Below are 461,373 nucleotides of genomic sequence, written 5' to 3' on the forward strand. Positions count from 1 at the left end.
GAAGCCTTACGTTATTTGCCACATGCTGGGATCAGTGGATGGAAGGATTAAACAAGACATTTGGGGGTTTAAAGATCACCACAAATATTTTGAAGAAACTGCCGAAAAAATTCCGGCCGATGCCTGGTTGGTAGGTCGGGTAACCATGCAGGAGTTTTCGAGTAAACAAGAATACACCTTACCACCCGCCACTGCAGATGTACCCAAAACTGATTTTGTGGCCGACCAACCGGAAAAATCCTTTGCCGTAGTTATTGACCCCGCCGGTAAATGTTTCTGGGATACCAATATGGTTTCGACGGAGCATGTAATTGAAGTTCTCACGGAGCAAGTACCCCCTAATTACCTGGAGCACCTGCGCAGCAAAAACGTGTCTTATATTTTCGGAGGCCAGAAAGAGTTGAACCTGGCCCTGGTTTTACAAAAATTACACGATCTTTTTGACATTAAAACGGTGCGCATTGATGGCGGTGGGCACGTAAATGGATCGTTTCTGAAAGCCGGTTTAATTGATGAATTCAGCCTGGTGCTGGCGCCCGTGGCCGATGGTACAATTAACTCGCCCACCGTTTTTGAAGCAGCAGAAGGTTACGGTAACCGCCAAGCCACGCAATTTAAAATTAAATCGGTAGAACAGATTTACGAAGATTTTCTTTGGATTCGCTACCAGGTTGTTAAGAATACCGAGGCAGCCCGCTAATAGGTTGTTAGCCATTAATATTCAAAATATTTAAAAATAATTTTATGAAAGTTGCATTAATTGGCGCTTCCGGTTTTGTGGGCGCCGCGGTTTTAAACGAATTAATTCAAAGAGGCCACCAGATTACCGCCATTGTCCGGAATCCGGAAAAAGTAAAACCATCAGAAAACGTAAAGGCGGTTAAAGCGAATGTGTTAGAGGAGAACGAAGTAGCCGAGGCGGTGAAAGACCATGATGTGGTGGTAAATGCTTTTAATCCGGGCTGGACCAATCCGAACATTTACGAAGAAGCTTTGCGGGGTGCGGAAGCCATTCAGAACGGCGTGAAAAAAGCGGGTGTAAAGCGGTTATTGGTGGTGGGCGGAGCCGGGAGTTTATACGTGGCTCCGAATATGCAGTTAATTGATACCCCGCATTTCCCGGCCAGCTTTAAAGCCGGTGCTTCGGCTGCCCGTGATTACCTGAATATTTTAAAAAAAGAACAAGATTTAGAGTGGACATTCCTGAGCCCTGCCATTGAAATGCACCAGGGAACTTCGGGCGAGCGCCGCGGTACTTACCGTTTAGGTTTAGAAAACCCGGTTTATGACGAAAACAACCGCAGCGTTATTTCGGTGGAAGATATGGCCATTGCTATCGTGGATGAACTGGAAAATCCAAAGCACATTCGCCTGCGTTTTACGGTGGGGTACTAATCGTAAGCCAGTATATGTTTTTAGGAGCTTTTTTAACTATGCCAAGTAATTATTGAATTATATAACATTTTTGTGCAGGAAATTACAGTAGCTAGTAATTTTTAGCTACCAGACAAAGTTTTTTTGTGGAGCCTTTTCAAGTCTCCAGGCATTGGTGCTATCTTATTTGGACAGTAACCAGCTTGCCTCGTGGCCGGCGGGCCTCGTTTGGCTCTTCCGCACTCGCCCGCCTTCCTTTCCTCGCTCCGCTGCGGAATGTGGCTATGCCACACCGGAACCCTGGCAGGTGCTCCACAGCCAAACTGGTGTCAGTTGCTCTTAGCTACGGCTTTACCTATTTAAAAATTTTTATCTTAAAATGTTAGAGTAGCACTATAACTTCATCTTTGATTTATCAAATTCCTATCAAGCTAAGTAAATAAGCAAAAGGACAAATTAAAATAGGCATTCTTATGACAAAAACGCCAAGTCAAATCATTGATTATTAATTATGTATAACTTGTTTCGTCTTGATACGTGTGTCTTGTTACTTGTGTCCATTTACTTATGAACACAGAACAAGGTTTTTACATTCGCTTATTCTGGTGCTAGTCGTCGGTTATCGAAAATAATTGCTATACTATTCTTTTTTAAAGTTGCGCCAAAAAGCTTAAGCTACTGGCGACTGACATCAGTTTGGCTGTGGAGCACCTGCTAGGGTTCCGGTGTGGCATAGCCACATTCCGCAGCGGAGCGAGGAAAGGAAGACTAGCAGGTGCGGAAGAGCCAAACGGGGCCCGCCGGCCACGAGGCAAACGGGATACTGTTCAAATTAGATAGCACCAATGCCTGGAGACGGGAACCGGCTCCACAGAACTACGTCAAATTTAATAAAGCTTGATAGCACCAGTGCCGGGAGACTTGCTCCAAAGAAAAACTCTTGCTACTAAGTAAAACTTATGGCTTATTGCTACAATATGGTATTACAACTAACCCAATATTTTTTAAAACTCTTTCTAAGAACACAATTAGGTAAAGACTAAATTTTAAAATTTTCTTTTTACGGAACAAAAGGAATTTTAAAAAATCATACTTTAGAAAATTCTAATTTTTTTAAATTACTTAAGAGTTTGCCTCAACCCCTTGATATGAAAAATACTTTTTTTCTGTTGCTGCTCTTTGTTGGTTTAGCCCCGGTAGTGATCAGCCTAACAAAATCAAAACCGGTGCGCTTGTTTAATGGCAAAAACTTTAAAGGCTGGCAAGGCGACACCCTGCGTACCTGGCGCATCCAGGACGGCGCTTTGGTAGGAGGTTCTTTAACTGAGAAAGTACCGCACAATGAATTTTTGAGTACCACCAAAAGCTACTCCAACTACGTGCTGCGGCTTAAATTTAAGTTAACCGGTACCGAGGGTTTTATCAACGGCGGCGTGCAGTTTCATAGCCAGCGCATTGCTAAACCACCTTACGAAATGACCGGCTACCAGGCCGATTTAGGAAAAGGCTATTGGGCCAGTTTATACGACGAATCGCGCCGCGACAAGCTGCTCGCTACTGCCGATTCCAATCAGATAAAACAAATTTTGCGGCCCAACGACTGGAACGATTACGAAGTGCGGACCCAGGGAAAACAAATTCAAATTTTCTTAAACGGCAAGCCAACCGTGGATTATACCGAAACAGATCCGGCGATTCCGCAATCGGGCCTGATTGCCTTGCAAACGCACGGCGGGGGCAAAGTAGAAGTTTATTACAAAGACATTTTTCTGCAAGAACTGCCGCAAAAAACAAAGTAAAGCGGCGGACGCACCATTTTTCCGGTGTTTCCTTTAGTCGAAATTACTGCTTTTAAAATTGTATTTCTTTCAAAAATATCCCTACTTTAAAGGTTAAACCAAGTATTTGCTTCCTGAAATCCAATACACCGGATTATTCTTAAAAATTTAAAAAATAGCTCCAGACTATTATAATTCGATTGTAACGCGTTTTAATTCTTTTCTTATGAACCTATCCCGTTCCTTCTTCTTATTGCTGTTTGTTTTATTGCTAAGTACCTCCGTGGCCGGCGCTAGACCGGGTCTGCCCGGCGCAAAATTTAAAAAATTAGCGAAGTACGATCGGGAATATACCTTGCAAACAACCATTCTGGGCTATTTTGGCCCGGATGGCAAGCGTAATCCCGTGTTACAAGCCAAGAAAGGCGAATCGGTGCGCATTAAAATTGTGAACGGCGAACTCATGACCCACGATATTGCCCTGGAGAAAATAGGCGTAAAAAGCAAAGTACTCGTGGAAAAAGGGGATACGGCCAGTGTTGTTTTTAAAGCCACCCAGAGCGATACGTATTTTTGTACCATCCCCGGGCACAAGGCAGCCGGTATGGTTGGTAAGTTTGAAGTAGTATCCGAAATTGCCTCCACCGAAAAAGTAATTCCGGGCATAGCCCCGAAAAAAGCCGGTAAAGTATTAAACCTGAATTTTGAAAAAGGCACGCTGCAAGACTGGACGGCCGAAGGCGAGGCTTTTCAAAAGCCGATAGTATCGCAAGATCCATCGCCGGTGCACGAAAAAGACAGGAAGATTAACCTGTTGGGCAAGCATTTCGTAAGCAGCGGGGGCACTAAAAACTATAAATTAACCGGTACCCTTACTTCCGCGCCTTTTTTGGTAAACCAACCTTTTGCCGCCTTTCAAGTGTCGGGCGGGGCCTTACAGGATACCCGGGTAGAGCTCGTGCGCGCCGATAACAACGAGGTGTTTTTTCATATTACCGGCTCGGGCCGGGCTACTTTGCAACCTGTAGTGGTGGATTTGAAAGACGTCCAGAATAAAGAAATTTTCATACGATTAGTAGATAAAGAAACCGGCATCTCCACCATTCCTTACATTAAAGACGATACCTGGGCCCACATTAACTTCGATGATTTTCAGTTTTATGCTACCCGGCCTAATTTCCCGAATGAATTAAAGCCGGGCGATATTGCCATATTGCCACCCCTGGATCCCGTTTTGCACGCCGGCCTTTCGGGTCCGGAAGCCGCTAAAGCCATGACCATGGCCCCCGGCTTTACCGTAAAACTAGCCGCCTCCGAACCGCAGATTATTCGCCCGATCAGCTTTACCATTGATCCGCGCGGCCGTTTGTGGGTGGCCGAAGCGCATACCTATCCCGTGCGGGCTCCCGAAGGCCAGGGCCGCGACCGGATTTTAATTTTTGAAGATACCAACGGCGATGGCACCCTGGACAGCCGCAAAGTTTTTGCCGAAAATTTAAATTTAATCAGCGCCATCGAAGTAGGTATGGGTGGCGTATGGCTGGGTTCGGCTCCTAATCTGTTGTTTATTCCGGTAGATAAAACCGGCGACAAACCGGCCGGTCCGCCGCAAATTTTGCTGGATGGCTGGGGCCTGGACGATACGCACGAAATTCTGAATAATTTCCGCTGGGGACCGGATGGTTGGCTATACGGCACCCACGGCGTATTTACGCATTCGAAAGTAGGAGCCCCGGGTACCCCCGAAGATCAACGCGTGAAGTTAAACGCCGGCGTTTGGCGCTTTCACCCGACTACCAAAAAATTTGAATTATTCGCCGAAGGTACCAGTAACCCCTGGGGTATTGATTGGAACGATTACGGCCATGCTTTTATCACGGTTTGCGTTATTCCGCACATGTTCCACATGATTCAGGGCGGGCGGTACCAGCGGCAGGCCGGGGAGCATTTTAACAAATTTACCTACGATGATATTAAACAGTCCGGCGACCACGTGCATTGGGTAGGCGATCGGGGACCCCACGCCGGTAACTTTCGGTCGGATGCCAAAGGCGGCGGACACGCCCATGCCGGGGCGATGATTTACCTGGGCAACGAAAACTGGCCGAAGGCACTGCGCAACAACGTGTTTATGAACAACATTCACGGCAGTAAAGTAAACGTTGATCAGCTCAACCGGAAAGGTTCGGGCTACGTGGCCAGCCACGATAAAGATTTCCTGGTAACCAACGATTCCTGGTCGCAGTGGCTGAATTTTCGCTACGATCCGAGCGGTTCGGTATTCGCGATTGATTGGTACGATAAAAACCAATGCCACAGCTCCAACCCCGATGTGCACCAGAAAACCATGGGCCGGATTTTTAAAATCAGCCATGAATCCGATAAGTTCGTGAAGGTAGATTTAGCCAAGGCGTCGGACCTGGATTTGGTAAACTACCAATTGCATAGAAACGAATGGTACGTGCGCAATGCCCGCTTAATTTTGCAGGAACGTGGCCCGAACAAAAAAGTACACAAAGCTTTAAAAGAAATTTTAAAAAATAACCCCGACGAAACCCGGAAACTACGCGCCATGTGGGCCTTACACGTAACCAAAGGTTTTAACGAAAAAGAGTTAATGGCTTTACTCGACGATAAAAGTGAATATGTGAGAAGCTGGGCCATTCAGCTTTTAGCCGAAGATCAGAATTTATCAGATGTTGCTTTAAAACGCTTCGCTAAGATGGCCAAAACCGATCAATCAGCAGTGGTGCGCTTGTATTTGGTTTCGGCGATGCAACGTACCGCGCCGGAAAAAAGATGGGAAACTTTAGAAGCATTGGTGCAACACGAAGAAGATAAAGATGACCATAACCTGCCGTTGATGCTGTGGTATGCTTTTGAACCTACCGTAGTTACTGATATGAACCGCGCCATAGAGATTGCCCGCAAAGCGAAAGTTCCTTCGGTGTTGCCGTTTACCGTACAACGGGTAGCCGCCATCAATACTCCGGAATCTAAAAAAGCCCTGGAAGGTTTACAGCATCACTTAGGCCTGATGGACCACAGCCACGAAAATCATACGGTGCAGGCCTTGGTTAAAAAAGCTTTGGAGCCTAAGTAAAATTTAAAAAAAATGCATTTATCAGGTTTAAAAGAAGAACCAAAACAAAGCCCTTGTCTGTACAGGCAAGGGCTTTGTTTCTATAAACTATTTTATAAAACAATACCGGATTAGGGTACTAGGGCGCGAAAGTAACTTCCGTGCCCTAGTAAGAAGAATTACAGTGAGAAAATGTTGATTTTTTAAAATTTACGTTAACTCGGCCGTTTGACTAACGGCTTTTTTCACTGCTGGCGCTACAACAGTACCCAGCAATTCAATGGCGCGAAGAACTTTATCGTGGGGTAAGGTGCCTACACTAATGTGCAGCAAAAAGCGGGTATTCTGAAAGAGTTCGTAGTTAAACAAAATTTTATCTATTACCTGTTGCGGGCTGCCCACTAATAAAGAACCTTCCGGGGAGCGCATCATTTCAAACTGCGGCCGGTTCATGGGAGGCCAGCCGCGTTCCCGGCCAATCTGGCTCATCACGTACGCATACGGACCGTAAAAATCATCCGCGGCCTTTTTGGAATCATCACCGATAAAGCCGTGCGAGTTAATGCCCAGTTGCAGTTTCTTTAAATCGTGCCCGGCTTTTTGGTAGGTTTCGCGGTACAAATCAGTAAAAGGTACAAAGCGCTCCGGCATGCCCCCGATAATAGCCAATGCCATCGGTAACCCGTAATTAGCCGCCCGCACCACCGATTCCGGCGTACCACCCACGGCTACCCAAATGGGCAATTCGGCCTGGTAAGGGCGCGGGTAAACGCCCCGGTTATCGATGGAAGGCCGGTGGTGACCCTGCCAGGTAATCTTTTCGCTTTTATTTAATTTTATGAGCAGTTCTAGTTTTTCGGCGTAAAGCGTATGGTAATCTTTTAAATCATTGCCAAACAGCGGGAAAGATTCGATAAAAGATCCCCGGCCCGCCATGATTTCGGCGCGACCTTTCGACAATAAATCCACGTGGGCAAAGTCCTGAAAAACCCGCACCGGATCATCCGAACTTAATACGGTAACCGCACTGGATAACTTAATTTGTTTAGTTTTTACGGCCGCCGCTGCCAAAACTACCGCCGGCGAAGATACCAGAAAATCGGGCCGGTGGTGTTCGCCAATGGCAAAAACATCTAAACCTACCTGGTCGGCTAATGTAATTTCCTCCATTAGGTTGCTCATTCTTTGGTACGGCGGAAGCAATTTGCCGGTGCTAGGGTCCGGGGTATTTTCAACGAAGGTGGTAATGCCTAATTCCATAATATATGTAGGTACATTAATTAGTACAAATGAACACAAACATTTCAACTTACCCAAGTAAAATTAAGAAAGCCTGTACGGAAGAGAAACGTTTTTACTAAACCACCCCTAAAATATAGGGAGGCAATATCATATACGGGAGACACTCAAAAATTTAAAAAATTTTGATGGATTTCTGAATCTGTTCCAGCGAGAATGCTCTGGTTGCTGGATTGTCCATAAAAAAGGTAGCCCTGTTAGGAGCTACCTTTTTTTGTAGGGTAACGCAAAGCTTATAAACTGTGAATCCAGCTTTTTACATCCTGGGCTGCTTTGCCTATTTTGTCACCAATTTTACCAAACCACTCTTCTTGTTTTCCTTCGGAATACTCCAGATCATCGTCGGTTAAATGGCCATATTCTTGTCTGATTTTACCTTTGGTTTCGGTCCAGTTGCTACGGGCTCTTAGCTCAGCAGCATCATCATTAAAACTGTTATTTTCCATAGTCGTGTATTTTTAAGTAATTATACGGGGTGTATAAAAGTATGAACGGTATTTACCCGGATAGGTTTTACTACTTCGGTAGGTTTGCCATTTAATTTCCAGCGTACGGCTAATTCTTTTTGTATGGTTACGATATTAATAATTTAAATAATTGATGGAAGGGTGATAGCCCGAAAACCGGGTGAAGGTTTAAGTATTTGCGTAAAGTAAATGTGTCGAGCTCACCTAAAATAATAGGTTTTTCTCTTACTTAGTAAAGGACATACCAGAAGGTTCGTCCGGTTTACAAAACAAAAATTTAAAAAAACGCCATGTTAGACATTGTAATTGAAGCGCGTAAAGCCGCTATCGTTCCGGGTATGGAAGTTCGCCGGATTCTTCCTTTTCGGCTGCGCCGGATGGTAGGTCCGTTTATATTCATGGATCATGCGGGTCCTGTGCAAATAATACCGCAGCAAGTTTCTATCATGGATGTATTGCCGCACCCGCACATTGGGTTATCTACGGTCAGTTATTTGTTCGATGGCCAGGTGACGCACCGCGATAGCCTGGGCGTAAAGCAAATAATCCGGCCGGGCGAAGTAAACTGGATGACGGCGGGGCGGGGCATTGCGCATTCGGAGCGGTTCGAGGATCCGGCCACGCTGGCGGGTGGGTCGTTAGAAATGGTTCAGACCTGGGTAGCTTTACCCGAAAAAGAAGAAGAAGCTTTACCGGCTTTCGATAACTACCAGCCGGAGCAATTACCCGTTTTTACGGATACCGGCATTTGGATGCGCTTAATTGCCGGCAATGCTTATGGGTTAAAGAATGCTGTGAAAACGCATTCGCCGCTGTTTTACTTACACGTGGTGCTGGAACCTGGCGTACGGTTTGGGTTGCCCCCGCAGTATCCCGAAAGAGGAGTTTACGTAGCCAAAGGCCGTGTCGAAATTGCCGGACGCATCTACACCGTGGGCCAAATGCTGGTTTTTACGAAAAACTCTGACCCGATTATAATGGCGAAAGAACGCACTACTCTCATGTTGTTAGGCGGCGAACCCTTGGGGGAACGATTTATCTGGTGGAATTTTGTATCGTCTAGGAAAGAACGCATTGAACAAGCGAAAGCCGACTGGAAAGAAGGCCGCATTTTGTTGCCCCCCACCGACAACCGGGAATTTGTACCACTTCCGGAAGATAAATCCCGGCCAGCCGCTAGTCCGCCGCCCCAGGCGCTTTCTTGAGGTAAACAGCTCAATAGAGCCTTTTACAAAACCGTTAGAAGTATTATCATTACTATTATCAGGGATTTCGTATTTTAACTTAACATTTTACAGCTTGCCCAAAGCGAGGCTTAAAAGCATAAACCGTTTAACTGCGATTAAATCTGGTAAATGAACAATAGTTCCATTACTTACTTCTGTCCTGCTATTTATAAAGGGCTGTTCATGGTTCGTTGCTTTTATTTCATAACAATGGTAACAATGTATCTATTGCTATAAAGTATAACCAATTTCCCAGATGTGGCCAAATGGGTCCTTCAGTTTTCCTATTCGCCAATCTTCTTCCGTTGTCATCGGACAAATTTCTGTTGCCCCTAACTTAATGGCTTTTTCAATTTCAAGTACCGACGATAGTTTATTATCGGGCATTTCAAACCTTGTTTTTTCAATGGCGCCGAAAGCCGATATATAAAAGTCCACTGCATTTTGCCCGTTGTTAACGGTCAGAAAGGGCCTTATAGTTGTTACAGTAAGGTCTGTCATAAAAGTTGTTTTTTTCAGAACTAGTAGTTATCTAACTTACCTGGAATTTAGTTTATGTGAAATTGGTGTCGTTTTATAATGACTGCTAACGTCTCTGCTAAAAAGCGTTTTAATGGTTTTTAGGTTTTGTTGGCAGGTGTAATTTATTCGCTATAAATTTCAATCAGCTTCTTGTTTCTCTTATCCCACAGAAATGATGCTGCACCACTTTCTAAATATACATTATCTACAATTTTCCCTTTGTATACCTTTAGTTCTTCCTTCCAGAATATTGTATCAGCAGGATTAATATTTTTTAAAAAGCTAGGCTGCAATGCTTTAATTGTAGAATTGTATTCATAATCTCTTATAAAGTCTGTTCTTCCTTGAAGTAGAAATTTGCAAGAATAAGGTTTTAGTAATTCAAACAACTTTTCAGATCCAAACTTTGCAACAGCATAATCCTTATCTATGACTAATTTGTCTGTCCAGATTTTATTGTTATTATCAAAAATAGAATTCAAATAAATAAGGCTATCATCAAACTGCTTTAATGAACTTGAAACTTCATCTTCCATTCCATCACCAGTTACATCAATTTTTCTGATTTGATTACCAGAACCAGGATTTGTTTTATTGTTTTTATAAAAATCACTAAAACTTTTTGTGAATTCATTGGCATCCTTCCAGTCAAAAGCAAAATCAGGCCCTAAGTCAATTATAACTGTATCAATTCTATCCTTATCCTTAACTATGACCGTAGAATCATTAAGGGCTTTAACTTCTATGTCATTAGCTTGCTGGTTTGACTTTTCTTTTTCTGGCGAACAACCCCAAAGCGTAACGAGTACTGCTAACAGATAAATTTTTCTCATTTCTATTTTATTCCTGCCAACGGTCTCGTGTAAGCTGCGGCAAGGCCATCGGCCGAAGCTGCCGTTTATACATTGTTGGCAGAAGTTGTTTTGGTTTTTTGGTAGTTTTCCTAAGTTAATATTAGCTTATTTTAGCTTATCCCTTTTCTCTACCTTAAAATTTATAGCAATAATATATCCTCCCATTCCAGTAGCAGGGTCTAATTCAAAAAAATACCCCTTCTTAGTATTCATTAATTCTAAATAAACCTGTTCCACTTCATAATCCTCTATTAGATAAGAAGGTAAACTTATTGAATCATAAATTCTAAAATCCAAAAGATGATTTTGAACTTCAAAGGAGGAAAAACTCCAACCAATAACCCCTGTAAAATATAAGTCATATGGTAAATCATCATAAGTTTCTATACCAATTACTAATTCATTTTTATCTAATGAATATTCAATCTTGTTTATTGAAGCATCATGGTAGTCTAAGAGTTTTTCCAATTTAAAATAAATTGTTATTTATTAATAGATTCAATTGCTGCCAACGGGCCGCGTGTATGCAAAGCCCGTAGCGCAGCAAGGGTTTTGTATACATTGTGTTGGGGTTAGTTTTTCTCTTCATTTACTCAGGCCATATGAATTAACCTTAATCTTGCTTTTAAAGTCTTTTGTAAGTAAAGTTCTTAATTGGACAAAACCACTGACTTCTAAAGAGCTTATATATAAAATTTTTGTCCGTCAATTGTAGAAATGTTTATTTGTTCATGTTGTGGAACATTCCGCCCTGTTATACCTTCCACAATGGTTATTTCTTTTACACTTTTATTATCCAGTAGTATTGTCCGCTTTAGATAAGGGTAATTCACTTTCCAGGTTCCGTTTATCCTTTCGATTTCTTTCAGCTTCTTAAATGAAAGGATAGGCAAAACAAAGAGTAAAACTAGGATTATCAATCCAGTCCAAATAGCCGCGTTTTGCTGTGTTTCGGTTCTGTTAGGATAATTTATTATAAAATAAGCTATAAGCCCTATTCCAAATATTATCGGAATAGATAAAAGATAATAAAGAAATGGTCGTACCTTGAATTTCATTATAAATTACCACCAACGTACTTGGCTAAACGATGGGCAAGGCCGTGGGCCGAAGGCTGACGTTTAGGTGTTGTTACCTGTTTTTTTTTAAGTTGATGAATCTTCCCAAGTGACCAACATCCATTTTCCCTTTTTCTTTTCAAAATAGAAATTAGCCATTATTCCATTTTCTATTCCTCTAACTTCAATAATGGCTTTATTACCTTTTATATTAATCTTTTGCTCATAGCTATCAACTTCCTTATTTGCAGATGAAGAGTCATATGTGAAATCCATTTTTCTGAACCCACTCTTTTGTATTATTTCTTCTGACATCTCATAGTTCTTGTCAGAGTCAGCTACCTTAACTTTTAATGGAAAATCGATTCTGCTAATTTGAAAAGTGGAATCTTCATTGAAATATTTTAAAAAAGTTTCAAACTTATCGTCGACATTTTCAGGAACTATAATTTGCGAAGTTTTTATATTCGTAGATACTGTGTCAGTATGAAGCGGCTTAGACTCTACTTCAAGATCTGAAACTTCAGCATTTACTTTTGAGTTATTGCAACTCAAAACCAAAGATGAGAAGAGTAAAAGGAATATATTTTTCATATTATAAAATTGCAGGTAACGTCTAGGCTAAACGGCGGCGGAGGCCGTCGGCCGAGGCTGATGTTTAGCTGTTGTTGTGTGTAGTATTTTTTATGTATGCTTATTGTAGGTGAAATGTATTTTGTCTACCCATTCCTTACCCCACACGCTTAATTCATAAGTCCAAACATATTCAGTCTTACCGTTTTCAGTCCATTTCTCTTCATTGCTGTCAACTGAGAGTCCGTTCTTGAAATCCTTGTGAAATATATAGAATGAATTATTGTCGAGTTCTATTATCTCTTCGAGTTTATCTATGGCAAAAGAGCTGTCTAATCGTAGGAAAAATGAGTTGAAGAATCTTGCCGTGGCAAAATAAGTATCAGGGTCGCTTAGGTCTGGCTTTAGGCAAGAGCAGATTTCTCTAAATTTCTCAACCTGGGTGAACGGGAATGTAAATCTGAATGTCGGTGCCTGAGATTCTCTGTAATGTAGCTTGTCCGTTGCTGCATTTGTTTCTTCAAGCGTCATCACGGCAGCTTCAGGAATCACTTCTCCAATGATATTAGATAAAGCCGTAAGAAAGTCACCAAGAAAGTGTCTGCGTTCTTGCTGCTGTCTTAAAAATCCAATTCTTTCCTGACGGCTTGTTTCTTTCATATCAATATTACACACAACTAACTGCTAAACGCCAGTACTGGTGTTTATATCCACTTTGGCGGGTAGCTGTTGTGTTTTTTAAATTACTGATATTTAACTTAGTAGCAAAATATATAAAAAGTGTACCTCACTAGCTAGGTGTGTTTACAGGAATTCGTTTCTATTTTATGTTAATAATACTATATTTAAATCAGTAATCTATCCAATGGGCTCATTATTTTTTCGAGCCCGTGTTGGGTTACATGGGTATAGATCTCAGTGGTTTTGCTGGACGAATGCCCCAGTAGTGCCTGAATATAACGCAAATCGGTGCCTGCTTCCAGTAAGTGGGTAGCAAAAGAGTGCCGTAGCGTATGCGGGGTGGCAGGCCGGGTAACACCAGCTTTCTTTTTGGCTTCCTGAAATACTTTGCGGATGCTGCCAACCGAACAGGGCCCACCCTCCGGCCCTTCAAAAAGCCAGACCTTGGGTTTATATAGCCGGTAATAAGTGCGCAGCTCTTCCAGCAACCGGGTAGCAAGTAAGGTAGTCCGGTCTTTTTGACCCTTGCCGCCCCGTATTAGCAGTAAGTTACGCTGCGATTGCACATCGGTTAGTTTCAGATTAATTACTTCGCCAATGCGCAATCCACCAGCATAAAGTAATTGCAATAGGCAGCGATGTTTTTGATTTACCGGCGCTTTTAAAATGGCCGCTACTTCTTCCAAGCTTAATACTTGGGGCAATTTATCTTTCTGATAGGGCCGGCTAACATCTGCCAGGTTCATATCCAGCCGATTTAAAACTTTGCTGTAATAAAATTTTATAGCATTTATGGATTGGTTAATATATACATAAGATTGACCCCTTTGCTGCAATACCTGATGGAACTCGTTTACTTGCTCCGGCGTAAAACCGGCTATAGCCGGCAGATCTACTTCCGAAAATGAATTTAAAAATCGGAGCAAAAGGGAGTGGTACGTGCGCATGGTACGGGGGCTATAATTAAGCAGGTGCATCTTCTCCAGGTAAGGCAATGGGCACGGTACAAAGTCGGGAGTCTCTTGGTATTGTTGCTCCCACAGCTTTTTTAACAAAGCCACATCTTTAATAATTAACTGCGCAGATAAATGAATCTGTGCCACCGGCAACAGCGCCTCTACCAGGTGAGGCAACTGTAACCCGGGTAAAGCAAAAAAAAGCAACCGTACGTAGTACTCCATTTTACTCCTTGTAAGCTCTTTAAAATTTGGTATAAGCCAGAATCTGACTGGTATTGCAGTTTCAGGTACGTTTTATTCGCATGCTCAAAAGGAACCAGTTTAACCAAAGGTTTGGTTTTATTTGTTTGGGGTAAGGCAATGGTACCGGCAGCAGTATTTAGAGTGATAAAGGTGCTATCTGTGGCGGCCAAGGTAGTTTTACGATGCAGATAGCGCGTATCAATAATGGCTTGCCGGTAAAAAGTTTGTTTTATTAATTGCAACTGCTCCATAGAATAATGGCACACAAAGCAATTATACTGTTTACTAAATTTTATGCCTCCAGCTTGTTCTAACTTTTTGGTTAAACCAGCATGCGGTTTATAATAGAATTTAATAAATAACTTACCCTGATGCTCCAGGCGATTTAAATACAAAATAGTTAAAGGTGTTGTGGTCATGCCGAAGCTAAAATAATTCCGGTTAAAAGTACGAAAACAACTAATTTGCCATTGTTTTATAAGCGTATATGTCCGGAACTATCCGCTTATAAACACAGATAGCTAGAATATGGAAAAGCAAGTAGCCGTATGCCAGGTTTGTAGTGCTGAGCTGGCCGGTAGAATTGATAAAAATATTGTTCCGATCAGTGCCGGGCTCAACTGAATAACCGCAAAAAGAAATTCGATGCCGGAGAGAAGAAGATATTGGACATTAACCGGATTTTACGGAAAAATCGCAGTATCCTGAAAGTATCCAGCCCTTTAGGTAAAACAACTACCCGGCAAGAATACCTGCTTCAGCAAGGATTTGACTTTAGGCACTTCACGCACCAGTACCAAACCCAAAAAGGAAATACGTATAATTTCTGTTATGATTTTGGATACCTGTTGTTACCCGAGGAGAAAGTATTAATTGTAAACTGGCAATCGTATATGGCTTCCAAATAATAAAGGAAAATACGATAGTAAAGGGGGGCCAGGTTTAGGTATGTCAAAAAACAAAGAAAGCAAAAGCTCCCCTCCGGGGATAAGGAGGGGCAGATACCTTTTACCTCTATTAAAACCTATACTTAAATCAATTGCTGTACTTAAAGTTGAAGCAAGTATTAAAATTTAAAAAATTTTCTTTTCCTACAACGATACGCCCCGCTTCCAGGGAATAAAATCATCCTGGCCGAGTTGCACGGCTTTAGGAGTAACTTCGCCGCTGGCTACTTTAATACAAAACTCCAGAATTTCTTCGCCCTTACTTTCGATGGTAGCTTCGCCCGTAATAATGTCGCCGGTGTCCAGGTCAATGATATCGGCCATGCGCTGGGCCAGTTTGGTGTTGGTGGATATTTTTACCACCGGGCAAACGGGATTGCCGGTTGGCGTGCCTAAGCCGGTGGTAAACACAATTACGTTGGCGCCGGAGCCGGCTTTGCCGGTGGTAGCTTCTACGTCGTTGCCGGGAGTGCACACTAAGCTTAAACCGGGCTTACGTACCGGTTCGGTATAATCCAGTACATCGGCCACCGGGGCAGTGCCGCCTTTTTTAGCGGCGCCGGCGCTTTTAATCGCATCGGTAATCAAACCGTCTTTAATGTTGCCCGGCGATGGATTCATGTCGAAGCCGGAACCGACGGCTTGCGCCTGCGCCGAGTAGCCTTTCATGAGCCGGATAAATTTGTTGGCGGTTTCATCGTCTACGCTGCGGTCCACGAGTTCTTGTTCTACGCCGTTTAATTCCGGAAACTCGGCCAGTAAAACCGAGCCACCCAGTGCCACCACTAGATCGGCGGCATAGCCTAAAGCCGGGTTGGCCGAAATGCCCGAAAAGCCGTCGGAACCACCGCATTTTACCCCCAGCACCAATTTGCTTAAAGGGGCGGGCTGTCGGGTTTGTTTGTTGGCCTCAATTAAACCAATAAACGTTTGTTTAATGGCTTCGCCAAGCAAATGTTCTTCGCTTTGGCTGGTTTGCTGCTCATAAAAGTAAACCGGCTTATTAAAATTCGGATTACGTTCCCGGATATGCTGCTGCATCTGGTCGTATTGTAGGTGCTGGCAACCCAAGCTCAGAATGGTAACGCCGGCCACGTTCGGGTGATCCATGTAGCCCACGAGTAATTTGCTGAGTATTTCCGAGTCCTGACGGGTGCCACCGCAGCCACCCTGGTGGGTTAAAAACTTGATGCCGTCGATGTTTTCGAATACACGCTTAGTTTCCAGCTTTTCGGTAAATAATTTAAAATCGGTATTCGCCACGGCCTCGGCGGAGCCGCTTTGTTTGTACAACTCTACTAACTGGCGGGTCTGGTTCTGGTATTTCTGGCTTTTAGCATAACCTAACTCGCGGGTTAAAGCGTCTTTAATTACTTCTAAGTTGCGGTTTTCGCAGAATACAGTAGGCACAAACAACCAGTAATTAGCCGTACCTACTTTGCCATCCGGGCGCAGGTAGCCGTTAAAGGTGCGGTTTTGCCATTTGCTCACGTCGGGCGGGGTCCAGGTGTATTGTTTGGTGCGGCCGCTGTAGTCGGAGGCCGCGTGTTTTAAATTAGCCGTAGAAATAAGTCCTCCGCGCGAAATGGGTAACATGGCTTTGCCCACCAAAACCCCGTACATGGTAACCGGATCGCCGAGGGCAAAATCTTTCGCCGCAAATTTATGTTTGGCCGCAATATTATCTTGCAGCAGAAAAGTCTCATTATCAAAAACTATCGCCTCTCCTTTTTTAAATCCATAAGGGCCACAATTACGTCGTCCTGCGGATGTACTTTTAATACTTTTGCTTGCATATACATGGGTCCATAGTCGACAGTCCATCGTCGACGGTAATTTTAACTTTTAATTTGGTCCGCTAAGAGATTGAATAATTCCTACAAGTTGCTCGTAGCTTTTATACCAAATAAATCAAATAAATAAATTAAAACGCGGAAAATCAAAAGCCCGGTCCCTCAAATTTAAGGAGAAAGCATCTATTTTGCCCTTAAGCTAAGAACCAAATACGGCTGAACTCGATTTAAATTTTAAAAATTAATAAATTTAGTTTGCGGGCAGGTGGTAAGATGGCTCCGAGTTGAATTAAAAATTAAATTTTGTATTTCCGGAATAAACAGTCATATTCCTGATCGGAAAAGGAAGGGATAACTCGCTAATTAAATTAATTACGTATCCTAAGGAGTATTTTTTGCAGTCAGCGTTCTCTTTTTCGTAAGCCGGATACCCGTATTCTACTGCTTGTTACGATCCAGTAGCGGCCCGGAGTTTTTGTTCTTTGGTTTCACCTAACAATAAAAGTCTATTATTAATAAAACTATGCAAAACAGAAGAAATTTTTTGAGAGCTTCCGGTGCCTTAATGTTAGGCGGCTTGGGCGGTTTAATGCTGCCGGGCTGTAACACCAAAGAAGCTAAAACCAGTACGGAAAACACCAGCGCCGATAGCACGGCTACAGCCACTACCAACCCGAGCCCGGCCGCAGCTGCCTTACCAGCCGCTGGCTTGCAGTTGTATACCGTGCGCGATTTAATGGAAAAAGACTTAAAAGGTACGCTCCAGAAAATTGCCGACATTGGCTACAAAAACATGGAAGCAGCGGCGGGTTCTAAAGGGCATTATTACGGCATGAAGCCCAAAGAATTTGCCTCTATGCTGGAAGGCATGGGCATGCAACTCCGGAGTTCGCACGTGCAGGTAGGATACAATACCGGTGGCAAAAAACCAGCCAACGAAACCTTAACCTACGATTTGCAGAAGTTAGTAGACATGGCCGCCGAAGCTGGTCAAAAATATTTAATTTGCGCCTATCTGGCCGATAATGAACGCCGTAACCTGGATGATTATAAAAGCCATATTGCTTTGTTTAACAAAGCCGGCGAAGCTTGTAAAAAAGCGGGATTACAGTTTGCTTACCACAACCACGCTTTCGAGTTTGATACCATGGAAGGGCAGGTGCCCTACAATTTGATATTGGCGCAAACCGATAAAGATTTGGTGAAAATGGAGCTGGACTTGTACTGGATGGCCAAAGCCGGTAAAGATTCCGTGGCTATGTTTAAGGAGCACCCGAGCCGGTTCCCGCTCTGGCACGTAAAAGATATGGACAAAACCGAGAAAAAGTTCTTTACCGAAGTTGGCAACGGCTCCATTGATTTTAAACCTATTTTTGCCGCCGCGCAAACAGCAGGAATGGAGTATTACTTTGTGGAGCAAGACCAAACCCCGGGCAACCCTATCGATAGCATCACCACCAGTTACACCAATTTAAATAAAGTGTTAGCGGCGTAGGTTTTTTAAAATTTTGCTGGGCCAGCCGTATGTAAGCCACTACGGCTAGCTTTTTTACAACTACCTATTTAACCTGAATTCGAGCTAAGCAGTGCCTACCTGAGATATAAGCTAATCTTCTTTATTCCGGTCATTCTGGAAGAATCTAACCCGTAAGTAATCGGTTAGATTCTTCCAGAAGGACCGTAATAGAGGGGAAACACGATCTTTTTATCATTTTGGCTTATACAGAGATGCTCTTTTGTTGTTAAGGGCTTCGCTCGAACGCACGTTATTTAACTATTTTATGAGGCATTAGGCAGATTATTCTAATTTTAAGTACATTTCAGAAATGCCAGGGTTACTTACTGGTTCCGGAACCAAGAGCTTAAAACACTTTTTAGTTGAAACAAAAAGAGTAAAAATTTAAAAATTACGCATGGGCAAACGATCGAAATACCTGTTTTTTGTTTTGGTGTGGGGGTTTTTGTTGCCCCTTGGGGCTTTGGCTAAATCAGCCATTAACTGGAAAAGCGTTACTATTTTGGTTTTTACTAAAAACGGCAAGGGGTACGTGCACGATAATATTCCGTCGGCGGTAGCAGCGCTGCAATTAATGGCCCAGCAACAAGGCTTTCGGGTAGAAGTAAGCGACGATCCGGCGGTGTTTACGCCCGAAAATTTAAAAAAATTTACCTTGTTGTTGTTTCCCAGCACCAACAACGAGGTGTTTGATACACCGGAGCAGCGGCTGGCTTTCCGGCGCTACATCCAGGCGGGGGGCGGTTTTGTGGGCTTGCATTCCGTAATTGGCACCGAACGAAACTGGACTTGGTTTAAACAAATGCTGGGCGGTAGTTTTTTATGGCATCCCAAATTGCAAAAATTAAAAATCCGGGTCATAGATTCAACTCACCCCAGTGTGCAGGGTTTACCAAAAGTTTGGGAAAAGCCCGACGAATGTTATTTCATGAAAGAATTGTATCCGGGCGTTCGTGCAGTTATGGCCCACGATTTAAGCGTGCTGGATAGAACCGATTCTACCGAAAGTGAAAAAATTAAAAACGCAGCCGGCGCTTACACGGCTCTGTACCCCGCGGCCTGGTACCAAACCTACGATGGCGGCTATATCTGGATAACGGCCTTAGGTCATGCCAAAACCGACTATCAAGACCCTGTTTTCTTGCGGCACATTTGGCAAGGAATTCAGTACGTGGCTGGTCAGGTAAAAAAATTAACCCCTGCTAACGCCTCCGCCACTGCCTACGATGAACCTGTGCGGTATTAATTACTTGTTGATTTTTGGCTGGTTATTTCGATTAATTTAAATAGTTGGTCGTTTTTAGTTGTTCGTTATTCGATCGTTATACCTTTAATCATCAATTGCTTAAACTCAAAATTTTAGCAACTTAATTTTGTCCTGTTACTTATTTACTAAGTAGTAACTTATTCCGTACTAAGTAGTTGGTCGTTATTAGTTGTTCGTTGTTCGACCTATAAACTATTGATAATTAAAACATTACTTTGAAATATCCTTGCGTTTATTTTTGTCCCGATACTTATTATTTTTAATAATAAAGCTCTCTCAATATTTACCGTAACATAGTATTGAGTAGGGCTAATGCAAATCCCCCAAAGAAATAGAAGCTTTTTTAGCCTCTAAAGCTTTTCTTTGGAGGCGGGAACCGGCTCCAAAGAACTACATCATAGCACGCGCTAAAATCAAAAAACAAAAACTTTTCTGCTTAACTTTCGGTAACAAACTTATAGAGATGCCGGAGAAAGAGAGAACCGCAGGAGACAGAAAAATAAACCAGGAACACCCCACCGATTATATACTGGAAGGTAAAACCATTACCAGTATTTCTTACAACGATCTGGTAAAGCACAGCACCGCCGAAACCAGAACTTCCATGGGTTCTTCCTACCAGGTTTATCCTACTTTTCTGGGCTTAAATCAAGGATTATTTACTTTTAGCACCAGAACCGACCCGGGACCGGAAGTTAAAGTGGTGCAGTTAGAAAATTCCATTTGGCTGTCGTGCTCTTGCCTAGTTTCTAAAAGCCAACTTTGTGCGCACCAGGCGCAGGTTTTACAAGCCATTATGCTACGCCCGGAGTTGCGGGTGTTTTTTGATGAAAAGTTAAGGCGTGATAAAATAAAACCGGTGGCCCAGGATTATGGCCTGGCCCAGGAAGAAAACCTGGACGCGTATTTCGAACTGGAGTATGCCCAAAAAACCATTACCATAAAGCCCCGCATCAAAGAATTATTACCGGTAAACGCCGAAACCCAGGCCTACTTAGCGGATTCCTTGTTGCTCAAGCCCCAGCGCCCGGTTTCTTCCCGGAATGCCGCCCCAGAAACTACCCGCTTGCTCGTGGTGTTAGCGGAACACAAATATTATAAACACTTATACCTCCAGTTGTTCCAGGCAACGGTAAACCCGGAAGGTAAACTGAAGAATCCGCTGCAAGAAATTTTGCCGGCCGATTTAATCTGGCTCACCCATAACCCGGAAGAAATTAAATTTTATTCGGCCGTTGCCAAGTTTCAGCATAATTACCAAACTACGCCGGCCGAATCAGACGGGGAGGCCCTGCAAGCCCTGGTGAAAAATCCCTTACAACTCAACTTTTACCGGCAAAATTTAAAAAAAGCCACGGGTACTGTTACAGCTGGTTCTTTGGTGCCGGTGCAGGTGCAAAACTTACCGGTAAATCTGGAATTGCACGTGCACCTGCAAGACTATTTTTACCAGATTACGGGTAGTATTACGTTGGAGGAACAAAAATTAGAATTACCTAAACTGGAAATTCTCCACGAGTATTTTGTGGCATTTAAAAACAAACTCTACTTTATTCAGAACCCGGATATGTTGCGCGTAATCCGGTTTTTTAAAAAAAGGAACCACAAAATCATTATTCACGAAACAAAATTTGCGGAGTTTCGGCAAACCGTGCTGGTTAATCTGGAAACAAAAATCCGGGTAAACTATTCGTACGTGAAGCCCGCCACCGAAAAGCAAATAATAGATTACGGCTTCGACGAAACCCGCGAATCTATTATTTACTTATCTGATTCCGAAGATTTTATTTTAATAACGCCGGTAATGCGTTACGGGCCGTTGGAAATTCCGGTATTATCCCGCCAGCAAATTTACGCGACCGATGCCCGGGGCAATGCCTTTACCTTAGCGCGCGACGAAGAAGCGGAAAATAACTTAACGGCCGCCATTCTGCAACAACATCCGTATTTTTACGAACAACTGCACCAGGATTGTTTTTACCTGCACCGCGACCGTTTTTTGCGGGATGGTTGGTTTCTGGATGCTTTTGAGGCCTGGCAACAAGCCGGCATTACCATTCTGGGCTTTAAAGAATTAAAAAATAATAATCTGAACCCGCACAAAGCTAAAGTAAACATTTTGGTAACCAGTGGCATTAACTGGTTTGATACCACCATCGACGTGCGGTTCGGCAAACACCAAGTACCCTTAAAATACCTGCACAAATCTATCCGGAACAAAAACCGCTTTATTACTTTAGATGATGGCACCCAGGGAATATTACCCGAGGAGTGGCTGGCGAAATTAAGTCAATACCTGGAAGTGGGCGAAATAGTTGGCGAAAAACTGCGTACTCCCAAAGTGAACTATGCCGGCGTAGCGGAGTTGTACGAAACCGAGGTTTTAACGCAGGAAGTACAAAGAGAACTGGCCCGGTACCAGGAGCAATTAGCTACTATCGAATTTATTCCGGAAACCCAAGTTCCTCCGGAATTGCACGCCACCCTGCGTGGTTACCAGAAACAAGGCTTGCACTGGCTAAATTTTTTAGACCAGTTTAACTTTGGCGGCTGCCTCGCCGATGACATGGGCTTAGGTAAAACCATTCAGGTGCTGGCTTTTATTCTGGCGCAACGCAGCAAGGTAAATCATAATACCAACCTGGTAGTGGTGCCCACTTCTTTACTGTTTAACTGGCAGGAAGAAATTGCCCGGTTTGCTCCAACCTTACAAGTACTAACCAGCTACGGCACTAACCGGATTAAAACCACTCAAAATTTAAAAAATTACGAAATTATTCTTACTTCGTACGGTACGCTGGTGTCCGATATCCGGGTGCTCAAAGAGTATGTTTTTAATTACGTTATTCTGGATGAATCGCAAAACATTAAAAATCCGGAAACGGAACGATACCGCGCGGTCCGGCTGCTGCAATCGCGGAACAAGCTGGTGCTAACCGGTACGCCCATCGAAAACAACACCTTTGATATATACGGCCAATTATCGTTTGCTTGTCCGGGTTTATTGGGCAGCAAACGGTACTTCCGCGACCATTATTCCACACCCATCGATAAATTTAAAAACAGCCAACGCGCCGCCGAATTGCAACGCAAAGTGAGTCCGTTTATTCTGCGGCGCACCAAGGAGCAAGTTGCGCCGGAACTGCCCGATAAAACCGAAATGGTGATCTACTGCCAGATGGGCCTGGAACAACGCCGCGTATACGAAGCCGCCGAAAGGGAAATCCGGGATTATATCTCGGCGCAGGAAGAAGACGAACTTAAAAAGAACCCTATGCACGTATTACGCGGACTTACCAAACTGCGGCAAATCTGCAACTCCCCCTCCTTGTTACCCGAAGGCGATTACAACGTAAGCGCCTCGGTAAAAATTGAAACCTTGCTGGAGCAAATCGAAAGTAAAGCACCTTATCACAAAATATTGGTGTTTTCGCAGTTTGTAAGCATGCTGGAGCTTATTCAAAAAGAATTAAAAAACCGGGGCCTTGCCTTTAGTGTTCTAACCGGCCAAACCAAAGACCGCGCTGGCGCTGTAAACAAATTTCAAGAAAACGAAGAGGTGCGGGTATTTTTAATCAGTTTAAAAGCGGGTGGTACCGGCTTAAATTTAACTCCTGCCGATTATGTTTACCTCGTAGATCCTTGGTGGAACCCAGCGGTGGAAAACCAAGCTATCGACCGCACCTACCGCATCGGGCAAAAGAAAAACGTAGTAGCCGTTCGCTTCATCTGCCCCGACACCGTAGAAGAAAAAATCAGGAAGTTGCAGGAAGCCAAAAAAGAACTGGTAAAAGAAGTTATACAAAAAGATAACTCTATTTTGAAAACCCTCTCCAAACAAGATTTATTAGGTTTACTGGGCCAAAACAGGATATAAACTAAGCGCAAATAAGCGGCTTTTTACTACCTGGTTTTATAGAAAGGTACGCCGATGTGTTCTGTTAATTGTAAAATATGTTAGTTTACTGCCTTAAAAATTAATTTGCTGTAACGATACTGCAATAAATTTAGAAAATACATAATTTTAATTATATAGTAATCAAAAAATATGGATACCTTTGCGCCAAATATTAATTTTTAAATTTTGAGTACTGTATTTGCTTGGGGCTTTTAAATTTTAAATTGGCACCCAAAAGGCTGGGGTGAATCAAGATTTGATTTAATACAAACAGCCAAAACAACAATTAGTAAAACCGTATTTTTCTACTCAGAAAACGCCTATATGGAAAATAAGCACCAAACTTTAGTTTGCTTTACCAGTTCTTATCCGTACGGAACCCGGGAAACTTACTTTGAAAATGAACTACAGTACTTAGCCCAAGAGTTTAAAACCGTTTATATTCAGCCTACCTACAACCCGTACAAAACGCACGCGAAAAGAAATATTCCGGCTAATGTGGTGGTCATCGAAGAACCGATGGTGCCGTCGGGGAAACAAGCCCGGTTCGTGCAGGGTATTTTTAATTCTACTTCTCTGGGCATGTTCGTGAAGGATTTAATCAAGAACAAAGCGTACAGTTCTAAACCCGCTATTAGCCAATGGGTAAATACCTTGCTGGTACACCGGATTTCGTACCAAAAAGTAGAAAAGTTATTAGAAAAAGTAGGTAAAGATGCTCTGCTCTATTCTTATTGGGCCAATGCGCCGGTGTTTGCTACCGAATTATGTAAGCCATATAAAAAAATTGTGCGCATGCACTTCGGCGATTTTTACCTCGACCGGTTTAACGGCTACATGCCGGTAAGATCAAACATTTATAGTTCTGCCGAATTGTTGCTGCCCATTTCGAATGACATTTCTTCTATTCTGCAGAATTTTTATAAAATAGACAAAAGCAAGATATTCGTTAGCCATTTAGGTATAAACAATACCGCTGACTATTGCACAGTAAAAGATAGCGAGATAGTGCGCGTAGTTTCGTGCAGCCACTTAGAACCGCGCAAACGCGTGCATTTAATTGCCGAAGCCTTGACTAAATACACTGGTAATCACCAGATAGAATGGCATCACTTTGGGGGAGGCACCGAAATGAGCAAAATCCAGGACATTGTAAAAGAGGTAGGGAAAAACGTAAACGTAAACCTGCACGGCCCTGTTTCCCAAGCCCAGTTGTATCAGTTTTACCAGGATAATTACGTGAACTGGTTTTTAAATGTAAGTACCGGCGAGGGCATTCCGGTTAGTATCATGGAAGCTTTTTCGTTTGGGATACCAGCCATTGCTACCGACGGTGGGGCTACCTATGAAATTGTAAATGCTGCCAACGGCCACTTAATCCCGAAAGATTTTGATACCCAAATTATTGCGGATCTGCTGGCCAAACCCGACCCCGACTACCGGCGCAAACGAAACGAAGCACTAAACACCTGGTATGCAAAGTTTAACGCCGAAAGTAACTATACCCAGCTGGTAAAGCGGATGCAAGCTTTGTAGAAAGCAAAAATTTTAAAAAAAATAAAGTGGTAGTGGCGTTTTTCAGGCAGTACCACTTTTTTTATGAAACATAAACTCCAGAAAGCATTGGCCCATTGCAGGATAGCAGCCTGTCGTATGTTTAGAATGCTGGATTCTACCGCCAAGCACATCTAGAATTGAAAAGTATTCACTGTTTTACATTTACTCGCCCGGGTGGTACGTCTTTTCGGCGTTTTTCTCTACGTCTTCTTGGTAAAACAATACTTCTTTAAACTGGCCTTGGGTGTACATTTGGGCCTGGTCGTTGAAGTGTTTAGAATGGGGATTGCCACTGTTGCCGCCGGCTAATAAGGATTTAGCTCTAACTTTGGGACCAAATTCCACCGCGCACACAAAGCTGTTGCCGTTATACCCGTAACGTTTGTTGGTACCCGGATAAGTGCGACTTACAAAAGAAGGCAAACAGCCCCAGGTTGAAGCCGCAAAGCCGCTGGGTAAGCTGGGTTGGGTGTCATCATACTTCAGTTCAAGATCGCCGGAGAGCCGTTGGTAGCGGTTAATTTCGCCCCAGGCTATATTCCATTTCCCAAACTTGCTTTGCAGTTCCGCTTTTACTTCCAGCAGGGGAGCTAATAATTGGTCGGCGGTAGCAATTTGGGCAAACTGCTGGGTTTTTTGCACCTGATCCGCATCGCCCTGATCGATGTAAACTTGCCGGATAGCGGGACTTAGTTTCTGGGCCCATTCAATAGCTAATGTAGTTGCTACGGAGCTTTCGGAAGAATTGCGGTCCCAGGCGGCCAGCAATTTTATGGTTTCCGCTAGAGGTTGGTAGGGGGTAGCGGTTTTATTGGCTTCGTAAGCTTGTGATAGGGCGGGTAACAGCACGTCAAAAGCGGCTAAATGGGTGTTATACGCATCGGCAATTACTTTATCCAGGGTGTACTTGCCACTATTGCTAAAAATATGTACCGCGTTTACGCCCCGGAAATTTTCTCCATCCGGCGCCATGTAGGCGGGGTAGTTTGCTTTCTTCGGACTGCTGGGGCCGGCCGCCGTAAATGGGGTAGAGTTACAATTCTGAATCCAGCCGTTGGCTGGGTTATACAGGTGCACTGTTTCGTCAACCGGGTGCAACCCTTTGTATTCGGTGGCGGCCAGGCTGCCATCTACCGGTTTCGACCAATCCAGTGCCTTGTCCCGCACCGGCACGTAGTTCCCGTGCCAATAGGCAATATTGCCTTCCGCATCGGCGTAAACGGTGTTGTTGGAAGTATTGGCTTTTAAATCCATGACTTTTTTGTACTCCGCAAAACTTTTGGCCTTGGTGCGCTGCCAACTCTGGACCAAACTAACCATCGACCGGTTGTACGATTTCAGGCTGATCCATTTATTATGCCGTTGCGCCATAATGGGGCCGTGGTGGGTATAATACGCCTGGATAATTTTGGTTTTTAAAGCCTCGCCTTCGCGGTACCGGAGCGTAATTTTTTTCTGGGTTACTGGCTTCAGGGAATTGTTATACTGGTAAAACAAAGCCTTATTTTTCTTTACAATTTTCTCTTCGTACAAATCGGCTACGTCGGTGTTGCCGGAAGTGTGCATCCAGCCGCAGTGTTCATTAAAGCCCTGGTACACAAAAAACTGCCCCCAGGTAACGGCTCCGTACGCGTTTAAACCTTCCTGGCTTTGCACCTGCACCTCGGGCCGGAAGTAAAACGTAACGTGGGGGTTAATGTACAAAATCGCGTGGCCCGATTCGGTTTTAGCGGGGGCAAACGCAAACCCGTTAGAACCGCTCGGCAATTCCATTTTTTTAGGCACAGCACTCGAAAAGTCCTGGGAGCCGGTGTAAAAATTTTTTAATTCAGTAACGGTTATATCGGCGGTGTTAATGGCGCCGATACTGCCATCAGTCCAAAGCAAGGGGTACCAGGGTTTAAAGCGGTGCAACAGAGCGGGTTTTACCTCCGGATTTTGGTACAAATAGTAATTAATACCGTCGGCGTAAGCGTTTAGTAATTTTTTGAGCCACGGTTCGGCCTTCTGATAGTCGCTGATGGCCTCGGTAGAATCAATGAGTAAGCGGATGAGTAAATCGTTGTACAGTTCGGCTTCGCCTTTTACCTCGGCCAGGCGGCCTAGTTTTTCGATATAATTCATTTCTACGCGCTTAAAATCATCTTCGCATTGCGCGTACAATAAGCCAAAAACCGCATCGGCGTCGGTGGTGCCGTATACATGCGGAATCCCGTATTGATCGCGGGTAATGGAAACTTGTTGGGCTTGTTGCTGCCACCGGTTCATTTCGGTGGGAGTAAACTTTTGCGCGAGTAGTTGTAACGGTATCAGTAAAAGGAATAGTATGCTTTTCATACGGGTTACAAATTCAGGTAAGCGTAATACATCCAGGCAAGCTGGCCGTGGCCGGTGGTTTTACCTAAGTACATATTTATAGAATAGACCTTATTAAACCTATTTAATTTAGTAAGAGACTGGAAATTTAGTCTAATTTTAAAAAAAACTAATTATTTAGCATTCAGGTAAAAAAATTTCTTGGCAATGGGTATCTGGCGGAAAGAAGCCATTTTTTTATTGCGTATTTTTTAATGCGCAGCAGGTTATGAAAGTACCGCATGGTTCCCGATTAAGCTTTACAAATTAAGTAACAAGACAAAATTAAGTTGCTAAAATCCTGAGTTTAAGCAATTGATGGTTAAAGTTATAACGATCGAATAACGAACAACTAAAAACGACCAACTACTTATTAAAAATTGAACAGCTGTTTATACCTGCAGTGGTAAAAAAAAATTGCTGCTTAACGAGTTGCCAATTCTACGGTAGGGAAGGATTTAGATGGTTGGGTACTGTTTTTTAAATTTTTAATTAATATGGCGCCTCAACCCAGCTTATTTCAGGTAACATTTCGGCAGCGTTAAGTTGCTACGGCTTGCAGGAGTTCTTGCACCTCAGGTTGGCTTAAGTACCGCCATTCGCCTGGTTCTAAACCGCCGAGTTCCAGATTTACAATCCGGGTTCGAATAAGTTGTTGCACCTGGTAACCTAATTTGTAACACATTCTTCGAATCTGCCGATTTAAGCCTTGGTTTAAAATAATGCGGAAGGCGTGGGTATTTATTTGGGCCACAACTGCTGGGCGGGTTTGTTTGCCCATAATCATAATACCCGTGGCTAAATGCTGAAGGGCTTCGGGGGTTAATGGTCTATCTACGCTTACTAGATATTCTTTTTCCTGATGAATTTTGGCGTGAATGGTTTTATATAAAACCGTTCCATCGTTAGTGAGCAGCATTAACCCTTCGGATTCTTTATCTAAACGACCAATGGGAAAAACCCGCTGATTTAGGTTTAAAGCGTGGGTAAGATTATTTTCGACGTGGGTATTCAAAGTCGATTCGATGCCGCGGGGTTTGTTGTAGGCCAGGTACACAAATGCTTTTGGTTCTTTTATGACCTGCCCCTCAAAAGTAACTTCATCTTCTGGCTGCAAGGCTTGTTGTAGCTGCCCATTGCTTCCATTTACCCGCACCCGGCCGGCTAGTATGTACGTTATTGCTTGTTGGTTCGAAACCTGTAATTTCTGTACCACAAAATGCTTCAGCGAAGCCAATAAAACTTTCATCAATTCAGAAATAATTGTCTCCGGGAAAAGAAGTGGATTATGTATTAGGCAAAAGTAGCAGTATGAATTAGAAGCAACATAGCATTTTTACGTTTCCGGGAGAACTCCCGGATAAAACAGAATCAGGAGTAGTAAAAAAGGTCTGTGCCGACACAGACCTTTGCGGTTTTTTTAAATTTTTAAAAAGCTTACACGTTTAGTTTGCCTTCAATAGAGTCGTCGAGGGTTTGACCAATTATAGCGCCTAAAGCAATTTTGGCAAAGGCTACGGTATTGCCGTGTTTGTTGTCCCAGTAATACCCTTCCGCAGCTTTTATTTGCAGTACGGTAATACGCGGATCGTCCAGGCCTTCGGTAAACCAGGTTTTCAGAATCGGATTCCATAACTCTTTAATCAGTTCTTTGTCGCGGTTAATGGTAGCGGTGCCAAAAACGCTTAAATAATCGCTGTGTTCTGAGCCTTGAAATAACAAATGCACCTGCGGGTCGGCTTGGATGTCGGCGTTTTTATGACTATCCGACGCACTCAAGAAATAAAAATTGCCGGCTTCGTCTACTTTTCTGATCGACATGGGCCGTACTTTCAGCGGCTGGCCGGTGGTTATTTTGGTGCAGAAAAAACAGGAATCGGCTTTTTCGGCTAATTCTTTTATTTTTTGACCAGCTTGGTTGCCGTGCAGGTCTTCGTGGTTTTTTTCGGGTTGTTGCTGATTGATGCTGTCCATCTATTTCTTTTTTAAAATAAGTTTCTCTTTTTAACTTGGCCCAGCACAAAAGGTTATTATTAAATTTTTAAATAGCAGGCACCCCGCCGATTATTAAAGTAATTTAAAAACCAAAGCTTGCTTTTGCTTCGTTGCTTTTATTGTGTTTATGCGGGTTATCCTGTATCTTTAATAACCTAGTTAATGCGTCTTTCCATGAAAAAATTACCTATTCTCGTTGTTGTACTTTTGCTTTTCAGCGCTTTTACGCCTAAACCACTTACCTGGGTAGCCATCGGCGATTCGATTACTTACCTCAACGATCATCCCGACGAAACGGGAAACCGCATTACCAAAGGTTACCTGACGCTGGTAAAAGAGCAGATTCCGGGTTTGGAATACATTAACAAAGGCTATAATGGCTGGACCGCCGGCGGAATTGCCCAAGAAATTGAAAAACTGGAGTTGGTAAATGCCGATGTGTATTCAATTTTTTTAGGTACCAACGATTGGTGGCAAGGCCGCCCCATTGGCACCTGGTTAGATTATAAAAACAATACCGGCGATAAAACTTTCTTTGGCTCTTACCGGATTATTATAGATAAACTGCGCCGCTTAAATAAAAAAGCACCCATTGTTTTAATTACCCCCATGCAGCGGGTAGATTTTGTGTACATCGCCAACATGAAAAATAATGCCTATGGCTCCTACAAAGATAAAAACAACCAATCGCTGGCCGCTTTTGCCGAAGCTATTCATGTAATTGGTACTAACGAAAAGCTGCCGGTATTAGACTTATACAACGACAGCGGCATGGACCTGAATAACCTGGTAAAATTTAAACGCTTAAAAGACCCGGCTACCGGCGCGTACAAAGATTATCCGTATCCCAGCTTTATCGACGTGCCTTTTAACCCCGAAACCGACGAGTACCCTTATCCACCGGAATCCATCGACATGACTTACGATGGCTTGCACCCTTCGGATAAAGGCTACGCCGTTATTGCCAACATGCTGGCCGAAGTAATGAAAAAAGAACTTAAGTTGATTAAAGCGAGCAAATAAGTAAATGGACACAAGTAGTAAGACACAAGTAGTAAGACACAAGTAGTAAGACACAAGTATCAAGACAAAAATAAACGTAAGGATATTTCAAGGTAATGTTTTAGTTATCAATAGTTTATAGGTCGAACAACTAATAACGACCAACTACTTATAATACATTAAAATATCAGTGATTTAACCTTGTATTTATAATATTGGAATGTGTCTTTTAGTTTGTTCTTTTACTGAACATTTACCATTTACCAGTTAGTAAATAGTTTTATTTTCATGTTATGCTTTAGAGGTAATTTTTTATCTCGGGTATAAAAATAAGCAACCGGTCGGAATGCGGGCAATATTTGCTTTATTCTGGCCGGTTGCATTTTGCCAAAAACCGGTTTGCTCTTTATAAAACCGGCTCAATATTTAAAAAACGGGTTGCACCTCTGCTAAAATTTAAAAATACCGCCACTCCCCATTAGTATTAAAGTAAGCCGATGAAGCGCCTATTGTACATTTTCTTGTTTTGTTGTATCCTGATAATCCTTACTTTTCTGTTGTTCGATGATCTGGAAAACTGGATCACCACGTACGTGAATTCCGGAAAAACCTTAACTACCTTTACCTTGCTCAGCTTTGGCTTTTTATCCCTGGATACCCTTTTGCCGGTTCCCTCCAGTTTGTTAATGATTTTAAATGGTAAAGTTTTGGGCTTTTTTCTCGGCAGTATGGTTTCCTGGGGCGGCACCCTGGTTTCTTCTTTATTTGGATTTTATTTAGGGCAAAGTGCCAATCCTTATTTCGATAAGTTTTTCTCCGCCACGGATAAAGCCTTTAGCAATAATTTTTTCCGGAAGTACGGGAACTGGGCCATTCTTACTTCGAAAGCTTTACCTATTTTGTCCGAAGCGGTTTCGTTTGTGGCCGGAACTGCCGCCGTGCCGTTTAAAACTTTCTTGCTGTATTCCGCAATAGGTCATTTGCTGATAGCGGTGGTTTACGGCTATTTGGGCAGCTATGCTAATACACTCCATTCGGGCTTAATAACCCTGATTATTATTGTGGGTACGGTAGTAGTAGGTTGGTTGGTGCAGTATTTTTTAAAAAATAAACGAATTTAGCTTTATAAAACAGCAGAAAAAGCCTAAAGAAAGGCCAAAGGTGGTTTGGTTAAGCTATTCGATAAAGGCCTTGGGTTTTTTGCTGGCACAGCATGCCCGTCTTTTCTTTATTAAAAAGTTTGGAGTCTCCCCCCGGAAAACTCCAAACTGATTGAAAAGTATTCTTTAATACACGGGTAAACTAAGTAACAGGACAAAATTAAGTTGCTAAAATCCTGAGATTAAGCAATTGATGGTTAAAGTTATAACGATCGAATAACGAACAACTAAAAACGACCAACTACTTATAAGGTAGGCGTACAATCATTTTTTTAAATTTTATCTATTCCGGAAAGTACCCGAACCTTTAGCGTTAATTTTTCAAGCCAAGTTAATTATTTTCCGGTAGTTCAAAATTGTTGCTTACTCGTTGGTTACTTTAAATATTTTGCCATCGGGTAAACTGTTTACGTAATACGTTAAAGGCCCACTTCTCACAATAGATGTTGGTTGGTTTATCGCTGACCCGAAGGTTGCTTGTCCGTTATCCGCGGCCACCACTATTCGGCCGGTATTGGGTATAAACCCTTGTTGGCCAAATTGCGCATGTTCCACTACTACCGGGTTATAAGCCGGATCGAAGGTCATATCCGTTATGGTGGTAAATCCTTCCTGATACAAGGTATATTTGCCTTTGCGATCTACGGAATAAATCCGGGCTTCTCCTTTCGGGAAAGGAAAACCAGTTAAAGTGGTAACGTAAAAACGCTGTTCGTTGAAGCCAATACCGGTGGGTACTACATCGATAGTCGGCGGACCAGGAATGGGATTTTTAATATCGGTAAAAACAGTAAATACGTGTAGTTTGCCGGCGGGGGTGCGGCGAATAACGGCGTTGGCACTCGCATCGGTAATGTAAATATTATCTTCGGGCCCCACAGTTAAACCATAGGGGTTAGATGCTTCCGGCTTTTCTTTGAAGGGATAATTCATGACAAAATTACCTATATCCTGCTTTTCGAGGGTGCTGGCTTTTACCACTTTGTCCCCGATTTTATATTTGCTGATATCGGCTATATACAGTATGCCGTTGGTATGCAGAATATAAACTTTTCCGTCTTTTACTAACAAATGATTTAACCCCACAATCTCTTCGGAGCCACCTGGTCCAAAAAAGGAAGGAAAACCTTCCACTACCACGTGTTTTTTTCCGTAAGAATCAAACACGGACACTTTTCCATCATCTTTGCCAGTTCCAATTTCCGTTACCCACAACTGTTGCTGGGCATCCAAAGCCAGCCCAATGGGGCCGTTCAGCTTAGAGGCGTACTCTTTGGTACTCACAGGTTTAGGGTCCACTGCATTCAGGTACTCATAAAATTCGCGGCAGCCGGTTAATACTAATAAACCCAGGCTAAAAAGCAATGTTGTTACTTTTAATTTCATGGTAATAGTGGTTTAAGTTAGAAAATAATTTTACCCGATCAATTTAGGTAAATGTTTGAATTATAATGATTTTAATTATTAATTTATTTTGATATGAAGCGGCTATTAATTTCTTTGTTGTAATGGTTGTAAATAGTATTATTTATAGAGGCGGGTAAAAAGCCAAATACTTTACCAAAATTAAGCAGGCAGTTGAGGGAATAGCATTACTGAAAGCTTTCTCGGGAGGAAGCGTAATTTTAAAATTAAGCTACCAACTTGTTTAGTCATCCGGAACCAGCTTCCATTATTATAAATCAAATTACTCCTGTATAATTTATGGTTTTGGCAAATACCCCAGCCACTGTAATACGTACAGCTTTATTTCGTGTACCTTTATACTGGATAAACCCCGACGGATGCTAGAAGCTATTCTTGATAAACTACGTATCACCGATTTAAATCCCATGCAGGCCGCGGCTTTAGCGGCTGCGGAACAACAGGATGTAGTGTTGCTGGCGCCAACTGGTTCAGGTAAAACCTTGGGTTTTCTGTTGCCTTTGTTAAAGCGCCTGCAACCCGCAATGCCGGGAGTGCAGGCTTTGGTGCTGGTTCCTACCCGCGAACTGGCCCTGCAAATAGAGCAGGTATTCCGGCAAATGGGTACGGGGTTTGGGGTAACGTGCTTTTACGGAGGCCACGCTACCCGTACGGAACGGAGCGCTTTGGGTAATCCGCCGGCGGTAGTGGTGGGTACCCCGGGCCGGATTGCTTTTCATTTGCGGGAGAAAAACCTGATTGGTACTCCGGTGCATACTTTAATACTGGATGAATTTGATAAATCGCTGGAATTTGGTTTTGAAGCCGAGATGCAATTTATAATCCAGGAATTGCCACAAGTTACCAGAAGGCTCCTGACGTCGGCTACGGCAATGGCCGCAATACCTTTATTTACGCAGGTACAAAATCCGGTGCTTATTAATTTTCTGCAAGATACACCCAGCACCCCGGATTTGGCAGTGAAAATAGTTCCGGTAGCAGCGGGTGATAAAGCTACGTCTTTATTCCGTTTATTATGTAAAATAGGAAACAAACCTACTTTGGTATTTTGCAACCAACGCGATGCCGTTGAAGAGTTAAGCCAATTTCTGAACCAGAAAAAACTAGACCACGGTGTATTCCACGGCGGCTTGGAGCAACCCGACCGGGAACGGGCTTTACTTAAATTCCGAAATGGCACGTATCATTTACTGCTTAGTACTGATTTAGCTTCCCGCGGGTTAGATATTCCGGAAATTGAAAACGTGATTCACTACGAATTAACCAATGCCGAAACCTACCTGCACCGCAACGGCCGTACAGCCCGGATGCACGCCAAAGGAACGGCTTATGTATTGGTGCAGCCGGGACAAAAACCGGCCTATTTGCCCGAGTCGCTTGCTACTGAATTGTTGCCCACGCAAGTAGTGTTACCGCCGCCCAGCCCTTGGGAAACCGTGTACTTAAATGCCGGCAAAAAAGATAAAATAAGCAAAGGCGATGTGGCGGGTTTTCTACTCCAAAAAAACTTTCTGCAAAAAGAAGAGTTGGGTTTAATCTACCTCCAGGATTACGTTACCTTCGCCGCCGTAAGCCGGAAGAAAGCCGATGCTCTTATTCAAAAGCTGCAAAACGAAAAAATTAAAAACAAAAAAGTAAAGCTCGGGCGGGCTAAGTAAAATTTAAAAAAACGCACTAATAACATTATCTCAAAGCGCTGTAATCTATATCTCTTGAAAACAATTACTTTTTTACCTTTCTTCTTGGGTTTTTACGTATACCTATTAGGAACCAAGGAGAAAGTAGATTAAATCTTTTACTTACCCGGTCTGTTTTTTTAATTAATACTTACTACTACTTCATCCTGTTTAAGTCAGAAAAGTCTACGGCATCTCTGATTTAAACTTTTTTAATCAAAGCATACGCCCATAACACAACCAGAGCTTGCAACTTATTTCTTAAACGTTGTTTTGGTCTTTGAGCCGGGCCAATTTTTAAAATTGCGGCGCAACACGCGTACGAAGTTTGTCTTATGCCTTTTCCTTAAGAATTATAAAACTATGAAATACACTATCAAAATTACCAGTGCCCAAACAATAAGCGAAATTCCAAATTATTGGACCAACCCGGATTATATGCAACTATTGGAGAAGTTTAATTACCCGGATGCCGATAAAGCCGAAAAAGAAACGCTGGAAGAATTGCTCTTAATGGCCATCACAGATTACGAACCCAATGAAGCAGCCGCCATTGTTCTGGAATATAAATTAGCGGATAAGTTAAACGACGGGCAAATTCAGCAAATTTCGAATGATATGTTACTCGATAAAATTTCGGAGGAATACCCGGATATAAGTTTACATGCCACTTTGTTCCCGGTAAACCAGCTTTTATTCAAAGCATTTAACGGTAAATTTCCGAATACCAAGGCTACCCTTATACAGTTCTCAATAGAGCCGGAAAACGCGGAGAATATATTGGAGTTTACAAAAGAAGATGTGCTGCATTTATTCCAGAACGGGTTATCCGAACGCACGCTTATCAAACGACTTTTTGGCGAACAAATAGCCGGAAGTAATAATTTCCCGGAAGCCGCAAGCATTTTGTGGGAATTACAGCCTGTGGGTAATAACCACTATACCTTTATCACGTCGGATTATTGGTTAAGCAAAGACGATTTGGTGGCCGATGAATTTAGTGCCGAGTTAGTGAAAGAACCTAAGGCCGAGGAAATTCAGTAGCAAAGCGCAAGCTTCACTAAAATTTAAAAAAATGCGGTAAAACATGGAACTACAAGGTACCTGGTCGAAAGACGAGGAGGGTTATTTAACCTTTAGTGATTTGCCCTTGGAACGGTACTACGAAGCTATTACGAGTAAATACCACCTGGTTTATCAGCAGTTTATGGACGAGCTGGACGATGAGGAAGAAGCCCACGAACAAACTTTGGCCGCCGGTTATAACATGATCACGGACTACAAAATGATAAACGGCCGGGAGGAATTTGCTACTACTTATCTTACCCCCGTTTATGAATTGGACATGTGGTACGAGTTAGATGATTTTACCCAAAAACGCGTGTATGATAAAGGGTATATCAAAATTACTGGTGCGGCTCAGCAGTAACAGCCCTGCATCTATATGCTACTTTTTTTAAATTTTTACCATAATCTGAATACAAAGGCCCATTCCAGTATAAGATAGGGCCTTTGTGCATTCAGGAGTTATCAGCCTTAGTCCAAGGCTAAACGGGATGCAGCAGAAGCTTTCGGAGCTAGATCAGAATCTGGGCGGCGGGCAAGCAATTTATGGTAAGTAAAATACGACACGAGCAGCAAAGTTAAAAAGAGTAGGGGAGCAACCACGTTCGAAAAAGGATCGCCGGAAGCCAGGTGCGCGATAAATGCCGAAATAAAATTAATGACAAATCCGGCGTAGGCCCATTCTTTAATCCGGCGGGGTACTGGCGCCAGTAAAACAAAAACCCCCATCAATTTAGCCACCGCTAACTCTACCCGGAAGTAAGCCGGAAAACCTAAATGCACGAAGCCTTGCTTCATCGTCGGATCGGTTAAATACGCGTAACCGGAGTACGTCATCATCAAGGCTACCAACGCTGTAGTAACCCAGTAAGTAATTTTTAGTGTTTTCATGATCTTTTTTCTACAAAACTACCTACCTTTACTATGCAAAAGATACTACTTTCCCAAAGGATACCAGTATCTTCTGGGATACTAAACCTGTACCTATGGAAACCGAAAAATCTTTTATACCGCATAACAATCAGGCGTGTAAAGTAAGCGTGATGGCGATAAAAGACGCTCTTTACGTTTTATCCGGGAAATGGAAGCTGCCGTTAATTATGGTTTTATCCGAAGGACCCCAACGTTTTAATGAAATTCAGCGGACGCTTGGCGATATTACCCCCAAAATACTATCGAAAGAATTGCGCGAATTAGAAATGAATGAATTTGTGATTCGGCAAGTATATCCAACCACCCCCGTAACGGTAACTTACGAATTAACGCCTTATAGCCGATCTTTAGATAAAGTAATGGATGAATTGCGCAACTGGGGCTTGCAACACCGCCAACGCATCATGAAATAATACGCGTGGGCTCAGAACTAATAATTAAAAAGATCACCCCGAATTAGCAGTTAAAGCAAGTAATTTGGATTTACCCGCTTCGCTAAAGCAAGAATGTCGGGAGGCTTTTCACCGGAACTGGAAGTACTCGGAATAAAAAAATTAAAAATATTACGGCATCGTATTTAAAAATTCTTGCTAATACATAAAAACGCAGGAGTATACCAAGGTGATCCCCGGATTTTTTAAATTTTGAAGCAGTTTAGCAAATAAATAACTCTGGTTAAACCGAAAACCTCTGGGATCGGCTTCAGAAAACCAGTCAAGGGTAACGCTTATAAATGATTAAAGTACTGCACCACGCGTGTTAAAGCCACCGGGTTTTTATAAGATAAATTTCTTTGACGGATAAAAGCTTTCATAGGCACTGATTTATCCTGGTATAAGTCTTCTAAATTCTTTTTAGGATGGCGCAGCGGAATAAGCTTGTTTTCGGGGGTATATAAAAAGTACGCGTTTAACCGGGCTAGTTGGTAGCTATTTAAATCGCTTTTTTTACGGGTTACGGAGTAAGATTCGTAATATTGTCCGTGGGTAGCGTAAGCCGGAACAGGATCCAGGTTCCGGATAACGTAGCAACTGCGTTTGATTAAAGTATATTTTCCTTCGGTTACCACCTCAAAAAAGGCCGGAGTTTTAAAAGTTGGTTCTTCGGGATTGGGGGCATACCGGAACGGCCGGAAAGTTTGGAATTCCTGCCGCTGTTCGTTGAACACCCGGAAGTGGGTTACATTAACCGGCGAGAAAGTCTGAATGAACCCATTCGCATTTTTTACCTGAATAAGCTCTTTTTGAAAGTAATAACTCACGGCTCCTTTTAAAGTATCGCCATCCGTCAGAATAACTTCGCCCACCGACCAATCGTGTTTAGTTAAGTTTTGGGCCGTAGCGCCCGAGCTCAAACCAAGTAAAATAAAAAGAATACTCCTGAAATGTAGTAACTGCCGAAACATGGCTTTAAAGTTAAATGGTAGAAAGTGGCTGTATCAAAAGTTTATGCAACAAAGCATTCGATAACGGATTTATTTATACGCTAAATTAGTACTTTTTCCACAATTAATTTTTGGCAGGTGTTGCTGCTCCGGTTTCAAAATATAAATTATGCAAGTAAGCCGGTGGTAAAACCATATACTTTTAATAATATAATTGGTTTAATTCACTGATATAGGGGAAGTAAGTGAAAAATTTTAAAAATTTCAATTGTACTTGCCTAGCAAGCTATTGTAAGCTGTGCTCAAATCGATCCTGAGGGTATTTAATAAAATAGAATAATTTTTAGAAAAGGATCGTTTAAAATTAAAGAGAATTTCGCGAAATAAAAGTAATTTTTAAAGCAAGACTATCTAATTTAAACCTTAATTTCAAAAAACAGTAATTTTAAATAAGGTAGATGCTTCTTGTTTTACCGCCCAAAGACTTTGTTAAAGATGGTTCGTAATACTTAGTACAGCAGACGTGTATCGGAATAAAAAATAGTTTTGCCAGGTATGTTACCTAAGCAAACTCGAATAAACTCCGGTGTGGGAACGATAAAATCTAAAGCTTATTAATGCAGTTATTTACCAGTCAGATTTTTATTTTTTTCAAAAAATTAAATTTAAACGTAATAAAATGAAGCACCCCTTATTCTTGCTTTTACTCCTGGGCTGTTGGTTACCTACCCAAGCGCAACAAAACCAAAAGCCAGTACTGCACGGTAAAAACTGGATGGCGATTACGGGTAAGCCATTAGCGGCCACCGCCGGTGCCCTAACTTTTCAGCAAGGAGGCAATGCTGTGGATGCGGCCTGTGCCATGCTGGCGGCTACCTGCACCATGTGGGATGTTTTAAGTTGGGGTGGCGAAACGCAGGCTTTAATCTACAATCCCAAAACCAAGAAGGTTATTGCTCTTAATGCCATGGGCGTGGCGCCCACCGGAGCTACCTCCAATTTTTTTAAAAAGAAAGGTTACAACTTCCCTCCGGAATACGGCCCGTTAGCGGCTACTACGCCCGGCACGCCCGGTGGTTTGCTGCACATGTTAGCCAATTACGGTACTTTGAGCTTAGAGCAAGTAGTAGCGCCGGCCATGCAAATGGCGGCGGGTTATCCCATCGACGGGCAAACCGCCAACAGCATCGAACGGGGCAAAGACCAGATTAAACAATGGCCTTACAGTAAAAAAGTGTTTCTCACGCACCCTGGCGAAACAAGAGAAGCTCCCGAAGCCGGCGAAATTTTTGTGCAAAAAGATTTACTGGCAACGCTCACAAAATTAGTAGAAGCCGAAAAAAGTGCTTTAAAGCAAGGTAAAAACCGGAAAGATGCCATTATGGCCGCCTATGCCCGCTTTTATACCGGCGACATTGCCCAGGAATTTGTGCGGGGTTGCCAGGAACAAGGCGGACTGATTACCCAGCAGGATTTAGCCCGTTGGAAACCCCTGGAAGAAGAGCCGTTGCAGGTAAATTACAAAGGCATCGAGGTGTACAAATTACAACAGTGGACCCAAGGGCCGGTTTTATTGCAAGCTTTAAACATTCTGGAAAACTTCGATTTAAAGCAGATGGGCTATAATAGCCCGCAGTACATTCATACGCTGTACCAAACCATGAACCTGGCCTTTGCCGATCGCGATTTTTATTACGGCGATTCGTACTTTCCGCCGCAAGAGCCCATGAAAGGTTTACTCAGTAAAGCGTATGCCAAACAACGGGCCGCTTTAATTCAGCCGAACAAAAACAATCCCTACATCGGTCCCGGCGACCCGTATCCCTTCGAAGGAAAAACCCACCCGTATTTAAAACTTTTAAAAAATCGGGGCTTTGAGATGGATACCTCAAAACGCAACTTTGCCCCCAAACACGATGTGCAGAACAGCTCCTCCGCGGCGGATTACCAGGATTGGCTCTGGAAAGGCACTACCAGCGTAGAAGCCGCCGACAAAGAAGGGTGGGTAGTTTCGATTACGCCCAGTGGGGGTTGGTTGCCGGCCTGCATTGCGGGCAATACCGGTATAGGCATGAGCCAACGCATGCAGAGCTTTGTGTTGGATGCCGCACTCAATCCCTTTAACGTGGTAGAACCAGGCAAAAGGCCCCGGGTAACTTTAACCCCTTCCATGGCTTTAAAAGACGGTAAGCCGTTTTTAGCTTTTGCGGTGCAGGGCGGCGATACCCAGGATCAGAACTTACTGCAGTTTTTCTTAAATGTAGTGGAGTTTAACATGAACGTGCAGCAAGCCGCCGAAGCCGCTAATATAAATTCTAACCAGTTGTGGCTGTCTTTAGGCGGTACCAAAACCGCCGACCGGGAACCCAAACCCGGGCAGTTGTTATTATCCGAACGAACGCCGGACGGGGTGCGCCAGGAATTGAAGAAAATGGGCTATACCCTCAGCTTCGACGACCGTACCAGCGGGCCTATTAACGCCATTTACTTTGATTGGAAACACGGCAGCATGTGGGGCGGCTCTAGCAACCACGGCGAAGATTACGGCATTGGCTGGTAGTTTAAAGTAGTTGTTAGTTATTAGTTTTTCGTTGTTCGATTTGTAAATACCTGCTATTTTATAAAACTATAAACCATTAATAACTTTATTTTCCGATTTCATGCTCAAACGATAAAACGACCAACCACAACCGGATGCAACAGCGCCCATACGGAGTAGCGTTAGCATGATAAAAATTTAAAAAAATAACTTGCTTCCGGCTATCCAATCATTTTTTTACTCCTGCTACCGGCCAGGCCATTAGCGAAACAGTCATTTTTTAAATAATCTTAAGGCTTAGCCAACAGCATCGGGAACAAGCGACGAATGTCGTCTTCGGAGGGTTTTTTGCCGTATTCGCAAATTTCAAAAGCTTCGGCTTGGGTTACTTTGGCGGCTTGTTCTTTGCCATACCATTTTTCTAAGGTTTGCCGTATCTCGGGGTTGGGTTGCGAGCGGGTTAACCAGCGGTTAGCCAGCCATTTCTTCCGGTCGGCCGCATTAGCGGGTACCGAGGTATCATGGTCAATCCAGGGCAGCCACTCGTATACCTGCGACACATGGGCATCCAAGGCCTCTAATTTTTTTGGAAAAACACTGGAAATATCCACGGCAATGTCGGGCCGGAAAGGGTTAGGCCGCTGAAAATTATCCCGGGTATACAAAAATACCGGGTTATTAGGTAAAGCCGGTACGCCACTCAAAATATTGGGCACTATCACCAGGAAAGAAGCATCTTGCACCAATACGCCGGTATAGCGGTGGTCGGGGTGGTAATCGTTGGGACGGGGCGCAATTACCACATCGGCTTTCCATTCCCGGATGCGCCGAATTACTTCCAGGCGGTTTTCCAGGGTGGGCAGCAATTCGCCGTCGTGGTTCTCGAGTACTTCGTAAGTAACACCGAGGCGGCGGGCCACTTCCTGGGTTTCTTTATAGCGCCTTTGCGCCAGTTCGCCGCCACCCATTTGGTGGTGACCTTTATCGCCGTTGGTTAAGGAAACAAACTTTACCGCGTGCCCACCCGCTACGTACAAAGCCGCTAAGCCGCCACTCGAAATATCGCAATCATCGGGATGCGCGCCAAACACCAGCACCCGGATTTTGTTGTTTTGAGCCATCAGCGGATAGGTAAAATTTAAAAAAAGTAATAATCCGAGTAAAAATTTTCTCATAAAGCCAACAGGTTAGAAAATCTTGTCCGTTAAGTTCTGTTACAGCAAAGGTTGTTCTCCAAAGTAAGAAAAACTTTGTTCTTTTCATCTACTACCATAAGAGACAGCAGACTTTTTAAATTTTCATCCTCAGCCGGTGATTCAAAATCTCTGCAAAGTGTCTCGGAACGAAAAAGTAAGACACCCCTTTTCTCCAGATTTTACTCTGGGGCATTTCTACTTTACTAATCGACTATTAAGAACAGCTTATCAGGTAGTATGGATTTCTTACCCGATCGAGATGAATAAATTTTGTATGGTGGGTAACAATCCGGTTGTTTAACGGATTTAATACTAAAATAGGATTGTCACACAAGAGCGCTAAATAAATACGATAGCTCTTTTTATTTGTATTTATTCCTTAACTCTAGCAAATGCATCAGAAATAATTAATGGTAAAATGTTACCAGAAAGTTGACTTTTTAAAATGAATATATCATCTTTAAACGCCGTACCTGTTAGCTTAAAACCTTGGTGCTCAATCACTCTTTTTAAAAACAAAGATCTGTTCTTTTAAAAGGGCTTCTTAAATAAGCTTCGTTCGCTAAACTAAGTATTATTTCCGCACTTGCTGCTTCTTACCCTTCTTTTTGCTTCTGTTTAGTGGCGTGCCCGTAAATGCTCCGCTATTAAATTTTTTAGACAAGCTACTGTTGTGCTCTCATCTTCATCCAAAACATACTCTTAAACAACTAATCTTATGCTAAAACCGCTACTACTTTCTACTATTCTACTTTTTTCGCTTGTTTCCACGAGTGTTTATGCTAAAATTCTCCGGGTAGGTTATCCCGGACAGGCCAAGGAGGGCATTGATTATCCTGATTTTCAAAAAGCCCATGATGCAGCAGCAACTGGGGATGTAATACAAATTTACCAGCATTATGGGAGTATTTCGGGTGGAAACGTTACAAAGAAACTAACTATAATTGGATTTGGTTACCTGCTGGATAAAAACACTGGCCTACAGGCTATAAATACTCCAGATACTAATGCTATTTATCTATATTTTCAAGCGGGCTCCAAAGGTTCTTCTGTGCAGGGACTTTACATAAGTGGGCTGCAAATTTATACAAATGATATAACTGTTAGCAGGTGTAGAATAAGTTATGCCTATTTATACAATAACGAATCACCCTTATCTGGCCTTACGTTTAAAGGTTGTTATTTCGATGGTAATTTACAGGAAACCTCCCAGGTAACTAAAATATCTAATTTATATATAGTTAACAACATTTTTAGAAGTGGAATTTCATTACCTAATTCATCTGGTTTTTTTGCTAATAATATTTCAGCATATTATTATTCCAATATTAACCTTAACTCTTTTTTAGTTAAGAATAATATCTTTTATGATAATTCTATAGCTGCTAATGGAAATATTTTTGAAAATAATATTTTCTTTTTTGCAGACAATGCCACAATAATTGGTACCGGCAATAAGTTTAGCGTGGACATGTCCACGGTCTTCACCAACTGGAATAATAGTACCATTGAGGCCGATAATCAGTTGACCTTAAAAGCGGGCAGTCCGGCGAAAGGTGCCGGTAAAAAGAACGACGGAAAAGTTACCGATGCCGGAATTTTTGGCGGCGAAGAAGGCGATGTTTACAAGTTAAGCGGCATCCCGGATGTACCCGCCATCTACAAATTAACAGCTCCTTCCAAAACAGCAAATACCAATCCTTACACCATTTCGGTGGGTGTGCGCAGTAATAATTAGCCTTACTTTCTTCCTTTTTTATTTAAGCTCTTAACTGCTACAGCTAGTTGTTATGTGTATAGGTACACCCCTAAATGTCACTTTCTGGTTACGAGTTACCCAGTCAGGCCTCTTATTTTTTCTCTTTTTAGTAGTTCTTTTTGGCAATAATCCGGTACAGGCCCAGTCTAATATTACCCGCGTGGAGTATTATATTGATACCGATCCGGGTTATGGCGCCGGAACTCCTTTAACCATAAGTCCCAGCAAGCAACTGAATGATCTTTCTGTCTCCATCAATCCGAATTCTTTAGCGAACGGGGTGCATGAACTGGTGGTAAGAGCCAAAAATGCCAACGAAGTTTGGGGCTTAAATCAACGCTGGTTGTTTTTCAAACCTTATACTTCTTCCGATTCACCGGTGAAGGTAAGTAACATTACTTACGCCGAATATTATCTGGATACTGACCCGGGATTCGAGAAAGCAACACCTCTCGCGTTGAGTCCGGCTACGGATTTAAGTAATTTATTAATTAATATAAACCCAACTGGTTTAACCAGCGGGGTACACCAGCTAAACTTTCGGGCTAAAAATGCCAATGGTGCGTGGAGCTTAACGCAACGCTGGCTATTTTTAAAACCTTTTACTAACACAGATAAGCCCAATCCTGCAGGCAATATTACGCGGGTAGAATGGTATTTAGATACGGATCCGGGTTTTGGCAACGGCAAGCAAGTAAATAGTACCTCTGCCACCGATTTAAGTAATGTTTTAATCAATATTAATCCGGAGGATTTATCCAGTGGGGTACACCAATTAAATGTAAGAGCTAAGGACGCCAGCGAAAAATGGAGTTTAGCGCAACGGTGGCTATTTTTAAAACCATTTACTAATACGGATAAGCCCACGCCAGCAGGTGATATCACGCGAGTTGAATGGTACCTGGATAATGACCCCGGGTTTGGTTCTGGCAAGCAAGTGAATATTACGCCAGCTACCGATATAAGTAATGTCTTAATAAACATCAACCCGGAGGAGCTAACCAATGGGGTACACCAGTTAAATGTTAGAGCCAAAGATGCGAACGAAAAATGGAGCTTAACGCAGCGGTGGTTACTTTTAAAACCATACCCTAAAAGCGTAGACCCTGCTCCACTCGCCAAAATTTCTTATTTGGAGTACTACATCGGAAAAGATCCCGGCTTGGAGAAAGGGACGCCTATTCCCACAATGCAAAGCACTGATATACAGGACCTGAATATTCCTGTTGATATTAGTGCCTTGGAAATAGGTGATTATACAGTATTTGTAAGAGCAAAAGATACCAACGGCAAATGGAGTTTAACAAATTCGTGGGATTTTAAAGTAGCAGATGTAAAACTTGCCATCTCTATTGGTGAGGTAAAAAATTCTTTTTGTGCGGGAAATACTCTGGCTATTCCGTTTACAATAAAAGGCCTCTACGGGAACAGTAATGTTTTCACCGCTCAGTTATCCAACAGCATCGGCGATTTTAAAACTTTTACCAATATTGGTACTTTAACCAGTACGAAAGCGGGTACTATAAACGCTACCATTCCTGTGCATATACCCGCGGGTATCGGTTATCGGGTCCGGATTGTAGCCAGTTCGCCGGCCGATACTAGCGGCATGAATAGCAAGCCTATCACCATTGGCAGACCACCGGAACAATATTTTACCATTACTGGCAAAACTAATACGTGTTTAGGTACCGAAACCTACGCCGTCAGTGAAGTAGAAATAGGAAATGTGAAGTACCGTTGGCAATTATCGGGTGGCGGTACCATTGATACTACCGGTGCCAAATCATCCGCCAAAATTACCTGGACGAAACCCGGGGTATACACCCTGAAATTTACCCCGGCTAATGCTTGCGGTATTGGCAGCGAAAGAACGCTGCAAGTAGCTGTTTTTAGTACCAAGCCCACTCTTACGCCAACCATTACCGCTAACAATAGGAGCTTGCAAGCGTCGGCGGCTAATACGGCAAATGGAGTGGCTAGCTACCAATGGTATAAAGATGGCGTAGCTATTCCGAATGCGGTAGATGCCTCTTATTATGCCGGAGAGGATGGGAGTTATACTGTACAATATACGAATGCCTGCGGAGCGGGTCCAATATCCAAAGCCGTAAACATTCCGGTTATAGAAGTTCCAAAAACCCCAGATCTAGTAGTTCAAAATGTTTCGTCGAGTAAAACGGTATTAGCTCCCAATGAGGAGGTTACCGTAACTTGGCAAGTAGGCAATATAGGAGAAAAGCCTTCGACAGTGGATTGGACCGAACAGCTTTATATGCAATCGCCCGATGGTCAAAACCGAACCTTGCTCAAACAACTAGAATTTGCGAATTCAAAGATTTTATCGATAGGCCAGACCCTGGCTCGTAGTGAAAAATTTAAAATTCCGGCTCAGTTTAATATTGGTAATAAAGGCGTATTTGTGGTGGAGCTCGTGCCGGGTGCTGCTGTTCAAGAGGGGCCAGGGGGTAACACGAATAACACCGGCGTGCAAACAACTCCTTGGACTGTTAAAAAACTACTCACGCTGGAACTAACCACGGCGCAACTAACCGAAGGTTCCTCCGAAAAAATTACTGCTATCGTAAACCGAACCGGTTCCTTGACTAGTCCGCTGACGGTAAATATTCAACTAAGTCAATCCGGACGTTTTTCTTTTCCTGCCACGGTAACCATCCCGGCGGGTCAGGCCGGCAGTTCGTTTACCATTGCGGCGCCGGATAATAAAAATCTGGAAGGAACTTTAGCCGCTGTTTTAAAAATTACCGCTCCTGATTTTCCGGAAGCAAAAGCCAATATAACTGTTCTGGACAACGATAAACCCAGTTTAACAATCACCCAACTGCCCGCCAAAGCCACCGAAGGACAAACCATTACGTTTAAAGTAGCCACTAATCTGGCACCCACCCAGGCGCTGGAAGTATTTCTGACTTCGGACCAGCCCAAACGTTTTGCCGTTGCCCCGGAGATCACCATACCATCCGGCAGTCTTTCGCGGGAAGTAACCGTTAAGTTGGAGCAAGACAGCATACCCGAGGTAGATGCGGAAGTCAGCATAACGGCCGGCGCCGGGAATCACAACTCAGCAACGGCCACTATCCAAATAAAAGATGATGATTTGCCGGGTTTGGAATTAGTAATACAAACCAACCTGGTGGCAGAAGCCGCTGGTTTGTACGCTACCAAAGCCACTCTCCGCCGGAAGGCTAATAGCAGCCCGGTAGCTTTTACCGCCAACATATCTGCCAATGTGCTAAATTCATTATTACTACCCACCAGTATTTCCCTGGCGGCGGGCGAAAACGAGAAAACGTTTGATATTGGGGTAGTGGATAACAGCCAGGCCGAGGGCGATAAAAAAGTAACGATTACGGCGGCCATGTTTGTGGCATCTTGTGGTTGCAGCGCGCCGCCCGCTTCTTCCGGTGCCGTGTCGGCTACGCTAACGGTAACCGATAATGATGGGGCCGCTTTACAAGTTTCCGCTGATCCGCTCACGCTGCCCGAAGGGAAAGTAAACGCCGGATTACTGCGCATCACCCGGAATACGGCTACAACAACTGCTCTTACCGTAAATGTAACTTCTTCCAATACCCAAGAAGCTACCGTACCCGCTACCGCTACTATTCCGGCGGGTAAAGTTTTTGTGGAGGTGCCCATTACTACCATCAAAGACGCCACTGCCGATGGCAACCAGCAGGTTTACTTCCAGGCCAAGGCTACGGGTTTCTCCACCGGTTCGGCTTGGGTAATGGTTTCGGATTTAAATAAGCCGGATCTCCAGATTTCTTCGGTGGTACTACCCGAAAAATCCCTCCAGGCTATGGCCGTGTTTAACTACCAGTTTTCGGTGAAAAATACCGGTTCGGTTACGGCGCCTACCGGTGCAGTAGTGCGCGGTTATTTATCGCAGGATGATTTGATTGATGACCAGGATACATTGATAATAGAAGATATTACGAAGGAACCCATCCCAGCGGGGCAAACCATTACGATCCCGAATGCTATTCCGGCGCCTAACTTGCCGGGTACGTACAAATTGCTTTTATGGGTGAACCCGGAAGCCAGCTTAACGGAGTTGCTATTAACAAACAACACTTCTAAACCGGTTAACCTTAACATTAAACCGGATTATACGGTTACGGCCCAGGTTAACGCAGCTTATTTTTTAAAAAATACTACAATTCCGGTAACTGGTTCGGCCGTACAGAGCGACGGAAAACCGGCAATGAATGAAAAGGTAGAAGTATACGTCATTACCCAAGGCTTGCGCCGGACTATTATCGCCACCACCAATGGCACCGGTAATTATACGGCCGAGTTTACCCCATTGGCCAATGAAGCTGGCCATTATACGGTGGGCGCCAGCTTCCCGGGCATGAAAGCTACCAAAGAACAAGATGCTTTTGATATTTTGGGTGTACAGATTAACGAGGGCAAAATACCGCAGTTTAAAGTGGTTTTAAACGATACTTTACGTGGTGCGGTGGTGATCAAAAACCTCAGCACCATCCGCCTAACTAACTTTACCCTTCAGCCGGTAACCTTACCGAACGGCGCTAAAATGCTCTTTAACACCTTACCTACATTGCCCGGAAATAAAAGCGGTAACCTATCGTACAAAATAGTGGGTTCGGTTTTGTCGCCGGGGGCTAATTTTGAAGTAGCCAGTTTGCAGGCGGTTGCCCAGGAAGGTAAAATTCAAAAAAACGATATTTTTACTTTTGCCAGGCACCGCAAGCTTACGTGGTAGCCGATGTTACCGAATTAAACGTGGTAACTTCGAGAAGTAAAGGCGAGCGTCAGGTAGAATTTAAACTGGTAAACAAAGGAATTGGAAGTACCGGCGAAGTAGCCCTTAACTTGCCTAAAGTAAACTGGCTGCGGAGCGTTACGCCGGAGCGTATAGCCTCGCTGGCTACCGGTGACACGGCTACCGTAATTTTAAAATTTTTAGCCCTGGAGGAGGTGCCCTTTAGCTTTCCGATAAACGGCAGCATTGGCGTGGCTACTAAAAATGGTAATTCCTTTAGTCTTCCGTTTACTTTCGAGAAAAAATCAGAAACGGCAGGTAAAGTAAAAATTACGGTTACCAACCAGTTTACCTATTATTCCGAAGGGGCTCCCAAAGTAAAAGATGCCAAAGTCCAAATTAAGAACTACTTCACGGGCCAGGTTTACGCTGAAGGCTTCACCGATGCGGCGGGTAACTTTGCGGCCGGCAACATTCCGGAAGGTAAGCACCGGATTATCGTGGAGAAAGAAAAACATTTATCTTATAATAGCACGATCACCATTGATCCGGGAGAAACAACAGAAGCAAGCATTTTTTTAAATTATCAAGCCATTACCTTTAGCTGGAACGTAGTACCTACTGCCGTAGAAGATCAGTATGATATTACGTTAGAGGCGCAATTCGAAACGCACGTGCCCATACCGGTAGTAACTATTGATATGCCGAAAACCATGCCGCAGCTTTCGGGCAACGAGACATATGCTTTCAATGTAACCTTAACTAACCATGGTTTGATTACGGCGGAAGATGTAGCCTTAAACTTACCCAAAAATGATCCGGAGTACGAGTTTGTAACTAATTACGAACCGGCTGCCTTATTGGCCCAACAAAGCATTCAAGTACCGGTAACCATGCGCCGACGGAACGGTTCGGCAGCATCTGTCGCGTCAGGGGGGCAAACCGTGGCGGCGATTTCTCAGCTACTCGGGATGGATCCCTCCCAGTATAGTGCCATGGCAAGTCAAAGTTTGTCCTGCCAAGACATAACTTATGTTGTCTATTGGTATAAATGTAACATAGTTACGGGGTTATGGGAGGAAAATGGGGTTATGTTCACATTTGATGGCCGGGTTTGCACAGGTAGTCCTGGTGGAGGTGGGGGCGGTATTCTCATTGGCGGTGGTGGATTTGGCGGGGGCGGTGGTTTTCCCAATTGTGCAATATGTCCTGATCCAAGCATATGGGATGGTGACAAAAACTGGACTAATCCATTTAAAACTGAGAAAAAGAGTTGTGTACAATGCATAAATGATGTAATTGGAGCTGCTGCCGGCTGTGCAAGTGGCGGTGCAAGTGGATACATTGGGGCTGCATCGTGTAGTTTTGGCAATGGATTGGACGGAGGCAGTATTGGGCAAGCATATCTTAATTGCTTGCCTTGGCCTGTTCCGCCTCCAATTAGTTGTATTGTGGGCGTTATCACGGCCATCAACACCTGTGCAAATACAGAGGTTGCCGGCGCAAGTCTTGCTTCAAAAAGTGCGATTTTAGGTAATTATTTTAATACGGGCAATAGTATCATTCCACAGGCCTCCGAACCAGAATTAGGTGCAGTATTTAAACAAATTGCAAATAACTTACAAGTAGTTACAGACGCATACCAAGCTCGTGAAAGTTGGGCTAAAGAATACTTTGGTGATATAATAAAAAGTAATGCTTATGAAGATTTAGCTCCTAAGCTTGAAGTTTATATTGTTAATTTAGATTCTATTCCCAAAGCAACCCAACTTTCTATTCTTAATTCTATGAAAGGATATGAGATTAATGAAGTTGCTTTAAAGGCTTTTTTTAACCGGTGGCATACATCCCTTAACGCGCGAAATCTCGGTGTATTAGAACCTAATACTCAGTATCCGAATATTATTAATTGGAAGAAAATAAAAACTTATTCCGATACTATTATAGCGCAAATAAAAAAAGCAACAAACCTAGGTTATGCCTCTATTAATGAAATGTATGAGAAAGAAAATGCAGCTTTAAACGAAATCCTGGACAACCAGCAACAAGCCGTTTGCGCCTCGGTAAAAGTACAAATCAATCAACGGCTTACCATGACACGGGAAGCTTTCGAAGGCACCTTGGACATTTTTAACGGGCATCCTACCGATAAAATGGATTCCTTGAGCGTCGTTATTCAGATTAGGGATGCCAAAGGCGTACCCAGCAATGGCTTATTCGAGATCCAAACCAAAGATTTAAAAAATCTCTCGGACATTACCGGCACGGGCAAAATTGCTGCGCAACAAAACAGCCTTGTCAAATTCCTGTTCATTCCCGAGCTTGGTGCGGCCCCTACGGAGCCGAAGGAGTATAATTTTGGCGGCTACGTGCGTTATTGGGACCCTTACGCGCAAGCCATGGTGACGTTGCCGCTAGCCAGTGTGCCGCTGACCATAAACCCCAGCCCGAACCTGATGCTGCATTACTTTATGGAGCGCAACATTCTGGGGGATGATGCCCTGACCAGTCCCGAAATAGAACCCACGGTTCCGGCGGAACTAGCCGTGATGGTCGAGAATCAAGGTTATGGTCCGGCCGTGAACATGACCATCGCTTCGGCCCAGCCCAAAATTGTAGAAAACGAGAAAGGTTTGGCCATTGAATTTAAAATTATTGGCTCTAACTTCCAGGGGAAACCTAAAGAATTAGGAGTTACTGATATCAACTTCGGCACCATTCCGGGCCGGCAAACCCGCATTGGGCAATGGTACTTTACTTCTACGCTGCTGGGTAAATTTGTAAGCTACGAATCCAAAGTAGTGCACGCCAACAGCTTCGGCAACCCGGAATTAAGTTTGGTGAAAGGCGCAAAACTCCACGAACTCACCCGGAGCATCCGGGCCTACGGCGCGAAAGAAGACAGCATCAACGATTTTCTGGCCAACGATATTTTTGATGTACACGATGAGCCGGATGTGATCTACTTCTCGCAAGGGCAACGCACCGAAAAAGTTTATCCGGCCAAATCAGGCAAGTTTTCGACTTCCGTAGCGGCACCTACCTTTACGAATACCTTTACCGTTACAGCTTCTAAAGTGGGCTGGAATTTCGTTAAGGTCGATGATCCGGGTAATAATCAATACGATGTGGTAAGCGTTACCCGCAGCGATGGCCAGGTAATTCCGATTACTAATGCGTGGCTCACTTTTGTTACGTTGCCGGTAAGCCGGCCACCGGTTTACGAAAACAAATTCCATTTTGTAGATAAGCTTGCTTCGCTGCAACCCGTAACGTATACCGTGGTTTGGAAACCCCGGAACCGGGACGTGCCCAAAATCGTGCGCATAGAAGGCGCGCCCCAGGAAGTTGCGACTACTCAGGTTAAAAAACTGAAAGTAGTATTCGATAAAAGCATCAATCCGGCCACCTTTACCTACGAAGACCTGCGGCTTACCTTGCAGGGCGGTCCGGATATTATAAATAAATCGGTGGTGGTAAAACCGCTGAATGCTACTACGTTTGAGATCGATTTATCGAAAGTAACTACCGGCAACGGTTTTTATAACCTAACCGTGCAGGCGGCACAGGTGCAGGATATCTTCGGTATTAATGGTAAAACGGGAGTACAAGCAACCTGGCCCCAGTTTTTAGATGTACCCATTGTGCAGGAGTTCCGGGGTTTACCGGAAAACCGGGTGGCCCAGACCTACGATACCCTGCAGGTTTTCTTTAATTTGCCCATTAATGTTTCTACCGTAACGCCGGATCGGTTTATTATTACCCGGAACAAGGTGGTGCAGCCGGGCAAAGTAATAATCGATTCCGTACGAGCCGACAACAAGCTGTTCTATCTGTCTGGTTTGAAAAATATTCTGACGCAGAGTGGGGTGTATGATTTTACCGTGGACTTGCCGCAAATTAAGTCGGTGGGCAATAAAGCGGGTTCCCTAAAACAAACCATTGCGCTGACAGTAGATAAAACCGGACCGGTAAACGTAAGCCTAACAAAGTCCAATACCGGAGGATTAGATGCCCAGCATTATCCTTTTATCAATATCCAATTTAAAGAAGCAGTAGAGGGCTTTAATACGGCATCGGTACAACTTACCCGGAACGGCGAAATCTTGCCGCTGGCCATCACGCAATTGCTGCACCTGGATTCCACCGCCTGGGTAGCGGGTAACTTTGGCATGCTGACCTACCCGGAAGGCCAATATATTTTTAAAATAAATCTGAGCGGTATAAAAGATGCGGCGGGTAATGCGGGTACCGGTTCCAAGCAGGTTTCCTGGACCGTGGATCGATCCGCGGGCATTTCGGTGACCAAACTCGCCATTACGCCGGATTTAGGGTTTTCCAATACCGATGGCATTACCTCGGGCGATTCTTTGCTCGTTTCCTTTAACCTAAGTGCCAAAGCTTCGCAAATAACCATTTCGCAAATAGATTTAAGCGGGCAAATGGTGTTAAAGCATGTTTATAAAGTTGCGGCGGGAGCAGTTTCTATTCCGGTAATTCTGCAATCAAGCGGCAACACGGGTTTAAAAATTACGGCAACTGCTGAAAAGGGCGGCGTTGCCACTGCCGAGAAACGCTTCTTTGTGGATCAGGTGCCCCTAACGGCGGAGTGGCAGTTAAAGCCGGCGCCATCCTTGAAACGACAGTTAGATACGGTACAAATTGCCTTCAGTGCCAAACTACTCTCGACGCAAGAATTCCGGAATGCCATTCAATTAAAGCGAAACGGAGTATCGGTATCCATTAAAAATTTAAATTTTAAAGCAATAAACGATACGCTGTACCGAATATCCGGTATCCGGAGTACCAGCAGCCTGGCGGGTGATTATCAATTGCTCTTTCAAACCCAAAATTTAAAAAAATACGGCAGTGGTCGAAGGGGCGAAAAAACTTTATCCGTAGACTGGACGGTGCAATCCTCAAACCGAGCTCCGGTGGCGATTGCGGGCAACGACACGACTATTGCGGCGGCTGGCACGGTGGTTTTAAACGGTGCGGCTTCGAAAGATCCGGATCAGGATAAAATTACTTACCGTTGGATTGCGCCGGCTGGTATTACTTTAAGCGATTCTTTAACAGCTAAACCTTCGTTTGTAGTGTCGTCGGCTAACCAGGGTAAAACGTATGCTTTCCTGTTAATTGTGAGCGATGGCGCTTTATTTACGACCGATGTGGTGCAGGTACGCATTAATTTTGGCTGGAATTTCCGGTTTGGCGGTTCGGGCTCTGACCAGTTAACCGATGTAATCCGGACGAGTGATGGCGGTTACCTGGCCGGCGGCTATTCCGATTCCGGTGTAAGCGGCGATAAAAGCGAAGCAAGTCGCGGTGGCGTGGACTACTGGATTGTGAAAACCGATAAAGACGGGGCCATGCTCTGGAACAAACGCTACGGCGGTACATCCCAGGATTACCTGAACAGTATTATTGCTACTAAAGACGGCGGTTATTTGCTCGGCGGCAGTTCTGCCTCTAGTGTCAACGGCGACCGAACCGCCACTAACCGGGGAAATCTGGATTACTGGGTGGTGAAAGTAGATAAGCTGGGTAACAAACAATGGGACAAAGCTTTTGGCGGGAGCGGCGCCGATGAACTGAAAAAAATTATTCAGATTTCTACCGGGGAGTTCCTGCTGGGTGGTTACAGTAACTCCCCGGTGAGCGGCGACAAGAGCCAGCCGAGCCAGGGGGGCACCGATTACTGGCTGGTAAAAATCAGCAGCACCGGCACCAAAGTCTGGGATAAACGTTACGGCGGTAGTTTAGACGAAAAGCTGGGCAGCTTTACCCCCACCACCGATGGCGGCTTCTTCCTGGGCGGCAGTTCGGTATCCAACACCAGCGGCGATAAGAGTCAACCGAGCCGCGGCGGCAGCGATTATTGGGGCGTAAAAGTAGATAAAACCGGCAACTTACTGTGGGATAAAACCTTTGGCGGCAGTGGCCAGGATGAGGTGTATTCCGTACGGCCCAGCAACGGCACAAACCTGTACTTAGCCGGTACCAGCACTTCCGGTAAAAACGGCGACAAGAGCCAGGCGAGCCGGGGCGGTAAAGATTACTGGCTGGTAAAGCTAGACGATAAAGGTACTAAAATATGGGACAGCGGCTTTGGGGGCAGCAAAGACGATGAGCTACAGGCCAGCACCTACACCACCGAGGGACAATACATTCTGGCGGGCCATTCTGTATCTCAGGAGAGTGGCGATAAAACCCAACCGAGCCAGGGCGGTAGTGATTACTGGATGGTGCAAGTAGACCAGGACGGCCAGAAAGTAGTAGATCAGCGTTACGGCGGCAGTGGCACCGAAGAACTAAGAACGGTTTTCCAAACCAACGACAACGGATTACTATTAGGCGGTCGGTCCAGTTCCGGAGTAGGCGGCGATAAAACCCAACCGAGTCAAGGTGGTTTGGATTATTGGTTAGTGAAAGTAGAAGCCATGGTAAAAAGAAATACCAGCCGGGTAGCTACTACCGTTTCACCCGCCAGGAACATCGTGTTACCGGATAGTCAAGAAGATAAACCGGAACTTAAAAATCTGGTATTGTTCGAGGTTAAGCCAAATCCATTCGCGAACAAAGTAACTATTAGTATCCTGGTGCCAGCAAGTCAGCTTATCAATTTAAAAATTTATGATCCGCAAGGTCAGGAATTAACTACTTTATACCAAGGTAAAGTAGAAGGAGGCAAACGATATGCCTTAGATTGGCAACCCAATGAGCAGTTTTCTACCGGTTTGTACATTCTCAGATTATATACTGCAGGAAAAACGTATCAGCAGAAAGTAATCTTTGCTAAGTAAAGAAAAACGAGTTTAACCCGATTACCCGCTTCGTATTTTTAAAAGAGGTAATCGGGTTAAAGGTGTTCGAGTATTTGCCGGATTCCTGATTAAAGCCGAAGCAATCTAAAATTTAAAAAAAGTCTATGAGCCATTGGGGAACGCTTTGGGCGCGCCGGTGGCTAATAGACTTTTTTTGCATATAATCATCTTGTTGTAATTCAGTGGTAATAAATACGCGTTAAGGCATTAATGTAGAAGGTACGGATTGGCTGCTATTTTTAAATTTGAATGCACTTGGCTTTGTTAATGCCTGAATAATTTAAAAAGAATGTTAAACTAAGTAACAGGACAAATTAAAAGGTATATTACTCTATAAAAAACACGCGGCTAAACTATTGAATTTTAAATATATAGAACATATTTTGTCTTGATACTTGTGTCTTACTACTTGTGTCTTGTTACTTAGTTGTGGTACATGCGAAATGGTTACCCTGTTACTCGCCCATACTTCAGCACTGGCAGATCAGCGAAAATTTGAGATTCTTACCACTAACTTCCGGCTAGTAATTCAGATTCTTTAGCAGCCGCCAAACGGAATGCCGTTAAATCCCTCGTGTCTATGCCGTACCTGCCGCGAGGGAGAAAATTATTTATTATTTATTAGGTAGATTTATTGTTCAGCATGTAGTCTTCCTGGAAATTTTTAAATTTATTCTTGGCCAGCTCGCGCCTAAGTTTTCTCGAACTTTATTCTTTATAGGAATTGCGCTTTTCTAAATTGCCGGATGGTGAAGCTATTTTCTGTATTATTGGTTATTCTTTTATGCTTAGGTTCCAGCCAAAGTAGCGCTGCTTTAAATTCTGTTTTTATGTCCGACGTAACTAATGCTCAAACGCCCAAAGGTGTAGCCGAACAACGCAAAACGTTGTACCAGCTGCTCGGCCGGTTACCCGATCGGCAGCGGCCCATTACGGTAAAATTGGTATCCCGGGAAGAAACAAAGGATTTAATTACCGAGAAGCTGTTGCTGGATTTAAATGGGCTGGAAATGGTACCAGCCTTTTTTACAATACCTAAAAAAGTTACCGGCAAAGTTCCGGTGGTATTATTTAATCATTCACATTTCGGGCAATATGCCGTGGGTAAAAACGAATTTGTGAAAGGCCGGCCCGAGATGCAAAGTCCGCCGTACGCCTTGGCTCTAGCCCGGGCGGGCTTCGCGGGTTTGTGCCTCGATAGTTGGGGCTTTGGGGAACGCAGCGGCCGCCCCGAACTGGAAATTTTTAAAGAAATGCTCTGGAAGGGCCAGGTTATGTGGGGCATGATGGTGTACGACAACCTGCGTGCGCTGGATTACCTGGAAACCCGCCCCGAAATAGATGCCAAGCGAATAGCTACCGTGGGCATGTCGATGGGCAGCACCATGGCCTGGTGGCTGGCCGCCCTGGATGAACGCATTAAAGTTACCGTGGATTTAAACTGCCTCACGGATTTTCAAACCTTGCTGGAAGAAAAGGGATTGGATCGCCACGGCATTTACTACTACGTGCCGGATTTACTCAATCATTTTACAACTTCGCAAATCAATGCCTTGATTGTTCCCCGGCCCCATTTTGGTTTGGCCGGCAGCCTCGACCCGTTAACGCCTTTAAAAGGTCTGCAAAAAATTGATGAAAATTTAAAAAAAGCTTACGCTAACGCCGGTGTGCCGCAAGCGTGGCAATTAAAAATTTATCCGGTTGGCCACCTCGAAACGGCCCAAATGCGCCAGGATATTATGGCTTTTTTAAAAAAGTGGTTGTAAAGCGAGGCCTTACGGTAAATGGAAGAATTTTCTTGGATTCTGCCTTATTAAGAAGCTAAACGAGGTAATATTGAATGGTAAAGTTCAATTAATAATTCATTACCAATAAAGGTGCATTGAACAAAACGGAACTTATAAAATCTATATAAATGGGGCAGATTTACTCTTACTTGGCGGATAAGAATGCTTATCATTGATTACTACATTCTACCATAGGCCAACCTTGCTAAACAAACAAAAATATAAAAATTTTAAAGTACGAAATATTTCGTATATCTTTGCCCTTATCACCTAGCAAGATCAATATCATGAAAAAGGGTTTTTCACAGTTGCTTTTTTTATATCTTTTGTTTGTTAATTTATTACCATGCCAGGCACAACCCAATATTAACCGGTTAGATAGTCTTTTTGATTCTTTGCACCAAAAAAGTAAGTTTAATGGTAATGTACTTATCGCGCAAAACGGGGCTGTATTGTATCAGCGTTCCTTTGGCTTTGCGGATCGGGCAAAAAAAATCCGGAACACCGCTACGTCCCGTTTTCATCTGGCCTCTACCAGTAAATTATTCACCGCCGTTGCTATCCTGCAATTAAAGGAAAAAGGGCTAATTAAATTGAATGACCCGGTTGTTAGGTATCTGCCTGATTTTCCTTATTCCGGTATTACTATTCGGCATTTACTTACCCACACGGCCGGTCTGCCGGACTTCCAAATCTTTGAACCTTACTACCAGGAGAACCCCCGGCAGATTCTTACCTCGGCGGATCTTATCCCGGCCTTAAAAAGGTATGGTAAAGTGTTATTTGAACCAGGGGAGAAATGGAGCTATTCCAGTCCGGGAACTGCCTTGCTGGCCGTCATAATAGAGAAAGTCACGCGCCTAAAATTAGAACAATACCTAAAGCAGTATATCTGGGATAAATCTGGCATGCATCATACTTATATTAATTCGTTAAGCGCCTGGGTGAAGGATGAGAAACGGGTGAAAAACTATGCCCGAACTACCATTTTCTCGGACAGCGTTCAAATAGCCGAGAGCATTCCGAAGCACCGGGAGTTCGCGCAAATATCAGGGGCACTGATCGGGCCGGGATTAGTAGTTAGTGACGCGGATGATCTTTTTCTATTCGACCAGGCTTTATATGCCGGAAAATTACTCCGAACTGAAACCATGAACGAGGCGTTTACCCCTATTAAACTTAATAACGGAACCTACGCCCAGCCAGAGCCATTTTTGGGTAAAACGGCCTTCGGGCTGGGCTGGTTCCTGCTGGCCGAAGATCCTGCTCGTAAGATAGTATTACATACCGGAAAGCAGGGAGGTATCGTTACTATTTTTGTAAGGGATGTTACCCAAAAACGCACCTATATTTTGCTAGATAATTCCGAAAGTCCGGGCCTGAGCAACACAACCTTAAATGCGATGCGCATTTTAGATAACCGACCCTTACTGACGTTAAAAGAATCACTGGCCTTTACCTATGCCCAGGATATAACCAAGCGTGGCATTGATTTCGCCCTCAGCCATTTCAATCAAGTAAAAACCGATACGGCCCATTATTATCTCAATCTTTTTGAAATGGATTATGTGGGTCATCAGCTGATTGCGCACCAACGGGCCGAACAGGGCCTGGAAACCCTGCGGCTGCTTACCCAAATGAACACGGATAACTGGTTCCCCTATTACAGTTACGGAAAAGAGTTAGTAGCCTTAGGCAAGAAAGAGGAAGCCGCCATGAATTTAAAAAAATCGCTCTTACTCTCCCCGGAAAACCAAGAAGTTAAACAGGTATTAGAACAATTAAAAGGCAATTAGATGACGCTCACCGTTTGTTTAAACCACCCATACACTCTCCTAAAGTCTGCTTAAAAAACGGTCGTGGGGGTTGCACAACCATTTAAATAACCGGTTTCAATTCTCCCTAAAGTATAACCGTTTTACATGTTCGTACTTATCAGGCTAAGTTAGCCCAGTAGGAGCAGAGTTGATTTTCCCTTACAGCTTCACGCCATGGTTTTTGTTGCTGCTTTGTTTTCCGCTCCATTTTTTCTGTTGCAAGCTCCATTATCTTTGTTGCTATTTTGCTTCAACAAACCCGCAAGAGCACGCCCGTTTTCCTCTTCGGAACAACCTCCTTTTTTAATAAAATACTAGCAACAAACCGGCTTCGATTTTCCCGAGAGAATAACCATTTTACGCCTTAATCCAATCCGATATAATCTTTTTCAGGTTTGATTCCGCCTTTTCTATTTCCGCCCTATTTTTAAAAGTGGCGATAGCGCGGTCATTTTCTTTCCAAAGCAGAAGTCCGGATGGATCATTGATCAGTTTGTCCGCAGGTTGCCTCATCTTCTTTACTCCCCTATGAAAAATTAACTGAATTTGTTTACTTGGGTGAATTCTCATTGTTATTCTGTCTTGGTCATTAAAGCAGTAATTCGGACCATTCCATTTTATATTTTCCGTTAATCCTTTTATGGCGGCTAAGATTATTTGTCGCAGTTCCTCTATTTCTGCTCGCAAAGGATGATTTAACGCATCGACAAATTTAGTTACTTCCTCATTTAGGTTTTGCATAACTATTTATTCAACTTGTTTTCCTGTTTAATTCCGTAGTGGTTTTTTTACCGTTAGTGCCAGTAAACGAACACCGGTTGGCAACTTCTATTTCCGCTAGTATCTCTAAAACGTGGGTGGCGCAGCCCTTAAGTCTGAATCCAAGAAATCGGTAATCATCGGGATAAGCCAATCCGTCCGCTTGATCATACCAACATGAGTAGTGCCCGGCAGAATGGCCAGCCGGGATTGGGGCAACCCGTGCAGATCTCCCTGTTTTCCGCCACCTTTGGCTCGGAACAGCTTCAGAGCATGCTCGTACCGGACGCCATCAGCATCACCCATGGCTATAAATAGGGGAGCCTTAATATTTTTTACCCCGCGGAACCAATTATAGGGCTTTAGATCGATATTGATCACCTTTTTCACAAATTCCGGGAAATGGGCCGGATCGTTCCCCCAGCTATCGTATTGGGCTCGGATCGGAGTGTCTTGAAACATCTCTGGGGTGAAGGTAGCAAAACTCGCCTCGGTATCGGGCCACCAACCATCGTGCGCATAAGGAGCCGACAAGACCACGAGCCGGCGTACCTGCTCGGGATGACGCACTCCCATTTGAAAAGTTACCCCGCCGCCCATACTATATCCTAAAATGTCGGCCTGCTCTATCTGGAGGTATTGCAGCAAGCCGGATACATCGTCGGCCATGGCTTCATAGCTAAACTCTCGGGAGATATCCCGGGTGCGGCCGTGGCCCTGCATCTCCGTTGCAATTACCATTCGGTCTTGAGCCAACAAGGGTATGATGTTCGTCCAATTCAAAGGGATAGTCATAAAAGAGCCGTGCAGCAGGACCAGGGGCTTGCCCTGGCCATATACTTCATAGTACATGTGTAATCCATTAACGGCGGCATAGCCGCTTTTAGCGGGATTTAGATTCTGACTCATAACTGTCGCATTTACTTCTGTGGAAATGTTTGATGCCTTGTTCTGATCTGCTTGGCAAGATGTTGCTCATTTCTTTTATAGTTTCGATGGTCAATCCTGGGCACCCATCGGTACCCCATTAAAAATGACGTATACTTTACCGCACTTTATGGGCTATCGGTTTGGGTTGTTTACCTATGCTACTAAAAGGGCGGGCGGTTACGCAGATTTCGACTTTTTCCATATCGAAGAAAAAATTTCAAAAATAGATTAACCCATAATCAATAGAAGCGCTATAATTTAAAAATCTAAAGTCAAAAGTACGCTACGTAATTAAAATAAAGATAGAGAAAGAGCGTATCAGGTTGAGCAATCGGGTAGACTTAGAAAAGAATGGTAGCCCCGGCACAGGTCATTCTTCAACGTATTTCTAATCGTTTTTCAGCTGTAGCGGAATGAGTTGGGGATTGGTAACCCTGTTGCTTGTGGTTTATCTGTTTTATTTTATTGCTGATAAATACCCAGGTTGATACCTATTTCCCAAGCAATTCTCTCTCCAGTTACTAGCTCCTAAACGCTTGGCGTTTTCGAAACAAACGTAGCAAGGTAGCTTCTTGTTCTTAATCCGGCTCTACTTGCCGGAACGCAGAGCTCCTGCCGCGGTTGGGTTCTCTTACTAAATGGCCCCTGGCGGCTCTTAATCGGTCCGAACAGAAAGCGGAATACAGTTCTGCTCCGCCCGGTTGTTGCCTGCATTAACTTTTTAATAGCTTTATTAACTTTAGTGCAGGAAAAAAGTCTTTTTTACCGGAAAATTCATTTTTAGTTCAGGTACTGTTAAATTCAGCTATCCAGTTTTTTTCTAAACCTTCAATTTTATTGGAAAGTGTAGAAGTAAACTTTAATTGTTTACCCGGTAAAGTATTTTCTGAAACTTACCCCCGAATGGCATCAAACTTTTTAATTTTTTATAAAATTATCCGCAAATCCCATGCACGCATATGAGGACCGGTAAAGTTACCCGGTGTTTTAATTGAGATAAATAATTACTCCTTTTTATTTTAAATTTAAGGCAAGCTCTTAAATCTGATGGTTTCTGTTCAGCTTTTTATAAGCACCCGGCGCCATTCCCGTCAACGATCGAAATAACCTGGAGAAATAAGAAAGGCTATCAAATCCCGTTTGGTTAGCTATCTCGTAAAATGGCAGATCCGTGGTAGCAATAAGCAGCTGGGCCCGTTCCACCCTTTTCATTTGCAGGTACGCCAGGGGTCGCATGCCCGTGTTTTCCTGGAAAAGCCGGGAAAAATAATCGGGGTGCTGGCTAGCCCGTTTTGCCAGCAGATCCACGGTTATAGGGGTAGAAAGATTGGTATGAATATGCTGAATGGCCTCGGCTACTTTAGAATGCACCGCGGTAATGGCTTTAGTCAAGAAATCATCCGAGGCCATAAACCGGGACACGAGCAGCAGTAATAATCCGCAGGTTTCCATAAAGGCCGGAGCCGGTAAAGCGTTGTTCAGCTCCTGAAATTCTTTTAATTGCAACGATTTTTCATAAATCCGGGGGTCATCTGATTTTCGCAGATCCCGGCCGGGGTTCAGTTGCACAATGCGTTTAACAGCCTCTACTTCCCTATTGCTAGCCGGAATTTTAAACAATTTGCGATTAGCAAAAAATAAGGAAGCTCCGGCCGAAAATTCTTCCGAAAAAGAAATATAGTACTGGCTCAGGTAAGAATCACAATAATAATTGCAAGTGGTAAAACTCGGTATCAGATAAAGGAATCCTGGCTCCAGTTTTACTTTTTGGGTGGCATTAGTAAGTAAACCTTCGCCTTGGTCAATGTAATAAAGCCGGTAAAAAATACTGGTAACATTGGGGTAGTTCCAAGATTTATCTAGTTGAACGTAATCTGTATTTAACAAAGAAAAGTTAAATTTTAAAATATTTTCCACCATAATAGCACCTGGTATATTTCTTAAACAAAAATAACAATTCCCATCAAAAAGTCGGGTTTGTTAAAATATTCGTAGTTTTTGTATAACCGCTCGGAAGAAGGCTAAGCTTATCTTTAGTGGAATTATTCTCGGAATAACCAACTTCATTATGAAAAGGCGTATACTGGCTGTTTTTTTTGCTACCCTGGCAATTACGTTAGGAGTATATGTTTACCGCACCTCCCTGCCGGATATGCCTGCCGATGTAACATTGGCTTACCAAGCTTTGCCCGAACACCTGGATTACAATATTGATGTAAAACCCATCCTTTCGGATAAATGCTTTGCCTGCCATGGTCCTGATAAGGCGAAGCAAAAAGCGGGTTTGCGGCTGGATGTAGCCGATTACGCTTACGCGGAACTGCCCGAAAATAAAGGAAAGGTGGCTATCTCGCCGGGAAATTTAAAAAATAGCGAATTTTTTAATCGCATTATTTCGGAAGACCCTGATTACAAGATGCCCAGCCCTGATTCGCACTTAAGTTTGACCGCGGCCGAAAAGGCCATCTTAATTAAGTGGATCAAAGAGGGCGCCGTGTATAAACCGCACTGGGCGTTTGTAAAGCCAAATAAAGCAACCGTACCCGCTGTAACAGAAGCTAACTGGAAAACCCATAACCCCATTGATAACTTTGTACTGGCTAAATTAAAGCAAGCGGGCCTCCATCCTCAACAGGAAGCCAACAAGGAAATTCTGCTGCGCCGGCTTTCTTTTGATCTGACCGGCTTGCCGCCTACCGTAGCGGAACTGGACGCTTTCCTGAAAGACAACTCGCCAAATGCTTACGAAAAACAGGTAGACCGCTTACTCCATTCACCGCATTACGGAGAAAAGATGGCGGTGGACTGGCTGGACGTGGCCCGGTATGCCGATTCGCACGGCTACACCGTAGATCGGATCCGGGATATGTCGCCTTACCGGGATTGGGTGATCAGCGCTTTTAACCGCAATATGCCTTACGATAAGTTTTTGCACTGGCAGTTAGCCGGCGATTTAATGCCTAAACCAAAGCGGGAAATGATTATTGCTACGGCATTTAACCGGAACCATCCGCAAAACATGGAAGGTGGCATTGTGGAACAAGAGTTCCAAACAGAGTATGTAATCGATCGAACCAATACGGTAGGTACGGCTATGCTGGGCCTTACGGTAGGTTGTGCCAAGTGCCACGATCATAAGTACGATCCTATTTCGCAAAAAAATTATTTTCAGTTATTCAGCTTTTTTAACAATGTAAAAGAAGCCGGGCAAATATCCTGGGACGATGCGTTACCCACCCCAACGCTTTTACTACCGGATAAACAGAAAGCAGAGATTCTTCGCTATATCAACGAAGAAATTTCCGGTCAACAGCAAAAATTTAAAAAAACAGTACATGCCCATGCAAAAGAGTTTGAAAGTTGGCTGCAAAAAAAACAGTTCGGGGAATCTTTTAAAAACCAGATACCGGCAGCCGGCTTGCAGGCTTACTATGACTTTAATAACGGCCAACTGGTAAACACGCGGAATAGCACGCAAAAGGCGGAAATGAAACGCGAGGCCGGAGCGCCCGGCGATAAACCCGTTTTTGTTGCCTCCGAAAAAGGTAAAGCACTGCAATTAGACGGAGATAACTGGCTGGATTTAGGCCAAACCGGTGTATTTGGTAAGTCCGATCCGTTTTCCATCGGCCTAAAGGTCATGATACCGGAAGACCTGAGCGAAGGGGTAATTTTTCACAAATGCGTGGCCGAGCGCTTATACAATTTTAAGGGTTATCATCTTTATTTAAAAAATAACCGCCTCGAAATAAATATGGCGCATACCGCGCCTTCCAACGCGATTACAAAAATCAGCCGGACCGATGTACCCCGCAACCAATGGCTGCAGTTGACTCTAACCTACGACGGAAGCGCGAAAGCAGCCGGCATGAAGCTGTACTTAAACGGCGCCGAAATGCCGATGGAGGTTACCATGGATCAGTTAACCAAAGAAATACTGTATAACAAAAGAGGAAAAAAACAAACTGGTCTGCAAATTGGAGCCTGGTGGCGCGGCAGCGGTTTTAAGAACGGGAAAGTAGATGATCTTACCGTGTATAACCGCACGCTTACCCCCTTGGAAGTACTAATGCTGGCCAAAAATATTTCCTAGCAATCGGTAGCCCAAAAAACAACGTATTCTCCCGCAGAAATAAACTCTTTACAGCAGTATTATTTTTCGGAGATAGACCCGCAGGCCAAAGCAGAAAGGCAGCAATTAAAATCGTTGCGGGAACGCCTCACCGATTCGATGGAGACTGTTCCGGAGTTAATGGTGATGCAGGAAATGCCGAAACCCAGAAAAACCTTTTTGCTACAACGCGGAAATTACGATACGCCGGGCGAACAAGTATTTCCGAACACGCCCGAAAGCATATTACCTTTCCCGAAAAACTTGCCGAAAAACCGCTACGGGTTAGCTTTATGGCTAACCAACCCCAAAAATCCTTTAACGGCGCGGGTAGCGGTTAATCGCTTGTGGCAAAATTTACTGGGAGTAGGATTGGTTAAAACGTCCGATGATTTTGGTAACCAGGGCGAAATGCCCAGCCATCCGGAGCTGCTCGACTGGCTGGCGGTAACTTTTAGGGAATCCGGCTGGAATATTAAAAAAATGAATAAAATGATCGTTCTGTCGGCCACTTACCGGCAGGACTCCCAAACCGCTAAAAACACGCGGGAAAAAGATCCGGAGAACCGTTTGCTTGCCCGGGGCCCCGCCTACCGCATGAGTGCCGAAATGATCCGGGATAATGCGTTGATGGCCAGCGGGCTCCTTAACCGAAAGATTGGGGGTAAGAGTGTGAAGCCGTACCAGCCAGACGGCCTTTGGGAAATTAACAGCATGACCTACGTGCCCGATTCGGGGGCCGCCATCTACCGCCGCAGTTTGTATGTCATTGTTAAACGATCGGTACCTAATCCTACTCTGGCTACCTTTGATGCTCCTTCGCGCAGCTACTGCATGGTGCGCCGACAAAGTACGAATACGCCGCTACAAGCCTTAGTAACGCTCAACGATCCGACTTTTATAGAAGCATCCCGAGTGCTGGGGGCCCAAATGTGCCAGATCGCTGACTCCCGCCAAGGTATTTCGCAAGTATACAGAAAGCTGACCGGCCGCAGGATTGCAAAAGCAGAGTTAGAGTTACTGAATACCATGCAGCAGGCTCAAGTTAAAAAGTTCCGGCAGCAGCCGGCAAAACAAAAAGGCTGGCTTACTATTGGCCAATACAGGGCCGTTAAAAGTATGGACCAGGCTTTGTTAGCCGCGAATACGGTGGTGGCGAACACCATTTTAAACTCGGACGCATCCCTTACCAAAAGATAAAGGCCATGGAAGATCATCACCACAAAAAAGAATTCCGGCTGCCCAGCCCCGATTTCAACGAGCTGCACCAAAAGCTGGACCGGCGGGAGTTTTTGACTAAAACTTCCATGGGTATCGGAGCGTTAGCCCTGGGTTACTTATTGGGAAATAAGCTTTTTGCCGGCTCTTCGCAAGGTACGGTAAGCAGCGCTACCGGCGACATGGAACAGGAAATTTTAAAAGCGCTGCCCCATTTTGCCCCTAAGGCAAAAAGGGTGGTCTATTTATTTATGAGCGGCGGCCCTTCTCAATTTGAAACCTTTGATTATAAGCCAAAACTGGTGAACATGCTGGGTAAAAACTTGCCCGACTCTGTACGAAAAGGTCAGCGTTTAACGGGCATGAGCGCCAACCAGAGTTCCCTGCCGATAGCTCCTTCCATCTATAATTTCAACCAATACGGCCAAAGCCAAACTTGGGTGAGCGAGCTTTTACCGCATACTGCCAAAGTAGTAGACGATTTGTGTATTGTGAAATCCATGTACTCGGAGGCCATCAATCACGACCCGGCTATTACTTTTTTCCAGACTGGTAACCAGCAACCTGGCCGGCCTTCCATCGGCTCCTGGATTAATTACGGCTTAGGAACCGACAACCAAAACCTGCCAACTTTCATTGTTTTAGTGTCTAAAAACGCTACCAAAGACCAGCCGCTTTACGCCCGTTTGTGGGGAAACGGCTTTCTGCCCTCCAAGTTTCAGGGCGTACAGTTCGGCTCCGGCAAAGACCCGGTATTATTTCTGAACAACCCTACCAGTTACGACGGAAAGGACCGCCAGGAAATGCTCGGCTACCTCGAAAAACTAAACACCTTGCAAAACAGCAGCTACAATGACCCGGAGGTGGAGGCCCGGATAGCGCAATACGAAATGGCGTACCGCATGCAAACCTCGGTACCGGAAGTAATGAGTACCGCCAATGAACCCGACGAAGTTTTCGACCTATATGGACCGGATAGCCGCGACCCCGGTACCTACGCGGCTAATTGTTTGCTAGCCAGAAAGCTGCTGGAAAAAGAGGTGAAATTTGTGCAGTTGTATCACCAGGGTTGGGATCAGCACGGGAATCTTCCGAAGGGCATTGCCGAACAATGTAAAGCCACCGACCGGGCAACGGCCGCTCTTATTATAGACCTGAAGCGCCGGGGTTTACTGGAAGATACTCTGGTGATTTGGGGCGGAGAATTCGGGCGCACCGTTTATTCGCAAGGAAAGCTAACCGCAACCGATTATGGCCGGGATCATCACCCCCGATGTTTTACCATGTGGATGGCCGGAGCGGGCGTTAAGCCCGGTATCACATTTGGCGAAACCGATGATTTTAGCTATAATATTGTGAAAGACCCGGTGCACGTGCACGATTTTCAAGCAACCCTGCTGCACCTGCTCGGCATTGATCATGAACGCTTAATCTATAAATCGCAGGGCCGGCGCTTTCGGTTAACGGATGTAGCCGGTAAAGTAGTCCATCCAATCCTGACGTAACGCTACCCATTATACATGATAACCAGCAGAAATTTTATTCGCCACTCCGCTATGGCCTCCCGAAGCAACAGTTTCCAATGAAAGTAAGGCGGTAGTTAAATTTTTTAAATTATACTCCCCCGTATCCTATGCCACGGTTTAAGCCTCTTCTGATCCTTGTTTGTTTCCTGACGTTCTGTGCCTCTTGGGCTTCAGCGCAAGCTAAGTTTAATGTGGGCCAATACAATGTAACATGGAACTCCCCGTCTAAAAATTCTTCGGAATCAATGCCTTGCGGGGCGGCGATATCGGGACGAATGTTTAGGTTGAGAACGGTGATGTGCTGCTGTACCTGAGCCGGAGTGGTGCCTTTGAGGAGCAGGGAGTTTTTCCAAAATTTGGTCGCGTGCGAATAAGGCTTAATCCCAATCCTTTTAAAAACGGCGAATTCAAACAAGAGCTACAACTTGATAAAGGCTACGTAACGATTGAGGGAAAAAACAAAGCAGCAGCGTGTAAACTAAAGATCTGGGTGGATGTATTTAATCCGGTGGTGCATATAGAAGCAGCAAGCAGTTCTAAAATGAATGCGGAAGCATTTTATGAAAACTGGCGTTTCCAGGATCACGCCTGGAAAGGCGTAGAATACCGCTCGAGCCGGGCTTACGAAAGAGCACCTGACAAACCAATTATCCGGGCCGATAGTAAACTTGAAACCAAAAAAATGAAAGATGCCAACCGACGGTTTCCTACGTTTTGGGGGCCCGGCCACGACTGGGTACCCGACCATAATTGGGGCGGAACCGGCATGATAGGTTTACAGGAAATGCTGCTGCAGGAAAGTGACGGTAAGATTTACTTGTTCCCGGCCTGGCCAAAACAATGGGACGTTGATTTTAAACTGCATGCTCCTCAAAATACCCTAATAGAAGGCATTCTGAAGAATGGAGTGGTTACCAAACTGCAGGTAAGTCCTGGTAGCCGGCAAAATGATGTAATTATTTCATCTGGATTTGTCCTTAAATAAGAACGGCTGATATTATTTGACCAATGGCGGTTAGCAGTAGACAAAGTTCCCAATGCCAGATCTTAGCATACTATCTGGGGAAAACAAGGAAGCTATCTAGTCAGGCCTTTGTACAGCTAACCGCGCTTGCGGCCCTAAGGTATGTAACCTTTTTTTAAATTTTTTACTCTTTTTGCGCTAGAGTGGCCGTCCGGAAGTTAGCACATGTGCTTTTTAATTGATGAATAAATAGTTTAGCAATTCATACCCTTTTCTCAAATTATTAGATTGTACTATAGTAAGAATTACAATTATTGTTATTATTCGTCATTGTGTTTAATAAATCAATAATTTTTAATGGTAAAAGTGTCATTAGTGGTTGACTTTGCTTTTAATTAAAAAATTCTTCAACCCTTAAATAATATAACCCTTATTACTTAAAATTAACAAAGCTGGGTGGCCGGCCATTTTTTAAAATTTGTAAGTAAATCTGTTGATTTATTAATATGAAACAGAAAAAAGAAACCAGCCCCATTTTATGCGAAAGTTGGGCTGTATTAATCCTGGCTATGTTAAAATAGCTTAATACATAGATAATTTCTTAGCACATCTTTATGGATAAATATTATTTCTTTACATAAGCTTAATGGTAATAGGTTCCTCTATTATTGATAGCAATAGTAATCAGGAATGCTAGCACCAGATTCTTTTTTACACTTTTCCCTTTCACCACTAAACTTAATAAAGCATGAACAAAAATTTACCATTCGGTAGCTTGCTGATTCTTCTATGCTGCCTTTTTACGCTCCCTGTCTCCAGTTACGGTAGGAGTTCGGGTTCTGCCTCTTCTTCGGGGCGAGTCAGCGATTCAGCTGCACTCATGAAAGTGAGACCTCCTGTAGCCTCCTCTGTTCTGGGTTTAGTTAAGGCAACAGTAGAACAAACCGTGAAAGGCAAAGTAACAGCCACCACCGGTGAACCGCTGCCTTTTGTAAATGTATTGCTTAAAGGAACATCCAGTGGAGCCACTACGGATGCAGCCGGCAATTACACGATTACCGTACCGGACAACAATGCCGTATTGGTATTTTCTTACATTGGCTATATCAACCAAGAAATAACCGTTGGCAACCGCACCACTATTGATGTGCAGCTAGTATCGGATACCAAAGCTTTGGAAGAAGTAGTAGTGGTGGGTTATGGTACGCAGAACAAAGCTACTTTAACGGGTTCGGTTTCGCAGGTGGCCGGTGCCGAAATCGCCAAAAGCCCGTCGGCGAATGTTACGGCTTCTTTACAAGGCCGCACACCCGGCTTAACGGCCAACCAAAGAAGTGGTCAGCCCGGCAGAGACGATCCGAGTATTTTAATTCGGGGAACCGGTACTTTAAATGATAATGGTCCTTTAATTATTGTGGATGGGGTACCGCGCAGCCAGCTTAGCCGGTTAAATCCGGAGGATATTGAAAGTATTTCGGTTTTAAAAGATGCCTCCGCGGCTATTTACGGGGCCCGGGGGCCAATGGGGTAATTCTGGTTACTACTAAAAGCGGCGTAAAAGGGAAACCTAATTTTTCGATTACCTACAAACACGCTTTATCGAGCCCAACTAAAATTCCGGACATGCTGGACGCCGCCACCTTTGCCGAGGTTTACAACGAAGGAGGCTATTATCGGGCCGGCCGCAATCCTAATTACTACAATAATCCGCAATACTCCGCCGATGCGATTGAGAAATACCGCAACGGCTCCGACCCGGTTTTGTACCCGAATACCGATTGGGTAGGCGAACTTTTAAAATCGCAGGCCTCTCAGCAAAACATTAACCTTCAGGTAAACGGCGGCAGTGATAACGTGCGTTATTTGCTTTCGTTTGGCAGCTTGCAGCAGGGTACCAATTTTTACCATGATCCCACTTCTTACCGCCAGTATAATGCACGGGTAAAAGTAGATATCGACCTGCTGAAAAACTTAACGGTAGGCGCTAACCTGAGCGCTATTTTAAATAAAAGAACGTATGCGCCTACTTCGCAAGAAATAAACTTTATTAATCTAATGCAGGCGAGTCCTACCATTGTGGGTCGCTATCCCAACGGATTATATGGTCCCGGCCGGTTCGGGGAAAGCCCGATGCTTCTGGATCAACGGGGTTACAATAAAATTGACGATAGCCCCCTGTATTCTACTTTTACGGCCACGTATAAAGTGCCTTTTGTATCCGGTTTAAAAATCGACGGTTCCTTTAACTATGATTTAAATAATCAATTAGAAAAAACCTGGAATCTTCCTTATTCCTACTATGAATACAACACCGTAACCGGTGACTACGACAAAAAACAAGCCGCTATTCAGTCGGCAGCGTCCTTAACGGATATCTACCGGAAGTATACCACCATGCTTTATAACGTAAGAGCCACTTACGAAAAAACATTACTGGCCGACCACCACATCGTGGCGATGATCGGGGGGAACAACAGCAGGCAACTTATAGTGATGCCAGTGCTACCCGCCGGAACTTTATAAGTACCGCGATTGATCAGATTGGGGTAGGAAGCTCGGCGGCAGAAGACTTAGGCAACGGGGGTTTGGCTAGCCGTAATGCTTACGATAATTATTTTGGCCGGTTTAACTATGATTTTAAGGCCAAATACCTATTAGAGTTTTTGTTCCGGTACGATGGTTCGCAAATATTTCCGCAAGGAAAACGCTACGGATTTTTCCCGGGTATTTCGGGAGCCTGGCGGTTATCCGAAGAAAATTTTGTCAGAAATGCCCTGCCTTTTGTAAATTCCCTGAAGCTGAGAGCGAGTTATGGGGAGTTAGGTAACGACCGGGTAGGGGCATTTCAATATCTACAATTTTTTGGATTTGGGGGGAACTATGTTTTTGGTAATACCGTGGCGCCGGGCCTGACAACCGGCGTGTTGCCTAATCCCAATATTACCTGGGAACGGGCCAAAAAAACGGATATTGGCTTAGAAGCTACTCTTTGGAACGGAAAGCTGGGCGTAGATCTTACCTTATGGCAACAAAAAAGGAGAGATATTTTAATTAACCGCAATTTAGCCATTCCCAGTACCATGGGCTTCCCGGGAGTTCCCCCCGAAAATTTTGGCAAAGTTAATTCCCAAGGCCTCGAGCTTATTCTGAGCCATCGAAACAGTTTCGGGCCATTAAAGTACGATATTAGCGGTAATGTGGCCTACTCTGTAAGTAAAGTTATTGAGCTGGATGAAGTACCACCCGCCGAAGCTTACCAAAATTATACCGGCACCCCCATCGGTTCTAGCCTTTACTATAAAGCCGACGGCGTATTTAATACCCAAGAAGAACTAGATAATTATCCGCACCACGCCAATAGCCAGGTTGGCGATATTAAGGTAGTGGATTTAAACAAAGATGGTGTAATTGACAGCAAGGATCAGTACCGGTTCGAATACACGGCTACTCCCCGGTATGTATTTGGCCTGAATACAAATTTTCAGTTTAAAAACTTTGACCTTAATATCTTTTTCCAGGGCCAGACCGGAGTGTATAATTACGATGGCACAGCGGCCGCGCTAGGAAATACCGATTTTTCGAACGCATCGGTGTGGCGGGCCACTGATCGCTGGACCGAAAGTAACCCCAACGGCACCAAGCCCCGGGCCGATGCCTGGCAGCCGGGTAACACTACTTTCTTTTTATTCGACGCTACTTTTATCCGGCTGAAAACAATTGAGTTGGGTTACAATCTGCCCAGCGCTATTTTAGAAAGAACAAAGGCGCTTAAAAACGTGCGTTTGTTTGCGAGCGCTTTTAACCTGGCCACTTGGTCGAAAGAAATCAAGTGGGCCGACCCGGAGCTGAACGGTAACTTTTTGGTGTGGCCGCCCCAACGGATAATCAATTTTGGAATAAGCGTCAATTTTTAAAAAAAGCTTAAGAAATGAAAAAAATAGTAAGTTTTATAGTACTGCTTAGCTTCGTACTAGGTTCCTGTAAAAGAGATATTTTAGATATAGCACCCCAGGACCGGGTGGCCGAAGAAACCGTCTGGAACGATGAAGCTTTAATCCGGGCGTATCATAACGAATTGTACAATGCTGTTCCGCACGGGTTTTACATCCACATGTATTCAAAATATACCGATGAAGCTTTTAATAGTGCGCCGTGTTGCGGGGCCGATATTTTTAAGCGCAATACCTTTACTCCGGACAATATCAGTTCCGCCGCGGGGGGCGATTTTTGGGGAGGCTACATTAATTACTGGAATCTGGGCTATCAGTACATCCGGAAAATTAATATTTTCCTGGATAAAATGGCGGCTCCCGATGCGATCGAATTTAGCACGAAAAAGCGTTTAATTGCCGAAGCTAAATTTTTGCGGGCCTTTGTTTATTTTAATTTAATCGAAAGATACGGGGGCGTACCTATTGTTACTAAAACGTACGCACTGGGCGAGCAAGAAATATTTAAGCGAAATACGATTGAGGAATGCGTGGCATTTATCGAAAAAGATTTGAGCGAAGCCGAACCGGAACTGTCGGCTAAATTCGCCTCATCCGATGCGGCTAATTACGGCCGCGCCACCAAAGACGCCAGCAACGCTTTAAAATCCAGGGTGTTGTTGTACGCTGCTTCGCCTTTGTTTAACCCCGCCAACGATAAACAAAAATGGCAGAAAGCGGCCGACGCCGCGGCGGTATTCATTAACAACGGCGACGGCGGCTATTCCCTTTACCCGGATTATGGAAAACTATTTAACATGCCGAGCGGCGCTTCGCAGAACGAGTATATTTTTGCCCGCAATTTTACCACTACCAATGGCCACCAGGCACCCATGCACAATTTAGGCCGCCGCTACGGGGCTTACGGGGGCTGGTGGGCCAGCAATGGCCCTACGCAAAACCTGATAGATGATTACGAGATGAAAAACGGCGAACCCGCCTTTACCTGGAACGGGGACGTGCAAACCGTTAATGCTGCTTCTGGCTACGATCCGGCTAATCCTTACCAAAACCGGGATCCTCGTTTTGAAGCTACCGTTATCCACGATAACAGTGTTTTCCGGGGCGACACGCACGAAATGTGGGTAGCCGCTAACAACGTGAGTGAGTGGGGGCCGGATTCGTACAAACAAAGCAGCGATAACCCGCGGGGCGGTTATATTTTAAGAAAGTTTATGCCGGAAGATGGTCCGCTTAACTGGCAAACGACCTATACTACTCCCTGGCCTTTCTTCCGCTTAGCCGAAATTTATTTAAATTATGCCGAAGCCAAGTTTGCCCTGGGTGATGAAGCTACTGCCCGCGAATATATTTCGAAAGTAAGAGCCCGGGTAGGCATGCCCGCCATACCCGCTACCGTTACCGGCGAGGCGTTAAAGCAACGGATTTACAACGAACGAAGAATTGAACTGGCCTTTGAAGGACACCGGTATTTTGATATCCGGCGCTGGAAGATAGCCAACGTGGTGGAAAACCGACCCATTCGCGGAATGGATATTATCAAGGACTTAACTACGGGCGTTAAAACGTATAACCCTAACGTGGTATTACTCCAGAAAGTACCTTACGAAGACAAAATGAATTTTCTGCCGGTAGAAACAGCGGAAGTTAGAAGAAACAGCCCGGAATTGCAAACTCCCGGCTGGTAGTAAAAATTGATGTTAGAGCTACGTACCAAGTTGCCGGATTTTTCCATCCGGCAACTTGGTACGTAGCTTTTTTTTAAATATTTTCTACTAAACTTATCTATTGTAATCGAAGACATAATAAATTTAATATTTCTCCCAAGCAGCACTAATTAATCTCTAACGCAATGAAAATCTTTTTTGCAGTTTGTTTTTTATTCATTACTACCGTTTGCTTCTCCCAAACAAAACCCGGTTTAAAGCTTTGGTACAACCAACCATCCGGCACCACCTGGGAAAATGCCTTGCCCATTGGCAATGGCCGGTTAGGAGCCATGGTTTACGGGAATGTAGAAAAAGAAATTATTCAGTTGAATGAACACACGGTCTGGAGCGGTGGCCCCAACCGGAATGATAATCCGATGGCGCTGGATTCTTTAGCTAGAATTCGTCAACTCATATTTGCTGGGAAACAAAAAGAAGCCGAAAAGATAGCCAACCAAGCCATTATCACCAAGAAATCGCACGGGCAAATGTTTCAGCCCGTGGGAAACCTGCAGCTGGCCTTCGCCGGTCATGGTACCTATTCCGATTATTACCGGGAACTGGATATTGAAAAGGCGGTAACCAAAACTTCTTACACGGTAAATGGAGTTACGTATACCCGCGAAGCGCTGGCCTCTTTCCCGGACCGGGTAGTAGTGATGCGCTTAACGGCCAGCAAACCGGGTAGCCTTTCCTTTAATGCTTCTTTTACCAAGCCCTTGCCCAAAACCGTGGTTCAGACTACCGCTGCAAAAGAGCTAACTACTACCGGCACCACTATGGACCACGACGGGGTAAAAGGCCTGGTAAATTTTAAAGGCATTGCCCGGATTAAATTAGACGGGGGGCGCTTACAGCCAACGACACCGCGCTCATTATTAAAAATGCTAATTCCGCCACCATTTATATTTCCATTGCCACCAACTTTAACAATTACCACGATGTAAGCGGTGATGCCAACAAGCGAGCCGCCGATTATTTAAATAAAGCATATCCGAAATCGTTTGCGACCATATTGCCAGCGCATATTGCCGCGTATCAAAAATATTTTAACCGGGTAAAACTAGATTTAGGCACTGCGAAAGCGGCCAATCTGCCAACGGATGAACGGCTGAAAAACTTTGCAGCAGTGAATGATCCGCAGATGGTAACGTTGTATTATCAGTTTGGCCGGTATTTATTAATTTCTTCGTCCCAGCCGGGGGGGCAAGCCGCTAACTTGCAGGGCATCTGGAATAACAAAGTTCAGCCGCCCTGGGATAGCAAATACACCATTAACATTAACGCGCAAATGAATTACTGGCCGGCCGAAAAAACCAATTTGTCGGAACTGCACGAGCCTTTCCTGCAACTAGTTAAAGATATGTCAGTTACCGGCCGGCAAACAGCTAAAGAAATGTACGGCGCCCGCGGCTGGGCGGCGCACCACAATACCGATATCTGGCGGTTTACCGGGGCTATTGATGGCGCTACTTGGGGCATCTGGAACGGGGCCGGCGGCTGGACCAGTCAGCATTTGTGGGAACATTACTTGTACAGTGGCGATCAAGCTTTCCTGGCTTCGGTGTACCCGGTTTTAAAAGAAGCTGCCACTTTTTACGTGGATTTCTTAGTCGAACATCCCACCAAAAAATGGCTGGTTATTAATCCGGACATGTCGCCGGAAAATGCCCCGGCGGCCCACCAGAACTCTTCTTTAGATGCCGGTACCACCATGACCAACCAAATTGTGTTTGATATATTTAGTACAACCATTAAAGCCGCCGAAATTTTAAAAAAAGATGCTGCTTTTACCGATACTTTAAAACAAATGCGCCAGCGTTTGCCCCCGATGCAAGTGGGGCAGTACGGTCAGTTGCAGGAGTGGCTCGATGACATTGATGACCCAAAAGATAAACACCGGCATATTTCGCATCTTTACGGTTTATATCCTTCTAACCAAATATCACCGTACCGTACCCCGCAATTATACAGCGCCGCTAAAACCACCCTTACGCACCGCGGCGATGTATCTACCGGCTGGAGTATGGGTTGGAAGGTAAACTGGTGGGCCCGGTTGTTGGACGGCAACCACGCGTATAAATTAATACAGGCGCAGCTTACCCCGGTAAAAATAAGCCGGGAACAGTTTGGGGAAGGGGGTGGTACTTATAATAATTTATTTGACGCACATCCGCCCTTTCAGATCGACGGCAACTTTGGCTGCACCTCGGGCATTACGGAAATGCTGATGCAAAGCGCCGACGGAGCCGTGCATTTACTGCCCGCATTACCCGACGTATGGCAAGCCAATGGTAGCATTAGTGGTTTGCGGGCCATGGGCGGCTTTGAGATAGAAAGCCTGCAATGGAAAAATGGCAAAGTGGTGAAAGCAATTATTAAATCAAAGCTGGGCGGTAATCTGCGGCTGCGCGTTCCTAACGCTGTTTCCTTGGCAGGCGGCACCCTGAAAAAGGCGGCTGGTAATAATCCTAATGCTTTTTACCAAGTAGAAGAAACGCCCGCTCCCTTGGTAGCTACGCGGGCCACTATTACACCGGTAAATTTAAAAGAAACCTTGCTGTACGATGTTCCCACGCAAGCCGGCCAAACCTACACGCTCACGGCTCTTTAAAGCTTATTTTTTAAAAAAAACACAAGCTTTGCGGCTGCCAACGATAATAATTGACTATTTGACAATTATTAAATTAAGACTTAAACGTTTTTTTTACAATTACTCTTTACATTGCTTTAAAGCTCTATGTAAATAATGAAAAATAACAAGTTTAAATTTGCTCTCCTGCCCAAACGGTCCTTATTCGTAGTACTGGCTATTGCTTTACTAACTTCTTCCGCGTCGGCGCAAGAAACAAAAAAGGTCTCAAAAGATATTCCGGTTTTCACGCAATTTACTTATCAGGGCAATGACCAGATTTACAAGGAAAACCCACTGCAACCCGATGAGTTTTATACCCCTATTCTGCAAGGTTGTTATCCGGACCCCAGTATTACGCGCAAGGGAAATGATTATTACCTGGTAAATTCTTCTTTTGCCATGTTTCCGGGAGTACCCCTTTTTCACTCGAATGACTTAGTAAACTGGAAACAAATCGGTCACGTCTTAGACCGGACAACCCAATTAAAAGTAGAAACTTCGGGTATATCTGCCGGCGTTTATGCGCCCGATATCAAGTACAATAAAAAAGATGATACCTTTTACATGATCACCACGCAGTTTTCCGGGGGCATGGGAAATATCGTGGTGAAGACCAAAGACCCGGCAAAAGGCTGGAGCGACCCGGTGAAATTGCAATTTAGCGGCATTGATCCTTCGCTTTTTTTGAGGATAACGGCAAAGCTTACGTGGTGCACAACGATGCGCCCCCCAAAGGTACGGCACAATACGAAGGGCACCGGGTAATTAAAATATGGGAGTACGATGTGCAAACTGATAAAGTAGTACCGGGCACCGACAAAATTATTGTGAATGGGGGTACGGATATTACCCAAAAGCCGATCTGGATTGAAGCGCCGCATATTTACAAGCGGAATGGCCGCTACTACTTAATGTGTGCCCAAGGCGGTACCGGCGACAACCACACCGAAGTAATTTTTGCCAGCGACAATGTAATCGGGCCGTACACGCCGGCTAAAAACAACCCGATTCTTACCCAACGGTGAACCGGCCGAATAAAATGGATTGGACCGGCCACGCCGATTTAACAGAAGGACCAGACGGAAAATATTACGCCGTATTTTTAGGAATCCGGCCAAACGAAAAAGACCGGGTAAACGCCGGACGCGAAACCTTTCTATTGCCCGTAGATTGGAGTGGCGAGTTTCCGGTATTTGAAAACGGATTAATACCTTTAAAACCTAAACTTAAAACTCCAGGCGGGATAAAAAACCAAACCGGGCAAAACGGTTTCTTCCCCAACGGTAACTTTACCTTCACCGATAATTTTACCGCAAAATATTTAGATTACCGGTGGATTAGCATGCGTGGTCCGCGGGAGGAGTTCCTTAGCACCGGCAAAAACGGTTTGCAAATCACACCTTTTGCCCACACTATTAAAGCAGTAGCGCCTATCTCGGCCCTGTGGCATCGGCAGCAGCATAATGCCTTTACGGCCAATGTTACTCTAAAATATATCCCAAAATCGGAAAAAGACTTAGCTGGCCTGGCGTGTTACCAGAGCGAAAAATTTAACTATGTATTAGGAATAACTAAAAAAGGAAACGACAATTATCTGGTTTTAGCCAGAACTGAAAAAGGGAACACTACCGTTTTGGCCAGTGAAAAAGTAGATGTCCGGAAACCTGTTCAGTTACAAGTAGTAGCCCAAGGAGATGAATATAAATTTTATTATGCTACGGATAAGCAAAATTTTAAAAATATCGGTGGCTCCGTCTCCGGAGATATTCTTTCTACCAACGTAGCCGGTGGTTTTACCGGGTCTTTAATCGGGTTATACGCCACTTCTGCTAATGATATTCAACCGTAAAATTTGATTTTTCCTTTATAAATAATTACTCAAGCAAATACTGAACCCAGGTATTTTAAAAACAAAGCCATTGAAGGTCAAAATTTTAGTCATCCTGTTTGCCACTGCTTTAAACAATGGTGTAGCGTTCGCGCAAACCAACCAACCGGCCAGAGCAGAGGATTTTAAATCCTCCGTTTAAAATCAGCCGGGTCAAGAATATCCGCAGGTTAATTCGCAAGGGTATGCCCGATTTCAGATAAAAGCCCCGCAGGCCGACAGTGTTCGGGTAAGCCTGGGCCTGGGTGGAAAAGGCGGAACCCGGCTTACTAAAGCAGCGGATGGTTTTTTTACCGGCACCACAGCCGGCCCCATGGATGAAGGTTTTCATTATTATCACGTGAACGTAGATGGTGGCACTTTTAACGACCCGGGCACTTTAAACTATTACGGCTCTATACGTTGGGAGAGTGGCATTGAGATCCCGGCGCACGACCAAGATTTTTACGCCCTTAAAAATGTTCCGCACGGCCATGTGCAGCAGGTATTATTTCCTTCCAAGAGCACCAATACTTCGCGCCGGGCCTTAGTTTACACACCGCCAGGCTACGATAAAAACCTCAAAACTAAATATCCGGTATTGTACCTGCAGCATGGCTGGGGCGAAGATGAAAATGCCTGGAGCAATCAGGGTAGGGCTAATCTAATGATGGATAATATGATTGCCGAAGGCCAGATAAAACCTTTTATTATTGTTATGACCTACGGCATGACCAACAATATCAGACCAGGCACACCAGGCGGTTTAAGAAATTTCGATATCAATCCCTTTCAAACGGTGCTGCTGGAGGAACTAATTCCTTACGTCGATACAAATTTTCGCACCATCGCTAATCGGAATAGCCGCGCCATGGCGGGCCTCTCGATGGGCGGTTTTGCAACGCATACCATTACCCTGAACAAACCAGATGTTTTTGCTTACTATGGCTTAATGAGCGGAGGCGTTTATACGCCGGAAGAAATCAAAGACAAGTCCAATGTAAAACTCATTTTTCTGAGTGCCGGTAGCAAGGAAAATCCGGATCGGGTAAGAAAAGCAACTTCGGATCTTAAAGCGGCCGGGTTCCATGCTGTTTCTTTTGTTTCGGAAGGTACTGCCCACGAGTTTCAAACCTGGCGCCGAAGCCTGAAGGAACTTGCTCCGCTTCTTTTTAAAAAATTAACGAAAACCCAGCCCAGCCCTATGCCTATCAATAACTTTTAATAAGGTTGACAAAACCGAAATGCCCTTTTTTAAATGTTGATTCCTGCATTTAATAAATAATGGTAGTCTTGTAAAATTGCTTGAATAGAAACATGATGTAAGCCGTTTAACAAAAGGGTACTTCGGGTTATCAGGAGCCTGAGCAGGGGAGAGGTTTAACTGGCTGCTTTTAAAGCGGCCTAAACTTTCTTGTGTTGCTTGCACGTTGTGCCTGGGCGGCTATTGCCCAAAGCCAGGGGTAGCCATGCTTGGCTTTTTTACCTTACCTTAGCCCTATGAATCAGGAAAATCTGAACGCAGGTATTGCAAATACGAAACAGCATTTTGAAGTTCTGGATGGATTAAGAGGTGTTGCCGCACTGGCGGTGGTTATTTTTCACTTTCTGGAATGGGTTTTCCCCGATGTGAATAAAAACTTTATTGGTCATGGTTTTTTAGCCGTTGATTTTTTCTTTTGCTTATCCGGATTTGTAATAGGCTACGCTTATGATAACCGGATCCGGCAAATGGGAATAAAAGAGTTTTTTAAATTAAGGCTGATCCGATTGCATCCGTTAGTGATTTTGGGTTCGGTGTTAGGATTATTGGGCTTTCTTTGGGATCCCTTTGCCGCTCCCAGCGCCAACGAGGCGGGCAAAATTGCTTTACTATTTGTTGGCTCGCTTTTTATGATTCCGCTTCCTTTAATAAAAGAGCGGGCCTTTAACCTTTTTGCTTTCAATGCGCCCTCTTGGTCTTTGTTTTGGGAGTATGTAGCCAATATATTGTATGTTTTCATTTTTTATAAGGTAGGCCGCCGTTCCCTGGCCACCTGCACCTTCCTGGCTGCTATCGGCATTATACTCGTTAGTTATCGGGCGGGAAATCTGCTGGGTGGATGGTCCAAAGATAACTTCTTAGATGGGGGTGCCCGGATGGCTTACTCCTTTTTAGCCGGCCTGTTCCTTTACCGGTCGAATTGGATGCTAAAAAACCGGCTGGGATTTGTTGGTCTGGCCATATTGTTGTTTTTAGCTTTTATCATGCCAGGGTCTAAGTGGAACTGGCTGACCGAGGCCTTGGTTGTACTGTTCTATTTTCCATTGTTGGTTTCTCTAGGAGCCGGCTCAAGCCTGTCGCCCCCTGGAACAAGGTTTGTCAATTTGCCGGCAACTTATCTTATCCGCTCTACATGACGCATTATGCAGCGATATGGGTTTTTGGAAATTATTTTACCAAAGAAAAGCCAGCAACGCACGAGCTAATTTACATTGTACTAGCGGGCATTTTTTTCCTGGTGGTTAGTGCATACCTGGTAATGGTGTTCTATGACATACCGGTCCGAAGATTTCTGGCTAAAAAAAACGGCAAGTATGAAAGCAGCAGCCTTACTAAACTGGATAATAACCGCTAATTAGTAGGTAGGGATGATGATGTTGGCTCCCCGTTTTTAGAACGGGGTAAAAGAATGAAGCTAGTTCAAGTGCCTAATATTTGGTTCCATTGTTTTTACTGGGTAAACATCACGGTAGCCATTCAAATTTTGAACTTTGCAAGAGTTCACCAGCGGCCTTGAAATATTCTACCGGTTGCTTCTTGTTCAAATCTGCAGCAGATATCTAGATTGAATTACCCAGGCTTATTGTTTTCTCTAATTTTTTAAAAAATCAGCTGTTTACAATAATGGCTCGTATCTACCCATTCTTTCCTGTTCCTAAACAAGATTTCTGGTACAGAAAGTAATAATTACAAGTAGTAAAAATCTTATCACTATTATCAGTTTTATTCTTTTAGCTAGAGGCTAACGGCTGGGCTAAAAAACGTTTTAATGGTTTTTAGCTTTTGTTGTGTTCAGTTATTTTTCTAAAATAGACTTAAAGTAATTTTCTATTATTGGATTTCCAATTTCATTTATGTCTTTATGGTATTCCCCAACTTTAGGATGTACATACTCCTTGTTTTTAAGGTCGTCCTCAGGTATTGACTGGGCAATGTTTAAGCCTAATAGAATTTTGTCCTTTAAAAGAATTTCTTCCTTACTTTTAGAGTTATATTCCTCTACATATTTAGCAATTATTGGTAAATCTTGACGAGGAAAAACTTCCTGGCTACCTGTTGGGATATCTATATATTCGGAACAGCAACACAATAGTATGATAAGCAAGCCCCGATGATAAAAGGCTTTATCTTCTTCATAAAACCATTTATCACCATCCAAAGTTAAATACTCCCAATATCTCTGTGAAAATGAATAGGATGGAACAAAGGCATTCCCAAGGTCACCATAATTCTCATCAAAAATCCAAAGAATATCCTTCTTTAAATGATTCAATTCAGGCCAGTCGATTTCTCGTTCACTCCCGTCAGGTTGTATTATGAATTTGTATCCTTCTTTCATTTTAATTAAACACAACTTCTAGATAAACGGAGTTGTTCCGGTTATTAGCATTATAATCAGCATAGTAGGGTCGGATTTTTAAATTTGCAATCAGCGACTAGTTAGCAAGTAAGGCTGTCATCTGGTTATTACTAAATTCGTTCTAATTTTATCGGGTACGTTTTCTTCGAAGCCCATTGCGGTACATAAATGTTTTCGTCGCCATCAATGCAAACATCGTGGGGGTGCATAAAAGCGGTGAAGCTGCGGTCTTTTTGCTGTTCTTGTAAAATGTTTTTAACGTATTTGGGTTCGGTGCCGCCCGGTGTGGAAATAACGCGGTCTTTTTCGTCGAATATGGTAATGTAACCGGAATTGGGGTAATCCTGGGAGGTACTGCGGTAAACGGCGGCGTACATGTTTTTGCCCTTAACAACCGGCCGGCATATAAAAGAACCAGGTACCGCTATGGTCGATAAATACTTGCCGTCCAGAGTAAAGCGCTTTAAACTGGTATGCGAGCGGTCGGTGATGAGCAGGGTAGGGCTTTGGGCATTGCGGTTATCGTAGAGCACGCCGTGACAGCAATCAAATTGTTCGTTGGCGGTGCCTTTGCCGCCAAAATGCCGGATGTATTCGCCTTTGCGGTTATACTGGGTAATAAAATTTAAGCCGTACCCATCGGCCACGTAAATATCGCCGTTGCTGGGGTTCACGGTCGTTTCGGTGGGCTTAAACTCGCCTGGGTGGCTGTAGCTCTTGTTTTCGCGGGGGTAGTCTAATTTTAAAATTTCTTGGCCTTTTAAGTCGGTTTTAATTACCTGGTTGCGGTCGGTGTCGGTGATAAACAAAAACTGTTCGCCCCCTTCGTTACTTAAGGTTAAGCCGTGGCCGCCGGGGTAGCTGGTGCCCCAGGTTTCGAGCAGCTTGCCCGATTTATCGTAGATTAAAACGTTGTTGCGGGTTTCGTTGGTGAGTAAGATCAACCGGCCTTGGGCATCTTCTACCATTTCGTGGCAATCGTTCACCGGGTTTTTACCCGCATCTAAAACGCCCCAGCCTTCTACTACCCGGTATTGGTGCGAATGGTGCCCAACGGTTACGGCCAGCGTTTTCGCCTGACTTTTCTTTACCCAGATAGTAGGAAATAAGGAACTGGCAATTAAAACAGAACCGGTTTTCTTCAGGAAGTTACGACGGGTATTATCTTGATTCATTTTTTTAAATTTTTACAATCGGGTGAATTGTTTTTTGCTGATTTTGAGTAAGTAATACTTCTAATTTTAAACGAAATGCTTTTTGTAAAATAAGCGGTATCATTAGCCAATCCTTGGTTCACTACACCTTTAATCAGGTACTATGAAAACCAGTACTAGTTAAATTTTTAAAAAATAACCTAGAGCCTTTATAAACCAACCACTTGCCTGCTGCTTATCTTTTAAAATTATAATGTACCGAATTTGCAAGGCTTAAGCAAACAGTTCCATTACGGGTTTTCCCAAGCCATCGGGAGTGGTGTAAAAAGGCCGTTCTTCCACAATGGCGTGGGCATCTTCGGCAATGCCCAAGGCGTGGTAGATGGTCTGGTGAATCTGATCAATCTTAATGGGTTTTTCAATGGTTTTGCAGGGGCGTTCGTCGGCAGTTTTCCCGTAAACATGACCTTTTTTTATGCCACCGCCAAAAAGTAACAGCGAGCAGCCATCGGTAAAGTGGCGGTGCATGCCGTAATTTTTAATGTCGTTAATGACGGTGGGCTGATCTACCTGGTGTTTTACTTCGGCACCGGGCCGGCCTTCCAGCATCATGTCGCGGCTAAATTCGCTGGCCAGAATAACCAGGGTACGGTCCAGGTGGCCGGTTTTATCTAAATCTTTGATGAGTTGTGCGACCGGGCCGTCAATTTCTTTTTTCATGTCGCGGGCGCGGGTGTGGCCGTTTTCGTGCGTGTCCCAACCCAGAAAAGGCACGTACTCGGTAGTAACGCTAATAAACCGGGCGCCTTTTTCGGTGAGCCGGCGGGCCAGCAAACAACCTAAGCCAAACTTGCCGGTGTTGTAAATCTGGTACGATTCCCGGGGTTCGGTGCTTAAATCAAAAGCTTTGGCTTCGGGGGAGTTTAAAAGCATGTACGATTGCTCCATCGCTCTTTTCAACGATTCTTTCTGGTAATTACTGCCAAACTCGCCAAAAGCACTCTTACTGATTAAGTCGTTGTATAACTGATTTCGTTTTTCGAACCGTTTGTACGACATGCCCACCGGCGGTTTTACGCTGTCCAGGCCGCTGGTAGGGTCCGGAATCATGAACGGGCCAAACTCGTTGCCCAGAAAACCGGAAGTATGAAAAGCTTTTAATTCTTCGCCTTCGCCCAAAGTTAGGCGCTGCCCAATATCAATAAACGCCGGTATAACGGGGTTTTTCGGTCCGAGTTCCTTCGCAATCCAGGCTCCTAAATGCGGAGCGGCTACCGATTGCGGCGGCTCGTAACAGGTGTGCCAGTGGTATTGGTGCCGCGAATGCAGAATAAAACCTAAATCCGCCGCCACGTACGACCGGATTACAGTGCCTTTATCCATTACTTGCCCGATAGATTCTAAGCCTTCCGAAAAAGAAATACCATCCAGCACTGTGGGTACGGATTTAAAAGTACTTAAAACCCGGTTGGAGTCCATGCCTTTCTCGAAGGGGGTATACCGCTTGGGGTCGAAGGTATCGGTATGGGCCATGCCGCCGGCCATCCATAACAATATGACGGTATCGGCTTTAGAGTTTGCTATTTTATTTTTAACTACTTCCGACTCTAATATCTGCTGGTTTTTATCGCTTTTACAAGATGTTAATAAACCGGACACAGGAGCACCCGCGGCTAGTGCGCCGAGGGTAGCAGCACTAGCGGTTTTTAAAAATTCGCGTCTATCCCATTTGGCATTCATCGCTGGTTGTTTTTTAAAATTTTTTTCGTTTTTATAGGTCTGGCTTTTACCTTTCCGCCCTCTGGGCACCTTCCCTAAAAACAGGGAAGGAGAGGCGGCTTTTTGCAATTACCAATTACCATTTACCAAATACATGAAACAATTTTTTAAATTCTCTATGGACTGTCGACCAGGGACTATCAATAAATAAACTGAAATTCGGGGAGCATGACAATAGCCCAGAGAAAATCCTGCACGGCTTCGGAATTTGGTTTTTCGCCCAGCATTTGTTGAGCTACGGTTAGTTCCTGAGGCAACGGGGCGCGGTTAAAAGCCTTTCGGTATACTTCCCGGATTAAGGCGTCGGATTGCGGAAACCGGGTCATATAGTTTTCGGCTCCCTGCTGAAGAACCTGGTTAAATTTTTTGCCATTGGTAAGTTCCAACGCTTGTAACAAGTTAGCCTGGGTATCGCGGCTAGTAATTACCGTTTCGCGATTAGGCCGGCCCAAAGCAGTCAGGAAACCATCGTTCTTCACCAGCGAAGCCCGCACGAACGGGGTTTTAATAGGGTTAGGTTTATCTTTGCCCGCCGGGTTATATTGTACTGCCGAGTCGGCGTAAACTGGTTGAATGACGCTGCTTACGGCATCGGCAAATTGCTCCGCCGACATACGTCGCCGCAGCATGCCCGTAAATTTATATTCCGGGGTGTTGAGCCAGTTTACATCTTTTATCCCCACCGAAGGTAGCTGGTAGGTTTTAGAGGTAGTTATCAGGTAAATCAGTTCTTTAATGTTGTACCCTTGGGCGACAAAATCCGAGGCAAGCCAATCGAGTAAATCCTGATTCCAGGGTTCGTTATCCATGGCATCTACCGGTGTAATAATGCCGCGGCCCATAAATTGACCCCACACCCGGTTTACGATGGTGCGGTACAAACGGCCATTTTGCGGTTTGGCCAGGTTGTCGGCGAGTTGCTGCAGTTTTACTTTTACCGGCGCGTTTTTATCGATGGCACCTAATTCTTCCCACAAAATCCGGGTGTCGGCCATTTTGCCGGTGGGCACGTCGCAGCGATTAATTTCCAGCGCTGAGTCGGCGAACACGTTGGCAAAAGCGTAAGCATCGGCTAGTTTCCAGTCGCTCACAAAGCTGTCGTGGCAGGAGGCGCATTTTAAGTTTAAACCTAACAATACCTGCGATACATTCTGAGCCGCCTGCATTTCGACGCGTTGGCTGGCATTAACCACTCCCCGCCACTGGATGCCGCTGATAAATCCTTTGGATTCCTCGGTAGGGTTTAAAAGTTCTTTTACAAATTGATTATAAGGTTTATTGGTTTGCAAGGATTTATAGAGCCAATCCGAAATATTGTACCGCCCGTTGGTAATGTAACCGGTGCCGGAGTAATCGTTGCGTAAGGCATCGTTCCAGAAAGTAAGCCAGTGCAAAGCATAATCATCTTGGCGGTTTAATAATTGCCGCACCCACAAAGCGCGTTTATCGGGCCGGGAATCCTCTGAAAATTTCTGTACTTCTTCCGGCGTAGGCACCATGCCAATAATATCCAGATAAATCCGGCGCAAATACGTCCGGTCGCTGACTACTTGGGGCCAGGCCGTCTTATTTTTTAAAAAATATTGGTTTACCCATAAATCTACCGGATTTTTTAAATTTTGGGTGGGCGGAGGCAAGTTGGGGCTGCGGGGTTTCAGTTCGGCTATCCGGAAAGCGCTTTTTTGTCCTTTATCGGGCCAGGGCGCGCCTTTTTTTACCCAGTAAGTAATCAAGGCGATATCTTCGGTGCTTAAGGCTTTGCCTTTGCCCGGCATCGATTCTTTGTGGCTGCGGGGTAAGGTTATACGCCGGATTAACTCACTTTTACCGGGTTGGCCCGGCACAATTATGGGTCCGGATTTGCCGCCTTTAAATACTAAATCTTTTTGGTCCAGCCGCAACTCGCCTTTTATTTTATCGGCGCTGTGGCATTTGTAGCAGCTATGCGCGAAAATGGCCCGCACCTGCACGTTTAATTCCAGCTCTTTGGCCGCATCCAGGTTGCCCTTTTCCTGCAGGGCCACCAGGTTAAATTTTTTTTCCGGAGCCGGGGTAGCTTCGTAATCATCCGTCCAGGGCATAACGCTGGTTAAATACACGTCGCCGTGCGTGAGCGAAGCCCCGTAATGGCCGGCGGCGGTAACCCCGATGGCCGTAAACAACAAAACGCCCCGGTAAACTTTTATCAAAGGCCAACGTTCCTGTTTTTCGATGTAATATAACAAAATAGCCGCAATGGCTCCCAGAACCGCCGTCGCTACGCCCGTCCAGCGGTGTAAGGCCAGAAGGTCGCCGGCGTAATCTTCCTGCTGGGCGAGTAGCCAACCCAGCAAAGCCGAAATAATGGCCCCGGCGGCACCAATAGTTACCAGCAGATCAATACCGGGCCGCAACCGGGACGTAAAATTCCGGAAGGTAGCTATTTCCAACACCGCCGCTAAACAAAGCAAGGTAACCGGAAAATGAACGGCCAAGGGATGCAAGCGACCCAGTAATTTCCAGAGCCAGAAACCTTCCGCAGCCGGAGTAGCCAGCAAGGGTTCGGCTAGCGCCGGAAAGGCTAGCGCCGAACCCAGGTAGAAAATAGAAAATAGCAGGTAAAGCCCTGGTTTTTTAAATTTTATACCTGTTTGTTGGTGTTTTTTGGGAGTCATGCCGGAGTAAAGTAGTTGTTGTCTTTTATTGTTCTTGTTTTTTGAGCTTTCTCAAGTCTCCATTCTCTGGTTCTATCTGGCTTTCTTTTATTTGGCGTTTTTCTGTGGAGCCGGTTCCCGTCTCCAGGTGCGGGTGCTATCTAACTTGCCAACTTCAAGCTTTGCCTCGTGGCCGGCTGGCCTCGTTTGGCTCTTCCGGGCTAGTCTAAGCTTCTTTTCCTCGCTCCGCTGCGGAATGTCTCCTTCGTCGACACCGGAACCTTAGAAGGCCCTCCATAGCCAAACTGATGTTGTTTGCTTTTAGCTACTGAACAGTATAATTAGTTAATTTTTTTACAAATGCTTCTGACTTATTTCAATTTAAAAAAAAGGACAAATGAAATAATAAACCCTAGTTTTAGAAATCAATTGTTATTACGATTATAATCAATTAAACACCTTTTATTTGTCATAATTCTAGATACTAGAGTCTTGATACTGGTGTTTATTTACTTGGTATCTATTGTTCGTTGTTTTGCCATACAAAATTAAAAAATCAGTAGTTTTAAAAACCATTAACTCTATCTCTGCCTCGCCCCGGTAATTACAACTATACGCCCAAAAGCATTTAGTAATTTACTCACTTCCTTGATTATAAAAAACATACAAGCCATCTTTTCCGGCCACTATAATATCTTTGCGGCCCGAGCCGGTCAGGTCGGCTACGCTGAAGTACAGGCCGGCACCTTTGCCTTCGCCAAACGGGCCGTAACTGATAATTTGTTTGGTGAATGACTCGCCGTTCCATTTAAAATAATATAAACCCAAGGGATCGGTTTCGCCGGGGTCGTTGCCGTTATGCGCCCGGTAGCGTTTGCCGGTAATTAATTCGGGTTGGCCATCATTATCTATATCAACCCATTCCATGGTGTGGTATTGGGAGTTTACTAAATCAATGGGATGTTTAATCCAGGCTATTTTTTTTAAATTTTTATCTTTTTTCTGCTCGTACCAGTGCAAACCGTAGCCGTGCGCCTGGCCCACAATTAAATCGTTTACTTTGTCCTGGTTTACATCTACCACCAGAATAGGCACGCTGGAAGTACCGAGTTTAAAATCCGGATGCAGGGTCCAGGGTTGGGCAAAGGGTTGAGCCGGGGCCTCGAGCCAGCCATTTTCTACTATTAAGTCGCCGCGGCCATCGTTATTCAGGTCTCCGAAACCCAGGCCGTGGCCGTGTTTGCCCGTAATGCGGTGCCGATCAAATTTCCCCGGCGTAGTTTGGTTTAAGCGGTAAATAATCAGGGAGTCGTTGGGCGTATTGGGGACTATTTCGGGTACGCCGTCGTTGTCGATATCCCAGGAGCGGGTAGTTTCGATGTTGCCGGGTTTAGCAATAATGTGTTCCGCCCATTCTTTATCGTTGCCGGGGTTTTCGCGCCAGATTAAGGTTTTGCCGAACCAGCCGCCCGTTATAAAATCCTGCCGGTTATCTTTGTTTACATCCAGGGGTATCGTGGAAAAATCGTCCCAGTACTCGTTCATACGGGGCACGGTGCCGATGGTGTGGCGTTTAAAAAAAAGCGGTCCTTCGTACCAGTAAGCTCCCGAAACAATATCCGGTTTGCTATCCTGATTCACGTCAAAAACGGCTACGGATTCAAAACTTTCGGCGGCAATTTGTTTTTTTAAAAATTTAACCGGCCGGCTGCCCGGAGTAGGTTTACTTTCGGCAGACTGACCATAGCTCAGTACAGATAGCATTACCAAACACAAACCCAATAGCACCACTTTTCGCATATAAAATAAAGTTTTGGGATGAACTCTGCCGAAATAACTTAAAAATAAAGGAACCTGCAATTACTACCCGTACCAGCTGCTATTTCACATTTCAGCAATTTTAAATTTGGCTACGAACCTCCACTTTATTATCCTGCTGTATCCTGCTTGTTGCCGGGTTAAATTTTATTAAGTAAAAGGACAAATTAAAATAGGCATTCTTATGACAAAAACACCAAGTCAAATCATTGATTATTAATTATGTATAACTTGTTTCGTCTTGATACGTGTGTCTTGTTACTTGTGTCCATTTACTTATTTGTTATTAACTGGCCTTAGCTAATTCAAGATAAAAATTACGCTTACCTTAGATTTAATTTTATTTTTAAAATTTAAATTACGGGCGATGCTTGCAAAACTTGCTGAAACCAAAATAATGTAAAGCAGGATAGAACAGGATAGAAAGCCTTTGGTCAACTGATAAATTAGCAAACGCGGCTTGTAAACAGAGGAATAGAAGATTGGTTTTACCAGGATCGGAAAACAACGTAAGCTTGCCGTGAGAAAACAAAAAATTAAAAAATTTAAAAAATAAAACAATAGCAGCATGTTTAAAAAAGCGTTTTTTGCCGGCATTCCGGTAGCTATTTTGTGCCTGGGTTTGTTAACCGGCAGTTGCCAGAGCACGGGTACCAATAAGCGGGACAAAGAAGGATTTACCGCCATTTTCGACGGCAAAACCTTGCAAGGCTGGGAAGGCGACCCTACTTACTGGCGCGTAGAAGAGGGCGCTCTGGTAGGCGAAATTACGCCGACTACTTTATTAAAAACCAACTCCTTTATCATTTGGAAAGGCGGTACACCCGCTGATTTTGAATTCAAAGGCTCCTTCCGGATTACCACGGATGGTAACACCGGTATTAATTACCGCAGCGAGCAGCTAACCGATATTCCGTTTGCTTTAAAAGGCTACCAGGCCGATATTGATGGTAAAATCCGGTATACGGGGCAAAACTACGAAGAACGGGGCCGGACTACTTTGGCTTACCGCGGCGAAAAAGTAACGGTAAATACGCAGCAAAATGCCGCGGATCCGGAATCATTCCGGGCTAATGTGAAAAATAACGCCTGGCAGGCCCGCCAGGTAACCGGCTCTTTGGGCAGCAGCGACTCCCTGCAGACTTTTATCAAAAGCAACGACTGGAATGATTTTCATTTAATAATTAAAGGCAATCGGCTCTTGCACTACGTAAATGGTAAATTAATGAGCGATGTAACCGACAACGATACAGTAAACCGTAAAATGCAAGGCTTACTGGGCGTGCAAGTACACGTGGGGCCGCCCATGAAAGTGCAATACCGGAATTTGCGGATAAAGCAGTTGTAGATAAAAAAATTAAAAAAAGGAGAAAGGTTAAGTAGATTAACCTTTCTCCTTTTGTATTTACCAAGTGGTGGAAATTTTAGTATCAGGCCAGGGTAGCGTAATGGTAATTAAAGTTCCCCGGTTTGGGTCGGATTCAAAATGCATGTTGCCGGCTAAAAGTTTTACCCGGTCCCGGATGGTTTTTAACCCAATGCCTTTTTGGTGGGTGGCATTGGGGTTCATGCCTTTGCCATTATCCTGGGCTTCGATAATGAGGTAATTACCCTCCCGGAACAGCTCTACCCGACCGCGACTGGCGCCGGAATGTTTGGCAATATTATTCACCAGCTCCTGCGAAATGCGGTAAACTGCCAGTTCCAAATGCTTTTCCAGCCGTTGTTCCAAACCAATGCACATAAGATTAATGCCCGTGTGCGAAAACCGTTCAGAGAAATTTTTTATGGCGGCATCCAGGCCAAATTCTTCCAATAGCTGCGGAACCAGCTCGTGCGAAACCTGGCGGGTTTCCCGGATAGCATCTTTAATTAACGTTTCGGTTTTAATTAAGGTGTTTTTTAATTCGGCTAAAACCGTGGGGGTTTGAGTCAGGTTTATCTGTTCCAGACTGAGTTGCGCCGCGTATAAAATCTGGGCGACCCCGTTGTGCAGCGATTCCGATATTCTTCTTCTTTCTTCTTCCTGAGCCTCCAAAATGGCCAGCAACAAATCTTTTTGCTGTTGTAACCGGAGGGTTAAATTTTCTTCTTCCAGGTTTTTAATTTCGGTAATATTTAAATTTAGCCCCAGCATTTTAAGAGTAAAGCCGTCTTCATCTTTAATGGCTACTCCTTTTACTTTTATAGTTTGCACATTTCCGGCAACTCTAATGCGTAGGATTTCTTCAAAAGAACCTTGTTTTTTCCGGAGTAAATAAATGATTTTTTCGGCTATGGAGCAATCTTCGGTAATTACGTAATCCAGGTAAGTTTCCAAGGCCACGGCGAACCGGGCTTCAACCCGAACAACTGGTACATTCCATCAGACCATTTAAACTCCTGAGTTTCCGGGTTGTATTCCCAACTGCCCAAACCCACTAATTCTTCTGATTGCCGGAGTAAGGTCAGGTTTTTAACGAGTTCGGTTTCTCCTTTCTTCCGCTCCGTAATATCTTCCACCGACACAAATAAACCATCGGTTAACTGTACGGCTTTCCACCGCACCCACAACTCCAACTCATCCGACTGGTAATGGCTTTCGTAATCCGTCGGTTTCCCGGTTTCAGCGGTTTGGGCAAATTGCTGAAATACCTGAATTTGCCAGAGCTGCGGAAAATTTTCTTTTAATTTCTGGCCGGTTACATCCCGGCCAATCAGGTTTTCTCCACTTTTACTTACCCATTCAAAATAAAAGTCTATAATTTCGTGTTGCTCGTTCCGGACCGTTTTTAAAATACTCAGTACTACCGGCGACACATTAATGGCGGCTTCAAATTGGTCTTTACTTTGCCGGGCGGCATTGTAGGCCTCCTGCAGCATTTCTTTACTTTCTTTTAGCTCTTGCTCTGCGTTTTTACGTTTTGTTATATTCTGAATAACGTTTAAGATCTGCGTTATTTTTCCATTTTCGTCGCGCTGAAAAACTTTGCCTCGCGCGTGAAACCATTGCCAATTTTTTAAAAAATTAATGGCCCGGTAATCGACCGTGTTAATTTCCTCGTTGCCAATCGTGTTGAATTTTTCAAAATACTCCGCTAAAACCGGCTGATCTTCGGGATGAATTAAACGGGATTTTTCATTGCCGTTTAAAGATTCCAATACCTCCGGTTCATAGCCATACAAGGTAAAAATTTCTTTATTTTGATAAATTGTTTTCCGGGATTTCAGTTCCATCACACTAATCATATCGGGCACTGTTTCGGTAATGCGCTGAATTAAATACGTTTGCTCCGCGAGTTTGAGTTCAGCTTGCTTGCGGGTAGTTATATCTAAATTAGAAGCAAAAATGCCGTTATCTATTTTAACGAAGGTGCAGGAAAACCAGTGGTTAAATCCTTCGTGGGGATAATGATATTCAAATTGGCTTGTTTCGCCGGTATCCATTACCCGAAGCATGCAATCGAATAAACCAGCCGTTTTTATACCAGGATACTCTACCGTATACAGCCGGCCTACTAAATCGGTGCATTGGGTTTGCTTTTCCAGGGCTTTGTTCACCATTTTAATGCGAAAGTCCTGAATGGCGCCATCATGGCCCCGAACGGCTTCCAAGATGGAAAAAGCCATTAAATTGGTATCAAACACCGATTGTAATAATTTTTTACTTTCTCTAAATTCTTTTTCCGTGGTATTCCGGTCGGTAACATCTTGCACTAAACCTATTAAACGGACCACCCGGCCGGCAGCATCGCAGATAACTTTTTCATGCGATTCCGTTTGGCGCCATTCCCCATTTTTGCGTTGTATGCGACGGGTATAGAAATAAGGTTTTTTATCAGAAGCAGCCTGGTCCAGAATTTTTCGAACCATAATAATGTCCTCGGGATTAACGCGCGAATTGATAAAGTCGAGGGTGGGGGTAAAAGATTGCGGCTCTTCGCCGAAAAGCCGGAACATGCCATCGGAGAAAGTCAAACTACCGGTTTCCAGGTCTATTTCGTAACTACCGAACTGGCCAACTTCCTCGGCGGTTTTGAATAGGTTTTCCCGGGCTATTGCGTGTTCCTGCGCTTCTTGTAAGAGGAAGTCTTCTTCCGGTACCTCGGCGGCATATCCTATGCTGATCCCGTTTTGGGGTGCTACCGGGGGTGTTTCTAACTCCACCTTTCCCTCTTCAGGTGTAGCGGGTAGATTTACCTCTTCAAATTTTAAAAGGATAGCTTCTAGGGAGGAAGGTTTTGTTGCGACAGGAGTACTTAAGATGTTCCATTTTTTAAATGCTCCCGGTTTCTTGCGCGATGGCATAAACGTTACATGACCTTCTAAACCAACTACCCGCTGTGGTTTTTGGGTGGAGATTGTTTCTTGCACTGCGGCTTGTATCCGCTGGGCCGCTGTGGAGTTCGAAAGAGATAAACCAGGAGTAAGTACTTCTAAAAAATACTTTCCGACTAGATCTTGAAGTTGATGGTGGGTAGCTTTTAAGAAAGCCGTAGTGGCCGATTGTACTATTAAATCCGGCGAAAGAATCAAATATAAATCCGGAACGGCCGCTAAAAACTGTTCGAACGGTAAATAAAAGCCAGTAAATTGCTCTTCCGGGAATTCTTTTTTATGCGTAACATTATTTGGTACCTTATTTCCCGTACGCTCCGTCATTAGTACCTCCTTTTATCTGCAATTAATTAGTTAAGCTGGCCATGTAAAATAATAAAAAATCCATTGAATTATTATAATACTTTATACCAGCTTAATCTGGTTTATTACGAAAAAATTAAGGAAAGGCCGTAGAAAAGAACTGTAAAATGGCGGAATTATATAAAAGTACCATTGAATTTAATTGTTATTTTTAAATTTTAACGAATAGTAGCTATTAGTTTCCAGAGTGCATGCTTAATAGTAAGCGTAGTTCTTTGGAGCCTTTTCAAGCCTCCAGGCTCAGGTGCTATCTAGTTTGATATTTCAAGTTTTGCCTCGTGGTTGACGGGCCTCGTTAACCCCTCCCCCTCCAGGACCTCCCCTAAAAACAGGGGAGGAGATGCCGCTGTTGCTTCATTCTTCCTTTCCTCGCTCCGCTACGGAATGCCTTAGGGCACCGGAACCCTAGCAGGTGCTCCTGAGTCAAACTGGTGTCAGTTACTCTTAGTTGCGGCTCTTGAGCGCAGTAAATTGGAATAAGAGTTATGGAAAATATATTTACTAACTGCAATCAATCACTAGAATTAGCTAGAATAGTCTCTTTGATTCTATTTACTTCCTCACATAGCCTATGGGAGTAAGCCCGTGTCATCGGATGGGACTACTTAAACATTTCACAGTATTACTTCATGAAGTATATGAATATCAGCGCAGCTAAGAGTAACTGACACCAGTTTGGCTCAGGAGGGCCTTCTAAGGTTGTGATGCCGCAGGCATTCCGACGTAAGGAGGAAAACAAGCTTAGACAGCCCGGAAGAGCCAAACGGGGCCCGCCGGCCACGAGGCAAAACTAGAGGCTAGCAAGCTAGATAGCACCTGAGCCTGGAGGCTTGAAAAGGCTCCAAAGTAAGATCATTTAATCAGCCATGGAAACTACCAGCTACTATTAGCGAAAGAAAAGCAGGAAAAATTTAAAAAAATGGTCAGGATCTGAAAAAAGGATTTTTCCTTACCCTGACCACCTTGTAATGAGAATTTGAATTACTTTACCAATTCGCCCACACCCGTTTCTTTCCAGCTGCGGGTAGCGGCTGATTCCAGAACGGCTTCACATACTTTCTGGGTTTCCAGAGCTTCCTCAAAGGTAGGGGAGCAAGGCTCGCCCGTTTCCAGGCTTTTTAAGAAATCGGCCACCTGGTGCACAAAACTGTGCTCGTAGCCAATAGATAAACCGGGTACCCACCATTTGTTCATGTACGGCTGGTCGCCGTCGGTTACGTGAATAGAGCGCCAGCCCCGCACAATGGATTCGTCGCGGTGATCAAAGTATTCCAAGCGGTTTAAATCGTGTAAATCCCAGCGGATCGAAGCGTGTTCGCCGTTTATTTCGAACGTGTACAAAGCCTTGTGCCCCCGGGCGTAGCGCGTGGATTCAAACAAGCCCAAGCTGCCGTTTTCGAAATGACAATGGAAAATACAAGCGTCATCAATGCCCACTTTTTGTTTCTGGCCGGTTAAAGCGTGGGTTCGTTCTTTCACGAAGGTTTCGGTAACCGCCGATACATCGGTAATGCTGCCGTTGAGCCACAGCGCCGTATCAATGCAATGCGCCAACAAATCGCCGGTTACCCCGGAGCCGGCCGCTTCTACGTCTAAGCGCCAGGTGCCGGTGCCGCCTTGCGGCACATCGGCGCTAATGGTCCAGTCCTGCAAAAAGTTGGCCCGGTAATGAAAGATGCGGCCCAGTTTACCGGCCTCAATTAATTGCTTGGCCAGGGTAACGGCTGGCAGACGGCGGTAATTGTACCAAACTGTATTGGGTACGCCCGCTTGCTGAATAGCATCAACCATTTGCTGGCCTTCGGCTAAAGTGCGGGATAAAGGTTTTTCGCACAAAATCATTTTACCGGCGGCGGCGGCGGCAATCGCAATTTCGGCGTGGGTATCGTTGGGCGTGCAAATATCAATGGCATCTATATCGTCGCGGGCAATTACGGCGCGCCAATCCGTTTCGTACGACTCGTAACCCCATTGTTCGGCAAAGGCTTTTACCTTATCGGGGCTGCGGGTACACACGGCTTTTAAAATGGGTCGGTAGGCGAGTTCCGGGAAGAAATCGCCTACGCGCTTGTAACCGTTGGTGTGCGTTCGGCCCATAAAGCCGCCGCCAATCAATCCAATTCTTAATTCTTTTTTATCGCTCATATTTTTTATCCGATTAAAGATTCTGCGTTTACTGGCACCGGAGCCGACCAACCGTGGGCTTGCCGTACTTTAATTAAGGTAGCCAGGATGTCGTTCCAGGTTTGCTGCTTATTCATAACGTCGTTCGGGAACATGCACCCATCCCAGCAAATATGCTGGAAGGCTTTCGTTAAATTACCGTTTTCGTCGCGCAGCCAGTGGCCGGCATCTTCCACAATATTTAATTTACCATTCGGGTCCAGGGCTTGGCAGTGGCGGCCGGTTTTGTCGTGGGAGCCGGAGCCAAACACGGTGCCATCGTTTTGCGCCACGTGGAAGTCAATGGTCCAGGGGCGCAAGGCAGCGGTCAGTTGTTTTAAGCCTTCGGTTAAAGGAGTCCGGTCGCTCCAATCATAGTTTTCCGGCAAAATACGGTCTTGGGGGCTGTTATAGCCCATTAAGTACAGTAAAGTGTGCGCCATATCGGCCTGAAAGCCCATATTGGGCCGGTTTACGGCTTCCAGGGTTTCGATCATGGCGCGCCAGCTGTGCATGCCGGCCCAGCAGATTTCTCCTTCGGCAGCTAGTTTTTCACCGAAATCGGCAGCTACGTCGCAGGCTTGCTGAAACGTTTGCACAATTAACTTGGAGTTATTTACCGGATCTGCGGCCCAGCTTTGCGGCGAACTGGCCGAATCGATGCGGATAACGCCGTAAGGCCGCACGCCCAAGTCGCGTAATTTCTGGCCGAACACGCAGGATTTGCGTACGCTTTCGACAAATTGCTTCCGGTCTGCTTCGCTGCCCATCGCCGGTCCGCCCCAGATGGGTGCTACCATGCTGCCGATGTTCAGGTTTAAATTACCTACTTTGTCGGCCAGCCGTTTAATATCATCGTCGGTGCTGTCGATGTTTAGGTGTGGGTCCATGAGGCCAATATCAATGCCATCAAACTTAACACCGTCTACTTCGGCAGCGGCGGTCATTTCCAGCATCGTATCGAACGGAATGACCGGTTCCGAATCAGGTCCTTTGCCTACCAGGCCGGGCCAGGTAGCGTTGTGGAGTTTTGGAAAATTATTCTGGTTCATAAGGCTATTTTTATAAATTTTTGATTTTTTACACCTATCGTTACTTGTTGGCATAGCTTGGGCGGTGTATTACCCTTCCGCCCTCCGGGCACCTTCCCTAAAAACAGGGAAGGAGATGCGGCATTACCTACCATGCAAGCTACTTCTATTTATGGCACAATCTGGTGCAAGAATTAGCGAATCGCGGCTTGTAACCTAATACCATAAGGAAGTCTCCAGACTTCCAAAAGCGGCAATTAGCAAGTAATTAGCAAGTCTGAAGACTTGCATTTGTCATTTGTCTATTTAGCACAAGTCTCGCTACGCTAAGACTTGCGCTAGGAAAGACTGTCAGGGATAATTTTTAAAATCTAGTATCTAGTGTCTAGTATCTAGAAACTAACTTCTACAAAACCAAATCCGGATTATTCGGGCCAAAGTGTTTCAGCATCACAATCGGGTCGGAAGTGGAAGGATTGCTAATGGTAACACCTTCCAGAGCGGCTTTTTCGGTTACGAAAAATTCGTCGTTGGTTAATTGGCCGTAGCGGATTAAAGCGGGCGTTTCAATGTCCCAGACGCCCATTTTGCCGTGACCCTGCAGCACAATTAAGCCGTAAGCCGCGCTGTCTTTAATGGTAACGGTTTGGCCGGGTAACACGGTTAGTTCTTTGGCGCTGTAGGCTTCGTTTTTGTAACAGATCCAGTTTTCAATATACCCTTCGGCTTGCATTTCGGCTGCATCACGCACCGGTTTTGGGCGCATGAAGTGGTTCTGCATAAAATTCGGGTCCACGTTGGCTTCCCAATCAATAACTTCTACTAATAAGTCGTAGTCACCTTTGCGGTCTTCGGGCGTACCGTTCCACAAGAGTTCTTCCGGGATAATAGCTTCGTTTACCAACGATTGGTACATGGCAAAAATGTCGGATGCTTTCTGGGGCTCGTAGGTGCATAAGCTGCCGGGAGCGTGTAAAATGCCGGGCGGTACATCCCAACCCGTGCCGGGTTCCAGGCGGTACGCCGAGGAATAGTTAGTTAATTTATTATCGCCTTTGGTAAAGTTTTGCAGGCATTCTTTAATTTGCTCTTTGGTAGTTCCCGGGGCAATGCCGAAGAAAGTATAAGGAAAATCGCCGCCGTGGTTATTAAGCTGCGGCGGGAAATAATAAGCTTCGGGTTTGCCTAACTGGCCCACCATGGCGGCGTACTCGTCGCTGTGGTGAATGTGGTGGGGGAGCGGTCCCATGTTATCGAAAAATTTAGAATACATGGGCCAGGCTTGGTATTCGTTCCAGAGGCGCTCGCCAATAATTTCGCCTTTTAACTCGTCGATGGCATCTTTCAACAAAATTTGCTGCTCCTGCGCGCCATCATGCAAAACTATGGCACTTAAGCCTTCGTTTTCGCCGGTAAGCGGACCGTTTTTAGCCGGGGTAGTAGACGATAACCACCGTTCATCAATGCCGCCGCGTTCGCCGCCGAGGACGTAATAATCATCGGGGTGCAGTTTTATGCGGCGACCAGGTACGCAAAACGACCGGGGTACCCAAGTGGGCGCCAAGCGTAAAATGCCTTTTCCTTGCTCTAATGCTTTTTGGGCTAAACTTGTTTTTTCCTTAGTTTCCATTAAAAGTTAATTATTTAAGCTTGATTATTTTGTATGAATAAGGCAATAGATTCGGCGGTGGTTAAAACCTCGATTTCCAGGTTGTATGGGCGGGTTTCGCCGGGTTCTAAGTAAAGAAGGGTGTTTTGTTCCTGCGCCTTGGTTTGACCAATGGGCGGATGCGTGCCCGGTTCCAGGCCGGTAACATATTCGTTTTTGCCCCAGTGTTGCCAATTGGTGAACCAGGGTAATTGTTTCTTCGGAAAACGTAAAGCCAGGGCAACTGCCAGATCTGGATTATGTAAACCAACAGTGCAAATACCATCGGCATCGGGGTTAATCTGAATAAAAGCTACTTCTTCGCCGGTGCCCGCGTGGGCATCGATGGGAGGGGAGCATTTTTTAAAATTATTACCTTCCCGGAAGATTTTGCTCGGGGTAACTTCTCCCGGCGATTCCCAACTGCCCGACCAGATAATTTCGGTACCTTCATCTACCAGGGGCCAGCCAAAATTACAATGGTACAACAACATGTGCGGCGCGGGTTTATTGCCACGGTTTATGACTTCATCCTGAATTTTAATTTTGGCCTGACCCAAGGTGCTACTAATGGTGCGTTTCAGTTCCAGGCTAGGGCCTAGCACCTGGGTTTGTTTCATGCGGCCGGTAATCCGCATTTCCATTTGGCCGGCTAAAGGATCAGGTTGCACGATGGATTCTATTGCGGCGGGAATATTACTGATTTGACCGTGTAAGCCTAGTTCGCCGGTTGCACTGTTTTCGGGGCCGCCCACGTGCGATAAGCCACAGGTAGTTACCAAGCCCCCGCCAAAGGTACGGAGCCATTCCAATCCGTGGTTCGAGAATGGTTCCGGCGATGTAACACCCGAATGACTCAGCCAGGCTAAACTGTGCTGATTAAAAAAGGCATCGGCAATGTCCATGGCCCGGTCCAGCACTACTTTGTACCGCAAGCCGGTGCCGGTATTAATCCAGGCAATGCGGGTGCCGCGGCCCGGTCCATTATCCAGGACAGCTGTCTCAATGCCGCCCAATTGGGCAAAGTTCGAAATTTTTTGATGCCAGGGAAAGCGTGTCAATTTTCCGTTTTGGTTAATAGGCTTATAAACTAGGAAGAATACTTAATAAATAAAAATAAAATCCGGAAATCCATTTAAACGATTAAGCCACTTGGACCGGCAGGCATTAGATTTTACGAAACAAAGCAACAAAATGAAATAATCTCATTTTGTTGCTTTGTTTCGACACAAAAATATAAAAATTTTAAAAATAAGGGCTTAAAGCCGCTTCATCGGCTGGTAATGGATAGTATAAGGTAATATTGCTAAAAGCATGGCCACGGGGCGAACGGTCATTGGGATAATAATAAGCTTGCGGATTGGCTTTAATGCGGCTGCCGTAAGCCGTGATTGTTTCAATAGCCCGGCCCGTGCGCACGAGATCGAACCAGCGTTTGTTTTCAAATGCGAGTTCTACGCGCCGTTCCTGGTAAATAGCCTCCCATAAATCGCCGGTAGCTTCGCCCAAACCAGCCCGGGTACGAACCTGATTCAGGAAGGTAGCCGCCTCGCCGGATTTTCCTTGTTCGTTTAGAGCTTCGGCTAAAAACAGTAAAACTTCGGAATAACGATAAACCGGCCAATTAGTACCGGTATTATTGAATAAAGCGTGCGTTTTGGCGTATTTTTTTATGTACGGGTAGGCTTCCTTCGCCCGCGGGCCGCCGCTGAGAGTAACATAACCAATCGAAGCTTCTTTGCGGGTGTCACCGGGTTCGTAAGCCGCAATAATGTCGGGGGTCGGAATATTGTTGCCTTCGCCGCTAAGCGGCTGCGGATTGGAAACTCCGGTAATAGCGCCTAGTTCCGCCGCGGTAATGTCGCGGGGCATAAACTGATAAATAAAGTTGCCGTTTAAACCGGCGGAGCCCTCCAAAAACTGAACTTCAAATACCGACTCTTTATTATTTTTATTACCCGTGGAAGTAGAAAAAACATCGGCGTAATTGGGAATAAGAGCGTACTCGTTGCTGTTTACTACTTCCCGCAGAACGGTTTCGGCTTCGGCCCACTTTTTCTGCACGATGTACACGTTGGCCAGTAAAGTACGGGCGGCGCCGGAGGTGGCCCGGCCGGCTTCCTGCTTGGATTTAGGTAGCAATAAAGTGGCGGCTTCGGTGGCATCTTTAATAATTTGGTTATATAATTCTTCTTCCGAGGCTAAAGGTAAAGCGGCTTCTTCGCGGTTGGCTACCGGCGTTAAATGCAAAGGCACCTTTTGGAAGTAACGAACGAGTTCAAAATAAGCAAAAGCCCGCAAAAACAAGGCTTGGCCTTTTAAATTATTCTTTGATTCGGCAGCAAAATCCACGTTATCAATGGTGGCTAATACCTGGTTGGCCCGGGAAATTAGTAAATAATCCTGCCGGTATTGGTTAAGCACGTGCGTATTAGAAGTAACCCCATTAGCCGTGGGTAAGGCAAAATCTGCCAGGTCTTCCTGTTGCTCGGTAGCCCCAAAAAGCGGATTACGAGCGTAATACGTGTTATCGGAGTGCATTTCGCTTAGTAACCAGGCCCGGTCGTTAAAGATGGTGCGCAGGGGAACGTAAGCAGCATTCACGGCTTGTTGAAAATCGGCTTCTTTGGTAAAAAAGATGGCCGAACTCAACTGCGTTTCCGGAACAATAGTTAGAAAATCATCTTTGCAACTAGTAAGCAAAGTACCGGTAAATAAGGTATATAGGATTAACTTTTTCATTCTATTTCTAAAGTTTAGAATATCTATAAAAACAATCTTTTGTAAGGCCTCACCCCCTGCCCCTTCTCCGGTAGAGAGGGAGTGTATGTTAAGGAGTTTGCTCCAAGCCATCTATAGGGTTAGAAATGTGAACTTTAATTCCCCTCTCCACCGGAGAGGGGTTAGGGGAGAGGCTTCTTGGCTCTTTTTAAAAATTTACATTAATACCAATGGTATAGGTGCGGGGCACGGGGTAATTAGAGAAGTCAATGCCCTGGCTTAAATTACCGCCGTTGCCATCGCCGGCCCCGTTACCGCTGGTTTCCGGATTAGGCCCGCCGGTATATTTCGTAAATACATATGCTTGTTGGATGGAAGTATACAAGCGGGCAGAACGAAATACATTTTTGAGCGCTCCCAGGGTATAGCCCAAGGTGATGTTTTTAATGGTAAAGAAAGAAGCATCCTGAATAAAGTGGGTACTCATCCAGTCCCGTTCGATGCCGGTAACATTGCCGCCGCCTACCGTAGTACCAAAAACACCTTTCCCCGGATTTTCCGGCGACCGGAAACGATTGGTTACTCCTTTCACCATGTTAAACACCCCATCCAGGTTGGCGGTACTGTATAGATGGCGCACCAATAGATCGTTGCCGTGCGAACCGGAACCCACAATGGAAAAATCAAACTTGCCGTATTGCAAATTGTTGGTGATGCCATACGTAAAGTCCGGAAAAGGATTGCCTATGATGGTACGGTCGTCGTTGTCGCCGCCGTTGGTGATAATGCCGTCGCCGTTAAGATCTTTTAACTTAATACTACCCACGGTGGAGCGGCCCGGAACCTGAGGCGAATTATTGAGATCTTCCTGGTTCATGTAAAGCCCTTCTTTAATCAAGCCGTAAAACTGGCCGAAGGGCTCGCCTACTTTGGTGATGTGGAAGGTGCCATAAACCCGGTCAATGCCTTCGGCGAGGGCAATTACCTTGTTGCGGTTAAAAGAAATATTGGCATTAGTGGTCCAGATCAGTTTGCCTTCGGTGTTACGGGTATTAATGGCAAATTCATGGCCCCAGAAGTTGATTTCACCGATGTTATCGTTGTAATTGGTAAACCCGGATTCCTGGGCAACCTGCACGCTGTATAATAAATTGGTGGTTTTCTTTTTGTAGAAATCATACATAAAAGTAATACGGTCGTTAAAAAGGCCCAGATCCAAGCCCGCATCAAACTGTTTGGTAGTTTCCCAGCTTAGGTTGGGATTTGCTAAAGAAATTACCGCGGCACCAGGGGTTACCTTATCGCCGAAAGCGGCATTTAAACTTGTATTATTGTAGGTATTACTGATAAGTGCATAAGGGGTGTAATTACCAATATTATTATTACCGGTTACGCCATAACTGGCCCGCACCTTGGCAAAAGATATTTTGGGAATATTTTTTAAAAATTCTTCATCCGAGATTACCCAACCTACCGAAGCCGAAGGAAAAGTTCCCCAACGGTTCTGGGAACCAAACCGCGACGAGCCATCGCTCCGGACGGCGGCCGTAAACAAGTATTTACCTTTAAAATTATACGTTAGCCGCGATAATACCGAAGATAAACTCCATTCCTGCACGTCGTTGCTGGTACCCGCGCGGTTAATGTTCAGAGCCCCCTGAATGGTAGGAAGCTGGTCGTTGGCGTAGGTGTCGGCCTGAATGCGGCTGCCATCGAACTGGAACCGTTGATTGGTATAACCGGCCAGCAATTCAAAACTATGATCGTTGAATTTTTTAGAATACGTAGCCAGGTTCTCGTTCAGCCAGGTAAAAACCTGCAGGTTATTGCGGATGGATACGGCCGTTGTAGGTATGGGGGTATTAATGGCGCTGGTAGCGGTGGATGGATTAAAAAATAAAAATTTAGAACTGTATAACTCCGCGTTAAAGGTAGATTTTAAAACTAAATCTTTGAAAGGTTTAAACTGAATGTAGGTATTGCCCAGCAAGTTGACGTTGCGGCTTTCATTGGTTAGTTCTTCGGCGGCCCGCACCCAGTTCGGGTAGTCGAAAATGTTACCGGTGTTGGACGGGAAACGATTGACTTTGGTTAACTCTCCATTTTCGTCGCGAATGGGCATTATCGGCCAGGTATGCAGGGCATTAAATAAAATACCGGTGCCCCGGTCGCCGTCGGTGCGGGGCGTATTATCGAAAATGTAAGATGGCGCCAGGTTAAAGCCCAGGCGCACCTTTTCTGATACTTCGTAATCGGTGTTTACCCGTAAAGAGTATCTTTTGTATGCGTTATTCAGCACTACGCCTTGCTGGTTAAATACGCCGGCCACCACCGCGGTATTTACTTTTTCTTTGTTGGAGGTAATGGTTAAGTTATAGCTTTGGATAGGCGCCGTGCGTAATAAAGCGTCGTACCAGTCGTTGTTTTTGCCTGCGTACTGCGCCGGATTCTGAAAAACTTCGGGTACGGTTTTGCCTTCGTCTTCGTAATATTCTTTTTTAAATTGGGCAAATTCTTCGGCGTTCATCATTTCGATGCGACCCCGCTGTGGTACCTGTTGAATCCCGACAAAAGAATTAAAACTCACGTTGGTTTCGCCGCTTTTGCCTCTTTTGGTAGTGATTAAAACCACTCCGTTTGCCGCCCGCGAGCCGTACAACGACGTAGAAGCGGCATCTTTTAAAATCGAAATATCTTCAATCTCGTCGGGGTTTAAAGTACCAATACCGCCGGTTATCGGGAAACCATCTACTACGTACAAGGGGTCGCTGCCGCCCGAAACCGATAATTGGCCGCGAATACGCACCGAAATTCCCTGACCGGGTTTACCAGTTGCCTGGGTAATTTGTACGCCAGCCACCCGGCCCTGCAATTTTTGCGTTACCTGCGAAACCGGAATGTCTTTAATTTCTTTGGCGGTTACGGTTTGCACCGCCCCGGTTACTTCTTTTTTAAGCTGACTGCCGTAGCCCACCACTACTACTTCTTCCAGCGCTTTGGTATCAGGAGCCAGGGTGACGTTAATGGTACTGCGGTTATTAATAGCTACTTCCTGGGTAATATACCCGATAAAAGAAATTACTAAGGTTCCGGTAGCATTAGGTACGGTTAAAGCATAGCTCCCGTTTGCATCGGTGGCGGTGCCGGTGGAAGTGCCTTTTAATAAAACTGTAACTCCCGGTAAGCCTTCCCCATTGTTGCCGGATACTTTTCCGGTAATGGGTACACTTTGCGCCCAGGCGTTGGTAAGCGATAGAAATACTAGATGCAGCATTCCAATCAACTGCATCGTTTTAAGTAATTTGTGTTTCATCTGCTTGTTTTTAAAAGTGGAGAAATGAGGTAAATGCGTAAAGTATGCTTGTTAGGTAGATAACACGTAGACATTATTACTCGTTAAAAAAGCGTGCGCTGTTATTTTTAATAATTTTAAATTTACCGGCTATTAAATACCAGACTATCCTGCTGTGTCCGGGCCAGTAAGGTAGAATTTTGAAAATTTTATAATTTGGGAAGTTTTGCTAAGAAAGCAGTTTGTATATGGTATACTTAACCTATAATTTTAAAAAGATAGTTTTTAATTTTTTAACTTTTTAAAAATGCCTGATCCTGGAAGTAAGGCTGTTTAGAACTTGATTTCAGGAATTTTACGTGCCTGGGCATTTACCGAGATTTACATCAACGACCTAAATTGGGCATAGGCGGTTCCGGATAAAAGAGCCCAGTTAACCTCACAACCCAATCCGGAGGAGAGTAAAGCGGAAGGAATAGGGAATTATCTTTTCAGGGGTATGAATTAGTTACCGCAAATACCCAAGATAGTGGCTCTAAATCCGGTAATTTTTAAAAAATCCAGGATTTACAATCGATTATGTAAGTAAATTCTAAAATCTATAATGAAGCAATTTGAAAAGAAGCCTTAAATCAAAAATTTGGGGAATATTGTCAAAAGAAAAACTAATTGAAGAGTAGCTGGCAAACCTCGGGCACCGGGCTAATTTTAATCCTAAAAATTTGCCCGCTAGTTTTAAAACAGGATTGTGCCTGGCCAATTTTTTCCGAAATTATACTGGGTTTACAGGATAGAGCAGGACACTGCCGGTTACGGGAAAGTTAAGTTTAAAACGGGGTGCATAGTGCTTCTACCAAACATTTAGGACCATGGCGGCCCCCAGGGCGGTGCCTTGCGAATCTTCCGAAATAAATATTTGCAGGTTGGGAAAGGCGGCCTGAAGCAAATTCATGAAAATCTGATTTTTGCAGAAACCACCGTCTACTAAAAGCTTTGTAAAACTGGCAATGCGGTACTCACTGGCCAGGTGAATGGCTTTAATCTGGGGTTCTATAATCTGGTTTAGTAAGGCGTGGTAGGCTTCTTCGTAGGATGGGTAAAGTTGGTAATCAAATTCTTTGGGGGTTTGGTAGTTTACCTTTGTACCCGAATGGCGGCTCGGCTCCTCTACCTGACCCGCCGCGGCGGGTTGGCGCATAAGCTCGGGTTGGTAAGTAACTTTTTTAAAAAAATCGAGCGGTTTGTTAAAATGGGCCGCGAGTTTTTTGGTTTGTACTTCGTGTTCGTTACCGATAAACACCCGGGAAGCGCGGACCGGGTTGCCGTCGTAGGTTAAATAATTCAAGCAATCTTGTTGCAGCATTTCTTCGGTTAAGGGCTCTTGCGCAAACGGATTTAAAGTTATACCCCAGGTGCCGGTGGAAAGTAACAAGAAAGGTTCTTGGTATTTTTTTAGGTACGGAATTAAAGCGGCAGAACTATCGTGCAAACCAATGCCTACCGGAATTCGGTTTTCCCGAAAACGAATGCTGAAGGTAGTAGTATGATCCGTAATGGGAGGCAATCGAGGAATGATATCTTCCTGGTAAACCCAATTATGATACTGATTTCGGGTGAAATCCCACAAACCAGTGTGACAACCAATACTGGTATATTCGGATACCCGTTGACCGGAAAACAAAAAAGCGCAGTACTGGGGTAAATGCAAGGACGTTTTTATCTGCCGGAACAATTCCGGTTTCTTGTATTTGAGCCAATAAATTTGCAAACCCGAATTTAGCATGCCTAAATCAGGGGAGGCCGTTACCGCCGAAAACGCCAGCTTAGAGCCATACTGCGCGTGAAATTGCTGATCAATGTCTTCGGGAAACGATTTTAAATAATTATACAGGGGCGTAGCCGGTTTATTTTGCGCATTTAAATGCACAAAGCTGGCCCCGTAAGTGGTAAAATTTAGCCCCCGGATATCAAATTGGGCGTTAGTTTGCAAGATTTGCCAGGTTTCTGCCAGCCAATTGGTTAAGGCGGGTAAATCTTCGCTCGCGTCGCCGTCATCATCGGTAACTTCGGAAAAGCGGGTTTCAATTTCGTGTACAATATGGTACTCCTGATCAAACAGAACGCATTTTTTGTTGGTTTTTCCAATATCAAACACCGCTACGCAAGAAACCATTTTTTGAGAGTTTAGAGTGAAGAGTTTAGAGTTATAAGTTAGGAGTTAAATAGGGTTTATTATAGGTGATAAATGATATTTGAATAAGTAAGGAATCAGGAAAATTTAAAAATTGACTACTTTTTTAATTTATGTTATTGCTTCATAGCAAAATAGTTTCCTCCTGAATGACAACTGCTGTGATTTTATTGTGATTGTATTTAGATCAAAATTGTATTTAGATTAAAGTTTAATTGGCAACCTGCAACTTGGAACCTGCAACCTACAACCCGGTGGTGTAGGTTTTAGCGCCCCGTTGTTTTATCAATTTCTGCCGGATTTTTTGTTCGCGGTAAAAAGCTAAGGGCTGAATGGCAGCACCGTAGTCCAGGCGGACCTGCGCCAGCAAAGGGCGAACATCAGTCCGGTAAGCTTGTTGTAATATTTCCTGAGCTTGGGTGGCATCGTTTTGCTCCTGCGCTTTTTCCAAGGCTTTACGGTCGATGATTAAAGCTTGGGCGTACGCTATTTTTATGGCTTCCACCGATTGCAGTAAATCTTCCAGGGGGTCTTTTACATTGTGGCTCGCGTCAATCATCCAACTCAGCGCCGGATTTTTTACTTCGGAACTAGTCATGCCTTCCACTAATTCGTTAAAAATTAAAAAAAGCTGAAAAGGCCGCATGGCGCCCACGGTTAAATCATCGTCGCCGTATTTCGAATCGTTAAAATGAAAACCGCCCAGCTTGCCTTCCATTAAAAACCGCGAGACAATTTGCTCGATATTGGTGTTGGGCAAGTGGTGCCCTAAATCTACCAGACCCAAGGCTTTTTCACCGAGTTTTTGGCAGAACAAAAGGGAAGTGCCCCAATCGGCCACCACGGTGGAGTAAAAGTGCGGTTCGTAGGGTTTGTATTCAATAAAAACTTTCCAATCTGCGGGTAAAGCTTCGTAAATCTGGTGAAAAGAATCCAGGGTACGGTTAAAGGCTCGCCGGAAGTTTTGCTGCCCCGGAAAATCGGTACCATCGGATAACCAAATGGTTAAAGCCTTGGAACCTAAATCCACACCGTGTTTAATTACTTCCAGATTATGCGCTATGGCCTGGTCACGCACGTGCTTATCGGTGTGCGCTAAAGAGCCAAACTTATAGGAATAATCCTGCTCGCTTTGGTCCTGAAACGTATTGGAATTTACCGCATCAAACTGTAAATCGAACGAAGCCGCCAGTTGCTTAATGGCCACCGCATTTTGCGGAATATCCCAGGGAATGTGCAGCGAAATAGCCCCGCTGGATTGATTGAGGGCGTGCAGTAAACCCACGTCTTCCAGTTTTTCTTCGAGGCTGCGAGGCTCACCGCCGCCGGCAAACCGCCCAAAGCGGGTGCCGCCGGTGCCCAATGCCCAACTCGGAATGGCAATTTGAAAAGCTGCCAATTGCTCCAGAATAGCGGCAACATCATGACCTTCGTCCTGTAAACTACTTTGCAGAAAATCAAATTTCTTTTGCTGCGCCGAAGCTAAAGTCTCGTTGTGTTGGTCAATCAGAGATTTATCTAGGATCATTTCTTTTTGTTAGGCATTTGATAAAAAATGGATAAATAGTTAAAGGTTATATCGCGAGCGTCTTCGCTCGTGATGCGTATCGTCCGGCCTCTGGGTGGTAGGAATGTGACTGAAATTGCTTCGTTCCAAAGTAAATCCGTTTGCCCGGCCAGAGGCCTCCCCAATAGTAGACACGAGCGTGGACGCTCGCGCCATTTGGTATTTATAGTATCAATTGTACTTAGATAAATAGTAGCAGAGCTAATGTTTAAAAGTTGCCGGATTTAGCTTTTTTATTCATTATTAATCGTATCGAATCATAAAATATCATTATCAAGAATAAAGAATTAGTCAAAAAAGCAACTTGCAAAATAGTAGGTTGTTGGCTGCCAGCAAAGCTATAACCAAAAGAAGTTAAGGCTATAATCCGGAAATTAAAAAGTACGCCTGTTATTAGTATTCCATTAATTGAAAGCCAAAGCCATACGAGAGAAAGAATATTCCTTCTAAAAAGCCTTACTCTATTAAAAATCAATAATAGACCAATTGCCAGCAGGTACTTAAATTCAAAGTTAAATACATCCGTTACAAAGAAATCATAAGCCAATAGTGCTATGGAAAGTAAAGAAATAGTGATGTAGCATAACTTATAATTTAACATTTTATTTTTTCTGCAACTAAGCACTATTACCGAACGAATGCGGCGGGTACACCACCGTCCACGTTGATCACGTTGCCGGTACTCTTATTTAGTAAGCCACCCACGTATAAAAACACGGCATTGGCCATATCTTCGGCCAGCAGTTCTTCGTTGAGTACGGTGCGTTTGGCGTAGTAAGCGGGTAATTCGGCTACGGAAATACCGTAAGCTTTAGCCCGACCTTCGGCCCAGCCGCTTTCCCAGATTTTGCTACCCCGGATTACCGCATCCGGATTAACCACGTTTACCCTGATTTTGTCCGGCCCGAGTTCGGCGGCCATTAAGCGCGACATGTGTAACTGGGCGGCTTTCGCCGTGCCGTAGGCAATGTTGTTGGGTCCGGATACCAAGGCGTTTTTACTTACAATATTTACAATATCACCCCCCAATTGCTGCTTGCGCATGATCTTAACTCCTTGCTGCGATACCAAAAACTGCCCTTTTACCAGTACATCCTGCAAAATATCATAGTCCGCCTCGGTAGTATCCATCATGGGTTTAGAAATAGATAAACCCGCGCAGTTTACCACAATATCTACGCCGCCAAAAGCCAGGTTTGCGGTTTTGAAAGCATTGGCAATGGCTTGGGAACTCGTCACGTCAACTACGGCGGTGGCGGCGGTGTCCCGGCCAAATTTTTTATTAAACTCGGTTTGCGCTTCCTGAATATCATTTTCGCGCATATCTACCATTACCACGCAGGCGCCTTCCTGAGCCAGTTTATCAGCAATGGCTTTACCAATGCCCCCGCTACCGCCCGTGATTAATGCAATCTTGCGCGACAAAGGTTTTTCTTTGGGCATGCGTTGCAGCTTGGCTTCTTCCAAAAGCCAGTATTCAATGTCAAACGCTTCTTGCTCCGGTAAACCCTGGTACTCCGAAATAGCCTCGGCTCCCCGCATGACGTTAATGGCGTTTATGTAAAATTCGCTGGCAACGCGGGCCGTTTGCTTGTCTTTGGCGAAAGAAAACATGCCAACTCCCGGGTAAATAATAATCACCGGATTGGCATCGCGCACGGCGGGACTATTCGGGTGTTTGCTGCGCTCGTAATAACCGGTATAATCGGCCCGGTAAGCTTCAAACTGATCGGAAAGCTGTTTTTTTAAATTTTCGGCATCGGAGATGTCCGCCTCGGGCGTTAAGTCTAATACCAAAGGCCGGATTTTGGTCCGTAAAAAGTGATCGGGGCAACTGGTACCCAGGGGAGCTAGTTTAGCTAAATCATTACTGTTGCTGTATTCCAGCACGCGTTCATCGTCGGTAAAATGCCCGATCATGCGGTTTTGGCTGGAGCACAAGCCCCGGAGCACCGGAATCATTTCACTGGCTTTCGCTAATCGTTCTGCGGCGGGTAAAGATTGAATCCGGGCTCCGCCAAACACCGCCCGGGTTTTACCGTAATTTTTTTGCAGGTATTCCGAGGCTTTTTCAATGGTTTCTAAGGTGTTGATGTAACTTTCGTAAGCTGTGTCGCCCCAGGTAAATAAACCATGGCTACCCAGAATAATACCGGTAATGCCCGGATTGTCCTGTACTGCTTTTTCCATTTGCAAACCTAAATCGAAACCCGGCCGTTGCCACGGCACCCAGGCTACTTTGCCGCCGAACAACTCACGGGTAATTTGCTCACCATTTTTCGCCGCCGCAATGGCAATAATGGCATCGGGGTGCAAATGGTCGATGTGCTTAAAAGGTAAAAAGGCGTGTAAAGGTGTATCGATGGAAGGCGCTTTGGAATCCAGATCGTAAATGCAATGGTTAAATAAGGCTACCATTTCGTCTTCGTAAGCCAGACCGCGGTACCGGTTTTTTAAACTATGCAGTTTATCTACGTACAAGGCCGCTAAACCACTCTTTTTTAAAGTACCCAGGTCGCCGCCCGAACCTTTTACCCACATTACTTCCACGTCCTGGCCGGTTAAGGGATCGGGCATATCTACTTTGCAGCTGGTATTGCCGCCGGCGTAATTGGTTAAGCGTAAATCGGCCCCTAACAAGTTAGAACGATAAATCAGAAGAGCCACCTCATCATCTTTTAAAGAATTGGCCACTTGCTCGTCCCAGAGATAACTTACGTATTTAAATGTAGTAGTTGCGGTCGCATTATCCATATCCGATTATGTTTAAGTTTTTTAATGCTAAAAATAGTTTGGTAGGTAAAAGTTAGTAATCGTACGCGGGCAGTAAAAAGAAAGCGCGTAAAAAGTTAAACATACGTATCCTGCGCCGCGCCAATTTTTGTCCTTATCAAATGTAAATATATTGCTTGTAGGCCCCATCCTGTGCTATCCTGTCGTTTTTGCGGTCATTTTCCAGCCCGTTTAAGCTAGTAAAAATCTGCCCGAGATACTAGTAAATAATCCCTTAAGCGGCCAAGTAATTGCCATAACCTACCACCATGGTAGAAACAATTACGGTAATAATGCCCAGAACAATAACGCGCATGGTTCGCGGACTGGCTCCCTTCCATTCGTTAAAGTAAATACCCCAGATATTGCTCACAATAATAATAAATGCCATGTGTAAGGTCCAGCTACTAAAACCCAGGCCGTTGGCCGAAAAAAGACTTTCGCCCATGCCGTAGAAAAAGAACTGCAAATACCAGGTGGTACCCGCTAGGGCTGAGAAAAAGTAATTCCGGGCGAGCGGGGCCGCGGTGTTGGTGTAGTCGCCACCGGTTTTATTTTTAAAATTTAAATAAACACACCAGATCAGGTTAGTAGTTAAGCCACCCAGTAAAATAACGACCAAAGTGGGATTATTCTGCCACAACGGATCAATGCCCCGAGCCACGGTAGCCTCGGCAATGGGCTTGCCGGTTTCGTAGCCAAACGACATAAACGCACTGAGCACCCCGGAAAAGATGGCTACCAGAATGCCTTTCGGGAAGTTGAATTCTTTAATGTTTTCGGTTTTTTGTTCGGCCGATAATTCCTGTTCTTTTAAGGTACCTGCTTTGCCGCAAATAGCAATGCCGGCCAAACACAATAACACGCCGGCAAAAATAATCAACCCGGAAGTAGTGCTGAGCAATTCCGAGATGGTTTTGGCATTACCCGACCGGCCAAAAAACTCGTAAAAAATGGGGGGAATCAGCGTACCGAAAGCTGCACAAAAACCCAGCACGATGGCCATGCCCAACGATAAACCCAAATACCGCATGGTTAACCCAAAAGTTAAGCCCCCAATACCCCAGAGCAAACCCATTAAGTAGGTATAAAAAAGCGTAGATAGGGGCGTGCGGGTGAGCGTGGCCAGGTAACCAGGGGCCGTTAGCGCCGCGCCGAGCGGTGGCACAATTAACCACGAAAAAATGCCGCCTACCAGCCAGTAACTTTCCCAGGCCCATTGCTTTACTTTTTTAAACGGTATGTAAAAACTGCCGGAGGCAAAACCCCCGATAAAATGGTAGAAAAGTCCCAGAATAACCTGCATAGAGGAATGTACTGTTTAATTAACGGTTAATGGTTGTGTAAACTATTATTAAATTTTTCTAGCAATGCCCTGCTTTCCCGTACATCCACCAGAATGTTTTTAACTAGGGAGCACTAAAAATTTTAAAATTTTAAAAATTAAGCTTTACGGTACTGGGAAATGTAGTTTTTTTGAAAAAAGAAACTGTCCTGCTCTATCCTGCAAAATTCGTAACGGAAGTACTTGGCTTTTTTTATTTTCCGGAGTAGCCTTTAGCAGATGCAGCAGTATTAATTTTACGGGTACCACCCGAACGAACCGGCTATCAACGGCTTATCCATTTTAGCCTATTCAGATCCAGGAGCTTACTAGAACAGCCCAAAAGCGGCTTTTCCCAGTTTTTTCTAACAACTAAAAAAAGTGGTGGAAGCCTCCGCATTAAAAAGCCAGATTTGTTAATGGCTTCCCGCGTAAAATCTTCTGGGGCCTGGTAAATCTATTCGGCTAATCTTGCGTACGCGTACTAAATAAATAATTAAGAATTATGAAGCTGCTTTTTACGAGTGTGTTTTGCTTTTTCGGACTACTGGGTTGCACAACTAACCAATTCTTAACTACCAACCAATACACGAATGCGGACATTCCGCTTTCCATTGTATTACCCGAAAGTAAATCGCCCCTACGGCATACCGCCTCTTTACAACGTTCCGCTAATAAAAGATTTAATAAATACGCAGCCATGCTCACGGCGCAAACCCCGCAAAAAATATTGTTTTACAGCGGCGGAGCCGATAATCCCGATCAGGTGCTCTACACGGCGGTGGGCAGCGTTATCAGTTTAGAAGATACCGTGAAAATTAAAAATGCGGGCTTTGCCAACCGGCAAGTAAATGCCCAACCGTATTTGCATAAAACCACCATCGATAAAGCCAATAAAGTAGTTTCATCGGAGTACATCGTGAAAATGCCGAAAGATTATTTTTATCTTTTTGCTTCGGCACCCATCACCAAAGCCATCCGGCAAAACGAAGAAGCCATGATTATTGTGCAGGATAGTTTAAACCGAAAATACGCGGCGGCTATTGGTACTTTAAAAATAACAAAATAATATTTGGGGCCACGGCCTCAGGTTTGGGGCAAAGCCGAACCCAAATAAGAATTTACATTTTCACGGGTAATAATTTCCAGGGGCAGTAAATTGCGGGCGGGTGGTTCTTTTTTTAAAAATAAAAAGTTGGCCAGGTGCTGAATGCCCAGAAAAGTCTGGTGTTTGGAATTTTGATTAATCAGAAAGTCGATGGTACCGGCCTGCAAGTGCTCAACATTTTCGGGCAGTAAATCATAACCGATCAGCCGCAAATCTTTATTCCCCAGCTTTTCTAAAATACCGGCAATGGTAGAAGTACCTTTAGAAGTAGTTACAAAAATTCCTTTTAGCTGATTGTCTTTCAACAGGCCCTGTACTTGCTTTAATAACTTCGCTTCTTCGGTTTCGGTAATATCCAGCGCCATGGTTTTAAATTCCGGCTGGTTTTTAACTTTAAAAAAGTGCTCAAAGCCTCGTTGTTTATCTAGCAAATGGATGGAGTTTTCACTGGCTTCGTTTACGTGCAACACCGCAAAGGTTCCCGGTAAATCTTGACCTAAACTCATTAATTCGGCGGCTACCCGGCCACTGTCGAATAAATTCTGCCCGATAAAACTAAGCGGGTGGATTTCCGGGATGTTGGTATTAAAAATAACAAAAGGTATTTTACTGGCCTGGCACTGGTGCAGAAAATGCAAGGCCTCGTGGTAAAAAATGGGCGCAATTACAATGCCGTCGGGTTTGGTAAGGTGCGCCGATTGGGTTAGTTGCAGAAAGGATTCTTTGTGGTACAGGTCAAAAAAATGCGTTTCCACGTACACATCGTATTGGTCCCATTCGGCGGCAGCGTGCCGGATACCAATGTGCGCCTGGGCCCAGTATTCGTCCTGGGCAGGATCCGGAATAATAACCGCAATCCGGAAAACTTTTTTGGTACCCAGGGTGCGGGCAATTAAATTAGGTTTATAGTCAATCTCGCGCAAGGTGCTGAGTACTTTCTGCAAAGCTTCTTCCGAAACTTTGCCGCGGTTATGCAATACCCGGTCGACGGTACCTATGGAAACCCCCGCTAACTGCGCAATATCCTTGATTCTAATATTCTTTTTTTCCATTTTTAAAAAGCTGCCAGAAACCCCAATTTAAGGAGACTTCCAGTACAATATATAAGCTGCCTTAAATATATTTTAATCTCAATAGAATTCCTGGTTTATAACCCTGGCTAAAATGTTAAAATATCCACGATAAACCACGGGGCTATTATTCTTTGTATCAGAAAATGCTAAACAAGTACCATGTATTCACTTATTACATTCAAAAATAGCATTTCGTATTATATGTTAGCGTACACAACTACCATGTTAGCGCACACATTTTAAAATTTATGCTTTGTTTTTCGATTTGTTTGTTCTAGTTTTAAGCTACACAATTACGATGCATGTAATAAGCACAGCTGGCGGTTAAATTGCCGGAAAACCAGTTAAACTTAGTGGTAATTTTAAAAATTTCTGCTGCTGCTGCGGTGTTTTATTAGCAAATTTCCTTTTACCGGACTCTCCCCCTATGATTGTAAAAATCATACCTGTTCCTCTACCTACCGCACAAAGTTTTGTGCGGCTATTCATTCACTAACTAATACTTTATATGAAAAACAACTACAAATTTTATCTTCTCGGGGCTTTACTCTTGTGCTGCCAGGTAAGCTGGGCCCAGTTCGTGGTTAAAGGCCGGATCACCGACGAGGCCCAACAACCCATGCCGGGCGTAACGGTATTGTTGAAAGGCACCACTACCGGTACTGCTTCTAATAACGAAGGAACGTATTCTCTGCAAGTACCTAACGGCAGCGGAACTTTGGTTTTCTCGTTTATTGGCTACGTTACCAAAGAAATTGCCATTAATAACCAAGCTACCCTTAACACCAGCCTGGCCTCGGATGCCCAATCGCTGAACGAAGTGGTGGTTACCGCCTTAGGAATTAAGCGGGAACAAAAAGCTTTAGGCTACGCCGTCAGTACGGTTACTTCCGAGCAAATCAATCAGGCCGGAAATACTAATTTTGCCTCGGCCCTTTATGGGAAAGCACCTGGCGTACGCATTAACACCGCGCCCGGCGGTGCTACCGGAGCTGCAAACGTGCAGATTCGGGGAATCAATTCTTTAAATTACAATAACAACCCGATTTACGTGGTTGATGGTATTGTAATCCGGAACACCAGCGAAACAGGTAGCACGCGTTTTAACAACGATGGTTACTATAGCGACACTAAAATCCGGGGAAACGGTATTCTGGATATTAATCCGGCGGATATTGAATCCTTAAGCATCCTGAAAGGCGCGAGTGCCTCGGCTTTGTATGGTTCCGAAGCGGCTAACGGCGTTATTGTTATTACCACCAAGAAAGGTACCAAGGGCAAAGGATTGGGAGTAGATTTAAATTACGTTTTTAATACCGAAGAAATTGCTTTTTCTCCGGACTTCCAGAATACCTACGGACCAGGTTACGACCGGGAGACCAACTTGGCTAACGGGGCCGATGAAGAAGGCTGGATTGCCGTAGATACCGATGGCGATGGGGTAAAAGAAAGTAAGCGGCCTTATTTTCGGGCTTACGGCCAGTTTGGACCTAAAATGGAGGGACAAATGGTGCCGTGGTGGGATGGTACTACCCGGGCTTACTCGGCCAAACCCGATAATTACAAAGATTTGTACCGTCGGGGTTACAATTCTTCTTTAAACGTGGCCTTGTCTAATCAAACGGATAAGTCGGCTTATCGTTTTTCGTTCACGCGTTTAGATAACGAGGGCATTCAGCGGGGTGGTAAGTTAGAACGTAACACATTTAACCTGAACAGTAATTTAAAACTGAATGATAAGGTTAATACCGACGTTATTATCAACTATGTGAACTCCCATGTTCATAACCGCCCAGAACAAATTAACCGGATAACCGCCAACTACGGAGGTTTTTTTAGCCGCGCCGATGATATGTCCGCGTATTTAGATAAATACCAAACTTCACAAGGTTATAAATACGTGCCGTATGATCAACCGCAGCGTAATCCGCAGGAAGCCCTGAAGTACAACATCCGGGCTTACGATGTCCTGGATTTCTTATGGCGCCAGGTTAAAAACAACGAAGATGAGTACCAGGACCGGTTAATTTCGAGTGTTACGCTGAACTATAACGTAGCCAAAAATTTAAAATTCCGGGCCCGGGTAGGAAACGACTTTACCAGCGTCAACATCGAGAATCAGCAATTTAATGAGTATCCCTTGGTATTTAACGGTACCAGCAGCACCGGTAATTACAGCATCAACAACGGCCGGTACTCGGTGCTTTATACCGATGAGCTGTTAACTTATACTAACCAGATCTCGGAAGATTTTGATTTTTCGGTTAGCGGTGGTTTTCAGGGCCGGAAAGAAACTTTACGGTACCAAACATCCGGCACCAACGGTGGTTTAGTGGTTGAAAACTGGTTTAACTTAGCGAACTCTAAATCATTTGGCACAACCTCTGCCTGGCGCAAAGAATTATTAAAATACGCTTTCCTGGGTATTGCCAACGTTAGCTACAAAGATTTCTTGTTTTTAGAAGGTACCGCTCGTAAGGAATATTCTTCTACGTTAGCTCCGGGCAATAATAGTTATTTTTACCCATCGGTAAACGGTAGCTTTGTATTTACCCAGGCCTTGCAATTACCAGCTTTTTTAAGTTTCGGTAAAATACGGGCCGGCTACGGCGTGGTGGCCAACGCTCCGGAAATCTACGCCGCTAATATTGCCTACGACCAAAATACCATTCAGTACGGGGGCGGGGGCGTACCTGTATTAAGTGCTAAAAGTTCCTACGGCAATAACAACATCCGCCCCGAAGAAAAACGGGAATTGGAATTTGGTTTAGAGACCCGTATCCTGAATAATAAATTCGGGATCGACTTAACTTATTACACCAACCGGATGATCGACCAGATTATTCAGATGCAACTGCCTACCAGCACAGGAGCCAGCAACGTGTTATCTAATTTAGGAGAACTCCGCAGCTACGGATGGGAATTAGGCTTAAATGCCACTCCGGTTTCTAAAGCATTCCGTTGGGATGCTCAATTAAACTTTGCCATAAACCGGACCAAAGTTCAGAAATTAATGCCCGGCCTGGATCGCTTGACTTATTACGATGGCGACGGAGGTGCCGTTAGAATGTACGCCGAAGTGGGCGAATCTTTAGGTAACATCTACGTGCATCCGCGGGCTACCGACGCCAATGGAAATTATATCATTGACGAAGGCGGATACTATACCTTCAGTACCGACTACGTTAAAGTGGGCAATACCTTACCCAAAGTTATCGGGGGTTTAACCAACACGTTTTCTTATAAGAATTTATCGTTAAACGTATTGGTGGATTACCGTTTTGGCGGTAAATTAGTATCTACCCCGTTACTTTACGGCAAGGGCGCTGGTTTGTACGAGGAAACCATGCAATACCGCGATGCTGAAAATGGGGGACTCCCGTATTACCTTGATGCCGCAAATAACAACCAAAAAGTACTTTTACCGGATCATAACAGCGCGGCGCCAAACGGGGCCAAAGTATACCACGATGGGGTTTTACTCGAAGGAGTTACTGCCGATGGTCAGCCCAACCAAACTATTGTGGATGCTCCTAATTATTACCTGAATACATTTACCTGGAGTTCTGGCTGGTACGAAAACGGCGCGGTTTTTAAAAATTCTTACATTAAAATGCGGGAATTAACTTTAGGTTATAACCTGCCGCAAGCAGTTGCTTCTAAACTGAAATTCCAGAATATCCGGGTTTCCCTGATTGGTCGCAACTTGTTTTACTTCTGGAAAACTTTGCCGCATTTAGATCCGGAAACTGGTATTGGCACGGCCTGGAACCGCCAAGGCGTTGATGAAGGTACCATGGCTCCTACGCGCAGCTACGGCGTATCTCTGAACGTGAGCTTCTAAACCAGAAATTTTAAAATTTAAACAGATTCATCATGAAAAGAATAATTATAAATATCGGTTGCGCTTTATCGCTACTCGCAGGGGTTAGTGCGTGTACCGACAAGCTGGAAGAACTTTACGTTGACCCTGGCACCACATCGGCCCCATCCATTGAAAAGTTTTTTACCCGTATGCTCGACAATGGTCGGGTGCGGCCCAATTACTGGGAAATCCGGACATTTGCGTTACCGCACACGGCTAAATATACCCAAACGGCCAGTTTTGTAAATGGCACCAAAATGTACCAGCAGCAGCAATCGTATCTGCAAAACCGTTGGGACGATTATTATACCCCTGGTGGGAATGGTGGCGGCATTGTGGCCCAGTACCGCGAAATTGAGAAAACTTACGCAGGCTTAACGGATGCCGAAAAAGCAGATGCCGAGGTTTTTGTGCAGGCTTCTAAAGTAGTGTTTCTGGACCAAACCGCTCAGATGGTAGATCTGTGGGGTGATATTCCGTTCTCGGAGGCAGGTGCTTTAAATTTAACCGGTCAGGTAGTACGACCTAAATTTGATGATGCTCGCCAGGTGTACGAGACGGTACTAACCGGTTTAAAAGAAGCTTCTGATTATTTTGCAACCGCTGAGTTAGGTTCCGTTTCTAAAGTTACTTTTCAGAAGCAGGACATTATGCTGGGTGGTGATTTAAACAAATGGCGCCGCTATACTAACTCATTGCGGTTGCGGTTGCTCATGCGTCTTTCGTTTGTAGATGAAACCAAAGCCAAAACCGAAGTTGCCGCTATATTGGCAGATCCGGTGAAGTATCCTTTGGTGGACGAAGCGAAATACGACGTTTTACTGAAACCCCTGGATAATAACACCAACAGTTTAGAAAGCGCTTTAACGGAAGTATCGGCTCAAGTAGCGCCCGGAACTATACTGGAAGGTTTAATGAAGCCAACGAACGATCCCCGTATTCCGGTAATGTTTGACAAAGGCGTGCGTACCGAAAACGGTAATTCCGTTCGCAACGAAGATTATTTTGGTCTTCCGGTTAATTTGGCTTCGGCGGAACAGGAAACAAACATTAGCCAGGGCCGGTACGCGGTGCTGGACTCGGCTACTTTTATTCGCAACAGCAAACTGCCGGGCATTGTATTTACATCTGCCGAAGTGTCTTTCCTAAAAGCCGAAGCGTTTGAACGTTGGGGCGGGGGAGATGCCCTAATGGTTTATAATATGGGAGTGCAGCAATCCATCACTTTTTATTATTACCTCAATAGCTTAAGCGATCTGGCAGGTAGCAATCCGCTGGATACCCCTACGGCCGCTGCAGTTACCGAATATTTAGCTAATCCTACTATTGCATACGCTGGTGCTCAGAACGAAAAATTAAGTAAAATCTGGACGCAGAAATGGGTACATTTTGGCTTTTTGCAATCGGTACAAAACTGGGCGGAAGTAAGAAGAACTAAAACCCCTGGATTAGCTTTCCAGGAAGATAGCAGCACGCCCGCCGAAAAATTACCACCTTCCCGGTTGATTTACCCGGGTAACGAAAAAAGCTTAAATGGTGAACATTACAGTCAGGTAGCCGCTAAAGATTTACCTACCACGCGGATTTTCTGGGATGTAAGGTAAAATATTATAGCAAACTTTATTCATAAAAAAAGAGGCGGGATTTTTTCGCCTCTTTTTTTATGAATAAAGTTTATACCCAAAAAGGAAATTTCTAAAATTAATAAGCTATAATACCAAGTAGTAAATAAACTTTACCATAGTGGTTTGCTAGCTCGTGCGGAAGAGCCAAACGGGGCCCCGCCGGCCATGAGGCAAACTCAGCCCGTTCCAACTAGATAGCACCAGCGAATGGAAAGAGGCACTCTTTCCAAAGATCAGCTCAAGTAAACTTATTTTACGCTATGGAAGATTCTATTTACTAGATGGTATAAATTATACATTTTTAAAATTTTGGTACTAAAGCTACTACCACCAGAACCTGTCTTGCCTACATTATGTATTGCTAAATAACCGGAGTTTGAGTTAATAAAAGTAAAACGAAGAACAACGCTATACTGCTTATTTTTTGTTATTCAGAAGGAAACTATTTGGCCACGGAGCGGCAAAATTTTATTTCTTAATGACAAACATAGAGGAGAAAAGACCATTTAAATAAAATTTAAATCTTCTGGTAAATACTTTTAATAGCTGTTTGTACCAGCTAGTCCTTATTTCCAACTCTTTTTGCATAGCATAAATTCACCAAATTTAAAAGTTGAGTCGATCTAAATATATGCTTGAAAAATCAATTTATAATATGTAACTAATTGCTTGTTTTGGCAGCATGATCAATCATGCACTACAATCATGCCCAACAGGATTGTTATGCATTTTGCTATTTTCTAACAGCGTACTTAGGTATATAAAAGGTTTATGCCGAACTTCACAGTTTGTTTAAGAACCAAACCAATAAAAGTACTACAGCCTTTTATCCCTGATTATATTGTCCGGCATTACTGGTAACGACTTTTTTTTAAATTTTTATTATGGGTGACGTAATTAACAAAGTTGATTCTTTGTAGAGAGTAGAAAGCAACAAAAAAGCTCCTGATTGCAGGAGCTTTTTTGTTTAAACTATAATAGGGAACAATTTTATTTATCCCACCAAACCCGGGAGGTTAGCAAGTCACCGCCTTGGAGATTAGCTACTCCGGACTGTAAACCAGCCGGATTGTTGGAAATTTCGGAAGCTGGGTAAATCATGCGGCGCGGAATAGTCGCGTTGGTGATGTTACCCGGGTAATTTACCGGGGTTAATTCCGGATAACCCGAACGGCGCCAGTTAAACCAACCTTCAATAAAGTTAAAGGTAGTGGATGTTTCCAGCCAGTATTGTTCGTTTATTTGTTTTAACGGGTTAACGGCTCCTAACGGATTAGCGGTTACGTAAGCCGATATGGCGGCTTCGCTTACGGTTGCTGCTGCGTCTATTTGCGATAAAGATTGCATGGCTCCCCGTACCCCGTTAGCGTAGTGGGTAGCGGCTGTACCGCCTACGGTCCAACCGCGGTTAGCGGCTTCGGCTAATAACAATTCGGTCTCGGCGTAGGTTAATACAAAGTTTGGCGCATTACGTTTCATGTACACATTTACGCGGGGACGGGAGTACTTACCCAACGGGGCAATGTCGCTTCCGGTGCCGGTGGCTCCCGGATAGTTAGGATGCTGGCGGATATCAAAAGCGCCACCCGATAAGTCGTAACCGTTCGGCATTCCCACTTGTAGCGTTGGATCGGTGTTGCCGGTGGCACTTTGGTTGGCATTGGCAGTAGCACCTGCTCCCGGTATTTCCCCAATAACTCCTAAACGCGGATCATTCTGGGTCCGTAAGTAATCAATTAAAGTTTTGCTCCATCTTACTTCCCGGAAATCATCCGGGGTAAGCAAAGCACCCGTGGTACTGTTCTGGGTATCGCCATTAGCGGCATCGGTTCTGACCAAGGCATTGTCGTTGTAACTGGCCAGGGTACCCGCGGCGGCAGCTTTTTCGGTCCAGGATTTGGCCGTAGCCGGATCAACTTTCGTTAAACGCATGGCTACCCGCACCATTAAAGAATAACCAAACTTTTTCCATTGCGCTACATCCCCGGCGTAAAATAAATCGCCGGTAGGTTTTGGCGCTGCTGCATCCAGGCTGTTAATGGCCGCTTCCAGTTTAGTTAACAAGTCCAGGTAAATGTCCTGCTGCTTGTCGTATTTAGGAGCAGTTACGCCTTCCGCAGCTTGTAAGGCTTCGGTATACGGAATATCGCCGTAGGTATCGGTAATGCGCTGAAAAATCAATACCCGCATAATATTACTAACCGCAATTACATTTTTAAAACGCGCCGGATCCTGGGTGTTTGCAATTAAAATGGCCTGGTTCAAACGGCTCAAAGAGGTGTATCCATCGTTAAATATCCGGCCCTGGTAATCGGTAAAATTACCGGCATTCACATATTTGTCGCCGTTACCGTAATAATTGTAGGTGCTGGCCAAAGCCTGAATACCGGTAGCCTGATACAATAATTGCGCATAACCGGTGTTCGAAAATCCCAGCTGGGCATCGGCTAGTAAAAAGTTCGGATTAAACTGGGTTGCATTCGCCGCATTCGGATTGGTATTTACTTCGTCTAAGTGGTCCTCGGAGCAGGCCGGGGCCAAAAGCACCGAGGCAAGGGCGATGTATATAAAAGTCTTTTTCATTCGATTATTTAAATTTAACGTTTAAAGTAAAGCCATACGTTCTGGCAAACGGCAGCGAACCACCTTCTACGCCGGCGTAGGTTACTAAAGATGAAATGGTGTTTTCGGGATCGATGTTGTCGGTATGTTTCATGAGCGTAAATAAGTTACGTCCCACCAACGACAAACTAATCGCCTGGAACGGCGTTTTAGTTAAGATGCCTTGCGGTAAGCTATAGCCGAGGGTTAACTGACGGAATTTAATAAAGCTACCATCCAGCACCGATACCGCGGATACGTTATTAGCCAACTGCGGATAATAAATGTAAGCCGGTACCACAGTTTCGTTTACGCTACCATCTTCTTTCACACCAGCGGCTACTACTCCGGTTTCACGACCCACTAAGGTGGCTTGGTTTAAGCCCCGTACGTACGAGTAATGCTCCGTTGCCGAAAGTACTTTATTGTTGTACTTAAAGTCGATTAAGAACGACAGGTTAAAGTTTTTAAACGAGAAATCGTTATTCCAACCGCCGTACAGGTTTGGTAAACCAGATCCCATCGGTTTTAAATCGCCCCGTAAGGGAACACCATTGGCGCCAACAATTACATTCCCGTTGGCATCGCGCTTGTAATCATAAGCCATAACCTGGGCAATTGGTAAACCTTTCACGATGGAAATATTACCGTTTAATGGGCGGTAAGTACCGGTTTGCAGCGGCGATGGATTCTCCGATTGGTCAATTTCTAAAACTTCGTTGCGCAGTTTGGTAAAATTAAAGGAGGTATTCCAGTTGAAAGCAGAACGGATAGGGGTACCCGATACCATTAACTCAATACCCCGGTTGGAAGTAGAACCTAAATTAACCGAACGGCTGGTAAATCCAGTAGAAGAAGACAAGCTGGCCGATACAATTTCACCTTCGGTTTTACGGTCAAAGTACGTTACGTCTAAACCTAAACGGTTATCCAGAAACTTCATTTCGGTACCCACTTCAAATTCGTTCAGGCTGAAAGGTTCCAGGTTCGCGTTTGGTAACTTGGCATCAAAAGAACCGCGGGGGGTGCCGTTAATAGGGTTGTTAACGTTGTAATAAAAAGCAGTTTGGTACGGTTGGGCGGGCTCACCGCTGGTTTCGGCGTAAGATGCCCGGATTTTACCGTAGTTTAAAGCCGGGGTATTCAGCAGATCTGAGAATACAAAGCTAGCCGATACCGAAGGCGTGAATAAGCTCCGGTTGCCCCGTGGTAAAGAAGAGAACGTATCGTAACGGCCAGTGGTGCTTAAAGTTAAATACTTGTAGCTGAAATCGGCGGTATAATACACCGAAGGCGTTTCCAAAGCCGAATACAGGTACTCGGAGTTCCGGGTGCGGGTGTTGGTTGGGGTATACAAATAAGGTACAATAAACTGGCCACCGTATAAACGAGTACTTTCCGAATTATTGCGCCGGAAGTTACCTCCTACGCTGGCATCGATCGAGAAATCGTCGTTGATGTTTTTGCTGAAAGATAACAACGCATCGGTGTTTAATTCTAAACGGGTGCCCTGGTATAAAGCTTCCAGAGATCCTTCGCCATTAGATGAAAATAAAGTACCGTAAGGAAACACCGTAAAGCGGCGGTCGCTGGAAAAGTCGTAACCAATCCGGGCTTGTAACGATAGAAAATCAAAGAACTGGTAACGGGCCGAAATAGCCGAAATTAAACGCCGACGGGTGTTATCATTTTTAAATTGATTTACCACAAACCAAGGGTTAGTAGCGTAGATATCATCGCTCCAGGCTCTTTCTAAACCATTATTGGTAGCATCGTAACCCGGCTTCAGGCTCGCCTGATCTACGTTGGTAGCCAAAAACGTAATGTTATTAGCGTTCATAACGGCATCGCTCAAATACGGACGGTTTTTGTCTTTTTGGTCGATGTAATTAGCCATTAAGTTAAAGCTTAACTTTTTGGTTAATTCGTAAGAAGTGTTAAAGTTTACGGTTTTCCGGTCTAAGCCGCTGTTGCGCAAAATCGACTGACCATCCAGATTTGAAAGCGATAACCGGTAAGTACCGCGGTCGCCGCCACCCGAAATAGCGAGGGTGTTGGTCCAGGAAGCAGCCGTGCGGTAGAAATTTTCAATATTATTTTTTACCGCGGAGTAAGGATGCAGTTGCCCGTCGGATTGAATGGTGGGGGTACCATCTAAACGTTCGCCCCAGGAATTACGGCCGGATAATGCCGCGGAAGCCACATCCACTGGTCTTTTGCCTTGGGTTCCCTGGCCGTATTCGTATTGCCAATCGGTATTATCCACCGCCCGGTCGAACTGTAAGTTGGTGTTGTATTCAATAGTGGTTTTTCCTTTCACGCCGCTTTTGGTGGTTATCTGAATAACCCCGTTAGCAGCCCGGGAGCCGTACAAAGCCGAAGCTGTAGAACCTTTTAAAACAGTCATGGTTTCGATATCGTCCGGATTAATGTTACCGATCCCATCGCCCTGGTCGGCACCGCCCCACTCGCCGGAACTTCCCCGGTTGGTATTATCCATCGGCACACCGTTTATAACAATCAGGGGCGAAGAACTACCGGAAAACGAAGTAACCCCGCGAATATTAATGCGGGCCGAAGAACCTGGGCCGCCGCTAGTACCTGCCACGTTTAAACCCGAAACCCGACCCGATAAAGAGTTGGCCACGTTACTTTCGCGGGCTACGTTTAATACTTCGCCACCTACTTTAGAAACGGAATAACCCAGTTTACGCTCGTCTTTTTAATACCGAGCGCGGTAACTACTACTTCCTGCAAAGCGGTGGCATCGCTTTCGAGCACAACGTTTATTACCGACCGGTTATTTACCGGCACGGTCTGGTTTTTATAGCCAATGTAGGAAAAAATAAGGGTGCCATTGGCCGGCACATCGATCTGGAAGTTGCCATCTACATCCGAAATAGCTCCTTGGGTGGTGCCGCTAATTTGGATACTAACGCCCACCAAGGCGGTGTTATCAGAGCCAGTTACCTTGCCGGTAACCTGGTTACCCTGCGCAAAGCCGTATAATTGGCTCAGCAGCAAGAGTAAAGTAAAAAGGGGTAAAGCTTTTTTTAGCATGAATGAAAGTGTTTAGGTAGGTAATAGAGTGGTAAAAGAAAAATCGAAAACAGGATTGAACCTAAGGTAAGGTTCCGATGGAAGTAAAAGAAAAGGGTAAAAATTTAAAAAATCAGGGTTAAGGATAGTTCTTGATCATGCACATTTTGATATAAAGTAGGAAGTAAAGGACGATGGTGCATACCGCATGTACTAAACGGATGTATATTTAAGGCTAAATTTTGTCAGCTAACGGCAGATGGTTGGATTTAAAAGGTGAAAAGATGTTTTTATAGATGCTTTTAAAACTTTTACTATTATTTCTTGGCCTTGTTTTTAAAAAAATGATCTATTTACCGGAACCAGCATTAAAGTTTAAAGTAGTTTGGTAAAGCAAATAAAATAATAAAATGTTAACCTTGAAATATTTTATTTAAAAATAATTATAAAATAGCAATTTACAACCTAAAAGCATTTCAGGTAGAGAAACTTAGGCTTGTGTTCGGACACACCTAAAATTATGAAAATATGTGTGCGTACACAATTTTAGATTAAATAAATTTTTCGGAATTAATTTTTTGATTAAGTTTAGGTCAAAATCAAGTTTATATAAGCAAAGTTCAATTACATAATACTAGTTAAGATCACGATAGGTTGGCTCTTTATAGGCAATCTTAATTTGGAAATAACCTATTATCGTTTACGCTTGGTTTTGCTGTTCTTGCTTTCATTTCGGTCCAGGCGCCACCACCCGAAAGAACCCGTTCAGGTATTCTGAAAACAGCTTGCCAGTAATGAATGTACGCTTGCAAGGGATGAAGGGCTAATTTAGGGAACATAAAAGAGCTAGAGCGTAAAGGCTTTCACCGGACCAGCTTTATAGAACCATCTGTCTTTATTGTTTACTGCTGAATCAACGATTAGTCTACTTATATCATACCTATTTTTTACTCTACACAACATGCGTTACATTTTAAGCTGTTTACTGGTAATTACCTGCCTGCTCAAGAGCTGGGGACAGCAGCATAATACGTCGCAAACTTACGTGGTGCCCACCGACCCCCAGGTACAGGCCAAACTGGCTACCTGGCAGGATTTAAAATTTGGTTTGTTTATGCACTGGGGTACTTACAGCCAATGGGGTATTGTGGAAAGCTGGAGCATTTGCCCCGAAGACGAAGGCTGGACACAACGCAAAGGTCCTTATGCAGCGGATTATAACACTTACAAAAAAGCCTACGAAAACATCCGGACTGAATTTAATCCCGTGCAATTTAACCCGGAAAAATGGGTGGCGGCGGCTAAAACCGCCGGCATGAAATACATGGTTTTTACCACCAAGCACCACGATGGTTTTGCCATGTTTGATACCAAAGAATCCGACTACAAAATCACCGACTCCAAATCGGCTTTTGCCGCTAACCCCAGGAGTAATATTACCAAAGAGGTTTTTAATGCTTTCCGGAAAGAAAACTTTTTAATCGGGACTTACTTTTCTAAACCCGACTGGCACAACGAAAATTACTGGTGGCCTTACTTTCCGCCCAAAGACCGCAACGTAAATTACGATCCGGCTAAATACCCGGAACGCTGGCAAAAATTTAAAAATTTTACCTATAACCAGATTAGCGAGCTGATGACTGGTTATGGACCGGTGGATATTTTGTGGCTGGATGGCGGCTGGGTACGCCCAAAAAACACCATCGACTCCAGCGTAGATTGGCAAAAAGCTATTACCTACGAGCAGGATGTAGACATGGCCCGGATTGCCAAAATGGCCCGCGAAAAGCAACCCGGCTTAATTGTAGTGGACCGCACCGTGGCCGGGGAATTCGAAAATTACACGACACCGGAACATACCGTGCCCGATAAACCGCTTAACCATCCTTGGGAAACCTGCATGACCATGGGCGACTCCTGGAGTTATGTGCCCAATGATACCTATAAAACCACGAACCAGTTAATTCAATTGTTAGTAAAAATAGTATCGCGCGGGGGTAACTTTTTACTCAACATCGGACCCAGCCCTAAGGGCGATTGGGCTCCGGAGGCCTACAGCCGTTTGGCGCAGATTGGCGACTGGATGCAAATAAACGGAGAAGGTATTTATAATTCCCGCGCCGTAGCGCCCTACGAATTTAAAAATATTTACTACACCCGGTCCAAAGATCAAAATACGATCTACGCTTTTTACTTATCCGATAAAGAACAGGTAAACTTGCCGGCTACGCTGGAAATTCCTTTGCCAAACATAACACAAGTAAAAAAAGTGAGCTTATTGGGCCAGCCGGAAAAACTGAAATGGCAATACCAGGGTAAAAGTTTACGGGTGCAACTTTCCGGCAAGCTTCAGAACAAGGCAGATTTAAAGCAGGCAGCCACTTTCAAGATTGAATATTAGCGTTAGGCACGAGGAAATTTTTTACTAAATGCTGATGCTGGCTTTATTTTTTTAAATTTTAAGCTTGGCTCTTTGTCCGGTTTCGCCTATATAATTCCGCATCATGGAAAGAATAGTATTAGAAGAAAAAATTATTGGTTTAGATATTGGCGGTACCAAAATCCATTTGGGTTTAGTGCAGCAAGGTGCTATTCTGCGCGATATTAAACTGCCCACTTCGGCCCAGGCCGGTCGCGAGCAGATCTTGAGCGAAATCCGGCAGGGCATTCAGGAGCTCATGGAGCCCGGCGTAACGGGGATTGGCATTGGGGTGCCCGGTTTAGTAGATGAGGAAAAAGGATTGGTGTTTGATGTGCAAAATATTCCTCATTTTACCCAGGTGCCGATAAAGCAATACCTGGAAGATTATTTCGGGAAGCCGGTTTACTTAACCAACGATGCCAACAGCTTTATTCTGGGCGAGAAATTATACGGACGGGCGCAGCCCTATAAAAATGTGGTTGGTTTAACCTTGGGTACCGGTTTAGGCGGCGGCATTATTTTAAATAATCAACTGTATTCCGGGGCTTTTTCCAGCGCGGGCGAGTTTGGGGGCATTCCTTACCAAGGTAAAACCATGGAAGATTATTGCAGCGGCAAATTTTTTCCTTCGCAATGCGGATTAACGGGGCCGGAAGTTCACGACCGGGCGACTAAAAATGATCCGGAAGCTTTATCGATTTTACACCAATTTGGGGAGCACCTCGGCGAAGCCATTAAAGTAATTATGTATGCCTTAGCTCCGGAAGCTGTTTTTCTGGGCGGCTCGGTAAGTAGTTGTTTTCCGTATTTCAAAGAAGGGATGTGGAATCGTGTGCAGCAGTTTCCGTACGAAAAAGTCCGAAACAATTTAATTATTGAGCGTTCCCGGATGAACGACGGCGCTATTTTAGGAGCGGCCGCCCTGGTACACATGAAAAGCAAAGAAGTAGCTGCTAAATGGTAGCCCGCAAATACGTAAAACGCTTGGCATGACGAATAATTTTTTAAAAATACTAATTACCTGTTTATTCTTGGGGTTGGCAGAATCTGGCTGGGCACAGGCAAATATTAGTGGCAAAGAAGCGCTATTTACGGAGCCCCAACGCTACACTACTTACTTTGCCCCCAACCCGCCGGTAGTGGATGGCAATATAACCGAAGCTGCCTGGCAAGCGGCCCCCTGGACCGACTACTTTACCGATATTGAAGGCGACCAAAATCCCCGGCCAACTTATAAAACCCGGGTTAAAATACTGTGGAACGATACCTGTTTGTTCCTGGCGGCCGAATTAGAGGAGCCCCAGGTGTGGGCTACTTTAAAAAAGCACGATGCCATTATTTACCAGGACAACGATTTTGAAATTTTTATCGATCCGGATAATGATACCCATCATTATTTCGAAATAGAAGTAAATGCCCTGAATACCTTGTTTGATTTATACCTCGACAAACCGTATCGCAACGGCGGGTTGGCGTTAATTCCGTGGCGGGCCGAAGGATTACAGTCGGCGGTTCAGGTGCAAGGCACATTGAACCAGCCCCAGGACATTGATAAAAGCTGGACCGTGGAAATGGTTATTCCCTTCCGGACTATGAAAACCGGCAAAATAACCACTCCCTCCGATAAAGATTTCTGGCGTATAAATTTTTCGCGGGTGCATTGGGATACCTCCATTAAAAATGGCCTTTATGAAAAAATTACCGATTCGCAGGGTAAACCTAAGCCCGAACATAATTGGGTCTGGTCGCCGCAAGGCCTGATAAACATGCATTTCCCGGAGCGCTGGGGTTATTTGTTTTTTAGCCGGCAACCTGCTCCTAAAGAACCGGCCGCTGTTTTTACTTTGCCCACCGCGGAGAAGCAGAAAAAATACCTCTGGAATATCTACTACCTTCAAAAAGAATATTACCAGAAACACCGGCAATACGCCCGTACTCTCCTGGATTTAGCTGCCCCCGCCAATAAGTTATTGCCGCCGGAAACAAGTCCGGAAATAAAATTAGAAGCTACCACCCACCAGTTTATGGCGTATTGCACCGGGCCGGATAACCTGACTTATACCATTAACCAGGATGGACACCTGCAAAAATTGAATTTTAAAAAATAATTATTAACAGCAGATTTCTCCGGAAAAGCTGCGGGGTAGGTTATTTATTATTTAGGCTGAGTGACAAGGCAACTTGCTTTTGGTTACCCGGTGAAAATTTTAAAAACAGGTAGCCTGGCTGCACCCGAGGTATTCGGTAATAAGTACAACGCTGAAGTTCGATTGGAGGAGAAATTATGATAACTTTAAACCTAACACCAGAAAACTTCTACTTTAGCTGATGCAAGCATCGCTACCAGCAACGTTTCGGGTGCGTGCTTGTTTTATACTTTGGATACCTGAATTATAAACGGATTACCTGAGCAGGCATTATTAGTATCACAACGACTAACTCCATACCGTCCACTCCTTACATTTTAAAATTTTATGCTTTTTCGTAGCCGCCGTCAATTTTTGAAAGCTTCTTCCCTAGGCCTGTCGCTTTTAGCTGTAGATCGTAGTGCCTTGGCCCGCCGTTTAGCCCCAAGTAATCCAGCACCCGCGTCGCCTATTGTTATTTCTACCTGGGATTTTGGAATACCGGCCAACCAGGCAGCCTGGAAAATCTTGAGCCAGGGTGGCCGGGCGCTCGATGCCGTAGAAGCCGGGGCTCGCGTGCCGGAAGCCGATTTAAACAACCACAGCGTAGGCCGCGCCGGCTATCCCGACCGGGACGGCCACGTAACCCTGGATGCCTGCATTATGGACGAAAAGGGGAATTGCGGTGCCGTGGCGGCCCTGGAAAACATTGACCATCCGATTTCGGTAGCGCGGTTGGTAATGGAAAAAACGCCGCACGTATTTTTAGCCGGCGAAGGAGCCATGCAGTTTGCTTTGGAAAACGGATTTAAAAAAACCAAGCTACTCACCCCCGATTCGGAGAAAGCCTGGCGAGAATGGCTGAAAGAAGCCAAATACAAACCCACCATCAACGTCGAAAATAAACTGTACCAACCCGTTGATAAACTACCCGGCAATAAGTTAAACCACGACACCATCGGCATGATCGCCCTGGATGCCAAAGGAAATTTAGCGGGAGCCTGTACCACCAGTGGCATGGCTTTTAAACTGCACGGCCGGGTAGGGGATAGCCCCATTATAGGGGCAGGATTGTACATTGATAACGAAGTGGGCGGCGCTACTTCCACGGGCGTAGGTGAAGAAGTAATCCGGAACGTGGGCAGCTTTTTGGTAGTAGAATTAATGCGCCAGGGTTACACCCCCGAAGCCGCCTGCAAAGCAGCCGTGCAGCGCATCATTGATAAAAAACCCGCCAAAGCCAAAGAAATTCAGGTTGGCTTTTTAGCCCTAAATAAAAAAGGCGAGTATGGCGCGTACGCCATCCAGGGTGGTTTTTCGTACGCGGTATGCCACGCGCAAAAACAAGATTTGCTCATTAAAAGCAAGAGTAGCTATTAAGTAATATTTAGGCTTTTGTTTTTTACTTATCAAATCGACTTACATTTTGCTAATCAATTAACTATTCTAATATTTGCGATTTGTTTAGTTGAAAAATTAATTCAAGAATTGAAGTATTACTTTGAAATCAACGGCTGTTCTGTGGAGACGAGCAAGATCTCCACGGAACAACGCGGGTAGTGCTTCTTCATTCCGCTTAGCCGGACTATGCTGCCTTGTTATTACCATTTAGCTTAAGTTCTAGAACCAGAAACACGGCGGTCTACTTCCGGGTAATTTTAATTTATTAAGCGAATAGTTACTTTATTTTGCTTCAGCAATTATTTAATTAGACCTTTGCTTTGTAGGTTGCTGATCCGGTTTTTCGATGAAAGAAAATAAGAGACATTCCGGTATAAATATTTAAAATAATCAACTTTTTTAAATATTAATTGTTGTAAGGTAATCATTCACCGATTCAGTCTTTTAAGATAAAGTTAAGCAGAGAATTAATAAAGAGCGTGGTCCCCGTATGAGCCAGATTAATTGCGTATTATTGATAGATGACAACGAAACAACTTCTTTTATTAACCGGTTACTCATTGAAAGATTAAAAATTTCGGAACACTTATTAATGGCTCAGGATGGCCGCTCGGCTTTAAACCTGCTTCAGGAGCGTTTGGCCTCCGGAGCAGTTTTACCAGATTTAATTTTACTGGACATCAAAATGCCGGGTATGGATGGTTTCGAGTTTTTTTCTGCCTTTAAAGAAAAACCCGAATACGCGTCGTGCCTTACCGTGATGCTTACCACCTCGCAAAATGCCCGCGATCTGGAACAGGCCAAAGCTTTAGGTATTCCTTATTTTTTAACGAAACCTTTAACGCCACAAAAAATTACAGATATTATTCAGCTGCATTTCCAGTCAAAACAGGCCACCGGCAACAGTTATTAAGCTTTAAGAGCAGCGCTTTTTAAAAGTTGCTCTAACGCTTGATAATAATTATCCAGGGACGCATTGTGCGTGAATAAAAATAAAAACGGCTCGATCAGTTCTAGTTCCATGAGCATAAAAGCGCCATTCACCTCTAAACCGTCCACGCGCGCATACAAACAATCGGCGGCAAATTGCTGCACAATGCCGCTGGCCTCTACGAGCAAGTGCGCGGGCGGCTCCGTCGGGAAAATGCTGCCGCCTAAATAATGTTGTACCCGAAAATCGCCGGGTTGTGGGGTTTTGAGCAAGCAATGGCTAAACCGGCCTTTGAAAAATATAAAAGACCACTCTCCCTGTGTTTGCACCTCCGGTAAAAATGGTTGCGCTAAAAACGACTCTTGCGCGAACAAAGCATTTAATTTAATGGCTTGCTCCTCGGCATTTTCGCGCGAAATGGCAAACGTATTTTTGGCCCCGCCGCTCACGCAAGGCTTTATAATAATCTGGTTGGTGCCGTAGTGCCGGAAAATTTGCTCGAGTTTAAAGGCCTCGCCGGGTTCAATCCAGAGAGTAGGAGTAATGGTAAAGCCGGCGGCTTCTATTTCGCGCAAATAATGTTTATCCGTGTTCCAGCGCACCGTTTTAAGCGGATTCAGCATCGGAATGTTTTTCTGTTCGATAGCATCCAGCCACTCCCGGAAATCAATGATGTAATCAAAATAATCCCAGGGCGATTTTAAAATTAACAAATGGTAGTTATCCCAATTAACCTCCGGGTTGTTCCAGACTTCAAAAGTAAGATCCAGGCCTTTGTTTTTTAAAAAATTAAATAAAACCGTATCCTCGTCTTCTACGGTAGAAGTGTATTTTCCTTGGTCCTGATAAGTAATTAAAGCAATTTTGGGAGAAGCCATAATAAAGTTTACGATAGAAAATGAAAGTTCTTAAAGGCTTTATCAAGGCCAGGTTAGTTTATTTTTAAATTCAGGTGTACCTGAATTCCTAATAAATCCATAAAAAGACACAAACAACAGCAATGCCTTGTTATTACCTACGCATTAGCTGCAATTTAAAAAAACTAAAATCCATACACCGAGAAACCCCCGTCGATGGCCAAACACTGGCCGGTGATGTAACTGGCGGCGGGCATGCACAAAAAAGCGGCCGCCGCGGCCACTTCGGCTGGTTCGCCCACCCGGCCCATGGGTGTTCGTTCCAACACACTATTGAGGTAATCCGGATTTTGCAAAACCGCATCGGCCAAAGGCGTGCGAATGTACCAGGGAGCCAGGGCGTTTACCCGAATATTATCCGGGGCCCATTCTACGGCTAAGTTTTTCGTTAATTGAATCATGGCGGCTTTAGTCATGCCGTAAATAGCGCCGGTGCGTAAATGATTTAAACCGGAAACCGAAGAAATTTGAATAATGTTGCCTTGCGCAGATTGTTTCAACAAAGGATATAGTAATTGACTCAGGTGAAAAGCCGAGGTAAGATTGGTATCCAGGAGTAACTGGTATTCTTTTTCGGAATAGGCAACGGTTTTTTTCCGGATGTTGGTGCCTACGTTATTTACCAGAATGTCTAATCGTCCCCATTTTTCAATTACTTTTTCGGTTAAAGTTAGCCGATCGGTGGAGCGGCTTAAATCAAGGGCGTAACCACTGGCGGGTAATTGCTGCGTGTGCCATTCGGCTAATAGCGTGTCTAATTCTGTTTGCTTCCGGGCTACAATAATAACTTCGGCGCCTAAATTTAAAAATTCTTCGGCAATGGCCCGGCCTATGCCTTTGGTACCGCCGGTAACTACCGCTTTTTGGCCGCTTAACCGCCAGCGGTTGGTATTACTTTCAAGTTGGTTCATTTTTTTAATTTTAAAAACTGCTGCACGCCATCGTGGCCACTTTGCAGCAAAATAGTTTTATCTTTCTCGGATAAGCGGCGGATTTTTGCGCCGTACCCTTTGGTACTAACCGAGATGGTACGCTGCCAATCGGCAGGAGTTAACTGCGGCCGGTTTAAATTTTCGATAATGATGGTGTAAAAAGCCCTTACGTATTCCTGAAAATTTAGGACGGGCAAAGGCGCCAGGCCCGCCTGGGTTTGGTCGTAAGCAATCTGCGAATCGGTATCTAAGCGGATGCCCAAGGTTTCGGGGTTACGAAAAGGCGGGGGTACTACTAAGTCCGGGTTAGCTAAGAATTTGGGGTCGTCGAATAAATTAAGGGGATAGTTGGCAATAATACCGCCATCCACTAAAATATCCGCCGGTTCTCCTTTTTGAGGTTTCGAAATTACGCTGCCGGTTGAATCCAGAAACACTGCTTGAAAATACAAAGGAATCGACATGGAAATGCGCACCGCATCGCTGATTTTAAGGTTAGGCGAAGTTTCGTAAGAAAAAACAGCTACCCGTTGTTGGGTTAAATTGGTGCCGGTGGCGTAAAAATCGCGAAAATGATTGCTGTAGGTTAATTGGTGCAATTGGGCAAATGTAAGATCAGGGTGGCCGGTTTTAGCCGCAATAAGTTGTTCCAGCCAGGCTTTAAACTTTTCGCCGCGGTACCAACCGTATCGGTTTCGCAACCGGTGTAAACCGCCAAAAAAAATAAAGCGGCCATCCGAAAACTTTTGAATAGGCGTTTTAAAAGTAATCGTCGTTATTTCTTCCGGCGAATACCCTACCGCTAAGAGCGCCGCCTGAATGGCCCCGGCCGAAGTTCCGGCCACTCGTTTGATTTGGGGTAAAATGCCGGCTTGTTGTAATTCGGCTAAAGCGCCGCCGTACGCAATACCCCGAATGCCCCCGCCTTCCAGAACCAGGTTACGGTAAACAACGGGGTTTTGGGCTGGTGCCACTACAGCTACCAGGCAACTTAGAACGAATAATAAGAAACAACGCATACACAAAAATCAGAAGCTTAAAGCCACCTCCAGTATGGAAAGATACTACGTAGAGAACTGATTTCCGAACAGGTTTGCTGGCCTTAGTCTGCTTTAACAGGGCTTCTCAAACGTAATAAGAAGTCAGCCACATCAATCCGGCCATACTGATCGTCGTAAAGTTGATAATTTTTTAAATTTAGATGCAATTCACCGGCCTCTACTGGCTGCGCTGAATGCCCGTACAAGATAAGAGCTTGAGAACCGCTCATCTGGGCACCTTGCAGAATTAGATTTTTACTCAAGATCTTTTCCCTGGCCGTGATGGGTGGGCGATCACTAGTAGTTTGCGGATAACTCAGGTAAAACAGATTAGGTTGACCCATTAATACTAACCGCAAAATTCGGGTAAGCCAGAACATTTTAGTTTTTGCCGGCAGTTGCCAATCCAACCGGATAGTTGACCCGTCGGGATTGGTTACAAGATCTATTAACTGGCTCCCAGTTAAAAACTCCAATAAATGCTGGAGCGTAGCTATCGGGTTAGAAATAGTATTTGGAAGCATCGATAAAAGGCATTGATATCCAAAACAGAATTAAGGGTGCTTATACGTATAAGAGCAAAAAATTTTGTTTCGATGGCAGAAATTTTCTGCACAAGACCTGTATTTTTAAATTTTTAGTTACTCTAAGCTCTAAATAAAACTTATGAATACTTGCAAGCGCCGATCTGCTGCATAAGAATTAATAGCGGATCCAGGTAACTATTAAAAATACTTCCGAATAAGTAAATAGCTAAACTTGTAAGCTTATTTGTAAATAAATTGCCTGTTACGGTATCAAATAAAAGAATAAATAAAAGTTCTGAACCTACGCCTATATAATTTATGGCAACTAAGTAATTCTATTATTTACTTAGGCTTACTGCAAGAAATAACTACAGGAGGTTCGCTAACGTAGTAGTTTTATCAATTTTACCGGAACCAGTAGTGCAAAAGGCTTTCGCATACTGAAACGCCTTTGGCACTTCAAATTTGTGGAGCAGGTGTTTTAATTGCCGTTTGATTTCTTTTTCCTGGTCGGTGGTTAGTTTTGCACCTTCCAACAGGGCGATTACCCGTTGCCCTAACTTCTCGTCGGGTACAGCAGTAATAAACGACCGGCGATCTATTTGCAGCTCTGCTAAAACTTGAGCCAAATAAACTTCTACTTTCTCCGCCTGAATTTTAATTCCTCCACTGTTTATGGTATTATCTACGCGCCCCAGCCACTCAAATTCATGCTCGGATACCAGGTTAACTAAATCGTTGGTGGTGATTAATTGCTTATTGGTGAGTTCGCCGGTAATGGTCAGGCAGCCGCGATTATCCTGAGCAAGTTGTACCGTAGGTGTCGCCCGGAAGTAACGATCGGGTTGGCTGCCGTTTAACTTTTTTAAGGCAACATGCGAAGCAGTTTCGGTCATGCCGTAGGTGTGGTAAACGGGCGCGGCTATTTCCTGAATTTGTTTGTTTAGATCGGCGCTAAGCGGTGCTCCCCCAACCAGCATGCCCTTCATTTGATCTAATAAATATTTTTTTTCAGGAGATTCGGTTAAAATAGCTTGTAGTTGCAAGGGCACAAACGAGCCAAATTCATACTGTTCGGGTCCGTTGGGCGGTAAGTAACGAAACGGATTGCCAATAGGCTCCAAAATAGTGAGGTGCAGGTTGCCAATTAAGCCCCGTACGAGCATCATTATTCCGCCAATGTATTCGGTGTTTATGCAAACCAGTGCATGATCGTTTTCCTGCAAGTGCAAGGCTTGAAGGGTGTAGCGGGCGCTTATTTCCATCTGGCGCCGCGTTAAAGTAATTAATTTAGGCGCGCCCGTGGAGCCGGAAGTATTAATGGCAATTTCTTGTACGCCGTTGAGCCAATTGCGGCAAAATTCCAGGGTGGTAACCTCGTAGCCGTTTAACGGTATGCTGTTCCGAAAAGAATAATTGGCTATTTCTTCGTAGTAAAACTTTTTTCCGTTGAGCAGCAGATGATCCATGTTATTATCAAGTATCAAGTAGTAAGTATCAGGTACTAAGAGTTAAGTATTAGGTTTGATAATTTAGTGAACTATAATTTTAAATTTTACAAATAAAAAGTCCTGATACTTAATACCTGCTACCTGCTACTATAACATCAAGGAAACTTCGGGTATTTCGAAAAATCAGGTTGGCGTTTTTCCATAAAGGCGTTTTTGCCTTCTTTGGCTTCATCGGAAAGATAGTAGAGCAACGTAGCATTACCGGCTAATTCCTGAATGCCGGCCTGGCCGTCTAACTCGGCATTAAAGGCTGATTTTAACATGCGCAGGGCCAAAGGGCTTTTTTCGAGAATTTTCCCGCACCATTCCACGGTGGTTTCTTCCAGCTTGTCTAGTGGCACTACTTTATTTACTAATCCCATATCTAAAGCTTCCTGGGCATTGTACTGGTCGCACAAAAACCAAATTTCGCGGGCTTTTTTCTGACCCACAATCCGGGCCAGGTACGACGCACCAAAGCCACCGTCGAAAGAGCCTACTTTTGGGCCGGTTTGCCCGAAGCGCGCGTTTTCGGCCGCAATGCTTAAATCGCAAACTACGTGTAATACGTGGCCGCCGCCAATGGCCCAACCCGCCACCATGGCAATTACCGGCTTGGGAATGCGCCGGATTTGCATTTGTAAATCCAATACGTTTAACCGCGGTACGGTATCTTCGCCGATGTAGCCGCCATGGCCCCGTACACTTTGGTCGCCGCCGCTGCAAAAGGCCTGGCCGCCTTCGCCGGTTAAAATAATTACGCCTATCTCGGGGTTTTGCCGGGCCAGTTCCATGGCCTCACTCATTTCCTGCACGGTAAGCGGCGTAAAGGCATTGTGTTTCTGCGGCCGGTTGATACTTATTTTGGCAATTCCTTTGTAATAAGAAAAAATAATTTCCTGGTATTCTTTCAGCGGTTGCCAAGGATAATTGCTTTGCATGTTTATTGTCGTTAGCGGATTTCTAAATCTAAATCAAATTCGAAGGTAGATGATACAGCGGATAAAATAAAATTATTCCCCTTTTTATAAAAACAAAAGCCATCGTTTACCTACACGATGGCTTTTTTAAAATTTCTCCTTGGAAACCAATAAAAATGAAAAACAAAAATTTGGTTTACTACCCAAGTACTTTAACCAAATTTAACAAACGAATGTGTTAGCAGAAGCATCTTATTTTAAAAAATGTTATCAGTCGAACAACGAGCCACTAATAACTACCAACTATTTATTCCTCTTCATAATGTTCCAGGTATTTATCCACGGACCAAGGGCCGGAGCCAATTATAAACATGCTGATTAATAAAATAAGAGTAATCAAGGCAGTCCACCATTCTACCGGATTATGCGTCAGGTTAATTTCGGACCAGACAAAATTAACACCTCCCTGGGCCAGGTTGTTTTCAGCACTCATCCGGATACCGGGCATGGTAAAAAATACGGCTCCCAATAAGATTGGTATCTGAAAGAATATTGCCAGGCGGGTAATAAAACCTACTGCCATAAACAAACCCCCAATAATATGGATGTAAGCAATAAATTGTACCAACAGCTGAGCACTCCAGTTAATATGGGAGCCATTTAATAAATTAATGTTGGTAATAAAAGTTTGAACGGCATCTATTTGGCTAAGAACTATAAAGCCCTTAGCAAACAGAAAAACCCCTAAACCCATCCGGACAAAGTCGAACCAGGCCGGATAATGCAAGGAGGCCCAGTTTTCAATTTTTTGGGTAATTTCCATAACGTTCTACATTTAACGATTGAAACGTGGTATATAAATGGAATCTAACGTTCGCGGTGAGTACGCATATACTGGTCCACAGACCACCGGCCGGAATCAAAAATAAAAGAAACAATCAATAAAAGCAGCGTTACTACCGAAACCCACCATTCGGTATTAATAGAGCCAAAATCGATACCTGGGCGAACAAACAATACCGCTCCGATTAAAATGGGGAGCTGGAACAGAATAGCCGTACGGGTAACTAAGCCCATAGCAATGAGCAAGCCACCCACCAAATGAGCAAAAGCAATGTAGTGCGCAAACCAGAAAGACGACCAATCCATGTTGATCTGAATAAGCAGTCTTTCGAGCACGCCAATATCGCTGATAAAAATCAGCCCTTTAACGAAGAGGAAGATTCCGAGGCCAAACCGGATAAAGTCGAGCCAAATGGGATGATGCTGGTCAGCCCAATGTTCAATTTTGTGCGTTACTTCCATAATCCTGATTGTTTTAAAAACGTGTAATTAAATATACGATTTTAAATTAAATCCTAATTAAGTAGTTGACACAAAGTTACTTACTTTTTAAAAGGAGATTGTTTCCGGTACAATTCAAAAAATGCAGCATTTTCGAGGCTTTGCGTACAAATTTCTAAAATACCTGGGCCACCAGTCCAAAAAGTAGTAAGAGAAGTAGCTAATTGTTGTAGATTTTCGCAGCGGTAATACGCTAAATTAAATTCCTGTGCCGTTAATTTAGCTTCTAAAGGTTGGTGCGTTTCGAAAAATTCAGCTAGTTCGGGCTGTTGTTTGGAGCCATCAATTAACCTAAAAATACCGCCTGCGTGGTTATTTAAAATAATAATCCGCAAATTAGTGGGCAGGTAATTGTGCCACAAACCGTTACGATCGTAGAAAAATGCTAAATCACCGGTTATTAAAACGGTGAGTTTATTTGTACTTAAAGCACTGCCTACGGTGGTGCTGGTGCAACCATCGATGCCGCTGGTGCCGCGGTTGGCAAACACTTCTATATTTTTATTTGGTTCTAAACCAATAATATTTGCGTAACGCACCGCCATGCTGTTGGCTACATGCAACAAGCAATTAAGGGGTAACTGATCTAACATCCGTTTAAAAACAGTAAACTCATTAAAAATTTCCTGATTTAAGAATTGATTTAAGTAATTCTTCGCCGCTGTTTCTTGGGTTGCCCATTGTTGTTGGTAAGTAGGGTGGGGTGCATCGTGGCCGGAAGCCATCCCGGAAAAAAAGTTGAACGGAGTAACCCGGATAATTTGGGTTAAGGATTGAAACGGATCGGCTACTTTACCAGCCGGTTGCAGGTGCCAATGTTGCTGCGGAGAAAAAGCTCTTAGAAATAATTTTAAATTTTTAGAGATATTAGATAAGCCAAAGGTAATCAGCAGATCGGGTTGTAGGCCTGTACCGTTGGCAGTGGCTTTGCCATTTAAAAAAACATCGTGGTGATTGATTACACCAGGCAAACTTTGTTGATTGCTAATAACATCGGCTACTATTACGGCACCAGTTTGTTGAGCGAAAGTTTGTAAAGCAGCTTGCAGTTCGGGTTGCCAGGCTTGCTGACCGGCCACTAAGAGAATGCGGGAAAATTTTTTTAAATTTTGCTGTAATTCCAGCGATTGGTTTTCGGTTAAACTAAAACTACTGGCTATTTCCCGAATTACTTTGGCATTTTTTTTAAATTTTATTTCTTCTCCGGGCGGCGGATAAAACGGTTCGCGTAAGGGCACATTAATTTGCACCGGCCCCGCGGGGTAAGCCTGGGCTGCCAAAATGGCCTCGGAAAGAAGGCGCTCCGCGAACCATTCTACATCGGGGTGTTGCGTATCCACCGGAAAAGAAAAACTCTGTTTTACATGGGCGCCGTAAACATTTTCCTGCCGGATGGTCTGGCCATCCAGCTGGTCAATCCATTCGGCCGGCCGGTCGGCGGTAAAAACTAATAGTGGCACTTGTTGGTAAAAAGCTTCGGCTACGGCGGGTGCAAAGTTTAGAGTGGCCGTACCCGAAGTACACACCAAAACTACCGGTTGGCGCTTGGTTAGAGCCATGCCCAACGCGATAAAAGCCGCGGCCCGTTCGTCGCTGATGGTGCGTACCTGAATGGCAGGGTGCCGCACAAACGCCAACGTAAGCGGGGCACAACGGGAACCCGGTGAAAGAATTACCTCTTTAATGCCGTGCTGGGCGCAAATTTCGGCAATCGAAAAAACAGATGTTAGATTCATAAAGCGCTGTTCTGGAAAACCTGGCGAATAGTATCCATTTTTAAACGGGTTTCCAGCCACTCTTTATCGGGTTCCGATTCGGCGGTAATGCCGGCACCCGCGTAGGTCAGCGCTACCTGTTCTAATAGTTGCGAGCAGCGCAGGTTCACGTAGATATTTGATTCGCCGTCGATGTGCACTGGTCCCAGAAAGCCGCTGAAATACGCCCGATCGTAGCCTTCTTTTTGCATAATAAATTCCATAGCCGTTTCTTTAGGCATGCCGCAAACCGCCGAGGTTGGATGCAGTAATTGCAGCATGTGGGTGCCCAGCATTGGAAATGCCTCTTTTTTCATGTCCACGGTAAAGTCCGTGCGCAGGTGCATTAAGTTGCCCGCTACTACAGTACGTGGGCCTATCTCGGTATAATCGCGTAGCTGGATGCGCTTAAAACAATGCAGAATGTATCTCTTAACCAAAGATTGTTCTTCAATTTCTTTTTGCTGCCACAAAGCTTTAGCCGGATTGCAATCAGGTGTTAAAGCCTGGGTGCCGGCCAAGGCCACTGTTTTAAAAATACGGTCTTTGGAAACTTGCACTAATATTTCCGGCGAAGCGCCCATCCAGGTGCCCATTTCCGGAATGGAAACCAGCGAAACAAAGGCGTTGGGGTACGTCTTTTGTAGCCGGAGGTAGGTAGCCATTAAATCAAAACCGGCCGTTAACTCCGTAGATCTTACCCGGGATAATACCACTTTCTCCATCTGCCCGGCATCTATGGCGGCTACGCTTTCCTCCACCAAGTGCTTAAAGTTAGCTTCGGAGGTTTGGTAAGGTTTTACTTTGCGGCTTACGTGCCAGTTGCTGGTATGAGCCGAGCCTTTTATCTTTTCAAAATACTCCTGCAGCCTTTGTACCAAAGCCACGTATTCTGGGTTCTCGTTCAGTTTAAAGTTAAACTTTAACTTTGCGGATAAGCTGCTGTAGGTAATATCGGCTTTTATAAAATGAGCTGGGTATGTAGCGGAAACCTGAAACGGGTAAAAAGCAAAACCAGAAACGCCAGATTCGAGTTGGGGTACGTCGCCGGAAGTTTGCGCCGGCCTTAAAGAAACGCATAATTTAATTTCGCTGGTATTGGGTAACCGCCATACAGCTACCGGCAAATGGAAACGAATGGCGGTGGCAAATAATGCTTTTAATATAACGTTAGAATCACCTTCTAAATTTACCCGGCTGTTTTCTAATTCTATCGGTAAGGCAGAAATCAATTGACTTAGTAATTAGTTTTATGGTAAAACAAATTAAAACGGTTAGTGTTTCATGAGCTTATTCTTATTCCATCTATCTGATTCCATTATCGTATTTAGTATTTCATCAGATTACATGAACACTGGTTATACTGGTATGGTATAACGAACAAAATCAAGAATTATCAAGCGTATTTACAATTTTTTTAAATTTTACCTCAGCCGTTGGCTCTATCCAGCACCGCCAAGGTTAAACGGCTCACGCAAACTAAATTGCCCCCAGCGTTGGTAATGCGAATATCCCAAACCTGCGTTTTCGTACCAATGTGCACGGCCGTGGCTTTGCCGTAGACATAACCATTCCGAACACTTTTTACATGGTTGGCGTTTACCTCTATTCCGACACAAGCCTGTTTGTCGGAATCTACCTGCATGATGCCGGCTACACTGCCCAGTGTTTCGGCGAATGCCGCCGAAGCGCCGCCGTGTAACAAGCCCATTGGCTGGTGCGTACGATGGTCAACGGGCATTTTTCCGCATAAGTAATCATCTCCAATTTCGGTAAATTCCATTCCCAGGTGGCCACCCATGGTATCTTTGTTCCAGGCGTTTAGTATTTCAAGGGTATAATCGGCTTTTTTCATGAATTTGGGGCAGCATTTTACCGGTTATTCGTATTTTGCGCGAAACAAAAATAGACCAAAATTGAGTATCAAAAAAGTTTACCTACTTCGGCACGGGCAAACCGATTTTAACCTGCAAGGAATTATTCAGGGCAGCGGCGTAGATTCTTCGCTGAATAGTACCGGAAGGGAACAAGCACGGCTTTTCTTCGCGAGCTACCAACATGTTCCCTTTGATAAGATTTATACCTCGGTTTTGCAACGCAGCATTCAATCCGTGCAAGGGTTTATTGATTTAGGGATACCGCATGAAAAACACGCCGGTTTAAACGAAATTTGCTGGGGCTCTCGCGAGGGCACCCGAGTAACTCCCGAAGAAGATGCTTATTACTTTGACACTTTACAAAAATGGCAAGACGGAGAAATAAATGTACGGATAGAAGGTGGCGAAAGTCCGCAGGATGTGGCCGACCGGCAGCAAGTTTTTTTGGATATCCTTTTATCCCGGCCCGAAGAAAAAACCGTGTTAATTTGCATGCACGGCCGGGCTATGCGGGTGTTGTTGTGTAAACTCATGAACTATCCTTTACAATGCATGGATATTTTTGAACATCATAATTTATGCTTATACCAGTTGTACTATACGGGTTCTATGTTCAGCATTCACCGGCATATGGATATTGCGCATTTAAAACCGATGTTTTGATTGAGTCGATAGTCCCTGGCCGACAGTCCACAGTCATCAACGGTTGGGTTTAAAGTAAGCTGTTAATGGTTAAGCTTTCCGAATTTTTAAATTTTTAACTAAATGGTTTACTTTCTCCTAAAATAAGGTCCATCGGCTAAGGACTATCACCATGGACCGTGGACTATGGACTATTGACTAATATAAAACTTTGATAAAAATAATTTTCAATCTATTTTTGAACATCTAAAACAAAATAAAACATGGCCGAAGTTATAAAAATGCCGAAGATGAGTGACACCATGACCGAGGGGGTGATTGCATCGTGGCTAAAAAAAGTGGGTGATACCGTAAAATCCGGGGATATTCTGGCGGAAGTGGAAACTGATAAAGCCACGATGGAACTGGAGTCGTACGAAGATGGAACGTTGCTTTTTGTCGGACCAAAAGAAAAAGACTCGGTACCGGTAGACGGTGTTTTAGCTATTATCGGCAAAAAAGACGAAGATATTTCGGCCTTGTTAACTGATATTCAAGGAGGGGGCGGGGCCTCAAAACCGGCTGAAAAGCCAGCGGAACCGGCGTCAGCTCCGGCCGAAAAACCCGCACCCGCACCAACAGCATCTGCCGCCGCACCAGCAGCACCAAGCGCTTCGGCCAAAGCCGCCGTAAACGCCTCCGTAATCACCATGCCCAAAATGAGCGATACCATGACGGAGGGCACCATTGCCAGCTGGCTGAAAAAGGTAGGCGATAAAGTAAAATCCGGTGATATCTTGGCCGAAGTAGAAACCGATAAGGCTACCATGGAACTGGAGTCGTACGAAGATGGCACCTTGTTATACATTGGTGTAGAAGCCGGTAAATCGGTGTCGGTAGATGGTATTCTAGCTATTATCGGCGAAGAAGGTGCTGACTTTCAGCAATTACTGAACGGAGGTAGTGGTGGCGCAGCTCCGGCGCAGGCTACACCGGACCAGGCTTTAGAGCAGGCCGATGAACAGGTAGAAAACGCGCAAACCGATAACCAAATTAAAAATAGTACCCCGGCTAACTCTAACCCGGAAGTTGCTGTTCCGGCTGCGGGAGCTAACGGCCAGGCTAGTTCCGCTGCTTCGGCGAATACCGGCGGACGTATTTTTGCTTCTCCGTTAGCCAAGCGCATCGCCGAAGAAAAAGGCATTGATATAGCCCAGATTAAAGGTAGTGGTGATAATGGCCGCATTGTAGTAAAAGACGTGGAATCGTATACGCCGGCCGCTAAACCAGCTGCACCAGCTACAGCGCCAACACCTGCTCCAAGTCCGGTGGCGGCTCCTGCTCCGCAAACCCAACCGGCTTCTAAACTAAGTGCCGATTACGAGGAAGTATCCGTTTCGCAGATGCGCAAAGTTATTGCCCGGCGTTTAAGCGAAAGTTTATTTACCGCGCCCCATTTCTATCTCACGATGGAAATTGATATGGACAAAGCCATTGAAACCCGCACTGCTTTAAATGAGGTAAGTCCGGTTAAAATTTCTTTCAACGATTTAGTAATCAAGGCAGCCGCGGCGGCCTTACGCTCGCACCCGGCGGTTAACTCCTCGTGGTTAGGCGATAAAATCCGGTACAACAAACAAATTAATATTGGAGTAGCCATGGCCGTGGAAGAAGGGTTGCTGGTACCCGTGGTGCGCCAGGCCGATCAAAAAAGCTTATCGCAGATTGCCGGTGAAGTAAAAGATTTTAGCGGTAAAGCCAAATCTAAAAAATTACAACCGGCCGATTGGGAAGGTAATACTTTTACTATCTCGAACTTAGGTATGTTTGGTATTGAAGAGTTTACGGCTATCATTAATCCGCCGGATGCCTGTATTATGGCGGTAGGCGGCATTAAACAAACGCCGGTAGTTAAAAACGGTCAAATTGTAGTGGGTAATGTCATGAAAGTTACCATGTCTTGCGATCACCGGGTGGTAGATGGAGCCGTTGGTTCTGCTTTCTTACAAACTTTTAAAAAATTGCTCGAAGATCCGATTAGGATTTTAGTATAATTTTAAAAATTTTAGTTTTTAAGAGCCTTCCCCACACGGAAGGCTTTTTTGCTGGATTATTTTCCTGAACAAGATTTAGGAATTACTCAGTTTTAATTTACCTATTGGCTTTAAACCCCATCCGGCCACTGAAGTAAAACAGTACAATTTAAAAACAATAAGCATTAATGAACATTGAAATAATTTCCGGAAGTCCGCGGAAGGAAAGTATTACTAACCGAGCCGCTGTTTTCCTGCACCAGTTATTATCCCGTACCACCTCACACCAAGTAGGTTTAATTGACGTACGCGACCATGCTTTTGGGTTACTGCAAAAAGTAATTGTTTCGGTGGAGAAAGCGCCGGAAGAGCATAAAATTATAGCCGAAAGAATGTTTTCCGCCGAAGCTTTTATATTAGTTACTCCCGAGTACAACGGTAGTTATTCGCCGGCCATGAAAAATTTACTAGATCATTTTCCGAAGCAAATGCACAAACCTTTCGGTATTGTTACGGCTTCTACGGGAGCTATGGGGGGCATGCGAGCCAGTCAGCAATTGCAGCTGCTTATCAATGCTTTATTTGGTATAGCCTCGCCCTACATGTTAGTAATTCCGTTGGTCGATAAAAAATTGGATGCAGCGGGTAATTTAATCGATGGCAGTTTTCAGAGTAACGTAGATACCTTTGTGCACGAATACTTGTGGTTAGCAGAACGGATTACGAAAAAGGAAACGGAGTAATTTAAATAATAACGCATTAGCCAAAACACTCTTAAAACGTATCTCTCAGCATTAAATTTTTTAAAATTTATTCCTCAGGAAAGCGCTTATATCTTAAAATTTAAAAAAAACTTGCCTAGCTGGTTTGTACGAGCAGATTAAGTTTAAGCGTAGGTAAAAAGTAGCTTATTTCAGGTAATACCAAATTCCTTGAAAATCGCTAAAAGCTACTAAACCTACATGTTGGGCATAATAAATTTCTAAAAAGCTGGTTCCTGGCACTGGGAAATTAGCGTAAATGTGCAGCACGTTTTTATAGGTTTTCCCATTCAGGCTTATTTCGCTTAAATACCGGTCGCGCCAATCATCACTGACAAATTGCTCCGACACCGTGTTAAACATAGCGGTTAAATTTTTAGCTCTTGGCTGCGCCCGATAAGAATCTAGTTTTAGTAAAACTTCCTGGGTAAGCGCTATCTTAAACTGAAAGGTAGTATCGGCGGGATTAAACAGCATTGTTTCAACGGTTTCAATATCGTAATTGCCGCATACTTTATCGTGACCAATTTCGGTGCGGTTAGTTTTTTTAATTCTAAACAAGATGGAATCCTGCTTTTCATTCTGAAACACAACTTCTTGATTAGTAAAATAAGGAGCCCAGCTTTTTATTTTAGAATTTAAATTTTGATCCACATCCGGGCAGCAAGCTGAGAGGAGTATAATTAACCAGAGCAAGCATTCTTTTTCAAAATATTTTTTAAAAAAAGTAATTCGTTTTTCGGAGCTCTTAGGCAAATAAAATAGAGTAATCAAGTGGCTTATGAGTAAATATTTAAAAAATTATGTTAAGTAACTGTGCAATTAGTGATATAAATTATCCAGTAGCTACTACCCGCAAAAATATTCTTAGTACTAGCCTAAAAAAGTAGTAAGCTTCAGTACCGCCGACTGTTGAGGAAATATATGCGGCATTTCCATTTAAAATAAATAGCTTTGCGCCACAAATTTAAAAGTACTTATTCTGAGTCGCCAAAACCATTCGTGGGCTCAATAAGTTTTATTTAACAAGAACTTAAATCTGAAAATATGGCGCTTGAAAAAGTGAGATCGACCACGGTTTTAGGAGTGGTACATAACGGCCAGGTAGCTTTAGGAGCTGATGGTCAGGCTAGTATGGGTAATACCATTGCTAAAAGTAATGTCAAGAAAATCCGGAAACTTCTGGATGGTAAAATTGTGATGGGTTTTGCCGGATCTACGGCCGATGCTTTTACGTTGCTGGAACGGTTTGAAGAAAAATTAAATGCCTACAGTCAAAACATGAAGCGGGCAGCAATAGAGTTGGCGAAAGACTGGCGCACCGACCGGTATTTACGCCGCTTAGAGGCTATGATGGTTGTGGCCAATAAAGACGAATTGTTGATAATTTCCGGCACCGGCGATGTGCTGGAACCTGATAATCAAATTGCGGCCATAGGCTCGGGAAGTATGTACGCGCAAGCAGCCGCTACGGCTTTAAAAAAACATGCTCCGCACTTATCCGCCGAAGAAATGGTGCGGGAAGGTTTATCGATCGCGGCCGATATTTGTGTGTTTACGAACCACAACTTAATAATAGAAAAACCTGCCGGATAAATTCGGGCTTTATTGAATTAAAACAATTAGTTTACAGTTTGTCCATTAGTTTAAACAAAATCTAATTGGCCGCCTTAAGGGCTTTGATTTAGCAGAGTTTTTAAATTTTAATTACATATTAACAGCATGAAAGTAACAGATTTTTTAAAAAATCAATATAGACATTTTAATGCGGCTGCTTTAATTGATGCCGCCGAAGGGTATAAAACCCACCTGGCTAAAGGCAACAAAATGCTGGTAACCCTGGCGGGAGCTATGAGTACTGCTGAGTTAGGGATTAGCCTGGCCGAAATGATCCGGCAAGATAAAATACACGCGATTAGCTGCACCGGCGCTAACCTGGAAGAAGATATTTTTAACTTGGTAGCCCACGATTTCTACGAACGCATTCCGCATTACCGCGACTTAACCGCCCAGGACGAAGAAGATTTGCTAAACCGCCACATGAACCGGGTAACCGATACTTGTATCCCGGAAATGGAAGCCATGCGGCGCATTGAAGATACCGTTTTAAAATTCTGGGAAAAAGCCGATCAGGCAGGCGACGCTTATTTTCCGCACGAGTTTTTCTACCAGATTTTGCTTTCCGGCGAACTAGAGCAGTATTATCAGATAGACCCTAAAGACTCCTGGATGTTGGAAGCCGCTAAGAAAAACCTGCCGATTTTCGTACCCGGTTGGGAAGACTCTACTTTGGGCAATATATACGCGGGTCACGTAATTAGCGGCGATATTAAAAATGTACATACCATGAAAACGGGTATCCAGTACATGATGCAATTAGCCGAATGGTATACCCAAACCGCGAAAGAAGAATCGACCATTGGCTTCTTCCAGATTGGTGGCGGTATTGCCGGCGATTTCCCCATTTGCGTGGTGCCTATGTTGCACCAGGATTTGCAACGAACCGGCGTGCCTTTGTGGGGTTATTTTGCGCAGATTTCGGATTCTACCACTAGTTACGGTTCTTACTCGGGAGCCGTGCCAAACGAGAAAATCACCTGGGGTAAATTAGGAAAAGAAACGCCCAAGTTTATAGTAGAATCGGATGCCACCATTGTAGCTCCGCTCATATTCGCGATTGTTTTGGATTTATAATATTAATTTTTTTTAATATTTATGGCCGGAGATAAATTAAGTCTCCGGCTTTTTTGTTAATATTGTAAAAAATTAATATTTAATAGTTTTACAATATTTTCAATCCAAATCTATGTTTAAATATTTAACCTTAGCTCTTTGTGTAAGCTTTCTCTTAATTCTACAATCACCTGCATTCGGTCAAAAAAACTTTGTAAAGGGTAACCTTTTTCTCTCTTCCGGTGATACGCTATCGGGTTTTATTGATGATCAAAACTGGGATCATAATCCTAAATCAATCAGTTTTAAAGATAACACTGCCGGTTCCATTCAACAATTTAACTTAAATCAACTTAATGGTTTTAATCTCGAAGGTGGTGACGTTTATAAAAAGGCTGTTGTACAAGTAGATAAAACACCAGTCACACATCAAGAGATTATAAATCACCCAAAACCAATTATTGTATTAGATACGGTGTTTTTGTTAGAACAAGTAAAAGGAAAAGTAAGCCTATACCATTTACTCGACGAAGCAAATAAAAATCATTTTTTTATTCAGAAAAAAGATGGTTCTCTGGAAGAGTTAGTACTACGCTTGTATGTAACGTATAAAAACGATCAACCATTAGTTGGTACAGCCGAACAATTTAAAAATCAACTAAAGTATTCCATCTTAACAGATTATCCGGCTTTGTTTTCTCAAATTGATAAGGCAAGCTACACAAAATCATCTTTAAGTTCTTTGATTGAAAAGTATAATAATTGGCTTAATCCTGAAAACCCGGTTCAAATAAGTAAAATAAGTAAACCACTAAGTAAGTTTGGATTAATTGCCGGAGGAAATATAACCAACTATAAGTTTCACGGACAAGGGTATGATTACCTCCTTGCCACTTCGTTTAAGTGGGAAAATAATCCGATGATTGGCTTGTTTTATCAACTTCAATTACCTCGAAATCGTCTGAAGTGGTCGATTTACAATGAATTGGCTTGGAAAAGAAATAATACGCAAGGCCATTTTAACATGCAAGATGTGCATTATATCTATGTTCAAGAGGCGTACTACACCGGGGAAGGAACGGTTCAAATAAAAACGAACTATCTTGGATTAACTTCACTGGTGCGTTATTCTTGGATGAACCAGCATTACCAACCTTTTTTAAATTTTGGTTTAGCCGGAAACTTAGGCTTAAATGTTAAAACCTTTGTGCAAGGTCAGGAGGATTACAAAGCAGAGAATACTAGTACAAACAGAGAAATATTTGGAAACCCGAGTAAGTACGAGGTAGGAGTTGTTGCTGGCGGCGGTTTAAAAATTAATAAAGTGGCAGCTGAAATACGGTTGGAGAAAGGCACTGGCTATTTAAATTCAAACGCAGATGTATCCGTGCGAAAAGTTATGGTTGCCTTATTGCTTAATTATTACTTTAATTAAAAAAATTTGTAATATTATGGGTTAATTAATCGCAAGGAAAAATATTATCTGCTTAAATAATACAGTCAAATAAATTATTTTAATTCATAAATATTTTCAAAAATTTAAGTTTTACGAAGAAGCTGTGAGTTTAGTTTCTATGATAAGTTACAATTTAAATTCTGCCAATTGCTTTTAATGTAGTTCAAGCTCATTTAGGTGCAGGTACTATAGTAAAAAAGTGCAATATCGATGTAAGTTTAGGCTTTCATAAAAATGGTTTTTATTTGTACTTTTGCATAATATTTTAAGGTAAATTATTATTCTAATGAAAACACGTATCTCCTCTACCACCCTCTTATTACTACTCTCATTGGTACTTTCGGTTCGGGTACTGGCTCAAGTAAGACCAAATACTTTTCTGATGAATGGTGATCACTTATTAGAAACTAAAATTAAAATTAACTCGGGTAATGAGCAGTGTTTAGCCGCTTTAAAAGTGCTTATCTCAACCGTAGGTGCACCGTTAAATCGCGTGCCTTATACTGTTACCGATAAAACAATAATGCCCCCTAGTGGTGATAAGCACGATTACATGAGTTTAGCCCCTTATTGGTGGCCAAACCCCAATACGGCGAATGGACTGCCTTATATTAACAAAGACGGGCAAACTAATCCGGATATTGATAAAGTGAAAGATGGTGATCATGCACGTGGCGTAAGCCGGGATGTGCGTTTACTCGGGCTTGCTTACTATTTTACCAATGATGAAAAATATGCCAAGAAAGCTGCTGAATTATTAAAAATTTTTTTCCTGAATAGTGCTACCCGCATGAATCCTAATATTAAGTATGCTCAAATAATTATGGGATACGATAAGGTGTATGGCACCGGTACCATTGATACCGAAAAGTTTCCTGATTTAATAGATGGGGTTCAACTATTAGCTAGTTCGCCTTCTTGGACTGCAGAAAATAATGAAGCTTTGAAAAGTTGGTTTAGCCAATATTTGGACTGGTTGCAAACCAGCGAAATGGGAAAAGCAGCCAGTATTGCCCCTAATAATATCGGTACCATGTATGACTTACAAACGGTAACCTACGCTTTATATATCGGGAATAAGGCTTTAGCTAAATCTTTTCTAGAAACTAGAACTTTTAAACGAATCGATGATCAATTAAAAGTTAATGGGGAGCAGCCCTATGAACTAGCCCGTACCGGATCCTGGTCTTACAGTAATAAAAATTTAGAAGGTTGGTTTAACCTAGCCACCTGCGCCGAGAACTTAGGCATTAATTTATGGAATTATACTTCGGTAAATGGGAAAAGTCTGAAAAAAGCATTTGAATTTATGGTGCCTTATGGGGCGGGTACAAAGGCTTGGCCCTACCAACAAATTGGAACATTTAAAAGAGAATCTTTTATTTCCATTGCTCGCACCGGTTCGGCAGTTTATAAAGATTTAAACCTGCAACCTGTTTTGTCTGGCACCCACGCTAAATTTGTGGCGGGTACCGATATTGGCCTTTTAACTTCCCGCTATTATTAAAATTTGCTTTTAAACTATCGGTTCAAGATAGAATGTAGTCTCCATAATGGAGGAAAAGTGTTTGTGCCCTTTGTCGTCCGTTTGGTTTATAGCCATCTAAGTTGTTAAGATATTGATCAAGCATTTGTCATAATTCGGGAATTACTTTTATAATTAAAAAATTAGTGGTTTTAAATAGAAATAAAGCCTCGTGTACATTTCATTGCAAGCCGCAAAATACTATGTTTATTAAATACGCAAAGTAGTTCAAGCAAAGCAATTCCATAATACGCATAAACAGTATACCGTCAGCGGACTAGAAAAACTACTTACCTTCCTCAAATTTAAAAATTTCAATTCACCACCAAATTACCTGTTTCAAGTACCTCGAATTACTATTTATTTTATGATTAAAATTAATACTCAGCCCATTTGGCTATGCATTGCATTTATTTTACTAGCCTTATCTGCTTTCGCGCAAAAAAATTATGTGCCCGGCTACCTCGTTTTACCTCCAGGTGATACCGTTCGAGGCTTGATTGATGACCAAAACTGGGAACGTAACCCTACGGCCATTAATTTTAAAAAAGAAATAAATGCTAATTCTCAGAAATTTACCGTGGCGCAAATAGAAGGATTTGGTGTTGTGGATGGCGATATTTACCACAAGAAAATTGTAAAAGTTGACAAAACTCCTACTCAATTAGAAGAACTTTCTCGAACCGTAGGGAATGTAATTACCACAGACACAGTCTTCTTAGCGGAACAGGTTAGAGGACCTATAAATCTATACTACCTGCATGATGAGAACCGCAAAAACCATTTTTATATTCAAATAGAAGATGGCACTGTAGAAGAGTTGATACAAAGAAGTTATTTAGTTAATAAAAGTGGTCAAAATCTATTAGGTATTTCTGATCAATACAAAGATCAATTACGTTACTCGTATCTTATTAGCTGCCCAAACTTGCACTCCGAAATAAATAAAACCACCTATACAAAAGCCTCATTAAAATCATTGATTTATAAATACAATGCGTGCTTAAACCCGGCTATTTTGGTTGAGCAGAAACCAACTGCCAAAGAAGAGTATAAGTTTAACTTGGTGGCTGGTCTGGATGGTACCAGTTACACCTTTAAGGGTGACCCGTATTCTTTTAAAGATTTAGTTAATGCAAAGTTTGATCTAAAACCAAGTATTATGATGGGTTTGGGTTTTCAGATTTTGTTACCCCGCAACCGGCATAAATGGTCGCTTTACAACGAAGTAGCTTATAAAAAGAATTACGCACAAGGCCACTCGCAGAACCAACAATATTACCGGAATGAACAATCCAAAATAACGATAAAGGCAGATTACGTTGGATTTACCACAATGCTGCGCTATTCCTGGTTGAAACAAAATTACCAGCCTTTTGTAAATATTGGTTTTGCCGGGAACTATGCCCTCCAAATTTCTACGCATAAACAAACAATTATGTCCACGAGTAGTGAAGCAATAACGCGAGAAGCAACTATTTTGAAAGACTCTAAAAAGGTAGAAGTAGCAGCAGTTGCCGGTGCAGGAGTAAAAATTAAAAAAATTACCGCTGAGTTAAGATTAGAGAAAGGTTCTGGTTATTTGAATTATACTAATTTATCGGTTACCAAGAACATGCTGGCCTTTTTATTAGGATATAATTTTAACTAAAACTCTAAAACTTCTGTTTTTTTAAATTTCAATTAAAAACAGGGTGATAATAGGTAGCTATATTTAAAAAATACACATTAATAAAAAAGCTTCTCTTATTTAAAGAGAAGCTTTTTTATTAATGTGTATTTTTAGTTTTTTAGGTTTTGTATTTTACGGACAGAAGAAAACGGAGTAAATTAAACAGCTTGCAAACTATGGAATGTAATTTAACCTACTTTTACGGAGTTAGCAAACATATACGTTTCGTCCAGGAGGTACTGGTTAGCTTCATTTTTTAAAATACTAATGTTATCCAACTGAATCTTCCAATTGTAGGTTCTTTGGTTTAAGTACTGCACAATCTGGGGCAGTAAATCGGAGGTAGTATCGCGTAAGGCTAAGGAAATGTGTGGTACCCAATTATCCGGATCGTAAAAGTTAACCGTTTGGCGACTAAATGTGCGAATGCCTCTGAATAGCTCCGCATGGACCTGGTTAAATCCGTCAGCCCGTATCACTGGCACAAATATAACGGGGTGCTCGCCCGTAAAAATGCCGATACCCGTTGTTTTAACCTGAACAGAAGTGGTTTGTCCGGCAACTTCTTTTAAATAAGACTTTAATTCGGTAAGTTTTTCAACTTCGCAAATAAGCCAGGTGATATGCGGATCCGCGGTAATTTTAACGCCCTTTAAACCAAAAATTCGCTCCAGATCAGCAATGATCTCGTTCACCATTCGGGTATGTTTTGCATCCAGTAAAGAAACTACTGCTACCATTATATATTTTTAAATAGCAAACGAAAGTTTTTTATGGTTCGTTGTGCTTGTTTTCAATAGTCCATAGGCGATAGTTCATGGCCCATGGTCTTTAGCCATGAATCATAAACGATGTTAATGATAAGCGTTAAAATTTAAAAACTTCGTTTTAACCTTCTAACCTTCCAACTCTTCAACCTTTTAACCTTACAACCTTTTAACTTTCCAACCTTCCAACACCTTACTTGCAACTTGAAGCCCGGCTGCGTACCTTTGCATTTTTATTTCTGCCATTCATGATTTCTATTAACAACCTTGATTTTCACTTCGGGAGCCGCACGCTTTACGAAGATGCCAATTTACACATTAAACCCAAAGACAAAATCGGCCTGATAGGTTTAAATGGTACCGGTAAATCTACGTTGCTGCGGGTGCTGGTAGGCGAGTACAAACCCGACTCCGGCACCATTCAAATGAGTCGCGAAACTACCTTGGGTTTCTTGAACCAGGATTTATTGTCGTACCAAACCGAAGATAGTATTTTGTTGGTGGCCATGCAGGCTTTTGAGGAAGCTTTATCGCTGCAAAAAAAAATTGACGAGGTGTTACATCAATTTGAAATTGATTACCGCGATGAACTGGTAGATAAATTAGCTAAACTACAAGAGCAGTTTGAAGCGCTGGATGGATACAATGTGCAAAATAAAGCCGAGGAAATTCTGGAAGGATTGGGTTTTAGCACCGAAGACCTTCAGCGCCCATTAAGAACTTTTTCGGGAGGCTGGCGCATGCGCGTTATGCTGGCTAAAATTTTATTGCAGAAACCTTCGTTGCTGCTACTCGATGAGCCTACCAACCACTTGGATTTACCTTCTATCAAATGGCTCGAAAATTACCTGGAAAACTACGAGGGCGCGGTAGTGATTGTGTCGCACGACCGGGAGTTTTTAGATAAAACTACGAATACAACGGTAGAAGTAGCGCAACAAAAGTTAAACCTTTATGCCGGTAATTATTCTTTTTACCTGGAAGAAAAAGAATTGCGGAACGAAATTCAAAAAGGAGCCTTTGAAAACCAACAATCGCAAATAAGACAGGCCGAGCGATTTATTGAACGCTTTAAAGCCAAAGCTTCCAAAGCCAAACAAGCGCAAAGCCGGGCTAAAATGCTGGATAAACTGGAACGCATTGATGAGGTAGCCAGCGATGCACCCAAAGTAAATTTTAAATTTCAGTTTAATGTGCAGCCGGGCCGTCATATTCTGCGGTTAGAGCACATGAGTAAGAGCTATGATCAAAAAGTAATTTTCCGGGATACGCACGTTAATATTGAGCGGGGAGATAAAATAGCTTTAATTGGGGCCAATGGAAAAGGGAAATCTACTTTAATGCGCATTATTGCCGGTGATGAGCCCATTAATGGCAAACGCCAGCAAGGTCATAACGTGATTATGTCTTTTTACGCCCAGCATCAGTTAGAATCGTTGCACGTAGATAACGAAATTTTGCAGGAGTTAACCGAAGCGGGTAGCAAGCGGAACGAGATGGAATTACGCAGTATTTTAGGCTCTTTCTTGTTTACCGGCGATGCGGTTTTTAAAAAAATTAAAGTTTTATCCGGGGGCGAAAAATCACGGGTAGCCTTAGCCAAAACCTTAATTTCAGAAGCTAATTTCTTGTTGCTCGATGAGCCTACCAACCACCTGGATATGCAATCGGTAAACATTTTGATCCAGGCTTTGGAACAATACGAAGGTACATTTGTGGTGATTTCGCACGACCGGTATTTCGTGGAAAATGTAGCCAACAAAATCTGGTACATCGAAGATTATCAATTAAAAGAATATCCGGGCACTTACCACGAATACGAGTACTGGCAAGAACAACGCGAAAAAAACGAAAAGAAAGCAGGAACAGCGGCCAGTAAACCAGTAGAAATTAAGCCAACCCCGGCCAAAGCCGCTCCAGCAAATACCTCCGGAAATCAAGCTAATCTACAGCAAGATTTAAAAAAAATGAATCAGCAATTAAAAGACGTAGAAAACCAGATCAGTAGCCTGGAGTCGAAACAAACTGCTTTAGAAAGCCAATTAGCTGATCCTAAAATCTACGGCAATCCGAATCAATTACGAGAGGTTACCCAGCAGTTTGAGTCTATAAAAAAGCAGTTAGAAGAAAAAAATAGTCAGTGGGAAAATACCTTGCAGGCTATTGATGAACTGGAAAGCCAATCAAAAAATATTTAAGAATAAAACTAGAAAGGGTAGTCCATTCGTTTAATTATATTTAAGCTTACTAATGAATAGACATAAACCTTTTCTGATTGTGGCTTTGCTGGGCCTAGTTTGGTTAATTAAGGCCTGCGTGCCCGTAGAGCAAACTACCGCTTCTTCGGGCACTATTTCGGGTAAAACCGAATACTATAGTTCTACGGCCTTGCGCTACGAAGATTTTATCTATGATCCCAACATTAAATCGGTACAATTTTATGTGCAAACCGGAAATGCCGAAGAAGTTTTTAATGCGCCGGTGATACCTGTTGCGCAAACGGAACCGGTAGTTTTGGAGTTTGACCAGCTAAATGCGTCGCAGCAACGCTTTACTTTAAAATTTGTGTATTGCAACCTGGACTGGACGGAGGCCCGCCTTACCCAAATTCAATTTATCGACGAATTTAACGAGTTTTACATTACCGATGGATTAACTTCTTTTAACACCAAAGTACCTTATATTCATTATCGTCATCAATTACCCCGGGTAAAATTACCCGGTAATTACCTGGTGGTAGTTACCGATCGCAGTGGCAATCCGGTATTAACCCGTCGGTTGCTCGTATACGATAACAAAGTTACGGTTGCCGGCAGACCCGTAATACCGGTTGGCGCCAATGATCGGGTCACGAATCAGCAGATAGATTTTAATGTTTTATACCCGGAATATCCGGTAGTAAATCCTTCTCAGGAAATAAAAGTGGTTTTGCGCCAGAATAGCCGATGGGATAATGCCAAAATTAACTTGCGTCCTTCCTTTGTACACGATACCCAAAAGCGGCTGGAGTATACTTTTTTTAACGGAGCCAGCAGTTTTCCGGGCTTAAAAGAATACCGGGGTTTTGATGACCGGAACTTACGCGGAAGGGGCTTTAATGTGGAAGCAGTAAGCTTAGAAGCTAACCCGGTAGCGGTGCGGTTATATCCGGAAAAAAACCGGTCTCGGGATGTGTACTCCCAGGATGTAGATATTAATGGTAAAGTGGTATACGAAAACCGGCGATTTGGCAGTACCAACACCGGCGACCCCGATTACGTGGAAACCCAGTTTACATTAGCCGCTCCCGAGAAAGCACCCGGCGAAGTTTTTGTTTTTGGCCAATTAAGCGATTGGAAATTAGCGCCCGAGTGTAAATTAACTTACGTACCGGAGGCGCAGCAGTACACCGGCAAAATGTTACTGAAACAAGGGTATTATAATTATTCCTTTGCTTTGCAAGCGGCTAATCAGCCCCAGAAAGTAAATGAGGTTTATTTTGAAGGTAGCCACTTTCAAACCCGTAATACCTACGATATCTTGGTTTACTACCGGCCGCCTGGTACGCGCACCGATTTACTCGTTGGTTACCAATGGCTCGAAACAAATGGGGAGCGTCGGTAAAATCCGGGTAAATCTATTTCGATATTTTACGTATATTCCAAAAATGTTTTTGCGTTAGTAAGATTCCGTTTACGTAGAACGGTTAACTGCTTTTTATACCTTTTAAGTTTGAATAAATGAATTTTAAAAAAATTGCTTTAACCGGGCTTTTGGCAGCAGCTTCGGCCACTACTTGGGTGCAAGCCGACACGGGGCACCAAGAACTTCATAAAAAATACCGCCGCCTATTTACCGTTGACTCCACCACTTTAAAAGCACCGGAAAACTGGTTTAACTTGGATTTTGCCAATGATAAAGTGCCGGGAATCAGCACCGAGAAAGCTTACGGATTATTACAAAACCGCACTCCCCGTACGGTAATAGTGGCCATTATTGATTCCGGAATTGATATTAAGCACGAAGATTTGCAGGGAATTATCTGGGTAAATGCCAAAGAAGTAGCCGGTAATGGTGTAGACGATGATAAGAATGGCTACGTAGACGATGTAAATGGTTGGAGCTTTTTAGGGGGTAAAAGCGGGGAAAACGTAAAAGATGATACCTATGAGTTAACGCGGCAATACGCGCGATTACGGCAGAAATTTGAAAATCCGAAATCCAAAAAAATAAAGCGGAAAGATCGCGCGGAATACGCGCAATACCAGAAGATCAAGGTTGATTACGAGAAGGAAGTAGCCGAAGCGAAAGCCCAGGCCGCTGATTTTGAAAAATTTTATGATACGTTTAAGCAAGCACAAGGGATCATTCAAAAACAATTAGGTAAAACGGAGTATACCCAACCGGAGGTAGAAGCCATTACTTCGCCGGACTTACGGGTGATGAAATCTAAAGCCTTATTGCAGTACGCTTATGAAAATAATTTAGTAGAAGAAATTAAGAAAGCGGCGGAGCACTTCGATTATGTATTAAAAGTAGGTTTAAACCCGGATTATGATCCACGGTCGATTGTGGGGGATGATTACAGCAACGTGAAAGATAAATTTTACGGGAACGGCGATGTAATTGGGCCGGATGCCGAACACGGAACCCACGTGGCGGGTATTGTGGGTGCTAACCGGAAAAACAACCTGGGGGTAAAAGGCATTGCTGATAACGTGAAAATTATGCCGATCCGGGCGGTGCCCAACGGGGATGAACGCGATAAAGATATTGCGAACGCTATTTACTATGCCGTCGATAATGGCGCCCAAGTAATAAACATGAGCTTCGGAAAGAAGTATAGCTCCGATAAAGAAGCCGTTGACGCTGCCATGAAGTACGCTGAAAGTAAAGGAGTTTTGCTCGTGCATGCCGCTGGAAACGATGGCGAAGATTTAGATCAAACACCCAATTACCCAACCCGAAAATTAAAGAATGGCCAAACCATTGCGAATTGGTTGGAAATTGGTGCCTCGTCGTGGGAAAACAGTGAAAAATTTGTGGCTAGTTTTTCGAATTATGGGAAACAATCGGTAGATGTATTTGCGCCAGGGGTAGATATTTATTCTTTGAAACCAAACCAAGAGTACAACGAAAATAGTGGCACCAGCATGGCTTCGCCGGTTACTACCGGAGTGGCGGCTTTGTTGTTTTCTTATTTTCCGGATTTAACGGCTGCCCAGGTGCGGGATATTATTTTAAAATCTTCTGTTAAATACGCTACCTTAGAAGTAGCTAAACCTGGAACAACTAAGAAAACAGAAGCTAATTTAGTGCCTTTTGGTACTTTATCTATTACCGGGGGAGAAGTGAATGCCTACCAAGCCGTTAAAATGGCTGAACAACTTACCGCGCAGAAATAAATTATAACCTATTCTGCCTTAAATAAAAAAGATCAGCTGCTAAAGCTGGTCTTTTTTATTTAAGGTAATTACTAGTAATACTGGTAACAGAAAACGAATAAATCAAGATTTTAATAGTTTTATTTCGGGCAAAGATTAGCTCTACTTTTTATTGGTTTGAATAAAATCCCAGAGATTGCCGTATAAATCTTGAAACACTGCCACCAGGCCGTAAGGTTCTGTTGTTGGTTTCCGGACAAAGCTTATACCAACGGCCTGCATAGCAACATAATCGCGCATTAAATCATCGGTGTACAGAAAAAGGAATACCCGTCCGCCAGTTTGGTTGCCTACCCGGCTTTTTTGCTCCGCAGTGGTAGCTTTAGCCAGCAGCAAGCAACAACCCGAACCTCCTTCTGGAGCCACTACCACCCAACGTTTACTCTCGGAAAGGGGAGTGTCTTCTAACAATTCAAAAGAAAGTTTCTGCGTGTAAAAAGCAATAGCTTCGTCGTAATCATCTACTAATAAGGCAAGCTGACCTATTTGCTGGTGCATGGTATGAATAAGCTTATATATATCCTGATTAAATATAAATACTACAATTACCTTTAATTCAGAACTATATAGAGTATAAAATTTAAATAAAAATAGACATTTCTATTATCTACTCGTATGTTTATAAATAAACTTGTTATTATTCTATACTATAGGTTTGATGCATTATTCTTGCCTAATCTGTGAAATTTAGTATAGCTACCCAATTAAGATACGAGATAGTTGATGCCTTATTTAAAAGTAAGATAAACCACCGCATGAAAAAAATATTTACTTCCGCGCCCACTAATAATTTAAATTTTTAAAAAAAAGTTTTTTTGCGGCCATGTTCCTTGGCTTAGCGGTTAGTTCGGAAAGTAAGCCGAGGATTAAAATCGAAAAGAATAATTTGACTCTGAATGGTAGTTATCTTAACTGGGTAATTCCTACTCCTCAGGTCGCTGCTTCTGCTACCGGAGTTTGGGCAGCGATTGTTCCTAGTTCCGGTGCACCAACTGCCCGTCACGAAGCCAGTTACGTGCAGGCCGGTAACAAATTTTATTTAATGGGAGGCCGAAGAATAAAGCCTGTACAGGTTTTTGATCCGGTAAATAAAACCTGGGTGAATAAAGTAAACACTCCCATCGAACTGCATCATTTTCAGGCCATCAGTATTGATGGTTTAATTTACGTGGTGGGAGCTTTTACCGGTTCTTATCCGCACGAAAAGCCGGTTGCCACTATTTATATCTTTAACCCGGCTACTAACAAATGGATTACTGGCGCCACTATTCCTGCTGCAAGACGTCGGGGTTCATCGGGAGTGGTGGTGTATAATAAAAAGATTTACATGGTTGGAGGCATTAAGGATGGGCACTGGAGTGGTCATGTAAACTGGTTCGATGAATATAATCCGGCTACCAATACGTGGCGTACTTTACCCAATGCTCCCCGGGCTAGAGACCATTTTCAGGCCGCTATTATTAATGGTAAATTGTACTTGGCGGGCGGACGCCGATCTTCCGCCAGCACTAATCAAACTTTTGAGTTAACTGTTCCCCAAGTAGATGTGTTCGATTTTGCGGCTTTTAAATGGGCCACCTTACCCAGCAGCGGTAATATACCCACCCAGCGGGCGGGTGCTGCAACCGCTGTTATCGGGAATGATTTAATTATAATAGGAGGCGAAAGTGGTTCTCAAACGCAAGCGCATAAACATACCGAGGCTTTAAATGTAACTACCAACACGTGGCGCCGGCTAGCTGATTTAAAGCAAGGCCGGCATGGTACGCAAGCTATCGTAAATAACAATAATATTTACTTAGCGGCGGGTTGTGGTAACCGGGGAGGCACTCCGGAGCTCAATACGCAGGAAGTATTTTATTTCTCTGGCCGTACTACACCTAATGGTTCTGCTGTTACACAGAGTAAATTAAGCACCCCTGCCGGTGTTAATTTCGGTGCAATAACTGTAAATTCAACGAGCACCAAAACCATTACCTTAACCAATACCACCGGAAATCAGGGAATATTAGTTAGTTCTTTAACTAAAACCGGATCGAGTTACTTTTCGGTTAGTGCCCCGTATGCGTTTCCATTTGTATTGGCTCCTGGCAAAAGCGTTAGTTTAACTTGTAAATTTAATCCGAAGACTACGGGTAGCCAGTCCGGTAGTATCCTTATTAAGCATTCGGGGCAGGGTGGAAGTACTACAGTAACTCTTAGTGGATCGGGGGTAAAAGCAAGCGTAAAGAACACGGAAGCTGTTCCTGAATTAGCGGCTGCTAAGAACCAGTATTTAAGTACTTATCCCAATCCGATTACCGATGGGCAGTTTAGCGTACATGTTCCGGAAAAACTAACCGGTGAAGTGCCATATACTTTAGTAAACCAAACGGGTACTATTGTATTATCTGATAAATTAAACTTAGCCACTGCAACCGCTACCTTGCCATTTAATTTTTCGGGTCGATATTTAAACTCAGGATTATATTACTTGCAGATCACGCAGGGTACCCAGCGTTACACAGTGAAGGTGTTATTAGAAAAATAAAAATTTAAAAAATTAAAATACTTGAAAGTAAAATGGAGCTAAGTAAAAGGACAAATTAAAAGATACATTCCAATATTGAAAATACAAGGTTAAATCACTGATATTTAAATTGTTACGTTTTGTTTTGTCTTGATACTTGTGTCTTACTACTTGTGTCCATTTACTTAGCTTAGTTGCCAGCTCCTTTTTTGTCGAAAATTTAAAAAATTAGACGTTAAACCGGAAGTGCATGATATCGCCATCTTGCACCACGTACTCTTTTCCTTCTACCGCCATTCGGCCGGCTTCTTTAATTTTGTTTTCGGTTTTATACTCCTGGTAGTCGGGTAGTTTTATTACCTCAGCCCGGATAAACCCTTTTTCGAAGTCAGAGTGAATCACGCCGGCGGCCTGGGGCGCTTTCCACCCTTTCTGAATAGTCCAGGCCCGAACTTCTTTTACGCCCGCAGTAAAGTAAGTTATCAAGTTTAACAAGCTGTAAGAAGCCCGGATTAATTGATTTAAACCAGATTCGGTTAAGCCGTACTCTGCCAAAAACATTTCTTTTTCTTCCGGATCGGTTAATTCCGCAATCTGCGCCTCTATGGCGGCAGAAATAATCACTACTTGGGCATTTTCGTCTTTTACGTGTTCTTTTAAGGCCTCAATGTATTTATTTCCGGTGTTAATAGAGGCTTCATCAACGTTGGCCACGTATACAACCGGCTTTAAAGTGAGCAACTGTAAGTCTTCTACGGCTTCTAAATCTTCTTCGGAGGCGGCAAAGGAGCGGGCGTTTTTACCACTTTCCAGGTGCGCTTTAAAAGCTTGCAGCGAGGCCAGTTCTTTCTTCGCTTTGGCATCACCGGCTTTAGCGGTCCGTTCCACTTTGCTTATTTTTTTATCAATTGATTCCAGATCTTTTAATTGCAGTTCCGTATCAATTACGTCTTTGTCAAAAACCGGATCTACCCCGCCCGCCACGTGTACAATGTTGGGGTCGTCGAAGCAACGCACCACGTGAATAATCGCATCTACTTCCCGGATATTCGCTAAAAATTTGTTCCCTAATCCTTCGCCTTTGCTAGCACCTTTTACTAACCCGGCAATATCCACAAATTCAATAATAGTAGGTAATACTCGTTCGGGATGCACCAGGTCTTCCAAAATTTGTAAACGCTCGTCTGGCACGGTTACTACGCCCACGTTCGGTTCAATGGTGCAAAAAGGATAATTAGCCGACTCGGCCTTTGCACTGGAAATGGCATTAAACAAAGTAGATTTTCCAACATTGGGCAAGCCTACAATTCCGCAACGTAATCCCATGAAATGTGTATGAATGAAATTTTAAAAAAAGACCAAGATTTAGGGAGAGATAGCCGAGATAATTCCCGCAACAACTTAATGCAAAATCGGAACATTTCTGCTGCCTCTACAATTTGGGTGCAAATATAGCCACAAAAATCTTAGAATATACGGTTATTACCAAACCAACTTGCAACGCAGGCTAATGACTTAACCGCTCAGGGTAAATCAGTGAGGGTATTAAAATTAAAATTTTGGGAATTTACGTTAAGAATATAAAAGCCAATACCAGAAAACCTAAGGCATACAAACTATATACTTTTTTATCAGTCGAAACGAATAAACCAACCACCGCTAAAATAAAAGCCACTGCTGTTTGAAAACCAGCAATGCGGAAGAGTGCGCCAGTAAGAAGCATATTTTTTTGCTCCCGTTTAATGAAAGCCGCATCTACATCCGGGTCATTAATATAATCCCAGCCTCGTTTATTGATTTCGGCTTCTTTTTCTTTTTGGATTTGTTTGTTTGTGGTTGGGTAAATAACAAACCGGTAGGTTAAGCTCGCCAGGCTTAATAACATAAATAAAACAAAGGGACCTTTGATAAATCGAAGCGGATTTTTTAAAATAAACACCAGCGCGGCATTTAAAATTAAAAGTAAAAGCAGAACAATTGGGAGATTGGTTAAAAAAGAGATCATGTAAACTTACTGGTAATACTTTTTTTTAAATAGGAAAGGACGGCTAAAAAGTTAAATCAATTACTTTCATTTAAATGAATACAAAGCACACATTGTAGAGCCCTTGAACTCTATTTGGAGAAGCGAAGCCGATAAAATTTAAAAAAAGGCAGAAATAGCTTAAAAATAAAAAAGCCCACGCAAAGCATGAGCCTCATCGAAGATGATATTGCTGCCTGAATTACATCATACCTATTCCCACTTCAGCTCGTCGTCGAGCGTAGCAGGTTCCGTGGCTTGCTTTTCCAATTCTGCCAGGATATCCTCGGTGAGGAGTTCTGTTTTTACGTGGTCGATTGTACTTTGCAAGGCCTCCACAAATTTGGCAAAATCTTCTTTGTAAAGAAAAATTTTGTGCTTTTCGTACGAATACGTGTCATCCTTAAATTTACGTTTACTTTCCGTGATAGTGAGATAATAATCGTTGGAGCGAGTAGATTTCACATCAAAGAAATACGTCCTTTTCCCTGCTCTTATTCGTTGCGAATAAATTTCAGCTTTTTCGTTGTTCTCTTCCACTTTTCTCTATTTTCGGTTGTTAGATATAAGGCTAAAGTAATATATTGTTATGATTTATAAAAATTTTCAAAGTTAATTTTAGATTGTTTTTGTAAATATACCTCTAAATAAAAGTAATAAAGTAATTATTCTGGTTCGGATTCGTTTTGATCAGGCCGGATTTTGTAGGCGTATTGTCGGTATTTTTAATTTAATTAGCTGCTTAACTATTTTCCTGATGAAGAATACGTCCTCCATTGACTTGGCCGCAGTGCGGCAGTTTGAGAATCTAGAATTTTTAGCGAAACAATTAGTAGCCGGCTTTATAACCGGATTGCACCAATCGCCTTACCATGGTTTTTCGGTGGAGTTTTCGGAACATCGGCTGTACAACAGCGGCGAAAGTACCCGCCACATGGATTGGAAAGTTTTTGCCCGCACCGATAAATTGTTTGTGAAACGCTACGAAGAAGAAACTAACCTGCGCTGCCATCTTTTACTAGATGTATCGCCTTCCATGTATTACCCGGTAGATACGTACGGGAAAGTAACTTTTAGTGCTTTAAGCGCCGCCGCTATAGCGATAATGTTGCAAAAGCAGCGCGATGCAGTAGGGTTGGTTACTTTTTCCGATAAAATTGTTTTGCAAACACCGGTTAAATCCACGAGTACGCATTTGCATACTTTGCTGCTGAACTTGCAACAAGTATTAAGCCAACCAACTGCTACCAAAACCACCGAAACGGCCACCGTTATTCACCAGATTGCGCAGCAAATTCCAAAACGATCTTTGGTAGTAATTTTTAGTGACGTGCTGGGCCGCGACAATGATACAACAGCCATTTTTGCTGCTTTGCAACATTTAAAGCACCAAAACCACGAAGTATTATTATTTCACGTAATGGATAAACGCACCGAAGAGCAGTTTGACTTTGCCGAAAGACCTTACATATTTGTAGATGTAGAAACCGGCGAAGAAATTAAATTACAACCGTCGCAAGTTAAGGTTCAATACCAGGCCGCCGTTAGTCAGTTTAAGCACGACTTAGCTTTAAAATGCGGTCAGTATAAAATTGACTTTATTCCGGTAGATATTTCGGAACCATTCGATAAAGTGCTCCAAGCGTACTTGATTAAACGGGCGAAAGTGAGGTAATAGGAGGGTTGAAAAGTTAGAAAGTTGGAAGGTTAAAAGTTGAAAGGTTGAAGAGTAGAAGGACTGGAAGTGGTCCACTTATTTAATATAAAAGTAAATACCTGTTTGCCAGTAAAAAAAACTGCTATAATATTCAAAATAAAAGTTTTTTCAACTTTCCAACGTGTCAACCTTTTAACCTTCCAACTTTTAAACTTTTCAACCTGCAACTTGTAACTTTCAACTTTCCAATCTTCTAACTCAACCCTCCAGCGACTTCCACAGGTATTTGCAGGCGATGGTCCGATAAGGCCGCCAATTTTCAGCAATTTCGCGCATTTTTGCTTGCAGAGGCTTACCCGTTAAATCGAGGTTATAGGCTTTTTTGATGGCATTTTGAATTCCTAAATCTAACACTGGTAAAACATCCGGGCGATCCAGGGCAAACATTAAAATCATTTCTACCGTCCAACGACCAACGCCTTTGATTTGGGTTAAGTGGGTAATTAAAGGTTCATCTTCCAAACTAGTAATAGAGGCATGCTCCAGTTGTCCGGTTTCCTTAAATGCTGCTACATTTCTAATATAATTTAATTTTTGGTACGATAAACCCACGCTACGCAAGGTTTCGTCCGGCAAATTTTGCAAGCGTTCCGGCTCTGGGTATCGTTCGGGGAACAAGTTTAAGAATCGATTTTTTATTACTGCGGCTACTTTCGTAGAAAGCTGCTGACTAATTATGGAGCTTATCAAACTCAGGTAAATATCGGTGCGGGGTACCGGCAGAATTTCCGGGCACCTATTTATAATAGCAGCCATTACAGGATCCTGACTTAAAACCATTCGCCATGGCGGAGTTTGTGTCATCAAAACAGATAAATTTTAAATTTTTTAGTAAACGAAGAGGGTGGAGAGAAGAAATTATCTCCTCAAGGATTATTTATTAAGTAAAAGGACAAATTAAAATAGGCATTCTTAAGATAAAAATACAAAGTTAAACCATTGACTATTAATTATAAATGGTTTGTTTCGTCTTAATACTTGTGTCTTGTTACTTGTGTCTTGTTACTTAACATAAGAAATTGTAAACAGAATAAAAATTTAAAAATTTAAGTTCTTTAGTACCTTCACAGTGTGTTCCAACATAGCTTCCGTGAAATCTAAATGCGTAACCAACCGGATGGTTTGCGGACCAAAATCTAAAGCCAGAATGTTTTGGGTCGCTAACTCGCGGAGAAATTGTTCTTCAGTAACAGCATCAACCAGCCGGAAGATAACAATATTAGTATCAACTGGTTGCATTTCCTGCACAAAGCTACAGCTTTGCAGGGTTTCGGCTAGGATGCGAGCTTTCGCATGATCGTCGGCTAAGCGGTTAATGTGGTTATCCAGCGCATAAATGCCGGCAGCGGCCAAATAGCCGGCTTGCCGCATGCCCCCGCCAAAAACTTTCCGGATGCGCCGTGCTTTCTGAATAAAAGGCTTACTGCCCAATAAAACGGAACCTACCGGCGTGCCCAGGCCCTTGGATAAACAAACCGAGATACTATCGAAGCACGCGCCGTACGGCAACGCAGATTCATTCGCTGCTACCAAGGCATTGAACACCCGGGCACCGTCTAAATGCAAAGCTAAATTATGTTGCCGGCAAGTTTCTGTAATAGCCGTTATCTCGGGCAAAGTGTAATACGAACCACCGCCTTTGTTAGAAGTGTTTTCTAAAGCTACTAATTTTGATAAGGGATAATGAATATTATTGGGACGGATTCCCCCACGAATTAACTCCGGGGTAATTTTGCCGCGTTCGCCGTGCAACAAATAAACCGAAGCGCCGGAATTGGCCGCAATCCCCCCGCCCTCGTACTGATAAATGTGCGCAGTATAATCGCAAATTACTTCGGATAGCGGTTCGGTATGCGCTTTAATAGCAATTTGGTTGGTCATGGTGCCGGAAGGGCAAAAGAGGCCGGCTTCTAACCCGAACATGCTAGCCGTTTTTTCTTCTAAGGCATTAACGGTGGGATCTTCGCCAAAAACATCATCTCCTACGGGAGCGGCAAACATGGCCTGTAGCATTTCGGGAGTGGGGCGGGTAACAGTATCGCTGCGTAAATCAGTTAAAATCATTCTAATGTAATCGTAATCCTTTGGGGTGAAAAAGTTGCTATTCTATCTTCCGGCAACAAAAAGCAGTGTGCCTATACTCTTTTCAAGGTGCTTTTAGCAGCTACCAGACATAAATTTTTGAGAATGTAAAAATAATAACTTACTTTTGCGTTTCAATTTTAAAATTAGAAAGATGGCAATTACCAGACTTAAAAGAAAAGATCGTAAAAATAAGGCAAGAGCTAATAACAGACAGCGCATTATCAAACAATTATTAGCTACTCCGGTAATTAAAAATGTAGATGTAGAAGCCTTGAAAGCGCAGTTTAACAATGCCGCGCCCGCTATTACTTCGGCTCCGGTTGCTGCACCTGCTCCAGAAGCTACAACTACACCAGAAGCTACAACTGTTTCGGAAACTGCTGCTGAATAAATAGCCTTGCGTTAACTTTAACGCTAAAAGTTAATTGCCGTCGGCTTATAAGGTTATATTTATTATGATACAATTAGAAGTGTACCTGTTTAATGGGTACACTTTTTTAATTTTAAGCGCGCTTGCCTAATTCTATTACTTTTAATTCCGTAATTCGGCCTTCAGCTATTATAAAAGTAACTAACGTTCGCACTTTATGAAAGCCATGCCGGCCGGCAGCTCCTGGGTTAATATGCAATAAACCATTGCTTTTATCCGGCATAATTTTTAAAATATGCGAATGGCCGCAGATAAATAGTTGCGGTGGATTTAGTTGAATTGCTTTCCGCACATCCGGTTGATATTTACCCGGATACCCGCCAATGTGCGTTATATAAACGTCTAAGCCCGCACATACAAATCGTTGATTTTTAGGATGGATAGTCCGGATGGCAGCATCATCAATATTGCCATAAACTCCCCGCAATGGTTTTACCGCTGCTAAAGAGTCCGACACCTGCAAAGTGCCAAAATCACCCGCGTGCCAAATTTCATCACAAGTGCTTAAATGCTGGATAATTTGGTCATCTAAATAGCCGTGCGTATCCGAGATTAGCCCTATTTTGATAGTTGCAGGTTGCAAGTTGCAGATTACAAGTTAAAAGGTTGGAAAATTAAAAAGTTGGAAGATTGCAGATTTCACGCATTTGGTGAATTGATCTAAAGTGGATAAAACCTCTTGCAAAAAATTAATAATTTTAAAATTATGATAAGTTTAAACCTGCAACTTGTAACCTGCAACCTTTTAACTAATGACTTTCCCCCAGGTTTCGGGCGTTTTGCGCCAATCCGAGAGGGTTTGGAGCGCGGAGGCCGAAATATAACCTTGTTCTAAGGCAATGCCGAGTAAATTCTGATAATTGCTTAATGTAAATAACGGAATGTTGGCCAGCGCAAAGTTTTTAGCGGCTTGTTCAAAACCATAAGTAAAAATAGCGGCCATGCCGATTACTTCACCGCCCGCTTCCTGCACCGCTTTGGCCGCTTTTAACGAACTGCCGCCCGTCGAAATTAAATCTTCGATCATTACCACACGTTGCCCTTCTTTTAACTTTCCTTCTATCTGGTTGCCCATGCCATGGCTTTTGGGTTCGGGCCGCACGTAAATATAAGGCAGTTCTAACACATCGGCTACTAAAGCTCCCTGCGCAATACCCGCCGTTGCAACCCCGGCAATAACTTCCGCGTTGGTAAAATGTTCGGTGATTAATTCGGCTAAGCGTTTCTTAATGAAAGTACGAATGAGCGGATAAGAGAGTGTAACCCGATTATCGCAGTAAATAGGCGAGTTCCAGCCAGAACTCCAGGTAAACGGGTTATCCGGACGAAGTTTAACCGCTTCCGTTTCGAGCAGGAACGAAGCTACTTTTAGGGCAGTTTCAGCTTTTTGCATGAACGAAAGTACGTATTATTTTTTCAGTATTTTACCGGCTCTTGTTTTTGTTTCCGAATTATTATTTATTGTTTTGTAAAATATAAGTTTACTCCCAGCTAAAACTTTCTCCATGAACGTTTTTATTAATGATATCCCTCTGATTATCAAAAGAACCAGTGAGAAGGTATTTAAACACCATTATGACTTGATTTTGGAAGAAGGCGCCTCCTTTAATTCAAAAGATTTGGTGGGCGATGTGCTGATTCGGAACGTAAGCGATGCCACGATTGACCGCATGGTGCGCCTGATGGAAGTAAAAAAATTAAAAAAACTACACTCGCTTACTTTAGTAACCGATAAAAAAAACCGGCTGATCCGGCATTTAAAAGATCAGTTTAAAATTGTGAAAGCCGCTGGCGGTCTGGTAGTAAAGGAAGGCAAAATTTTAATGATTCACCGGCTGGGCATGTGGGATTTACCCAAAGGTAAATTAAAGAAAACCGAAGATGACAGGGAAGGAGCCATCCGGGAAGTGGAAGAAGAATGTAACATTAAAGTAGAGGCTTTTGAAAAATTGCCAAAAACCTGGCATTCTTACGCGTACAAAGGCAATAAAATTTTAAAAAAAACCAGTTGGTTCTTAATGAATTGCCTCGACGATTCGATGATGAAGCCGCAGGCCGAAGAATTTATCGAAGAAGTTAAATTTATGACTCCGGAAGAAGTAGAAACGGTTTTGCCCGAAGCCTATGCTTCTATTGCCTTTGTTATTCATTACTATTTGCGGGCGGCTAAATCCGGAATGGTATAAAAGCATCTACGTTACCTCCGTAACGGTGTATTTCCCGGATAATGGATGAACTAATAGCCGCCAAAGGAGGCGAAGTAATTAAAAAAACCGTTTCCAAACCGGGATTAACATGCCGGTTAGCCTGGGCAATGGTGTTCTCGTACTCAAAATCAGTGGTATTGCGTAAACCCCGCAGCAAAAAACGCGCTCCTACTTCTTGCGCAAAATTAGCCGTTAAACCTGTATAAGCTTGTACCTTAATCCGGGTATCACTCTGGAACAAAGCCGTAATAATTTCCAGCATTTTTTCCACGGGCATGTACCGTTGTTTGGTGCTGTTATTCCCGATGGCAATTATTAACTCATCAAACAAAGCCGCTCCCCGCTGCACGACATCAAAATGCCCGTTGGTAAACGGATCAAAAGAACCCGGAAATATGGCAATGCGCTTCATGTATAAGAGTTGAGAGTTTTGAGTTATAAGTTATGCGTTGAAAGGTTTTAAGGTTGAATAGTTGGTTATATGTTATAAGGGTTTGGTTGTAATTCTTAGCTTTTAACAATAGGTAATCAACCATTAACCAACTCAACAATTTAACATTTCAACTCTTTAATTCTACTCGCAAAAATGTAAACTAAATACCTCTAGATAGCGATGCTCGAACATTTCGTCAAACTTGTAACTGTACGAGAGGTTGGTTGGTTTTTTGCCTAATTGCAGGTGGCGCACGTATTTTCGCAAAATATCGAACAAGTCGGAGTCGTGAAGTAAATCTCCCCAAACGGTTACCACATCCTGGTCGGGATTTAACTCTTGTTCCTGCATCACAAAAATTAAAAAATAAATAAAATCTTCGGGGCTGGCGTAGTAAAACATATTGCAAAACTCCAGAGTGCCGTTTTTAATAACTATTAAGGTCAGGTAGTTTTGTTCTACGTAGGCGTATAATCTTTTAGTGGGTATGCGTTCCGTTAAATGAAGCAAAGTTTCGATAAGCGCACTGGTTTGGTGCCTGATCTGAACAGTCTCTGGTTGAAAGGTAGTTTGCAGAAAAGTAGGTAAATATTGATCGGTGGCGTAAATGGCTACCATATCTAAACCCGGATGCTGGTAGGAAAATACCCGGTCGTGAAACTCGTCAATTTCGGTGTGTAATTTTAAATAATCAGCCGCCGCCCCAGCCTCAAAGAGCGTACCGGGTAAAAAAGTAAATTTTTGATTTTTAATACCCACCCGCACCCGGTGCCATTTCACGGTACTCAGAAACGCGTGTTCCATAATAATTTCGCGGAGCTGTTGTACCAGCTGCAAAGGATTAAAAATGTTGGTAAAGGCATAATCTTCCAGCAGCACAAATTTATGCCGGATGGTGTCTTCCGCACCAAACCGGATGCTGTGTTTACTTAAAGTAAGGTAAAGATTATACACATCGGCGTTAGCCACGGTAAAAGACTCGTCAATAAGTTGCGTCAGAAGCCGGTAGTTCTTGGTAATTGTCGCCAAAATAGAGTGCCGCTTTAATAGTAAGTTAACAAATATAAGAATATGTGGGCAGCATTAGTGCCAAAAGTAAAGTTTGATTATGGAATGCAACTACTAAAACCTTTCCGGTATAAGTCATCGAGGCTGTGTAAGCCTTGGAGAACCTGGTGTAATTGATCGGGTGGTAATTCCTGGATATCGGGTAAACTTTTAAAAGCTACTTCCGCTATTAATTGATTATGTGGTTCCAACTCCGGATCGAAACCAGTGGTAAGTTCTCCGCCGGTTATGGTTACGGCGAAAAATAGCTCCAGAGCGTGCAGTGGCAACGAAATAAACTCATGCACAAATAAAAAAGAACCTACCTTTACTTGTAAACCGGTTTCTTCTTTAAACTCCCGCTCTAAACCCAGCTCTAGCGTTTCGCCGTAGTGCAAGCCACCGCCCGGCATCGACCATAATCCGCTTTTGTTTTGCGCAAAAGGCTTATGGCGGATGAGTAATAGTTGATTAGCCTGTTGGCATACGCCGCACACCCGAACCCGTAACTTACCCGAATAATGCAATTCTGCTGAACTAGTGTGCATGGACTATAATAAATCTATTAAAGAAGCTTGTAAGGTATTCAAAAATTTAAAAATATCCAGTTTCCAGCCGATGCCGATGCTAAGGTTAGTTTTTACGGTTGTTTTAAGTTTATACGCTAGAAACTTGCTTATTGCTGCGAAACTTTTCTTAAAAGAAAGAGTGTTGAAACGTACCAACAAACTAAATTTTGAAACTTTAAAGCGGTTAAAATAAGCTACATTACGTTTCTGATTTTATTTGTTACAGCCCCAACCATAATGACATATTCGATTTTTAAAATTCAAAACTAATGCGTCCGGAAGAAGCCTTACTCAAAAACTTTCCGTTCGAACCAACTACCGATCAGGCCCAACTTTTTAAAAAATTAGATATTTTTATTTCAAGTCGTACCCCAAACAAAGAAGTTTTTATGCTGAAAGGTTTTGCTGGTACCGGCAAAACTACGGTATTAACTTCTTTGGTGAAGATATTAAATACTTTTGGGTATAAATACGTGTTACTGGCCCCAACCGGACGGGCGGCTAAGGTAATGTCGTCGTATTCCAAAAAGCAAGCATCTACCATCCATAAAAAAATCTATCGTCAGAAAAACAATCCGTACTCCGAAGGTTTGTCTTTTACCCGGCAACCCAATAAATTAAACAATACCGTCTTTATTGTGGATGAAGCTTCCATGATTTCGGACGAAAAAGCTTTTGGCGATAACGGCCTGTTACAGGATTTAATGAGCTATGTATTTGAAGGAAGCAATAACAAACTATTGCTTATTGGCGATACGGCGCAGTTGCCCCCCGTTAGCCAAACCATTAGTCCGTCTTTAGATGCGGCTTATCTGAAAGCTAATTTCCGGTGCGAGGTGTACGAAATAGAATTACGCCAGGTAATGCGCCAGGCCCAGCAATCGGGCATTTTAATGAATGCCACCAGTTTACGCGAACAACTCCGCCAGCCCGAGCCCCAATTGAAAATGCGTACCCGGCCTTACAAAGATTTGTACCGCATGACCGGCGAGAAACTGGAAGATGGTTTACGGTATGCGTACGATAAATTCGGGATTGAAAATACCACGGTTATTTGCCGCTCCAACAAAAATGCGAATATGTATAACCAGCATATCCGACGGCAAATCTTTTTCTCGGAAGATGAAATTGGCGTAAGTGATTACCTGATGATAGTCCGGAATAATTATTATTGGCTTGATAAAGATTCGGAGATTGGTTTTATGGCTAACGGTGATTTTGTGGAGGTAACCAAAATTATTCGTTACGAAGACATGTACGGCTTCCGGTTTGCCGATGTCCGGATCCGGTTTGTAGATTATCCGGACGAAGCCGAGCTGGAAGTAAAAATTATGCTCGACACGCTCTACACCGAAGCACCCGCTTTACCTAATGATAGAAGCAAAGAATTGTACCAGGAAGTACTGAAGGATTACTCCGATTTAGGTACGAAGCAGGAACGAAGTAAACAATTGAAAAAGAACCCGTATTTAAATGCTTTACAAGTAAAATTTGCCTATGCCCTTACCTGCCATAAAGCCCAGGGCGGGCAATGGGATGCGGTTTTTGTGGATCACGGTTACTTAAAAGAAGAGATTACCGGCACTGATTTTGCAAGATGGCTATACACCGCCGTAACCCGGGCCGCCACCGAGTTGTACCTGGTAAATTTTAATCAGCAACTATTTGGCGATTAAGGGAATAAATTTTTTAGGTTTGAAACTATAAATTTATATTTTTGTTTTATATTCAACTTACTCAATCAATTCATTCAAAGATGAAAAAATTAGTTTATTTAGCATTAAGCCTGACTTTAGGGGTTTCAGTAGCTAATGCGCAAACTACTGCTCCGGTTGCGGCTAGTAAAGTAGTAACCAACGGTCCGGCCATTTCTTTTGCCGAAACAAAACACGATTTTGGCAATATTAAGCAGGGTGATGTGGTAGAATATACCTTTAATTTTAAAAATACAGGCAACCAGCCTCTTCTAATTTCGGATGTAGGCGTAACCTGTGGTTGCACCGCTACTGATTTTTCAAAAGAGCCAGTTGCGCCAGGTAAATCAGGTTATGTAAAAGCTAAATTTAATTCGGCTTACAAATCCGGTATGCAAAATAAAATTATTACGGTAAAATCAAATGCTACGGCCGGTGATGCGCAAGTGGCTATTATTACCAACGTAATTGTTCCTACCGAAGCCTCGGCGAAACCCGCTGATGCTAAAAAGAACTAGTTACATACATGTATTGATCTCAGCAAAGTGTAAATAGCTGATTCTATTAGATATTTTAAAATACAAAGACCTTGGTAATAATATACCAAGGTCTTTTTTTATGTTCAGCGTACAATTTAATTAGCTGAATCCGGAAGTTTGGCAATGCTGAAGGCTAAACATATCCAACCAACAATCAACAAAACGCCACCAATGGGAGCAAAGGCCCCTAACTTGGTGATACCGCTTAAACTTAAGGTATACAACGATCCTGAAAAAATAAGAATGCCTAACAGAAAGAATAAACTGGCCCGATTCAATAATTTATGTGGCCGTTGAATTTGCAATAGACCGGTTAAGAAAATAGCCAAGGTATGATACATCTGGTATTTAACACCGGTTTCAAAAGTGTCTAGTCGGCCAGCTGCTTCCAAGCCTGGTCGTAAAGCATGTGCCCCAAAAGCCCCAATGGCTACGGTAATTGCACCCAGTAGGGCTGCGATTAATAAGCTTTGTTTATAATTCATAATTTTTATCCCGCCTAGTTCCGGGCTCCAAATATAGAAGAACCTACCCGGATCATGGTGCTGCCTTCCACAATAGCCAGTTGATAATCCGAACTCATGCCCATAGATATTTCTTTAAATTCCGAAGACTCGGAAAAGTAAGTTTTTTTAAAGTTTATAAAAATATTTTTTAAAAATTTAAATTCCTGTTGGATTTGCGTTTCGGAAGAAGTGTTCGTGGCAATGCCCATTACGCCGGTAATGACAATATTTCTAAAATCTTGCAAAGTTTCTGTTGCGAGCAACTCCCGAGCTTCCTCAACCGAAAGCCCAAATTTAGTTTCTTCCTGGGCAATGTAGATTTGTAACAGGCAGTTTATAAAGCGATTATTTTTTCCCGCTTGCTTATCAATTTCTTCGAGTAAACGCAAACTATCCACTGATTGGATGGTGTGCACAAAAGGGGCAATGTATTTTACCTTATTGGTTTGTAAATGACCGAGCATGTGCCATTCTATGTCCGGCGGCAACGAAGCCGCTTTTTGGGCCATTTCCTGCGCTTTGTTCTCACCAAAAATTCGTTGCCCGGCATTATAAGCTTGCTGAAGTGCTTCTATAGGTTGCGTTTTCGAAACTGCTACCAGTTTACAGGATGTATTGGCTAATCGCTTCTGGAACTGCCGAATATTGTCTTCTATGTTCATGTATTAGTTGCAGGTTACAGGTTGCAAGTTACAGGTTAGCAAGTTTAAAAGTTGGAAAGTTTAAAAGTTATAATGTTTGTTTGTATATTTTTAGAGATGTTATAAAATACAAAACAGCTTGCTAATATTCTAGACTTTTCAACCTGTAACTTGCAACCTGTAACCTATAACTATCAATCCTCCAAAGCATTGGTAAGAAAGGTGTTTTTTAAAAAAAGCCATAAAAGTAGAAATACAACGGCCCACTTCAGGTACATGTCGTAGTAATCTTTGGTATTTCGGAAGCGCAGCTCTTTAATTTCTGATTTCTCTAATAAATTGATTTTGTTGAAAATCTGCTGCAAGGTGTTCGCCGTAGTTGCCCGGAAGAATTGTCCGTTGGCTACCTGGGCTATTTCCCTTAAGTTAGTTTCGTCTAAGCGCGTGTTTACGTAGGTAACTTCGCCTTTTTCGTTGGTATCGTACGGTACCTGCCCATCTTCGCCTACCCCGATGGTGTAAATCCGGATGTTATAGGCCTGGGCCAGTTTAGCCGCTACCGCTGGTTCGATGTTGCCGCCGGTGTTTTCGCCATCGCTGATTAAAATGCAAACTTTTGATTTAGCTGTTGATTCTCGCATGCGGTTTACGGCTACGCCTAAGGCACTGCCAATAGCCGTACCATCGTTGGGAATCATTTTAAAGTGAATGCTTTTTATGGTTTCGCGCAGCAGGTCGTAATCGGTGGTAAGTGGGGCTAACGAATACGCGTCGCCGGCAAAAACTATTACCCCAATCCGATCCTGAAAGCGGCCCTGAATAAAGCGCAAAGCCACGCCTTTGGCCGCCTCTAACCGGTTAGGCTTAAAATCTTTTAATTCCATCGACCCCGAAGTATCCAATACCAGCATAATGTCAATGCCTTCCGAGAGTTGTTCAATAACTTCGTTGGTGCGCTGCGGTCGCGCCAAAGCCACCATTACCAGCATCGTAAATACAGTAAAAATAACATCGGGGATGTACCGCAGAATAGAGGACCAGTGCCATTGGGCTTTGCCTTCGAAAAAAGCAACATCCAGCTTTTTCCGGAACCGGAGCGTGAGCAGCCAGCGTAAAAAAAAGCAAAAAGGCACTAGGGGTAGCAAGTATAAGTACAGCGGATTGATCCACTCAAAAGAGCGCAGCGTGGCGTAACTAAACCAGTCCAGGTCAAACCAGTCGAAAGCTGTATCAGGTAAGGGCAACATGGCGAGTTTGGTCTTTTACAAATTCGTACCGGCGGTCAGCAAAGTGGTGCAGCAGGTAAAAAGCCACTACCGTTTCCGAAGACTCATCCGATAGCATGTTGCCGTAAATGGCTTTATCAAATAATTTTAAAGCGGTAGTTACATCTTCGTCCTCGCCGTAAAACTGGGCAATTTCTTTGGTGGTGAACGAGTTAATAGCGCTGCCTTCTAAACGCGTTAAATAATTTTTCCAAAGGGTTATGGCTTTCTCGATGTTTTCCAAAGATTGGGATCGGTTAAACCGTTCGATGTGTGCATTGTAGCGCGTTACAAAGGCATTATGATCATTTTTTAATTTATACAAATTAAAGTTGAGAATAAGGCGCCGGCCAAATACCCCCCATACTCCCAACGACAATAACAACAAGATACCCAGCGCTACTAAAGCATAAGGATAATTAAAACGCGCATTTACCCGTAATAATTGGGTATTAGCTTTTAAAGGTATGCTGTCGGAGGGGAGAACCGGAACCATTTCCTGTAAAAAAACACTATCGGGTTTAGGTTTTAACGGGGTAGTAGAGCCGTTTTGCAGCAATAATACAGGTATTTGTAAGCGTTGTATTTTGCCCAGATCAAAGGTGCGCAAAATGTAAACGGCGCTATCGGTACTAATATTTTCTTGAGTGCGCGTAGGGTAGTATGTTTTGGAAACAAATTCGAAGGGAACAAAGGAAAAAGCCGAATCAGGCAAAATAATTTCCTGCCCGGGAGGGTGCTTGTAATACAACGTATACCGAACCAACTGACCAATTTTAATGGAATCCTGCAGAAAAAAGCCTATTGGTAGCTGGGCAGCTGCTTTTGCCGCAAAAGTTTTTGGCAGAAAAATTAAAAAAAAGATGTAAATCAACTTTTTAAGCACTTTTGCGCATTAAATTTCTTAATCGAAATAAGTTAATTAGCTGCGGTACGTAATCGTCGGAAGTGTCGATAGTTAAATAATTAGCTTTATACTTTCGGCAAATCTTCGTTATTTTTTCCTGGTTATCGGCGTAGGTAGTTAAATAGCGGTGTTGAAACGAAGAGGAAGAGGTATTCACCCAAATGGTTTTCCCGGTTTCTTTATCCAGCAGAGGAATGATTCCGAGAGCCGGAAAATCAATTTCCCGTTTATCCATTAATTGAATAACCACTAAATCGTGTTTTTTAGCTAGCATCGTTAGTTCGCGTTCGTAATTCTGATCAATAAAATCAGAAATAAGAACAATAATACTGCGGCGCTTAATAATGCTTAAAGCCAATTTAATACCGGCTGCCAGGTTGGTACGCAGTGATTTTGCTTTTAACTCAAAAATTGCTTTAATTATGGTAAAAGCGTGTTCAATCCCTAAGCCAGGTTTAATGTATTTTTCCTTTTGATCCGAAACGCACACCATGCCAATCTGGCTGCTTTGTTTGGCCGCTACTAAAGCTAAAATGCCGCAAATTTCTTTACCAATATCTATTTTCTGCTGACCGGTTGTCCCGATGGCTTGCGAAGCACTTACGTCTAAAATTAAAAAAACCGATTGTTCTTTTTCTTCTTTGTAGGTTTTAACAAAAGTACCGTGGCCTTTGGCCGACACGTTCCAATCAATCGCCCGTACATCATCGCCGTATTGGTATGCCCGCACATCGTCGAACTCTAGCCCAGTACCTTTAAATACCGAATGAAAATTACCTTGCATTTGGGTATTAATGACCTTGCGTATCCGGATTTCGTACTTTTGCAGCTTCTTTACCAAATCTTTCATACAATCAGCTCGGGGGCTTTAATTTTTAAAATTAGAATTTATTTAATTAATTTTAATTCGTGAAGTCTATATTTTTAATCCTTACACTCTTAACCTTGGTTTGCTGTTCGCCAGCCGGCGAACCAAAACCAGCTAACTTGCTCTCGGAAGATCAAATGACCCGCATTATGATGGATGTACACCTGGCTGAGGCGCAAGTCGAAAATGCCGGTTTACCACTCGATTCGGGAGAAGCGGTTTTCCGCAAAATGCAGCAACAAATTTTTAAAAAGCACGGTGTAAAAGAAGCCGATTTTAACACCAGTTATCAATATTACCTGCGCAACTTAAACGGCCTCGATAAAATCTACGAAAAAATAATCGACAGCCTCACCGTACGCGAAACCCTCCTGAAAGCCCAACCACCTAAACAATAGGTTACAAGTTGTAGGTTGCAAGTTACAGGTTGCAACTTGTATAAATTAAAAAATTATGAATGTAAATAATTGGCCAGTACAATGTGGGTTGTCCCACATACCTACAATTTAACTTTTCAACATTTAAACCTTTCCAACCTGTAACTTGCAACCTGCAACCTGCAATTTTCCAACTCACATCAACTTAGCCCCATTAGGCACAGGGCTTTGGGGTTGAGCCAAAATGATGTTGCCATTATCATCTTCAAAACCGGTAATGAGCACTTCCGAAATATACTTACCAATTTGTTTAGGCAGAAAGTTGACTACCGCTATAACTTGCTTGCCTACTAATTCTGCTTTCGTGTAGTTTACGGTTATTTGCGCGCTTGATTTTTTAATTCCTAACGGTCCAAAGTCTACTATTATTTTGTAAGCAGGTTTGCGCGCCTCTGGAAAATCACTTACATCCAGAATGGTACCTACCCGCAATGCTACTTTTTCAAAGTCGTTCGGGTTTATTGTTTGCATAGTACTTTAATTATACTGGCTTAGTAACTAAACCTTTTTCCGGTCGTAATCAATTCAAACTAGGCTGATGGTTACCTTGTAAATAGGTGCCATTTCTAACACGAAACTAAAAATTAGCGCTTAAAATAAAAAACTATGAGAATTGACTCCGGCTTTACGCAATCTGTTTGGAAACACGGTGTAGATATGCCTTTTACCACTACCCTGCAATCTGATTTGCAATGCGATGTTTGCGTGGTAGGAGCAGGTATTTCGGGCCTGACTACCGCCTATTTACTGGCGCAGGAAGGAAAAAAGGTTATTGTGTTAGAATCGAAAGGCATTGGCGGGGGCGAAACGTCGCGTACTACCGCTCATATTTCCAACGCCCTCGATGATCGTTACGATAAGCTTATTCAATTACACGGCGAAAAAAACGCGCGCTTAGCGGCCGAAAGTCATACGGAGGCCATTCGCCGGATTGAAGAGATTGTGAAGAAAGAAAACATTGCTTGTGATTTTGAGCGCGTAAACGGCTACTTGTTTGTACAACCCAGCGATTCTGAAGAAGAATTGGATAAAGAATTGGACGCTTGTTGGAAATTAGGCTTTGTGGGTGTTACTAAATTAAAAAAATGCCCAGTGCCCAGCCTTTCCGAAGGTCCCGTGTTATGTTTCCCGGACCAGGCGCATTTTCACCCGATGAAGTACCTGGCTGGCTTAAGCCAGGCCATCTTGGATAAAGAAGGGTGTTTGCTATTTACGGATACGCACGTGCAGACCTTTGATAACAGTGGCGGATTGGTGCGGGTTAAAACCGAGATCGGGCACACGATTACGGCCAACCAAGTGGTAGTAGCCACTAATTCGCCGATCAACGATACTGTAAAAATTCATACCAAACAAGCTCCTTACCGCACCTACGTTATTGGTGTAAAAGTACTGGAAGATGCTGTACCAAATGCTTTGTATTGGGATAATTCGGAGCCTTACCACTATATCCGGTTAGTAAAAGATCAGCACCCGGATGCGATACAAGCCGGCCAGGATAAATATAATGTACTGATTGTTGGCGGGGAGGATCATAAAACCGGTCAGGAAACGGATGAAAAAGAACGGCTGCGCTGCCTGGAAGAATGGACCCGCGAAAAATTCCCGATGGCCGGGGATGTAGTATATAGTTGGTCGGGGCAAGTTCTGGAACCAGTAGATTACCTGGCTTACATCGGTAAAAACCCGGGCGAAGATAATGTGTACATTGCCACGGGCGATTCGGGCCATGGCATGACGCACGGCACCATTGCGGGAATTTTAATTACGGATTTGATAGTAGGTCGCAAAAACGCTTGGGAAAAATTGTATAATCCGGGCCGGGTAACTTTATCTGGTTCTTCGGCCATGGAATTTATTAAAGAAAATATCAACGTGGCCGCCCAGTATACCGATTGGGTTACTCCTGGTGAAGTAGAAACCGCCGAAGAAGTTTTGCCCGGAACCGGCAGCATTCTACGGAAAGGCGTAAACAAAGTGGCCGTTTATTGCGATCTCGAGGGGATTCGTCATGAACATTCGGCGGTTTGCCCGCACTTAGGCTGCATTGTACACTGGAATAACCTGGAAAAAAGCTGGGATTGCCCTTGCCATGGTTCCCGTTTTGATCCCTACGGTAAAGTTGTAACGGGCCCTGCCTTGTCAGATTTAAGCAGCCCTAAATAACTTTTTAAATTTGGGTGACCAACAGAAAAGCCGCTGCAGAATGTGCAGCGGCTTTTCTGTTGGTATAAAACGCCATTTTTTAAATTTTTATAAACCAGCGGTGTTATTTTCTTCTAACTGAAAAGCCGAAAGACCATCGAGCTGGGTGGTAATGGTTTGCGACCAGGCGGCTTGTTTCACGTCATCTATTCCGTGGTGCGATTCGTTGTCGTACCGAGTTTGCGCTTTCTGCCAATCGGCAAAAACTTTGTTTACAACGGCTTTAAATTTGTTTTTATCGCCACTGCATAAACTTTTTTGCTGGCTTAGTTTCTGGCGCAATTGCCGGGCATATAACTCGGTAATATCAAAATGTAGTTGTTCGTGTTGGAGCAAATCCACCGAAACTTTGTTTTTGGTCCAAGATTCGTTTGGTGAAAATTGGCACTTCACATCATAAACCATTACGCTATTCCGGCAGGTGGCCGATACGGCAATATTCGTCGAAGCCATGGCATGCAGCGGGTCATTTGCATCGGCCTCTTTCTGGAAATCGTCCCAGGTTAATTTACGGTTGCTGTTCCAAATAATTTGCTTATTATCAATCGCCTTAGGTTTATCATTTAAAGCGTTGTTCGATGTAAGAGTAGGTGAATTTACTCCGGAAAGCAATGAAAACAAAACAAGAAAAACATGATTAAACATATCAGATAATCGGACTGAAAATTTTTAAATTTTTGAATTACAAACGGATAAAATGAGCTGCTACTAAATCGTTTTACAGCTTACCTGCAATTAGATTTTTAAATTTTTAAGCAGCAGGCTTCTTTTAATTTATAACTCAAAAATTATAATCTTCGTGCAACCGTAGCGGATAATTTTTTAAACCGGAAAAACAACAGTACTGCCGCAATGGTTAACCCGGTTAACAAGCCTAACCAAATGCCGTTTACTCCCCAATTAAGTTTAAAGCAAAGCAGGTAACCGGTGGGTAAACCTACTACCCAATAAGCCAGAAGCGAAATAGCGCCGGGTATTTTTACATCTTCTAAGCCGCGCAAAGCCCCTAGGCCTACTACTTGCAAGCCATCGGACAATTGAAATAAAGCCGCAATCACTAATAATCCGCCGGCCATTTGGATCACCTTTGCATCGGTAACGTACCACTGGGGTATCCAGTGTTTACCTATCACCAGCAGCCCCGCCATCACCGACATAAACAAGAGCGCCATAACCATGCTGCTAAACCCAGCTTGCCGCATGTGCTGGTACCGGCCGCGACCTAATTCATTACTAACCCGGATGGTAGTGGCAGTAGCCAGGCCACTGGCCATCATGTACGTGACGGCGGCAATATTAATGGCAATCTGGTGAGCCGCTAATTGACTGGCACCCAACCAGCCAATCATAATGGCCGAAAAGCTAAAAGCACTCATCTCAAATATCATTTGCACCGCAATCGGTAAGCCCAATTGGCCAATACGGCGCATGTGTTTCAAAGAAAATATTTTAGCGTGGGATTTATGGCGGTACTCGGCAAAGCGGGGAGCTCGCCAAACGTACAAACCCATCATAATGGCCATTATAATCCGGGAAATTAATGTTGCTATTGCCGCGCCGTTTAAACCCAGTTTAGGAAAGCCCCAATTGCCAAAAACCAGCAGATAATTTAAAAAAAAATTAACCACATTGGCCAGCACCGAAATATACATGGATTGGCGGGTAAGCGTAAGCCCTTCGGCAAACTGGCGAAAGCCTTGAAAAATCATTAAAGGTATAAGCGAAACCAACAGAATGTTGAGGTAAGGAATGGCTAACCGAACTACCTGGGCCGGTTGATTTAAATAGTAGAGAAAAGGCGAAAAGCTGTAGCCCATCAAAAAAAGTAACATCCCCACTGCCGTGCACACTACTACTCCGTTAATCAACAACAAAGAAATACGTCGCCGGTTTTTCCGGCCATCGGCGGAGGCAATTAAAGGCGTAATGCCCAAGGAAATACCCAGGCCCAGTACCATAAATATTGTAAAAATGCTGTTACCCAACGAAGCCGCGGCTAATGGTAAAGTACCCGTGCGGCCCACCATAATGCTGTCGCAGACCGAAACCAGAATATGTCCTAACTGACTTAGGACTACCGGATAAGCTAAAATAAAATTTTGCTTGAAATGAGATTTGAAATCGGGTAGCAGCATGGCTTTTTAAAAAACGAGCCGGCAAAATTAAGATAAATACCGGATAACTGACATTGGCCCCTACGATCGCTAAACTTATTTCAAACCTTGTAAGCCGTGTTTCAGCCGTTTCATAGCTTCTTGTAACCAGTCGAATGGTATCGCAAAAGAGATCCGGGCAAAACCAGGAGCACCAAAATAATCACCCGCTAGTATCTCAACGCCAAACTCATTTTTTAAATACTGACTTAGAGCAAGGCTTGTATTTATAATTTTCCCGGAATCCGGGCGTTTTTTGTGGAGGAAAGCACTGAAGTCAGCAAAAACGTAGTAAGTAGCTTCGGGCTCGTTGAAGGTAATATTACCAATTTGCCGCAACGCTGCACATATAAATTCCCGATGTTGGGTAAGTACCTCGTGCATGGGAGCCAGAACTTGCTGATAGTTTTGTAGAGCTACGGCGGCAGCAGTTTGCGTAAACGGACTCAACCCCCCAATGGTAGTTTGCTGAAATTTATAACAAGCGTCGTAGTAGGCCGGCGGTATTATTAGGTAGCCGATTCGCCAACCCGACATGGCAAAGGATTTAGAAAACCCATTTACCACTACATAACGGTTATGTAGATCTGGAAACTCCGCTAGAGAGGGCACCCGGCCGGCAAAGGTTACCAGGTCGTAGATTTCGTCGGATAAAACAAGTACCTGCGGATGCTTTTCTAACACCGCCAGCATAGCAGCTACATCGGCACTAGAGTAAATACGGCCCGTTGGATTGCCTGGATTACACAAAATAAATACCTTGGTTTTAGGCGTTATCAACTGAGCCAACTTATCCGCCGCAATAGAATAATTATTTTGGGGCGCTGTGGGTAAAGTAACAAGCTTGGCTTTTACCTCCTCAATTAGTTCATGAAAGCCAAACCAATTGGCCACTGGGGCAATTACTTCATCGTCCGGTTGCAGTACCGTCCGGAAAAGATTAAAAATAGCTTGCTTTACGCCAGCCGTTACAATAATATGATCCGGCGATACTTGTGCATTATTAAGTACCTGGTAACGTTCCGCAATAGCCTGTCTTAACTCCAGTAAACCTTCTGTTGGTCCGTAGGTAGTCTGACCTTGTTGAATAGCCCGGATAGCGGCTTGTTGCACTATTTCGGCCGGGGCAAAGTAAGCAGCCCCCGAGGCTAAACTTATGGTTTCCATAAAGCAGCTAATGGCCTAACTAACGTTAAATATAATATCGGCAAAATAACGCTGAGCATCCGTAAATAAAACTTGCATCTCTAAATTTGCCTCGCGTGCTAATTCCTGAATTTGCTTTTCCGAGAATTTATATGAAGACTCGGTGTGAATGGCTTCCCAGGCTTGCAGTTTAAAGCTAAAATTTAAATCTTGCAGGATAATTTGTTGGTTTATAGTACTTACTAAGTAACTTTTCATTTCGCCGGAAGCAGGGTTGTACTCGGCAAAATGTTTAAACAGCGGCAACTTAAAATTACCGCTAAAAGTTTGATTAATGCGGCGCAGTAAGTTAAAGTTAAAAGCGGCGGTTACGCCCGCGGCGTCATCGTACGCTGCCCGGATAATGCGCGGATCTTTTTTCAAGTCGAAACCAATCAATATTTGATCGCCAGGTACAAGGTAATGCCGCAATTTTTTTAAAAAAACTTTAATTTCCGGATAAGGAAAGTTGCCAATATTAGATCCCAAAAACAAAAGCACTTTGCGGTTAGAGGACTGGGTTTGCAGTTGTTCTAACGCTCTAAAATAATCGCCGGTTAAGGGTGCTACTGCTAAGCCAACCATTTCAGCCGCTAAGCTTTGTTGTAATTCCTGCACGGCGTCCGGCGAAATATCAATGGGTACGTAAGTAAAATCAACCGCTCGTTCCCGCATGGCCCGCAGCAATATTTTAGTTTTAGCCGCATCTCCGGAGCCTAAGTCTACTAAATCAAAAGGTGTAGCAGCGCTGAAAGCAGCGATAATGGCTGCTTTTTGCGTGGTAAATATTTCGGTTTCCGTGCGCGTTAAATAATATTCCGGCAACTCCATTATTTGCTGAAAGAGCTTACTGCCCATGCCGTCGTAGAAATACTTGGACGATAACGTTTTTTGATTTTGAGACAAGCCCGCAATAATATCGTGGGCAAACTGATCTTTTGCAGCAGTGGAAAGCGACAAAGCAGGCGAATAGATTTCGGTTTTCATCGTTATTTATGGGCGAGCCGAATGCCGGTAAATTGCCAGCGTTTATCCGGGTGAAAAAAGTTACGGTAAGTGGAGCGAATATGGCTACGAGGCGTAGCGCAAGATCCACCGCGTAAAACCATTTGGTTAATCATAAACTTACCATTGTACTCCCCCAATGCTCCTTCGGCTTTATTAAACCGGGGAAAAGGTAAATAGGCGCTGTAAGTCCATTCCCATACATCACCTAGTAACTGCGTTTGGCCTGGGCTCGGCTGCGGATCGTAGAGTCCGTCTTCTAAAAAGGTTCCTGATGCTAGATCAGGAGAATATTGCTGGGCACCCACTTCCCATTCAAACTCGGTGAGTAGGCGTTGGCCAGCCCAATTAGCATAGGCATCGGCTTCGTAAAAGCTGATATGCGTAACTGGTGCTTGTAAGTTAACTGGTTGCAAACCATGTAAGGTAAACCGGTACCAACCATCTGGCTGTTTTACCCAGTATAGGGGAGCCGCCCAGTGTTCTTGTTGGGCCAGGTCAAAGCCTTCGTGCAGCCAAAATTTAAAATTCTGGTATCCGCCAGCTTCCATGAACTGCAAATATTCTTGGTTGGTTACCAAACTGTTCCGGAACAAAAAACTATCGAGCCACACCCGATGCGCCCCAAGTTCATTATCAAAGCAAAAATCCGGACCAGTATGCCCAATGGTATACAAACCTGCTGCTACGGACAAGTATTCCGGTTCGGGTAAATTTACCGAGAACAATTCTGATTTGGAAAGTGGCGGCAGTAAAGCTGGCGCTAAGGGGTTTGTACTTAAAATATACTTAATATCGGTTACGAGTAACTCCTGGTGTTGCTGTTCGTGCTGCAAACCCAGCTCAAACACGGGCCACATTTCGGTTAAATGGTGCTCGTTTATTTTAGAAAACAGAACGGATACATGCTCGTTTACATAGGCCCGGTACTCGTAAATATCCTGAAGCGGTGGCCGGGATAAAGTACCGCGGGCTTGCCGCAAAACCCGGCTACCAATAGAGTTGTAATATGAATTGAACAAATAGTTGTAATCTTTATGAAATACGTGATAATCCGGAAAATACTTTTGCAAAATAAAAGTTTCGAAAAACCAACTGGTATGCGCCAGGTGCCATTTCGGCGGACTCACGTCTACCATGGGTTGTACCACTGTATCTTCCGGTAAAAGCGGCCGGCATAAAACTTCTGTTTGGTTTCGGATATGTAAAAAACGTGATAATAATGTTTCCGTTTCTACAGCAACAACTGGCATCATATCATTCAGGAAAAAGGTTTGCAGGTATAACTTTTAATCCGGGTAAAAGTTTACCCTCCTGAATTAAACTATCTTCCCGCATCGGTTTAAGTTATCTTTGCTGGCTAAAACAACATATTATTTCTGTTAATTAAAAGTATATTTAAAGATTATGCCGCTTCAAGGTTCTGTACAAAAGCATGTATTACAATTTAAGTTCGATGCCCGTACTTCCCGGGGAGCTATGCAGCAACACGCAGTGTATTATATTAAAGTATGGGATACGCAGCAGCCCCAAATAGTAGGTGTGGGCGAGTGTGCTCCTTTGCCAGGCCTTAGTCCCGAATATAATCCTGAATTTGCTGAGCAGTTACAAGAATGGATTACAAGGTTTAACAGAAAAGCTATTGATAGTGAAAGTGTTAATGCGTATAACTTAAACCAAAAATTTAATATTCCGGCTTGGCCTTCTCTGCAATTTGGGTTTGAGACAGCAGTGTTGGATTGGCGAAAACATGGCAGTAAAAAATTGTTCGATAACTATTTCTCCCGTTCCGAAGCTGGCATTCCGATTAACGGTTTGATATGGATGGGGGAGAAAGCTTTTATGCAGCAGCAAATAGAAAAGAAGTTACAAGAGGGTTATTCTTGCCTAAAATTAAAAATTGGTAGTTTAGACTTTAAAACCGAATTGGCCATTTTGCAACAAATCCGGGAAGTAGCTGCCGCCGATACCTTAACGATCCGCCTGGATGCTAATGGGGCATTTACTTCTGAAGAAGCCCAAAACAAATTAGAACAATTAGCCGAGTACGCCATTCATTCCATAGAACAGCCCATTAAACCCCAACAACCGGAAGCTATGGCGCAATTATGCCAGCATTCACCTATCCCGGTGGCCCTGGATGAAGAGTTAATTGGTGTAACCAACCCGGCTGCCCGACAGCAATTGCTACTGGAAATTAAACCAGCTTACCTTATTTTAAAACCGACTTTACTGGGTGGATTGAAGGCTACTAAAGAGTGGATATATTTAGCCGAAGAACAAAAGATTGACTGGTGGATTACTTCCGCCCTGGAGTCGAATATTGGTTTGAATGCCATCAGTCAGTTCACCGCAGCGTATACCTTAAAGCGGGAGCAAGGTTTAGGAACCGGGCAATTATACACCAACAACATAAACTCGCCCTTACGGATACAAGCCGGCAAACTGTATTACGATGCCGCAACTTCTTGGGATAACCTGCCTTAACCAGGAATATTTAAAAAGCCATTAGCCTTAGATTCAATTGTGTTGTTGCTTTAGCTGAATACGAATATACTGTTGATTAGCAGAGCTATATATTATATCGTTAAAAATTTTAAAATTTAAAAAATCCAGGAAGATTAGTTATTAAGAGAATTTCATATAAACCCACTGAATAAGAGAAGATTTTTATTTTGGCTCACCTGTCGTGGCTTCTTTTTCTAGTAAAGCCGTTACTTTAGGTACACCGGTGCTGGCCTTCTCGGCAATTAAATGCAGGTTAGGTCTTTTTGCCACGGGTGGCAGATTGGGATCAATCACGTAAACGGGTATGCCTCTGGGAACATAGTCAATTAGGCCAGCGGCTGGGTAAACCACCAGAGAGGTACCCACCACCATAAAAATATCTGCTTCCTGGGTTGCCGCCACGGCCACTTCCATCATGGGAACCATCTCTCCAAACCAAACTATATTGGGCCGTAACTGCGATCCTTTCTCGCACAAATCTCCTTTTTTTAATTCCCAGCCAGTAATGGGGTACACTAAGTTTTCATCTACGGTACTCCGCGATTCAAATAATTTGCCGTGTAAATGTACCACGTTGGTAGAGCCGGCTCGTTCGTGCAAGTCATCTACGTTCTGGGTGATGATGGTAACATCAAACTTATCTTCTAAATGCGCTAAAGCCAAATGCCCGGGATTAGGTTTAACTTGGTGCGCGTTTTTGCGACGTTCATTGTAAAAGTTTAGTACCAATTCCGGATTGCGGCGCCATCCTTCCGGCGAGGCTACATCCATTACTTCGTGGCCATCCCACAAGCCATTAGAATCCCGGAAAGTAGCAATGCCGCTTTCGGCACTAATTCCGGCTCCGGTTAATACCACTACTTTTTTGCGCATAGCCTGCTTTTTAAATTTTTTTATGTTTAAGATGTGCTGGCTGAAACAAAAAAGCGAAGTAAGCACTTTGGCCTACTTCGCTTTTTTGTGTGTAATGTATTTTTTATTTCTTCTTGTCCGTAGCAGCCATTTTTTTTGTACTTGCTTTTTTGGCTACGGGTTTCTTAGCCGGTGCTTTTTTCTTAGTTGTTTTGGCCGGGGTATCGGCAGTTGTTTCAACTTTTTTCTTGAATCCGCCCCGAGCCGGTTTATCAGGGGTTTGTTCCGCCAGGGTTAAACATTCTTCCAGAGTTAAATCAGCCGGAATTTTATCTTTCGGGATTTTAACATTTTTTTTACCCACCACAATGTACGGACCAAACCGGCCATTTAATACTTGCACCTCCGGATTTTCGGTAAACGATTTAATGCATTTTTCGGCATCCGCTTTCCGTTTAGCCTGAATCAGATTAACGGCTTCTTCGCAATTTACGGTGTAAGGATCTAAAGTTTTGGGTAAAGAATAAAACTTATTATCGTGCCGAATAAAAGGACCAAATCGACCAATAGCGGCCGTCATATCTTTGTCTTCGAAGGTACCAACTATGCGGGGCAATTTAAATAAATCTAAAGCATCGGTTAAGGTAATATTTTCTAAAAATTGCCCTTTCCGCAAGCTCGCGTATACCGGTTTTTCTTTGGTATCCTCGTTTTCTTCGCCCATTTGCACAAATGGCCCAAAACGGCCAAGTCGGGCCGTGATCTTTTTGCCAGTATCTGGATGCACGCCTAATTCCCGAGCCCCGCTAATAGTCGAACGTTCCACATTTTGGCTGGAAGTAATGGTTTCGTGAAAGCCCGTGTAAAAATGTTCAATCATTTTATCCCAAGCTTTGGTACCCGCCGCAATCTGGTCGAACTCTTCTTCTACCTTGGCGGTAAAGGAATAATCAATCACGCTCGGAAAATACTCTACCAAAAAATCATTCACCACCATGGCGGTATCCGTCGGGAAAAGCTTAGCTTTTTCTACTCCCACGAGTTCTTTCTTAGATGCTGTGGAAATAGTATCGTTCACTAAGGTTAAAACCTGGAAAGCCCGTTCTTTTCCTTCGCGATTATCTTTTTCTACGTAACCTCGTTTCTGGATGGTTGAAATAGTAGGAGCATAGGTGGATGGTCGGCCAATACCCATTTCTTCTAATTTCTTTACTAAGCTGGCTTCGGTATAGCGGGGAGCCGGCCGGGAGAACCGTTGCGTCGCTAAAACTCGTTGTACGGCTAATTGCTGGCCAACAGTTAAAGGAGGCAGCATGTCATGCTCATCTTCTTCTGGCACTTCGCTGTCGTCTTTCGACTCAATGTATACTTTCAAAAAGCCTTCGAACGTTACTACTTCGCCGGTAGCTACAAACTTTTCTTTAACCGTGGAAATACCAATAGTAGCGGTGGTTTTTTCGATTTCGGCATCGGCCATTTGCGAAGCAATGGCGCGCTTCCGGATTAACTCGTACAAGCGTTGTTCATTCCGGTCCGAAGAAACTTCTTTCGCGAAAAAATCCGTAGGCCTTATAGCTTCGTGCGCTTCCTGCGCCGATTGGGATTTTGTTTTATACTGCCTTACTTTTACATATTCTTCCCCGAAAGCCGCGGTAATACGGGCCGTAGCACCAGCAATAGCATCTTGCGATAAGTTTACCGAGTCGGTACGCATGTACGATATTTTACCCGCTTCGTATAATTTCTGGGCAACCGTCATGGTTTGCGCTACCGAAAAGCCTAATTTGCGGCTGGCTTCCTGTTGTAACGTAGAGGTAGTAAAAGGAGCGGCCGGTGATCTTTTTAAAGGTTTTTTCTCTAAATTATCAATGGTGTAGGTGGCGCCTTTGCATTTTTCTAAAAAAGCCTCGGCTTCGGCCTGTGTTTTAAACCGCGTAGGTAGCTCTGCCTCCAGTTTTTTACCATCAACGGTAAACAGGGCCGTAACTTTAAAAGCCGAATCAGCCTTAAAACGATCAATCTCCCGTTCGCGTTCTACCACCAGGCGCACCGCTACCGATTGCACCCGGCCCGCGGATAAACCGGTCTTAATTTTTTTCCAGAGGACAGGTGATAATTCAAAGCCTACCAGGCGATCCAACACGCGCCGGGCCTGCTGGGCATTTACCCGGTCAATGTCGATGCCGCGCGGTGATTCAATAGCGTTGAGAATAGCATTCTTGGTGATTTCCCGAAAAACAATGCGCCGGGTTTTTTTATCGTTTAGGTTAAGCGCTTCGGACAAATGCCAGGATATAGCTTCTCCTTCTCGGTCATCGTCCGAGGCGAGCCAAACCATTTCGGCTTCTTTAGCTAACTTTTTTAATTCCGCTACTACGTCTTTTTTATCCGCCGAAACAATGTAAGTAGGTTTAAAGCCATTTTTGATATCAATCGCGTTATTATCTTTCGGTAAATCGCGCACGTGACCAAAGCTGGATTTTACAATATAATCTTTTCCTAAATACCCTTCTATCGTTTTTGCCTTGGCCGGCGACTCCACAATAACTAAGTTCTTAACCATTCTATAATTTAACTTGGCTTAAAAGCCGTATTTTAGCGCAAAGATGATTATTTTTTCCACAATAGTATCAAATGCCGCTTCTTTGCCCGATGACTGTTTAGTAATAAATAAGATCAATATGTATTTTTACAACCCAATCCAGATGTTACAAGTTCAATAGCCCTTATGCTATACCACTTATTTATATGCCGGCACGCGCAGGCCCAAAATCCTACTTTTAATCAGCCAGATTTTGAACGGCAGTTAACACCACAAGGCATAAAAGAAGCCGAGCGAGCTGGAGACTGGCTGCAACAGTTGGCCGTTAAACCAAACTTGGTTGTTTGTAGCAAGGCGCAACGTACTCGTAGTACCGCTTCCATTATTGCTACTACATTAGCTTATAATCAAAACAAGATTGTGGCGGATGTATCGCTGTATAATGCCTCCGAGGCACAAATTTTAAATTTTATTGCCCAAGTAAACCAGGAAATTACCACTTTAGTCCTGGTGGGGCATAATCCGGGTGTTTCGGGAGTAGTAAGCACATTAAGCGGTACTTTCCAGGGTAATGTTCCTACGGGAAGTGTCCATCATTTAAGCTTTGAATGTGCGGGTTGGGAGGCGATTTTAGTTACTACCCCCATCCGTTACGAAGCTTATTTACAGGCTGCCTATTAATTTAATGAGTGTTTAAACTGTTTTTGCTGCATAAGCTTACTTCTAAGAATACTTTTTTTAAATTTTTTGCTTAAAGTTAACTATACCTACGACTTTTACAGCTTAAGCGGATTGACGAACCTGATATATGGCAACCACGATTGTATCTGTTATTAATCAAAAAGGAGGTACGGGTAAAACTACCACCACTATAAACTTGGGCCGGGCATTAAGCAAATTGGGGCGTAAAGTGCTTTTGGTTGACTTGGACCCGCAAAGTAATCTTTCGTACTCTTTGGATATAACGGAACCAAAGTTTACTTTGGCGGATGCTTTTACCGGAACCAAGAAGCTAAAAGAAATTCTGGTGCAAAAAGACGAGACCTTCTTTGTTGCCCCGGGCTCTTCCGAACTCGTTGACGTGGAGATTTCTTTGGTAACCCAGGACAAAAGAGAAAATTTTTTAAAAAATATATTAGCCAGTGTAAAAGGCTATGATTATATTCTGATTGATTGTCCACCTTCGTTGAGTGTTTTAACCTTAAATGCGCTTACTGCTGCGCACCAGGTTTTAATTCCGTTGCAGATGGAAGTATTAACCATGCAGGGGCTTAACCAAATTTTAACTACGGTTAATAAAGTAAAATCATCTTTAAACCCTAGGTTGCAAGTAAAAGGCATTGTAGTAGTTATGTATGACAAGCGTCGGAAATTGAGCTCCGAGATAGAATCTTTTTTAAAAGATAATATTGCCGAAAAAATCTTTGAATCGCGGATACGCTTAAATGTAAAGTTAGCCGAAGCGCCCTCCTTCGGACAGAGCATTCTGGATTATGACCCATCTTCCAACGGTGCGCAAGATTACTTGGCCTTAGCAAAGGAATTTTTAAAATAAACTGCATGGTTTATACTGGCACCGATTTTTTATACCAGATAAACTACTCTTTTGCGGATTAGCTTTTGCCTTTTTAATCTAAATAATTTATAACTTTAACTTTTGCCAATACTACCCGGGCTGGTAGTAAGTTTTAATTGGCAAATTCTATATTCTGAATTACTACTATATATATTATAAGCAACATGGCTTTAGGAAAAAACATGAAGTTGAATAAAGATAAGTTGATTGCTCCTCTAGAAACGAGTAAAGTACCCGAAAGTACAACTCCCGTTTCTAAGCCGGAACTAGCAATCAATCCAAGTTTGGCGAAAGAAACTGTAGAGGAGGCTGTTTCAACTTCCGGTACACCCGGTATTTCTAAAAACGGCCGGGAGATTAAACCCGTACGTGTATCCGCCGGTGGTAACTCGGCTCGTAAATCTTCGGCCGCCGGAGACGGATCAGATACCCGGGAACAAAATTATTTGAATGAACAATTAAACCGGGTTTTGTACGCTTTGGATGCCTTTAAAAAAGGCGATGTATCGGTACGTTTAACCAAACAAGACGACGATATTTTTGCCGAAATTGCCGAAGCTTATAATTCTATGGTGGAGATGATTGGCGGGGTAGGCGGTGAAGTATCCCGTATTTCTAAAGTAGCCGGCGTAGAAGGAAACTTAAAAGCCCGGGCTTCGGCCGAAAGTGCTTCTGGTTTCTGGAAAGACATGATTAATAACATCAACGGTTTGGTAGATTCGATTGCGGTACCGGTATTGGAAGTTGGTAAAGTTTTAAAAAATATATCTAAAGGCAACCTGGATGAAACTTTTCAAATTCCGGTTTCGGGTGATTTTAAAGTAATGGCCGAAACCATTAACCGGACCATTGATAATTTAAATTTATTTGCCGGCGAGGTTACCCGGGTGGCCTTGGAAGTAGGTTCGGAAGGTAAACTGGGTGGTCAGGCCTCCGTACCGAACGTAGCCGGGGTATGGAAAGACCTTACCGATAACGTAAACACCATGGCCAGTAACCTCACGAGCCAGGTACGCGATATTGCCAACGTCGCCACGGCCGTAGCGAAAGGCGACTTAACGCAGAAGATCACGGTTGATGTAAAAGGCGAGCTGTTGCAATTAAAAGAAAACATCAACCAAATGGTGGACTCTTTGAACATCTTCGGGGATGAGGTAACCCGCGTAGCGCGTGAAGTAGGTACCGAAGGTAAACTTGGTGGACAGGCGCGAGTGCCCAAGGTAGGCGGTACCTGGAAAGAATTAACCGATAATGTAAACACCATGGCGAGTAATTTAACGAGCCAGGTGCGCGATATTGCCAATGTAGCCACGGCGGTAGCGAAAGGTGATTTAACCCAAAAAATAACGGTAAATGTAAAAGGCGAATTACTCGAGTTAAAAGAAAACATCAACCAGATGGTGGATTCTTTGAATATTTTCGGGGATGAGGTAACCCGCGTAGCCCGCGAAGTAGGCACGGAAGGTAAACTCGGCGGGCAAGCCAATGTACCCCGCGTTGCCGGGATTTGGAAAGAACTCACCGTAAACGTAAACTCCATGGCCAGTAACCTCACGAGCCAGGTGCGCGATATTGCTAATGTAGCCACTTCGGTAGCGCGCGGCGATTTAAGTCAGAAGATTACAGTAGATGTAAAAGGGGAGTTATTACAGCTGAAAGAAAACATCAACCAGATGGTGGATTCCTTGAACATCTTCGCCGGCGAAGTAACCCGGGTGGCTCTAGAGGTAGGTACGGAAGGAAAACTGGGCGGACAAGCGGCCGTGCCGAATGTAGCCGGGGTGTGGAAAGCACTGACCGATAACGTAAACTCGATGGCCAGTAACCTTACCAGCCAGGTACGCGACATCGCCAATGTGGCAACATCCGTGGCAAAAGGAGATCTGAGCCAGAAGATGACGGTAAATGTGAACGGGGAGATCTTGGAATTAAAAAACATCCTGAATCAGATGGTAGACTCCCTGAACATCTTCGCCGGCGAAGTAACCCGGGTAGCCTTGGAGGTAGGTACCGAAGGAAAATTGGGTGGACAGGCAAATGTTCCAAACGTAGCGGGCGTGTGGAAGGCATTAACCGATAATGTAAATTCCATGGGCTCGAACTTAACGAGCCAGGTACGCGATATTGCCAATGTAGCTACCGCCGTAGCTCGGGGAGATCTGAGCCAAAAAATTACAGTAGATGTAAAAGGGGAGTTATTACAGCTGAAAGAAAACATCAACCAGATGGTGGATTCCTTGAACATCTTCGCCGGCGAAGTAACTCGGGTAGCTCTAGAAGTTGGAACCGAAGGTAAGCTGGGCGGACAGGCGGCGGTACCGAATGTAGCCGGGGTGTGGAAAGCACTGACCGATAACGTAAACTCGATGGCCAGTAACCTCACCAGCCAGGTACGCGACATCGCCAATGTCGCCACGGCTGTGGCGCGGGGTGACTTAAGCCAGAAGATTACGGTAGATGTAAAAGGCGAATTGTTGCAACTCAAAGACAACATCAACCAAATGGTGGATTCTTTAAATATTTTTGGGGCGGAAGTAACCCGCGTAGCGCGGGAGGTAGGTACCGAAGGGATATTGGGCGGACAAGCTAATGTTCCCCGGGTTGCGGGCATCTGGAAAGAATTAACGGTAAACGTAAACTCCATGGCGAGTAACCTCACCAGCCAGGTGCGGGATATTGCCAACGTAGCCACTTCGGTAGCGCGCGGCGATTTAAGCCAGAAGATCACGGTGGATGTAAAAGGCGAGTTATTACAGCTGAAAGAAAACATCAACCAGATGGTGGATTCCTTGAACATCTTCGCCGGCGAAGTAACTCGGGTAGCTCTAGAAGTTGGAACCGAGGGTAAGCTGGGCGGACAGGCGGCGGTGCCGAATGTAGCCGGGGTGTGGAAAGCACTGACCGATAACGTAAATTCCATGGGTTCTAACTTAACGAGCCAGGTGCGGGATATTGCCAATGTAGCCACCGCCGTAGCGCGGGGAGATCTGAGCCAAAAAATGACGGTGAATGTAAAAGGAGAAATCTTGGAATTAAAAAACATCCTCAACCAAATGGTGGACTCCCTGAACATCTTTGCCGGGGAGGTTACCCGGGTAGCGTTAGAAGTAGGAACCGAGGGAAAGCTGGGTGGCCAGGCCGCCGTACCAAGCGTAGGCGGTGTTTGGAAAGACTTAACCGATAACGTAAACTTTATGGCGAGCAATCTCACCAGCCAGGTGCGGGATATTGCCAACGTAGCTACCGCCGTAGCGCGCGGTGATTTAAGTCAGAAGATTACGGTAGATGTAAAAGGGGAATTGTTGCAACTCAAAGACAACATCAATCAAATGGTGGACTCTTTAAATATTTTCGCCGATGAAGTAACCCGGGTGGCGCGCGAAGTAGGTACGGAGGGTAAACTGGGCGGCCAGGCCGATGTGCCGAAAGTGCGCGGCACCTGGAAAGAATTGACCGATAACGTAAATACCATGGCCAGTAACCTGACTTTACAGGTACGTGACATCGCTAACGTAGCTACCGCGGTGGCAAAAGGTGACTTAAGCCAGAAAATGACAGTAAATGTGAAAGGGGAGATCCTGGAGTTGAAGAACATCCTGAACCAAATGGTGGACTCTTTGAATATTTTTGCCGGGGAAGTAACGCGGGTAGCCTTAGAAGTAGGTACCGAGGGTAAGCTAGGTGGACAAGCGGCTGTACCGAATGTAGGGGGCGTTTGGAAAGACTTAACGGATAATGTAAATACCATGGCCAGTAATCTGACCACGCAGGTGCGGGGTATTGTTAAAATTGTAACCTCAGTATCCAAAGGCGACTTAACCCAAAAGTTAATTTTAGAAGCGAAAGGCGAAGTGGCCGATCTGGCCGAAACGATCAACCGCATGGTGGACGACCTGAACCGCTTAGCCGGTGAAGTGAGCCGAGTAGCCCGGGTAGCCGGGGTGGAAGGAAAATTAACGGAGCGGGCTACCGTACATGGCGTAGGTGGTTCCTGGAAAGAATTAGTGGATACCCTGAACGATTTATTAGAATCCATTGTAACGCCGGTATTAGAAGTATCGCGGGTGGTGCGGGCTATTTCGGAAGGTGATTTAACGCAAAAAGTAGAAATACATACGACCGGTGATTTGCTCTCCATGTCCAACGCTTTGAATCTGGCGGTGGAGAACCTGAATTCACTTTTAGGCGAAATCAACGATTCGTCCTTGGTCGTGGGTTCTTCGTCAGAGGAAATGGCCGAGAAAGGGAAGGAAATGAGCCGGGTTACGGTAGATGTTGCTTTGGCCATGCAACAAATGGCCGAAGGTGCCCAAAATCAAGCGCTTAAGACCGATCAAGCCTTTAAATTGATTGAAGAAATTATGAAGGCGACCAAAGCTACCGCCAACAAAGCGGATGTGGTAAACCGGGCCGCTATTCTGGGGGAAGAAACGTCGCAGTTAGGTTTAAAAACGGTAGCTGAAGTGGTAAAGAACATGGAAGAAATTTCTTCTGCGGCAGCTTTAACGGCTAAAACCATTGAAGTATTAAGTACCCGGTCGCAGGAAATTTCAAAATCCTTAGGCGTAATTACCGACATTGCCTCACAAACCAATTTGCTAGCATTAAATGCCGCTATTGAAGCCGCCCGGGCTGGCGAAGCGGGTCGTGGTTTTGCAGTGGTAGCCGAAGAAATCCGGAAACTGGCGGAAGGCTCCCGTAAATCGGCCAGCGAAATTGAAACTTTGGTAAACGATGTTAAAAAAGATACTTCTTCGGCCGCGGCGGCAATTTCAACCATGGAAGGCCGGGTATTAAAAGGGAAGAATGCTACTTTCGAAGCTTCCGGTGCTTTTAAAAACATTGCTACCTCCAGCGGCGAAACCTTACGTACTTCCCAGGATATCTTAACCGCTACGGAAGTGCAAAAAGCTTCTATTTCGGACGTGGTAAAATACGTGGAAGAAGTAGTAGCCATTGCGGAGCAAACCGCCTCCGGTACGCAGCAAGTAGCCGGTACCGCCAAGCAACTTTCCGGTTCCATGCAGGAAATGACGGCTTCCAGCCAGCAACTGAACGATATTGCCGACGATCTGCAATTAGGAATTTCGGCCTTTAAACTGTTAGACGAGGTTTGGACCTACCAGCAAAGTCTGCCCGTACGACCTTCCCGCATATATCCGGCTAAAACCTTACCGAGCCACCGCGATCAGCTAGTACGTACTAACGGAATGGCAAATTCCGGGGAGGTTACGCCTAACAACCGTCCGAAGCGGGTTTTGCCTCCTGATAATAATTTAAAAAAAGACGGAAAGCCTACGCCCGTTAATGGCGAAAATATAAAGAAAATGCCGGCTAAAAAAACGGTTAATAAGCCGAAATCATAAAAATGCAGCCAGACGAAATCAGCGAAAAAAGAGAGATAAACCGGGAATCCAGCGTACATCTGATTGTTTTTAAACTCGGCTCTGAAGAATATGGTATTCGTATTGAGCAGGTAAAAGAAGTTACCTTAACGCCAGAAATCGCCCGTATGCCGAAAACGCCCCCTTTTATCAAGGGCATCGCTAATATTAGGGGCGATATTATTGCGGTAATGGATTTAGAGGAGCGGTTTAAAATTGCTCCGATTGCCCCGGAAGTGGAAAATTCTGGTAAACGCAATACGTATACCTTGGTGTTAGAAGCAAAAGATTATACGATTGGTTTAATGGTACGGGAAGTACCGCAATCTTTAACTTTACCTATCTCTCGCATTGAAAAAACGCCTTCATTTATTCAGGATTTAAATATCAACGACAACTATATCGAGGGTATTGGCAAACTGGGGAGCCGGTTAATTATAGTGCTGGATTTCCATAAAATACTTTCTTTTGAAGAAGTAGAACAACTAAAAGCTTAAACGCTAAGAGTGGCTTATGCCACGCTAACTCTTAACAAAGCACCAGAAATAAATACACTTGAAATGAAAAAAAGAATATTAATAGTAGACGATTCCTTTTACATGCGCACCATGCTTAAAAACATGTTAACGGATGCGGGCTACGACGTAGTAGGAGAGGCGCCCAATGGCCAAACTGCTTTACAGTTAGCCCGAGAAACCAACCCCGATTTAGTTACTCTGGATGTTATTTTACCCGATAACACCGGATTAGATGTATTAAAAGGTATAAAAAAAGAACAGCCCGACATGAAGGTAATTATAGTAAGCGCCGTTGGGCAAGAAGTGATTGTGAACGAAGCCGTTGAAAATGGCGCCTTTTCGTACATCGTAAAGCCTTTTTCCGAAGAGAAAGTACTCGACACCGTAGCCAAAGCTTTAAAAGATTAATTTTTAAAAAACTTGACCGCCATATGTTAAAAATTTAAAAATTTTGCTTTAACGAGAAACAATATTGAGTTGATCGTCTTACTCCTAAAATTAGCTGGCGGTAGTTTATCGAACGAACCAATTTAGTTTTAATAGGTTGCTGGCTAAGGAATAATGATTAAGCATTCGGGAACAAATATGGGTGAATACACCCGGTAAGCCGGAGACAAAGTAGCGGTGCGTAGGCAGTGTAATTAGATCTGCGGTGTAGCCCAGTTGTTTTCATACAACGCATGAAATCGAGAGAACAAGAATATAAAGAAATATTTATTGCCGAAGCGCTGGAATACTTTGATGCCTTAAACCGGCATTTAAGTAACCTGGAGAAAACACCGGAAGATGATCAGATTCTCGCCGAGATATTTCGTTTATTACACAATTTAAAAGCCAATGCTAAAGCCATCGGTTACCTGCAAATTTCTGATTTATCGCATAAACTCGAAACCGCTTTTGAATTAGTGCGCAAACACGAATTAGCATTCCGAAACGAGGTAGCTACCGTGTTGTTTGATGGGGTGGACCTGTTAGGCGAACTGATTTCTAATGTAGATGATCCGGATTTTAAAATTTCGGATGAAAACCTGATTCGTAACCTGGAGGCAATTGTTAGCCCAGGTTTGGGTACCAGTGTTCCGGAGGTTACCAAAGTAGCTAAGTTTAACGACCGGAATATCTCGCTATCGGATCTGGTTTACATTCAGATTAAAAAATTAGATCACCTGTTAAACTTAGTAGGGGAGTTAATTATTGATCGGGACCGGATTATTTCGTTAAGCAAAGACCTGAACAGTGATGAGCTAAAAGTGGTAAGTTCGCATTTATACCGCATCACCGAAGAAATTCAGTTTAGTGTCATGGATGCGCGGCTGGTAAATGTGGGCTCTTTATTTAATAAATTTCCGCGCATTGTGCGGGATATTGCGCAGGCCGAACAAAAAGAAATACAGCTCGAAATTATCGGGCAGGATATTCAAATAGACCGGAATATCCTCCAGATCATAACCGATTCCTTACTGCATTTAGTACGTAACGCTATTTCGCACGGCATTGAAAAAGGAGCCGAGCGGCTGAAGAAAAATAAATCCCTGCAAGGTACGCTTACTTTATCGGCGCAGAGTGACCGGGATAATGTACTGATCCGCTTAGCTGACGATGGCAAAGGCATTGATTTGCCGGCGGTAAAAAAAGCCATTGTAGCCCGTAAATTTTTACCCAAAGATGCCGTAGAAGATTTACGGGAGACCGAAGTTTTGTCGTACTTGTTTGAGCCCGGGTTTTCCATGGCCAAAGAAATAACCGAGTTTTCGGGCCGGGGAGTAGGATTAGATGTGGTTAAAAATGCCATTGATTCTATTGGCGGGCGCATCCAGGTGCAATCCGCAAAAGATAAAGGCACTACTTTTACCTTGCATTTGCCTACCTCCATTGCCGTAAAAGGCGCTTTACTGTTTGAGGTAGAAGGAGGGTATTACGCCATTCTTTTAATGCATACCGATTCTGTGGTGTCGTTGGATAAAGATGAATTGCACGAAGTAGGCGACGTGCTCGTAGCTAACGTAAAAGAGGAATCCATCCCGATAATTTATTTGCGGGATTTTTTAAATAACAATACCGATAAGATGCCCCCGGGCAGCAAATACCGGTTAAACGGATCGGTACAAAATATTATTATCGTTACGTATAATAACCGGCGCTTGGGTTTAATTGTAGATAAGCTCTATCGCCAACAAGATATTGTCATTAAAGCATTAAACAAACCCGTAGATAACATCGATATATATGGCGGTGTTACGTTGCTGGGTACAGGTAAAGTTTGTCTGGTGCTGGATGTACCCGCCATTACGCGTTATTTTGCTATTAAAAAATAATGCATGGCGTCATCTGTAAAGCTACCGGCACATAATATAGATTTATTCATGGAACTACAGGTAACCGAATTAGAAAAGGATATTATTAAGGAAATTCTTAATATTGGGCTTGCCCGGGCCGCCGATTCTTTTGCTTTAATTGCAAAAGATAAAGTATTAATGAAAGTACCGGACGTGGAACTCATTGGCGCCAACGAGCTTTTTAAACTTATCACGGGGTATGAGGATACCCACGAAATTATTCAGTCTGATATTAAGGGAGATCTGAACGGTACCACCTTAATGCTGTTCTCGACCGACCACGTAGAAATGCTTTCGGCGGTTTGTTTAAATTTAAAAGAACCTTTTAAAAAACCACTCTCGCCCATGCAGGAGTCTTTGCTCCTGGAAATTAGCAATATCATTACCGGTGCTTTTGTAACGCAGTTGGCTAATATTTTAAAAGCCGATATTTACGGTTCGCCCCCGCTGTATCCGCTTAAAGGTATCAACCATTCTTTAAATCATATTTTTGAAGTTAATCCATTGTTTCAGCCCATGGTTTTTACCGTGCTTACCCATTTCACCGATCACGAAGGCATGGTAGAGTTACCTTTGTTTCTCTTTTTTGATACCCTTACTTTTAATAAAATCCTGGAAATAATTCGTTCCTACAAATTTTACGAAGAGCGTTGATTCAACGCTCTTTTTCTTTTTTAATTTAAGTGGGAGTTGCTCCAGCGAGGTAAAAATTTAAAAAAATCTTATTTTATAGCTAAGATTTACCAATTAACCGTAACGGAGTAATCTACTTTTAAGCTTTATTACCTTTTATAAATAAACTATGAAGCCAGCACCCGACAGAGAAGCCAGCAGAAGAGATAAAATTTTAAATTTTGACCCGAGTGGTGTCGGTGATAGCAATGCGGGTATTTACGGATTGCCTTTTACCCCCGCGGAAGCCACCATTGTTTTAATTCCGGTGCCTTGGGAAGTAACCGTTTCGTATAGTGCCGGCACGGCTTTGGGGCCGGAAGCCATTAAAGCTGCTTCTTCGCAAATGGATTTATATGACCCGACCATACCGGATGCCTGGCAAATTGGCCTGGCCCTGGAACCATCTGATAAGGAATGGCACAACACCAGCACAAACTTGCGCGAACAAACCGCGGCGTATATTCAATACCTGGAAGGAGCCGAATCTGCTTTAACCGAAAACGACGTGACGGACTTGCTTAACCGGGTAAATGAGCAAGGCGAAAACTTATTAAGTTGGCTCAAGCAAAAAGCTACTACTTATTTAGATAACGGGCAGTTAGTGGGGGTGGTAGGCGGCGACCACAGCTCACCCTTAGGCTTACTGCACGCCTTAGCCGAAAAGCACGAGGAATTTGGTATTTTACAGATTGATGCCCACGCCGATCTGCGGGAAGCGTACGAAGGATTTACGTATTCGCATGCCTCTATCATGTACAATGCTTTAAAGTTACCGCAAGTAAAAAAATTGGTGCAGGTCGGCATTCGCGACAGTGCCGAATCCGAGAACGCGTTAATTCAGCATAGCAACGGCCGGATTTCTACTTTTTTTGATTCTTTTTTAAAAGATGAAATGTACGAAGGCAAAACCTGGAAAAAACAATGCAAAAAAATTATTGCCCAGTTACCGCCCAAAGTATACATTAGCTTTGACATTGACGGCCTAGACCCCAAACTTTGTCCTGCCACCGGTACGCCGGTACCGGGCGGATTAGAATTTGAAGAAGCAGTTTACTTAATTAAAGCCTTGGTAAAATCTGGCCGGGAAATTATTGGTTTTGACTTGTGCGAAGTAGCCCCCGGTAATTCGGATTGGAATGGCAACGTAGGTGCCCGCTTGTTGTACCAGCTTAGTAACTGGATGGCCGTATCGAACAAAATAGCCCAAACTCCGGGAGAGTAAAGATTACTTTGTACATAATTTGATTTTATCCGTATAGCGATTCTAATTTGATGTAGCAGTTATAAAGGCAAATTATAAATCACTCCTTTACCAGGCTTATTAAATTTTTAAAAATCTGTTCACTTCAACCAAATAAAACTATGGGATTTATCATTAAACTAATTTTAACCGGCATTGCGGCAGCAATTGCGGCTTACATTCTACCGGGCGTAACCATTGATGGGTTAGGAACCGCCATATTACTGGCTTTAGTACTGGGTATTTTAAACGCCATTGTAAAACCAATTTTAGTTGTCTTATCCTTGCCCATTACCATTATTACGCTAGGTTTGTTTTTACTGGTAATCAATGCCCTTATTATCTTGCTAGCCGATTATATACTGGCTGGATTTAGGGTGGACGGATTTATCTGGGCGCTAATATTCAGCTTTGTATTATCAATTCTTACTTCTATAGTAGATATGGTAACCAAAAAATAATTAAAAATTAAAAAAACAAAGGCCCGAATTTATTCCGGGCCTTTTGTGTTTATGCCGCCTTGGTTTGCAGCCAATCCTGGCAAGCATCGGCACACTCCTGACACTTTTCCGCGCATTTCTGACAATGCTCATCATCGTGCTTCGAGCATTCGGCGGCACAAGCTCTACAAATTTCAATGCACTCGCGCATAACGTGTGGCGCGTGTGGGGAATTACGTGCCACAAACCGGGCCGTTAAAGTACAGATATCGGCGCAGTCCCGGTCTAGTTGAATGCAATTTACCATCATTTGCACGTGTTCTTCCTGCAAGCAAAGAGTCATGCACGTTTCGCAGGCCGTAATGCATTTTATTAATACATGCTCCAGGTTATTAGTTACTTCTGATTTCATAGTTTTTATAGTTACGTGATAAGAGAATCTTGGCTTGTTTGTACGCGCTTGTTACCAGCATGTTTTATCAAGTAACTTCTACCGCAAAATCAGCTTGTTTTAATTTAATTAACGGATACAAATCTTTTTTTAAGGCTTGCATCTAAAACCGTAAATTTGTTGTTAGAGGAGCAAAACAGGTAAGATGATAACAGCTGCGCAACAAATTTTAAAAAAATACTTTGGTTACGACCGTTTCCGGCCCATGCAGCAGGATATAATAGATACGGTTTTAACTAATCGCGATGCCATTGTGCTAATGCCCACCGGTGGCGGTAAGTCGATGTGTTACCAGGTGCCGGCTTTGGTGATGCCGGGCATTTGCGTGGTGGTTTCGCCTTTAATTGCGCTCATGCAAGACCAAGTAAAAGCCTTGGCCGCTAACGGCGTGAATGCCGCTTTTTTGAATAGTACCCAAACGGCAGAAGTGCAGTATAATATCGAAACGGCTTGCCTGGGTCGGGCTATTAAATTACTTTACGTTTCGCCGGAAAAGCTTTTATCTAACGGCTTTTTTTCTTTTTTAAAACGCTTACAGATAAATTTATTTGCCATCGACGAAGCACATTGTATTTCGGCCTGGGGCCACGATTTCCGGCCCGAGTATACGCAGTTGCGTTCCTTAAAAGAACAGTTCCCCACGGTGCCGGTAATAGCCCTAACCGCCACCGCCGACCGCCTGACACAAAAAGATATTCAGGAACAATTGCGCTTGCAGGATCCGGCTATTTTTATTTCTTCCTTCGATCGGCCTAATATTAACCTGACGGTTTTGCCCGGTCGCAACCGGTTCAACCGAATCACTGATTTCTTGGATCAGCATAAAGGGCAACCGGGCATTATTTACTGTTTAAGCCGCAATACTACGGAGTCGATTAGCCAGAAATTAACGGCCTTGGGTTATAAAGCTGCCCATTACCACGCCGGTTTATCGGCTAACGCGCGGGCTACTACCCAAAATGCTTTCCTGAAAGATAATATCCAGATTATGAGCGCTACCATTGCTTTCGGGATGGGCATCGATAAATCGAATGTGCGTTGGGTCATTCATTATAACTTACCTAAAAATATCGAAAGTTATTACCAGGAAATTGGGCGGGGCGGCCGCGATGGGGCGCCGGCGAATGCTTTGTTGTTTTACTCCTACGTCGATGTACTGAATCTGCGCAAAATGCTTACCGAAGGCGAAAAAAAGCAGCAGGATTTGCAACTCGTAAAACTGGAGCGTATGCAGCAGTACGCCGAAGCTACCAGTTGCCGCCGCAAAATCTTATTAAACTATTTCGGCGAAACGCTTAAAAAAAGCTGCAACAATTGTGATATTTGCCGCAATCCCCCGGCTTCTTTCGATGGTACGGTGCACGCTCAAAAAGCACTCTCGGCCGTGGCCCGCATGTTAGAAAAAGCACCCTTAGGCTTAGTCATTGATGTACTGCGCGGATCGCGAAGCCAACAGGTACTGGAAAAAAACTTTGATCGGATTAAAACCTACGGAGCCGGCCGCGATTTATCGTACCACGATTGGCAAAGCTACCTCCACCAAATGATTAATCAAGGTCTTCTGGAAATAGCTTACGATGATGCGTACACCTTAAAAATTACGCCGACCGGTAAAGAAGTATTAATGCAGAGTAAGCCGTTTGCCTTGGTTAAGTTTGAGCCGAATACTGTAACCGAAGAATTGGCGCCCGTTAAAACTAAGAGTAAGAAAGAAGTTTTAAAAGATGAATTGTTTGAGCGTTTGCGCGCCTTACGCAAGAAAATAGCCGACCAAAATAACGTACCGCCTTACGTGGTGTTCAGTGATACCACTCTAAGTGAAATGGCCCAGGAAAAACCTACCAGCCGCCCGGCCATGTTGTCGATTTCGGGAGTAGGTATGGTTAAGTTAGAAAACTACGGCGAAGCTTTTATTAATGAGATAATTGCTTTTGTTACCGACCAGCAGGAGCAAGGCCATAAAGTAAAAGGTGCCACCCACTTAGTTACCCTGGAGGCCTACAAACAAGGCTTTAAACCCGACGAAATTGCCGCGCAACGTAATTTAAATATTGTAACCATTTATTCACATTTGGCCACTTTGTACGAGCAAGGTTACCCCATCGACATGAAAGAATTTATTTCGGGGCCGGAGTACTACAAATTAGAACCCGTTATCACGCGGCTAGGACCGGAGGCTAAACTCAAGGAATACTTCGACCATTTTGAAGGGGGCGTCGATTATAATACTATTCGCATGGCACTGGCCGTTTATAAACGCAAATTAAAAGCCGTTTAAAATGTTCGAATGCGGGTTTAAACCTATTAAACTTTTCTAGAGCACACGGTGGTTCATTTTTTTAAAATAATTTAAATCTAAAGGTAAATACAGCTAAATAGTTATAAATTAATTTGCTAAATGATTTAGAAATAATAAAAAAATTAGTAAATTTACTTTGTCTAAAAGAATAAATTTCCGTAAAAGGAAATACAGCGATAAAGGCATGATAAATACTAATTTAAAATTTCTCAGAAAGCAAACCGGTTTAACGCAGTCGCAGTTAGCCGAAAAGCTGAATATTAAAAGGTCCTTAATTGGCGCTTACGAAGAAGGTAGAGCCGAACCTAAACTAAGCACCTTAGTAAATATTTCCAAGTTATTTAATATTACTTTAGATGTATTAATTACGAAGGATCTGCCCGCTACCAGCACGGAATCCAACAGCATGGCAGTGCAGCGACCAAACCGCGGCAACCTGCGGGTACTCGCCATTACCGTTGACCGGGATGATAAGGAAAACATTGAACTGGTACCGCAACGGGCTAGTGCCGGTTATTTAAATGGCTATGCCGATCCGGAGTTCATCGAAGAATTACCCCGGTTCCGGTTACCGATGTTAAGTACCCAAGGTACCCACCGGGCTTTTGAAATTAGCGGCGATTCCATGTTGCCCATTGCTTCCGGTACGGTTATTATCGGGCGGTTTATCGAAGACTGGAGCAGTATTAAAGATGGTACTCCCGCTATAATTGTGAGTCAGAAAGAAGGTGTCGTTTTCAAGCGGATTTTTAATAAAATGAAAAACGAAGCGGCTTTGTATCTGCATTCCGATAATCCGGCGTATTCGCCGTACCAAATTCAGGTGGAGGATATTTTAGAAATATGGGAAGCCCGGGCCTACATCAGCAATACTTTCCCGATTGCCGATTTCTCTTTAAATAAATTGACTTCGATTGTGTTGGATTTGCAACAGGAGGTAATTAAACTGAAGAAAGCATAACCTATACAGTCCATTAATTGCTTGAGCCCGGCTTTGTAAAAAGCCGGGCTTTTTTGTGTTATTTTATGCAGGTTTCCCGGGTCTTTTAGATACTTTTTAACTTATCACTTATTCTCGCGTATCTAAGTATTATTTCAGAATATTAAAAACCGGATATATCTACACTGCTAAAACTATGGTTAAAATAATTAATGCCGAAGATCGCCACTTTTCGACGGCTGACTGGCTGAAATCGCATTTCCTGTTTTCTTATGCCGATTACTACGACCCGGCTAATATGCAATTTGGTCCTTTACGGGTTTTTAACGACGATTACGTTGCCCCGCATTCCGGCTTTCCGAAGCATCCGCACTCCGAAATGGAAATTATAACAATTGTGCTGAGCGGGGAAGTAACGCACGAAGATAGCATGGGAAACAATACCGTAATCCGGGCGGGCGATGTACAACGCATGACGGCCGGAACCGGCATAACGCATTCCGAAAGAAATAATGGCGACGAGGAATTACATCTGTTCCAACTATGGTTTTTACCGAACAAGCGCGGTTTACTGCCTTCGTACGAACAAAAGCACATTGATTTTACCGATAGTAAAAACGAATTAATTCCATTGGTAACGGGCCAAAAGGTTTTAGAAGATGTGGTTTTTATGAATTCAAATTCTACTATCTATTATGCCCACCTGAAAGCCGATAAAGAAATTGATTTTAAAACGTTTGAAATCCGAAAAACTTTGGTTTATGTTATTGAAGGTGAGCTGTTTGCCAACGGGATGCAAGCCACCACCAACGACCAGTTACGCATTGAACACGAAAGCGCCATCTTAATTCGGGCCAGCCAGGATTGCTCCTTTATATTAATTGACGTACCCGGCGTGGAAGCTAATTATTAAGTATCAGGTAGTAAGTAGCAGGTAGTAAGACGGCTTAAATCGAAGGATTACTTTTTTGAAGTAGTAACCCTTTTTTAAAGTAGTAACCCTTTTTTATATAAAAAATTGATAAACCTGATACTTGCTACCTGCTACCTGTTACTTAAAGAGTATACTTCCGGCCTTTGTTCTGAGCTTTAAGGTAATCCATTAAAGGTTGAAAATAGGCCACCATGGCGCGGGCACTCAAATCTTCCCCGGTTTTCTCCTGGAGTACTTGCCGCCAATCAACACTGGCTCCCGGGTGCATGATGCTGGCTAAAAACTTTCCTACTTCTTTGTTGCCGTAATAGTTGGTAGCGTGCGGGTCTTGTTTTAAAATTTTTCGGGCAATATGATCGTGCAATTGAAATAAGATCACATAGGATAAGGCATAATCGTAGTACTGGGCCGGATCATCGTTGATGTGGGTTTTAGTAGTAGCATCAGCGTGTTTATCGTCGCGCTTGTTGGGCGGTACAATGCCTTGGTATTGTTGGGCCAGTTCCCACCAGCGGTTGTTAAAATCCGCGGGAGCTAAATTTTTGGCGTATAAATCGTGCTCAAATTCACTCATTACCCCCGAGGCAAACGGAATAAATACGACGTAGTTTAAGGCTTCTTTTAATAAGCTTTGCACCTGATCGGTTTTAGTCTTAGCATTCACTAATTGTAAATTAGCCAGAAAAGGTTGTTGCATGGCCGCTAAACCCATTAAGCTGCCCATGGCTTCGTGGTACGCCCGGTTAGCTCCGCTCCGCAACAACACGGGTACATCGGGGTTAGTATACGTGAGGTAATAGTAAATATGGCCCAGTTCGTGGTGCGTGGTTTCGTACCATTCGGCATTGGGTTCTACGCTCATTAAGCTCCGCACGTCTTTTTCTAAATTCATGTGCCAGGCCGAAGCATGATTGTTTTTTTTGTACTTTTCTCCCGCGGGTACCGGGTACAAACTGGATTTCGTGTAAAAGCTGGCGGGCAAAGCCGGAAATCCTAAACTTTGATAGAACCGCTCGGCTTGTTTTACTTGCCATTCGACTCCTTTGGGTTTTAATGCCGCATCCAGGTTACTGCCGGCTACTGTTATCATTGAGCTCCAATCCTGGCCCCACCGGTTCGGGAGCCAATGCGCCGGCAGCATATCGGGTACTTGCTTTTCGTTGTACTTCTTGGCAAACTCGTAGCGTGCATAGGTGTGCAACTCGCGGTAAAGTGGTTTTAGCTCTTGGTTTATCTTACGCATTAAAGCCATCATTTCTTCGCGCTTCATGCCGTAATCTTCTGCCTGGTAGCTAAAGTAATCATGGTAACCTAAAGCTTGCACGGTTTCGTTGCGAAGCTGGCGCAAGTTAACTAAGCCCGACTTTAGCACGGTGCCGACTTCTTTGCTGGCTTCCCAGGCGGCTAATCTTTTCGCCGGATTAGTTTCGGTACGTAAAATTTCGTCAATCTGGTTAGTAGTTACCGATTTGCCGTTCAGTTTATAATTAAAGCCGTAAAGCTTTTCCGATTGTTCGGTTTCGGCTTTAATCCGTTTTTTAACCACCGCGGCTACTGTTTGGGGATTGTTGGCAGCGGCCCGCAATGCCGCTTTTAACTGTTTAACCTGGATAGGTTTGAGTTGATCTTCGTGCTCCAGTAAGGATTGTACTTGCTGAATATTTTCTTTGCTGCCGGTAAATGCCGCAAAGGCTTCGTTGGCCTGCCGGGTAGCAATGGCGTTGGTTGAATCACCTTCAACGATTTTGGTATTAGAAGCCCATTCTGCTTCGCTGGATACGGTATAAAGCTTTTGGTACTGGGCAGCGTAAGTTTGCAGAAACGTATCGGTTTCCTGCTGATAATCTTTTTTTGATTCGCAAGACCATAACAGCGCCACTAAACAGCCGGTAAGCAGAAATTTTTGCATAGTTTTTTAAAAATTTTAAAATAAATCCTTAAAGTTGGGGTACTAACTTAATTTAAGAATTCGAGGTTAAGGAAATTTGTTGGTACAAATCGGCTGGTTTAACCGCAGTGGTAATTACCTGAAGGTCCTGCAAGGTGGATATAACCGTTTGCAGCATTTCTTCGGATACGGGTTCACCGGTAGACCAGCGGGTGCTTTTAAACCAGGCTACCGCATCTTCTGGTTGCAATTTAAATTTTTCTACCACCACATCTACCGATTGGGGATTGGTCATGAAGCGCTGGCAAGTATGATTGATAATGGTTAATACTTTCTGAATGGCTGGTTGTTGCTTTTGTAATACTTCCTTGCGAACCGCAATTACAAAACAAGGCCAGGGCGTCAGCGTTTCACCCACCCGCCGGAATTCACCGCTATCCACGAGGGGTTTTGTCATAAACTTTTCCCACATAAAGGCATCCGCTTCGTTGTTTTTAAAAGCTTGCCGGGCACCATCTAAATTGCCCACCAAAACTAGTTCCTGCGCCTGCGGGTTCCAGCCGCGTTGGGTAGCATCCACAAAAGCCATCAGGTGCGAACCGGAACCCATCCGGCTCACCGCGTATCGCTTGCCGTGCAAATCTTCGGGCATTTGATAAGCAGCATTAGCGGGTACGTGAATGCCCCAGATGAGCGGCGACTCAACATACACTTGTACAATTTTACTTTCGTTGCCATTGGCAATATCAGCTACAATGCCTTCCGTTAACAAAACCGCAATGTCTATAGTACCATGGCGTAAATCTTTCGCCATGGCGCCGGTACCGCCTGGATAATCGGTCCAGGTTAAATTAATATTCTCGGCCTGAAACAAGCCTTGTTCTATGGCCTGGTGCCAGGGAATATTAAAATGTTCGGGTACGCCGCCAATGCGTAAATGAGTGGTTTCCTGCATAGTTTTTTTAAATTTTTGATAGGTTGCCAGCTTGTATACTGTTTCGAGCTAGGCGGGTTTATTTAATTAAGGTCGGAGAATCATTTTAATCGGAAATTAAAGCTATAGATAAACGTTTAGTGTAGCCTTCAAATATCTTTTAAAAAAAGATGTTCGCATAGCAATAGTAGTTGCTTATTTGCTAATTGAAGTTGTTTCATTGCTCAAGTCTTGGTTCTTTTTGTCTTGATACAAAAAGAACCAAAAAAAATCAAGACGCTAAATACCCGCGGAACAACAGAACAGTTTAGGTCAGTCTCTGCACCGGGCTTAAGCTGTTTGTTGCATAAATGGTTCGATAAATAATAATTGCGATAGCTAGTAATTGACCGTTTTAAATGATTATCGAAATCTAATATCCAATCATTCTTCCAGCAACCCGGGTTGCGCCGGCGTGGTTTCGGGTTCCAGTTCCGACTCCCGGATAAAATTTGTATCAATGGTTTTGGTAGTGCGGGCGCCGAGTACTTTTAATTGCTGTACTTTCCGGATTAAGTTGCCTTTGCCTTCGGTGAGTTTGTTCATGGCGGCTACGTAACTGGTCTGGCTGCTTTCGATGCTCTTACCAATGGCTTTTAAATCTTCCACAAAATTGGCGAATTTATCGTAGAGTAATCCACTTTCCCGGGCAATCTTCAACACGTTGTTTTTTTGACTTTCCTGTTTCCAGACGCCTTCTACGGTGCGCAGGGTAGCCAGCAGGGTAGAGGTGGTTACAAACACAATATTGTAATTTAAGGCTTCAATAAACAATTCCCGGTCGTGTTGCATAGCCAAATTAAAAGCCGGTTCAATGGAAATAAACATCAGCACAAAGTCGGGGGAGTTAACGCCGATGAGCTGGTGGTATTCTTTTTTGCTTAAATCCAGAAAGTGCGTCCGGATGGATTGTACATGGCTGTTTAAATGCGCCAGTTGTACAGTTTCGTCGTCACAGTTGCAATAAGCGTCGTAAGCGGTTAAGGAAACTTTCGAATCGATGATAAGATGTTTATCGCCGGGTAAATTAACGATGACATCGGGGCGATACAGTTTATGATCGTCGTTGCGGAGCACTACTTCACGGCGGTAATGCTCGTCTTTCTTTAAACCCGATTTTTCCAGCAGCACTTCGAGCAAATACTCGCCCCAGTTGCCCTGCGTTTTACGTTCGCCTTTTAAGGCCCGGGTTAAGTTAATGGCATCCTGACTCATTTGCTGGTTGAGCTGGGCCAGCATGGTTATTTGTTCTTTTAGAGCGGTATTTTCCTTCAGGCTTTTCTCGTAGGTTGTATCTACTTTCGTCTCGAATTCCTTGATGCGTTCTTTTAAAGGGGCTAGAATGGTTTCCAGGTTTTCGGCCGATGCTTTTTTAAAATGTTCGGCATTATTTACTAAAACCTGGTTCGATACACTCGAAAACTGCTGCAAGAAACTACTCCGGAGCGCTTCCATTTCTAACTTCTGGTCTTCTAATTTATGCTTTAAATGATAGAGATCGGTTTCGGTTTTCGTTAACTCGGATTGCAGGCCCAAAATAGTGTTAGTTTCATGACGTAATTGGTCTTTAAGTTGCGCTATTTCGGTATTTTTTTCCTGCACCTGTGTTTGCCAAACCTGTTGCTCTACTATTGCTTGGTTTACTTGCTGTTGAGCGGCATTTTGCTTGGTTTTTAAAGCCAGGTACGCGCCGATTAAACCCACCAGAAAACCCGTGATCGCCAATATTATTTCCATCCCTTGAATTTACGATTATTTGGGTTTGGTAACAAATTGTGCGGGTAGTAAGTGCCTTTTGGGGTGGCTATGCCTACTGGTTTAGCTTAGATTATGTTCATCAGCATTATAGATTTCATATTTTGAATAAAACGTACTTAAACCGTTGTTCTATGGAGCCGGTTCCCGTCTCCATGCTCAGGTGCTATCTAACTTGATCAGTAACCCGTTTGCCTCCTGGCCGGCGGGCCTCGTTTGGCTCTTCCGGGCGGGTCTAAGCTTGTTTTGTTCGTGCCTCACAATGCCTCGTGCCTCGGTACCACAACCAAAGGTTCGCAGAACCCAGAAGGCCCTCCTGAGCCAAACTGATGTCGTTTATGCTTAGCTACCGTTACTGAGCAGTAGAATTCCGCAGTGGGGAGATAAAAGAAGAAAATAGGAATAGCCACATCTCCTCCCCTGTTTTTAGGGGAGGTCCCGCAGGGGGAGGGGTTAAACGAGACAAGCTTGAAACCAGCAAACCAGATAGCACCAGCACTTGGAGGCTCGAAAAGGCTCCAACGAACTACCGTATGAGGAATAAGCCAACTACTTAAACTGCATAAAAAAAGCTGCCACAAGGCAGCCAGATTTATCGAAATTATTAATTAAAATAAATTACTCCGTTTCCAGAATCATTTGCGACCCATCGGCAGCTTGCAATTTCAACTCGTCATCGGTTAAATTTAAAACCTGAAAGTTTTCGGTTAAATCCGAACCTACAAACTGCAACGATAAGCTTTTTGCCATAGCATCGTAGGTCCATTTACCGGAAGCGTTTTGCGTGGGCGAACGCATGCTGAACGAACCGTTGGCGAAAAATTGAATCTCCTGTTGTTTTTCTTCTTTGGTTACTTTGTCTTTTTCGCCGGAAGCGGTAGTTTCTTTTTCGGTTTTCCAGACTTTACTATCGGCGCCGGTGAGCATGCCGGCATTACCTACCGTATCCTTTTTCTGGCAGCCAGCGCCAAAAAGCAGCAGGGTAAAGCTCAACAGCATCAGGTAATTTTTTAGTTTAGCAAGTTTCATAGTTATGTAGTTAAATTGGGTTAGCGAGTATCTCGTAATACTTTAGTTTTTGAATATTACGTCAGAATCAGGATTAAGTTAAAAGCTAGTTGTTAATTTAACCTTTATCTCTCCTGAAGTAAGCTACGGCGGCAAGTTGCCGCTAGAATAATTCTAAACCAAGCTATATTTTTAAATTGTAAGCTGTTTACCACCACCCGAAAAGCTGCTGGTAAACAAATAACTAGGCTGACTTAGATGGTGACGCTAGGAAGTAAATAAATTAAAAATTTTATATTTTTTAAAAATATTAGAATTCTCCTGACCATAGATTAAGGGTTTAATAGTTAGTAAGTTAATGCAAATAATGGATACCGTATTAACTTCTCAGGTATAGAACATATTTTAGATGAGTAGCGTATGTTGAATACACGGGCTATCCATGCGATTTGCCTTTTTCATTTAGAACTTTATACCAGCTATTTAAAACTATGGGACTTTTTGATTTTTTAAAAAAAGGGGAGGAAAAACCGGCGCAGCCGAAAGCCGATCCTGCTAAAAACGCTTTTAATGTACCGCCAACCGGCAACCAGGCACAAGCCAATAACCGCCAACCCGCGCAACCAGTAGCTACACCAGCCACCCCGCAGAAAGAATATTACACCGTAAAAAGCGGCGATTCCCTTTCTAAAATTGCGAAAGAATTATACGGCGACGCGCAGCAATGGCACAAGATTCACCAGGCGAACCTGGACCAGATTAAAGATCCGAACCTGATTCATCCGGGTCAAAAACTGGTGATACCGCGGTAGCCGAGAACATAAAAATTTAAAAAATTAAATGATGATAAAGAAAAGCAGCTCTGAAACCGGAGCTGCTTTTCTTTTTACAAAAATTTTAAAAATTAACGGGCGCAGATGCCCCGGTAAATGCAGTACTGGCAAACTTCCAGATCATGCGTTTTCCGGATGGGGATAGCGGGGTTGAGCATGTCCTGCACAAAAGCGCTCAGGTATTCTTCGGAATGCTGAATGTATTCGTTAATGGACTCCGGCTTATTTTCGGAAAAAGCAATATCGGAGGTCATAAATCCGGCGTTTAAATTCCGGAAAGAAATAATACCCGCTTCTATTTCCGGCTGAAATAAGGAGTTATCCAGACTGCCTTCGGATTGCATTTTCTTGGCGATTAGATAACGATACAGCCAGAGTTGCCGCACTTTCTCGTACTTGCGGTTGGTGAGTAAGTTTTCCGCGACGTGTTCTTGTTTTATTTTTAAATCGGCGGCGTTTACCAGGCCGGTTTTGTAATCAATTACCCGCGTGGCTTTAGCCGTGCGATCTATGCGGTCGGCTTTACCGGCTATTTTTACCTGAATTACTTCATCATCCAAGTTTACCTCCAACACGGTTTCCAGCACTTGTTCCAGGCTGATGATGCGCAACGGCAAATCCGGCGACTCGGCTTGTTTTTTCAGGTACGTTTCGAGGACCTGGGTAGCCACTTTCAGGAGTAAATAGTTCATGCCTTGCTCCGGCACGTTACCCAAAGTGCCGGTTTTAAAAGCCAGTTGTACCCGCTGCGGCAGTACCGCCCGCATGCGGTCGATGTCTTGAGCCGTAACTAGTAAGTTCTTCTCCCGGAAAGGTTTAAAATAATCTTCCAGTACTTTGTGCACGATATTCCCGAACTGATCCGCCCCAATTTTTTCTTCGATGTCGTCGGTTTCTTTCAGGCCGGCAATTTTGTTGAAATAATACTGCAGCGAACAGTTAATGTACATGTTCAGGTGGGAGGGGTATAAACCTTTCTGCAATGCTTTTTTGAGGCTGGCCAGTACTTGTTCGTCTTTCTGAATAACAATATCGGGTTCGTAGGTTTTGCTTTCGTGTTGCTCTACCGCGGCGGTTAATTCCCGGAAAGTTATGTTGGGGTTGGCCGGAACCAGATGGTGCTGCAATTGCAGAATAAACCGGCTTTTCTCGCCGGAACCGTACGTATCGGAAGGTAAAATGTACAGCAGGTTTATGCGTTTGGCCCGTTGCAGCAAGCGGTAAAAATAATACGAGGTGATGCTTTCCTGTTCAGCGTAGGTGGGCAATCCAAAGGTTTTCAGCACGTCGTAGGGCATCAGCGATTTGTGGCTCTTGGGCTGGGGCAACACGTTTTCGTTAACCGACAGAATAATTAAATTTTCAAAATCCAGCGCCCGCGTCTCCAGAAATCCCATTACCTGAATATCCGAAATCGGTTCACCGCTAAACGGCAAGCGGGTTTGGGCAATGTTTTCGTATAGGAATTTTTTAAAACTGCGCACCGAAATGCGTTGTTCCCGGCAATCAAAAATAGAATCCAGTCGCTTGACCAGTGTATAAAATATATACAGATACTCGGTTTCGATGGGGTTCTCGGCCTGAAACTGGTACACTTGCTTCAGCAAATCAATTAGGTTGTAAAAAGAAGCAATAATATCGTCGCAGTTGCGCCAGGTCCGGAATAAGGCTTTAAAAATCGGGTGTTCTTTGCCCGCGTCAATCAACTCTTTCGCCGAAACCAGTACTTTGTTTTGCGTGATGATATCGGCCAGAACCTGGGAAATTAAATTTTGCTCGGCCGCGTCTTCGGTTACGGTATTGTAATATTGCTCGTAGCGCCGGATAAACGGGTGACTCAGAATTTTCTGAACGGTGAGGTAATGGTACCGATTTACTTTGTAGCCGGCATCGTTGGGTTGAATCACGCCGGTTAAATGCAGCTCGAACAGTAAATCAATCAGGTTGTAGAGTGGCGTGCCTTTAAAAGTAAGCCCCATGGTCACGTTGTAATCCGGTATAGCCTCGCTGATGGAGTGCAGCACCGGCAGCAGCATGGTTTCGTCGGGCAGAATAATGGCGACCTGCGCCTGCGGGTTTTCCTGCCGGATTTGCTGCAGTAACTGGCCGGCTACTTTGCCCTGCATGCTGGCGTTGGCTACCGCAATGGCGTTAATTTCTTTGGTGCTGGTGAGTAAGTGGTTTTGCTGCCATTTCCAGTCGGGGAGCTGCCATTGTTTTTTGTATTTTTTTAAAAAATACCCGGCCCGGTTTTGGGTTTGCTCATCCATGTAAAATTCATCCGAATCGAACAATACCTCGGCTTTGTGTTCTTTTAATAGGGTGCGAATAATAATTTGCTCCGAACGGCTCAGGGCATTCAGGCCGACAAAGATAAACTGGTGGCAGGTAGTTTTTTGCACCATATCCAGTACATTTTCGGCCACGTGCCGGTACGCCATCCCGATGTAAGCCTGCTTTTCGGCCTTCAATTTTTTCTTCAGCCGGGTGTAAGCTTCCTGCAAATTGTCCCAGAGCTTAAAATACTTCTTCAGCATCGGTGAAATATCAAAACCGGCGCGTTTGGGATCCCAGCGTTCCAAGGCTTTGGCCTCACTCAAATACTCGAACAATTTGTTGGTATTAACTACTTCCTGGTCCATGCGGCTGAAATCTTCCAGCAAGGTATTCGCCCAGGTAACGTACTGGTCGAACTCAATATTCGGGTCCAGTTCCTGCATGATATCGAACAAATCCAATTGCAGGTGAATGGGTTCCAGCACTTCTACCCGGGCCAGCCGGGTAACAAAATCTTCCATCGACGACACCTCCGGCGACCAAATGCCTTCGGTAGCCACCTGGGCCAAGGCATTTTTAAAATAAATGCTGGCCCGCCGCGTGGGTAAAATCACGCAGATCTGGCTGATGTTTTCGGCGTGTTGACGGTAAATAGACTCGGCTGCCTGGTGCAGGAAGGTTTGCATGTACGAAGATTCTGTGGAAGCTTTTGCTTAAGTTATCAAAGTTAAAAATATTTTAACCGCTCTGTTTTTCTTTTATAGGTAAATGGGGGCTCTTGGCAGAAAGATGCTATCTGGGGTAAACGGATGGTTTATTTTTAATATAAAAATCGGTAGATCTTAACTCCTGCTGTAACAAAATTTGGTTGGCTGCACCGGTTTTGCTACTAACCATTGCTTTAAACTTTCCTCTTGGCGCAAAGTATCATTTTTTTGACGCTATTCGCTAGCACTGCTCCGCCACTAGCAAAGTAATTTTGCTGTATAAAACATCTAACTAAATCCCTATGAAACAATTATCTAACTACAAACAAATGGTCGGCCTCGTAACCGTTTTGGCCGGTGTTTTATCTGCTGCCTGTCTAGTGCTGGGTGCTTATGCCGTGGAATACAATTTTGAAGCCTTTTCCGATCCAACCCTCGTCCTGAATTATGCCCATAACTACCGGGCAGCCTACTGGTTTCTGATCTTGGACATGGCGGGCTATTATTTATTATTACTGCCCGTAATTTTTTACCTGCACCAGCAGTATAAATTTCATTCTCCCTGGGTGCCGCTTTTTACTTTTTCCGGTTTAGCCTATGTGCTGGTAGGTGCTATCGGCGCGGGTATCCTGGCCGCTGCCTGGCCAACGTTAATGCAACAATACGAATCGGCTCCAAAAGTGAACCAGGATTTTCTGGAACCACTCTTCGCGACGGTTACCAACATGGTTACCGTAGGACTATGGAATATACTGGAAGTGCTCTTTGCCGCCACCTGGTGGATTGGATTCGGCATGTTACTGCGCCGGGATAACAAGGTAATTGGTTTACTGGCTATAGTGGCGGGGGTGGCTTGTCTGCTCGATTCGGTAGGAACTATGTTTGGCGCTAAATTACTGGCAGAGGTAGGAGTAAATGTATACCTCGTTATGGGTATAATATGGCCGATAGTTTTGGGAATACACCTCCTGCGCCAATCGTTGAACCAGGCTACTAGGCAACCGGTGAAAGCTAACGCTTTAGAAACAAAGGCTGAACTTTATGTCTAAAGTTAAAAAGATAAGCCGGTGGCTTGGTATCATATTGGGGGTTCTATTGCTGCTAATTTTGGTGGGTTACGGGTTTATCTACCTGAGCACGGAACAGCGGATGAACCGAAAATACAGTTTTTCCGAACCTGCTTTAATTATTCCCACCGACTCTGTTGCCATTGTAAAAGGTAAGCATTTGTACCAGATTCGGAGTTGTGCAGATTGTCATGGACCCAATTTGGCAGGAGGCGTTTTTATGAATAGTGCCCTGCTGATGCAATTATCCGCCCCAAACCTGACCAAAGGACCGGGTGGATTACCTCCTGATTTTACGACGCAGGATTGGCTGCGCGTGTTGCGGCACGGCGTGGACAAAAACGGACGTTCGCTCTGGATGATGCCGGCGCACGAAAGTACCGGACTGAGCCAGGAAGATATGGCCAGCCTGATTGCTTACTGCCAAAGCGTTCCGCCAGTAGTCAGTGCCGGAAAAAAGCGGCGGCAAATGGGGCCGCTCGGTCGGGTAGTCTTGCAGCTAAACCAGGTAGCTGTTTTACCGGCCGAACGCATCAATCACCAGGTACCCATGGCGGCCAGCGCCCCCAAAGACGTTACGGCTTACGGACAATACCTGGCTACGGTATGCCAGGGTTGCCACCGACCCAACATGAAGGGCGGAGCACCGCTGGCACCAGGCTTTCCACCCGTGCCCGATATCAGTGCTACCGGAGTTCAGCAACAATGGAGTGAGGCACAATTTATTTCCACTATCCGCCAGGGAAAAACGCCGGCTGGTAAATTATTACGCCAGGAGTTTATGCCCTGGCAGAATATGCAACATTTTACGGATGAAGAATTAAGCGCTATCCGGAGCTATTTAGTAAGCCTGAAATAATTTACAGCAGAGCTGGTCTCGCAGCTTCATTCTGGTAAGTTTTGGGTGTTTTGCCGGTCCATTGCCGGAAGGCCCGCTGAAAAGCGGCCGGGTCGGAATAGCCTAGCCGGTCGGCAATTTCAGAAATGTTTAAGTTTTTAGAAGACAATAGATTGCGGGCCAGTTCTTCTTTTGCTAAATCGCTTAAGGCCCGGAAACTGCTGTTTTCCTCCTGCAGTTTCCGTTGCAAGGTACGCGGCGTGAGATGTATCCGGTCGGCTACTTCTTCCAGGGTGGGGAAAGCAAAGCGGCTTTGCTCCAAAATAATAGTCCGAACCTGGTGGATGAAGGGCAGCCCTTGGTCTTCCTGAAGCTTTTGTTCCAGCAGTTTTTTAAAAACAAGGTTTAGTTCCCGGTTATACCCGATTACGCTGCGTTGTAAATCTTGCTTCGCAAAAGTAAGGGCATTACAGGGTTGGCTGAACAAAGGCCGGCATTTAAGAATTCGTTCATGCTCCCGGGTATCAGCAAAGCGAGGATAACGGTATTGCGCCCGGAGCGGTTGTAGTTGCAAGCCCGTGAGCAGACGAAGAATATGCAAGGCGCCGGCAAAAGCAATATCCACGCTTTGCCGCGCCGTTTCCGGCGAAAGAGCATTCCAGAGAGGTATGGGCTCACCTATATACATAACTTCTTCGCCGGTCTGTTCAATGCCGAAATAATAAATACGACTAAAAGAACTTGTAAATTGCTGTAAATGCTGCAGGGCAGTTAACAAATCTTTGCTGCTTTCCATTAAATAGCCGGTAATGCCCAAAATGCTGACGGTTGTTCGTTCGCCGATATGCAATCCCAGGTTGGGGTCGCCGGAAAGCTGCAAAGCCGCATCCATGAGCGCGCAATTTTGCTCCAGCGAAAGCTTCATTTCCGGGTTGTCCAGGTCGGCCGGGGTAATACCACCCCGCGAACAAATCTGTTGCCGGGCTTCTGGCTGACAGGTGGCTCCCAAAACAATATTCCGTAAGATGGGCATGCTTACCCATAGTGTTTGCATTAGTAGTTGGGCTTTTTAATGGATAGCATTATAAATATAAAAAATTTTAAGTTACTAAGTAGTTGGTCGTTTTTAGTTGTTCGTTGTTAGATCGTTAATAAATTAATAATCAATTACTTAAACTCAGGTTTTTATCAACTTAATTTTGTCCTGTTACTTAATTTAAAATTTTGGGTTTGAGGGAATTCTCCTTTAATTATTTTAAATTTTTTTATGCCCTGCTTTTTTAGATTATAATTGAAAAAAAATACCCACCACCATGTTAGACCTTGCCCCCATTACCCGGATTTTAAGAGCGAAAGCAGGTTCTCAGCTTTTAGTAGCCGGTACGCATTATTTACCGGTTTTTGAAGAGTTAAGCCGAGGCGCATTGTTCCTACCGGAATTGCAGGAGCGGCTACATCTAAAAGAACGGCCCGCCCTGGTTTTGTTTCCGGCTTTGTGTGCCATGGGATTGATAGAACATGATGCAGTCGGTAAACTGAAACTGACCGAAACCGGTAAATATTTAACCGCCGCTAACGCCACCAACCTGCTGGGTTATGTTGGTTTGGAAAAAGATGATCCGGGGGTCATAAAAATGGCAGAATGGTTGCAACATGATGGACCGGAAAATACGCAACAAGGGTTTTCGTATGTAAAAGATGAAGGAGCACCTTCGCCGATGGATGAAGCGGAAACCGCCCGGTTTTTTACTATGGCTTTAGCCGGAAGAGCTAAGTTTCTTTCCCCGATTGTGGCAAATAAAATTACCAAACACCCCGGGCTGTTACTGGATGTAGCCGGCGGCACGGGTTACTATACTTATGAATGGTTGCGGGCTAACCCAACCTCCCAGGCCATTGTTCTCGACCGACCCGAAGTGCTGAAAGTAGCCGCCGAACTATTCGAGGAATTCTGCCAGGACCATCCGGCGGAGGCCACTTCTTTAAAAAACCGGTTAACCTTTATGCCCGGCGATATGCTGACCGATAGACTTCCGGAAGCCGATGTTTTGCTGGCGGCCAGTTTGTTTCATGACTGGCCCGTAGAAACTTGCGAAAAGTTGGCAGTGAAATTTGCTAAAAGTCTTAAACCGGGCGGCTTCTTCTGGGTGCATGATGCTTTTTTAAATGATACCTTGGATGGACCTATAGCCGTAACGGATTATTCGGCGATGCTTTTTTTAGGAACCAAAGGCCGTTGTTACTGCAGAAAAGAGTACCGCAACTGGTTTACAAAAGCTGGCTTAATACCAACCACCGAGGAAGTACCTACTTTGATGGATTACGGGCTGATAGCGGCCATAAAGCCGGAATAAGCCACATGATAATATAACCCAAAACTGATTAATGTTTTTGGCGTGTTTACTGTAAATGAACTCGGCCGCCTGGAAAAGCAATGGTTATATGTATTTTGCTGCTTGTACAATTAATTTTTAATTTCCAAGTTAACTTAATTAAGATAGACAACAGTTTTTATACTTCTTACCACTTTTACAAGGGCACTTGTCATTACGTCCAATTTTTTTCTGATTACTTGTTGTAAATGGTAAGTTATTTTTGCCTCTTAAATTCTGAAACTTTGGCATGTCACTTATAATCTCATCCATTTTTCTAGATTGAACCCATTCATAATTTAAATTGACTCCAAATTTTATTTTTTGAAATATTGGATCAATACATATTCCAAACCAAGAGTTTGCTTTTTGAGCATACTTCCTTCTTTCACAATGTGAATTTAAGCGGGGCATTGATATTGAAGGATGATCATTGTTGCAATGAATAGTCAATCCAGAATTCAAGTCATCAAATCCAAGGGTAAAATCATGGTTGTGACTATCTTCACTACATAATTTTAATATGTAAGAAAAACCTTTATTCAAATTTTGGATAGTTTCACCACTTAAAGAAAGCAATAGAAAACCCAAATCTAAAATAGATGGATGATCTAGATTATTAATCTCCTTAATTAATTGGTTAAATACCGTTCCTTTATAGTCAGTTAATATACCTTTTGGGGTATCTAAACCCGGAGCTCCATCGCGTCTAGTAAGCATTGCAAGATCAAGACCAGCACCTATATCATCCTCAAGATACATCATGGAAGTTTCTCCATCCAACCATAAGTTCTTACTTAAATGGTACGAAAGAATTGTTAATTCATGAGAAGAATAAAATCTATCACCGTAAAATGTACGTCTATTTATATAGCTTAAGAAATATAAGGGTGACTGCAACATTTCTGTCATAACATCAAGCAAGAATACGTCCATTACAAATGGTGACTTTATAATCTCCGTTTCTCGAAATTTTAAAAATTGTCTTGCCTGAAAGGAAAGAGCTGGATAATGGTCTGAAACAACACAAAAAGGGTATATTTCTTTAAAACCCCTTTGAATATTCAATTCATTACCACTTTTATCAATCAATTTATAATTTGAATCAAGGATTAATGTTGAACATAAAAAAGCTTGATCATACGAATCCTGAATTGCTTTTTGAAAATCTTCTTGTAATTTATTATTATTTCCTTTGCGTGCTGCTATTGTGAGTTTTTTCGATTTTGCCTGTAAAATAATAGCCCTATTTGCAAAAACTACTAATACATCAATTTCGCCAGCCCAATTCTTTTTAGAAGTATAAATATCGATATTTAAAAACACTCTTTCTTCTCCAAACACTAATTTTAAACGTTCTGTAGTAAACGATTCCGCAAAATCACCCCTGTGCTGCATTGCTGTAGGCCGATATTTTTTATCATCGTTTAACCAAAAGAAAGGAGTTTCATATAATGCCTGCACTAGGTCATAATTTTGAAACAATAAATATTCTTCATCTGGGAGTTTGATAATTGGATATGCATTTTTAGGATTAAAATCATCTAAAGAGTTAAAATTATATGATTCAGTTGTAGATACAAATGACTCTATAACTGCATAAGTAATCTCTGTTTCGATGTTTGCTGCTTTGCTAACCTCAGCAATAGTAAATTTGTAAGCTGGAAGTAAATCCCATTGTTCTAGTTTATTTATAACAAGACTAAGTGCTACATAATTTATTTTTACATTTTGAAGTGACTGAATAGATGCAATTACTTCTGTAGCTTGTTGAATTGTAAATCCTTTGGTTTCTTGAAACCAACTATCATCTTTTTGGTACTTTAATTTAAAGAAGTCTCTATATTGAGATTGATATACTCCTTCTCCGCTATAAAAAATTGGTTCTCTTAGAAATAAACCATTTTTAAATGGGTTAAAATTTAGATCCTCTAAATTTTCAGGGTTAAAAGAAATTCGTGCTGGTGCCATCATCGATTGATGAAGTTCATCCAGCAATGTATCTGTTCTATCAATGTAGTTTTGTATTACATCAGGATAAGGAAGTTCTGTATTGAGTCTATTTTTGCAAGTGAGACCTATCAACGTAGATATTTCTGTTCTTATTAATCTTGTAGGGTTAAATTGCTGCAACACATCTTTTACAGTCATTGAATCACCATGTTTTATTGTATTATCTCTAAAACATAAGTATGCAATTGCATGTACATATCCCGGAGAAGAACATAATTCTGCCAATTCTGAAAAAACTTCTGATTCTTCTCTGATTTTCTTTTTCATAATTAGTAATGATTAAATCGGAATTTTTAGAGCTAATTTACTTTGGAGTATCATGTCCTACTGGTTAAAAAAAACTATAACCTTTAAACACCCATTTTTAACTCATCCTCATAAACCCATTTCTGCACTTCCTCCACGTCAAAGAAATACAGCACGCATTCAATTTCGGTGAAGAATAATTCTTTAAAAAGGCTGGCGTAGAAGTTCAGGTTATCGGCGTGTTCCTGGGTGAAGGGCGGGGCTTTGAAATCCAGGAGTACTACTTTGGTGCCGTCGAAAACAATGCGGTCGGGTTTGTAGCGGGTAGCCCGTACGTTCAAAATTTCTTTTTCTTTTTCAATCAGAATGTCTTTGCTGAAATAGCGCTTGATTTCGGGATGGTTGATGATTTTTTTTAAAGTTTCGCGCAGTTCCGGGGTTTCTTTGCTGCTGAAAATGCCTTCGTTTACCAGTTGCTTCAACACAAAATTCAGGTCGTCGGCGGTGGTGATGCGGGAGAGGGCGTAGTGCAGTTTGCGGTTCAGGCGGCGGTATTCCTGTTGGGTTTCAAAATCGAACACGTTGTTGGCGTGTTGTTTTAGTTTCAGGCGCTGGGTCCAGTTAAAAGAACGGAATAAATCCAGGTGAAAAACCTGCTCCGTTACCGGCGTGCTGGAATGTTGCGTGGCCGCACCTTGCGCTAACTGGTAACACAGTTGGTCGTCTTGCCATAGCTGCTGGTGCTGCAAGTATTGGTACAATATATAGCTGATGTTTTTCTGGTTGCCGCCCTGGTTAAAATCTTTTTTCTGAGCAATTAAGTACAGGCGGTCCTGGGGGCGGGTGAAGCCTACGTACAGCATGTTCAGGTTTTCGATAAAAGTTTTTTCCAGCTCCATCTGGTACTGGGGCTGCAAAGGCGTTTCTTCCAGGCGCTTGCTCATGGTTACCACGGCGGCCGGCAAATCATGGAAAACCGGCAAATCGGCGGGCAAACGGCTCCACAGCAAAGCGCTGCGCTGCGGCTCCACCGACCAATCGGCAAACGGAATAATCACCACCGGGTATGCCAGCCCTTTGGCCTTGTGAATGCTGGTAATGGTTATGGCGTTGCGGTTTTTGGGCGAGTTAATGCTGAGTTTTTCCTTGTGGGTTTCCCAGTATTCCAGAAAATTGTTCAGGTTGTTGCTTTGGTTCAGACTGTACTCCAGCACCACATCCAGGAAGCGGAACAAGTACTCGCATTCGTTGTTTTTGCCGAGCAAGTTAAATACCCGGATAATTTTTTCGGTAAGTTCGTAGATGGATAAATTACCCGTTTCTTTTTCTTCCAGGTTGTAGCCGGCTACGCGGAGTTCATCAAAAAAAGCCGTATTGTCGGCGCAATTAGCAATGGTCGCAATCGTCTGGGTGAGGGTATTGTCGGGTTGCACGTTCCGTACCACTTTGCAGAACAAATACATGGCTTCGGCGCGGGCCAGCGTATCGTCGGGACGGTTAAAAATCCGGAACAAAGCCACCACCAGGTTTACTACTTCGGCAAATTGCAAGGAAAGCGAGTCCTGCGAAATAATAGCAAACTTCTTTTCTTTCAGGAAGCCCGCTACCAAACGGCTGTTGCGGTTGGTGCGGCTCAGCACGGCAATGTCTTGCCACTCGTAGCCTTCGGCCAGGGCGTGCCGGATCAATTGCAACACAATTTGCAGGGTACTTTCCTGGTAAGTGAGTACTTCGGGCTTTTCGTAACCTTCGTACAGTACTTCGGTGCGTTCACAGGAATTCAAATCGTGTTGGTAGTTGTGGTCTTCGTTGTGGGTGAAAATTACCTGGATGTGGCCGCCGGTGCGATTGTTGCTTTCGGGCGTGGCTTGTTTAAAGTTTTCGTCGTAAATGCTCTGCAGCATCGGGTAAGCCGGGTTGCTTATGCTCACAAATTTAAAAAAACTGTTGTTGAAGCTAATAATTTCGGTGGCGCTCCGGTAATTGGTGTTCAGGTCGGCGGGTGTTAAACTTAAATCCAGCGTATCGTAGCGGGCTTCCAGTAAATCCTCGTTTTTGCGATTCTGGTACAAGGCCGGCGTGTTGCGTTTGTACAAATGCAGAATCTGGTCCATGTCGCCGCCGCGCCACCGGTAAATGGCTTGTTTGGCATCGCCCACGGCCATGTTAAAATACCCCGACGCTAACGAGTTTTCGATTAAAGGCAGTAAGTTATTCCATTGCAGCGAAGACGTATCCTGAAATTCATCAATCAGGATGTGGTTGTATTTTTCGCCGAGGCGCTCGTAAATAAAAGGTACCGGTTCGTTCAAAACAATATCGGTAATGCGTTTATTAAATTCCGAAATATGTACCAGGTTGGTATCGCGTTTAATATCCTGAATGCATTTTTCCAGCTCATTCAGCACCGAAACCTGGTACAAGTGTTTGATGATCTCGGTGATTAAAATATAATTCGCGCTTTGCTGGACCCGGATGGTTTCAATGGTGTGGAAGTAAGCTACGATCTGACTTTTAATTTTATCCAGTCGCGCTTCCACGTCTTTCGGCACTTTGGCACCGCACCATTTATCGTTGTTAATAGTTTGCTCAGCGTAAGTATTAGACTTCTGAAATTTGAAGTCTTTTACGTACTTATTAAAGAACCCGTAAATGCCTTTTTCTTTATAATGTAAAAAGCTGGCTTCGATCTGGTTCGCGCTACATAAATCTAAAGCCGCTTGCGCCGCTTCCACTACGGCTTCTTCGATTTGTTTTTTATAGCGATATAAGTCTTGCCGTATTTTTTTAAAATCCTGCAGGGTGAGCTTCTGCAATTCCGCTACCGCTTCGTACACTTGTTCGTTTAGTAAATTATTAGCAAAGCTGGCGAGTTCATCGGGTAAACTGTTCCAGCTGCGGCCTTCGTCGGCTTTTTCCAGGGCATATTGTTCCAGCGTTTGGGCCAGCAAGCTATTATCCGGAGCATTATTAACTTTATCCAGCAGCATCGATACCGCCGTGTTGAGCAGGGTAGTGGTATCCAGGTCTACTTCAAAGTTGTAGGGAATATTCAGTTCGCGGGTAAAAGCCGTTACCACTTTGTTCACGAACGCATCAATGGTACTCACGGCAAATTCCGAGTAGTTGTACAGGATCTGCTCAAACGTCCGCTGCGCTCGCGCTCGTACCATTTCCCGGTCCGTATCCGGTTGATTGTATTCTGTTTGAATTTCGGAAGTAATCAGGTCCAGCAATTCCTCGCTGCGCGCCTGCGCGCGCGCATCCGCCTGGACTTCGTTAAACTGCCGCAATGCCGCTAAAATCCGTTCCTTCATCTCGTTGGCGGCGTCGTTGGTAAACGTGATAGCCAATATGGATCGGTAATACCCCGGGTTCTCGCTCTGCAAAGCCAGTTTCAGGTATTCTTTGGTTAAATGGTAGGTTTTGCCGGAACCGGCGGAAGAAGAGTATATTTTAAATTGCTGCGGCACGTGTTCGTTGTTTGTTGCTGGTGGTTCGTTGCTGGCGGTTCCGTGGCCGGAGTTGCTGGCATGCCCCTGGCGGTTGGCGGAACTAAGCGGTTTTTAAAATTACAGCTTCCAGGGCGAATAAGCAAAATAGTAGCAACCAGGATTTGGTACTTCTAATAACAGAAATGGGTTAGCCCGGTTGCCAAAAGTTTTTCCGTTAATCCGGCCGCTACGTACTGGCAACTAGGTAGAAATAACCCCATCCGGGCAGGTAGAAGTACCTAAGCTTACTGCATACCGGTAGCAATAAAAAGCGCGATCGGGTAAATTAAACCGGATCGCGCCCAAAAGCTTAAATTTTAAAATTTTAAATAGTAGCCGGTACGGTGCTATTTATTTTGTTGTTAATCCAGGCAGCCCCCAGAATTCCGCCAACTAAAAACAAAGTAGCAAAACCCGACACCACGTTAAAGGTGCTGCCTTGCTTTTTCTGCTGGCTATTGCTTTTGTTTTTAGATTGAGCCTGCCAGCCCCCGTCGATGCGGTTATGGTGGCCATCGGGTTGGCACAGATTACCCTGGCGCGACGGAGTGTTTTCGTTGTTGAAATGGTTCTGCCAGATCATTTTCTGGATACGTTTGTCGAACATGCCGGCCGGCATAACCAGGCGCTGGGCACGGAGCATCCGGGCCATGTTGCCCACGGCAATTTCTTCTTTCGGCGATTGGGTTAGTTTAAATATTTCTTTAGCTACGTCGGTGGCCGGGATTACAGGTTCGGGCGCTTTTACGTTTTTGCCCATGTAATTGGCCGCGTGCTGAAAAATTGGCGTGTCGATGACGGCCGGTAATACGCAGCTCACGTGAATGTTGGGCTTATCGGCCACTTCCTGGGACAAACTCAGGCTCAAACCCCGCACCGCAAATTTACTAATGGAATACGGAACACTGAAAGGCTGGCCCACCAGAGCCGTCATGGACGACACGTTAATGAGCAAACCCACGTTCCGGTCGCGGAAATGCCGTAGGGGCGTCCGGGCTCCGTAGATATAACCCAATACATTTACTTCCATTAACTGCCGGATATCGTTAGTCGGAATTTCTTCAAACTTCCCGAACAGCGATACCGCCGCATTATTTACCCAAATATCAATATGACCAAAATGCGCCAGCGCCCGGTTGGCCAGGGCGTTTACTTCGTCTTCGTTGCTTACGTCGGTGGGTACCGCTAATGCTTCGGCGCCTAATCGGGTACACTTTTGGGCTAGCTCTTCCAGCGCCTGTTCCTGGCGCGCTGCCACCACCACCGAAATACCTTGTCGTGCAAATTCCAGGGCCGTTGCCCGCCCAATTCCACTCGATGCACCGGTTATAATTGCTACCATATTTTTAAAATTTAGCGTGAATAACTGCATTCCCTACGCCCCAAAATGGCATTAGTTGCTGATTGTGCGGGTTAAATAAAAAATACCAAGAGAAAAAAGCAGGAGGCATCCCAGAAAAAAGAAACGATCGGCCCCTTGCACCCGGTGAACTGGTACCTTTTTTAAAATTTTAAATTTTATAGCGATTGGTAGCTTTTCGGATAAATTCTAATTTAGAAACATGCTTGCCTAAACGTTAAGAAAGGAATTAAATAAATACAAGCTACCGGAAAACTGTTCTACTGGTAATAATCGCCTCAGCCCTATCTCTGCAATGCCAGACTTTAAAGGAGCATCCGGTCAGGTACCAAACCATTAACTACGTGGAGATAGGCAAAATGCTTCCCGGCGCAAAAGTGCCCTACATCATCAATGTCCAAAACAAGAACAAACGCCTTGTTTTGGTCGGTTGCCAACACGTGCGGGTTGTAAACCATCCGCAGTTTGCACAGATCCAACAGTACTTTCGGCAACTGCAACCCCAAATAACTTTTAACGAAGGCGGACCAGTAAACGATTGTATCCGGTAAAATTCCTAGACAGAAGCGATCTCGAAAAATGGGGAAACCGGCTGTTTGAAGTATATGTGTGATCGGGCCGGGGTTGCCATGCGCGATGGCGACTTAACCACCTAGACCGAGTTTGTCCTTACTTTGAAAAAGCACCCGAAAGACCAGTTATTTTTGTATTACGTGATGGAGCGCTTTGTGATTCCGCATTTGTACGGAGCCAATATCAGTAAAATTTTAGAACAGGTTTATGCCGAACAAGTACCATTCTACTTTGTCAAGAATGGTTTTCCGCCAACCACCGAAGAGCAGGACCTTTCTTTTTTTAAAAAATTATACCGGCGGTACATGGGCATCCCTTTTAAAGCAGAATTAAACGACCAAATAGAACAGTATGATTACATAAATCCGGATTGCCATTTTTGCGAAATTGGCCGAACGTCCAAGTTGGTGCAGGACAGCGGGCTGCTCAGCCAAATAGACCAAGCCCTTAAAACTTACGACCGGGTGATGGTTACTTTCGGCCCCGGCCACGCCATAGCCCTGGAGCTAGCCCTTTCTCAGATATTTAATAAGAAAAGGTAAATTTCAGCAACTGTTTTTAATAATAATAGGGTATTTAAAACCTTATACTCACTAGTCGCAAGATCTGGTGATTTTTTAAAATTTTGGTTTGGGAGTAGCGTGTAAAATTGGCCGAATGGCTGTTAACAAGCTTTAAACCATTTTACTATGCGGCGTACGTTCTCCCGGAGCATTTAGCTTTACGCCGAGCTGCATTTCCAACTGTTCGAGCGGTACGCCTTTGGTTTCTACAAAAAAGAACCAAACTACAAAAAACTGCAACACCATCATCACGCCCCCGAATATAAACGGAATAGCCAAGCCCACGCTGGAACTGGCCACCAGGGGTGGATAAACCTGCGCGGCAATGGCGCACAAACCCCAGTGGGTAAAACTGCCCAAGGCCTGGCCTTTACTGCGCACTTTGTTCGGGAAAACCTCGCTGATGTACACCCAGATAACGGCGCCCTGCGAAAAGGAAAAAAACAAAATAAACAAAGCCACTCCCCACGGAAATAACTCAATCAGGTTGCGGGTCCAGGCAATGTAGGCGCACAAAGCCAGCGGAATAGCCGAACCCCAGGAACCAATGAGTAACAATTTTTTCCGGCCAATCCGGTCAATGGTCATTAGGGCTACCGTAACTGCTAAAACATTGGCTACGCCAATTAAAATGGGTTGAAACTTGCCACCGAACGAAGCGCCGATTTCGTGGAGGGTATCGTTTAAATAATACAAAAAACCGTTCACGAAAGATAACTGATTAAAAGCCGCCACACTTACACCCAGAAATATCGGGTAGAAATACTTTCGTTGAAAAAGATTTTCTTGGCTGGTACCGGTTGTAGTTATTAAAGATTGTTGAATCTCGCTAAATGCTTCATTTACCTGGAGTTCGCCCATTTTAGATAAAACCTGCTTTGCTTCACTGGTTCTCCCCTGGGCGATTAACCAGCGGGGACTATCCGGAATAGTGAATAACATAATCAAGAACAACAGAGCCGGCACACCCCCGGTGGCAAACATCAACCGCCATTGTACCGTTAGCACGTCGGTGTTCATGAACTCAATCATGGCGTTGGAAAAATAAGCCACCAGTATACCCAGGCACACATTAAACTGAAATAATATCACCAGGCGACCGCGAAGTTTAGCCGGGGCGATTTCGGCTAAATACATCGGAATAATCACCGAAGAACCACCAATTGCAATACCGCCAATAAACCGGAAAACGGCTAAAGACCAGAAATCCCAGGCTAAGGCGCAGCCAATGGCCGAAATTAAAAATAATGCCGCCAGTACCATTAAGTAATTGCGCCGGCCCCAGATATCGCCGGGTTTCGAGCTGATGATGGTACCCACGATGGTACCGATTAAGGCCGAAGAAACCACAAAGCCCATGGCCCATTCCGAAAGCTGAAAAATGGTTTTCACCGAAGACGTGGTGCCGGCAATAACGGCGGTATCAAACCCAAACAGCAAACCCCCCAGGGAAGAAACAATGGCGGCCCGGATTAAGGCGCCGGTTACCTGGTATTTTTTAGGTTGTAACAAATTCTCCATAAGCCAGGGCAAGTTAATTTTTAAAGGTTACAATGGGGTTAGTAGATTCTGCGGCCATGGTTTCGGCCAGGCATAAGGCCGCAATGTCGCCAATATTTTCCGCGAGCAGGGCCGGCACAATGCGGCAAGCCTGGTAAGATTCCGTGATGGCTTCGGCCGCAATTACTTCGCGCATGTCAGGTTCCAGGAGTTCCTGCGCCCGGCCGTAAATGCTGCCCATTATGATAATCTCGGGGTTCAGAATATCAATTAAAAGCGAAAGGCCGGCTCCCAGAAATTGTCCGCAGGTCCGGTAAATGTCCTGGGCCACCGGGTCGCCGGCGTAAGCGGCTTCGGCTACTATTTTGGCCGTGAGGAATGGCAAATCTTCGAGGCTTTGGCAAAACGAAACCGGTTGCCCCATTTGTAATTTTTGCCGCACTTTTACCTGGGCCAGCTGGGCAATACCGCCGCCGCTGCAAAAGCCTTCGAAAGAACCTTCTTTGCCAAAACCCACCGGCCCGCGGCGGGCTAAGCGCAAATGGCCCACTTCGCCGGCCAGGTCGGTGGTGCCGGAATATAGTTTTCCGTCCAGGATTAAGCCGGCGCCCATGCCGGTGCCAAACGTAAGAAAAATTAAATTAGAATACCCTTTGCCGGCCCCGTGTTTCCATTCGGCCATGGCGCAGGCGTTGGCGTCATTTTGCAATAAGGTTTTCCGGCCGAATCTTTTCTCGGTGAGCATGACAATGGGGATGTGGTCCCAGCCGGGCAGGTTGGGCGGCGATAAAATCAGGCCTTTCTTGCTGCTTAAAGGCCCGCCGCAACTAATGCCAATGCCTTCGATAGCCTCGGCGGTTAGGCCTTGTTTTAACAAAAGCGCTTCGGCCGTAGCGTACAACCAGTCGATCATGGCATAAACCGGCTTATCGGTGGGCAAAACTTGCTTGTCGATAATTTGCAAGTCGTGGTTTGAATTTTTTGTACCCAGCACCACCGCGCATTTGGTTCCCCCAATATCAAAACCTAAAAGCATATTCGTCCTTGTTTTTATTCGTTGTTAATTGATCGTTATTGGTTATGCTGTATTTACTTAAAGACTTTACTAAAATAAACCAGATGAAGGTGTTTAATTAAGCGGCCTATATTAAATATTTCAGGAGTCGAACCAGGAACAACTACTAACGACCAACTACTTAATCAGGTAGAGGTAGTAAAATATTTAAAAATTTATGTATTTCCCAACTTCGGCCAAGCCTTATTCATTGTTGGTAAGCAGGAGCGGGGTAATTTTAACGGACTTAAATTTAACCTGGCCGTGCTTGGCAAAAAACCAGAGCACATTGCCTTTTTGCTCCGGCAAGCGGTTTACCAGGCAGCGCCGGTTATTTACAGCAACGTCAATAATGCTTTCGTTCATAATTATATCTATTTTCAAAGGTTTATCCAGGCCTTCTACGGAATTTATTTCGGTGTTATGCAGCCGCACTTTTTGCTCGCTGGCCGAGAAAGTAAGTTTGTAACCCCCGGAACCATCCTGATTAGAGCGCAACAGCAAACCGTATTCTTCGTTGGGGCCGGTAGGTTCTATTTCGACGGTAATGCGGCCATTTACCGGCAGGTTAACGTAGTGCGCGGTACCCACACCATTGGGCGCGCTAATCACAAAACTGTTGGCCGCGAGTTCCTGCGTTAAAGAATCTTTGGCGAGTTTCAAAGATACCAGGGCATTGCTTGCGGGTAGCATTTCCGGCGGGAACTTAGTACCCAGCGTACCGTTTGGGTTTTGCACCAGCTCCCGGAAAACCACATTGCCCCCGAACATTTCGTTGGTATTATCTTTATTTTCTTTCCGGGACGGAATCCAGGCCGCAACAATGCGCCGGTTGTTTTTAAATTCGGCGGTTTTCGCCACATTCGACCATTCTTCCACCAGGGTCTGGTCATCGGGCTGTTCCCAGGGGCCGTACGGATTTTTCGATTTCACGTAGTAGGTATCGCCGCCATCGCCGTAAATTAAGTAATACCAGTCGTTCCACTTAAAATAATCGGGGCATTCGGGTACGGATCGTTGTCCGGTGAGTAAAGGCGCTTTAATGTCCCATTTTTTTAAATCTCTCGAGACCATGTGTACCAAACTGCCGTCCCAGTTTTTAATGGCCGATTGATTTAAGCGGCTCGAGACGAACAAATGGAACAGGCCGTCTTTATCAACGGTTACTTTGGGGTCCCGGAAATCGCGGGTACTGTAGCCGGGGGCAGAAGTATAAAACGGATTCGGTTTTTGCTTTTTAAAATGAATGCCATCGTCGCTCACTGCGTAACTTAATTGCTCGTTTACTTTGCCGTTTACCAGCAACCGGGTAGCGTAAAAAGCATAGAATTTTTTATTATGGTACACCACCGAACCGGTACAAATTGATTTTTCCCAATCCTCATCAATGCCCAGTACTACCGGGTGGTGTTTCCAGGTTTTTAAATCGGTGGTGGTACTTACCGTCCATTGGTGACCGCCCAACCCATTAAGGGCCGAGTGGTGGCCCGAGTCCAGTAACCAGTATAAATAATAGGTGCCGTTGTGGCTAAAAGGAATGCAATCGCCCACAAACAGGTTATCGCCTTTGGGCGCAAAATACTGCATGTTGTTGACGGGCTGAATCGCCGGGTTATAATCTACCTTGAACTGGGCAAAAGCCGGCGGCGTGCTTGCCAGCAAGAAGAGGAATAATATTTTTTTTAGCGGCATATACAAGCAATTAAATTTTAAAATTGAGGTGAAACCTGGGCCAAGGAATAATCTTTACATGAATTTATTAGAAGGTTGCAGTAGATTGAAGTAAATAGCTATTGTACAAATAGTTAAAGTAATAGCAAGTAAGTAAAGGTGCAATACAAGTTTAAAGTAAATCCGCCTTTTCTATGTCCTTCAGGAGGAAACTTTTGGGCTTCGTAGCGAAATAGGTTCCTCTTGAAGGACAGAATTTTAAAAATTTAAAATAACAAAGAACCCTTAGTAGCTATACAATAAGTAGCCCAGTCAGGTGTAAGATTTCACGCTAAACTGTTCTGTTGTTCAGCGCGTTTTTAGCGTCTTGATTTTCGTTGGTTCTTTTTGTGTCAAGACAAAATATAACCAAGACCTAAACTATAAATCAACTCTCATTAGAAATAAAGCGAGAACAGTCACTAGGGGTACGATAATCAGCTGGTAAGTTGCCAAAGCAGAAGCCACGGCTACGCGACCGATCACCAACTTACATTTTATTAAAACCTACCGGCCGCTTACCAGCCCTTATTTTGCCGGTATAATCCTTCGGAGAAGTTAATCTGGGCCTGCGGAATGGGAAAGTACTCGTCCCGGTTTTTTTTAAAAAAAGCATCTTTCAGGAAGCCGAAAGTAATTTTCTCTTTGGCAAAATAAGCGTTTAAGGTTTCGGCGGCCAGGCCCCAGCGCACCAGGTCAAAAAAGCGCACGCCTTCCGTGGCAAATTCCAGGCGTCTTTCCCATTGCAAAGCCTGGCGGGCAAATTCCGGGGTCCAGTTGCAGTTTATGCCGTTAAGGTACGGACTCACCTTGTAATTCGAAATGCGGCTGCCGTCTTTGCGGACCAACCGGCCGGTGCTGTTGGCGGCCCGTTCACGAATCTGGTTAATTAGCGGTAAGGCCAGGTTGTGTTGCCCGGTTTCAATATAGGCTTCGGCGAGCCATAATAAAACATCGTCGTAGCGGATAATATCGGCGTTGCGGGAAGTACCCATAAACGGCCCGAGTTTCACGAAACAAGAGCTGTTGTAATGTTCCAGAGATTTCATGCTGGTTAAATAGCCGTAAACTTCCGGTACCCGCCGCCAGCTTTTGGTGGTAACAAAATCCGGATCGTATTTCCAGGGGTGCGTGGGAATGCCGATGGTGTGATCCATACGGGGGTCTACGGTTTGGCTCATAAAATCAATGGTGCTTAAATCGTTGACGTTGGCCCAGGTATTTATTTTAAACAGAAAATCATTGTTGTAGGTAGCCATCATCGGCAAACCCGTAGTCTGGTCGGTTTTAAAAGCGTTAAGCAGGGTATAACTCGGATTTAAAAAATCGCAGCAACCAAACTGAGGCGCCATGTTGTACGCGACCCCGGTAGCGAGCTGAATTTTACCGTTCTGGGTACCGTCGTCCTGGGAGTATTGTACCGAAAAGATGGATTCCGGACCGTTTTCAAATCCGCACAAAAAGTTTTGGGCAAAATCCGGGGATAAGCTTTTGCCCCCTGAATTTACAATGTTCTGGCATAAGTTAATTACTTCCTGTAACCGGGCGGGGTTGATAGTGGTGACATTGTTATTATCGTCCTGCTCGTAGGCCTGGTACAAGCGGGTTTTCGCCAGATAAGCCCAGGCGGCTACCTGGCTGGCCCGGCCAACTTCCTGCTGCGTTAATGGCAAATTATCAGCGGCAAACTGAAAATCTTCGGCAATTTTATTCCACAATTCGTCGCTGGTGTAGGTCGTGTTGGTTAAGGTGTTTAGCTGTTCTTTCGGCAAGGAAGCATCTACCCAAACCGGGTGTTTAAACAAGATTTTTAAAATAAAATGCCAGTGGCCCCGCAAAAACCGGCATTCGGCCTGCCGTTTTTTTAAATTCGGGTAGTTGGCTTCGGTCATGGTTTCCATCCGCCTTAACGCATCATTGGCCCGGCCCAGGTTTTCGTACAGGTAAATCCAGATATCATTAATCTGCCCGTTGGTGGGAGCCAGCAAGTTAAAGGTTTCCATGATGTGCTGATCGAAATTATCGCCGGTGCCGCCACCGCCTTTGTAGGCGTCGTCGCTCCGCACGCTACCCCAGATCCAGGGCACGGAAGCCATTTGCGATAAGAAAAAATCGTTGCTTAAAGAAGCATAAGCCGCAATCACCATTTTGTCTACTTCTTCGGGGGTGTTGAGTTGGTCGGAACTTACCACACCTTTGGGTTCAAATTCCAGGTAATCTTTGCACGATTGGGCCACTAGTAAAAAGCAGGTGGTTAAAACTATAGCTATTCGTTTCATGATTCAGAAATAGAAAATAGGTTAAAAAGATAAGTCAACGCCAAAGGTGAAATTGCGGGTGAGCGGATACGTTAAGGAAGGATTTTCCGGATCGGGAGCGTAGATTTTATTTATTCCTTGGTGGTCTTTAAGGGCAAACAAGTTTTCGCCCATCACAAAAACCCGGAAAGTGCCCAGTTTCCAGGCCTCCAGAACGCCTTTCGGGAAAGCGTAGGATAATTGCAAGGTCCGGAGTTTGGCGTAGCTGCCATTCACGTACAAGTAATCCGAAGACCGGAACTCGTCGTTGGCGTTTACCAGGCTCAAAGCGGGCAGGGGAGAGCCGGTATTTTGGGGCGACCAAGCTTCAAAAACACCGGTGCCAAAATTCATTCCGTTGTTTACCCGGGTAAAATCGCCTTTAATGCCGTCGTTGGTGAGTTTACCCACCACTCCCTGGAAGAAAGCCGAAAGCGTAAAGTTTTTATAACCGATATCAAAACCCAGCCCGTATTCTACGTCGGGTAAGGTGGTGCCCAGCCAGGTTTGGTCCAGGGCGTCTATTTTGCCGTCGCCGTTTAAATCGCGGTAGCGAATGCGGCCTATTCCTTTACCCGGCTGGGTTACGTGGGCATTTACTTCTTCCTGGTTCTGAAAAAGTCCGTCGGTTACGTAGCCGAAAATAGCGCGCTGCGAATGCCCCAGAATGGTTTGTTCCACATTGCCGGGGTAAGACCGGATTACCGATGCGGGGAGTTTGGTAATTTTATCCCGAAAATGCGCGGCGTTGCCGTAAACCGTATAGGTAAACGGACCGCCGGTATTTTGGTAAGCCAAAGATATTTCAAAGCCGTTATTTTTCGCGGAAGCCCCGTTCACCCAGCGGCTGCCGCCTTCGCCAATAACGGCCGCGTACGGCGGTTGAATTAAAATATCTTTGGTATTGCGGGTAAAGTAGTCGAAGGAGCCGGTCAGGCGGTCTTTTACCAGGCCAAAGTCCAGCCCCAGGTTTAGCTCATCGGTAGTTTCCCATTTTAAATTAGGATTGCCTTGTTGCAAGGCCACGTAGCCCGAGGCCAGATTGCCGCTGTTGTTGCCGTTGATATCGTAAGCCGTGCCAATGGTGCGCCAGGCGCCGTACCAATCCCGGAAGTCCATGGTGCCGTAATTAGGCGCGTATAAACCAAACCGGGCCAGGTTGCCAATCTTCTGGTTGCCCACCCGGCCCACGCCGGCCCGCAATTTTAAATTGGATACAAAGCTCAGGCCCTGCATGAACTTTTCGTTACTGATGCGCCAGCCCAGATTTGCCGCCGGAAATAAACCAAATTGCTCATTCTGGCCAAACCGCGAGGAGCCATCGTAGCGGAGCGTTACGGAAGCCAGGTATTTATCGGCTAAATTATAATTCGCTTTTCCGAAGTAAGATAACAACTGGTACCCGGTTCTGCCGCCGCCCGAACTGGCCGTGCCGGTACCGGCATCCAGTTGAAAAAAGTCGAAATCCTGGATGGCAAAATCTTCTTTGCGCGCCACTACCGTGCGGTAATCTTCTTTCACGGTTTCTACTCCTACTAAAATATTAAAAAAGCTTTGGCCCGCTTTAAAATTATAATCGGCGGTATTGGTCCAGGTGAGGTTGGTACGCTCGCCGTGAAACACACTGAGCCGGTTCACACTTTGGGTCAGAAAACCTTCGGTGTATTTTTCCTGAATCCACCAGTTATTCGAAAAAGTATAATCCACACCCAGGCTGGAACGAATGGTTAAATTATCAATGGGTATTAATTCGGCGTAGACGTTCCCGAATAAAATCAGGTTATTGTCTTTGTTGTTCCGGTTAATGTACAACATGTGCAAAGGGTTATTGCGGTCGCTCATGCCGGATCCCAGCGGGCCCGCCCAGGAACCATCGGTGCGGTATACCGGCAAAATGGGATTTTGGTAAGTGGCGAGGTAGTCAATGCCGGCCCCTCCTAAATCAGTGGGTTCCGGCGTTTCGCGGGTGCGGGCAATATTTAAATTTTCGCCGATCCGGAGCCGGCTGTTGAACATCTTATGCGACGTGTTCAGGCGCAGATTCATTTTGGAAAAATTAGAATATTCTTTAATGGCCCGGTTGTTCAGGTAACCAAACTGCAACAAAGCCGTGGTAGATTCACTGCCGCCCGATAGGGTTAAACTATTGCTGTTCACGAAACCGGTGCGGTAAACCACATCTTGCCAATCGGTGCCTGGCACCTGGGCCGGCGTTAAACCCGCTGGGTCACCACCCACCCACTGCACCGGCGTCACGCTGTTTAAAACCGCCGCTGGCCCAGTACCGGAGTAATCAAAGGCGTATAATGCGCTGTGAATGGCGGGGTCGGTGCCGTCGTTAATGGAAGCTTGCCACAGGGCGCGACCCCGTTCTAACGTGTTGGCAGCATTAATTTCCCCGAAGCGCTGCTGAAAAGAACCCGAGGAGCTGAGCTGCACTTTTAGTTTGCCTTTTCCTTGTTTGGTGGTAACAATAATTACCCCGTTGGAAGCCCGGGCCCCGTAAATAGAAGCCGCGGAGGCATCTTTTAGCACCTGAATGGATTCTATGGAGTTCGGGTCAATGTTCTGCAGGGGCGATACATTTTTGGTTGTAGAGCCATTGGCCGCCCCCCGGCCCGAAATTACATTATTGCCGGTGGTTGGCACCCCATCAATGATGTACAACGGGGAATTATCGCCCAAGGTGTTCAGGCCCCGGATTAATACTTGCCCGGTCTGGCCACTGGGTTGGCCCGTGGATTCTACGTACAAGCCGGGTACCCGGCCTTGCAGGGTTTGCAGCACGTTGGCCCGCGGAATGTCGCGCACTTTTACCAGATCCACGATGGCTACGGCCCCCGTTAAATCGGCTTTTCGCTCGGTGCTGTATCCCGTAACAACCACTTCGGATAAAGCGCGGGTATCGGCCGGTAGCATTACATCCAGCGTGGTTTGATTACCAACGCTTACTTCCTGGCCCAGGTAGCCAATAAACGAAGCTACCAAAACATCCTGGCCCGAGGAAAGGCTGAGCGAGTATTTGCCGTTGGCATCGGTTATGGTTCCGGTGGTGGTTCCTTTTACCACAATGCTGGCTCCCGGCAAAGCATTGCCTTGTTCGTCTTTAATGGTTCCCGAAATAATTCGGGATTGGGCCAGGCTCACTTGTACCAGAAAAAGCAATAACACCATGAGGAGCTTCCGGTTGATTGGCCTGACTGTAAGTAAAACTTCTCTTTTCATAGGGGTTTGGTTATAGGTAGAAGTAGAATTTACAATAAAATAATGTGTTTACATTATAATTACATTTACAAAAATTAATAATTACATTTTGTGCTACTAATGTATAGTTAAGTTTAATTAAAGCAAACAATATTTTTAAAATTTTAAATTTATTTTTCTGGATTAAGAGTTAGCGCGTGTAAAATTCCATTTTGTTCAAGTAAGATTAAAATGTAAATTAAATGTAAAATGTATTGGAGGTAAAGTATTTTTACATTTACTTTACATTTAAAGCAGAGCCATCGCCCCATGAGCACCAACAAGATTAAGGATACGCTTACCCGTTTTAGAGATGATATTTTAAATGGAAAATTGCCTTACGGCAGTTTGCTCCCCTCGGAAAAAGAACTGGCGACCGAAATGCAGGTTTCCCGGCCCACGGTTGCTAAAATTTACAATTCCCTGCAAAAAGAAGGTTTGTTGAAAAAAACGCCCGGACAAGGCACGACCGTGGTATTTAACGGCGAACGAAAGAAAAATACCTTTGGCTTGTTACTGCCGGGAGCGGGCGAGTCCGAGATATTCGGCGTTATTCACGACCATTTTTTGGCTATCGAAAAAGAAAAAGAATTAAAATTTTTGTGGGACGGCGCCATTGCTAATAATGCCCAGGTTCGCCAGAACACCATTATCAGCATTTGCGAAAGATACCTGGATGAAAAAGTAAGTGGCGTTTTCTTTGCTCCCCTGGAACGCACGGATAACGCGGAATTGGTAAATAATCAGGTATGTGCTTTATTTGACCAGGAGAACATTCCGGTAGTATTGATTGACCGGGACATTTACTCGTTTCCGAACCGCAGTAAGTACCCGGTAATTGGGCTGGATAATTTTCAGGCCGGTTACGTTATGACTAACCATTTAATTAATGCCGGATGCGAGAAAATTTATTTTTTTTACCGGGCTTATTCTGCCAACAGTATTTACAAACGCATTGCGGGTTGCCGCAGCGCTTGTTTTGATGCCAATATTTCTTTCGGTCCAAAAGACATTATTGTGGGCGACCCGGGAGATACTCACTTAATGAGCCGGCTGAAAATAATACCGGGCAAAACGGGCGTGCTGTGCGCCAACGATTCTACGGCGGCCGTGGTCATGGCTAGTTTAAAACAAACGGGTAGCCTGGTGACCAAAGATGTTTTGGTGGCCGGCTACGACGATATGAAGTACGGGAAAGTATTAGAACCCTCGCTGACTACCTTTCAACAACCGCTTTTTGAAATTGTAACCAGCAGTTACGAAATGATGCTGAGCCGCCTTTTACATCAACACCTGGTAGCCGCCGACGTTAACTTAACCGGCGCGTTAATTGCCCGCGAATCGACGAAGTTTAGTTATTAGTTGTTGGTTATTAGTTGTTGGTTATTAGTTGTTGCTAAATCTATAATCGAATGGTGCGCCTCGGAATGGCAGCAGGATGTTGCAAAATCTGCTTGTAAATTTTGGCTACTAAGTTCCTCCATTACATCACGTCCCATAAAAACAAATTGCTCGTTACTCGTTACCAGATCTTTAAACATCTAACAACAAACAACGAGCAACTAATAACTAATAACTAACAACGACTTTGTTGCAACGTTGAGAATGGGATAGGTAAAAAAGGGATTGCAGTCTATCTTTGTAGTGACGAAACCATAAAGAAGAGATGTTACCATCGCCTACAATCCCGGCTAAAGATAGGTATAAAGTTAAAAATTGGAAAGCCTATACTAGCAGTTTAGTTCAAAGAGGTAGTTTGACTTTATGGCTGGAAGATTCCGTGTTAAGAGCGTGGCGCGAGATTGATCCGAGCCAGAAAGTAGTAGGGGAATGCTTATATGCTGATTGTGTAATCCAATGCTGTTTGTTGTTAGGCCAGGTGTATCATCAGCCGCTGCGGCAGACGACCGGCTTTGTTTCTAGTTTGCTGGCGATGTTAGGCTATAAAGATTATGCCGTACCAGATTATACTACTCTTTGCCGCCGACAAAGCTGCCTGCCAGTAGAAGTAAGTAAAGCATTAGCCCGCAACCGAAAGCTAGCTATTGCGCTCGATTCTACCGGTTTAAAAGTATACGGGGAAGGCGAGTGGAAAGTAAGAAAACACGGGGCTTCCAAGCATAGAACTTGGCGCAAATTGCACATCGGTATTGCTGTTGATACCCAAGAGATCGTTTTTGTGGCGTTGACTACGAATGGGGAAGATGATGCGGTGGTCGCGGGCAAGTTGCTGCAAGGCAAGACTGCTCAGCTGAGTAGTTTTATAGGGGATGGCGCTTATGATGACTTTAAGTTGCGAGAGCTCCTAGCAGGGGGCATTAAGCAAATTATACCCCCGTCCAAAGATGCAGTGGTACATAAAGGTACCCAGAAGAAGCCGGTACCAGAATACCTACGGCAGCGCAATGAGGCAGTCGAATATAGGCAAGAGCACGATCGAAAAGCCTGGAAAATCCAAGCTGGCTATCATCGCCGAAGTTTAAATGAGGTAGCTATGTTTCGCTACAAAACTACTTTCTCCGCCCAGATGAGGACCCGGAAAATAGAAAATCAGAAAACAGAAGTAGAACTAAAATGTAAAATCTTAAACATCTATCGCCACCAGGGAATGCCTCTGGCCTACCTAGTAGCTTAGCTACTGCTCGCTATAAGCGAGCTAGTAGAAAAGAGTCCCGTTGCAACAAAGTCACTAACAACTAATAACCAATTAGTCCTGGCCGCTTTCTTCGCTGCCGGAATCTTCGCTGTTTTTGTAGCCTTTCAGGGTGCTGGCGTTGGGTTGGTTATTCCGGAATTCTTTATCCGAACTGTCCGAGCCGCGCGTATCTGCTGGGTTAGCGTGCGAACCTTGCGGGCTGTTTTGTTCCGGTGTATCTTTCCCGTGCTTCGCGCCACCGCTGTGGCCTTCGCGACTGGGTTTGTTTTCGCCGCGGGTATTATCGGCTCCTCCGGCTACCGGACCTTCGTGCTGCGCGGGTTGCTGCCCACTTACCCCGACGCCTTTGCCGGTATTATCGTGCTGGGCCTGGCTGTTGCCTTCCTGGTTATTTACTTTATCAGACATAATCTTGGGGTTATATTTTAATTTTTTAAATTTTTCCAATTTCCCCGACTATCATCCGGGAAGTTCATTGTACGGACAAAGTCCCTTTTAAGGTTAATAAAAAACGCTTCCCGTTTATTCCGGCCGGAAAGCCAATCCTTAATGGCGGGAATGCAGGTAAATAATTTGCCCTGGTTTTAACCTTGGCTCACCTAATTCGTTTGCAGTAGAGAATAAAATTAACCAAAAGTAAAACTTATCTAAAGAGAGAGGGCCGGAAAAAAACAGTTTTATTACAATGCAGACTACACTCTGCCGAAAGCAGCCATTCTCCAAAACAAATCCCTTAATAAAGTTACTGACGCGTAATTTTTTAAAATTTACTACTCGTCGTTAACCTCCACCCAAGCCTTTAAATTCGTACTTTCCTCTGGTTAAATAGATATTAAGTCAGCTGGTGCCTTCCGGAAAATATTATAAAATAAAAAAGTTAAATACCCGTTGCTTGGAATGATAGCAGCTATATAATTGTTTTCAAATAGAAGAGAAATAAGCCTTAAGCTACCGTAATAACCCTTGCCGATGAATAAGCAAAAAATAAAAAATATCATATATCTACTGCCGTTTTTTGGGCTGGCCTTAGTCGCTTTTGTGAGTCCGCCGGATAAGTGGCTGTCACAACTTAAAACCAATCTGGATACCTACCGGACGCAGTACGCGCCCGAAAAAGTTTACCTGACCCTGGACAAACCTTATTACGCTCCCGGCCAATCTATTTGGTTGAAAGGATATTTATTGGATGCAGCCAGCTTGCGCCCTTCCCTTAAAAGCGGAGTGTTGTACGTCGATTTACTTAACGCCGAGAACAAAGCGGTAGCACAGCTTACTTTAAAAGCCGTTCATGGCAAAGCTGCCGGCGACTTTGCGCTGCCAACCGATTTGCCCGCCGGACAGTACCGCCTAACCGCGTATACGCAGTACCAGCGGAACTTTGGAGAAAATACTTTTTTTAATTTGTCCATTGAGGTAATCGGCGCCACGCCGGTGAGCCAGAAAACAACCGAATCAACCGGCCTGGTAGATGTGCAGTTTTTCCCGGAAGGCGGCGACCTTGTTACGGGTTTATCTAGCCGGTTGGCTTTTAAAGCTACCGGAACCAACAGTGCCGGTTTACTTGTAAATGGTTCGGTGTATACCAGCCAAGGACAAAAAGTACTGGATTTTACCGGCTCGCACTTAGGTATGGGTTCTTTTGAATTTCAGCCGCAAGCAGGCGTAACTTACGTAGCCAAAATTAACGCCGCCGGTAAAACGCGGGAATACCAGCTTCCGGAGGCCCTAACCGCGGGTTACGTTATGCAGGTAGAAGAAACAGCAGATGCTAAAAACTGGCAGGTTACCGTGAACAGCCAAGGTACGCCGCCGGCCTCTTTGCTGTTAACGGGAGTAAGCCGCGAAACTTTGTTATTTAACGAAAAAGTTAAGCTGCAACCTGGTCAGCCAGCTCGCCTGAACGTGCCTAAAGCTGAATTCCCGACCGGGATTGCCCGTCTTACTTTAACCACTGCGGCCGGCGAACCATTGGCCGAGCGCTTAATATTTGCCGATAATCAGGAGGACTTACAGGTATCGCTTACCGCGGATAAAAAATCGTACAAAGGGCGTGACCAGGTAACGTTGCAGTTAACGGCGCAAAATAACCAGGGGCAGCCAATAGCCACTGATTTTGCTTTAGCCGTAACCGACGAAGAACTGGTAAAGCAGCCTAAAAACGGGTTGAACCTGAAAGCTTACTTTCTCCTGACTTCGGATTTGCGGGGTAACGTGGAGCAGCCGGGGTATTATTTCGCGGGTAACGACCAAGGCCGGAAACAAGCCCTGGATCATTTGCTGTTAACGCAAGGTTGGCGCCGGTTTAACTGGCAGGAAATTGCTGCCGGTAAATTCCCGGCCTTAAACTTTGCCGCGGAGCCGGATCTGGCGATTAGCGGTAAATTAGTGACCAATAAAGGCAAAGCCGTAGAAGGTGGCGAAGCTTTGTTATACTTACAAGGGCAGCACCAGGCATTTATCACCACCGAAACCGATCAACAAGGAAAATTTGTTTTCCCGGGTTTTGATTTTACCGGAACCATCGACGTGGTGGTACAAGGTACTGATGCGCGTGGTCGCCGCGATCGCCTGCAGGTGAAAATGAACGAAAATAAATATTTTCCGGCTACTCCGGCCGGGCCCGTACCTACCTGGACGGAAGGTTTGCTGGCCAGTACCAGTAAAGATTTTTTGGTGGCAAGTAACCAGCAATTAGCCGCAGCCGTTACTACCAACAGCAATTATTCCTTGCGCAGTATTTTGTTGTCGCGGGTAGAAATAAAAGGCAAAAAGGACGTAGTGCAACCCTTTAAGCTGCACGATAAAGCCGACGTAGTAATTAGCCGGCGCGAGTTGCCGATAGCACCTTCGGGTAATATCATCGAAAGTTTGCAGGGCCGCGTGGCGGGTTTACAGGTGTACCGGGTTGGTCAGAATCAATTCCGGGCGAGTATCCGGGGGCAACAAAACTCCCCGCTGTACTTACTGGATGGCATGCCGGTTTCCGAAAGTACCGTTTCCAGTATCAGCCAGTTTGATGTTAGCCGGATTGAAATTTTAAAAAACGCGGCTAGTGCGGCCATTTACGGCGGTCGGGCTTCCGGCGGAGTGATTGCCTTGTTTACCGGCGCGGCGGAGGAAGACAGCCGCGAGGTTACGCCGGGCACTTACATTATCATGCACCACGCCCAAGGATACAGCAAGGTGCGAGAGTTCTACAGTCCTAAATACAATAATGTCACCGCCAGCAACGAGCCTGATTTACGCACTACCTTGTACTGGAACCCCACTGTAAAAACCGATGCGCAGGGGAAAGCCACCGTTACATTTTACACCGGCGACCGCACCACCACTTACCGCGCCGTGGCTGAAGGTATTTCGGACGAAGGAAAACCCGGTCGGGGAGAGGTCGTATTTTCGGTAAATAGTAACAAAGACAATTCTTAACCGGTAGAATCTTAAAAATTAAAAAAGCCGTTAACTAATCAGCTGACGGCTTTTTTAATTTTTCTTTTTTCGAGAGGGTTTACCTATCAATCAAAAGTAAATAATACAGCGTTTTAATTTACCAGTTTACTATCCGGAAAAAGGTGCCGACCGGATTGGTTTCTTTGCACCGGGTCATTAATTGGTCTTTGCCGTTGCTGGCTTTTTCGATGGTATAGAAATACGTTGGCGCATCTAAGTCTTTGCCGGCAAATCAATCCAGATTTAACCTTAATTCTACTGTCAATCCAGCCGAGTAAGTTTCGGACCCTTCCTGGGCTTGAGTTGGTCCATCGTCTGTGATGGCAGTTGGGGTGCTTTTAAATTTGCCTCCAGATAAAGCGGTATGTTCTCTACTGCCTTTTCGGGTGAAGCGTAAGAAATGGCCGGGTTACTTTCTTCCGGCGATTGTAAGCCCCAGTTCCAGATCGCCCCCGTTAACATTAGAAATGGCACAACAACCTTCATGCAGTTTAAGCTTAATTTTTTTATTCCGGTCCATCGATTGCTGGCTACCAACGAGTAACCTTCCCTGGTGGGCATTTTTTTAAATTTTCGACTGGTTTACGCCTTCAACCTGGCTTTTTTGTATTAACAAAGCCAGGTGCTGCATTCCATCAGTTAGCCAAGTTGCCCGAGCAAATAGACCAACTAATTATAAAGTTATTTTTATGGCAAAGTAATGTTTGTGTTAAGAAGTAGACTTTTCGCTTTAAAGTAGCTAACCGACAATTTGCTAGCCCAGGTGCAGGACTAAGCGGATTTTGGCAGGTAGATTTAAAAAAGGTTACCGAAGTGGTAGCCTTTTTTAAAATTACAATTTACGGAACAAATAATTTTGCCTGCTGCCTGCCCGAAGGCGCCTGTATTTGGAGCAGGTAAACCCCGGCTGGCAGGTTTTCGGATAAAGGCATTTTCGTGATAAATTTCCCGGCGGCATCGGTTTCGTAGGTTTGGGTTAGTACCGTGTGGCCGGTAAGATCGTGCAGGGTAACCTGTACTTTTTCTTTCTGGCCCATATGGCCCATTTCCAAGGTAACTTTCTCTCCTGACTTTTTCGGGTTAGGGTAAACGTTTAAAAGTGGCAAATTTTTAAATTTTCTAATTGGTTGGTCAAGCAGGTTGGTTTCCGCAACTATGCTGGTTGGTCCGGTTTCTTCTTTTATAATTACGAAATAGTTATTTAAGGATCCTGCCGCCGGAGTGGCCTGATTACCGCCAAAGGTAATTTTACCCGGCGCAAAAGTTTTGCTGTACAGCACCATATTCCTGTTTTTCGGACTACTGATAACTACCTGGTTCGGTAATTTTTGCCAACTGCTTAACCACCCGGGTAGAGTAGTAGCCACGGAATTGTAAGCAACATAAACAATAACCGGTTGGTGCAAATCAAACGATAATACGTTTTCTGCGGCGTTAAGCCTATCTGCGTTTGGTGATTTAATAAAAGTAGCATTTAATAAATAATAGGGTATTTTAACTGCCTCGTAAGCGCGATCGGTGTAAACGGTGGCGTTCTGGGTAAGCTTGGACACGGCATATTTATGCGACGAAGTGCTTTTTAAGTTGGTTACCAGCGAGTCGATAACGATAATATTGGTAGAATACGCTGATCCGGTCAAACCTTTTCCGTTAGCTTGATCAAAGGGCGTAACTTTTAAAGAATAATCGCCTGTTTCCGGTATCCAAGGTTGGTATTTATTATTTAAGGTTTCGCCCAATAAAGCATAAGGTTGTTTACTTTCTATTTGGGTTTTGGTTTGTTTGCCGCTCAACTGAAATACCACGCTGCCAACGGTATCGGGGGTAGTAGTGGCCCGGATGCTCAGTTTTCGGGTAGGTAAAGCGGCCAGGTTTAAGGTATCCGGCGTGTTAAGCGGCCGGATAGCTGCACCTGTTTCGGCATTTATTAAAGTAAGTTGCGCAATGGTTTGGTTTGAAACCGGCACGCCGCTTACGGTGGCTTTTACTCCTTTGCCGCCGGTAGAGTATATCTTACCGTTTAAAACACCAACCACCCCTCCCCGCATAATCAGGGGTAATGCGGTAATTTCCGTCCAGGTATTTGTAGCCGGGGTATACGCCGATACCCGTCGCAGGCCGCGGGTAAATGCGTATTCGCCTCCTGCCACTATTAGCTGATTGCCCAGCACCACCACCGACGAGGAAATATGAGCCACCCCCGGTGCGCCTTCCGGTGCCAGAATATCGGCTAATTGGGTCCAGGCATCTGTTGCCGGATCGTACACGTGCACTAACTTCGTAGAAACAGAACCTTCGTCGTGGCCGGTTTGGCCGGCTATAAAATAAATTTTTCCTGCAAATACCACCGAACCGGCGTGCTGCCGCGGGCTGGGCAAAGAGGCTAGCGTATCCCAGCCCGCCGTTAAATTATCCACATCCAGCACGTAATGGTCCCCGATATCAATTTTTAATTTACGGTCGGTGCCGGCAATGTAATGCAGCTTGCCGTTGAGGTACTCTAATTGTCCGGCTGCACTCACGCGGGGTAAATCGGGTAGGCGTACGTAACGGTCTTCGGCCACTACATATTTCCACACTTCTTTGGTACCTAATATTTGCGCCGTGCCGGTACGATTAGCGGTATAGCCGCCGGCAAAATAAATATCATTTTCGTCGGTAGCAAATCCGGCGTGCGTAACCCCGCCGTACTTGGTGTTGTTCATGGGCGGCATAGGGGCAATCGGCGTATAGTTGTTGGCGTCCGGGTCATAGCGGTAGGCCCGGCTGGTTGGGGTAAAACCTTTTAAAGCGTCGAAACCACTAAAAAGGTACCATTGGTTATTGACCACTTCGCCTTGCCCTTCGTAAAAAATATAAGGCTGACTTGCCACCGAGCGCCAGGTAATCTTACTTAATACGGCCGTTCCGATTTGCTGCGAAACAGCAATGGCAATGGTCGCTTCATCGGTTTGGTTGCTGCTATCTTTTACTTGTACGGTAAGCTGGTAATTATTTTGCTTGTGATAGCTCAGGCGCTTGGCAACCGTTACCACACCAGTGGTCTGGTTCAGGGCAAAAGTTTGATTGGTGTTGCCCCCAGTAATAAAGTATTGTAAGGTATTTTTATCGCCACCCGTAGCCTGTATTTTGCCAATAGTGGTACCCGGAGCGCTTTGATCCGAAACCGAAAAAGTATACTGTTTTTTGGCAAATACCGGACCTGCTGCCCAATTAAGGTTGGCGCTGGTTTTCGGCGCCTTTAAAAAATGGGCGGCAAACGTTAGGGGAGATGTCAGACAAACAACTCCGCTGGAAATTAGTAGCGTTTTTTTAAAAAAATGCTTGCCCGTTCGAATAACCAATAAAGTAAATAAGTTTTTCATGTACTGTATTTTAAGGTGCTATTTGTTATATGTAAACATTGCAAATTAGTTTCAAACCGGAATAACGGGGGCTCCAATGGTGGAATATTTTTATCACCTACGGAAGTGGCGGGGTAAATAAACGTATATTCCGGTTCTCTGAGCAGTATTTACGTAGTTTATCTTGATTTGGATGAACCATAATGCTCCCTGTAGCCGGGCTTTTTCGCTGGGCTGAGTCTGGTTTTACGTAAAAAGCGATGTAACTTATTACTAGTAATATCGTTGTAAATAGTATAACTTTTCTAAGAGATTTAACGCAGGTAATATTCCGAATTACAATAAGGATGACTAAATTAATAACTAAATCAAAGTTGGGATTACTGGTTTGTACCGCCGTTTTTGTATGTAATTCCTGCGCCACGAACCCGGTCACGGGTAAACGGGATATTTCGTTTGTATCGAAGCAGCAGGAAATTGCTATGGGGCAACAAGCCGATCCCGAGGTTATTAGTCAGTTTGGCTTATACCCGAACGAAGCCCTGCAACGTTTTATCAATCAGAAAGGCCAGCAAATGGTGGCCGTATCGCACCGCAAAGACTTAAAATACGAATTTAAAATTGTGGATTCGCCGGTGATTAATGCCTTTGCCGTTCCGGGTGGTTACGTGTACTTTACCCGCGGCATTATGGCGCACTTTAACAACGAAGCACAGTTTGCGGGAGTACTGGGTCACGAGATCGGCCATATTGCGGCGCGGCATTCGGCCCGGCAGCAAAGTAAATCCATGCTGGCCCAGCTTGGGTTAGTGGTGGGCATGGTGGTATCGCCGGAACTGGCGCAATTTGGCGACGCGGCGCAACAAAGTCTGGCCTTGTTATTTTTAAAATTCGGGCGCGACGACGAGCGGGAATCCGACCGGTTAGGAGTGGAGTATTCCACTAAAATTGGCTACGATGCCAATTACATGGCTGATTTTTTCCGGACCTTACAACGCCAACAAGAGCAAAGTGAAGCCGAGCCCATTCCGGATTTTTTATCGACGCACCCCAACCCCGCCGACCGGTATGAAACGGTGAAAGAACTGGCCGCCGATTGGCAGCAAAAAACAAAAGCTACCAACCTGCAAGTAAATCGTAATTCTTTTTTAAAATTAATTGATGGCATCGTGTACGGCGAAGATCCGCGCCAGGGCTTCGTGGAAGCTAATGTGTTTTATCACCCGGAGCTTAAATTCCAGTTTCCGGTGCCAACCGGTTGGGCGTACCAGAACTCGCCGCAACAATTTCAGATGGCCGAAAAAGAAGGCAAAGCCATGATGGCTTTAACCTTAGTGCCCGGTAAAACGCTGGAAGAAGCCGCGCAGCAAATGCTGCAAAAATACCAGTTGCAGGTAGTAGAAAATCAAAAAATAACGGTAAATGGCTTGCCGGCACTCGCGATTGTGGCCGACCAAAAACCCCAGGAAGACCCACAACAACAACAACAACAACAACAACAAACGCCCGCTGTTCGCACTTTAACTTATTTATTTCAGTACAACAGCAATATCTACAGTTTAATGGGAATTTCTTTAGAGGCTAATTTTAATACGTATTTTGCCACTTTTCAAAATACCATGCAGCGGTTCCGGGCATTAACTGACCCCGCCCTGCTTAACCGGCAAGCCGAACGCGTTCGGGTGAAAACCATTGCCAAAACGACTACTTTAGCCCAGGCTTTGCGCCAGTACCATGTAACCGATAAACGCCTCACCGAAATGGCCATTTTAAACGGCATGGAACTGAACGATCAGGTTACCGCTGGTTCCCTGATTAAAGTAGTGCAGAAATAAAGTAACAACCTCATCGAAATAACTAATTATTCGTTGTTAGACTGATAATGCTCTAAAAGTCAACTACTTATTTAAAAATTTTTATCCGTAGCATTTTGTTTAAGTACCTAGTTGAGGAGTAGTAATGCTTTATTAGATGGTTGTTGAGCGATGGACAAGCCTGATCCGCAAACGAAGCTGCCTGAATTACTTTTAAAACGGTGGTCATACCCGAAACATACCAAAAGTGTAATTCTGCCTAAAGAATTGAACCACAATACTTTAGATTAAAACTTAATAAAATGCGTGATCTGGTCCTCTATTTAAGGCAACCATTATTTCTCCCAACCTCCCGTAAGAATTTTTCAAGCCGAAAAAAGAACTGGGTAGAGGTAAAAAGGAAAATTACCTTTTGCAACCCGAAAAAACTAAATTAGAAATTTTACTGCTTTTGTTCTAAAGCGGATAAAACCTTACAGGAGCATCAAAGAAAAAAAAACAGCTTTTCTGGTTCGAAAGGCTGCTAGGCAGGTTAAAAATTTAAAAAATCAGGTTAAATCAATAATAAAAAAGGCTTGGCCGGGGCTTCAGGCTAAGAAATAGCTTTTAAATAATTCAATCCTTTTTGCGTGATTACGAACGTTTGCTTCGGCGATTGCGGGTGGCGGGGGTCGGTGTAATTTAAAAATCTTTCCGTTATCAGCCGTACAATATACTTCTTGTAGTTTTCGTAACTTTCTGCCACCTCAATGTGCTTTAGTATAGCGCACCGTGATTGTGCGTCGCGGCAAAACTGTAAAATATGTTTACGATGCTGGTCGAATTGCTTCTGCTCCGCAGAAATTAAATGATTCGTATACTTCTGGTAATTTGTGAAATTCAAGTTCATCCGAATGAGCGCATCCCTTTTCTAGTCCTTCTAAAAAAACGAAAATGAAAGACATAAGTTTTGTATTTTACAGGTAAAAATTTGTGGTTTCGTCTTCCGGAATCAGATACTATTTAAATAGTAAATAGATTATTGTGAAACAGTTATCTTTTTAAAAAAAGCTTAGAGATGTTGCTGGTTTATTGCAAAAAAACTAGGTAATCCCGGGTAAATATATGCGAGAAGCTTTTTGGGTTTACCATTCCCGCTAATTTCTATACCGTTAAATGGGGTGATTACTGCCACAAAATTAATACAGCACAGCCTCCAGGGAAGCGTTGGCTGCTGTTTCCAGAGCGGAACCGGCCAACAACGAACAAGTAGCTACCACCAGTACCGGCAAAAGCCGGCACTTGCTAACTAAAATTTAAAAAAATACTGAAAAATCAGTATTGTTCTGCCTTTTACGGTAGCCTACCTTTAATGATTGATAAAAGACCGGATTATCCGGAGCCGGCGTGAATTATTTACGCTGTTCCGGGACTTTGGTAAACAAACTATATCATAAAGTACGCCCCTCGGGGCAGAACCTAAAGCTAAAGTACATGTCGACTTTACAAATGCTGGATGTGTTTATCGGTGTTATATTTATATACCTGTTGCTAAGCTTTATTTGCAGCGCTATCAGCGAGATTATTGAAGGTATTATAAAAAAACGGGGGGCCGACCTGCACCGGGGAATATGCGAACTCATTCAGGCCAACCCGGATAATAAGCTACTCGAAAAAATTTACGCGCACCCGTTAATATCTAGTTTGTACCGTGGTCGCTATCAGGTAAATTCTAAAAAAAACCTGCCTTCCTACATCCCGGCTAACAATTTTGCACTGGCTTTGCTGGATATTATTTTGCCGGCCAGCGCTACGCAGGTCTCCGGAGCTGCTGGCGGAGCCGCGCTGGCAGATGCCAATACCCCGGAAACTAAAGACCAACCTTTACAATTATTGCGCAAAGCCTTACTAAATTATGCTGGCTTGCCGGCGCAGCAAGGCATTTTGGCCTTAATTGATGCCGCCGAAGGAGATATAAACAAAGCCCGCCAGAATATAGAGCTGTGGTACAACAGTTCCATGGACCGGGTGGCCGGCTGGTATAAACGGCGGGTGCAAATGATATTGTTGGGCCTGGGGTTTGCCTTGGCCGCCGGCATGAACGCCGACACCATAGCCTTATTTAAAAGTTTAATGAACAGTCCGGCTTTACGGAACTCATTGGTTAGTGCCTCCGCGGAGTACGCCAAAATGTCCTATGCCGAAGCCCAGCAATCCAACCCGCAGGATCGCCTGAATGCTAACCTGACTAAAATTAATGAGCTGCGTTTGCCCATGGGCTGGGATTGGGAGCAAACCACGCCCAGCGGAGTAGTTATTTCTAACGCCAAACTTGCCATTCCCGATAATTTTTCGGGTTGGCTAAGTAAAGTAGCGGGCTGGCTTATTACGGGTTTGGCCGTGTCCTTGGGCGCTCCGTTCTGGTTCGATTTATTAAACAAAATGATGGTCATCCGGTCTACGGTAAAACCTCGCGAAAAAAGCCGGGAAGAAGCCTCTGAAGACCGGCAATAAAAGTGTACACGCTCTAAAATTTAAAAAAATGGCTGGTTGGAAAGGAATTGTCGGTAACAATTACGTCGCCGAATCATTCGATAGTTACTGTCATAGCTTGGCCTGGTCGGCCTGGCGGCCTTCGTTTATTGTGTTGCACAACACCGGTATTCCTTCGCTGGCCCAACGGCCGCAAGGCTTAACGGCCAAACACCTCGACAGTTTGCAAGCCTACTACCGCGATCAACAAGGCTGGAAGGGCGGGCCGCATTTGTTTATCGACGACCAACAAATTTGGGTATTTACGCCTTTAACGGTTTCGGGTACGCATTCGCCCTCCTGGAACAAAGTAGCGCTGGGCATTGAAATGCTGGGCGACTACGAAAAAGAGCCTTTTCACAGTGGCCGGGGTTTGGCCGTTCGGCGCAATACGGTTAGTGCTATTGCTACCTTATGCGCCATTCTGGGCCTCGACCCCCACACCTTACGCCTGCACCGCGAAGATCCCTTAACTACCCACGCCTGCCCCGGAAAAAATGTACGAAAACTGGAAATTATTCAGGAAGTGCAGGATTTAATGGTACAGCGGCACGCCGGCGAACACCCGATTAAACCCGTAGCTTGAATCGTTGTTAGTTGTTGGTTGTTGGTTGTTGGTTGTTAGTTTTTTGTTATTCGTAATATGGTTTATAGCTGATTTTAATTACCCAATGCCCATAGTGCATACTTTGAAATAGGTTGGTACAGCGGTTTAAAAGCGGAAAGCAGCCTAAAAATTTAAAAAAATCATGCGGAAGGCAAGGTTGTGGATTATAAGAATGAATGGAGTTATAAAGTTAGCCAAGGCTGGTACAAGCTGGTAGCGCGAACCTGTTTTAGCAAATGTTACGAGATACCAGCCACCAACTCGCACCAGCACAATTTTAAATTACCAACCAGCAACCAACAACTAATAACGAACAACTAATAACGAACAACTAATAACGAACAACTAATAACTAATAACGAACAACTAATAACGAACAACTAATAACTAATAACGAACAACTAATAACGAACAACTAATAACGAACAACTAATAACGAACAACTAATAACGAACAACTAATAACGAACAACTAATAACGAACAACTAATAACGAACAACTAATAACGAACAACTAATAACGAACAACTAATAACGAATAACCAATACCAGCATGATTGATAATGCTTTAAAAGTGATTGCCAACGAAGTAAACCGGTACATTGTCCGCAAATTGGATCCCGACCGCGATCCTACTTCTACGAAACGGATTACGACGGGGAACGTGGCGAAAGCCCAGGAACCAGATTCCTCGGGGTCGCGGGCCGATTCTTTAACCGCACCGGGCATCCTGACGCTGGTAAATATAGAAGAAGAAAGAAATGCGCGCAACCCCGATAATTTTGTGAGAAAAAACGACAAAATAGAATACCGCAGTCCCAAATTGTACTTAAATCTGTATTGCTTGTTCGCGATAAACCATAGTTCCTACGACACGGCTTTGCAGTATCTCTCGCTTATTTTGCAATTTTTTCAGCACAAAAACGTGATTACCGCTAAAAATACGCCTTCCGAAAACGGACTCTCCCTGGATCCTAAAATTGAAAAACTCATTTTGGATATGGTATCTATGAACGCCGAACAGGTGAATCATTTGTGGGCTACCCTGGGCGGGAAATATTTGCCTTCGGTGCTCTACAAAGTGCGCATGATTACCATTGAAGAAGATATTGCCGACATGCAAGCCGAGCCAGTTACCGGCATATACCTCAATCACCCGGTTGAATAAATGTACAATTATGGTGCGTCAGTACAGTCCTTTTTTTTCCATCACCTTAAGTCACGAGTATTTCCTCAACCGGCAATGCCCGGACTTGCACATTTGGCCTACTGCGGACTGCCAGGTACTTTTCCGGCGCCTCAACATCCAGGGCCGCCAAACAGAAAACCATTTCCAGACTTTTATCAGCGTGAACGATAACCAGGAGCCTTTTATGAATGCCCGCCAGAAGAAATTTTACCGGGCGGATTATGGCCAGCAGGTTTTCCGGTTTTATGTTACTTTAAAAGATCCCTTTTTTTTAAATTATACCAATATTCAGCCCACTCCCCGCAAGCTATTTTACTTCAGCAATCTGGCTAATAATGCGGAAAATAACTTTTTATATCTCACCGCGCCGGTAGAAGAATACACCGTTAATAAATTATACCCACCCGGCAGCCTGGTGCGCGAGGCGCGTACGGGGCAGGTCTACGAAGCTAATACCAAACACATCGGTAAGAAAAAAACTGATTTAACAGATCCGGCCCTGTGGGCACCCAAAGGTTTACAGCACGGGGCCGCTCCGGTAGCTGAATGGAGCCAAGGCAAAACGTACCAGTCCGGTGAACTGGTTACCCAGGGGGAACAGGTTTGGGAAGCCACCCAAAAACAAGGACTCACCAGTGAAAAGCAGTTAAACGATCCGGCGTTGTGGATTAACCGCGGACAGGGGCAATTGCAATATCCTACGGTTCAGGATCAGGTAGCTTACAGCAATGGTTCTTATGCATTACGTTTTCCGGAGCCCGTTAAAAAAGCGGTTATTTCTATTCTGGGCTTTAATTACCACCCGGAAGCGCCTGCCTACGACACCTTGGTCAGCCCCGCCGAAACGCGAACTTTTGACCAGCCCGTAGACCAGGTAACTTTAAACTTAACTCACTTAAAACCCGGTAAATACCAGATTAAGGTAAATCAGGAAATTTCCTGGGTGTACTACGATCCGGCTGTTTCTACCGGCAAAATTCTGGGTGTTATTGAAATATTCAACCATTTACCAGATAAAAATCCCTACGCGCTGTTAACCGACGCAGAAAAAATTAAAAAAACAAAGTTCTGCATCTGGTTTCCGACGCGGCGCGTATTATGGAAATACATTCGCAAAGATACCCGCGCCCAAACGATTACGGATGTGGGCAGCACCGCTTATCAATTTAAGTTAAACGGCGACCAGTTTATTTCTACGGTTCCCATTCCTTTATCCGAAAGCGTGTTAAAAACCTTGAAGCTGGAGTTTAGCACCGCCGATTTTAAAGTATCCCCTTTACCCAATCCGCCGGTTCAGCGATTTGGTAAGTGCCACCAGAATGATTACGATTACCTGTGCTCGGAAGTATATTTAAATTATTAATTCTTTTCCTAGCCAACTATTCAGGATTAAGCGCAAATCAAGGTTAAAATTTAAAAAAATTTAGTTTTAGCAAGTAATGTTTTCCGCCGCTGAAAAAACTGTAAAACTCGCGCCGGCCGTGCAACAAAAAGCGGCAGGCAACTGCTTTTTTAAAAAAACAGGGGAGGAAGGTTTTTTCCAAAACAAACAAACAGCTTTGCCGGAAAACACGGCCTTCTTTAATGCTCCCGTACAGGCTAAGTTAAAAGTGAGCAGCCCCGATGACCCGCAGGAAAAAGAAGCCGATGCCGTGGCCGATCGCGTGATGCGCATGCCGGAACCAACAGCAGAACCTAAAATAACAGAACCAATAACCGACAAAAAGGAAGAAAACATCTCCCGGAAAGAAGCTGCTGCTCCTAAAAAAGATGATTCAATGGCGGATACGGTGCTGACTAAAAAAGATTCAACTCACAAACTGCAAACTAAATTATCCTGGACAATTTTCCGGGGGGTAGATGCCAGCCATAGCCTAGATGCTGCTGATCAGTCTAAAGTTAGTACAGAAGAAAATAGTGCCCGTAAAAATACAGTTTTGGGGGGCTCGGAAGGAGTTCCGCGGAGCGGCAGGGAAACTATCCACGATGCCAGTTCCTTTGAACAGTCATTAGCGGCCACCAAGGGAAAAGGCAGTGCCCTGTCCGGCTCTACCCGCAAATTTATGGAAAGCCGTTTTAACGCGGATTTTAGTAATGTTCGGATCCACACAGATACAAACGCGGTTAATTTAAGTACCCGGGTGCAGGCGCAGGCTTTTGCGCACGGCAATGATATTTATTTTAACAGTAATAAATACGCGCCCGACTCTAACGTAGGCCGGTCTTTACTTGCCCATGAGCTCACCCATACCATTCAGCAGGGAGCAAGCAAAACCAAGCCCGCTGCTGTAAATAGCCCGGAATCGCTAGCCCCCAAAAATGATAGCAACTTAAATACGGATGCGGTTAGGTTTTTACCTGACCAGGCGACTACTTATACCAAAGCAACAGAAATCAAGCCTATTGTAGTACAAGAAGATACAGAAGTTTCCCGGAAAAATAATTCGGAATTCAGTGGCCATAAATTGTCCTTGGCCCATGATCAATCGGCAAAAGCACCACGAAGCACCTGGCAAGTAGGCGTAAAAGGCCATCTGCAACGCGTTCCCGTAAACCCGGCACTTCCTAATTCTGCCGAGCCGGAAATTCAAAAAAAAGAAGATTTTCCCGAAAAAGATAAGTTAGCGGAACAACCTAAATTAGGAATACAAAAAAAAACATTTGCCTCCGCTAATCCAGCTCCGCATTCTGCTGGTATATTTCCGGTAAAAGTTACGGCTGGGGCTCCTGGGCTTCAGCTGAAAGCCATTACCGCTCCTACTGCCGATCCGGCTTTTCAGGCAGTGGTTGGTAAAATTAAAAAAACGGGCCAGCAAGCTAAAAAACACGAGCCTGCCGGTAAAAAAGTAAAAGAAGCCCAATTGGCGGCTAAACCACCCGCCAACGAAAAAGAAAGTTTAGCTAAAGATAAAAAGGTAGCCGAAATGGCTCAGCAGGAGCCAGGGGTTTTCGACGAAGGTAAATTTAAGGCTGCTTTACGCGAAAAAATTGCCGCACTGCAATTAAACACCTTAAAAGATGCCGAAAACTTTAAGGCCAACAATGGCGCGGCGGCGGTAAAAGGCGACGTGAGTTCGCAGGTAAACAGCGAAAAAGAAAAAGCCGCTGGCAGCATAGAAGGGAAAGTAAAAGAAGCCCCGGCTCCCGGTAGTGTGCCTGGCAAGGAAGTGGGTCCCGAACCAGCCCCGGCTCCTGGGGTAGCCGCTCCCACCATCAACGGCGCCCAGGCCGCCCCCAAGCCCGTGCCTGCCACCGACGTGTCGTTGCAGAAAGAAAGCCAAAGTCTGGACAAGCAAATGGCCGATGCCAAGGTTACCGAAAAGCAGCTAAGTAAATCGAATGAGCCTTCCTTTACCGGCGCCCTGGCGGATAAGAAAACCGCGCAGAAAGATGCCCTAGAGCGGCCCCAACAATTCCGGAAAGATGAAAAAGGCATTATTGTCAATGCGCAGGTTACCGCCGCCGCGGTAAGTAAAACGCAATTAAACGGTTTGGTAGGCACCCAAAAACAAAAAATGGGCGGGGTGCTAAGCAAGCAGCAGGAAGCAAAAGCCAAAGACGAAGCCGACCGCGCCAAAGTAGCCGCCGACATTGAACAAAAATTTAACGCCACTAAAACCGAAGTAGAAGGCATTCTATCCAAACTAGATACCGACGTAACCGCTATGTTCGATAAAGGCATCAGCGAGGCCACCCAAGACTTTGAAGATTACGTGGACCGTGAAGTACGCAAGTACAAGATTGACCGGTACTTAAACCGCATTGGTGGTTCTTTACTGTGGGCCGCCGACTTGCTGCTAGGCTTACCCGACGAAGTAAACGATATTTATAAACGGGGCAAAGAGCGGTATGTCCGGTCTATGGATGTGGTCATCAATAAAGTAGCCCGGTTGGTAGTAACGCAACTAAATGCCGCTAAAAAACGCATTGCCACCGGGAAAGCCGAGATAAAAAGCTATGTCGATAAATTACCGAAAAACTTACAGGCCATTGGCAATGATGCCGCCAAGAAAGTGCAGGCGCAGTTTAGTGAGTTAGAGCAAGGCGTCAATAATAAACAAAACGAACTGGTAGATACCTTAGCGGCCAAGTACAAAGCCGGTCTGGAGAATGTAGATAAGAAAATTGCCGAAATGAAGGAGGCCAACAAAGGCCTGGTAGATAAAGCCATTGGAGCAATTAAAGACGTTATCGATGCGATCATAGAATTTAAAAATATGCTGCTGAACGTGCTCGCCCGCGCCGCCGCCGCTATTGATCTGATCATTGAAGACCCCATTGGTTTCCTGGGTAACCTGGTAGCCGGGGTAAAACAAGGTATTCAGAAATTTGTGGGCAACATTGCTACCCACTTAAAAAATGGCTTAATGGGCTGGCTGTTCGGTACCCTGGCCGAAGCGGGTATTCAAATGCCGCAGAGTTTTGATGCCAAAGGCATTATGTCGTTAATTCTGCAAGTACTGGGCTTAACCTACGCCAACATCCGGGCCCGGGCCGTGAATATTGTGGGTGAAAAAGTAGTAGCGGGCCTGGAAAAAGCCGCCGAAATATTCATTATTCTTAAAAACGAAGGCATTGGTGGCTTGTGGCGCTTTATTAAAGAAAAAGTAGAGCAGCTAAAAGATACCGTTATCGAATCCATTAAATCTTTTGTGATAGAAAAGATTGTGGTGGCGGGGGTTACCTGGTTAGTGAGCATGCTCAATCCGGCCTCGGCCTTTATCAAAGCCTGCAAGATGATCTACGATGTCATCATGTTCTTCGTAACCCGCGGTAGCCAAATTATGGCCTTGGTCAATGCCGTAATTGATTCGGTTACTGCTATTGCCAAAGGAGCCATCGGGGTAGCGGCCACCGCCGTAGAAAATGCCTTGGCCAAAGCATTGCCGGTAGCCATCAGCTTCCTGGCCAGTTTACTCGGCCTCGGCGGTATCAGCGAAAAGATCAAGGCCATTATTGCTAAGATTCAAGCACCGATCAATGCAGCTATTGACTGGGTAATAAATAAGGCGGTGGCTTTAGTGAAAGCTGCGGGTAAGTTATTAATGGCAGGTGGAAAAAAGGTAGTAGGTGCAATAAAAAGTTTATTAGGTATCAAAAAATCGTTTAGTGCAAGTGACGGTACTTCACATAGCCTTTTCTTTAAAGGAAATGAAAGTAATCCTGAATTAATGGTTGCTACAACGGCAATGCCTGTTCGTGATGCATTGAAACAAATAGCTTTGAAAATAAAAGATCCAGGAAATGAAAAATTGGAACCTCAATATATTAAAGCTGATAAATTAGTGTACAAAATTTCAAAAGATATCAGGCAAGTTCAGAAAAAAGATCAAGAAGGATATCAGCTTGAGGATATTGAAAATGTAAACTCTTCGCTAAAAGAACTTTCTGATGTAATGGAATCTTTAATGCCTTTATTATCTGATAAAAGTGGTGCTGGCGCAGGGGCAGTTAAAGTGGGTGATTTATTAAAAATCACCCGCATGAATAAATATGCCAGTGTTTCAGATGTTTCGGACATGATAAGATATAAAGTTTTAGAACAAGGAAATTCCCGAGTTAGTATGGAAGGTTTTCCAAAAGAAAGCTTTGAAGAGAAGGTTAAGAATAAAGAAATTGTAATAGAGCTTGCTGGCCTTTCTAAAAAAACAAGGCGGGATTTATATATGGGACCAACACCGGATATTACGGGTGATGTTGGCCGGAAAGTAAAAGAAAGAATGAAATCATTAGGCAAATATGATACTGCACAAAAGCCAGGTCAGTTTAAAGACAGAGGTGGCGAATGGTTTCCAATAAAAGTAGTTAACATGGGGCATGTTATTGATGCTGCAAAATGGTGGAATAGCAATGGAAGATTTAAGGGTCCAAGAGCACCGGAAGTAATAAGCTTTATGAATGATCCGGATAATTATGAGTTGGAAGACAAAGTTCAGAATCAATTACGAGGCGCTACTGAAGGAGACAGGTATTTACCACCTACATCGTAATATAAAAACGTAAATGGGATATAAAATTTTATGGATTGTCAAATAATAACATTATGAAACTCACCTACGCCCGCCGCTATCGCCGCAGCCCTTCTCGTTCCAGAGAAAATGCACTATTCAAAAAAGACAACCAACTGGAGCCGGCGTTTTTTGCAACTCCTGCCCGCCAAAGCTTCTTTAAGCCCAACTTGGCTATCCAGCGCAAGTGTGATCATTGCGCCGCCGAAGATAAAAAGGTAAACCGCATGAGCGATTCGAAAGAAGAAGAAAAGAAAGTCCAAAAAATGGAGGACAAGAAAGAGGAAGAAAAGCCTGTTCAGAAGATGGCGGACAAAAAAGAAGAAAAAGAGGTGCAGAAAATGGAGGAGAAGAAAGAAGAGAAAGAAGTCCAGAAGATGGAGGAGAAGAAAGAAGAGGAAAAGCCCATCCAGAAAATGACGGATACCAAAGAAGAAGAAAAAAGGTATCCAAAATGGAGGAGGCAAAAAAATTGGAGAAAGAAGAAGATAAGAAAGTAGCTAAAAAAGAAAGCAGTTCCTCGACCAGTCGAACAACTGCTGCCAGCAATTATATCTATTCTTTAAACGGGAAAGGCCAGGCGCTACCGGAAGAAACGCAGCATTTTTTAAAAAAAAGATAGGCTATGACTTTAGCCAGGTAAAAATACATACCACCACCGAAGCAGAAGAATCGGCCAGGCAATTGAATGCCAAAGCGTATGCCGTGGATAATCACGTGGTTTTTAATAAAAATCAGTACAATCCGGATTCTGCAGCTGGTAAAAAACTGCTGGCCCACGAACTAGCGCACGTGGTTCAGAATTATAAACCCGAATTACTAAAAACCCAACAGCAAAAAGCCAGTAACCATCCGCCGGTGAGTCAACCCATTGTGGAAACGGGTAAAGCTACCAATTCCAAAAATAAAAAAGCTTTTGCCTGCGAAGGCGTGGAAGTAGAAGCACAAACACGGGCTAATTACAGCAATTCCTTTACTTTCTCTAAAAGCATCCAACCGGCTGCGGATTGTGAGGCGTGTTCGGGCCCGGATTGTATTAGTGCTTCGGGTACCATTGTTTCCGTATTTCGGGCCCGACCAACCGTTTCCTTGCCCGCCGTGCCCGAGGGTTTAACGGCTTGTGAAAGACGCGCGGTCAGAACATTTATCAATACAACTTTACGCCAACACGAACAGCAACACGTAGCCGCCTTTAACACCTATAATGGCACCGTCCGGACTCCTTATTCCTACACCGGCTGTAAAGAGGGATTAAATGCGTATGTGCAGTCGATCCACGACAACTTAAACGGCCAGCGGGAGGCGGCGGCCAACGCCACCAGTGATGCTTTAGATCCTTTTAACCCTCCAATTCCCTGTGATTGTGAAACGCTTTAAAAAAGTAAATAATTGCTTTTGAATGACGAATGTACATCTAGAAAATACTACTTCATCTTCAGCCTTAAAGGCTGCTTTCGATCACCTTCGCCAGATTATTACGCAACGCCTGCAGGCGCATTTTAATCAGGAAACCTTTAACCTGCCGGACGAGTTGGATGAAATTTTAAAAAAAAACCGGGACAAGCAACCAATTAGCCGGCATATACCCCCGCTTACCACTGCCGCCGAATGGATTGTAATTGCGCTGGCCTTGGTGCCGCATATTCAACCTAGTTTTTTTGAATCTATCATTACTGAAATTCTACCTAATGGCGGCGATTTTCCGGAATTCGGTGGGGTAAAAGGCACCAACCACCGCGGCATGTTGCCCACCGGCGAAACTGCCCAGTTTATTATTGCCGGCGACGATGTTATTCAACGGTTGGCGGTTCAATCACTTTTTGAAGAGCAGCATTTTTTTTACCAAAACGACATTGTTTGGTTAGAATCGGTAAAAGAAGGCGAACCCCGCATGAGCGGCCGGATTATTCTGGCGCCGGAATGGGTACATACTTTACTAACCGGCGCCGATAGTAAACCTAAGTTCAGCCCGGATTTTCCGGCTAAGCTGGTACAAACCAAAATGGACTGGAGCGATTTAATCTTACATCCTTTTACCGCGGAACAAATCGACGATATTAAACGCTGGTTTAGTTTTCATCACATTCTCGAAGCCGATGGCAACTTGTCGCGCAAAATCAACCAGGGCTACCGCGTACTGTTTCATGGGCCGCCCGGCACTGGTAAAACGCTTACCGCCGGACTTATGGGCAAAGAATTTAAAAAAGACGTGTACCGCGTGGATTTGTCGCAGATCGTTTCGAAATACATTGGCGAAACCGAAAAAAACCTGAGCAAAATATTCGACCGGGCCGAACACAAAGACTGGATTTTGTTTTTTGATGAAGCCGATGCTTTGTTTGGCAAACGGACCAACGTGCAAAGTTCGCATGATAAATACGCCAACCAGGAAGTGTCGTTTTTACTGCAGCGGGTCGAAGATTTTAAAGGCTTGCTCATTCTAGCTTCCAACTACAAGTCCAACATGGACGAAGCTTTCCTGAGGCGGTTTCATGCCATTGTGCATTTTCCAATGCCGAACTCCCAGGAACGTTTAAAATTATGGCAGCAATCCTTACCCACCTCTATTCCGGCCAATAACCAACTCAACCTGGCGCACCTGGCCGAAGTGCACGAGCTCAGCGGCGCCTCTATCCTGAACATTGTACAGTTTGCCTCCTTAAAAGCCCTGAGCCGACCCGAACAAACCCTGCACCAGGAGGATTTACTCCAAGGAATCCGGCGCGAGTTCCGCAAAGAAGAAAAATCAGCCTAGGATCGCGGATGAAAACGAATTACCCGGATTTCGCGGATTATTTTCGGATTTATTTAAAATCAAATTCCGGAATTAAGAGTTGTATCTTGTGTTTTTTAAGTTCTTTAGATTATAGCTAGAACCTTAAAAATTAAGAAATTATAAGATGGTACCTGGTAAATGGTACCTGGTAAATGTAAAAAAGCTCCCCGCTTCAGATGAGGAGGGACTGGGGATAATTGATTTTTCTAGCTGATCCGGAAAAACGCGTTAAAACCTTCCTCTCTATTTCCAAATTCAAAATTAAGTGTTGCGAAGAAAAGCTGGATCTTAATAAACCGGTCGGTACTTGCGCAAATTTTCTTTTATCGCTCATATCCAAGTAAATTCAAGTTCTAATGGCGGTTTTTTAAATTTATAGTATTCTGTTAAGAACTAAGTGCCCCAAAATTTAAAAAAAACAATTAGTTGGCTCTACTTACATGCGAAAAATACTGAAAAATCAGTATTTTTTTCTGCTCCCGACTCCCTTACCTTAGCACATACAAACCCCGGTTACCATTTAATCTAAATCTTCATTCCGGTTCTTGGGTTTCTTTTTTTATTGGGTTTATAGCATGTAAGCAAATTTAAATTATGATTTATTCATTGCCGCCCGCCACTTACTCCAACAGTTCCTGACGTTTAACCTACCGGTGAACAATTCTATCTGGCTGTCCGCCAGCCCATTTTAGCCGCTTTTAAACGGCTGCGGCTACTTCTTTGCCCATTGCCGGCACTTTCTCTGCTTAAAATTAGATTTCAACATCCTAAAACATGAAAAATGGCAACCTTAAATTATAAAACCCCCGGGGTATATATTGAAGAAATAACCACTTTGCCGCCTTCGGTCGCCGAAGTGGAAACGGCCATTCCGGCCTTTATTGGCTTTACGGAAACCGGTGTCCGGAACGATCCCCGGCGCATTGCTTCGTTAGTAGAATATCAGGAGTATTTTGGCTACGCCGAAATTGAAAGAGGAATTTCGGTAACCGTGGAAAAAAGTGCCAACAATCCATCGGAGGCACGGGTACTCCACGTGTCCATTGATCCGGCCACCAAATCCAAAAACGTGCTGTATTACGCCCTGCAGTTGTACTTCGCCAACGGGGGCGGACCTTGCTACATTGTGTCGGCGGGAAATTTTGCCGATAGTGCCGGCAACCCGCGCGAGGCGTACGGCAATGCCTTACTCGCCAGTTCTAAAGAAGATGAACCTACTTTACTAGTTTTCCCGGATGCGCCTTTCACCTTAAACGCCGCCGACTATTATGGTTTGATGAACGATGCTTTGGCCGAATGCTCCCGCCTGGGCGACCGGTTTACAATTGTGGATGTATTAAGCGTTAATAACGATTCGCTGGCATCAGTAGCGGCTTTCCGGCAAGCTATTACGGCTAACTTAACCGAAGCAAAATACGGCTCGGCGTATCATCCTTATTTAAACACCAGTTTAGATTACCGCTACGAAGATCCCGAAACCAAAACCCCGGTGGTAAAAGTGTTATTGGCCGGCGATGATGCGGCAGCCCGGGCTCTGGATGATAGCCGGCAAACGGCCCTGGTAGCCCGCCGCGATGCCGATGCGGCCCGCGCTGAAGTTGATGCTCTGAAACAAGCCTCCGATGCGGGAGATGCGGAAGCGAAGAAAAAGATACCGGATGCCGAAAAAAGAGCCCGGGATTTAGAATCTGCTGCCAAAACGGCCCAAACGGCCGCTGATAACGCCGGCAAAGCAGTAACCGAGCAAACCTGGCAAGACCAAAACAACGCGGTTCAAAACCAAATCCGGAAAATGATTGGGGGATTAGGCGTACAACTCACTCCCTGCGCGGCAGTGGCCGGGGTGTACGCGGCCGTAGACAGCACCCGTGGCGTATGGAAAGCGCCAGCCAACGTGAGCCTCAACTACATTACTTCCACCGCTGCCCGCATTACCGACGATGATCAACGGGATTTAAACGTGGATGTGGTAGCGGGCAAATCAGTAAATGCCATTCGCTCTTTTATTGGCATGGGCACTAAAATCTGGGGCGCGCGTACATTGGCCGGCAACGACAACGAATGGCGGTACGTGAATGTGCGGCGGTTTTTTAATATGGTGGAAGAGTCCATTAAGAAATCGACGTATTGGGCCGTTTTTGAACCCAACGATAAAAATACCTGGGTGCGGGTCCGCGCCATGATCGAGAATTATTTGTACCAGAAATGGGAGCAAGGTGCTTTAGCCGGAGCTAAAGCCGAAGATTCTTTTTACGTGCGGGTAGGTTTAGGAGAAACCATGTCGCCGGTGGATATTCTGGAAGGCCGGATGATTATTGAGATTGGCTTAGCCGCCGTGCGGCCGGCCGAATTTATCATTATCCGCTTCTCGCATTTTCTCCAGAAATCATAGTTACTAACCTTTAATTAAAAAATATTATGGCAGATTATCCATTGCCCGTCTTTCACTTTCGCGTAGAATGGGGCGGTACCAAAGTTGGTTTTTCTGAAGTTTCCGGCCTTACCCAGGAAGTGCAGCTCATTGAATACCGCGAGGGCAGCAGCCCCGATTACTCCACTATTAAAATGCCCGGTTTGCACAAGTTTAACAACATAACCCTCAAGCGCGGCATTGCCAAAGGCGATAACGAGTTTTTTACCTGGCTGAACTCCGTGCAATTAAACACTGTAGAGCGCCGCAACTTAACCATTAGCCTGCTCAACGAAAACCACGAACCCGTTATGAGTTGGAAAGCGCGTAACTGCTGGCCCGTGAAAGTAGAAGGTCCGGGTTTAAAAGCCAACGGAAACGAAGTAGCGGTAGAATCTATCGAAATTGCCCACGAAGGCATTACTTTAGAAAATAAATAGGCGTAGCCAGCTTCAATTAAAAAATTGCTGAACAGTGTTAACCTGTTGATTGCTACTATTTGAAAAATTTTGTATGTCTGATTTCCGAAACAAGTATGGCAGCGTATTATCCGCCGGTAGGTTTTCATTTTAAAGTGGATATTCCGGGCAAAGGAGCAGGCGATAAAGACATGCGGTTTCAGGAAGTAACCGGTTTAACCGCCGAAATTGGGATAGAGGAACTGGTGGTGGGCGGCGAGAACCGTTTTACTTACCGCTTGCCTACCCGGGCCAAATATGCTAACCTGGTGCTTAAACGAGGCATGCTCCAAGACTCCGGCCTGATTAATTGGTTTCGGAACGCTATCGAGAATTTCGAGTTTGAACCAGTAGATATCAGGGTGCATTTGCTGAACGAAAAACACGAAATACTTAATTCCTGGGAGTTCCGGCAGGCCTACCCCGTGAAATGGGTGATTTCCGATTTTAAAGCATTGGAAAACTCCCTGGTAGTAGAAACCATCGAACTCAGCTATCAATTTTTTTCCCGCAAATGAGATGGTTGTGGGTTGCAGGTTGCAAGTTACAGGTTGAAAGGTTGCAAGTTACAAGTTGCAAGTTACAGGTAACAGGTTGGAAGGTTTTAAAGTTGGAAGTTGCAGACTCAGCTTACGGGACACGTTTTTACTACTGGTTTTTTAAATTTTAATCATCCAACCCAAATGTTTTTTAAAATTTCAGATGACTTATTACTGAAATTTCAGCTGGATGTACCGGTAAAGGAAACAAGTAAAACTTAAAGTGTTAGCCTAACTCCTAACGCCAGTTTAGCAAAGCGTAACGGGTGTTTAATTATAACAGCCAGTTTATAACCGACGAATCCGGCTAACAAAAAATAAAACACTAACTTTAATGATATGCATACAAAATGTTGTAAAATAGCACTTTATCACTAAAATAAGTTAAATTAAAGTTATTTTAACTTAAAATTGATAACCCTCTAACCTCCAATCTGCAACCTGCAACCTGCAACCTATACCCCGCAACCTTCTAACTTTTTAACCTTTAAACTTTTCAACCAAAAACCCATGCCGGTACAAATTAACGAAATGATTATTCGGGCGAAGATTACCGAAGGAGGTTCCCCGATAAAGACCATAAAGCGCCGACGGCGGCGGGCGAAGTAAATAAGGAAGAGATTGTGAAGGAGTGCGCCGCTTTGGTTCTAGAAATACTTCAGGATAAAAAACAACGGTAATGGCCGAATCCAGCTTACGCATTATTGCTTACGGCAGCCCCAAAGACGGCGATCCCTCGAAAGAAATCGGGAGTTTTACCGTGGATTTTAATCCCAATACCTTGGTGGTAAGCAATAAGATTGAGTACAAACAACCCGATGCGAAAGGGCAAGCCGGCGGCGACCCGGTGTTCGAGAAAATTCCGCCTTTGGAGTTTAGCCTCGAGTTTACCATAGACGGCACCGGCGTAGCCATGGGCAATTTATCGCCGGATAAAAAGAACGCTTACAAAAGCAAGAAACACGATTACGTAAAATCGCAGATTATCAAATTACGCGAAGTTACGGGCAGCGGCATCAACGGCGATATTCACCGGCCCAATTACCTGGCTTTGTTGTGGGGAACGTTTAAGCTGGAATGCGTGATTACCGCTCTGAATATAACCTATAACCTTTTTGATGCCCAAGGTACACCTTTGCGGGCGAAAGTTACCTGCAACTTTATAGAACGCATTGGACCGGGTAAAGGTGGCCGGCAATCCCGACTCGAATCGCCGGACCTGACCAAGTACCATGTGGTGCGGGAAGGAGATATTCTGCCGTTAATTGCCCGCCAGAACTACGAAGATTCTTCTTATTACCTGCAATTGGCGCGGATTAACAAACTGAAAAATTTCCGGAATATACCGCCCGGTGTAACCTTGGTTTTACCTCCATTGGTCGAGAAAGATGCCTGACAGCCCAAATACTTTAGCTACCCGCGAACAGCCCAGCGACCTGGTAAACTTTAAAATAAAGTTGAACGGCAGCGCCATGAACGGTGAATACGCGGTGGTGGGCCTACACGTTTTTAAAAGTTTAAATAAAATTGCCTATGCCAAAGTTACGCTCTCGGATGGCGACCCGGCCAAGCAAGATTTTGAAATCAGCAGTAAAGAAGACGCGCTGGTGCCCGGCAGCGAAATTGAAATTGCCATGGGATATCATGCGCAAACCAAAGTTGTATTCAAAGGCATTATTATGAAACATGCCTTACGGGCGGGTAAAAATAAAAAATCGTTCTTAACCATCGAGGCGAAAGATAAAGCGATTAAACTCGTCGGCGGCCGCCAGAATTTTTGCTATCTCGATAAAACCGATAAAGATATCGTCAGCCAGATTTATAGTAGGGCCGGCTTAAATAGCAGTGATTTAAATATGGCCGATACGCCCGGACAGCACGCCCAAATGGTGCAATACAACGTGGGCGATTGGGACTTTATTCTTTCGCGCGCCGAAATGAATGGCCTGATGGTGTTCCCGGACGATAACAAATTAATGATTGCTAAACCGGATACTAACCAGGAACCCGCTAAAGAAATTACCTACGGGGTAGATGTCATCGAGTTTGAAAGCGAGCTGGATGCCGAGTCGCAGGTAAAACAAGTAAAGGCTTACACTTGGAATTTAAAAGATCAGAAAATTGAAGAATCGCCGGAGGCCAGCGTGTTATTTAAGGAAAGCGGCAATATAACCGCCGACCAATTAGCCGAAGCTCTGAAACGGCCCGTCCATCATTTAGTACACGGCGGTAACCTCAATCCGGAAGAGTTAAAAGCCTGGAGTGAGGCCCGTTTATTAAAGAGCCGTTTAGCCCGGGTAATGGGCCGCATTAAGGTAAAAGGAACCACGGAACTTAAACCAAATCAGGTGATTAAGCTTAATGGGTTCAGTAAAAGGTTTAATGGCCATGTGCTGGTTACGGCTATCCGCCAGAGCTACGAACAAGCAATCTGGGAAACGGATATACAGTTTGGTTTTCCGGAACAATGGTACTACCAGCGCGACGATATTGTGGAAAAACCAGCGGCGGGCTTATTGCCCGGAATCAACGGTTTGCAAATAGGTATTGTCACGCAACTCGAAAATGACCCGGAGCAACAAGACCGGGTACAGATTCAATTGCCTTTGATTGACACGAAAGAACCGCTGTGGGCCCGTCTGGCCAGCTTAGATGCGGGTAAAGAACGAGGGGCCTTTTTCCGGCCGGAGATTAACGATGAAGTAATCGTGGGTTTCCTGAACGACGATCCCCGGTATCCCATTATTCTGGGCATGCTGCACAGCAGCACCAAACCCGCACCCCTAACCGCTAAAGACGATAACCACGAGAAAGGTTTTGTAACCCGGAGCAAAATGAAGCTGCTCTTTAACGATGAAAAGAAAATAATAAATCTGGAAACCCCTAAAGGCAAAAAAATAGAGATTAACGAAGACCAAGATACTATTATACTATCGGATCAGAACAACAACAAAATCACGCTGGATGCTTCCGGCATTAAAATCGAAAGCGCCAAAGACATAACTTTAAAATCAGCGGGCGGCAACATTAAAATGGAAGGAGTAAACATTGAAGGAAAAGCGCAAGCCAAGTACAGTGCCGAAGGCAGTGCCACGGCCTCCCTGCAGTCATCGGGCCAAACCGTAGTAAAAGGTTCTATCGTGAATATTAATTAGTTGCAGGTTGCAAGTTACAGGTTGGAAGGTTGGAAAGTTAGAAGGTTAGGTAGACTAAAAATTTAAAAAATTTTACTGGCGCGAGCGTCTTCGCTCGTGTCTACTATGCGGGAGGCCTCCGGCCGGGTAAACTAGAAAGCTTTTGCTTTGCTATAGAGCAACTTAATTAAAACCCAAATACAATCAATGTACCACCAGCCAGTGGCCGGACGATAAGTATCACGGCGAAGACACTCGCGATAGAAGAAAAGTTAAAAATAAACCTTAGGTGTTATAGAACAAACCACCGCAGCCCAGTACCAGGAACAATGTTAATTTGTTCTTTTAGCCGGCGCAATCTTCGGTAAATGCTACTTGGTAAATGGTAGTGGGTACTTAGTAAATAGATAAAACTGCCTCTCCTTTCCTGTTCTTAGGGAAGGTGGCCGGAGGGCGGAAGGGTAAAACTTTCACCCAGAAATAAAATCTTTCAACAATAGAAATTTAAAAAAAAATGCCTTTCGCCGCCCGCATTACCGATATGCATACCTGCCCCATGGTAACCGGCTTAGTGCCACACGTGGGCGGGCCCATTTTGCCGCCCGGCAATCCTACGGTGTTTATCGGTGGTTTGCCGGCCGCTACGGTCGGCGACATGCTGGTGTGCGCCGGCGGACCAGATTCTATTATAAAAGGATCTGCTACCGTGATGATCGGGAATAAACCGGCGGCCCGCTTGGGCGATAGCACTGTACACGGCGGCCTGATTGTGTTGGGTTGTTTAACGGTAAATATAGGAGGATAAGTTATGGATAGGAATCTTCAAAATTTTACCGGTACCGGCTGGAAATTTCCGGTAGAGTTTCAGAAAGATTTAAAAACCGTAGTTCTATTAAACGGCGAAGAAGACATCCGGAACAGCCTGGAAGTATTATTTGCCACACGCGTCGGGGAACGTATCATGCACTCCCGCTACGGTTCGTCCTTGTCGAGTTTCCTGTTTATGCCCATGAACAAAAGTACTTTAACCTACATGGAAGCCATTGTGCGCGACGAAATATTGTTTAACGAGCCCCGCATTGTTGTTACCGATGTGGAAATTCGACCTTCCGAAGAATCCGCCCGGTTAGATATAGCTATTGAATACAAAATAACCGCTACGAATAACCGCTATAATTACGTGTATCCATTTTACCTAAAAGAAGCCACTAATCTGGAGTGGTGAGTGGAAAGTTGCAAGTTACAGGTTGCAGGTTAGAAGGTTGAAAATTTAAAAAAATTGAAAGCATGATGCTTTAAACATTTTACGTGATAGAAGAAGAAACATCCAAAGATCAAAACCTTAAAACCTATAACTAATAACCTTACAACTTTCCAACCTTTCAACTTTAAAACCCCGTGAAAAAAGATCTCCGAAGCTTTGGTAATATTTTAAAACAGGAAGGCACTTCCCAGTACGACCGGTTTTTGCCGGCCCTGGATCCGCAATCTGTTTTAATCGACGACCGGAAACTAGAAGACTTTATTGCCTTTGCGCAGCACTACGCCAAACACCTGTTGTACGTAAGCGCTGATCGTGACCAAGTTACTTTAACGGAGAGTTGGGACTATTTTTTTAAAAATAACAGCGTTTTGCTGATCGCCAACATTGCCACTAAAAACGCAGCGTACTACAAAGAAACCCACGATCATCTTCTGGAACTCTTTAACCAGGATAAAAGCTTAGCCAACTTTACCGAACTGCTGGAATTTACATTTTCGCGGTTTAAAAAGCTGAATAGCTGGTATTACGCTGCTGCTCCGGATAGCGCGTTAAACTTCGATCTGAAATTATACATCAGCTCTTATTTACAGCAGGAACTGGAAAGCTTGCAGGAAATGCTGCTGTATACGCGCAATCTCAACGGTACCCCTTACCGCCCCGCCGATTTTCAGGTAGATTTATTTAGTACGCATAGCCAGCCCGATGCCAATGAACGGGAAATAAACGATATTCTTAAAAATTTAAATATTTCCCTTACAAAAACGGGACCGGGTGGCTTACGGGAAAAAGTAAAAAGTATTTTACAGCAGGATAATGTTTGGGAACTGCGCGATAAGGAGAATATACCGGCCCGGGAGCGTTTGTTTGCCGGTAACACGGATGAAGAAAAACTCACCAGTGCCTCTTGGCGACTAAATAAAATATTTGATGCGGTTTATCACGCCTCCGAAAGTATTATTAACAACTGCCACGGCTACTTCGAAGAAACCGTTCATCAGCAACAAAATCATCCGCCGCATTTGGCTTTGTTTATCGCCTTTATTAAACTGTATGGCTATGCGCAGCAAGAGCTGAATAAGTTACCCCAGCGGCACCTGGATTTTTATTACAAAGAAGTTTTACAAATAAAAACCAAACCAGCCGTGCCCGATCAAACCTACGTGGTTTTTGAATTAGCCAAAGGGTTTACAGAAAGTGCATTAAAAAAAGGAACGGCTTTATCGGCTGGCAAAGACCAAAGCAACACCGAACTTATTTACGAAATTCAAGAAGATATTAGCATTAATAAAGCGCAGGTAGCGGCGGTACACACCGTGTTTATGCAACAAGATGCCGATAAGCAAACCCTCAATTATTTTACCGAAGCCCTGGATACCAACTTGGCCGCCTCCGATCCGGGCATGGCTTCCTGGAAAATTTTCGGCGAACCCAAACCGGCTTTGTTAAGCGAAATAGGTTTTGGAATGGCTTCTACGCAGTTTTATTTGGCCAAAGGCGAAAGAAAGGTGGTAATTACTTTAGAAGTAGAGGAGCCCATTGCGGTAGAAGAATTTAACCCCCGGCTGCTGCGGCTTTTGCTAACCGGCGAAAAAGGCTGGCTGAATAGCGATGAAGCTACCAGCAACCTTACGGTGCACGCCTTAACGCGAACGGCCCCCACCACCTTAGAATTAAAATTTAGTGTTTCCATCACCCAGGAATCAGCGATTGTGGCTTACGATCCGGCTCTTCACCCCGGCAACTTCCGGACAAACTTGCCCGTAGCGCAGTTTATTTTAAAATATCCCCGTCGGCAGGTTTTACCCGAAGATCCGCAGTATCCCGTTTTTCAGGAAAACATCCAACAGTTAAACGTATTGCAACAGCTTAAAATTACGGCGGTTTCTATTCGCGTGCAGGTGGGCAGCCTAAATACCCCGATTAGTTTTGACGGAGTAAAAGAATTATTAATCGAAAATAACGATGCGGCTCTGGATAGTAAAAAACCATTTTACCCGTTCTCGGCCGTACCTAAGGTAGGTTCGGCTTTTTACCTGGGTTGTAAAGATTTATATTACAAAAATATCGATAAGCTCTCGGTAAACCTGGAGTGGCTCCTGCCGGATAATTTTAGCACGTATTATAGCAAATACCTGCCGCCCTACGATTCGCACCAATTTAAAGCTACGCTGAGTATTTTAAATAATAAGCGCTGGCGAAAGCTAAACGATGTCTCCATCATTGATAAAACCGCGGTTGATCCGCATTTTCGATCGCTACGGATCGATTTTCATAAACTAAAGATTAACCCGGAACCGAGCGATAACTATACCGAAACTGCCGTGGATACCGACCGGAAAGACGGCACTTTGCGGTTAAAATTAAATTATCCGGATTTTGGGCACAGCATTTACCCGCAATTAATTACCACGGCCGTCATGGAAAAAGCAAACTCCAAATACGGCTCCGTCGATTTTTATAAGGTGGTCAAAAAACACCTCTATGATTCGCGCATTACCATAAAGCTGCCCGAAGACATGGACCAACGCCAAGGTTCTTTACGGGTGGTGTACGATATCCTGGAAAAAGTGCCGAATACCAACCAAGCCCGGGGCATGATTGTGAATAGCTTAAGCGAAATGATCCGGCGGGTGAATGGGAGCAATGTAATCGTGCGGAAGCCCAAGCCAGCCACCGAAGCCGAAGACATTACGCCCGAAGAAGAAGGCCGGGTTTTAGTAAATGATGATAACTATATCGAGCGCATCCTGCGATTTTTAAAAAAAGTAAATTTAGTCGACGACACCATCTTCTACGATAAAAACCAGGAAAATACCACCAGTGTGGTTAATGAAGTAAAAGAAGCCGTAAATAGCAAAGCAGATTTTATTTTACCTTCCGATAAAGAACTGGAGAGCGTCATTATAACCGAAGCCAGTAATGCCATCGGGAAAACGGTAGCCAACGTGGTAGATGATATATTGGCTTTACGCCAAAGCAACGGCACGGATCCGGTGGGAGTGGCCGAATTGTTAAAAAAAGAATTTCAGGAGGCCAATGAAGTAATCAACGACATGATTGCTCGCAAAATAGCCATTCTGCTTTCGTCGAATGAATTACCACCCCCGCCTTACGCACCTTTAGTAAATGCCCTGGCCTTAAGTTACTCGGCTACCAAAGCGGCTAACGCCCACGACGATCAGTTTTTTCATATTACGCCTTTAGGAGTTTTCCGGATTAATGCCCCAGCCAGCAGTTCGCCGGCTGCTCCCGCCCGATTAATTAAAACCAGTTCTATTTTTCCGAAAAACTTACTGGATAATCCGCAGCGGACCGAAGTAATGCCAGGCATGTTGTTTATTGGGCTGCGCGACGTAGTGCCTAACCAAAATGTAGCGGTGTTGGTGCAGGTAGCCGAAGGTTCCCGGGTGAACGATAAAAAACCGCCTCCGGTACACTGGTGGTATTTACGGAATGATGAATGGCAAAAGCTAAATGAAGATGGATTAATATCGGATAGTACGCATGGTTTGCAAACTACCGGCATTTTGCAGTTTGCCATACCGGCTTATGCTTCCAATACTTCTCTATTATTTAACGCATCGGATTTATTTTGGCTGTGTGCCAGTGTTGCCCACGATCCGGACGCATTTCCGCGGCTGGTAAGTTTAAAAGCGCAGGCAGCCCTTGTACAATTCGTAGATCAGGACAACGACCCCCGGCATTTAAGTTTACCGCTGGAAGCTTATAAAATAAAGAACCTGGTTAATAAAATTCCTGCCGTTAAAAAAGTTAGTCAGCCGGTTTCTTCTTTTAATGGCCAGGTACAAGAGCATGAGTCGATGTTTTACACGCGGGTAAGCGAACGGTTGCGGCATAAAAATCGAGCGGTTACCAATTGGGATTACGAACGGCTGGTGCTGGCGCATTTTCCGGCTATTTTTAAAGTAAAATGTTTAAATAATTACTACAACGGGCAATTTGTAACCGGGCACGTAACCGTGGTACCCGTGTCAGATTTACGAAATAAAAACTACTACGGCAGCAACTTACTTTTTCCCAAAACGAGTTACATCGATCTCCGGAACATTGAAAAAGTACTGCGCGCCCACGCGGCTCCCTTTGTGCAGGTGCACGCCATTAATCCGCAACTCGACCAGGTATTTATCCGGTGCAAAGTAAAGTTTCACACCAACGTAGATCAAGGCTATTATTTGCAGCAGCTTAACCAGGATTTAATCCAGTTCTTAACTCCCTGGGCCAGCGGCCAGGCCGAATCTTTGGCTTTTTCGGCCAAAATATACGCCTCGTCCATCATCAACTTTATCGATCAGCGCGATTACGTGGATTACGTGGTAGATTTAATTATGCAGCAATACACCGAAACCGATAGCGGCGAAAAAATATTTGCGGTCGATACTGATCAGCTAACCTCGTTGGTCGAAACCAAATTTACCACGGGTCACTCGATTCTGGTATCGGCCCCCAAACACGAAATTGAACTGATATAGCCCCACCCCCGGCCCCTCCCCGGTGGAGAGGGGAGCTTTTATATATTTTAATTATAAATTGTGGCAAAAGCCAATTGTGTTACTTGATTATCAAATCATTACATTATAATAGTTTAATACTAAATTATGAAGGCTCCCCTCTCCACCGGGGAGGGGCCGGGGGTGGGGCTATACTTACAACCTTCCAACTTTCTAACCTTACAACCTGTAACCTGCAACTTAAAACCTGAAAGCAAACATGGCAGCACCGGTAACCATTGATCAAGAAAATAAGCTGTCATGGGCAGAAGATTATGACTTTTTGCGCAAAGAAGGCATTAAGCTTATTCAGGATTTATCCGGCAAAATCTGGACGGATTACAACACCCACGATCCCGGGATTACCTTGCTGGAAGCTTTTTGTTATGCTATCACAGATTTAGGATACCGCACCCAGTTTGATATCAAAGATTTGCTAACTCCTCCGGAGTCTAGCCAGGATACGCCGAATAATCATTTTCTCACGGCTCGCCAGGTTTTGCCCAGCAACCCCATAACTTTACTGGATTACCGCAAATTAATTATTGACATAGAAGGAGTACGCAACGCCTGGATAGAAATAAGCGACGACACCGAAATACCCATTTACCTGCAGGAAGTAGACAACCAATCAGACCCAGCCCAACCAGCTTACGGCTTGTCCGGGGATGGCGGAGAACTCTTGCGCCTGAAAGGATTGTACAAGGTATTTGTGGAGTACGAAAGCACTATTATTTTTCAAAAAAAAGAAGAAGAAGTTGCCCAGAAGATAAAAGAACGGCTGTACGCGCACCGCAACTTGGGCGAAGATTTTGTGAGTGTTACTTCCATAGAATACGAATATTTTAAAATGGGAGCCGAAATTCAGGTAAGTGAGGGCCAGGATATCGAAAAAATTAACGCGCGCATTTACGAAGTTATTTACAACTTTTTTTCGCCGCCGGTTACTTTTTACAGCCTGGAGCAAATGCTGGCCAAAGGCTACTCTGCCGAAGAAATATTTGAGGGCCCCGTGCTGCGGCACGGCTTTATCGAAAGCAGCGAATTAGAAAAATCGAAGAAATACAAAGATGTACACCTCTCGGATATCATGCGCCTGATCTCGGGTATTGAAGGGGTAATTGCTATTAAAAAGTTTACCCTGCCACTCGAGTCCCAATCAGCTTTCTCCGATTTTACGAGTTGGCTAACCAACGTGAAAGACAGTCAGCGAGCTCCCCGTTTAGATACCGATAACTCCCAGATAACCTTTGTTCGCAGCGGCGACCGGCACCGTAATGCGGCTGAAAAACAGCCCAATAAAGAACGGGTAAAGGCTTTGTTTTCGTTTTTTCAGTCGGCAAACTTGCGGTCGCGGCTAAAAGGTGCCGGCAAAGATTTACCCGTGCCCACGGGCGAATGCATGAACCTGCTGGATTATTATCCGGTGCAGAAAAGTTTACCAGCGGTTTACGGTTTATCCGAATCGTACCTCGACCCACCGCTTGACCAACTAACCTTGCAGCGGGCAGCTTACGAATTGCTGGATGCGCAGGTTGGTTTGCCCTTGCGGGAAGTGCTAAATCATTTGCGCCTCGAAAAACCATACGACGATACCTTGCGGGAGCAAATAGATGAACTACTAAAACCGGGCTTGCCCCCGGAAGAAGTAGATTTTATGCTGCACCAAATCGCTACTGATAAAGAAAATGCCTCCATGATAGCGGAGCTATTACCGGCCTTGCTGCCGGTCGGGACCACTGCCACCGCTATTACGGACCAGATAGCCGTTTTATTAACTAATCACCGGAAATATCCTGTTTCTGTTTCGCCAGCAACCCAGGAAATTCAGGCAATGGTAACCCAAACCGTGAACCAACCTTTATTGCAAGTAACCCAGGACCAGGACATTCGGCAGGTGCGCGCGGCTTACCGCTTGTACCAATTAAAAAAATTAGAACCCCGGCAACGGCTTACCTTACAGTTGCGGGGCTTTTTGATGGTGTTTGAGCAAATACTAGCCGATTACTTGGGCCAACTGGCTGCCATACGAGATACTTTTTCCTTTACAGGAATTGCGGAGCACACGTATTTTCCGCAAACATTAGCGGATGTGCCGGACCGGGCGGCATTGTTTATGGATTACGAAAAATTTGCCGAAGAACAAAGCAATCTGGCCGAAACCGAAGAAGCTTACCAGGTCCGGCGCAATCGTTTGCTCGACCATTTAATGGGCCGCATGGCGGAAGACTTCACTAAATACAACTATTTTATGCAGGCCTCGGGCGGTAAGGCTGCCAACAAACAACTAATTACAGATAAAACCGCCTTTTTAAAAGATTACGTGGTTATTAGCGCGTACCGGAGTCAAGGCTTTAATTACAGTAACCCCGAAGCCGTTTGGAACAGCGCTAACGTGAGCGGCCTTAAAAAACGCATTTGTCGCTTGCTCGGCATTCCGGATTATACGCAAAAATTTATTGCCCAAGATGCCTTGTTTATTCAGGAAACCACGCTGGATAACCAGGTGAAACGCTATGTGGTGGTGCTAACCGACCCGGATAATCGAGATACTATTTTGTTACGCAGCGTAGAATTTGAGTTTAGCAGCGAAGCCGAAGAAATTTTAAATTATATGCTGATGCACGGCGCCAACCCGGATTTGTACGAAAAAGAAGGGCGGCGCGATAAATGGCAGTATCACCTCAAAAAATTTACCCAGGAAAACGACTACGAAATCGTAGCTAGTCAGTCGTTTGCCAAGCAAGTGGATTCTGAAGCCAGTTTTGATCGGACTTTAACCGTGCTTACTAACTTTTCCCGCGCCGAAAACTTTCACGTGATTGAACATATTTTGTTGCGGCCCAAAGTAGCCGCGCGCGAACGGTCGGGCAAAAGGGGCAATGCTTTAAATGCCGACACCGTAGAATTTCTGTCGGTAAATGCTACTCCGGCCATACAGGCGTTAACCGGGTTCAAACCCACCGACCCCGTGTACAAATTCCGGATTATTAATACCAAAAACGAAGGAAAAACCAACTGGCGCCTGAGCCTTACCAAAGAAGATTACGACGAAGTATTAGGGATAAACGAAGATTTTTTGTTTTATAAACATTTAACGCGTCGGCTGGAGCAAATCCGGCAGTTTGCCTCAGACCGGGCCAACTTCGTTATCGATCAAAACGCCGATGGTTATAATATCTTCCGTTTAGTTGATGTAGATCGGGTACTGGCCGAAAGTAAAAAACGTTACCGCAAACCAGAAGACTTAGACGCGGAGCTGAATAGTTTAGTGGCCTTTTTCTCGTTTGAGCTGCAAAAAAGAAGTAATCAACCCGAAGAAGAAAATGCATTGGTGGCGCAAGCCGATCCGTATTCCTTTCAAATTTCTATTGTTATCCCGGAGTGGCCGGCCCGTTTCCGGAATAAAACCTTTATGCATTTGCTCGAAAAAACCATTTACATGGAAACGCCGGCGCACATTTATCCGCAGGTGTACTGGCTTAATCACAAGCAAATGCGCGAATTAGAAGAAGCCTACAAAATCTGGCTGGAAGAACTACCCCAGGCTGATATAGCCAACACCGAAGTAGTGAATAACTTAGTTTACCAATTAAACGAACTACGCAAATAGGGGAGCCATGCAAACGATAGCGATTAATAAAGAAATATTTGAGTTTACTTGCTCCCAGGAGCAAACGGCCAAAAACGTGCAGCAGCAGTTTCTGCATTACGTGGCCCCGCAATTCCATGATCTCCTTTATAAAATAGTTACCGAACAATTTACGCATACCAGTCTGCACATAGAAAAGATAGAGATTGACCTGGGCGACATAAATCCGGATACTTTTGGTGAGCCGGCAACCCTGGAAAACTTGGAGCGTGATTTAACGCAACAATTGCTCGCGTATAAAAACAAAGCAGGGCAGCGAAATAGTTCGCCTTATTTCTTTCACAACTTTCCGGCACCATCCAATAGTAATGCGTTGGCCGGTTCTTCGGGCGCTAACGCTCCAATAAGGGCCGTGCTGGATAGTGAACTAGAAACTTTGCCCGTTGCTTATAATGAACTCCTACTCGCTACCAATAACCAACCAAAGGCTAGTTTTCACCAGGACTGGGAACTGATGCAAACTTTTTTAATGACCGGCGATTTACCTTGGTGGGCCGATAAAAAACAAACAATTCCGCTGGATACACTTATTCGCCGGATAATAACGCAGCAACCCGCTTTTTTTAAAAATTTCCTGGAAACGCAGCCTTCCGGCAGCATCATTTGGCAGCGGCTGGCATTCGTTAGCAAACCCACTACCCGGGTTTTAATAAATCAATTAAGCCCGCAGGCGGGCTCAAGCGTCCGCACAAATGCTGCCAACCCGTGGCAAAAAGCAGGATTTTCTTTTTCGCTAAGTCAATTTTCAAAAGAGCAATTAGCCCGGCTCAAATTGTTTTTTCAACAACTTCCGGTAAGTAGGGCCCATGCCCAAAAAGCCGCGTTAGTGCAAAAGTTACTGGCTCTTTCGGCTTTAAACTGGGTGCAGCAAGCCGCTCTTTTCGATTGGCTCTCCGAACCGGATTTTAAGGTAGTACAGGCTTATTTTACCCAAGAAAACGCCAAGCATCGCCGTTCTGAAAAGCAGCGGGTACAAAAAGCTTTGCAACTGCTCACCGGGTACCAATTAGAATTTTTATTGTATCCATTAGCCTTACCCCCGGTACCCACCTCGCCGCATTTTCCCCAGGAGGGTTCCGTATTTTTTACTCTGAATAATTATCCAAGTGTTTCCACAAACCAGGCGCTACCCCTTAGCGCTCCGGCTGGGCAGGAGCAAGGTGCGGGTAAGAACCAAAATAATCCGGAAATCAAGCCGGGTTCCTCCCCGGATCAAACAAAACCAGATTCGGGCAATCTAACCAACACTTACCCCGGTTTCCGGAGTAAACCGGTAAAGGTATTTGCCGGTGAACCCCCTACCGCACTATTGAGCCATACCGGGAATACTTGGAATAAAGCGGGTAATCGTGTTTTTACGCCAATAAATTACTACAATCCAACAACGGCGGTTTATGCCGCCCCAAAGCCGGAGGCAGAATTTAAAAGGAATTACTTGCTTGTAAATAAAGAGAAGGGAACAGCTGAGCAGGAGGACGAAAATTTAAAAAAACAAGTACCGGCGCTGGCCTTTTTACTGCCGGCTACCCTTGAAGCAGCTAAAACTAATTTGCTGCCGAACGTACAGAATAACTCTACCCAAGCAGAAGATCAGCCCGTGTTCCCATTTCCGGTACTTGTTAGTCCGGTTCGGCAGGTTCCGGATCCGGGAAGCTTATTGGGGCAGGTGCCCGGGCCAGTAGTTCATAAACCCTTACAAGCCTTAATCCGGAAACTAACTCCGGAAAGTCCGGCTTTTCGGGATTGGCTCCAGCAGTTAACGCCGCAGGATGTTCGAAACCTGCGACAAATTTTTGTAAAACACGCGCTGCCCCAGCAGGAACGGCAACAACTTATTCGCACTTTGCTGCAAAATCCGGCTTTACTTCACCAGCAATTATTACCCATTCTGGCGAATGTATCGGCTTTTCAACCTTTATTTTTAAAAATGCCGGCCACTAGCGTCGGGCAGCCCACTCCCAAAAACCGGACGGCCAATACTCGCCTGATCGGAAATATAAGGGCCTTGCAAACCCAATTTGATACCGTTATACACCACTTACCGGCTAAAGAAAAGGCCGTGCTGCGGGATATTTTACAAAAGGGCGCGTGCCACACGCCCAGTGAGCAGCAGATTTTACGTCGGATTTTAATAAAATTACCCACCCAAAGTTTATTGTTTTTGCAGCAATTAGCGGAGTTGCCCGCCCCCGGTTTAGCAGTTTTAAACACCCGGCCCGTAGCTACGCAGGACGATTATTCAGCTATTCTATCGGATAAGGGTTCACCTAAATTTTACGTCGAAAATGCGGGTCTTTGTTTAATAGCTCCGTATTTGCCCGGTTTGTTCAGCCGCTTACAATATGTAGAAAACAAAGAATTTAAAGATATATATACCGCCACCCGGGCGTTGCAGGTGGTGCAGCACTTGGTTACGGGCAGGCGCTACCATCCGGAATATGCGTTGGTTTTGAATAAAGTGCTGTGTGGCTTTAACCTTAATAATTGCCTGGCTGCCCCGGTGCGGCTCACCAAAAACGAAGTTACCGAAGCCGAGAAGCTTTTACAGGCGGTAATTGAACACTGGAAAGCTTTAAAAAACACTACTCCCGCGGGTTTTCGCGAATCTTTTTTGCAGCGTTCCGGCATACTAACCGAAAAAGATACGCACTGGACCTTACAAGTGGAGCGGCAAGGGCACGATGTATTGCTCAGTACTATTCCTTGGGGTTTTTCCTTGATAAAATTGCCTTGGATGAAAAAAATGCTGCAGGTAGAATGGTGAGGTAAAAGTTGAGAGTTAAAATTATTCTGGATTTAAAGTCTGTGAATTTTTTCCGATGGGGATTTATCCGGAGAAATTCAACTTCTAAGCTTTCAAATTAAAAAATTTAAAAAATCTAAGAGCCAAGAGGCATTAAAATTTAAAAAAACTCTCCTGCGTAGCTAGCGGGAGCTACTTATATAAACCTAGATAATGATCAAATCTAAGAAATGGGTTTGCCTTACCAACGAAGCGCACGTTTTTGATGAGCCAACCGAAGATGGTTTTTGCAACATTTGTCCCCCATACGAAGGCATTGTGGAAGAAAGGGTAGTGTTGGTGGAAGATGCAGATAAAGAAGACTTCTTCCCGGATGCACCCACCAAGCCAGACCTTCCGATGGGCAATGGGGGAAAAGAATTAATGGCGGAGGTTGGTTTGTGCGTGATTTTAATGGATGCTTCTTCTTCCATGACCGATCAGGCTTTTCCGGGTAGCCCTCTAACGCGCATGCGCTTAATTGCTACCAGCGCGGCCAGCGGCATCTTTGACCTGGAACGCATGCAAAATAACCCCAATGCCTACGTGGCCGCTTTTAAATTTGATGATCGGGTAGAACTGATGTTCGTGGATACGGTCGCGAATTTATTGACCCGCTTTGATAAGGACGTGAAAAAGTTTGCCAACTACCTCTACGACGAACTGTATACGATGCAGCAGGGCACCGACATTAACCGGGCTTTGCAGCAAGCTTACTCTTTCGTAGATAAATTCATGAAAAAGCAATTACCTGATTTTAAGGTGCGGGATTACGCCCCCATGAAGCAGATCATTTTAAAAAGCTCCGGCGATTCTTTATCTATTGCCAATGTGCGGGTTTTAATTTACACCGACGGCATGCAGTACGATGCCCAGAAAAATAAAATTTTAAAAGCTAATCCGTTTAAGCTAAATCCCATTGTGGGCCTGAACCACGATATTGTTATAGGCGCATTTTTCGGTAACGAAACCGACGAAGGCTGCCAGGAATTGCAAAGTTTACTGAGCGAATGCCCCATTCACGATGAGCGGCAATTCTTCTTGTTTAACAATCCGGCTAAGATAAACATCTTAAAATATTTGTTCCGGATGGCTTCCGGCGCTTCCGGCTTTTGTCCGCGGTGCCTCGAAAAACAACTCTACCGGTAATATTAAGTAAAAAAATGCATCTGCTCGCTTTTACCGCCTCGGCCTGGCTCCTGAATCTTTCGCTTACTTTTGGGTGGCAGGATACCGTTCGGGTAACGCCAGCAGAAAGTACCAATCCCCCGCAGGTAAAAAAGAAAAGCCTGATGTAAAGCTTAACCCATCAAAGCCAGCCGTTTCGGTAACAAAAATTGTTTTAGATAGCCCGGACCTACCAAAATTTAAAAAAATACCGAAAGTAGCCCTGCCGGTAAAAAATTTAAAAACTGATTCGCAATTAACTTTCCAGGATTCGGTGTGGGTATGGCTACCCGATGTAAGCGCTAACCCAGCGCCACCACACGTGTGGCAAATGCGCCTGAGTGGCCGGGCTGGTACAAAAACTATTTTCAGGGATTACCGGCTAATTTTAGATTCTACGAACGAGGCAAAAACCAGCCAATCCGGAAAAACAGCAAGCCGCACTTTTCAAAGCGCGCAGTGGCAGCTATCCGGTGGGGGAGCGGTCTCAAACAATTTTGCCAAAGCTAGCCAACCAGAGTTATCAACGAAATCTCCGTTGGGTGGAGCACCGGTTAAAGATTCTGAAGTAAACCCGTTTTGGCAAAACCTGGCTATTTTAGGTAGCGCTTTAATAGGATTATACGGCTTGTTATGGGCTGCCAGCCGTTTTTTACGTTTTTCCGTTCGGGTAATCGCTCCGGATGCTAAAAATGTAACACCAGGTCTGCCGCGCCGGGAACAAGCAATGGCGGCATCAACAACAGAAAGTGAAAACAGCGGCCGTACTCAAGAATCTTTGTTCCGGAACCAGGATGGTCAGTCCTTTCCTTTCGAAATAAACTCTCCTGGGCCGCTGCCAAACTTACCGCCGGCATCTATGCCGGTGCCGGATACCCGAATTTCCGCCGCCGGATCTTATTTTTTTACGGAATTATTGCTGACAGCAGGGCCCCGTAAAAAATACATGAGCGACCCGGAGGCCGATAAAGATTTAGGCGAAGATGTTTGTGGTTTGGTCACCAACCAGCAGCAACTATTGTTGTGGGTACTCGATGGCACCTCCGACCAGTATTGCCTGCGCCATCCAATCGATAAAAAAGAATATTTTTCGAGCCGTTTACTAGCCCAATCCATAGCTAATAAACTGCGAATGGCCTTTACTCAACTCTCCACAACCTCCCTGGAGCAGGTGTTGAACCAGGCGATTACGGCCGTAAAAACAGATTGGCTTCGGCACTTGCAAGATTTGCCCCCGGAGGAACAAACTGTTCTTCAAGCCAATATTTTAAATAAAAACATTCCGGAGTGTGCCACCACCCTTTTATTTGGCACCCTCAGCTTAGCCGGCAATTTAACGGCTTACCGGTCCGGCGATTGCAAAATGGTGCTGTATACCCAACCGCATCAAAACCAAGCCGCCCTTCTGGAAACCCCGCTGCTCGCCAAAAACGAAGCCAGTAACGACCGGCTCTTTTTCCGATTAATCATTAATCCGGCCGGGGAGTTCGATATTTTGCATAATACGCCCAAGTTCGAGATTATTCAACACAGTCAGGTACATGCGCTGGCGGCTTTCTCCGACGGCATTGGCTTAGAAACCGAAACCCGGCTGCGCGAACTGGCCGATAAGTCGCTAGAGTCCATGCGCGAAGACATTATTTACCAATTGCAAGGTACTGCCGATGATAAAGCGATCTGCTTTGTAGAAATCCGGCAAGCGCCCCACCCCCAGCCCCTCCCCAGTGGAGAGGGGAGCTATTTATGACATTGTAATATGTAAATTATTGCTTCTTGTAGTGCCCTAAGCTTTAGCTAAAGGGATGTTTGATGCAAACAGAGCTCCCCTCTCCATCGGGGAGGGGCTGGGGCTTCCAACACTAAACTCTAAGTAACTCAATTATGAAAGTTGTTATTAAAGAAAGAGAATACGACTATATTTCCGATTATCCGAATGGTTGGCTCTTTGCCTCGGGCGACCCTTATAAATTTCCGGTAGATATCGGGAAATATACGTGTTTTGTAAAACGTTTCGAGAAAAAAAGGCCCGATGATATTTCGGGTTGGGATTTGCTGGTGCAGCTGAAGGGAAAATTTGACCCCAACCTGCCCCGGATTTACGATGTGGTAGAAGTAGCGGAAAATAACAAATCCATCTATTACATTTTTTACGAATTTTTGGCAGGTCAAACCTTGGAAGCCGCCGTTAACCGCAATGTTGCCCTAGATTTACATCGGCTAACCCTGGATATATTTAATGCCGCTGAAGCCTTGCACGCCCGCCAATTTTGGTTTTCAGATTTTTGCGAGAAAAATATTTTTGCGGAAGCTAATGGCCGTTTCTTACTCATCGACCTGGACAGTGTGCAGCCCTTGGCCGAGGTGCCGCACAATAATATGTACGGCGATAAGCAATACTGGGCATTGGTATTAAAATTTTACAAAGAACAGCTCGGTTATAAAAATATGAGACCCGCTGATTTAAGCGGCGCCATTCTGAACTACCTGCAAATCTTGTTTTTAGTTTTACGTTTAAAATTAGCCCTGCAAGATAAGCGCTACGATTATAAATCTACGGAGCTCTACGATAATCTACCCCAATTATTACTGGACACGGACTCGACCAGCTTCCAGGATTTATTTACGCAAGCACTGGCCGAAAGCAAAGAAGGCCAAGCACTACGGACCGCCTCTGCTACCAAAGAGCTGATCATCCGCCAAATCATTCAAAATGACCAGATTCCTTACCAGCCTACCCGGCGCTTGCCCGAGATTGTAGCCTTTAAAGTGAGCGACGCACAGGTGGCGCCGAGGCAATCTTTCTCCCTGGCCTGGGAAGTAGTGAACGCCACCCAAGTAACGCTTTACCGGAACGGGGTTTTATATCAGGAAATACGGTCGGGTACCAATACGCTGGAGCTAAGAGAAAATTACGATGGCCGACCCAAGACGGTAGCGTTTACGTTACGCGCCACGAGCAACGCCGGCGAACAAATGAGCGCACCCGTCAGCGTAACCATTATGGAGCAAGCATTTATGCCTAATCCAAAGCCTAGTTTAAACCAAGAAGACGCGCCTGATAAGCAAACTTGGCCCATTCAGGAAGAAGAAACGACGCCAGTACCAGATACGCAACCATACGAGCCAGAGCCTTTTAAGCCTATAAATCCTGATCAACCCGCGAAAGAACCTACTATTCAACTATTTGAGGCGAATACCACGCAGGTTATCGGTGGGCAAAAAATAAATTTAAAATGGGAAGTGGCAGCCGCTACCGAGGTAGAACTTTACCGCAACGATCAGTTATATTCCAATATTTTAGAGAGCCAGGGGAGCTTGGACATAAAAGAAGATTACGATGCAAGCGCTACCTCCATTACCTATTACCTGGTGGCAGCCAACAAAAATGGCCGAACCCGCAGTAGCGTACTTCCTGTCTCTATTATAAAACCCATTACCCCCGACCCGGGTAAGTTACGCTACATTCGGTTGGCAATGGCCGTATTATTCCTGGCAATAGCTGGTATTTTAGGGGTAGTGGCCTCGGGTATTCTTTTCCGGAAAAAAATAAAAGTTTTAGCCTTGCGCGGAGATTTAGTAGAAGGCCAAACCTTGGGTATTCGGGGTGAAAATCTTCCGGAAGAAGCCGGGAACGTGCAGGTGTTATTTAATGCCCTACCGGGTAAAATTATCACGCTTTCGCCTGATTCTATGCGGGTAGTAGTACCGGCGGTAAACACCACCCAGGATAGTATTCCCGTACGGTTGGCTTTGCTGGTGGAGCAGGACACGGTGTATACCGCAAATAACCTGACTTTTAAAAAGAAGTTGAATAGTAAAACCGAGCAACCATCCTTAGCTGAAAATACCATCGGAAAGCCCACCACCAGTAACAGTGCCGATAGTCAATCGACCTATTTACCCACCGTTACTCCAAAATCGGACCCCAGCCAGGATAATAATACTCTGAACAACCTGGGTGCTTCCAAAGACCAGCCTAAACCCAATAAAACTAAACCGGTACTACCAAAGCCATATAAACCCAAACCGAAGCCCAATGATCCGAAGCCTGCCGTAAAGCCGGAATCAGATGGTTATTCTACCCACCCGACGGTGGATATTTACAAACTAGTAACGGTGAAAAGTAACGTAATTGCCAAGCAGCGCCGTAATGGTACCAAAAATTTGGAAATTACCGTCCAGAACAGTTCGGCATACGACCTGGATCTTGTTCGCGTAGAAATAGAATACCTGCGTAAGAACGATAGATTAGTAGCCAAAGAAAGTCTGGATTTTACGAATGTGCGGGCGCATACAAGTCAAACCTTAGCGGCTCCCGATAACGAAAAAGGCAAGAAAGTAAATTTCAAAATTGTCTCCATTGACTCCAAACAGCTCTACTGAGTTTACTAATGAAAATATCGTCCACGGGATTAGCGGTGGTTATCTGCAGCCAAACCGTTGCTTCTGGCTTATTGCTATTTAGTCAGAAGCACCGGTTTGGGAATATTCTTGTGGCATGAACAAAGCATAACCAAATTTAAAAAATCAGGAAAAACGCGCTTACTGGTGCAGCCATGCAGGGTCGGATTATGGAGTACTGTAGTAATTACAAAGAACCAATCAATTCTGGCTAAGGTAACTTACCGAAAAAAATGGGCTTGATTTAATCGATCCTTTAGTATAGAGTAAAGATCGGCCGGATTTGAGTTAATGAAAGTTAAGCTATGCTATTGGTTCACCAAATCAAAAAATAAATTGCGGTGAAAGGTTGAATGCTTTTTAAGAGTGATTCCTTCGTAAAACTAAGTAAATGGATACAAGTAGTTAGACACCAGTATCAAGACAAAATAAAATAAGTAGTTGTTGGTTATTAGTTGTTCGTTGTTCGTTGTTCGGTTTATATACATTTGATGATCAGTACGATATCACCAATGATAGTCTAAATTAATTTCGGCAAAGCACTTATAATAAATTAATTATCAGTAATTTAACCTTGTATTTTCAACATTGGGATGTATCTTTCAATTGGTCCTTTTAATTAGTTCTAAAGTTTATTCAAATAAAATTAATAGTGGTATAAAGCTGGTTTATCTCTGAAAACAGCTTTGTAATACTACCAACAAGGCCCCTGTTCATTCAGAGTTGCTGCGGAAGCATTTTGATGGATCAAGGGCTTTTAACTGAAATAGGGTTATTGTTTTTTAAAGGTGTATTTTCTTCTGACCCCGACAAAAAGCAAAGTGCATCTATTTTCCGTCTAATTTTAATGTAATCCTCACATCTAGGTTCAGGAACCAGATTGTTAAACAGGTGCTAAAATAATGCTAATTTTGTTGCGGTATTTATAAGGCTAAGCGGCTGATTTTTAAAATTTAATAACTTATCTCCTGGAATTTTAGTGTAGATACATTCTACAAACTGGGTAATAGTTCCACACTATTGGCAAACCCTTATTTCGTATAAGTTCTCTTGGTGTAAATTCTACACTTATTTGATCCCCTTAAATTTTTTGGCATAAAATTAGTAGGGCGGCGCCCGTTTATGTCCATTATCAAGAGAGTATTTGATTTATCCTTATTTCTGCCCAATTATTCTGTATAAATAAAATACAATTAATGCTTGCCACCTATTTTTGGATGATGATTTATTATTATAATAATAGTGCAATTTTTTTAAATCTGCATTTGATTTTTATTTTCTGAAATTTGTTATATAAGCTGTAATTAACCGATGAGAATGATAGAAGCGATTGAGTTACTGTTAAACAGCTAATTCCTTTGATTTAAATACTATAATTATAAATATTAAAGTAAAAATCGGTAATATTCTAATAAATTTAAAAAAAGTTTTGCGTTTAAAATTATAAGCTCTAAGTTTGAACCAGAAATACAATAATTTAAAAAGGTTGCAACTTATTAGATATTTTATATTGTATCAGCATCAATTATTTTTTGATAGAGCGTATTAATTAAATTTACGGTTTTTTAATTGGTAATTGTTGGCTTTAAAATGCAAGAGTTATACATAGTAAGTATACAATTCCGGAGTGCTTTATTAACTAGTAAGTTCTGTTCCGGAATCTGATTTTTTTAAATTTTAATGCATGTTCCACCTTATCCACCCTTTATGAAAACTAAACTACTATTCTCCATTGCTTTACTTTCTTTATTTACTACTGCCTGCGAGACAGAAGAAAATGTGGAGCCCAAAGAGGTAGCCAGTCTGGAATCTGGTATTGAAAGTCTCTCGTACATTACTTCTGCCGATAGAAGCCGCGATAACTTGTATGCCGAAGAGCGGATAGAACCATCGTTAAGTGGCTTATTTCCCAGACAAAGCTATGCTTCGTATGCTTTTGGGAGCACTAACTCCCTTGCCAGAAGTGGTTCCCGATCTACCCGGTTTGAATTAAGAAAAGAAGGAAGTGCCATTAGATCGGAAGTTTATTGGAAGGATCATACACCTATTAATGGTTGGTATGGGATGAGTATGTATATGCCAAGTAGTAGCTGGATTACCGATGATAGAAGTGGCTGCTGGGATATAATTACGCAGTTTCATGGCACTCCAGATTCAGGAGAAGGAGCCCGGGTCCCCCCATCTCTTTAGCCGCCATCAGAGGCAGATTAGTATTAACAGTAAACTGGACTTCCCAAAGAATTTCGACGAAAGCGCAAGGAAAAAAGAATTTGATTTAGGGGCCGTTACCAAAGATAAGTGGTTAGATATTGTATATCACGTGAAACATTCGTACCGCTCCGATGGGGTACTGCAAATGTGGATAAACGGAAAAAAAGTAGTTGATTATTATGGACCTAATTCTTACAACGATGGCGTTTCGCCAATGCTCAAAATGGGTATTTACAAGAGAAACTGGTACAAAGCTACTAAACGCGTATTGTATATAGATGATATTCGGGTGGGTAGCGGTAGTGCCGGCTACAACGATGTTGCACCATCCGGCTCCGGCGGCACCAACACACCCGTTCCCGGCGATGATTCTAATGAGGATGATTCTGGCGACTCTGGTGATGATTCTACTGATGATTCCGGCGGGGACAATTCTTCCGGTGATACTGGCCAGAAAGTAGTAAGTTTTACATTGATTAATGCAGATACTGACCGCGAGATTCAAACCTTTAGCAATGGCGCCACTTTAGATTTATCTAGTTTGCCCACCCGCAATTTAAACGTCCGGGCCAATACCAACGTTATCGCGGGCAGTGTTACGTTCAGCCTTTCTGGAGCTAAAACCTTTTCCAAAACCGAAACAACCGCCCCTTATGCCTTATTTGGTGATACTAACCTCAACTACGCCCCCTGGCGGCCAACCGTAGGAAGCTATACTTTAAAGGCAACTCCTTACACCGGCGCTAACAAAACCGGGTCGGCGGGCACGGCCTTATCTATAAGCTTTAAAGTAACCGAATAACCCGGATTTTTTTAAATTTTAATCTATCAACCACCAACCTTCTTAGAAAGCAAAAAGCCGCTAAAATTTTAGCGGCTTTTTGCTTTCTTATTGTAAACACAAGTAAAGTTTTTCCGAAATTTTAATTAGTGTCCGTCAATTTTTTTAAATTATTCCGGGATATTTCCGGCAATTTTTCTCTTTTCGTAGTACTGGTAATCCGTTAGCAAATAATTAGCTAAAGCTACACCAAAGAAAGTAAAAAAATAAGCCTGGGCATACCGTTGTTTAAGCGCACCGGTAAGCAGGGGCAGGGCAATTAAAGCCGGCAGAAAGGGGGTTTCTATTTGCCCGTGGACCTTAAATGGCACCAAACGTTTTACAGCTACCGGGTGGTTCGTGAAAATATTTAAAATTCCCTGGGTACCGGCAAAAGCATAACAAAGCGTTTTAGCGGAGCCTTTAAAGTTAAATAAGCTGGGCGCCAAGGTTTGCAACGTTACAAAGCCATAGTCGATGAGGCCGTGGGCCGTGGGCCCGATTGGTTTATTATTCATGAAATAAGCTTTATAGGTTTTAATTCTCTACCAACGCAACCAATTACAAAGAGTTACTAAATAAACGCCTGCTTATTTCTTAAAAAAAATAGGAAGTTACAAGAGTAAATACTGGTAGTCATCCCGAAATCGCTATCCTGAATTTAAAAATTTGATTTATAAATTATTGTTTTACCCCGGGTGATTAGTGTTTTGCGGTTGCGCTTGAAATAAAAATAAAAGTATATTTAGCGTGCTCTTACGATTCAGAAAGCAATTAGCCTGTTTACCTTTAAGCTTATTTGGATGTCCGATCCGCTGCTGCAATTAAAGAAAGTAATAGATGCTTTGTACCCGGTGCCTCCGGCCGACTGGGAAGCGTTTGCCGGATTCTGGAAACCGTTTACAGCCAAACGGAAAGAAGTTCTGACGCAAGCTGGAGAAGCCGAAAAGTACTTGTATTTTGTGGTGGAAGGTGTGCAACGGGTTTTTTATTACGACGAACAAAACCGGGAAGCCACCTTGGTTTTTACCTATGCTCCTTCTTTTGGCGGCGTGCTGGATGCTTTCTTGCTGCAGCAACCCTCGCGTTATTACTACGAAACGCTTACGCCCTCGGTATTTCTGCGGGCCCCTGCTCCCGAGTTATTAGCCTTAATTAACCAAAGATCTACCTTAAGTTATATGATCCGGCAAGGATTAACCAATACTTTGTCGGGAGTGCTCGAAAGATTGGTGGAGCTGCAATGTTATTCTTCCGAAGAAAAATTTAAAAAATTGTTACAGCGCAGTCCGCATATTTTGCAGTTGGTGCCGCATAAATACCTGGCTAATTATTTAGGCATCGAGGCTACTAATTTCAGTAAGCTTATAAATAAAGTAAAAATTTAAAATTGTTGGTATTTACCAATATTTACTTTCCGGCGCCGCGCCATATTTGCCTGGTAAACTTAAAAGAACAGAATCATGCAAACACAAAAATTTACTACAATGGCGGCTAAAAGTTTTATCGGGTTATCGGCCATTAGTTTGTTAGCGGTAAGCGGAATGGCATTTTTTAGTCCGCAAGCGGTTATGGATTTAGTAGCGGTACAGTTACCCAATACGGATGCTTTTAGCTCTATCCGGGGCGTGTACGGGGGAGTAGGACTCACGCTTTTTATCAGTTTAATTTACCTAATGCGGACCAATTTGCCAAATGGCCTGGCCTTTCTGAGCCTGCTCTGGGGCTTTTATGCTTTATCGCGCCTCATCACCGTTTTTACCGAAGGGCCTTTAGGTAATTTTGGCAAACAATGGCTCTGCATTGAATCCGTGTTTTTTATAATCGCTATTAGTCTTTTTACCAGCCTCAAAAAATCGAACCAATCTAAAACTATCGCTTATTATGCCACCGGTAAATAAAAATCAATTTCTAGATTGCTTGGAACGGCGCGTAGAAAGCCACCTGCAAGAGGCCGTAAAAATATTTCAGAACGAGCCAGATGCCGTGTTGCTTCAGCCGGCTCCCGACGGGGGGTGGAGCATGGCCCAGTGTTTAGACCATTTAAACGGCTACGGTTATTATTACCTGCCCCAAATAGCAAAAGGGCTAAGTAAGCCCAACAAGGCTGCCCACCCCCATACGTTTACCAGCACCTGGTTAGGTACGTACTTTACCCGCCTCATGGAGCCCAGCACCGGAACCAAAAAAATGAAGGCTTTTAAAAATCATATTCCACGGCCAGATTTAGATGCTCCGGCGGTAGTGGCTGCGTTTATTCAACAACAGGAAACCTTACTGACCTATTTAAATCAAGCTCGTACGGCGGACCTGGACACAATTAAAATTCCGATTTCTATTACTAAATGGGTAAAGTTAAAACTAGGCGATGTATTGCAGTTTTTGATTGCGCACAACGAAAGGCACGTGCAACAAGCAAAACGCCATTTGGTAAATGCCGGCGTTTAAAAGCCCAATAAATTTGAGCGTGTTCCCTAGCCGTTGTATCGCTAAAAACAGAAGATGTCTGCTTAGTCAAACACTAAAAACAAATATCTTTAAAGCTGCCTTTACTCCGGAGAAAACTGTTTGTAGTAGTAATTTAAATAGTCTTCTCCGGAGTAAAGACAATCAGTAAACCATTAAAACCAGCGACCGGCAAATAATTTAACGAGTCTTTTATAATAAGAAGAGTAAAAGGGAAAGTTATTCTGATTATTTCGTTGCCGGCTTCTTTACCGAAACTAAATCTTTATAACTTATTAATTGAATGTTTTTTTGGCGGATAAACGCCTTTACTTCCGGATTGGTAAATACATCCGTTACTCCTTGGCGGTCAATAGCTACTTGTTCGTAGCCAATGTGTGAAATTCCCCGGATTTCGTCGGAGTCCAGCCCCGGATGGTCTACAAAAATATAAGTTTTACCGGCTTCCAGTTTTTGGAGCATATTTAAAAAACTTTGCTTTTTTTCGGCGGCCGTTTGCTTGGGTCCCTCGTAGGTTACCGAAGTAACCTGATGCTCTTTAGGATCTATGTGAATGTTATATTCCAAAGCTAGCTTTTTAGTTAAGTTTTTTACTTCTTCGGAGAAGGCCGTGCAGCCCATGTGCCCCGATACGTGACTAATGCGCGGTATTTTTTTCAGGGCTAATTCAATCTGGGCTCTAAATTCTTTTTCAATGTCGGCCAGTTGCCAGGCATTTTCGGTAACAGCCAGGCCCGGGTAGTTGCTATTAGGTTGTATCATGGGGTAAAAATAACCATCGCGATCGCGCAAGCTGGCAGCGGTTGTTAAAGGGCGCCATTTTACATGATCCCACTCACTCGTCAGGGTTAGATGAATGCCAACATCCGCGTCGGGGTTTTGTTGCAGCATTTTAACCGCTTCCGGAAACCAGGGCGAAGGCACCAGAATCTCGATGGAGGTTTGAATGCCTTCTTTGTAGGCTTTCAGCAAGGCTTCGTTTCCGGTGTGCGCGTAACCCATATCGTCGCCGCGCACAATCAGGCGAATAGGTTTGGGTTGGGCCCAGGCCGCAAAATTACATACACTTAAAAATAAAAAGAGACTGAGAGCTTTCATGCATTATTTGTAAGAGAAAGATGACCGTTTTTTAAAAATAATTTATACCTTTTAATTTGAAGCTTTTTTTGCGGTCAAATACTTTATTGAGTATCAGGACAAAATTAAGTTGATAAAAACCTGAGTTTAAGTGCTTGATTATTAATTTATTAACGATCGAACAACGAACAATTAAAAACGACCAACTACTTGTTTACACGAACACTGGATTATTTTAAATTTTGTTAACCTAGATGGGCAAAATGAAAAGCATCCAAGCCGCTTTTTCGTCGGTTTATAGATTTTACTTCGGAGAAATTAAAGCTTTAAAGAAATAACTATCGGGGTTCCAGGTAGGGCGGAGGGCATTTTGAGCAACCTGGTAACTGATTAAAAAATTAAGCTGCGTGTAAACTTTACCGGCGTTAAAGTCAAACAGGCCATTACTATCATCCTGTGGTTGGTGGTAATAGGTTTCGCGCCACTGCTGTACCTTTTTGTTTAAATTATTAGCACCATCAGGGGTTTTGTTGCCGTACTTAATGTGTAAAGCCGGAATACCTTGTTTCACAAAGCTGTATTGGTCGCTGCGCACAAAACGGTTTTGTTCGGGTTCCGGGTCACCTTCTACGCCTAAGTGCAAGTAAGTGGCAGCCGCTTGTACCGGCTTGCTTAACGAAGAATGCTCGGCGCCCAGAGCCACCACCGATAATAAAGGGGCAATCAAAGTAGGCATATCGGTATTAATGTTCGCCACGATGCTGGCAGCCGGTACTACCGGCCGCATGGCCAGGTACGTCGAGCCCAGTAAACCCATTTCTTCGCCGGTAACTAAAGCGATTAAAACAGACCGCTTGGGTTTGTCTTTCAGTTGCGCGTATAATTTTGAAATTTCGAGCAAACAAGCTACTCCCGAGGCATTATCGTGGGCCCCGTTGTAAATAGAATCACCTTTTACGGGCGTACTAATGCCTAAATGATCCAGGTGGGCGGTATGCACCACGTATTCGCTTTTAAGCGCAGCATCCGAACCCGTAATTTTACCGATTACGTTGTAGCTGATTATATCCTGGTAGGTGTTGGTGTAAGCCGCTTTAACTGCTTGCGGCATGGGCGTAGAAGCCGGCTTTCCGGCTTTTAGCGATGCAAACACTCGGGTCGTATCCAGGTTGGCTTGCTGCAACAACTGATTAAACCGCGTTCGGTTAAACAAACTAAGCAATTGCATTTTATCGGAAATGTAACTACCCGAAGGCGCCATTTTACCGTCTGGGAACCGGACGTCGTTAACTCCCTTTAATTCGTGTACCTGGCCGCTGGCCGAGCCAATAATAACGCCAACGGCGCCATGGTCGAGAGCCGTTTTTAAAATAGTAGTTAAATTCATGCTGCTAGCGGCTACACTCGACAGAAAATTTTGCGGCGCTCCCCGCCGGATAACCACTATTTTGTTTGTAACATCTACCCCGGCGTAATCGTCGTAGTTTAAGTCTGGAGCGCTAATGCCGGAACCCACAAAAACTAAAGCAGCTTGTACGTGGATAGCAGGATTTTCGAAATGCGGATATATTATAAAATCTTTTCCGTTCCGCAAGGCTTCTTCTTTGCCGGGGCCATTTATTACAGCCAAGGTGGCATCTTTGTTCGTAAAAGCTTTGCGTAACCTTACCGGTTGCAAATAACTATTATTTTCGCCGGCTGGTTCTACCCCCGCTGCCTTAAACTGTTCTACTGCATAATCGACGGCCATCTGGTAACCGGGCGTACCGGGCAACCGTCCTTTTAAACGATCATCGGCCAAAAAGGTAACGTGCGCCTGCAAATTTTCGGGCTTTACCGTTTGTAAAAGGGAAGCAGTATTTTTATTAATTTTTAAATTTTGCGCGTAGGGAGTACCTATACGAAGAACACCCAGTAACAATATTAGGATTAATGGTTTATTCATAGAAAAATAGCTGGTCGTATTAATTTTTTAAAAAATCGAAAATGCTCGAAAAGCATCCGAAGCAAGATTTTTATGAATTAATAATTTTTTATTGCTTTACTCGCTATTGCCGAACAAAGTTTTGGACCGGATGGAGTTAACCCACTCTGGGATTTAAGCCTCTTTGTTAGTTCTTTAGAATTTATATTTTCTGCTGATTTTTAAAAAGCAGCGAGGAAGCTACCCTGAAAAATACTGAAAAATCAGTATTTTTTATCATTTCGGTACTTGTTACCTTCCCTTAATAAGTGAGCAGTAATGTACAGCTAATAGTGCCGCTACGTTTATGGCACGCACTGGTTTGCGGAACAGTTTAACAAGTATTCCCTTGTAATTCTTAGACCTAAGAATATATGTTACAATCAGCTAAAGTTTACTTGTTGGTATTCGTGCTAATGGCCCAAAGTTTAGGTTTAATGGCGCAAAAGCCACCCACGGGTGGCCCAAATCCTAAGCCACCGCCGCCGCCGCCCATAGGCCTGATAATTGCGGCAACTGGTGTTGCTTTAGGAGGAGCTGGCCTTTATACTTTTAAATTACGAGGTCCTAAAATTCCGGTCGGCGATTATTTGCCTAATTACTTACTCCGCCACGATATTTTACCTAGTCCGGACGCCATTCAATTAATGCATCAACTGAACCCCAAACTAAACCGCACTAATGTTATTAGAACGAAGACAAAGCTAAAAAACCCAGACTTACCCGAGATTTCCCAGGAGCAATTAAATAGTAGTTTAAGTACTGGGCAAACCACTACCATTCCTACGGAGCTGAAAGAACAAATTAGCTTGTATAAATCCAGCCTGAAAACTTTTCGCAACGCTAAAAAATCAATAAAAAAAAGTAATATAAGCCTCGATAGTATCTATGCTGTTTTAACGAAAATAGAGCAAGTTATTACGCCGCACGAAAAAAGTAAAGAAGAAATTAGTGTTATAAAGGCTCAACTGGTAAAAGATTTATTTGGAGTATTAAATAAAACGCTTTCCCGGAACATTGCCACGAAAATAATTGGCGACAGCGATTCCCGGGTTATGAAAGAGATTCTGGAAAGTTTAACAGAATTAATCTTGCCTGATTTAAATCAGAAACTCACTCCTCCGAAGAGTAGCCAGCTTAATAGAATGGATTTACCCGCAAAAGAAAATAGTTGGTACGCCCTGGTAGATTCAAGTACCGTCCTTTTTGCGAACAAAACCTTTCAGCCCAATGCGGTAAGCAGCTCTCTGGTAAGTCCGCTGGATGTAAATACTGTTTCTGAAGTTTATAATCTACCTATTCCGAATATGGAGCAGGGGTTTGCCTTTGCGGTTTACAAGATAAATGCGGCCGGAGAAACCATAACCAAAGGTCCGGAAGTAGAAGGACAATACTCGGTACATTACGCTTTGCCGGCCTTAAGAAGCTTTACGAATGCCTATCATGAGTGCGCTCCCGGGCGGGCTACCTACGCTTATGCTTCTTTACCCCCGGCCAAATATTTCTTTGAAGTGCGCGATAATAAAGGAAAAGTAGTGGCTTTGCAAAATCCGTTAATTGATACCAAAGACGCATTTCGGGCATCGCGGATTACAGGTGAAAAAAAGATCATTAAAATTATCATCCGGGTATCTCCATGATTCAACTATTAAAAAGCCGGGCTTTGTTAATTAGTGTTCTGTTTGGGCTTTTTGGCAATGCTTTGGCCCAGCTGTTGGTAATCGACGAAATGACCTGGTATTACACCGCTTTGGCCAGCCTGATTAGCTTAGTGATAAATTTGTTGGCTACTTTTTTATTAAGAGGCCGAAACACCAACAGGCGCAGAAATTACGTGAAGCTATTTTGCCTGCTAACGTTTATCGGTTTAATCGCTACCGTGTACCTGCATACCAAATATTTTATGGCCGGCACCTTTCCCTACAGTGGTTACGACGAAAAGGTGAGCTATTACGTGAAAGGCACGGAATATACGCCACTAGCCTTAAAATTTAAAGAAGAACACCCGGAGATTCAATCGGATTCTGATTTGGTGCACGAAGGGTTTGGCTCCCCGAGCGAAAAAGACCGGGTCTGGACGGCCCAATCTATTGATCAGAATAAATTAAAATTAATATCGAGTTATTCGCTGGTGGTTATGTTTTTTGTCGGACTTATTTCGGTGTTACTGGAGGTAATACCCAAGTCGGATGGTAGTAAAGGACATATTGCAAGAAATAACACCCGGGTAGTAACTTAAGGTAGGTTTTTTGGCGCGAAGGCTCCGGTAAGGGCAGCCTAGCGCAAAGGAATAAGTATTATCCAGACATACGCTTCTTATTCATTTTTTTAAAAATATGAAAGCAACCGTTATTCCGAATTACACAAGCTTGGCGCTGCGGCTGCTATTTCTCATTTTCTGCAGCTGCTCCGAAGAGGATTCGCCCGTTCAGCCAATTACGCAATCCAAGTACAACATTCCTACCAGTGTACTCAACACGATTTTCACGGAGGAGCAACTACCCGCCGAAGAAATCCTGGATAAAATTAAAAAAAACGGGATGTTGATTCACGAGGGTACCACGCCACCCCCCATTTTTACTACTAACGTAAATACTATCGTGGGGCTTAGTTTTACCATGGAGCACACCTGTATTTACGACGATCAAGCGGGTTCTAACGTGGGTACGGTGTATGGCCAATATGAACAGAATATTGCCATCACGCGCAATCCGGATGGCAGTTTTGCGGCTTCGCTAACCTACGCCTCCGTCGCGCACCCGGACTACCCGCAGTACCCCGCCAATTTAGATCACGGATCCGGCACGGGTTACGCTACCGGTAATGGTAATAATTTTACCTTATTTTTTAAAATTACGAACGGCGTCTACGACAACATTACCTACGATGCCATCTGGATGATTTCGGGTACGGTTTCTAATTTTCCGGATGTACGGGAAGTAAGTAATATTACCAAATGTTTGGTGATGCTGCGCAAAGACAATGATCCCGACGATAAAGTAGCCAACCCAAAAACCATCCGCATTTTTCGGGATACCGCTTCAACGCAAAATCAGCCGGATGTAGTAGTGATTGGTTTTACCCCAGCCGCTGGTTCTTATGGCACCCTCGTTACAATAACTGGATCGGGCTTTAGCCCAAATGCACAAGAAAATGTAGTAAGGTTTAATGGCGTGGTAGCCAGTGTACAGTCGGGTAACGCTCCTAATCAGTTGCAGGTCTTAGTGCCCAAAGGCGCCGGAACAGGCCCGATAACTGTGCAGGTTAATAGTAAAACCGGGACGGGTGGTACTTTTACCTATATTCCGGCCTACACCGTGAGTACCTTAGTAGGTAATGGTAACTCTGGATATGTAAATGGTAAAGGTCCGAACGCCTTATTTGATAGTCCGTTTGGAATTACCTTGGATCCGGAGGGGAGTTTGCAAGTAAGTGATATAGGTAACCAAGTTATCCGGAAAATTACTATGCAAGGAGATGTTAGTACCCGCCAGGAATGTGACGATGGTGAATGTGCCGATATCATTTTTGAAAACCCGCACGGAGTAGCCACAGATGCTTCTAAAAATATTTATGTTGCAGAAACCGGAACTAACCGCGTACAAATAATTTCTTCTGATGGCTTCGTTAGTTCACTTGAAGGAGGAGGGTCAGAGTTTGGTTTATTTATCAATGATCCACAGGGAGTAGCCGTAGACGCACAAGGTACTGTTTATGTAACAGAAATGGATAATAATGATAATATAGGCCCTAATATTCAAACAATAACGTCCACCGGGATAGTTAATACTTTTGCTGATTTAACACAGAACGCTAACGGTTTAGCTTTAGATGCTAATGGTAATGTTTACGTTGCAGAAACCGAAGGTCATCGAATTTTAAAAATTAGTTCAACTGGAATAATTAGTGTACTCGCCGGCAACGGCCAGCTAGGTTTCGCAGATGGTAGTGGTACCGCTGCCAGTTTCAATAACCCGAATGGAGTAGCCGTAGATGCCCAAGGAAATGTATACGTGGCAGATACCGGTAACCATCGCATCCGGAAGATTACACCTGCTGGGGAGGTTAGCACTTTAGCCGGAACCGGACAACGTGGCTTGGTGGATGGCATAGGTAGCAGCGCCCAATTTAATAATCCCAGCGGTATAGCTGTAGATGCGCAAGGTAATTTATATGTAGCCGATTCTCAGAATCATAGCGTTCGCAAAATGATTTTAGAATAATGTAGTTTTAAAGCTTATTCGCCATAAAGGTTGGAACCAAGTTAAAAAGAGGAGTGAAGGTAAACGCTGTTATAATTAGCGGGAATAGATCAAGAGTCGTAGTAATTCTAAATTTATCCCGGTAACTTGGACTATGATGAAGCGATTATCCATCATTTTGGGTTTGCAGTTTGCTAGTTTTTTCTCCGCTTTTGCACAAAGTAACTGGCAAAAAGTTACCGAGGAATTAATTTTTAAAAATCCGCCCTTTGCCCAATGCCACGCTTCCACCATCGTAGAAGTTAGCCCCGGAAAATTAATGGCAGCCTGGTTTGCCGGTACTTACGAGCGGCACCCCGACGTAGGTATTTGGATGGCCATTCAGGAAAAAGGTACCTGGACGAAACCTACTTTATTGGCCGAGGGCATTATAAACGACACGTTACGGTATCCTTGCTGGAATCCGGTTTTGTTTAAAGCGCGGGAAGGTAAATTGTTTTTATTTTATAAAGTAGGCCCTTCGCCCAGCGAATGGTGGGGCCTGGTGCGTACCTCCCCGAACAATGGTAAAACCTGGAGTAAACCCGAGCGGTTACCTAACGGAATTCTAGGGCCCATCAAAAACAAACCGGTACAACTAGCAAACGGTACTATTCTGGCACCTTCCAGCACCGAGCAAGGCGAAGTATGGCGGGTGAATTTGGAAAAATCCACGGATCTGGGGAAAACCTGGCAGCGTATTCCCGTAGACCCTTCTACTACCTTAAATGTTATTCAGCCCAGTATTTTGTTGTATCCCAATAACCAATTACAGTTACTCTGCCGGAGCAAGCACGACCGGCTCGTGGAATCCTGGTCGCGGGATAACGGTAATACCTGGAGTAAGCTGGTTCCTATCGCGGTTTGTAATCCAAATGCCGGTACCGATGCGGTTACCTTAAAAGATGGCAGGCAGGTGCTGGTGTATAACCCCACTACCCGGGGCAAAGATTGGGCCGACGGACGTGCCAAATTAGCCGTGGCTATTTCTAATAATGGCCAGCACTGGACCGATATTATTACTTTAGAAGACCACCCGGCGGGTGAGTTTAGTTATCCGGCCATTATTCAGACGCCGGAGGGGAAAATACATATCAGCTACACCTACGACCGGAAAAACATAAAACACGTAGTATTAGCCCAAAAGAGTAAGAAGTAGTTGTTCGTTGTTCGACTAATAACGGATAATATTAATAGCTGTTTCTTTAATCAAATATCGATTATCGTACATTTAATATCCAATTAGGAACAACAAGTAACGAACAACTAATAACGAACTACCAACAACAAACAACTAACTGCTATCCTGATGCACACTGCTTCTGCATCCTGGCCTTTACGAGGCATTATACCGCCCATGATTACTCCTTTGCTGGATAATGATACGCTGGATGTAACTAATTTAGAAAAGTTAATAGAGTACATAATTGGCGGAGGGGTGCACGGCTTATTTATTCTGGGTACTACCGGTGAACTCAGCAGCTTAAGTTATTCTTTACGCCGTGAGCTGATACATCACACCGCAAACCTGGTAAACGGGCGGGTACCGCTCTTAGTAGGCATAACCGATACCGCTTTATCGGAAAGTATACAACTTGCCCAAACCGCCGCAGAGGGCGGGGCTGCGGCCGTGGTAGCAGCAGCCCCGTACTATTTTAATCTAAGCCAGGTTGAGTTAATCGCCTATTACCAGCACCTGGCCGACCAACTGCCTCTGCCACTTTTGCTCTACAACATGCCTTCGCATACTAAAATTGCGCTGGAACCAGCTACCGTACACATTTTGGCGCAGCACCCCAATATTATTGGCGTAAAAGACAGTTCGGGTAACGGCGTGAACTTTCAACATACACAGCACCTGTTGCGACACCAACCGGAGTTTACCGTGCTGGTTGGTCCGGATGAATTAACCGCGGAAGTGGTATTGTTGGGAGCACACGGCGGCATAAACGGCGGCGCCAATTTGTTTCCAAAGCTATACGTAGATATGTACGAAGCCGCCACTCGCCGCGATGTAGCTGCTTTACTGCCTTTGCAGGAGCAAGTGCTAACTGTTTGTTCGCGACTTTACCGGATCGGCGATACTGCTGCCAGCTATATACAAGGCGTAAAAGGAGCTTTATCGCTTCTGGGGCTTTGCCATAATAAATTGGCCTGGCCTTTACAACCATTCTCAAGCAAAGAACTAGCTAGTATTCAGCAGTATCTCGCAGAAATAAAGGTAAGTGTTTAAGGAAATTAGAAAAAATTTAAAAAATCTTCTGCTAATTGTAAATTTTTTTTTACAGGAAGATTACTCTGCATAGCAATGGCTGGCTTTTATACTGCTTTAAACTAGAAAGTAAATGCACTATAATACAAAGTGGTATTAGCCTAATCCTAGAAATTATTCCGTTCTTAAGCTTTTTACCGGATTGCGAACCGCTGCTTTCAGACTTTGAAAACCGATCATAACCAAGGTAAGCGCAATCGCCATAATGGCTACAATCGCGAAGAGCCAACCATTTATTTGTATCCGGTACGAATAACTATTAAGCCACTGTTGCATGCCAAACCAAGCCAGCGGAATAGCAATTACCAGGGCCACCAACACCAGCTTTACAAAATCTTTAGAAAGTATAAATAAAATATCGGTAAAGCTGGCTCCTAACACTTTGCGGATGCCAATTTCCTTAGTCCGTTGTTCCATTACCAATAAGGCCACCGCAAATAAACCGGAGCACGATAATAAAATGGCAATTACCGAAGCCATACTGAAAATGCGCGCCATCATTTCTTCGTCCTGATACCAGGCATTTACATTTTCGTCCAGAAAAGAACCTAAAAACTCAGATCCCGGGGCTACTTCGCGCCATAATTTTTTCATTTTATGCATAGCACCTGTCAGGCTTTGGGGTGCTACCCGCACAAAAATATAATTAATGGGCTCCGCTGCCGAAAGATGCAGGATAATGGGTTTCTGTTCCTCCGCAACGGAGTATAAATGAAAATCCGGAATAACGCCAATAACCTGTTGTCGGCGGCCCGCCACATGCAGAAAAGTACCCAACGCTTGCTTTTCTCCCATCGCCTGGGCTAAACTGGCCGTTATAATTAACCGGTCCACGGAATCGGATGGATAAGCGGGATCAAACTCCCTACCCGTTATTACAGGAATTTTCAGGATTTTTAAATAATCGTAATCAATTAATAGCCAATTGGCCGAAAGGTCTCGGCCTTGGTAATCAAAATTTAAAGTGGTGCGGGAGGTGGAGCGATCCTTCCCTTTGCCTAGGTTTACTCCGGCGCCGGTTACCGCTAACACCGCAGGGTCGGTTGTTAGTTTGTTACGCAAGCGCTGCAGCACTTGCCGGCCATTGACCTGGTTGCCCACCGGGATGCTGATGAGTTGTTCTTTCTCGAAACCAAGGGGTTTTTGCCGTAAATAATCTACTTGCTGCAAAGCAACCAGGGTACAACAAGTTAATAAACACGATAAAGCAAACTGCGTTACCAAAAGCGAATTGCGGAGAAAGCCCGGCCGCTTCAGCGATATCTTTCCTTTAAGTACGGCTACGGCATTAAACCGGGACATGAGCCAGGCCGGATAGCCTCCGGCAATTACCGTAATTATTCCGAATACCCCCAGGAGAAAAGCGATGAAGCCTGGTTGAAGCAAATGAATGAGTTGCAAACGGGAATCGAATACCGCGTTAAATTCCGGTAGAAGCACGTAAGCCAGCAGGGCCCCCAACGCTAAACCAATAAAACAGGTAATGCCCGATTCTCCCCAGATTTGCACAAAGAGTTGGGTTTTTAAAGCACCTAAATACTTGCGTACGCCCATTTCTTTAGCCCGGGTAAAAGCGCGGGCAATGCTTAAATTAATAAAGTTAAAACACGCTATGAGCAAAATAAAAAAACCAATTCCCAGCAAAGCATACACGATCGCAATCGGCGGACCATTCGAGATTTCCCGGTCGAAATGGATTTTACTAAGTTGTTGTACGCGCAGGGCCAGTATATCTCCTTGCGCATCCGGTCGGGCGCCTTTCTTTTTTAAATCCACCAGGCTTTGCTGCAAGTATTTCGGGGCAAAAGGCTTTAGGCGGCGCTCGAATGTTTTTAAGTTTACCTGCGGCTTCAATTTAATATAAGCCTGGTGAGAGAAAGCATCCCAGTTATTTTGGTCTGCGCGATACCCCGGCATATTTTCGATGCGAATCAAAGCGTCGTAGCGAATAGTAGAATTAGTAGGCGCGTCGGCCAAAACGCCGGTTACAATAAATGCCTTTTTTTTGCCACCGCTGGTGTGCTGCACTACCTTGCCAATGGGGTCACCGTTGCCGAACAAGATTTGCGCCAGGCGCTGGCTCAGCAATATGCTGTTTAAATCTACCAAAGCGGTTTCGGGATTGCCATGCAGGAGCGGGAATGTAAAAATTTTTAAAAAATCGGCATCCGTAAGCACCACGTCCTGATCAAAGTGTTTATCCTGGTAACTTACCAGGCTTTTACTATTGCGCAATACGCGGGTTGCTGCCTCCACTTCTGCGTATTCCGCTTTTAAGGTAGGCGTTAAGGGCAAAGGCATCGCCCCGGACCGCGTAGCTTTGGCGGGATCGTTGGCGAAAAGATAGGCCTGGAAAATCTGCTCTTTATGCTGATGAAAAGAATCATAAGTAAGTTGCAGATAAGCCGTCAGGAATAAGAAAACGCATATACAAAAGGCTACGGCCAAACCAACCACGTTTATAGCGGTATAGCCTTTGTTGCGCCATAAATGACGCCAGCCAATAGTAAAATAATGTTTGAGCATGTCTGGTTGAAGTAAAAAGGTGGAAAAATTAGCAGCAGCAGGGTAGGAGTTAGATTTGCGCTTGATAGCAAACGGTCGGATAAAGCCCAGCACCTCCCGGATATAGCGCCGACGGGCCCGCTGTTCCCCGATACGATCTACCTGGTAGTAAAATTCTTCGTGCAAATCGCCCTGTAGTTCTTCCAGTAAATGCGGGGCGCAAAACCAGGCAAGGAACTGATCGGCCCAACGGGGTGGTTCGGGTGATTTAGGAGTAGCGGGCTTTTTCATAGGTTCAGGCTGGGTTTTAAAGTGCGCGGCAGCAGGCGCATGAATTGCGAGCGAATGGCTTGGATATCGAGTAAGGTTTGTTCGCCGTAAGCGGTAATGGTAAACAAGCGTTTGCGCCGGCCGCCCCGTTCCGCCGTAGATTCCCCCAAGTGGGAAGTAACCATGCCTTTTTCTTCTAAACGGTGCAAAGCCGCGTGCACTTGGTTCAGCCGCACCGAACGGTTGGTTTGCTCGGTTATGAGGTGGGTAACGGCTACTCCGTAGGCGTTGCCTTCCTGCATGACTACCGCCAGTAGTACAATTTCTTCAAATTCGCCCAGGTACGTTCGTTTCATGAAGCCAGAATGTTGGGAATAAAGTGATTACATCTACTTTTGCTGATCAAATGCTTTGCCAGTTGTTAAAAAAGCCGTTCTGGTTAAAACAGGGCTATTTTTATAGTAGCATGCTGGGAAAAAGTGTGCGCTACCGGACACTTTTCTGTTCGGATTTAGATCATTTTTTTAAATTTTACCCGTTCCTGTGGTCATTTTATTCTTCTTCCTGCTGAAACTGCCACCACTCGGCTTTGCAATTATAAGCGTACCTTTAGGGTTAGTACTTTGCCTTCAACTATTTTTCAGGATGAAATTTTCAGAACTTAATTTATCGCCTCCCTTAGTAAGAGCCATTCAGGAAAAAGGGTATGAACAAGCGTTCCCGATTCAGGAGCAAGCAATTCCAGCTATTTTGGCGGGTAAAGATGTTTTGGGAATTGCCCCCACCGGTTCCGGTAAAACCGCGGGTTTTGCTTTGCCTATTTTGCAGAAACGCAAACCGAAATCAGCCATTAAAAACCGCTTTATTAATACGCTGGTGCTGGTTCCCACGCGCGAACTGGCTTTACAGGTAGCTACGGTTTTCCAAAGTTTAAGTGTGCATTTAACGCATCCGGTAAAAACTCTGGCGGTATTTGGCGGAGTAAGCATTAACCCGCAAATGATGGCCCTGAGTGGTACGGAAATTCTGGTGGCTACTCCCGGTCGTTTGCTGGATTTAGTAGCGCACCATGCCGTTCACTTATCGGAAGTAGCCGTGCTGGTGCTCGATGAAGCCGATAAAATGTTGAACCTAGGTTTTGCCGAAGAAATAAACCGCATTTTTGCTTTATTGCCGGCTAAACGGCAAAATCTGCTTTTTTCGGCTACCTTGGCCGATAAAGTAACCGAAATAAAAACCAGGCTGCTCCACGAACCGGTTGTTATTACCATTGCAGAGAAACCGGAAACAAACCAATCCGAATTTATTAAACAAGTAGCTTACCGGGTAAGTGCGGAGCGGAAAGGCCCGTTTCTGCGGTATTTGATTCAACAAGAACAAATGACGCAGGTGTTAGTTTTTGTTTCCAGTGTGCGCAATGCCGATAATTTAGTGGTGAAATTAAATAAAAACAATCTGCACGCGGTGGCTTTGCACGGGGATAAAAGCCAGGGAGCCCGTACCGAAGCTTTACGACGCTTTAAAACAAAGCAAGTGCGCATTTTAGTGGCCACCGATTTGGCCTCCCGGGGAATAGATATACCGGTTTTACCCTACGTGATTAACTACGACTTGCCCCGTTCCCCAAAAGATTACATTCACCGGATTGGTCGTACGGGCCGGGCCGGAGCAACCGGCCAGGCTATATCCTTCATTACCCCGGAAGACGAACATCACTTTACTATTATTCAGAAAAAAACCGGTAAAAAAATAGAATTGCTGGAAAGTGCCAGTGTGAATTTACATGGGGTATAATCTAATTTGTCAATTAATAGTGCCCGACTGCTACATGCACTATAGAGTAAAAAACATGTTAATAGTTTTGGGAATTTTCTGAGTTAATTGTGTGCCATTAGAGCCTCGGACCGGGCAAATTTTTTAAATTTTTCTAGGCTTCGGACGTTTAATTTTGGAACTGCTTTCGGTAGTTATTTGAAACTTTAATGCGCAAATTAGCCTATACCGGTAAAACAAATTTTATGATTAAGGATGTAGTGATGGGGCCGGTTTTAGGGTTTAGAGGTTTAAAAAACGGCCATTGGTATACTTCGGCGCTCGTGGTACTACAAAAAACTGCGGAACCGCCGCGGCTTCGTTTTATTTACGACTCATTTTCGAAAGCGGAAGAAAATAAGGTTTTGTTAAAAACGTATGCCGATCATTACGTATGGCGCCTGGATTGGTCGGTGAGCCAGACTAGTTGGGAGCAGGTTATTACGTACGCCGTAAACGAGGGGCCTACCTACCACTATACTGTTCCGGCACAAAATAGCTCGCTGCGTATTTGTTACGGTTCTTGTTTTGGGGTGCACACGCTTCAGGATATTAATAAACTAAAGAAAAAAAATGCGCTTTGGCACGTATTGCAGCAAGTACACCAGGCAAAACCTTACCACTTATTTGTGCTGGGCGGCGACCAGGTTTACTCCGACCAGGTTTGGGAAAAGGTACCGGCTTTGCGCCAGTGGTTAGGCCAATCGCTTAAAAAACGGTTACAAGCGTCTTTTACCCCGGACATGCAGCAGCAGGTAGCAGCTTTTTATTTTAACCTGTACTGTAAGATGTGGCGCCAGAAACGACCCGCCGCGGTTTTAAGCCAAATCCCTACCCTCATGATGTGGGACGACCATGATATATTTGACGGCTGGGGCTCGTATGTGCCCGAGCTGCAGGCTTGTGCGGTTTTTCAGGGAATCTATCAACAGGCGCAGGAGCATTTTCACGTGTTTCAATTGCAAGCCCAAGACCACGCTGATTTGGGCGCAGCTATTCCTTTAGGGAAAAACGGTTTTACGTATGCGCATCGTTTAAACGATGTACTTATAATCGCGCTGGATCTGCGTTCGGAGCGCACCCGCGACCAGGTACTCAGCCTCGAAACCCACCAAAGCCTGCAGACTTGGTTAGCTTCTCAGTTTGAAACAAAACCAGTAGATGGTACCTCCAGCAGTACGGGTTGTAAGCATATACTGGTGTTATCGGGCATACCAATTGTAAACGCCGACCTGACTTTGCTGGAAGCTGTCTTGGAACTACGGCCGGGGCAACAACGGATGGAAGACGATTTAAAAGACCAATGGCTCAGCCGTGCCCACCAGGAAGAACGCTTACGCTTGATTCAGTGGTTATTTCGCATCTCGCAGGAATTTAACTGCCAGGTAACCATCCTTTCCGGCGATGCGCACCTGGCTTTTACGGGCTATCTGCAAACTCAGGATAAGAATATTCTGGATTCCGCCGTTCAGACCATTCATCAACTTACTTCGTCGGCCATGGTTAATGTACCGCCACCTTCCTTGGTTATTTACATGATGGAAAAGTTGTTAGCCGGTAAAACCGAAAAAGTAGATGACCAGATAAGCGCCTACTTACAAAACTTTCCCGGAACCAACCGGCACCTGATCGGTGCGCGCAATTGGCTGTCGCTTTCCATTAATGAGGAAGCCACTATTTTGGCAGAGTGGTACGTAGAAGGAGAGAAGCAGCCGTATTCTAAAATAATAGAACCGCTGCAGTAGGGCTGGTTCCGGAAAATTTAAAAAATGGGAGTATTTTTAAAAAATTTAACGGCTACCAATTACTAGCCTGTAACGTAGTGGCAGCAATAACCGGTACATGGCCCCGGATAACTAACTGATTTTGGCCCTGTTGGTTAGGTTGGTAGGTATAATAAAATGTTTGCGGAGAAAGATCTTCGCCGGTAACTTTTTGGTCTTTATTCTGATAGGCCGTATCGCATACTTTTACAAATTCCCGGTTAGTACCCTGGCTCGGATAAAAGGTAAACGATTGGTTGGCGTGAAATGCTACGGTGCCTTTTTTATAAATTAAATGCTGGGTGCGGCAGCCGTAAACATTTTGGGCGGTAACCTGGTAAAACTCGCAGTTACCATCCGGCTTAATATCAAAGGCTATTCCCAGGTTCGCCGCCTGGCCCGCGTAAGTACCATCATATTCCCAAAATTTATGCATTGGAAACTTACCCGCCGACCATTTGGCCGCCAAAGGAATTGGCACTTTAGTAGAAGAAACTGTAACTTCTTTTAAATTATGGTAACAAGCTGAAAATAGACAACAAATCCAGAACAACCCAACCGCCAAGATTTTGGTGGTTCTTTGTTGATTTAGCGTACTTTTCATGAGATAATGGATTAGAATAATGTTTTGGTGGTGTGGAAAGAACAGGTCGGGTAGTAAAAAAATAAAATAGGGCGAATCTGGAGCAAATTATACTTAATACTCGGCCACGGTTAACCGCTATCCAGTGATTTCGATTAAAAAAATTGAGCCTAGTTACCAGTATATACCTAGCTGAATGGTACCCAAAAAAGCTAATATCTACAGAATAACGGACTGTCCATTAATCTAAATCAATTAAGGAAGAATGGGCTAAGGGCCAAACACAACGATGGCTAGTATCAGGTAATGCGGCCGCTCTGCCAAGTAAAAGCGGGTACCAAGCTTAGGAATGATGCAACATGTAAAGTGCTATTCATACAGTTTTTTTAGTTAAATTTTTAAACATTAGAATAAAGAAATATAAGTGAATAATTTAAATATTAAAAGAAAAATTTAGATTATTTTACCTACTTCTCTGCAAAAGTATAAAGCAATAGCGAAAGAGAAAATAAGAAGAACTACTCAATTTTATGCTAATTTTCTGCTCTTTCCAGATACTTTATAAAAGCGGCTAGTAGCTTAAACTATTCAGGGCTAGTTTTTAAGTATTTTGGTCCGGCAAGTTTATAGTTGAAGCTGTTTATTTTAATAATAACTAAATCATTTTAAACTACGGTTTGGCGTTAATAAGCCGGATTGGATTGATCAAAAATCTTAAAATTTAAAAAAAATTTAAATTTTAAGATTTTACCCCGGTTAATTAATGGCGCTTAGAGCCAGAAGCATTAAAAAAGTCCCGACCCGAAATAATGGCTGCAAAAGAAAAAATACCTGCTGCCAGGTGTTTTTCTAGTGTTGGTGATAACTGGTAAAGGAAAAGAGTACCTGCTGAAAGTCAGGTGAAGGCAACCGAAAAACCATCTTGGCGTTGTAGGAAGCAGCCAGCCGAATAGATTTTAATTTTTAGGATAAACAATAATAAGCGTAAGATCTTGATTGCCAACGGGAGTTAAGCCGTGCGAGCTACCGGGGCGGGTAAGAATGGCATCACCGGGTTTTACCGGGAAAGTTTTACCGTTCATTTTCATTTGGCCGGTACCGCTAATAATGTAATAAATCTCGTCTTCTTGTTGCAAATGGTACCCAATGGAGGAACCCGACCGCAGCGTTCTTTTCTTAAAAGCGGTCGGAAAATCTTTTACTTCGTCAAAAAAACTGTAGCCTATTGATTTTCCGCCGCCGTTGTGTGGACCAGCTTGTTCTTGGGCCACCTGGGCATCATGTTCCAGAATGTATTTACCGGAATCTGCCGTTTGAGCTTTACTGGATAAAACAATTGCCTGGCTCCCGAAAATCAGTAATCCAAGATAAAACAGCATTTTAGTTTTCATGGCTATTAGCTTACGTTAACCGCTATAAGTATTAAAACTCCGGATAAGTTATTACCTAATTTCAAATAAGTAGTTGGTCGTTATTAGTTGTTCGTTGTTCGACCTATAAATTATTGATAACTAAAACATTACCTTGAAATATCCTTACGTTTATTTTTGTCCCGATACTTAATAGGAATAAACCTAACATTTTTAAATGGATACAATGCAAGGGGGTTTTTCTTCCCGGGTTTTCTTTCCAATAGTAAGTCTTAACCGCAAAATACCAGAAGTATGGGCCTAAAAATTAACGGCCTTCCTCATTTTAAAACTCGGCATTTGCCAGATTTAAGGCAACAATTTAAAAGTGCAGGAAAAGAAGTAAAAACTAATTTGCCTTAACCAGCCGGTCAGGGTTGCGTATGAATACAGCAAAACCGGCAATTAGCCGGGCCTGTTACTAAATTTTAAAAATAAAGCAATGGCAGATAACCAAGATAATACTCCGAACGCAGACCAAGGCAAGCCAAGTACCGCCGAAACCAACGTAACCTATCAGCGCGACGATGCCGCGCTCCGGAATAGTTCCACTACCTCCACCGCCGATTCCGACGATGAAAATACCACGCACGAAGACGTAGAACGGGTGGATGATGTTTTCGATGGCAACTTAGATACTATTGAAATAAACCAACCCGATGCCGATAAGTAAAAAACAAAGAAGCTAATCGTGCTAGCCGCTACACTTAATTTTTTAAATTTTTACATTAGTGCGCTAATGGCCGGAATAATTTTGGCCGCTAGCGCACTAATAAGTTTTAAGGGCTGCCGTTTCGCCCATGGTTTGTAACAGTTGCTGCAAACCATGCAGGTTACCCTCCAGTACTTGTTTTACGTCTTCGTGTTCGGTGTGGCCAATAATGCCTAGCGAACCGCGATATCCCGCATTTTTTAAATCTTGTAGCATCTGCAATTCTAAATCGCCTTGCCCGAGCGGCAGTATCTTGGGTCCGCCGGTGCGCATGCCGTTGATGTTTACGGTTGTAAGGTAAGGCTTCATGTGCTGGAGCAGTTGCGGAAAGTTTTTTACTTGTTCGTGGGCATGATGAAAATTGTACACCATGCCTATCTTTTTATCCCCGATGGCTTTAATAATTTTAATCTGATTTTCCGGCTCGCCAAACCAACTGCCGTGGTTATACAGCATGACGGTGCAACCAATTGCCTGCGCTCTTTTTTGAATAGAACCAACACTAGCCACCGCTTTTTTAAATTTTTCATCGTCGGTTAAGCCAGCAAAAAAACTTTCGTTGAACGACAGCCACAATTCGGTTTTAACCTGCTGTTTTTTTAAAGTTTCCAGAATAAACACATTGGTTTTGTCGAGAATCTGGTCTTGGCCGCCATTTACCCAGAACCACACCGATTTTAACGCAATACCGGCTTTTTGCATGGTGGTTATTTCTTGCGCCATGGTGGGCAAATGCTCGTCGCGCCAATCATAAGCAAATTTTTTGATTCCTAATTCCTGCAGCATCTGCGCTCGTTGGGCCGGGGTACGTTTTAAACTATCGTAGGGTACAATGCACCAGGCTACTAAGTTTTGTTTGCCAAACAAGGCAGTCGCATTTGTTTGAGCGAGCATGGAACGGGAATTTAAAACGAGTAAACCCCAAATTACCAGCAAATACCTTATTTTCCATTTACCATTTTCCATTTATCAATTACCATTTATCGTTTTTCATTTACCATTTACCGGCTAAAAAGTAATGAAAAACAAATAGAATAAGTAATCCGGGGCCGTATTATTTATTTAGCCCATGCTCCCGGTTATATTTCATTATGTAATTTATTTTTAAATTACTAACCCGTTTTTGGTTGAGGTATAGGTATTAAAAGATTAATGTCTTTAATTAAAGAAATTCTGCTCGAATTTACATCCAACATAAAAGCCATTTACTACTAAAAAAATGGCGCAGAAGTAAATCCGCGCCATAAGTTATTGGTAACTGGTAACTGGTAACTGCTTAAGGATTCATTAATTGCCCGATGAAGAGAATAGCATTGGACGATTTTTCACGGATTAAAAATAGAAATGGCCGGTTTACCTGCACCACTGGCGGGAGCGATGTGAGTACCACGCCCACCGAAGTAGCCGCGGCAGCTTCCGTACCTTCTTCGTTTACTTCCACAAAAGCTTTGTGCATTACCTCGCTAATGGCTAAACTTTGCTCAGATTGCAGCATCCGGCTAAAATTAGCCTGGTTGCTAAAAGCTTCGCCCATGCCTAATTGCGTTAACGTTTCGCGCAGTTCTTTTTTGTATTCCAGTTTAAATTTGGGCATTTGCAATTCCAGCCTGCTCGTATCGGCTTTGGCCAACCACTCGGCGAGCTGGCCGCTGCTTAAGTTACTGGCTATTTCCGGCACGGTATGCTGTTCTTGCGGTACAATTAAGGTCATGCTGTATTGTTGGTTACCGTAGGGCAGGTCAATTACTTGCTGGTGGGTATCCTGGTACCGCAAGTAACGGCCATTTTCCAGCGTCATAAAATCAACGTTTTGGGTAGTGCCATCTTCTTTCCGGAAAGGAGCGGGCCGGGTTAGTTTTTTATTGAACGGGTAAGTCCAGGTGCCTTTAAAATAAATAGCGTTTACGAGAAACAGCACGTGCTCCGGACGAATTTCCTGGATAATGTTGGTGATTTTGCCTTGTGTTTTATTTTTGACCCACTCGTTAATAATGTTTTTAGCCGTGGGGGAGGCGAAATCTAAACCTTGTATCTGCGCCTGAAAGTACGTTTGGTTATTTTGCACAAAAGGCGCTTGCAGCTGAAACTGCCGGGCGTACCAAATAGAGTTGGCGGCAGTAAAGGTTACCTTTTGATCTAGGTGTCTGAGTTGCTCCAGCAAATTTTTGTAAGCTTGGTTGATTTCTTCGTCGTTTTGCAGTGCAAAGCCCAGGGTTTGGCGCATGGCTTCTTTGGTGGAACCATCGGCGCCATTGTAAGTCATGGTGAGCGCCGAGGAAATACTAAGCGGCGAAATAAATACATTCTGGTCTGGTTCAGCGGTCCGGAGCGCCGCAAAAGATTTAAAAGCAAATTCGTTGGCGCTGCTTACGGTTTTTACTTCTTGGGTGGCCCAGGGCCGCAGTTTAGGAGGATTGCTTTGATCGGGAGTTGCCAGGTCTTTCTGGCAAGCGCTTAGCAGGGCGGTAGCCGCTATTCCCCAAATGAAAGATTTAATTAATGGCCGGTTCATACTTTTTTTAAATTTTAACTAGTGCCGGAAGCAAAACAAACACTTACAAGTCTGCTTTTGCTTCTGCTATATGACCCCCGCCTGGGGCAGATGGTTGCACGTTATCCTAAATGGGTGAAAGTGGTTTCTAAAGAAGGTTATTCGTAGCCATTTTTTAAAAAAATCCTTATTTGTTCCAGCCAGATATAGTTTTTCAAAGGCTAAGCAAAACAATCAGTAGCGCACTGGCTAGAATGGAAATAATGATAAATGGTGATGCCATACGCCGCCAAAATTTGCAATTTATTTAAACGCCGGAATTTTGCTGCTTAAAATACACTCGAAACTCTGACCCTTGGCCTACTTCGCTTTCCACCAAAATATGGTCGCCAGAATTATCGAGGATTTTTTTGATTAAATATAAACCCAACCCGGTGCCTTCTACGTGGGTATGCGCGCGCTTATAAATGGAAAATATTTTGTGCAGTTGTTTCCGGGCAATGCCCAATCCATTATCGGCCACGGCAAGCACGTGCTCGCCGGTATCGGCTATATACGTTTTAATAGTTACTGTTGGGGTTCTTTGGGGGTCGGCGTATTTAAGGGCGTTTGCTACCAGATTATACAAGATGCTGCGCAGGTTTTTGCGGGAGTAATTGAGGGTATCAAAGGCTAGGTCCGTTATTTTTACGTCGGCCTGGCTGGTAGTAATTACTTCGCGTAAACTTTCTTTAACTTCTGCCAACAACTCCACCAGGTTAATGCTTTCCGGAGTTTCTTTATTTTGCTGAATTTTGGAAACTTCTCCTAAATCGGCAATTATTTTTTTAAGGGTAGCAATGGAACTTTGCATGAACGTGATCAGATGCTGATGGGGTTCTTTCTGCGGACCTAAATCTTCGGTTAACGCCGTGAGCAATCCTTCCAGATTCACAACCGGGGTTTTTAAATCGTGGGAGGCGGTATACACAAAATTATCTAAATCGTTATTAATCCGGGCTAGTTCTTGGTTTTTCAGCATTAAATCCTGGTTGCGGCGGCGTTCGGTTAAATCGCGGGTTATTTTGGCAAAGCCTAGCAACCGGTTAGTAGCGTTGTAAACCGGTGTTATAATAACGTTGGCCCAAAAAGCGGTGCCGTCTTTGCGGATGCGCCAGCCTTCGTCTTCAAACCGGCCTTGTTCTAAAGCCTGGTTTAATTCAAATTTAGGAAAACCCGCCCGGATAACCTCGGTAGGGTAAAAAATAGAAAAATGTTTGCCAATAATTTCCGGGGCTTTGTACCCTTTCAACTGTTCGGCTCCCGCGTTCCAGCTGGCAACTACGCCCTCGGGGTTTAACATAAGAATAGCGTAATCTTTAACACTGTCAATTAATAAGCGGCTTTTTTCCTCGCTTTCTTTCAACTCTTCGTTTATCCGGAAGAGCTGTTGTTCCAGTTTCTTTTTTTCGGTTAAGTCGCGGGTAATTTTAGAAAATCCAATGAGTTCTTGCTTGGGGTTGTAAATAGCCGTTAATACGGTGTTGGCCCAAAAGGCCGAGCCATCTTTCCGGTAACGCCAACCCTCATCTTCAAACCGGCCTTCGGCTTTGGCCCGGCGCAATTCGTACTCCGGGTAACCTTGTTGCACGGCTCCCGAACTGTAAAACTTCGAAAAAAACTTACCCATAATTTCCGATGCTTCGTACCCATTCAGGCGATGAGCGCCTTCGTTCCAGGTGGCCACGTTACCCACCGGGTCCAGCATAAAAATGGCATAATCCGTAACGCCAGCCACTAAAAGCCGGAAGCGTTCTTCGCTATCTTTTAATTCTTCGTATGCTTTGTATAAATCGTCTTCGGCTTTTTTTCTATCGGATAAATTGCGGGTAATTTTAGAAAAGCCGATTAGCTTCTTGTGGTGATAAATTGGGGTAATAATAACGTTAGCCCAAAAAACAGAACCATCTTTTCGTACCCGCCAGCCTTCGTCCTCGAACTTACCTAAACGCTGTGCTTCTCTTAATTCGTACTCCGGATAATGACTGGCTTTAGCCTCGGCGGTATAAAAAGTGGAAAAGTGTTTGCCAATAATTTCTTCGGGGGTGTACTGCTTTAATAGTTGCGCGCCGGGGTTCCAGGTAACTACCTGGCCCGTAGGGCCAAGCAAAAAGATCGCGTATTCCGTTATACTTTCTACCAGCAACCGGTACGGATCACTCGAAAGATTCTGGGGACTTAAAAAGGAAATATCTTCTGCTGCTGCTCTCATGTTACCCACGGTAATTTCCTGTTGATTTAGAATTTTGTATCTGGTTCTGAAATGTAGAAGAAAAGATTCTTACTTTTCAGAAATAGATTATCCGGCATAGTGCCTTTCATGTTGAAGCTTTAAATAAAACCGGTCAGCTAAAAAAACTAAATTTTAAGTTAATAATAGAAGTTATTGCTGTTTTCAATGCCGGTGGTGCTTCTTAGCACGCGAAAACCAAAAGAAAGTTGTGCATCTGCTTTTAATTGTAGCCCTAAGTTACAATCTTAAACCGGTGGAATTCTGTTTCAGCATAAACTTTATACAGATTCAAGTCTTTTCATGTATTCTAAACCTATAAGCTTTACTTTTTAAAATTTATGAAAAATTACACACTTGGCCGGCCGGCCCGAATGCGTAGGGTCTTATTTTCTTTCTGGTTTCTACTGTCCTTTGCTCTTGCCGCACAGCCCACCGAGAAAATTGTGAAAGTAATAGTGGCTCCGGACCATACCAATTGGGAATATAAAACCGGGGAGCCCGTAAAATTTACCATTACGGTACTGCAATACGGTAATCCGCTTAAAAATGCAGCGTTAAAGTATGAGGTAATGCCCGAGAAAATGCCGGCCACTAAAACCGAAACGCTTACGCTGGCTAACGGCAGTAAAGTAGTGGAAGGCGGCACGTTAAAGAAACCTGGTTTTCTGCGATGCATGGCTACGGCTACCGTAAATGGTAAAGAATACGTGGGCTTAGCGACTGCGGGTTTTGATCCTTTAAAGATTGAACCTACCACCAACGTACCTCCCGATTTTCAAGCGTTCTGGGATAAAGCCAAAACCGAAGCTGCTAAAATTCCGCTGGACACTCGCCTAACTTTGTTGCCCGACCGTTGTACCGAAAATGTAAATGTGTACCACGTGAGTATACAGAATTTCGCCCTGAATACGCGGGTGTACGGGATTTTGTGCGTACCCAAAAAAGAAGGCAAATACCCGGCAATTTTAAAAGTACCGGGGGCCGGTGCCCGCCCGTACAGCGGCGATGTGGCCGCCGCCGAAAAAGGTTTTATTACTTTGGAAATTGGCATTCATGGCGTACCGGTTACGATGGATGTAAGTGTGTACAACAATTTAATGGCGGGTGCTCTCCGCAATTACTGGACCCACGGCCTCGACGATAAAGATCAGTATTATTATAAACGGGTATACTTGGGTTGCGTGCGGGCCAACGATTTTATTTACAGTTTACCACAATTCGATGGGCAAAATTTAGGCGTAACAGGAGGCAGCCAAGGCGGCGCTTTAAGCATTGTTACGGCCGCTTTGGATAACCGTGTAAAATACTTGGTTGCTTATTACCCGGCCTTAAGCGATTTAACCGGGTACTTACACGACCGGGCCGGTGGCTGGCCGCATTTGTTTAATAAAGACAATTACACCTTTAACGGTAAAAAAGATAAAATTGAAACTTCTAAGTATTACGATGTGGTAAACTTTGCCCGGTTGTTGAAAGTACCCGGCTTTTACTCCTGGGGCTTCAACGACGAAACATGCCCGCCTACCTCTATGTATGCCGCTTATAACGTTATTACCGCACCCAAAGAACTATATCTGGCGTTGGAAACCGGTCATTGGACATACCCGGAGCAATACGAAATAACCAATCCGTGGCTGTATGGTAAATTGCAGAAGAGGTAAAATAAGCAAATAGACCCAAGTATCAAGATGTTAGACACTAGATATTCTTGTATAAAATAAGCACCACTTCATCGTAAGTAAACCTAAAGATTTTACTTACGCTGAACTTATTACACTTTTTACATCATTAGGATTTGAAGAAAGAACTGGGGCAGGAAGTGCAAGAAAATTAGTAAATACGAAAACTGGTAAAATTTTTAGTTTACACGAACCGCACCCATCAAAAATTCTCAAAGGTTACGTTATAAAAGAAGCAATTGCGATACTTACTACTTTGTAGAGAAGTGTTTAATAGTAGCTTTAATTAATATTTAAAAATTTGTAAGATGGCAAATACTATGCAATATAAAGGATTCATTGGAAGTGTTAACTATGACGATGACGATGCCATTTTTTACGGCAAATTAGAATTTATAGAAGATTCCATTTTATACGAAGGCTCATCTGTTCAAGAACTTAAAACGATGTTTCGGGAAGCCGTTGACGAATATATCCAAACTTGTAAAGAACTCGGGAAAGAGCCGCAAAAACCATTTAAAGGCGTGTTTAACGTACGGGTAAAGCCAGAAATTCACCAAAAAGCCGCTTTAATCTCTTTACAAAAAGGCATCTCCCTAAACCAGGTAGTAGCCGAAGCTTTAACGCAATACGTAAAGGCTTCTTAACCCTTTCTTAAAGAGTCAAATCCTCTATCCTGTGTTAGGCGTATAAACTGTATCAGCTAACTTTATGCAAAACGCATTTCCCTCCGGAAAACTACAAACGCGAGGAGTTAATTGTTTAGAATTATAAATCTTCGGGATACCTAACTGCTTGCAAATCTTTTCACAAAGCCGGTCCTCCACATCCGGATGGCGGGGAATAGTGGTTTATTTACCGGTTAGTTTATTTGGAAAAATAGCATGCTTGCTGCCATGGCGCGTTAACTCGCACTGGTTATTGTGCAGGTATTGGATAAACTTATTTCGTTTCACTTTTAAGCTACTTCTAGTTCGCCCTCAAAAATAATGTTATTACCGCCGGCATTTGCTTCCCGCATGTCCTCCAAGTAAAGCGCCAGGGCATCCAGGATATCCTCTTTAACTTTTTCAATGGGGTGGACCTGCGTAAGTACTTCCGGCAGTTCTTTTATTTGCCCCAGTAAAAAGTCATTGCTTCCTTGTTCTATTACTAAGGTTAATTTCAAGTTCATGAACTAAATATTCTCTTATTACTAAGTTATTAGGTAAAGCTAGATTAAATTTTTATAATTTAACGAAATCTAATTTATTTGGATTATCCCGTAATGCAATTTAATACTATAGCAAGGTGATTGGCTGCTCTGAAGTATACAGAAATGCTTTCATTTTTTATTGTTTTATCCGTTCCGGCATCTGCTATTAAGGCTGGAAGTTGAATTGTAAGGCGATCCGGGCTTTTAGTTGAAAACAGCCTAGCGAAAGTAGTATTCACAGGAAGTAAGATTTTTCCATGATAATATTATGGCACTTAAAATATGTTTAAAGTGTAATATTTACTGATTATCAGACATTCGTTTCACTTTTAAAAACATTCTGTCAGAGCTGAAAAAGGAAATTATTTTATTCTTTATCCTGCATTTTTGCTGTTTAAGCATTAATAAAAGGATTCATCTCAATTGTAGCTATTGTTCTACTACTGTCGGTTTTACTTCCTGTGCTTAAAACATGATGTAATATTTTTCTTAAATTCTGCGACTTTCCGGTTGGCCGTGGCTCTTAGTAGCAAATTAAAACCAGAAGAATGATGGCCCAAACTCCGGATGAATTCTTACACTTGCTGCAGCCGCATTACCGAAGTGCTTTGCAGTATTGCCGCGCCCTGTGCCGCGAGCCCCACGATGCCCAGGATTTATTGCAGCAGGCGCTGGTGCAAGCGCTGGAAAAGCTGCCGGGCTTACGCGACTCTACCCGGTTTAAACCGTGGTTTTTTCAAATTATTACCCGGGCCTTTTACCGCCAATGCCGCCATAAATTCTGGCGACGTTTTTTGCCGCTGGATGAATTAGGCTTTTCACGGGTAACGCCAAAAGATGTTCCCCAACTACCGCCTGTTTTGGCGGAACCTGACGAACAAGGCCAGGAACGCCGGCACCGCTTACTGGCGGCCTTGGCTACGCTCCGGCCGAAAGAACGAGTAGCCTTGTTACTTTTTGAACTGGGCAATTTTACCATTGCCGATATTGCCGACATCCAAGATGAAAAAAGCCAATCGGCGGTGAAATCGCGACTAAGCCGTACGCGCCAAAAGTTAAGAGACTTGATTGTAACGGCCGAAAGAAAAAATTTAAAAATGGAACCTACTACAGGAGACTTAAACCATGAAATTGAAAAAATGGCCGCCAGCTTTGCCAGCCGCCGATAACCCCGAATTTGATATGGAAGCATATTTTAAAACTTTGCAGGATACGGATTACGCCGATTCCTTTGCTCAAACGGCTGCTTGGGTGCGCCAATACCAACCACCCCGGTTTGCCGCAGCGGCTCCTTCCCCGGCCTACCAGTTGCGGGGGTATTTGTGTGGGTCTTTGGGGCGCGTAGCCTGTACCGTGTTGTTTTTTATTACCATGGTAGTAGCCTGTAATTACCCCGTAGAAGTAAACGAACCGGTGGCTTCGGTGCTCACCTGGCAAGTAAATGCCCAAGATAAAGCAACGGTAATGGCAGTTTCGAACTTGCCCTGGTTAAAAGAAGAACAATTGTTAGCCGAAAAAAGAAGCGTTAATAACAACTCAGTGCTGGAGTATACGGTTACGCTACCCGCGCTTAAAAAAGGCCAACTTCAAGCTTACCAGCAAAGCCTGCAGCAATTAAGTGGTGTTCAAAATTTAAAAGTTTTACCCATCACGCACAAATCCACGCAGCCTTTGTACGAAGCTGCTCTGGGTACCATGCTGAAAATTGAAATGGATGTAACTACTATTTCGGATGCAGATCTCAAAAAATCAGTAGAAGCTCAATTGCGGCAACAAGGCTTAACTCACGTGGATGTTACTATTAAAAAAGATGCTAACGGCCAACGGATGATTACCACTAAATTACCCGAAACGCCGCAGGCTAATCAGAATTTTGATTTATTGTTGAAAGACGGCAAGCGCCACACCCGCATTAAAGAACAAAAACAATTTAACCCCGGCCCGGGTACGCCGGATTTTAGGCAAATGAGCGACGATCAAATTAAAGCCATTATTATCCGCGATCATCCGGATTTGCCGCTTACCCCGGACGCTATTAAAATTACCCGTCAAGCCGCAGATATTTTAATTACCATTGATGATCAAAACGGTAATAAGTTAAAGCTGCGGGTAAAGTAAAAATTTAAAAAAATAGCGTCGAAAGCAATTAGTTATTAAGCTTAATAGCTAGCAAAGAAAAAGCGCTCCTGCCAAAAGTTGACAAGAGCGCTTTTTTTAATTTTTGCTTACTGCATGCCTTTTACCAGCATGGGTAATTTATAAACACCTTCCGAAGCCGTAATAAACAACATTTTGCGATCTTTACCGCCAAAAGTTACATTGGCGGTCCAGCCGGCGGGTACGGGTATATTTACCAGTTTTTCACCGGCCGGGGAATACACCGTTACGCCTTTACCGGTTAAGTACACATTGCCTTGGCTATCCATCGTCATCCCGTCGGAACCTTGCTCCACGAACAGTTGCCGGTTGGTTAATGTGCCGTCCGGCGCAATCTGGTATTTATAAGTTTTATTAGCTTTGATGTCCGCCACAAATAAAGTTTTGCCGTCGTGGCTGCCAATAATGCCATTGGGTTGTTCCAGGTTATCGTCGGCCAATACGGGTTGTGACTTGCCTGGGGGGAGGTAGTACACATTTTGCTTCGCTAATTCCGGTGTTTTGTGGTTCCAGTAATCGCGCGGGTAAAAAGGATCGGTAAAGTAAATTGTGCCGGTTTTCGGGTGCACCCACAAATCGTTGGGACCATTAAATTTCTGCCCGTTCAGGTCCTTCAGTAGTATGGTTACTTTTTTAGCCGGACTAATGGACCATAGTTGGTTGTTCTCATCGGCGCAGGAAATCAGGTTGCCTTTTTTATCAAAGTACAAGCCATTAGAACGGCCGGTTTTATCCATAAACAAGGTGAGTTTGCCATCGGTACCGTATTTCCAGATTTTATCGTTGGGTTGATCGGTAAAAAACACGTTGCCTTGTTTATCGGTAGCCGGTCCTTCGGTAAAACGGAATTGTTTGGCAATTAACTCTACTGGGGTACCCGGCGCAAACAACTTATGGTTTACAGAATCGGCATGCATAGTTTTGCTGGCTAAAAGAGCAGGAGGCACCTGGGCCGGGTTGTACTGAGGATGAAGCAAGAGGAATGAACTTATAACGAGCGAGGTACCCAGTAGGCCCCAGGTAGATTTAAAGGTTAGTTTCATGAAGAAGAGTTTAGCAGCTTTACATTTTAACTGCGCAATAAAGCTAAAAGGTATGGAATTATAAAATATTTGTGGTTTAACAATTTTGAGTTACAGTTTGGAGGCTTTTACTTGTAGCTTTTCAAGTCTCCTGAGATAAAAATTGAATATTGGGGCTCTTCCTTTTAACTCAATAACCGCTACTTTTTGTTTATTAGTCTCCGCAATGTTAATACTTCTTTCAAGAAATAAGCCGCCTTCCCGGTTAAGCAGAAAAGCGGCTTTTTTTAAATTTTTATATTTCTAACCCCGGTTATACACGTTTGTCCATTCTTTCAGAACATTTTCTGCCTCCGGGGTAAGCTGGCCAGGGAGCAAGCGCCAGCCCCAGTTTCCTTCACCTTGGCCCGGCGTGTTCATGCGGCCTTGCTCATCGATTCCCAATAAATCCTGCAAAGGCAGAATAGCCGTTTTGGCGACGGAGGCGTAGGCTAACCGGCTCATTACCCAGTACATGTCCTCTTCGGTTAAATCGCGGCCTACGTAATGCTCGATTTGCTGGTGGTACTTATGGCCTTCCTGGCGGTACCAACCCAATACGGTGTTGTTGTCGTGGGTGCCGGTGTAAGCAATAAAGTTACGGGCGTAATTATGCGGAATGTAATCGTTCTGCGGCATTTCGTCGCCGAAAGCAAATTGCAGAATTTTCATCCCGGGCAAGTTAAAATCGTCGCGAAGTTTTAAAACCAAGTCGTTGATCTCGCCTAAGTCTTCGGCCACAAACGGCAGGCTGCCTAATTCTTTTTCCATGTAGGTGAAAAAGTCGGCTCCCGGACCGGGTTGCCACACGCCATTGCGGGCGGTGGTGTCGCCGGCCGGTACTTCCCAGTAATCGGCAAAAGCCCGGAAATGATCTAGTCGTACTAAATCATACAATTCTATGTTTTTACGCAGGCGGCCTACCCACCAATCGTAATCGCGTTTTTGGAGTACGTCCCATTTAAAAACGGGCATGCCCCACAACTGGCCATCGTCGCTGAAAGCATCGGGTGGCACACCGGCAACACCGGTCATTTTACCTTCTTCGTCCAGGGCAAAAATCTCGGAATTGCTCCATACATCCACGGAGTCGTAAGAAATATAAAAAGGCATATCGCCGAAAAGCAGAATGCCGCGGTTATTGCAATAGGTGCGCAGGCGTTTCCATTGCTTCGCGAAAATAAACTGTATCCATTTAATTTTATCGAGTGTATCCTGGTTTTGGGCAGTTACCTCGGCTAAGGCTTGTAGTTCGCGTTGCTTAAATTCCTCGGGCCACTGGAACCAGGCCGCGCCGTTATTCTGAGCTTTGAGCACCATGTACAACGCAAAATCATCCAACCAACTGGCTTCGGTTAAGCAATAGTCGAGGAACTGCTGCTGCAAGGTTTGGAATTCGCCATTTTTAAAATTTTGCCAGGCAGTATTTAAAATTGCGTCTTTCACGCGTTGGGCTTCCTGGTAGTCAACGGACCCCGTCTGGGGCAAATAATATTGTTTCAGATCTACATTGGGCAGTAAGCCTTCTTTCGCCAGCAACTCCGGACTAATGAGTAAAGGGTTGCCCGCGCGGCTGGAAATTGAGGAATACGGCGAATAACCCTGGCCTTGTTCAATGGGGTTAAGCGGCAATAACTGCCAGTATTTCTGTTTGCTCCGGTACAGGAAATTCGCAAATTGCCGGGCTTCCGGACCTAAATCCCCAATGCCAAACGGCGAAGGCAAAGAGGTAATGTGTAATAAAATGCCGGCACCGCGCTCATTTACCGCCTGTAGTTTTATAAGGGAAACGGGCAACACACTAAATAAATCCTGCACCGATAGCTCGTGCGCGTATTTACCGGAAGTACGGAGCAGCATGTTTTGCCAATCGGCCGGGGCATTTTTCGGTAGTATTATTTTCGTGTCTTGCCAATCGATGGCGGTTAAATCTATGGTTTCGCCGGAGCTGATGGCGGCTACATGCAAAGGCACGGCTACAATGTACCAGGTGCGCAAATGCTGACGGGCAAAAGCAAAAACATGATCTTTATACTTGCCGGTTACTGCCAACGGAATGTATTTGCCTTTCGCAAAAAGATCGGCGTTGTTGCGGCGCTCCAAAAGCAGGTTGCGCGTGAGCCAAAGTTTCAGGCGGGCATCGTGGCGGTTTTGCCATAAATCCGTCCAGAGGGCTTCTTGCTTGTTCAGGTCGTAGGCGTCTAACTCATCGAGGTAGCGCAAGCGTTGCTCGTAATCTACGGGCCGGCGGTTGTCGGGGTCTACCAGGCTTAAATCCCACAATTCGGTTCCCTGGTAAGTATCGGGGGTACCGGGGCACGTGAATTTTAAAAGTACCTGGGCCAACGAGTTTACCATGCCAAAATCGGCTATTTTTTTAAAAAAAGGCTCAAAACTTTGCCAAAAAGGGGATTGCTTATCTAATAATTTAACCGCAAACTCTTTCGTGGCTTGTTCGTATTCTTCGGCGGGAGTAGTCCAGTTGGAATTTATTTTAGCTTCGCGTAAAGCTTTTGGCAAGTACTCTGCTAACCGGTCGGCAAAGCCGGCTTCCTCTTCCGCCAGAATCGGGTAAGCCCCAACTAAAGTCTGGAAAATAAAGTACGCATCGTTGGCATCGGGCTTATTTTCCTGGATTAAATCCTGGGTGAGTTGCTGCCATTCCTGTACTTTTTCGAGCCATTCTTCGGGCAAATCAGTTAACACGTTTAAGCGCGCCCGCACGTCTTCGCCGCGTTTGGTATCGTGGGTAGCAGTAGCGTTAATGGTTAAGGGCCAGTTTTTCTGCCGATCCTGCATGCGGGCGTGAAACTCTCCGGGGGTATGCCCAAAAGCTTCCGGCGAATCGCCGACTTCGTTGTGGCCCACAAAGCGGTTGTAGGTGTACATCAGGGTGTCTTCTACCCCTTTGGCCATTAACGGCCCGCTAAACTGCATCCAGCGCTGGTAAAACTGCTGCACCCGCTGGTTGTAGACTTCATCTGCTTGTTGCGGCTTTTTCAAAATTACTTCTTCCAGCGTATCCACGGCCGAACCCAGGTCCTTATGGTCGTTCCGCATACGGTCGAAGACCTGGCTTACTTCGGCGGCTTCTTCTTCACTCAACGGAAATTGGTTGCCATAAAAACGGTACACCGGGCATTGTACCAGGAACTCGCCAATGGCTTTTTTTAAATTTTCGGCTTCTTCGGGGTCTAAATGATTATTTTCCGGGAGGTTTAAGTCCTGAAAAAGCTGGTAGAGGTTTTCCCGTTCACCGGCCAGGTGGTGCTCCAGAATATAGGCTTTTTTCTCGTGAATTTGTTCCTGCACCTCGGCGCCTTCGCCTACCAACTGGTGGTAAAATTGGGTAAAAGCTTGTTCGCTGCTGTTCTGGGTAAATAAGTTATTGACCAGCGATAAAAAGTCGTAGCCGGTATTGCCCTGGATGGGCCAGTTTTTCGGAATGTCTTCGCCGGGCTCTAATATTTTTTCAACGATTAAATAGGTTTCTTCGCCGGTATATTGCCGCAGTTGCTCTAAATAGGTAGCTGGGTCGTAAAGGCCGTCGATGTGGTCGATGCGTAAGCCCTGGAAAATACCTTCTTCGCGTAAAGCTTGAATGTACTGGTGGTATGTCTGGAATACTTCTGGATCCTGCATGTTCAAACAAATAAGGCCATTTACCGTGAAGAACCGGCGGTAGTTTATTTGCTTATCGGTTTCCTGCCAATAACACAAGCGGTAGGTTTGCTCATCGGCCATTTGGGCTAATTTTTCCGGGTTGTTATTTATCTCGGCCAGTGATTTTTCCACGGAAGCTTTTACCACTTCGTTTTTCATGAGCCCGGCTAATTGTTGCTGAAAATCGGAAAAAGCGGTGGAGTAGGTGGTTGCATCTTCGGTTTGGTGCAGCTGTTCCAGCGTTGCTAATAGCTGCTGAATGGCCTGAGTGGGCTCACCGGTAGTCAATATGGTTTCGTAAGAATGATAGCCTAAGGGATAAATACTATCGTAGTACTGCAACACAAAACGTTGTTGTTCTTGCGCGTACGCAACTTTTAATTCTTTATTCTGAATAACTTGTTCCAGGGGAGCTCCCAAAAAAGGCACCATCAAACGGCCTTTCATGGTATCGCTGTTGTGGGTAATATCAAAGAACTTGGCATAAGTGGACTGCGGACCTTTTTCCAGCACATCCATGAGCCAGGGATTTTCCGGATGAAAAGCCATGTGGTTCGGTACAATATCCTGCAACCAGCTTATGCCTTGTTCTTTCAGCTTTTTACTGAGGGTTTTCAGTTGTTCTTCGGTGCCAATTTCCGGGTTAATCCGGTGCGGGTTAACGCCATCGTAGCCGTGCGTGCTGCCGGAAGTTGCTTCCAGAATAGGAGAGGCGTATATGGTGCTTACCCCTAGTTTTTGCAGGTAGGCCATCATACCTTCAAAGTCGGAAAAGGTAAAGTCTTTATGAAATTGTAGTCGGTAGGTAGCGACAGGATTATGCATTTTTTTTAAATTTTGACCCCTCCGCCTACGGCACCTCCCCTAAAAACAGGGGAGGAGATGCGGCTGGTCGGGGCGAATGAAATTACTGTGGTTATTGATGTACTAGTAGAGTTTGGTTTAAATTTATCAGCCAAACCTTTCTCAAGTAAACACCTTTTTTTGCATTTTATGTATCATTTAAAAAGGTAGCAAAGCTTACCTACGCAGCTTTATCGGCATCTCCTTCCCTGTTTTTAGGGAAGGTGCCGCAGGCGGAAGGGTCAATCGTTCTGATAAATAATCAAAGATTCGGGTTGTAAGGTGATGCCAATGCCACTGGAAATAGAATCCGGAGCGGCAGCTTTGCCGTTCCACTCAGGTGCGGCCGAATCAAACAATTTCTGCCAGTTGCTGGCGTAAGTGGGTAAAGTAACCGACTGCACTTCCGGGGAGAAATTCAGCAAACAAAGCACATGCTGATTCTCGTGCCAGCGGTGCAACAGTAAAGTTTTGGTGTTTTCGTTACAGACCACATCCAGATGGTGCCGGTTTAAATTTTTTAAAGCCGGGTTTGTTTGGCGAAGCTGAATAAGCGCCTGGTAATACCGGAACAAAGTTTGGTGCGGTTCCTCGTCTAACAAATGCCATTGCAGCTTTGATTGGTTAAAAGTTGCTTCGGATTGCGGATCGGGTGCCTCGCCGAGCGCGTGAAAAGCAGCAAACTCGGCTTTACGGCCCTTACGTACGGCCTCTACTAAATCCGGATCGGTGTGACTGACAAAATACAAGAACGGATGGGGTTCGGCGTATTCTTCGCCCATAAAAAGCATGGGTACATACGGACTCACCAGCACGGCACCGGCCATTAATTTTTGCATTTCCAGGCTTACCAATTGGCTGGTTCGTTCGCCTAACATGCGGTTGCCCACCTGGTCGTGGTTCTGTGAGAAAACAATAAATTGCTGACCCGGGTTGTGTTCGGCTTTTAAACCAAATTTTTTAAACCGATGCGGCGAATATTGCCCATCGTATACGTAAGCGTCCTGGTACGCTTTGGCTAGATGACTAATGCCGGTGAAATCGGAATAATAGCCGGTGCTTTCGCCGGTGGCTGCTACGCGCAAGGCATGGTGAAATTCATCAATCCACTGCGCATCCATGCCAAAGCCTTGTTCTGTTACAAGATTTATAAACTTGGGATCGTTCAAATCCAATTCCACGATTAAATAATGAGTCCGGCCAGTTTCTTGCATCAGCAGGTCCACGTGCATCTTTATTTCGCGCAGAATGTGTACCGCGCTAAAATCTTTAATGGCATGTACGGCATCTAAGCGCAAGGCATCCACGTGAAAATCACGAAACCACATAAGCACATTCTCGATGAAAAACTGCCGTACGCCATCGCACCAGGCATCATCAAAATTTAAGGCATTTCCCCAGGGCGTATTGTATTTATCGGTGAAAAACGGACCGTAAGCTCCCAGATAATTACCTTCCGGCCCCAAGTGGTTATACACTACATCCAGCACCACCGCTATGCCTTTTTGGTGGCAAATATCTACTAAGCGTTGTAAGCCACGCGCTCCCCCGTAGGAATGTTGCACCGCAAACGGAAAAACACCGTCGTAGCCCCAGTTGCGCGTACCCGGAAATTGCGCTACGGGCATTATTTCAATGGTGTTTACGCCTAACTTTTTTAAATAATCCAGCTTGGTTCCTATCGCTTCGAAGGTACCCTCCGGGGTAAAAGTGCCGGTGTGCAGTTCGTACAGAATATAGTCGGCTAAAGGTAAATTCTGCCAGTTCTCGTCCGTCCAGGCAAAATCCATTATATTAATTGCTTCAGAAAAACCGTGTACGCCTTCGGGTTGCGCCAGGGAAGTGGGGTCCGGAAACTCTTGCTCGTTATTCAGCACAAACTTATACCGGTCATGGGGTTGCAGCTCGTGGGTAGTAAGCTGCCAGAAACCCAGGTCTTGTTGGGTAAGCGGTAACGTATTTTTACCGGCCACCTGAATGGCCGCATGGTTTAAAAGCGGAGCCCACAAAACAACGGATGCTTCGCCGGTAGCGGTAAAGTTAACACCAATAGTACGTTGCTGAATAGAAGTGGAATACATGTTAATAGTTGTTAGTTACTGGTTGTTAGTTGCTGGTTGTTATTTGTTGGCATTAGTACATCATCTTTAAATTATAAATGCTGAAAGATGGCAGATAACCGTAATTTGGAATAATACTCAAAGCCGATGGTGTAGTAACTAACAACTAACAACCAGCAACTAACAACTAAATAATAGGATGTTGCAGCAATACAATAGAGCGGGAATCAACCCGGATTTCGTCTTCATCTTTGTAGATTTCCATGGGCTCATCTACTTTGTTCAGGCTGGTGTCCAAAATTTTAGTCCATTTGTCACCGTATTTTTTAAGCGGTAACTTAAACGGCAGCGGGATATCGGAGGCGTTGAAAATAATGTAAAATGAATCGTCGTACACGTGCTCGCCCTTCGGACCTTTGGAGTGCAAACCAATTCCGCTGAAATAAACAGCCAAAGATTTAGCGAAATCCTGGTTCCAGTGCTCCTCGGTCATTTCGGAACCGTCGGGTAAAAACCAGGCAATATCTTCTACGCCAATGCCTTTAATAGGCTGGCCCTGAAACCAACGCCGGCGCCGGAAAATAGGGTGATTCTTACGCAGATGGATTAGTTTACGGGTAAAAGCTAGCAGCTCGGTATCAGCGTTTTGCCAATTAAGCCACGAGATTTCGTTATCCTGACAATAGGCATTGTTATTCCCGTTCTGCGTGCGGCTGATTTCGTCGCCGGCAACCAACATGGGCACGCCTTGCGATAAAAACAAGGTAGTTAAGAAATTACGTTTCTGCCGATTCCGGATGGTGTTTACCCATTCGTCGTCTGTGGGTCCTTCTACGCCACAATTCCAGGAGCGGTTATGATCTTCGCCGTCGTTATTATCTTCACCGTTATGTAAATTGTGCTTTTCGTTGTACGATACTAAATCATTCAGGGTAAAGCCGTCGTGGGCCGTAATAAAATTAATACTGGCCGTGGGCCTACGGTAATCGTCGAGGTATAAATCGGAGCTACCGGTTAGGCGGTTGGCAAATTCCGGTAACATGGCTTGTTCGCCGCGCCAGAAATCGCGCATGCAGTCGCGGTATTTGCCGTTCCACTCGGTCCAGCCGGGCGGAAATTTTCCGACCTGATAGCCCCCTTCGCCAATATCCCAGGGTTCGGCAATTAATTTAACCTGGCTGATAACCGGATCCTGGTGAATAATATCGAAGAAAGAACCTAGCCGGTCCACGTCGTGCAGCTCGCGGGCCAGCGCTGAAGCTAAATCAAAACGGAAACCATCAACATGCATCTCGATAATCCAATAACGCAGACTATCCATTATCAGACGCAGGGTACTGGGCAGCATGGCATTGAGCGTGTTGCCGGTACCGGTATAATCCATGTAGTAACGCTTTTCTTCGGGCATCAGGCGGTAGTATGCCGCATTATCAATGCCCCGAAACGACAAAGTAGGTCCTAACTGGTTGCCTTCGCCAGTATGGTTGTACACCACATCCAGAATAACTTCAATGCCCGCTTTATGAAACTCTTTCACCATGTTCTTAAACTCGGTTACTTGTTCTCCTAACACCCCGCTGCTGGAGTAGCGCACATCCGGGGCAAAAAAGCCAATGGTGTTGTAGCCCCAGTAGTTAGATAAGCCTTTATCCTGTAAAATGCTGTCGTTTACAAAATGGTGCACGGGCATTAATTCAATGGCGGTAATCCCGAGCGACGTTAAATACTGAATGGAAACCGGGTGCACCAGGGCGGCGTAGGTACCCCGGATTTCTTCCGGAATGGCCGGGTGCAGTTTGGTAAAGCCTTTGACGTGGGTTTCGTAAATAATGGATTTATGGTAGGGTGTTTTGGGCGGCTTATCGCCGTCCCAGTTAAAATACGGATCGATTACGACTGCTTTCGGAATATAAGCGGCATTGTCCTGTTCGTTAAAACTTAAATCCCGTTCTTCCGGTTCTTCCTGATTTAAGTTGTAACCAAACATGGCATCGTGCCACTGAATAGTGCCCGATATGGCTTTGGCGTAAGGATCAATCAATACTTTGTTCGCATTAAAGCGGTGGCCGTTGAGCGGGTCGAAAGGGCCGTGTACGCGGTAGCCGTATAGCTGGCCGGGTTTGGCCCAGGGTAAATACACGTGCCATACCTGGTGGGTACGTTCCGAAATTAAAATAATAATACTTTCCGAATCATCTTCGACGGAATCAAACAAGCATAGTTCTACGCCGGTAGCGTTCTCGGCGTAAAGAGCAAAATTAACCCCTTCCCCGTCCCAGGTAGCACCTAAGGGATACGGTTTTCCGGGATAAACAACAGGAGTTTTAATCATAAATGGTTAGTACAAATAGTATTGCAGCTTAGGTTTAAAGTGAATAAAACAGACCATGGGTAGCGTGTACGAATAATATTCAAAAATGGTCGATTCTACTGGTGGTCTTGCTGAAGTCCGGTTTAGCTTATAACTAAAAATCAGAAGCATACACCTGAAAAAACGCAAATAAAATAGCAAACGGATTAAAATGAGTTCTACGATAAAATACCAGCTAATACCAGCCGGGAAGTAGGTAAGTGTTAAAATTCCGTATTTATTTAAATGCTTTGTTCTGATTGGGGTATAAATACGGATAGTAGAATAATAAAGCTAAACCGTAGGAACCTGTTATTATAGTTTTGTACAGGAAAGCACAACCAGGATTATTCATTAAAACCTTCTTCCGTCTCCGGAGAAGCCCGCGGGCGGTAATGTATGCTGGCCCATACTCCTGGGCAGGTTCATAAAACAAACTTCCGGCTATTTGTTAAAATACCTTCTCCAAACCTGCTCCTTATTATATTGATAAAGTTTTCCGGCAGCCGGCTCGTTTTAGCAAGGCTTTCCGGCAGCTGGTCGAAAAGTTTTTTTTAAATTTCTCATTCATCTACCCCCTGCGTACCTTACATTTTTATTTAGGTTAGGTACTTTCTATGCGTAAAATTACTTATGTGTTTTTATTGGCAGCGGGCATTGTTTTAAATGTTCAGGCCCAGGAAACTTTCCCGCGCAATGGCGTGTCCGACGAGCGAGCGGGCTTAGTGGCTTTTACCAACGCTACCATTTTTGTGGACTATCAAACCCGCCTGGATAAAGCCACGTTTATTATTCGAAACGGAAAAGTAGAAGCCGTGGGCACCAACGTGAATATACCGGCCGGTGCCCACGTGGTAAACACCCAGGGAAAATTTATTTACCCCAGTTTTATTGACTTATTTTCCAGTTACGGCATGCCGGCCGTGACGCCGGTAAACGTGACCTATTCCTCGCCGCCGCAAGCTGAAAGTAACCGGAAAGGAGCTTATAACTGGAACCAGGCTATCCGACCGGAAACCAACGCCGCCGAATTATTTAAAGTAGATGCGAAAGTTGCCGAGGATTACCGGAACCAAGGTTTTGGTACCCTTGTAACCCAGCACCCCGATGGCATTGCCCGGGGTACGGCCGCTTTGGTAACGGTAGCGCCTAAACGCGAGAACGAGGTAGTATTGCACGACAAAGTAGCGGCTGGTTTATCTTTTAATCGTGGTTCCTCTACCCAGGATTACCCCAACTCGTTGATGGGGGCCATCGCTTTAATCCGGCAAACTTACCTCGATGCCGAATGGTACCGCCGAAATCCGAATCAGGAACAAAATCTATCCTTGCAAGCTTTTACCGCCAACCAAAAACTACCGCATATTTTTGAAGTACAAGATAAGCTAAATCAATTACGGGCTGATAAAATAGGCGACGAGTTCGGGCAGCAGTATATCTTAAAAGGTCGCGGCGACGAATACCAGATGATCCGGGAAATAAAAGCCACCAATGCCCCCCTCATTGTGCCGGTGAATTTTCCGGAGGCCTATAATGTAGAAGATCCCATGGATGCCGACCGGGTGGCCATGGAAGATTTAAAACACTGGGAAATGGCGCCGGCAAATGCCGCCGTTTTATTTAAAAATAAGGTTGCTTTTGCTTTTACTGCGGCCAATTTAAAAGATAAGAAGCGTTTTCTGGCCAATGTGCGCAAAGCTTTAGCGTACGGACTTCCGGAGAAAGAAGCCTTAAAAGCATTAACCGAAACCCCTGCTCGTTTACTACAAATTCAAAACCAAGTGGGTGCCTTACGGCGGGGCATGATCGCTAATTTTATCATTACCGCGCAGCCAATTTTTCAGGCAGGTAATGCTATTTTGGAAAACTGGATCCAAGGCGAACGGTACTTGGTAAGAACTTTACCAACCGACGTGCGGGGCGTATACACCTTGCAAGTAGGGCCGCAAGCTCCGGTTCGTCTGGAAATCACTGGCCAGCCCGAAAAGCCCGATGCTCGCCTTATTTTTAAAAATTCTTCGGAAAAAGATACTACCAAAATAAAAGCGCGCCTTACTTTAACTAATGACTTTATTACATTGGCTTATTCGCCGGATAGTAAAAATCCGGAAAGTGTAATTCGTTTAAGTGGCTGGTATGGTTCCGGTAGAAATAATTTCCAAGGATCGAGGCAATTAGCCGATGCTGCTCCGGTAAAATGGTCGGCTACCTTAATTACCTCTTTCGAAAAACCCGGGCCGCTGGCAACAGGTACGCAAGTGAGTCCGGCTGCTCCGGTAGGTGCCCTGGTTTATCCGTTTACAGTTTTTGGACGCACCACTTTGCCGAAAGCCGAAGTTGTTTTGATTAAAAATACAACCGTTTGGACCAACGAGTCGGAAGGCCGCTTAGAAAATGCCGATGTATTGCTACGCAACGGCAAAATTGAAAAAGTAGGTAAAAACTTAGCCAGCAACGGTGCAAAAGTAATTGATGGCACCAACAAGCACCTGACGCCCGGCATTATTGACGAACACTCGCACATTGCCATTAGCCATTCGGTAAACGAAGGTACCCAGTCCGTTACCGCCGAAGTACGCATTGGCGATGTAATAGATCCGGAAGATATTAATATTTACCGGCAACTGGCGGGTGGGGTAGTAGCGGCGCAATTACTGCATGGCTCGGCTAATCCTATTGGGGGACAATCCGCTTTAATAAAACTACGCTGGGGACTCGGACCGGAAGACCTAAAAATTAAGGGAGCCGATCACTACATTAAATTTGCCTTAGGCGAAAATGTGAAACACAGTAACCGAAGTCCGCAGCACAACGTGCGTTTTCCGCAAACCCGCATGGGCGTAGAACAAGTGTACGTCGATGCCTTTCAACGAGCCAAAGAATACGACCTGGCCTGGCAAAATTTTAAAAAATTATCGCGTTCCGCGCAAATGAAAGTAGGGACGCCGCGCCGCGACCTGGAACTGGAAGCTTTAGTTGAAATTTTAAATAAGCAGCGTTTTATCACCTGCCATTCGTACGTGCAATCGGAAATTAACATGCTTTTAAAAGTGGCCGACCAGATGGGCTTTCAGGTAAATACGTTTACGCACATTCTGGAAGGGTACAAAGTAGCCGACAAAATGAAACAACACGGCTCGGGCGCTTCTACTTTTTCGGATTGGTGGGCTTATAAAATGGAAGTGAAAGATGCAATTCCGTACAATGCCGCTTTAATGACCAACGTAGGCTTGGTAACCGCTATTAACTCCGACGATGCCGAAATGGCCCGCCGCCTGAACCAAGAAGCCGCTAAAACGGTGAAATACGGCGGTTTGTCCGAAGAAGAAGCGTTGAAATTGGTTACCTTAAATCCGGCCAAATTACTGCACCTCGATGCCCGCATGGGTAGCCTGAAACCCGGTAAAGATGCTGATGTGGTGCTTTGGACCGATCACCCTTTATCTATTTACGCCAAAGCCGAAAAAACTTTTGTGGATGGCATCCTTTATTTTGATTTGGCCACTGATCAGCAACTGCGTCAGGAGCGGGATAAAGAGCGGCAACGTTTAATCCAGAAAATGCTGGCGGCCAAACAATCCGGCGAACCCACACAACCCGTACCGCTTAGTCAAAAAGGCGCTGTAAAACACTGCGAAGATGTAGTGGCGGAATAAGTAATTTGTCGTAGTTTGTTATAAATTAAAAATATAGTTACAAAGGTGCAGCGCAACTTAAAATACTAGCATATCCAAGCGCAAGTCTCGATTCGCTAAGCCGTGCGATGGTGAAAAAATTTTTAAAAATTTAAAAAAATCATAGACTATAGACCGTGGACTGTATACTAAGTAGTAAGACACAAGTATCAAGACAAAATAAAATAATTTAAATATCAGTGATTTAACCTTGTATTTATAATATTGGAATGTATCTTTTAATTTGTCCTTTTACTTAAATACATGAAATATAAAATATTCGTCAGCTTGTTTCTAGTATCCTGTACCACCTGGGCGCAAGTACCAGCACCGGCTCCTAAGCAAGTAAAACCCGTTTTACTAACCGGGGCTACGCTGCACGTAGGCAATGGTACCGTAATCGAAAAAGCCGCCGTGGCGTTTGATCAAGGTAAAATTACGTATGCCGGCCCAGTGGCCAACGCTCCGGCAGCTACTGGTTTTGACGTAATAGAAGTAAGTGATCAGCATATTTACCCCGGTCTTATCCAGCCCAATACCCAATTAGGATTGAGCGAAATAGAAGCCGTGCGCGCTACCCGCGACGACCAGGAGGTTGGTATTTTAAACCCGAACGTCCGCGCTTTAGTGGCTTACAACACCGATTCTGATATTTTACCTACTATTCGAGCGAACGGGGTTTTATTGGTGCAGGCCACGCCTGTGGGAGGTACCATCTCGGGTTCATCGTCGGTGATGCAACTGGATGCCTGGAACTGGGAAGATGCCGTGCTAAAAGCCGACGATGGCTTGCACCTGAACTGGCCCGTAATCCCCCGACCAACGCTGGCGGATGCTCCAAATGTAGCCGAAGTGGTGCAAAACCGCCATAACAGTTTGCTTGAACTACAACAGCTTTTTACGGACGCTGCCGCGTTTACCATGGCCGTTAATAAAAAGCAAAATTTAAAATTAGCGGCTTTAAAAGGATTATGGGAAGGTACTAAAAAATTATACTTGCACGCCAATGGGGCCAAAGAAATGATTGAAGGAGTCCGGTTCGCTAAAAAAAACGGGGTAAAAGAGGTGGTAATAGTAGGCGGCTATGATAGCTGGAAAATTACGGATTTCTTGCGGGAACAAAACATACCGGTAATTCTGTCGGGGATTCACGCCCTACCCAACCGAACCGTTGATGATGTAGACTTGCCCTATAAATTACCTTTTTTACTGCAGCAAGCCGGAATTTTGTTTAGTTTAAACTACGATGGGGCCTTGCACGGGCACCGAAATTTACCTTTTATTGCCGGAACAGCGGTAGCCTACGGGCTTACCAAAGAACAAGCGCTGACCGCTATTTCGGGTAACACGGCTAAAATACTGGGTATTCAGCAACAAACCGGCACCGTGGAGGTGGGCAAGGATGCTACTTTAGTCGTGTCTTCCGGTGATTTGCTGGATATGCGCACCAATAATGTTACCTCCGCGTACATTCAAGGCCGTAAAATTAACCTAACGGATAAACAAAAAGCTTTGTACCAAAAATTTAAAAATAAGTACGAGGCTCAGAAGTAATCCTTCCGCGCCCTAGTTGGCGGATATAAATCTGCGAAATCTTTTTTATTCTCGGGTAATTCGCGATCAGCTGCGGTCCAGAACTTTCTCGTGGGGTAAATTCATTAAATATTTGCCGTAACCGCTTTTAACTAATGGGGCCGCAATTTTCTGGAGTTGTTCGGCACTAATAAAATTCATGCGGTAGGCAATTTCTTCGATGCAGCCTATTTTTAGGCCTTGCCGTTCTTCAATTACCTGTACAAAAGTAGCGGCTTGCATCAGCGAATCAAAAGTACCCGTATCGAGCCAGGCCGTGCCCCGGCCCAGAATGCCTACTTTTAGCTTACCCCGCCGCAAATATTCCTGGTTGACATCGGTAATTTCGTACTCGCCCCGCGGGCTGGGCTTTAAATCCCGGGCAATTGAAATAACCTCGTTGTCGTAAAAATACAAACCCGGTACAGCGTAGTTCGACTTGGGTTGTTTAGGCTTTTCTTCAATAGAAATAACGTTATTATTAGCGTCGAACTCCACTACGCCGTAGCGTTCCGGATCACCCACGTGATACGCATACACCACGCCTCCATCCGGATTGTTATTGCTTTGCAGCAGCTCGCTTAACCCGGCCCCGTAAAAAATATTATCGCCCAAAACCAAGGCTACTTTGTCCGGACCGATAAAATCGGCACCAATTACAAAAGCCTGAGCTAACCCGTTTGGCTCCTCCTGAATAGCATACTGAAAATTACAGCCCAATTCCTGGCCATCGCCCAGCAATTTTTTAAATAAAGGATTATCGTGCGGTGTGGTGATCAATAAAATATCCCGAATACCGGCCATCATCAGAATAGAAAGCGGATAATAAATCATGGGTTTATCATAAACCGGCATTAATTGCTTACTCACGGCCAGGGTGAGCGGATGAAGTCGGGTACCAGAGCCACCGGCGAGAATAATTCCTTTCATATTTTTAGTCGAGGGTCCATAGTCGATAGACCCTTGTTTTAGGTGGTTAAATGGTTAAAGTGCTGAATGGTTGAATGGTTAGATTGTTAAATGGTCGTATTGCTAATTTTTAAAATTTATAAATTAAATAAGCCGATATTGCTCAAAAAAACACTTTAAGTTTTCAACAATTCAGCAAATTAGCAATTCAACAATTTAACCATTCAACAATCCAGCAATTTAACTATTATAAATAAAGTCCTGGTTATTACGAAACCAATCCAGGGTAATCTGTAAACCTTCTTTAATTTTAATTTTCGGATCGTAGCCCAGCAAGGTCCGGGCTTTTGTAATATCGGCTAAGCTGTCGCGGATATCGCCGGCTCGTTCGGGTCCGTACAAAGGACTTAAATCGGATTGGCCTTCTTCTTTTAAGATTTTAAATAAATCGTTGAGCGAAGTACGATCGCCCACGGCAATGTTATACACCTGATTGAGCGCTTCCGGATGTTGCACTAAGGCCGCCCGGATATTCGCCTCCACGCAATTCTCTACAAAGGTAAAATCGCGGGTTTGGTTGCCATTGCCGTTCATGTGCGGTGGCTTGTTTTTTAAAACCGCTTCAATAAACAAGGGAATAACGGCCGCATACGCACCGTTTGGATCTTGCCGCGGGCCAAAAATATTAAAATACCGCAAGCCGATAATTTCCATGCCATATGTTTTACCAAAAACATCGGCGTATAACTCATTAGCGTATTTAGTTACCGCGTACGGCGACAAAGGACGACCAATATTTTCTTCTACTTTCGGCAGTGCTTTGCTGTCGCCGTAAGTAGAGGAGGAAGCAGCATAAACAAAACGCTTTACCTGTTGATCTTTGGCAGCGGTGAGCATATTTACAAAGCCGCTGATATTTACTTCATTGGTAGTAATCGGGTCTTTAATGCTGCGCGGCACCGACCCTAAGGCAGCTTGATGCAATACTATATCCATTCCGGCGCAGGCTTGCTGACAAATTTCTGCCTCTCGAATGTCTCCCTCAATTAGTTCAAAGCGCGGGTCGTTTTGGTAAGGTTGTATGTTTTTTAAAAAACCATTAGAGAAATTATCCAGTACCCGTACTTTGCCAACGTGATACTTTAATAAATACTCCACAAGATTAGAACCAATAAAGCCGCCCCCTCCCGTAACTAAAAAAGATAAATTTTCGAGCGGTTGCTGATGAAAGAGATTTTCGTACACGTTTTTTTAAATCAAAGATTAAAATTTACAAACATTCCAGCTTACATAATTATGAGTAATATACATTCAGACTAAATATTTTAATTAATTATATCCATCTTCCATTTTGTAAGTTTACGCGGCGTATTTCTAATATGTGTTCGAATGCCTAGATAAGATATTCCTACTCCTAATCCCGTTAGGAAAATAGTCCCGGCGGTTCCGCCATCGTCCTCGACAAACGTATTACAATTTGAGCAATCCGGCTCAGAACTAGTAGAAGATGCAATGGCTCCAACCGCCATTACTGCACTTAAAGAGGTTAATACTGAACCTAAGAATCCAGAACCTTTCTTTACTTCTCCAAATCTTTGAATATCTGCAATGTTAATTGTATTACCACCAATAGTTAATGTAGAGGCAGAAATCTCCGAGAGTATACCTGTAGATGCTTTGATTTGTCCGTCTTGTGTGGTTGCTTCTGCGTAGCCAACTCGTTTACCAATGGTAATTAATTTTAATTTTTTACCAGATTTAATATTTGTTAATTGAATACCCTTTTGGGCACTAACGTCAGAAATAAAGATTGATAAAAAGAAAAGAATAGCAAACACACTCTTTTTAAAGAATAGTGTAGACATAATTTTAAGCATAATAAGTTGTTTTATGTAACTGGAAGATCTCTAGTACTTCTAAATGAATTTACCGCGTGTATTGCTGTTCGTAGTAGCTCTGGTAGGTGCCGGAGGTAACGTGTTCCAGCCATTCGGTATTTTGCAAGTACCACTCTACGGTTTGGGCCAAACCTTGCTCAAAAGTAACGGATGGTTGCCAACCTAATTCCCGGATAATTTTAGTAGAATCAATGGCGTAGCGTAAATCGTGCCCGGCCCGGTCGGTAACAAAGGTGATGAGTTGCTGCGAGGTGCCCACTGGTTTACCGGTTTTTTCATCCATCACATCGCAGAGCAGCCGGATTAAATCAATGTTTTTCCATTCGTTTACCCCGCCAATATTGTAGGTTTCGCCCACTTTGCCTGTATGAAAAATTGCATCAATGGCCGTAGCATGATCTTTTACAAAAAGCCAGTCGCGCACGTTTTCGCCTTTGCCGTAAACCGGCACGGGTTTGTTGTTGCGGATATTATTAATGGCCAGCGGTATTAGTTTTTCGGGAAAATGGTTCGGGCCATAGTTATTGGAACAGTTCGATACTTTTACGGGCAAACCGTAGGTGTCGTGGTAAGCCCGTACAAAATGATCGGAACTAGCTTTGGAAGCCGAATACGGCGAATGCGGATCGTATTTGGTATCTTCGGTAAACAGGCCGGTTTCGCCCAGCGAGCCGTACACTTCATCGGTAGATACGTGGTAAAATAAATGTTCTTCGTAATTCCCGTTCCAGGTTTCGCGGGCGGCATTTAGCAGATTTACCGTGCCGATAACGTTGGTAAACACAAAAGCCAGCGGATCGGTAATGGAACGGTCCACGTGCGACTCAGCGGCTAAATGAATAACCGCATTAAATTGCTGTTCTTGGAATAACTCCGTAATAAACCCGGCATCTACAATATCGCCTTTTACAAAGGCGTAATTAGGCTGATTTTCGATATCGCGCAGGTTTTCTAAATTTCCAGCGTAGGTAAGTTTATCCAGATTTACAATTTGATAATCGGGGTATTTGTTTACAAACAAACGCACGACGTGCGAACCAATAAAACCGGCGCCGCCGGTAATGAGAATTTTCATGCGGAACAGAATTAAAAATATAGCGCTACAAAAGTTTGATTTTGCCGGGCAGAAAAGTAAAGCTTACCTGGCAAGAACCAGCTTTATTTTTCGCTGGTGTTTTTTAAACTTACTTCCCAATCCCAGGCACTTTTTAAGGCTTCTTCTAACCCTAATTCAGTTTTAAATCCTAGTTCTTGGGTAGCTTTGGTTACGTCGGCGTAAATTTGCGGTACATCGCCGCCCCGCCGCGGACCAATAACATAGTTAAGTTTCTGGCCCGAAACTTCCTCGAAGGTATGGATTACTTCCAGTACCGAATTGCCGCGTCCTGTGCCAATATTAAAAAATTCGATTTGCTCGGCTTTGTTTTGCACTAACCGGTCAATGGCCACTACGTGCGCCTTGGCTAAATCCACCACATGAATGTAGTCGCGTACATTGCTACCGTCCGGGGTACTGTAATCGGTGCCGAATACGGTTAACTTTTCGCGAATGCCAATAGCCGTTTGCGTAATAAACGGTACCAGGTTGTTAGGAATACCGAGTGGTAGTTCGCCAATTTTAGCCGACGGATGAGCGCCAACCGGATTAAAATACCGCAAGGCAATGGCGTGTATTGGGCTGCCACCACTTCGGGCCAGATCCGCGAGAATATCTTCACAGATTTGCTTGGTATTGCCGTACGGGGAGTTTGCTTTTTTAACCGGAGTGGCTTCGGTTACCGGTAATTGATCGGGTACACCGTAAACGGTACACGACGAAGAAAAAACCAGCTTGGTTACTTTAAACTCCGTCATTACCTGCAACAAGGCCACCAAAGAACCTACGTTATTGTGGTAATATTTTAAAGGCTCTTTCACGGATTCGCCCACCGCTTTGTAGGCGGCAAAATGAATAACGCCCAGAATAGTACCCTCGGCTTGAAACACTTGGCGTAAAGCCTCTAAATCGGTGCAATCTACGGAGTGGCATTTAATGGTAGCATTTGTAATGGCTTGAACACCCGCTAACGCCGACTCTTGTGAATTAACAAAATTATCCACGATAACGGGCTCGTAACCTGCTTCGAATAACTCCACTACCGCGTGCGAACCAATGTAGCCGGCACCACCTGTTACTACTATTTTACCTTTTGTTTCCAAAATTTTATATTATATGAGGTAGAAAGACAATTTATTATTTACGGGAAAACTGCTTTATTCTTGGCTTTACCCTTCCGCCCTAAAGGGCACCTTCCTTAAAAATAGGGAAGGAGAAGCCGCTTTTTACATTTACCAAGTACCATTTACCAAATGTAGACCAACAGGACAGTTTAACGTCATTCTTTGCACCTGCAATTGTTGCATGTGGCATAATAATAACATGGTATGTAGATTAACAAGAAATAAAAAGCTAAACTACAGCAAACGAAATTATAAAAAATAAATATTTGCCATTAGATTAATTATAAAATTTAAAAAACAACCTTTTCAACTTTAAAACCTTCCAACCTGCAACCTGCAATTTGTAACCCCTTTCCTAAAGACTCCAATACTCCAGGCTATTTATTTTATTCCGGTATAGGCCTTTAATATCGATTAATACGGCTTTTTCGTAGGTGATGGATTTGAAATACGCTTCATCCAGGTTTACATAATCCCGGTGACTTACCGCTACAATTACGGCATCGTAATCATTGGTTGGCTTATCCGTTAAACCATAGCCGTATTCGTGTTGTAAATCCAGGGAGTCGGCGTACGGGTCTACTACCTCCACCTGCACACTAAAACTTTTCAGTTCGTTAATAATGTCGGCTACTTTGGAGTTGCGGATGTCTTCTACGTTTTCTTTAAAAGTAGCCCCCATTACGAGCACTTTGGCTTTTGAGATAGATTTGCCTTGTTTAATCATGAGCTTTACCAATTTGTTGGCAATGTAAGCGCCCATGCCATCATTAATGGTGCGGCCGCTCAAAATTACTTTGGCATCGTAGCCCAGCGCTTTAGCTTTATAAGTTAAATAATAGGGGTCTACGCCAATACAATGGCCACCCACCAAACCGGGGAAAAATTTTAAAAAATTCCATTTCGTACCGGCCGCTTCTAATACTTCAAAAGTATTCACGCCTACCCGGTCGAAAATAAGCGAAAGTTCGTTCATGAGCGCAATGTTCACGTCGCGCTGGGTGTTTTCAATAATTTTAGCGGCTTCGGCTACTTTTATGCTGGAGGCCCGGTGCACCCCGGCTCTTACCACCAGCTCGTAAGTTTTCGCAATGTTGTCCAGCGATTCCTCGTCGCAGCCCGAAACCACTTTGATAATTGAAGCGAGCGTGTGTTCTTTATCGCCGGGGTTAATGCGTTCCGGCGAATAACCTACTTTAAAATCTTTTTTAAATTGTAAACCCGATTCGCGCTCCAGAATCGGAATGCAATCTTCTTCGGTGCAACCCGGGTAAACCGTAGATTCAAATACCACGTAATCGCCGGGTTTTAAAACCTTACCCACGGTAGTGGAGGCGCTGATTAAAGGTTTTAAATCGGGTAAAGCGTAGTTATCAATGGGAGTAGGCACCGCCACAATTAAAAACGAAGCTTCGCGCAAAACGTCCAGTTCGTGGGTAAAGGTAATATCGCAACCCGCAAAAGCTTCGGCTTCCAGCTCCCCGCTGGGGTCAATGTGGTTGCGCATCATTTCCACGCGCCCGGCGTGAATATCAAACCCGATTACTTTTACTTTTTTGGCAAATTCTAAGGCAATAGGTAAACCCACGTAGCCCAAACCAATAACGGCCAGCGTAGCTTCCTTTTTAATTAATTTATTGTACATGCTTTATTTTAGCGGATTTTTAAAATTCTATTATTCATTAACTGGTATTCTTCCTGGCTTTCCGGGCAAATAGCTATCCCTTGTTGGTTAAAAGTTAACCGGTGGCCGTATTCACTCATCCAACCGTGTTGACGGGCCGGGTTGCCGTAGACCAGAGCATACGGTATTACCGATTTGGTAACCACTGCTCCGGCGCCGATAAAGGCAAACTCCCCAATGGTAATACCGCACAAAATGGTACTGTTGGCGCCTAAAGTAGCTCCTTTTTTAACTAAAGTTGCTTGGTACTGGTGCCGTCGGTTAACCGCGCTACGCGGATGGCGGATATTGGTAAATACAACCGAGGGTCCCAGGAATACATCGTCTTCACAAATTACCCCACTGTATACCGAGACGTTATTCTGCACTTTTACCTGGTTACCCAAAATTACATCCGGCGCAATAACTACATTCTGGCCAATAGTACACTGCTCGCCCATGCGGCTCCCTGCCATAATATGCGAAAAATGCCAAATTTTGGTGCCCGGCCCAATAAAGCAATTATCTTCAATAATAGCCGTTTCGTGGGCTTCGTAAGATTTTGGTAAAGTCATTAAACGGGCTACGTGCGTTTATTTTAAGTTTCAAAGCTAAGCAATTGACGTTTAAAAAAGTTCTGTTGCTCCGTTATTTAAAAGGATTAATGCTAAATTTTTAAAATTTGACAGGAACTCGGTTTAACCGGAGTGAATTAACCGGCGTAAGTTCCGGTTACAAAACGATCTTTCCCGAACAAATCTTTTAAGGGCTGTACAGAGGTAAAATGATGCTGCTGTAGGAGGTTGGTTACCGCAGTAGCGAATTGTTCATTTACTTCGAAGTAAATTTTGCCGGCTGGTTTTAATAACTGCTGCGCTACTTCGGCAATTTGCTGGTAATAGCGCAGCGCTTCCGCATCCGGAACAAACAAAGCCAGGTGCGGTTCAAAATCCAAAACGTTGCGGCGCATGAAAGATTTCTCACTTTCCAGCACATACGGCGGATTGCTGACTATGAGGTCCAGGCTTTGCTTGGGTAAAGGCAGATTTGGGGCAAATATATCGTGGTGCAGCCACTGCATGGATAGTTCCAGTTTTTGGGCGTTGCGGTAGGCTACCGCTAAAGCTGCTCCCGAAACATCCAGGCCATAAACCTGGGCTAATTTTAAATTTTTACTTAAAGCAAGCGCAATACAACCACTGCCGGTGCCTATATCCAGTATTTGCAGGTTAAGGTTAGCTTGGTTATCCCGAATAATCCGCTGCACTAGTACTTCGGTCTCGGGCCGGGGAATGAGCACAGCGGGCGACACCTCCAGCTCCAGCTCGTAGAAGTAAGCCTGTCGGGTTATGTATTGTACGGGTTCCTGGTTTTGCAAACGCGATAAATACGCCGTAAATTTCTGCCAAATTTCTGGTTGAATGAGTTCTTTTTTACGTAGGCTGATCTGCGTACGGTTCCAGCCCAGTTCGTGTTCTACCAGCATCCGGGCGATAGCGCTGGCTTCTTCGGGGCCATAAACGCGGGCAAGTTCCCGGGTGATGTAGTCCAGTAAGTTTTGCAGATTTTTCAACGGTGCAGTTTTTAGCGAATAACGTAGATCGTACCAATACAGCTCAATCAGGAATACTTCAAAAGGCACTTACTCCGGCAAATGAACAAAGGTAGCTATTTCTGGGTGTCCGGAGGTTTAAAATTTAAAAATAGATAATTCTGCCATGACAATAGCGGATGAATGGTACATGCGCCGGGCTTTGGAACTGGCCGCCCTGGGTATACATACCACCCGGCCTAACCCGATGGTAGGTTGCGTGATCACCCACAAAGGAAAGATTATTGGGGAAGGCTGGCACCAACAATATGGTGGTCCGCACGCCGAAGTAATAGCCGTAAACGCCGTGGTGGATAAAAGCTTGCTACCGCAATGTAAAATTTACGTGACGTTGGAGCCTTGTTCGCACTTCGGGAAAACACCGCCTTGCGCTGATTTTTTAATCCAGCACGGCGTAAAAAGTATTTTTATCTGCAACACCGATCCTAATCCGTTGGTAGCCGGACGAGGCATCCGAAAATTGCTCGATGCTGGGTGTGAAGTACACGTGGGTTTACTAGAAGCAGCGGGCTTAGAATTAAACAAACGATTTTTTAAATTTCACCAAGTTAAACAGCCCTACATTATACTAAAATGGGCCGAAACGGCCGATGGTTTTATCGCGCACCCGACAGGCGAACCTTTAGCGGTAAGCGGGGCATTAGCTAAAAAACTGGTGCATAAATGGCGCACCGAAGAACAAGCCATTATGGTAGGTACCCGCACGGCTTTAGCCGATAATCCCCAATTAAATGCCCGCGAATGGACCGGAAATTCACCTGTCCGGATAGTGATCGATAAAACCTTGCGCTTACCCGCTAATCTTTATTTGTTTGATCAAACCCAGCCCACTTTAATCTATAACTACCAACGCCAGGAGCAAGACGGAAACCTGGAATACGTGAAAATAGAAGCTGCTCCAGATTTAACAGAACATATTTTATTGGATTTATACCGCCGGTCTATCCAATCGGTGCTGGTAGAAGGCGGAACCACTTTGCTAAATTATTTTCTAACAGCTAACAATTGGGATGAGATCCGGATTTTACGAAGTCCGCAGCGGCTGAACGCCGGAGTAATTGCGCCCGTTAAGCCGTTTGCCAACCTTATGCAAACCAGGGCGTTGGGCGAAGATCAGTTGCTGATTTTTAAAAAAACTAACTAGACGGATATGTAAGTTGTTATTAAGAACGGATAGGAGTATATTTTTAAAATTAAGGGGTAAAGCAGGCGGCAGCAACAAAAGAACGAATTTAAACTTGTACCAAAGAAACAAAAATAAAAAAATGGCCGAAAGCGTAATCATTGATCAAACTTTAACGAAAGACGAAAAATACCAAGCCTTGTTACCGCAAATAGAAGCCTTAACCACCGGCGAAACCGATGTAACGGCCAACCTGGCCAACGTAATGGCCGCTTTAAAGTTTGGCCTCGGTTTTTTCTGGGTTGGCACTTACCTGGTAAAAGACGGCGAACTCGTGCTCGGCCCGTTTCAAGGACCAGTAGCCTGCACCCGCATTGCTTTTAACCGGGGTGTTTGCGGGGCTTGTTACACCCGCCAGGAAACCATTCTGGTACCCGACGTGGAAGCTTTCCCGGGACATATTGCCTGCAGCTCCGATTCCAAATCCGAAATTGTAGTGCCTGTTTTTAAAAATAACCAAATAGTTATGGTGCTGGACGTAGACAGTGATCAACTAGATAGCTTCGACGAAACCGATAAACGGTATTTAGAGCAGTTGGCTGGTTTAATGGGAAGTTGGTTTTAGTGCTGTTTGTAATTAGATGATTTTGTGAGGAGGCTAGGCGCAATAAGAAATTGTGGACACAAGTTGTTAGTAGAAAACATTATTTTTAAAATCGATATCTAATTCCCCAGCTTCCCCTTAAGAGACTTGATTCCCTCAAAATGGGAGCTAATTCCATTTGAAAGCCAAAGCTCTTTTTTTCGAACGGATAAATATTTAATCCAACAGGAACAACTAAGCCTTCTAAAATCTGAATTCTTCCACCTACGCCTGCATAGGCATTAATCGTTTCATTTCTTTTAAAAATATAGCTAACTACTACTTCCAGGCTGGTATCATCAAAGTAATTGTCTGTACCTATCCGTAATTCGGGCAGAAACTTATTGTTTACTTCATAGCTAAGGCCAACAAACGGTAGACTTGATTGATTAAAACTAACGCCAAATTGGGCAAAGGAAGTAGTAGCGGTAAACAAGAAAACAATTACCAGGTGGAATCTTCTCATTAGATTACTTTTCTAAAAATTATTCAGGTTACATCCAAATAGGGTCAGAATTAATTACCCAAAAAAGGAACCGCCGGTTTTAAGTTGGGCGATTACGGTTTGGCCGCCTTTGGTTTTTTCGCCTAAGTTTACTTTGATATCGGTATCTACGGGAACAAAAATATCGACGCGCGAGCCAAATTTGATAAAACCAAATTCCTCGCCCTGGTTTACTTCGTCGCCCTCGGTCACGTACCACACAATCCGGCGGGCCATGGCTCCGGCTATTTGCCGAAATAAAATGTCCGGGCCGGCATCCGATGTAACTACTACCGTGGTGCGCTCGTTTTTGGTGCTCGATTTGGGGTGCCAGGCCACAAAATAATTGCCGGGGTGGTATTTAAAATACTTCACAATGCCGGATACCGGGTTGCGGGTAATATGTACGTTAATCGGCGACATAAAAATAGAAATCTGCTTGCGGGTATCTTTAAAAAACTCCGGCTCGTGTACATCCTCAATTACAACTACTTTGCCGTCGGCGGGCGCTATTACTAAATCTTCGTGGGTGATTAAGTTTCGGAAAGGGCTGCGGAAGAACTGTAATAACAGCAGAAACAAGATTACCGAAATAGCAACGAAAATTTTATTAAAGGTTTCGTGAGGCGCATTAAACCGAAAAATTAAAAGGTTCACGATAAGTAATCCCAGAAAGGTAAAAAGTAAGATTTTACGTCCTTCTTTGTGAATTTTCATGTAAGATTGTTTTATGCTGCAATATTAGTAAAATAATTGCTGTCTCTTTTACCTGATTCGGCATAAAAGAGGACGAGTAAAATTTAAAATTAACCAGCAATTACTTAGGTTTTCCGGAAAAATACGGCTCTCGCATTATCCGGATGGTGAAAATATACGCAGGAGAACGGTTCGTAGCCTGATGTTTTTGTGAATTTAAAGAAAAGTTTACTTGATCCTCAGTACAGAACTTATTTCCTTGCAAACAATATTACCAGGTAAATAATTAATTTCTAGTTGTTTTAGGTAGCGCAACGAACAACGAATCACAAGCAACTGTTTATGCTAAAACAATTTTAAATATGCCACAATAAACGGAACTACTAACAATAAACTATCGAACCGGTCCAGGATGCCGCCGTGCCCCGGAATTAAAGTGCCCGAATCTTTTACCTGTAAACTACGCTTCAGCAACGACTCAATCAAATCGCCGAGTACACCAAACACCGCCACAATCAGGGCAATGCCCAACCAATACGGCAAAGCTAAATCCTGGAAGTAAAGCGACAACAGATAACCTACCGCCAGGGAAAATACCGCCCCGCCCAGCCAGCCTTCCCAGGTTTTACCCGGCGAAATCCGGGGGAAAAGCTTGTGGCGGCCAAAAGTTTTCCCGGCAAAGTAAGCGCCGGAGTCGGAGGTCCAGAGGAGCAGCATGGTGCCCATGATTACCTGCCAACTGTAATGGCCCTTTAAAAAGCCTAAAATCGGCAGCATGCTAAATGAGCCACCCACGTACAACATGCCCAATAAGGTAAGCGCAATATTCACGAAGGGTTGTTCTTTTTTCCGGAACAATTCCGAAATAAAAACAAAGAATAAAATGGGGGGTAAGGCGTATAAAGCACTTAAGGGTACCAGATGCAATTGCAGCAGAAAAGTTAAAACAAATAAAGCGCAACCCAGTACCATACCAGCGTTGTAGTTCGGCGAAAAGCCGCGGAAAGAAAGCAATTGGTAAAATTCACGGATACCCAATAAGGTTAAAGCCAAAAACAAAGCGGCGAAGGTCCACTGGCTCCAATAAATAGCCCCAATAAAAAGTGCTCCACCGGCAATACCTACTAAAACACGTTGCTGAAAATTATTTAACGACTTTTTATCAGAAGGTTCTTGGGGCATGTTCTGGATTTAGTTACAGGTTGCAAGTTGCAAGTTGGAGGTTATCAGTTACAAGTTAAAAACAAGATGGTATATACCGAATGCCGCTCTAATTTTAAATTATTTACTAAAACTTACGCGTCATTAACTAATTATGAATAGTGATGCAGTAGGAATTTTTTTGGCGGTGCCCCTATTAAGAACCTACCAGAATAGCTTTTATTTTAGAATTTCCGCAATCCGAACGAATGTAAAACTTAAATTCGGCGTAAATTTTAAACGGAAGTAAGTCGGGAGGAAGCAGACGGTACGTTTTTAAAGCCGCGATGCAGATAAAACAGTGTGAACACACTAAGTATTACGGAAAATAAAATACTGGCCCAAGGCATTACGGCCGTAGAATCAATATCGTAGTTAATGATTTTCTTTTGTTGCAAGTATAGCGTGAGTACGATAAAGCCGTTGTTCATGAAATGTCCCGCAATGGGTATCCCTATATTGCCGGACCAGTGGTACAAATAGCCCAATATAGCGCCCAGTAACAGGCGCGGAATAAAGCCGTAAAATTGCATGTGGATGGCCCCAAATATAAAAGCCGTCAGCCAAATCGCTACGTGTGCATTGCGAAGAACCAGAATCATATTTTTTTGCAGTAAGCCTCTAAAAACAAATTCTTCGCCAATGGCCGGAATTAAACCAAATACCAGCATGCCAAACCAAAACTGCCCGGCATTATCAAAAATGGTTAATTGCTGGGTCAGTACTTTTAATGTTTCTTCTTTGGTTTTAGCCCAGGTTTCAAAAGCTTTTAAAGCTTCCGGAAATTGAAGATTGGCGTTCCAGTTAATAATCCAGGAGTTTGCCGGCATAATAAATAAAATGAGCAAGGCACTCAATAAGCCTAAACCCAGGGGTACATATTTTTGCGGAGTTAAATAGCTATTAGCTGCCTGGCCACTGCTATATAAGTAAAACAACGGCGCTAAGGTAAAGGCAAATAAATGCGTCACTCCCTGAAATAAATTAATAGCTACCTTGCCGTTGGGCTTCAGGCCGGGGTTTTGCATGAGCTGCAAGGTTTCCGTTAAGCTAACTTTAAAGAGCAGGTTAATTAAAGCTACCGCCACAAAGTTGCCGATGAAAAAGCCAGCAGCCATAAATAACAACACAACCAAGATAGCCGTAATCGGGTGGAGGTCTTTCGAAATAAAACCTTTCATAGCAGAAATTAAGTTTAGAAGTGGTAAATTTACGCGAATTTTTAAATAATCTGATTCTTTGATCAAGATAGGAAACATTACCCTGCCGGATTTTCCGTTATTGCTCGCTCCCATGGAAGACGTGAGTGATCCGCCGTTCCGGGCGGTTTGCAAAGCCAACGGGGCCGATTTGATGTATACCGAATTTATATCGTCGGAAGGTTTAATCCGGGCAGCGGCCAAGAGCCGCCAAAAGCTGGACGTTTTTGATTACGAACGTCCGATTGGTATTCAAATATTCGGTAGCGACATTGCGTCTATGCGCGAATCGGCGGTAATTTCGGCGGCGGCTGGTCCGGACTTAATCGACATTAATTACGGTTGTCCGGTTAAAAATGTAGCTTGTCGGGGTGCTGGGGCGGCTTTGTTGCGCGATATACCCAAAATGGTGCAAATGACCGAAGCCATTGTAAAAGCCACCTCTTTGCCGGTAACCGTAAAAACCCGCCTGGGCTGGGACGAATCAACCAAAAACGTAACCGAAGTAGCCGAACGTTTACAAGATATCGGCATTCAGGCTTTATCTATTCACGGCCGCACCCGCGTGCAGATGTACAAAGGCGAAGCCGATTGGCGTTTAATTGCCGAAGTAAAAAATAACTCCCGCATTCAAATACCCATTTTTGGCAACGGCGACATCGACACGCCGCAAAAAGCCCTGGAATACAAAAACCGTTTTGGCGTGGACGGCGTCATGATTGGCCGGGCCGCGATCGGGTATCCCTGGATATTCCGGGAAATTAAACATTATGTAAAAACCGGCGAAATGCTGGCTCCGCCCACCTTAGAAGAACGCATTGCGAACTGCAAACTGCACCTGACGCGCTCGCTGGAGTGGAAAGGCGAGCGGCAAGGTATTTTTGAAATGCGCCGCCATTACGCTAATTATTTTAAAGGTTTGCCCAACTTTAAACCGTACCGCATGCGCTTGGTGCAAACCGAAGCACCAGACGAAGTATACCAGATTCTGGATGAAGTAGCCGCATCGGAATCGCTGATTTTAGCGGATTAAAGTACGCTCTGAAACACAAAAGTGAAATAATTTATTTTTCTGCTCCTGAAAAATGTTACAAGGACTCAGGAGCGCTTCTTCTTTTTCAAAATTGCTTCCAGTAATTCTAAGAAGAAGCGGAATAAAATTTGAAAATCAAGAAATAACAAATTTTAAATTTAGAGCGCATTAGCTCCTAATTTTTTATTTTAAATCTTGATTAACAAACCAAAAAGTAAGCGGGTTAATAAAAACCACAGCCACTTTTCCGCCCCTACTTTTCAAATAAAGCTAAAGTAAGCTTTCTGCAAAAAAAATTAAAAAATCTTGTAAGGTTTTGATTGGCTTGTCGTCTGTTTGAATGAGTGGGGTGCTCTCCAGCGAAAACGACAGAGCCTGATTTTTTTTGTTTTATCTGTTACTTTTTGCGGAACAAGGAGTTACCCTGCATGTACCATTTAAACTCTTGTTCTATCCCCTGCAAAAGCAAACCTGGTAATTCAATTTCATGCTCTTTTAGATTTTACCGCGATATAATAGCGCAGCTATCCGGTAGGATCCAGAAAGTTTTATGAGCAATTGGTGCTATTTTTTATAGGTTCCTTCCTTTACATACTTTGTTTCTAAACTTATAAACTATGAAAAACTTAATCTATCCAATAAACTGTTTTGTTTTATTGTTGTTGAGCTGGTTTTGGACACTGTCTGTTTTTGCGCAAACCATGCAGTACCGCGACCCTGCCCAACCCGAACTCGGTGCCTGGCAGATTACTACCGACCCAATTTCTAAGAATACAGTTATTCGCTTCTTCGATGGAAACAAAAATCAGTTTTACGAAGAAATTATTGCGGGGAAATACATCAAACTAACCGACCGGAATATTTTCCGGATTAATCAATCCTTTGATCAGATGGTGCTAAAATCCATAGTAGCGGCCCAGGTAAAAGCCGATCCCCTGGATTCGCCTACTTTCCGGAAACTATCGGATAGGCAAAGCAAAAAGCAAAGCAAAATATCCGCGAATCAAGCTTCTAACTTTAAAGCTAACGTGAGTTTAAAAGCGCATACGTATCAGGTTGGGAAAACAATGTTGTTTTACTTGATTGTTCAGAACCCGGAAAAAAACAGGATAATTGTGGACCTTTCGGATGAGCAAGGCCAAAGCTTGTACCACGAAAGTTTTAGTTTCTTAAACTACCGCCGCCGCTTTGATTTAACCGGCATGACGCAGGGGCAGTACCAGTTACTGGTTACTACGGCTAACCGGAAACAAAAATACACCCGCAGGATACATGTAAAACCACAAACACCATTATTCCCCGAAAACCAACCAGACTCGTTGCGGCAGGTAAATCAAGAACTGGCTAACCGCTCTAACCGATTGTATTTGCCACTCGTGAAATAAAGTATTTGCTCTATTTTGATCGCATTATTTTATTTTAAATTTAAAAAAATTGCGTGGTTGCTGTGTAAAAACCGAACGCTTGCATCATGGATTCGCTATTTATATTTTCTAATTTCTAGCGGAAGATTTTTAGAGAAAAGAACTTCAGCGCGCTTATTTCCTTTTTTTATTCTTGGCTAATTTCGGGATTGCTCCGGTGTTTTAATTCTATGCGTATGAACAAAATAATACCCGTATTGCTTATTTTATTAATGGGTTTTATTGCTGCCCGGGCCAGTAATTTAACCGATACGGTAAACGTGCGCAAGACATATTTTACGCAGCAGCTAAAAAGCGAAGTAGAGTTGGATGGCATTCCGTCGGAGGAAGCCTGGAACGCGGTAGAGTGGGGCGGCGACTTTACGCAATGGCAACCCAACGAAGGGAAAGCGCCATCACAGCCCACTAATTTTAAAATTTTGTACGACGAAAAGTTTTTATACGTCGCTTATCGCTGCCACGATGCAGCGCCCGATTCCATTGTTAAACGCATGGGCCGCCGCGATGAATTTCCGGGCGATTGGGTAGAAATAAACATTGACAGTTACCACGATAAACGCACGGCGTTTTCTTTTACCCTCTCCGTATCGGGGGTGCGCAACGACGAGTTTGTATCGAACGATGGTAATAATTGGGATACCAGCTGGAATCCGATTTGGTTTGCTAAAGCCCACGTGGACGAAAAAGGCTGGACCGGCGAAGTAAAAATTCCGTTTAGCCAATTACGCTACGGCAACGAACCCGAAAAAGTGTGGGGATTTCAGATTACCCGCCGGATATTCCGGGAAGAAGAACGATCCACCTGGCAATACATTCCGCAAAATTCGGGGGTGTGGGTCAGTCGCTTCGGTGAATTGCACGGTTTAAAAGGAATACCCATGCACCGCCAGGTAGAGTTAGCTCCCTATGTAACGGCCCAAACTGATAAATACAAAAAAGAACCCGGTAATCCTTTTGCCACCGGTTCTGATAACAAGATAAATGCCGGCCTGGATGGTAAGTTTGCCATTACCAACGATTTAATCCTGGATTTTACGGTGAATCCGGATTTTGGCCAGGTAGAAGCCGATCCTTCCCAGGTTCGGATTGATGGATTTCAGAACTTTTTTGAAGAAAGAAGGCCTTTTTTTATCGAAAGCCGCAATATTTTTAATTATCAGTTAACCGGCTCCGAAGCGGGCGGCGATTACGACAGCGATTTACTTTTTTATTCGCGGCGCATTGGCAGCTCCCCGCACCACGCGCCGGATTTAAACGATGGGGAATTTGCTTCGGCTCCCCAAAATACTTCAATTCTGGGAGCGGCTAAGTTTAGCGGTAAAACCCGAAAGGGTTGGAGCATCGGCATTCTCGAAAGCATTACACAACGAGAAATGGCCACCATACATCGCAACGGAGAACAAAAAGAAGAATTGGTAGAACCCATGACCAATTATTTTGTGAGCCGCTTGCAAAAAGACATTAAGCAAGGCAATACCATTATTGGGGGAATTATTACTGGGGTAAACCGCGAAAAAGGTTTAGGAAATATGTTGCACAGTCAGGCGTATTCCGGCGGAATTGATTTTTTGCAATACTGGAAAAACCGGACTTGGTATATCCGGGGCAATTTGGTTTTTAGTCATGTGCGGGGAAGTAAAGAAGCTATATTATCCACGCAAACCAGTTTTGAACATCTTTTTCAACGGCAAAACGCCCCCGAAATAGCCCTGGATAGTAACCGCACCACATTAAGCGGCATGGGCGGTACCGTAAGATTTGGGAAAATCGGGGGTAAATCAGGGAAGCTCGGCCAGGTTTTTAAATTTGAGACTGGTCTCACGGTCCGGTCTCCGGGGCTAGAATTAAACGATATTGGCTTTATGCTTACTTCCAACGAAATTAATCATTTTACGTGGGCGGGTTTGCATTACCAAAAGCCATTTTTTATTTTCCGGAATGCCCGTTTAAATTATAATCATTGGTCGCGGTGGGATTATGGTGGCCAATTCTTATACCAAGCCTTTAACTTTAACTCCCACGCTACATTCAAAAACAACTGGCAAGCCGGCACCGGTTTAACCTGGAACCCCTACGATGTTTCGAACAACGCTTTACGTGGTACGCTGTCGGTGCGTCGCCCGGCTGGTATAGGGCACAACTTTTACGTAGTCACCGACTCCCGGAAAAAAATATACACCGTTTTGGAATATTTTCAATTCTGGGGTTTTGAAAAGGCGGTGCGGGGGCACGATTACGGTATTTCGTTGTATTTTCAACCATTGGATGCCCTTAAAATTAGTTTAAGCGGTAATCATTCGTATAACTGGCGCCGGCAAGATCAGTTTGTAAGCAGTGTTACGCAAAATAATACTACCCGCACCATTGTGGGCGAAGTAAAACAAAATACGCTGCGGTTTACGGGCCGGGTGAGTTACAACATTACCCCGGATTTAACCTTGCAGTACTACGGACAGCCCTTTATTACCCGACCACTGTATAATAATTTTGCCTATGTGTTAGATCCTCTGGCTAAAAAGTACGATAACCGGTTCTACGTTTTTCAGCCCACCGAAATAAGCTTCCTGGATGGGGAATACCGGGTACGCGAAAGGCAATCAGGTATGCTGGAATATAGCTTTAGCAAACCGGATTTTAATTTTGTGCAGTTCCGCTCTAATTTAATTGTGCGCTGGGAGTATAAAGCAGGTTCGGAGTTGTACTTGGTTTGGGCGCAAGGCAATACGCCCGATGCCTCAGCCGATTTAAACACGCCTTTGCCCAACAGTTTATGGAACAATGCCTTCGCCGAACAAGGCCGCCATTCTTTCTTAATTAAAGCTACGTACCGGTTTTTGAAGTAAGCATTTATAGAACGTAGGTACCTATGGAGAATTTTTTGAGTAATCAACTAAAATAACCCGCGAGGTGCGCTTATGTGTAAGGCTGCTTCCTGAATTTTAATGAAATTTTGTATAAATATAGTGGCAGCTAAGAGTTTAAAATTTAAAAAAATACAAACAGGCGGCTGCTATTTTTTATTATGTAACTCACAAAATCATTCTTCAACTCCAATCTGATTCTACCTAATCCATCGCAGCGGTAGTTTTTTTGTTGCAAAACACCTTATACACATCAATCATTTTCATATAGAAAATAACGGTAGTTAATCAATCTAATCCCTGATTGCACTGGTTTGTAGCCTTTCCACTGAACTACATTACATATTCTTTAGCTGGTAATTGGTTAAAAATACTGAAAAATCAGTATTGCGGTAGGTTAATTACTTTTTTTATCTTACACTTTGTATTTCAGACTATTAAGCGCATTGTTTTATGCGTTATTGGTATATGCCACAACAATTCCCAACTTTTTAATTATTGCTATTACAGCATCTTATATGCTGAACTAACCACTACCATTGAAGTCTTTATAACCCTATCGCTATAAGGAATAAATAAGCTGGCTAAATAGTTAATCACCTGATTGATTCCTGCGACTACCCTCAAGCAGTTAAATTTTCTAACTGGTTTACTTGTAAAATTCTTTTTCATTGCGTCGTATTAAAACCCACCTCATTATGAATCTCTCCTTGAGTTTATTTGCCTTGCCCATTTTGTTGATGGGCATTTATTTACTGCTTAACCAGTGGGTAATACCTATGCTTACGCGGCGTACCACGGGTACGTTGTTGGTTCGTAACAGCCGCGATATTTCTGTTTCGTTACTCACAACAGTTGCTGATTTTGTACGATTGGGAGCTTTTACCTATGGGGTGTTCGCATTGGCGGTTTTAGTAGTACGTTTGTTGGTAGGAGTAAGTGGGCGCCGTTACATAGAGCAAGTAGTTAACTATTCTGATTATTGGCACGGAGCGTTAGGTGAATTTAATTCTTTAAAGTGGATTACATTAGTGGCCGCTATTATTGCACTTGGCATTTTGCTGTACCGCTATCAAAAACGTAATTCAGAAGAAAAGTTTATCGCCCGCTTAAGGCAGACTGCCGAAGATTTAGATTCGGGTAAATTGCCTTATGAACCCCTGTCGCCTACCCCGGAAATGCTGGCTGTTGAAAAAGCTATCAATAATTTGCAGTTGCAAATAGCTAAAGTACAAGGACAATCAGAAAATAAGCTGGAGGCACAACAATTAGATTATATCGAGAAGTTACAAAATGAAGAAGAGCGGTTGCGGCAAGTCTGGTTTTGGTACAGTGTCATACAGCAAATGAAACCTGAAGAACCCACTCCTTACCAGCACGCTAATCTGAAAGAAGACGTGCTCACGGTGTTGTCAAGCAAAGGATTATTTAACGTATTTAGCAGTTTAAACAATGCATTAAGTAAAACGGTAGCCGTATTAGGATGCGTGGCTCTCTTGACTGTGGAGGTTCATCAAGCAACCGCCTATCTGGGAGAGTCTTTAGCTCAAAAGGCGCTGCACGATGACCTGGTGCTAGCACAAGCGGCATTTGAAGAAATCAAAAAAGAAAATTTAGGTGAAGGACAATTAACGCCCGAAGATAATGCCTACCTAGACGCCTTTGCTGCTGATTTCGAAATTGATTTAGCATCTAGTCTTTTTAACCGGGCACCGTCAGCTGCGGATAGTAACAACTTCGCCATGCGTTCCATGGCAGTACGCGCTGAACTGCTGCAACGGTACGTTCACGTATCGGCAGAGCGGCGGCCCGATAATGATTTTGATGTTGAAGAAACTGATTCCGCTAGCTTAGTGCCCGCAGAAGCTGTGCCAGAGGAAGTCCGTACTTATTCGGCGCAGCACACCCGTAACTACTTAACATTTCAACGGGCATTTTATCACTCCTGGAGAGGAATTACCACAACAACAGAGGCAAGCCCCTTTCGGAAGGCCAGTAAAGTTACCGGAAGTAAGGTGCCCCGTACGGCTACCGGTCGAGCTTTTCGGCGGGAAATGGTAAAAGTTGCCACTAGTTCTCGTCCGCTGTGGGAACGAATGAAGGCGAAAGCAGCTCCTCTGAAAGCTTCCTTCTTTGAGCCGGTTCCCGTTAAAGATCTTTCTAAACTATTTGTTGTTGACTTCTTAGGGGATTATGTAAATGCACAGATAAAATTTGATTCAGGAGAACTGGAAGCTTTAGTCGGCGAGCTAAAAGGAGATGTTTGGAAGAATGTGCACGATAAAGTAATATATGAGCACCTTAACCAACTGGCAAAGGATAGCCCGTACGAAGAAACTTTGCGAGCCCTACGTTCCCGCTCCATGGATCAGACTTTTAGTACTCAAAAATACGCGCGAATTACTGAAACTCTTAAACCTCACGTAAGCTCTACTACGCTAACGGAAATGGCGAACCGGCCACCTACGCTCAAAGTAACGAAGCCCCTGCCGGATCAAGACGCCATTTTAACTACTCTGGATAATATTCACGGTGGACAACGGTCCGTCGAGAGCTTACGGCCAATCAACACGTTTGATGATTTTTTTCCAGGACAATTAGGTTCAGAAACCCGAACCATAGCAGGTCGGGCAGCTAGCCGTTTCCGATCGGGGAGTACGATCGCCGGGGAAGCAGCCTCTATTGCCGGAGATGCTGCTAACATATTGAGTACTGCGGCCGAAGCCAGTTTTAAACGAGCCCGGAACTATCGGATATTACGGGGATTTAGTCGTATAGGGGGTGTATTAATTGGCGAAGATCCAGAAAACAAAAATAATCCTGAAGTAATGTTTACTAATATAATGTGGGAAGATCGGGGTGATTCTATAAAGCTGATGCTTACGTCTAAGGGGAAAGATACTATCACAGGTAATTATTCTAAAAATCTGGTGCAGCAAGCGCTCGCTTATGCAGCCGATGGACGCCCGACCACTATTACAATGGTGTCCGCACTAAAAACAGCACCGCTCAAAATTATATTGCACCCGGCTTTGCTTAACAGCCAGTTAGGTAACCAAGCCATTCAACTCGATCGCCTTGTTGATAGTTATCAGAGTGCAAGAGTAGCAAAAGCCCGTAATCACGTACAATTAGCGCAAATGCTGTATCAAACCGCATATTGGCAGCAGTCAGTGGCAATCCGGCGTAACCAAACCTTAATGGACAAAAGAGAATCGGATTACCTGGCTAAACTAAACAAGCTATTGCCACAGCGCTGGGAAGTGATGGACACCGTTTGGCAAGTCCTGGGTACGACTTCAATTTTAAATTCGGATGAATTTCCATTTACAGCGAAACCTAAGTTCTTTGATTTAAACGTGGTGAAGTTGATTGATGACCATTTGCAACATAAATACTTTACGTATGTGGAATTTCGCGACCATTTAATTGCTGATTTAGAATCACAAGCAACTAACAAAACCGATTTATCGCCGGTAGATCCGGTAGAATTTCAAGTATGGTCCGGTGTACGCGAACAACCGTATAAGCTGGATCGTAAACTTACTTTTCTGCAACCAAGTAAGTCACCAAGTTTGGATGATATATTATATCCCTTCCAGTTTATGGTGCAAACTGCTTTTACAACGCCTCCAATGGCGTTCATGGATCCTCAAAACCAGGCAGAATTGGATAGTGCTTTAACCTTCCATGATCAGGATCCCTGGCAATTTCCTAATTTAAATAAAAACAACCAGATCGGTGTTGCTGTTTGGGCGAAAATGAAATGGTATGATCGTCAGGCTTTTCTACAAATGAAGCAATTTACCTTGTTGCAACGCATCTTTCGGTTAGCTTTTGATGGCCAATTAGGATTGGACTTTCCAATTGAAAAGCTTTTGGATTTACAAACAGATGCCTATGTAAAGATACCCTTTGAACGTACCCCGGAATGGAATGCCCCGGAAAACTGGAACTTGCTGCAGCACCTTCGTCAGTTGCAGCAAGTTCTTGAATTACGAGCTATCCAGGATTCAACGAAGGATAATAGCGAGAACGATTAAGGGCAGATAAAAGGTAGGTGAACTATTATATGCTGTGATCTAATATTATAAAAATTAAAAAAAAATTAAAAAAGTGAATTTATATTATGATGCGCAGCATACATAAAAATGTTAGTGGCTTAAACTTATCCTACACTACTTTAATGTTAGCCATTAATTTAGAGGTAATTCGGGGTTCTTTAGGCCAGGGCCATAAATGATAGCCAAGTATGGGTAAAAGCTTCGTTGATTGGTTAAAACAATAAAGGTTTCTTTCCGGTCATCGAAGCGTACAAAATCTGCGAGAGCCGGGCCACCACTATGACCTGATATTTTATAGCCCTGATCCATTTCCGATAAAAAGCCCATTCCAAATTTTCCTTTACAACTTGTTTTTAGCGGTACATTACTTAACAACAAAGCTTAGGTGGCGGGAATTAAAAATTCGCCTTTATCCACTGTTTGGGAAATTTTAGCCATATCCGTAATGAAAGTATGCACCCCGCCGGCCGTGTAGCCGGTACTCCCAAATGGCATGTCGCTCACCAGGTAGTTGTTATTTTTGTAGGCATAAACAGCGGCTTCTTTAGGCAAAACAGCGTGCGTCCGGATAAAGCTTTCGTTGTTGTTGTTTACAAAAGTATGCTGTATGACCAAGGGTTGGAGTACGTACGATTGTAATGCCTGGAAATACGGTTTTTTTTCAATAAGGTACTGCAAGATCCAATAGTCGGAGCTAACATAAAAAGATTGGCTGCCGGGTGCATAGGTTATTTCTTGTTTTTTTGCTAATTCCAGTGCTTCTTTTGTGGTTTTAACTTTTCCAAAATCAGCAATCCAAATCTCGGATTGATGGCTAATTGTTTTATGGTAATTGGTTTCCCAAAGTAGGGGATAGAATCTAACAATTCTCCTAAGGTTTGTTCAGGTAAAAGTATTTTTTTGTCGAATAATCGGCCCAGTAGGAGAGAAGCAAATAATTTACTGCAGGAAGCTGTTTGGCATACGGTTTCTTTATCCACCGGGGCTTGCCACGAGAGATTGGCAAAACCATATTGGCCCTGATGCACTACTTTCCCGTTTTTAACTACGGCAAATGTCAATCCCGGAATGTATTCCCGTTGCATAAAATCATGGAAGAATTCATCGGCTTCTTTTTGGGGGATTTTCTGAGCTAATGCCGTGGTGTTTATAATTAAAACCAGGAGGAGCAGACTAGCTAAATAAGGTACTGTTTTCATGTACGGAAGGTTTAGATTAGTTGGAGAGATAACGGCATAAAGTTGCCCTTTTTGCTGGTCAGCATTCAATCGCATGTAAGGGTGAAAGTAATATAAGTGAGTCGGCAGTCTATCCCATAAACGGGGGATATTGTACACTTTTCTTATCAAGAATAGTCAGGAGATGTTATATTTGGTGAAGGCACTCTTGTATGCGCATTCCTCAACCATATTTTTTAAGGATACTTGTTTTATGGGGACTCGCATGGGGGTGGCCAAAAAATAGCCAGGCCCAGATGAGCCCCTCTATTTACCAGCACCTGGACCAGGAAGACGGATTAGCCAGCAGTATTGTATTAGCCATTATGCAAGACCAAACCGAATATATGTGGTGGCAAGGGTAATGGCATGCAACGGTACGATGGTCGGGAATTTAAGCATTACCGATACGACTATAATAATCCGAATAGTTTGGCTTCGGATATTGTAGAGGCATTGATACAGGATAAAACAGGGGCAATTTGGGTGGCTTCTCCCGCCTAGGTTATCCGCTTCCTCCCGGAGTAACAACAGTTTATCCGCATTCCAGTTCTGGTGCGGGCGGTAAACCAGAATGTACCGCATCGCTGGCGGCTGCTGGAATGTAAGGGTAAAATCTTGTTACAGTCCGGAAGTCGGAAAGATGCTTACGTGTATAATTCTACATATCAAGCTTATATAGCTTTTAAGGCTGATTTTTAAAAAACCAGTTGTTCCGTAGAAACGAACCCGCCCGCCGGCCTTTCGCCGAGCCATGAACCTTACGTACGCTTAAAAGACAAACAAGGCACCTGGTGGGCAGCCGCAGCGCCGTTGTGGGTGAAACGGGCGGGCACATCCCGGTTTAGGCTAATTCCGCAGAACAACGAGTTTCGTTATGGCTTATTTTTAATTTGGTTTATAGTATAGCCCCAAATCGCGAAGGTACTATTTGGCTGGGCACGGATTAAGGCATTTATAATTTTAATCCCGAAAGGCAACACTTTTACACCGTAACCTCACCAGCCGAAAATAAAAAAGCCATAACTGAGCCCACTACGGTTACCGGGTTTTTGGAAACGAGCCAAGGCGAAATTTGGGTGGGTTCTATTAACAAAGGATTACAGGTTTATGATGCCCAGTTTCAATTGCAAAAAAGCTATGATCAGGTAAACCAAAAGGCTAAGTTGCAAATCTGGTGTTTAGTAGAAGATCAATTCCGTCGCGTTTGGGCAGGCACCAATAAGGGTACATTAGTTTTAATGCAGCCGGAAAAAAACTTAATTAATTACCTAAAACCGCCCGGACTATCAGGACCGATATTATCCATCGCTACGCGAGACGCGACCGGAACTATTTGGTAAGGAACCCATGCTGGATTGTTAATTCAACACCAACCACCTACCAATAAATTTAAAAAAATGATTTAAAAGAACAATTAGGGTTTTAGCAGATTGGACGAATAAAGCGCATTTTAACCTCTCCGGATGGTACGTTATGGATAGCGCCTTCCCTAGCCGGCGTGCTGCCCATAAATGCTGGTACAGGCAAAGTTATACGGCATTATTCCACCCTTACCCGACCTAAAAGATTACTCAGCAACGAAACCGGCGAAATAACCTGGTAGAAGGATAGCACCTTGCTTATATCCACGAATTTAGGATTGCACTATCTGGATGTAAAAAAACAACAATTACGGCGCTTACAACTGCTAACGGTTTACCCGCTAATACCATTTTAAATGTTGTATAAGCCTCAAATAAATGTTTATTTTTACGAGCCAGTAAAGTTTAAGCCGCTGGAATACGCAAACCCAAAATGTAACTAACTACGGTCCGCGGGATGGCGGAGCTCTCAGGACCTCTTCGGTGGCCCGGCAAGTGCTGCAATTATTCGCTTACCAAACTCCCGCCAAAAAGCTTAATCTGTATCCCTTAAGTGAGCGCGAAAAAGAAGTATTGCATTGGCTGGTAAACGGATATTCCTACAAAATGCTAGCCGCTCAGTTGTATATTTCATTAGCAACGGTCCGGTCGCACGTCAAAAAAAATATACGAAAAATTGCAAGTCAATTCTAAATCGGAGACAATAGTTATAGCTTTTAAAGACACTATTATTTGAGTAATTGCTACAAGAAATTAAAATTTTTAAAAAACCAGTTGATACGTACTTGCTTGAGGTATTTGGTTGGGATTTTAATATAAATAAGATTTTGCGTAGCGGGCTATTAACAAGTATTAGCAAGAGTATTTCTTTGAAGCCGGTTCCCGTCGCCAGGCGTTGGTGCTACTTAACTTGTTGCGCTTAAGTTTACCTCGTGGCCGGCGGACCCCGTTAGGCTCTTCCGGGCGGGTCTAAGCTTGTTTTGTTCGTGCCTCACCATGCCTCGTTCCTCGGCACCACAACCTTAGAAGGCCCCTCTGAGCCAAACTGATGTCGTTTACGTTTGGTATCAGCTTTTCTGACTCATTCAGTTTAGTAAGGTTAGTGCAATGTAATTTTTTAATTTACTACTTGTAACATACCACAATTAAACTTTTTTATTTTATTTATTTCTTCCCGATTAAGCAGTAGCTATTCGCAGCTGACACCAGTTTGGCTGTGGAGCACCTGCTAGGGTTCCGGTACTGCAAAGCAGTATTCCGCAGTGAAACGAGGAAAGAGAGGCTAGCGAGGGCGGAAGAGCCAAACGAGGCCCGCCGGCCAGGAGGCAAAGCTTGAAAGCAGCAAGCTAGGTAGCACCAGCACCTAGAGGCTTGGGAAGGCTCCAGTAATAAGCCGTCGCTAATGGTCCTTTTAATTCCATTTAGCATAAGGATGTACTGCTTTACATTTTTTAATATAAATCCTATAACATTATTCTACCACAGCTTCCTTAATTTTTACAGTTCCTTTTAAGATACTTTGTCTATATTTAACCACAATATTCTTCCAGTTGGCTTTATTCTTAACGTAAAAACTCATTCTATGAATTCTCGTCGCGATTTTTTGCAAAAGCTTACCCTTTCGGCCATTACCTTGCCTTTACTGCCCGGCAGTTTAAAACCTTTAAACTTACCCGAAGAAAATCCGGAACCCTATCAGGGCAAGGTGCTGCGGGTAGCTATTCTGGGTTTGGGCAGTTACGGCACCCGGGTGGCCGATGCCATGCAAACCTGCAAAAGAGCCAAGTTGGTAGGAGCCATCAGCGGTACACCCACTAAATTGAAGGAATGGCAAACTAAATACAACATTCCGGCAAAAAACTGCTACTCCTACGATAACTTCGACCAAATTAAAAATAACAAAGACATTGACGCCGTTTACGTCATTACCCCCAACGGCTTGCACCGCGACCAGGTTATTCGGGTGGCCAAAGCCGGTAAACACGCCATTTGCGAAAAGCCCATGGCCATTAATGCCCAACAAGGTCAGCAAATGATTGATGCCTGCCAAGCCGCTAATGTAAGATTACTGGTGGGTTACCGCATGCACTTCGAGCCTAAAACCTTGGAAGTAATCCGGATGCGCCAAGCGGGGGAGTTCGGAAAAATTAAATTTTTTCAGGGACTATCAGGCTTTACCATTGGCGACCCTAAGCAATGGCGCTTAAATAAAGAACTGGCCGGCGGCGGGGCCATGATGGATATTGGTATTTACTCGATCAACGGGGCCCGGTACATGGTAGGCGAGGAGCCCGTATGGGTTACGGCCCAAGAAACGAAAACCGATCCGGTAAAATTCAAAGAAGGCGTGGACGAAACCATCTTGTTTCAAATGGGCTTTCCGAGCGGCGCGGTGGCTTCTTGCTTATCGACGTACAGCATGAACGGTTTGGACAAGTTTTACCTGAACGGCGAGAAAGGTTTTGCCGAAATGCAGCCTTCCACCGGCTATGGTCCCATTAAAGGCCAAACGCATAAAGGCGAACTAAATCAGCCCCACATTACCCACCAAACGGTGCAAATGGACGAAATGGCCGCTATTATATTTGATAATAAAAAACCCGAAGTACCCGTGGACGGTCAGGAAGGCCTACGCGATTTAAAAATTATTGATGCCATTTTCCTGGCGGCTAAAACCGGTAAAAAGGTAGAATTGAAGGCTTAAAAGCAGTTGGTTCTAAGTGGAACAAGCTGCTAAGCTTAAATTCTCTTCCGTTTTAAATAAATCAAGTATTTGTTAAAATAAGCTTTCTCTAATCTTCGGAACAAATTAAAAAAAGCTTATTTTAATTTGTTCCGAAGATTTTAAAATTTAAATTTTTTATCAAACCAACTTTCCGATTATAAATCCATTTAAATCTAAATAACAAACCCCTGGTTCTTATGGTAAAGCATTTTTATTATTTATGGATCAGTTTAGTATTAATGGGCTGCCAATCCGCAAAAACCAACGAGAATCCATCAAACTTTACCTCCGAAAATTTAAGAATTTTAAAAATTGGGGAACAGGTGTATCAGCATACCTCGTACTTAAACACCGAAAGTTTTGGGAAAGTAGACTGTAACGGCATGATAGTTTTTGACGGGAAAGAAGCCGTGATTTTTAATACTACTGCCGACGATGTTTCTTCTGCTGAATTAATCAATTGGGTGCAAAACTCCTTGCATTGTAAAATTAAGGCCATTATTCCCACGCACTTTCACGCGGATTGCTTAGGTGGTTTAGCGGCTTTTCATCAGCAAGGCATTCCATCGTATGCCAGTAATGCCACCATTCAATTAGCGCAGGCCAAAAATGTAACTGTTCCAAAAACCGGGTTTGCTGATTTACTCGAGTTAAAAGTGGGCGATAAACAAGTGTTAACCGAGTTTTTAGGCGAAGGCCACACCCGCGATAATGTGATCGGTTATTTCCCGAGTGAAAACATGATGTTTGGCGGCTGCTTGATTAAAGAAGTAGGTGCCGGCAAAGGCAACCTCGAAGATGCCAATGTTTCGGCTTGGCCCGCCACGGTAAATCAACTAAAAGCGAAATACCCCGACGTAAAATTAATTGTACCGGGGCACGGAAAATCCGGCGGAACGGAATTGCTGGATTACACCGTAAAACTTTTTTCGGGGCAGTAGTTTTTTTCTTAAAAATTTAAAAAATCTTTGTAAAACAACTTTGTTCGGAATTTTACCTTCTTTCTGCCTGATTTATTCTTACTCTTAATCTGCTTCATGGCCCGTACCGCAATCCGGATACAACAACAAGAGATTGGGCTACTTTTTACTTCGTGGGTTTGCGCACCTTTGTAAAATATTCACCCCTAATTAAAATTATAAGCATGAAAAAAGTAAAATTAGGCCGTCAGGGATTAGAAGTACCCGAAATTGGCCTGGGCTGTATGGGCATGTCCAAAATTGCGCACCTGGATATTTACGGCCAAGCCGACGAGAAAGAAGCAATTGCTACCATTCACCGGTCATTGGAGCTAGGTGGAAATTTTTTAGATACCGCCGATTTGTACGGGCCATTAGCCAACGAACGCTTAATTGCCAAAGCCATTGCGGGTAACCGCGACCAATACATGATTGCTACTAAGTTCGGGTTTGAAATTGATGATAACGAACAGTTAACCTGGCAAATAAACGGCAAGCCCGATTACGTAAAAAAATCGCTGGAGCGTTCGCTGAAAAACTTGGGTACCGATTACATCGATTTGTATTACCTGCACCGCCAGGACCCGAATACGCCCATCGAGGAAACCGTAGCCGCTATGGGCGAATTAGTGCAAGAAGGCAAAGTAGGTTATATCGGCCTTTCCGAAGTTTCGTCTGATACCGTTCGCCGGGCGCACCAGGTACATCCTTTATCCGCCGTTCAAACCGAATTTTCGTTGTTCGAGCGCACCCCCGAAGAAAACGGATTTTTAGATACTTTGCAGGAGCTTGGTATTGGCTTTGTGGCCTATTCTCCTTTAGGCAGAGGCTTTATTTCCGGCGAAATTCAAAAGCCCGAGGATTTTCCGGAAGGCGATTTTCGTGCCGCGATGCCCCGTTTTCAGGGCGAACAATTTTATAAAAACCTGGAATTGGTTCATGAAATTAAAAAACTGGCCGCGGAAAAAGTTATTACGCCGTCGCAGTTAGCTCTTGCCTGGGTGTTAAGTAAAAACATGGTGCCCATTCCGGGAACGAAACGCCGCACTTACTTGGAGCAAAACCTGGCGGCTGCGGAAGTTACCCTCAGTGCAGCCGAGCTGAACCGGCTGGAAGCTATTGTACCTTTAGGCACTTCCACCGGCGCCCGATACGATGCCGCCAACATGGCTTTGATTAATCAATAAAAATTTAAACAGGATAAGTTAACATCTGGGAGCTTATCCTGTTATGTTACAAATAAATTTTACATGAAAAAAACAGGTATTGCGCCTTACGTGATTCATTCGGTTTCGGAAGCGCACCGCTTATTAGGTTTGCCCAAACCCGAACATCCCTTGGTAAGCATGGTTGATTTAAGCAGTTTGCGCGATACTTGCCACCAGTTAGTGGGCAGTTATGTGTATAGCTTTTACTCCATCTGCATTAAAAAAGACTTTAATGGTAAATTAAAATACGGGCAAAATTTTTACGATTTTGATGAAGGCATCATGACTTTTTTCTCGCCCGGCCAGGTAATTTCTACGGATGCTGCCGAAGAAGTAGCACTAAATGGCTGGTGGCTGCTCATAGATCCTGATTTTATCCGAAATTACCCTTTAGCTAAAAAGATAAAAGAATACAACTTTTTTTCGTACGCCGTGAGCGAAGCATTGCATCTTTCCGAAAAGGAAGAAGTTATGATTGCCGGCATTATGCAAAACATTGAACAAGAATACCGCTCCGCAATAGACACTTTCAGCCAGGACGTGATGATTTCTCATATTGAGTTGTTGTTGAACTACGCCAACCGGTTTTACAACCGGCAATTTATCACCCGCAAAAACGCAAACACCGATTTACTGGTAAAATTAGAAGACTTACTCAACGAATATTTTGAAAAAAACCGATCGTTGGTGTTTGGTTTGCCCACGGTGCAGTATATTTCGGAGCAATTAAACGTTTCGCCGAATTATTTAAGCGACGTGCTCCGCACTCAAACTGGGCAAAGTACCCAGCTCCATATTCAAAACAAAGTACTCGAAAAAGCTAAAGAAATATTAACTACTACTTCTTTATCCGTCAGCGAAATAGCCTACCAGTTGGGTTTCGAGTACCCGCAATCATTTAATAAATTGTTTAAAACCAAAATGAAAGTTTCCCCACTGGTATTCCGGAATTCCTTTAATTAACTAATAGCTTGTTAATTGAAGCAAACTTAAAATTTAAAAAAACAGTGTTAATTTATAAGTAAGTAACAGGACAAAATTAAGTTGATTTAAACCTGAGTTTAAGTAATTGATTATTAATTTATTAACGATCGAACAACGAACAACTAAAAACGACCAACTACTTAAACTTACGAGGAAAACAGCTATTTCTCTGATTTAATGGTTTCACTTAAACTTTAGAAACAACGGAAGAGCGGCCGCTACCTTTTTTTTATTTTGCTGGGCTGGATTCCATTTCGGCATTGCTTTTAAAACAATAATTGCCGCCGCATCTGCCTGCTCCCCTTGCGATATTTCAATTCTAACGTCTTCTACTTCTCCGGTATCATTAATAATTATCACGACAATTTCGTTTGTATCGAAGCTATTTTGGCCGGTTCCAATGGTAAACCGGGAATTCTTCTCCAGGTAATCTTTTAAGCCATTCAAGCCACCCGTAAACCAAGCAGGCTTTTCTGTAAAGGCGTAAACGGGTTTACCCGCTTTAGTTTTTAAATTTTCCATCGATATGGTATCGCCCGGATTTAAAAATTCTTTGTTTTGGAACTTTGTGTATGATGTGTAAGAAGAGGATGTTGTTGTTGGTCCGTATTCTCTGTTATCTGTAAAAGCTGTTGGAGCAGCCAGCAAAGAAGCTTTTGACTCCCATATAAATAAAAGAAGCAGGAAAACAGATCGAATAAATGCGATGGAACTGATTAAATTCTGCATGGATACGCGCGTAATATTAGCATTAATAAGACAGACGGCAAGTGCTTCCAAAACAAGACCCTACGCAAAAAGTCTGGCCTTTATTTTATCAGATGTAGTCTGGACTTTATTCCATAAAACTTTTGATTAGAAAAAACAAGACGGCGTACATGCAGCAGATTAAACCTATCTGTAAGATTTATCAATCTAATAACTTATTGCAAAAATTTAAATAAATAAGCGTTCCCTGTATGATTTACCGGATTATTCTGTTAAATTACCCTAAGTATAACTCTAGAAATTTGTAAAAATTTAAAAAAAGTTATTCTTTATGGAGCTACTGGATCGCATTGTAGAACATTCTACCGTTCCGAAATACTTACAGGTTGTAAATGCCGTGATCTCGGATATTGAATCCGGTATTCTCAAACACGGGCAACGCATTCCGTCCATCAACGAAACCAGCGAAATGTATTACCTCTCGCGCGATACCGTGGAGAAAGCGTACAAAGAACTACGCGAAAAAGGAATTATTACCTCTGTCCGGGGCAAGGGTAATTATATTTGTCAGAACTTTTCCACGGATAAAATACGGGTGTTGTTGTTATTTAATAAACTAAGCGCCTATAAAAAAACGGTGTACTACTCGCTGCTCAAATCCTTCGGCGAAGATGCGATTGTGGATTTGCACATCCATCATTACAACGGCAAAATTTGCGAAAACCTGATTCTGGAGAATTTAGGTAAGTACCATTACTTTGTGGTGATGCCGCATTTTTTTGAGCACACCGAAACCATTATGCAAACCTTGCACAAAATTCCGCCGCATAAACTGGTTTTTTTAGATAAAAATCTGGCGCAGTACACCGGTGATTGTGCCGCCGTATACCAAGACTTTGAACGCGATATTTACAGCGCCCTGCATTCGGGTATCGATTTATTATATAAATATCAAAAGCTCGTGCTGGTTTTCCCGAAAGATTTAAACTACCCACCCGAAATTGTAAAAGGCTTTCAACGGTTTTGCCAGGAAACTTCTTTCGCCTATTCTGTCATAGATGGCCTAGATAGTGAATCCATCACCGCTAAAACCGCTTTTATTGTGCTGGAAGAATCCGATCTGGTGGATTTAATCAAACATAGCCGCACCGAAAACTGGCAATTAGGTAAGGATATTGGCATTATATCGTACAACGAAACGCCTTTAAAAGAAATATTGGCTAATGGCATCACGGTAATTTCCACGGATCACGCCAAAATGGGCGAAACAGCGGCTTACATGATGCTGCACAAACGGAAAGGCAAAGTTATTAATCCGTTTACCTTAATCCGGCGCAATTCTTTGTAACTCTTGATTGGTTTAATGGTTCTAATTTCAAAAAAGCCGCAGCATTTTTTTATCCTAAAAGCACCGCAGACGGGCTGGTTCAAAATCTAATTTTTAAAATTTCTTAATACCAGCCGTTAACCTGCAAAAAGTAGGTGTGTTCCTGTGGTTTAAAAAAGTGTCTGCCGAAATTAGCCTTGGTCTTTTTAAATACCACCTGTTAAGATACATGAAGCGCTCTATAGTTTATAGTTTAGTAATATTTACCTTTTCGGGCACAGAACTACTTGCTCCTACCAATTTAGTAGCCCAGAACTTTGCCAAAGGCGCGGATATAAGTTGGTTACCCCAGATGGAAGCCACTAACTATAAGTTTTATAACGATCAAGGCCAGGAGCAGGATTGCTTTCAGATTTTAAAAGATCATGGTATCAATACTATCCGGCTGCGCACCTGGGTAAATCCATCCACTGACAAAGTGAGCGGGCATTGCAGCAAAGAAGAAACGGTAGCCCTGGCACAACGCGCCCAGAAATGGGGCATGCGGGTGATGATCGATTTCCATTACAGCGATAGTTGGGCCGACCCCGGCAAACAGAAAAAGCCGGCCGCCTGGGAGGGACATGATTTTACCCAGTTGCAACAAGATGTATATCGCTATACCTTAGAGGTCATGTCGGCGCTAAAAGCAGTAAATATTTATCCGGAGTGGGTGCAAATAGGTAACGAAACGCCCGGTGGTATGATTTACCCCGAAGGAAGCACTGCCAACTGGTCGCAATTAGCGCAGTTAATCAACAAAGGTTACGATGCTGTTAAAGCCGTTAGCCCTAAATCAAAAGTAATATTGCACCTCGACCAGGGAAACAACAAAGAACGCTTTCGTACCTGGTTTGATAATGCGCAAAAACACGGCGCTAAATACGATGTCATTGGTTTATCGTATTATCCTTTTTGGTTACCCGGCAATCCGGATTATACCCTATCAATTAATAATTTAGGTGAAAACTTAAAGGAATTAGCAGCTCGGTACAACAAAGAAGTAATGGTGGTGGAAGTGGGCGGCGAAGATACGAAAGCGCAAAATACCTACGATATGTTGGTGGCCGTGCAAAATAAAGTGAAGGCCGTACCCAACAAAAAAGGTTTAGGCGTAATATACTGGGAACCGCAAGGAGCCCGAAGCTGGAGTAACTATGGCCTAAGTGCCTGGGGTGCGGATGGTAAACCCACTAAAGCTTTAGATGCTTTTCTGGTGAAGTAATGTAAAATTTAAAAAATCACTGCTTTTTGTTTTTCAAAATCACCTAGTAAAAAAGGTGTTTCCACCGGAAGGTAGAAAATGTTATTACTAGCAAGGCGTGATCTTAGGAGCCTTTACAAGTCTCCACGCGCTGGTGCTATCTCGCTTGCCCCCTCCGCCCTCCGGGCACCTCCCCTAAAAACAGGGAAGGAGATGCTGCAATTGCCTCTTTCTGCTTTTCCCGCACCTGGGCACCAGCATATGAAGAGTCTCTCCAGAGCCAAACGAATGCCTGTTTCCTTTAGCCGCCGCTTTTACTTTTTTAGAATGATATTACTTTAACGTGCATTCGAGCGAAGCCCTTCATGACACAAAGAATAAAGAAAAATACGAGAACGAAAGATAAAATTCTATTTAAGGTTTCTAGCTGTTCATTTCCGTTATCCGGGAAGCATCTAACCCGTAAGTAACCGATTAGATCCTTCCCGGATAGCAGATTAAAGAGCAGGAGCTTCGCCTGGATTCATCTAGTTATCTTTAGCTCAAACGCACGTTATTTACTTATTTAACGGAGGCAGTGGTTTCGTGAAATGTAATGGTAACCGGTCCTAACAAACCAGACGGCATGGGTTGCCAATCTGCAGCATCGAAGGGCTTATAATTAATATTAACAAAGTTGATCTCGTGGTATTTACGCCATTCTATCTTTTGTTGATCGAGGTACCGGATGCGGTTGGCCATCAGGTTAGCTACCTCTACTGTAATGGTGTTGGTACCAATTTTTAAATATTTACCAACCCGGGCCCGAAAGGGAATACTCCATAAAACACCCACTTCCTGATCATTTACCCACACCCGGGCGCTTTCCTTTACCTGGCCCAAATCCAAGAGGTATTCGCCGGCTTTTTTAGCGGGCATGGTAAAAGTGGTAGTATAGGTGCCCGTGCCGGAAAAATTAACTGCTTTTTTATCAGGTAGCTCCGTCCAGGAGTATAATTTTTTAAATTTATGATCGGCTGGTAAGGCCGGGCCGCCTTGCGTAAAATGCAAGTACCATTCTCCTGGTAAGCTCACGGAGGTTGCCGCTGGCCCCAGATATTCCCAAGCTGGTACTTGGGGGAGGGGCAGGGTCGACGTTTTTAAAATAAGTGATTCGCCGGCGGCTAATTGTACCTTTGCCAAGGTTTGGTCAGGAGTACTGGTAATGGCGGCTAATCCCACTTGCCCACTCTGCGGATCCAGAATTACCACTGCTTGCGCCGGGGTGTTCAAAGGAATACGGGTGTCTACCGCTTTAGCCGTGTGATTGACCAAGTAATAATACTTGCCAGTGGGTAATTCGCGCCGAATAAATTTTAAGCCGGTGTCGGTTAGCTTTTCGCGGAAAATGCCCGCTAATTCTAAAGCTGGGGGCAGGGCAGAAGCAAGTAAAATCTGGCCGGTACCGATTTTACATTGTTTCAGGCCTTTTCCAACTTCGGTAAAAGTTAATGAATGCTTAAGCTCCTGAAATTGTTTTTGGCGATGGAGTAAGTGATGCAGACCGGGTACTTCCTGAGGCAATTGTTCCACTATAATAGTGGCTCCGGCTTTAGCCAGGTTTACCATTTTTTCTAGAGTGCTTAGCGGCATGTAAGTAGCCTGAGGTACCACCAATACTTGGTGGCGGACTACAAAATTTATTCGGATATCGTTTTTACTCGCTTGGGCCTGAGCCAGCATTTTATCCGAAACAAAGTCCAGCGAGTAGCCCATTTTAATTAAATTTTTGGTTTGTTTATAAAAAGCAGTAGGTTGGAGCCATTCATTAATTGCGTGTACCGTAAACAGTTTTTCGCGGCCTTCGGGTTGGTGATAGTTATCGTATATTGGCCAATAAAGGGCGATTTCGTTATCAGGTTTGCCCGTTTGCAGCACCCCTTGGACGCGGGTAATATAGGTGTTTATACCGGAAAAATGCGGCCATAAACTATTAGCTGGGGTTAAGTTTAATGAGGCGTAGAATAACCAGCCGGGCCAGGGTACATCTTCCGGCGAATAGGTTACACCATGGTAAAATACGTGATTGATTCCCGCTAAAAACAATTGCTCTACTTCGGGTTTGCCCTGCGAGAAAGCAGTTTTAAAATGCTCGCCCAGCCAGGTAAAAGTTTCGGACGATATTAAGTTTTTGCCCGCCGCGTGTCCCCCGGAAGAGGCAAACTTTAGCATAATAGGATCAGGGTCTACATTACGGACATCGGCGCTGTCGCGGCGCAAACCCGGTAGGGGGAAATAGCTGGAGCCAAACGTTTCCCCTTCGGGTATGTCTACGGCAGCGTATAGATCCAATAAGTTACCGGGCGAGCCGTGCGCTTGGTTTTTGGTGATGCTGTTACGTTGGTGCGCCCAGTTCGACCACGGAATGGTAAAATTTTCCAGCAGCATTTCGCCCATGGTTTCGCGGTAATCGGCTTTTAAGCGAGCTACTACCGCGGTTTTTTCCGAACTAACCAGTTCGCGTAAATAGTGGCGCAAATCGTACCCCCGGCGTGCCTCAAATTCTTCAAAAAATTCCGGCGACCAATCGGCGCCGTACACTTCGTAGCTATCGTTGTAAAAAGCCCGAAAGCCCAGGTTGTTTTGCTTAAAAGCCAGATTAAACCGGTTAAAATAAGCTTCTACCGCTGTGCCAGATAGATGATCCAGGGTAAATCCTTCGCCGCCGGGAGCGGCTCTTTTAACTTTTTGCCCCGTGCGGCCTACAAAAGCTACGTAAATCCGCCAGGTTCCCGTTGGGGGAGTCCAGTTCAATTTTCCTTGTAAATCTACCTGATCCGATAAGTCCAGCACTTCGCCGTTGGGACCGTAGGCGGTAACCGCTTGCCAGGTAGCCAGTTGTTCTTTAAAATCTTTAGGTTGCAGCGTTCCGGGAATTTGTTGACCGGCTGGCAATGTATAATCCTGAATAATTAGTTTGGCCGCCGCAAACTCCGGCGTGATTTGGGGTCCGCCAAAAGGCCAACCGGTACCCTGGGTCATATCTACGCCCATGCCTAAGCTATTGGCTTTTTGTACCGTAAATTGTAGCATCCGCATCCACTCCGGCGATAAATAAGGAAGATACCGGTTTTCGTAACCCACGGCGCCGTAGATAGGGGCAATTTCCACGCCGCCCAAACCTGCCTCGGCGTATTGCGCCAGTAAATGGCTTATATTTTTTTCGTCGACGGCACTGCCCATCCACCACCATCGGGTCCAGGGTCGGTTTTCTTTTTTTACGGTTGGCCAGCCTGAACTTAACGGGCTGGCAGATTGATTTTGGGCTAATAAGGGTAGCGTGCCCCCAAACAAATAGGCGGCCGTTACCAGTAAAAACCAAAGCTGCTTCGGGAAAAACATGCGGATTTAGGGATAAGTAACTGCTGGCTTAATTTTTAAAAATCAGTGCAATCTCCGGATGGCAGATAGTGGTTTAGAACGTCAATTTATACATTATTCTAACCAAAATACCTCCCGGAGCGGTACGGATACCGGCGAATTATCCGGGTTCGTATCCATAATATCGGCCATGTAAGCCCACCACTTTTGAACAATAAGGTTAGTTCCTAAATCCTGCGACGATTGCCCGGCTTGTTTTTGCACGGCAAACAGGGTTAGCGTTTCTTCGTCCAGAAAGATGGAGTAATCCGAAACGCCGGCAGCCTTTAACAACTGTACCAACTCCGGCCAAATAACCTGGTGCCGCCGCTGGTATTCCGCCACAAACCCCGGCTTTAATTTCATCTTAAAAGCAAACCGTTGCATAAATAGTTGTTGGTAGTTAATGGTTTGTTGTGAATCAAATACAAGTTTAGTTAGCTAAGTTATTACTGTAAATTTTAATTTTATAGAAACGCGTTAAAGTACTTATTTTAGGAAGATTATATTTAAAGACCATACTCTACTTTTATCTTTTTAAATTCCGGGTCGGCTTACAAGAATAATGAGGGTAAAGCCTAATGTAAATTTTTTAAATTTTTTTACTGTCCTGGGCTATCCTGGGGGCAGCTTAGCCGCTATAACTTTAGGAACTACATTTTCTCAAATTTTTTTATTAGGCCAGTAGAAGGAAGATTCTGTTACCAATTAAACCTGGTTACCCGGTACTGTATTTTTAAATTCTAAGCAAAGAAACGGTAATTTTCTTCTTCTGAACTCTAAAAACCCTACTTAGCAGGATACAACAGGATGGCATTTTCCGCTGAATTTAGTTACATTAGAAGTTTATTAAACGGTAAGGCAGTTGCATGAGCAGATCAGAAAAGAAAGCTACCAACCGCTGAACCCAACTGTTTGCCGCCTGGCGCAATCTTCCGGCAATGCCCTTATTTAAAAAATTATTCCGGAAAGTTGTTGGAGGTGCGCAAACGAGTTTCACGGCAGTTAAAAATTTAGAACATTCACTTAAAACAAACAGATAGTTATTTTCAAAACTACACCTATGAATAAAAGTACATCTTGTTTAAAATTATTGCTAACCGTCTCGGTATCGCTGTTTATTGGTACTTCGTGCCGGAATGCCAAAGAAGCCGAAACCAAAACGCAAACAGCTGCTGCGGCTACTGCCGAACCGGTAGCTAACCCCAAAGTTGATAAATTAAAATTACCCACCGGTTTTAAAGCCGAACATTTATACAGCCCTTCGGAGAATAAACAAGGCTCCTGGGTAGCTATGGCATTCGACAACAAAGGCCGCTTAATAACCTCTGACCAATACGGGTTTTTGTACCGGATGGAGATTTCTCCGGTAGGCAAAGGTGGGGGTAAACCCAAAATTGAGCGCTTAAACGTGGGCATTGATAACACGGTGCAAGCCGATACTACCAAGCCCAAGGTGGGTATGGGTTACGCGCAAGGTTTGTTATACGCCTTTAATAGCCTGTACGTGATGATTAATCACAACAGCAACCAGGAATTTGAAAAAGGCAGTGGCCTGTACCGCCTGCAGGATACGGATAACGACGACCAGTACGATAAAATTACTTTGCTTAAAGCCATGACCGGCGAAGGGGAGCACGGTCCGCATAGCATTAAATTATCGCCGGATGGCAAATCCTTGTACGTGGTAGCCGGTAACTTTACCGACAACCCGGGCATGAACGCCTACCGCATTCCGCAGGTGTGGGGCGAAGATAATCTGATACCATTAATTCCGGATCCGCGTGGTCACGCTACGGACCGCATGGCCCCCGCCGGCTGGATTGCCAAAGTGGACCCTACCGGCGCTAATTGGGAAATGATTGGGGCCGGTTTACGGAATACTTACGACATTGACTTTAACGAAGACGGCGAATTATTTGCGTACGATTCGGATATGGAATGGGATTTCGGGATGCCGTGGTACAAACCTACCCGTATTTTGCACGTAACCAGTGGCTCGGAGTTTGGCTGGCGCCGAGGCAACACTTCCTGGTCGCCTACTTTTGCCGATGCCTTGCCGGCCGTTTTAAATATCGGACAGGGATCACCGACCAACTTTATGAGCGGCCGCAACGCTAAGTTCCCCGACAAATACCGCCGCGCCATGTACGCCTTCGACTGGAGCTTCGGGATTATCTACGCCGTGCATTTGCAACCGCAGGGCGCTTCCTATACTGCCACCGCCGAAGAATTTATTTCAGGTTCGCCGTTGCCCTTAACCGACGGTACCATTGGTCCGGATGGCGCCATGTATTTCTTAACGGGAGGCCGCCGCATCGATTCGGATTTGTACCGGGTGTATTATACCGGCAACGAACCAACTAATTCGTCCATAGCCAGTACCTTACCCGCCGCCGCTAAACAATTGCAACAAACCCGCAAAAAGTTAGAAGAATACCATACCGGCGCTAAAGCCGGGGCGGTGGAATTTGCCTGGCCCTACTTAAAAGATAACGACCGGTTTATCCGGTACGCCGCCCGGGTTGCCGTAGAACACCAACCGATAGCGCAATGGCAGCAAAAAGCCTTAACCGAGAAAGATCCGGTGATTGCCACCCAGGCTGCTTTAGCTTTAGCCCGCAACGGTGAAAAATCCGTGAAAAGTCAGATCTTAGCTAACCTGATGCAAGTAAACTATAGTCAGCTATCGGAAACGCAGCAGTTAGATTTACTTCGGGCCATGGAAGTTACTTTGTTCCGGATGGGCAAACCCGACGCCGCACAAGCGGCTAAATTAGATACCTATCTGAGTGCCCATTATCCGGCCCAAAACAACAATGACTTAAACCGCATGCTTTGCAAAGTGCTGGTGTTTATTGATTCACCGACCGTGGTGCCAAAAACCCTGGCCTTGTACGAGCAAGCCAAAGACGATAACTCCAGCCAGAAAAACTTTACCGAGTCCTCGGATCTAATTTTACGCAACCCGCAATACGGTTTAGATATAGCCAGCATGCTGGCTAAAATACCACCGGCCCAGCAAATGTATTACGCCACGGCCCTGAGCGAAGCCAAAAAAGGCTGGACCCCGGCTTTACGCGATAAATACTTTGCCTGGTTTGCTTCCGCCTTTAAAAATTACGCGGGTGGCCGCAGTTTCGTGGGCTTCCTGGATCGGGCCCGGAAAATTGCTTTGCAGAATGTACCCAAAGATAAAACAGAATATTACAACCAGTTATCGGGTAATGCTTTACTAACCAGTTCGGGTTTAGATATGGCGGTTACGGCGGTGCAGCCCAAAGGTCCGGGTAAAAACTGGAAATTACCGGAAGCTCTAGCGGCCGTAGAAGGTAAATTAGAAAACCGCAATTTTGAGCAAGGCAAGGCCATGTTTGCCGCCAGTATGTGCAGCTCCTGCCACAATATGCGGGGCGAAGGTGGGTCCGTGGGTCCGGATTTAACCCAGCTGGGCACGCGTTTTTCCGTAAACGATATGTTGGAATCGATTATTGAACCCAGTAAATACGTGTCGGACCAATACGCCTCTACAGTGTTTTATTTGAAAGACGGCAGCTCGGTATTAGGCCGCCTGGTGAACGAATCCGGTGATAAATACTCCATTTCGCAAAATCCATTTGCCCCCGATATGCTCCGCGACCTTCCGAAGAAAGACGTGGTAAACACCAAAGTATCGAACGTTTCGATTATGATGCCCGGCATGATTAACCGCTTAAACGAAGAAGAATTAAAAGACCTGATTGCTTATTTAATGGCCGGCGGTAATAAAGAACACACCGTTTACGCTTCCAAAAAATAAAAAATTTAAAAATTTTAAATTTAGAGGCTGGTAGAGGCAGGTTTTATAGCTTGTACTTGCCAGCCTAATTTTTGAGTTGTTTAAGCTTTTGAGAAGTTTATACTCGTATGCAGTTAAGTGCTGATAACAACGCGAAGCTATTCTTTAGGCAATAAGGTTATAGGTTTTAATGGTCTGTTGATTTTTCATAAAATATTATAAAAAGAACAGATTAAGAACAACTAAACAGCTTTTGTCAGTTATCAAGCATTAATCGCTGTTACGTAAGCAGCAGTTATTTCGGTATTTACGTTGATAAATGTAAGCTCGTGTGTTCTACTCCAAGGCAAGATTAAAAAGGAAAGTTGAATCGCCCGTAAACAAAGGGATCTCTACAGAAGAGCTAATTGAATTAAAACGCTGTACTGCTTGTTCTATTATCATTAAGCAAAGGGATTAGTGTTAAATGTAAATAAAAAGCCTACCTTTGCCCCGGAATTTTGGAATCAGCGTACGGATTTATCTTCATTACCATTTTTGTCGCTCGATTTGTTGCATTAAAACCCGTCTCATTTTTGCCTTCATTAATGATAAATACCGGTTCCGATGCAAGCCTGCTGATGCCAGATTGCGTAAAACCATTTTTAAAAAAATTAATTCATGAACAATTTAAGATTTGACGAGCTTCCGCTCTCGCCGGAAATGCAACGCGCTATTGCCGACATGGGCTTTGAAGAAGCATCACCGATACAAACCGAAGCTATTCCGGTATTAATGCGGGGCCAGGATGTTATTGGCCAGGCACAAACCGGAACCGGTAAAACCGCGGCTTTTGCCATTCCTACCATCGAGAGTATTGATGAGCATGATAAAAGCGTGCAGGCCCTGATTTTGTGCCCCACCCGGGAACTGGCGATCCAGGTTTCCGAAGAAGTAAATAAACTAATTAAATACAAGCGTAACATTAGCACGGTGCCCATATACGGTGGCCAAGCTTACGACCGACAGTTACGGGCATTAAAGTCAGGGGTACAAATTGTAATTGGTACGCCGGGCCGGGTAATGGACCACATTGAACGCGGTACGTTGCAACTAGATAAAGTTAAAAAAATTATTCTGGACGAAGCCGACGAAATGCTGGACATGGGTTTCCGGGAAGATATTGAGTTTGTATTAACGAAAATACCCGCTGAACGCCAAACGATATTCTTTTCGGCCACCATGAGTAAGCCGATTATGGAGCTTACCAAAAAATACCAGACGAACCCGCAAATTGTGAAAGTGGTGCACCAAACCTTAACGGTGGCCAACATTGAGCAAGTTTACTACGAGGTGCGGAATAACATGAAAATGGATGTGCTTTCTCGTATCCTGGACATGTATAACCTAAAGTCGGTGCTGGTATTTTGTAATACCAAACGCATGGTGGATGAGTTGGTAGCAAACCTACAAGCCCGTGGCTATTTTGCCGATGGTTTACACGGCGACATGAACCAGACCCAACGAAGCAATGTAATGGCGAAATTTAAAGCCAGCACCTTGGAAATATTAGTGGCAACCGACGTAGCGGCCCGAGGTATCGACGTAGAAGATTTAGAAGCCGTGTTTAACTACGACTTGCCGCAAGACGAAGAAGCTTACGTGCACCGCATTGGCCGTACCGGCCGGGCTGGTAAATCGGGTAAGGCCTTTTCGTTCGTGTCGGGCCGCGATATTTATAAGTTAAAAGATATCATGCGCTTTACCAACGCTAAAATCAAATTGGCCAGCGTACCAAGCTACGAAGATGTAGCCGAGGTAAAAACCAATTTGTTCTTAAGCCAGATAAAAGAAGTTATTCAGAAAGGTAATCTAACCAAGCATATTAGCCGCGTAGAGCGTTTGTTGGCCGAAGATTTTACGTCGCTGGAAATTGCCGCCGCCCTCATGAAAATGAGCATGCGCGAAGAAAAAGCCAAAGAAGTATCGAAAGAACTCGATGGCCCGCGCGAAGGCATGAGCCGCTTATTTGTAACCATTGGTAAAAAAGACCGCGTAAACCCGAAAGATATTGTAGATATTATTTCGGATAACACCAGCTTACCGGCCAACAAAGTAGGTGATATTAGCCTATACGATAAATTTTCTTTTGTGGAAGTACCCAAAGAATACACTTCCGAAATTGTAGATAAATTGGGTCGTACTACGATGTTGGGCAAACCCGTTTCTTTTGAGAAGGCGCAGAAGAAAACGGCTGGTTCCGGCGACGAGCGCGGTGACCGGCCCCAAGGCCAGGATCGTGAAAGAAGTAGAGGCGATCGCGGCAGTTTCTCCGAAAGAAGTGGTAACCGGAGCGGCTTCTCCGACCGTTCCGACCGGGGTGGTTTTGGTTCCCGCTTTGGCGGCAACTTCGATAAAAAGAAGAAACGCAGCAGCTATTAATTTTAAAACTTTTGCTCTTAATCAGCGTATAAAAATCGATTACAAGCGGAAAAAATATAGGTTAAAATGTTTTAGATGCTTCAAAAAAGGCTTCATCCAAACGGGATGAAGCCTTTTTATTTTATTTATTTAGCATACTCCTTCCTGCAAATCAACTAACAGAGATTACTGCACGGCTCAGCCAAGTTTTTATTTGCTCCACCATGTAGGTATTATTTCCGGAATTAACCTTTTTTCTCCTTATTTATTAATCATTAATATTTTTTTAAGCTTAAAGGTACCAGGCTTAGGTTAAAACATCCGAAACGGCGGGATTTAGTTCTAATCCTGCGGTTGCAAAAATTTTAAAAAAGTGAAGGTATGCGAAAAAATATACCCCTAATATTTTTGTATTTGCTGAGTTACTCGAGTTTCGGGCAAAAAACAGCTAATAGCAGCCTGGTTGTACCCCGGATGCGGGTTATTGTGGACAATGATTTTAGCGGCGATCCGGATGGATTATTTCAACTGGCGCATCTATTATTATCTCCTTCCGTGGAAGTGCGGGCCATTATTGGTTCTCATTTAAAAGTAGGCGATGGATTTGATTCTTCTAAAACCCAAGCGGCTAATGCCGCCAGTAAAGCCAAAGAGCTTTTACAGGTTATGGGAATAAAAAATAACTTTCCGGTGCTAGCGGGTTCCAATACCGCCCAGCTGAACGATAGTACTCCGGTGAAAAATGAAGCAGTAAACTTTATTATTAAAGAAGCCCTGCGAACCGATACCAAATTGCCTTTATACGTTCTTTGCGGTGCAGGCCTTACGGAAATAAGTTCTGCCTGGTTAGCGGCTCCCCATATTGCCGAAAAACTTACCTTAATTTGGATTGGTGGGCCGGAGTATCCGGATTTAGCCTTACCTCCGCCTAATTATTCCAATCCGGAATATAACCTGAATATAGATCAGGCTGCGGCCAGAACGGTTTTTAATCAATCAAATCTGGCCGTATGGCAAGTACCCCGTAATGCTTACCGGCAGGCTATTTTGCCGTATTCGCAATTACTGCAAAAAGTAAAACCCCAGGGTAAAACCGGCCAATATTTAAGTAACTTGTTAGAAAAGTTAATGATCCGTATCCTACCGTACGTAAATATCGGCGAAACGTATATTCTGGGCGATAGTCCTTTGGTATTGCTTACAGCATTGCAATCATCTTTTGAGGCCGATCCTTCGTCTAGTGCGTACACCATTAAAATGTCCCCCCGGATAAATGCGGAAGGTAACTACGAATATTATCCTAAAGGCCGAAATATTCGGGTGTATACCCATCTGGATACTAATCTGATGTTTAACGACTTTTTTGCCAAATTGGAAATGTTTAAAAATAACTGATTTTCCAGAGCAAGTTTTAACCCCAGACAAATGCCGTTTTATACGGGTGCGTTATTCCGATTATTCTAGTGTTCGCTAAGAACCACTGATTTTTTAAATTTTTAATTAGACCCGGCAGATTAAATCAGGGTACGCAACCATTCTTTTGCAACCTGATCGTCAGAGAAACTTTATATAGGATTGAGCGGTGTTTGAAAGGCAAACACCATTTTCAGGATAAACTGGACTGGATTCGGTTTAGAGAATATTGCCAAGCCGGAATAAAAGTGAGGCAGCAGCTGCGCTGAAATCGCCCGAGTGGGTGGCTTTGTCCGGAACCCGATATTTTGCTAAATAAATTAAATATGGTTTACGGTTGGTTGTTGGTTATTTGCTTACCTAAAGCCACGTTGCCTATTGTATTAACGATGGTGCGTTTAGGACTTTAAAAAAGAAACTATTATTCCGATGTCAGATCAATAAGTGGCAGTCTTCTCTTCAAAAACCGGTTATCTGTTGGTAAGTATCGGGACAAAAATAAACGTAAGGATATTTCAAGGTAATGTTTTAGTTAGCAATAGTTTACAGGTCGAACAACGAACAACTAATAACGACCAACTACTTATTACCATTAAGTTTTATAGGAAGTAGCAAGGGCTCAATTGTTTATTTATATTTATAAAAATAGTACGTTTTTGCACCTACGCAGATCAGGTAAATTCCTTTTATTGACGTTGGTTGATCGTGTTTTTTTAAAAATCCAGAGGATAAAAGGTTAACTGTTTCTTGTGCTCTCTTCCTGATTCGAATTTTAAAAATGGAGGATCCTCATTTTCCTTAATTTAAAAAAACACCCCTAAAGGTATAAAGTAAAAATAGCGACCAGTACGCTAAAGGCTATATTGGTCGCTATTTAATTTAAATTCTACTTTTCGGTTCTTACTTTTCTCCCCGCATAATCTGCAGATGTTGCACCTCGTCTTTAGTTATTAATTTAACCAGGTAAATACCATTTGGGGTATTATCGGCCTCCCAGTAAGCAGTAACGGTTTCGTGCGCTAAGGCAGTACCGGTCGGTAACCGACGTATGAGGGTGCCGTTTAAATCGTAAACTTCCAGGGTATATTCTTGTGACTCGGGTAAAGAAAATTGAATTGCCGTTTTATCTTCAAAAGGATTCGGAAAATTGGTTAGTTTGATTATCTCCGGCAACGATGATTCTGGCAAATAGTCATTTTCAGAAGCTTCATTTTGTGCCAATGAATCCGTGGAAACAACGCTGGAATCCGAGTAAGGAGCGCTTGCAGCCGTGCGGACTACTTTAAAATTTATAGTTAAGGCGGTGCCCATCGTACCGGTTCCACCAGCCAGAGTATAAGGAGTTGCTTTTAACGTGTAGGAGCCTAAACCCAGGGAAACACCCGCAAAATCACCGTTTTGATCGCCGAAAAGGGCATAAGGAGCGGCGGTTTCGGATTTATTAATGGTATACACGCCGCTTACGGCATAAACCAAACTACCTACTTTGCCCGGGTTAGTGTTTGCCCGGATATTTAAATTTTTAGTTGGCAAATTCGTTAAATTAATAATGGTGCCATTCTCAATTGTTTGAATTTCGGTGTCGGAATCTGCATTCATTAAACTGTAACTCACTACCTGTTGCCCTGCGCTACCACTGCTATTTACCGAAATGGTTACCTGGTCAGCGGTGCTGACTGCGTTGGCATTGTCCGTTACAATTAAACGAAACACATAGGTTCCCGCCACCAGATTGCTGACCGTAGGCTTGGCCACGGCTTTGTTGTTAAAAGTAGCCACATTGGGCCCGCTGGCCTGGCTCCATTGGTACTTAGTAATGGTACCATCGGCATCCGTACCGGAACCGTTCAGGGTAAGAGTGCTGGTGGGTAAAGTAATGCTGGTGTTAAAACCGGCCTCGGCTACGGGGGCCTGGTTGCCGCTGGTTTGTTTTATAACCCGGAACTTAACCACCAGGGGTGTACCCGCTACCCCGTTAATGGAAGGAGTAGCCGAAAGGGTATAATCGCCCAAAGCCGGTACCCAATTTTTATAATCGCCATTAGAATCGCCAAATACCGAATAAGGAGCACCGCCTTCGGAACGGGACAAGGTTTGCTGACCACTTAACCGGAAAGCCAGGCTTACCGCGTTGGTGTTGGTATTGGCCCGTACGTTCAGGTTGGTGGTAGGCAAAGTAGCCATGTTTAAGGTAGCATTGTCGGTTAGCTCAAAAAGTTCAGTGTCGGTGGTCGCGTTCATTAAGGTAAAACTTACTACCGGCGATCCGGAGGAATTAGCCGAATTAACGGTAACAGAAATCTGGTCAGCGTTGCTCTGGGCCTGATCATTGTCTCGCACTACTAAGCTAAAGGTATACGTGCCCGCCACCAGGTTGCTTACGGTGGGTTTTGCCACCGTTTTACTGCTAAAAGTAGCCGTATTAGGCCCACTGAGCTGCGACCAATCAAACTCTTCCACCGTGCCATCCGGATCGGAGCCAGAGCCCGGTAAAACCAGGCTGTTGGTAGGTAAAGTAAGGCTGGTATTGCCCCCGGCTGAGGCTACCGGTTTCTGGTTTTCGGAGGGAGAACTTATTACCTGAAAGTTAATTATTAAAGGCGTACCGGCCTGACCATTGTCGGAGGGAATGGCTTCTAAGGTGTAATTACCGGCCGTAGGTACCCAGCTTTCGTAATCGGAACCAGCCGCCCCAAATACAATATAAGGGGCATTTGCTTCGCTACGCTCCAGGGTTTCGGCCCCGCTTAATTTAAAAGTTACGGTTAAATTATTGGTACTGGTATTGGCCCTGATGTTAAGATTGCGGGTGGGTAAAGTGCCTAAATTTAAAACAGCATTATTCGACAGGGTTTGAATATCCGTGTCGGTGTCAGCATTTACCAAGGTAAAACTCTCCACCAACTTATCAGGTTCTGGATCTGGGTCCGGATCGGGATCGGGGTTACTGGTTCCGTCGGAATCCAAAGCTACCAGCCAATAATCCGTTTCGCCGAGCGAGGAACTGTTTTTATCATCGCCGGAGCCCGAAGCGGAAGTTCCGCTCAGCAGGCAATTACCATTATCCAAAGACAGTAAATGATGCAGGTTGTCGTAGCTATCGCCACCATAAGTTTTATCCCATTTTTTGGTACCGGATGCACTAATTTTTAAAATCCAGAAATCGGCAGACCCTTTTGGCGAACTGGATTTATCCTGACCGGCCGGCGAAGTGGAAGTGCCGCCCAAGATAAAGCCTTTATCCGGAGTATTGGCCGCACCTTGCAGGTAGTCGTTATTTGCCCCGCCAAAGGTTCTATCCCATTGCTTGTTGCCATTAGCATCGGTTTTTAATACCCAAAAGTCACTTAATCCTTTCGAGTCACCTGATTTCTCGCCACTGGACGAGCTGTTAGAGCTGCCGGCCAGTAAAAAACCACCATCATTGGTTAGCAAACAGGTTTTAAGGGTTTCTTCCTGGTTGCCTCCGTAAGTTTTGTCCCACTGCTTATTTCCGGAGGCATCAATTTTAACTAACCAAAAATCGCCGTACTGATTACCACCATCCGATTTTTCGCCGCTTTTGGGCGAATAAGAATGGCCCGCCAGAATATAACCGTTATCGGAGGTTGGCTGCACCACTTGTAAAAAATCGTAACTACTGCCCCCGTAAGTTTTATCCCATTGTTTATTGCCCGCGGCATCTATCTTAACAATCCAATAATCCTGTTCGCCCCGCGACCCGGAAGTTTTGTTGTAAGAAGCCCGGCCGCTGGCTGTAGAATTCGAAGAACCAGCCAGAATATAGCCGCCATCGCGGGTAGGACAAATGGATTTCAGGTGATCGTTGCCGGTTCCGCCGTAGCTTTTATCCCAGACTTTATCGCCGGAGGCATTTATTTTTACCAACCAGTAATCATACTGACTCGAAGCGGTAAAGCTCCGGTCGCCGCTCACCGGCGAGTTAGTAGCGCCCCCCAAGATAAAGCCGCCATCGGAAGTTTGTTGGGCCGTTTGCAAATAGTCGTTGCTGCTTCCTCCAAAAGTTTTATCCCAATTTCTGTTACCGGTCGCGTCGGTTTTTACGACCCAATAGTCCTGAGCACCTTTGCTGTTATTGCTTTTGGTACCGCTATCGTTCGAGTTGGAGGTGCCCCCTAATAAGTACCCGCCTCCTTTAATGGGAATAGTAGTAAGCAAAGCATCGGATTGGCTGCCGCCAAAAGACTTGTCCCAGATTTTACGGTAACTGTCTTGGGTGAACCCTTTATGGCCGGAAAAAAAACAAAGCAGTAGCGGTAAAATTACTTGCGTAAATTTTCGGATCATAGAAGAAGAAATTAGATAGATTAATGGTCAAGTTTAGATAGTGGTTAATGCGTTCAGAAATAGATTATAGGTATTGATAAACAAAGCCATAAGTGATGTTTAAACGCAAGGCAATTTGGGCGAAGTGATAATAAAAGGACTCACTTGCATTTAACTTAGGTTAAAATATTTAAAATTTTTTAAAATAGAGGATTAAATCGGCTGTGTAAAGCTGAATTATTTAATCTACCGCCATAAGCTAATTTGCCTCTTATAAAATAAATTATATATTATTGGCAGGAACCTATGGTTGTAGTTTTAAAAGTAAGTTCTTGCAAAATAATAAATTTTATAATTGTTTATAAAAAAATGAAGCTAGATTTGGATATATACTGGTCCATTTTTAGTACAAAGAAAAGTATAATTATAATATATACAAGTGTTTTTAAAGTTAATTAATGGTTAAAATTTAAAATTATTTGAAAAATTATATTTAAAAAGGTTGCATACTTGTTGAAATTATTATAGGTATAACTTACTTGTTGAAAAGAATATTTACTCTAAATTTGTATAAAATAAAGGCTTTTAACCCGATATACTTGCTGGAAAAACTGAGCAGTAAGTAAACTTTCTTGGTTATTTAAGGCGCTGCTTTCTCTAAATAAAACCATACCCCGTCAAATACAGAAGTTTATAGCGGTAGTGTAATCCTGAGGCAGAAGTATAAAGTTTTTTTTTATTAAAACTTCTTATTCCAACAGCAGCAATAGCGGCCAAACCATAGCCCTGGCCAGTCCCACTTAGTAATTTTAAATTTTATCAAACCGTATACTTTGGGTGGTTCTAGCTACTATTATCCATCAGCTAATTTGTTATGACTTACTGGACAAGCCGTTGCATTCTGCAAGCAGATTGCTTAACTTACAAACTGCGGCTGGGCAACCGGAATAACCTTTCATTTTATTAATTATATATGAGCAATGAGGCTTGGTAAACGCTTACTGATTCCCGGGTTGGCGTTATTGGTGGGCTGGTTTACATGGCACAGCACCCAAACAGAAGAACGAGTAGATTTTAACGCGGAAATACGGTCCATTTTTAACACCAAATGCATTTCGTGCCACGGCGGGGTAAAAGAAAGCGCTGGTTTTAGCTTGTTTTCCCGGGCCGATGCGCTCCGAAAAACCAAATCGGGTAAACCCGCCATTATACCGGGCAATGCCGATGCCAGTGAGTTGCTAAAACGCTTATTATCCCATGACGAAGAGGAGCGTATGCCGTACCACGCCGCGCCCTTGAGTTCGCCGGAAATTGTAAAAATTAAAAAATGGGTCAATCAAGGAGCTTCTTGGGCCGATCATTGGGCCTATATTAAACCCCGGAAACCTAATTTGCCGGCGGCTACTAATTGGTCCAACCATCCGGTAGATCGTTTTATTCAAGCCCGCTGGCAAGCTGATACGTTGCAACCCGCCGCGCCCGCGGATAAACCAACGTTGTTACGCCGTTTAAGTCTGGATTTAATTGGTTTGCCACCCACTTTGCCGGAAATGCAGGCTTTTCTGGCGGATAAATCTCCGCGGGCTTACGAAAAACAGGTAGATCGTTTGCTGGCTTCGCCGCATTTTGGGGAGCGCTGGGCGGCCATGTGGCTCGACCTGGCCCGTTACTCCGACACCAAAGGGTACGAGAAAGACGAATATCGCCAAATCTGGCGGTACCGCGATTACGTGATTCGATCTTTTAACCAAGATAAACCTTTTAGTCAGTTCACTACCGAACAATTGGCCGGCGACTTATTGCCCAACCCCACGGAGGAGCAAATAATTGCTACGGCTTACCACCGCAATACCGCCAACAACGACGAAGGCGGCACCGACGACGAAGAGTTTCGCACGACCGCTATTCTGGACCGGGTGAGTAATACCTGGGAAGTGTGGCAAGGCACAACTATGGGTTGCGTACAGTGCCACAGCCATCCGTATGACCCTATCCGGCACCGGGAATTTTACGAATCCATGGCTTTTTTTAATAATACCCGCGACGAAGACGTGCCCGGTGAATACCCTAATTTAAATAAGTATACTCCCACCGAAGAATCGCAGATAGCCGACCTAAAAGCCTGGCTGCAGCAGCAATTGCCCGTTCCGGAGGCAACTGCCGGAGAAAAACAGTTAGATAACCTGCTCCGGTTTACGGAGCCCAAAATTCATCCGCATTCGTTTAGCCAGCTCACCAACGCCGCTCTCGCCGACGGAAAATACCTGGGCGGCGGCCACCTGGGTTTTGCGCGCTTGCAAAAAGTTGATTTAACCGATAAAGCTAATTTGCTGTTGAGTGTCCGTTCGAGTCAAAATCAAGGTACTTTAGAAATCCGGCAAGATAAGCTGGACGGCGATTTGCTGGGGATTTACCAAAATACCAAAACGGGTAGGGGAGGCATTAATATCCGGAAGCTGGTAAAACTTAAACCTACTAGGGGAGTGCATGATTTGTATTTTGTTTTTAAAAATGCCACGCAAGCAAACCCTCAGGATTACGTGTGCCAACTGGAATGGGTATTATTTTCAGAGGCCTTGCCCGGCAGTAATCAGCCGGGTTACCCGGAAACGGAACAAACCATTCTGGCTTTGTTAAATACGCCTACCGAGCAAATTCCCGTGATGTGCGAAAACCCAGAAGGGCTGCGCCGCAAAAATAATGTATTTGTACGGGGAAACTGGTTAACCAAAGGTCCTGAAGTACAACCTACTACCCCCCGGTTTTTACCAAATTTTAAAAATTACCCTAAAAACCGTTTAGGATTGGCACAATGGCTAGTAAGCCAGAATAATCCGCTCACCGCCCGGGTAACCGTGAACCGCTTCTGGGAACAATTATTTGGCGTAGGTTTGGTAGAAAGCCTGGAGGATTTTGGTTCGCAAGGCAGTAAACCTTCGCATCCCGAGTTACTCGACTGGTTGGCGTTAAACTTTCAGCAGAAGCAAAATTGGCAGGTGAAAAAATTGCTGCGGCTGTTGGTGCTTTCTAAAACGTATCAGCAGAGTTCGCGGGTTACGCCGGAGTTATTGTTTAAAGATCCGGCCAACCGGTTGCTGGCCCGCGGACCGCGCGTGCGGCTCACGGCTGAACAAATCCGGGACCAAGCCTTAACCACCGCCGGTTTGCTGAGCCGGAAAATGTACGGGCAAAGCGTAATGCCGCCCCAACCCAAAGGCGTGTGGCAAGTGGTTTACAGCGGCCTGCAATGGAATACCAGCAGCGGCGAAGATGCTTATCGCCGGGCCTTGTACACGTTTTGGCGGCGTTCCAGCCCGTATCCTTCGTTGTTGACTTTTGATGCGGCTGGTCGGGAAGTATGCGTATCGCGACGCATCCGGACCAATACGCCTTTACAAGCCTTAGTAACGTTAAACGATACAGTTTACTTAACCGCCGCTAAGGGATTAGCGCAACACATGCAACAAGCCAGTAAACAACCCGAAGCGCAGATTAAAGCCGGCTATTACCGTGCTTTGTTTAAATACCCCAATGCGCAAACCTTACAAGTGTTAACCCGGCTTTATCGGCAAACAGAGCAACACTACGCAAAACAACCCCAGGAATTAATTAAATTCTTGCCGGAGCCGGCAAAAAATTTAAAAAATTCACCACAATTCGCAGCCTTAACTATCGTCGGTAACGCCATCCTGAACCTGGATGAATTTATTACTAAAGAGTAAAGTTGAAAAAAACTTCTGTTTGGCTGGTTACCGAATAAAAAGTAAAATAAAAGAAACACAGAAAAGAAAAAATTTAAAAAACAGAAATAACCCTTAAATCAGCCAAATAGTTCGGGTTGTAAATGCTTCAACAAGTTATGGTAATTTATGATTTATGCTGAAGCAATAATTTTGAACATCTTATTTATAGAACAACAAATAGCTCATTACGAACAACTATTTAGAGTGCTTTAAAATATAATTGTATGAATCTTTTTGAAGAAGCGTTTTTTCGGCAGAATGAATATTTTACCCGGCGGCATTTTTTACAACAATGTACTACGGGTTTAGGCGCTATGGCTTTATCGTCGCTTATTGGCTGCTCTAACCATAATTCTTTAGCTACGCCGGAAGCCACGGGTGGTATTTTGCGCGATTTAACCAAACCTTTTGCCCCCTTAGCGCCGCATTTTGCTCCGAAAGCTAAATCAGTAATTTTTCTGCACATGGCCGGGGCCCCCTCCCAACTAGAGCTATTCGACTATAAACCTACCCTGCACCAGTTAGATGGCCAGGATTGCCCACCTTCCTTACTCGCGGGTAAAAAATTTGCTTTTATTAAAGGCGTACCGAAGATGCTCGGTCCGCAGGCTCAGTTTCAGCAACATGGCCAGTCTGGTGCCTGGGTATCAGAGCACTTACCGCATTTTTCGAAAATGGTAGATGAGGTTTCTTTCCTGAAAGCCATGCACACCGATCAGTTTAACCATGCGCCGGCGCAATTACTCATGCAAACCGGTAATGCCCGCCTGGGCCGCCCCAGCATGGGCGCCTGGGTAACGTACGGCTTAGGGTCCGAAAACGAAAATTTACCGGGATTTATGGTTTTGCTTTCCGGTGGCAAAGCGCCGGATGCGGGTAAAGCTGGTTTTGGCAGCGGATTTTTACCTACGGTTTACCAGGGCGTAGAATGCCGCCAAAAAGGCGAGCCGGTGTTGTACGTTTCCGACCCTGCCGGCATGAGCCGCGATTTACGCAAACAATCGATTGCGGCCATCAACGAGATTAATCAATTACACTACCAGGAGATGCAGGACCCGGAAATTATTTCCCGAATTGCCCAGTACGAAATGGCTTTCAAAATGCAGGTGTCGGTACCCGAAGTGATGGATATTTCGCGGGAGCCGGCCAGCATGCACGCTTTATACGGCACGGAGCCGGGCAAAGCTTCTTTTGCGAATAATTGTTTGCTGGCCCGCCGCCTCGTGGAACGGGGTGTTCGGTTTGTGCAATTGTTTGATTGGGGCTGGGACTCGCACGGTAACGACCCTACTAACGCCCTGGATAAAGGTTTCGGTAATTTGTGCCGCAACATCGATCAGCCGGTTTCGGCTTTGTTGCAGGATTTAAAAATGCGGGGCTTATTAGAGGAAACGCTCGTAGTATGGGGCGCCGAATTTGGCCGCACGCCCATGCAGGAAAACCGCGAAGGCAAGCAAATGGAATTTAAAGGCCGCGACCACCATACCGAAGCTTTTACCGTGTGGCTGGCGGGCGGCGGCATAAAACAAGGCTATACCCACGGTGAAACCGACGAAATTGGCTACTACGGTGTTAAAGGCCGCACCGATATATTCGACTTGCAAGCTACCATTTTGCACCAATTGGGCATGGACCACGAAAAATTAACGTACGCTTTTCAGGGTCGTAATTTCCGGCTAACCGATGTTCACGGCAAAGTAATAACTCCCATCATTGCTTGAGTTGTCCTGGTTCTTTGATTTTGGAAACTAGCCGGTAATTGAACCAAGAAAGTAGAAAATACTCTCTGTTAAATAAAAATAACTACCAGATCAAATACAGTTTGAATGGATTTGCTTCAATGGTTAACTTTTAACTGTTTACGAAAAAAGCACTGCCGGATAAAGTGGATATAAACACCAGTACTGGTGTTTAGCAGTAAGTTGGGCTAAATTGATAGAATGAATTTCAATCCTAAAGAAGAAATAAATGAGTTATTGACCCTGAACAAAGAAATTGGTTTAAGAATAGACTGTTCCGGAAACCATCTGATGATAGAAAAGCAAAGGAATTCATGGGAGTTCATTTATTGGCTGGTGCTAATTATTGGAATTCCGGCCTATTACATATTGACCGACTACTCGATTAAGGGGTTGATTATTATGATTGCTCTAGCCTTTGCATTTATATATTTAATTTATAATAGTTTACTAGCCTCCAATAGCCTAGTTTTTGATTTAGATAAAAGGATTCTTGCAATCTCGCCAAGAAAATGGATTTACAAGAAAGAGCGAAGATTGCTGTTTGATGAAATTAAAAATGTTTCCTTGGAGCAGAAATCTTTTGGAAGAGGGCAAAGACCTGGAAGAAGACTCAACATAGAAACTACCCACGGACAAATTATTTCAGCAGTAGACTTCAGAAGTGTGTCATTAGCTGAAACAGTAGAGAAGTTTCTAAAAAATAGAATATTTACTAACAGAACAACTTAGTACAATGGTTAGTATAAAAGTCAGCCTCGGCCGACGGCCTCCGCCGCCTTTTATACTAACCATTGTACGCAATCCGGAAAGTACCTAACATGCACTAAATAGAAAACTCCATAAAGTACTGATATTAAATTGTAAATAGACAATGACGCATGAATGACGCATTAAATACAATGATGAAGTTAGAATGATTTTCAGGTTAGATGTAATTTTGTTTCAAACAAGAATAAATTATGAAACAGCCACAATTAGGTAAAAAATTTTAGAGTTAAGACTTGCAAAGGGATTAACACAAAGTGAGCTCGCTGAGAAATGCAATATCGGTTTGAGAACTATTCAGCGGATTGAATTAGCCGAAGTTACTCCCAGGAGTTATACCTTGAAGTTAATTTCTGCAAGCCTGGATTATGAGGTGTTCCACGCATCTGGTAAACCTTCCTTAAAACCCACCCGGATAACTTATAAGTTCAAAATTAGACTTGAGCAGTTATACAAAACTGCTTTGAATTTATTTAGCTTAAAAACGCAGCCATTTCGGAAATCAGCAATTGTTTCTGTTCCATGTATTTCAATCATTCTATTCTTCTCACTTACCGGATTTCAAGAATATGAAGAACTAGGGCCCTATTCTATAGCTCAATTAAATCTTAAATATGTTGATTGGTTTAATGCGGGGCAAATAGATTCTATTGGATTAATGTATCAGGAAAATGCCTGCTTTATTCCTTATAATCATGTAGAGATTCATGGCAGAAAAAATATTAAAAAGTACTATCGCGCACTTTATAATTCAGGTTTCAGATTTTATAAAAATGAATCTAAAGTATTAATGGTGAAGGATTCAATTACGGTTGAAAGAGGTATTTGGCTTGCGAATAACAATATTAATTACACAGGAACTTATTTAGCTCACTGGAAACTCTCTTCTAACGGAAGATGGCACATTGAAAACAGTATGTCAAATGGCGATAATATCAAATAAACGCGAAAAAATAAGGCCAGCGTACAACACTGTGTAAAAATGCGTTGAAACGCATTCTACACCAACCTTTAATATTTCTTTAAATGACCGAACTGGAAAAATACATACAAACGTACTTTGGCGTAAGCAACCAAGACTTGACTGCTATTAGTTCGTTCTTTAAAACCATGACTCTCACTAAAGGCGACTTTTTCCTGAAAACCGGCCAGCGTTCCGATAAGTTGGGTTTTGTACAAACAGGTATTATGCGCGAGTATGTTTATCTGCAAGACAAAGAAGTAACCATATGAATATCCACCACAGGGTATTTTGTGGTAGATCTGGCGAGTTTTATTTTTAATCAACCGGCCCGGTGGAATATCCAAGCCTTAACCGATTGCGTGCTGTACGTTATTGAAACCACCGATTACCAAAACATAGGACGAATAATCCCGCATTGGACCGAGCTGGAGAAGCTTTTTATAGCCAAATGCTTTATAGTGTTGGAAGACCGCGTATTACAACACCTTTCCTTATCCGCGGAAGAACGCTACGAGCAACTTTTTAACTTTAATAAAGAATTATTTAACCAGGTACCCTTACAATACTTGGCTTCTATGTTAGGGATGACTCCGGAAACGTTTAGTCGGATAAGAAAAAAAACAGCGGCAAAAACTTCTTGATTTTTGTCAAGAGCAAACCTTGATTTTGTGCGGAACTTTACAGCGTTCATTAACCAAGAACGACAAAGTCAAAATCAATTTTATTCACCGCAAAAATCCTCCTGGTAACTGGAGGTTTGCTCTAAGCAACCAAGTAATGAAAGTCATTAACCCGAATGCACCCGTAAAATGCAGCAAATCAATAACTATCAATACCGATAGTAAAACCGTCTGGGCCATATTAACGAACATCAACCACAGGGCCAATTGGCAAAAAGAGATTAGCCAACCGAAACTTCATGGCGAACTCAAACCCGAAACAACTTTTGATTGGAAAATCAGTGGTGCCAAAATCTATTCTACTTTACACACGGTCAAGCCTAACAGTCAATTTGGTTGGATCGGCAAAACTTTTGGCATGTTTGCTATCCATAACTGGACATTAACCGAAGTAGACGGAAAAACCACGATACAAGTGGAGGAAAGTATGTCTGGTTTATTAGCTAGTCTATTCAAAAAGAACTTTAATAAAAGCTTGGAAAAAGGGATGCAACAATGGCTTTACTTACTAAAACAAGAATGTGAAAAGTAAACCAAGTAAAAAGCGGTTGCTATCCGTTTGGCTGAGTAACTAGAGTTAATGGGATTTACAATTTTAATTATACTTCTTTACCTTTCCTATTCCACTTTTACTGTAAAGTTTGAAGTATCGGTTTCCATAGTGCCATTTTCTAATAAATAAACCACTGCTTGCAGGCGGTACTCACCGGTTTTCGCAATCTTAGACGACCACATGGTCATGGTTGAATCGGGATTTGAATAAACAGTGTCTCTCGGTCTAGAATTATCGGAAAGGTTTGTAACAACACAATATTGCTTGATTTTTAATTGTTTCAAGTGAGATGCATCCGGAATAATCCAAACCTGAGAAAATGCTTTGTTTTGTTTAGCGATGATGGTTTTTTTAAATGTTGCTTGAAAAAGCCGTCCTTTTTGTTGCAAGAGGTTACCATTTATATCATATTCGCGGAAATACATTACTTTTTCCCTTAAGTCATAAAATTTAAATACTTTAATTTTGGTAGGATAAGCAGTTATCCACCATTTTCCGTCGCGTAAAAGGGCCGTTGAATCTTGAAAGCCATCATAAAACGCTATATATTCCGCAAATTTTTTACCTTTTAAATAATAGGCCTCTGATTTTTTTATTCTGCTGGGGTAATACTCCGATTGAATCCCCTGCTTGGTATCATTTACATAAGTAGATATGGCATGCAATCTTCCTTTCTCATCAAAAGTATAAACTTCTCCATTTTTCATCCCATTAACCAAGGGTGCTTTTAAACGCATGATATTAGATTTATCAAACTGAAATAAAGTATTGTCTTTTATCTCTTCTCTGAAATCGTTGTGCTTATCGGAACAAGCTAAAGGCAGCAGTATAGTAATGAGAAAAGTAAAAATTACCCCCTTCATAAAAGATGATTTTATGAGAAATTTAAAAATTAAGCTGTTTTGAATTAAGTAACAGGACAAAATTAAGTTGATAAAATCCTGAGTTTAAGCAATTGATGATTAAAGGTATAACGATCGAATAACGAACAACTAAAAACGACCAACTACTTATTTTAAAATATACTGAGTATTTCTTCTATCTGGTTAGTTACTTCTATTACTTGCCCAACTGGCAAATTTCCCAGGTGAAGCTCCCCAATACGCACTCTTATTAAACGCAAGGTTGGAAAACCAACGGCGGCCGTCATTTTGCGGATTTGCCGATTTTTGCCTTCGGTGAGCGTTAGGGACACCCAGCTTGTAGGACCGTGCCGGTCGTCGCGGATTTTTCGGGCTCGGGCGCTAAACTCCGGGTTAGAGGCTAATTTATAAGCCGCGCAAGGCTTGGTTTGGTATTTTTGGTTCCGCACACCGATTTCTACGCCTTGTTGCAGTTGGGCAATCGCTTCCGGAGTAATCAGGCCATCAACCTGGGCAAAGTATTCTTTCTCCATTTTACTACTGGTAAAGAAAGTACTTACTTTTCCGTCGGTGGTGAGCAGCAATAAACCTTCGCTGTCTTCGTCTAAGCGGCCAACGGCCATGGTGCCATCCGGAAACGGGTATAATTCACCTAAGCGTTTTTTCTTGTTTGCTTCTCCCACAAACTGGCTTAAATAACCATAAGGCTTGTGCAGCTTAAAATGGCGGTGCAACATTGCCATAATCTAAATAATTTAAGATTAGAAAAAGCAAAGATAAGCAGGGTTTCGCTTTAATAGGCACTTTTCTATTCTTGCAAATCGCTACGGTCAGCAGTTAATGGCGCCTCCAGGCGACCTTTCTGAGGTTAATACAATATCTTCAGGATCTCAAGTTAAAATTTAACCAGCCTAAAGCGTTCTAAACTCTATCCGAATAACCAAAAAAAGAGCCTTTAACTATAAAACAAGTTTATGTACACAACCGGCAAATGATTGAAGCTTAACTTAAGACAGCTCTTTTATTCTGGGTTATTTCTCCAGCCTGGAAAAGGCTCCACGGGTAAGCTGCTAGGAGTACACCCCGCAGCCAGAATAGGGTGGATTATGTATACTATAGCATACGTGCAGGCATAATGCTAGCAATTAAGAATTTTTACATTCATATTTACTAAGCACGCCAATGCAAAATTTAAAAAAATACACAAATGCATATCACTTACCAAATAGGCGTTCTTCCAACGGTAACACAAGTAACCGCGCTGTATAATGCAGCCGGGTTACCAAGACCAACCCATGACCCGGAGCGAATGCAACAGATGTATGCTCATTCTAATTTGGTGGTAACGGCTTGGGAAGGCGATACGTTAATCGGAGTTTCCCGGTCCATTACGGATTGGGTCTGGAGTTGTTACCTGGCCGATTTAGCCGTTGACCCAAGTTATCAAAAATCCGGCATTGGTAAAAAGCTGATTCAGCTAACGAAAGAAAAAGCGGGAGAACAATCGATGGTGTTGTTGCTTTCGGTTCCGACGGCCCTGGAGTATTACCCCAGAGTAGGTATGCAAAAAGTAGAAAATGGCTTTATCTTACCCCGGGAAAAATAATTATAGCCCTATTTTTTTTAATTTTGGAAGACGCCTTTTTTAAATTTATCGTCGTTTAAGCGCCTAATTACGCGGGGACCTTTACTGCTTACCATAATTTTAAAAATATGGCCGAAAAGCTGTTGCAGCATTTGCAGAAATTTATAGTAGTACCGGCAGAAGCCAAGCCTTTAGTTGCGGGCAGCTTGCTGCCGTTCCAAGTAAAGAAAAAGCAGAATTTGCTCGAAAATGGCCAGATTTGCACATACAATTATTTTGTAGAAAAAGGTTGTTTGCGCTTATTTTTCATAAATGATAAAGGAATTGAGCAAACCACGCAGTTTTCCATTGAAAATTGGTGGTTATCGGATTACTCTTCTTTCTCCAGGCAGCAGCCCAGTACTTTCTTTATTCAGGCGGTAGAAAATACTACGGTGTGGGCTCTTAGCTGGCAAGCGCAGGAACAGCTTTTTTTAAATTTCCCGCCGCTGGAGCGGTATTTCCGGTTGGTGTACCAAAGAGCTTACGCCGCGGAACAGTGGCGGATAAAATATATTTATGATTTTTCGAAGGAAGAGATGTATCAGCATTTCAGTTCCCACTATCCGGGGTTTGTACAACGAATCCCGCAGTATTTACTGGCTTCTTTTTTAGGTTTTACCCCAGAATATTTGAGCGAAATCCGGAAAAAGAGCATTTCTTAAACCAGTTTAAGTTTTATCAGGCACCACCTGCATAGCTTTGTTTAAAATTAAATCCTAAAGCTCTAAGCTATGAACAACCGTGTTAACATTGCCGAAACAGAACCCCAGGCCTACAAAGCCATGTATGCCTTAGTAAATTACCTGCAAACCACACCATTGAACAAAACTCGGTTAGAACTTATTCAGGTAAGAGCCTCCCAAATAAACGGTTGTGCTTTTTGTTTGAATATGCATACCAAAGATGCCTTAAAGAACGGCGAAACGGCTCAAAGGCTTTTTTTGTTAAATGCCTGGAGAGAAACTAATTTATTTACCGAAGAAGAAAAAGTAATTCTGGCTCTGACAGAAGAAGTTACGCTTATTCACCAGGGTGGCGTTACCAACGAGACCTACCAAAAAGCAGAACAACTCTTGGGTAAAAATTATGTGGCTCAGGTGATTATGGCAATAATTACCATTAACGCCTGGAACCGGATTGCCATTGCCACCGAGTTGCCGGTTGGTTAATTTAAAAAAATCCTGGTTCTGAAAAGCAAAACCTTCACGAAAGTATATGTACTAATAGTAATAATTAATTAGCAGATGAGATAAAGCGGAAGAATCTAAGGGCACGTTTTTTATACTACTTCATCCCTTTACTTTTTTAAATTTTGATGGTTTAGAAACTAAAATCCGCGGTTAGCTGCAAAATTTCGTATTTGAATTCTTGCGCAGCTGCTCTTTGGGTAAGTCCTATGTGGTTAAAGCCGTGCGTAAAGCGGGCGTTTAAACTTATCTGCTTCCAAGCTTGGAAACCTAACCCACCCGTAATGCCGATACTACGTTCTTCGGTGCCGTGCGTAGAATTGGTAGTTTGTCCGTTACTTTCTTCTTCAGCCGCAATTAATAAATCAAACTGAGGACCAGCCATTAATATTACTTTTGGTATAATCCGGTATTTAAGCAATAGCGGCAAAGACAAATAGCTATGCTTGTAATGGGTGCTCAAGTTGCGGTTCTCGCCGTTAAATTGGGCATATAAGTATTCTTGTTGCAGGGAAAAGTTATAGGGTAAGGGAACTTCTAACGAAAAACCAAGCAGAAAACCAGGCTGCCACGAAGCCTCCACCGGAACCATGGGCGGCGGGTAGCCTTTGTTGAAATTCATATTCGAGTAGTTCATCCCGAATTTAAACCCAAAACGAACAGACCGGTTTGAATCAAATACCTCATCAGTTTGCGCTAAACTATTGTAATACAAAAAACAAGAGAGTAATAGCAGTAAAAATTTTTTCATTTGCACGGAAAGCTTATTCGTTATTTAGGTTATCGGTACCAGGTTAAGCATTAGAGCCGGCTACAAAAATGAAATAAAACGGCATCGGAATGTATGCTGACTACTTCCAAAAATTATTTTTCAACTTTTTCCCCACTGATAAAAACCCCGTTCAGTTTTCTTACATTCCGGATATCTGTCAAAGGATCAGCATCTAACACCAAGAAGTCGGCCCAGTTGCCCCGGGTTAAGGTGCCGACATTTTTTAAGCCCAGGTAATGGGCGGCATTTTTAGTTGCGGCTGTAATAATTTGACGAGGAGTAAGTCCGGCTTCGGCCATCATTTCCATTTCCAGGTGCTCAAAGTAACCCATAAACCGGGCCGGCATGCCACTATCCGTGCCGAACACAATGGGAATACCTTGGTCGCTTAGTTTTTTTAAATTGGCCATGGCCGTAGGCAGTTGCTGCTGATACGTTTGGGCGCTTTTGCTTTGGCGCATTTGCGATTGGCGCGCCGGATCTATTAATGGTTGGATGGTAAGACTATCGTACTCGCGCCGGAAGAAAGGGTCCTGAAAGAACGCGGCCGTATCGCCGTATACAAACGTGGATAGTTCGCGGGTGAGGGTAGGGCAATAGCCTGCTTTCTTCTTTTTTAAAAGTTGAATAAAGGCGGCATCTACCGGTTGGTCGCGCACGCTGTGGGCCAGTAGATCTGAACCGGCCAAAAGTAAATCCCGGGCATCGGCCAGGGAATATAGGTGGGTAGCAATCTTGTAGCCGAGTTGGTGCGAACGTTTAATAACCGCCCGGTATACGGCAGCCGGCATCTTGGGTGCTGTTCCGAGCTGGTCATCTACCCGGATTTTCATGAAATCGACACCCAGGCGGTGATTTTGTTCTACTACGGCCAAGGCTTCGGCGGGAGTTTTGCCGGTAATTACCTCGCCGGCAATAAATAACCGGGCCCGCTGCGTGGTGGTAGAATCGTGGATGGCCCGTAAAGGTTCGGCTTCTTTTTTATCACCTCCCAAACTTACCACGGTGGTGATGCCGTAACGGCCATAAAGTCCCAGATTATCTAACAAATTTTCCCTAGAGTAGTGGCCCGGTTCAATTCCTTTTACATCACCCACGTGTCCATGCCCGTTGATTATGCCCGGCATAATAAACTTACCGGTTACATCCTCAATAATCGCCACTTCCGGGATTTTAACTTTGTTTCGGGGGCCCACGGCAACTACCTGGCCTTTGCGAATCAGCAGCACCCCGTCTTTAATTGGGGTACCTCCCTGGCCATTTAGGATAGTGGCCCCGGTAAATGCCTGATAACCAGAATCAGATGTTGTTTGGTATATCTTACCCGAACTACAAGCCGAGATAAATAAGAATAAGCAAACAAGTATGTAAGTATGTTTCATGGCGGCGAGTATAAACCTGTTTTTAATGCGAGTAAATACAGCTTGTCATACGGCCAATGAAAGGAAATATACCGGGTGCGCTTCATTAAATTTAAAAAAATTAATGAAGAAGGTGGAAAGATAAAGGAAACAGTACATTTACTACTCACAAAAACAGCAGTAGCAGTTTTAGAACTAGGCCGTTGCTTGGAACAGGATTAAAAAAAATACTTCCTTATGACCAAATTTCGGAAAAAGGTTATTAAAAATCTAAAAATTTAGGATTTGTGATTGTTCAGGGTCTGTTTTATTGTTTCAAAGAAGTATTTTGCCCGCCCGTTTTCACGCCGCTGGGCAAAGTGATTTTCCAGATATGCGCGTTCGATCGGCCCGCGTATTCCATAATGTATACTTCATTCCCGACCAACACCGCATCCACCGGAGCATTAAAGTTTTCGACTAAGCGATAGGTTTTTACAAAATAATTATCGGTGGCCGGGTCGTAGGATAATTTTAAATGCAGTAAATCGCGTCCTTCTTTCCGGAGGAGGTCGTTGGTGCCGGCTCGGCCTCCACCCGTATAGCGCATCACAAAACCGTCGCCTTTAAATTCATCCGAAAGCACTTTTTTAGTATCAAAAAACAAAGCTAACGGCGAAGAGTGGGCGTTAAAAGTACTTACCGCCTGACCGGTAAGATCGCCATCTGTTACTTTACCAGATGCCACATCGCGGTACTCATTGGCAGCCGGTCCCAGGTTTTGCACCCCCGGCGTAAATTTAACCCCTGCAGGTGGTTTGGGAAACGTAGGATCGTCGTGGAAATATTTTACAATCCAAGCGTGGGCGGATTTACTGATAAACGGATCTGTTTCGGGGCTTGGATTCCAGCCGGGATACTGCTGCGGATTATCAATCCCGCCAAATACCCAGGGAAAACCGTAATGGCGGCCCTGCCGGAGCCAGAACATATCTTCGGGCGCATCATAGTCCGGCGAGTTCGAAACACCGAATAAATTACCACTCGGGTCAAAAGCCATATCAAAGACGTTCCGCACCCCTTCGGCAAACAAATAACCATCCGCTTTTAATTTTTGCACGTCATCGGGCAAAAGTAAGTTTTTGGCATCGATGGGGAAGCGGTAAATTTTAGCGGTCAAGGCATTATCGCGGGCGTTGGGGTAAGCGCCCCGGTTATCCTGTACTTCGCCGTGGTCGGTGCGGGCTCCCGTATTCACGTAAATATATTTCCCATCCGGACTTACTTCCAGGGCATTCCAGCCGTGGTCGAAGGTAGTGGCATTGGTGCCGTATTCTACCGTATTAAATACTTCGGTTAAGGTAGGTTTACCGGCGTTTCCAAAATCGTAACGAACGAGCCGGCCGGTAGTGCCTTTGCCATTATTGACGGAAGTGTTACCGCATAAAAACAAACTGTTTTTGTAAAAAACGGCCCCTTGCAAACGGGTAATGCCATGGTCAGTCGCCGAGAATACTTTTTGGTAACGAGCGTCCTTTTTATCGATGTTGCTGATTTTGTACACGTCACCTTCAAAAGTATTGTACCAGAATTCGCCGGTTACTGGGTGCCGGAACAAACGAATGGCCGAGGGACCTATTTCCATAACGTGCGACACCTTAATATCCGGGCGTAAGGAAGTCGGGGTTTTTATCTCCGGACCTTCTTTATTAGCCTCGGCGGCTGGGGTGTTGGCAGTAGAGGCGGGTGGAGCTGCCGGCCCAATATTTTGCTTAGGTTCCGGCGATTTGGTAGCGGCAGTTTTGGTTTCTTTAGGAACCGAAGGAGCCGTAGTGGGTTTGGTAGTTGGTTTGGCAACGGCATTACCGGCCGGAGCCGCTGCCGTAGCGGATTTATCCGGAACTTCCCCTAATTTGCGCAAATAAGCCACCAACTGCCATCTTTGCTCTTCCGATAAAGATTCTTTAAAAGGCGGCATATTGCCCCGACCTTCCGCTAATTTCCAGAACAAGGCCCCATCACTTTGTTTTTGCACCACCGGGGCATGGAAATTAGCCGGTTTTATTCCCATAGCTCCTCCGGCGGCCCCGTCGCCGTAACCGTTTTCGCCGTGGCAAGGCGAACAATACATCACAAAAAGCTCTTCGCCCTGGGTTAAAGTAAGCGGCTCTACCGGATAAGGATTTTTAATTTTATCGGCGGAAGGCGGGGCTACCCATCGGCCACCATCCTGCAAAATGGTAGAAGAGCCTTTATTGGATATATAGGACGAAAGAGCGCAAGTAGCAATGCTAGCGGCTAATAAATACGGGATAAATCTTGGTTTGCGCATGGATAATTTAAAAATCAGCACTTAGGGCTTCGCCAAAAAATTAAAGATTATGAATCAGAAATAAAGGTCTAAAAAGAATAACTGGAAAATTTTGGCTAGCCAATACTATAACCCCGAGCCAAGGCATAAAATTTAAAAAACTTATATCCTCTAGAAAACTGGCTAGTGCTTTATTGACTTTCTAGAATTTCTGTTTTACCTAACTTTAGTACTTACCCAAAAGAACTGAAAATGGCTGGTGCAGAAACAACCAACAACCTAAAAACTACGAATCCCGGTGCCGCAATTATTTTGTCTGTTCGGCTAAGTTTTAATTTAACATCTTATAATATTAACCTCATTGTCAGAAAGGAGCATTCATTGTCTTGGTGCTTAACTCGATAAAGGCGGCCCGATTGGTACAAAGATGGTTTGGTGCGAACTGGGGTAAGCGTATTTTTTGGCGGTGAATTTAGCCGTTAGGTATTCGCCCATGTGAATGTCCCCGGACATGGTATCGCCGGAAACTTTTCCGGAAAACGTAAAGTTAATGCCGTCGCCGGGAGCGTGGTACATGCTCCGGAACTTTACCTGGTCGCCCTCCATGGTGCCCGACATATCCCGGATTTCAAAGTCGCCTTTGTGCGAGCCTTGTATCCAGTTGCCGTCTTGTTGTTCAATAAACAGAGTATGCTGGCTCTGGCTATTAAAGAATTGAATGGTCGCATCCCATCGGCCGGTAATAGTGGTAGCAGGAGCTTTTAATGTAGTCACACGGGTAGGGCGTTTCCGGGAAAGTGCGTCGTAAATGCGATCGGCCACAATCTTATCGTTGCCGGGTTGCATCATCCAGGAGCTAATCGATAAACCGGTTACATTTGGGTCGGGCGTGCCGTTGCGGTTACCGTTGTAGGTACTCAGGGCAATGCGGGGTTTAGTGCTCGACAATTCGTTGGCTACGTCTATCCCGATAATGTTTAGTTTGGCGGGATCCCAGGAAATAATTAGAGTAGGAGTACGGTTGGCTAAGCCGGTTGGTTCTTTTACCGAGGTCTGTACGCCATCAATTTTTTTAACCCGGTTGGCAATGGTATCTAAATAGCCCATCCAGGTTTTGTATTCTTTGTCATGGTCGCGTTTTACCCAGGTTTCCACGGCGGCCAACATACCCATTACTTCTTCGCGGCCTACTTTATTGTCGCGGCCCGGACCGTGGTGCGGAGCGCTGGCCTGCCAGGCCGCCATTAAAATATCCTTTTTACCTAATAATAAACCGGCGCATTGCGGTCCACGGATACCTTTACCCCCGCTGTAGGCTACTACCGAGGCTCCTTTCTGCAAATGTACGTTCGGGATGGTTAAAATCTCGGCGGCCGCATCTACCAGAATAGGTACATTCTTCGGTTTGGCAATGGCCGCAATACTTTCCAACGACAAAGGGCCCGATGCCGGTAACCCATCGGCGTTGGCGTAGATCATGGCCGTACGCGGGCTAATGGCACTGCGCAACTCGTCTTCTGAGTCTACCATAATAATTTTTACCCCGATGTTGCGGATGGCGTGGTCGTATACGTTTCGTGAGTCTTTCGGAATAATTACTTCTGTTTTATCAAACCCGGCCAGGTCCGGAATGCGGATCAGTTTTTCCGGGTTGCCCCCGGTGACGCAAGCGGCGGTTACGTGTTTCATCCCGGCCGCACAACCCGACGAAACCATGCCCCATTCGGCCCCGGTAATTTCCGAAAGCCGTTTCCCCACGCCCATGGCCAGTTCATCTAATTGCACAAAAAAACGACAGGCATATTCCATGGCTTCCCGTACTTCCGGCAGTTCTACCGATGCCCCGATAATGGTAAAAGTACCGCGGCAATTAATAATGGGTTCTACCCCAATCGATTGGTAGATATTAGGGCCGGCTTTGAGCGGACCGGCTATTTCGGGGCTTTCGGTGCGCTTCATGTAATCTAACAAATCAAATTCGGTAGGCGCGGCCGGGTGGGCCATCGCTGATTGACCCGCGGCTACTACCCCGCTAATCGGTAAAACGGACAAGCCTTTTAAAATATCTCTGCGTTTCATATAAATCAGGTAAAATGAGGCGGTTTCTATCTAAAAATTTAAAAAAATAACAAGGTAGTACGTAAGAATACGGGACTTTTTAAGCCGGAACAAACGGTAACAAATTACAAATAATACAGGAGAAATACACGGATATCCCCGTAAGCGATCAGAATTTACACTCGCTAATTTTTCCGGAATGCTTCTGTTTTTTTATTTTAAACGCTGGTACTTAACCAGCTAAGATTAACCTTTACCAAAAGTTTTTGGTGCTTTTATAAAGACACGCCGCCAGGGCGCAGGGGTGAAAAGAAATATTAAAAAAGGGGAGAAATCAAGTGAAAAATTTATGGAAGTTTATAAAAAGTAGTTCAATCAGAAAATAGCAAATGTAACAAGAACCAGTATCCTTAATAACGTGTCATTTTAACTACCCTGCCGCTCTAAATAATCTATTTTATTGGCAATAAACAGTCTTAAAATTTTGGGTTTTCACCTTAGCTGTTAGGCTAAAGAAAAGTTTACTTGAATGGCATTTGCGCTGCTGCCTAATTTTATCGGGTGGTTACTCCCGAGCCTGGCTACGGAAATAGAACATGGTACTGCTGTTAGTTGGCACCAGCTAGTAAGGGGCATCAACTAGATAGGGCACGGAAGTAACTTCCGCGCCATAGAGTAGCCATATTGCCATAGTAGGCGTTGAAATAACTAGGGATTTTTCAATTAAAAGAATGGTCCAACACCAAGGCCAGTATGGCAAAAGTTTCGGGATTGAGGCGCAGGCGGAGTAATTGCATGGCCCGTTGTTTCTGGGTTTTTACGGTGTTGATGGAAATGCCTAAAGTAGCGGCAATTTCGTGGTTTTTCATGCCTTCCAGGTAGCCCATGCGGGAAATACGCTGACAGCTTTCGGGTAAGGTTTGCATAGCCTGGTGAATTTCCGCTAATACTTCCGACTGAATAATGTGGTTGATCACGGTGGCATCTTCTGCTTCCAAAGGGGCAAAGTTACTCTTATATTTTTCCACCACCTTTTCGTGGCGAACAATATTTAAGCTGGCATTTTTAACCGTAGAGTAAAGGAAATTTTTAATTGCCACCGGATTCTGGGAAACTTCTTCTTTATGATCCCAAAATTTAATGAAGGCCTCCTGCGCGGTGTCCTCGGCTTTGGTTTTGTCACCTAAAATCTGAAAGGCAAAATATACTAACCGTGGGTAGTAGTTTTTAAAAAATTGTTCAAAAACTTCTTCCTGGGATAGTGCGACCAAGTCAGGCTCAGACTTTAGATTTAATTTCATAACCTTAAAGATTGGTAAGTTAAAATTTAAAGTAATTATAGTTAAAACTATTAAATAATATTAAAAACAAGATAATTTTTAAAGATAAATTTTAACAAAAGATCTACTTCTTTAATAAACCTCTAAAAATTTTAAGCTTAATTCGAAATAAATATTTTTAGGTAGACTACAATTAAGCTAGTAATCCATGTTTATGGATAGACTATTTTGTTTCCGTAATTTATTAAATACTAATTGAAATATAAAGGCTTTTTTTAAATTATAGAAATAGCTACCGCACTTTCAAAAAAAATTATCAAAAGTATTTTATAAGTAAGTTTGTTCTTTATCTCTTTTTACCGTGAAGCACCCATCATAAAATTCACCTTAATGCTAGTAAATATTTAGGTAAAGAGGACTAATGGAAACTGGTATTTAGTGTAAAATCATTATCCTGGAATTAAAAATCCCGGATTTTACGAGGTATAGAACCTGTAAAATCCGGGATTTTTAATAAGAGCTTTGATCCTGTATAATTGGTACTTGAATCTTTATAATGATGATAATATTTTAAAAATTTACTTGTATTTAATTTGATCCATACGATTATAAACCATTACTCCGGTTTCACAAACTCGGTCATTTTAACTTTTGCATCTTTAGGTAAAGTTATTTTCCAAAGGTTGCCTGGGTTGCGCCCGCTGTATTCAATCACATAAACTTCGTTACCCACCAGCACGGCATCCGTGGCTTCTTTAAAGCCATCTACCAGGCGAGTGGTTTTTACGTAGTAATTATCCGCCGCTTTGTTGTAAGTCAGATCTAAATGTAATAAATCGGCTCCTTCTTCGGTAAAAGGCTTCATTAACACCGAACGGGCTCCCAAGGTGTAGCGGATTACAAAGCCTTCGCCTTTTAAATCCTTAGCTAAAACATTCTTCTTGTCGAAAAATAAACCTAAAGGCGAAGCGTGGGGCGTGAACGTGCTAATGGTTACGGCGGTTTGATCGCCATCCACTACTTTGCCGGCATTGGTACGGTACTCGTTGGCAGCCGGACCCACATTTTGGATTCCCGGCGAGAACTTTACCCCGGTGGGTCTTGGGGGAAATTCCGGGTCGTTGTGAAAATACCGCACCTGCCAGGCGTGGGCAAATTTATTGATGAACGGATCGGTTTCCGGACTGGGTTGCCAATCGGGGTATTGCTGCGGGTTTTCGATACCGCCCATGACCCAGGGAAATCCGTAATGGTGGCCTTCCCGGAGCCAGAACATGTCTTCGGGCATATCGTAATCCGCGGAATTGGAAACCCCGAATAAATTACCCGTACCATCAAAAGCTAGGTCGAAGGCGTTGCGAATGCCTTCCGCGTAAAGGTAGCCTGCGGCTTTTAATTGCTCTAAGTCGTTGGGCAAAAGCAGGTTTTTAGCTGTAACCGGAAAACGAAAAATGTTGGCGGTTAAAGCACCGTTGCGGGCATTCGGGTAAAAGCCGTCGTTATCCTGTACTTCGCCGTGGTCGGTGCGGGCTCCGCTGTTTACGTAAATATATTTTTCATCCGGGCTAATTTCCAGAGCATTCCAACCATGGTCGAAAACAGTTTTGTTAGTACCGTATTCCACTGTATTAAACACCTCGGTGAGAATGGGTTTTCCGGAGGCCGGAATATCGAACCGCACCAGACGGCCGGTAGTACCTTTACCGTTGTTAGCCGTAGTATTGCCGCACAAAAATAAGCTGTTTTTTAAAAAAATGGCACCCTGCAACCGGGGAATGCCATGGTCCTGGGCCGTGAAAATTTTTTGACTGGTGGGGTTATCTCCCTTGTTGTTTTTAATCCGGTACACGTCCCCATCGAAGGTAGTGTACCACAAGCTGCCGGTAGAAGCCTGGTACAGCAGCCGCACGGCTTTGGGTTCCACCAACATCCAATGTTTAATCTGGATATCGGGCCGCAAAGCACGTAATGGTTTTACAGCCGGAGTTGGGGCATCTTGTATATTCGGGGTAATTTTTTCGGGATTGGGAGTCGGTGGTTTACTATCCTGGGCAGAAGCTAAAAAAGGGGTAATTTCCATCACCCCTAAAAAATACATAGTAACTAATACAGAACGAAAAACAGGCATGGAGTTTTTCCGGTTATTTTTTTGACGATGTGGGTAAATCTATTATGCTGCCCCTGAAAAGGATGTTTTTTTAAAATTTTAACCTCGACCCAACCTTTTTGCTTGGTCTATAAACTAGAAAATGAAGCAGCATTGGGGTACAAACTCCAGATGGAAACACAAACTCTATAAAATAGTACGAATGATTCTTTTTAAACTAAACTCAGATCAGTAGGCGCCGCTACCAAACTGGATTAGTTAAACTATTTTATTTAATGCGTGGCACCTTGCGCCGCCGCCCGGGGAGCACTCGGGGTGCGCGGTAAAACCACCGGCGTAGTAATGCCATTTAAGTTGTATACCACTTTACCGTCGCGGATGGTTAATTCGCATTCCAGTCTTTTATCGGTATCGATTTTATACCCGGTATAATCAAAAAGCCGAACTTACCTTTGCGAACGTTTAAAACGGCCACATCGGCCGGAGCACCCACCGATAAATGGCCCAGTTCTTCGTGTCTAATTACCTGCGCGGGAGTCCAGGAACTAGCCTTGATTACGCTTTGTAAATCCATGCCCATGGCCAGAAATTTAGACATAGTGGTGAGCATGTCTTTCATCGACTCGTTCATGGAACCAATGTGAATATCGGTACTGATGGTGTTGGGATAAAACTTATCGGCCAGCGCCGGTACGGCCTGCGAAAATGCAAAACTGATGCCGCCGTAACCCACGTCAAACACGATTCCGCGTTTTTGGGCTTCCCGTACAAACGGTTTTACTTTTTTGGTATTTAAATCCACAATGTATTCGCGGCTGGCCAGTTGGCCAAAAGCGTGCGTGAAGATATCGCCGGGGCGAAGGTGTTTGGTAAATAACTCTTCGATGGAAAGGGGAGGGTTGCTGCCGCCAAAGTCAATCATGACGGGTAGGCCACCGGCCAGTTTTCCCGCTTCCACCGCGCGGTCAACGGGTGTCCAATCCGGACCTTCGTAATGCGCCACTTTAAAGCCTACCACATAATCCCGGTACTGACGGGCGGTATTGGCCGACAACTTGGAGTCCATGTCGTTGGTATTTTGCTCGTAATTGCCGCCGCGCATGCCTTCGCCCGAAATATTTAAAAAAGCGAGTACCCGGGTTTTAGAAGCATCAATGGTTTGCTTTTTATACGTCGGAAAAGTGCGCCAACCGGGACTACCGGCATCTACCACAGTAGTTACGCCATTCCGGAGAGTAAAACCATCGGGCGGAAAAGCATTGGGGCCATTCATGTAGGTTTGATCCATGTTGGTACCGTAGAAGTGGTGCGTATGAATATCGATTAAACCGGGTGTCACATACAACCCTTTCGCGTCTACTACTTGGATGCCTTGTTTCGGGTCGATGTTTTTAGCCACCAAAGCTATTTTGCCTTCTTTGATAGCCACATCCATTGGGCCATCGATGTTATTCTTCGGATCTATGACGTGCCCGCCTTTGATAACAATATTGTATGGCTGAGTCTGGGCAAATACAAGCGCGTACGGCAGCAGGCATAAAGCAGTAAATAAAGTTTTTAGCATTGCTTATAAATTATATTGTAAACAATAATCAACCAACCTTTATAAAATTTCGGGCGGCATGATGGGTAAAAGTTTAGTAGTTTAATCTGTTTGATAAATGAGTTATTCAGGAAAAAATGTTTAAAAAATTTAATACTTATCCTTTATAATATGCACTTCTAAAAGGTGCAGGATTAATATTTAATTTTGTATTTGCTTACTATTAACTTTTGCTGCTGCGTAGCAAAATAGGTTCCTTCTGAATGACATCGATAAGAGTAACATCAAGCATAACATTTTAAAATTTAAAATTTTGCAACCTGCTATGCAAATAACAACCTAAGCCAAGTGCAAGTATTGGCGCTAAACTGTTCGAGCGTTCAGCGAGTTTTTAGCGTCTTGATTTTTTTGGTTCTTTTTGTATCAAGACAAAAAGAACAGAACCTAAGCAATGAAACAACTTCACTCCGAAATCAGAAGTAATGCAGAATCGATACAAAAATGAATTTAAAAATTTTATATTGGAAGACACAGAAGTAAATCCGCGGTAAAGTAAAACTCGGTAAACAAATTTATTTTTCTGGTGCAAAAGCTTCCCTGCGGCAAAAATCAGCCACAGAAAAAGCTCTAAGCACCAGAAAAATTAAAAATTACACGTAAGCAATACAATCCATTTCCACGAGCGAGTTACCCGGTACTCCACCATAAGTAGCCACGGTAGTCCGTACCGGCGGTTTGCTACCGAATTTGCCTTTGTACACTTCGTTCATGGCTTTGTAATCGTTCAGGTCGGCCAGGTACACGTTTACTTTTAACACTTTTTGCATCGACGAGCCCGCTTTAATTAATTCGGCTTCGAGTTCTTTTAAAACATGTTCGGCGTGGGCTTTTACGTCCCCTTCAAAATGCGCTCCTTTTCCCGCCACAAAAACTAAATTGCCGTGTTTGGTAGAACCCGAGAACAAGGGTACATCCTGAAACGTGGTAATGTTAAAGGCTTCTTTTTCATTGCCTTCCAGTTCTTTGGCTTTGGCTACTAAACTAAATCCGCCGAGACCGGCTACCGAAGCAAGTAATTTTTTTAAGATGGATCTTCTGGGAGTTGTGTTCATAGTGAATAATTTTTAGTCAGTTTATATCTGAAATGTACTAAATCCTTTTTTAATTAAGTAAGTAGGTTAAATTAGACTATCAAACTTCTTTGTCATTCTGGAAGAATCTTGTGCGTAGAAAGTTCTAGCAGAAGTTAAAATCAGCAATAAATTAATGGTAAACAGGTAATAAAATTATTCCGGTTTCTACTATTTACGGCTCTGTTTTCAGAAGATTCTTCCAGAATGACAATCCTATTATTTAGCTTATTTCTGACTACTTACTTATCCCACCAAATACGGGTTAAAAAAGTATTACCACCCAATCGGGTCACGGCTTCCTGTAAGTTTTGGGCATTTAAGCTTTCTTCGATGGTAGGGTATAACATGCGCCGGAAAATAGTGGCGTTGGTAGCGTTACCCGGAACATTGTTGGGTACTAATACAGGATAACCGGTGCGGCGCCAGTTGGCAAATACTTCCTGCGAATCCGGGAAAAGCGAAGCCCAGAACTGCGTGTGAATCTGCGTTAATTGCTCCTCGGTGGAACCAGTCGGATTATACGGATGAGCGGCTAAATACACGTTGATGCGGGAGTCGGAAATTACGCCGGCCCCGCCCCAGAAGCCCCATTGTTTCATAGCGGAAATCACGCCGTTATTGTATAAAGTTGCCGGCGTTTCGCCGGTGTACCAGCCGCGCAAAGCCGCTTCGGCGAGCAGGAAATTAATCTCGGCGCTGGTCATTAACAATACTGGAGTATCTAAACGCAGCAAGGTGGCCGGGTTCGGTTCGGAATAAGTTACAAAATCGGCGGGTTTGGTCTGGAAGTTTTGCGGCATGCCTTTTTGAATGGCCGCGGTGGTATCGGCTTTGCCGTTTTGCCACACTACCGACAGTACACCCAGGCGCGGATCGTTGTTATATTTTAAAAAATCGATGAAGGTATTGGCATATTTACCGCCTTCGCGGTTGGTGCTGCCGTTCGCCGAAGAATAATCGCTAGATAGGTAAGCGTTGGCCAAGGGATTCTGGTTAATCGCCTGTCCGCCCGCAACGAACATAATCTGGGCAATATCGGTATTGCTGGTAATAACGCCCCCCGCAATGGCTTTTCTCACCCAGGCTTCAGCCAGGGCCGCATCCACTTTGGTCAGGCGCATGCCTAAACGCAGCATTAAAGAATACCCGAATTTTTTCCATTTATCTACGTTGCCGCCGTAAATAACATCGGCGGTGCCAAAGGTAGGTTTGGCGGCATCAAACTGGGCAGTAGCTTCTTCCAGCTCTTTCAGCATGTCTTTGTAAATAGCTTCCTGGGGGTCGTACTTCGGTTGCAGAATGCCTTCGCGGTAACCCAGACCGGCTTGCGAATACGGAATATCGCCGTATAAATCAGTAACGCGATGGAAACAGTAAGCGCGCCAAATGCGTGCCGCAGCCAGTTTATTTACATTATTCGGATCGTCTTTCACGCTCAAAATAACATCGGTAATTTCCTGAATTTCGTTGGTATAGGCACTGGTAAAAACGCCGTAGGGCGCGGAGCCTTGCAAAAAAATGTATTTCGAGCCAAATCCGGCCACTTCGTTAAAACTGGTGGTGTACTGCATGGCGCCGTCGGCCCCACCTAAGCGGTTACGGGCCCCGTCGTACAAAGCCTTGCTGAACATAAACTCCGGCACAACCTGTTCGTAGGCGTTGGGGTTCACGTTCATTTCCTCAAAACCATCGTCGCAGGAAGTGACTGTTAAAAGCGTGGTGCAAAGTGTTAAACCCGATAAAAATTTAAAAAAATGATATGTTTTCATGATGGAGGTGCTGGTTAAAATTTAAGCATAAAATTTAGGCCCATGGTGCGGGTGCGGGGCAAACCAAACGATTCGAAACCTTGGGCATTGCCGTTGGTAAAGCTCGATTCCGGATCGAAGTTGTCGGTTTTGCGGTACAGGATGGCCAGGTTACGGGCCACGAATGAGATGGAAGCGCCTTGTAATTTCAGCAGGGGTATTTTGTTGGCCGGAATGTTATAGGTAAAAATCACCTGGCGCAGTTTTACAAAACTGCCATCGTGCAAGAACACGTCGGAGTAGTTTTTGTAGTTATCGTACCATACCCGCAAGTCCTTCACGGCTACTGTGCGCGAATAAGGGGCGCCTTCCGGCGTAACGCCGTTTACTTCCAAGCCATTTTCCCGGCCTGGTAAAGTCATTTTTAATAAACCCATCCGGATGCCGTATACTTCCATCATGGAAAATACTTTGTTGCCGAATTTTCCGTCGAGCAATACGTTTAAGGAAAAGTTTTTATAGGTAAACTCGTTGGTTAAGCCCATGGTAAGCGGGGCCACGCCATTGCCTAATTGCTGCAACGGTGACCGTACCGGGAACCCGGATTTGGGATCGTAAATAACATTGCCGCTGGCATCTTTCGCCATGGTATAACCAGTAATAACGCCATAAGGCTGGCCCACCGTGCTGTTTACGTTGGCGTAATTATTTACCGTGGTTGCCATTTGGATGGTATTTAAACCTTCGGCTAAGCTTACTACCCGGTTTTTGTTATAGGCAAAATTGTAGCTGGTGTTCCAGGTAAAATTCCCTTTTTGCACCGGTGTGCCGGTAATCAAGGTCTCGATGCCTTTGTTGTACATTTCACCCACGTTCAGAATAATATTTTCGAAGCCGGAAGTAGGAGTGATGGCGGTAGATACAATATCGTTGGTGGTGGTGCGGTTATAAAGCGTTAAATCTAAACCCAGACGGCGGTTGAAAAATTGTAAATCCATGCCTACCTCGGTGGTGGTGGAGGTTAAGGGACCTAATTCGGGGTTAGAAATGGTAGTGCTGGTTACGTCCTGCAAAGGCACGGTACTGCTGGGAACCATGCTGTACGATAAATTAATCTGGTAGGGATTTGGTCCGCCGCCGCCCACCTGCGCCCACGAGGCCCGGAACTTAGCCAAGCTAATAGCTTTGGGTAATTGCAGGGCCTGCGACAAGATAAAACTACCACCCACCGATGGATAAAAAATGCTGTTATTCTTTGGGCTTAAAGTGGAGAACCAATCGTTGCGGCCGGTAAAAGTTAAGTAAGCAAAACCTTTGTAATCCAAATCTACGGAACCAAAAACCGAGTTGGTTTGCGTTTCGGAGAAGCTTTGCGATTGGGTAGTGTTGGTTAGATTAGAGAACGTGTAGAAAAACGGAATAATAAACTGGTTACCCGCCAGGTTATAACTCCTAATATAGTTGTTGCGGCGGTTTCCACCTGCTAAAACGTTCAAGCCAAAATTTTCGCTCAGGTTGGTGTTGTAGTTGGCCGTAAGCATGGCGTTGGTTTCGCTGGATTCATTGGTGAACAGGCTCATTTCGCCTTTGCTGCCGGTCGTGTAAATGGTACCGGTCGGGATAACCGACTCGAAGTTGTAATTGCTGAAATCGCGGGCTACCTGGCCTTTCAGGTATAAATTATCGAGCAGATTAAACTGGATGCTGGCCTGCCCGATAAACCGGTTTTTAGTATCGTCGTTTTTAAATTTATTCACCACAAAGTACGCGTTGGTAGCTACGCCGGCATCGTTCCAGGGCGTTTCCATGCCCGCTGCATTGTAACCCGGACTTACCCAGCGCATGTCCACGGTATTGGCAATCATGTAGGGAGTCCAATTAGGGTTACCGGTGGCATCGCCGGCGCTCGGGCGATTGTGGGCTTGCTCGTTATTGTACTGGGCTAAAACTTCAATATTTATTCTTTTGCCAATTTTACTGTTCAGGCTTAAAGTAGCGTTTTTGCGGTCGTAAGTAGAGTTGGGCAGAATGGCTTTACTATCTAAATCGGATAAAGAAAACCGGAAATTCAAGGCTTCGGTGCCGCCGTTAAAAGCCAGGGTGTTGGTGAAGGTATTCCCGGTTTGGTAGAAATTTTTAATGTTATTCTTTTGCGCCACGTACGGATGCGTTTTACCATCGGCCGCGATAAACTCGGAGCCATCTATTTTAGCACCCCACGACCAACGCCCAGTTTGAATAGCTTGCGAAGCATCGGCCGGTTTGCGACCTTCCAGCCCTTGCCCGTACTCGTATTGCCAATCCGGCACAATGGCCACGTTTTCTAAAGTATAAGTAGAATTATATTGTACGCCAATGCCTTTTTGCGCTTTCCCCGATTTGGTAGTGATTAAAATAACGCCGTTGGCGGCGCGTGAACCGTACAAAGCCGCGGCGGTACCGCCTTTTAAAACCGAAATACTTTCGATATCGTCGGGGTTAATGCCGGCAATGCCATCGCCGCGGTCTACGTTAGTGCCTCCGCCGTTGGTGGTGGCACTTCCGCCCGGAGTGGTATTATCCAGGGGCATGCCGTTGATCACGTACAAAGGCGTGTTGGAACCAGCCAAGGAACCATTACCCCGGATAATTACCCGGCTGGAGCCGCCCGGACCGGTAGACAAACCAGTGGCATTTACCCCGGCAATTTTACCGGTTAACGCATTGGCAATGTTGTTTTCGCGGGCCTGGGTAAATTCATCGCCTTTCACTTCCGATACCGAGTAAGCCAAAGCTTTCTTTTCCCGCGAAATACCTAAAGCGGTTACCACTACTTCGTTCAACATTTTTTCATCGGCCACCAAGGTAATCGTGATTTCGGGACGACCGTTTAACGGCACCGTTTGGTTGGCGTAACCAATGTAGGAAAATATTAAGCTGGCGTTTTCCGGCGCGTTGAGCGTAAAAGTGCCACTCGCATCGGTAACGGTACCTTGGGTCGTGCCGCTGATCTGGATGCTCACGCCCGGCAACGGCTCGCCTTTATCGTCCTGTACTTTGCCTTTTACATCAATGTTCAGCAATGCTTCCTTAACAGGGGCGGCTTTGGCCCGGATGATAATGGTTTTATCCAGCAAGGTGTAGGTAAGGGGCTGACCTTCCAGAATCAGGTTTAAGGCTTTTTCCAGAGAAACAGCTTTTAAATTTAAACTTACCGGTTTAGCGGTTTTTAACAGTTCGTTGTTGTAAATAAATAAGTAGCCACTTTGCTGGTGAATAATTTCAAATACTTTTTCCAGGGAGGTGTTTTTCTCCGTAATGGAAATACTTTGGGAGGAAGCTTTGGCACTTACTTGCAAAAATGCCACGGTGAGGAGCATGATCATCAGTTTCATAAGAAGAAGCTTTTTGAAAGAGTGCACATAGGGGATTGGTCTGCGTTTGCAGGGTAATTTTACTTTCATAAATTTGCTTTAAGGATGAAAAGATTTAGTACTGGGAATTATTAAGTCAACAAATTAGTCCTTGTTTACACCAGTAGCGCGCCAACGCTACTGGTCTTTTTTTAGAGCTAATCTTCTTTATTTTTTAAATTTTAGATCACCTGAAAGCCGAAAATTCCAATTCAGGAGAAGGCCGGAACCTGATTTTTTTAAAAAAGCCTGTAAAATAAAGGCTTCTTACTTATCTGATTGAATAATGACTTTTTGGCCTTCGGTCTGAAAGCGCATGTCGCCGGACAATTCGAGCATTTTTAAAATTTTAGCAATCTCGGTTTGCCGCGATATAATGCCGGTAAAATGCTGATTCCGCAACTGCTTCCTATTTACAAAGTCAACCCCGTACCATCTTTCCAGTTGCCGCATGATAACTTCCAGTTCAGTATTCTGGAAATGAAATAAGCCATTCTTCCAGGCGACCGCGGCATTTACGTTTACTTTTTCTACCGCAATGGATTTACCTACTTTGGCCTGGTACCCGGGTTTTATAATCCGGTGCTGGTTATCGTGGCTTATTTTAACCGAACCTTCCAGTAAGGTGGTGTTCACGGATAATTCTTCGGGGTAAGCCATTACGTTAAAATGGGTGCCCAGCACTTCTACCCGCGAGTTTTGCGCCTGAACCACAAAAGGTTTGTTTTTATCTTTGGCTACTTCCAGATAAGCTTCGCCGGTTAATAGTACTTCCCGGTTTTTACTTTGGTAATTATTTGCAAAACTTAAACTCGAGGCCGCATTCAACCAAACCTGGCTACCATCGGGTAAGGTAATTTTGTATTGCCTACCTGTCGGGACGGTTAAAGAATGCCGGCCCGTATTTTTCGCGATATTTGTTTCCGGGTTTGAAATAAAAGTGATTTCCTGATCGTGCTTCGTAATCCGGATTCCGTTTTTATTCCAGATAATGCCATTAGTTAGGTTGTCCAGGTTAATAAGGGTGCCATTTGCTAAAGCAAGCTGCACCTGGTTGCTAATCGCGGGTACTTTCTTTACCGGCAACGCTTTTGTATTATTCTGAACTACTTCTACAGGAGATCGGGGTGCTGATCCCTGGTACTTGTAAACCAGTGATCCCGTGAGGCACAGCACCAGAATAACGGCCGCGTATTTCAGGTAAGGTGCATTTTGCCAAAAATTAGGTTTCGGTTTATCTATTTGGCCCGCTACTTTTTGCCAGGCTACTTCTGAGTCAATGGAAGAAAAAAAGTCGAGTTGATCTTGCAGGAAAACTTCGTCTTGCAGCTTTTCGGCAAATTGTTGATTAGACACATCTTCGGCCAACCATTGTTCCAGTTGTTCGCTCTCCTCCGCATTTAACTCACCACGGTAATACCGCAATATAAGATCGGCCTTGCTAAAAATGGGCTGATCCCGGGGTGTTCCTTGTTTTCCATAATGCATCTTCTGGAGTAAAGACACGCCTTACCTGGGTTGGGGTGAACAGAAAACTAATTTTTTTAAATTTTAGGGTAAGACCCGGGCCAAAAATTTAAAAAATCAGCTACCTGGGCTTTCATCTTGCGAATGATGACTTATAGGGCTTAGGTTAGCGGTTATTTTTTAATAACCAGAATTCGAGATAATTTACCGTAATTATCCCAGCCACTTATAGTTAACCTTGATGTGATAAATCTCATGAATAGAAGTTTGCGGTTTACCCTAATTTTAAGTTTTCTGCTGATTCCTGTGTTTAGTGTTTCGGCCCAGCCTATGGCGCCAAACGTGCAGCGTGTTGTATTTTTAGGCAATAGCATTACCTATGCCGGCAATTACGTGAACAATGTAGCGGCTTACGTGATGGCCCAAAATCCAGCCAGGAACCTGGAATTTATAAACGTGGGCTTACCCAGCGAAACGGTATCGGGATTGTCGGAGGAAGGGCACGCCGGCGGAAGTTTTCCGCGGCCCGATTTGCACGAAAGGCTCAGCCGGGTACTCGAAAAAATTAAACCCGACCAGGTATTTGCTTGCTACGGCATGAACGACGGCATTTATTTACCTTTCGACGAAGCCCGCTTTGCCAAGTTTAAAGAAGGAATTACCTGGTTGCACGAGCAGGTAGTAAAAAGTGGTGCCCGCATTATTCACGTAACCCCACCGGACTACGACGAATATAAAGGAAAACAAACCGGCTACGCAGCGGTACTGGATAAATACGCCGATTGGTTAATGAGTCAACGAAAATCTGGCAAATGGGAAGTGGTGGATATTCATTATCCGATGCAGAAGTACTTGCGGGCGCACCGCCTGGTAGATGCGCAATTTAAAATAGATGGCTTTGCCTTGGCTCCGGACGGCGTACATCCGGGCGAAACCGGCCACTGGATTATGAGCCGCGAAGTTTTAAAATACATTGGTTTTAAGGAAGCCGCTACAGCACCAAGCATCGCCGAAAGTTTAAAGCAAATTCCGGAAGCCACCCAGTACTTAAAACTAGTAACGGAACGCCAAAATTTACTGCGCGACGCCTGGCTCAGCGATACCCAGCACCAACGCCCTGGCTTGCCGGCGGGTTTACCTCTCTCGGAAGCGCAAACCAAAGCCGCCGAACTTAAAAAGCAACTGCAAACTTTATTAGCCAGTAAAAAATAATTTTTTTGATTTTCTGCAGATGCTAGTCTATGCTTTTAACTAAAGGCATTCGGGTGTAAAAAGTACTTCTTTTACGATACAAACTACTGGCCTGCATTCGCCCGAGAAAAGGATTAGCAATAAGTAATTCGCGTAAAATCAAGATCTATCTCGTAAATTGCTTCCTTGTAAGATTGTAAGAGCGTTCTAGCACCATTTAAAAATGAAAAAATTTAAATTTTACTTCCTGGCCTTGTTTATTCTGGTCAACTTTAAAACAACCGCGCAAAAAGCCGGGAAATGGATTTACTTATTCGACGGAAAATCGGCAGCTCCTTTGCGCGGATACATGCTGGATGGTTTCCCGACGGAAGCCTGGAAAATAGAAGATAATGCCTTGGTAGCCCAAACCGGAGTACCCAACATTGACCTGGTGACGAAAGAAAATTTTAAAAATTTTGAATTAGTACTGGATTGGAAAGTATCGGAAGCCGGCAACAGTGGCGTATTTTTTCACGTGCAGGAAGATTCGCGCCACGAATCGGGGAATGGCAACAGCCCCAACTGGCTGGATAATTTTGAAATGCAACTGCTGGATGACATCAACTTTAATGATAAAGCCCCAATTCGTTCGGCGGGTTCGCTTTACGATTTGATAGTGCCGGTAAACAAAAAGTTAAAGCCAGTAGGAGAATACAATCAATCCCGGTTAATCGTGAACAACAAGCACGTGGAGCATTGGCTGAATGGCGCCAAAGTGGTGGAGTACGAAATAGATTCTCCGGAAATGAATAAATTAATCAGTAGCAGCAAGTTCAAAGACAACCCGAAGTTTGCGAAAACAACCAGCGGCCGCATCATGCTGCAGCATCACGGGCAAAAAGTTTGGCTGAAGAATATTAAAGTACGAACCTTGTAAGATCCTGTAGGTCGCTTCATAAACTTATGTTTCTGCAACTTCCGAATCATAGGAAATAAGAAGATTTTGATTAACTCCAACCACAAAAAAGCCCGTAGATCTAAATTACGGGCTTTTTTGTGGTTATAAAAAATTAAAAATTTAAAAAAATAGCCTTGAATTTAAATAAACCGGCATTTTATTTTGATTAAATCTAATGAAAACAAAGTACTTGGCCAGTAGAAAATGAAGTTTTACGTATTGTTTATTCCGCAGAAATTAGTTGATAAATCGTTTTTTACAAACCCGTTTTCTACGAGTAATAGATTTTAGCACACAACTTTGTTTTAGTTTAATTTTGTTGATTAAATTACTTTTAAATCTCCTAACTAAAAACTACTTGCGTTTTAAAATTAAAATGACAATCGGGCCGATTACCCGAAGCATTTAGACCACAACTTAAAGTAATTTACTTGAATAAAAAAGCAGCGTGTTGGTGTCGTCAGCTTTAACTTAAAACAGGTGCATACTAACCTTTTTAAATCACTAACCAAATGAACAGAAATGTAAAAATTATTTCAAAGAAGACAGAATAAAGCAGGGTATTACCTGTAAAAAGTGCCGTGGTACCAACGGCCAGTGGCTTACCGCTATAAGATTAAGAGTAGTTTGCGGGCATAAACACTTCGGGTCGGTTTAGAACCACCTTAATAAGCGGTACGGTGCTGGCAGGACCAAATGCAAGAAGAAATATTAGATATTATTAATATAGTATTTTATATTTGTTCAGCTAGGTGCGTTTATACCGCTATATTGGTGTACTAAACGCACCAATGTCGTTTAGCAGTAAGTTATGCCTCATTATAGAATAAAAATTCAATGATAGAACTTAGAGTAGCAAGGGGATGGGCAGTTTTCATATATCTAACTGCTCCACTACTTATCTTTCTTTTCGGATGGCTTTTATTTATGCCTTTCCTGCCTAATGCAAAAGGGAATTCTAACAATTTAATTTGGTTTCTTACTCCGGTTTCATTGGGAATGATTGGGCTAATGGTAATTGGATTACTAGATACAATATTTGGAAAAGTAGTAATTGAAGCAGACAGAATTTATTCTAAAAGCATCTTATCAAACAGGGAGTTATTGTTTAATGAAATAAGTACTCAATCAAAATTAAGTATAGGAAAAAGGGATAAGTCAAGTTGTTTGAAATCCAGGGTAAAAGAGGTACCAAAACCAGTAATGATGCGCTCTAGAGCTTGTTTCAAATGGGTTAAAGAAAGATAGTCCGCCGCTTTGAGCCAATGATGTTTGATTTGCTTCCAAAGTTGTTCGATCCGGTTTAAGTGGGGGCTATACTTAGGTAAAAAAAAGAGGTAAAGGCCTTTGCTTTCCCACTCGGCTTGTTTAGCGCGAAAGGTAGTACTGGTATGTAAAGGGGCATTATCTAAAACAATCACCGTCATTTGGGATATAGTTGGGCAAAAATCTTCCAGGCATTCTATAATAAAATCAGCAGTAAGGCTTTCTTGTTTCTGGTAAGCCGTGAGCTGATTAGTAGTCGACAATAAGCCAAACACATTCACCCGGGCACTGCGTTGCGCTAAGAGGCAAGCTTGCTTGCCTTTTTTAATCCAACCATAAGGAACAGTCGGCATCAGCGAAAAACCACTCTCATCCCCAAAGCACAGGTCGATGTATCCAGCTTGGGCCAAGAACAGTAAAGTAAATAAGGTAGTGCGTTTTTGTTCATATTCTTTTTCGTCCTGCAAGGGCTTTACCCACTGGCGGAAGCGTTTCCAGCGGTAACCAATTTTTTTAAAAACCGCTTGAGCGTACTTTCACTCAGGGACTGACCCAGTTGCTGCTCGATTTGGGCTTTTGCTAGTTTCAAGCGCTTGTTTTCCTTTTCAAGCTGCTCTTCGACTACTTGCACATGGGCCTGGTTCTGTAGCTTCAACAAGGGCTTTCTGCCTTGGCCGGATTGGTTTTGCAAGCCGGTTACTCCCCTCGCTTCAAAGCGATTGAACCACTGATAAATACTGAGATCAGCTACTTGGAACATGGCCGCTAACTCTTGAACCGAGTAGCCGGCAGCAGACAACAGAATGGCCTGACAGCGGTTGCGGAACCGGTAGCTTTTCCCCATTTTATGACCTTGCTCTAAAGCGTGTTTTTGTTCTGGAGTAAGTCCTTTGATATAGCGCATAGCGCAAAGTTACTATTTACTATTTTCTTATGCTTAATTTTGAATCAGTACTTACTTGGGTTCAGAATTAATGAAAACGATATAATAATTGAACCAAATAAACCTGACAAAAAGAGAATTAAAATCAGTACCTACTTTAGCAGAACAAATGAATTAGTTGAATGGTTAGCATCTCAGTACCCGAACTTAGACTCATTAAATGCCGCACAGGAAGAGCTTGAAATTGTTTTCGACCAATCTTTAGGAAAGACTCCCAAACAAAGAGAAGAAAGATTTTCAAAGGCCCGAGGAACAGCTAAAATTATAAATTGGATTGGAGGTATAGTTGGAATATGGACGTGGTTCTGGACAAACCCATATGAATTTGCTATTATTGCCTCAATTGCAGTTCCTATAATTGCTATAATTGCCTTAAAACTTTCAAAAGGACTTATTAAGATTGATGAGAGAAACAACTCTGCTTATCCAACAATTTGTTATGGTTTCATTATCCCTAGTTTAGGATTGTTTATGCGGACTCTATTAGACTTTAACATTTTTAATTATGATAAGGTCTGGATTTCAACTAGTGCAATTACAATTATAATTATGGTTGTTTTATTAGTAAGCAACAAAGAATTTAAAATTAAAAGAGTTAATGATTGGATTGCTGTTATTAGTTTGTCTTTAATAACTTTCGCTTACGGATTTGGTGTCATAATAATTTTAAATTGCCTATATGACAAATCTGAACCGGAACTATTTAATCCAAAAGTATTGGAAAAGAGAATAAGCGCTGGCAGTTCAACGGATTACTATTTGCAACTAACTGCTTGGGGGCAACAGAAGGAGGAGGAAGAAGTATCCGTATCAAAAGAATTTTATAACCAAGTAAACAAGAATGATGTCGTAAAACTTTATTTTAAGAAAGGACTTTTGGAAATCCCGTGGTTTACACTAGGAAGATAAAAAATAACAAAGGCATAACGTTTAGTATATACATAATCCTCACTTCGTTGCGGACTTTGCATATACTAAACGTTATGCCACATTCAAAGACATGAGATTAAATAAAGCAATAAGGACAGTATTACCACCAATTGCAGGCTATTTAACATTCTTACTTTTTGACGGACTTTTTGAAAAGCTATTTCCTCTAGAGCCTTATGATGAGCCTTCAGCACCAGGAATAGTTTTTGTGTTTTGGAAACTTGGTGATCTAGCAATGATCGCACTAGGTTTCACATTTCAATACAAAGTAATTGTTCCAAAGACAAACAATAGCACAAAAAAAGTAATTATTCGAGCAGCTTTATTCGGAATTATACTTGGGGTGATTTTATCTTTTATAGATTCATTTTACAGAGCTAGTATAAAAGATGTATTAATAGAATTTGTAAGGTTCCTTGTTGATTATGAAAGCTTTGTAATGAGAAACTTAGCGCTTCTAACGGTTTTTAACTTTATTGAAAATAAGAAAAAGGTAAATAGTGGTTTAAGGAGCAAAATAATTAACGAGGCATAACAAAACCTAAAGCGCATTAAGAACGCGCCATAGCCAATCCGTTGTGTGTAATATTGACATGAAAGAAACAAGCCGTCAGGAAAGAATAGGATATTTAAGACAGCAGCAAGAACGCAGGCATTTTCTTGGTGACTTTCTTATGGCTTTGTCTAAAATCATTGGAAAGGAGATTCCTGAGGCTGCCGTTTTGAAGCTTGAAGAAACAAATGCAGCAACGGACAAGCTACATCAAAGAGAATCTCAGGCACCGACATTAAGATTTACATTCCCGTTCACTCAGGTTGAGAAATTTAGAGAAATATTCTCTTCCCTAAAACCAGACCTAAGCGACCCTGATTCCTATTTTGCAACGGCAAGATTCTTCAACTCATTTTTCCTGCGATTAGACAGCTCTTTTGCCGTAGATAAACTGGAAGAGATAATAGAACTGGATAGTAATACATTCTATATATTCCACAAGGATTTCAAGAACGGACTCTCAGTTGACAGCAATGAGGAGAAATGGACTGAAAACGGTAAGACTGAATATGTTTGGACTTATGAATTGAGTGTGTGGGGTAAAGAATGGGTAAATAAAATTCATTTAGCTTACAATAAGCATACATAAAAATACTACACACAACGGTCTCGTGTAAACGGCAGCTACGGCCGACGGCCTTGCCGCCGTTTACACGAGACCGTTGTGCGTCATGTAATAGAGTTAATTGAAAGTATAAAGTGAAAAAGGAAATTAAATATTCCGCATTTGGCTCGTTAGGAATAACTATTTTTTATTTCGCAATATCGTTTTTTTATTTTTATGGAGCCCATTTCGATCCTTCAACAAACTCTCCTTTTCGTAAAGCATTTGAAAAAATAATTATTTCTCCCGCATTCATAACCTTTGGATTTCGATATGCAGGTGAAGAAGGATTAGCGTGGGTTATAGGTGTGGTAATTTTTGGAATCACCTGGATAATAGGCTTTTATTTAATCAAGACGATTGTCAAAGCATATAAATTAAAAAAAGCACGCTCGCACAACAATGGCTAAAAATAATCGGGCGGGTAAATGTAATGAAATTACAATTAGACCATTACTTTTGTCGAATGGCCAAGGCCGTAACACTTTAAGCCCGATAGCTTTTAGCCTGAAACGTTAGGCAACATTCATAAGAAATATAATTTGGAAGATTTAAAACAGGTCTATTATCTTTTAAAGAGCAAATGGAATGTTAAATCCTTTGAGTTTCTTCAAACTGGATATTGGGATACGGATAGAAAAATAAAATCCATCGATTTAACTGACATAAGACTAGAGGATGAAAACAGTGAAAAAGAAGAAGGCTATCTCTATTTAATTGAAATATATAATACGGTTAAAATTGAAGTTTTTAATAAAAGTTCTTTCTATCTAATTGAAAGTCTACATCAAAATACCTTAACATTATCCTGCTATTCTGAATACCAGCAGAAAGAAGCTTATAAGGTATTCACCTTTAAATTAGAAAAATAAACAATGCCTAACCACACCTTTACGGTAGCTGCTCCAACGCAAAGCCCAGTATGTTAGGAGCCATTCTTTAAAATTGAATAAAAAATTATTGGATAAACAAACAGATAACCCTAAAAATGAATCACAACAGCTTATCCAGGGTAATGGGCAAGTCGCGGACGCGTTTACCGGTAGCATGGTAAATCGCGTTAGCAATAGCCGCGGCCGTGCCCACAATCCCAATCTCGCCTAATCCTTTCGCGCCAATCGGGTTTACGATAGCGTCGTGTTCTTCCACAAAAATTACGTCCAGGTCGTGAATATCGGCATTTACGGGTACGTGGTATTCCGCTAAGTCATGGTTCATAAACCGGCCAAAGTTATGGTCCATTACGGATTCTTCTTCTAAAGCCATACCAATTCCCCAGACAATGCCTCCAATAATTTGACTTTCAGCAGTTTTGGGATTAAGCACCCGGCCACCCGCAATGGCACTCACTACCCGAGTAACGCGAACCGTACCAAAATCTTCGTCTACTTTTACCTCCACAAACACCGCGGAATGCGTGAACATGGAATATTTTTTTTGTTTCGACTCGGGTTTAGCGGTGGCTTCCGCTTCTACACTATGCAGGTCGCTTTGCCGCATTATATCAATTATGGAAAGCGCTTGGGAGGCACTGTTTTTTAAATGCATTTGCCCGTTGGCGAACGTAACATCGGTAAACTTAGCGTTGGCAAAAGGAGAGTCCGGTAATTGACGGGACTGAGAAAATAACATCTCGCCTACTTTTTCGCAAACCGCTTTTACCGCCGAACCTACCGAAGGAGCCGTCCAGGAGCCACCTTGCAGCGGCGCTTCGGGCAAAGAAGAATCGCCTAATTTAAAATCTACTTTTTCCAGCGGTAACCCCAAAGTTTCGGCTGCAATTTGGGTCATGATGGTATAGGTGCCCGTACCAATGTCGGAAGTGGCGCTGCTTACCGTAAGTTTCCCATCCAGCGACAATACTGCTTTAGCACTGGCTTTTTGTTGCTCTACTTCCCAAGCTCCGGTGGCTAAGCCCCAACCAATTAAGTTATGACCATCGCGCATGGAACGCGGAGTGGGGTGGCGCTGGGCCCAGCCAAAGCGTTCCGCTCCTTGTTGGTAACAAGCGCGGAGTTCTTTACTCGAAAAAGGGTTGTTTTTACTTAAATCAATATCGGTATAGTTCTTCAGGCGCAATTCCAGCGGGTCCATGTGTAGTTGATAGGCCAGTTCGTCCATAGCGCTTTCTAAGGCGTATACACCCGATGCTCCCCCGGGGCCCCGCATGTCCAGGGGCGTGTATACATCCAGGGCTACCACTTTATGTGCCAGTTGCACATCGTGGCAGCGGTACAGCATGGCCGACCAATTAACTAAATTTTCGGTGTAATCTTCAAATTGCGAGGTTTCGGCAAAGGCTTCGTGAATAATAGCTTGCAGTTCCCCATCCGGAGCAGCGCCTAGTTCTACTTGCTGCACGGTAGCCGGGCGATGACCAAAAGAAAACATTTGCTGGCGCGTGAGCACTACCCGCACCGATCGTTTTAATTCCTGAGCAGCCAGAACCGCTAGAAACAATTGGTATTGCGGCCGCAATCCCGAACCAAAAGCGCCCCCTACGAAAGGCGAAATTACATGCGCTTCGGCTTTGGATAAGCCAAAAATGTTGGTGATGTATTTCTGGCTGTTTTGCACACCTTGGGTTTTGTCGTAAACCAGCAAAGTGCCATCGGGTTGGTATACCACCGTGGAGGCATGCATCTCCAGGGGGTTATGGTGTTCTCCCGGATGCATGTATTCAGCTTTTATTCTGACTTCGGCTTGGGTAATGGCTTCGGCGGCATTGCCCCGCGGGCTTGGTTCCGCGCCTTTGTATTTTTTAGGTTTGTAGGCTTTCTCCCGATTTGCTTCTAAATCGGATTGGTGAGATTCTGATTTGTATTCTACGTGCACCAGCGAGGCGGCGTACCGGGCCAGTTCAAACGACTCGGCTACTACCAAGGCAATAGGCTGCATGCTAAATAAGATTTTTTCGTCGTACAAGGGCCGGAAAGGAGCCCCCGGCGGCGAATCTTCATCTTGGTAGCTGCGGTCGAACCAAGCCAAATTAGGCCGGTTTTCGTGCGTGAAAACCTGTACAACTCCTTCCAGGGCTAAGGCCGCACGGGTATCCAACCGCATGATTTTACCTTTCGCGATTGCACTGGAAACTACCACCCCGTGCAGAAAATCCGGAACATTGAATTCGGCCGCGTATTTGGCTTCGCCGGTTACTTTTGCTGCCCCATCTACCCGGTTGGCGGGCTTGCCTATATAATCTGTTTTCATGGGTTTGCTTTCGTTTGCGAGGCTTGCTCCAGAGCCCTGACGATGGCTTGTTTGGCTAGTTCTATTTTAAAAGTATTATGCTGGTAACCCTGCGCTCTTTGTAAATACGCTTCTGCCAATAAGGTAAAGTTTTCGCGGGTGGGGGTTTTTCCGGTTAACAAAGCTTCGGCTTCCGGAACTCGCCAGGGTTTGTGGGCTACTCCGCCTAAAGCTACCCGGGCTGTAATAATGCTACCGCTTTCTATTGCCAATCCCACGGCTACCGAAACCAAGGCAAAAGCGTACGATTCCCGGTCCCGGATTTTTAAATACGTATAGTGCTGGGCAAAGCCTTGCGCAGGTAAATCGTAGCCGGTTATTATTTCGTCGGGTGCCAGGTTGGTATCCTGCTCGGGCGTGTTGCCGGGTAAGCGGTGCAAATCCGCGAAATTTAAAGTGCGTTCTCCCTTTTTTCCCGAAACCAGCACCTGAGCCTCTAAGGCCGCTAAAGCCACCGCCATGTCCGAAGGATGCGTAGCAATACAAGATTCGCTAGTGCCCAAGATAGCGTGAATGCGGTTAAAGCCATTTATGGCCGAGCAGCCGCTGCCGGGTTCGCGCTTGTTGCAGGGCGTGGCGGTATCGTAAAAGTAATAGCAACGGGTTCGTTGCAAAGGGTTGCCTCCGTTGGTAGCCATGTTACGCAGTTGCGCCGAAGCGCCCGCTAAAATGGTTTTGGATAGCAAAGGATAACGTTTTTTTACTTCCGGATGATAAGCCGTATCGGCGTTGGTTACTAAGGCGCCCAGGCGTAAACCACCCGTAGCATTTTCTTCTATCTTGTCTAAATCCAGGTGGGTTATGTCTACCAGATGGGAGGGCCGCATAACATTTACCTTCATCAAATCGAGCAAGTTGGTACCGCCAGCAATAAATTTAGCTCGGGAGTGGCTGCTAATTTCGTCTACCGCTTTAGCCACGTTTTCGGCTTTGGTGTATGTAAAAGGATTCATTTTTTTAAATTTAAGGCGGTCAACTGGCTTTTTGCGGCTTCAATGGCTTTTACAATATTGGGGTAAGCGCCGCACCGGCAAATGTTACCGCTCATTAAATCCCGGATCTCATCGGTGGTATTTGCCTGACCTTCGTTTAGTAAGCCAACGGCGGAACAAATCTGGCCGGGGGTACAATACCCGCATTGAAAAGCATCGTGCTCGATAAAAGCTTGCTGCACCGGATGCAAGCCCGTGTGGGTAGCCACGCCTTCAATGGTAGTAATGTCGGCCCCATCTTGCATTACCGCCAAAGTCAGGCAGGAATTTATACGTTTGTTGTTTATCAGTACGGTACAAGCGCCGCATTGGCCATGGTCGCAGCCTTTCTTAGTGCCGGTTAAATCTAATTCGTGCCGGAGCAAATCGAGCAAAGTAGTCCAGGTAGCTACTTCCAGCTTTTTTTCCACGCCATTTATGATTAGAGTAATAGCGTGTTTTGGAGGCAGGGGGCTCGGAATTACTGTCCGGGTTGCCTGTTCGGTTCTGATTTCCATATAAAATAGTTAAAAAAATTTCTGGTATCGCGCCTGGGTAATGCTGGTGAACGGAGGCAAAAACAGTAACTATTGCCGGACGTTACGGATTATGTTTGCAGATACGCAGCCAGCAGGCGAGAGTTGGTAAATTAACCGGAATCTCTGTTTTAAATGCAGAAATGGGAGTAGGTGAGTTTCCGAAAAATCAAATTACCGGAAAAGAACTTCGGGCCAAGCAAAAATTTAAAAAATACTTTTTTTAGGAATGGTCTTTACACAGGGCGGGCCTTTGGTTTTGTAAGGTAAGGATAAATGCTGGTAAGCGCTTGTTGCTCGAACCTGCCACCATTTTCAAAAATAATACGGGTTGGAAGCCTTCCTGTAGGTTTTTAAGTTTAGGATAGGTAGGCGTATCTGTATCTGCTTTATAGGCTATTGATCATTCATAAGAAAACTACGAAAGTCTATTTGTCCTACGGATTATGCTTTAAAAGCTTACCATAATTACAGCAAGCACGCCTGAACAATAGAAAAATTTAAAAAAACCGATAATAAAACCAGATTTTTGTTGGCCCCAGGTTTACCAGTAAATCTTTAAACTTATAAAACAATACCGTGGGTAGCATCTTTTTTGGCCGGAAACCGCGGATCGCCCCATTGCTCTTTCAAGTTAGTTTCGATGGTTAAGCTGATGGCCGTGAGCGGTACGTCTTCCAGGCGGTTTTCAAACGGGTCTTCGGAACGTTCGCCAATTAAATCGAGGCATAAAAATACAAATGAAATAATAACGGACAAAGGAATACTGGCCCAGCCGAGCTCTTCTACAAATACAAAGGGCAGCAGGGAAGCGTGAATAAACACAAACACCCGGGAGAAAAAGCTGTACTGCCGCGGGAAAGGCGTGTTTTTGATGCGCTCGCTCCGGCCTTGCACGTTGTTAAATTCTACTAACGTTTCTTCTAGTTTTATTAACCGGTAATCCGATAACCAGCCGTTATCTAAAGCAATGCGCATATCTTTGCCTTGCTGTTCCAGTAAAAAATTAGGTGGATTATTTTTTTGCGTAAAAATCTCGTATTCGTCCGAAGATAGAAAAGCTTGTGTATCGGAGTATTCGTTTGGTTCTTCGTAAATTTCTTCTTGCCCTTGTTGGTTGTATTGGTGTTTTTTGCGCAAAAATACCCGCAGCGCGTGCACGTACCCCATATGCCGGTAAACCATACGATGCTGTAATTCCCGGACAGCCGAATTTTGGTGCGGATTTTCCGCTTTAACCAAGGTAATTACCTGCCGGGCCCAGGCGCGGCTATAATTAACCAGCGATCCCCAGATTTGGCGCGCCTCCCACCATCTTTCGTACGCATTACTGGTTTTAAAACCCAGAAAAATGGCTAAAGCGGTGCTAAGAGCCGATATGGCGGTAAAAGGCACGTGTAACTCTAAAAGACTAAAATAATCGTGCAACAGAAAAACTACGAAAGCCAGTATTAAATAATACAGCATACTTTTCCAGGTGTAAAATAAAATTACGCTCCATTTTAAGTTTCGGTATATCAGCATAGTTTTAAAGTATATAATGCCTCTTACCGATTAGATAGCTTTTGGTTTTAAAAAAATACGTAAGGGCATCCGTAGTTAAAAAGGCTTACCGGTACTTTTCGGGCAGAATTGCTTATTTTTTGTTTTTCGGCAGCAAGCCTTGATTTTAAAAAAAACGGCTTGTCCCTGATGACCGTACTGGTTTAACGGCCAGATAATCCCGGATAGATTAACGAAACTATTAACAACAGATGCCAGAAAATAAGCCTACCGCTCCCGATACAGCAATCAGGTTAACATCGCCAAACCACACGCCGGTTAGCTTTAGCGTGCTTGTGCAAGAATCGCTTCATCAAAGCCCCGCAGGTTATACTTTTGAAGTTACCAGCCCAGATTTATTGTCGGGAGTAGGGAAAACATGTTTCTATTATTTAAACGGGAACGATCATTTGGCGTATTTAAATTTATTTGCAAAACTAGCCCGGGATTTTAACATGCGGCTTCCGCAAAACCGGCAGGAAAAACAAATAAAACCAACTTTTAAAGCACCGCTGCGAGCCGTTCTAAAAACCGCCGTGCATCCGGAAATTTTGTACGGTTACGGCGATCCGGCCGTGATCCGGGTAGATACAGCCGGCAGTTCCTGTTATTATGTAGTGGCTACCTCTAATGATGCCCCCAATGCTTTTCCATTGTTGCGATCGCGCAACTTGCAAGATTGGGAGTTTGTCAAATTTATTTTCCCGGCGGGTAAAACTCCCGAGTGGGCCACGGCCGGACCTTTAATCAGCGATTACTGGGCCCCCGAAATGCACCTGATCCAGAACCAGTATCATATTTATTTTGTAGCCCGCGACAAAAATACCCACGAGCTTTGTATTGGTAAAGCGCAATCTGACAATCCGGAAGGTCCATTTGTGCCGGATAAAAAGCCTGTTTTACGAGGAAACGTGATTGATCCGCACGTGTATGTACAGGATGCCGAAACCGCCTATTTGTATTGGAAAGAAGATAACAATGCCATCTGGCCGGGCCTGTTATTGGATGTGCTTTATCATCACCCAGATTTAATAGCAACATTATTCAACGAAGGTCCGGATCAGATAACTACGGCCTTTATTTGCACCTTGTGGCCTTGGGCCAAAGACCGGGAACCCATGGAGCGTTTTTTAATTACCCAAATAGTTATAGAGGCAGTAACAGAAAGGTATCTATTATTTTACGAGCAACTAGCAGCTTTAAGTCAATACCAAACTCCGGCTTTACAAACCCAAATCCGGGAAGTGTTACGCTTCATGAAAACTCCGGTGTACGCCCAGCAATTAGCACCGGACGGAAAAAGTTTGGTGGGGGAACGATTTAAAATTATTCAAAACGATTTGGCCTGGGAAGCGCATTTGGTGGAAGGCGTTTGGGTTACGAAACAAGGTACGCACTATTACTTGTTTTACGCGGGTAACGATTTCTCAACAGATCAATATGGCATTGGAGTAGCCATCGCCGATTTGCCGATTGGGCCTTACCGGAAAATGGCGGTTCCGGTGCTCCAATCTACCGCGGAGTGGTGGGCACCCGGTCACCCGTCGGTAGTAAAAGATCCGGCAGGTAAACCAGTTTTGATTTTACACGCTTATTATCCGGAGCAGGCCGGTTATAAAGAATTCCGGGCAATGTTAGCGGTAAATCTAATATTTAACCCCGATCACGTTTTATTGGCTTAAAACTTTCGATTAACTTCTTAAAAAATGTAAAAATTTAAAAAAATCAAGAAGCAGGCCAGTGGCGTAATGATCAAGTATTACAAAATGAATGATTTCATCTACCTGAAATTTAATGCCCCCGCTTCCCAATCTAATCAAATAATTGCGCGACCGGTTAAGACGCTTGTATGGAACGCACTTATAAAAGTATTAACCACCATCCTCCCAAAAGCAAATCCGGACTTTGAAGAATTAATCGAAAAAGTAGCGTTTTGGAAAATTGAGTTCATCAAAGAAGAAAGCGCGGTATACCGAGAAATTAAATTTAATAGAAATGGGAAAGCTATTGTAGCCATGCCGCTGGACGAAAATTATTGTTATTTTACAGATAATAGTTTACTGCTGCTTGATTACCAAAAATTTAAATCCACTCTAATTGAAGCAAAGGAGTTTGAGCAGGATTGGTGGGAGTTTATTAAAAATTAACAAGGACTAACCTAAACGTTGTAAAAAGTATATGTATGTTACGTGGGTTCGAGCTAAGCCCTTAACAACAAAAGAACATGCCTGTATTAGTCAAAATGATTAAAACGAGCGTGTTTCCCGTCTATTTAGAGTCATTCTGGAAGAATCTAACCGGTTACTTACGGGTTACATTCTTCCAGAATGACTCTAATAAAGAAGATTAGCTTATATTTCAAGTAGGCTTTGCTTAGCTCGAACGCACGTTCAGTAAGTACTTGAATTAAAATAAACAAAAGACTACGTTGTGCTGATTGATTTTCAGTGCTTTATGAAATGAACAACTAGCAACTACTTAGTTGCTAGTTTTTTATGATAACATAGCCATTAACTGATTTTCCAAGACCAACATCTGCAACACATAACTCTCCAAACCACGATTTAACAAATACAATAGATCCCGGGTAAAGAACGCTCACGCGAACTCTACTCGGAATGGCATCTTTTATAAGGTATCTTTATTCAATTAGATACAATAAATTTTTAGTTTAAAAAAGCCGCTATAATATTTGCCGGATCGCCTTTTTTTAAATTTTTTTATTTTTCAAGCTTCCCCCATCATTAAACCTTCAATGGTATGGGCCTGGTAGATCGGTTCCAGTTTATCTACCAAGCGGTAGGTGAGGTGTTTCTTTAACGCGTCGGGCAGTGTTTCGAAGTACGCGCGGGTAATCTGGAGATCGTGGCGCTCGGCGTTGTTGGCAGTAGGGGCATCTACGCCCAGCACCAGCGCCGGCCGCGGTTTATCAGAATAATTGGCCGTACCCCGGTGAATCGTGAGCGCCGACCGCGCGGAAATATCGCCCATTTGGGGCATTTTACGCTGGGCCCGTTCTTGGTATCGTGCGTAGCTTTCTTTAGCCGGAAACATGCCGTGGTCAAATCCCTCGGGTAAATCCCACTGGGTGCCGGGCGCAATTTCAAATGGACCCATATCTTCTAATACATCCACGGTAGTCAGGTTAAAAGCCAGCGAATTTAACCGACGACCCAAAATCGTGTCTTCCGGGGCCGGAAAATCCCGGTGCCAAGGCTGATCTACCGCGCCCGGATTCGGCACATCAAACCCGATTTCTACAATTTTGTAATTAAGACCCAGTACGGCGGTGCAAACGGCCGTTACCCACGGGTGTGTCGCTAATTCTACAAACCCCCGAATATTTTCCGGGTGAATTTCGACGTAGTGGCGTTTGGGGCCGCGACCAACGGCCCCACCGGGGCGTTTTAAGGCGTCTTGGTACAATACCCAAATATCTTCGTCGAGTTGCTGTACCCATTCCCGGCTAAAAGCACTCTTCAGCGCAATAATTCCATCGCCGTACAAACCGCCTATAATCTGGGCTACATCATAGGTAGCCAGAGCTATTTTTTTAAATTTTTCTTCCACCATAACCTGCTTTACTTACAAATGAAACCGATTCCCTTACATACCCCAAAAACAGCGGTACCGTTACGACAGCTACCTACTTAAATTTATGCGAAATGTAAATGATGCGGTAGTCTTATAATCTTTCTTTTAATAATACAGTAAAAATGTAATTGGGTGCTTACTAGCTTATTGAGTCTTTCTTGAAAAACTTTTATAAATTAGAAGAAGCAATTTACAGCCGGAGCAAGGAAGTAATAACTACAAATTTTAAAAACTCACGCTTTATGGCTAAATAATATTTTAAAAGTAAAACAAAAACTGGATAAACGAGTTTGAATACATAATTTTCAGATTAATTCATTATGTTTGAAGAGGTTTAACTAATCTCTAGTAAATCCAAAACTAATTTTTCAGAATTGTCACCAAATCAGCCGATAGCCATTTCAGAAGAAGAACTAGTAGCACGTCTTCGGGTGCCGGAAAATGCCGCTGTAACGCAATTGTACGACATGTATTCGGCGGCTTTGTACGGGGTAATTTTACGGATTGTAAAAGATACCGAAATAGCCGAAGATGTGCTGCAAGAGTGTTTTGTAAAAATTTGGTTGTCTTTTTCTTCTTACGATTCATCCAAAGGAAAATTATTTACTTGGCTTATAAATATTGCCCGAAATTTGGCAATTGATAAAATCCGTTCGCGACAATACCGCGTAGGTTCTAAAACACAAGCGTTAGAAAAAAGCCAGGTACAATACACCGCCGATACAAGTAGCTTTCGCCCGGAACATATTGGTTTAAAGGAGTTAACCGAGAAACTTAATCCGGAACAAAAGAAAGTAATTGATATGATGTATTTTGATGGATTTACGCAGAGTGAAGTGGCCGAGGAATTAGCTATTCCGCTGGGTACGGTTAAAACCCGGGCCAGAGCCGCCATTAAAGCATTAGGAAAATTTTTGAAATAAGTAATAAATAAATTGGATATTCAGGAATACATAGCATCCGGAGTATTAGAGTTGTACGCCACCGGACTTCTAACACCGCCCGAAAAGGCCGAAGTGGAACGTATGGTCGCACTTTACCCGGAAATTAAAGCAGAGTTGGATGCTATATCTGAAACACTAGATACCTACGCCCAGTTACATGCCGTTGAACCACCAGCTCATTTAAAAGAAAATATTTTAAGCAGAATAAATGCAAACCCAGGGTTGCCCGAGTATTCCGCAACAGATTCTGGGGAAAGTAATTTTAAGCAAATTCCTTTCTCGCCAGACCTGGATAATCCTGGTTTTGTTTCCCCGGTGCCGGTACGCTCGGTTAATAGTTGGTGGGCCATGGCGGCTACAGTTTTGCTATTAATAAGTGCCGGATTAAATTTTTATTTTTATCGTAACTGGCAAACTACCGAAAACCGCTACCAGGTAGCTTTAGCTACGCAGGAGAGCTATGCCCAGCAATTGCAACAAGTTAATCAGAAATACCAGGTAACCGCGGATGAACTGGCGGTAATAACCCACCGTCTTACGCAAAAGGTTAAGTTAAAAGGTGTTCCTAAATCGCCGTCTTCCTTAGCGGTGGTTTATTGGAATACCGAAACCAAAGATGTATTTGTAAAAGTGGCGGATTTGCCTAAGCCCCCGGCTAACCGGCAATATCAATTGTGGGCCTTAGAAAACGGCAAACCCATAGATGCCGGCATGTTAAGCGATCGTTCCGATTCTACGGCAGTTCAGCGCATGAAAGCCGTTAATCAGGCCCAAGCTTTTGCCATTACTCTGGAGCCGAAAGGCGGCAGCGTTAATCCTACTATGGCTGATATGTACGTAATGGGTCAGATTTAAATCCGACAAAAGAGCTGGTGGCTTCATTGCCACGTGGTATATTTGGGGCATGTTCCGGAAGTTTTTTTCTAACCTGTTTTTGCCTGATCAATCGTACCTGCTTATGCTGCTTGCTTTAGGTGTTTTTACCGGTGGGGTACTTTCCTGCTCTAACCCCTCGGACACCTTTGGCCAAGCCGATTATGGTCAAAATTTTAAATCGGCGTGGGCGCAAGATAAATTCTGGGACGACGGCTTAGCCGAAGTGGCTATTTACGAGGCACAACGCGTGGTATATAATAAATCGCGGCAGTTTGAATATACTTTAATTACGGTTAAAGAAGATTTTAACAAAGCTTTTAACGTTAAAACGGATGATTATCAACGGAAAGATCTGTTCCCGGTGATGAAAGTAAACGAATTTGCCCGCATACCCACCGATAATTACCCGTACCATTATCTAACCTCTTTATTTTTTAAAAGAGAAAATCCTTTAATACTTTATAAACTAACGAGTTCGTCGCAGGAATGGTGCGGCACTACTTTTAAGGCCATTAACCAAATAGGCAACTTTTTTAATTATCAATTTAATTCGTACTGGGATAACCAAGGAACCGGCGAGCTAAAATTAAAAAAACTGGCTTTATTCGAAGATCAACTGCCTTACACATTGCGGAGCCTTAAATTTGCCGAAAATTTAAAATTTTCGGCACCGGTTTACGAATTACAGCAAACGTCTAAAGCTACTCCACCACAGCTATACCAAGCGCAGTTTAAAGTTAGTCGCAGCTCCGATTCTAAATTTGCATCTGGTGCCTGGCTCGTTACCGTTCAATTAAATCCCGATAAACAAAGCCAATACTGGTTCGATACCCAGTACCCACACGCCTTATTGCGCCAAAAATCTTACGATGGCCGTACTTTAGAGTTAAAATCTATCCGGCGGTATGCTTACTGGCAGCATTAGAGTTACAAGTTGCAGGTTGCAGGCTGCAAGTTTAACCATTAGAAATAATGAAATAATAGAATCTAAGAATATAGCGCATCAACTTTAAAATAGATTCTTAACTTTCCAATTTTTAGTAAAAGCAAAACCTTTTAATTTAACAAGTTGCAATTTGTAACTTGTAACCTTACAACTTTTCAACTAAATGAACACGCATTTCCAACCAGATACCTTAAAATTTATTTCGGATTTAAAAAGTAACAATGACCGCCATTGGTTTCAGGAAAATAAGGTTCGCTACGATCAAGCGCGCGAAGATTTTTTGCAGTTTGTTACCGAGTGGATGAAAGGTATTGGTGCGTTTGATGCCAGTGTAAGCGACCAGCACGCAAAGGATATTGTTTTTCGGATTTATCGCGATGTGCGATTTTCCAATGATAAGCGTCCGTACAAAGATCATTTTGGCGCATACTTGGCACCGGGCGGTCGCAAATCGGTGTATCCAGGTTATTATTTTCATTTGAGTCCGGGTAACCAATCTTTTATGGGTGGGGGCTTGTGGATGCCCCCGGCCAATCACCTGAAAGCGGTACGGCAAGAAATAGACTATAATTTTTCGGTGTTTGCCAGTATCGTGCAGAATCCTGATTTTACGGGTTGTTTCGGCCGGGAGCTGGCCGGTGAAAAATTAAAAACAAACCCCAAAGGCTACGAAGCTACCAACCCAGCTATAAATTACCTGAAACATCGGAGTTGGGTAGCTACTCACTCTTTAACAGATAAGCAACTCGTTCAGCCAGATCTCTTAAGTCAATGCCTTACCATTGCTAAGACTTTATTGCCATTAAAAGATTTTTTACATCACCCCATGCTGGAAGTGAGTACCAAGGAATAATAGATTTAGGAGAGCAAAGCGGGAAACGCCTCTTTTTTTAAATTTTTTTGTTTTTTGTACTCGTAAATCAACCAACCAAATACCAAACTGTATTCCAAAGCGGTTAAATACAAGTTTTCGTGATAGCTGGCTGTTTGATAAGTAGCATACGACAATACCGCTAAACCCGACCACACGAGCGCATATCGGTAAAAGGTTAAAACGGACAATGCTACCAACGTAGTTAAATACCAGGGATGCACGGTGGTAGCTAAAAAAAGTATAAGCTAAAGGCGCCAAGCCAATAATCTGGCTGTTTTTCCGGAAGATTTTTCCGGCCTTTAAAAGCTACAATGCTTATTAACACTGCGGTAAGCAGCGATAAACTTGGTCCTAGAATAGCAATCGGATTGTAACCTGCCATTAAGCTGCCCAACCATCGGAAAAGGTAATAGATACTGGCATTAAACTCGAATTTTTGAAAATATAAGTTGATGCTTTGCCCAATGTTTAAAAGGATAGTCGGGGAGAAGAAAGGTACAAACAAAGCTACAAAACTGAACCCGGCCGCACTGCCAAATACCACAAACTTGCGCCAGCCCAGTTGCGCCAGAATTAGGGGCATTACTAGTAAAGGCACCAGTTTTACACTTACAGCCAAACCAAACAAAATGCCGGCAAAAAGTAGTTTTTGTTGCGTCATGAAATACCAACTACTTAGTAAAAAAAATAGCAGTAAAGCCTCAAAATGTAAATTTCCGGTAAGCTCCACTATTACCAATGGGTTTAAGGCATACCAGAGTACCTGTTTAGCGGTCTTATTATAATATTGAAGTAACTTTAATAAAATTCGGATGTTTCCTACTTCTGCTATCAGGATAGTTAAACGCATAATAACTACCAAAACCCAATTACTCTCGGGCGCTAACCAGGCGCTGGCTGCAAATATAAACTGGCACACTGGCGGGTAAACGGAATAATATTGCGGTGAATTTAGCTGATGGTACAATTGCGGATTAATGCCCGGAATTTGTTCCGGTAACTTCAGATAATAGGAAGGTAGTTGTTCAAATGGATTAATACCAGCCGCTAGTAAACGGCCATCCCAAATAAAACGAAAATAATCATCGGATAAGGTTGGCCAGGAAAACAAGAACAAAAAGCGAAAAAAGAAGGCCGTTAATAATGCAATTTTTAAAAAAAAATACTTATTAGTACCAAATTTAACGTAAGCTCCAAAAGCCAGCGCAAATAAAAATAGCACATGGGAGAAGTGGGTCCGTTCTGTAACATACCCGAGACTTACGTAAGCCGCAACTGATACGAGTACCAGAAAAATAGCAGATGTTGTGCGCGCCATAGTGTTTAGCGGCTGTGTTTAACAGTCAGGAAAAATACTCCACCAAAGCCCAGCGTAAGCATGCTATGAAAAGGCAGCAATCCATAGCGCTGCAAGTAAAAACCAAACAAGATTCCGGCTAAGAAATACAAGGCCAAAATACCTTCCAGCAGCATCAGAAAGTTGATAGAAGCGGTACGGTACAAATTATTTCGCCAGGGATCGGAAGCTTTTTGGATGTTAAATTTAGGAGTCCGGATAAAAGGAGTTTTTTTGCCGGCATAGCCCTCCAGCACGGCAACAGTATTGTGCAACGATAAACCCATGGAGAAACACAAAAACCAGAAAAAACGCGGGCAAAATTGCAACCAGGAAGCTGCTTGGTTAGGACTAGAACAGCGGAAAGAAGTCCAGTAAAATGCAATTAAACTCGCCAGACTAATTAAAAAAAGTTCTTGCGATAAGAAATAAGCTTGTAAATGCGGATAATAATCCGGAATAAATAAGATGGGTACACTCAGTAAAGCCAGCAGGAACACACAAACAAAAACACTGCTGTTACCTAAGTGAAATAAGGCGTGTATTTTCGTTGACCAGGGTTTATTGGATTGGAAAACCGGGCCTAAGTTTTTACGGGCATTTTCCGCCGCGCCTTTGGTCCAGCGGTACTGCTGCGATTTGATTGCCGGCATGGTAACTGGTAACTCCGCGGGAGCAATAATGGGTTCCAGGTACCGGAACTCCCAGTGGCGTAACTGCGCCCGGTAACTTAAATCCAGGTCTTCGGTGAGCGTATCGGTCTGCCAGCCACCGGCATCCAGGATGCAGGTTTTTCGCCAAACGCCGCCCGTACCGTTAAAATTTATAAAATAATGCCCGCAACTGCGCCCGGTTTGTTCCACCGTAAAATGGGCATTTAAGCCAAAGGCTTGTAGTTTCGTGAGTAAAGAATAATTGCTGTTTACATGACCCCACCGGGTTTGTACTAATCCTACTTCTGGATTTTTAAATTTTATAAGGGTTTGCTTCAAAAAACTAGGCGCTGGTAAAAAATCAGCATCAAAAATAGCGATAAATTCTCCAGTGGCCAGATTTAAGCCGTACTCCAAAGCACCCGCTTTATATCCCGTGCGTTCCGGCCGGAGTACTTGCGTTATATCAAATCCTTGCGCTTGGTAAAAAGCAACCTTGGCAGCTACCAGATCACGCGTAATATCATTTGAATCGTCCAGTACTTGAATTTGTAATTTTTCTAAAGGATAGTCTAAAGCCGTAATGGCATCAATGAGCCTTTCAACTACATACTGCTCGTTATAAACCGGTAATTGCACGGTAACAAAGGGCAAAGTATTTGGTAAATAAAGCGGAAAATCCGGAAAATCTTTTTTCTTATTTGCGCACCGATAGTACAAAAAGGTTAAATGTAACTGAATTAAGCTGTAGCAAAATACTAAAATCAGGCACAAACCATACACTACTACCAGAAGCAAAGCCAAAGTACTCATCACTTATAAATATCGGAAAATAGTGGTGATTATTTTGTAGCCGGCCAAAAAGGTGCCTTTAACAGTACCCGAAATTTTAGAAAAGCCAATTCTTTTGCGGTAAGTTACCGGCACTTCTACGCAGCGTAATTTTAATTTAGCGGCTTTTAACTGCATTTCTACCGTCCAGCCGTAGGTGCGGTCCTGCATGTTTAGTTGTACCAAAGCATTGGTCCGAATAGCCCGGAAAGGTCCTAAGTCGGTAAAGGCGGCTCCGTAGAATAGTTTTAACAAATTGGTAGCTAACCAATTGCCAAAAATTTGCTGCGGCAACATGGCGCCTTTTTCCCGGTGACCCAAAGCGCGGGAGCCGATTACTAAATCAGCCCGATTATCCAAAATAGGTTGTACCAACAAAGGCATTTCTTCCGGATAATCCGAAAAATCACCGTCTACAAAAACAATAATGTGGGGCCTAGCCTGTTCCGGCTTGGCTAAACAGTATTGGATGCCGGATAAACAAGCATTTCCGTATCCCGGCTTAGGTTCAAACAAAACGGTAGCACCGGCGGCTTGGGCTACCAGGGCAGTCTGGTCCGTAGAATTATTATTGACCACAATTATTTCGGTTACTAGTTCCTGCGGAATAGCTGTAATTACTTGTTTTATAGATTTTTCTTCGTTGTAAGCCGGAATAATAACGTGAATAAGCCGCATGCCAACAAAGGTAAGACAATGTACAGAAGAATAAATAATAGTAATTCCGAAACCAGATCTCAGAATAACGGTTACATAATTGTTAAAAGGCAATAATGCATAATTTTATTAGCACCCAACAGGCACATACCCTCAAAAATATGTTACAAACCGGAATTTCTGCTCCTGATTTTGAATTACTAACTGCGAAAAAGGAAGTATTTCGTTTAAGCAGTTTACAAAATAAAAAAAGTGTAGTGCTATATTTTTATCCGAAAAATGACACCCGGGGTTGTACGGCCGAAGCGTGTTCTTTCCGGGATCAATACGAGATTTTCCAGGAGCAAGGTGCTGAAGTAGTAGGCGTTTCTTCGGATAATCTGGACTCTCACCAAAATTTTTCGGCGAAGTATCAGCTTCCTTTTATTTTACTTAGCGATCCGGGGGGTAAAGTGCGTAAATTATATGAAGTGCCTAAAACCCTAGGTTTAATTCCGGGACGGGCGACCTATGTAATTGATATAAAAGGAATAATCCGGTACTCTTTTAACGCGCAGTTAAAGCCACTGGAACACGTACAAAATGCCTTGCAAATACTTAAAACCTTAACTACGGAAGCGTAAGTTGTACAGGATTAATTGTTTGCAGGTATAAATAATAATTTACTGATTTGATGCCTTATGAGGCTAAATAAAGAGATTGTTCGTAAAATTTAAAAAGCCGCACATTAATTCCAATAAAACTACACTAACTTACATGTTGTATTTGCAACAATTAAGAAGCATTTTTTTAAATTTTCAAAAAAAGAAAGCTTAACTGAATAGACCTATCCAATGATTATACAACCTATAATCCAACGGCGGAAGCTACTATTACTACTAACTATAGTGTTTGTTTTTTTACCACGTTTCGGCATTTCTCAAAATACCGAAATACCGGAAGTACTGGATGCTGAACTGTCGGCTTATACTTATCCGTACCCGGTGCACTACATTCATTTAAAAATGGAGAATAAAGCCTGCCAGATGGCTTATATGGATGTGGCACCTACACAAAACAATTCGCTGAAACCGACAGTTGTGCTGTTGCACGGAAAAAATTTTATGGGAGCTTACTGGCAGCAAACCATCAAGTATCTTTCCGGGTTAGGTTATCGGGTAATTGTACCGGATCAGATCGGCTTCGGAAAATCATCGAAACCTTCTTTACATTATAGTTTTCATCAGTTAGCCTGCAATACGCGCCAATTACTAGACACTTTGGGAGTAAATAAAGCAGTTATCGTGGGCCATTCCATGGGAGGAATGTTGGCTACCCGGTTTGCTTTAATGTACCCGGAAGTAGTCATTAAGTTAGTATTGGAAAATCCAATTGGCCTGGAAGATTATCGGATGATTGTACCTTATTCTACGCTGGATGCTTCTTACCAACGAGAACTTAAAACCACCGAAGAATCCATCAGCAATTATTTTAAAACTTACTTTCCGGAGTGGTTGCCCGAATACGAAGAGTGGGTAAAAGTGCCGGCAGCGCAAACCCGCAGCAAAGATTACGCAACGGTGGCCTTAACTTCGGCGCAAACCTACGAAATGATTTACCAACAGCCGGTTATCTACGAACTGGAACAATTGCAAATGCCTACGCTACTCATTATTGGGCAAGCCGATCGAACGGTAGTGGGCAAAGCCGCTATAAAAGATAAAGCAGTATTAGCCCGGGCTGGCAATTATCCGGCACTGGGCAGAAAAGCCGTTAATCAAATTAGATCGAGTAAGTTGGTGGGCTTACCGGGAGTAGGACACATTCCGCATTTGCAAGCCCCCGAAGCTTTTTACAAAGCACTCACCAACTTCATAAAATAGTTTAACTTAAAATCCGAACATTTTCCGGCGAGATAAACGCGCTGGGTTGATAGCGGCCTGGTAGGGGGCCATTTTCCAAATTTAAAACTCCCCGTGGGCAAACCGTAGCGCACATGCCACAGCCCACGCACGACGACCGAATAATGGGCTGACCTTGCTGGGCGTACCAACGTACATCTATACCCATTTCGCAATAGTTAGAGCAATTGCCGCAAGAAATGCATTGGCCGCCATTGGTAGTAATCCGGAAACGGGAGAAATGCTTTTGCAGAATACCTAAATAGGCGGCCATGGGGCACCCAAACCGGCACCAAACCCTAGAACCCATTATCGGGTAAAAACCAACGCCAATAACTCCCGAAAAAATAGAACCAATAAAAAAGCCGTAGGCCTGCGAAAAACCATTGGATAAGCCACCAAGAATACCTCCACCAGTAATGGCGTTTACCCACAGCAATACGGTAGTAAGGACAATAAAACCCAATATAGGGTAGATAATGGCTACTTCCCATTGCCAAGCTTTCCGGGATTTATCGGATAAATGCCGGTAAGGGTCACCGGCCGTTTCGGCTAATCCCCCGCAGCCGCACACCCAACTGCAATACCAGCGTTTTCCGAAAAAATAAGTTAATACCGGTACGCCAACTAAAGATATCACGGCCGTCCAGAAAACAAAAAATACTCCTAATGCTCCCGGCGATTTAATTAAATAATCAACCGTACCCGGAAATAAATAGTCATATTTGAGCGGCCAGAAATAAGATAAGTAAAACTCCGGTTGATTAAATAAAATTAAAAAATATGGAATTAAGTAAGCCAGAACTAACTGGAAAAACATAACCGAAAGCGTACGAATAATTTGGTAAGGACTGTGGCGGTATTTTAGTAAGGCCCGCACGCCCATTATTAAAACAGCCAGGGTGTAAAATGTGCCGTATAAAAACCACCGGTCAGCTTCTATTCCGCGCAGCAGTTTACTTAAAGGATCTATACTACGAATTAAACCAGTCATTAAGTCGGGCCACCAGTATAAAACTACGTAAAAACCAGTTAAAAAACACCGGTAACCCAAGCAATTAAACCCCGGCTGGTAGCGCTCCGATGCCAAATGCCATTGATCCGGACTCCTGGAGGAGTTTTATAATAGGTGCGTAAAAAATAAAAGAGCAAAGCTACTACTGCGAGGGCTATTCCTGTGAACATAATGGTACGGGAACCAGATGCCTGAAAACCACTGATAAAAACAAAAAGCAAGCCTATACTAAATACACCTAAAGCTGTATTTTGCAGCCAATCCATTTTATCCGGATAATTAGAACCAACCAGTGATCCAGTAGCGAGTGTTGTCATGCGGTTATAATATTTTAAAAATTAATGATGGTGATGGTGCCCATGGGGGTCGTGCGGTTTCGTATTATAATTTATGATGGCACCGATAACAAATACACCCACCCAACAAGCATATAAAGCGTTAAAACTAGAAATATGTTTATCCGTGAGAACCAAAATTCCGTGGGCCACCAAGGTCATTACCAAGCCTACCACCGCGATAAATTGGTAAGAATTCATTTCTTTAAAGTTATATAATTTACTGGTTTTCATAAATTTAAAATTTAATCCGTTTTTTTAAATTTTTCTTTAATTAGTAAAGAAAAAAGACCGGTGCCTTACGCTTATTAATGCTTTTAAAACGGGTATACGCGAGTGCTTCATAATCCGGTGTAAATGAATACTGGAACAAAAGCTTGGATGAAGTAAGAAGAAAACAGGTTAGACCAGTAGAGTATCAACCATTAAAGATAATATAAATTAAAATTAAAAATTCTTTCATTATGCCCAAATAAAAAGGCCGCTGTTTTCAAGAGCGGCCTTTCAGGAGTGGGAATAGTTCCTTTATTTTAATTTTTTGTCTTTTAAAGCTGCATTTGCTTTATCTACTTTTTCGACCTGCGCCGCAGTAAGCTTAGTTTCTTCGGTAGTTTGTTTGTAATTAGTGTAAGCTGCTTGTTGCACCGGGTTTAAGATAGCCGTAAACTGCTTATCGAAATTATCTTCCACCTCTTTAAGTTTAGTTGCTACTACAGCAGCATCAGAACCGTAGAGAACAGCAATCTCGTCTGATTTTAAAATTCTTTCGCGATTCAATGATCGTAATTTAATAAATTCAGCCTCATTTAACTGAAGCTCGGTAGCCATTACCCGGGTGAGTAAATTTATTCTTTTGTCGGCTGAAGCTGGAACATCTTGCGCTTGAGCCACGCAACTAAAAAAAGCAACTATTATAAAGCTTAGAAATAATTTCTTCATAGATATAAATTTAAAAAACTCCGGGGTAAATAAAAAGAATTAAAGTTATTTTTTGAATAGTTATAATGTTATATATGCAAATGTAAATATTTAACGTTAAAAATGAAAAAAAGTTATACTGTTTTTAAGCTATGGATAAAAATAAATTTTAATACAAGTCTTAAGTTAAACCTAATAGATTGCTTTTTTGAGTGTACCAGATAGTGGAGATTAGCGCTGCGGTTGCTCAAATCTAAACAACCGCGGCGCTAAAACTAATTTAATGAGCAACAGCATAAATAAGCGGTACATTTACAATTAAAAAAGTTAAAATGTCAAAAGTAGCGGGTGGAAGGTTGATAAATTGTTAGAAAGGTTTTTAAAATTGTTTTAAGTAAAAACTTGATTCTTAAAAGTTTAAGGGTATATTTAAAGTGTTTATTTAGGGAATTACTCTTTTATCCGGAAAGCTATGAAACATGAAATTTTACTTAATAAATCTGAATGGAAAGTTTGTGCAAAGTGTGGTCATCAGTATGCCGCTAACCAACACGAATGCGACCATTGCGCTTTGCCCCAAAGTAAACCTGAATTTATAGCGGGTATCATTACCACCTTCATCGGCATTATAGCTTTGTATTTCATTTTTCAGCTTTAAGGTACATTTAATTTTAAATCCTGGCGGTTTAAAATTAAATGTACCTTAAAAAAATAGCAAAAATATAGTCTGCTTCGTTAGAGGCTAGATATATTTTGCTTACTGAAGTATAAAATTATTAATTTGAGTTTTAGTAATAGCCAAATTTCAACAATTGATGGTAGGTGTTTCAGATTTCGAGTTAATGTCTTTATCAGAAAAAATGCAATTTATTCGCCAAGAGGGCCACTACTTGCATTATCGGATAAAAGGTTGGTGCAAAATTAATATTTACTGGCTAGGTAGTTTTTACGCCGAAGTTTGGTTTTTGTATAATTTAAAAGATATTGGATTAATCAGAACTTACACCAAAGCCACCTGCCTAGACCCTTACCTAAATGATTTGCAAGTCCCTATGCTTTTTGAGTAATTTTTGCGGGTAAGCCCTTTTACAAATTAGATTATACGCAGATAACGCTAGATAAAATAGGGTTATCTCGATTTATTTCAAGAAAATAATCGGCATCTCGGAATTATAAAATTAAATTAAGCCTTTATCGAAGATATTATAGTCTGATGAATATGCTGGGCCAGAGTGGCTTGGCAAACGTTCTAAAACTGTATGCAGCTTCTTTATAAAATTAAATTTAAAAATATAATTTTAGTGCATGAACCCGCTTCTAGAAGATTTTAATACTTTATTTGATACAGCACCTTTTCATTCAATCCGGCACTCGCACTATTTGCCCGCTATTCAAAAAGCGCTGCATATAGGCAAATCAGAAATAAACCAAATAACTTCTAATCCGGCACCGCCAACTTTCGAGAATACCATTCTGGCTTTAGAACAAAGTGGTCAGCTACTAGACCGGATTTCCAGTATTTTTTTTAATCTAAACGCGGCTGAAACTGATCTGGAGCTACAGCATTTAGCGAAAGAAATTTCGCCATTATTAACAGCCTACGCCAACGATATTATGTTGGACGAGGTACTTTTCAAACGAATCAACCAGGTATATCAAGTCAGATCCGAGCTTATTTTAACCGTTGAAGACGTAACCTTGCTTGAAAAAACTTATAAAAGCTTTATCCGGAACGGCGCTAATTTAAGTGAAACAGATAAAGTACGTTTACGCGAGTTAGATAATCAATTATCGCAGTTATCGTTAACCTTTGGCGAAAATGTGCTGCACGAAACTAACGATTATTCGCTGGAAATTAAAAATACCGCCGATTTAGCCGGTTTACCGGAATCATTGGTGGAAGCGGCGGCTCAAACAGCTAAAGAAACAGGAAAAGAAAATTCCTGGCTGTTTACTTTGCACTTACCCAGTTATATTCCTTTTATGACTTATGCCGATAACCGGGAGCTTCGGCAGCAGTTGTACTGGGCTTATGCCACCCGGGCTTGCCAGGATAATACTTATAACAATGAAGCAGTGGTTTTAAAAATTGTGCAATTGCGACTAGAGCGCGCGCAATTGTTAGGTTTTAAAACCCACGCGGATTTTGTGCTGCAAGAAAGAATGGCTCAAACTCCCGGCAAGGTGCAACTATTTCTGGAAGATTTATTAATACATGCCAAGCCCGTAGCACAAACAGAATGGCAAAGTTTAACGGATTACGCGCAGCAAATAAATGGCCCGGAACAATTACAACGTTGGGATTTGTCGTATTACGCCGAGAAATGGAAGAAAGAAAAATTCGCCATTGACGACGAAATATTAAAACCGTATTTTCAGTTAGAAAAAGTAATGGAGGGGGTTTTTGCGGTATCTCACAAATTATATGGTTTGGTTTATAAAGAAAATACCACTATCCAAACATACCACCCCGATGTAAAAGTATACGAAGTAGAAGACGAAAACGGGCAGCATATTGGAATTTTTTACTGCGATTTTTTCCCGCGACCCGGCAAACGTAACGGCGCCTGGATGACTTCTTACCGGTCGCAGAAAAAAGAAAAAGAAAAGGACCAAAGGCCCCACGTGGCTATTGTCTGTAACTTTACCAAGCCCACACCCACCAAACCAGCTCTGCTCACCTTTAACGAAGTACGGACCTTATTTCACGAGTTTGGGCATGCTTTACATGGTTTACTTGCTAATGGTACTTATGCCAGCTTGTCTGGCACGCACGTGTACTGGGACTTTGTAGAATTACCTTCGCAGGTTTTTGAAAACTGGACCACCGAGAAGGAAAGCTTGGATTTATTCGCGCGGCACTACCAAACCGGTGAAGTTATTCCGGATGAACTCATTCAGCGGATTAAACAAAGTACCAATTTTATGGCTGGTTACGCTACCTTGCGGCAAATTGGCTTAGCGCGCTTGGATTTAGCGTGGCACAATATCGAATCAGTGGAGTTAATTCCGGATGTATTTACTTTTGAAAAAAATGTTTTAGTTGAAACCGAAATTTTACCCCTGGTACCCGGTACCAATACCAGTTGTTCCTTTTCCCATATTTTTCAAGGCGGGTATTCTTCGGGTTATTATAGTTATAAGTGGGCCGAAGTGCTGGATGCCGACGCTTTTGAGTTTTTCCAGGAGAAAGGTGTATTTAACAAGCAAACGGCCAATTTATTTAAAAAACATATCTTATCAGCCGGCGGCAGCGAACCACCTATGATTCTTTATAAACGTTTCCGGGGGCAGGAGCCTTCGCCAAAAGCCTTATTGAAGCGAACGGGTTTACTAAAAGATTAAAATTTAAAAATATATTACAAAGCAGCTGTAAGTGAATAAGAATACTTCCGATAATAAAGCCGGAAACAAAAAATGCAAGCCCTATGCTTGCATTTTTTGTTTTTCATTGATTGCTATTAAGAAATAGCCTATTAAGACCGTTTCCGGGAGCCATTCATGCGGGAGCGTTTTCCCCGCATTTCTCCTTGTTGGGCTTCGTATTTCGTATATTGTTCCGGAGTAAGAATAGATTTGAGTTCTATATTCCAGTTGTCCCGGATTGTTTTGGCTTGGTTGCGGTCTACGTTTGCTTGTGTTTCTTTGCTTTCCCGTAAAGCATCTATTTGCGTTAAGCGTTTTAAATTCAAAGCTTTAACTTTAGCTTCCTGATCCGCGGAAAGGCCTAAAGTACTTGCCATCATTTTGGTTTGGCGATCAGCCCGTTCTTCGGGGGTAGCTCTTTGGCGAGCTTCCTGATTGGGAGCTGTATTAGTTTGATTTCCGGTTTGAGCATAGGTAGTAGTAATTGTTACTAACCCCAAGGCAATTGCAAAAAAAGTACTTTTCATATCGGTATAAATTTTATTTAATTCTTAGAGTAGCGGAACAACCAAAAGTTTAATCGAGTGGTTAAAAAATTTCCTTTAATAAGCTACATTCTAGTAATAGTTTCTGAGCTACTTTTTTAAATAATGATTCAATCCAGTATGGCACTTGAAAGGTAAAATAGCAAGTAGCGCTTTCTGAGAGCAAAAATTTTAAAAAATTAAAACAAGCCTAACTGTTTTCCCGCTTTGGAGCAAAACAAATGATAGTTATATGGTTTCATGTGCCGACCTTTCATGTATTTTTCTTTGGTTACCCGAAATAAACTGCCTATGGTTTGTGCCCATTGTCCTTCCCCGGTCATGCGCCGCCCAAAAGTACTGTCATTGATCTGCCCGCCGTGGCAAGCCGCAATTTGGTTTAATACCTTTTCGGCCCGGTCAGGATAATTGGTATGTATCCAATCGCGGAATATTTCGCCAATAGAACCGTTTAAACGCACAATGTTATAGGCTGCCGAGCTTGCTCCGTGCGCCGCCGCTTGTTGTATTAGCGCCGGAATTTCGTGGTCGTTCAAGCCCGGAATAATGGGCGCCAACATTACATTTACCGATATGCCCGCTTCGCTAAGTTTTTTTATGACTGCTAAGCGTTTAGTGGCAGCAGACGTGCGCGGCTCTAATTTGGTTCGTAACTCCTCGTTCAAAGTGGTAAGCGAAATATTTACATGCAATAAGTTTAGTTTATCTAACTGACATAATATATCTAAATCGCGCAGGATTAATGCATTTTTAGTGATAATACTTACCGGATGGCGGTATTGTAATAACACCTGGAGTAACCGGCGAGTGAGCTGCTTTTTTTGCTCAATGGGTTGGTAACAATCCGTATTACCGGCCAGCATCAAAGGCATAACCTGCCAATTGGGATTTTCCAGCTGAGCGGCTAACTTTTCCGGGGCATTTTCTTTAATGATTATTTTTCTTTCAAAATCTAAACCGGCGCTGTAGCCCCAATATTCGTGCGTATTGCGGGCATAACAATAAATGCAACCATGTTCACAACCCTGGTACGGGTTCATAGAATAAGAAAGGCCAATATCTGGGCTTTCTACTTTGTTGATTATTTTTTTAGGATTTTCGGTAAAGTACTCTGTTTTAGAATTTTCCAGTAAAGGTTCGTCCAAGCCTTCCGGGTGCTCCGTTACATATTCATTTTTCCGGTAACGGTTTACTGGGTTAAGTTGGGCACCCCGGCCCTTTAAGTACAGTGGCTCTTCCATGGAGCTAAGTTAATTATTTTAGCAATTACGCCCTTTAATTAGCTAAAAAATATAGCAAAATTTTTAATAATAAAGTTTTACTTCATTAAGCGAAAGTAACTATGAAGAAAACCCTACTAACTTGAAGAATTAAGTGTTTAGCTAGGGTAAGTATTTACTGTCAAACTTTATCTTGGCAAAGAAATGAGCTTAACCTTAAATAGATTTATAGAAGAGGGTTAAAGAACTGATTTTAATGTAAATAGAAGGAGTATTTTAATAAAGAAGTTGCACTATACGTAAAGTACTCTTAATAGTTGTTTGCATTGATAATTATTTTTTTAAATTAGCATTGTCTAATTAACAGTATTAAGAACTGCTGACTTAGATCTATAGATCGTACTTCGTTATTTATCCTATTTTTGACCTATGTTGCAGTTAATCAATTTCATCGCTTTTTCCATTGGCTTTAATTTACTGTTTTTCATGTATGCCGCCACCAAAATGGAAAAACAACTTAATCCTCTTGGTACTACTTTATTTTCTATTTTATTTAGTGTTCCCTTAAGCATATTACTGGCTGGCGTTTATACCGTAATGTTAGTTTACGGCTTTATAACCGGAGCCAATGAAGAAGCCATGTGGGCTTATTTAGAAGAACGCGAGATTATAGAATAAGCTTACTTGGTACTGCCAAAAAACAAAAAAGGTCGCTTTGCTTTAAAGTGACCTTTTTTGTTTTTTAGCAGTACATTCTAATTATTTTTTAAAAATACTTTAAACGTGGTGCCTTCATTTAGGATACTATTTACTTCTATTCTACCACCGGCATTTTCTACAATTTTATTTACAATGTATAAACCAATGCCAGAGCCATCTACGTGGTTATGAAAACGTTTAAACATGCTAAAGAGCTTAGCCCGATGCGACTCTTCAATGCCTAAACCATTGTCTTCTACTACGAGCACCGAATACTCCGGCGTTTTTTCGGTAGTTATTTTAATTTTAACCGGCCGGTAAAAATCGCGGTATTTAATAGAGTTACTTACCAGGTTATACAAAATACTTCTTAAATTTTTGCGCGAAAATTTAATTTTAGGGCTTTGTTCACATTCTAAGTTTATTTCGGCGCCGGAGTCTTCAATCAAATTATTAATGCTGAGTTTTATATCCTCGAGCAGCTCTTTTATATCCACGTCGGTAAAGTCATCTTCTTGCAATTTTCCAACTTTGGTGATCTCCGTCAGATCTTTAATGGTAGCCTTAAACCGATCTACGGATTTTTTGATATGACTTAAGATCTCTAAAATGTGGTCATCTGCCTCCGCTAACTCTAATTCTAAGTGATATAACAGGCCTTCAATGTTAGATATCGGCGATTTTAAATCGTGTGAAGCCGTGTAAACAAAGTTATCCAGGTCGTTGTTGATGCGAGTTAAGTCGGCGTTGGTTTTGCTTAATTCTTCCTGAGCCAGTTTTAAATTGGTTAAATCAATTAAGGAGCCCAGCATGCGGTAAGCAATACCGTTTTCGTCCAGAATAATAAACGCCCGATTAAATACATGCGCGTACGTATGATCCGCTTTCCGGAACCGGTACTCCGCCGACCATTGTTCTTGGCTTTGGTTAATGGCTTCGTTTACACTGGCTGTTACCCGTTCTTTGTCGTCGGGGTGAATGCGTTTAAACCACGACTCTACCCCGGGTTCTATTTGCTCGTTGGTGTAAGCAAACATAATTTTAAAACCTTCGTTCCACCACAACTTATTGTCTATTAAGGTCCAGTCCCAGATGGCATCGTTGGTGGCTAAGGAGATGAGCCGGAACCGTTCTTCGCTGGCCGACAATTCGCGGGTACGGTCCAGAATGCGTTCTTCTAGTTGAAGATTAAGTTTTTTTAAATTTTCTTCCACTACCTGTATTTCCTGGTAAGCGGTCAGTAAATTCTGGCTGGCTACTTTTTTCTCCGTTATATCGGCAAAGGTTACGGTTAAGCCATCCTCTACTTTCGCAGCTACCGTCTGGAACCAGGTTTCCAGACCATCGTAGTTATAAAAATGTTCAAAATCCAGCAGCTCACCCGTAGCTACTACTTGTACCAAACGGTTAAATAACCGGCTTTTTTTCATGCCCGGCAATTCTTCCAAGAAACTTTTTCCGATTAAAGCAGCAGGATCTTTTTTAAATAAGCGGCCGGTTGCTTCATTGGCCATCGACCATTCAAAATCCATAATTTGGTTAACTGGGTTGCGAATGGCTTTTAAGGCGATAATGCCATTAATGGAGCTGTTTAATATTCCTTCTAGGGTGTTGTTTAGTTTTTTTAGCAGGGTAACATCAACAAAAGTAATTACCACCCCATCTAATTTGTTGTTTTGTTTTAAATAAGGTACCAACCGCATCAAAAAATAGCTGCCCGACCGTAATTGAATTTCTTTTTCGATCCGAGCTCCGGTTTCAATTACTTCCTGAATATCTTCCAGCAGATGATCGTACTTGAGGTTATTCGAGAAATGCGCCAATGGCCGGCCAATATCGTTCGGAATTAAATTTATTTGATTAATAACGGCCGGGGTAAATTTGCGGATGGTTAGCTGTTGATCCACGAACATTTGCCCAATATCGGCATTCCGGAAATAATTGTCCATGTCTTCGTTAAGCTCCAGCAATTCTTTAATCTTTTGCTGATGTTCGGTATTTACCGTGTGCAGCTCTTCGTTCAGCGACTGGAGTTCTTCGTTGGTACTTTGTAATTCTTCGTTGGCCGATAACAGTTCTTCGTTATTAGACTGAAGTTCTTCGTTCGATACTTCCAGCTCTTCGAAAGTAGTGTATAAATTTTCTTTGGTTTCGTTTAATTCTTGTTCTAAGGCGTTTAGTTGATCCTGGTGATTGGTATTATTGCTATAGTATGCTTCTTCCTGATTTTTGGAACGGGTAGCTTCACTAAATAAAATAAACAAAAAACGTTCGCTGTATTCGCCGGTTAAAAAAGGTTTAATAACAATATCAATGAACCGGGTGGTGCCATTACGGCTTAGCTTTACGTTACGCAGAACGGTTTTTTGTTTACTTTTAGCTACTTTCCGCACGGATGCTCCCAAGGTTACGGCCAACTCCTCGGGCACCATTTTAGTTAAACTAAAATGCAATTGCCAATCTGGCATATCGAGATATTTTTTATAATCACCAATAGCATGCAATAACTGATAATTCTCGTCGATGCAAACTCCCGCATAATTAAATTCTTCTACTAAAGCCGCGTTAAAAATAGCACCAATCTGGTGCTGCAAATTTTGCTTGGTATTTTTAATCCGGATGGTTTCGGGGGGGCGCGAATCAATCTGCAATTTACGTACGCTAATATGCGGCGGTAATTGTTTTCGGGAAACCTCCAGGTTGCGGTAGATTTTCCATTTGCGGCTAATTTCTGAGAAAAAGTCTTTTACCGAACCTAAATTTTCGCTGGGGCCTAAAAACAAAAAGCCCCCTAGGCTCAGGGCAAAGTGAAAAGAGTTCAGCACTTTTTGCTGCAACGGACCATCCATGTAGATAAGCATGTTGCGGCAGCTTACTAAGTCTACTTTACTAAACGGAGCATCTTTAGCCACATCGTGGTGGGCAAAAATAATCATCTTGCGGATGTGCTCGCACACCGAGTAATCCTCGCCGCGGCGAATAAAGTACTTAGCCAGCATAGCCGAAGGCAGTACCTGCGTTATAATACTGGGGTAAGATCCTCGGGAGGCTACATGCAAGGCTTCTTTGTCAACATCGGTGGCAAATATTTTTACCGGAATATGAAGCTGGAGCTTATTTAAATGCGTATCCAGCAACATAGCCAGCGAGTAAGGTTCTTCGCCGGTACTGCAACCGGCTACCCATATTTTTATGGCATCATCGTGCTTTTTAATTTTTACTATTTCGGGAATTACTTTTTCTTCCAGAATGGCAAAAGCCCGCTCATCGCGGAAAAATCGGGTAACGTTAATTAAAAATTCGCCGCAAAGCTGCTGCACTTCTGCGGGGGTTTCTTTTAAATAAGTAAAGTATTTTTCAAAGGATTCAAAATTAGTTTCCAGCATGCGTTTAGCTACCCGTCGGAAAAGCGTAGGCCGTTTATACGACGTGAAATCTAATCCACAGGCTTGTTTGGCATATTCCAGAATTTCTTCTACCACCGCATTATTACTCGGCAGCAAATTAGGTTGCACGCCGTCGGAATATAGATCGTAATTGTTGATGTAATTAATCAGGTAAGCCGACATGCTTTTGGGCGGCAATATGGCATCGGCTAAACCAGTAGCAATGGCACTGTTGGGCATGCCATCAAAATGGGCCGAAGTAGGCTCCTGCACAATAATCTGACCGCCGGCTGCTTTCACCGCTTCTAAACCCCTGCTGCCATCACTGCCGGTACCGGATAAGATTATAGCGATACTCTTATTTTTTTTATCCGTTGCCAGCGATTGCATAAAAATATCTATGGCTAAATTGGGTACCTGAGCTGTACTTTTTAGAGAAAGCCGTAATTTACCTAACTGTATAGTTAAGATAGATTTATTCGGAATCAGGTAAATGCAATTGGGTTGTAAGGTTATTCCTTCACTTGCCTCACTAATGGGCATGCTGGTGTGTTTAGCCAACAACTCGGGCATTAAGCTTTTGTGGGTAGGCGAAAGGTGCTGTATAATTACAAACGCCGCGTTGGTAGTGGAAGGTAAATGATCAAAAAATTCGTTTATAGCTTCTAAACCACCTGCCGAGGCACCAATAGCTACCACGAAAATATCTGAATTTGGCACCTTAAACTTCCGTTGATCGGGTTGGTACACGGATGCGGAAGTCATATTTATGTTCGTTGATTTGGGATCCATTTTAATGTGCCGTAGCCGTAAAACTTAAATCATAAATCAACTAAAATAAAGATGTAATCGGAGGCGTGTTTCTTTTGGTGCAGAAGCAATGCCAATCGTATTATTTTAAAAATTTAAGCTGATTTCGGGGTATATGTATAAATACGGATAATGTATGCGCTAAAGACGTGTATTCCGGGTTAAGGTTTAAACAAGTTTAAAATTAAGAACAATAAATGAATAAGGATATGACTTTTGCAAAAAGACACGAAAGCCGTTTGTGAATCCACATACAACGGCAATGCGCTTTAGCAGTACCCAAACAGTCACCTTTTCGAAAATTTAAAATAACCTGCACTGTTAAAGTAAATCATTTTGGTTATTATTATTAGTGGGTATCTTTTACAATACGTTCCAGAACGGCAATCCGCAGTTGTTCCGCTATGTGAATGTCCTGCTCCGACCAAGGTAAAGAAGTATTTTTAACTTGTTCCTGCCAGATGGTAAAAGAATTGCGGGGATGGTAAGTTTTTCCATCCGGCTCCATGGTAATGGCTTCGTTCGGGTTGCCTCCCCACGCTATGGTTTGCACTAATTCGCCGCGAAAACCTAAAATATAATCCCCTCGCTCTAACGCAATAGGTAAAGCAATTAAACCACTGGCCCTGTTCTTAAAAGTATTAGCTGTTTCGAGTTGATGGGGTAAGTTCTCGGTAGTATGAATTTTATTTACCCGGTTGCGCTGCAACCATTGTACAATAATTTTAATTTCTGCTGTTTTAGGCGTTTCTCCTACTTTTTTTATTTCGCCATCCAGTACTACGGCTGCGCCGGAACTCCGAAATAAATCGGTTAAGGTATACGGGCCTTGTACCAAGCCTTGCCCAAAATCCAGCTGGTTATACATTTGCGCCAGCAATTTGGTAAACACTTCGTTTAGCTCATTAATCTGGCCTAAGCTGTGTTCATTTTCCTTAGCCACTACCTGCGACGAAATAATAGAAGATAAAAGCACGAAAGCAGAACGCATTTCGAACGATAAGTTTTTAGGCGTTTTATGATGGCAGGATATTAATCCCCAAAGCGTGTTGTCTTTAATAATAGGCGTAGACATAGAGGCTTGCACTCCCATATTTTTTAAATATTGCAGGTGCACGTTGGCCACACTCCGTAAATTGCAATCCGATAAATCGGTGAAGTTAGAGGAGATAGGATTTAGAACCGGCATCAGCCGGGCCGGAGTATATTCCCGATTAGGAATCAAGCGAAACGAATTTTTTAAATATAACTCGCGGGCATTGCGGGGTACATCCGAAGCCGGAAAACACAAATTCATATACGGTTGCAAGTCTTCTGCAAGAGCTTCCGCAATCACGGTGCCGTTCCAGTTTTTATCAAACCTGTAAATCATAACCCGATCAAAGCCGGATAATTTTTTAATTTCGGTAACCGCAATCTGGCATAATTTCTCGATGTTATCGGCCTTCTTAAAAGCAGCCAGAATAAACATAATTTCCTGGTAAATGTGCACAAAATCGAGTTCGCCGGCCGCCGGGGTTAAGCTGGGTTCCAGTTCCAGTAATATATAGTTTTCTTTAGAGTGAATGACTACACTAAACTTTTTTTCGGTATCATGTACCCGAAAAGTAAGATCTTCCGGAATCCGGTCGTTGATGTTCCACTGCTGGGTTTTGTGCCGGATAACTTCTAAATCCTCGGGCAACACGTACTGGGCTAATTCCTGGTTCAGTAACTCACTCGCTCCAACTCCTAACAATTCTCCGGCGTTTTCGCTTATTTGCCGGATTATAAACGTTTCTTTTTGCACAACCATTACCATACCGTGCGGTTGTACCATGTTTATAAAATGTAAAGGCAAACTGCCGCAGAATTCAGAATCGTAGTTTTTAGTGGTGGGTATATTCATGTAATGAGTTGTTCGTTAAAGGTTATTGGTTAGCAGAACCGAATTTTTAAAATTAGAAAATTGTAGTAAGGATAATTTTAACTCATTTAGGCGGTAGTTCTAAGCTATTAATGAACTATGAAACCAATTTTCTAATTTTTGAAAAGTACGGATGGCTGCTTGCACCACTTCTTCTTCTTGGCTGGGAGTTGCAGCAAACCGTACTAAGGCTTCTTGAAAAGCTTTCCATTTAGGGCCGGTTTGCGTACCGTAGCCATTAAAAAAAGAAATGCCGTGTTCGGGCGTATAGCCCAACGTTTCGTACACAATTTTAGAAATTACTTTGCCTCCCAGCGTAGAACCTTCCATCACGTACAAAGCTCCAAACCCATCGCTTACCTGCGTTATAAGAGGCACCTCAGGACACAGCGGAATGGCAGTAAGCGCCATGTTTTCCTGGTGAATAGCCCGTAAATCCTGCAAAATACTACCGGACTTCCGGCGTGTACCTAAATCGGGCAAATAATGCTCTAATGTGGGTAATTGATGAATGGCATTTTCTAGAGGTTGAAAAAAACCGTAAAATTTCCGCAGAATATGGGTGTAATTTTGCGGAGTAAGCGTGCGGGAAGCAATTGGCTGCATTAACGGACTGGCTTCTACATGACGGTGGCTAGCGGCAGTTTTCGTCTTTAATGCGTCTAAAATCATAAAATAATAAAGGCTATTCCGGAATCAAAATAAAAGCTTCCGTAATACACCGAAGGCTTATTGGTATTAATACGTAAATTAGGCTAATCTATTTGCCCTAAATTTAATTTTATTTTTTCTATCTGTAAATAGCCCTTGATGTTAGGCAGCAATCACTACCTGCTGGTGTTCCGGACTTAGTTTACCCAGCTTTATTACGTTTTCAGCTCTTTAGCCAAAATGTTTAGTCAGACTAATTACTTCGCGTTCGTCTAAATTTAGGTTATGAAGATTCTTGCAACACTGGGCAAAAAGGCGAAGATAAGCATTATTTTCTGAAGTTGTGTTTTATCCGCAAGAATCATAATCCAGGATAAAGTGTACAACTGAACTCTGACTGCTGTTATCACCTAACTAATCTAAAAATTTAAAAAACAGAAAATTAGGGAATTAACTT

Annotated in this window: 336 protein-coding genes and 7 pseudogenes (1 of these 343 cut by a window edge); 175 read left to right on the plus strand and 168 right to left on the minus strand. The window is 43.8% G+C overall.

What is annotated here, in order from left to right; all coding sequences use genetic code 11:
• The 4 genes from AHMF7616_RS05195 to AHMF7616_RS05210 all read left to right on the plus strand — a co-directional run.
• On the plus strand, nt 1-700 hold the 3' portion of the coding sequence (locus AHMF7616_RS05195; RefSeq protein WP_115371921.1) for a dihydrofolate reductase family protein. Its footprint begins 2 nt before the window's first position; only the last 700 of its 702 coding nucleotides appear in the window; only part of the start codon is in view: it crosses the left edge, with 1 base visible at nt 1; it ends in the stop codon at nt 698-700.
• 44 nt (nt 701-744) lie between these two features.
• Nucleotides 745-1,395 (plus strand): NAD(P)-dependent oxidoreductase, encoded by a 651-nt coding sequence (locus AHMF7616_RS05200; RefSeq protein ID WP_115371922.1) that lies wholly within the window; start codon nt 745-747, stop codon nt 1,393-1,395.
• A 1,127-nt stretch (nt 1,396-2,522) separates the two neighbouring features.
• Nucleotides 2,523-3,173 (plus strand): 3-keto-disaccharide hydrolase, encoded by a 651-nt coding sequence (locus AHMF7616_RS05205; RefSeq protein WP_115371923.1) that lies wholly within the window; start codon nt 2,523-2,525, stop codon nt 3,171-3,173.
• A 205-nt stretch (nt 3,174-3,378) separates the two neighbouring features.
• On the plus strand, nt 3,379-6,255 hold the full coding sequence (locus tag AHMF7616_RS05210) for a PVC-type heme-binding CxxCH protein (RefSeq protein ID WP_115371924.1): 2,877 nt from the start codon (nt 3,379-3,381) through the stop codon (nt 6,253-6,255).
• A gap of 189 nt (nt 6,256-6,444) precedes the next feature.
• Here AHMF7616_RS05210 and AHMF7616_RS05215 read toward each other — a convergent pair whose 3' ends face one another.
• Entirely contained in the window at nt 6,445-7,494 is a 1,050-nt protein-coding gene (locus tag AHMF7616_RS05215) for an LLM class flavin-dependent oxidoreductase (RefSeq protein ID WP_115371925.1), read from the minus strand.
• 272 nt (nt 7,495-7,766) lie between these two features.
• Nucleotides 7,767-7,979, minus strand: coding sequence for a CsbD family protein (locus tag AHMF7616_RS05220; protein WP_115371926.1), 213 nt, complete (start codon nt 7,977-7,979; stop codon nt 7,767-7,769).
• 311 nt (nt 7,980-8,290) lie between these two features.
• Here AHMF7616_RS05220 and AHMF7616_RS05225 point away from each other — a divergent pair, with 311 nt between their 5' ends.
• Entirely contained in the window at nt 8,291-9,205 is a 915-nt protein-coding gene (locus AHMF7616_RS05225) for a pirin family protein (RefSeq protein ID WP_115371927.1), read from the plus strand.
• 252 nt (nt 9,206-9,457) lie between these two features.
• Here the strand turns inward: AHMF7616_RS05225 and AHMF7616_RS05230 are convergent, their stop codons facing one another.
• The 8 genes from AHMF7616_RS05230 to AHMF7616_RS26985 form a co-directional block, all read right to left on the minus strand.
• Nucleotides 9,458-9,727, minus strand: a complete 270-nt coding sequence (locus tag AHMF7616_RS05230; RefSeq protein ID WP_115371928.1) for a VOC family protein — start codon at nt 9,725-9,727, stop codon at nt 9,458-9,460.
• A 143-nt stretch (nt 9,728-9,870) separates the two neighbouring features.
• Nucleotides 9,871-10,581 (minus strand): hypothetical protein, encoded by a 711-nt coding sequence (locus AHMF7616_RS05235; RefSeq protein WP_115371929.1) that lies wholly within the window; start codon nt 10,579-10,581, stop codon nt 9,871-9,873.
• A 126-nt stretch (nt 10,582-10,707) separates the two neighbouring features.
• On the minus strand, nt 10,708-11,070 hold the full coding sequence (locus AHMF7616_RS05240; RefSeq protein ID WP_115371930.1) for a hypothetical protein: 363 nt from the start codon (nt 11,068-11,070) through the stop codon (nt 10,708-10,710).
• A gap of 215 nt (nt 11,071-11,285) precedes the next feature.
• Nucleotides 11,286-11,660 (minus strand): hypothetical protein, encoded by a 375-nt coding sequence (locus AHMF7616_RS26980; protein WP_115371931.1) that lies wholly within the window; start codon nt 11,658-11,660, stop codon nt 11,286-11,288.
• 87 nt (nt 11,661-11,747) lie between these two features.
• Nucleotides 11,748-12,254: a DUF4348 domain-containing protein gene (locus AHMF7616_RS05250; RefSeq protein ID WP_115371932.1), complete on the minus strand. Its 507-nt coding sequence runs from the start codon at nt 12,252-12,254 to the stop codon at nt 11,748-11,750.
• Between the two features lie 90 nt (nt 12,255-12,344).
• Complete coding sequence (locus tag AHMF7616_RS05255) at nt 12,345-12,893, minus strand: hypothetical protein (RefSeq protein WP_115371933.1); 549 nt, start codon at nt 12,891-12,893, stop codon at nt 12,345-12,347.
• A 185-nt stretch (nt 12,894-13,078) separates the two neighbouring features.
• A complete protein-coding gene (locus AHMF7616_RS05260; RefSeq protein ID WP_233507337.1) occupies nt 13,079-14,095 on the minus strand; it encodes a tyrosine-type recombinase/integrase in 1,017 nt (338 codons plus the stop codon).
• Complete coding sequence (locus AHMF7616_RS26985) at nt 14,032-14,535, minus strand: hypothetical protein (protein WP_233507340.1); 504 nt, start codon at nt 14,533-14,535, stop codon at nt 14,032-14,034. Before AHMF7616_RS26985 ends, AHMF7616_RS05260 begins: the two co-directional genes overlap by 64 nt.
• Nucleotides 14,536-14,781: 246 nt before the next feature.
• On the opposite strand from AHMF7616_RS26985, the gene AHMF7616_RS26645 reads away from it, so the two are divergent.
• Entirely contained in the window at nt 14,782-15,024 is a 243-nt protein-coding gene (locus AHMF7616_RS26645) for a hypothetical protein (RefSeq protein WP_233507342.1), read from the plus strand.
• Between the two features lie 183 nt (nt 15,025-15,207).
• Here AHMF7616_RS26645 and AHMF7616_RS05270 read toward each other — a convergent pair whose 3' ends face one another.
• Nucleotides 15,208-16,887, minus strand: a complete 1,680-nt coding sequence (locus AHMF7616_RS05270; RefSeq protein ID WP_317047584.1) for a UxaA family hydrolase — start codon at nt 16,885-16,887, stop codon at nt 15,208-15,210.
• Between the two features lie 492 nt (nt 16,888-17,379).
• Here AHMF7616_RS05270 and AHMF7616_RS05275 point away from each other — a divergent pair, with 492 nt between their 5' ends.
• The 4 genes from AHMF7616_RS05275 to AHMF7616_RS05290 all read left to right on the plus strand — a co-directional run bounded on the left by AHMF7616_RS05275 (nt 17,380) and on the right by AHMF7616_RS05290 (nt 25,073).
• Nucleotides 17,380-18,351 (plus strand): sugar phosphate isomerase/epimerase family protein, encoded by a 972-nt coding sequence (locus tag AHMF7616_RS05275; RefSeq protein WP_115371934.1) that lies wholly within the window; start codon nt 17,380-17,382, stop codon nt 18,349-18,351.
• A 418-nt stretch (nt 18,352-18,769) separates the two neighbouring features.
• On the plus strand, nt 18,770-19,618 hold the full coding sequence (locus AHMF7616_RS05280; RefSeq protein WP_115371935.1) for a ThuA domain-containing protein: 849 nt from the start codon (nt 18,770-18,772) through the stop codon (nt 19,616-19,618).
• A gap of 484 nt (nt 19,619-20,102) precedes the next feature.
• Nucleotides 20,103-23,516, plus strand: coding sequence for a DEAD/DEAH box helicase (locus AHMF7616_RS05285; protein ID WP_115371936.1), 3,414 nt, complete (start codon nt 20,103-20,105; stop codon nt 23,514-23,516).
• Between the two features lie 345 nt (nt 23,517-23,861).
• Nucleotides 23,862-25,073: a glycosyltransferase gene (locus tag AHMF7616_RS05290; RefSeq protein WP_115371937.1), complete on the plus strand. Its 1,212-nt coding sequence runs from the start codon at nt 23,862-23,864 to the stop codon at nt 25,071-25,073.
• A 183-nt stretch (nt 25,074-25,256) separates the two neighbouring features.
• Here the strand turns inward: AHMF7616_RS05290 and AHMF7616_RS05300 are convergent, their stop codons facing one another.
• The 3 genes from AHMF7616_RS05300 to AHMF7616_RS05310 all read right to left on the minus strand — a co-directional run bounded on the left by AHMF7616_RS05300 (nt 25,257) and on the right by AHMF7616_RS05310 (nt 29,423).
• Nucleotides 25,257-27,431 (minus strand): penicillin acylase family protein, encoded by a 2,175-nt coding sequence (locus tag AHMF7616_RS05300; protein ID WP_115371939.1) that lies wholly within the window; start codon nt 27,429-27,431, stop codon nt 25,257-25,259.
• A gap of 559 nt (nt 27,432-27,990) precedes the next feature.
• Nucleotides 27,991-28,698, minus strand: a complete 708-nt coding sequence (locus AHMF7616_RS05305) for a pseudouridine synthase (protein WP_115371940.1) — start codon at nt 28,696-28,698, stop codon at nt 27,991-27,993.
• Nucleotides 28,699-28,886: 188 nt separating this feature from the next.
• Nucleotides 28,887-29,423: a pyridoxamine 5'-phosphate oxidase family protein gene (locus AHMF7616_RS05310; protein ID WP_115371941.1), complete on the minus strand. Its 537-nt coding sequence runs from the start codon at nt 29,421-29,423 to the stop codon at nt 28,887-28,889.
• 195 nt (nt 29,424-29,618) lie between these two features.
• Between AHMF7616_RS05310 and AHMF7616_RS05315 the strand changes: the two genes are divergently transcribed.
• Nucleotides 29,619-30,467 (plus strand): SGNH/GDSL hydrolase family protein, encoded by an 849-nt coding sequence (locus AHMF7616_RS05315; protein ID WP_115371942.1) that lies wholly within the window; start codon nt 29,619-29,621, stop codon nt 30,465-30,467.
• 476 nt (nt 30,468-30,943) lie between these two features.
• A complete protein-coding gene (locus AHMF7616_RS05320) occupies nt 30,944-31,567 on the plus strand; it encodes a TVP38/TMEM64 family protein (RefSeq protein ID WP_115371943.1) in 624 nt (207 codons plus the stop codon).
• A gap of 402 nt (nt 31,568-31,969) precedes the next feature.
• Here AHMF7616_RS05320 and AHMF7616_RS05325 read toward each other — a convergent pair whose 3' ends face one another.
• Nucleotides 31,970-32,992 carry a ScyD/ScyE family protein gene (locus tag AHMF7616_RS05325; protein WP_115371944.1) on the minus strand — a complete coding sequence of 341 codons (1,023 nt, stop codon included), beginning with the start codon at nt 32,990-32,992 and terminating at the stop codon, nt 31,970-31,972.
• 398 nt (nt 32,993-33,390) lie between these two features.
• Here AHMF7616_RS05325 and AHMF7616_RS05330 point away from each other — a divergent pair, with 398 nt between their 5' ends.
• The 3 genes from AHMF7616_RS05330 to AHMF7616_RS05340 all read left to right on the plus strand — a co-directional run bounded on the left by AHMF7616_RS05330 (nt 33,391) and on the right by AHMF7616_RS05340 (nt 36,136).
• On the plus strand, nt 33,391-34,689 hold the full coding sequence (locus AHMF7616_RS05330) for a DEAD/DEAH box helicase (protein WP_115371945.1): 1,299 nt from the start codon (nt 33,391-33,393) through the stop codon (nt 34,687-34,689).
• Between the two features lie 381 nt (nt 34,690-35,070).
• Complete coding sequence (locus tag AHMF7616_RS05335; RefSeq protein ID WP_115371946.1) at nt 35,071-35,751, plus strand: hypothetical protein; 681 nt, start codon at nt 35,071-35,073, stop codon at nt 35,749-35,751.
• A 43-nt stretch (nt 35,752-35,794) separates the two neighbouring features.
• Nucleotides 35,795-36,136, plus strand: coding sequence for a hypothetical protein (locus AHMF7616_RS05340; RefSeq protein WP_115371947.1), 342 nt, complete (start codon nt 35,795-35,797; stop codon nt 36,134-36,136).
• A 107-nt stretch (nt 36,137-36,243) separates the two neighbouring features.
• Here AHMF7616_RS05340 and AHMF7616_RS05345 read toward each other — a convergent pair whose 3' ends face one another.
• Complete coding sequence (locus AHMF7616_RS05345) at nt 36,244-36,663, minus strand: DoxX family protein (protein WP_115371948.1); 420 nt, start codon at nt 36,661-36,663, stop codon at nt 36,244-36,246.
• 95 nt (nt 36,664-36,758) lie between these two features.
• Between AHMF7616_RS05345 and AHMF7616_RS05350 the strand changes: the two genes are divergently transcribed.
• A complete protein-coding gene (locus AHMF7616_RS05350) occupies nt 36,759-37,118 on the plus strand; it encodes a winged helix-turn-helix transcriptional regulator (protein ID WP_115371949.1) in 360 nt (119 codons plus the stop codon).
• Between the two features lie 314 nt (nt 37,119-37,432).
• Here the strand turns inward: AHMF7616_RS05350 and AHMF7616_RS05355 are convergent, their stop codons facing one another.
• Nucleotides 37,433-38,110: a hypothetical protein gene (locus AHMF7616_RS05355; RefSeq protein ID WP_115371950.1), complete on the minus strand. Its 678-nt coding sequence runs from the start codon at nt 38,108-38,110 to the stop codon at nt 37,433-37,435.
• 658 nt (nt 38,111-38,768) lie between these two features.
• Between AHMF7616_RS05355 and AHMF7616_RS05360 the strand changes: the two genes are divergently transcribed.
• Nucleotides 38,769-40,649: a gamma-glutamyltransferase family protein gene (locus AHMF7616_RS05360; RefSeq protein WP_115371951.1), complete on the plus strand. Its 1,881-nt coding sequence runs from the start codon at nt 38,769-38,771 to the stop codon at nt 40,647-40,649.
• A gap of 269 nt (nt 40,650-40,918) precedes the next feature.
• Here the strand turns inward: AHMF7616_RS05360 and AHMF7616_RS05365 are convergent, their stop codons facing one another.
• A complete protein-coding gene (locus AHMF7616_RS05365; protein WP_115371952.1) occupies nt 40,919-41,803 on the minus strand; it encodes a PIG-L deacetylase family protein in 885 nt (294 codons plus the stop codon).
• A 393-nt stretch (nt 41,804-42,196) separates the two neighbouring features.
• Complete coding sequence (locus AHMF7616_RS26320) at nt 42,197-42,343, minus strand: hypothetical protein (RefSeq protein ID WP_158546102.1); 147 nt, start codon at nt 42,341-42,343, stop codon at nt 42,197-42,199.
• Nucleotides 42,344-42,542: 199 nt separating this feature from the next.
• Between AHMF7616_RS26320 and AHMF7616_RS05370 the strand changes: the two genes are divergently transcribed.
• From AHMF7616_RS05370 to AHMF7616_RS05390, 5 genes are all read left to right on the plus strand, one after another.
• Nucleotides 42,543-43,562 (plus strand): right-handed parallel beta-helix repeat-containing protein, encoded by a 1,020-nt coding sequence (locus tag AHMF7616_RS05370; protein WP_115371953.1) that lies wholly within the window; start codon nt 42,543-42,545, stop codon nt 43,560-43,562.
• Nucleotides 43,563-43,614: 52 nt separating this feature from the next.
• Nucleotides 43,615-48,336 (plus strand): CARDB domain-containing protein, encoded by a 4,722-nt coding sequence (locus AHMF7616_RS05375; RefSeq protein ID WP_115371954.1) that lies wholly within the window; start codon nt 43,615-43,617, stop codon nt 48,334-48,336.
• Nucleotides 48,330-55,142 (plus strand): T9SS type A sorting domain-containing protein, encoded by a 6,813-nt coding sequence (locus AHMF7616_RS05380; RefSeq protein WP_115371955.1) that lies wholly within the window; start codon nt 48,330-48,332, stop codon nt 55,140-55,142. Before AHMF7616_RS05375 ends, AHMF7616_RS05380 begins: the two co-directional genes overlap by 7 nt.
• An 851-nt stretch (nt 55,143-55,993) precedes the next feature.
• Nucleotides 55,994-56,929, plus strand: coding sequence for a dienelactone hydrolase family protein (locus AHMF7616_RS05385; RefSeq protein ID WP_199474120.1), 936 nt, complete (start codon nt 55,994-55,996; stop codon nt 56,927-56,929).
• A 308-nt stretch (nt 56,930-57,237) separates the two neighbouring features.
• The gene (locus tag AHMF7616_RS05390) at nt 57,238-58,746 is read left to right on the plus strand and encodes a serine hydrolase domain-containing protein (RefSeq protein WP_115371957.1); all 1,509 of its coding nucleotides are present in this window, start codon (nt 57,238-57,240) and stop codon (nt 58,744-58,746) included.
• Between the two features lie 378 nt (nt 58,747-59,124).
• On the opposite strand, the gene AHMF7616_RS05395 is transcribed toward AHMF7616_RS05390, so the two are convergent.
• Nucleotides 59,125-59,508: a DUF1801 domain-containing protein gene (locus AHMF7616_RS05395; protein WP_115371958.1), complete on the minus strand. Its 384-nt coding sequence runs from the start codon at nt 59,506-59,508 to the stop codon at nt 59,125-59,127.
• 105 nt (nt 59,509-59,613) lie between these two features.
• Entirely contained in the window at nt 59,614-60,435 is an 822-nt protein-coding gene (locus tag AHMF7616_RS05400; protein ID WP_115371959.1) for an alpha/beta fold hydrolase, read from the minus strand.
• Nucleotides 60,436-60,541: 106 nt separating this feature from the next.
• On the opposite strand from AHMF7616_RS05400, the gene AHMF7616_RS05405 reads away from it, so the two are divergent.
• Complete coding sequence (locus AHMF7616_RS05405) at nt 60,542-60,688, plus strand: beta-xylosidase family glycoside hydrolase (RefSeq protein ID WP_394335772.1); 147 nt, start codon at nt 60,542-60,544, stop codon at nt 60,686-60,688.
• Between the two features lie 806 nt (nt 60,689-61,494).
• Here AHMF7616_RS05405 and AHMF7616_RS05410 read toward each other — a convergent pair.
• Nucleotides 61,495-62,376, minus strand: a complete 882-nt coding sequence (locus AHMF7616_RS05410) for a helix-turn-helix domain-containing protein (RefSeq protein ID WP_115371960.1) — start codon at nt 62,374-62,376, stop codon at nt 61,495-61,497.
• A gap of 148 nt (nt 62,377-62,524) precedes the next feature.
• Here AHMF7616_RS05410 and AHMF7616_RS27700 point away from each other — a divergent pair, with 148 nt between their 5' ends.
• From AHMF7616_RS27700 to AHMF7616_RS05455, 13 genes and pseudogenes are all read left to right on the plus strand, one after another.
• A complete protein-coding gene (locus tag AHMF7616_RS27700) occupies nt 62,525-64,549 on the plus strand; it encodes a DUF1549 domain-containing protein (protein WP_317047585.1) in 2,025 nt (674 codons plus the stop codon).
• Between the two features lie 114 nt (nt 64,550-64,663).
• Entirely contained in the window at nt 64,664-65,767 is a 1,104-nt protein-coding gene (locus AHMF7616_RS27705; protein ID WP_317047586.1) for a DUF1553 domain-containing protein, read from the plus strand.
• Between the two features lie 5 nt (nt 65,768-65,772).
• Nucleotides 65,773-67,290 (plus strand): DUF1501 domain-containing protein, encoded by a 1,518-nt coding sequence (locus tag AHMF7616_RS05420; protein ID WP_115371961.1) that lies wholly within the window; start codon nt 65,773-65,775, stop codon nt 67,288-67,290.
• A 316-nt stretch (nt 67,291-67,606) separates the two neighbouring features.
• Nucleotides 67,607-68,296: pseudogene (locus AHMF7616_RS26650) on the plus strand (DUF5703 domain-containing protein); the annotation flags it as partial.
• 859 nt (nt 68,297-69,155) lie between these two features.
• On the plus strand, nt 69,156-69,806 hold the full coding sequence (locus AHMF7616_RS26655; RefSeq protein WP_199474124.1) for a TonB-dependent receptor plug domain-containing protein: 651 nt from the start codon (nt 69,156-69,158) through the stop codon (nt 69,804-69,806).
• 92 nt (nt 69,807-69,898) lie between these two features.
• Nucleotides 69,899-70,798: a SusC/RagA family TonB-linked outer membrane protein gene (locus AHMF7616_RS26660; RefSeq protein WP_199474126.1), complete on the plus strand. Its 900-nt coding sequence runs from the start codon at nt 69,899-69,901 to the stop codon at nt 70,796-70,798.
• A 17-nt stretch (nt 70,799-70,815) separates the two neighbouring features.
• Nucleotides 70,816-72,189: a SusC/RagA family TonB-linked outer membrane protein gene (locus AHMF7616_RS26665; RefSeq protein ID WP_233507753.1), complete on the plus strand. Its 1,374-nt coding sequence runs from the start codon at nt 70,816-70,818 to the stop codon at nt 72,187-72,189.
• A gap of 14 nt (nt 72,190-72,203) precedes the next feature.
• Nucleotides 72,204-73,913: a RagB/SusD family nutrient uptake outer membrane protein gene (locus AHMF7616_RS05435; RefSeq protein WP_115371962.1), complete on the plus strand. Its 1,710-nt coding sequence runs from the start codon at nt 72,204-72,206 to the stop codon at nt 73,911-73,913.
• A gap of 164 nt (nt 73,914-74,077) precedes the next feature.
• A pseudogene (locus tag AHMF7616_RS05440) lies at nt 74,078-76,548 on the plus strand (glycoside hydrolase family 95 protein).
• A 135-nt stretch (nt 76,549-76,683) separates the two neighbouring features.
• Nucleotides 76,684-77,594 (plus strand): annotated as a pseudogene (locus AHMF7616_RS26990) (family 43 glycosylhydrolase).
• Nucleotides 77,591-78,418 (plus strand): beta-xylosidase family glycoside hydrolase, encoded by an 828-nt coding sequence (locus tag AHMF7616_RS26995; protein ID WP_233507344.1) that lies wholly within the window; start codon nt 77,591-77,593, stop codon nt 78,416-78,418. The pseudogene AHMF7616_RS26990 and the gene AHMF7616_RS26995 overlap by 4 nt, the downstream one beginning before the upstream one ends.
• A gap of 94 nt (nt 78,419-78,512) precedes the next feature.
• Nucleotides 78,513-79,661 (plus strand): annotated as a pseudogene (locus tag AHMF7616_RS05450) (alpha/beta hydrolase-fold protein).
• A 275-nt stretch (nt 79,662-79,936) separates the two neighbouring features.
• Nucleotides 79,937-81,054 (plus strand): annotated as a pseudogene (locus AHMF7616_RS05455) (acyltransferase family protein).
• A gap of 441 nt (nt 81,055-81,495) precedes the next feature.
• Here the strand turns inward: AHMF7616_RS05455 and AHMF7616_RS05460 are convergent.
• The 5 genes from AHMF7616_RS05460 to AHMF7616_RS05480 form a co-directional block, all read right to left on the minus strand.
• Nucleotides 81,496-82,038, minus strand: coding sequence for a hypothetical protein (locus AHMF7616_RS05460; protein ID WP_115371963.1), 543 nt, complete (start codon nt 82,036-82,038; stop codon nt 81,496-81,498).
• Between the two features lie 131 nt (nt 82,039-82,169).
• Complete coding sequence (locus tag AHMF7616_RS05465) at nt 82,170-83,234, minus strand: NHL repeat-containing protein (protein ID WP_115371964.1); 1,065 nt, start codon at nt 83,232-83,234, stop codon at nt 82,170-82,172.
• 252 nt (nt 83,235-83,486) lie between these two features.
• Nucleotides 83,487-84,953, minus strand: a complete 1,467-nt coding sequence (locus AHMF7616_RS05470; RefSeq protein ID WP_115375474.1) for a DUF1501 domain-containing protein — start codon at nt 84,951-84,953, stop codon at nt 83,487-83,489.
• Between the two features lie 179 nt (nt 84,954-85,132).
• The gene (locus AHMF7616_RS05475; RefSeq protein WP_115371965.1) at nt 85,133-87,646 is read right to left on the minus strand and encodes a DUF1549 domain-containing protein; all 2,514 of its coding nucleotides are present in this window, start codon (nt 87,644-87,646) and stop codon (nt 85,133-85,135) included.
• A gap of 615 nt (nt 87,647-88,261) precedes the next feature.
• Nucleotides 88,262-89,425, minus strand: a complete 1,164-nt coding sequence (locus AHMF7616_RS05480) for an FG-GAP repeat domain-containing protein (RefSeq protein WP_233507346.1) — start codon at nt 89,423-89,425, stop codon at nt 88,262-88,264.
• Nucleotides 89,426-90,011: 586 nt separating this feature from the next.
• On the opposite strand from AHMF7616_RS05480, the gene AHMF7616_RS05490 reads away from it, so the two are divergent.
• Nucleotides 90,012-90,791 carry a 3-keto-disaccharide hydrolase gene (locus AHMF7616_RS05490; protein WP_115371967.1) on the plus strand — a complete coding sequence of 260 codons (780 nt, stop codon included), beginning with the start codon at nt 90,012-90,014 and terminating at the stop codon, nt 90,789-90,791.
• A 57-nt stretch (nt 90,792-90,848) separates the two neighbouring features.
• Here the strand turns inward: AHMF7616_RS05490 and AHMF7616_RS05495 are convergent, their stop codons facing one another.
• The 12 genes from AHMF7616_RS05495 to rhaT form a co-directional block, all read right to left on the minus strand.
• A complete protein-coding gene (locus AHMF7616_RS05495) occupies nt 90,849-91,769 on the minus strand; it encodes a sensor histidine kinase (protein WP_147275609.1) in 921 nt (306 codons plus the stop codon).
• Nucleotides 91,739-94,084, minus strand: a complete 2,346-nt coding sequence (locus AHMF7616_RS05500; RefSeq protein ID WP_115371969.1) for a PAS domain-containing protein — start codon at nt 94,082-94,084, stop codon at nt 91,739-91,741. The genes AHMF7616_RS05495 and AHMF7616_RS05500 overlap by 31 nt, the downstream gene beginning before the upstream one ends.
• Before the next feature lie 1,020 nt (nt 94,085-95,104).
• The gene (locus AHMF7616_RS05505; RefSeq protein ID WP_115371970.1) at nt 95,105-96,268 is read right to left on the minus strand and encodes a Gfo/Idh/MocA family protein; all 1,164 of its coding nucleotides are present in this window, start codon (nt 96,266-96,268) and stop codon (nt 95,105-95,107) included.
• 5 nt (nt 96,269-96,273) lie between these two features.
• Nucleotides 96,274-97,338: a sugar phosphate isomerase/epimerase family protein gene (locus tag AHMF7616_RS05510; protein WP_115371971.1), complete on the minus strand. Its 1,065-nt coding sequence runs from the start codon at nt 97,336-97,338 to the stop codon at nt 96,274-96,276.
• Nucleotides 97,339-97,723: 385 nt separating this feature from the next.
• Nucleotides 97,724-98,947, minus strand: a complete 1,224-nt coding sequence (locus AHMF7616_RS05515) for a class I mannose-6-phosphate isomerase (protein ID WP_115371972.1) — start codon at nt 98,945-98,947, stop codon at nt 97,724-97,726.
• 14 nt (nt 98,948-98,961) lie between these two features.
• A complete protein-coding gene (locus AHMF7616_RS05520; RefSeq protein ID WP_115371973.1) occupies nt 98,962-100,026 on the minus strand; it encodes an aldose 1-epimerase family protein in 1,065 nt (354 codons plus the stop codon).
• A 184-nt stretch (nt 100,027-100,210) separates the two neighbouring features.
• Nucleotides 100,211-101,707 carry a RagB/SusD family nutrient uptake outer membrane protein gene (locus AHMF7616_RS05525; RefSeq protein WP_115371974.1) on the minus strand — a complete coding sequence of 499 codons (1,497 nt, stop codon included), beginning with the start codon at nt 101,705-101,707 and terminating at the stop codon, nt 100,211-100,213.
• A gap of 187 nt (nt 101,708-101,894) precedes the next feature.
• Nucleotides 101,895-104,960 (minus strand): SusC/RagA family TonB-linked outer membrane protein, encoded by a 3,066-nt coding sequence (locus tag AHMF7616_RS05530; RefSeq protein ID WP_233507754.1) that lies wholly within the window; start codon nt 104,958-104,960, stop codon nt 101,895-101,897.
• Nucleotides 104,961-105,828: 868 nt separating this feature from the next.
• On the minus strand, nt 105,829-107,151 hold the full coding sequence (locus AHMF7616_RS05535; RefSeq protein ID WP_115371976.1) for an FGGY-family carbohydrate kinase: 1,323 nt from the start codon (nt 107,149-107,151) through the stop codon (nt 105,829-105,831).
• Between the two features lie 262 nt (nt 107,152-107,413).
• Nucleotides 107,414-108,697, minus strand: a complete 1,284-nt coding sequence (locus tag AHMF7616_RS05540; protein WP_115371977.1) for a sugar isomerase — start codon at nt 108,695-108,697, stop codon at nt 107,414-107,416.
• A 666-nt stretch (nt 108,698-109,363) separates the two neighbouring features.
• The gene (locus AHMF7616_RS05550) at nt 109,364-111,490 is read right to left on the minus strand and encodes a bifunctional aldolase/short-chain dehydrogenase (RefSeq protein ID WP_115371979.1); all 2,127 of its coding nucleotides are present in this window, start codon (nt 111,488-111,490) and stop codon (nt 109,364-109,366) included.
• A 253-nt stretch (nt 111,491-111,743) separates the two neighbouring features.
• Entirely contained in the window at nt 111,744-112,814 is a 1,071-nt protein-coding gene (rhaT, locus tag AHMF7616_RS05555; RefSeq protein ID WP_115371980.1) for an L-rhamnose/proton symporter RhaT, read from the minus strand.
• 523 nt (nt 112,815-113,337) lie between these two features.
• Here rhaT and AHMF7616_RS05560 point away from each other — a divergent pair.
• Nucleotides 113,338-113,901: a hypothetical protein gene (locus AHMF7616_RS05560; protein WP_147275610.1), complete on the plus strand. Its 564-nt coding sequence runs from the start codon at nt 113,338-113,340 to the stop codon at nt 113,899-113,901.
• Nucleotides 113,902-113,918: 17 nt separating this feature from the next.
• Here the strand turns inward: AHMF7616_RS05560 and AHMF7616_RS05565 are convergent, their stop codons facing one another.
• Together AHMF7616_RS05565 and AHMF7616_RS26325 are read right to left on the minus strand one after the other, a co-directional pair.
• Nucleotides 113,919-114,992 carry a LacI family DNA-binding transcriptional regulator gene (locus AHMF7616_RS05565; protein ID WP_115371982.1) on the minus strand — a complete coding sequence of 358 codons (1,074 nt, stop codon included), beginning with the start codon at nt 114,990-114,992 and terminating at the stop codon, nt 113,919-113,921.
• Nucleotides 114,993-115,337: 345 nt separating this feature from the next.
• A complete protein-coding gene (locus tag AHMF7616_RS26325; protein WP_158546103.1) occupies nt 115,338-115,502 on the minus strand; it encodes a hypothetical protein in 165 nt (54 codons plus the stop codon).
• Nucleotides 115,503-115,521: 19 nt separating this feature from the next.
• Between AHMF7616_RS26325 and AHMF7616_RS05570 the strand changes: the two genes are divergently transcribed.
• Nucleotides 115,522-118,857, plus strand: coding sequence for a SusC/RagA family TonB-linked outer membrane protein (locus tag AHMF7616_RS05570; RefSeq protein ID WP_115371983.1), 3,336 nt, complete (start codon nt 115,522-115,524; stop codon nt 118,855-118,857).
• Nucleotides 118,858-118,889: 32 nt separating this feature from the next.
• Nucleotides 118,890-120,482 carry a SusD/RagB family nutrient-binding outer membrane lipoprotein gene (locus tag AHMF7616_RS05575; RefSeq protein ID WP_115371984.1) on the plus strand — a complete coding sequence of 531 codons (1,593 nt, stop codon included), beginning with the start codon at nt 118,890-118,892 and terminating at the stop codon, nt 120,480-120,482.
• A gap of 1,011 nt (nt 120,483-121,493) precedes the next feature.
• Here the strand turns inward: AHMF7616_RS05575 and AHMF7616_RS05580 are convergent.
• The 4 genes from AHMF7616_RS05580 to AHMF7616_RS26330 all read right to left on the minus strand — a co-directional run bounded on the left by AHMF7616_RS05580 (nt 121,494) and on the right by AHMF7616_RS26330 (nt 126,982).
• On the minus strand, nt 121,494-123,086 hold the full coding sequence (locus AHMF7616_RS05580) for a SusD/RagB family nutrient-binding outer membrane lipoprotein (RefSeq protein ID WP_115371985.1): 1,593 nt from the start codon (nt 123,084-123,086) through the stop codon (nt 121,494-121,496).
• Nucleotides 123,087-123,090: 4 nt separating this feature from the next.
• The gene (locus AHMF7616_RS05585; protein WP_233507756.1) at nt 123,091-125,811 is read right to left on the minus strand and encodes a SusC/RagA family TonB-linked outer membrane protein; all 2,721 of its coding nucleotides are present in this window, start codon (nt 125,809-125,811) and stop codon (nt 123,091-123,093) included.
• Complete coding sequence (locus AHMF7616_RS27000; protein ID WP_233507348.1) at nt 125,787-126,164, minus strand: carboxypeptidase-like regulatory domain-containing protein; 378 nt, start codon at nt 126,162-126,164, stop codon at nt 125,787-125,789. The genes AHMF7616_RS05585 and AHMF7616_RS27000 overlap by 25 nt, the downstream gene beginning before the upstream one ends.
• A gap of 653 nt (nt 126,165-126,817) precedes the next feature.
• Entirely contained in the window at nt 126,818-126,982 is a 165-nt protein-coding gene (locus AHMF7616_RS26330) for a hypothetical protein (protein WP_158546104.1), read from the minus strand.
• A 122-nt stretch (nt 126,983-127,104) separates the two neighbouring features.
• Here AHMF7616_RS26330 and AHMF7616_RS05590 point away from each other — a divergent pair, with 122 nt between their 5' ends.
• The 5 genes from AHMF7616_RS05590 (at nt 127,105) to AHMF7616_RS05610 (ending at nt 133,005) form a co-directional block, all read left to right on the plus strand.
• Nucleotides 127,105-128,544 carry an alpha-L-fucosidase gene (locus tag AHMF7616_RS05590; RefSeq protein ID WP_115371986.1) on the plus strand — a complete coding sequence of 480 codons (1,440 nt, stop codon included), beginning with the start codon at nt 127,105-127,107 and terminating at the stop codon, nt 128,542-128,544.
• A 103-nt stretch (nt 128,545-128,647) separates the two neighbouring features.
• Nucleotides 128,648-129,529, plus strand: a complete 882-nt coding sequence (locus tag AHMF7616_RS05595) for an ROK family protein (protein WP_115371987.1) — start codon at nt 128,648-128,650, stop codon at nt 129,527-129,529.
• Nucleotides 129,530-129,554: 25 nt separating this feature from the next.
• On the plus strand, nt 129,555-130,673 hold the full coding sequence (locus AHMF7616_RS05600) for a carbohydrate-binding family 9-like protein (protein WP_115371988.1): 1,119 nt from the start codon (nt 129,555-129,557) through the stop codon (nt 130,671-130,673).
• A 366-nt stretch (nt 130,674-131,039) separates the two neighbouring features.
• Nucleotides 131,040-132,071 carry a glycosylasparaginase gene (locus AHMF7616_RS05605; RefSeq protein ID WP_115371989.1) on the plus strand — a complete coding sequence of 344 codons (1,032 nt, stop codon included), beginning with the start codon at nt 131,040-131,042 and terminating at the stop codon, nt 132,069-132,071.
• A 511-nt stretch (nt 132,072-132,582) separates the two neighbouring features.
• Nucleotides 132,583-133,005, plus strand: coding sequence for a response regulator (locus tag AHMF7616_RS05610; protein WP_115371990.1), 423 nt, complete (start codon nt 132,583-132,585; stop codon nt 133,003-133,005).
• Here AHMF7616_RS05610 and AHMF7616_RS05615 read toward each other — a convergent pair.
• From AHMF7616_RS05615 to AHMF7616_RS05665, 11 genes are all read right to left on the minus strand, one after another.
• Nucleotides 133,002-133,901: an ATP-grasp domain-containing protein gene (locus AHMF7616_RS05615; RefSeq protein WP_115371991.1), complete on the minus strand. Its 900-nt coding sequence runs from the start codon at nt 133,899-133,901 to the stop codon at nt 133,002-133,004. The genes AHMF7616_RS05610 and AHMF7616_RS05615 overlap by 4 nt on opposite strands.
• 164 nt (nt 133,902-134,065) lie before the next feature.
• Nucleotides 134,066-134,851, minus strand: coding sequence for an SDR family oxidoreductase (locus tag AHMF7616_RS05620; protein WP_115371992.1), 786 nt, complete (start codon nt 134,849-134,851; stop codon nt 134,066-134,068).
• A complete protein-coding gene (locus AHMF7616_RS05625) occupies nt 134,848-135,891 on the minus strand; it encodes a patatin-like phospholipase family protein (protein WP_115371993.1) in 1,044 nt (347 codons plus the stop codon). Before AHMF7616_RS05625 ends, AHMF7616_RS05620 begins: the two co-directional genes overlap by 4 nt.
• 83 nt (nt 135,892-135,974) lie before the next feature.
• Nucleotides 135,975-136,436, minus strand: coding sequence for a hypothetical protein (locus AHMF7616_RS05630; RefSeq protein WP_115371994.1), 462 nt, complete (start codon nt 136,434-136,436; stop codon nt 135,975-135,977).
• 371 nt (nt 136,437-136,807) lie between these two features.
• Nucleotides 136,808-137,908, minus strand: a complete 1,101-nt coding sequence (locus tag AHMF7616_RS05635; protein WP_115371995.1) for an AMP-binding protein — start codon at nt 137,906-137,908, stop codon at nt 136,808-136,810.
• Nucleotides 137,909-138,045: 137 nt separating this feature from the next.
• Entirely contained in the window at nt 138,046-138,870 is an 825-nt protein-coding gene (gene menB, locus AHMF7616_RS05640; protein ID WP_115371996.1) for a 1,4-dihydroxy-2-naphthoyl-CoA synthase, read from the minus strand.
• Between the two features lie 286 nt (nt 138,871-139,156).
• On the minus strand, nt 139,157-139,672 hold the full coding sequence (locus AHMF7616_RS05645) for a DoxX family protein (protein WP_115371997.1): 516 nt from the start codon (nt 139,670-139,672) through the stop codon (nt 139,157-139,159).
• A 44-nt stretch (nt 139,673-139,716) separates the two neighbouring features.
• Nucleotides 139,717-140,154, minus strand: coding sequence for a DoxX family protein (locus AHMF7616_RS05650; protein WP_115371998.1), 438 nt, complete (start codon nt 140,152-140,154; stop codon nt 139,717-139,719).
• Between the two features lie 80 nt (nt 140,155-140,234).
• A complete protein-coding gene (gene menD, locus AHMF7616_RS05655; protein WP_115371999.1) occupies nt 140,235-141,929 on the minus strand; it encodes a 2-succinyl-5-enolpyruvyl-6-hydroxy-3-cyclohexene-1-carboxylic-acid synthase in 1,695 nt (564 codons plus the stop codon).
• Entirely contained in the window at nt 141,926-143,179 is a 1,254-nt protein-coding gene (locus AHMF7616_RS05660) for a chorismate-binding protein (protein WP_233507352.1), read from the minus strand. Before AHMF7616_RS05660 ends, menD begins: the two co-directional genes overlap by 4 nt.
• Nucleotides 143,180-143,376: 197 nt before the next feature.
• The gene (locus AHMF7616_RS05665) at nt 143,377-143,802 is read right to left on the minus strand and encodes a hotdog fold thioesterase (protein ID WP_115372000.1); all 426 of its coding nucleotides are present in this window, start codon (nt 143,800-143,802) and stop codon (nt 143,377-143,379) included.
• Nucleotides 143,803-143,863: 61 nt separating this feature from the next.
• Here AHMF7616_RS05665 and AHMF7616_RS05670 point away from each other — a divergent pair, with 61 nt between their 5' ends.
• The 3 genes from AHMF7616_RS05670 (at nt 143,864) to AHMF7616_RS05680 (ending at nt 147,221) form a co-directional block, all read left to right on the plus strand.
• Entirely contained in the window at nt 143,864-144,487 is a 624-nt protein-coding gene (locus AHMF7616_RS05670) for a histidine phosphatase family protein (RefSeq protein WP_115375477.1), read from the plus strand.
• 242 nt (nt 144,488-144,729) lie between these two features.
• Nucleotides 144,730-146,499 carry a pyruvate dehydrogenase complex dihydrolipoamide acetyltransferase gene (locus AHMF7616_RS05675; RefSeq protein ID WP_115372001.1) on the plus strand — a complete coding sequence of 590 codons (1,770 nt, stop codon included), beginning with the start codon at nt 144,730-144,732 and terminating at the stop codon, nt 146,497-146,499.
• Between the two features lie 167 nt (nt 146,500-146,666).
• Nucleotides 146,667-147,221 (plus strand): NADPH-dependent FMN reductase, encoded by a 555-nt coding sequence (locus AHMF7616_RS05680; RefSeq protein ID WP_115372002.1) that lies wholly within the window; start codon nt 146,667-146,669, stop codon nt 147,219-147,221.
• Nucleotides 147,222-147,386: 165 nt separating this feature from the next.
• On the opposite strand, the gene AHMF7616_RS05685 is transcribed toward AHMF7616_RS05680, so the two are convergent.
• A complete protein-coding gene (locus AHMF7616_RS05685) occupies nt 147,387-148,013 on the minus strand; it encodes a hypothetical protein (RefSeq protein ID WP_115372003.1) in 627 nt (208 codons plus the stop codon).
• A gap of 273 nt (nt 148,014-148,286) precedes the next feature.
• Between AHMF7616_RS05685 and hslV the strand changes: the two genes are divergently transcribed.
• The 5 genes from hslV to AHMF7616_RS05710 all read left to right on the plus strand — a co-directional run bounded on the left by hslV (nt 148,287) and on the right by AHMF7616_RS05710 (nt 154,544).
• Nucleotides 148,287-148,835 (plus strand): ATP-dependent protease subunit HslV, encoded by a 549-nt coding sequence (gene hslV, locus AHMF7616_RS05690; protein ID WP_115372004.1) that lies wholly within the window; start codon nt 148,287-148,289, stop codon nt 148,833-148,835.
• Nucleotides 148,836-148,961: 126 nt separating this feature from the next.
• A complete protein-coding gene (locus AHMF7616_RS05695) occupies nt 148,962-149,933 on the plus strand; it encodes a deoxyhypusine synthase family protein (protein ID WP_115372005.1) in 972 nt (323 codons plus the stop codon).
• Between the two features lie 112 nt (nt 149,934-150,045).
• A complete protein-coding gene (locus AHMF7616_RS05700; RefSeq protein ID WP_115372006.1) occupies nt 150,046-151,347 on the plus strand; it encodes an outer membrane beta-barrel protein in 1,302 nt (433 codons plus the stop codon).
• Nucleotides 151,348-151,654: 307 nt separating this feature from the next.
• Nucleotides 151,655-152,875 carry an alginate lyase family protein gene (locus AHMF7616_RS05705; RefSeq protein ID WP_115372007.1) on the plus strand — a complete coding sequence of 407 codons (1,221 nt, stop codon included), beginning with the start codon at nt 151,655-151,657 and terminating at the stop codon, nt 152,873-152,875.
• A gap of 385 nt (nt 152,876-153,260) precedes the next feature.
• Nucleotides 153,261-154,544 carry an outer membrane beta-barrel protein gene (locus tag AHMF7616_RS05710; RefSeq protein WP_115372008.1) on the plus strand — a complete coding sequence of 428 codons (1,284 nt, stop codon included), beginning with the start codon at nt 153,261-153,263 and terminating at the stop codon, nt 154,542-154,544.
• Nucleotides 154,545-154,753: 209 nt separating this feature from the next.
• Here the strand turns inward: AHMF7616_RS05710 and AHMF7616_RS05715 are convergent, their stop codons facing one another.
• Nucleotides 154,754-155,305, minus strand: coding sequence for a 2'-5' RNA ligase family protein (locus AHMF7616_RS05715; RefSeq protein ID WP_115372009.1), 552 nt, complete (start codon nt 155,303-155,305; stop codon nt 154,754-154,756).
• A gap of 275 nt (nt 155,306-155,580) precedes the next feature.
• Here AHMF7616_RS05715 and AHMF7616_RS05720 point away from each other — a divergent pair, with 275 nt between their 5' ends.
• The 3 genes from AHMF7616_RS05720 (at nt 155,581) to AHMF7616_RS05730 (ending at nt 160,716) form a co-directional block, all read left to right on the plus strand.
• A complete protein-coding gene (locus AHMF7616_RS05720; RefSeq protein ID WP_115375478.1) occupies nt 155,581-157,530 on the plus strand; it encodes an ABC-F family ATP-binding cassette domain-containing protein in 1,950 nt (649 codons plus the stop codon).
• 52 nt (nt 157,531-157,582) lie between these two features.
• Nucleotides 157,583-158,935, plus strand: coding sequence for a type IX secretion system plug protein (locus tag AHMF7616_RS05725; protein WP_115372010.1), 1,353 nt, complete (start codon nt 157,583-157,585; stop codon nt 158,933-158,935).
• Nucleotides 158,936-159,051: 116 nt separating this feature from the next.
• Nucleotides 159,052-160,716 carry a S8 family serine peptidase gene (locus AHMF7616_RS05730; protein ID WP_115372011.1) on the plus strand — a complete coding sequence of 555 codons (1,665 nt, stop codon included), beginning with the start codon at nt 159,052-159,054 and terminating at the stop codon, nt 160,714-160,716.
• A 141-nt stretch (nt 160,717-160,857) separates the two neighbouring features.
• Here AHMF7616_RS05730 and AHMF7616_RS05735 read toward each other — a convergent pair whose 3' ends face one another.
• Nucleotides 160,858-161,253, minus strand: coding sequence for a VOC family protein (locus tag AHMF7616_RS05735; RefSeq protein ID WP_115372012.1), 396 nt, complete (start codon nt 161,251-161,253; stop codon nt 160,858-160,860).
• A gap of 325 nt (nt 161,254-161,578) precedes the next feature.
• Here AHMF7616_RS05735 and AHMF7616_RS05740 point away from each other — a divergent pair, with 325 nt between their 5' ends.
• Nucleotides 161,579-163,285 (plus strand): Kelch repeat-containing protein, encoded by a 1,707-nt coding sequence (locus AHMF7616_RS05740; RefSeq protein ID WP_115372013.1) that lies wholly within the window; start codon nt 161,579-161,581, stop codon nt 163,283-163,285.
• Between the two features lie 207 nt (nt 163,286-163,492).
• Here AHMF7616_RS05740 and ychF read toward each other — a convergent pair whose 3' ends face one another.
• The 3 genes from ychF to AHMF7616_RS05755 form a co-directional block, all read right to left on the minus strand.
• Nucleotides 163,493-164,590 carry a redox-regulated ATPase YchF gene (gene ychF, locus AHMF7616_RS05745; RefSeq protein ID WP_115372014.1) on the minus strand — a complete coding sequence of 366 codons (1,098 nt, stop codon included), beginning with the start codon at nt 164,588-164,590 and terminating at the stop codon, nt 163,493-163,495.
• Between the two features lie 241 nt (nt 164,591-164,831).
• Nucleotides 164,832-165,269 carry a hypothetical protein gene (locus AHMF7616_RS05750; protein ID WP_115372015.1) on the minus strand — a complete coding sequence of 146 codons (438 nt, stop codon included), beginning with the start codon at nt 165,267-165,269 and terminating at the stop codon, nt 164,832-164,834.
• Between the two features lie 231 nt (nt 165,270-165,500).
• Nucleotides 165,501-165,827 carry a DUF3276 family protein gene (locus AHMF7616_RS05755; protein ID WP_106926972.1) on the minus strand — a complete coding sequence of 109 codons (327 nt, stop codon included), beginning with the start codon at nt 165,825-165,827 and terminating at the stop codon, nt 165,501-165,503.
• Between the two features lie 217 nt (nt 165,828-166,044).
• Between AHMF7616_RS05755 and AHMF7616_RS05760 the strand changes: the two genes are divergently transcribed.
• Nucleotides 166,045-166,962: a DUF58 domain-containing protein gene (locus AHMF7616_RS05760; RefSeq protein WP_115372016.1), complete on the plus strand. Its 918-nt coding sequence runs from the start codon at nt 166,045-166,047 to the stop codon at nt 166,960-166,962.
• Nucleotides 166,963-167,202: 240 nt separating this feature from the next.
• Here AHMF7616_RS05760 and AHMF7616_RS05765 read toward each other — a convergent pair whose 3' ends face one another.
• A complete protein-coding gene (locus tag AHMF7616_RS05765; RefSeq protein WP_115372017.1) occupies nt 167,203-167,808 on the minus strand; it encodes a DNA-3-methyladenine glycosylase family protein in 606 nt (201 codons plus the stop codon).
• 234 nt (nt 167,809-168,042) lie between these two features.
• Nucleotides 168,043-169,068 carry a threonine aldolase family protein gene (locus tag AHMF7616_RS05770; protein WP_115372018.1) on the minus strand — a complete coding sequence of 342 codons (1,026 nt, stop codon included), beginning with the start codon at nt 169,066-169,068 and terminating at the stop codon, nt 168,043-168,045.
• 172 nt (nt 169,069-169,240) lie between these two features.
• On the opposite strand from AHMF7616_RS05770, the gene AHMF7616_RS05775 reads away from it, so the two are divergent.
• Nucleotides 169,241-169,480, plus strand: a complete 240-nt coding sequence (locus AHMF7616_RS05775; RefSeq protein WP_115372019.1) for a hypothetical protein — start codon at nt 169,241-169,243, stop codon at nt 169,478-169,480.
• 112 nt (nt 169,481-169,592) lie between these two features.
• Here AHMF7616_RS05775 and AHMF7616_RS05780 read toward each other — a convergent pair whose 3' ends face one another.
• A complete protein-coding gene (locus AHMF7616_RS05780; protein ID WP_317047587.1) occupies nt 169,593-170,102 on the minus strand; it encodes a metallophosphoesterase family protein in 510 nt (169 codons plus the stop codon).
• 162 nt (nt 170,103-170,264) lie between these two features.
• Nucleotides 170,265-170,912 (minus strand): orotate phosphoribosyltransferase, encoded by a 648-nt coding sequence (gene pyrE, locus AHMF7616_RS05785; protein WP_115372020.1) that lies wholly within the window; start codon nt 170,910-170,912, stop codon nt 170,265-170,267.
• A gap of 112 nt (nt 170,913-171,024) precedes the next feature.
• On the opposite strand from pyrE, the gene AHMF7616_RS05790 reads away from it, so the two are divergent.
• A complete protein-coding gene (locus AHMF7616_RS05790; RefSeq protein WP_115372021.1) occupies nt 171,025-171,705 on the plus strand; it encodes an NUDIX hydrolase in 681 nt (226 codons plus the stop codon).
• Here the strand turns inward: AHMF7616_RS05790 and coaD are convergent.
• The 3 genes from coaD to AHMF7616_RS05805 all read right to left on the minus strand — a co-directional run bounded on the left by coaD (nt 171,686) and on the right by AHMF7616_RS05805 (nt 173,754).
• The gene (gene coaD / locus AHMF7616_RS05795) at nt 171,686-172,138 is read right to left on the minus strand and encodes a pantetheine-phosphate adenylyltransferase (RefSeq protein ID WP_115372022.1); all 453 of its coding nucleotides are present in this window, start codon (nt 172,136-172,138) and stop codon (nt 171,686-171,688) included. The two genes, AHMF7616_RS05790 and coaD, sit on opposite strands and share 20 nt — an antisense overlap.
• A 162-nt stretch (nt 172,139-172,300) precedes the next feature.
• Complete coding sequence (locus AHMF7616_RS05800) at nt 172,301-173,188, minus strand: DUF3822 family protein (RefSeq protein WP_158546105.1); 888 nt, start codon at nt 173,186-173,188, stop codon at nt 172,301-172,303.
• A gap of 77 nt (nt 173,189-173,265) precedes the next feature.
• Nucleotides 173,266-173,754 (minus strand): NUDIX domain-containing protein, encoded by a 489-nt coding sequence (locus AHMF7616_RS05805; protein WP_115372024.1) that lies wholly within the window; start codon nt 173,752-173,754, stop codon nt 173,266-173,268.
• 290 nt (nt 173,755-174,044) lie between these two features.
• On the opposite strand from AHMF7616_RS05805, the gene AHMF7616_RS05815 reads away from it, so the two are divergent.
• On the plus strand, nt 174,045-175,451 hold the full coding sequence (locus AHMF7616_RS05815; protein WP_115372026.1) for an ATP-dependent DNA helicase: 1,407 nt from the start codon (nt 174,045-174,047) through the stop codon (nt 175,449-175,451).
• Nucleotides 175,452-175,531: 80 nt separating this feature from the next.
• On the plus strand, nt 175,532-175,987 hold the full coding sequence (locus AHMF7616_RS05820; protein ID WP_115372027.1) for a DUF1573 domain-containing protein: 456 nt from the start codon (nt 175,532-175,534) through the stop codon (nt 175,985-175,987).
• A gap of 116 nt (nt 175,988-176,103) precedes the next feature.
• On the opposite strand, the gene AHMF7616_RS05825 is transcribed toward AHMF7616_RS05820, so the two are convergent.
• The 5 genes from AHMF7616_RS05825 to AHMF7616_RS05845 form a co-directional block, all read right to left on the minus strand.
• On the minus strand, nt 176,104-176,493 hold the full coding sequence (locus AHMF7616_RS05825; RefSeq protein ID WP_115372028.1) for a DUF423 domain-containing protein: 390 nt from the start codon (nt 176,491-176,493) through the stop codon (nt 176,104-176,106).
• Between the two features lie 14 nt (nt 176,494-176,507).
• Nucleotides 176,508-177,176: a YggS family pyridoxal phosphate-dependent enzyme gene (locus tag AHMF7616_RS05830; protein ID WP_115372029.1), complete on the minus strand. Its 669-nt coding sequence runs from the start codon at nt 177,174-177,176 to the stop codon at nt 176,508-176,510.
• Between the two features lie 173 nt (nt 177,177-177,349).
• Entirely contained in the window at nt 177,350-178,402 is a 1,053-nt protein-coding gene (locus AHMF7616_RS05835) for a vWA domain-containing protein (protein ID WP_199474129.1), read from the minus strand.
• A complete protein-coding gene (locus AHMF7616_RS05840) occupies nt 178,386-179,294 on the minus strand; it encodes a hypothetical protein (protein ID WP_147275612.1) in 909 nt (302 codons plus the stop codon). Before AHMF7616_RS05840 ends, AHMF7616_RS05835 begins: the two co-directional genes overlap by 17 nt.
• A gap of 4 nt (nt 179,295-179,298) precedes the next feature.
• Entirely contained in the window at nt 179,299-180,177 is an 879-nt protein-coding gene (locus tag AHMF7616_RS05845) for a DUF58 domain-containing protein (RefSeq protein WP_115372031.1), read from the minus strand.
• Between the two features lie 59 nt (nt 180,178-180,236).
• Here AHMF7616_RS05845 and AHMF7616_RS05850 point away from each other — a divergent pair, with 59 nt between their 5' ends.
• Nucleotides 180,237-180,593: a DUF4296 domain-containing protein gene (locus tag AHMF7616_RS05850; RefSeq protein WP_147275613.1), complete on the plus strand. Its 357-nt coding sequence runs from the start codon at nt 180,237-180,239 to the stop codon at nt 180,591-180,593.
• 174 nt (nt 180,594-180,767) lie between these two features.
• On the opposite strand, the gene AHMF7616_RS05855 is transcribed toward AHMF7616_RS05850, so the two are convergent.
• The gene (locus tag AHMF7616_RS05855; protein ID WP_115372033.1) at nt 180,768-181,103 is read right to left on the minus strand and encodes a tRNA-binding protein; all 336 of its coding nucleotides are present in this window, start codon (nt 181,101-181,103) and stop codon (nt 180,768-180,770) included.
• 135 nt (nt 181,104-181,238) lie between these two features.
• Here AHMF7616_RS05855 and AHMF7616_RS05860 point away from each other — a divergent pair, with 135 nt between their 5' ends.
• Nucleotides 181,239-182,798 (plus strand): FAD-dependent oxidoreductase, encoded by a 1,560-nt coding sequence (locus tag AHMF7616_RS05860; protein ID WP_115372034.1) that lies wholly within the window; start codon nt 181,239-181,241, stop codon nt 182,796-182,798.
• A gap of 87 nt (nt 182,799-182,885) precedes the next feature.
• On the opposite strand, the gene AHMF7616_RS05865 is transcribed toward AHMF7616_RS05860, so the two are convergent.
• From AHMF7616_RS05865 to egtB, 5 genes are all read right to left on the minus strand, one after another.
• A complete protein-coding gene (locus AHMF7616_RS05865; protein WP_115372035.1) occupies nt 182,886-183,482 on the minus strand; it encodes a DUF922 domain-containing protein in 597 nt (198 codons plus the stop codon).
• A 143-nt stretch (nt 183,483-183,625) separates the two neighbouring features.
• Entirely contained in the window at nt 183,626-184,972 is a 1,347-nt protein-coding gene (locus AHMF7616_RS05870) for an MATE family efflux transporter (protein WP_115372036.1), read from the minus strand.
• A gap of 75 nt (nt 184,973-185,047) precedes the next feature.
• Nucleotides 185,048-186,157: a pyridoxal phosphate-dependent aminotransferase gene (locus tag AHMF7616_RS05875; RefSeq protein ID WP_115372037.1), complete on the minus strand. Its 1,110-nt coding sequence runs from the start codon at nt 186,155-186,157 to the stop codon at nt 185,048-185,050.
• Between the two features lie 15 nt (nt 186,158-186,172).
• Complete coding sequence (egtD, locus tag AHMF7616_RS05880; protein ID WP_115372038.1) at nt 186,173-187,162, minus strand: L-histidine N(alpha)-methyltransferase; 990 nt, start codon at nt 187,160-187,162, stop codon at nt 186,173-186,175.
• A gap of 2 nt (nt 187,163-187,164) precedes the next feature.
• Nucleotides 187,165-188,436: an ergothioneine biosynthesis protein EgtB gene (gene egtB, locus AHMF7616_RS05885; RefSeq protein WP_317047588.1), complete on the minus strand. Its 1,272-nt coding sequence runs from the start codon at nt 188,434-188,436 to the stop codon at nt 187,165-187,167.
• Nucleotides 188,437-188,587: 151 nt separating this feature from the next.
• On the opposite strand from egtB, the gene AHMF7616_RS05890 reads away from it, so the two are divergent.
• Nucleotides 188,588-189,667 (plus strand): o-succinylbenzoate synthase, encoded by a 1,080-nt coding sequence (locus AHMF7616_RS05890; RefSeq protein WP_115372039.1) that lies wholly within the window; start codon nt 188,588-188,590, stop codon nt 189,665-189,667.
• A gap of 183 nt (nt 189,668-189,850) precedes the next feature.
• On the opposite strand, the gene AHMF7616_RS05895 is transcribed toward AHMF7616_RS05890, so the two are convergent.
• Both AHMF7616_RS05895 and topA read right to left on the minus strand, forming a co-directional pair.
• Nucleotides 189,851-190,561: an SIR2 family NAD-dependent protein deacylase gene (locus AHMF7616_RS05895; RefSeq protein WP_115372040.1), complete on the minus strand. Its 711-nt coding sequence runs from the start codon at nt 190,559-190,561 to the stop codon at nt 189,851-189,853.
• 103 nt (nt 190,562-190,664) lie between these two features.
• A complete protein-coding gene (gene topA / locus AHMF7616_RS05900; RefSeq protein ID WP_115372041.1) occupies nt 190,665-193,103 on the minus strand; it encodes a type I DNA topoisomerase in 2,439 nt (812 codons plus the stop codon).
• Nucleotides 193,104-193,268: 165 nt separating this feature from the next.
• Between topA and AHMF7616_RS05905 the strand changes: the two genes are divergently transcribed.
• The 9 genes from AHMF7616_RS05905 (at nt 193,269) to AHMF7616_RS05945 (ending at nt 205,272) form a co-directional block, all read left to right on the plus strand.
• Complete coding sequence (locus AHMF7616_RS05905; protein ID WP_115372042.1) at nt 193,269-193,763, plus strand: SixA phosphatase family protein; 495 nt, start codon at nt 193,269-193,271, stop codon at nt 193,761-193,763.
• A 127-nt stretch (nt 193,764-193,890) separates the two neighbouring features.
• Entirely contained in the window at nt 193,891-194,637 is a 747-nt protein-coding gene (locus AHMF7616_RS05910) for a ParA family protein (RefSeq protein WP_115372043.1), read from the plus strand.
• Nucleotides 194,638-194,840: 203 nt separating this feature from the next.
• Entirely contained in the window at nt 194,841-200,024 is a 5,184-nt protein-coding gene (locus AHMF7616_RS05915) for a HAMP domain-containing protein (protein ID WP_233507353.1), read from the plus strand.
• 2 nt (nt 200,025-200,026) lie between these two features.
• Nucleotides 200,027-200,539 (plus strand): chemotaxis protein CheW, encoded by a 513-nt coding sequence (locus AHMF7616_RS05920; RefSeq protein WP_115372044.1) that lies wholly within the window; start codon nt 200,027-200,029, stop codon nt 200,537-200,539.
• Nucleotides 200,540-200,602: 63 nt separating this feature from the next.
• Entirely contained in the window at nt 200,603-200,968 is a 366-nt protein-coding gene (locus AHMF7616_RS05925; protein ID WP_115372045.1) for a response regulator, read from the plus strand.
• Between the two features lie 272 nt (nt 200,969-201,240).
• On the plus strand, nt 201,241-202,875 hold the full coding sequence (locus AHMF7616_RS05930; RefSeq protein WP_115372046.1) for a chemotaxis protein CheA: 1,635 nt from the start codon (nt 201,241-201,243) through the stop codon (nt 202,873-202,875).
• A gap of 3 nt (nt 202,876-202,878) precedes the next feature.
• Nucleotides 202,879-203,550, plus strand: a complete 672-nt coding sequence (locus AHMF7616_RS05935; RefSeq protein WP_233507354.1) for a chemotaxis protein CheC — start codon at nt 202,879-202,881, stop codon at nt 203,548-203,550.
• A gap of 148 nt (nt 203,551-203,698) precedes the next feature.
• A complete protein-coding gene (locus AHMF7616_RS05940) occupies nt 203,699-204,793 on the plus strand; it encodes an agmatinase family protein (RefSeq protein WP_115372048.1) in 1,095 nt (364 codons plus the stop codon).
• A gap of 140 nt (nt 204,794-204,933) precedes the next feature.
• Nucleotides 204,934-205,272, plus strand: a complete 339-nt coding sequence (locus AHMF7616_RS05945) for a phage holin family protein (protein WP_115372049.1) — start codon at nt 204,934-204,936, stop codon at nt 205,270-205,272.
• A 49-nt stretch (nt 205,273-205,321) separates the two neighbouring features.
• On the opposite strand, the gene AHMF7616_RS05950 is transcribed toward AHMF7616_RS05945, so the two are convergent.
• On the minus strand, nt 205,322-205,663 hold the full coding sequence (locus AHMF7616_RS05950; protein WP_115372050.1) for a four-helix bundle copper-binding protein: 342 nt from the start codon (nt 205,661-205,663) through the stop codon (nt 205,322-205,324).
• 184 nt (nt 205,664-205,847) lie between these two features.
• On the opposite strand from AHMF7616_RS05950, the gene recQ reads away from it, so the two are divergent.
• From recQ to AHMF7616_RS05965, 3 genes are all read left to right on the plus strand, one after another.
• Complete coding sequence (gene recQ, locus AHMF7616_RS05955) at nt 205,848-207,980, plus strand: DNA helicase RecQ (RefSeq protein ID WP_115372051.1); 2,133 nt, start codon at nt 205,848-205,850, stop codon at nt 207,978-207,980.
• Nucleotides 207,981-208,185: 205 nt separating this feature from the next.
• Nucleotides 208,186-208,962, plus strand: coding sequence for an XRE family transcriptional regulator (locus AHMF7616_RS05960; RefSeq protein WP_115372052.1), 777 nt, complete (start codon nt 208,186-208,188; stop codon nt 208,960-208,962).
• Nucleotides 208,963-209,137: 175 nt separating this feature from the next.
• Nucleotides 209,138-209,854: a pirin family protein gene (locus AHMF7616_RS05965; RefSeq protein ID WP_115372053.1), complete on the plus strand. Its 717-nt coding sequence runs from the start codon at nt 209,138-209,140 to the stop codon at nt 209,852-209,854.
• A 142-nt stretch (nt 209,855-209,996) separates the two neighbouring features.
• Here the strand turns inward: AHMF7616_RS05965 and AHMF7616_RS05970 are convergent, their stop codons facing one another.
• The 4 genes from AHMF7616_RS05970 to AHMF7616_RS05985 all read right to left on the minus strand — a co-directional run bounded on the left by AHMF7616_RS05970 (nt 209,997) and on the right by AHMF7616_RS05985 (nt 215,520).
• Nucleotides 209,997-211,784 carry a M2 family metallopeptidase gene (locus tag AHMF7616_RS05970; RefSeq protein WP_115372054.1) on the minus strand — a complete coding sequence of 596 codons (1,788 nt, stop codon included), beginning with the start codon at nt 211,782-211,784 and terminating at the stop codon, nt 209,997-209,999.
• A 52-nt stretch (nt 211,785-211,836) separates the two neighbouring features.
• Nucleotides 211,837-212,718, minus strand: coding sequence for a substrate-binding domain-containing protein (locus AHMF7616_RS05975; protein WP_115372055.1), 882 nt, complete (start codon nt 212,716-212,718; stop codon nt 211,837-211,839).
• 402 nt (nt 212,719-213,120) lie between these two features.
• Nucleotides 213,121-214,473 (minus strand): DNA recombination protein RmuC, encoded by a 1,353-nt coding sequence (gene rmuC / locus AHMF7616_RS05980; RefSeq protein WP_115372056.1) that lies wholly within the window; start codon nt 214,471-214,473, stop codon nt 213,121-213,123.
• Nucleotides 214,474-215,109: 636 nt separating this feature from the next.
• Nucleotides 215,110-215,520 (minus strand): lipocalin family protein, encoded by a 411-nt coding sequence (locus tag AHMF7616_RS05985; protein WP_115372057.1) that lies wholly within the window; start codon nt 215,518-215,520, stop codon nt 215,110-215,112.
• A gap of 470 nt (nt 215,521-215,990) precedes the next feature.
• Between AHMF7616_RS05985 and AHMF7616_RS05990 the strand changes: the two genes are divergently transcribed.
• Nucleotides 215,991-216,311, plus strand: coding sequence for a LysM peptidoglycan-binding domain-containing protein (locus tag AHMF7616_RS05990; protein ID WP_115372058.1), 321 nt, complete (start codon nt 215,991-215,993; stop codon nt 216,309-216,311).
• Nucleotides 216,312-216,403: 92 nt separating this feature from the next.
• Here the strand turns inward: AHMF7616_RS05990 and AHMF7616_RS05995 are convergent, their stop codons facing one another.
• Nucleotides 216,404-219,295: a PD-(D/E)XK nuclease family protein gene (locus AHMF7616_RS05995; protein ID WP_115372059.1), complete on the minus strand. Its 2,892-nt coding sequence runs from the start codon at nt 219,293-219,295 to the stop codon at nt 216,404-216,406.
• A gap of 323 nt (nt 219,296-219,618) precedes the next feature.
• On the opposite strand from AHMF7616_RS05995, the gene AHMF7616_RS06000 reads away from it, so the two are divergent.
• Entirely contained in the window at nt 219,619-220,365 is a 747-nt protein-coding gene (locus AHMF7616_RS06000; protein WP_115372060.1) for a hypothetical protein, read from the plus strand.
• Complete coding sequence (locus tag AHMF7616_RS06005) at nt 220,358-221,242, plus strand: c-type cytochrome (protein ID WP_115372061.1); 885 nt, start codon at nt 220,358-220,360, stop codon at nt 221,240-221,242. The genes AHMF7616_RS06000 and AHMF7616_RS06005 overlap by 8 nt, the downstream gene beginning before the upstream one ends.
• A gap of 1 nt (nt 221,243) precedes the next feature.
• Here the strand turns inward: AHMF7616_RS06005 and AHMF7616_RS06010 are convergent, their stop codons facing one another.
• Nucleotides 221,244-222,275 (minus strand): AraC family transcriptional regulator, encoded by a 1,032-nt coding sequence (locus AHMF7616_RS06010; RefSeq protein WP_115372062.1) that lies wholly within the window; start codon nt 222,273-222,275, stop codon nt 221,244-221,246.
• Between the two features lie 259 nt (nt 222,276-222,534).
• Here AHMF7616_RS06010 and AHMF7616_RS06015 point away from each other — a divergent pair, with 259 nt between their 5' ends.
• Nucleotides 222,535-223,575 carry a methyltransferase gene (locus AHMF7616_RS06015; protein WP_115372063.1) on the plus strand — a complete coding sequence of 347 codons (1,041 nt, stop codon included), beginning with the start codon at nt 222,535-222,537 and terminating at the stop codon, nt 223,573-223,575.
• Nucleotides 223,576-223,713: 138 nt separating this feature from the next.
• Here the strand turns inward: AHMF7616_RS06015 and AHMF7616_RS06020 are convergent, their stop codons facing one another.
• The 3 genes from AHMF7616_RS06020 to AHMF7616_RS06030 form a co-directional block, all read right to left on the minus strand.
• Entirely contained in the window at nt 223,714-225,873 is a 2,160-nt protein-coding gene (locus tag AHMF7616_RS06020) for an SEC-C metal-binding domain-containing protein (RefSeq protein ID WP_115372064.1), read from the minus strand.
• A gap of 83 nt (nt 225,874-225,956) precedes the next feature.
• Nucleotides 225,957-229,325 carry a UvrD-helicase domain-containing protein gene (locus AHMF7616_RS06025; protein ID WP_115372065.1) on the minus strand — a complete coding sequence of 1,123 codons (3,369 nt, stop codon included), beginning with the start codon at nt 229,323-229,325 and terminating at the stop codon, nt 225,957-225,959.
• A gap of 346 nt (nt 229,326-229,671) precedes the next feature.
• Nucleotides 229,672-230,688, minus strand: a complete 1,017-nt coding sequence (locus AHMF7616_RS06030; protein ID WP_158546106.1) for an SDR family oxidoreductase — start codon at nt 230,686-230,688, stop codon at nt 229,672-229,674.
• Between the two features lie 362 nt (nt 230,689-231,050).
• On the opposite strand from AHMF7616_RS06030, the gene AHMF7616_RS06035 reads away from it, so the two are divergent.
• On the plus strand, nt 231,051-231,257 hold the full coding sequence (locus tag AHMF7616_RS06035; protein WP_115372067.1) for a hypothetical protein: 207 nt from the start codon (nt 231,051-231,053) through the stop codon (nt 231,255-231,257).
• A gap of 123 nt (nt 231,258-231,380) precedes the next feature.
• Nucleotides 231,381-231,821, plus strand: coding sequence for a hypothetical protein (locus AHMF7616_RS06040; protein ID WP_115372068.1), 441 nt, complete (start codon nt 231,381-231,383; stop codon nt 231,819-231,821).
• Between the two features lie 132 nt (nt 231,822-231,953).
• Here AHMF7616_RS06040 and AHMF7616_RS06045 read toward each other — a convergent pair whose 3' ends face one another.
• The 5 genes from AHMF7616_RS06045 to AHMF7616_RS06065 form a co-directional block, all read right to left on the minus strand.
• The gene (locus AHMF7616_RS06045; RefSeq protein WP_115372069.1) at nt 231,954-233,363 is read right to left on the minus strand and encodes a sugar porter family MFS transporter; all 1,410 of its coding nucleotides are present in this window, start codon (nt 233,361-233,363) and stop codon (nt 231,954-231,956) included.
• 13 nt (nt 233,364-233,376) lie between these two features.
• Nucleotides 233,377-234,378 (minus strand): ROK family protein, encoded by a 1,002-nt coding sequence (locus tag AHMF7616_RS06050; RefSeq protein ID WP_115372070.1) that lies wholly within the window; start codon nt 234,376-234,378, stop codon nt 233,377-233,379.
• A gap of 222 nt (nt 234,379-234,600) precedes the next feature.
• Nucleotides 234,601-236,088: a family 43 glycosylhydrolase gene (locus AHMF7616_RS06055; protein WP_115372071.1), complete on the minus strand. Its 1,488-nt coding sequence runs from the start codon at nt 236,086-236,088 to the stop codon at nt 234,601-234,603.
• Between the two features lie 536 nt (nt 236,089-236,624).
• Nucleotides 236,625-238,385, minus strand: coding sequence for a RagB/SusD family nutrient uptake outer membrane protein (locus AHMF7616_RS06060; RefSeq protein ID WP_115372072.1), 1,761 nt, complete (start codon nt 238,383-238,385; stop codon nt 236,625-236,627).
• Nucleotides 238,386-238,406: 21 nt separating this feature from the next.
• Nucleotides 238,407-241,628, minus strand: coding sequence for a SusC/RagA family TonB-linked outer membrane protein (locus AHMF7616_RS06065; RefSeq protein WP_233507355.1), 3,222 nt, complete (start codon nt 241,626-241,628; stop codon nt 238,407-238,409).
• Between the two features lie 288 nt (nt 241,629-241,916).
• On the opposite strand from AHMF7616_RS06065, the gene AHMF7616_RS06070 reads away from it, so the two are divergent.
• The gene (locus AHMF7616_RS06070) at nt 241,917-243,008 is read left to right on the plus strand and encodes a GntR family transcriptional regulator (protein ID WP_115372074.1); all 1,092 of its coding nucleotides are present in this window, start codon (nt 241,917-241,919) and stop codon (nt 243,006-243,008) included.
• On the opposite strand, the gene AHMF7616_RS26160 is transcribed toward AHMF7616_RS06070, so the two are convergent.
• Nucleotides 243,005-243,187: a hypothetical protein gene (locus tag AHMF7616_RS26160; RefSeq protein ID WP_147275614.1), complete on the minus strand. Its 183-nt coding sequence runs from the start codon at nt 243,185-243,187 to the stop codon at nt 243,005-243,007. The two genes, AHMF7616_RS06070 and AHMF7616_RS26160, sit on opposite strands and share 4 nt — an antisense overlap.
• A gap of 125 nt (nt 243,188-243,312) precedes the next feature.
• Between AHMF7616_RS26160 and AHMF7616_RS06075 the strand changes: the two genes are divergently transcribed.
• Complete coding sequence (locus AHMF7616_RS06075) at nt 243,313-244,281, plus strand: IS5 family transposase (protein WP_115372075.1); 969 nt, start codon at nt 243,313-243,315, stop codon at nt 244,279-244,281.
• A gap of 72 nt (nt 244,282-244,353) precedes the next feature.
• Here the strand turns inward: AHMF7616_RS06075 and AHMF7616_RS06080 are convergent, their stop codons facing one another.
• On the minus strand, nt 244,354-244,710 hold the full coding sequence (locus AHMF7616_RS06080) for a hypothetical protein (RefSeq protein WP_115372076.1): 357 nt from the start codon (nt 244,708-244,710) through the stop codon (nt 244,354-244,356).
• Between the two features lie 561 nt (nt 244,711-245,271).
• Here AHMF7616_RS06080 and AHMF7616_RS06085 point away from each other — a divergent pair.
• Nucleotides 245,272-247,728, plus strand: coding sequence for a TonB-dependent receptor plug domain-containing protein (locus AHMF7616_RS06085; protein ID WP_115372077.1), 2,457 nt, complete (start codon nt 245,272-245,274; stop codon nt 247,726-247,728).
• A 282-nt stretch (nt 247,729-248,010) separates the two neighbouring features.
• On the opposite strand, the gene AHMF7616_RS06090 is transcribed toward AHMF7616_RS06085, so the two are convergent.
• Both AHMF7616_RS06090 and AHMF7616_RS06095 read right to left on the minus strand, forming a co-directional pair.
• Nucleotides 248,011-248,235, minus strand: a complete 225-nt coding sequence (locus AHMF7616_RS06090; RefSeq protein WP_147275615.1) for a hypothetical protein — start codon at nt 248,233-248,235, stop codon at nt 248,011-248,013.
• A gap of 353 nt (nt 248,236-248,588) precedes the next feature.
• Nucleotides 248,589-251,114 carry a cadherin domain-containing protein gene (locus AHMF7616_RS06095; protein WP_115372079.1) on the minus strand — a complete coding sequence of 842 codons (2,526 nt, stop codon included), beginning with the start codon at nt 251,112-251,114 and terminating at the stop codon, nt 248,589-248,591.
• 326 nt (nt 251,115-251,440) lie between these two features.
• Between AHMF7616_RS06095 and AHMF7616_RS06100 the strand changes: the two genes are divergently transcribed.
• Entirely contained in the window at nt 251,441-252,928 is a 1,488-nt protein-coding gene (locus AHMF7616_RS06100) for a M48 family metalloprotease (protein ID WP_115372080.1), read from the plus strand.
• A gap of 571 nt (nt 252,929-253,499) precedes the next feature.
• Here the strand turns inward: AHMF7616_RS06100 and AHMF7616_RS06105 are convergent.
• On the minus strand, nt 253,500-253,796 hold the full coding sequence (locus AHMF7616_RS06105) for a hypothetical protein (protein ID WP_115372081.1): 297 nt from the start codon (nt 253,794-253,796) through the stop codon (nt 253,500-253,502).
• Nucleotides 253,797-254,380: 584 nt separating this feature from the next.
• Between AHMF7616_RS06105 and AHMF7616_RS06110 the strand changes: the two genes are divergently transcribed.
• From AHMF7616_RS06110 to AHMF7616_RS06220, 24 genes and pseudogenes are all read left to right on the plus strand, one after another.
• Nucleotides 254,381-255,400, plus strand: coding sequence for a hypothetical protein (locus AHMF7616_RS06110; RefSeq protein ID WP_147275616.1), 1,020 nt, complete (start codon nt 254,381-254,383; stop codon nt 255,398-255,400).
• A gap of 28 nt (nt 255,401-255,428) precedes the next feature.
• Nucleotides 255,429-256,004, plus strand: a complete 576-nt coding sequence (locus AHMF7616_RS06115) for a peptidoglycan recognition protein family protein (RefSeq protein WP_115372083.1) — start codon at nt 255,429-255,431, stop codon at nt 256,002-256,004.
• A gap of 573 nt (nt 256,005-256,577) precedes the next feature.
• The gene (locus AHMF7616_RS06120; RefSeq protein ID WP_115372084.1) at nt 256,578-257,192 is read left to right on the plus strand and encodes a Pvc16 family protein; all 615 of its coding nucleotides are present in this window, start codon (nt 256,578-256,580) and stop codon (nt 257,190-257,192) included.
• A gap of 10 nt (nt 257,193-257,202) precedes the next feature.
• Nucleotides 257,203-258,576, plus strand: coding sequence for a hypothetical protein (locus AHMF7616_RS06125; protein WP_115372085.1), 1,374 nt, complete (start codon nt 257,203-257,205; stop codon nt 258,574-258,576).
• 76 nt (nt 258,577-258,652) lie between these two features.
• Nucleotides 258,653-263,203 (plus strand): eCIS core domain-containing protein, encoded by a 4,551-nt coding sequence (locus AHMF7616_RS06130; protein ID WP_115372086.1) that lies wholly within the window; start codon nt 258,653-258,655, stop codon nt 263,201-263,203.
• Between the two features lie 53 nt (nt 263,204-263,256).
• Nucleotides 263,257-263,721: a hypothetical protein gene (locus tag AHMF7616_RS06135; RefSeq protein WP_115372087.1), complete on the plus strand. Its 465-nt coding sequence runs from the start codon at nt 263,257-263,259 to the stop codon at nt 263,719-263,721.
• A 112-nt stretch (nt 263,722-263,833) separates the two neighbouring features.
• Nucleotides 263,834-264,598 (plus strand): annotated as a pseudogene (locus AHMF7616_RS06140) (eCIS core domain-containing protein); the annotation flags it as partial.
• A gap of 22 nt (nt 264,599-264,620) precedes the next feature.
• On the plus strand, nt 264,621-265,976 hold the full coding sequence (locus tag AHMF7616_RS06145; protein ID WP_115372089.1) for an ATP-binding protein: 1,356 nt from the start codon (nt 264,621-264,623) through the stop codon (nt 265,974-265,976).
• Nucleotides 265,977-266,778: 802 nt separating this feature from the next.
• Nucleotides 266,779-268,389: a phage tail sheath family protein gene (locus AHMF7616_RS06150; protein ID WP_115372090.1), complete on the plus strand. Its 1,611-nt coding sequence runs from the start codon at nt 266,779-266,781 to the stop codon at nt 268,387-268,389.
• Nucleotides 268,390-268,415: 26 nt separating this feature from the next.
• A complete protein-coding gene (locus AHMF7616_RS06155; RefSeq protein ID WP_115372091.1) occupies nt 268,416-268,847 on the plus strand; it encodes a phage tail protein in 432 nt (143 codons plus the stop codon).
• A 95-nt stretch (nt 268,848-268,942) separates the two neighbouring features.
• Entirely contained in the window at nt 268,943-269,383 is a 441-nt protein-coding gene (locus AHMF7616_RS06160) for a phage tail protein (protein WP_115372092.1), read from the plus strand.
• 644 nt (nt 269,384-270,027) lie between these two features.
• Nucleotides 270,028-270,084, plus strand: a complete 57-nt coding sequence (locus AHMF7616_RS27910) for a hypothetical protein (RefSeq protein ID WP_394335773.1) — start codon at nt 270,028-270,030, stop codon at nt 270,082-270,084.
• A complete protein-coding gene (locus tag AHMF7616_RS06165) occupies nt 270,084-270,800 on the plus strand; it encodes a CIS tube protein (RefSeq protein ID WP_115372093.1) in 717 nt (238 codons plus the stop codon). The genes AHMF7616_RS27910 and AHMF7616_RS06165 overlap by 1 nt, the downstream gene beginning before the upstream one ends.
• Nucleotides 270,793-272,559, plus strand: a complete 1,767-nt coding sequence (gene vgrG, locus AHMF7616_RS06170; protein ID WP_115372094.1) for a type VI secretion system tip protein VgrG — start codon at nt 270,793-270,795, stop codon at nt 272,557-272,559. Before AHMF7616_RS06165 ends, vgrG begins: the two co-directional genes overlap by 8 nt.
• 493 nt (nt 272,560-273,052) lie before the next feature.
• A complete protein-coding gene (locus AHMF7616_RS06175) occupies nt 273,053-273,343 on the plus strand; it encodes a PAAR domain-containing protein (protein ID WP_115372095.1) in 291 nt (96 codons plus the stop codon).
• 3 nt (nt 273,344-273,346) lie between these two features.
• Nucleotides 273,347-273,763 (plus strand): GPW/gp25 family protein, encoded by a 417-nt coding sequence (locus AHMF7616_RS06180; RefSeq protein WP_115372096.1) that lies wholly within the window; start codon nt 273,347-273,349, stop codon nt 273,761-273,763.
• A 173-nt stretch (nt 273,764-273,936) separates the two neighbouring features.
• A complete protein-coding gene (locus AHMF7616_RS06185) occupies nt 273,937-278,292 on the plus strand; it encodes a baseplate J/gp47 family protein (RefSeq protein WP_115372097.1) in 4,356 nt (1,451 codons plus the stop codon).
• Between the two features lie 238 nt (nt 278,293-278,530).
• Nucleotides 278,531-281,923, plus strand: coding sequence for a hypothetical protein (locus AHMF7616_RS06190; RefSeq protein ID WP_115372098.1), 3,393 nt, complete (start codon nt 278,531-278,533; stop codon nt 281,921-281,923).
• 7 nt (nt 281,924-281,930) lie between these two features.
• Nucleotides 281,931-284,726: a contractile injection system tape measure protein gene (locus AHMF7616_RS06195; RefSeq protein ID WP_115372099.1), complete on the plus strand. Its 2,796-nt coding sequence runs from the start codon at nt 281,931-281,933 to the stop codon at nt 284,724-284,726.
• A gap of 192 nt (nt 284,727-284,918) precedes the next feature.
• Nucleotides 284,919-285,893, plus strand: a complete 975-nt coding sequence (locus AHMF7616_RS06200) for a VWA domain-containing protein (RefSeq protein ID WP_115372100.1) — start codon at nt 284,919-284,921, stop codon at nt 285,891-285,893.
• 73 nt (nt 285,894-285,966) lie between these two features.
• Nucleotides 285,967-287,658: a protein phosphatase 2C domain-containing protein gene (locus AHMF7616_RS06205; protein WP_115372101.1), complete on the plus strand. Its 1,692-nt coding sequence runs from the start codon at nt 285,967-285,969 to the stop codon at nt 287,656-287,658.
• 134 nt (nt 287,659-287,792) lie between these two features.
• Complete coding sequence (locus tag AHMF7616_RS06210) at nt 287,793-290,294, plus strand: IPT/TIG domain-containing protein (RefSeq protein ID WP_115372102.1); 2,502 nt, start codon at nt 287,793-287,795, stop codon at nt 290,292-290,294.
• A gap of 1,725 nt (nt 290,295-292,019) precedes the next feature.
• Nucleotides 292,020-292,502 carry a heparin lyase I family protein gene (locus AHMF7616_RS27435; protein WP_158546107.1) on the plus strand — a complete coding sequence of 161 codons (483 nt, stop codon included), beginning with the start codon at nt 292,020-292,022 and terminating at the stop codon, nt 292,500-292,502.
• Nucleotides 292,453-293,325: a heparin lyase I family protein gene (locus tag AHMF7616_RS06220; protein ID WP_115372104.1), complete on the plus strand. Its 873-nt coding sequence runs from the start codon at nt 292,453-292,455 to the stop codon at nt 293,323-293,325. The genes AHMF7616_RS27435 and AHMF7616_RS06220 overlap by 50 nt, the downstream gene beginning before the upstream one ends.
• A gap of 149 nt (nt 293,326-293,474) precedes the next feature.
• Here AHMF7616_RS06220 and AHMF7616_RS06225 read toward each other — a convergent pair whose 3' ends face one another.
• Nucleotides 293,475-293,861, minus strand: a complete 387-nt coding sequence (locus AHMF7616_RS06225; RefSeq protein WP_115372105.1) for a hypothetical protein — start codon at nt 293,859-293,861, stop codon at nt 293,475-293,477.
• 285 nt (nt 293,862-294,146) lie between these two features.
• Here AHMF7616_RS06225 and AHMF7616_RS06230 point away from each other — a divergent pair, with 285 nt between their 5' ends.
• The 3 genes from AHMF7616_RS06230 to AHMF7616_RS06240 all read left to right on the plus strand — a co-directional run bounded on the left by AHMF7616_RS06230 (nt 294,147) and on the right by AHMF7616_RS06240 (nt 295,791).
• Nucleotides 294,147-294,731 carry a Crp/Fnr family transcriptional regulator gene (locus AHMF7616_RS06230; RefSeq protein ID WP_115372106.1) on the plus strand — a complete coding sequence of 195 codons (585 nt, stop codon included), beginning with the start codon at nt 294,147-294,149 and terminating at the stop codon, nt 294,729-294,731.
• A gap of 75 nt (nt 294,732-294,806) precedes the next feature.
• Nucleotides 294,807-295,244: a DUF4345 domain-containing protein gene (locus AHMF7616_RS06235; protein WP_115372107.1), complete on the plus strand. Its 438-nt coding sequence runs from the start codon at nt 294,807-294,809 to the stop codon at nt 295,242-295,244.
• On the plus strand, nt 295,228-295,791 hold the full coding sequence (locus tag AHMF7616_RS06240; RefSeq protein ID WP_115372108.1) for a DinB family protein: 564 nt from the start codon (nt 295,228-295,230) through the stop codon (nt 295,789-295,791). The genes AHMF7616_RS06235 and AHMF7616_RS06240 overlap by 17 nt, the downstream gene beginning before the upstream one ends.
• A 246-nt stretch (nt 295,792-296,037) precedes the next feature.
• Here AHMF7616_RS06240 and AHMF7616_RS06245 read toward each other — a convergent pair whose 3' ends face one another.
• Both AHMF7616_RS06245 and AHMF7616_RS06250 read right to left on the minus strand, forming a co-directional pair.
• Nucleotides 296,038-296,907 carry a polysaccharide deacetylase family protein gene (locus AHMF7616_RS06245; protein WP_115372109.1) on the minus strand — a complete coding sequence of 290 codons (870 nt, stop codon included), beginning with the start codon at nt 296,905-296,907 and terminating at the stop codon, nt 296,038-296,040.
• A gap of 283 nt (nt 296,908-297,190) precedes the next feature.
• Nucleotides 297,191-298,831 (minus strand): M28 family peptidase, encoded by a 1,641-nt coding sequence (locus tag AHMF7616_RS06250; RefSeq protein ID WP_115372110.1) that lies wholly within the window; start codon nt 298,829-298,831, stop codon nt 297,191-297,193.
• Nucleotides 298,832-299,223: 392 nt separating this feature from the next.
• Between AHMF7616_RS06250 and AHMF7616_RS06255 the strand changes: the two genes are divergently transcribed.
• From AHMF7616_RS06255 to AHMF7616_RS06275, 5 genes are all read left to right on the plus strand, one after another.
• Entirely contained in the window at nt 299,224-300,489 is a 1,266-nt protein-coding gene (locus AHMF7616_RS06255) for a hypothetical protein (protein WP_147275617.1), read from the plus strand.
• Entirely contained in the window at nt 300,486-301,088 is a 603-nt protein-coding gene (locus tag AHMF7616_RS06260; protein ID WP_115372112.1) for a hypothetical protein, read from the plus strand. Before AHMF7616_RS06255 ends, AHMF7616_RS06260 begins: the two co-directional genes overlap by 4 nt.
• Nucleotides 301,089-301,185: 97 nt before the next feature.
• Nucleotides 301,186-303,072: an SMP-30/gluconolactonase/LRE family protein gene (locus AHMF7616_RS06265; protein WP_115372113.1), complete on the plus strand. Its 1,887-nt coding sequence runs from the start codon at nt 301,186-301,188 to the stop codon at nt 303,070-303,072.
• A gap of 133 nt (nt 303,073-303,205) precedes the next feature.
• Nucleotides 303,206-304,249: a sialidase family protein gene (locus AHMF7616_RS06270; protein ID WP_115372114.1), complete on the plus strand. Its 1,044-nt coding sequence runs from the start codon at nt 303,206-303,208 to the stop codon at nt 304,247-304,249.
• Nucleotides 304,250-304,399: 150 nt separating this feature from the next.
• Nucleotides 304,400-305,323, plus strand: a complete 924-nt coding sequence (locus tag AHMF7616_RS06275) for a dihydrodipicolinate synthase family protein (protein WP_115372115.1) — start codon at nt 304,400-304,402, stop codon at nt 305,321-305,323.
• 153 nt (nt 305,324-305,476) lie between these two features.
• Here AHMF7616_RS06275 and AHMF7616_RS06280 read toward each other — a convergent pair whose 3' ends face one another.
• Both AHMF7616_RS06280 and AHMF7616_RS06285 read right to left on the minus strand, forming a co-directional pair.
• Complete coding sequence (locus AHMF7616_RS06280; RefSeq protein ID WP_233507357.1) at nt 305,477-308,158, minus strand: permease prefix domain 2-containing transporter; 2,682 nt, start codon at nt 308,156-308,158, stop codon at nt 305,477-305,479.
• Nucleotides 308,155-308,493 carry a PadR family transcriptional regulator gene (locus tag AHMF7616_RS06285; RefSeq protein WP_115372116.1) on the minus strand — a complete coding sequence of 113 codons (339 nt, stop codon included), beginning with the start codon at nt 308,491-308,493 and terminating at the stop codon, nt 308,155-308,157. The genes AHMF7616_RS06280 and AHMF7616_RS06285 overlap by 4 nt, the downstream gene beginning before the upstream one ends.
• Nucleotides 308,494-308,782: 289 nt before the next feature.
• On the opposite strand from AHMF7616_RS06285, the gene AHMF7616_RS06290 reads away from it, so the two are divergent.
• Both AHMF7616_RS06290 and AHMF7616_RS06295 read left to right on the plus strand, forming a co-directional pair.
• A complete protein-coding gene (locus tag AHMF7616_RS06290; protein ID WP_115372117.1) occupies nt 308,783-309,931 on the plus strand; it encodes a DEAD/DEAH box helicase in 1,149 nt (382 codons plus the stop codon).
• Between the two features lie 188 nt (nt 309,932-310,119).
• Nucleotides 310,120-311,694, plus strand: coding sequence for an alkaline phosphatase D family protein (locus AHMF7616_RS06295; protein WP_115372118.1), 1,575 nt, complete (start codon nt 310,120-310,122; stop codon nt 311,692-311,694).
• Nucleotides 311,695-311,746: 52 nt separating this feature from the next.
• On the opposite strand, the gene AHMF7616_RS06300 is transcribed toward AHMF7616_RS06295, so the two are convergent.
• Together AHMF7616_RS06300 and AHMF7616_RS06305 are read right to left on the minus strand one after the other, a co-directional pair.
• On the minus strand, nt 311,747-312,316 hold the full coding sequence (locus AHMF7616_RS06300) for a hypothetical protein (RefSeq protein ID WP_115372119.1): 570 nt from the start codon (nt 312,314-312,316) through the stop codon (nt 311,747-311,749).
• 935 nt (nt 312,317-313,251) lie between these two features.
• Nucleotides 313,252-313,686 (minus strand): cupin domain-containing protein, encoded by a 435-nt coding sequence (locus AHMF7616_RS06305; RefSeq protein ID WP_115372120.1) that lies wholly within the window; start codon nt 313,684-313,686, stop codon nt 313,252-313,254.
• A gap of 460 nt (nt 313,687-314,146) precedes the next feature.
• Here AHMF7616_RS06305 and AHMF7616_RS06310 point away from each other — a divergent pair, with 460 nt between their 5' ends.
• A complete protein-coding gene (locus AHMF7616_RS06310) occupies nt 314,147-314,377 on the plus strand; it encodes a hypothetical protein (RefSeq protein ID WP_115372121.1) in 231 nt (76 codons plus the stop codon).
• A gap of 96 nt (nt 314,378-314,473) precedes the next feature.
• On the opposite strand, the gene AHMF7616_RS06315 is transcribed toward AHMF7616_RS06310, so the two are convergent.
• The 3 genes from AHMF7616_RS06315 to AHMF7616_RS06325 form a co-directional block, all read right to left on the minus strand.
• On the minus strand, nt 314,474-315,382 hold the full coding sequence (locus AHMF7616_RS06315; RefSeq protein WP_115372122.1) for an apurinic/apyrimidinic endonuclease family protein: 909 nt from the start codon (nt 315,380-315,382) through the stop codon (nt 314,474-314,476).
• A gap of 310 nt (nt 315,383-315,692) precedes the next feature.
• Nucleotides 315,693-316,928, minus strand: coding sequence for a serpin family protein (locus tag AHMF7616_RS06320; RefSeq protein ID WP_115372123.1), 1,236 nt, complete (start codon nt 316,926-316,928; stop codon nt 315,693-315,695).
• 286 nt (nt 316,929-317,214) lie between these two features.
• On the minus strand, nt 317,215-319,158 hold the full coding sequence (locus tag AHMF7616_RS06325) for a PAS domain-containing sensor histidine kinase (RefSeq protein WP_115372124.1): 1,944 nt from the start codon (nt 319,156-319,158) through the stop codon (nt 317,215-317,217).
• Between the two features lie 392 nt (nt 319,159-319,550).
• On the opposite strand from AHMF7616_RS06325, the gene AHMF7616_RS06330 reads away from it, so the two are divergent.
• The 3 genes from AHMF7616_RS06330 to AHMF7616_RS06340 all read left to right on the plus strand — a co-directional run bounded on the left by AHMF7616_RS06330 (nt 319,551) and on the right by AHMF7616_RS06340 (nt 321,505).
• On the plus strand, nt 319,551-320,840 hold the full coding sequence (locus AHMF7616_RS06330; RefSeq protein ID WP_115375483.1) for an acetylxylan esterase: 1,290 nt from the start codon (nt 319,551-319,553) through the stop codon (nt 320,838-320,840).
• Nucleotides 320,841-320,949: 109 nt separating this feature from the next.
• Nucleotides 320,950-321,120: a type II toxin-antitoxin system HicA family toxin gene (locus AHMF7616_RS06335; protein WP_233507758.1), complete on the plus strand. Its 171-nt coding sequence runs from the start codon at nt 320,950-320,952 to the stop codon at nt 321,118-321,120.
• Nucleotides 321,121-321,166: 46 nt separating this feature from the next.
• Nucleotides 321,167-321,505, plus strand: a complete 339-nt coding sequence (locus AHMF7616_RS06340; RefSeq protein WP_115372125.1) for a type II toxin-antitoxin system HicB family antitoxin — start codon at nt 321,167-321,169, stop codon at nt 321,503-321,505.
• Between the two features lie 311 nt (nt 321,506-321,816).
• Here the strand turns inward: AHMF7616_RS06340 and AHMF7616_RS06350 are convergent, their stop codons facing one another.
• On the minus strand, nt 321,817-322,032 hold the full coding sequence (locus AHMF7616_RS06350; RefSeq protein ID WP_115372126.1) for a type II toxin-antitoxin system HicB family antitoxin: 216 nt from the start codon (nt 322,030-322,032) through the stop codon (nt 321,817-321,819).
• A 569-nt stretch (nt 322,033-322,601) separates the two neighbouring features.
• On the opposite strand from AHMF7616_RS06350, the gene AHMF7616_RS06355 reads away from it, so the two are divergent.
• Nucleotides 322,602-323,222 (plus strand): RNA polymerase sigma factor, encoded by a 621-nt coding sequence (locus AHMF7616_RS06355; RefSeq protein WP_115372127.1) that lies wholly within the window; start codon nt 322,602-322,604, stop codon nt 323,220-323,222.
• Nucleotides 323,179-324,171 carry a hypothetical protein gene (locus AHMF7616_RS06360; protein WP_115372128.1) on the plus strand — a complete coding sequence of 331 codons (993 nt, stop codon included), beginning with the start codon at nt 323,179-323,181 and terminating at the stop codon, nt 324,169-324,171. Before AHMF7616_RS06355 ends, AHMF7616_RS06360 begins: the two co-directional genes overlap by 44 nt.
• Before the next feature lie 107 nt (nt 324,172-324,278).
• Here the strand turns inward: AHMF7616_RS06360 and AHMF7616_RS06365 are convergent, their stop codons facing one another.
• From AHMF7616_RS06365 to glgX, 4 genes are all read right to left on the minus strand, one after another.
• Entirely contained in the window at nt 324,279-325,127 is an 849-nt protein-coding gene (locus tag AHMF7616_RS06365) for an SMP-30/gluconolactonase/LRE family protein (RefSeq protein ID WP_199474379.1), read from the minus strand.
• Nucleotides 325,128-325,535: 408 nt separating this feature from the next.
• Nucleotides 325,536-329,759: a malto-oligosyltrehalose synthase gene (gene treY, locus AHMF7616_RS06370; RefSeq protein ID WP_115372130.1), complete on the minus strand. Its 4,224-nt coding sequence runs from the start codon at nt 329,757-329,759 to the stop codon at nt 325,536-325,538.
• A gap of 260 nt (nt 329,760-330,019) precedes the next feature.
• Nucleotides 330,020-331,858: a malto-oligosyltrehalose trehalohydrolase gene (gene treZ / locus AHMF7616_RS06375; RefSeq protein ID WP_115372131.1), complete on the minus strand. Its 1,839-nt coding sequence runs from the start codon at nt 331,856-331,858 to the stop codon at nt 330,020-330,022.
• Between the two features lie 166 nt (nt 331,859-332,024).
• The gene (glgX, locus tag AHMF7616_RS06380) at nt 332,025-334,169 is read right to left on the minus strand and encodes a glycogen debranching protein GlgX (RefSeq protein WP_115372132.1); all 2,145 of its coding nucleotides are present in this window, start codon (nt 334,167-334,169) and stop codon (nt 332,025-332,027) included.
• Nucleotides 334,170-334,804: 635 nt separating this feature from the next.
• On the opposite strand from glgX, the gene AHMF7616_RS06390 reads away from it, so the two are divergent.
• Nucleotides 334,805-337,843, plus strand: coding sequence for an amidohydrolase family protein (locus tag AHMF7616_RS06390; RefSeq protein WP_115372134.1), 3,039 nt, complete (start codon nt 334,805-334,807; stop codon nt 337,841-337,843).
• A gap of 282 nt (nt 337,844-338,125) precedes the next feature.
• The gene (locus tag AHMF7616_RS06395; RefSeq protein WP_115372135.1) at nt 338,126-339,415 is read left to right on the plus strand and encodes an amidohydrolase family protein; all 1,290 of its coding nucleotides are present in this window, start codon (nt 338,126-338,128) and stop codon (nt 339,413-339,415) included.
• Nucleotides 339,416-339,481: 66 nt separating this feature from the next.
• Here AHMF7616_RS06395 and rfbA read toward each other — a convergent pair whose 3' ends face one another.
• The 8 genes from rfbA to prmC form a co-directional block, all read right to left on the minus strand.
• Complete coding sequence (gene rfbA, locus AHMF7616_RS06400; protein ID WP_115372136.1) at nt 339,482-340,363, minus strand: glucose-1-phosphate thymidylyltransferase RfbA; 882 nt, start codon at nt 340,361-340,363, stop codon at nt 339,482-339,484.
• A 219-nt stretch (nt 340,364-340,582) separates the two neighbouring features.
• The gene (locus AHMF7616_RS06405; protein ID WP_115372137.1) at nt 340,583-341,587 is read right to left on the minus strand and encodes an SDR family oxidoreductase; all 1,005 of its coding nucleotides are present in this window, start codon (nt 341,585-341,587) and stop codon (nt 340,583-340,585) included.
• Nucleotides 341,588-341,667: 80 nt separating this feature from the next.
• Nucleotides 341,668-342,207, minus strand: coding sequence for a hypothetical protein (locus AHMF7616_RS06410; RefSeq protein ID WP_147275619.1), 540 nt, complete (start codon nt 342,205-342,207; stop codon nt 341,668-341,670).
• Between the two features lie 61 nt (nt 342,208-342,268).
• Complete coding sequence (gene rfbB / locus AHMF7616_RS06415) at nt 342,269-343,315, minus strand: dTDP-glucose 4,6-dehydratase (RefSeq protein ID WP_115372139.1); 1,047 nt, start codon at nt 343,313-343,315, stop codon at nt 342,269-342,271.
• Nucleotides 343,316-343,398: 83 nt separating this feature from the next.
• A complete protein-coding gene (galE, locus tag AHMF7616_RS06420) occupies nt 343,399-344,439 on the minus strand; it encodes a UDP-glucose 4-epimerase GalE (RefSeq protein WP_115372140.1) in 1,041 nt (346 codons plus the stop codon).
• Nucleotides 344,440-344,815: 376 nt separating this feature from the next.
• Nucleotides 344,816-346,105: a nucleotide sugar dehydrogenase gene (locus AHMF7616_RS06425; RefSeq protein WP_115372141.1), complete on the minus strand. Its 1,290-nt coding sequence runs from the start codon at nt 346,103-346,105 to the stop codon at nt 344,816-344,818.
• Nucleotides 346,106-346,113: 8 nt separating this feature from the next.
• The gene (locus AHMF7616_RS06430; RefSeq protein ID WP_115372142.1) at nt 346,114-346,698 is read right to left on the minus strand and encodes an acyltransferase; all 585 of its coding nucleotides are present in this window, start codon (nt 346,696-346,698) and stop codon (nt 346,114-346,116) included.
• Between the two features lie 137 nt (nt 346,699-346,835).
• Nucleotides 346,836-347,696 carry a peptide chain release factor N(5)-glutamine methyltransferase gene (prmC, locus tag AHMF7616_RS06435; RefSeq protein WP_158546109.1) on the minus strand — a complete coding sequence of 287 codons (861 nt, stop codon included), beginning with the start codon at nt 347,694-347,696 and terminating at the stop codon, nt 346,836-346,838.
• A 145-nt stretch (nt 347,697-347,841) separates the two neighbouring features.
• On the opposite strand from prmC, the gene ribD reads away from it, so the two are divergent.
• Both ribD and AHMF7616_RS06445 read left to right on the plus strand, forming a co-directional pair.
• Nucleotides 347,842-348,879 carry a bifunctional diaminohydroxyphosphoribosylaminopyrimidine deaminase/5-amino-6-(5-phosphoribosylamino)uracil reductase RibD gene (ribD, locus tag AHMF7616_RS06440; RefSeq protein WP_199474132.1) on the plus strand — a complete coding sequence of 346 codons (1,038 nt, stop codon included), beginning with the start codon at nt 347,842-347,844 and terminating at the stop codon, nt 348,877-348,879.
• A 121-nt stretch (nt 348,880-349,000) separates the two neighbouring features.
• Nucleotides 349,001-349,483, plus strand: a complete 483-nt coding sequence (locus AHMF7616_RS06445) for a GAF domain-containing protein (RefSeq protein ID WP_115375486.1) — start codon at nt 349,001-349,003, stop codon at nt 349,481-349,483.
• 85 nt (nt 349,484-349,568) lie between these two features.
• Here AHMF7616_RS06445 and AHMF7616_RS06450 read toward each other — a convergent pair whose 3' ends face one another.
• The 4 genes from AHMF7616_RS06450 to AHMF7616_RS06465 form a co-directional block, all read right to left on the minus strand.
• Nucleotides 349,569-349,967: a hypothetical protein gene (locus AHMF7616_RS06450; protein WP_115372144.1), complete on the minus strand. Its 399-nt coding sequence runs from the start codon at nt 349,965-349,967 to the stop codon at nt 349,569-349,571.
• Nucleotides 349,968-350,021: 54 nt separating this feature from the next.
• Nucleotides 350,022-350,702: a phosphatidylserine decarboxylase family protein gene (locus AHMF7616_RS06455; protein WP_115372145.1), complete on the minus strand. Its 681-nt coding sequence runs from the start codon at nt 350,700-350,702 to the stop codon at nt 350,022-350,024.
• 324 nt (nt 350,703-351,026) lie between these two features.
• Complete coding sequence (locus AHMF7616_RS06460; RefSeq protein WP_115372146.1) at nt 351,027-351,863, minus strand: phosphatidate cytidylyltransferase; 837 nt, start codon at nt 351,861-351,863, stop codon at nt 351,027-351,029.
• 254 nt (nt 351,864-352,117) lie between these two features.
• Complete coding sequence (locus AHMF7616_RS06465) at nt 352,118-353,062, minus strand: CPBP family intramembrane glutamic endopeptidase (protein ID WP_158546110.1); 945 nt, start codon at nt 353,060-353,062, stop codon at nt 352,118-352,120.
• 58 nt (nt 353,063-353,120) lie between these two features.
• Here AHMF7616_RS06465 and dusB point away from each other — a divergent pair, with 58 nt between their 5' ends.
• The 4 genes from dusB (at nt 353,121) to AHMF7616_RS06485 (ending at nt 362,441) form a co-directional block, all read left to right on the plus strand.
• On the plus strand, nt 353,121-354,113 hold the full coding sequence (gene dusB, locus AHMF7616_RS06470; protein ID WP_115372148.1) for a tRNA dihydrouridine synthase DusB: 993 nt from the start codon (nt 353,121-353,123) through the stop codon (nt 354,111-354,113).
• Between the two features lie 617 nt (nt 354,114-354,730).
• Nucleotides 354,731-355,498, plus strand: coding sequence for a hypothetical protein (locus tag AHMF7616_RS06475; RefSeq protein WP_115372149.1), 768 nt, complete (start codon nt 354,731-354,733; stop codon nt 355,496-355,498).
• Nucleotides 355,499-355,713: 215 nt separating this feature from the next.
• Nucleotides 355,714-358,380, plus strand: a complete 2,667-nt coding sequence (locus AHMF7616_RS06480; RefSeq protein ID WP_199474134.1) for a DUF5916 domain-containing protein — start codon at nt 355,714-355,716, stop codon at nt 358,378-358,380.
• 716 nt (nt 358,381-359,096) lie between these two features.
• A complete protein-coding gene (locus tag AHMF7616_RS06485; protein WP_115372151.1) occupies nt 359,097-362,441 on the plus strand; it encodes a hypothetical protein in 3,345 nt (1,114 codons plus the stop codon).
• Between the two features lie 402 nt (nt 362,442-362,843).
• Here the strand turns inward: AHMF7616_RS06485 and AHMF7616_RS27440 are convergent, their stop codons facing one another.
• Together AHMF7616_RS27440 and AHMF7616_RS27445 are read right to left on the minus strand one after the other, a co-directional pair.
• Complete coding sequence (locus AHMF7616_RS27440) at nt 362,844-363,281, minus strand: serine hydrolase (RefSeq protein ID WP_317047636.1); 438 nt, start codon at nt 363,279-363,281, stop codon at nt 362,844-362,846.
• Nucleotides 363,209-363,661, minus strand: coding sequence for a serine hydrolase domain-containing protein (locus tag AHMF7616_RS27445; protein ID WP_158546111.1), 453 nt, complete (start codon nt 363,659-363,661; stop codon nt 363,209-363,211). Before AHMF7616_RS27445 ends, AHMF7616_RS27440 begins: the two co-directional genes overlap by 73 nt.
• A gap of 387 nt (nt 363,662-364,048) precedes the next feature.
• Between AHMF7616_RS27445 and AHMF7616_RS27450 the strand changes: the two genes are divergently transcribed.
• The 8 genes from AHMF7616_RS27450 to AHMF7616_RS06535 all read left to right on the plus strand — a co-directional run bounded on the left by AHMF7616_RS27450 (nt 364,049) and on the right by AHMF7616_RS06535 (nt 370,898).
• On the plus strand, nt 364,049-364,183 hold the full coding sequence (locus AHMF7616_RS27450; RefSeq protein ID WP_262511714.1) for a hypothetical protein: 135 nt from the start codon (nt 364,049-364,051) through the stop codon (nt 364,181-364,183).
• Between the two features lie 380 nt (nt 364,184-364,563).
• The gene (locus AHMF7616_RS27915; RefSeq protein WP_394335774.1) at nt 364,564-364,629 is read left to right on the plus strand and encodes a two-component regulator propeller domain-containing protein; all 66 of its coding nucleotides are present in this window, start codon (nt 364,564-364,566) and stop codon (nt 364,627-364,629) included.
• Between the two features lie 72 nt (nt 364,630-364,701).
• Nucleotides 364,702-365,022, plus strand: coding sequence for a two-component regulator propeller domain-containing protein (locus AHMF7616_RS06510; protein ID WP_394335775.1), 321 nt, complete (start codon nt 364,702-364,704; stop codon nt 365,020-365,022).
• A gap of 627 nt (nt 365,023-365,649) precedes the next feature.
• Complete coding sequence (locus AHMF7616_RS27920) at nt 365,650-365,736, plus strand: hypothetical protein (protein WP_394335776.1); 87 nt, start codon at nt 365,650-365,652, stop codon at nt 365,734-365,736.
• Between the two features lie 889 nt (nt 365,737-366,625).
• Entirely contained in the window at nt 366,626-367,747 is a 1,122-nt protein-coding gene (locus tag AHMF7616_RS06520; RefSeq protein ID WP_115372157.1) for a Gfo/Idh/MocA family protein, read from the plus strand.
• A gap of 218 nt (nt 367,748-367,965) precedes the next feature.
• On the plus strand, nt 367,966-368,709 hold the full coding sequence (gene bla / locus AHMF7616_RS06525) for a subclass B1 metallo-beta-lactamase (RefSeq protein ID WP_115372158.1): 744 nt from the start codon (nt 367,966-367,968) through the stop codon (nt 368,707-368,709).
• A 203-nt stretch (nt 368,710-368,912) separates the two neighbouring features.
• On the plus strand, nt 368,913-369,914 hold the full coding sequence (locus AHMF7616_RS06530; RefSeq protein ID WP_115375487.1) for an aldo/keto reductase: 1,002 nt from the start codon (nt 368,913-368,915) through the stop codon (nt 369,912-369,914).
• Between the two features lie 63 nt (nt 369,915-369,977).
• On the plus strand, nt 369,978-370,898 hold the full coding sequence (locus AHMF7616_RS06535) for a helix-turn-helix domain-containing protein (protein WP_115372159.1): 921 nt from the start codon (nt 369,978-369,980) through the stop codon (nt 370,896-370,898).
• Nucleotides 370,899-371,102: 204 nt separating this feature from the next.
• Here the strand turns inward: AHMF7616_RS06535 and AHMF7616_RS27010 are convergent, their stop codons facing one another.
• On the minus strand, nt 371,103-371,441 hold the full coding sequence (locus tag AHMF7616_RS27010; RefSeq protein WP_233507359.1) for an energy transducer TonB: 339 nt from the start codon (nt 371,439-371,441) through the stop codon (nt 371,103-371,105).
• Between the two features lie 517 nt (nt 371,442-371,958).
• On the opposite strand from AHMF7616_RS27010, the gene AHMF7616_RS06545 reads away from it, so the two are divergent.
• Together AHMF7616_RS06545 and AHMF7616_RS06550 are read left to right on the plus strand one after the other, a co-directional pair.
• A complete protein-coding gene (locus AHMF7616_RS06545) occupies nt 371,959-372,975 on the plus strand; it encodes a GntR family transcriptional regulator (protein WP_115372161.1) in 1,017 nt (338 codons plus the stop codon).
• Nucleotides 372,976-373,183: 208 nt separating this feature from the next.
• Complete coding sequence (locus tag AHMF7616_RS06550; RefSeq protein WP_115372162.1) at nt 373,184-374,218, plus strand: glycoside hydrolase family 53 protein; 1,035 nt, start codon at nt 373,184-373,186, stop codon at nt 374,216-374,218.
• 540 nt (nt 374,219-374,758) lie between these two features.
• On the opposite strand, the gene AHMF7616_RS06555 is transcribed toward AHMF7616_RS06550, so the two are convergent.
• Both AHMF7616_RS06555 and rhaM read right to left on the minus strand, forming a co-directional pair.
• On the minus strand, nt 374,759-377,578 hold the full coding sequence (locus AHMF7616_RS06555) for a glycosyl hydrolase (RefSeq protein WP_115372163.1): 2,820 nt from the start codon (nt 377,576-377,578) through the stop codon (nt 374,759-374,761).
• 93 nt (nt 377,579-377,671) lie between these two features.
• Nucleotides 377,672-377,983 (minus strand): L-rhamnose mutarotase, encoded by a 312-nt coding sequence (gene rhaM, locus AHMF7616_RS06560; RefSeq protein ID WP_115372164.1) that lies wholly within the window; start codon nt 377,981-377,983, stop codon nt 377,672-377,674.
• A 676-nt stretch (nt 377,984-378,659) separates the two neighbouring features.
• Between rhaM and AHMF7616_RS06565 the strand changes: the two genes are divergently transcribed.
• From AHMF7616_RS06565 to AHMF7616_RS06575, 3 genes are all read left to right on the plus strand, one after another.
• Entirely contained in the window at nt 378,660-381,395 is a 2,736-nt protein-coding gene (locus tag AHMF7616_RS06565; protein ID WP_115372165.1) for a c-type cytochrome, read from the plus strand.
• A gap of 639 nt (nt 381,396-382,034) precedes the next feature.
• Nucleotides 382,035-383,795: a DEAD/DEAH box helicase gene (locus AHMF7616_RS06570; protein WP_115372166.1), complete on the plus strand. Its 1,761-nt coding sequence runs from the start codon at nt 382,035-382,037 to the stop codon at nt 383,793-383,795.
• A gap of 360 nt (nt 383,796-384,155) precedes the next feature.
• Entirely contained in the window at nt 384,156-385,169 is a 1,014-nt protein-coding gene (locus AHMF7616_RS06575) for a nucleoside hydrolase (RefSeq protein WP_115372167.1), read from the plus strand.
• A gap of 918 nt (nt 385,170-386,087) precedes the next feature.
• Here the strand turns inward: AHMF7616_RS06575 and AHMF7616_RS06580 are convergent.
• Entirely contained in the window at nt 386,088-389,495 is a 3,408-nt protein-coding gene (locus AHMF7616_RS06580) for a T9SS type A sorting domain-containing protein (RefSeq protein WP_115372168.1), read from the minus strand.
• Nucleotides 389,496-390,454: 959 nt separating this feature from the next.
• On the opposite strand from AHMF7616_RS06580, the gene AHMF7616_RS06585 reads away from it, so the two are divergent.
• From AHMF7616_RS06585 to AHMF7616_RS06610, 7 genes are all read left to right on the plus strand, one after another.
• A complete protein-coding gene (locus tag AHMF7616_RS06585) occupies nt 390,455-393,196 on the plus strand; it encodes a DUF1553 domain-containing protein (protein ID WP_115372169.1) in 2,742 nt (913 codons plus the stop codon).
• Nucleotides 393,197-393,441: 245 nt separating this feature from the next.
• Nucleotides 393,442-394,938, plus strand: coding sequence for a DUF1501 domain-containing protein (locus tag AHMF7616_RS06590; RefSeq protein ID WP_115372170.1), 1,497 nt, complete (start codon nt 393,442-393,444; stop codon nt 394,936-394,938).
• A 219-nt stretch (nt 394,939-395,157) separates the two neighbouring features.
• A complete protein-coding gene (locus tag AHMF7616_RS06595) occupies nt 395,158-395,688 on the plus strand; it encodes a PH domain-containing protein (protein WP_115372171.1) in 531 nt (176 codons plus the stop codon).
• 376 nt (nt 395,689-396,064) lie between these two features.
• Nucleotides 396,065-396,667 (plus strand): YybH family protein, encoded by a 603-nt coding sequence (locus tag AHMF7616_RS06600; RefSeq protein ID WP_233507361.1) that lies wholly within the window; start codon nt 396,065-396,067, stop codon nt 396,665-396,667.
• 83 nt (nt 396,668-396,750) lie between these two features.
• Entirely contained in the window at nt 396,751-396,957 is a 207-nt protein-coding gene (locus AHMF7616_RS27020; RefSeq protein ID WP_233507364.1) for a cyclic nucleotide-binding domain-containing protein, read from the plus strand.
• Nucleotides 396,958-396,978: 21 nt separating this feature from the next.
• On the plus strand, nt 396,979-397,329 hold the full coding sequence (locus AHMF7616_RS27025; protein ID WP_233507365.1) for a Crp/Fnr family transcriptional regulator: 351 nt from the start codon (nt 396,979-396,981) through the stop codon (nt 397,327-397,329).
• A gap of 136 nt (nt 397,330-397,465) precedes the next feature.
• The gene (locus AHMF7616_RS06610) at nt 397,466-397,900 is read left to right on the plus strand and encodes an SRPBCC family protein (protein WP_115375488.1); all 435 of its coding nucleotides are present in this window, start codon (nt 397,466-397,468) and stop codon (nt 397,898-397,900) included.
• A gap of 86 nt (nt 397,901-397,986) precedes the next feature.
• Here AHMF7616_RS06610 and AHMF7616_RS06615 read toward each other — a convergent pair whose 3' ends face one another.
• Both AHMF7616_RS06615 and AHMF7616_RS06620 read right to left on the minus strand, forming a co-directional pair.
• Complete coding sequence (locus AHMF7616_RS06615; protein ID WP_115372172.1) at nt 397,987-398,784, minus strand: toxin-antitoxin system YwqK family antitoxin; 798 nt, start codon at nt 398,782-398,784, stop codon at nt 397,987-397,989.
• A 152-nt stretch (nt 398,785-398,936) separates the two neighbouring features.
• Nucleotides 398,937-399,527, minus strand: a complete 591-nt coding sequence (locus tag AHMF7616_RS06620; protein WP_233507367.1) for a pseudouridine synthase — start codon at nt 399,525-399,527, stop codon at nt 398,937-398,939.
• Nucleotides 399,528-399,991: 464 nt separating this feature from the next.
• On the opposite strand from AHMF7616_RS06620, the gene AHMF7616_RS06625 reads away from it, so the two are divergent.
• The 3 genes from AHMF7616_RS06625 to AHMF7616_RS06635 all read left to right on the plus strand — a co-directional run bounded on the left by AHMF7616_RS06625 (nt 399,992) and on the right by AHMF7616_RS06635 (nt 401,580).
• Nucleotides 399,992-400,390: a GNAT family N-acetyltransferase gene (locus AHMF7616_RS06625; RefSeq protein ID WP_115372173.1), complete on the plus strand. Its 399-nt coding sequence runs from the start codon at nt 399,992-399,994 to the stop codon at nt 400,388-400,390.
• A gap of 107 nt (nt 400,391-400,497) precedes the next feature.
• Nucleotides 400,498-401,073: a Crp/Fnr family transcriptional regulator gene (locus AHMF7616_RS06630; RefSeq protein ID WP_115372174.1), complete on the plus strand. Its 576-nt coding sequence runs from the start codon at nt 400,498-400,500 to the stop codon at nt 401,071-401,073.
• 69 nt (nt 401,074-401,142) lie between these two features.
• A complete protein-coding gene (locus AHMF7616_RS06635) occupies nt 401,143-401,580 on the plus strand; it encodes a carboxymuconolactone decarboxylase family protein (RefSeq protein ID WP_115372175.1) in 438 nt (145 codons plus the stop codon).
• 151 nt (nt 401,581-401,731) lie between these two features.
• Here the strand turns inward: AHMF7616_RS06635 and AHMF7616_RS06640 are convergent, their stop codons facing one another.
• The 11 genes and pseudogenes from AHMF7616_RS06640 to AHMF7616_RS06690 all read right to left on the minus strand — a co-directional run bounded on the left by AHMF7616_RS06640 (nt 401,732) and on the right by AHMF7616_RS06690 (nt 420,770).
• Nucleotides 401,732-402,349 (minus strand): porin family protein, encoded by a 618-nt coding sequence (locus AHMF7616_RS06640; RefSeq protein ID WP_115372176.1) that lies wholly within the window; start codon nt 402,347-402,349, stop codon nt 401,732-401,734.
• Nucleotides 402,350-402,462: 113 nt separating this feature from the next.
• On the minus strand, nt 402,463-403,752 hold the full coding sequence (locus tag AHMF7616_RS06645) for an amidohydrolase family protein (RefSeq protein ID WP_115372177.1): 1,290 nt from the start codon (nt 403,750-403,752) through the stop codon (nt 402,463-402,465).
• Between the two features lie 286 nt (nt 403,753-404,038).
• On the minus strand, nt 404,039-406,042 hold the full coding sequence (locus AHMF7616_RS27030; RefSeq protein WP_233507369.1) for a c-type cytochrome: 2,004 nt from the start codon (nt 406,040-406,042) through the stop codon (nt 404,039-404,041).
• 372 nt (nt 406,043-406,414) lie between these two features.
• Nucleotides 406,415-408,100, minus strand: a complete 1,686-nt coding sequence (locus tag AHMF7616_RS06655) for a PLP-dependent transferase (protein ID WP_115372178.1) — start codon at nt 408,098-408,100, stop codon at nt 406,415-406,417.
• A gap of 698 nt (nt 408,101-408,798) precedes the next feature.
• Nucleotides 408,799-409,380, minus strand: coding sequence for an RNA polymerase sigma-70 factor (locus AHMF7616_RS06660; protein ID WP_115372179.1), 582 nt, complete (start codon nt 409,378-409,380; stop codon nt 408,799-408,801).
• Nucleotides 409,381-409,975: 595 nt separating this feature from the next.
• Complete coding sequence (locus AHMF7616_RS06665) at nt 409,976-411,487, minus strand: PQQ-dependent sugar dehydrogenase family protein (RefSeq protein WP_147275620.1); 1,512 nt, start codon at nt 411,485-411,487, stop codon at nt 409,976-409,978.
• A gap of 251 nt (nt 411,488-411,738) precedes the next feature.
• Nucleotides 411,739-413,030: pseudogene (locus AHMF7616_RS06670) on the minus strand (amidohydrolase/deacetylase family metallohydrolase).
• 629 nt (nt 413,031-413,659) lie between these two features.
• Nucleotides 413,660-414,121, minus strand: coding sequence for a RidA family protein (locus AHMF7616_RS06675; RefSeq protein WP_115372181.1), 462 nt, complete (start codon nt 414,119-414,121; stop codon nt 413,660-413,662).
• Between the two features lie 260 nt (nt 414,122-414,381).
• Nucleotides 414,382-415,911 (minus strand): SusD/RagB family nutrient-binding outer membrane lipoprotein, encoded by a 1,530-nt coding sequence (locus AHMF7616_RS06680; protein ID WP_115372182.1) that lies wholly within the window; start codon nt 415,909-415,911, stop codon nt 414,382-414,384.
• Nucleotides 415,912-415,925: 14 nt separating this feature from the next.
• The gene (locus tag AHMF7616_RS06685; protein ID WP_115372183.1) at nt 415,926-419,264 is read right to left on the minus strand and encodes a SusC/RagA family TonB-linked outer membrane protein; all 3,339 of its coding nucleotides are present in this window, start codon (nt 419,262-419,264) and stop codon (nt 415,926-415,928) included.
• Between the two features lie 285 nt (nt 419,265-419,549).
• A complete protein-coding gene (locus tag AHMF7616_RS06690) occupies nt 419,550-420,770 on the minus strand; it encodes a FecR family protein (RefSeq protein WP_115372184.1) in 1,221 nt (406 codons plus the stop codon).
• A gap of 234 nt (nt 420,771-421,004) precedes the next feature.
• Between AHMF7616_RS06690 and AHMF7616_RS06695 the strand changes: the two genes are divergently transcribed.
• Together AHMF7616_RS06695 and AHMF7616_RS06700 are read left to right on the plus strand one after the other, a co-directional pair.
• Nucleotides 421,005-421,961: an SGNH/GDSL hydrolase family protein gene (locus tag AHMF7616_RS06695; protein WP_115372185.1), complete on the plus strand. Its 957-nt coding sequence runs from the start codon at nt 421,005-421,007 to the stop codon at nt 421,959-421,961.
• Nucleotides 421,962-422,163: 202 nt separating this feature from the next.
• On the plus strand, nt 422,164-422,859 hold the full coding sequence (locus AHMF7616_RS06700) for a 3-keto-disaccharide hydrolase (protein WP_115372186.1): 696 nt from the start codon (nt 422,164-422,166) through the stop codon (nt 422,857-422,859).
• A gap of 1,145 nt (nt 422,860-424,004) precedes the next feature.
• On the opposite strand, the gene AHMF7616_RS06705 is transcribed toward AHMF7616_RS06700, so the two are convergent.
• Nucleotides 424,005-424,613 carry an IS630 family transposase gene (locus AHMF7616_RS06705; RefSeq protein ID WP_233507284.1) on the minus strand — a complete coding sequence of 203 codons (609 nt, stop codon included), beginning with the start codon at nt 424,611-424,613 and terminating at the stop codon, nt 424,005-424,007.
• A gap of 5 nt (nt 424,614-424,618) precedes the next feature.
• Entirely contained in the window at nt 424,619-425,050 is a 432-nt protein-coding gene (locus AHMF7616_RS06710) for a helix-turn-helix domain-containing protein (RefSeq protein ID WP_115371424.1), read from the minus strand.
• 39 nt (nt 425,051-425,089) lie between these two features.
• Between AHMF7616_RS06710 and AHMF7616_RS06715 the strand changes: the two genes are divergently transcribed.
• From AHMF7616_RS06715 to AHMF7616_RS06735, 5 genes are all read left to right on the plus strand, one after another.
• Nucleotides 425,090-425,998 carry a hypothetical protein gene (locus AHMF7616_RS06715; protein ID WP_115372187.1) on the plus strand — a complete coding sequence of 303 codons (909 nt, stop codon included), beginning with the start codon at nt 425,090-425,092 and terminating at the stop codon, nt 425,996-425,998.
• 91 nt (nt 425,999-426,089) lie between these two features.
• Nucleotides 426,090-426,554 carry a hypothetical protein gene (locus AHMF7616_RS06720; RefSeq protein WP_115372188.1) on the plus strand — a complete coding sequence of 155 codons (465 nt, stop codon included), beginning with the start codon at nt 426,090-426,092 and terminating at the stop codon, nt 426,552-426,554.
• A 58-nt stretch (nt 426,555-426,612) separates the two neighbouring features.
• Nucleotides 426,613-427,161, plus strand: coding sequence for a hypothetical protein (locus AHMF7616_RS06725; RefSeq protein ID WP_115372189.1), 549 nt, complete (start codon nt 426,613-426,615; stop codon nt 427,159-427,161).
• Nucleotides 427,162-427,271: 110 nt separating this feature from the next.
• Complete coding sequence (locus AHMF7616_RS06730) at nt 427,272-427,586, plus strand: hypothetical protein (protein WP_115372190.1); 315 nt, start codon at nt 427,272-427,274, stop codon at nt 427,584-427,586.
• Nucleotides 427,587-427,718: 132 nt separating this feature from the next.
• Nucleotides 427,719-428,048 (plus strand): hypothetical protein, encoded by a 330-nt coding sequence (locus AHMF7616_RS06735; protein WP_115372191.1) that lies wholly within the window; start codon nt 427,719-427,721, stop codon nt 428,046-428,048.
• 121 nt (nt 428,049-428,169) lie between these two features.
• Here AHMF7616_RS06735 and AHMF7616_RS06740 read toward each other — a convergent pair whose 3' ends face one another.
• The 4 genes from AHMF7616_RS06740 to AHMF7616_RS06755 all read right to left on the minus strand — a co-directional run bounded on the left by AHMF7616_RS06740 (nt 428,170) and on the right by AHMF7616_RS06755 (nt 433,456).
• The gene (locus tag AHMF7616_RS06740) at nt 428,170-430,386 is read right to left on the minus strand and encodes a xanthine dehydrogenase family protein molybdopterin-binding subunit (protein WP_115372192.1); all 2,217 of its coding nucleotides are present in this window, start codon (nt 430,384-430,386) and stop codon (nt 428,170-428,172) included.
• Complete coding sequence (locus tag AHMF7616_RS06745) at nt 430,383-431,378, minus strand: FAD binding domain-containing protein (protein WP_115372193.1); 996 nt, start codon at nt 431,376-431,378, stop codon at nt 430,383-430,385. The genes AHMF7616_RS06740 and AHMF7616_RS06745 overlap by 4 nt, the downstream gene beginning before the upstream one ends.
• Nucleotides 431,375-431,914 (minus strand): (2Fe-2S)-binding protein, encoded by a 540-nt coding sequence (locus AHMF7616_RS06750; RefSeq protein ID WP_115372194.1) that lies wholly within the window; start codon nt 431,912-431,914, stop codon nt 431,375-431,377. Before AHMF7616_RS06750 ends, AHMF7616_RS06745 begins: the two co-directional genes overlap by 4 nt.
• Nucleotides 431,915-432,496: 582 nt before the next feature.
• Nucleotides 432,497-433,456, minus strand: coding sequence for a bestrophin family protein (locus tag AHMF7616_RS06755; RefSeq protein WP_115372195.1), 960 nt, complete (start codon nt 433,454-433,456; stop codon nt 432,497-432,499).
• Nucleotides 433,457-433,686: 230 nt separating this feature from the next.
• Here AHMF7616_RS06755 and AHMF7616_RS06760 point away from each other — a divergent pair, with 230 nt between their 5' ends.
• On the plus strand, nt 433,687-435,156 hold the full coding sequence (locus AHMF7616_RS06760; RefSeq protein WP_199474143.1) for a family 43 glycosylhydrolase: 1,470 nt from the start codon (nt 433,687-433,689) through the stop codon (nt 435,154-435,156).
• Between the two features lie 84 nt (nt 435,157-435,240).
• The gene (locus AHMF7616_RS06765) at nt 435,241-435,621 is read left to right on the plus strand and encodes a hypothetical protein (RefSeq protein WP_158546113.1); all 381 of its coding nucleotides are present in this window, start codon (nt 435,241-435,243) and stop codon (nt 435,619-435,621) included.
• Between the two features lie 580 nt (nt 435,622-436,201).
• Here the strand turns inward: AHMF7616_RS06765 and AHMF7616_RS06770 are convergent.
• Nucleotides 436,202-437,047 (minus strand): phytanoyl-CoA dioxygenase family protein, encoded by an 846-nt coding sequence (locus AHMF7616_RS06770; protein WP_115372197.1) that lies wholly within the window; start codon nt 437,045-437,047, stop codon nt 436,202-436,204.
• A 395-nt stretch (nt 437,048-437,442) separates the two neighbouring features.
• Here AHMF7616_RS06770 and AHMF7616_RS06775 point away from each other — a divergent pair, with 395 nt between their 5' ends.
• The 4 genes from AHMF7616_RS06775 (at nt 437,443) to AHMF7616_RS06790 (ending at nt 440,687) form a co-directional block, all read left to right on the plus strand.
• Nucleotides 437,443-437,991 carry an RNA polymerase sigma factor gene (locus tag AHMF7616_RS06775; RefSeq protein ID WP_115372198.1) on the plus strand — a complete coding sequence of 183 codons (549 nt, stop codon included), beginning with the start codon at nt 437,443-437,445 and terminating at the stop codon, nt 437,989-437,991.
• A 12-nt stretch (nt 437,992-438,003) separates the two neighbouring features.
• Nucleotides 438,004-438,867: an anti-sigma factor gene (locus tag AHMF7616_RS06780; RefSeq protein ID WP_115372199.1), complete on the plus strand. Its 864-nt coding sequence runs from the start codon at nt 438,004-438,006 to the stop codon at nt 438,865-438,867.
• A gap of 49 nt (nt 438,868-438,916) precedes the next feature.
• Nucleotides 438,917-439,813 carry a hypothetical protein gene (locus tag AHMF7616_RS06785; RefSeq protein ID WP_115372200.1) on the plus strand — a complete coding sequence of 299 codons (897 nt, stop codon included), beginning with the start codon at nt 438,917-438,919 and terminating at the stop codon, nt 439,811-439,813.
• Between the two features lie 184 nt (nt 439,814-439,997).
• Entirely contained in the window at nt 439,998-440,687 is a 690-nt protein-coding gene (locus tag AHMF7616_RS06790; protein WP_115372201.1) for a DUF2461 domain-containing protein, read from the plus strand.
• 5 nt (nt 440,688-440,692) lie between these two features.
• Here AHMF7616_RS06790 and AHMF7616_RS06795 read toward each other — a convergent pair whose 3' ends face one another.
• From AHMF7616_RS06795 to AHMF7616_RS06810, 4 genes are read right to left on the minus strand one after another with little or no spacing between them, the layout of a single operon-like run.
• On the minus strand, nt 440,693-440,929 hold the full coding sequence (locus AHMF7616_RS06795; protein WP_147275622.1) for a hypothetical protein: 237 nt from the start codon (nt 440,927-440,929) through the stop codon (nt 440,693-440,695).
• A gap of 8 nt (nt 440,930-440,937) precedes the next feature.
• The gene (locus AHMF7616_RS06800; RefSeq protein ID WP_115372203.1) at nt 440,938-442,026 is read right to left on the minus strand and encodes an MptA/MptB family glycosyltransferase; all 1,089 of its coding nucleotides are present in this window, start codon (nt 442,024-442,026) and stop codon (nt 440,938-440,940) included.
• 5 nt (nt 442,027-442,031) lie between these two features.
• Nucleotides 442,032-443,510: a cellulose synthase family protein gene (locus AHMF7616_RS06805; RefSeq protein WP_115372204.1), complete on the minus strand. Its 1,479-nt coding sequence runs from the start codon at nt 443,508-443,510 to the stop codon at nt 442,032-442,034.
• A gap of 3 nt (nt 443,511-443,513) precedes the next feature.
• On the minus strand, nt 443,514-444,206 hold the full coding sequence (locus AHMF7616_RS06810; protein WP_115372205.1) for a glycosyltransferase family 2 protein: 693 nt from the start codon (nt 444,204-444,206) through the stop codon (nt 443,514-443,516).
• 95 nt (nt 444,207-444,301) lie between these two features.
• Between AHMF7616_RS06810 and AHMF7616_RS06815 the strand changes: the two genes are divergently transcribed.
• Nucleotides 444,302-444,808 (plus strand): peroxiredoxin, encoded by a 507-nt coding sequence (locus AHMF7616_RS06815; RefSeq protein ID WP_233507372.1) that lies wholly within the window; start codon nt 444,302-444,304, stop codon nt 444,806-444,808.
• A 264-nt stretch (nt 444,809-445,072) separates the two neighbouring features.
• Nucleotides 445,073-446,047 (plus strand): alpha/beta fold hydrolase, encoded by a 975-nt coding sequence (locus tag AHMF7616_RS06820; protein ID WP_233507375.1) that lies wholly within the window; start codon nt 445,073-445,075, stop codon nt 446,045-446,047.
• 1 nt (nt 446,048) lies between these two features.
• Here AHMF7616_RS06820 and AHMF7616_RS06825 read toward each other — a convergent pair whose 3' ends face one another.
• The 4 genes from AHMF7616_RS06825 to AHMF7616_RS06835 all read right to left on the minus strand — a co-directional run bounded on the left by AHMF7616_RS06825 (nt 446,049) and on the right by AHMF7616_RS06835 (nt 448,354).
• A complete protein-coding gene (locus tag AHMF7616_RS06825) occupies nt 446,049-447,059 on the minus strand; it encodes a 4Fe-4S binding protein (protein ID WP_233507377.1) in 1,011 nt (336 codons plus the stop codon).
• A gap of 38 nt (nt 447,060-447,097) precedes the next feature.
• Entirely contained in the window at nt 447,098-447,397 is a 300-nt protein-coding gene (locus tag AHMF7616_RS27035) for a hypothetical protein (RefSeq protein ID WP_233507379.1), read from the minus strand.
• 21 nt (nt 447,398-447,418) lie between these two features.
• Nucleotides 447,419-447,649: a hypothetical protein gene (locus tag AHMF7616_RS06830; protein ID WP_115372207.1), complete on the minus strand. Its 231-nt coding sequence runs from the start codon at nt 447,647-447,649 to the stop codon at nt 447,419-447,421.
• A 291-nt stretch (nt 447,650-447,940) separates the two neighbouring features.
• Nucleotides 447,941-448,354: a hypothetical protein gene (locus AHMF7616_RS06835; RefSeq protein WP_115372208.1), complete on the minus strand. Its 414-nt coding sequence runs from the start codon at nt 448,352-448,354 to the stop codon at nt 447,941-447,943.
• Nucleotides 448,355-449,638: 1,284 nt separating this feature from the next.
• Between AHMF7616_RS06835 and AHMF7616_RS06850 the strand changes: the two genes are divergently transcribed.
• Nucleotides 449,639-451,678, plus strand: coding sequence for a M3 family metallopeptidase (locus AHMF7616_RS06850; RefSeq protein WP_115372211.1), 2,040 nt, complete (start codon nt 449,639-449,641; stop codon nt 451,676-451,678).
• Between the two features lie 131 nt (nt 451,679-451,809).
• On the opposite strand, the gene AHMF7616_RS06855 is transcribed toward AHMF7616_RS06850, so the two are convergent.
• Together AHMF7616_RS06855 and AHMF7616_RS06860 are read right to left on the minus strand one after the other, a co-directional pair.
• A complete protein-coding gene (locus AHMF7616_RS06855) occupies nt 451,810-452,226 on the minus strand; it encodes a hypothetical protein (RefSeq protein ID WP_115372212.1) in 417 nt (138 codons plus the stop codon).
• 197 nt (nt 452,227-452,423) lie between these two features.
• Entirely contained in the window at nt 452,424-453,485 is a 1,062-nt protein-coding gene (locus AHMF7616_RS06860; RefSeq protein WP_115372213.1) for a PA0069 family radical SAM protein, read from the minus strand.
• Nucleotides 453,486-453,893: 408 nt separating this feature from the next.
• On the opposite strand from AHMF7616_RS06860, the gene AHMF7616_RS06865 reads away from it, so the two are divergent.
• A complete protein-coding gene (locus tag AHMF7616_RS06865) occupies nt 453,894-454,142 on the plus strand; it encodes a hypothetical protein (RefSeq protein WP_115372214.1) in 249 nt (82 codons plus the stop codon).
• A 77-nt stretch (nt 454,143-454,219) separates the two neighbouring features.
• On the opposite strand, the gene AHMF7616_RS06870 is transcribed toward AHMF7616_RS06865, so the two are convergent.
• The 3 genes from AHMF7616_RS06870 to AHMF7616_RS06880 all read right to left on the minus strand — a co-directional run bounded on the left by AHMF7616_RS06870 (nt 454,220) and on the right by AHMF7616_RS06880 (nt 460,937).
• Nucleotides 454,220-458,314: a chemotaxis protein CheB gene (locus tag AHMF7616_RS06870; RefSeq protein WP_158546114.1), complete on the minus strand. Its 4,095-nt coding sequence runs from the start codon at nt 458,312-458,314 to the stop codon at nt 454,220-454,222.
• Nucleotides 458,315-458,708: 394 nt separating this feature from the next.
• Nucleotides 458,709-460,247 (minus strand): GAF domain-containing protein, encoded by a 1,539-nt coding sequence (locus AHMF7616_RS06875; RefSeq protein ID WP_115372216.1) that lies wholly within the window; start codon nt 460,245-460,247, stop codon nt 458,709-458,711.
• 99 nt (nt 460,248-460,346) lie between these two features.
• Nucleotides 460,347-460,937, minus strand: coding sequence for a biliverdin-producing heme oxygenase (locus AHMF7616_RS06880; protein WP_115372217.1), 591 nt, complete (start codon nt 460,935-460,937; stop codon nt 460,347-460,349).
• Nucleotides 460,938-461,373 lie beyond the last annotated feature (436 nt).

It is taken from the genome of Adhaeribacter pallidiroseus (assembly GCF_003340495.1).
In the GTDB taxonomy this organism is placed as follows: Bacteria; Bacteroidota; Bacteroidia; order Cytophagales; family Hymenobacteraceae; genus Adhaeribacter; species Adhaeribacter pallidiroseus.

Excerpts from the sequence above, each read along its gene's own strand:
- AHMF7616_RS05985 (WP_115372057.1), bottom strand. The coding sequence starts at position 215,520 with ATGAAACTTGCTAAACTAAAAAATTACCTGATGCTGTTGAGCTTTACC.
- AHMF7616_RS05350 (WP_115371949.1), top strand. The coding sequence starts at position 36,759 with ATGGAAACCGAAAAATCTTTTATACCGCATAACAATCAGGCGTGTAAA.
- AHMF7616_RS06835 (WP_115372208.1), bottom strand. The coding sequence starts at position 448,354 with ATGAAGAAATTATTTCTAAGCTTTATAATAGTTGCTTTTTTTAGTTGC.
- AHMF7616_RS05625 (WP_115371993.1), bottom strand. The coding sequence starts at position 135,891 with ATGCGTTGTTTCTTATTATTCGTTCTAAGTTGCCTGGTAGCTGTAGTG.
- AHMF7616_RS26160 (WP_147275614.1), bottom strand. The coding sequence starts at position 243,187 with ATGTTTAAAGATCTGGTAACGAGTAACGAGCAATTTGTTTTTATGGGA.
- AHMF7616_RS06765 (WP_158546113.1), top strand. The coding sequence starts at position 435,241 with ATGAATGATTTCATCTACCTGAAATTTAATGCCCCCGCTTCCCAATCT.
- AHMF7616_RS05335 (WP_115371946.1), top strand. The coding sequence starts at position 35,071 with ATGAAATACACTATCAAAATTACCAGTGCCCAAACAATAAGCGAAATT.
- AHMF7616_RS06175 (WP_115372095.1), top strand. The coding sequence starts at position 273,053 with ATGCCTTTCGCCGCCCGCATTACCGATATGCATACCTGCCCCATGGTA.
- AHMF7616_RS06825 (WP_233507377.1), bottom strand. The coding sequence starts at position 447,059 with ATGACTGGTTTAATTCGTAGTATAGATCCTTTAAGTAAACTGCTGCGC.
- AHMF7616_RS06585 (WP_115372169.1), top strand. The coding sequence starts at position 390,455 with ATGAGGCTTGGTAAACGCTTACTGATTCCCGGGTTGGCGTTATTGGTG.
- AHMF7616_RS06315 (WP_115372122.1), bottom strand. The coding sequence starts at position 315,382 with ATGGAAAATGGTAAATGGAAAATAAGGTATTTGCTGGTAATTTGGGGT.
- AHMF7616_RS05595 (WP_115371987.1), top strand. The coding sequence starts at position 128,648 with ATGGAAAGAATAGTATTAGAAGAAAAAATTATTGGTTTAGATATTGGC.
- AHMF7616_RS06360 (WP_115372128.1), top strand. The coding sequence starts at position 323,179 with ATGAAATTGAAAAAATGGCCGCCAGCTTTGCCAGCCGCCGATAACCCC.
- AHMF7616_RS06640 (WP_115372176.1), bottom strand. The coding sequence starts at position 402,349 with ATGAAAAAATTTTTACTGCTATTACTCTCTTGTTTTTTGTATTACAAT.
- AHMF7616_RS06465 (WP_158546110.1), bottom strand. The coding sequence starts at position 353,062 with ATGAAAGGTTTTATTTCGAAAGACCTCCACCCGATTACGGCTATCTTG.
- AHMF7616_RS05725 (WP_115372010.1), top strand. The coding sequence starts at position 157,583 with ATGAATAGACATAAACCTTTTCTGATTGTGGCTTTGCTGGGCCTAGTT.
- AHMF7616_RS05360 (WP_115371951.1), top strand. The coding sequence starts at position 38,769 with ATGAAGCACCCCTTATTCTTGCTTTTACTCCTGGGCTGTTGGTTACCT.
- AHMF7616_RS05695 (WP_115372005.1), top strand. The coding sequence starts at position 148,962 with ATGAAAGTAACAGATTTTTTAAAAAATCAATATAGACATTTTAATGCG.
- AHMF7616_RS05990 (WP_115372058.1), top strand. The coding sequence starts at position 215,991 with ATGGGACTTTTTGATTTTTTAAAAAAAGGGGAGGAAAAACCGGCGCAG.
- AHMF7616_RS05420 (WP_115371961.1), top strand. The coding sequence starts at position 65,773 with ATGGAAGATCATCACCACAAAAAAGAATTCCGGCTGCCCAGCCCCGAT.
- AHMF7616_RS06350 (WP_115372126.1), bottom strand. The coding sequence starts at position 322,032 with ATGAACTTGAAATTAACCTTAGTAATAGAACAAGGAAGCAATGACTTT.
- AHMF7616_RS06445 (WP_115375486.1), top strand. The coding sequence starts at position 349,001 with ATGGCCGAAAGCGTAATCATTGATCAAACTTTAACGAAAGACGAAAAA.
- recQ (WP_115372051.1), top strand. The coding sequence starts at position 205,848 with ATGATAACAGCTGCGCAACAAATTTTAAAAAAATACTTTGGTTACGAC.
- AHMF7616_RS05620 (WP_115371992.1), bottom strand. The coding sequence starts at position 134,851 with ATGAACCAACTTGAAAGTAATACCAACCGCTGGCGGTTAAGCGGCCAA.
- AHMF7616_RS05945 (WP_115372049.1), top strand. The coding sequence starts at position 204,934 with ATGGGATTTATCATTAAACTAATTTTAACCGGCATTGCGGCAGCAATT.
- AHMF7616_RS05220 (WP_115371926.1), bottom strand. The coding sequence starts at position 7,979 with ATGGAAAATAACAGTTTTAATGATGATGCTGCTGAGCTAAGAGCCCGT.
- topA (WP_115372041.1), bottom strand. The coding sequence starts at position 193,103 with ATGGTTAAGAACTTAGTTATTGTGGAGTCGCCGGCCAAGGCAAAAACG.
- AHMF7616_RS06665 (WP_147275620.1), bottom strand. The coding sequence starts at position 411,487 with ATGCCTGTTTTTCGTTCTGTATTAGTTACTATGTATTTTTTAGGGGTG.
- rhaT (WP_115371980.1), bottom strand. The coding sequence starts at position 112,814 with ATGCAGGTTATTCTGGGACTTTTCTACCATTTTATCGGGGGTTTTGCC.
- AHMF7616_RS27450 (WP_262511714.1), top strand. The coding sequence starts at position 364,049 with ATGCAACGGTACGATGGTCGGGAATTTAAGCATTACCGATACGACTAT.
- AHMF7616_RS06250 (WP_115372110.1), bottom strand. The coding sequence starts at position 298,831 with ATGAATAAACCATTAATCCTAATATTGTTACTGGGTGTTCTTCGTATA.
- AHMF7616_RS05915 (WP_233507353.1), top strand. The coding sequence starts at position 194,841 with ATGAAGTTGAATAAAGATAAGTTGATTGCTCCTCTAGAAACGAGTAAA.
- menB (WP_115371996.1), bottom strand. The coding sequence starts at position 138,870 with ATGCAAAGCAATTATCCTTGGCAACCGCTGAAAGAATACCAGGAAATT.
- AHMF7616_RS05575 (WP_115371984.1), top strand. The coding sequence starts at position 118,890 with ATGAAAAGAATAATTATAAATATCGGTTGCGCTTTATCGCTACTCGCA.
- AHMF7616_RS05820 (WP_115372027.1), top strand. The coding sequence starts at position 175,532 with ATGAAAAAATTAGTTTATTTAGCATTAAGCCTGACTTTAGGGGTTTCA.
- AHMF7616_RS05465 (WP_115371964.1), bottom strand. The coding sequence starts at position 83,234 with ATGAATCAAGATAATACCCGTCGTAACTTCCTGAAGAAAACCGGTTCT.
- AHMF7616_RS06220 (WP_115372104.1), top strand. The coding sequence starts at position 292,453 with ATGGCACTCCAGATTCAGGAGAAGGAGCCCGGGTCCCCCCATCTCTTT.
- AHMF7616_RS05550 (WP_115371979.1), bottom strand. The coding sequence starts at position 111,490 with ATGGATAATGCGACCGCAACTACTACATTTAAATACGTAAGTTATCTC.
- AHMF7616_RS05540 (WP_115371977.1), bottom strand. The coding sequence starts at position 108,697 with ATGATCCTAGATAAATCTCTGATTGACCAACACAACGAGACTTTAGCT.
- AHMF7616_RS27445 (WP_158546111.1), bottom strand. The coding sequence starts at position 363,661 with ATGAAAACAGTACCTTATTTAGCTAGTCTGCTCCTCCTGGTTTTAATT.
- bla (WP_115372158.1), top strand. The coding sequence starts at position 367,966 with ATGGTAAAGCATTTTTATTATTTATGGATCAGTTTAGTATTAATGGGC.
- AHMF7616_RS05920 (WP_115372044.1), top strand. The coding sequence starts at position 200,027 with ATGCAGCCAGACGAAATCAGCGAAAAAAGAGAGATAAACCGGGAATCC.
- AHMF7616_RS05935 (WP_233507354.1), top strand. The coding sequence starts at position 202,879 with ATGGCGTCATCTGTAAAGCTACCGGCACATAATATAGATTTATTCATG.
- AHMF7616_RS05560 (WP_147275610.1), top strand. The coding sequence starts at position 113,338 with ATGAAGCTGCTTTTTACGAGTGTGTTTTGCTTTTTCGGACTACTGGGT.
- AHMF7616_RS06340 (WP_115372125.1), top strand. The coding sequence starts at position 321,167 with ATGGCAAATACTATGCAATATAAAGGATTCATTGGAAGTGTTAACTAT.
- coaD (WP_115372022.1), bottom strand. The coding sequence starts at position 172,138 with ATGAAGCGCATTGCCATATTTCCGGGTTCTTTTGATCCGTTTACCAAC.
- AHMF7616_RS05805 (WP_115372024.1), bottom strand. The coding sequence starts at position 173,754 with ATGCACACTAGTTCAGCAGAATTGCATTATTCGGGTAAGTTACGGGTT.
- AHMF7616_RS06355 (WP_115372127.1), top strand. The coding sequence starts at position 322,602 with ATGATGGCCCAAACTCCGGATGAATTCTTACACTTGCTGCAGCCGCAT.
- AHMF7616_RS05535 (WP_115371976.1), bottom strand. The coding sequence starts at position 107,151 with ATGGTTTCTTGCGTAGCGGTGTTTGATATTGGAAAAACCAACAAAAAA.
- AHMF7616_RS06070 (WP_115372074.1), top strand. The coding sequence starts at position 241,917 with ATGAGCACCAACAAGATTAAGGATACGCTTACCCGTTTTAGAGATGAT.
- vgrG (WP_115372094.1), top strand. The coding sequence starts at position 270,793 with ATGCCTGACAGCCCAAATACTTTAGCTACCCGCGAACAGCCCAGCGAC.
- AHMF7616_RS05700 (WP_115372006.1), top strand. The coding sequence starts at position 150,046 with ATGTTTAAATATTTAACCTTAGCTCTTTGTGTAAGCTTTCTCTTAATT.
- AHMF7616_RS05525 (WP_115371974.1), bottom strand. The coding sequence starts at position 101,707 with ATGAAAAAGTTAATCCTATATACCTTATTTACCGGTACTTTGCTTACT.
- AHMF7616_RS05290 (WP_115371937.1), top strand. The coding sequence starts at position 23,862 with ATGGAAAATAAGCACCAAACTTTAGTTTGCTTTACCAGTTCTTATCCG.
- AHMF7616_RS06530 (WP_115375487.1), top strand. The coding sequence starts at position 368,913 with ATGAAAAAAGTAAAATTAGGCCGTCAGGGATTAGAAGTACCCGAAATT.
- AHMF7616_RS06760 (WP_199474143.1), top strand. The coding sequence starts at position 433,687 with ATGCCAGAAAATAAGCCTACCGCTCCCGATACAGCAATCAGGTTAACA.
- AHMF7616_RS06080 (WP_115372076.1), bottom strand. The coding sequence starts at position 244,710 with ATGTCTGATAAAGTAAATAACCAGGAAGGCAACAGCCAGGCCCAGCAC.
- AHMF7616_RS06165 (WP_115372093.1), top strand. The coding sequence starts at position 270,084 with ATGGCCGAATCCAGCTTACGCATTATTGCTTACGGCAGCCCCAAAGAC.
- AHMF7616_RS06225 (WP_115372105.1), bottom strand. The coding sequence starts at position 293,861 with ATGAATAATAAACCAATCGGGCCCACGGCCCACGGCCTCATCGACTAT.
- AHMF7616_RS05905 (WP_115372042.1), top strand. The coding sequence starts at position 193,269 with ATGCTATACCACTTATTTATATGCCGGCACGCGCAGGCCCAAAATCCT.
- AHMF7616_RS05895 (WP_115372040.1), bottom strand. The coding sequence starts at position 190,561 with ATGCGCAAAAAAGTAGTGGTATTAACCGGAGCCGGAATTAGTGCCGAA.
- AHMF7616_RS05275 (WP_115371934.1), top strand. The coding sequence starts at position 17,380 with ATGCAAAACAGAAGAAATTTTTTGAGAGCTTCCGGTGCCTTAATGTTA.
- AHMF7616_RS05510 (WP_115371971.1), bottom strand. The coding sequence starts at position 97,338 with ATGAACCAGAATAATTTTCCAAAACTCCACAACGCTACCTGGCCCGGC.
- AHMF7616_RS06570 (WP_115372166.1), top strand. The coding sequence starts at position 382,035 with ATGAACAATTTAAGATTTGACGAGCTTCCGCTCTCGCCGGAAATGCAA.
- AHMF7616_RS06425 (WP_115372141.1), bottom strand. The coding sequence starts at position 346,105 with ATGTACAATAAATTAATTAAAAAGGAAGCTACGCTGGCCGTTATTGGT.
- hslV (WP_115372004.1), top strand. The coding sequence starts at position 148,287 with ATGGCGCTTGAAAAAGTGAGATCGACCACGGTTTTAGGAGTGGTACAT.
- AHMF7616_RS05270 (WP_317047584.1), bottom strand. The coding sequence starts at position 16,887 with ATGGACTGTCGACTATGGACCCATGTATATGCAAGCAAAAGTATTAAA.
- AHMF7616_RS05635 (WP_115371995.1), bottom strand. The coding sequence starts at position 137,908 with ATGGATCATCTGCTGCTCAACGGAAAAAAGTTTTACTACGAAGAAATA.
- AHMF7616_RS05515 (WP_115371972.1), bottom strand. The coding sequence starts at position 98,947 with ATGGAAACTAAGGAAAAAACAAGTTTAGCCCAAAAAGCATTAGAGCAA.
- AHMF7616_RS06305 (WP_115372120.1), bottom strand. The coding sequence starts at position 313,686 with ATGAAAACTAAAATGCTGTTTTATCTTGGATTACTGATTTTCGGGAGC.
- AHMF7616_RS06290 (WP_115372117.1), top strand. The coding sequence starts at position 308,783 with ATGAAATTTTCAGAACTTAATTTATCGCCTCCCTTAGTAAGAGCCATT.
- AHMF7616_RS06750 (WP_115372194.1), bottom strand. The coding sequence starts at position 431,914 with ATGGAAATCAGAACCGAACAGGCAACCCGGACAGTAATTCCGAGCCCC.
- egtB (WP_317047588.1), bottom strand. The coding sequence starts at position 188,436 with ATGATGCCAGTTGTTGCTGTAGAAACGGAAACATTATTATCACGTTTT.
- AHMF7616_RS06045 (WP_115372069.1), bottom strand. The coding sequence starts at position 233,363 with ATGGAGAATTTGTTACAACCTAAAAAATACCAGGTAACCGGCGCCTTA.
- AHMF7616_RS06700 (WP_115372186.1), top strand. The coding sequence starts at position 422,164 with ATGAAAAAATTTAAATTTTACTTCCTGGCCTTGTTTATTCTGGTCAAC.
- AHMF7616_RS27035 (WP_233507379.1), bottom strand. The coding sequence starts at position 447,397 with ATGACAACACTCGCTACTGGATCACTGGTTGGTTCTAATTATCCGGAT.
- AHMF7616_RS05490 (WP_115371967.1), top strand. The coding sequence starts at position 90,012 with ATGTTTAAAAAAGCGTTTTTTGCCGGCATTCCGGTAGCTATTTTGTGC.
- AHMF7616_RS05590 (WP_115371986.1), top strand. The coding sequence starts at position 127,105 with ATGCGTTACATTTTAAGCTGTTTACTGGTAATTACCTGCCTGCTCAAG.
- AHMF7616_RS05790 (WP_115372021.1), top strand. The coding sequence starts at position 171,025 with ATGAACGTTTTTATTAATGATATCCCTCTGATTATCAAAAGAACCAGT.
- AHMF7616_RS06050 (WP_115372070.1), bottom strand. The coding sequence starts at position 234,378 with ATGCTTTTAGGTTTTGATATTGGGGGAACCAAATGCGCGGTGGTGCTG.
- egtD (WP_115372038.1), bottom strand. The coding sequence starts at position 187,162 with ATGAAAACCGAAATCTATTCGCCTGCTTTGTCGCTTTCCACTGCTGCA.
- AHMF7616_RS05210 (WP_115371924.1), top strand. The coding sequence starts at position 3,379 with ATGAACCTATCCCGTTCCTTCTTCTTATTGCTGTTTGTTTTATTGCTA.
- AHMF7616_RS06655 (WP_115372178.1), bottom strand. The coding sequence starts at position 408,100 with ATGAAACGCAGAGATATTTTAAAAGGCTTGTCCGTTTTACCGATTAGC.
- AHMF7616_RS27010 (WP_233507359.1), bottom strand. The coding sequence starts at position 371,441 with ATGGAAAATTTAAAAACTAAAGCGGGTAAACCCGTTTACGCCTTTACA.
- AHMF7616_RS05300 (WP_115371939.1), bottom strand. The coding sequence starts at position 27,431 with ATGAAAAGCATACTATTCCTTTTACTGATACCGTTACAACTACTCGCG.
- AHMF7616_RS05325 (WP_115371944.1), bottom strand. The coding sequence starts at position 32,992 with ATGAAATTAAAAGTAACAACATTGCTTTTTAGCCTGGGTTTATTAGTA.
- AHMF7616_RS06230 (WP_115372106.1), top strand. The coding sequence starts at position 294,147 with ATGTCCGATCCGCTGCTGCAATTAAAGAAAGTAATAGATGCTTTGTAC.
- AHMF7616_RS06685 (WP_115372183.1), bottom strand. The coding sequence starts at position 419,264 with ATGAAACTGATGATCATGCTCCTCACCGTGGCATTTTTGCAAGTAAGT.
- AHMF7616_RS05835 (WP_199474129.1), bottom strand. The coding sequence starts at position 178,402 with ATGTTGCCCTTACCTGATACAGCTTTCGACTGGTTTGACCTGGACTGG.
- AHMF7616_RS05925 (WP_115372045.1), top strand. The coding sequence starts at position 200,603 with ATGAAAAAAAGAATATTAATAGTAGACGATTCCTTTTACATGCGCACC.
- AHMF7616_RS06270 (WP_115372114.1), top strand. The coding sequence starts at position 303,206 with ATGATGAAGCGATTATCCATCATTTTGGGTTTGCAGTTTGCTAGTTTT.
- AHMF7616_RS06210 (WP_115372102.1), top strand. The coding sequence starts at position 287,793 with ATGAAAGTTGTTATTAAAGAAAGAGAATACGACTATATTTCCGATTAT.
- AHMF7616_RS27700 (WP_317047585.1), top strand. The coding sequence starts at position 62,525 with ATGAAAAGGCGTATACTGGCTGTTTTTTTTGCTACCCTGGCAATTACG.
- AHMF7616_RS06880 (WP_115372217.1), bottom strand. The coding sequence starts at position 460,937 with ATGATTTTAGACGCATTAAAGACGAAAACTGCCGCTAGCCACCGTCAT.
- rfbB (WP_115372139.1), bottom strand. The coding sequence starts at position 343,315 with ATGAAAATTCTCATTACCGGCGGCGCCGGTTTTATTGGTTCGCACGTC.
- AHMF7616_RS05580 (WP_115371985.1), bottom strand. The coding sequence starts at position 123,086 with ATGAAAAAGACTTTTATATACATCGCCCTTGCCTCGGTGCTTTTGGCC.
- AHMF7616_RS06860 (WP_115372213.1), bottom strand. The coding sequence starts at position 453,485 with ATGGAAGAGCCACTGTACTTAAAGGGCCGGGGTGCCCAACTTAACCCA.
- AHMF7616_RS26330 (WP_158546104.1), bottom strand. The coding sequence starts at position 126,982 with ATGTTCCCTAAATTAGCCCTTCATCCCTTGCAAGCGTACATTCATTAC.
- AHMF7616_RS06565 (WP_115372165.1), top strand. The coding sequence starts at position 378,660 with ATGAATAAAAGTACATCTTGTTTAAAATTATTGCTAACCGTCTCGGTA.
- AHMF7616_RS05375 (WP_115371954.1), top strand. The coding sequence starts at position 43,615 with ATGTGTATAGGTACACCCCTAAATGTCACTTTCTGGTTACGAGTTACC.
- AHMF7616_RS05765 (WP_115372017.1), bottom strand. The coding sequence starts at position 167,808 with ATGACACAAACTCCGCCATGGCGAATGGTTTTAAGTCAGGATCCTGTA.
- AHMF7616_RS05815 (WP_115372026.1), top strand. The coding sequence starts at position 174,045 with ATGCGTCCGGAAGAAGCCTTACTCAAAAACTTTCCGTTCGAACCAACT.
- AHMF7616_RS26325 (WP_158546103.1), bottom strand. The coding sequence starts at position 115,502 with ATGAATAGCCGCACAAAACTTTGTGCGGTAGGTAGAGGAACAGGTATG.
- AHMF7616_RS05565 (WP_115371982.1), bottom strand. The coding sequence starts at position 114,992 with ATGGAAAAAAAGAATATTAGAATCAAGGATATTGCGCAGTTAGCGGGG.
- AHMF7616_RS06870 (WP_158546114.1), bottom strand. The coding sequence starts at position 458,314 with ATGACTTCCGCATCCGTGTACCAACCCGATCAACGGAAGTTTAAGGTG.
- AHMF7616_RS06815 (WP_233507372.1), top strand. The coding sequence starts at position 444,302 with ATGCATAATTTTATTAGCACCCAACAGGCACATACCCTCAAAAATATG.
- AHMF7616_RS05710 (WP_115372008.1), top strand. The coding sequence starts at position 153,261 with ATGATTAAAATTAATACTCAGCCCATTTGGCTATGCATTGCATTTATT.
- AHMF7616_RS06395 (WP_115372135.1), top strand. The coding sequence starts at position 338,126 with ATGAAATATAAAATATTCGTCAGCTTGTTTCTAGTATCCTGTACCACC.
- AHMF7616_RS27000 (WP_233507348.1), bottom strand. The coding sequence starts at position 126,164 with ATGCTAAAAAAAGCTTTACCCCTTTTTACTTTACTCTTGCTGCTGAGC.
- AHMF7616_RS06065 (WP_233507355.1), bottom strand. The coding sequence starts at position 241,628 with ATGAAAAGAGAAGTTTTACTTACAGTCAGGCCAATCAACCGGAAGCTC.
- AHMF7616_RS05330 (WP_115371945.1), top strand. The coding sequence starts at position 33,391 with ATGCTAGAAGCTATTCTTGATAAACTACGTATCACCGATTTAAATCCC.
- AHMF7616_RS06265 (WP_115372113.1), top strand. The coding sequence starts at position 301,186 with ATGAAAGCAACCGTTATTCCGAATTACACAAGCTTGGCGCTGCGGCTG.
- AHMF7616_RS05960 (WP_115372052.1), top strand. The coding sequence starts at position 208,186 with ATGATAAATACTAATTTAAAATTTCTCAGAAAGCAAACCGGTTTAACG.
- AHMF7616_RS05610 (WP_115371990.1), top strand. The coding sequence starts at position 132,583 with ATGAGCCAGATTAATTGCGTATTATTGATAGATGACAACGAAACAACT.
- AHMF7616_RS05225 (WP_115371927.1), top strand. The coding sequence starts at position 8,291 with ATGTTAGACATTGTAATTGAAGCGCGTAAAGCCGCTATCGTTCCGGGT.
- AHMF7616_RS05965 (WP_115372053.1), top strand. The coding sequence starts at position 209,138 with ATGGTTAAAATAATTAATGCCGAAGATCGCCACTTTTCGACGGCTGAC.
- AHMF7616_RS05255 (WP_115371933.1), bottom strand. The coding sequence starts at position 12,893 with ATGAAAGAAACAAGCCGTCAGGAAAGAATTGGATTTTTAAGACAGCAG.
- AHMF7616_RS06135 (WP_115372087.1), top strand. The coding sequence starts at position 263,257 with ATGAAACTCACCTACGCCCGCCGCTATCGCCGCAGCCCTTCTCGTTCC.
- AHMF7616_RS06365 (WP_199474379.1), bottom strand. The coding sequence starts at position 325,127 with ATGCATGCCGATTCTGTAAACCATAAGTTGTTTGCGCCGGGTACCCCA.
- AHMF7616_RS06580 (WP_115372168.1), bottom strand. The coding sequence starts at position 389,495 with ATGATCCGAAAATTTACGCAAGTAATTTTACCGCTACTGCTTTGTTTT.
- AHMF7616_RS05740 (WP_115372013.1), top strand. The coding sequence starts at position 161,579 with ATGTTCCTTGGCTTAGCGGTTAGTTCGGAAAGTAAGCCGAGGATTAAA.
- AHMF7616_RS06160 (WP_115372092.1), top strand. The coding sequence starts at position 268,943 with ATGGCAGCGTATTATCCGCCGGTAGGTTTTCATTTTAAAGTGGATATT.
- AHMF7616_RS06115 (WP_115372083.1), top strand. The coding sequence starts at position 255,429 with ATGGCTGGTTGGAAAGGAATTGTCGGTAACAATTACGTCGCCGAATCA.
- AHMF7616_RS05705 (WP_115372007.1), top strand. The coding sequence starts at position 151,655 with ATGAAAACACGTATCTCCTCTACCACCCTCTTATTACTACTCTCATTG.
- AHMF7616_RS05205 (WP_115371923.1), top strand. The coding sequence starts at position 2,523 with ATGAAAAATACTTTTTTTCTGTTGCTGCTCTTTGTTGGTTTAGCCCCG.
- AHMF7616_RS06555 (WP_115372163.1), bottom strand. The coding sequence starts at position 377,578 with ATGTTTTTCCCGAAGCAGCTTTGGTTTTTACTGGTAACGGCCGCCTAT.
- AHMF7616_RS06100 (WP_115372080.1), top strand. The coding sequence starts at position 251,441 with ATGACTAAATTAATAACTAAATCAAAGTTGGGATTACTGGTTTGTACC.
- AHMF7616_RS05600 (WP_115371988.1), top strand. The coding sequence starts at position 129,555 with ATGACGAATAATTTTTTAAAAATACTAATTACCTGTTTATTCTTGGGG.
- treY (WP_115372130.1), bottom strand. The coding sequence starts at position 329,759 with ATGCATAATCCTGTCGCTACCTACCGACTACAATTTCATAAAGACTTT.
- AHMF7616_RS06430 (WP_115372142.1), bottom strand. The coding sequence starts at position 346,698 with ATGACTTTACCAAAATCTTACGAAGCCCACGAAACGGCTATTATTGAA.
- AHMF7616_RS05260 (WP_233507337.1), bottom strand. The coding sequence starts at position 14,095 with ATGGAGTACTACGTACGGTTGCTTTTTTTTGCTTTACCCGGGTTACAG.
- rmuC (WP_115372056.1), bottom strand. The coding sequence starts at position 214,473 with ATGGAAATAATATTGGCGATCACGGGTTTTCTGGTGGGTTTAATCGGC.
- AHMF7616_RS06125 (WP_115372085.1), top strand. The coding sequence starts at position 257,203 with ATGGTGCGTCAGTACAGTCCTTTTTTTTCCATCACCTTAAGTCACGAG.
- AHMF7616_RS05385 (WP_199474120.1), top strand. The coding sequence starts at position 55,994 with ATGTCCGACGTAACTAATGCTCAAACGCCCAAAGGTGTAGCCGAACAA.
- AHMF7616_RS06810 (WP_115372205.1), bottom strand. The coding sequence starts at position 444,206 with ATGCGGCTTATTCACGTTATTATTCCGGCTTACAACGAAGAAAAATCT.
- AHMF7616_RS05570 (WP_115371983.1), top strand. The coding sequence starts at position 115,522 with ATGAAAAACAACTACAAATTTTATCTTCTCGGGGCTTTACTCTTGTGC.
- AHMF7616_RS05630 (WP_115371994.1), bottom strand. The coding sequence starts at position 136,436 with ATGCTTCCAAATACTATTTCTAACCCGATAGCTACGCTCCAGCATTTA.
- AHMF7616_RS05530 (WP_233507754.1), bottom strand. The coding sequence starts at position 104,960 with ATGCTGCATCTAGTATTTCTATCGCTTACCAACGCCTGGGCGCAAAGT.
- AHMF7616_RS05855 (WP_115372033.1), bottom strand. The coding sequence starts at position 181,103 with ATGCAAACAATAAACCCGAACGACTTTGAAAAAGTAGCATTGCGGGTA.
- AHMF7616_RS06005 (WP_115372061.1), top strand. The coding sequence starts at position 220,358 with ATGTCTAAAGTTAAAAAGATAAGCCGGTGGCTTGGTATCATATTGGGG.
- AHMF7616_RS06245 (WP_115372109.1), bottom strand. The coding sequence starts at position 296,907 with ATGAAAGCTCTCAGTCTCTTTTTATTTTTAAGTGTATGTAATTTTGCG.
- AHMF7616_RS06275 (WP_115372115.1), top strand. The coding sequence starts at position 304,400 with ATGCACACTGCTTCTGCATCCTGGCCTTTACGAGGCATTATACCGCCC.
- AHMF7616_RS05410 (WP_115371960.1), bottom strand. The coding sequence starts at position 62,376 with ATGGTGGAAAATATTTTAAAATTTAACTTTTCTTTGTTAAATACAGAT.
- AHMF7616_RS06745 (WP_115372193.1), bottom strand. The coding sequence starts at position 431,378 with ATGAATCCTTTTACATACACCAAAGCCGAAAACGTGGCTAAAGCGGTA.
- AHMF7616_RS06330 (WP_115375483.1), top strand. The coding sequence starts at position 319,551 with ATGCGTAGGGTCTTATTTTCTTTCTGGTTTCTACTGTCCTTTGCTCTT.
- AHMF7616_RS05470 (WP_115375474.1), bottom strand. The coding sequence starts at position 84,953 with ATGAATGCCAAATGGGATAGACGCGAATTTTTAAAAACCGCTAGTGCT.
- rfbA (WP_115372136.1), bottom strand. The coding sequence starts at position 340,363 with ATGAAAGGAATTATTCTCGCCGGTGGCTCTGGTACCCGACTTCATCCG.
- AHMF7616_RS06280 (WP_233507357.1), bottom strand. The coding sequence starts at position 308,158 with ATGAAAAAGCCCGCTACTCCTAAATCACCCGAACCACCCCGTTGGGCC.
- AHMF7616_RS06180 (WP_115372096.1), top strand. The coding sequence starts at position 273,347 with ATGGATAGGAATCTTCAAAATTTTACCGGTACCGGCTGGAAATTTCCG.
- AHMF7616_RS05310 (WP_115371941.1), bottom strand. The coding sequence starts at position 29,423 with ATGGACAGCATCAATCAGCAACAACCCGAAAAAAACCACGAAGACCTG.
- AHMF7616_RS05775 (WP_115372019.1), top strand. The coding sequence starts at position 169,241 with ATGGCAATTACCAGACTTAAAAGAAAAGATCGTAAAAATAAGGCAAGA.
- AHMF7616_RS05675 (WP_115372001.1), top strand. The coding sequence starts at position 144,730 with ATGGCCGAAGTTATAAAAATGCCGAAGATGAGTGACACCATGACCGAG.
- AHMF7616_RS05930 (WP_115372046.1), top strand. The coding sequence starts at position 201,241 with ATGAAATCGAGAGAACAAGAATATAAAGAAATATTTATTGCCGAAGCG.
- AHMF7616_RS06310 (WP_115372121.1), top strand. The coding sequence starts at position 314,147 with ATGGCAGATAACCAAGATAATACTCCGAACGCAGACCAAGGCAAGCCA.
- AHMF7616_RS05870 (WP_115372036.1), bottom strand. The coding sequence starts at position 184,972 with ATGCTGCTACCCGATTTCAAATCTCATTTCAAGCAAAATTTTATTTTA.
- AHMF7616_RS06460 (WP_115372146.1), bottom strand. The coding sequence starts at position 351,863 with ATGCCCCAAGAACCTTCTGATAAAAAGTCGTTAAATAATTTTCAGCAA.
- AHMF7616_RS06235 (WP_115372107.1), top strand. The coding sequence starts at position 294,807 with ATGCAAACACAAAAATTTACTACAATGGCGGCTAAAAGTTTTATCGGG.
- AHMF7616_RS05825 (WP_115372028.1), bottom strand. The coding sequence starts at position 176,493 with ATGAATTATAAACAAAGCTTATTAATCGCAGCCCTACTGGGTGCAATT.
- AHMF7616_RS27030 (WP_233507369.1), bottom strand. The coding sequence starts at position 406,042 with ATGCGCAAACCAAGATTTATCCCGTATTTATTAGCCGCTAGCATTGCT.
- AHMF7616_RS06120 (WP_115372084.1), top strand. The coding sequence starts at position 256,578 with ATGATTGATAATGCTTTAAAAGTGATTGCCAACGAAGTAAACCGGTAC.
- AHMF7616_RS06475 (WP_115372149.1), top strand. The coding sequence starts at position 354,731 with ATGAAAAACTTAATCTATCCAATAAACTGTTTTGTTTTATTGTTGTTG.
- AHMF7616_RS06320 (WP_115372123.1), bottom strand. The coding sequence starts at position 316,928 with ATGAACCGGCCATTAATTAAATCTTTCATTTGGGGAATAGCGGCTACC.
- AHMF7616_RS06030 (WP_158546106.1), bottom strand. The coding sequence starts at position 230,688 with ATGGTAGCAATTATAACCGGTGCATCGAGTGGAATTGGGCGGGCAACG.
- AHMF7616_RS05830 (WP_115372029.1), bottom strand. The coding sequence starts at position 177,176 with ATGAACATAGAAGACAATATTCGGCAGTTCCAGAAGCGATTAGCCAAT.
- AHMF7616_RS27435 (WP_158546107.1), top strand. The coding sequence starts at position 292,020 with ATGAAAACTAAACTACTATTCTCCATTGCTTTACTTTCTTTATTTACT.
- AHMF7616_RS06610 (WP_115375488.1), top strand. The coding sequence starts at position 397,466 with ATGAAAGTCATTAACCCGAATGCACCCGTAAAATGCAGCAAATCAATA.
- AHMF7616_RS05365 (WP_115371952.1), bottom strand. The coding sequence starts at position 41,803 with ATGAGAAAATTTTTACTCGGATTATTACTTTTTTTAAATTTTACCTAT.
- AHMF7616_RS05215 (WP_115371925.1), bottom strand. The coding sequence starts at position 7,494 with ATGGAATTAGGCATTACCACCTTCGTTGAAAATACCCCGGACCCTAGC.
- AHMF7616_RS05760 (WP_115372016.1), top strand. The coding sequence starts at position 166,045 with ATGAAGAATACGTCCTCCATTGACTTGGCCGCAGTGCGGCAGTTTGAG.
- AHMF7616_RS05500 (WP_115371969.1), bottom strand. The coding sequence starts at position 94,084 with ATGACGGAGCGTACGGGAAATAAGGTACCAAATAATGTTACGCATAAA.
- AHMF7616_RS05865 (WP_115372035.1), bottom strand. The coding sequence starts at position 183,482 with ATGTTTAATCATGTTTTTCTTGTTTTGTTTTCATTGCTTTCCGGAGTA.
- AHMF7616_RS06190 (WP_115372098.1), top strand. The coding sequence starts at position 278,531 with ATGGCAGCACCGGTAACCATTGATCAAGAAAATAAGCTGTCATGGGCA.
- glgX (WP_115372132.1), bottom strand. The coding sequence starts at position 334,169 with ATGATTAAAACTCCTGTTGTTTATCCCGGAAAACCGTATCCCTTAGGT.
- AHMF7616_RS06675 (WP_115372181.1), bottom strand. The coding sequence starts at position 414,121 with ATGAACACAACTCCCAGAAGATCCATCTTAAAAAAATTACTTGCTTCG.
- AHMF7616_RS06195 (WP_115372099.1), top strand. The coding sequence starts at position 281,931 with ATGCAAACGATAGCGATTAATAAAGAAATATTTGAGTTTACTTGCTCC.
- AHMF7616_RS06155 (WP_115372091.1), top strand. The coding sequence starts at position 268,416 with ATGGCAGATTATCCATTGCCCGTCTTTCACTTTCGCGTAGAATGGGGC.
- AHMF7616_RS05875 (WP_115372037.1), bottom strand. The coding sequence starts at position 186,157 with ATGGAAACCATAAGTTTAGCCTCGGGGGCTGCTTACTTTGCCCCGGCC.
- AHMF7616_RS06545 (WP_115372161.1), top strand. The coding sequence starts at position 371,959 with ATGGAGCTACTGGATCGCATTGTAGAACATTCTACCGTTCCGAAATAC.
- AHMF7616_RS05860 (WP_115372034.1), top strand. The coding sequence starts at position 181,239 with ATGAGAATTGACTCCGGCTTTACGCAATCTGTTTGGAAACACGGTGTA.
- AHMF7616_RS05845 (WP_115372031.1), bottom strand. The coding sequence starts at position 180,177 with ATGAAAGATTTGGTAAAGAAGCTGCAAAAGTACGAAATCCGGATACGC.
- AHMF7616_RS06595 (WP_115372171.1), top strand. The coding sequence starts at position 395,158 with ATGAATTTCAATCCTAAAGAAGAAATAAATGAGTTATTGACCCTGAAC.
- AHMF7616_RS05315 (WP_115371942.1), top strand. The coding sequence starts at position 29,619 with ATGAAAAAATTACCTATTCTCGTTGTTGTACTTTTGCTTTTCAGCGCT.
- AHMF7616_RS27020 (WP_233507364.1), top strand. The coding sequence starts at position 396,751 with ATGACCGAACTGGAAAAATACATACAAACGTACTTTGGCGTAAGCAAC.
- AHMF7616_RS06590 (WP_115372170.1), top strand. The coding sequence starts at position 393,442 with ATGAATCTTTTTGAAGAAGCGTTTTTTCGGCAGAATGAATATTTTACC.
- AHMF7616_RS27920 (WP_394335776.1), top strand. The coding sequence starts at position 365,650 with ATGCTAGCCGCTCAGTTGTATATTTCATTAGCAACGGTCCGGTCGCAC.
- AHMF7616_RS06145 (WP_115372089.1), top strand. The coding sequence starts at position 264,621 with ATGACGAATGTACATCTAGAAAATACTACTTCATCTTCAGCCTTAAAG.
- AHMF7616_RS06090 (WP_147275615.1), bottom strand. The coding sequence starts at position 248,235 with ATGAAGGTTGTTGTGCCATTTCTAATGTTAACGGGGGCGATCTGGAAC.
- AHMF7616_RS05250 (WP_115371932.1), bottom strand. The coding sequence starts at position 12,254 with ATGAAAAATATATTCCTTTTACTCTTCTCATCTTTGGTTTTGAGTTGC.
- AHMF7616_RS06060 (WP_115372072.1), bottom strand. The coding sequence starts at position 238,385 with ATGAAACGAATAGCTATAGTTTTAACCACCTGCTTTTTACTAGTGGCC.
- AHMF7616_RS06015 (WP_115372063.1), top strand. The coding sequence starts at position 222,535 with ATGTTAGACCTTGCCCCCATTACCCGGATTTTAAGAGCGAAAGCAGGT.
- AHMF7616_RS06720 (WP_115372188.1), top strand. The coding sequence starts at position 426,090 with ATGAGATTAAATAAAGCAATAAGGACAGTATTACCACCAATTGCAGGC.
- AHMF7616_RS06085 (WP_115372077.1), top strand. The coding sequence starts at position 245,272 with ATGAATAAGCAAAAAATAAAAAATATCATATATCTACTGCCGTTTTTT.
- AHMF7616_RS06000 (WP_115372060.1), top strand. The coding sequence starts at position 219,619 with ATGAAACAATTATCTAACTACAAACAAATGGTCGGCCTCGTAACCGTT.
- AHMF7616_RS05665 (WP_115372000.1), bottom strand. The coding sequence starts at position 143,802 with ATGAAAAAAGCCGATTATACCCTTGAAATACTAAACGCCTGGAACAAA.
- AHMF7616_RS05650 (WP_115371998.1), bottom strand. The coding sequence starts at position 140,154 with ATGGAAGTAACGCACAAAATTGAACATTGGGCTGACCAGCATCATCCC.
- AHMF7616_RS06255 (WP_147275617.1), top strand. The coding sequence starts at position 299,224 with ATGTTACAATCAGCTAAAGTTTACTTGTTGGTATTCGTGCTAATGGCC.
- pyrE (WP_115372020.1), bottom strand. The coding sequence starts at position 170,912 with ATGCAAAAAGCTGAAACTGCCCTAAAAGTAGCTTCGTTCCTGCTCGAA.
- AHMF7616_RS05340 (WP_115371947.1), top strand. The coding sequence starts at position 35,795 with ATGGAACTACAAGGTACCTGGTCGAAAGACGAGGAGGGTTATTTAACC.
- AHMF7616_RS06150 (WP_115372090.1), top strand. The coding sequence starts at position 266,779 with ATGGCAACCTTAAATTATAAAACCCCCGGGGTATATATTGAAGAAATA.
- AHMF7616_RS06710 (WP_115371424.1), bottom strand. The coding sequence starts at position 425,050 with ATGCGCTATATCAAAGGACTTACTCCAGAACAAAAACACGCTTTAGAG.
- AHMF7616_RS06690 (WP_115372184.1), bottom strand. The coding sequence starts at position 420,770 with ATGCATTATGGAAAACAAGGAACACCCCGGGATCAGCCCATTTTTAGC.
- AHMF7616_RS05970 (WP_115372054.1), bottom strand. The coding sequence starts at position 211,784 with ATGCAAAAATTTCTGCTTACCGGCTGTTTAGTGGCGCTGTTATGGTCT.
- AHMF7616_RS06240 (WP_115372108.1), top strand. The coding sequence starts at position 295,228 with ATGCCACCGGTAAATAAAAATCAATTTCTAGATTGCTTGGAACGGCGC.
- AHMF7616_RS06680 (WP_115372182.1), bottom strand. The coding sequence starts at position 415,911 with ATGAAAACATATCATTTTTTTAAATTTTTATCGGGTTTAACACTTTGC.
- AHMF7616_RS05615 (WP_115371991.1), bottom strand. The coding sequence starts at position 133,901 with ATGGCTTCTCCCAAAATTGCTTTAATTACTTATCAGGACCAAGGAAAA.
- AHMF7616_RS06260 (WP_115372112.1), top strand. The coding sequence starts at position 300,486 with ATGATTCAACTATTAAAAAGCCGGGCTTTGTTAATTAGTGTTCTGTTT.
- AHMF7616_RS06200 (WP_115372100.1), top strand. The coding sequence starts at position 284,919 with ATGATCAAATCTAAGAAATGGGTTTGCCTTACCAACGAAGCGCACGTT.
- AHMF7616_RS05605 (WP_115371989.1), top strand. The coding sequence starts at position 131,040 with ATGCTTTTTCGTAGCCGCCGTCAATTTTTGAAAGCTTCTTCCCTAGGC.
- AHMF7616_RS06390 (WP_115372134.1), top strand. The coding sequence starts at position 334,805 with ATGCGTAAAATTACTTATGTGTTTTTATTGGCAGCGGGCATTGTTTTA.
- AHMF7616_RS06550 (WP_115372162.1), top strand. The coding sequence starts at position 373,184 with ATGAAGCGCTCTATAGTTTATAGTTTAGTAATATTTACCTTTTCGGGC.
- AHMF7616_RS06790 (WP_115372201.1), top strand. The coding sequence starts at position 439,998 with ATGAACACGCATTTCCAACCAGATACCTTAAAATTTATTTCGGATTTA.
- AHMF7616_RS05750 (WP_115372015.1), bottom strand. The coding sequence starts at position 165,269 with ATGATCTCTTTTTTAACCAATCTCCCAATTGTTCTGCTTTTACTTTTA.
- AHMF7616_RS05730 (WP_115372011.1), top strand. The coding sequence starts at position 159,052 with ATGAATTTTAAAAAAATTGCTTTAACCGGGCTTTTGGCAGCAGCTTCG.
- AHMF7616_RS05305 (WP_115371940.1), bottom strand. The coding sequence starts at position 28,698 with ATGAAAGTTTTATTGGCTTCGCTGAAGCATTTTGTGGTACAGAAATTA.
- AHMF7616_RS06805 (WP_115372204.1), bottom strand. The coding sequence starts at position 443,510 with ATGAGTACTTTGGCTTTGCTTCTGGTAGTAGTGTATGGTTTGTGCCTG.
- AHMF7616_RS26660 (WP_199474126.1), top strand. The coding sequence starts at position 69,899 with ATGCTGGACGCCGCCACCTTTGCCGAGGTTTACAACGAAGGAGGCTAT.
- ychF (WP_115372014.1), bottom strand. The coding sequence starts at position 164,590 with ATGGGATTACGTTGCGGAATTGTAGGCTTGCCCAATGTTGGAAAATCT.
- AHMF7616_RS05285 (WP_115371936.1), top strand. The coding sequence starts at position 20,103 with ATGCCGGAGAAAGAGAGAACCGCAGGAGACAGAAAAATAAACCAGGAA.
- AHMF7616_RS06645 (WP_115372177.1), bottom strand. The coding sequence starts at position 403,752 with ATGAAACATACTTACATACTTGTTTGCTTATTCTTATTTATCTCGGCT.
- AHMF7616_RS05715 (WP_115372009.1), bottom strand. The coding sequence starts at position 155,305 with ATGGTAGCAGTAGTTTCTTTACTGGATGCAAAACATACCCGAATGGTG.
- AHMF7616_RS05995 (WP_115372059.1), bottom strand. The coding sequence starts at position 219,295 with ATGCAAACCTTCCTGCACCAGGCAGCCGAGTCTATTTACCGTCAACAC.
- AHMF7616_RS06785 (WP_115372200.1), top strand. The coding sequence starts at position 438,917 with ATGTTCCGGAAGTTTTTTTCTAACCTGTTTTTGCCTGATCAATCGTAC.
- AHMF7616_RS05400 (WP_115371959.1), bottom strand. The coding sequence starts at position 60,435 with ATGAGTCAGAATCTAAATCCCGCTAAAAGCGGCTATGCCGCCGTTAAT.
- AHMF7616_RS06660 (WP_115372179.1), bottom strand. The coding sequence starts at position 409,380 with ATGAAATTAAATCTAAAGTCTGAGCCTGACTTGGTCGCACTATCCCAG.
- AHMF7616_RS06095 (WP_115372079.1), bottom strand. The coding sequence starts at position 251,114 with ATGAAAAACTTATTTACTTTATTGGTTATTCGAACGGGCAAGCATTTT.
- AHMF7616_RS05355 (WP_115371950.1), bottom strand. The coding sequence starts at position 38,110 with ATGTTTCGGCAGTTACTACATTTCAGGAGTATTCTTTTTATTTTACTT.
- AHMF7616_RS05645 (WP_115371997.1), bottom strand. The coding sequence starts at position 139,672 with ATGGAAATTACCCAAAAAATTGAAAACTGGGCCTCCTTGCATTATCCG.
- AHMF7616_RS05680 (WP_115372002.1), top strand. The coding sequence starts at position 146,667 with ATGAACATTGAAATAATTTCCGGAAGTCCGCGGAAGGAAAGTATTACT.
- AHMF7616_RS05720 (WP_115375478.1), top strand. The coding sequence starts at position 155,581 with ATGATTTCTATTAACAACCTTGATTTTCACTTCGGGAGCCGCACGCTT.
- AHMF7616_RS05395 (WP_115371958.1), bottom strand. The coding sequence starts at position 59,508 with ATGCAAAACCTAAATGAGGAAGTAACTAAATTTGTCGATGCGTTAAAT.
- ribD (WP_199474132.1), top strand. The coding sequence starts at position 347,842 with ATGACAATAGCGGATGAATGGTACATGCGCCGGGCTTTGGAACTGGCC.
- AHMF7616_RS05235 (WP_115371929.1), bottom strand. The coding sequence starts at position 10,581 with ATGAGAAAAATTTATCTGTTAGCAGTACTCGTTACGCTTTGGGGTTGT.
- AHMF7616_RS06755 (WP_115372195.1), bottom strand. The coding sequence starts at position 433,456 with ATGCTGATATACCGAAACTTAAAATGGAGCGTAATTTTATTTTACACC.
- AHMF7616_RS06485 (WP_115372151.1), top strand. The coding sequence starts at position 359,097 with ATGAATCTCTCCTTGAGTTTATTTGCCTTGCCCATTTTGTTGATGGGC.
- rhaM (WP_115372164.1), bottom strand. The coding sequence starts at position 377,983 with ATGCAACGGTTTGCTTTTAAGATGAAATTAAAGCCGGGGTTTGTGGCG.
- AHMF7616_RS06695 (WP_115372185.1), top strand. The coding sequence starts at position 421,005 with ATGAATAGAAGTTTGCGGTTTACCCTAATTTTAAGTTTTCTGCTGATT.
- AHMF7616_RS06535 (WP_115372159.1), top strand. The coding sequence starts at position 369,978 with ATGAAAAAAACAGGTATTGCGCCTTACGTGATTCATTCGGTTTCGGAA.
- AHMF7616_RS06410 (WP_147275619.1), bottom strand. The coding sequence starts at position 342,207 with ATGTCTACACTATTCTTTAAAAAGAGTGTGTTTGCTATTCTTTTCTTT.
- AHMF7616_RS05390 (WP_115371957.1), top strand. The coding sequence starts at position 57,238 with ATGAAAAAGGGTTTTTCACAGTTGCTTTTTTTATATCTTTTGTTTGTT.
- menD (WP_115371999.1), bottom strand. The coding sequence starts at position 141,929 with ATGAATCTAACATCTGTTTTTTCGATTGCCGAAATTTGCGCCCAGCAC.
- AHMF7616_RS06450 (WP_115372144.1), bottom strand. The coding sequence starts at position 349,967 with ATGAGAAGATTCCACCTGGTAATTGTTTTCTTGTTTACCGCTACTACT.
- AHMF7616_RS26985 (WP_233507340.1), bottom strand. The coding sequence starts at position 14,535 with ATGACCACAACACCTTTAACTATTTTGTATTTAAATCGCCTGGAGCAT.
- AHMF7616_RS06620 (WP_233507367.1), bottom strand. The coding sequence starts at position 399,527 with ATGGCAATGTTGCACCGCCATTTTAAGCTGCACAAGCCTTATGGTTAT.
- AHMF7616_RS05480 (WP_233507346.1), bottom strand. The coding sequence starts at position 89,425 with ATGCGAAAAGTGGTGCTATTGGGTTTGTGTTTGGTAATGCTATCTGTA.
- AHMF7616_RS05890 (WP_115372039.1), top strand. The coding sequence starts at position 188,588 with ATGCCGCTTCAAGGTTCTGTACAAAAGCATGTATTACAATTTAAGTTC.
- AHMF7616_RS05735 (WP_115372012.1), bottom strand. The coding sequence starts at position 161,253 with ATGCACCAGCAAATAGGTCAGCTTGCCTTATTAGTAGATGATTACGAC.
- AHMF7616_RS06575 (WP_115372167.1), top strand. The coding sequence starts at position 384,156 with ATGCGAAAAAATATACCCCTAATATTTTTGTATTTGCTGAGTTACTCG.
- treZ (WP_115372131.1), bottom strand. The coding sequence starts at position 331,858 with ATGTATTCCACTTCTATTCAGCAACGTACTATTGGTGTTAACTTTACC.
- AHMF7616_RS05505 (WP_115371970.1), bottom strand. The coding sequence starts at position 96,268 with ATGAGCGATAAAAAAGAATTAAGAATTGGATTGATTGGCGGCGGCTTT.
- AHMF7616_RS06325 (WP_115372124.1), bottom strand. The coding sequence starts at position 319,158 with ATGAGAGCAGCAGCAGAAGATATTTCCTTTTTAAGTCCCCAGAATCTT.
- AHMF7616_RS05475 (WP_115371965.1), bottom strand. The coding sequence starts at position 87,646 with ATGACTCCCAAAAAACACCAACAAACAGGTATAAAATTTAAAAAACCA.
- AHMF7616_RS06830 (WP_115372207.1), bottom strand. The coding sequence starts at position 447,649 with ATGAAAACCAGTAAATTATATAACTTTAAAGAAATGAATTCTTACCAA.
- AHMF7616_RS06630 (WP_115372174.1), top strand. The coding sequence starts at position 400,498 with ATGGCCGAAAAGCTGTTGCAGCATTTGCAGAAATTTATAGTAGTACCG.
- AHMF7616_RS06285 (WP_115372116.1), bottom strand. The coding sequence starts at position 308,493 with ATGAAACGAACGTACCTGGGCGAATTTGAAGAAATTGTACTACTGGCG.
- AHMF7616_RS05435 (WP_115371962.1), top strand. The coding sequence starts at position 72,204 with ATGAAAAAAATAGTAAGTTTTATAGTACTGCTTAGCTTCGTACTAGGT.
- AHMF7616_RS06480 (WP_199474134.1), top strand. The coding sequence starts at position 355,714 with ATGAACAAAATAATACCCGTATTGCTTATTTTATTAATGGGTTTTATT.
- AHMF7616_RS06110 (WP_147275616.1), top strand. The coding sequence starts at position 254,381 with ATGTCGACTTTACAAATGCTGGATGTGTTTATCGGTGTTATATTTATA.
- AHMF7616_RS06615 (WP_115372172.1), bottom strand. The coding sequence starts at position 398,784 with ATGAAGGGGGTAATTTTTACTTTTCTCATTACTATACTGCTGCCTTTA.
- AHMF7616_RS05230 (WP_115371928.1), bottom strand. The coding sequence starts at position 9,727 with ATGACAGACCTTACTGTAACAACTATAAGGCCCTTTCTGACCGTTAAC.
- AHMF7616_RS06740 (WP_115372192.1), bottom strand. The coding sequence starts at position 430,386 with ATGAAAACAGATTATATAGGCAAGCCCGCCAACCGGGTAGATGGGGCA.
- AHMF7616_RS05940 (WP_115372048.1), top strand. The coding sequence starts at position 203,699 with ATGAAGCCAGCACCCGACAGAGAAGCCAGCAGAAGAGATAAAATTTTA.
- AHMF7616_RS06010 (WP_115372062.1), bottom strand. The coding sequence starts at position 222,275 with ATGCAAACACTATGGGTAAGCATGCCCATCTTACGGAATATTGTTTTG.
- AHMF7616_RS05770 (WP_115372018.1), bottom strand. The coding sequence starts at position 169,068 with ATGATTTTAACTGATTTACGCAGCGATACTGTTACCCGCCCCACTCCC.
- AHMF7616_RS06800 (WP_115372203.1), bottom strand. The coding sequence starts at position 442,026 with ATGGCGCGCACAACATCTGCTATTTTTCTGGTACTCGTATCAGTTGCG.
- AHMF7616_RS05370 (WP_115371953.1), top strand. The coding sequence starts at position 42,543 with ATGCTAAAACCGCTACTACTTTCTACTATTCTACTTTTTTCGCTTGTT.
- AHMF7616_RS05345 (WP_115371948.1), bottom strand. The coding sequence starts at position 36,663 with ATGAAAACACTAAAAATTACTTACTGGGTTACTACAGCGTTGGTAGCC.
- AHMF7616_RS05975 (WP_115372055.1), bottom strand. The coding sequence starts at position 212,718 with ATGCAGGAAACCACTCATTTACGCATTGGCGGCGTACCCGAACATTTT.
- AHMF7616_RS06625 (WP_115372173.1), top strand. The coding sequence starts at position 399,992 with ATGCATATCACTTACCAAATAGGCGTTCTTCCAACGGTAACACAAGTA.
- AHMF7616_RS26980 (WP_115371931.1), bottom strand. The coding sequence starts at position 11,660 with ATGAAATTCAAGGTACGACCATTTCTTTATTATCTTTTATCTATTCCG.
- AHMF7616_RS06020 (WP_115372064.1), bottom strand. The coding sequence starts at position 225,873 with ATGAAAAAGAAAATCAGAGAAGAATCAGAAGTTTTTTCAGAATTGGCA.
- AHMF7616_RS06130 (WP_115372086.1), top strand. The coding sequence starts at position 258,653 with ATGTTTTCCGCCGCTGAAAAAACTGTAAAACTCGCGCCGGCCGTGCAA.
- AHMF7616_RS06105 (WP_115372081.1), bottom strand. The coding sequence starts at position 253,796 with ATGAACTTGAATTTCACAAATTACCAGAAGTATACGAATCATTTAATT.
- AHMF7616_RS05280 (WP_115371935.1), top strand. The coding sequence starts at position 18,770 with ATGGGCAAACGATCGAAATACCTGTTTTTTGTTTTGGTGTGGGGGTTT.
- AHMF7616_RS06295 (WP_115372118.1), top strand. The coding sequence starts at position 310,120 with ATGCGCAAATTAGCCTATACCGGTAAAACAAATTTTATGATTAAGGAT.
- AHMF7616_RS05950 (WP_115372050.1), bottom strand. The coding sequence starts at position 205,663 with ATGAAATCAGAAGTAACTAATAACCTGGAGCATGTATTAATAAAATGC.
- AHMF7616_RS06075 (WP_115372075.1), top strand. The coding sequence starts at position 243,313 with ATGTTACCATCGCCTACAATCCCGGCTAAAGATAGGTATAAAGTTAAA.
- AHMF7616_RS06520 (WP_115372157.1), top strand. The coding sequence starts at position 366,626 with ATGAATTCTCGTCGCGATTTTTTGCAAAAGCTTACCCTTTCGGCCATT.
- AHMF7616_RS06635 (WP_115372175.1), top strand. The coding sequence starts at position 401,143 with ATGAACAACCGTGTTAACATTGCCGAAACAGAACCCCAGGCCTACAAA.
- AHMF7616_RS06055 (WP_115372071.1), bottom strand. The coding sequence starts at position 236,088 with ATGCCGCTAAAAAAAATATTATTCCTCTTCTTGCTGGCAAGCACGCCG.
- AHMF7616_RS06875 (WP_115372216.1), bottom strand. The coding sequence starts at position 460,247 with ATGAATATACCCACCACTAAAAACTACGATTCTGAATTCTGCGGCAGT.
- AHMF7616_RS05460 (WP_115371963.1), bottom strand. The coding sequence starts at position 82,038 with ATGAAAGAAGGATACAAATTCATAATACAACCTGACGGGAGTGAACGA.
- AHMF7616_RS05320 (WP_115371943.1), top strand. The coding sequence starts at position 30,944 with ATGAAGCGCCTATTGTACATTTTCTTGTTTTGTTGTATCCTGATAATC.
- AHMF7616_RS06770 (WP_115372197.1), bottom strand. The coding sequence starts at position 437,047 with ATGGTGGAAGAAAAATTTAAAAAAATAGCTCTGGCTACCTATGATGTA.
- AHMF7616_RS06865 (WP_115372214.1), top strand. The coding sequence starts at position 453,894 with ATGTTGCAGTTAATCAATTTCATCGCTTTTTCCATTGGCTTTAATTTA.
- AHMF7616_RS06850 (WP_115372211.1), top strand. The coding sequence starts at position 449,639 with ATGAACCCGCTTCTAGAAGATTTTAATACTTTATTTGATACAGCACCT.
- AHMF7616_RS06300 (WP_115372119.1), bottom strand. The coding sequence starts at position 312,316 with ATGAAAAGTACGCTAAATCAACAAAGAACCACCAAAATCTTGGCGGTT.
- AHMF7616_RS26655 (WP_199474124.1), top strand. The coding sequence starts at position 69,156 with ATGAAAGTGAGACCTCCTGTAGCCTCCTCTGTTCTGGGTTTAGTTAAG.
- AHMF7616_RS06855 (WP_115372212.1), bottom strand. The coding sequence starts at position 452,226 with ATGAAAAGTACTTTTTTTGCAATTGCCTTGGGGTTAGTAACAATTACT.
- AHMF7616_RS05200 (WP_115371922.1), top strand. The coding sequence starts at position 745 with ATGAAAGTTGCATTAATTGGCGCTTCCGGTTTTGTGGGCGCCGCGGTT.
- AHMF7616_RS06455 (WP_115372145.1), bottom strand. The coding sequence starts at position 350,702 with ATGAAAATTCACAAAGAAGGACGTAAAATCTTACTTTTTACCTTTCTG.
- AHMF7616_RS05910 (WP_115372043.1), top strand. The coding sequence starts at position 193,891 with ATGGCAACCACGATTGTATCTGTTATTAATCAAAAAGGAGGTACGGGT.
- AHMF7616_RS06725 (WP_115372189.1), top strand. The coding sequence starts at position 426,613 with ATGAAAGAAACAAGCCGTCAGGAAAGAATAGGATATTTAAGACAGCAG.